389 protein-coding genes, 15 tRNA genes, 8 pseudogenes and 1 riboswitch (1 of these 413 running past the window's edge) are annotated in these 461373 nt (G+C 67.9%); of the genes and pseudogenes, 193 read left to right on the top strand and 219 right to left on the bottom strand.

Annotation, left to right across the window (positions count from 1 at the left end):
• From AAW51_RS02465 to AAW51_RS02485, 5 genes are all read right to left on the bottom strand, one after another.
• Window positions 1–77, bottom strand: partial view of a heme/hemin ABC transporter substrate-binding protein gene (locus AAW51_RS02465; RefSeq protein ID WP_047193353.1) — the beginning only. 766 nt of this gene lie to the left of the window's left edge; only the first 77 of its 843 coding nucleotides appear in the window; its start codon is at window positions 75–77; its stop codon lies off the left edge, out of view.
• Window positions 78–94: 17 nt separating this feature from the next.
• Complete coding sequence (locus AAW51_RS02470; RefSeq protein WP_047193354.1) at window positions 95–1141, bottom strand: hemin-degrading factor; 1047 nt, start codon at window positions 1139–1141, stop codon at window positions 95–97.
• 28 nt (window positions 1142–1169) lie between these two features.
• Window positions 1170–2474, bottom strand: coding sequence for an HmuY family protein (locus tag AAW51_RS02475; RefSeq protein WP_047193355.1), 1305 nt, complete (start codon window positions 2472–2474; stop codon window positions 1170–1172).
• Window positions 2475–2488: 14 nt separating this feature from the next.
• Window positions 2489–4441, bottom strand: coding sequence for a TonB-dependent receptor plug domain-containing protein (locus AAW51_RS02480; protein ID WP_053013269.1), 1953 nt, complete (start codon window positions 4439–4441; stop codon window positions 2489–2491).
• A gap of 485 nt (window positions 4442–4926) precedes the next feature.
• Complete coding sequence (locus tag AAW51_RS02485; RefSeq protein WP_047193357.1) at window positions 4927–5538, bottom strand: hypothetical protein; 612 nt, start codon at window positions 5536–5538, stop codon at window positions 4927–4929.
• A gap of 868 nt (window positions 5539–6406) precedes the next feature.
• Here AAW51_RS02485 and AAW51_RS02495 point away from each other — a divergent pair.
• Window positions 6407–6712: an antibiotic biosynthesis monooxygenase family protein gene (locus tag AAW51_RS02495; protein ID WP_047193359.1), complete on the top strand. Its 306-nt coding sequence runs from the start codon at window positions 6407–6409 to the stop codon at window positions 6710–6712.
• 40 nt (window positions 6713–6752) lie between these two features.
• Here AAW51_RS02495 and AAW51_RS02500 read toward each other — a convergent pair whose 3' ends face one another.
• Window positions 6753–7694, bottom strand: coding sequence for an alpha/beta fold hydrolase (locus AAW51_RS02500; protein ID WP_047193360.1), 942 nt, complete (start codon window positions 7692–7694; stop codon window positions 6753–6755).
• A gap of 163 nt (window positions 7695–7857) precedes the next feature.
• Between AAW51_RS02500 and AAW51_RS02505 the strand changes: the two genes are divergently transcribed.
• Window positions 7858–8691 (top strand): AraC family transcriptional regulator, encoded by an 834-nt coding sequence (locus tag AAW51_RS02505; protein WP_047193361.1) that lies wholly within the window; start codon window positions 7858–7860, stop codon window positions 8689–8691.
• A gap of 96 nt (window positions 8692–8787) precedes the next feature.
• On the opposite strand, the gene AAW51_RS02510 is transcribed toward AAW51_RS02505, so the two are convergent.
• Window positions 8788–9816 (bottom strand): polysaccharide lyase family protein, encoded by a 1029-nt coding sequence (locus AAW51_RS02510; RefSeq protein ID WP_053013270.1) that lies wholly within the window; start codon window positions 9814–9816, stop codon window positions 8788–8790.
• 116 nt (window positions 9817–9932) lie between these two features.
• Window positions 9933–11522: a glycosyl hydrolase gene (locus AAW51_RS30595; RefSeq protein WP_083438019.1), complete on the bottom strand. Its 1590-nt coding sequence runs from the start codon at window positions 11520–11522 to the stop codon at window positions 9933–9935.
• Window positions 11523–11831: 309 nt separating this feature from the next.
• On the opposite strand from AAW51_RS30595, the gene AAW51_RS02525 reads away from it, so the two are divergent.
• Window positions 11832–13100: an MFS transporter gene (locus AAW51_RS02525; protein ID WP_053013271.1), complete on the top strand. Its 1269-nt coding sequence runs from the start codon at window positions 11832–11834 to the stop codon at window positions 13098–13100.
• Window positions 13101–13194: 94 nt separating this feature from the next.
• Entirely contained in the window at window positions 13195–14673 is a 1479-nt protein-coding gene (locus tag AAW51_RS27770; protein WP_053013272.1) for an eCIS core domain-containing protein, read from the top strand.
• 41 nt (window positions 14674–14714) lie between these two features.
• Here the strand turns inward: AAW51_RS27770 and AAW51_RS02535 are convergent, their stop codons facing one another.
• Window positions 14715–16064, bottom strand: coding sequence for an HD-GYP domain-containing protein (locus tag AAW51_RS02535; protein ID WP_047193363.1), 1350 nt, complete (start codon window positions 16062–16064; stop codon window positions 14715–14717).
• Window positions 16065–16410: 346 nt separating this feature from the next.
• Here AAW51_RS02535 and AAW51_RS02540 point away from each other — a divergent pair, with 346 nt between their 5' ends.
• The gene (locus tag AAW51_RS02540) at window positions 16411–18045 is read left to right on the top strand and encodes an MFS transporter (protein WP_047193364.1); all 1635 of its coding nucleotides are present in this window, start codon (window positions 16411–16413) and stop codon (window positions 18043–18045) included.
• 130 nt (window positions 18046–18175) lie between these two features.
• On the top strand, window positions 18176–18685 hold the full coding sequence (locus tag AAW51_RS02545; RefSeq protein WP_053013273.1) for a hypothetical protein: 510 nt from the start codon (window positions 18176–18178) through the stop codon (window positions 18683–18685).
• A gap of 65 nt (window positions 18686–18750) precedes the next feature.
• Here AAW51_RS02545 and AAW51_RS02550 read toward each other — a convergent pair whose 3' ends face one another.
• Window positions 18751–19176, bottom strand: a complete 426-nt coding sequence (locus tag AAW51_RS02550) for a hypothetical protein (RefSeq protein ID WP_047193365.1) — start codon at window positions 19174–19176, stop codon at window positions 18751–18753.
• 131 nt (window positions 19177–19307) lie between these two features.
• Here AAW51_RS02550 and AAW51_RS02555 point away from each other — a divergent pair, with 131 nt between their 5' ends.
• The 3 genes from AAW51_RS02555 (at window position 19308) to AAW51_RS02565 (ending at window position 23802) form a co-directional block, all read left to right on the top strand.
• Window positions 19308–20117 (top strand): helix-turn-helix domain-containing protein, encoded by an 810-nt coding sequence (locus AAW51_RS02555; protein WP_083438020.1) that lies wholly within the window; start codon window positions 19308–19310, stop codon window positions 20115–20117.
• 49 nt (window positions 20118–20166) lie between these two features.
• Window positions 20167–20823 (top strand): FMN-binding negative transcriptional regulator, encoded by a 657-nt coding sequence (locus AAW51_RS02560; protein WP_047193367.1) that lies wholly within the window; start codon window positions 20167–20169, stop codon window positions 20821–20823.
• A 942-nt stretch (window positions 20824–21765) separates the two neighbouring features.
• Window positions 21766–23802 carry a glycosyl hydrolase family 18 protein gene (locus AAW51_RS02565; protein ID WP_047193368.1) on the top strand — a complete coding sequence of 679 codons (2037 nt, stop codon included), beginning with the start codon at window positions 21766–21768 and terminating at the stop codon, window positions 23800–23802.
• Window positions 23803–23914: 112 nt separating this feature from the next.
• Here the strand turns inward: AAW51_RS02565 and AAW51_RS02570 are convergent, their stop codons facing one another.
• The 14 genes and pseudogenes from AAW51_RS02570 to AAW51_RS02630 all read right to left on the bottom strand — a co-directional run bounded on the left by AAW51_RS02570 (window position 23915) and on the right by AAW51_RS02630 (window position 35460).
• A complete protein-coding gene (locus tag AAW51_RS02570) occupies window positions 23915–24157 on the bottom strand; it encodes a DUF1653 domain-containing protein (RefSeq protein ID WP_047193369.1) in 243 nt (80 codons plus the stop codon).
• 68 nt (window positions 24158–24225) lie between these two features.
• Window positions 24226–25248: a zinc-dependent alcohol dehydrogenase family protein gene (locus AAW51_RS02575; protein WP_047193370.1), complete on the bottom strand. Its 1023-nt coding sequence runs from the start codon at window positions 25246–25248 to the stop codon at window positions 24226–24228.
• On the bottom strand, window positions 25245–25619 hold the full coding sequence (locus AAW51_RS02580; protein WP_047193371.1) for a (2Fe-2S) ferredoxin domain-containing protein: 375 nt from the start codon (window positions 25617–25619) through the stop codon (window positions 25245–25247). The genes AAW51_RS02575 and AAW51_RS02580 overlap by 4 nt, the downstream gene beginning before the upstream one ends.
• Entirely contained in the window at window positions 25616–26551 is a 936-nt protein-coding gene (cobJ, locus tag AAW51_RS30600) for a precorrin-3B C(17)-methyltransferase (protein WP_238947873.1), read from the bottom strand. Before cobJ ends, AAW51_RS02580 begins: the two co-directional genes overlap by 4 nt.
• A gap of 189 nt (window positions 26552–26740) precedes the next feature.
• A pseudogene (locus tag AAW51_RS30605) lies at window positions 26741–27076 on the bottom strand (cobalamin biosynthesis protein); the annotation flags it as partial.
• Window positions 27077–27134: 58 nt separating this feature from the next.
• The gene (locus AAW51_RS02590) at window positions 27135–27905 is read right to left on the bottom strand and encodes a cobalamin biosynthesis central domain-containing protein (RefSeq protein WP_047193372.1); all 771 of its coding nucleotides are present in this window, start codon (window positions 27903–27905) and stop codon (window positions 27135–27137) included.
• Window positions 27905–28708: a precorrin-2 C(20)-methyltransferase gene (gene cobI, locus AAW51_RS02595; protein WP_417903594.1), complete on the bottom strand. Its 804-nt coding sequence runs from the start codon at window positions 28706–28708 to the stop codon at window positions 27905–27907. Before cobI ends, AAW51_RS02590 begins: the two co-directional genes overlap by 1 nt.
• Window positions 28698–30029, bottom strand: coding sequence for a bifunctional cobalt-precorrin-7 (C(5))-methyltransferase/cobalt-precorrin-6B (C(15))-methyltransferase (locus AAW51_RS02600; protein WP_047193374.1), 1332 nt, complete (start codon window positions 30027–30029; stop codon window positions 28698–28700). Before AAW51_RS02600 ends, cobI begins: the two co-directional genes overlap by 11 nt.
• A complete protein-coding gene (locus tag AAW51_RS02605) occupies window positions 30026–31207 on the bottom strand; it encodes a cobalt-precorrin-5B (C(1))-methyltransferase (protein WP_047193375.1) in 1182 nt (393 codons plus the stop codon). Before AAW51_RS02605 ends, AAW51_RS02600 begins: the two co-directional genes overlap by 4 nt.
• Before the next feature lie 30 nt (window positions 31208–31237).
• Entirely contained in the window at window positions 31238–31927 is a 690-nt protein-coding gene (locus AAW51_RS02610; protein WP_047193376.1) for a precorrin-8X methylmutase, read from the bottom strand.
• Complete coding sequence (locus tag AAW51_RS02615; protein ID WP_047193377.1) at window positions 31924–32811, bottom strand: sirohydrochlorin chelatase; 888 nt, start codon at window positions 32809–32811, stop codon at window positions 31924–31926. The genes AAW51_RS02610 and AAW51_RS02615 overlap by 4 nt, the downstream gene beginning before the upstream one ends.
• Before the next feature lie 2 nt (window positions 32812–32813).
• Window positions 32814–33605, bottom strand: a complete 792-nt coding sequence (gene cobM, locus AAW51_RS02620; RefSeq protein WP_047193378.1) for a precorrin-4 C(11)-methyltransferase — start codon at window positions 33603–33605, stop codon at window positions 32814–32816.
• Window positions 33606–33610: 5 nt separating this feature from the next.
• Entirely contained in the window at window positions 33611–34240 is a 630-nt protein-coding gene (locus AAW51_RS02625) for an energy-coupling factor ABC transporter permease (RefSeq protein WP_047193379.1), read from the bottom strand.
• Window positions 34241–34684: 444 nt separating this feature from the next.
• Window positions 34685–34915: riboswitch (cobalamin riboswitch) on the bottom strand.
• 56 nt (window positions 34916–34971) lie between these two features.
• Window positions 34972–35460, bottom strand: coding sequence for a GNAT family N-acetyltransferase (locus AAW51_RS02630; protein WP_047193380.1), 489 nt, complete (start codon window positions 35458–35460; stop codon window positions 34972–34974).
• Between the two features lie 338 nt (window positions 35461–35798).
• Here AAW51_RS02630 and AAW51_RS02635 point away from each other — a divergent pair, with 338 nt between their 5' ends.
• The 4 genes from AAW51_RS02635 to AAW51_RS02650 all read left to right on the top strand — a co-directional run bounded on the left by AAW51_RS02635 (window position 35799) and on the right by AAW51_RS02650 (window position 38922).
• Entirely contained in the window at window positions 35799–37367 is a 1569-nt protein-coding gene (locus AAW51_RS02635; protein WP_047193381.1) for a M20/M25/M40 family metallo-hydrolase, read from the top strand.
• A gap of 115 nt (window positions 37368–37482) precedes the next feature.
• A complete protein-coding gene (locus AAW51_RS02640; protein WP_047193382.1) occupies window positions 37483–37689 on the top strand; it encodes a DUF3606 domain-containing protein in 207 nt (68 codons plus the stop codon).
• 157 nt (window positions 37690–37846) lie between these two features.
• On the top strand, window positions 37847–38071 hold the full coding sequence (locus AAW51_RS02645) for a hypothetical protein (protein WP_157359584.1): 225 nt from the start codon (window positions 37847–37849) through the stop codon (window positions 38069–38071).
• A gap of 104 nt (window positions 38072–38175) precedes the next feature.
• Window positions 38176–38922, top strand: coding sequence for a trypsin-like serine peptidase (locus AAW51_RS02650; RefSeq protein ID WP_047193384.1), 747 nt, complete (start codon window positions 38176–38178; stop codon window positions 38920–38922).
• A gap of 88 nt (window positions 38923–39010) precedes the next feature.
• Here the strand turns inward: AAW51_RS02650 and AAW51_RS02655 are convergent, their stop codons facing one another.
• Together AAW51_RS02655 and AAW51_RS27775 are read right to left on the bottom strand one after the other, a co-directional pair.
• Entirely contained in the window at window positions 39011–40330 is a 1320-nt protein-coding gene (locus AAW51_RS02655) for a response regulator (RefSeq protein WP_169787970.1), read from the bottom strand.
• A 353-nt stretch (window positions 40331–40683) separates the two neighbouring features.
• Window positions 40684–44664, bottom strand: a complete 3981-nt coding sequence (locus AAW51_RS27775) for a PAS domain-containing protein (protein WP_157359585.1) — start codon at window positions 44662–44664, stop codon at window positions 40684–40686.
• A 154-nt stretch (window positions 44665–44818) separates the two neighbouring features.
• Here AAW51_RS27775 and AAW51_RS02665 point away from each other — a divergent pair, with 154 nt between their 5' ends.
• Window positions 44819–46141, top strand: a complete 1323-nt coding sequence (locus AAW51_RS02665) for a patatin-like phospholipase family protein (protein WP_047193386.1) — start codon at window positions 44819–44821, stop codon at window positions 46139–46141.
• Window positions 46142–46247: 106 nt separating this feature from the next.
• On the opposite strand, the gene AAW51_RS02670 is transcribed toward AAW51_RS02665, so the two are convergent.
• Together AAW51_RS02670 and AAW51_RS02675 are read right to left on the bottom strand one after the other, a co-directional pair.
• Complete coding sequence (locus AAW51_RS02670; protein WP_238947740.1) at window positions 46248–47069, bottom strand: metallophosphoesterase; 822 nt, start codon at window positions 47067–47069, stop codon at window positions 46248–46250.
• A 97-nt stretch (window positions 47070–47166) separates the two neighbouring features.
• Window positions 47167–48093, bottom strand: coding sequence for an SMP-30/gluconolactonase/LRE family protein (locus AAW51_RS02675; RefSeq protein ID WP_047197313.1), 927 nt, complete (start codon window positions 48091–48093; stop codon window positions 47167–47169).
• A gap of 273 nt (window positions 48094–48366) precedes the next feature.
• Here AAW51_RS02675 and yajC point away from each other — a divergent pair, with 273 nt between their 5' ends.
• From yajC to AAW51_RS02695, 4 genes are all read left to right on the top strand, one after another.
• Window positions 48367–48696 carry a preprotein translocase subunit YajC gene (yajC, locus tag AAW51_RS02680; RefSeq protein WP_047193388.1) on the top strand — a complete coding sequence of 110 codons (330 nt, stop codon included), beginning with the start codon at window positions 48367–48369 and terminating at the stop codon, window positions 48694–48696.
• 70 nt (window positions 48697–48766) lie between these two features.
• On the top strand, window positions 48767–50644 hold the full coding sequence (gene secD, locus AAW51_RS02685) for a protein translocase subunit SecD (RefSeq protein ID WP_047193389.1): 1878 nt from the start codon (window positions 48767–48769) through the stop codon (window positions 50642–50644).
• 127 nt (window positions 50645–50771) lie between these two features.
• Window positions 50772–51803 carry a protein translocase subunit SecF gene (secF, locus tag AAW51_RS02690; RefSeq protein WP_047193390.1) on the top strand — a complete coding sequence of 344 codons (1032 nt, stop codon included), beginning with the start codon at window positions 50772–50774 and terminating at the stop codon, window positions 51801–51803.
• 44 nt (window positions 51804–51847) lie between these two features.
• The gene (locus tag AAW51_RS02695; protein WP_047193391.1) at window positions 51848–54154 is read left to right on the top strand and encodes a DUF1631 family protein; all 2307 of its coding nucleotides are present in this window, start codon (window positions 51848–51850) and stop codon (window positions 54152–54154) included.
• Between the two features lie 37 nt (window positions 54155–54191).
• Here the strand turns inward: AAW51_RS02695 and AAW51_RS02700 are convergent, their stop codons facing one another.
• From AAW51_RS02700 to AAW51_RS02710, 3 genes are all read right to left on the bottom strand, one after another.
• The gene (locus tag AAW51_RS02700) at window positions 54192–54644 is read right to left on the bottom strand and encodes a Smg family protein (protein WP_047193392.1); all 453 of its coding nucleotides are present in this window, start codon (window positions 54642–54644) and stop codon (window positions 54192–54194) included.
• Window positions 54645–54780: 136 nt separating this feature from the next.
• Window positions 54781–55929: a DNA-processing protein DprA gene (gene dprA, locus AAW51_RS02705; RefSeq protein ID WP_047197314.1), complete on the bottom strand. Its 1149-nt coding sequence runs from the start codon at window positions 55927–55929 to the stop codon at window positions 54781–54783.
• Between the two features lie 28 nt (window positions 55930–55957).
• Window positions 55958–57133, bottom strand: a complete 1176-nt coding sequence (locus AAW51_RS02710; RefSeq protein ID WP_047193393.1) for a LysM peptidoglycan-binding domain-containing protein — start codon at window positions 57131–57133, stop codon at window positions 55958–55960.
• A 243-nt stretch (window positions 57134–57376) separates the two neighbouring features.
• On the opposite strand from AAW51_RS02710, the gene def reads away from it, so the two are divergent.
• The 5 genes from def to AAW51_RS02735 all read left to right on the top strand — a co-directional run bounded on the left by def (window position 57377) and on the right by AAW51_RS02735 (window position 61041).
• A complete protein-coding gene (def, locus tag AAW51_RS02715; protein ID WP_047193394.1) occupies window positions 57377–57889 on the top strand; it encodes a peptide deformylase in 513 nt (170 codons plus the stop codon).
• 91 nt (window positions 57890–57980) lie between these two features.
• The gene (fmt, locus tag AAW51_RS02720) at window positions 57981–58946 is read left to right on the top strand and encodes a methionyl-tRNA formyltransferase (protein ID WP_047193395.1); all 966 of its coding nucleotides are present in this window, start codon (window positions 57981–57983) and stop codon (window positions 58944–58946) included.
• Between the two features lie 61 nt (window positions 58947–59007).
• Complete coding sequence (gene htpX, locus AAW51_RS02725) at window positions 59008–59865, top strand: zinc metalloprotease HtpX (RefSeq protein ID WP_047193396.1); 858 nt, start codon at window positions 59008–59010, stop codon at window positions 59863–59865.
• A gap of 126 nt (window positions 59866–59991) precedes the next feature.
• On the top strand, window positions 59992–60375 hold the full coding sequence (locus tag AAW51_RS02730; protein ID WP_047193397.1) for a hypothetical protein: 384 nt from the start codon (window positions 59992–59994) through the stop codon (window positions 60373–60375).
• Window positions 60376–60606: 231 nt separating this feature from the next.
• Window positions 60607–61041, top strand: coding sequence for a TfoX/Sxy family protein (locus tag AAW51_RS02735; RefSeq protein ID WP_047193398.1), 435 nt, complete (start codon window positions 60607–60609; stop codon window positions 61039–61041).
• On the opposite strand, the gene AAW51_RS02740 is transcribed toward AAW51_RS02735, so the two are convergent.
• Entirely contained in the window at window positions 60992–61423 is a 432-nt protein-coding gene (locus AAW51_RS02740; protein ID WP_053013276.1) for a DUF2917 domain-containing protein, read from the bottom strand. The genes AAW51_RS02735 and AAW51_RS02740 overlap by 50 nt on opposite strands.
• A 100-nt stretch (window positions 61424–61523) precedes the next feature.
• On the opposite strand from AAW51_RS02740, the gene AAW51_RS02745 reads away from it, so the two are divergent.
• Window positions 61524–62486 carry a LysR family transcriptional regulator gene (locus AAW51_RS02745; protein ID WP_047193399.1) on the top strand — a complete coding sequence of 321 codons (963 nt, stop codon included), beginning with the start codon at window positions 61524–61526 and terminating at the stop codon, window positions 62484–62486.
• 29 nt (window positions 62487–62515) lie between these two features.
• On the opposite strand, the gene AAW51_RS02750 is transcribed toward AAW51_RS02745, so the two are convergent.
• Complete coding sequence (locus AAW51_RS02750) at window positions 62516–63112, bottom strand: 5-formyltetrahydrofolate cyclo-ligase (protein ID WP_053013277.1); 597 nt, start codon at window positions 63110–63112, stop codon at window positions 62516–62518.
• 10 nt (window positions 63113–63122) lie between these two features.
• On the opposite strand from AAW51_RS02750, the gene AAW51_RS02755 reads away from it, so the two are divergent.
• From AAW51_RS02755 to AAW51_RS02775, 5 genes are all read left to right on the top strand, one after another.
• Window positions 63123–65144, top strand: coding sequence for a lytic transglycosylase domain-containing protein (locus AAW51_RS02755; RefSeq protein ID WP_047193400.1), 2022 nt, complete (start codon window positions 63123–63125; stop codon window positions 65142–65144).
• A 43-nt stretch (window positions 65145–65187) separates the two neighbouring features.
• On the top strand, window positions 65188–66144 hold the full coding sequence (locus AAW51_RS02760; protein ID WP_047193401.1) for a complex I NDUFA9 subunit family protein: 957 nt from the start codon (window positions 65188–65190) through the stop codon (window positions 66142–66144).
• Window positions 66145–66223: 79 nt separating this feature from the next.
• Window positions 66224–66907, top strand: coding sequence for a glutathione S-transferase family protein (locus AAW51_RS02765; protein WP_047193402.1), 684 nt, complete (start codon window positions 66224–66226; stop codon window positions 66905–66907).
• Window positions 66908–66979: 72 nt separating this feature from the next.
• The gene (locus tag AAW51_RS02770) at window positions 66980–68230 is read left to right on the top strand and encodes a multifunctional CCA addition/repair protein (RefSeq protein WP_047193403.1); all 1251 of its coding nucleotides are present in this window, start codon (window positions 66980–66982) and stop codon (window positions 68228–68230) included.
• A 95-nt stretch (window positions 68231–68325) separates the two neighbouring features.
• Window positions 68326–69765, top strand: coding sequence for a YdgA family protein (locus AAW51_RS02775; RefSeq protein ID WP_083438026.1), 1440 nt, complete (start codon window positions 68326–68328; stop codon window positions 69763–69765).
• Window positions 69766–69855: 90 nt separating this feature from the next.
• Here AAW51_RS02775 and AAW51_RS02780 read toward each other — a convergent pair whose 3' ends face one another.
• Both AAW51_RS02780 and AAW51_RS02785 read right to left on the bottom strand, forming a co-directional pair.
• Window positions 69856–70050 (bottom strand): DUF2905 domain-containing protein, encoded by a 195-nt coding sequence (locus tag AAW51_RS02780; RefSeq protein ID WP_047193405.1) that lies wholly within the window; start codon window positions 70048–70050, stop codon window positions 69856–69858.
• A gap of 9 nt (window positions 70051–70059) precedes the next feature.
• The gene (locus tag AAW51_RS02785) at window positions 70060–71217 is read right to left on the bottom strand and encodes a class I SAM-dependent methyltransferase (protein ID WP_047193406.1); all 1158 of its coding nucleotides are present in this window, start codon (window positions 71215–71217) and stop codon (window positions 70060–70062) included.
• Between the two features lie 108 nt (window positions 71218–71325).
• On the opposite strand from AAW51_RS02785, the gene AAW51_RS31080 reads away from it, so the two are divergent.
• The 3 genes from AAW51_RS31080 to AAW51_RS02795 are packed head-to-tail and all read left to right on the top strand — an operon-like array spanning window position 71326 to window position 73158.
• Window positions 71326–71454, top strand: a complete 129-nt coding sequence (locus AAW51_RS31080) for a hypothetical protein (protein WP_256365054.1) — start codon at window positions 71326–71328, stop codon at window positions 71452–71454.
• On the top strand, window positions 71451–72425 hold the full coding sequence (gene ttcA / locus AAW51_RS02790; protein ID WP_047193407.1) for a tRNA 2-thiocytidine(32) synthetase TtcA: 975 nt from the start codon (window positions 71451–71453) through the stop codon (window positions 72423–72425). The genes AAW51_RS31080 and ttcA overlap by 4 nt, the downstream gene beginning before the upstream one ends.
• A 31-nt stretch (window positions 72426–72456) precedes the next feature.
• A complete protein-coding gene (locus tag AAW51_RS02795; protein ID WP_053013278.1) occupies window positions 72457–73158 on the top strand; it encodes a DUF4136 domain-containing protein in 702 nt (233 codons plus the stop codon).
• 81 nt (window positions 73159–73239) lie between these two features.
• On the opposite strand, the gene AAW51_RS02800 is transcribed toward AAW51_RS02795, so the two are convergent.
• A complete protein-coding gene (locus tag AAW51_RS02800) occupies window positions 73240–74154 on the bottom strand; it encodes a DUF6279 family lipoprotein (protein WP_157359586.1) in 915 nt (304 codons plus the stop codon).
• 28 nt (window positions 74155–74182) lie between these two features.
• Between AAW51_RS02800 and glmU the strand changes: the two genes are divergently transcribed.
• Window positions 74183–75571, top strand: a complete 1389-nt coding sequence (gene glmU, locus AAW51_RS02805) for a bifunctional UDP-N-acetylglucosamine diphosphorylase/glucosamine-1-phosphate N-acetyltransferase GlmU (protein ID WP_047193408.1) — start codon at window positions 74183–74185, stop codon at window positions 75569–75571.
• Between the two features lie 110 nt (window positions 75572–75681).
• Complete coding sequence (locus AAW51_RS31305; protein ID WP_417903595.1) at window positions 75682–75831, top strand: cysteine-rich CWC family protein; 150 nt, start codon at window positions 75682–75684, stop codon at window positions 75829–75831.
• Window positions 75832–75837: 6 nt separating this feature from the next.
• Here AAW51_RS31305 and AAW51_RS02810 read toward each other — a convergent pair whose 3' ends face one another.
• On the bottom strand, window positions 75838–76332 hold the full coding sequence (locus AAW51_RS02810; RefSeq protein WP_047193409.1) for an Lrp/AsnC family transcriptional regulator: 495 nt from the start codon (window positions 76330–76332) through the stop codon (window positions 75838–75840).
• 146 nt (window positions 76333–76478) lie between these two features.
• Between AAW51_RS02810 and glmS the strand changes: the two genes are divergently transcribed.
• Window positions 76479–78383 carry a glutamine--fructose-6-phosphate transaminase (isomerizing) gene (glmS, locus tag AAW51_RS02815; protein WP_047193410.1) on the top strand — a complete coding sequence of 635 codons (1905 nt, stop codon included), beginning with the start codon at window positions 76479–76481 and terminating at the stop codon, window positions 78381–78383.
• Window positions 78384–78613: 230 nt separating this feature from the next.
• On the opposite strand, the gene AAW51_RS02820 is transcribed toward glmS, so the two are convergent.
• The 8 genes from AAW51_RS02820 to AAW51_RS02855 all read right to left on the bottom strand — a co-directional run bounded on the left by AAW51_RS02820 (window position 78614) and on the right by AAW51_RS02855 (window position 93805).
• Window positions 78614–79873 (bottom strand): IS256 family transposase, encoded by a 1260-nt coding sequence (locus AAW51_RS02820; protein ID WP_047193411.1) that lies wholly within the window; start codon window positions 79871–79873, stop codon window positions 78614–78616.
• 328 nt (window positions 79874–80201) lie between these two features.
• A complete protein-coding gene (locus tag AAW51_RS02825) occupies window positions 80202–81236 on the bottom strand; it encodes an IS110 family RNA-guided transposase (protein WP_047197319.1) in 1035 nt (344 codons plus the stop codon).
• 388 nt (window positions 81237–81624) lie between these two features.
• Entirely contained in the window at window positions 81625–83064 is a 1440-nt protein-coding gene (locus AAW51_RS02830; protein ID WP_157359587.1) for an IS1182 family transposase, read from the bottom strand.
• 228 nt (window positions 83065–83292) lie between these two features.
• Window positions 83293–87609: a WVD2 family protein gene (locus tag AAW51_RS02835; RefSeq protein WP_047193412.1), complete on the bottom strand. Its 4317-nt coding sequence runs from the start codon at window positions 87607–87609 to the stop codon at window positions 83293–83295.
• 12 nt (window positions 87610–87621) lie between these two features.
• The gene (locus tag AAW51_RS02840; RefSeq protein WP_053013280.1) at window positions 87622–89385 is read right to left on the bottom strand and encodes a restriction endonuclease subunit S; all 1764 of its coding nucleotides are present in this window, start codon (window positions 89383–89385) and stop codon (window positions 87622–87624) included.
• Window positions 89382–90854: a type I restriction-modification system subunit M gene (locus tag AAW51_RS02845; protein WP_047193413.1), complete on the bottom strand. Its 1473-nt coding sequence runs from the start codon at window positions 90852–90854 to the stop codon at window positions 89382–89384. Before AAW51_RS02845 ends, AAW51_RS02840 begins: the two co-directional genes overlap by 4 nt.
• Window positions 90855–90874: 20 nt before the next feature.
• Window positions 90875–93337 (bottom strand): EcoAI/FtnUII family type I restriction enzme subunit R, encoded by a 2463-nt coding sequence (gene hsdR, locus AAW51_RS02850; RefSeq protein ID WP_047193414.1) that lies wholly within the window; start codon window positions 93335–93337, stop codon window positions 90875–90877.
• A gap of 93 nt (window positions 93338–93430) precedes the next feature.
• Window positions 93431–93805, bottom strand: a complete 375-nt coding sequence (locus AAW51_RS02855) for a helix-turn-helix domain-containing protein (protein ID WP_053013281.1) — start codon at window positions 93803–93805, stop codon at window positions 93431–93433.
• A 359-nt stretch (window positions 93806–94164) separates the two neighbouring features.
• Here AAW51_RS02855 and AAW51_RS02860 point away from each other — a divergent pair, with 359 nt between their 5' ends.
• On the top strand, window positions 94165–95067 hold the full coding sequence (locus tag AAW51_RS02860; RefSeq protein ID WP_047193415.1) for a TnsA endonuclease N-terminal domain-containing protein: 903 nt from the start codon (window positions 94165–94167) through the stop codon (window positions 95065–95067).
• 1822 nt (window positions 95068–96889) lie between these two features.
• On the opposite strand, the gene tnpB is transcribed toward AAW51_RS02860, so the two are convergent.
• From tnpB to AAW51_RS02890, 6 genes and pseudogenes are all read right to left on the bottom strand, one after another.
• Window positions 96890–97249 carry an IS66 family insertion sequence element accessory protein TnpB gene (gene tnpB / locus AAW51_RS30370; RefSeq protein WP_047193417.1) on the bottom strand — a complete coding sequence of 120 codons (360 nt, stop codon included), beginning with the start codon at window positions 97247–97249 and terminating at the stop codon, window positions 96890–96892.
• Complete coding sequence (locus AAW51_RS27780) at window positions 97249–97632, bottom strand: hypothetical protein (protein ID WP_157359589.1); 384 nt, start codon at window positions 97630–97632, stop codon at window positions 97249–97251. The genes tnpB and AAW51_RS27780 overlap by 1 nt, the downstream gene beginning before the upstream one ends.
• A 949-nt stretch (window positions 97633–98581) precedes the next feature.
• Window positions 98582–98995 (bottom strand): annotated as a pseudogene (locus tag AAW51_RS30375) (transposase); the annotation flags it as partial.
• A 61-nt stretch (window positions 98996–99056) separates the two neighbouring features.
• Window positions 99057–99308, bottom strand: coding sequence for a hypothetical protein (locus tag AAW51_RS02880; RefSeq protein WP_047193418.1), 252 nt, complete (start codon window positions 99306–99308; stop codon window positions 99057–99059).
• Window positions 99305–99784 (bottom strand): DUF2778 domain-containing protein, encoded by a 480-nt coding sequence (locus AAW51_RS02885; RefSeq protein ID WP_047193419.1) that lies wholly within the window; start codon window positions 99782–99784, stop codon window positions 99305–99307. Before AAW51_RS02885 ends, AAW51_RS02880 begins: the two co-directional genes overlap by 4 nt.
• Before the next feature lie 142 nt (window positions 99785–99926).
• A complete protein-coding gene (locus AAW51_RS02890; RefSeq protein ID WP_047193420.1) occupies window positions 99927–100178 on the bottom strand; it encodes a hypothetical protein in 252 nt (83 codons plus the stop codon).
• Between the two features lie 153 nt (window positions 100179–100331).
• On the opposite strand from AAW51_RS02890, the gene AAW51_RS28900 reads away from it, so the two are divergent.
• From AAW51_RS28900 to AAW51_RS02905, 3 genes are all read left to right on the top strand, one after another.
• Window positions 100332–100577, top strand: a complete 246-nt coding sequence (locus AAW51_RS28900; RefSeq protein ID WP_047193421.1) for a helix-turn-helix domain-containing protein — start codon at window positions 100332–100334, stop codon at window positions 100575–100577.
• 450 nt (window positions 100578–101027) lie between these two features.
• Window positions 101028–101270 carry a hypothetical protein gene (locus AAW51_RS02900; protein ID WP_047193422.1) on the top strand — a complete coding sequence of 81 codons (243 nt, stop codon included), beginning with the start codon at window positions 101028–101030 and terminating at the stop codon, window positions 101268–101270.
• Window positions 101263–103158: an AAA family ATPase gene (locus tag AAW51_RS02905; RefSeq protein ID WP_047193423.1), complete on the top strand. Its 1896-nt coding sequence runs from the start codon at window positions 101263–101265 to the stop codon at window positions 103156–103158. The genes AAW51_RS02900 and AAW51_RS02905 overlap by 8 nt, the downstream gene beginning before the upstream one ends.
• Window positions 103159–103438: 280 nt before the next feature.
• Here AAW51_RS02905 and AAW51_RS02910 read toward each other — a convergent pair whose 3' ends face one another.
• The 3 genes from AAW51_RS02910 to AAW51_RS02920 all read right to left on the bottom strand — a co-directional run bounded on the left by AAW51_RS02910 (window position 103439) and on the right by AAW51_RS02920 (window position 110879).
• Entirely contained in the window at window positions 103439–104260 is an 822-nt protein-coding gene (locus tag AAW51_RS02910) for a nucleotidyltransferase domain-containing protein (protein WP_047193424.1), read from the bottom strand.
• A 41-nt stretch (window positions 104261–104301) separates the two neighbouring features.
• Window positions 104302–106341, bottom strand: a complete 2040-nt coding sequence (fusA, locus tag AAW51_RS02915; protein WP_047193425.1) for an elongation factor G — start codon at window positions 106339–106341, stop codon at window positions 104302–104304.
• Between the two features lie 659 nt (window positions 106342–107000).
• Window positions 107001–110879: a DEAD/DEAH box helicase gene (locus AAW51_RS02920; protein ID WP_157359590.1), complete on the bottom strand. Its 3879-nt coding sequence runs from the start codon at window positions 110877–110879 to the stop codon at window positions 107001–107003.
• Window positions 110880–110998: 119 nt separating this feature from the next.
• On the opposite strand from AAW51_RS02920, the pseudogene AAW51_RS31310 reads away from it, so the two are divergent.
• Both AAW51_RS31310 and AAW51_RS02930 read left to right on the top strand, forming a co-directional pair.
• Window positions 110999–111136, top strand: a pseudogene (locus AAW51_RS31310) (helix-turn-helix domain-containing protein); the annotation flags it as partial.
• Between the two features lie 124 nt (window positions 111137–111260).
• Complete coding sequence (locus AAW51_RS02930; RefSeq protein ID WP_047193428.1) at window positions 111261–112523, top strand: type II toxin-antitoxin system HipA family toxin; 1263 nt, start codon at window positions 111261–111263, stop codon at window positions 112521–112523.
• 460 nt (window positions 112524–112983) lie between these two features.
• On the opposite strand, the gene AAW51_RS02935 is transcribed toward AAW51_RS02930, so the two are convergent.
• The 16 genes from AAW51_RS02935 to AAW51_RS03005 form a co-directional block, all read right to left on the bottom strand.
• Window positions 112984–113057 (bottom strand) — tRNA-Glu (locus AAW51_RS02935).
• On the bottom strand, window positions 113045–113995 hold the full coding sequence (locus AAW51_RS28905) for an IS481 family transposase (protein WP_083438028.1): 951 nt from the start codon (window positions 113993–113995) through the stop codon (window positions 113045–113047). Before AAW51_RS28905 ends, AAW51_RS02935 begins: the two co-directional genes overlap by 13 nt.
• A gap of 123 nt (window positions 113996–114118) precedes the next feature.
• Window positions 114119–114208 (bottom strand) — tRNA-Ser (locus AAW51_RS02945).
• 30 nt (window positions 114209–114238) lie between these two features.
• A tRNA-His gene (locus tag AAW51_RS02950) sits at window positions 114239–114309 on the bottom strand.
• A gap of 126 nt (window positions 114310–114435) precedes the next feature.
• A tRNA-Pro gene (locus AAW51_RS02955) sits at window positions 114436–114511 on the bottom strand.
• A 9-nt stretch (window positions 114512–114520) separates the two neighbouring features.
• A tRNA-Pro gene (locus AAW51_RS29695) sits at window positions 114521–114595 on the bottom strand.
• Between the two features lie 5 nt (window positions 114596–114600).
• Window positions 114601–114675, bottom strand: a tRNA-Ile gene (locus AAW51_RS02960).
• Window positions 114676–114684: 9 nt separating this feature from the next.
• Window positions 114685–114758 (bottom strand) — tRNA-Asn (locus tag AAW51_RS02965).
• Window positions 114759–114769: 11 nt separating this feature from the next.
• Window positions 114770–114845, bottom strand: a tRNA-Trp gene (locus AAW51_RS02970).
• 10 nt (window positions 114846–114855) lie between these two features.
• Window positions 114856–114934, bottom strand: a tRNA-Arg gene (locus tag AAW51_RS02975).
• Between the two features lie 9 nt (window positions 114935–114943).
• Window positions 114944–115019, bottom strand: a tRNA-Phe gene (locus AAW51_RS02980).
• A gap of 6 nt (window positions 115020–115025) precedes the next feature.
• Window positions 115026–115101 (bottom strand) — tRNA-Asp (locus AAW51_RS02985).
• Window positions 115102–115156: 55 nt separating this feature from the next.
• A tRNA-OTHER gene (locus tag AAW51_RS02990) sits at window positions 115157–115229 on the bottom strand.
• Between the two features lie 228 nt (window positions 115230–115457).
• Complete coding sequence (locus AAW51_RS02995) at window positions 115458–115661, bottom strand: hypothetical protein (RefSeq protein ID WP_047193430.1); 204 nt, start codon at window positions 115659–115661, stop codon at window positions 115458–115460.
• A gap of 174 nt (window positions 115662–115835) precedes the next feature.
• The gene (locus AAW51_RS03000) at window positions 115836–117011 is read right to left on the bottom strand and encodes a hypothetical protein (protein WP_157359591.1); all 1176 of its coding nucleotides are present in this window, start codon (window positions 117009–117011) and stop codon (window positions 115836–115838) included.
• Window positions 117012–117496: 485 nt separating this feature from the next.
• Entirely contained in the window at window positions 117497–118654 is a 1158-nt protein-coding gene (locus tag AAW51_RS03005) for a CHRD domain-containing protein (protein WP_047193432.1), read from the bottom strand.
• Between the two features lie 290 nt (window positions 118655–118944).
• Here AAW51_RS03005 and AAW51_RS03010 point away from each other — a divergent pair, with 290 nt between their 5' ends.
• Window positions 118945–119484, top strand: coding sequence for an isoprenylcysteine carboxyl methyltransferase family protein (locus AAW51_RS03010; RefSeq protein WP_047193433.1), 540 nt, complete (start codon window positions 118945–118947; stop codon window positions 119482–119484).
• Window positions 119485–119526: 42 nt separating this feature from the next.
• On the opposite strand, the gene AAW51_RS03015 is transcribed toward AAW51_RS03010, so the two are convergent.
• On the bottom strand, window positions 119527–120504 hold the full coding sequence (locus tag AAW51_RS03015; RefSeq protein WP_047193434.1) for a LysR family transcriptional regulator: 978 nt from the start codon (window positions 120502–120504) through the stop codon (window positions 119527–119529).
• 206 nt (window positions 120505–120710) lie between these two features.
• Between AAW51_RS03015 and AAW51_RS03020 the strand changes: the two genes are divergently transcribed.
• Both AAW51_RS03020 and AAW51_RS03025 read left to right on the top strand, forming a co-directional pair.
• Window positions 120711–121466: an SDR family NAD(P)-dependent oxidoreductase gene (locus AAW51_RS03020; RefSeq protein WP_047197324.1), complete on the top strand. Its 756-nt coding sequence runs from the start codon at window positions 120711–120713 to the stop codon at window positions 121464–121466.
• 43 nt (window positions 121467–121509) lie between these two features.
• A complete protein-coding gene (locus AAW51_RS03025) occupies window positions 121510–122316 on the top strand; it encodes an alpha/beta hydrolase (protein ID WP_238947742.1) in 807 nt (268 codons plus the stop codon).
• 595 nt (window positions 122317–122911) lie between these two features.
• Here the strand turns inward: AAW51_RS03025 and AAW51_RS03030 are convergent.
• The 6 genes from AAW51_RS03030 to AAW51_RS03055 form a co-directional block, all read right to left on the bottom strand.
• The gene (locus AAW51_RS03030; RefSeq protein WP_047193436.1) at window positions 122912–124504 is read right to left on the bottom strand and encodes an RNA-binding protein; all 1593 of its coding nucleotides are present in this window, start codon (window positions 124502–124504) and stop codon (window positions 122912–122914) included.
• Window positions 124505–124546: 42 nt separating this feature from the next.
• Complete coding sequence (locus AAW51_RS03035) at window positions 124547–125110, bottom strand: HNH endonuclease (protein ID WP_047193437.1); 564 nt, start codon at window positions 125108–125110, stop codon at window positions 124547–124549.
• Between the two features lie 108 nt (window positions 125111–125218).
• Window positions 125219–126421: an RtcB family protein gene (locus AAW51_RS03040; RefSeq protein ID WP_047193438.1), complete on the bottom strand. Its 1203-nt coding sequence runs from the start codon at window positions 126419–126421 to the stop codon at window positions 125219–125221.
• A 27-nt stretch (window positions 126422–126448) separates the two neighbouring features.
• Window positions 126449–126525, bottom strand: a tRNA-Arg gene (locus tag AAW51_RS03045).
• A 45-nt stretch (window positions 126526–126570) separates the two neighbouring features.
• Window positions 126571–126645, bottom strand: a tRNA-Phe gene (locus tag AAW51_RS03050).
• 346 nt (window positions 126646–126991) lie between these two features.
• A tRNA-Gly gene (locus tag AAW51_RS03055) sits at window positions 126992–127070 on the bottom strand.
• Between the two features lie 1017 nt (window positions 127071–128087).
• Here AAW51_RS03055 and AAW51_RS28910 point away from each other — a divergent pair.
• The 10 genes and pseudogenes from AAW51_RS28910 to AAW51_RS03110 all read left to right on the top strand — a co-directional run.
• A pseudogene (locus AAW51_RS28910) lies at window positions 128088–128369 on the top strand (helix-turn-helix domain-containing protein); the annotation flags it as partial.
• Between the two features lie 2 nt (window positions 128370–128371).
• A pseudogene (locus tag AAW51_RS03065) lies at window positions 128372–128680 on the top strand (integrase core domain-containing protein); the annotation flags it as partial.
• A 91-nt stretch (window positions 128681–128771) separates the two neighbouring features.
• Window positions 128772–129911 (top strand): annotated as a pseudogene (locus AAW51_RS03075) (transposase); the annotation flags it as partial.
• A gap of 682 nt (window positions 129912–130593) precedes the next feature.
• The gene (locus tag AAW51_RS03080) at window positions 130594–139071 is read left to right on the top strand and encodes a type I polyketide synthase (protein WP_047193440.1); all 8478 of its coding nucleotides are present in this window, start codon (window positions 130594–130596) and stop codon (window positions 139069–139071) included.
• Window positions 139072–139087: 16 nt separating this feature from the next.
• Window positions 139088–140689 carry an NAD(P)/FAD-dependent oxidoreductase gene (locus AAW51_RS03085; protein ID WP_053013284.1) on the top strand — a complete coding sequence of 534 codons (1602 nt, stop codon included), beginning with the start codon at window positions 139088–139090 and terminating at the stop codon, window positions 140687–140689.
• Window positions 140686–141165: a PaaI family thioesterase gene (locus AAW51_RS27785; protein ID WP_083438031.1), complete on the top strand. Its 480-nt coding sequence runs from the start codon at window positions 140686–140688 to the stop codon at window positions 141163–141165. The genes AAW51_RS03085 and AAW51_RS27785 overlap by 4 nt, the downstream gene beginning before the upstream one ends.
• 16 nt (window positions 141166–141181) lie before the next feature.
• Complete coding sequence (locus tag AAW51_RS03095) at window positions 141182–142066, top strand: SDR family oxidoreductase (RefSeq protein ID WP_053013286.1); 885 nt, start codon at window positions 141182–141184, stop codon at window positions 142064–142066.
• 2 nt (window positions 142067–142068) lie between these two features.
• Complete coding sequence (locus AAW51_RS03100; protein WP_053013287.1) at window positions 142069–143007, top strand: alpha/beta fold hydrolase; 939 nt, start codon at window positions 142069–142071, stop codon at window positions 143005–143007.
• 119 nt (window positions 143008–143126) lie between these two features.
• A complete protein-coding gene (locus tag AAW51_RS27790; RefSeq protein WP_169787972.1) occupies window positions 143127–143846 on the top strand; it encodes an alpha/beta fold hydrolase in 720 nt (239 codons plus the stop codon).
• 376 nt (window positions 143847–144222) lie between these two features.
• Entirely contained in the window at window positions 144223–145818 is a 1596-nt protein-coding gene (locus tag AAW51_RS03110; protein WP_047193441.1) for an MFS transporter, read from the top strand.
• 343 nt (window positions 145819–146161) lie between these two features.
• Here the strand turns inward: AAW51_RS03110 and AAW51_RS03115 are convergent, their stop codons facing one another.
• Window positions 146162–146668, bottom strand: coding sequence for a hypothetical protein (locus AAW51_RS03115; protein WP_053013289.1), 507 nt, complete (start codon window positions 146666–146668; stop codon window positions 146162–146164).
• Between the two features lie 134 nt (window positions 146669–146802).
• On the opposite strand from AAW51_RS03115, the gene AAW51_RS03120 reads away from it, so the two are divergent.
• From AAW51_RS03120 to AAW51_RS03135, 4 genes are all read left to right on the top strand, one after another.
• Complete coding sequence (locus AAW51_RS03120) at window positions 146803–147387, top strand: TetR/AcrR family transcriptional regulator (RefSeq protein WP_047193442.1); 585 nt, start codon at window positions 146803–146805, stop codon at window positions 147385–147387.
• Window positions 147388–147600: 213 nt separating this feature from the next.
• Window positions 147601–148716 (top strand): 3-deoxy-7-phosphoheptulonate synthase, encoded by a 1116-nt coding sequence (locus AAW51_RS03125; protein WP_047193443.1) that lies wholly within the window; start codon window positions 147601–147603, stop codon window positions 148714–148716.
• A 5-nt stretch (window positions 148717–148721) separates the two neighbouring features.
• Entirely contained in the window at window positions 148722–149339 is a 618-nt protein-coding gene (locus tag AAW51_RS03130) for a DUF2238 domain-containing protein (protein ID WP_047193444.1), read from the top strand.
• Between the two features lie 308 nt (window positions 149340–149647).
• Window positions 149648–153379, top strand: coding sequence for an annexin (locus tag AAW51_RS03135; RefSeq protein ID WP_047193445.1), 3732 nt, complete (start codon window positions 149648–149650; stop codon window positions 153377–153379).
• 46 nt (window positions 153380–153425) lie between these two features.
• Here AAW51_RS03135 and AAW51_RS03140 read toward each other — a convergent pair whose 3' ends face one another.
• Together AAW51_RS03140 and AAW51_RS03145 are read right to left on the bottom strand one after the other, a co-directional pair.
• A complete protein-coding gene (locus tag AAW51_RS03140) occupies window positions 153426–153914 on the bottom strand; it encodes an SRPBCC family protein (protein ID WP_047193446.1) in 489 nt (162 codons plus the stop codon).
• Window positions 153886–154254: an ArsR/SmtB family transcription factor gene (locus AAW51_RS03145; RefSeq protein WP_047193447.1), complete on the bottom strand. Its 369-nt coding sequence runs from the start codon at window positions 154252–154254 to the stop codon at window positions 153886–153888. The genes AAW51_RS03140 and AAW51_RS03145 overlap by 29 nt, the downstream gene beginning before the upstream one ends.
• A 221-nt stretch (window positions 154255–154475) precedes the next feature.
• Here AAW51_RS03145 and AAW51_RS03150 point away from each other — a divergent pair, with 221 nt between their 5' ends.
• Window positions 154476–155000, top strand: a complete 525-nt coding sequence (locus AAW51_RS03150) for a hypothetical protein (RefSeq protein ID WP_047193448.1) — start codon at window positions 154476–154478, stop codon at window positions 154998–155000.
• A gap of 108 nt (window positions 155001–155108) precedes the next feature.
• Here AAW51_RS03150 and AAW51_RS03155 read toward each other — a convergent pair whose 3' ends face one another.
• Window positions 155109–156482 carry an MFS transporter gene (locus tag AAW51_RS03155; RefSeq protein ID WP_047193449.1) on the bottom strand — a complete coding sequence of 458 codons (1374 nt, stop codon included), beginning with the start codon at window positions 156480–156482 and terminating at the stop codon, window positions 155109–155111.
• Between the two features lie 116 nt (window positions 156483–156598).
• On the opposite strand from AAW51_RS03155, the gene cyoA reads away from it, so the two are divergent.
• The 7 genes from cyoA to AAW51_RS03190 all read left to right on the top strand — a co-directional run bounded on the left by cyoA (window position 156599) and on the right by AAW51_RS03190 (window position 163556).
• Window positions 156599–157672 carry a ubiquinol oxidase subunit II gene (gene cyoA / locus AAW51_RS03160; protein ID WP_047193450.1) on the top strand — a complete coding sequence of 358 codons (1074 nt, stop codon included), beginning with the start codon at window positions 156599–156601 and terminating at the stop codon, window positions 157670–157672.
• Between the two features lie 54 nt (window positions 157673–157726).
• On the top strand, window positions 157727–159730 hold the full coding sequence (gene cyoB, locus AAW51_RS03165) for a cytochrome o ubiquinol oxidase subunit I (RefSeq protein WP_047193451.1): 2004 nt from the start codon (window positions 157727–157729) through the stop codon (window positions 159728–159730).
• Between the two features lie 18 nt (window positions 159731–159748).
• Window positions 159749–160378, top strand: a complete 630-nt coding sequence (gene cyoC / locus AAW51_RS03170) for a cytochrome o ubiquinol oxidase subunit III (protein WP_047193452.1) — start codon at window positions 159749–159751, stop codon at window positions 160376–160378.
• Window positions 160375–160755 (top strand): cytochrome o ubiquinol oxidase subunit IV, encoded by a 381-nt coding sequence (gene cyoD, locus AAW51_RS03175; RefSeq protein WP_047193453.1) that lies wholly within the window; start codon window positions 160375–160377, stop codon window positions 160753–160755. Before cyoC ends, cyoD begins: the two co-directional genes overlap by 4 nt.
• A 14-nt stretch (window positions 160756–160769) precedes the next feature.
• On the top strand, window positions 160770–161537 hold the full coding sequence (locus tag AAW51_RS03180) for an SURF1 family protein (protein ID WP_047193454.1): 768 nt from the start codon (window positions 160770–160772) through the stop codon (window positions 161535–161537).
• Between the two features lie 107 nt (window positions 161538–161644).
• Window positions 161645–163030, top strand: coding sequence for an ATP-binding protein (locus AAW51_RS03185; protein ID WP_083438033.1), 1386 nt, complete (start codon window positions 161645–161647; stop codon window positions 163028–163030).
• On the top strand, window positions 163020–163556 hold the full coding sequence (locus tag AAW51_RS03190) for a response regulator transcription factor (RefSeq protein ID WP_238947743.1): 537 nt from the start codon (window positions 163020–163022) through the stop codon (window positions 163554–163556). Before AAW51_RS03185 ends, AAW51_RS03190 begins: the two co-directional genes overlap by 11 nt.
• 39 nt (window positions 163557–163595) lie before the next feature.
• Here AAW51_RS03190 and AAW51_RS03195 read toward each other — a convergent pair whose 3' ends face one another.
• The 5 genes from AAW51_RS03195 to AAW51_RS03215 form a co-directional block, all read right to left on the bottom strand.
• On the bottom strand, window positions 163596–165704 hold the full coding sequence (locus tag AAW51_RS03195) for a phosphocholine-specific phospholipase C (protein ID WP_047193456.1): 2109 nt from the start codon (window positions 165702–165704) through the stop codon (window positions 163596–163598).
• Between the two features lie 159 nt (window positions 165705–165863).
• Window positions 165864–166463 carry an NAD(P)H:quinone oxidoreductase gene (gene wrbA, locus AAW51_RS03200; protein ID WP_047193457.1) on the bottom strand — a complete coding sequence of 200 codons (600 nt, stop codon included), beginning with the start codon at window positions 166461–166463 and terminating at the stop codon, window positions 165864–165866.
• A 203-nt stretch (window positions 166464–166666) separates the two neighbouring features.
• Window positions 166667–166897 (bottom strand): DUF1289 domain-containing protein, encoded by a 231-nt coding sequence (locus AAW51_RS03205; RefSeq protein ID WP_047193458.1) that lies wholly within the window; start codon window positions 166895–166897, stop codon window positions 166667–166669.
• A 213-nt stretch (window positions 166898–167110) separates the two neighbouring features.
• Complete coding sequence (locus AAW51_RS03210; protein ID WP_047193459.1) at window positions 167111–167575, bottom strand: hypothetical protein; 465 nt, start codon at window positions 167573–167575, stop codon at window positions 167111–167113.
• A gap of 476 nt (window positions 167576–168051) precedes the next feature.
• Complete coding sequence (locus AAW51_RS03215) at window positions 168052–168948, bottom strand: alpha/beta fold hydrolase (protein WP_047193460.1); 897 nt, start codon at window positions 168946–168948, stop codon at window positions 168052–168054.
• A gap of 380 nt (window positions 168949–169328) precedes the next feature.
• On the opposite strand from AAW51_RS03215, the gene AAW51_RS03220 reads away from it, so the two are divergent.
• From AAW51_RS03220 to AAW51_RS03230, 3 genes are all read left to right on the top strand, one after another.
• Complete coding sequence (locus tag AAW51_RS03220; RefSeq protein ID WP_053013290.1) at window positions 169329–170654, top strand: porin; 1326 nt, start codon at window positions 169329–169331, stop codon at window positions 170652–170654.
• 247 nt (window positions 170655–170901) lie between these two features.
• Window positions 170902–173103 (top strand): RICIN domain-containing protein, encoded by a 2202-nt coding sequence (locus AAW51_RS03225; protein ID WP_053013291.1) that lies wholly within the window; start codon window positions 170902–170904, stop codon window positions 173101–173103.
• Window positions 173104–173263: 160 nt separating this feature from the next.
• Window positions 173264–174424: an SDR family oxidoreductase gene (locus AAW51_RS03230; RefSeq protein WP_047193461.1), complete on the top strand. Its 1161-nt coding sequence runs from the start codon at window positions 173264–173266 to the stop codon at window positions 174422–174424.
• A gap of 39 nt (window positions 174425–174463) precedes the next feature.
• Here the strand turns inward: AAW51_RS03230 and AAW51_RS03235 are convergent, their stop codons facing one another.
• On the bottom strand, window positions 174464–175582 hold the full coding sequence (locus tag AAW51_RS03235; protein ID WP_238947744.1) for a DUF2855 family protein: 1119 nt from the start codon (window positions 175580–175582) through the stop codon (window positions 174464–174466).
• A gap of 32 nt (window positions 175583–175614) precedes the next feature.
• Here AAW51_RS03235 and AAW51_RS03240 point away from each other — a divergent pair, with 32 nt between their 5' ends.
• Window positions 175615–176298: a TetR/AcrR family transcriptional regulator gene (locus AAW51_RS03240; protein ID WP_238947745.1), complete on the top strand. Its 684-nt coding sequence runs from the start codon at window positions 175615–175617 to the stop codon at window positions 176296–176298.
• A gap of 150 nt (window positions 176299–176448) precedes the next feature.
• Complete coding sequence (locus tag AAW51_RS27795; RefSeq protein WP_053013292.1) at window positions 176449–178836, top strand: diguanylate cyclase domain-containing protein; 2388 nt, start codon at window positions 176449–176451, stop codon at window positions 178834–178836.
• Between the two features lie 4 nt (window positions 178837–178840).
• Here AAW51_RS27795 and AAW51_RS03250 read toward each other — a convergent pair whose 3' ends face one another.
• A complete protein-coding gene (locus tag AAW51_RS03250; RefSeq protein WP_047193463.1) occupies window positions 178841–179674 on the bottom strand; it encodes a metallophosphoesterase in 834 nt (277 codons plus the stop codon).
• Between the two features lie 386 nt (window positions 179675–180060).
• On the opposite strand from AAW51_RS03250, the gene AAW51_RS03255 reads away from it, so the two are divergent.
• A complete protein-coding gene (locus tag AAW51_RS03255; RefSeq protein WP_047193464.1) occupies window positions 180061–181368 on the top strand; it encodes an OmpP1/FadL family transporter in 1308 nt (435 codons plus the stop codon).
• Between the two features lie 48 nt (window positions 181369–181416).
• Here AAW51_RS03255 and AAW51_RS03260 read toward each other — a convergent pair whose 3' ends face one another.
• The 3 genes from AAW51_RS03260 to AAW51_RS03270 all read right to left on the bottom strand — a co-directional run bounded on the left by AAW51_RS03260 (window position 181417) and on the right by AAW51_RS03270 (window position 186661).
• Window positions 181417–182808, bottom strand: a complete 1392-nt coding sequence (locus AAW51_RS03260) for a N,N-dimethylformamidase beta subunit family domain-containing protein (RefSeq protein WP_047193465.1) — start codon at window positions 182806–182808, stop codon at window positions 181417–181419.
• A gap of 13 nt (window positions 182809–182821) precedes the next feature.
• Window positions 182822–184624, bottom strand: coding sequence for a carbamoyltransferase family protein (locus AAW51_RS03265; RefSeq protein WP_238947746.1), 1803 nt, complete (start codon window positions 184622–184624; stop codon window positions 182822–182824).
• Between the two features lie 150 nt (window positions 184625–184774).
• Window positions 184775–186661 carry a PhoX family protein gene (locus AAW51_RS03270; protein ID WP_047193466.1) on the bottom strand — a complete coding sequence of 629 codons (1887 nt, stop codon included), beginning with the start codon at window positions 186659–186661 and terminating at the stop codon, window positions 184775–184777.
• Between the two features lie 308 nt (window positions 186662–186969).
• Here AAW51_RS03270 and AAW51_RS03275 point away from each other — a divergent pair, with 308 nt between their 5' ends.
• Window positions 186970–187764, top strand: coding sequence for a CsgG/HfaB family protein (locus AAW51_RS03275; protein ID WP_047193467.1), 795 nt, complete (start codon window positions 186970–186972; stop codon window positions 187762–187764).
• 241 nt (window positions 187765–188005) lie between these two features.
• Window positions 188006–189007, top strand: coding sequence for a GlxA family transcriptional regulator (locus AAW51_RS03280; protein ID WP_047193468.1), 1002 nt, complete (start codon window positions 188006–188008; stop codon window positions 189005–189007).
• Between the two features lie 60 nt (window positions 189008–189067).
• On the opposite strand, the gene AAW51_RS03285 is transcribed toward AAW51_RS03280, so the two are convergent.
• The 3 genes from AAW51_RS03285 to ypfJ all read right to left on the bottom strand — a co-directional run bounded on the left by AAW51_RS03285 (window position 189068) and on the right by ypfJ (window position 192206).
• Entirely contained in the window at window positions 189068–189616 is a 549-nt protein-coding gene (locus tag AAW51_RS03285) for a DUF1269 domain-containing protein (RefSeq protein WP_047193469.1), read from the bottom strand.
• A 48-nt stretch (window positions 189617–189664) separates the two neighbouring features.
• Window positions 189665–191155 carry an MFS transporter gene (locus AAW51_RS03290; RefSeq protein ID WP_047193470.1) on the bottom strand — a complete coding sequence of 497 codons (1491 nt, stop codon included), beginning with the start codon at window positions 191153–191155 and terminating at the stop codon, window positions 189665–189667.
• 181 nt (window positions 191156–191336) lie between these two features.
• Window positions 191337–192206 carry a KPN_02809 family neutral zinc metallopeptidase gene (gene ypfJ, locus AAW51_RS03295; RefSeq protein WP_047193471.1) on the bottom strand — a complete coding sequence of 290 codons (870 nt, stop codon included), beginning with the start codon at window positions 192204–192206 and terminating at the stop codon, window positions 191337–191339.
• 332 nt (window positions 192207–192538) lie between these two features.
• Here ypfJ and AAW51_RS03300 point away from each other — a divergent pair, with 332 nt between their 5' ends.
• A complete protein-coding gene (locus AAW51_RS03300) occupies window positions 192539–192907 on the top strand; it encodes a COG4315 family predicted lipoprotein (RefSeq protein ID WP_047193472.1) in 369 nt (122 codons plus the stop codon).
• 65 nt (window positions 192908–192972) lie between these two features.
• Here AAW51_RS03300 and leuE read toward each other — a convergent pair whose 3' ends face one another.
• Together leuE and AAW51_RS03310 are read right to left on the bottom strand one after the other, a co-directional pair.
• Window positions 192973–193626 (bottom strand): leucine efflux protein LeuE, encoded by a 654-nt coding sequence (leuE, locus tag AAW51_RS03305; RefSeq protein ID WP_047193473.1) that lies wholly within the window; start codon window positions 193624–193626, stop codon window positions 192973–192975.
• 154 nt (window positions 193627–193780) lie between these two features.
• Window positions 193781–194539 (bottom strand): metallophosphoesterase family protein, encoded by a 759-nt coding sequence (locus AAW51_RS03310; protein WP_047193474.1) that lies wholly within the window; start codon window positions 194537–194539, stop codon window positions 193781–193783.
• 156 nt (window positions 194540–194695) lie between these two features.
• Here AAW51_RS03310 and AAW51_RS03315 point away from each other — a divergent pair, with 156 nt between their 5' ends.
• From AAW51_RS03315 to AAW51_RS03340, 6 genes are all read left to right on the top strand, one after another.
• Window positions 194696–195520 carry a nucleotidyltransferase gene (locus AAW51_RS03315; RefSeq protein ID WP_047193475.1) on the top strand — a complete coding sequence of 275 codons (825 nt, stop codon included), beginning with the start codon at window positions 194696–194698 and terminating at the stop codon, window positions 195518–195520.
• A 42-nt stretch (window positions 195521–195562) separates the two neighbouring features.
• Window positions 195563–195955: a ChaB family protein gene (locus AAW51_RS03320; protein ID WP_238947747.1), complete on the top strand. Its 393-nt coding sequence runs from the start codon at window positions 195563–195565 to the stop codon at window positions 195953–195955.
• A gap of 111 nt (window positions 195956–196066) precedes the next feature.
• Entirely contained in the window at window positions 196067–197416 is a 1350-nt protein-coding gene (locus tag AAW51_RS03325) for a response regulator (protein WP_083438038.1), read from the top strand.
• Window positions 197413–198564 (top strand): PAS domain-containing sensor histidine kinase, encoded by a 1152-nt coding sequence (locus AAW51_RS03330; RefSeq protein ID WP_053013293.1) that lies wholly within the window; start codon window positions 197413–197415, stop codon window positions 198562–198564. Before AAW51_RS03325 ends, AAW51_RS03330 begins: the two co-directional genes overlap by 4 nt.
• 98 nt (window positions 198565–198662) lie before the next feature.
• Complete coding sequence (locus tag AAW51_RS03335; RefSeq protein ID WP_053013294.1) at window positions 198663–200147, top strand: ATPase domain-containing protein; 1485 nt, start codon at window positions 198663–198665, stop codon at window positions 200145–200147.
• Window positions 200144–200542 (top strand): response regulator, encoded by a 399-nt coding sequence (locus AAW51_RS03340; protein ID WP_047193478.1) that lies wholly within the window; start codon window positions 200144–200146, stop codon window positions 200540–200542. The genes AAW51_RS03335 and AAW51_RS03340 overlap by 4 nt, the downstream gene beginning before the upstream one ends.
• A gap of 67 nt (window positions 200543–200609) precedes the next feature.
• Here the strand turns inward: AAW51_RS03340 and AAW51_RS03345 are convergent, their stop codons facing one another.
• Window positions 200610–201059 carry an HU family DNA-binding protein gene (locus tag AAW51_RS03345; protein ID WP_047193479.1) on the bottom strand — a complete coding sequence of 150 codons (450 nt, stop codon included), beginning with the start codon at window positions 201057–201059 and terminating at the stop codon, window positions 200610–200612.
• Between the two features lie 261 nt (window positions 201060–201320).
• Between AAW51_RS03345 and AAW51_RS27800 the strand changes: the two genes are divergently transcribed.
• Window positions 201321–204224 (top strand): PAS-domain containing protein, encoded by a 2904-nt coding sequence (locus tag AAW51_RS27800; RefSeq protein WP_083438040.1) that lies wholly within the window; start codon window positions 201321–201323, stop codon window positions 204222–204224.
• A gap of 93 nt (window positions 204225–204317) precedes the next feature.
• On the opposite strand, the gene AAW51_RS03355 is transcribed toward AAW51_RS27800, so the two are convergent.
• Window positions 204318–204920, bottom strand: coding sequence for a hypothetical protein (locus AAW51_RS03355; RefSeq protein ID WP_047193480.1), 603 nt, complete (start codon window positions 204918–204920; stop codon window positions 204318–204320).
• Window positions 204921–205297: 377 nt separating this feature from the next.
• Here AAW51_RS03355 and AAW51_RS27805 point away from each other — a divergent pair, with 377 nt between their 5' ends.
• The 3 genes from AAW51_RS27805 to AAW51_RS03370 all read left to right on the top strand — a co-directional run bounded on the left by AAW51_RS27805 (window position 205298) and on the right by AAW51_RS03370 (window position 212415).
• A complete protein-coding gene (locus AAW51_RS27805) occupies window positions 205298–206263 on the top strand; it encodes an FkbM family methyltransferase (protein ID WP_169787973.1) in 966 nt (321 codons plus the stop codon).
• Window positions 206264–206638: 375 nt separating this feature from the next.
• Window positions 206639–210193 carry a CHASE domain-containing hybrid sensor histidine kinase/response regulator gene (locus tag AAW51_RS03365; protein ID WP_053013297.1) on the top strand — a complete coding sequence of 1185 codons (3555 nt, stop codon included), beginning with the start codon at window positions 206639–206641 and terminating at the stop codon, window positions 210191–210193.
• Window positions 210194–210507: 314 nt separating this feature from the next.
• On the top strand, window positions 210508–212415 hold the full coding sequence (locus AAW51_RS03370) for a M48 family metalloprotease (RefSeq protein WP_047193481.1): 1908 nt from the start codon (window positions 210508–210510) through the stop codon (window positions 212413–212415).
• Between the two features lie 69 nt (window positions 212416–212484).
• Here AAW51_RS03370 and AAW51_RS03375 read toward each other — a convergent pair whose 3' ends face one another.
• Complete coding sequence (locus AAW51_RS03375; protein WP_335337658.1) at window positions 212485–213384, bottom strand: LysR family transcriptional regulator; 900 nt, start codon at window positions 213382–213384, stop codon at window positions 212485–212487.
• Between the two features lie 68 nt (window positions 213385–213452).
• Here AAW51_RS03375 and AAW51_RS03380 point away from each other — a divergent pair, with 68 nt between their 5' ends.
• On the top strand, window positions 213453–214655 hold the full coding sequence (locus AAW51_RS03380) for an MFS transporter (RefSeq protein WP_169787974.1): 1203 nt from the start codon (window positions 213453–213455) through the stop codon (window positions 214653–214655).
• Window positions 214656–214657: 2 nt separating this feature from the next.
• Here the strand turns inward: AAW51_RS03380 and AAW51_RS03385 are convergent, their stop codons facing one another.
• Window positions 214658–215590 carry an alpha/beta hydrolase gene (locus AAW51_RS03385; protein ID WP_169787975.1) on the bottom strand — a complete coding sequence of 311 codons (933 nt, stop codon included), beginning with the start codon at window positions 215588–215590 and terminating at the stop codon, window positions 214658–214660.
• 89 nt (window positions 215591–215679) lie between these two features.
• Here AAW51_RS03385 and AAW51_RS31315 point away from each other — a divergent pair.
• The 6 genes and pseudogenes from AAW51_RS31315 to AAW51_RS03410 form a co-directional block, all read left to right on the top strand.
• Window positions 215680–215832 (top strand): annotated as a pseudogene (locus AAW51_RS31315) (TetR family transcriptional regulator); the annotation flags it as partial.
• A complete protein-coding gene (locus AAW51_RS03390) occupies window positions 215833–216309 on the top strand; it encodes a TetR family transcriptional regulator (RefSeq protein WP_238947748.1) in 477 nt (158 codons plus the stop codon).
• 120 nt (window positions 216310–216429) lie between these two features.
• Window positions 216430–217362 (top strand): sodium-dependent bicarbonate transport family permease, encoded by a 933-nt coding sequence (locus AAW51_RS03395; RefSeq protein WP_047193485.1) that lies wholly within the window; start codon window positions 216430–216432, stop codon window positions 217360–217362.
• A 45-nt stretch (window positions 217363–217407) separates the two neighbouring features.
• On the top strand, window positions 217408–217719 hold the full coding sequence (locus tag AAW51_RS03400; protein WP_238947749.1) for a P-II family nitrogen regulator: 312 nt from the start codon (window positions 217408–217410) through the stop codon (window positions 217717–217719).
• Window positions 217720–217912: 193 nt separating this feature from the next.
• Window positions 217913–219835, top strand: a complete 1923-nt coding sequence (locus tag AAW51_RS03405; protein ID WP_047193486.1) for a methyl-accepting chemotaxis protein — start codon at window positions 217913–217915, stop codon at window positions 219833–219835.
• Window positions 219836–220148: 313 nt separating this feature from the next.
• Entirely contained in the window at window positions 220149–222143 is a 1995-nt protein-coding gene (locus AAW51_RS03410; RefSeq protein WP_157359593.1) for a hypothetical protein, read from the top strand.
• A 67-nt stretch (window positions 222144–222210) separates the two neighbouring features.
• Here the strand turns inward: AAW51_RS03410 and AAW51_RS28915 are convergent, their stop codons facing one another.
• Window positions 222211–222510 carry a helix-turn-helix domain-containing protein gene (locus AAW51_RS28915; RefSeq protein WP_169787976.1) on the bottom strand — a complete coding sequence of 100 codons (300 nt, stop codon included), beginning with the start codon at window positions 222508–222510 and terminating at the stop codon, window positions 222211–222213.
• Window positions 222511–222693: 183 nt separating this feature from the next.
• Window positions 222694–222924, bottom strand: coding sequence for a helix-turn-helix domain-containing protein (locus AAW51_RS03415; RefSeq protein ID WP_047193488.1), 231 nt, complete (start codon window positions 222922–222924; stop codon window positions 222694–222696).
• A 108-nt stretch (window positions 222925–223032) separates the two neighbouring features.
• On the opposite strand from AAW51_RS03415, the gene AAW51_RS03420 reads away from it, so the two are divergent.
• A complete protein-coding gene (locus tag AAW51_RS03420; RefSeq protein WP_047193489.1) occupies window positions 223033–223596 on the top strand; it encodes an HAD domain-containing protein in 564 nt (187 codons plus the stop codon).
• A 24-nt stretch (window positions 223597–223620) separates the two neighbouring features.
• Here the strand turns inward: AAW51_RS03420 and AAW51_RS03425 are convergent, their stop codons facing one another.
• Window positions 223621–225006 carry a hypothetical protein gene (locus AAW51_RS03425; RefSeq protein WP_157359594.1) on the bottom strand — a complete coding sequence of 462 codons (1386 nt, stop codon included), beginning with the start codon at window positions 225004–225006 and terminating at the stop codon, window positions 223621–223623.
• An 89-nt stretch (window positions 225007–225095) separates the two neighbouring features.
• Here AAW51_RS03425 and AAW51_RS03430 point away from each other — a divergent pair, with 89 nt between their 5' ends.
• The 4 genes from AAW51_RS03430 (at window position 225096) to AAW51_RS03445 (ending at window position 228098) form a co-directional block, all read left to right on the top strand.
• The gene (locus AAW51_RS03430; protein ID WP_047193491.1) at window positions 225096–225539 is read left to right on the top strand and encodes an ATP-binding protein; all 444 of its coding nucleotides are present in this window, start codon (window positions 225096–225098) and stop codon (window positions 225537–225539) included.
• A gap of 135 nt (window positions 225540–225674) precedes the next feature.
• Window positions 225675–226817: a GGDEF domain-containing protein gene (locus AAW51_RS03435; protein ID WP_053013299.1), complete on the top strand. Its 1143-nt coding sequence runs from the start codon at window positions 225675–225677 to the stop codon at window positions 226815–226817.
• A gap of 158 nt (window positions 226818–226975) precedes the next feature.
• A complete protein-coding gene (gene yfcF, locus AAW51_RS03440) occupies window positions 226976–227554 on the top strand; it encodes a glutathione transferase (protein ID WP_047197348.1) in 579 nt (192 codons plus the stop codon).
• Window positions 227555–227633: 79 nt separating this feature from the next.
• Window positions 227634–228098, top strand: a complete 465-nt coding sequence (locus AAW51_RS03445) for a hypothetical protein (RefSeq protein ID WP_047193492.1) — start codon at window positions 227634–227636, stop codon at window positions 228096–228098.
• An 89-nt stretch (window positions 228099–228187) separates the two neighbouring features.
• On the opposite strand, the gene AAW51_RS03450 is transcribed toward AAW51_RS03445, so the two are convergent.
• Window positions 228188–228454, bottom strand: coding sequence for a hypothetical protein (locus AAW51_RS03450; RefSeq protein WP_047193493.1), 267 nt, complete (start codon window positions 228452–228454; stop codon window positions 228188–228190).
• Window positions 228451–228660: a transcriptional regulator gene (locus AAW51_RS03455; protein ID WP_047193494.1), complete on the bottom strand. Its 210-nt coding sequence runs from the start codon at window positions 228658–228660 to the stop codon at window positions 228451–228453. Before AAW51_RS03455 ends, AAW51_RS03450 begins: the two co-directional genes overlap by 4 nt.
• A gap of 266 nt (window positions 228661–228926) precedes the next feature.
• Between AAW51_RS03455 and AAW51_RS03460 the strand changes: the two genes are divergently transcribed.
• Window positions 228927–229682 carry a L,D-transpeptidase family protein gene (locus tag AAW51_RS03460; RefSeq protein ID WP_047193495.1) on the top strand — a complete coding sequence of 252 codons (756 nt, stop codon included), beginning with the start codon at window positions 228927–228929 and terminating at the stop codon, window positions 229680–229682.
• A gap of 133 nt (window positions 229683–229815) precedes the next feature.
• Here the strand turns inward: AAW51_RS03460 and AAW51_RS03465 are convergent, their stop codons facing one another.
• The gene (locus AAW51_RS03465) at window positions 229816–231864 is read right to left on the bottom strand and encodes a serine/threonine-protein kinase (protein WP_047193496.1); all 2049 of its coding nucleotides are present in this window, start codon (window positions 231862–231864) and stop codon (window positions 229816–229818) included.
• Window positions 231865–232320: 456 nt separating this feature from the next.
• Between AAW51_RS03465 and AAW51_RS03470 the strand changes: the two genes are divergently transcribed.
• The 3 genes from AAW51_RS03470 to glgP all read left to right on the top strand — a co-directional run bounded on the left by AAW51_RS03470 (window position 232321) and on the right by glgP (window position 237096).
• Window positions 232321–234528, top strand: a complete 2208-nt coding sequence (locus AAW51_RS03470) for a TonB-dependent receptor (protein WP_047193497.1) — start codon at window positions 232321–232323, stop codon at window positions 234526–234528.
• Between the two features lie 287 nt (window positions 234529–234815).
• The gene (locus AAW51_RS03475) at window positions 234816–235217 is read left to right on the top strand and encodes a response regulator (RefSeq protein ID WP_047193498.1); all 402 of its coding nucleotides are present in this window, start codon (window positions 234816–234818) and stop codon (window positions 235215–235217) included.
• A 163-nt stretch (window positions 235218–235380) separates the two neighbouring features.
• Window positions 235381–237096, top strand: a complete 1716-nt coding sequence (gene glgP, locus AAW51_RS03480) for an alpha-glucan family phosphorylase (RefSeq protein ID WP_047193499.1) — start codon at window positions 235381–235383, stop codon at window positions 237094–237096.
• A 20-nt stretch (window positions 237097–237116) separates the two neighbouring features.
• On the opposite strand, the gene AAW51_RS03485 is transcribed toward glgP, so the two are convergent.
• The 4 genes from AAW51_RS03485 to AAW51_RS03500 form a co-directional block, all read right to left on the bottom strand.
• Window positions 237117–238412, bottom strand: a complete 1296-nt coding sequence (locus AAW51_RS03485) for an esterase-like activity of phytase family protein (protein WP_238947750.1) — start codon at window positions 238410–238412, stop codon at window positions 237117–237119.
• Window positions 238413–238539: 127 nt separating this feature from the next.
• Window positions 238540–239253, bottom strand: coding sequence for a glutathione S-transferase N-terminal domain-containing protein (locus tag AAW51_RS03490; protein WP_047193500.1), 714 nt, complete (start codon window positions 239251–239253; stop codon window positions 238540–238542).
• 216 nt (window positions 239254–239469) lie between these two features.
• Window positions 239470–239832: a DUF1428 domain-containing protein gene (locus tag AAW51_RS03495; protein WP_047193501.1), complete on the bottom strand. Its 363-nt coding sequence runs from the start codon at window positions 239830–239832 to the stop codon at window positions 239470–239472.
• A gap of 321 nt (window positions 239833–240153) precedes the next feature.
• A complete protein-coding gene (locus AAW51_RS03500; protein ID WP_047193502.1) occupies window positions 240154–240495 on the bottom strand; it encodes a hypothetical protein in 342 nt (113 codons plus the stop codon).
• Between the two features lie 240 nt (window positions 240496–240735).
• On the opposite strand from AAW51_RS03500, the gene AAW51_RS03505 reads away from it, so the two are divergent.
• Window positions 240736–241131: a cupin domain-containing protein gene (locus tag AAW51_RS03505; RefSeq protein WP_157359595.1), complete on the top strand. Its 396-nt coding sequence runs from the start codon at window positions 240736–240738 to the stop codon at window positions 241129–241131.
• A gap of 13 nt (window positions 241132–241144) precedes the next feature.
• Here AAW51_RS03505 and dbpA read toward each other — a convergent pair whose 3' ends face one another.
• Window positions 241145–242539 carry an ATP-dependent RNA helicase DbpA gene (dbpA, locus tag AAW51_RS03510; protein WP_047193503.1) on the bottom strand — a complete coding sequence of 465 codons (1395 nt, stop codon included), beginning with the start codon at window positions 242537–242539 and terminating at the stop codon, window positions 241145–241147.
• 52 nt (window positions 242540–242591) lie between these two features.
• Complete coding sequence (locus AAW51_RS03515; RefSeq protein ID WP_169787977.1) at window positions 242592–244784, bottom strand: phospholipase D-like domain-containing protein; 2193 nt, start codon at window positions 244782–244784, stop codon at window positions 242592–242594.
• A gap of 407 nt (window positions 244785–245191) precedes the next feature.
• Between AAW51_RS03515 and AAW51_RS03520 the strand changes: the two genes are divergently transcribed.
• On the top strand, window positions 245192–246676 hold the full coding sequence (locus AAW51_RS03520; RefSeq protein ID WP_083438049.1) for a glycosyl hydrolase family 18 protein: 1485 nt from the start codon (window positions 245192–245194) through the stop codon (window positions 246674–246676).
• A gap of 181 nt (window positions 246677–246857) precedes the next feature.
• Window positions 246858–248564: a PAS domain-containing protein gene (locus tag AAW51_RS03525; RefSeq protein ID WP_047193505.1), complete on the top strand. Its 1707-nt coding sequence runs from the start codon at window positions 246858–246860 to the stop codon at window positions 248562–248564.
• 31 nt (window positions 248565–248595) lie between these two features.
• Here the strand turns inward: AAW51_RS03525 and AAW51_RS03530 are convergent, their stop codons facing one another.
• The 4 genes from AAW51_RS03530 to AAW51_RS03545 form a co-directional block, all read right to left on the bottom strand.
• Window positions 248596–250044 (bottom strand): peroxidase family protein, encoded by a 1449-nt coding sequence (locus AAW51_RS03530; protein WP_053013300.1) that lies wholly within the window; start codon window positions 250042–250044, stop codon window positions 248596–248598.
• Between the two features lie 305 nt (window positions 250045–250349).
• The gene (locus AAW51_RS03535) at window positions 250350–251183 is read right to left on the bottom strand and encodes an isocitrate lyase/PEP mutase family protein (protein WP_047193506.1); all 834 of its coding nucleotides are present in this window, start codon (window positions 251181–251183) and stop codon (window positions 250350–250352) included.
• Between the two features lie 126 nt (window positions 251184–251309).
• The gene (locus AAW51_RS03540; RefSeq protein ID WP_047193507.1) at window positions 251310–251951 is read right to left on the bottom strand and encodes a DUF2239 family protein; all 642 of its coding nucleotides are present in this window, start codon (window positions 251949–251951) and stop codon (window positions 251310–251312) included.
• Window positions 251952–252066: 115 nt separating this feature from the next.
• Window positions 252067–253020 carry an AraC family transcriptional regulator gene (locus AAW51_RS03545; protein ID WP_047193508.1) on the bottom strand — a complete coding sequence of 318 codons (954 nt, stop codon included), beginning with the start codon at window positions 253018–253020 and terminating at the stop codon, window positions 252067–252069.
• A gap of 205 nt (window positions 253021–253225) precedes the next feature.
• Between AAW51_RS03545 and AAW51_RS03550 the strand changes: the two genes are divergently transcribed.
• A complete protein-coding gene (locus AAW51_RS03550; RefSeq protein ID WP_238947751.1) occupies window positions 253226–253978 on the top strand; it encodes an NAD(P)-dependent oxidoreductase in 753 nt (250 codons plus the stop codon).
• Window positions 253979–253994: 16 nt separating this feature from the next.
• Here the strand turns inward: AAW51_RS03550 and AAW51_RS03555 are convergent, their stop codons facing one another.
• The 11 genes from AAW51_RS03555 to norR form a co-directional block, all read right to left on the bottom strand.
• Window positions 253995–255977, bottom strand: a complete 1983-nt coding sequence (locus tag AAW51_RS03555; protein WP_047193510.1) for an ATP-binding response regulator — start codon at window positions 255975–255977, stop codon at window positions 253995–253997.
• Complete coding sequence (locus tag AAW51_RS03560; RefSeq protein ID WP_047197353.1) at window positions 255974–256885, bottom strand: sensor histidine kinase; 912 nt, start codon at window positions 256883–256885, stop codon at window positions 255974–255976. Before AAW51_RS03560 ends, AAW51_RS03555 begins: the two co-directional genes overlap by 4 nt.
• 5 nt (window positions 256886–256890) lie before the next feature.
• Entirely contained in the window at window positions 256891–257940 is a 1050-nt protein-coding gene (locus AAW51_RS03565) for an ATP-binding protein (protein ID WP_047193511.1), read from the bottom strand.
• Window positions 257940–258290 (bottom strand): anti-sigma regulatory factor, encoded by a 351-nt coding sequence (locus tag AAW51_RS03570; protein ID WP_047197354.1) that lies wholly within the window; start codon window positions 258288–258290, stop codon window positions 257940–257942. The genes AAW51_RS03565 and AAW51_RS03570 overlap by 1 nt, the downstream gene beginning before the upstream one ends.
• Window positions 258291–258327: 37 nt before the next feature.
• On the bottom strand, window positions 258328–258708 hold the full coding sequence (locus AAW51_RS03575; protein WP_047193512.1) for an STAS domain-containing protein: 381 nt from the start codon (window positions 258706–258708) through the stop codon (window positions 258328–258330).
• Window positions 258709–258726: 18 nt separating this feature from the next.
• Window positions 258727–259584: an STAS domain-containing protein gene (locus tag AAW51_RS03580; protein WP_047193513.1), complete on the bottom strand. Its 858-nt coding sequence runs from the start codon at window positions 259582–259584 to the stop codon at window positions 258727–258729.
• A 233-nt stretch (window positions 259585–259817) separates the two neighbouring features.
• Window positions 259818–261440, bottom strand: a complete 1623-nt coding sequence (locus AAW51_RS03585) for an alpha-amylase family glycosyl hydrolase (RefSeq protein WP_047193514.1) — start codon at window positions 261438–261440, stop codon at window positions 259818–259820.
• A 95-nt stretch (window positions 261441–261535) separates the two neighbouring features.
• A complete protein-coding gene (gene surE, locus AAW51_RS03590) occupies window positions 261536–262333 on the bottom strand; it encodes a 5'/3'-nucleotidase SurE (RefSeq protein WP_047193515.1) in 798 nt (265 codons plus the stop codon).
• A 184-nt stretch (window positions 262334–262517) separates the two neighbouring features.
• Window positions 262518–263189 carry a TetR/AcrR family transcriptional regulator gene (locus tag AAW51_RS03595; RefSeq protein WP_047193516.1) on the bottom strand — a complete coding sequence of 224 codons (672 nt, stop codon included), beginning with the start codon at window positions 263187–263189 and terminating at the stop codon, window positions 262518–262520.
• Between the two features lie 95 nt (window positions 263190–263284).
• Window positions 263285–265168, bottom strand: coding sequence for a glycosyltransferase family 2 protein (locus AAW51_RS03600; protein WP_047193517.1), 1884 nt, complete (start codon window positions 265166–265168; stop codon window positions 263285–263287).
• A 152-nt stretch (window positions 265169–265320) separates the two neighbouring features.
• Window positions 265321–266871 carry a nitric oxide reductase transcriptional regulator NorR gene (gene norR / locus AAW51_RS03605; RefSeq protein WP_047197355.1) on the bottom strand — a complete coding sequence of 517 codons (1551 nt, stop codon included), beginning with the start codon at window positions 266869–266871 and terminating at the stop codon, window positions 265321–265323.
• A gap of 159 nt (window positions 266872–267030) precedes the next feature.
• On the opposite strand from norR, the gene hmpA reads away from it, so the two are divergent.
• The 3 genes from hmpA to AAW51_RS03620 all read left to right on the top strand — a co-directional run bounded on the left by hmpA (window position 267031) and on the right by AAW51_RS03620 (window position 270425).
• Window positions 267031–268221, top strand: a complete 1191-nt coding sequence (hmpA, locus tag AAW51_RS03610) for an NO-inducible flavohemoprotein (RefSeq protein WP_047193518.1) — start codon at window positions 267031–267033, stop codon at window positions 268219–268221.
• 148 nt (window positions 268222–268369) lie between these two features.
• On the top strand, window positions 268370–269572 hold the full coding sequence (locus tag AAW51_RS03615; protein WP_047193519.1) for an ammonium transporter: 1203 nt from the start codon (window positions 268370–268372) through the stop codon (window positions 269570–269572).
• Between the two features lie 196 nt (window positions 269573–269768).
• Window positions 269769–270425 (top strand): HAD family hydrolase, encoded by a 657-nt coding sequence (locus AAW51_RS03620; protein ID WP_047193520.1) that lies wholly within the window; start codon window positions 269769–269771, stop codon window positions 270423–270425.
• A gap of 28 nt (window positions 270426–270453) precedes the next feature.
• On the opposite strand, the gene AAW51_RS03625 is transcribed toward AAW51_RS03620, so the two are convergent.
• A complete protein-coding gene (locus tag AAW51_RS03625; protein WP_053013302.1) occupies window positions 270454–271065 on the bottom strand; it encodes a histidine phosphatase family protein in 612 nt (203 codons plus the stop codon).
• Window positions 271066–271144: 79 nt separating this feature from the next.
• A complete protein-coding gene (locus AAW51_RS27810; RefSeq protein ID WP_053013303.1) occupies window positions 271145–271975 on the bottom strand; it encodes an AraC family transcriptional regulator in 831 nt (276 codons plus the stop codon).
• 277 nt (window positions 271976–272252) lie between these two features.
• On the opposite strand from AAW51_RS27810, the gene AAW51_RS03635 reads away from it, so the two are divergent.
• Together AAW51_RS03635 and AAW51_RS03640 are read left to right on the top strand one after the other, a co-directional pair.
• A complete protein-coding gene (locus AAW51_RS03635; protein WP_157359596.1) occupies window positions 272253–274679 on the top strand; it encodes a DUF6351 family protein in 2427 nt (808 codons plus the stop codon).
• 525 nt (window positions 274680–275204) lie between these two features.
• Window positions 275205–275981: a PEP-CTERM sorting domain-containing protein gene (locus tag AAW51_RS03640; protein WP_169787978.1), complete on the top strand. Its 777-nt coding sequence runs from the start codon at window positions 275205–275207 to the stop codon at window positions 275979–275981.
• Here AAW51_RS03640 and AAW51_RS29705 read toward each other — a convergent pair.
• The 3 genes from AAW51_RS29705 to AAW51_RS03650 all read right to left on the bottom strand — a co-directional run bounded on the left by AAW51_RS29705 (window position 275872) and on the right by AAW51_RS03650 (window position 278991).
• Window positions 275872–276675, bottom strand: coding sequence for a hypothetical protein (locus AAW51_RS29705; RefSeq protein WP_157359598.1), 804 nt, complete (start codon window positions 276673–276675; stop codon window positions 275872–275874). The genes AAW51_RS03640 and AAW51_RS29705 overlap by 110 nt on opposite strands.
• Before the next feature lie 327 nt (window positions 276676–277002).
• Window positions 277003–277959, bottom strand: a complete 957-nt coding sequence (locus AAW51_RS03645) for a Tim44 domain-containing protein (RefSeq protein WP_047193522.1) — start codon at window positions 277957–277959, stop codon at window positions 277003–277005.
• Window positions 277960–278085: 126 nt separating this feature from the next.
• Window positions 278086–278991 (bottom strand): LysR family transcriptional regulator, encoded by a 906-nt coding sequence (locus tag AAW51_RS03650; protein WP_047193523.1) that lies wholly within the window; start codon window positions 278989–278991, stop codon window positions 278086–278088.
• Between the two features lie 78 nt (window positions 278992–279069).
• Between AAW51_RS03650 and AAW51_RS03655 the strand changes: the two genes are divergently transcribed.
• Both AAW51_RS03655 and AAW51_RS03660 read left to right on the top strand, forming a co-directional pair.
• A complete protein-coding gene (locus AAW51_RS03655; RefSeq protein ID WP_047193524.1) occupies window positions 279070–279252 on the top strand; it encodes an NAD(P)H-dependent oxidoreductase in 183 nt (60 codons plus the stop codon).
• Window positions 279253–279267: 15 nt separating this feature from the next.
• Window positions 279268–279990 (top strand): glutathione S-transferase family protein, encoded by a 723-nt coding sequence (locus tag AAW51_RS03660; RefSeq protein WP_047193525.1) that lies wholly within the window; start codon window positions 279268–279270, stop codon window positions 279988–279990.
• Window positions 279991–280041: 51 nt separating this feature from the next.
• Here the strand turns inward: AAW51_RS03660 and AAW51_RS03665 are convergent, their stop codons facing one another.
• Window positions 280042–280290: a hypothetical protein gene (locus AAW51_RS03665; protein ID WP_047193526.1), complete on the bottom strand. Its 249-nt coding sequence runs from the start codon at window positions 280288–280290 to the stop codon at window positions 280042–280044.
• 446 nt (window positions 280291–280736) lie between these two features.
• Between AAW51_RS03665 and AAW51_RS03670 the strand changes: the two genes are divergently transcribed.
• Window positions 280737–281369, top strand: a complete 633-nt coding sequence (locus tag AAW51_RS03670; RefSeq protein WP_047193527.1) for a CDP-alcohol phosphatidyltransferase family protein — start codon at window positions 280737–280739, stop codon at window positions 281367–281369.
• A gap of 155 nt (window positions 281370–281524) precedes the next feature.
• The gene (locus AAW51_RS03675) at window positions 281525–281761 is read left to right on the top strand and encodes a hypothetical protein (protein ID WP_047193528.1); all 237 of its coding nucleotides are present in this window, start codon (window positions 281525–281527) and stop codon (window positions 281759–281761) included.
• 316 nt (window positions 281762–282077) lie between these two features.
• Here AAW51_RS03675 and AAW51_RS03680 read toward each other — a convergent pair whose 3' ends face one another.
• The gene (locus tag AAW51_RS03680) at window positions 282078–282956 is read right to left on the bottom strand and encodes an SDR family NAD(P)-dependent oxidoreductase (protein ID WP_047193529.1); all 879 of its coding nucleotides are present in this window, start codon (window positions 282954–282956) and stop codon (window positions 282078–282080) included.
• Between the two features lie 433 nt (window positions 282957–283389).
• Here AAW51_RS03680 and AAW51_RS03685 point away from each other — a divergent pair, with 433 nt between their 5' ends.
• Window positions 283390–284097 (top strand): TetR/AcrR family transcriptional regulator, encoded by a 708-nt coding sequence (locus AAW51_RS03685; protein ID WP_169787979.1) that lies wholly within the window; start codon window positions 283390–283392, stop codon window positions 284095–284097.
• Window positions 284098–284170: 73 nt separating this feature from the next.
• Here the strand turns inward: AAW51_RS03685 and AAW51_RS03690 are convergent, their stop codons facing one another.
• Both AAW51_RS03690 and AAW51_RS03695 read right to left on the bottom strand, forming a co-directional pair.
• Window positions 284171–284401, bottom strand: a complete 231-nt coding sequence (locus AAW51_RS03690) for a hypothetical protein (RefSeq protein ID WP_047193531.1) — start codon at window positions 284399–284401, stop codon at window positions 284171–284173.
• A gap of 68 nt (window positions 284402–284469) precedes the next feature.
• Window positions 284470–285513 (bottom strand): alpha/beta fold hydrolase, encoded by a 1044-nt coding sequence (locus AAW51_RS03695; RefSeq protein WP_083438051.1) that lies wholly within the window; start codon window positions 285511–285513, stop codon window positions 284470–284472.
• A 226-nt stretch (window positions 285514–285739) separates the two neighbouring features.
• On the opposite strand from AAW51_RS03695, the gene AAW51_RS03700 reads away from it, so the two are divergent.
• Window positions 285740–286426 carry a type 1 glutamine amidotransferase domain-containing protein gene (locus AAW51_RS03700; RefSeq protein WP_047193532.1) on the top strand — a complete coding sequence of 229 codons (687 nt, stop codon included), beginning with the start codon at window positions 285740–285742 and terminating at the stop codon, window positions 286424–286426.
• Between the two features lie 24 nt (window positions 286427–286450).
• On the opposite strand, the gene asd is transcribed toward AAW51_RS03700, so the two are convergent.
• Window positions 286451–287299 (bottom strand): archaetidylserine decarboxylase, encoded by an 849-nt coding sequence (gene asd / locus AAW51_RS03705; protein ID WP_047193533.1) that lies wholly within the window; start codon window positions 287297–287299, stop codon window positions 286451–286453.
• A 59-nt stretch (window positions 287300–287358) separates the two neighbouring features.
• Complete coding sequence (locus AAW51_RS03710) at window positions 287359–288756, bottom strand: methyl-accepting chemotaxis protein (RefSeq protein ID WP_083438052.1); 1398 nt, start codon at window positions 288754–288756, stop codon at window positions 287359–287361.
• A gap of 277 nt (window positions 288757–289033) precedes the next feature.
• On the opposite strand from AAW51_RS03710, the gene AAW51_RS03715 reads away from it, so the two are divergent.
• Both AAW51_RS03715 and AAW51_RS03725 read left to right on the top strand, forming a co-directional pair.
• Window positions 289034–289546, top strand: a complete 513-nt coding sequence (locus tag AAW51_RS03715) for a cupin domain-containing protein (protein ID WP_047193534.1) — start codon at window positions 289034–289036, stop codon at window positions 289544–289546.
• A 209-nt stretch (window positions 289547–289755) separates the two neighbouring features.
• Window positions 289756–292428 (top strand): PEP-CTERM sorting domain-containing protein, encoded by a 2673-nt coding sequence (locus AAW51_RS03725; protein ID WP_083438053.1) that lies wholly within the window; start codon window positions 289756–289758, stop codon window positions 292426–292428.
• 64 nt (window positions 292429–292492) lie between these two features.
• Here the strand turns inward: AAW51_RS03725 and AAW51_RS03730 are convergent, their stop codons facing one another.
• The gene (locus AAW51_RS03730; protein ID WP_047193537.1) at window positions 292493–292675 is read right to left on the bottom strand and encodes a hypothetical protein; all 183 of its coding nucleotides are present in this window, start codon (window positions 292673–292675) and stop codon (window positions 292493–292495) included.
• Window positions 292676–292842: 167 nt separating this feature from the next.
• On the bottom strand, window positions 292843–294048 hold the full coding sequence (locus AAW51_RS03735; protein ID WP_083438054.1) for an HPP family protein: 1206 nt from the start codon (window positions 294046–294048) through the stop codon (window positions 292843–292845).
• A 295-nt stretch (window positions 294049–294343) separates the two neighbouring features.
• Here AAW51_RS03735 and AAW51_RS03740 point away from each other — a divergent pair, with 295 nt between their 5' ends.
• The 3 genes from AAW51_RS03740 to AAW51_RS03750 all read left to right on the top strand — a co-directional run bounded on the left by AAW51_RS03740 (window position 294344) and on the right by AAW51_RS03750 (window position 297154).
• Window positions 294344–295546 carry a DUF3089 domain-containing protein gene (locus AAW51_RS03740; RefSeq protein WP_053013307.1) on the top strand — a complete coding sequence of 401 codons (1203 nt, stop codon included), beginning with the start codon at window positions 294344–294346 and terminating at the stop codon, window positions 295544–295546.
• A 476-nt stretch (window positions 295547–296022) separates the two neighbouring features.
• On the top strand, window positions 296023–296619 hold the full coding sequence (locus AAW51_RS03745) for a hypothetical protein (RefSeq protein ID WP_238947753.1): 597 nt from the start codon (window positions 296023–296025) through the stop codon (window positions 296617–296619).
• Window positions 296609–297154, top strand: coding sequence for a hypothetical protein (locus AAW51_RS03750; RefSeq protein ID WP_047193539.1), 546 nt, complete (start codon window positions 296609–296611; stop codon window positions 297152–297154). The genes AAW51_RS03745 and AAW51_RS03750 overlap by 11 nt, the downstream gene beginning before the upstream one ends.
• Before the next feature lie 65 nt (window positions 297155–297219).
• On the opposite strand, the gene AAW51_RS03755 is transcribed toward AAW51_RS03750, so the two are convergent.
• The gene (locus tag AAW51_RS03755; protein WP_169787980.1) at window positions 297220–299148 is read right to left on the bottom strand and encodes a sensor domain-containing diguanylate cyclase; all 1929 of its coding nucleotides are present in this window, start codon (window positions 299146–299148) and stop codon (window positions 297220–297222) included.
• Window positions 299149–299342: 194 nt separating this feature from the next.
• Between AAW51_RS03755 and AAW51_RS03760 the strand changes: the two genes are divergently transcribed.
• Window positions 299343–299714 carry a translation initiation factor Sui1 gene (locus AAW51_RS03760; protein ID WP_047193541.1) on the top strand — a complete coding sequence of 124 codons (372 nt, stop codon included), beginning with the start codon at window positions 299343–299345 and terminating at the stop codon, window positions 299712–299714.
• Window positions 299715–299756: 42 nt separating this feature from the next.
• Here the strand turns inward: AAW51_RS03760 and AAW51_RS03765 are convergent, their stop codons facing one another.
• Window positions 299757–300053: a hypothetical protein gene (locus AAW51_RS03765; RefSeq protein ID WP_047193542.1), complete on the bottom strand. Its 297-nt coding sequence runs from the start codon at window positions 300051–300053 to the stop codon at window positions 299757–299759.
• A gap of 264 nt (window positions 300054–300317) precedes the next feature.
• Here AAW51_RS03765 and AAW51_RS03770 point away from each other — a divergent pair, with 264 nt between their 5' ends.
• A complete protein-coding gene (locus tag AAW51_RS03770; protein ID WP_047193543.1) occupies window positions 300318–300647 on the top strand; it encodes a thioredoxin family protein in 330 nt (109 codons plus the stop codon).
• A gap of 16 nt (window positions 300648–300663) precedes the next feature.
• On the opposite strand, the gene AAW51_RS03775 is transcribed toward AAW51_RS03770, so the two are convergent.
• From AAW51_RS03775 to AAW51_RS03785, 3 genes are all read right to left on the bottom strand, one after another.
• Complete coding sequence (locus AAW51_RS03775) at window positions 300664–301857, bottom strand: acyl-CoA dehydrogenase family protein (protein WP_047193544.1); 1194 nt, start codon at window positions 301855–301857, stop codon at window positions 300664–300666.
• A gap of 212 nt (window positions 301858–302069) precedes the next feature.
• Entirely contained in the window at window positions 302070–302909 is an 840-nt protein-coding gene (locus AAW51_RS03780) for a flagellar brake protein (protein ID WP_053013308.1), read from the bottom strand.
• A 602-nt stretch (window positions 302910–303511) separates the two neighbouring features.
• Window positions 303512–304665, bottom strand: a protein-coding gene (locus AAW51_RS03785) for an IS3 family transposase (RefSeq protein ID WP_157359601.1) whose coding sequence is annotated in 2 segments (ribosomal slippage) — window positions 303512–304407 and window positions 304407–304665 — 1155 coding nt in all. Because the reading frame shifts where the segments join, the coding sequence is not laid out codon by codon here.
• A 1044-nt stretch (window positions 304666–305709) separates the two neighbouring features.
• Between AAW51_RS03785 and AAW51_RS03795 the strand changes: the two genes are divergently transcribed.
• The 3 genes from AAW51_RS03795 (at window position 305710) to AAW51_RS03805 (ending at window position 309790) form a co-directional block, all read left to right on the top strand.
• Window positions 305710–307647, top strand: coding sequence for a glycoside hydrolase family protein (locus AAW51_RS03795; RefSeq protein WP_157359602.1), 1938 nt, complete (start codon window positions 305710–305712; stop codon window positions 307645–307647).
• Window positions 307648–307880: 233 nt separating this feature from the next.
• Window positions 307881–308489 (top strand): DedA family protein, encoded by a 609-nt coding sequence (locus AAW51_RS03800; protein WP_047193548.1) that lies wholly within the window; start codon window positions 307881–307883, stop codon window positions 308487–308489.
• 149 nt (window positions 308490–308638) lie between these two features.
• Entirely contained in the window at window positions 308639–309790 is a 1152-nt protein-coding gene (locus AAW51_RS03805) for an NADH:flavin oxidoreductase/NADH oxidase (protein ID WP_335337659.1), read from the top strand.
• Between the two features lie 70 nt (window positions 309791–309860).
• Here AAW51_RS03805 and AAW51_RS27815 read toward each other — a convergent pair whose 3' ends face one another.
• On the bottom strand, window positions 309861–311225 hold the full coding sequence (locus tag AAW51_RS27815) for a calcium-binding protein (protein WP_053013309.1): 1365 nt from the start codon (window positions 311223–311225) through the stop codon (window positions 309861–309863).
• A 362-nt stretch (window positions 311226–311587) separates the two neighbouring features.
• Between AAW51_RS27815 and AAW51_RS03815 the strand changes: the two genes are divergently transcribed.
• On the top strand, window positions 311588–312193 hold the full coding sequence (locus AAW51_RS03815) for an acyloxyacyl hydrolase (RefSeq protein ID WP_047193549.1): 606 nt from the start codon (window positions 311588–311590) through the stop codon (window positions 312191–312193).
• Here AAW51_RS03815 and imuA read toward each other — a convergent pair.
• Window positions 312190–312849, bottom strand: a complete 660-nt coding sequence (gene imuA / locus AAW51_RS03820) for a translesion DNA synthesis-associated protein ImuA (protein WP_169787981.1) — start codon at window positions 312847–312849, stop codon at window positions 312190–312192. The two genes, AAW51_RS03815 and imuA, sit on opposite strands and share 4 nt — an antisense overlap.
• A 441-nt stretch (window positions 312850–313290) precedes the next feature.
• Between imuA and AAW51_RS03825 the strand changes: the two genes are divergently transcribed.
• From AAW51_RS03825 to AAW51_RS03835, 3 genes are all read left to right on the top strand, one after another.
• Window positions 313291–313653: a hypothetical protein gene (locus tag AAW51_RS03825; RefSeq protein ID WP_047193550.1), complete on the top strand. Its 363-nt coding sequence runs from the start codon at window positions 313291–313293 to the stop codon at window positions 313651–313653.
• Window positions 313654–313862: 209 nt separating this feature from the next.
• Window positions 313863–314279: a hypothetical protein gene (locus tag AAW51_RS03830; protein WP_047193551.1), complete on the top strand. Its 417-nt coding sequence runs from the start codon at window positions 313863–313865 to the stop codon at window positions 314277–314279.
• 102 nt (window positions 314280–314381) lie between these two features.
• Window positions 314382–316013: a glycine betaine ABC transporter substrate-binding protein gene (locus AAW51_RS03835; RefSeq protein ID WP_083438059.1), complete on the top strand. Its 1632-nt coding sequence runs from the start codon at window positions 314382–314384 to the stop codon at window positions 316011–316013.
• Window positions 316014–316085: 72 nt separating this feature from the next.
• On the opposite strand, the gene AAW51_RS03840 is transcribed toward AAW51_RS03835, so the two are convergent.
• Window positions 316086–317528: a C13 family peptidase gene (locus AAW51_RS03840; protein ID WP_047193552.1), complete on the bottom strand. Its 1443-nt coding sequence runs from the start codon at window positions 317526–317528 to the stop codon at window positions 316086–316088.
• A 101-nt stretch (window positions 317529–317629) separates the two neighbouring features.
• Between AAW51_RS03840 and AAW51_RS03845 the strand changes: the two genes are divergently transcribed.
• Both AAW51_RS03845 and AAW51_RS03850 read left to right on the top strand, forming a co-directional pair.
• Window positions 317630–318484 carry an alpha/beta fold hydrolase gene (locus tag AAW51_RS03845; protein WP_047193553.1) on the top strand — a complete coding sequence of 285 codons (855 nt, stop codon included), beginning with the start codon at window positions 317630–317632 and terminating at the stop codon, window positions 318482–318484.
• 137 nt (window positions 318485–318621) lie between these two features.
• Window positions 318622–318990, top strand: coding sequence for a YbaN family protein (locus AAW51_RS03850; protein WP_238947754.1), 369 nt, complete (start codon window positions 318622–318624; stop codon window positions 318988–318990).
• Window positions 318991–319066: 76 nt separating this feature from the next.
• On the opposite strand, the gene AAW51_RS27820 is transcribed toward AAW51_RS03850, so the two are convergent.
• The gene (locus AAW51_RS27820) at window positions 319067–319795 is read right to left on the bottom strand and encodes a PEP-CTERM sorting domain-containing protein (protein ID WP_053013313.1); all 729 of its coding nucleotides are present in this window, start codon (window positions 319793–319795) and stop codon (window positions 319067–319069) included.
• Window positions 319796–320251: 456 nt separating this feature from the next.
• On the opposite strand from AAW51_RS27820, the gene AAW51_RS03860 reads away from it, so the two are divergent.
• Window positions 320252–321343: an AraC family transcriptional regulator gene (locus tag AAW51_RS03860; protein WP_047193554.1), complete on the top strand. Its 1092-nt coding sequence runs from the start codon at window positions 320252–320254 to the stop codon at window positions 321341–321343.
• 52 nt (window positions 321344–321395) lie between these two features.
• Here AAW51_RS03860 and AAW51_RS03865 read toward each other — a convergent pair whose 3' ends face one another.
• From AAW51_RS03865 to AAW51_RS03880, 4 genes are all read right to left on the bottom strand, one after another.
• The gene (locus AAW51_RS03865) at window positions 321396–321923 is read right to left on the bottom strand and encodes a hypothetical protein (protein WP_053013314.1); all 528 of its coding nucleotides are present in this window, start codon (window positions 321921–321923) and stop codon (window positions 321396–321398) included.
• Window positions 321924–322005: 82 nt separating this feature from the next.
• A complete protein-coding gene (locus AAW51_RS03870) occupies window positions 322006–323718 on the bottom strand; it encodes an AMP-binding protein (RefSeq protein WP_417903596.1) in 1713 nt (570 codons plus the stop codon).
• Between the two features lie 35 nt (window positions 323719–323753).
• A complete protein-coding gene (locus AAW51_RS03875) occupies window positions 323754–324554 on the bottom strand; it encodes a TetR/AcrR family transcriptional regulator (protein ID WP_053013315.1) in 801 nt (266 codons plus the stop codon).
• 23 nt (window positions 324555–324577) lie between these two features.
• Window positions 324578–324790 (bottom strand): hypothetical protein, encoded by a 213-nt coding sequence (locus AAW51_RS03880; protein ID WP_053013316.1) that lies wholly within the window; start codon window positions 324788–324790, stop codon window positions 324578–324580.
• 615 nt (window positions 324791–325405) lie between these two features.
• Between AAW51_RS03880 and AAW51_RS03885 the strand changes: the two genes are divergently transcribed.
• Window positions 325406–327955, top strand: a complete 2550-nt coding sequence (locus AAW51_RS03885; protein WP_238947755.1) for a penicillin-binding protein 1A — start codon at window positions 325406–325408, stop codon at window positions 327953–327955.
• On the opposite strand, the gene AAW51_RS03890 is transcribed toward AAW51_RS03885, so the two are convergent.
• Entirely contained in the window at window positions 327952–328713 is a 762-nt protein-coding gene (locus AAW51_RS03890) for a PEP-CTERM sorting domain-containing protein (protein ID WP_047193555.1), read from the bottom strand. The genes AAW51_RS03885 and AAW51_RS03890 overlap by 4 nt on opposite strands.
• 530 nt (window positions 328714–329243) lie before the next feature.
• On the opposite strand from AAW51_RS03890, the gene AAW51_RS03895 reads away from it, so the two are divergent.
• The 3 genes from AAW51_RS03895 (at window position 329244) to AAW51_RS03905 (ending at window position 332111) form a co-directional block, all read left to right on the top strand.
• Window positions 329244–329726: a YsnF/AvaK domain-containing protein gene (locus AAW51_RS03895; RefSeq protein ID WP_083438062.1), complete on the top strand. Its 483-nt coding sequence runs from the start codon at window positions 329244–329246 to the stop codon at window positions 329724–329726.
• Window positions 329727–329779: 53 nt separating this feature from the next.
• Complete coding sequence (locus AAW51_RS03900; RefSeq protein WP_053013318.1) at window positions 329780–330865, top strand: YsnF/AvaK domain-containing protein; 1086 nt, start codon at window positions 329780–329782, stop codon at window positions 330863–330865.
• 190 nt (window positions 330866–331055) lie between these two features.
• On the top strand, window positions 331056–332111 hold the full coding sequence (locus AAW51_RS03905; protein WP_047193557.1) for an STAS-like domain-containing protein: 1056 nt from the start codon (window positions 331056–331058) through the stop codon (window positions 332109–332111).
• Between the two features lie 56 nt (window positions 332112–332167).
• Here the strand turns inward: AAW51_RS03905 and AAW51_RS03910 are convergent, their stop codons facing one another.
• Both AAW51_RS03910 and AAW51_RS03915 read right to left on the bottom strand, forming a co-directional pair.
• Window positions 332168–333367 (bottom strand): AGE family epimerase/isomerase, encoded by a 1200-nt coding sequence (locus tag AAW51_RS03910; RefSeq protein WP_047193558.1) that lies wholly within the window; start codon window positions 333365–333367, stop codon window positions 332168–332170.
• Window positions 333368–333443: 76 nt separating this feature from the next.
• The gene (locus AAW51_RS03915) at window positions 333444–333686 is read right to left on the bottom strand and encodes a hypothetical protein (protein WP_157359604.1); all 243 of its coding nucleotides are present in this window, start codon (window positions 333684–333686) and stop codon (window positions 333444–333446) included.
• Window positions 333687–333965: 279 nt separating this feature from the next.
• Between AAW51_RS03915 and glf the strand changes: the two genes are divergently transcribed.
• The 3 genes from glf to AAW51_RS03930 all read left to right on the top strand — a co-directional run bounded on the left by glf (window position 333966) and on the right by AAW51_RS03930 (window position 338756).
• Window positions 333966–335081, top strand: coding sequence for a UDP-galactopyranose mutase (gene glf, locus AAW51_RS03920; protein WP_047197376.1), 1116 nt, complete (start codon window positions 333966–333968; stop codon window positions 335079–335081).
• Window positions 335078–337336: a sugar nucleotide-binding protein gene (locus AAW51_RS03925; RefSeq protein ID WP_083438063.1), complete on the top strand. Its 2259-nt coding sequence runs from the start codon at window positions 335078–335080 to the stop codon at window positions 337334–337336. The genes glf and AAW51_RS03925 overlap by 4 nt, the downstream gene beginning before the upstream one ends.
• 199 nt (window positions 337337–337535) lie before the next feature.
• Window positions 337536–338756, top strand: a complete 1221-nt coding sequence (locus AAW51_RS03930; RefSeq protein ID WP_053013319.1) for a glycosyltransferase family 1 protein — start codon at window positions 337536–337538, stop codon at window positions 338754–338756.
• A gap of 54 nt (window positions 338757–338810) precedes the next feature.
• On the opposite strand, the gene AAW51_RS03935 is transcribed toward AAW51_RS03930, so the two are convergent.
• From AAW51_RS03935 to AAW51_RS03955, 5 genes are all read right to left on the bottom strand, one after another.
• Window positions 338811–340091 carry a cytochrome c gene (locus AAW51_RS03935; protein ID WP_047193560.1) on the bottom strand — a complete coding sequence of 427 codons (1281 nt, stop codon included), beginning with the start codon at window positions 340089–340091 and terminating at the stop codon, window positions 338811–338813.
• A gap of 10 nt (window positions 340092–340101) precedes the next feature.
• Complete coding sequence (locus AAW51_RS03940; protein WP_047193561.1) at window positions 340102–340803, bottom strand: c-type cytochrome; 702 nt, start codon at window positions 340801–340803, stop codon at window positions 340102–340104.
• Window positions 340804–340905: 102 nt separating this feature from the next.
• Entirely contained in the window at window positions 340906–341979 is a 1074-nt protein-coding gene (locus AAW51_RS03945) for an alpha/beta hydrolase (protein ID WP_047193562.1), read from the bottom strand.
• A 13-nt stretch (window positions 341980–341992) separates the two neighbouring features.
• The gene (locus tag AAW51_RS03950) at window positions 341993–342964 is read right to left on the bottom strand and encodes an SDR family oxidoreductase (protein WP_047193563.1); all 972 of its coding nucleotides are present in this window, start codon (window positions 342962–342964) and stop codon (window positions 341993–341995) included.
• A gap of 63 nt (window positions 342965–343027) precedes the next feature.
• On the bottom strand, window positions 343028–343900 hold the full coding sequence (locus tag AAW51_RS03955; RefSeq protein ID WP_053013320.1) for a cyanophycinase: 873 nt from the start codon (window positions 343898–343900) through the stop codon (window positions 343028–343030).
• 127 nt (window positions 343901–344027) lie between these two features.
• Here AAW51_RS03955 and AAW51_RS03960 point away from each other — a divergent pair, with 127 nt between their 5' ends.
• On the top strand, window positions 344028–344945 hold the full coding sequence (locus AAW51_RS03960; RefSeq protein ID WP_047193564.1) for an NAD(P)/FAD-dependent oxidoreductase: 918 nt from the start codon (window positions 344028–344030) through the stop codon (window positions 344943–344945).
• Between the two features lie 27 nt (window positions 344946–344972).
• On the opposite strand, the gene AAW51_RS03965 is transcribed toward AAW51_RS03960, so the two are convergent.
• The 4 genes from AAW51_RS03965 to AAW51_RS03980 form a co-directional block, all read right to left on the bottom strand.
• Window positions 344973–345203, bottom strand: a complete 231-nt coding sequence (locus AAW51_RS03965) for a hypothetical protein (RefSeq protein WP_047193565.1) — start codon at window positions 345201–345203, stop codon at window positions 344973–344975.
• A 108-nt stretch (window positions 345204–345311) separates the two neighbouring features.
• On the bottom strand, window positions 345312–345500 hold the full coding sequence (locus AAW51_RS03970; protein ID WP_047193566.1) for a hypothetical protein: 189 nt from the start codon (window positions 345498–345500) through the stop codon (window positions 345312–345314).
• A 103-nt stretch (window positions 345501–345603) separates the two neighbouring features.
• Window positions 345604–345975: a hypothetical protein gene (locus AAW51_RS03975; protein ID WP_047193567.1), complete on the bottom strand. Its 372-nt coding sequence runs from the start codon at window positions 345973–345975 to the stop codon at window positions 345604–345606.
• Between the two features lie 83 nt (window positions 345976–346058).
• Entirely contained in the window at window positions 346059–346283 is a 225-nt protein-coding gene (locus AAW51_RS03980; protein ID WP_047193568.1) for a hypothetical protein, read from the bottom strand.
• A gap of 667 nt (window positions 346284–346950) precedes the next feature.
• Here AAW51_RS03980 and AAW51_RS03985 point away from each other — a divergent pair.
• Window positions 346951–348111 (top strand): ABC transporter substrate-binding protein, encoded by a 1161-nt coding sequence (locus AAW51_RS03985; RefSeq protein ID WP_047193569.1) that lies wholly within the window; start codon window positions 346951–346953, stop codon window positions 348109–348111.
• 233 nt (window positions 348112–348344) lie between these two features.
• On the opposite strand, the gene AAW51_RS03990 is transcribed toward AAW51_RS03985, so the two are convergent.
• The 7 genes from AAW51_RS03990 to AAW51_RS04020 all read right to left on the bottom strand — a co-directional run bounded on the left by AAW51_RS03990 (window position 348345) and on the right by AAW51_RS04020 (window position 363087).
• Window positions 348345–349520 (bottom strand): amylo-alpha-1,6-glucosidase, encoded by a 1176-nt coding sequence (locus AAW51_RS03990; RefSeq protein ID WP_047197380.1) that lies wholly within the window; start codon window positions 349518–349520, stop codon window positions 348345–348347.
• A 580-nt stretch (window positions 349521–350100) separates the two neighbouring features.
• Window positions 350101–352281, bottom strand: a complete 2181-nt coding sequence (gene glgX / locus AAW51_RS03995) for a glycogen debranching protein GlgX (RefSeq protein WP_047193570.1) — start codon at window positions 352279–352281, stop codon at window positions 350101–350103.
• Between the two features lie 17 nt (window positions 352282–352298).
• Window positions 352299–353012 carry a mechanosensitive ion channel family protein gene (locus AAW51_RS04000; protein WP_047193571.1) on the bottom strand — a complete coding sequence of 238 codons (714 nt, stop codon included), beginning with the start codon at window positions 353010–353012 and terminating at the stop codon, window positions 352299–352301.
• A gap of 38 nt (window positions 353013–353050) precedes the next feature.
• Complete coding sequence (gene treS, locus AAW51_RS04005) at window positions 353051–356389, bottom strand: maltose alpha-D-glucosyltransferase (protein ID WP_047197381.1); 3339 nt, start codon at window positions 356387–356389, stop codon at window positions 353051–353053.
• Window positions 356390–356402: 13 nt separating this feature from the next.
• The gene (locus AAW51_RS04010) at window positions 356403–358433 is read right to left on the bottom strand and encodes an alpha-1,4-glucan--maltose-1-phosphate maltosyltransferase (protein WP_047193572.1); all 2031 of its coding nucleotides are present in this window, start codon (window positions 358431–358433) and stop codon (window positions 356403–356405) included.
• Window positions 358426–360306, bottom strand: coding sequence for a 1,4-alpha-glucan branching protein GlgB (gene glgB, locus AAW51_RS04015; protein ID WP_083438064.1), 1881 nt, complete (start codon window positions 360304–360306; stop codon window positions 358426–358428). The genes AAW51_RS04010 and glgB overlap by 8 nt, the downstream gene beginning before the upstream one ends.
• 165 nt (window positions 360307–360471) lie before the next feature.
• The gene (locus AAW51_RS04020) at window positions 360472–363087 is read right to left on the bottom strand and encodes a galactose-binding domain-containing protein (RefSeq protein ID WP_047193573.1); all 2616 of its coding nucleotides are present in this window, start codon (window positions 363085–363087) and stop codon (window positions 360472–360474) included.
• Between the two features lie 511 nt (window positions 363088–363598).
• On the opposite strand from AAW51_RS04020, the gene AAW51_RS28920 reads away from it, so the two are divergent.
• The 3 genes from AAW51_RS28920 to AAW51_RS04035 all read left to right on the top strand — a co-directional run bounded on the left by AAW51_RS28920 (window position 363599) and on the right by AAW51_RS04035 (window position 364886).
• Entirely contained in the window at window positions 363599–363775 is a 177-nt protein-coding gene (locus tag AAW51_RS28920) for a DUF1328 family protein (RefSeq protein WP_047193574.1), read from the top strand.
• A gap of 19 nt (window positions 363776–363794) precedes the next feature.
• Window positions 363795–364133 (top strand): hypothetical protein, encoded by a 339-nt coding sequence (locus AAW51_RS04030; protein WP_053013322.1) that lies wholly within the window; start codon window positions 363795–363797, stop codon window positions 364131–364133.
• 159 nt (window positions 364134–364292) lie between these two features.
• A complete protein-coding gene (locus AAW51_RS04035) occupies window positions 364293–364886 on the top strand; it encodes a hypothetical protein (RefSeq protein ID WP_047193575.1) in 594 nt (197 codons plus the stop codon).
• 59 nt (window positions 364887–364945) lie between these two features.
• On the opposite strand, the gene AAW51_RS04040 is transcribed toward AAW51_RS04035, so the two are convergent.
• The gene (locus AAW51_RS04040; RefSeq protein WP_053013323.1) at window positions 364946–365674 is read right to left on the bottom strand and encodes an alpha/beta hydrolase; all 729 of its coding nucleotides are present in this window, start codon (window positions 365672–365674) and stop codon (window positions 364946–364948) included.
• Between the two features lie 204 nt (window positions 365675–365878).
• Between AAW51_RS04040 and AAW51_RS04045 the strand changes: the two genes are divergently transcribed.
• From AAW51_RS04045 to AAW51_RS28930, 4 genes are all read left to right on the top strand, one after another.
• Entirely contained in the window at window positions 365879–368185 is a 2307-nt protein-coding gene (locus AAW51_RS04045; protein WP_047193576.1) for an NADP-dependent malic enzyme, read from the top strand.
• Between the two features lie 213 nt (window positions 368186–368398).
• Window positions 368399–368677, top strand: coding sequence for an HU family DNA-binding protein (locus AAW51_RS04050; protein ID WP_047197385.1), 279 nt, complete (start codon window positions 368399–368401; stop codon window positions 368675–368677).
• A gap of 706 nt (window positions 368678–369383) precedes the next feature.
• On the top strand, window positions 369384–369998 hold the full coding sequence (locus AAW51_RS04055) for a hypothetical protein (RefSeq protein WP_157359608.1): 615 nt from the start codon (window positions 369384–369386) through the stop codon (window positions 369996–369998).
• A gap of 603 nt (window positions 369999–370601) precedes the next feature.
• Window positions 370602–372047, top strand: a complete 1446-nt coding sequence (locus tag AAW51_RS28930) for an Hsp20 family protein (protein WP_083438067.1) — start codon at window positions 370602–370604, stop codon at window positions 372045–372047.
• A 79-nt stretch (window positions 372048–372126) separates the two neighbouring features.
• Here AAW51_RS28930 and AAW51_RS04065 read toward each other — a convergent pair whose 3' ends face one another.
• From AAW51_RS04065 to AAW51_RS27825, 3 genes are all read right to left on the bottom strand, one after another.
• On the bottom strand, window positions 372127–372477 hold the full coding sequence (locus AAW51_RS04065; protein WP_047193578.1) for an HPF/RaiA family ribosome-associated protein: 351 nt from the start codon (window positions 372475–372477) through the stop codon (window positions 372127–372129).
• Window positions 372478–372541: 64 nt separating this feature from the next.
• On the bottom strand, window positions 372542–372868 hold the full coding sequence (locus AAW51_RS04070; RefSeq protein WP_047193579.1) for a hypothetical protein: 327 nt from the start codon (window positions 372866–372868) through the stop codon (window positions 372542–372544).
• Window positions 372869–373090: 222 nt separating this feature from the next.
• Window positions 373091–374125, bottom strand: coding sequence for a PRC-barrel domain-containing protein (locus AAW51_RS27825; protein ID WP_157359609.1), 1035 nt, complete (start codon window positions 374123–374125; stop codon window positions 373091–373093).
• Window positions 374126–374707: 582 nt separating this feature from the next.
• On the opposite strand from AAW51_RS27825, the gene AAW51_RS27830 reads away from it, so the two are divergent.
• The 6 genes from AAW51_RS27830 to AAW51_RS04110 all read left to right on the top strand — a co-directional run bounded on the left by AAW51_RS27830 (window position 374708) and on the right by AAW51_RS04110 (window position 381189).
• Window positions 374708–375673 carry an OmpW/AlkL family protein gene (locus AAW51_RS27830; RefSeq protein ID WP_238947756.1) on the top strand — a complete coding sequence of 322 codons (966 nt, stop codon included), beginning with the start codon at window positions 374708–374710 and terminating at the stop codon, window positions 375671–375673.
• A 51-nt stretch (window positions 375674–375724) separates the two neighbouring features.
• Window positions 375725–376852, top strand: coding sequence for an alkane 1-monooxygenase (locus AAW51_RS04085; RefSeq protein ID WP_047197389.1), 1128 nt, complete (start codon window positions 375725–375727; stop codon window positions 376850–376852).
• Window positions 376853–376858: 6 nt separating this feature from the next.
• Window positions 376859–378034: an AraC family transcriptional regulator gene (locus tag AAW51_RS04090; RefSeq protein ID WP_083438069.1), complete on the top strand. Its 1176-nt coding sequence runs from the start codon at window positions 376859–376861 to the stop codon at window positions 378032–378034.
• Window positions 378035–378232: 198 nt separating this feature from the next.
• Complete coding sequence (locus AAW51_RS04095; RefSeq protein WP_047193581.1) at window positions 378233–378943, top strand: DUF4254 domain-containing protein; 711 nt, start codon at window positions 378233–378235, stop codon at window positions 378941–378943.
• On the top strand, window positions 378940–379776 hold the full coding sequence (locus tag AAW51_RS04100; protein WP_047193582.1) for a glycosyltransferase family 2 protein: 837 nt from the start codon (window positions 378940–378942) through the stop codon (window positions 379774–379776). The genes AAW51_RS04095 and AAW51_RS04100 overlap by 4 nt, the downstream gene beginning before the upstream one ends.
• A gap of 249 nt (window positions 379777–380025) precedes the next feature.
• Window positions 380026–381189 carry a glycosyltransferase family 9 protein gene (locus AAW51_RS04110; RefSeq protein WP_083438070.1) on the top strand — a complete coding sequence of 388 codons (1164 nt, stop codon included), beginning with the start codon at window positions 380026–380028 and terminating at the stop codon, window positions 381187–381189.
• On the opposite strand, the gene AAW51_RS04115 is transcribed toward AAW51_RS04110, so the two are convergent.
• Window positions 381092–382207 (bottom strand): glycosyltransferase family 9 protein, encoded by a 1116-nt coding sequence (locus AAW51_RS04115; protein ID WP_053013326.1) that lies wholly within the window; start codon window positions 382205–382207, stop codon window positions 381092–381094. The genes AAW51_RS04110 and AAW51_RS04115 overlap by 98 nt on opposite strands.
• 615 nt (window positions 382208–382822) lie before the next feature.
• Between AAW51_RS04115 and AAW51_RS04120 the strand changes: the two genes are divergently transcribed.
• The 3 genes from AAW51_RS04120 (at window position 382823) to AAW51_RS04130 (ending at window position 384553) form a co-directional block, all read left to right on the top strand.
• Window positions 382823–383419, top strand: a complete 597-nt coding sequence (locus AAW51_RS04120; protein ID WP_047193584.1) for a thioredoxin fold domain-containing protein — start codon at window positions 382823–382825, stop codon at window positions 383417–383419.
• 79 nt (window positions 383420–383498) lie between these two features.
• On the top strand, window positions 383499–384062 hold the full coding sequence (locus AAW51_RS04125; RefSeq protein ID WP_157359610.1) for an NADPH-dependent FMN reductase: 564 nt from the start codon (window positions 383499–383501) through the stop codon (window positions 384060–384062).
• Between the two features lie 116 nt (window positions 384063–384178).
• Window positions 384179–384553 carry a hypothetical protein gene (locus AAW51_RS04130; RefSeq protein WP_047193585.1) on the top strand — a complete coding sequence of 125 codons (375 nt, stop codon included), beginning with the start codon at window positions 384179–384181 and terminating at the stop codon, window positions 384551–384553.
• 46 nt (window positions 384554–384599) lie between these two features.
• On the opposite strand, the gene AAW51_RS04135 is transcribed toward AAW51_RS04130, so the two are convergent.
• The 6 genes from AAW51_RS04135 to AAW51_RS27840 all read right to left on the bottom strand — a co-directional run bounded on the left by AAW51_RS04135 (window position 384600) and on the right by AAW51_RS27840 (window position 390665).
• The gene (locus AAW51_RS04135) at window positions 384600–385238 is read right to left on the bottom strand and encodes a glutathione S-transferase (RefSeq protein ID WP_047193586.1); all 639 of its coding nucleotides are present in this window, start codon (window positions 385236–385238) and stop codon (window positions 384600–384602) included.
• Window positions 385239–385356: 118 nt separating this feature from the next.
• A complete protein-coding gene (locus tag AAW51_RS04140; RefSeq protein ID WP_047193587.1) occupies window positions 385357–386823 on the bottom strand; it encodes an MFS transporter in 1467 nt (488 codons plus the stop codon).
• 18 nt (window positions 386824–386841) lie between these two features.
• Window positions 386842–387279, bottom strand: coding sequence for a VOC family protein (locus AAW51_RS04145; protein WP_047193588.1), 438 nt, complete (start codon window positions 387277–387279; stop codon window positions 386842–386844).
• Between the two features lie 264 nt (window positions 387280–387543).
• The gene (locus tag AAW51_RS04150; RefSeq protein WP_047193589.1) at window positions 387544–387942 is read right to left on the bottom strand and encodes a hypothetical protein; all 399 of its coding nucleotides are present in this window, start codon (window positions 387940–387942) and stop codon (window positions 387544–387546) included.
• Between the two features lie 31 nt (window positions 387943–387973).
• Window positions 387974–389464 carry a S8 family serine peptidase gene (locus AAW51_RS27835; RefSeq protein ID WP_053013328.1) on the bottom strand — a complete coding sequence of 497 codons (1491 nt, stop codon included), beginning with the start codon at window positions 389462–389464 and terminating at the stop codon, window positions 387974–387976.
• Between the two features lie 82 nt (window positions 389465–389546).
• Window positions 389547–390665, bottom strand: a complete 1119-nt coding sequence (locus tag AAW51_RS27840) for a hypothetical protein (protein ID WP_053013329.1) — start codon at window positions 390663–390665, stop codon at window positions 389547–389549.
• A gap of 295 nt (window positions 390666–390960) precedes the next feature.
• On the opposite strand from AAW51_RS27840, the gene AAW51_RS04165 reads away from it, so the two are divergent.
• Window positions 390961–392208 (top strand): substrate-binding domain-containing protein, encoded by a 1248-nt coding sequence (locus AAW51_RS04165; RefSeq protein ID WP_083438072.1) that lies wholly within the window; start codon window positions 390961–390963, stop codon window positions 392206–392208.
• Between the two features lie 126 nt (window positions 392209–392334).
• Here the strand turns inward: AAW51_RS04165 and AAW51_RS04170 are convergent, their stop codons facing one another.
• From AAW51_RS04170 to AAW51_RS04185, 4 genes are all read right to left on the bottom strand, one after another.
• A complete protein-coding gene (locus tag AAW51_RS04170; RefSeq protein WP_047193590.1) occupies window positions 392335–392670 on the bottom strand; it encodes a hypothetical protein in 336 nt (111 codons plus the stop codon).
• A gap of 100 nt (window positions 392671–392770) precedes the next feature.
• Complete coding sequence (locus AAW51_RS27845) at window positions 392771–393628, bottom strand: MipA/OmpV family protein (RefSeq protein ID WP_053013330.1); 858 nt, start codon at window positions 393626–393628, stop codon at window positions 392771–392773.
• Window positions 393629–393878: 250 nt separating this feature from the next.
• Complete coding sequence (locus AAW51_RS04180) at window positions 393879–394685, bottom strand: alpha/beta hydrolase family protein (protein WP_047193591.1); 807 nt, start codon at window positions 394683–394685, stop codon at window positions 393879–393881.
• Window positions 394672–395838 (bottom strand): DUF3182 family protein, encoded by a 1167-nt coding sequence (locus AAW51_RS04185; protein WP_083438073.1) that lies wholly within the window; start codon window positions 395836–395838, stop codon window positions 394672–394674. Before AAW51_RS04185 ends, AAW51_RS04180 begins: the two co-directional genes overlap by 14 nt.
• A gap of 215 nt (window positions 395839–396053) precedes the next feature.
• On the opposite strand from AAW51_RS04185, the gene AAW51_RS04190 reads away from it, so the two are divergent.
• The 4 genes from AAW51_RS04190 to AAW51_RS04205 all read left to right on the top strand — a co-directional run bounded on the left by AAW51_RS04190 (window position 396054) and on the right by AAW51_RS04205 (window position 399471).
• Window positions 396054–396671 carry a YitT family protein gene (locus AAW51_RS04190; RefSeq protein ID WP_047193592.1) on the top strand — a complete coding sequence of 206 codons (618 nt, stop codon included), beginning with the start codon at window positions 396054–396056 and terminating at the stop codon, window positions 396669–396671.
• A gap of 207 nt (window positions 396672–396878) precedes the next feature.
• The gene (locus AAW51_RS04195) at window positions 396879–397355 is read left to right on the top strand and encodes a CesT family type III secretion system chaperone (protein ID WP_047193593.1); all 477 of its coding nucleotides are present in this window, start codon (window positions 396879–396881) and stop codon (window positions 397353–397355) included.
• Between the two features lie 13 nt (window positions 397356–397368).
• A complete protein-coding gene (locus AAW51_RS04200; RefSeq protein WP_047193594.1) occupies window positions 397369–398499 on the top strand; it encodes a hypothetical protein in 1131 nt (376 codons plus the stop codon).
• A 60-nt stretch (window positions 398500–398559) separates the two neighbouring features.
• Entirely contained in the window at window positions 398560–399471 is a 912-nt protein-coding gene (locus AAW51_RS04205) for a fructosamine kinase family protein (RefSeq protein ID WP_047193595.1), read from the top strand.
• 32 nt (window positions 399472–399503) lie between these two features.
• On the opposite strand, the gene AAW51_RS04210 is transcribed toward AAW51_RS04205, so the two are convergent.
• Both AAW51_RS04210 and AAW51_RS04215 read right to left on the bottom strand, forming a co-directional pair.
• The gene (locus AAW51_RS04210) at window positions 399504–400484 is read right to left on the bottom strand and encodes a 2-dehydropantoate 2-reductase (RefSeq protein ID WP_047193596.1); all 981 of its coding nucleotides are present in this window, start codon (window positions 400482–400484) and stop codon (window positions 399504–399506) included.
• Between the two features lie 168 nt (window positions 400485–400652).
• On the bottom strand, window positions 400653–401483 hold the full coding sequence (locus AAW51_RS04215; protein WP_053013331.1) for an HDOD domain-containing protein: 831 nt from the start codon (window positions 401481–401483) through the stop codon (window positions 400653–400655).
• Between the two features lie 198 nt (window positions 401484–401681).
• Between AAW51_RS04215 and AAW51_RS04220 the strand changes: the two genes are divergently transcribed.
• The 4 genes from AAW51_RS04220 to AAW51_RS30615 all read left to right on the top strand — a co-directional run bounded on the left by AAW51_RS04220 (window position 401682) and on the right by AAW51_RS30615 (window position 405996).
• Window positions 401682–402932 (top strand): patatin-like phospholipase family protein, encoded by a 1251-nt coding sequence (locus AAW51_RS04220; protein ID WP_083438076.1) that lies wholly within the window; start codon window positions 401682–401684, stop codon window positions 402930–402932.
• Window positions 402933–403110: 178 nt separating this feature from the next.
• Window positions 403111–404505, top strand: a complete 1395-nt coding sequence (locus AAW51_RS04225; RefSeq protein ID WP_047193598.1) for a DUF2252 domain-containing protein — start codon at window positions 403111–403113, stop codon at window positions 404503–404505.
• Window positions 404506–404507: 2 nt separating this feature from the next.
• Window positions 404508–405557 carry a ribonuclease Z gene (locus AAW51_RS04230; protein ID WP_047193599.1) on the top strand — a complete coding sequence of 350 codons (1050 nt, stop codon included), beginning with the start codon at window positions 404508–404510 and terminating at the stop codon, window positions 405555–405557.
• Window positions 405558–405630: 73 nt separating this feature from the next.
• Window positions 405631–405996, top strand: a complete 366-nt coding sequence (locus AAW51_RS30615; RefSeq protein ID WP_047193600.1) for a hypothetical protein — start codon at window positions 405631–405633, stop codon at window positions 405994–405996.
• A 20-nt stretch (window positions 405997–406016) separates the two neighbouring features.
• On the opposite strand, the gene AAW51_RS29715 is transcribed toward AAW51_RS30615, so the two are convergent.
• Window positions 406017–406160 carry a hypothetical protein gene (locus tag AAW51_RS29715; RefSeq protein ID WP_157359611.1) on the bottom strand — a complete coding sequence of 48 codons (144 nt, stop codon included), beginning with the start codon at window positions 406158–406160 and terminating at the stop codon, window positions 406017–406019.
• 107 nt (window positions 406161–406267) lie between these two features.
• On the bottom strand, window positions 406268–406921 hold the full coding sequence (locus AAW51_RS04245) for a chalcone isomerase family protein (protein ID WP_047193601.1): 654 nt from the start codon (window positions 406919–406921) through the stop codon (window positions 406268–406270).
• A 290-nt stretch (window positions 406922–407211) separates the two neighbouring features.
• Between AAW51_RS04245 and AAW51_RS04250 the strand changes: the two genes are divergently transcribed.
• Window positions 407212–408180 carry a SphA family protein gene (locus AAW51_RS04250; RefSeq protein ID WP_047193602.1) on the top strand — a complete coding sequence of 323 codons (969 nt, stop codon included), beginning with the start codon at window positions 407212–407214 and terminating at the stop codon, window positions 408178–408180.
• Between the two features lie 381 nt (window positions 408181–408561).
• Here the strand turns inward: AAW51_RS04250 and AAW51_RS04255 are convergent, their stop codons facing one another.
• A complete protein-coding gene (locus AAW51_RS04255; RefSeq protein WP_047193603.1) occupies window positions 408562–409107 on the bottom strand; it encodes a carboxymuconolactone decarboxylase family protein in 546 nt (181 codons plus the stop codon).
• 187 nt (window positions 409108–409294) lie between these two features.
• Here AAW51_RS04255 and AAW51_RS04260 point away from each other — a divergent pair, with 187 nt between their 5' ends.
• Complete coding sequence (locus AAW51_RS04260) at window positions 409295–410197, top strand: AraC family transcriptional regulator (protein ID WP_047193604.1); 903 nt, start codon at window positions 409295–409297, stop codon at window positions 410195–410197.
• A gap of 43 nt (window positions 410198–410240) precedes the next feature.
• Here AAW51_RS04260 and AAW51_RS29720 read toward each other — a convergent pair whose 3' ends face one another.
• The 4 genes from AAW51_RS29720 to AAW51_RS04275 form a co-directional block, all read right to left on the bottom strand.
• A complete protein-coding gene (locus AAW51_RS29720; protein ID WP_157359612.1) occupies window positions 410241–410399 on the bottom strand; it encodes a hypothetical protein in 159 nt (52 codons plus the stop codon).
• 104 nt (window positions 410400–410503) lie between these two features.
• On the bottom strand, window positions 410504–410887 hold the full coding sequence (locus tag AAW51_RS04265; RefSeq protein ID WP_053013332.1) for a hypothetical protein: 384 nt from the start codon (window positions 410885–410887) through the stop codon (window positions 410504–410506).
• A 16-nt stretch (window positions 410888–410903) separates the two neighbouring features.
• The gene (locus tag AAW51_RS04270) at window positions 410904–413066 is read right to left on the bottom strand and encodes a carboxypeptidase-like regulatory domain-containing protein (RefSeq protein ID WP_047193605.1); all 2163 of its coding nucleotides are present in this window, start codon (window positions 413064–413066) and stop codon (window positions 410904–410906) included.
• Window positions 413067–413317: 251 nt separating this feature from the next.
• Window positions 413318–413893, bottom strand: coding sequence for a hypothetical protein (locus tag AAW51_RS04275; RefSeq protein WP_047193606.1), 576 nt, complete (start codon window positions 413891–413893; stop codon window positions 413318–413320).
• A gap of 409 nt (window positions 413894–414302) precedes the next feature.
• Between AAW51_RS04275 and AAW51_RS04280 the strand changes: the two genes are divergently transcribed.
• Window positions 414303–414833, top strand: coding sequence for a BON domain-containing protein (locus AAW51_RS04280; RefSeq protein WP_238947757.1), 531 nt, complete (start codon window positions 414303–414305; stop codon window positions 414831–414833).
• Between the two features lie 49 nt (window positions 414834–414882).
• Here the strand turns inward: AAW51_RS04280 and AAW51_RS04285 are convergent, their stop codons facing one another.
• Both AAW51_RS04285 and AAW51_RS04290 read right to left on the bottom strand, forming a co-directional pair.
• The gene (locus AAW51_RS04285; protein ID WP_047193607.1) at window positions 414883–417375 is read right to left on the bottom strand and encodes a PAS domain-containing hybrid sensor histidine kinase/response regulator; all 2493 of its coding nucleotides are present in this window, start codon (window positions 417373–417375) and stop codon (window positions 414883–414885) included.
• 64 nt (window positions 417376–417439) lie between these two features.
• Complete coding sequence (locus tag AAW51_RS04290) at window positions 417440–419026, bottom strand: ABC transporter substrate-binding protein (protein ID WP_047193608.1); 1587 nt, start codon at window positions 419024–419026, stop codon at window positions 417440–417442.
• Window positions 419027–419334: 308 nt separating this feature from the next.
• On the opposite strand from AAW51_RS04290, the gene AAW51_RS04295 reads away from it, so the two are divergent.
• The 4 genes from AAW51_RS04295 to AAW51_RS04310 all read left to right on the top strand — a co-directional run bounded on the left by AAW51_RS04295 (window position 419335) and on the right by AAW51_RS04310 (window position 425338).
• Entirely contained in the window at window positions 419335–422181 is a 2847-nt protein-coding gene (locus AAW51_RS04295) for a type VI secretion system Vgr family protein (RefSeq protein ID WP_047193609.1), read from the top strand.
• A 7-nt stretch (window positions 422182–422188) separates the two neighbouring features.
• Window positions 422189–423076, top strand: coding sequence for a DUF4123 domain-containing protein (locus AAW51_RS04300; protein WP_053013334.1), 888 nt, complete (start codon window positions 422189–422191; stop codon window positions 423074–423076).
• A 184-nt stretch (window positions 423077–423260) separates the two neighbouring features.
• Complete coding sequence (locus AAW51_RS04305) at window positions 423261–423719, top strand: DUF3304 domain-containing protein (RefSeq protein ID WP_047193610.1); 459 nt, start codon at window positions 423261–423263, stop codon at window positions 423717–423719.
• Complete coding sequence (locus tag AAW51_RS04310) at window positions 423716–425338, top strand: T6SS phospholipase effector Tle1-like catalytic domain-containing protein (protein ID WP_083438078.1); 1623 nt, start codon at window positions 423716–423718, stop codon at window positions 425336–425338. Before AAW51_RS04305 ends, AAW51_RS04310 begins: the two co-directional genes overlap by 4 nt.
• 95 nt (window positions 425339–425433) lie before the next feature.
• Here AAW51_RS04310 and AAW51_RS04315 read toward each other — a convergent pair whose 3' ends face one another.
• The 3 genes from AAW51_RS04315 to AAW51_RS04325 all read right to left on the bottom strand — a co-directional run bounded on the left by AAW51_RS04315 (window position 425434) and on the right by AAW51_RS04325 (window position 427368).
• On the bottom strand, window positions 425434–426135 hold the full coding sequence (locus AAW51_RS04315; protein ID WP_047193611.1) for a nucleotidyl transferase AbiEii/AbiGii toxin family protein: 702 nt from the start codon (window positions 426133–426135) through the stop codon (window positions 425434–425436).
• Entirely contained in the window at window positions 426132–426641 is a 510-nt protein-coding gene (locus AAW51_RS04320) for a helix-turn-helix transcriptional regulator (protein ID WP_083438079.1), read from the bottom strand. Before AAW51_RS04320 ends, AAW51_RS04315 begins: the two co-directional genes overlap by 4 nt.
• Before the next feature lie 91 nt (window positions 426642–426732).
• Window positions 426733–427368, bottom strand: a complete 636-nt coding sequence (locus AAW51_RS04325) for a pyridoxamine 5'-phosphate oxidase family protein (protein ID WP_047193612.1) — start codon at window positions 427366–427368, stop codon at window positions 426733–426735.
• A 233-nt stretch (window positions 427369–427601) separates the two neighbouring features.
• Between AAW51_RS04325 and AAW51_RS04330 the strand changes: the two genes are divergently transcribed.
• On the top strand, window positions 427602–428048 hold the full coding sequence (locus tag AAW51_RS04330; RefSeq protein WP_047193613.1) for a DUF1801 domain-containing protein: 447 nt from the start codon (window positions 427602–427604) through the stop codon (window positions 428046–428048).
• 58 nt (window positions 428049–428106) lie between these two features.
• On the opposite strand, the gene AAW51_RS04335 is transcribed toward AAW51_RS04330, so the two are convergent.
• Window positions 428107–428337: a helix-turn-helix domain-containing protein gene (locus AAW51_RS04335; RefSeq protein ID WP_047193614.1), complete on the bottom strand. Its 231-nt coding sequence runs from the start codon at window positions 428335–428337 to the stop codon at window positions 428107–428109.
• A gap of 200 nt (window positions 428338–428537) precedes the next feature.
• Between AAW51_RS04335 and AAW51_RS04340 the strand changes: the two genes are divergently transcribed.
• Window positions 428538–429011 (top strand): hypothetical protein, encoded by a 474-nt coding sequence (locus AAW51_RS04340; protein WP_157359613.1) that lies wholly within the window; start codon window positions 428538–428540, stop codon window positions 429009–429011.
• 71 nt (window positions 429012–429082) lie between these two features.
• On the top strand, window positions 429083–429868 hold the full coding sequence (locus AAW51_RS04345) for a class I SAM-dependent methyltransferase (RefSeq protein WP_047193616.1): 786 nt from the start codon (window positions 429083–429085) through the stop codon (window positions 429866–429868).
• 158 nt (window positions 429869–430026) lie between these two features.
• Here AAW51_RS04345 and AAW51_RS04350 read toward each other — a convergent pair whose 3' ends face one another.
• Complete coding sequence (locus AAW51_RS04350; RefSeq protein WP_047193617.1) at window positions 430027–430554, bottom strand: hypothetical protein; 528 nt, start codon at window positions 430552–430554, stop codon at window positions 430027–430029.
• A 67-nt stretch (window positions 430555–430621) separates the two neighbouring features.
• Complete coding sequence (locus AAW51_RS04355) at window positions 430622–431227, bottom strand: hypothetical protein (protein ID WP_157359614.1); 606 nt, start codon at window positions 431225–431227, stop codon at window positions 430622–430624.
• Between the two features lie 752 nt (window positions 431228–431979).
• Between AAW51_RS04355 and AAW51_RS27850 the strand changes: the two genes are divergently transcribed.
• The 6 genes from AAW51_RS27850 to AAW51_RS04390 all read left to right on the top strand — a co-directional run bounded on the left by AAW51_RS27850 (window position 431980) and on the right by AAW51_RS04390 (window position 437217).
• A complete protein-coding gene (locus tag AAW51_RS27850) occupies window positions 431980–432630 on the top strand; it encodes a hypothetical protein (protein WP_053013337.1) in 651 nt (216 codons plus the stop codon).
• 230 nt (window positions 432631–432860) lie between these two features.
• Window positions 432861–433643 carry a 3-hydroxybutyrate dehydrogenase gene (locus AAW51_RS04370; RefSeq protein WP_047193618.1) on the top strand — a complete coding sequence of 261 codons (783 nt, stop codon included), beginning with the start codon at window positions 432861–432863 and terminating at the stop codon, window positions 433641–433643.
• A gap of 57 nt (window positions 433644–433700) precedes the next feature.
• Window positions 433701–434363, top strand: coding sequence for a CoA transferase subunit A (locus AAW51_RS04375; protein WP_047193619.1), 663 nt, complete (start codon window positions 433701–433703; stop codon window positions 434361–434363).
• Window positions 434356–435006 carry a 3-oxoacid CoA-transferase subunit B gene (locus AAW51_RS04380; RefSeq protein ID WP_047193620.1) on the top strand — a complete coding sequence of 217 codons (651 nt, stop codon included), beginning with the start codon at window positions 434356–434358 and terminating at the stop codon, window positions 435004–435006. The genes AAW51_RS04375 and AAW51_RS04380 overlap by 8 nt, the downstream gene beginning before the upstream one ends.
• Before the next feature lie 205 nt (window positions 435007–435211).
• A complete protein-coding gene (locus AAW51_RS04385; protein ID WP_157359615.1) occupies window positions 435212–435787 on the top strand; it encodes a hypothetical protein in 576 nt (191 codons plus the stop codon).
• Between the two features lie 185 nt (window positions 435788–435972).
• Window positions 435973–437217: an aminotransferase class V-fold PLP-dependent enzyme gene (locus AAW51_RS04390; protein WP_047193622.1), complete on the top strand. Its 1245-nt coding sequence runs from the start codon at window positions 435973–435975 to the stop codon at window positions 437215–437217.
• A 159-nt stretch (window positions 437218–437376) separates the two neighbouring features.
• On the opposite strand, the gene AAW51_RS04395 is transcribed toward AAW51_RS04390, so the two are convergent.
• Window positions 437377–437871: a peptidase associated/transthyretin-like domain-containing protein gene (locus tag AAW51_RS04395; protein ID WP_047193623.1), complete on the bottom strand. Its 495-nt coding sequence runs from the start codon at window positions 437869–437871 to the stop codon at window positions 437377–437379.
• A 154-nt stretch (window positions 437872–438025) separates the two neighbouring features.
• Window positions 438026–438160 (bottom strand): hypothetical protein, encoded by a 135-nt coding sequence (locus tag AAW51_RS31095; RefSeq protein ID WP_256365058.1) that lies wholly within the window; start codon window positions 438158–438160, stop codon window positions 438026–438028.
• 196 nt (window positions 438161–438356) lie between these two features.
• Here AAW51_RS31095 and AAW51_RS04400 point away from each other — a divergent pair, with 196 nt between their 5' ends.
• Complete coding sequence (locus AAW51_RS04400) at window positions 438357–440285, top strand: PAS domain-containing hybrid sensor histidine kinase/response regulator (RefSeq protein WP_238947758.1); 1929 nt, start codon at window positions 438357–438359, stop codon at window positions 440283–440285.
• Window positions 440286–440292: 7 nt separating this feature from the next.
• Here AAW51_RS04400 and AAW51_RS04405 read toward each other — a convergent pair whose 3' ends face one another.
• Complete coding sequence (locus tag AAW51_RS04405) at window positions 440293–441516, bottom strand: MFS transporter (protein ID WP_047193625.1); 1224 nt, start codon at window positions 441514–441516, stop codon at window positions 440293–440295.
• A 267-nt stretch (window positions 441517–441783) separates the two neighbouring features.
• Between AAW51_RS04405 and AAW51_RS04410 the strand changes: the two are divergent.
• From AAW51_RS04410 to AAW51_RS04415, 3 genes and pseudogenes are all read left to right on the top strand, one after another.
• Window positions 441784–442194 (top strand): annotated as a pseudogene (locus AAW51_RS04410) (YciI family protein); the annotation flags it as partial.
• Between the two features lie 78 nt (window positions 442195–442272).
• Window positions 442273–442689: a VOC family protein gene (locus AAW51_RS30380; protein WP_238947879.1), complete on the top strand. Its 417-nt coding sequence runs from the start codon at window positions 442273–442275 to the stop codon at window positions 442687–442689.
• Between the two features lie 95 nt (window positions 442690–442784).
• Window positions 442785–443087, top strand: coding sequence for a hypothetical protein (locus AAW51_RS04415; RefSeq protein ID WP_047193626.1), 303 nt, complete (start codon window positions 442785–442787; stop codon window positions 443085–443087).
• A 100-nt stretch (window positions 443088–443187) separates the two neighbouring features.
• Here the strand turns inward: AAW51_RS04415 and AAW51_RS04420 are convergent, their stop codons facing one another.
• Window positions 443188–444753, bottom strand: coding sequence for a M28 family metallopeptidase (locus AAW51_RS04420; RefSeq protein ID WP_053013338.1), 1566 nt, complete (start codon window positions 444751–444753; stop codon window positions 443188–443190).
• A 275-nt stretch (window positions 444754–445028) separates the two neighbouring features.
• Here AAW51_RS04420 and AAW51_RS04425 point away from each other — a divergent pair, with 275 nt between their 5' ends.
• Entirely contained in the window at window positions 445029–445577 is a 549-nt protein-coding gene (locus AAW51_RS04425) for a peroxiredoxin (RefSeq protein WP_047197410.1), read from the top strand.
• A 25-nt stretch (window positions 445578–445602) separates the two neighbouring features.
• Here AAW51_RS04425 and AAW51_RS04430 read toward each other — a convergent pair whose 3' ends face one another.
• On the bottom strand, window positions 445603–446325 hold the full coding sequence (locus AAW51_RS04430; RefSeq protein ID WP_047193627.1) for a PEP-CTERM sorting domain-containing protein: 723 nt from the start codon (window positions 446323–446325) through the stop codon (window positions 445603–445605).
• Between the two features lie 267 nt (window positions 446326–446592).
• Here AAW51_RS04430 and AAW51_RS04435 point away from each other — a divergent pair, with 267 nt between their 5' ends.
• Complete coding sequence (locus AAW51_RS04435; protein WP_047193628.1) at window positions 446593–447270, top strand: PEP-CTERM sorting domain-containing protein; 678 nt, start codon at window positions 446593–446595, stop codon at window positions 447268–447270.
• Window positions 447271–447358: 88 nt separating this feature from the next.
• Window positions 447359–448210, top strand: a complete 852-nt coding sequence (locus tag AAW51_RS04440) for a class I SAM-dependent methyltransferase (protein WP_047193629.1) — start codon at window positions 447359–447361, stop codon at window positions 448208–448210.
• Window positions 448211–448214: 4 nt separating this feature from the next.
• On the opposite strand, the gene AAW51_RS04445 is transcribed toward AAW51_RS04440, so the two are convergent.
• Complete coding sequence (locus AAW51_RS04445) at window positions 448215–451106, bottom strand: hybrid sensor histidine kinase/response regulator (RefSeq protein ID WP_083438080.1); 2892 nt, start codon at window positions 451104–451106, stop codon at window positions 448215–448217.
• 249 nt (window positions 451107–451355) lie between these two features.
• Between AAW51_RS04445 and AAW51_RS04450 the strand changes: the two genes are divergently transcribed.
• On the top strand, window positions 451356–452201 hold the full coding sequence (locus AAW51_RS04450) for a GNAT family N-acetyltransferase (protein ID WP_047193630.1): 846 nt from the start codon (window positions 451356–451358) through the stop codon (window positions 452199–452201).
• Window positions 452202–452237: 36 nt separating this feature from the next.
• Here AAW51_RS04450 and AAW51_RS04455 read toward each other — a convergent pair whose 3' ends face one another.
• The 3 genes from AAW51_RS04455 to AAW51_RS04465 all read right to left on the bottom strand — a co-directional run bounded on the left by AAW51_RS04455 (window position 452238) and on the right by AAW51_RS04465 (window position 453687).
• Window positions 452238–452507: an HPr family phosphocarrier protein gene (locus AAW51_RS04455; RefSeq protein ID WP_047193631.1), complete on the bottom strand. Its 270-nt coding sequence runs from the start codon at window positions 452505–452507 to the stop codon at window positions 452238–452240.
• Window positions 452476–452934 (bottom strand): PTS sugar transporter subunit IIA, encoded by a 459-nt coding sequence (locus AAW51_RS04460; RefSeq protein WP_047193632.1) that lies wholly within the window; start codon window positions 452932–452934, stop codon window positions 452476–452478. Before AAW51_RS04460 ends, AAW51_RS04455 begins: the two co-directional genes overlap by 32 nt.
• Before the next feature lie 219 nt (window positions 452935–453153).
• Complete coding sequence (locus AAW51_RS04465) at window positions 453154–453687, bottom strand: hypothetical protein (protein WP_047193633.1); 534 nt, start codon at window positions 453685–453687, stop codon at window positions 453154–453156.
• 103 nt (window positions 453688–453790) lie between these two features.
• Between AAW51_RS04465 and AAW51_RS04470 the strand changes: the two genes are divergently transcribed.
• A complete protein-coding gene (locus AAW51_RS04470; protein ID WP_047193634.1) occupies window positions 453791–454489 on the top strand; it encodes an alpha/beta fold hydrolase in 699 nt (232 codons plus the stop codon).
• Window positions 454490–454510: 21 nt separating this feature from the next.
• Here AAW51_RS04470 and AAW51_RS04475 read toward each other — a convergent pair whose 3' ends face one another.
• The gene (locus AAW51_RS04475; RefSeq protein ID WP_238947759.1) at window positions 454511–455209 is read right to left on the bottom strand and encodes a DUF4197 domain-containing protein; all 699 of its coding nucleotides are present in this window, start codon (window positions 455207–455209) and stop codon (window positions 454511–454513) included.
• 10 nt (window positions 455210–455219) lie between these two features.
• On the opposite strand from AAW51_RS04475, the gene AAW51_RS04480 reads away from it, so the two are divergent.
• Entirely contained in the window at window positions 455220–455720 is a 501-nt protein-coding gene (locus tag AAW51_RS04480) for a TlpA family protein disulfide reductase (RefSeq protein ID WP_047193635.1), read from the top strand.
• Between the two features lie 9 nt (window positions 455721–455729).
• Here AAW51_RS04480 and AAW51_RS04485 read toward each other — a convergent pair whose 3' ends face one another.
• From AAW51_RS04485 to AAW51_RS04505, 5 genes are all read right to left on the bottom strand, one after another.
• The gene (locus AAW51_RS04485; protein WP_047197413.1) at window positions 455730–456581 is read right to left on the bottom strand and encodes a DMT family transporter; all 852 of its coding nucleotides are present in this window, start codon (window positions 456579–456581) and stop codon (window positions 455730–455732) included.
• Window positions 456582–456679: 98 nt separating this feature from the next.
• Window positions 456680–457375, bottom strand: coding sequence for a helix-turn-helix domain-containing protein (locus AAW51_RS04490; RefSeq protein WP_047193636.1), 696 nt, complete (start codon window positions 457373–457375; stop codon window positions 456680–456682).
• A 95-nt stretch (window positions 457376–457470) separates the two neighbouring features.
• Window positions 457471–458070: an SCO family protein gene (locus AAW51_RS30385; RefSeq protein ID WP_053013342.1), complete on the bottom strand. Its 600-nt coding sequence runs from the start codon at window positions 458068–458070 to the stop codon at window positions 457471–457473.
• Window positions 458067–458546, bottom strand: coding sequence for a hypothetical protein (locus tag AAW51_RS30390; RefSeq protein WP_053013343.1), 480 nt, complete (start codon window positions 458544–458546; stop codon window positions 458067–458069). The genes AAW51_RS30385 and AAW51_RS30390 overlap by 4 nt, the downstream gene beginning before the upstream one ends.
• A complete protein-coding gene (locus tag AAW51_RS04505) occupies window positions 458543–460939 on the bottom strand; it encodes an RICIN domain-containing protein (RefSeq protein WP_047193637.1) in 2397 nt (798 codons plus the stop codon). The genes AAW51_RS30390 and AAW51_RS04505 overlap by 4 nt, the downstream gene beginning before the upstream one ends.
• Window positions 460940–461373: the final 434 nt, after the last annotated feature.

Consider the following 461373-nt stretch of genomic DNA (forward strand, 5'->3'; position numbering starts at 1 on the left):
CCGGGCGCGGCCGTGGCCGCACCCACCCCACCGGCGAGCAAGACGGCCAGCACGGCTCTTCTTCGAACAGGCTGCATGACGGCGTCTCCTCGTGTCACGACGCCAGCCGATGCGGGCACAGGCCGGCCATCAGGTCGCGCCAGGCGGGCAGCTCCCGGTGTCCGGGCTTGCGTTCGCCGAAGCACTGCAGCATCAAGCTGCCGGCACGGTCGTAGACCTCCAGCGACGTCACCCAGCCGTCGCGGGTCGGCTTGTTGACCACCCAGCGGGCGGCGATCGCTTCGGTGTTGAGGTGCAGGTTGAAGTCCGGGTCCAGCACATTGAACCAGGGCCCGGTGCGCAGCAGGCGCTGCACGGGGCCCGAGTGGATCTGCACCACACCGCGGTTGGCCACGAAACACATGATGCGCAGAGCCGAGGTCGCCGCCGCCTGCAGCACACGCTCGGCGGTGTCGGTCGGTACCGGTTGGGCCAGGTCGGGGCCCACGGCGCGCAGGGCCGCGAGCCGGGTCAGCTTGAACCTTTTGAGCATCGGAAAGAACTCGTGCGTGTCTTGCAGCGCCAGCCAGTCGGCGCGCAAGGCCGCGGGGTCGTCCGCTTCGGTGGCCGCGTCGGGTGCGACGGGCGGCTGCAACTGCAACGGTGGGGGATGCGCCGAGGCATGACGCGCGACGAGGGTCGCCCAGGCCTGCGCGTCGGTCGCCTCGGTCCGATACACCTTGTGCACCGCGGTGCCGCTGTGGTCGAAGAACTGCAGGCTGTACCGGCCCTGCTCGACCACGGCGTAGGCCGAGGCCCAGTGGTCGAAGAACAGCCGCAGGTCGATGTCGGGCCCGAGCACCAGCCCCATGTGTCCCTCGGCTCGGATGTCTTCGTAGCGACCGTGTCGCTCGTGCACGCAACCGTCGTTGCGTGTCAACGCCATCACGCGGCCCAGCGTGCCCAGCGCCTGCACCAGCGGTTGCGGCGGCAGGGCCAGCGCGACCGCCTCGACCCCGCATCCGGCCGCCACCAGTTCGGCCTCGCTCACCCCCAGGCGTCGGGCGCGGTCGCGGATGCGCAAGCCGGGCTCGGCCGCCTGCAGCGCCTGATGGCGTTGTCGCAGGGTTGCATCGGGCTCGTTCTGAACGGTCATTTTCATGTCGTTCCTTCGTGTGGGCAGCAGGTGTTCACGGTGCGGGTTGGACGTCGAAGTGCACGGTCCAGGTCTGCGCGCTCGCCGCATCGGCCGGGTCGGCGTAGCGGATCTCCTGCAACTGCAGTCGGGCGTAGGTGTCGCCCTCGCCGCCGCGCACCAGTGCGCCCCGCTCGGGTGTCGCCTTGACCAGATGGGCCACCGGCGGCAGACCGGCAGCGGCGGCGGCGGCCGTGGTCGGGTAGTACGTCCACCAGCCGTAGTCCAGTGCTTCCGGATAGCGGCCCCGATAGGGCTGGTTGAGTCGTGATGCCAAGGTGTCGCGCACCCAGGCCGAGGCCGAGGCGGGCTGCGCGGCCAGGTCGGCCGTGGTCAGATCGGCGAGAGTCGCTTCCACATTGCCTGCCGACCGGAACTTCGCGGCCACCGGTGCGCCCTGGCTGTCATAGAAGCCGGCCGGGGTCTGCGCGAGGAAACCGCCGACCTGGCCGGGGCCGGAGCTGCCGCCGTTGAGCTTGACGTTGTAGCGGTTGAAGGCGATGTGCCAGGTGCCCGTCTCGCTGCTGACGGTGCCGCTGCCGAGGTCGAAGTACACCCATCCCGAGCGGGCGTCCACGGTGGCCGCACGCACCGTCCCCGGCGCACGCCGGTCGACCCAGCGGAACGAGGGGTAGCCGGAGGTGGTGCCGCCGCTGCCGCCGTAGTAGCCGATCAGCTGCAGCGCAAACACCGGGTGGGCCTCGGTGCCGGTGGTGTCGGGGCTGCGGCTGTCGGTGGTCAGCAGGAAGACTCGGAAGTTGGGATACAGCCGGTGATCCGTGCTGCCCCCCACGCCGTACTCGAATGCGGCCGACTGGATGCCGTTGCTGCCGGTGAACACGCTGTGCGCCGCGTCGGCTGCATAGACGCTGTCCGGCATCGCGCCGTTCACCGGGTCGGTGGTGGCGTTCTGCCACGCTTGCAGCGCCGACCAGCTGTGATCGAAAGGCCCGCCGAAGGCGCCGCCCGCGCCGTTGCCGCTGCTGCCGCTGTTGGTCCACAGCGTCGCGCCGCGCCCGCTGCTGGTGACCTTCAGGTCCCAGGCCTTGCCGCTGCAGTCCGCCACGTCGGTTTTCGTGTTGAAGTCATAACACAGCGAGCTGCCGGCCGGCGGCAGCGTGAAGGTCCAGCTCGCCTGCTGGGTGAACGCCGCCGGGCCGCTCTGCCCGGGTGGGTTGGACGGCGCGCCGCCGTTGTCGTCGGCCTCGTTGTCACCGCTTCCGCCGCCGCCGCCACCGCAGGCGGTAAGGGCCAGGGTCACGGTCAGGGCGAGCAGCGCCGCTGCGGTAGGAGGTCGCATGTCGGGTCTCCGGGTCAAGGTTGGGTGCCCACGGTGAAGCGGGCACCGAGGTAGAAGAAGCGTCCGGCGGCCGGGCCGAAGTCACTCGGGTTGGCGAAATTGCGCTGCTGGTCGAACAGGTTGTCGATGCCGGCGAACAGCACCCGGCCCGGCGCCCAGGTGTGGTTGAACTTGAGATCGACCGTGGTCCAGGCGGGCGAGCGGGCGTCGCTCTCTTGGTCGACAAGCTCGTGGCCCTGGTAGCGGCCGCGCAGCGAGACGGTGCCCGACGGGTAGGCCGTCCAGTCCAGCCCCAGACGCAACACGTCGCGTGGGCGGCGGGTCAGCTCGCGCCCGTTGCTCAGGTCCTCGGTGTGCGTGCGGGTGTAGGCCGCGTTGAGGCTGAGGCCGGCTGCAGCGCGCCAGGTCAGTGCCGTTTCCAGGCCACGGGTACGGGCACGGGCCACGTTGCGGTAGGTATACGTGGCGATGCCGTCGACCACGGTCGCATGCCCGAGGTCGGTCTGGATCAGGTCGCGCACGCGGTTGAGGAAGGCGTTGGCGTCGAAGGTGAGCGTCTCGCCCCGGTGCAGCGTGGTGCCCAGCTGCAGACTGGTCGACGATTCGGGCTGCAGGTCCGGGTTGCCCTCCACGCGATAGCCGAGCGCGCTGTGGTCGAACAGATAGTGCCGCTCCTTCAGGTTGGGCACGCGGTAGCCCCGCCCGAGACTGGCGCGTAGCACGCCGCGCCACCTCTCGCCCTGCGGCAGCTGCCATCGCAGGCTGGCCTTCGGCGCGACATGGCTGCCGAAATCGGAGTCGTCCTGCCAGCGCACGCCCAGCAGCAGCTCCCAGCGGTCGTCGACGATGATGTCGTTCTGGGCGAACAGCTCGCGCGCGACGCGCTCCACCTCGCCTGCGGCCAATTCGCCGATGCCGTCCACTTGCTGGGCCAGCCGTTCGCGGTGCAGGTCGGCCCCCAGCTGCCAGAGCTGCCGGTGCCAGGCCGGCAGGTCGATCTGCAGGCTGGCATGGTCGGTGCGCAGGGCCGACTGCCGCTCGCCGGTCAGCGCCGCCGCCGAGTACGACAGCGTGTGGCTGTCGTAGCGCTCATGCAGGCCTTTGAGCTCGGCACGCAGCCCGCTGTCGAAACGCCAGCGTGTGCCGCCCACCACGCGTTCGCGCGTGATGTCTTCGGTCTTGCGTTGAGGCACCTGCACGGGCGGCACGAAGTAGTCGTAGCGCTTCTCGTTGTCTTCTCGATAGGTGCTGGCATCCAGCCACAGCTCGCTGTGTCGCTGGGGCAGCCAGCTGAGTCGGACGGCCGCCTGCTCACGTCGCACCGCGTCGCCCTGGCGCGTCCAGCCCGCAGGGTCGGCCGCGAAGCCGCGTGAGTCGTTCACATCGCCAACCAGCCGCAGCCGCCAGCGCTCGCTGCCGCCTTCGACACCGAGCAGCGCGTGTGTCATGCCGGGCTCGCCGGCCCGACCGGACGCGTTCTGATGCCCCCAGCTCCCGGCGTCGACCTGCAGTTGTGCGCGGGTGCCGGCTTCGATGCGCCGGGGGATCACGTTGACGACGCCGCCCATGGCCGAGCTGCCGTACTGTGCCGATGCCGCGCCCTTGACCACCTCGATGCGCTCCACGTCCACCAGCAGGTACTGGCTCAGGTCCACGGTCGAGCTGGTGCTGGCGCTGATGGGCAGCCCGTCGATCAGCACCAGCACATGGTCGCTCCCCAACCCCTGCAGCGACAGCTCGAAGCCCGACTTGCCATGGATCTCGCGCAGTTGCAGGCCCGGCACGTTCTCGAGCGCCTCTTTGAGGCTGCGGGCGTGGGTGCGGGCCAGTTCCTCCGTGCCGACCACCTCGGTGCGAACCGGGCTGTCGTCAGCCGGCTTTTCGCTGCGGGTGCCGGTCACCACGAAGGGCTGAAGCCGGCGCACTTCGGGTTCGGCGGCGAGGGCCGCGTTGCCGCAGCTGGCCAAGGAAGCGGCGTAAAGACTGGCGGCCAGGCCGGCCCGAGTGACAAGGCGGGTGCTGGTGGGGGACGATAGAAGTGGAAGGGGCGGCATTGCGAACACGACGAGAATGATAATCGTTCGCATTTGCAGCGCAAGCGGTTTTTGGGGCACCACGTGGTGACTCGGCGCGGGTGTCGGTCGGCGGCTGGCCGCCAACCGATGTGGTCGCGCGCGTGCGAGAAAGGAGGAACGACACCTCAGCAGGTCGTTGCAAGACCGACCAAGACCGCGAGCGATACAGCGACCTTGGCGAGAGGCACTCCGAGGCCGTCCCGGTTCGATCGGCCACGCCGTGGCGGCGCTGCAGCCGAACTCAAGCGGAGCCTGGCCGTACGCCTCATCCGACAATGCGTTTCGACAGGAGGGGCCCGCTTGGGCCTATTCGGTCCGCTTGCGGAGCCTGCCGCTCGTCGGCCACCACGCCGCAGCGGCCCCGCAGTCGCATCGGGTCAGTCCGATCGGCGTGTGACTTCGCTGCCGGGAGGCGCTTCGGCCGAGGGCAGGGCGTGGGGGACGACTGGTTCCCCTGCATCCGCCCGCAAGGGTCGGGCTGTTTCGACGGGCATGGACGACAGCACCAGGCGCGCCTCGTTGAGCCACTCGCGAGAACTGCGGCTGCTTCCATGGTCCGCCGGCAAGGCGTGGCGCTCCAGCAGCAACTGCACCTCGGCCTCGAGGCACTGCAGGCTGCCGTTGAGTTGGCGCCTTTCGAGGACCGGGTACACGTCCCGGGACTCCGCGGTGACCAGGGCAGCGACGGTGCTGCGGAAGCGCTTCAGCCGGTGGTCGGACCGTTCGCCCTCATGCGCTGGCAATGCCAGGTCGGCCAGGGCGCGCTTGAGGGCGCCGTAACGTTTGCCAAGCTGATCCCAGTGCGCTGGAGTTCCCTGCATCAGCGACACGTCGGCGAGCACGCGTTCGCGCACGGCAATGAGCCCTGCGGCTGACAAAAGCAGCGCTTGGCGGGCAGGTTCTCGCTGGTGGAGCGGCGCTTTGGCGGCGTGAACCGCTTTACCTTCGACGTCTTCCAGTTGCCAGCGAAGCAACTTCGCGAGCTCCATTGATGCAGGCACTCCCCTTCTACGAGACGGTTCAGTATCTCCTGGCACGTTCGGCAGGTCGGTAAGCAAACAATAAGGCGTCGTACAACTTCCTCTTCAGCCGTTGCGCAACGCGCGTGCCTGCTACGGCACGCAGATCAGGCCCCACGGCCCTTTCGTCTTCGACGAATCCGACAAATGCCACAAAAGTGCGGGCGGAGATTGTGTCTGAATGAAACATTGATGGTCGCCCGGTAGTAATCTCCGTTACGCAGACCCCGCGACCGCGGGAGACGCCCAGCCTCCCGCCGACACGCCCCTTGGGCGCACGGCAGCGGGGCGACCGGAGGGGGCTTGTGGCGCCAGCCGGGCTCACTCGACGAGGCCTTATGGATCGACATGCATTTCCTGTGGCCTGCTGGCTGACGGTGTTGCGCTTCCCGCAGCCCACCGTGTCTCGGCTCAACGCAGGCCGTGCACTCCACGGCACCAACGCTCGCCCTCTCGGCGCTGCGCGGCGGCCCTGTTCGCCTGCTGGTGTGTGAGCGATGTTGCCCCGCACGCGTCAGCCGATCGGCACCCTCTGGCGTGTGGTCTTCACCGAACTCAGTCCGCGGGGCAACGTCGCCTGTCTCGGCCCTTGGCACCCTGAGCGGGAGCGGGTCGAGGCGTGGGTGGTCTGGTTCCGGGCGCGGGGAATGCACGCGGTGCTGCAGAGCAGTGAAGCGGCCGGCATCCGCCCGCGCGGCCCGGGATAGCGAGCGCGGTCGAGCGCATCGCCTGCCTCGCCCGTGGTCGGCCGACTTGTGGTCTTGCTCCCTTTGTCCTCGCCGCGTCGGTCCTGTGCAACGCGCGCACGACAATCAGGCACTCATCGAAAGCAGGTGCCATGGTCCTCGAAGTCGCTCTTCTTCAAGTTCGCCCCGGCCAGGAGGCCGAGTTCGAGACGGCCTTCCGACAGGCGCAACTCATCATCTCGTCGATGTCGGGCTACCTCACGCACGAGTTGCAGCGCTGCATCGAACGGCCGAACGAGTACATCCTGCTGGTGCGCTGGCAGTCGCTGGAAGCGCATGAGGTCGGGTTTCGGCAGTCGGCCGAATATCAAGAATGGAAGCGCCTGCTGCACCACTTCTATGAGCCGTTCCCGGTTGTTCTGCACTACCGGGCGGTTCAAGGGGTGGTCGGCGCCTGACCGCTGCGCCTGAGCCGCCCACCCCCTGCACGCAGGCCCCTCAGCGCTTGATGAACTCCAGCAGGTCCTGGTTCAGGCGATCCTTGTGCGTGTCCGTGATGCCGTGCGGGGCGCCGGCGTACTCGACCAGGCGGGCGTTTCTGACGAGTCGGGCGGTCGCGCGACCGGTGGTGGCAATCGGCACGATCTGGTCGTCGTCACCGTGGACGACCAGCGTGGGCTTGTCGATCTTCTTCAGGTCTTCGACGAAGTTGGTCTCGGAGAACGCCTTGATCGAATCGAAGGTCGGCTTGTGCCCCGCCACCATCCCTTGGCGCCAGAACGAATCGATCAAGCCTTCGGACGGCTTCGCGCCGGGTCGGTTGAAGCCGAAGAAGGGGCCGCTCGCCAGGTCCTTGTACAACTGCGCGCGGTTTTCCAGCGAGCCCTTGCGCAGCCCATCGAAGACGTCCATCGACACACCCTCCGGGTTGGTTGGCGTCTTGACCATGATGGGCGTGACCGCACTGACGAAGACCACCTTCGCGACCCGGCGCGTGCCATGCCGACCGATGTAGCGCGCCACCTCGCCACCGCCGGTCGAAAAGCCCACCAGCGTGGCGTCCTTCAGATTCAGGGCCTCGATGACGGCGGCCAGGTCGTCGGCGTACTGGTTCATGTGGTGGTCGTTCCACGGTTGGCCGGAGCGGCCATGGCCGCGGCGGTCATGGGCCACCACGCGGAAACCGTGGTCCGCCAGGAACATCATCTGCGACTCCCAGCTGTCGGAGTTGAGCGGCCAGCCGTGGCTGAAGATCACCACCGGCCCCTCCTTCGGACCCCAGTCCTTGTAGTACAGCGGCGTGCCGTCGCGGGCGGCGATGTAGCTCGCTCCCAGCGCCGCGACGCCTTTCGGGACGGGCTGTGCAGCAGACTGCGCCTGTGACGTCAGGGCGGCCATGGCAAGGGCCGAGACGGTGAAAAGCTTGGCAAGACGGTTCATGGTGGCTCTCCGGTTCAGTGGTTGTGACAGGTGGTGGGCCGCCGCATCGAACCCCCGGTCGGGAAGGTGGGTCAGTGCGTCGCGACGGACAGGACACACTGTGCCCGGGTTCGACGTACGATATGACGCATTCAATACGCATTTCTTGATCAGGAGTTCAGACATGGTGGATCGACTCGCGGCGCTGCTGGATCACTTCTCGGTCCGCGCGCGCACCTTCCACGCCGGTCTGCTGTGCGGCATCAACGCGCTGGAGGCCGACGAGCCTTACGGCCAACTGCACCTGATCCGGGACGGGGAGGTCGAGGTGCGCCATGGCCTGCAAACGGCCGTGCGCATCACGCAGCCCAGCCTGTTGCTGTATCCCCGTCCGATGGCCCACGGGTTCATCACGGACCGCCAGCAGGGCGCGAACTTCGTCTGCGCGCATGTGCAGTTCGAAGGCGGGGCGGCCAACCCCATCATGGCGGCCCTGCCGGCGTTCGTCTGCATGCCCCTTGATCAGTTGCCCGGTTGCGAGCCGGTGCTGCAGGTGCTGTTCACGGAAGCCGAGTCGACCTACTGCGGCCGTCAGTCCATGCTCGACCGCTTGTTCGAAGTGGTGCTCATCCAGATCCTGCGCCAGCTGATGGAGCAGCGCCAGGTCCAGCCGGGCATGCTGGCCGGCCTGGCGCACGATCGGGTGCGCAAGGCGATGGTGGCGTTGCACGAGGCGCCCGAGCGCGATTGGTCGCTCGAAGCGTTGGCGGTGCAGGCGGGGATGTCACGTACGACGTTTGCCAACACGTTTCGGGACATCGTCGGCCTGACGCCGGGTAGCTATCTCCAGCGCTGGCGCATCGGCCTGGCGCAAAAGATGTTGCGCCAAGGCCGTTCGCTCAGGCTGATCGCCGAAGCGGTGGGGTATGGCAGCGAGGCGGCCTTGTCGCGGGCCTTCCGTGCGCAGACCGGCTCGTCCCCGAGGGAGTGGCGGAAGGCGGCGGCGGGGGCGAGCTGAGGCCGGGGCCGGGACCGGCCCTCACCGCCGTTGCCGGTCTGCATACGCTGGCGAGGGTCCGTGCTGCGAACGCTGGGGCGCCGCGGCCCTCAGCGACTACTTGCTGCAGTCGTCCTGGCCCTTGGCAATACAGAAGCGATCGAAACGCACCGATTCGTCCCGCAGCGCGTCGCGCTGGCTCAGGCTGCGGTACAGGCCCCACTTGGGCCGCACGAAGCTCGCACCGTCACGCCACAGGTCGAGCTTGGCGCTGTAGCGCCACAGCACCTTGCCGTCCGCCAGGTTGCGAAGGATGAGGGTATAGCTGCCGTTGCTGCCGTAGGTCATGCGTTCGTAGGCGTCGATCCAGCGGCCCTTGAACCCGGACAGCGCTTTCTGATCGAGCACGTTCCGGTCACCATCCGAATCGACGTGGATCAGCTGCAGTTGGTCGGTGCGCCCCGCGCGGGGTGTCAGCGTGAGGATGGGAGAGCCGTCGTCGCCGTCGACGGCCTTGATCTGGTGGATGTGGCTGAAGCTGCTCGACGGCTGGAAGCCCTTGTCGAGTTTGAAGCGCCAGCGGTAGGTCACCGTGTCGCCCTTGAAGCCCTTGAGGTAGTCGTCAGAGGGGCCGTACACCTTGATCTCGTTGCGCTGCCGGTCGGCCTTGGTGCAACGGTCGTCGTCCGGGTCGACGTGCAAGGTGAAGACGAACGCGGCCTTGCCGAGTTCGGCGTCGTGTGCCTGGGTGATGTGAGGCCCGAAGCGGGGGTGGGCGCAGTCGGGCGTCTCGGCCGCATTGCCACCCAGCACGCGGTTGATCAAGGTATAGGTATCGGTCCTGCCGTCCGCGATCAGCCGGCGCGCGCCGGCGCGCTCGGCGGCAGGCTGTGCGCGGCTGCCGTCGTCATCGGCTGCCGGGGAGGCAGCTTCGGCGCTGCCGGCCTGCGTTGTTTGGTTCGGCGCTGCGGAGTCCTGCGTTGCTTCGGCACTGCTGCCGGCGTCCGCGTCGTCACTGTCGGGGGACTCGGCGCCATGCGTCGCCTGCGCGGTGGCGGGCGTGTCGTCCGTGCCGCCGCCACAGGCGGCCAAGGTCACGGCACAGGCGAGGGCGAGCATGTGCCACGAGAGGCGGGTGTTCTTCATCGTGCGTCTTCCTGAAGGTCGGTCGGTGGCGTGCGGGGCACGCTAGGCGATGAAATCGAACGCCGCGGCGTCAAGGGCGCTGCTGGCTGCCCATGACGCCGCTTCGCGTCCTGCGATCAGCGCGGCAGTTCGTCGAGGGTGATGACGCGCGGGTTGTAGTAGGTGTCCTTGATGGCCTGGTCGCTGTTGTTCTGCTGCAGCCCGTAGGACCAGATCATGAAGAACGTCATGTCCCGCAGGTTCTCGATCACCGATGCCGAGGGTACGTGGAAGCTCTCGCCGATGCCCATCGGCTTGCCGCCCGCCTGGGCCCGCAAGGCCTCGTAGTAGCTCATGTTGTAGTAGCCGTCGCCGTAGCAGTCGAGCGACGCCACGTCGAAGTAGTCGCTGCCCGGGTTGTAGTCGGCATAGTTGGTGCTGAGATCCTGCACGTTCCATTCCCAGATCAAATTGGTCAGGCCCTTGACCTTCACCATGTAGTCGCGGGTGATCTGGTACAGACGGCGGGTGCCGTTCGGCCCGGTCCGCCCGCCCCACCAGAAGTTGCCCTGGTTCATCTCGTGCAGCGGCCGCCACATCACCTCGACGCCCTTGTCCTCGAGGTATTGCAGGTAGACCGCGACCTCGTCCATGCGGGCCTTCCACTTGCGGTTCAGCTCGCCGCCGTCGGTGATCAGGTCGTTCCACTGCTGGTCGGACAGATGGCTCTTGATGCCGCCTTCCCAGCCGCAGCCGTCGTCCTGAGTCGGCGGGCAGACGTGCCACATCAGGTTGACCAGCGCGCCGGCCTTGAATTGCCGCTCGGCTTCGTGGACGACCTCCCAGCGCATGCCGTCGTTGCCGTGGAAGTTGAAGTCACCGCTCCACAGCCCGGGCAACTTGCCCGTGATGTCCTTGACCTTGTTGGTGTAGGTCGTGACGCCGGTGCCGTCCTTCTGGTCGTTGTGCTGGCCCGCGACGATGGACTTGCCGGAGATGCTCTTCAGGTAGTTCAGCGTCTTGAAGCCGACCTGCTGGGTGACCTTGGTCACCTTGTAGGAAGAGACCAGGTTGTCGAAGCCACGGCTGGCGAGTTCGGGCGCGTCACTCGTGAGGGACAGGCTGCGGCCGGCCGACTCTGAATGTTCATAGAGGTCGACCCGGTAGCCCTTGGCCACCTTCACCGAGGAGATCCTGTCGTTCCACGCTGCGCCCACGTAGGTGGACCCCTCGTTGCTGCAGTAGGACTCGCCTTGATGGTTGGCGTCGGCGTAGAAGCAGACGGCGCCACTTGTGGCCGGCGGCGGGGGTGGCGGCGCAGGAGGCTTGGGCGGCGGGGGCGGCGGCGCCGTAGGCGGCGGCGGCGGAGCAGGCGGCTTCGGTGGCGGAGGCGCAGGCGGCTTCGGCGCTGGAGGAGGGGGGGGCGGAGGCGGAGGCGGCGGAGGCGTGGACCCCGCCGAACAGGAGTCGACCCAGTTCCACAGCGACTGTGCGTCGGCCGGGTTCCAGTTCGCGCCGACATAGGCGGTGTGTCCCACCAGCGCCTTGTAGTTGCCGCCCTTGTATGACACGGCCTGGCCAGCCGTGTAACTCACGCCTTCGGCCCAGGCGGGGTTACAGGCGGACGCGGCATGAGCCGATGACCCCCAACAAGCGGCCGCGGCGAACAGCGTGGCGACGGCGAGAGGCAAACGGTGTCGCAATGCGACGGCGGGCGGCGTGTCCATACGTCTTAGATCTCCATCCTTCTAGGTTGTGTAGGCGCGCCGCGATGCAGTAACGAGTGCGCTGCGCGCTCGAGCCTCCGCATCGTCTTCGCGCGGCCGTCGCGACGTCCAACGGTTTTTCAGCTCGAAACCAAAGATGCAGCTACATGCGTACCGAGGTGTGTGTGAGGGCGTGTGTGGCAGGTTCACGTAAGCGTCGGCTGCTGCCGTTCAAGGCCGCGGCATGTGCCGCTCATCGGCCGGCATGCCGCCGCAGGGACCGACAATGGCCGGCCCGTCTTCGCATCCCGACCACCGGACGTTTACCCCATGAACCACACGCTGCAAGCCCAGGCACGTCGTCACGTCGCATTGCTGGCCGTCGCGCAGGCCCTGCTGCTGACCGTCGTCGTCGGTTGCATGGCGGTCAGCGGTCTGGCAGGACAGCTGCTGGCGCCGGACGTGTCGCTCGCGACCTTGCCGATTGCCGCCTTGGTCGTCGGGCCGTTCCTGGTCTCATGGCCGGCTGCCCTGTTGATGGAGCGGCACGGCAGGCGCTGGGGGTTCTGGGCCGGGGCCGGCCTTTGTGCCGCCGGGGCCCTGGTCTCGGCCCTGGGCGCGGGGCGGCGCGACTTCTGGGTCTTTTGCCTCGGCCATTTGTTGCTGGGCGGGTTTCAGGGTTTCGGCAGCTACCACCGGTTTGCCGCGATGGAGGCGGCCACCGAGGAGGGACGCGAGCGGGCCATGTCGTGGGTGATCGGAGGCGGCGTGGTGGCGGCGCTGGCCGGCCCTGCGCTGGCCCACGCGACCCGCGCCCTCGGCCCGGTGGACTTCACCGGTGCCTATCTCGCGATGGCCGCCTTGTCTTTGGCCTACGCACTGGTCGTCGGCCAGGTCCGGCTGGCGAAGCCGACCGGCACCGTGGCCGGGATGCACCGGGGACGTCCGCTGGTCGAGATCCTGCGGACGGGCGGTGCCGGCAAGGCGATGGTCACGGCGGCCAGCGCCTACGCGGTGATGGTGCTCGCGATGACGGCCACGCCGCTCGTGATGGTCAACTGCGGTCTGGGTGCGGCCGACGCCCGCTCGGTGATCCAGTGGCACGTGCTCGGCATGTTCGTCCCGTCGTTCTTCACCGGCCGTTTGCTCCAGCGCTTCCAGGCCGAGCGGGTCGCCTTGGCGGGTGTCGTGTTGTTGAGCCTGCACGTCGCCATCGCTGTGTCGGGTCTGGCGCTGTGGCAGTTCGGCTCGTCCCTGGTGCTGTTGGGCGTGGGGTGGAACTTCGCCTTTCTCGGCGGCACGGCCTTGCTCGCGCAAACACATCGACCGCAGGAGCGAGCCAAGGTCCAGGCCTGCAACGAGTTGATCGTCGCCGGTGTGTCGGCCTTCGCGTCGCTCTCGTCCGGCTGGCTGTTGCACCGCCTCGGCTGGCAACAGCTGAACCTGGTCCTGCTGGTGCCGCTCGTGGTGGCCTCGATCACGCTGCTGCCGGCCGTGCGCAGGGCGAAGCCGTCCGCCGCGGCGGCTGTAGCGCCGGCTGCCTCCGGCCGACACCCCCAATACTTGGGATGGTGCGCCGGTGTGAGGCCCGCAGAATGACGGGTCAACTGTCGAGGCGCGTCGCTTCGACCCTGTATCGCGAGGCTCTCGCCAGCCTCGGGCCCGCGCCTTCTCGAGCCCCTCGGAGTTGCCCATGCAAACCTTGTCCGATTTGTGTTTCGGCGCGCCCGACCGCGGCTTTCCGCTGCCCGATCGAGTGCGCCGGCCGATGGAACAGCTGTTCGGCACGAACTTCGAGGCGGTGCGCATCCACATCGGCTCGCAGCCGGCGGCGCTCGGTGTGCCGGCGTTCAACCACGGCAGCGACCTGTACTTCGCGCCCGGGATGTTCAACCCCGACACATCCGACGGGCGGCGCCTGCTTGGGCATGAACTTGCACATGTGCGGCAGCAGCAGCAAGGCCGGGTGCCGGCCGGCAGCGACGGCGCGCAGGTGCGGTGGCTGGTCGACTTCGAGTTGGAGGCGGAGGCCGATCGGATGGGCGCACTCGCGGCCGGAGAGCCGCTGCTTGCGCCCGGGCCGGCCCCACTCGTGCACGGCCCGGGCACCTTTCAATGGCAGGCGGTACAGGCCACGCTGAAGTTCCGCGGCGCCGATGGCCAGGTGCGCGAGTATCACGACGCCGAAGTGGCCTACCGCGACATCCTCAACAACGTCTCGGGCGGCTTCCACAGCTTCTTCCTGCATGTCAAACGCGAGATCCTCCCCATCCTCAGGGAGTGGATCAGCGCGCAGGGCGGCGACGATCCGCAGGCCTGGGAGGCGCGCAGAAAGATGGGCCAGCAGCGCCACATCCTGGAGTTCGGCGATTACACCAACATGGCCCGCGCGGTGATGGGGGAGTTTCTGTCGCGTGAAGCGCTGGACGGAACGGAAACCCGCTTGGCGGGCGAGACCCGCGAGTCGCCCTATATCGCCAGCCACCTGGCCGCGCTCCTCGACAAGGTGCGCATGAAGGTCTCGAGTCCGAGTGCGCCCAAGGTGTTGGCGTCGCTGCTGGACGAAAAGGCCAACCTGAAGCTGCCCTACCAGCCTCTGTACAAAAAGTCGGGCGCCAACATCGCCCGGGTCTTGAAGCAACCGGACGCGTATTACTTCGAAGACCGCATCATCACGCTGCACGACGTCAGCGACTTCCTCAAGAGCAACTTCAAGTCGGCCGTCGAGGTGCCACCCGAGCAGAGCAAGGGCACCCATTTCCGCATCAACGAATTCGGCAAGCCGGAGTACAGCCGCTCCATCATCAGCGACACGACCGATTTCCGCTACAAGCCGGGGCGCGGCGAGCCGGCGCGCTATACCTTGAAAGAGCACAGCGGTTTCGTGATGGCCGCGCGCGTGCAGGGCATGCCGATCTGGGCCGGCCCGTCGTTCACGACCGGTCGCCTGATGCGCATGGCCGAATGGGCCGGTGCGAGGCCGCAGGAGTATGAAGCGCTGGCCTGGGCCATCTTTGCCTTCTGGAACCAGTGCTACCCGCCCTCGTCGACCTGGGTGCACCGGTTCCACGAGGTGATGGACATGGCGCACAACTGGGGTGTTCCGTTCGTGCCGTTCACCTATCCTCGCGCCATTCCGCCCAACGCCGGGTCGCTCAGGTCAAGGCTTTGAGCGCGGGGTGCGGAAAAAAGTAGAGCCGGCCCGTTTGGTCGTCAGGCAGATGCCCGCTGCACCGCGGGGCTCGCCACTTCCTGCACCGCCGAGCGTGCCGCGTCCTTGCTCTCCTCGACGAACTGGAGGGCCAGCGCCGCGTCCGCCGGCGGCAGGCGCTCCAGGCGCAAACGCGTTTCGCGCTTCACTTCGTGCATGCGCCACTCGATCTCGCGCAATACGATGTCCACCTCGAACTGAACCTGCGCGTCCATCGCCGCCAGGCGTTCGCGCAGCTCCTGCGGCCCCAGCGTGTTGAGGCCGGTGCTCGAGAACGCGAGCCGGATGCGGCGCCCGCGGTCCACGGTGTGCTGCATCAGTTCCCTGAGCCCGGGGCTGCTGCTGCGGATGCGCTCCTCGATGCTGTCTTCCAGCGGCCGCAAGCGGCCGAGTGTGGTGTCGAGGAGCGCAACGCGCTGCGCCAAGGTTTCGATCGCACTCTGCGGGGCCGCTTCCTGCTCCGCCGGCGCCGTGGCACTCCGACGGATGGCCTGCGCGACCCGGGCGAGCAGGTGGCGGTTGAACTCGCCGGGAATGAGCTTGACCGCGACGCTCGCGCGCTCCGCCGGGCTGCGGCCTGATTCGATCAGGCCCATCAGCATCTCCGCCAGCGCCAGCACCTGCCCCGACAAAGGCAGCTGTGTACCGCGCAGGCCCTGCGGGTAGCCGAAGCCGTCGAGACGCTCGTGGTGGCACAGCACCGCCTCGGCCACTTGTGGACCCGCGCCCGGCATGTCGCGCAGCAGGTGCGCGGCCACGATCGGGTGCGCGGCAATGTGTTTCCACTGCTCGGCGGTGAGCCGCGAGCGGGCGTTGAGGATCGCCGGATCGATGTACAGCTCACCGACATCGTGCAGCAGGCCGGCCACCATCAGCACCTGCTGCCCGTCGCCGCTCCCGGCCCCGGGCAGGTTGTGCTGCATCGACGCGCCCATCAGGCTGACGCCGACGGCATGCTCCAGCTTGTGCGGCCCCTGCGCCGCATAGACGCTCAGCATCGATTCGGTCGACGACGTCAGTCGTAACGCCTGCAGCGCCGCCGTGACGCGCCGCGCGTCGACGCTGCCGCAGACACTGGCGAGCAGCGCGTGGCGATCGAGCAAGGCCTCGGCCACCTGGTCGAGCTGCCGCAAGGCCACGCCGTCGATCACGCGCACCGAGGATTCCAGCGGCTTGCGCAGCTTGTGCTGCAGCAAACGCTCCTTGGCGTTCGCGTCGATGCGGGTGCCCTTGGCCAGCAGCTTGATGCCGTTGCCGGACATGATGTCTTCGGCCGCCTCGACGCCCGCGGTCTCGGCCACCGCGACCACGCGGTTCAAGTAATGCTCGTTGACAACCAGCGTGTCGGTCATGGATGCGCTCCCTCAGGCCTTTTCTCACGCCAATCAAGGCGTACGAGACTATCGGCATCGCAGGACGGAACTTGAGAGGGGGGCTGCGGGGCCGCCGCGGGCGAGCCGGCCCGTCGAGAAACTCGTCACGAATGCCGGCGCCAGGCCGCCGAACTGGTGGCGGTCTGATCGTCAGCAGCGGCTGCCCACGGCATGGCGGCACGGGCGCGCGGCGGCGCGGCGGCGGCGATGTGCGAGCAGGAATCGAGCGTTTGCGTCGCGAGAGCATGCGACCGCCGTCCAAGCGCGACGCCGCTTCGGGGGACAATCCGCCTTTCCCCTGTCCTGGCTCCGCTCGCTCCGTCTCATGTTCCACCGCCCCGTCCCCTTCTGGTTGGGAACCCTGCTGATCACCGCCGGCGTGCTCGCTCATGCGCCGATGTTCCTGATGGGGCAATACACGCAGTGGCAGATGGTCGGCATGGAGATGAGCCTCGAGATGTGGGCCGGCATGGCGCTGATCCCCGTTGGCGTGCTGCTCGCCTGGCGAGGTCTGTTGCCGGCCGACCAGGGGGTGGGGGCCGGCAGTGCGGCCGCGCCGCACTTCCATCTGGCCGATGGTGTGCCCCTCAACCGCGAGCACTGGAAGCTGGTCGTGGTGCTGGTCGTCACGCTGGCCATCGACGTGATGAAGCCGGCCACGCTCGGCTTCGTGATCCCGGGGCTGAGCCGCGAATACGAGCTGCCGCGTTCGCAGGCCGGGTTGCTGGCCTTGTTCGCGTTGACCGGCACCACGGTGGGGTCGGTGGTCTGGGGGCGCATCGCCGACCGCATGGGCCGTCGTGCCGCCATCCTGCTGTCGGCACTGATGTTCATCGGCACGGCGATCTGCGGTGCGATGCCGTCGTTCGAATGGAATTTGGCGATGTGCTTCCTGATGGGCGCATCCGCCGGCGGGCTGCTGCCGATCACCTTCACCCTGATGGCCGAGACCGTGCCGGCGCGCCACCGCGGCTGGCTGCTGGTGGCCTTGGGCGGCATCGGCACGTCGGCCGGCTACCTGCTGGCGTCGGGCGCCGCCGCCCTGCTCGAGCCGCTGTTCAGCTGGCGGGTGCTGTGGCTGCTGGGTCTGCCGACCGGCGCCGCCATCATCTTCCTCAACCGCTACATCCCCGAGTCGCCTCGCTTCCTCTCGGCGATGGGGCGTCATCTGGAAGCGGTGGCCGTGCTGGCCCGTTTCGCCGGCAACCGGCGGGGCCTCGAGCCGGACGACGACGCCCATCCGCCGCCCGAGCCGATCGACGAGAGCCACCCGGTCGCCACCGTGCGCCAACTGCTGCAAGGGCGGCATGCCGGCATCACCTGGGCACTGCTCGTCTGTGGCACGGGGTGGGGTTTGGTCAACTTCGGCTTCCTGCTCTGGCTGCCCTCGAATCTGCGCGAACTGGGGGTCGACCCGACGGCGGCCAGCGCCTTGCTGGCCAAGTCGGCCTTCTACGGGCTGCCGGCGATCGCCCTGGTGATCTGGCTCTATGACCGCTGGAGCAGTTTCAAGACGCTGATCGTCTTCTCGGCCTTGTCGACGCTGACGCTGCTCGGCTTCGCGGCGCTCGGCCTGTGGCAGGTGCAAGCGCCGTGGATCACGCTGGTCGCGACCGTCATGTTGCTGGTCAGCGTCAGCGGCGTGATCGCGATGCTCATTCCTTACGCCGCCGAGATCTATCCGGTGCATCTGCGCGGCACGGGTTCCGGTGTCATCGCGGCCAGCTCCAAGTTCGGCGGCATCCTGGGCGCCGGGCTGGCGGTGGTCGGCTTCTTCGACCACTTTGCGCTGTCTGCCGCACTGTTGGCGCTGCCGATGGCCGCGGCCGCGGTGCTGCTGTGGCGCAGCGGCATCGAGACGCGGGGCTTCAAGCTGGAGGAGATCCAGCGCGCGCTGGCTTCTCCGGCGGCCGTCGCCGCACCTATCGTGCGGCGCGCATCGGCCGGCGACCGCGAATAAGCGGGCGCCAGGCGGCCTTGCGTCGGCCTGCTGCAGAAAGAACCGGGCGCCCGGCGCGGGCGCTCTATTTGCAGGGGTTGGAACATGCCGGCCTGTCCGAGGCCGGCACCCGACGTGAGGAGTTCAGCACATGAGCGAACGCAGCGACGAGACGTCCCGACCCGACGCAGAGGGCTCGCAGAATCCGGTGAAAAAGTTACTTGGGGACCGGCCGGTGGCCGCGGCCGGCGCCGGCCTGGCGGGCGCGGCGCTCGGCGCCGCCGGCGGCATGATGGCGGGCCCGCTGGGCATCGTGCCCGGCGCGGCGGCGGGAGCCGCCGCAGGGGTCACGCTGGTGCAGGGCGTCGACACGCCGGCCGAGGACGATTACGACGTCCAGCATTGGCGGGAGCTGCATGCTCGGCAGCCTGCCACCGGGCCGCAGCGCAGCTACGAGGACTGCGAGAGCGCTTACCGTTATGGCCACTCGGCGGCCGCCCGCTACCCCGACGCCACCTCGTGGGACGAGCTCTCCGACCAGCTCGCCTCGGGCTGGATCGACTCGAATGCCCGCTCCCCGCTGGCGTGGGGCGAGGCCGAGCCCTTGGCACGCACGGCTTGGGAACAGGCGCGGGCGCAGCGCACCGCGGCCGGACACTAACGCCGCGCGGACTGGCAAGACGCGGCACCGGCGGCCAGCGCCGTCCTTGCCGCGCCGCCGGCCGGCTACGTTCGAGGTGCGGAACGCGCCGCGGCCGCGTTCCCGCCCGGCGCCACCACCGCGGCGAGCACGGCGGGCAGCAGCACCGAGACGATGTCCACCTTCGCACTCTCCCAGCCGCACCGGCCGGCCAGCAGGTCGACCACATGGACGGCGGCGTGCAAACCCAGAAACAGCGCGGCCACCAGCGCCGCCGGTGCACCGGCCGGCGACCAGGCGCGCCATGCCAGCCCGACGCTCGCGGCCAGATAGGCCACGCCGATGTCGTGGATGAAATGCAGGTTGAACGGGCCTCGCAGGGCCACGCCGGGCACGCTGTCGTACCACCATCGAGGCAGGGCCAGCATCAGTACGGCATTGGCCGCGAAGCTGGCCGACAGTGTCACGGTCAGCACGCGGTGCAGGGTGGGGGGCAGGTGGAGGTGTCGCATGCTCGCTAGACGGACGGGCCGGTCGGGTTGTGACAGTGGCCAGGACCGACCGCGTACCGCCGGGCCGGCCCCGGCACCCGAGGCCGGCCGATTACAGTCGAGTTCCTTGCGCTGCTGTTCGGAATTCGACGATGTCACTGCTTTTGTCGTCTGCCCCAGGTCACTATCAGGAGCACCCCGCCGCGCCAGGGGCGGACGCCTGGGTGGAGGCTTGCTGGACCTATACCGCGACGCGTGCCGGCGAGCAGTTGGTGACGGCCGACGGCCGCATCGACGTGCTGCTGAGGGCCCGCCTGGACCCAGACGGTTTGCTGAGCCGGGCCAGCCTGTGCCTGGTGGGGCCGGCGGACCGTTCTGCCCGCATTCCCGTGGCCCCCGGCGACTTCCTGGCAGGCCTGCGGTTTCGCCTGGGATGGGGTGCGATCTGCCTCGGGCTGCCCGCGGCATCGCTGCGCAACACATGGGTGGCTGATGCGTCCGCGCGCGAGCGGCTCGGCGCGAAGGCGGCGCCGTTGCTGACCGCGCTGCACGCAGAAGCGGCGGTGGCCGCCTTGCAACGGCTCGGCGAGCAACTCGGCGAAGGTGTCGCCTTGCAGCCGTGGCAACGGGACGCCCTGACGCGCATGGCCGCGTTGCAGGCGGACCTTGGAACCCTGCACAGCGCCGACCGGTCGCGCTCCGGGCGCCGCCACGCGCTCGCGCTTGCCGGCATGCCGTTCGCGACGCTCGCACGGGTGCTGCGGTTCCAGCATGCGATGCGGCTCCTGGACGAGGGGCCTGATCAATCGCTGGCCGAACTCGCCTGCGTCGCGGGCTATGCGGACCAGTCGCACCTCTGCCGGGACTTCCGCAGGTTCGGCGGCTACACGCCGCGACGCCGGGAGGCGGCGCCACCGACATGGCGGCATCGAGGCCGGGTGGCCGTCTCGTTCAAGACGTGATGCACGCCAGCGCCGAGACTGCGGGCATCGCCTTGCACGAGCGCACCGCATGTACATCCGAGACTTGTTTGCTCAACACGACCGCGACACCCTGCGTGGTTTCATACGGTCCTGGCCGCTGGCCACGCTGGTCTGCGCGCAGGGGTCGCAGCCGGACGTTCATCTCTTTCCGCTGCATCTGGTGCCCGGCGCGCAGGGTGAACCGGATCGCCTGAGAGGGCACTGTCCGCTGGGGCATCCATTTCTCGACAGCGCCCGACAGGCCCCCGAAGTGCTGGCGCTGTTCCAGGGCCCCAACGCGTACATCTCGCCCAGGTGGTACGTCAACGGCCAGCGCAGCCGGTCGGTGGCGCCCGGGTGGAACTATGTGGCAGCCCAGGCGCGAGGGCCGATCGCCGTCATCCACGACGTCTCGTTTTTGAGGGGCCATCTCGAAGCACTGGTCCTCCAGCAAGAGTCCGGCAGGGCCCAGCCGTGGTCATTGGAGGACGCGGCGCCCGACTTCCTCGACGCGGCGCTGCAAAGGCTGGTGGGGTTCGAGATCGAGGTCCGCTCGTTGCAGGGCCATTGGTTCTTGTCGCAACAACGCACCGCGGCGGACCGCACCTCGGTGGCGACACATCTTTTGCTCGAAAACAACGGTGTCGCAAGAGAACTGGCGCCGTGGGTGGTGGCGCCGGCTCTTGAGGACGCGGTGGACGGCTGAACCGGCGCCGCCATCCGGTCGACGTGAGCCGCAAGCTGCGGCCGCTCTGCGGGCCGGGCGCGGGCAGGAGCGATAGCGGCGCGGAATTCCCCGCGCTTGCGCAACACATCACAACATCTGCCGCAAGGTATGCCTTACCTTGCGACCCCCTGGCAGGCGTTGCGGTTGCAGTGCCTGCTAGGGCGCACTGCATTTCCGCATGAAAGAGCCCGCCGCTCCCGGCCGGTTGCAGCGCTCATGTGACGCGGTGACACCGCATACCACCGACACGCTGAAGCACCAGCGCCAAGAGGGCGACGAGCCCCTGCCGCGGTGCTCTATGAGAGCCCGGTAGGTGTCGTCCCAGCGGCGCACCGGCATAGGACAGCGACCGCCTGAAAGGCGCCGGGACTTCGCCCACTCGCCAAGTACAGGGCCTCTTCCGCCTCTCTGGAAAGACCCTTCCAAACCCCTCGCACCTGTCGTCTTGGCGACACCTTCCGTTTCAATTGCCTGTGGCCGCCCCGTAACTGGTACGTACCATTTCAATACCAAAAGAAGATCACTTGGAGAACTGGTCCTGTTGCCGGTTCCCTGGCAAATCGCCCAAGGGGCAACGGGAGGAGGCGGGCACCGGTGTGCCGGCCTTCGAGCAAGGAGACACGTTCATGTATCACCGCGCGGTCCTCGCGGCTCAACTTCGCCCCCCGGTCCCCCCCGCCGGTTACACGCGCGGAAAGGACGACGACGCTGTTCGCCCTCGCGGCAGCCGTTGTCCGACCCCACCCGGCGTGCCGTGATGCAGGCCGGGCTGCGGTTGAACTGACCCCAGCCACCGGTGCGGCACCGAGGTGCCTCGCCGCCAGCCCTGGCCTCTCGGCCTCCCCCCGTTTTCCCATGCTGCCCGGCCGGTGCCGGGCGGGCAGCCGTTTCACTACCACTCTTATCCGTGGAGACCTTTCAATGAGAACCCCTGTCCGACTCTTTGCCCTGGCCGCCTTCGCGGTGACCGGCGGCGCCCACGCCTACGACTGCAGCGGTCTGCCGCAGTGGGCCGCCGCCGACGTCTATACCGGTGGCAAACAGGTGCAATTGAACCAGCAGGCCTACCAGGCCAAATGGTGGACGCAGAACCAGAGCCCGGCGTCGAATTCCGGCGAATGGGACGTCTGGAAGAAGCTCGGTGCGTGCGACGACGGCGGCGGTGGTGGTGACGACAAGACGCCGCCCTCGGTGCCGTCGGGCCTGAAGGCCGGCAACATCGGCGCCACCAGCATCACGCTGGGCTGGTCGGCTTCGACCGACGCCGGCAGCGGGCTGGCGGGCTACGACCTTTACCGCGGGGGTCAGCTGGTGGCCTCGCCCACCGGCACCTCGCACACCGACACCGGCCTGAAGGCCGGCACCAGCTACAGCTACACCGTGCGCGCCCGCGACAAGGCCGGCAACGCCTCGGCGCAAAGCGCGGCGCTGCTCACCAGCACCGCCAGCGGCCCGTGCACGACGGCGCCGACGACGCCGACCGGGTTGACCTCGCCCTCGCACACCAGCAACAGCGTGAACCTGGCCTGGAAGGCCGTGGCGGCCGGCCCGAACTGCACCGTGCAATACCGCGTGCTGCAAGGCGGCAACACCGCGACCCAGGTGCCGGGCACCACCGCGACCGTCGGGTCGCTGCGGCCCGACACGTCCTACAGCTTCACGGTGCAGGCTTACAACCAGGCCGGATCGTCCCAGCCCTCGGCACCGGTGACCGTGCGCACGGACAAGGGTGACCAGGCCGGCGGCGGCCAGAACGTGCTGGGTTACTTCGCACAGTGGGGCATCTACGGTCGCGGCTACACGGTCAAGAACATCGAGACCAGTGGCTCGGCACCGCTGCTGACGCACATCAACTACGCCTTCGGCAACGTGCGCGACAACAAGTGCGAGGTCGGCGTCACGATGCCGTCGAACGCCGACACCGGCGCGGGTGGCGACGCCTTCGCCGACTACACCAAGTCCTTCGCGGCCGACCAGAGTGTCGACGGTGTCGGCGACACCTGGGACCAGAAGCTGCGCGGCAACTGGAACCAGCTGAAGAAGCTGAAGGCGAAGTATCCGAAGCTGAAGGTGCTGATCTCGCTGGGCGGCTGGACCTACTCGCGCGGCTTCTCGAGCGCCGCGCGTCCGGAGAACCGCGCCGCCTTCGTCAAGAGCTGCATCGATGCCTACATCAAGGGCGATCTGCCGGTGGTGGAAGGTGCTGGCGGCCCGGGCGCGCTGGCGGGGGTGTTCGACGGCATCGACATCGACTGGGAATACCCGGTGGCATGTGGGCTGTCTTGCGGCAAGCCGGAGGACAAGGAAAACTTCACCGCCTTGCTGGCCGAGTTCCGCAAGCAACTCGACGCGGTGCGGCCCGGCCTGCTGTTGACGATCGCGGCACCGGGTGGGGTCGACAAGATCCGCGTGATGGAGACGAACAAGATCCACACGTATCTCGACTTCATCAACGTGATGACGTACGACTTCCACGGCGCCTGGGACCCGACCACCAACTTCCACTCGGCGCTGTACGGTGCCTCGGGTGACCCGTCGACTGGCGACTCGAAGTTCTACAACACCAACGACTCGTTGAAGGCCTTCCTCGACGCCGGCGTGCCGGCCCGCAAGCTGCACATCGGCATCGGTTTCTACGGCCGCGGTTGGACCAACGTGCCGAACGCCAACAACGGGCTCTACCAGACGGGCACCGCAGCGCCGGGTACTTACGAGGCTGGCATCGAGGACTACAAGGTGCTGAAGAACCTGAACTGGCCGAGCTTCGTCGACCCGCAGAGCCGCGCTCAGTGGATCTACAACGGCACCACGTTCTGGAGCTTCGACACGCCGGCGCAGATCACCGAGAAGATGGGCTACGCCAAGTCGAAGGGCCTGGGCGGCGCGTTCTTCTGGGAGTTCACCGGGGACGACAGCCAGGCGACGCTGCTGAAGGCGATGCGCAACGGGCTGCGTTGACGCGCGGAGTGTTGTGATGAAAAGGCCGCGGGGCGGAGGCGCCGCGGCCTTTTTTTATGCGCAGTGTCGAGGCTGAGGGCGAGGGCGGCACCGCCAGCCCAAGCCCGCGGCATCAGTCCTCAATCTTCTCGAAGCGCGGCCGCCACTGGCCCTCATGCTCGACCTGCTCGAAAAACATCGCGTGCGGCCGCACCCAGTAGCCGGTGTCCGGATCGAGCTGGCGGTACACCACCAGCGGCTCCTCCGTCTCGCTGTGACGGGCCATGCAGATCACCTCATACTCGCCGCCGCGGTAGTGGCGGAAGCGGCCGAGCGGTGTTTGGGGAAGCGGCTGCACCGGAGGATGCTGGGCCATGCGGCGGGTCCTTTCGAAGCGGGATGTGGGCAGGGGCTGCGGTCCGAAGGCCGGCCTTGCCGCCGGCCTCAGGCGACATCGATCACGATCTTACCGACGTGGCGACCCGCTTCCAGCAGGCGGAAGGCGGCCGGTGCGTCGTCCCATGCAAAACGCGCCGCAACATGGGGCTGGAGTTGGTGCTGCTGCACAAAGGTCAGCAGCTCGGCCAATGACCTGGCACTGCCGACGTAGAGGCCGTGCAGGGTGGCCATCTTGGTGATCAGCTGCAGGTACTCCATGGAGTCGTAGGTCCAGCCGCCGAGGCCGCCGATGACGGCGACCTGTCCCCTGAAGGCCAGCGCGCGCAGCGATTCGCGGATGGTCGCGTTGCCACCGAGTTCGAGCACCAGGTCGACACCGCGCCCACCGGTCGAGCGCAACACTTCTTCCGACCAGTCCGGGCGTTCCAGGTAGTTGAGGGTCACGCCTCCCGGCGTTTGGAGCGTGGCGGCCTTGGCGGCGTCCGAGCTGATCAGCACCGCCTTGATGCCGCTCGCCGCAGCGAGCCGGGCGGCCCACATCGCCACGCCTCCGGTGCCCTGGATCAGCACCGTGGCACCGGCCTGCAGGCGGGCTGTTTCGAACAGGGCCACCCAGGCCGTCACGCCGGCGCAAGGCGCACAGGCCGCGGTGGTGTGCGAGACGCCAGCAGGGATGCGGACCAGCGCGCGATGGTCGACCACCACTTCCTCGGCCAGCCAGCCATCGACGTTGCAGCCCGCCGTCACCGCGATCGCCTCCGGTGTCGGCTCACCGTCGTGCCAGTGAGGAAAGAACGAGCCGACGACCGGGTCGCCGACCGCCCAGGCCGATGCCGCCGCGGGACCGACTTCGACCACGGTGCCGGCACCGTCCGAGCAGGGCACGACCGGGCGGTCCGGCGGTGCCGGATAGTCGCCGCGGCAGATCAGGATCTCGCGGTAGTTGAGCGAGACGCTGCGCACCGCCACCCGCACCTGATGCGGCTCGAGGGCAGAGCGCGGGCGGGTGGTCGCCTCCAGCGAGGCCAGGCCCTGCCCGGGTGTGAGCTGGTAGGCGCGCGGCGTCACGCCACCTCCTGCCCGGGCCCGCGGTGGAACACCAGTTCCTCGACCACCTGACCGCCGACCAGGTGTTCGGCGATGATCCGGTCCATGTTGGCCGGTGTCACGTCGTAGTACCACACGCCATCCGGCTGCACGCACATCACCGGCCCGCCTTTGCAGGCGGCAAAACAACTGACCCGGCTGCGCTTGACGCGCAGCGCGCCCTGGTCAAGCCCGGCGGCCTTGAACTTCTCGCCCAGGCTGTCGAACAAGGCCTGCGATTCACCGTGCTCGGTGCAGCGTGTGCCGACGCACACGAGCAGATGCCGGCGGTAGTCGCCGATCTTGGGTTTCTCGACGCGGCGCGCCGTCAGGGGCAAGGGGCTCTCGTTCATGCTGCTTCCTCCGCCTCGGCGTCGGGGGCCGGGGCTGTCGTGTCGGGGGCCGCCGCGAGCGTGGCGGCGATGTAGTCGGCGGGCAGGCGATGGCGCGCGGCCAGCGTCGCCACGCTGTCGCCGCGCGCCTGTGCCTCGCGCAGTTGCTGCAGCCAACCGTCCAGCCCGGTGGAGAGCGACCGCCCGGCTCGCTCGCCGTCGCGTGGCGCTGCTCCCGCGCCGGCCAGATCGTACTTGTGTGTGTAGCCGCGCGGCGTGACCATCAGCCCGTCGCGCACGAAGGTGTGGCTGTTGCCGATCAACACCGTGCTCAACATGCCGATCTCGCAGTCGGCCATTTGCTGCAGCGTCGTGAACTCGATACGTTCGCGCCGGCGGTAGGCCGACTTGACCACCACCACCGGTGTGTCGGGCCGCCGATGCCGCAGCAGCAGGTGTTGCGCCTCGACGATCTGGCGGGTGCGCCGGCCGCTCTTGGGGTTGTACAACGCCACCACGAAGTCGGCCGACCCGGCGGCGTCGAGGCGGCGTGCGATCACGGGCCACGGCGTCAGCAGGTCCGACAGCGAGATGGCGCAGAAGTCGTGCGTCAGCGGCGCGCCGACGAGGGCCGCGCAGCTGTTGAGGGCCGAGGCGCCCGGCACCACCTCGACCTGCACATCATCGCCCTGCGGCTGCCAGCCGGCCTGGAACAGCACCTCGTAGGTCGGCCCCGCCATGCCGTACACGCCGGCGTCGCCCGACGAGATCAACGCCACCCGCTTGCCCGCCCGCGCGGCTTCGAGCGCACTGACGGCCCGGTCCAGCTCCTCGGTCATCGACTTGCGGATGACCTCCTTGCCGTCGAGCAGATCGGCCACCAGCTTGATGTAGGTCACGTAGCCGATCACGGTGTCGGCTTCCGCGATGGCCTCGCGGGCGCGGCGGGTCATGTGATCGGCATGGCCCGGGCCGATGCCCACCAGCGTGATCTTGCCGCGCGCGGGTGGGGGGAGGGTGTGCCGGGCAGGTGTTTCGTCTTCGACATTGCTGGGGGCGGTTTCGACACCGGCGACCATGCGGGCCAGCGAGACGGTGGCATGTCGGCCGTCGGGCCCGCGCAGCTTGTGTTTTTCCACCAGCAGTGCGGGCGCGTCCGCGCCGGCCGCCAGCAAAGCGGCGGCTTCGGACACCGACGGCGTGCCCATGTGGCGCAACACCGCGTCCGACGGATGGGGCACGGCCACCTCCGCGAGCGCGGCGGGCGCGTACCAGCGCACCGGGCAGCCCAAGGTCTGCGCCAGCTGCAGCAGGCCGGCTTCGTCGGCCTTGGCATCGATGCTCGCGAGGGTGGTGACCTGCGAGCGCTGCAGGCCCGCCAGGGCCAGGGCTTGGTCGAGCGCGGCCAGCAGGGTCTCGAACGGTGTGCCACGGTCGCAGCCGAGACCGGCCGCGACAGGGCATGAGGGTAGGGTCATAGCAAAACCTCCGTGCTGTGCACTGGGTGCGAGCCCGTTCGGGTGGCCGGGTGGGCGCTCATGTCGACGGCCTCGGGTCGAGCGGCGGCCGGTACACGACCAATCGCTCCGACAGGCGCTGCCAGAGATCGTCGGCCACCGGCCGGCGGGTGACCCACAGCACCGCGGCGTAGCGGTCCAGGTCGACCTCTTCGAGCATGTCGTAGCAATGGATGTTGGCTGGCAAGGGCGTCGGGCGGGTCCACCAGTCGAGGCGCCCGGCCTCCTGCACGAAGGCGATCGGCTCGCCGTTGACGACGTGGGCCGACACGCGGGTGATGTTGAGCTTGGGTGCCTCGACGCGCCAGCCCAGCTCGCGGCCGAGAATGTCGACCGGGATCGTCTTGACGGCGTCGGACGCGGTGGTCAACACGGGCACTGCCTGCAGCACCTCGGCGATGCGCAACGCGCACTCATTGGCGCCGCCGACGTGGCCAGACAGCACCGGGATCACGAACTCGCCGGCGTCGTCGATGACCAGCACGCCGGGGTCTTCGTCCTTGCTCTTGAGATGCGGGGCGATCAGCCGGACCACCGCACCGAGCGAGACGAAAAACACGATCTGGTCATAGCCGGCGAACAAGGCGCCGACCTCGTCCTTGAACGCACCGTGGTAAGCCCGCACGCGGTCGCCGCAGGCCGACAACGCGTCGGCGAACTTGGCGGCCACGCACACATGCGCGTCGGGCCACGCGCGCGCCAGCGTCGCGGCCTGGGCGGCACCGTGGCGGGTGAGGGCCACCAGCACGATCCTGGCTGGGGCAGTAGGGGGTAGCGTGGAGGGCGACATCAGCGGGCTCCCGGTGGGTGGTTCGGACCAGCAGCGGTCTTCTTCTTGCAGCCGGCGATGCGCTCGCCGCGCTGCCGCTGCGGGTTCTTGACGATCAGCAGCGACAGATAGTTCACCGTCGTGCCTTTCAGCGTGCGCAGGTCGTGCACCACGCGTTCTTCGGGCGCACCGGCCTTTTCGATGAAGCAGCTGCACGTCAGCAGATCGCGGCGTTCGAGCAAGGCGATCAGGTCGTCGAGCAGGGGCTTGACCTTCATCAGCACCAGCGTGTCGAAGTCGTCGAGCAGTCGCTCGACCATGCCGACGCCGTAGGCCGCCGGCACCACCGCCACGGTGTCGTCCTGCTCGGCGAGCGGCCAGCGCAGTTGCGCGCAGCCGGCAAGGAAGGACGTGACACCGGGCACCACCTCGACCGACACGTCGGGCTGCAGCGCCTGCAGCGTGCGGGCCAGGTGGCCGAAGGTGGCATAGGTGGAGGCGTCGCCTTCGACCAGGAACATCACGTCGATGCCGCTTTGCAACGCCTCATGCACCGTCTGTGCGGCGCGCAGCCAGTGGCGGGCCAGCCGCTGCGCATCGTGTGTCATCGGAAACAGCAGGGGCTGGTGACCGAGCGGGGGCGTGAGGCCGGCGCGTTCGGCAATCGCCATGGCATAGCTCGGGCTCTTGGTGCTGCGCACCGGGTAGGTCCACAGCGTGCCCGGGCGCTGCAGCAGCGCGTGAGCGCGCCGTGTCATCAGCTGCGGGTCGCCCGGGCCCAGCGACACGCCGTAGAGCGTCGCACGGGTGGCTTCAACCATCATGTGCCTCCTTCGTGGCGCTGACGATCCAGACCGGGTTCTCGGCCGCCAGCCGGTGCATCTCGAGGATGGGTTTGCTGCGCGAGGCCTGCAGTTGCAGCACGTCCCACGACACTGGCCGCCTCGCCTGCGCGGCCTTCAGCGCGGTGACGGCCGCGGCCAGGTTTTCGATCGTCACGAAGTTCATGACCAGATGGCCCTCGGGGCGCAGTCGGTCGAGCACCTGGTCGATCAGCGTGGGCAGTTCACCGCCGGAGCCGCCGATGAACACCGCGTCCGGGTCGGGCCAGGCGTCCAGCCCCTCGGGCGCCTTCCCCTGCACCAGGCTGTGGTTGCTGATGCCCATCGCGCGACGGTTGCGCCCGGCGATGGCGTGGTCCGCCGCGTTCTTTTCGATCGCGTAGACATGGCCGTCGACACACAGCCGGGCCGCTTCCAACCCCACCGATCCCGACCCGGCGCCGATGTCCCACACGATGCTGTCGCGCCGCAGCTGCAAACGCGCCAGCGACACGGCGCGCACCTCGTGCTTGGTGATCAAGCCCTTCTCGGGATGGCGCTGTTCATAACGGTCGTCGGGCAGCCCGAACAACACCGGGGCGCGCCGCGGGCCCCAGCGCCACAGCAGCACCACGTTGGGGTCGGCGAATTCGGTATCGGCCATCTGCTGCACCGTCAGCGACGCGCGCACACGCTCGGCCGGCTGGCACAGCCGCTCGGCGACGGCGCACTGGAAGTCCTCGCCCAGGCCTTCGCTCAGCAACAGGCGCGCGATGCGCGCGGGGGTGTTCTCGGGGCTGGTCAGGATGGCCAGCCGGTCGTGCGACTGCACCGCCCGCAACAGCGCATACAGGCCGTGGCGGGCATCGGCCCCCTCCACCCACTCCCCGGCGTCGCGGGTGTGGACCGAGACGATCTTGAGGTCGTGCCAGGGCAGCCCGATGCGCGCGCAGGCGATCTGCAGGGTCGACAGGTTGGGCAGGATCTCGAGCGCTTCGATGCACAGCCGCGAGGCCAGATAGGCCGCAATGCCGTGGCACAGCGGGTCGCCGCTGGCCAGCACCACACAGCGCTGGCCCGCTTGCTGGGCCTGCGCGACCCATTGCGGCACCTCGCTCAGCGCGCCGGTCAGGTCGCGCTGCTGTGCGTCAGGGCGGATCTGGGCGGCCAGCAACGCCAGCGTGCGGCGGCCGCCGATCACCCACTGCGCCTGCTGCAAATGGGTCAGCGCGGTGGCGTGCAGGCTGGCGGCGCCATCGTCGAGGACGCCGATGACCCGGCAAGGTGGCGCCGCGAGGATGGCGTGCTGAGGGCTGTCGTTCATGGGTCGTGGGTGAATGACGAGGCTGGCGCCAGGGACGAGGCCGGTGCCGGGGCAGACGCTGGCGCCAGGGAAGCGGCTTGCGCCAGCTTGCGACCGTCGAAGTCGCACACCAGCACGGTGAGGTGGAACTGCGACGCATAGCGGCCTTGCAGCGTGCGCACGACTCGCTCGGCGAGCGCCTGGTGGAAGGCTTCGGTCAAGCCCAGCGCCGCCATCCGTTCGCTGGCATAGCGGGCGGTCTCGGCCTGGCGGATGTCGTCGCAGACGTCGGCCGGCACGCCGAGGCCGGCACACAGCTCGGCCAGCAAACCGGTGTCGACCTCGGCGCGGTGGGCATGCGTGATGGTCTCGCCTTGTGCGATCTTGGTGAGTTTGCCGACCATGCCGCCGATGACCACCTGGCGCAGGCCGCAGGCCACCGCGGTGTCGAGCGCATAGCGCAGGAAGTCGCCCATTTGCACGAAGCACGCCTGCGGCAGGCCGGGCAGCTCGTCCATCGCGAACTTTTCGGTGCGGCCTCCGGTGGTCAGCACCACCCGACCGGCGCCGGTGGTGGCCGCCACCTGCACACCTTGCACGACGCTCGCGCGGTAGGCCGCGGTCGAGTAGGGCTTGACGATGCCGGTGGTGCCGAGGATCGAGATGCCGCCGAGGATGCCCAGGCGCGCGTTGAGCGTCTTCTTGGCCATTTCGAGGCCCTGCGGCACCGAGATCGTCACTTCGATGCCGCCCTCGTCCAACAAGCCGGCCGCGGCACGGCGCACGTTGTCGTCGATGTTGCGGCGTGGCACCGGGTTGATCGCGGGCCCGCCCACCTCCAGGCCCAGCCCCGGCATCGTCACCGTGCCGACACCGTGGCCGCCGCGCAGTCGCACCTGCCCGGGGTGTTGCGGCAGCAGCCGCACATCGGCGGTCAGGTGGGCGCGGTCGGTGCAATCCGGGTCGTCGCCTGCGTCCTTGATCACCATCGCATGGGCGGTGCGTTCCCAGCCGCTGCCGGCACAGCGGCCCTCGTGCACCTGGAACACCACCGGCTGGCCGTTCGGCAACCAGCACTCCACCTGCGCGGGCACGCGCCCCTCGACCAAGCCCACCACGGCCGCCCGCGCCGCGGCGGCCGAGCAGGCGCCGGTGGTGAAGCCGGTGCGCGTGCCGCGCTGGACCGTTTTCTCCATCATGTTGAGTGCCCCTGCGATGCCGCCGGTCGTTCACCTGAGCAGGACGCGCTGCTGACGCGCTTCCGCCAGGGCCAGCAGCGCATGCAGCGCGGCCACCACCAGGGTCGAGCCGCCCTTGCGCCCCCGCACGATGATCCAGGGGATGTCCTGCACCTCGGCCAGCAAGTCCTTCGACTCGGCGGCCGAAACAAAGCCCACCGGCATGCCGATCACCAGGGCGGGCCGGGCCGCGCCAGCGCGCATCAGCCGCACCAGCTCGATCAGCGCGGTCGGCGCATTGCCGATGCCCACGAGGGCGCCGTCGAGCAGGCCGAGTCGCTGCGCCTTGCGCATGGCCTGCACGGCGCGGGTGGTGTCTTCGGCGCGCGCGGTGGCCATCACGTCGGCATCGCCGATGAAGTGATGCGTGCGCACGCCAAAGTGCGCCAGGCGCGGCGCCGACAAGCCGCTGCAGATCATCTCGACGTCGGCCACCATCGGTGTGCCGCCGCGCAGCAGCGCCTGCACGCCGGCCTCGACCGCCTGCGGATGAAACTCGGTCAGGCCGTTGAATTCGAAATCGGCGTTGGCGTGGATCATGCGACGCACGACTGGCCACTGCTCGGGGGCGTAGGGGTGGGGGCCGACCTCGGCATCGATGATGGCGAACGACTCGTGCTCGATCACCTGGCCGGCACGGGTCAGTTGCTCGGTGACGGTGTTGGTGCGGCTGTTGTTCATGCGGCCACCGGGGCAAGCGGCGGTGGCACCGGCGCGGTGTCGTGCGCGGTGTCGTGCGTATGCCCACCATGCCCCAGGTCGTGGGCGATCTCGCGGAACTTGCAGCCGTCACATGGCAAACGCGCCTGCGGTACGCCGCCGACCCACTCGGCCACCCGATGGTCGAGCAGTTCGAAGATCTCCGGCTCGAAGCCGAAACAATCGGCTTGGGCGAGACGCAAGGCGGGGTACTGCTCTCGCAAGTGGCCGACCTGCCGCTCGATGCGCTGCATCAGGGTGCCGGTGAACAGGTAGTAAGGCAGCACGACGATTTGCCGCATGCCGATCAGGGCCTGGCGTTGCACCACCCGCTCGAGCCGCGGCCAGGTGATGCCGGTGAACGCCAGGTCGACCAGTTCGTGGTCGCTCGTTTCCTGCAGCCAGCGCGCCATCTTGGCCACCTCGCCGTTGGCTTGCCGGTCAGACGAGCCGCGCCCGAGCAGCACCACGCCCGTGGTGCGCGGGTCGGGCATGTCGAGCGACTGCATCGCGCTGCGCAGGCGCCGGCGCAAGATCGCCAGGATGGGGTCGCAGGCGCCCAGGTGCGGTCCATAGGCGAACTGCACGGCGGGGCAGTCGCTGCGGGCGTGTTCGATCGCCTCCGGAATCTCCATCTTCACGTGGCCGGCGGCGTTCAGGACCAAGGGCAGCACCAGCACTTCACGGCTGCCCTCGGCGGCGGCCCGCAGGCCCGCGTGCAGCCCGGGCTCGCCGAACTCGATGAAACACAGCTCGATGCGCCAGCCCGGCCGAGCGGCCTGCCAGGTGGCGACGAACCGCCGCACGTCGTCGTTGCCCGCGGCTTCGCGCGAGCCATGGCCCACCAGCAAGAGGGTCGGGTGCATCTTCAGGCTCCTGAGGGTGTCGAGGCACGACGGAAGCGGTGGGTGTAGCCGGCGTCGTAGAGCTTGGACTTGGCCAGCGTGGCCCAGTGGCGGGCGCCCAGCGTGGGGCTCGCGATGATCATCGCCTGGCTGACGATGCCGGCGGCGCGACAGCGTTGCTTGATGTCGGCCAGGGTGCCGCGCACGATGCGTTCTTCGCCAGGCCAGCTGGCCTTGTGCACCACCAGCACCGGGGCTTCGGCGGGCCAGCCCGCCTCCTGCAGCGCTTGCTCCACCTGGTGCAGCAGCGTGATCGACAAGAACAGGCACAAGGTGCAGCGGTGGCGGGCCAGCTCGACCAGCGACTCACCGGCCGGCATCGGCGTGCGGCCGGCCACGCGCGTGAAGATCACGCTCTGCGTGACTTCGGGCAGCGTGAAGCTCTCGACGGCCGCGGCGGCGGCGGCCATCGCCGACGAGACACCGGGCACGACGGCCACCGGTATGCCGGCGCGATCGAGCGGCTGCACCATTTCGATGAGCGTGCCGTACAGGGCTGGATCGCCGGTCTGCAGCCGCACCACCGTGTCGTGCCGGGAGGCCTGGGCGATCAGCCAGGCGACGATTTGGGCCAGCGTCATGTCTTTGGAGTCGGCGATGGTGCAGCCGGGCGGCGCCCAGCAGGCGACCGCCGCGTTGACCAGCGAGCCGGCGTAGAGGACCGCGCCAGCGCGTTCGAGCAACACCCGCCCCTTGAGGGTGAGCAACTCCGGATCGCCCGGACCGGCGCCCACGAACCAGACAGTGCCGGGCATGGTGATCAGCGCACTGCGAGAGGCGCAAAACACGCAGCGGCCCAGCGCCGATGGCCAACCCGGCGGATCGAGGCGAGCACCGCCAGCGTCACGACCGGCTCCAGCGCGACCACCGCGGCATACGAGGCGGCAAACCGCAGCCACTCGTGCACCGGCGTCGCCACCTCGCCGATGGCGAGCCAGAAGCCCACCATCGAGGTGACGCCGGCGTAGTAGCGGGCGTCCAGTTTCAGCACGTCGGTCCAGGTCGGCTGTGCCGCGCTGGGCGACCGGGTCAGGTGCACCATCAGCAGCGGCACGGCGAGCGACAGGAAGTTGACCGACAGGTGCACCAGGTCGGCGGGTTCGAACAGCAGGCCTTGCATCAGCAGCCCCAGCCCGAAGCCGAACAGCGTGGGCAACAGGCCGAACGCGAGGTAGATCGGCATCGCGCCGACGAAGTGCAGCTCCGACGGGCCCACCGGCAGATGGAAGGCCTGCATGAACAGCGAGAAGAACGCTGCGGCCAGTGCGGTGCGCAGCCACATCCTCGGCTGCGTCAGCAGGGCGGGCGCATGGGTGGCGAGCAAGCCGGTGGCGACCACCGAAGCGATCATCAGCTTGGACGAAGCGAGTGTGCCGGGTTCGATGTGCATCGAGTGCTTCCTGTAGGTCCGCGTCGGCGCCCGCCCGGGAGCTCAACAGGGCCAGGCGTTGCGGGCAGCAGACGGGGTGTTACGGGCGACCGGACGGCGCACGCACGCGCCGGTGACGGGCCTGTTCACGGGGCTCTTGAGGGGGCGGGCGGCCGGCGTCGGGTGGGGCGGGAGCGAGGGCCGCGAGGCACTGGGTGGTGCCTCGCTTGCGCACGGGACGCGGCTCACGCCTGCCGTCAGGTGTCGCCGAACCTCGCTCGAGCGCGCCAGCCGCTGCCGGCAGCGCCCGGCTCAACCAGGTGCAGGGGCGGACCACAGCACACCGACCCGGCAGGAAGCAGAGCACGCGGCCGCGCAGGGCCGAAAACAGTTGTTGTTCATGATGACGTCGAAGGCCAGCAAGTCACCTGCCTCCCCGCAGGTTCCTCGTGCATGGCCGCGCCAAGGCGCGACCCCCTGTTGGCCGGTATCCGGGCTGACAGACCTCCCGTGTCATCCTTCCCAGACCGATCAGGCCCAGTGGATTCTGTACACGAGTGAAGCGCGAGGCTTCGTCCGCTTACCGTTGCGGGGGCAGCTCAGGTGGGGGCGGGTTCCGTGGGAACGGCCCTTCCTGATTCCCGTTTAACTGCGCCGACATGATGCGGCGCGAGCACCAACGCGGCGAATGATATGCGGTGCCTTGCGTGCCGACAAGAAGGGGGGCTTGCAGCGTCGTGGCTGGCGCGACCTCAAGCCGCAAAGCGCTGCAAGCCGTCGCCGGCGATGCGGCAGATGCGCCACTCGGGCATCACCGTCGCACCCATCGTTTCGTAGAAACGGATCGCGCGCGTGTTCCAGTCGAGCACGCTCCATTCGAAGCGGCCGCAACCGCGCTCCAGCGCCAGCCGCCCCACCTGCTCCAGCAAGCGGCGGCCGATGCCGAGGCTGCGGTGTTGCGGCAGCACGAACAGGTCTTCGAGGTAGATCCCCGGCTGCGCCAGAAAGGTCGAGAAGTTGGTGAAGAACAAGGCGTAGCCGATGCTCCGGCGCTGCCCCTCGATCTCGAGGTCGGCCATCAACACTTCGGCCGCCGGCCGTGGGCCGAACAACTGCGCCAGCAGCTTCTCGGGGGTCACTTGCAACAGGTGGGTGAGCTGCTCGAAGTCGGCCAGTGCGGCGATCAACTCGACCAGGGCGGGAACATCGTCGGGGACGGCGGGGCGGATCGTGACAGTCATGTGGGGATTATCTGGGGCCGGTAAGCCCGTGCAGCCACGGAACACCCGGCGTCGTTGGCGGGCTCGGCAGTGCAACCTCTCGCATGTCTTGTGATCGTTGGTGTGTCTCCTCCGCCGCTTGGGGCGATGAGCGCACAAGCGTCGCCTCAAACCCTGTCAACCCTGCCAGATCTCGACCACTTTTGTCGAAAACCCTCGCGGAACGCTGTCACGTCAACCCTAGGATGACCGCGCGCCGGCTTCACCCCGGCGCTCGCACGCGTCCGGGAGCCGAGGGCGTGGCGTGCCACGAGCGCGTCGCGCACCGGAGCCGGGTTTCTTCCTCTCATCGGAGTTTCATGATGCGTTTTCACCCCCTGGCCATCGTCTGTGCCGGCCTGCTGGCCTTCAGCTCCGCCGCACACGCGGGTGACAAGGTCTGGATCAGCCTGGGCGACGCCGCCTTGGCCCAATTGCAAAAACACGCCCCCACCGCTGTCGCAGCCAGCGTGCGGGCCTCCTCCACGGCGGGTGACCGCAGCACGGCGCACAGCGCAACGGACGCCGAGGGGGTCCACCTGGTGCAGGTGGACGAGGACGATCTCGCCCGGCTCTCGGAAGCGGTGCACACCGAGCTGCGCCGTTGCGGCGGCTACATGTACCACCCGACGCAGGCCGAGGGGCTGGCGACGCTGCAGCGTGCTTCGGGGGCGGCCCGCCGGCTCACGGTGGCCGCCGCGACGCGGCCCAGCTACGTGATCGACCAGCAGGCGGTGGTGACGCCGCTGCTGTCGCAGGTGCAGGCCAGCCACATCGGCCAGACCATCGTCGAGCTGTCGTCCTACGTGAACCGCCATTACCAGACCACGGCCGGTGTCAACGCCTCCGACTGGCTGAAGCAACGCTGGACCTCGCTGGCAGGTGGCCGGAGCGACATCACGGTGGAACAGTTCAGCCATCCGAACTGGCGCCAGAAGTCGGTGATCGCGACGATCCGTGGCACCGACAATCCGAACGAAGTGGTGGTGCTGGGCGGTCACCTCGATTCGATCAACCAGGCCGGCACTGGCGAGACCACCCGGGCGCCCGGAGCCGACGACGACGCGTCGGGCGTGGCCAGCCTGACCGAGGTGTTCCGCACCCTTGCCGCCAGCGGCTACAAGCCGCGGCGCACCTTGAAGTTCATGGCTTATGCCGCCGAGGAGGTGGGGCTGCGCGGCTCGCAGGAGATCGCCCGCAGCCATGCCACGGCGGGCGTCAACGTGGTGGGCGTGATGCAGCTCGACATGACCAACTACAAGGGGTCGGTCGACGACATCTACATCTATACCGACTACACCGACAGCCAGCAGAACAGCTTCGTCACCAATTTGATCCGCACCTATCTACCGGCCCTGAGGATCGGCACCGACCGCTGTGGTTATGGCTGCTCGGACCATGCCTCCTGGACCGCTCAAGGGTATGCGGCTTCGATGCCGTTCGAGGCGGCCATGGACGAGAGCAACCCCCACATCCACACGGCGAACGACACCTACGCCAACACCGGCAGCACCGCCGAGCATTCGCTCAAGTTCGCCCGCATGGCGCTGGCCTACATGGTCGAGTTGGGCAGCGACGGCGCGGGCGCGGCGGATCGGGTCGAGACCTTCAACGGCAGCCTGGCCCGCAACCAGACCCGCAGTTTCGGCCCCTTCAAGGTGGCGGCCGGCGGCAGCTTCAAGGCGAGCACCACCGGCACTGGTGACATCGACCTTTATGTGCAGCGCAACGCGGCGCCCACGACCAGCCGCCACGACTGCAAGTCGGACAGCAGCACAGCCGTCGAGAACTGCAGCCTCGACATCCGCGCGAATGGCGACGTGTATGTGATGCTGCGGGGGTACACCGCGGGGACCTACTCGCTGTCCGTGAGCTATCGGCCGCAGTGAGTGAGGGGCGCCGGGCGGCCAGCCCGGTGCCATGGACGCGCGATCGCCCCTTCGTCGCCGTTGGATCACGGCACGCCATCTGCTTGTTGTCAGTGTTCGTTTCCGGAGGTCCGCCATGGCAGATGAAACACCCGTTCCCATCCCTCACGATCGCACGCGCATCGACGTCACCCGCAGCGCGGAGATGCGCTACTGGACCCACAAGTTCGCGGTGAGCGACGACGAACTGCTGGCCGCCGTGGCCGCGGTGGGGGACGAAGCCGGCAAAGTGTGTGCCTTCCTGCAAGAGGAGGACCGCGGCGACCACGCCACCCGGCACTGACACCGGCAGCCCGCCAGGCGGCGCTGGCCCTGCCGGAGCGCCTCGCTGGCAGGGCGCGCCTCCAGCTTCGCTGGCGCTCCGGCGAGGAGCAGACCCTGCGATTCATCAGCACTGTCACAGCGCGAGTGGTATGGTGGTCTTTTTTAAGGGGTACACCATGTCGAGACCTTTGACCTCCTCTGCCCAGCTTCGCAAGGAAGCACTACGCAACGGCCTGCTCGCCACCGTGGACATGCTCAAGCGGCGCCGCGCGGCGGAGGTGCCGGAGGGCTACCTCGACGATTACGTCGCCCTGAACTGGCTCGAATGGCACGGCGGTGGGCTGCGCCTCACCGTGGTGGGCGAAAACACTTACAAGCAATTGACGGCACGCTTGGGTTAGCTGCAACGCCCCGGCTGGCCCACTCGCCTTTCACCCAGCGTGCGAGCGGCCGAGGCAGATGGATGGGTTGAACCGTTCGGCTCCTACCGGAAAGCGGGTGAAGCATGAGCAAGCGAGGAACGGTGGAGCCGGTGCTGCTCACTTCGGCGCGGGTGACCACCTTCCAGGGCCAGGAGATGATCAGTGGCGCGAGCGGCTTCTTCTTCCGCCGCGACGAACGGCTCTACCTGGTGACGAGCCGGCACGTGCTGTGGGACCCGCCGACGGGCCACCACCCCGACCGCCTCGAACTCGAGTTGCATACCAACACCTTCAACCTGACGCTGACGACGACGTTTTCCATCCTGCTGTATCGACAGGGTGAGGCCATCTGGCGGCAGGCCAGCGACAGCGAAGGTGAAGTCGACGTGGCCGTCATCGAGTTGGATCAGCACGCGCTGCCGGAGCGCTGCGCGCTGCGGGCCTTCACGCCGGCGCATCTGCAAGCGGCGCTGTCCGAGATCGAAATCGGCACGCCGCTGTTGGTGGTGGGGTTCCCGCTCGGCTTCCATGACACCTTGCACCATCTGCCCGTCGCGCGGCTGGCGTGCGTCGCCTCGTCGTTCGGCGTGCGGTTTCAGGGCCAGGGCTACTTTCTCACCGATGCCCGCACCCACCGGGGGACCAGCGGTGCGCCGGTGCTGATGCGGGATACGTCGGGAGATCTCGGGCAAGAACCCGTACCGTGGAAGCTTTTGGGCATCCACTCTTCCAGAATGGACATGGGCAACCGAGACCTGGTGCAGGACGAGGCGCTGGGGCTGAACTGCGCCTGGTATGCCGACGTTCTGATGGCACTCACCGACGTTTGAGCGACCCCTGCTCCGGTGGTCGTCCGCGAGGGGCGCGTGGCAGCTCTTGTTCTGCTGCGATGGCGGGTCTTGCGAACGACCCGCCGCCTCACCGTCCCGGATCGAGGTGTAGCGGGGTCGACACCGCCGGCACGACCACGCGGTGCAACTCGGCGGCCAGCTCCGGAAAGCTCAAGGGCTTGCTGAGGTAGCCGTCCATCCCGGCGTCGCGGCATTGGTCGCCGACCTGGGCCTGGAGGCCAGCGGTGAGCGCGACGACGGCGAACGGCGGCATGCGGCCGTCGCGTTGCAGCGCTCGCAATTGCTGCGTGGCATCGATGCCGTTCAGGCGCGGCATGTCGAGGTCCATCAACACGGCCTGAGGGTGGCTGTCATTGCATTGCTGGATCGCGGCGAGGCCGTCGTCGGCCGTCACCACCGAGTAGCCCAACATTCGGGCCATTTCACTCGCCACCATCCGGTTCACCTCGTTGTCGTCCACGACCAGCAGCGGAGAACGGCTGTCGCGCGGCGGCTCGGGCAGCAGCCAAGTCGACGGGGCGCCGTCGCGACCGCGAGCCGCCGTCGTGACGTGGTGAATCTGGGCCGGGCTGAACGGGTAGAGCTCGACCTCGAAGCCCCCGACCGGCTCGGTGCTGAGCAACGCCGGCGCGCCCGCGGGCACCGCGAACGAACGTGTGCACGAACGCGGCAGCGCCCGGCTCAAGGTGTCGAGCGAGGCCTCCGTGATGTCGGGGCTGTCCAGCACCACCACCCAGGCGGGTCGCACTTCACCACCTTGCAAGCGGGCCGCGTACTGTGCCGCGTCCTCGCACGTATCGAAGCGCACCACCGACCAGCCGGCGCGGTGCAAGCGCCGCGACAGGCAGTCGGTGGCATGGCGGGCGGTGCTGACCACCCACACGGTGGCGCCGGCTGCGTCGGGCAGCGGGGCGGGGTCGAACTGGCCATGGCACTGAAGGGTGAAGGCGAATAACACGCCTCGACCTCGGGTGCAGCCGAACGCGACACTGGCGCCGCTGATGGGGCAGCGACCCCGGGCGGTCCGGGCCGGCGTGCTGTCGTTCCACGGGCGGCCCGCATCGGGCAGCTGTAGTCGTTCCAAGACGCGTGCTACGGTCTCGGCCGGGACCTGGGCGGCAAGGCCACCGATCAGCACATGCACCTCAGCGCGCCCCCCGCCGAGGTCGGCGGTGCGACCTTTGAGTACGAGAAACGCATTCGGCAGGATCTCGGTCACCGCACACATCAACCGGTAGATGGCGCATTCCACTGACAAGGGATCGTCGTCGAGGAGGAGGGGCGGTCCTTCGCAGTCGAAGGAAAACGATTGGCCCCGCATCAGCGTCTGGCGTAAGACGTGACGCGCGCAGTTGGTGAAGATCTCGCCGAAATCGTAGGTCTGCATGACGGAGGCATCATTGCGCACGAGGGGGGCGACCCGCTGTTCGCGCATCGAGGCGCGCACAGACCGGCCGTCAGAGTCACCGCCTGTTTTGGGTCGACCGGCTGCCTCCTGCGCCCGTCGAATGCCCTGGAGGGACCCGTGGTGAAACATCATAAATCGGCGCTGACCCTGACGGAAAGCATGGGATAGCCGCCACATCAACTGACACCCCGGGGGCTCGAATGGCAGCGAACGACAGCAGCGTGCAGGCCTGATCGACGAAGTGCTGATCCAATCCGGCCGCGAGCCGGGATGCCGTGCCCGGCCTCGCCGATCAGAACCGGTGCCGGTGCGAAAACCGCACCCGTCTTGCGTCAGCGTGTCGCGGCACCGACCAGCGTGGCCTCCAGTGTCTGGGCATCGACGGGTTTCGTGAGGTGCGCGTCGAAGCCGGCGGCCAGGGCCCGCTGCTTGTCGTCCTCCTGGCCCCACCCGGTCAGCGCGACCAGGCAGACCTGTTGCCCGCGCGGCCTGCTGCGGATCCGACGCGCCACTTCGTAGCCGCTCATGCCCGGCATGCCGATGTCGAGCAGGACCACGTCGGGCGCGTAGCGTCGCACCTCCTGCAACGCCGCTTCACCGTCGTGCGCCAGCGCCACGTCACGGCCGCCCAGGCGCAACAGCACGGCCAGGCTCTCGGCGGCGTCGCGGTTGTCGTCCACCACCAGGATGCGCTGTGGCGCCGACCGCGGCGCGACGGCCGGCGCCTCGTCGGCGGCCGCCTGGGAGGTCGTGCCCCGGCTACGGGGCAGCCGCACCACGAACTCGCTGCCGCGCCCGGGGCCGGCGCTGTGGGCGCGGATCGAGCCACCGTGCAGTGCCACCAGCCCGCGGGCCAGCGCCAGCCCGATGCCCAGGCCGCCCTGGGCCCGTTCCAGCACCGGGTCGACCTGCGAGAACATCTCGAACACTGTTTCCAGGTGCTCGGCCGCGATGCCGACGCCGGTGTCGCGGATGGCCACGGTCGCCATCGCGTCGTCGGCCTCGGCGGTGAGCCAGATCTGGCCGCCGTGCGGCGTGTACTTGGCGGCGTTGTTGAGCAGGTTCAAGAACACCTGGGTCAGGCGTGTCACGTCGGCCTCGAGCCACACCGGCTGCGGCGGCAGCGACACCGTCAGCTGGTGCCCGCAGGCCTGCACCAGCGGTTGGGCCGCCTCGAGCGCGCCCTGCACGATGGTGGTCAATTCGACGCGTTCCTGTTGCAGCTCGATCTTGCCGCGCGTGATGCGGGCGATATCGAGCAAATCGTCGACCAGCCGCGTCAGGTGGCGGGCCTGGCGGTCGATGACGTCGCGGCTCCAGCGCGTTTCCGGATCGGGTGGTGCCTTCAGCCGCAGGATTTCCAGCGCATTGCGGATCGGCGCCAGCGGATTGCGCAGTTCGTGGGCGAGCGTGGCAAGGAATTCGTCCTTGCGACGGTCGGCATCGGACAGCTCCCGGTAGAGCCGGCGCAGCTCTTCTTCGGACCGCATGCGCTCGGTGATGTCGATGCCCAGTCCGTACAGCATGGTCGGGCGACCGTCGGTGGCATACACCGCACGACCGCGGCCTTCCATCCAGCGCCACTGGCCGCTCGCATGCCGAAAGCGGAACTGCACGCAGTAGTCGTCGCGCCGTTCCAGGGCCTGTGCCACCGCGGCTTCCAACGCGGGCCGTTCGTCGGGGTGCACCAGGCTCCTGAAACCCTCGGTGGTCCCCGAGAAGCCGCCGGGCGGCAGGCCGAACAACTCTTCGAGCTCGGCGCTCCACCAGACCCGATCGGTCACCAGGTCGCGCGACCAGGCGCCCATGCGGCCACCACGCATCGCCAGCGCCAGCACGTCACGGCTCTCGCGCAATGCCGCTTCGGCGCGGGCGCTCTCGACTGCGAACCAGGTGCGCTCAGCCACCTGCTCGATCAGCGCCACCTCGTCGCTGCGCCACGTCCGCGGCTCGCGGTGCTGCAGCACCATCAGCGCGACGAGCCGGCGGTCCTTGACGAGCGGCACACCGACGCCGGCGCGAGCATGCAGCCCCGCAAAAGCTGCTTGCGCACCCGATCCCAGCAGACGCTCGTCGCTGGCGACGTCTTCGATCACGACGGTGGAGCCGGCACGCAGCTGCGCCACCATGCGGGGACCGAAGTCGTTGAGTCGGTGGCGGCCGACGACACTCGGCACGCCGTCGGTGTGGTCCTGCAGCACCAGCGCGAACTGCTGTGAGGGGTCGATCTCGGCATAGGCACAGCGGCTGACGCCGAAGTAGCGACCGACACGGGCGACCACCTCGCGCTGAACCAACGCCGGGTCGCGCAGCTCGCGGGTGGCGTCGTGCAGCGCGACGATCAGGCGGTGCGATTCGTCGCTGCGCTGCAAGGCTTCTTCGATGCGCTTGCGGTCGGTGACGTCCAGTTCCGCGCCCACCGTTCTGATGGCGCGGCGCGCGGCGCCTTCGCCTTTGAAGAAGGTCTGCGCCCGGGCACTGATCCAACGCGTTTTGCCATCGGCGCGCAACACCCGGTAGTCGGACGCGAACACGCCGTTGCCATTCGGGTCGTGCGCCGATCTCAGCGCTGCCAAATGAGCCTCGCGATCGTCGGGGTGCACGCGGGCCAGCACCGAGTCGAGTTGGGGCGGACGGTCGGGCGGCCAATCGTGAATGGCCCGGATCACCGGCGACCAGTGCAGTTCGCCGCTCACATGGTCGTGGTCGAACACGCCGACGCCCGCGGCCCGCACCGCCTGGGTCAGCCGCTCTTCGGCGCGGCGCAGTTCATCCAGCGCTTCCCGGTGCGCGGTGATGTCGTGCACGAGGATGGCCACGCCCAGCACACTGCCGGCGGCCGTGAGGTGAGGCACATAGGTGATCGCTACCCAGCGCTTGCCGGCGCGCGGGTAGGCGATCTGGTGCTCGCACGACACGGCCTGGCCGGCCAGCGCGGCTTCCATATAGGGCCGCAGCGTCTGCCACGCCGCTTCGCCGGCCACGTCGCGCACATGCCGCCCGGTGATGTTCGACCGCGGCTCGCCGAACCACCGTTCGTAGGCCCGGTTGTTGAGCCGGTAGACACCCTCGGCGTCGACATACGAAATCAGCACCGGCAGGTTGTCGATGATCAGCGGCAGCAGCTCCTCGGCGAGCAAACGCTGTTGCAACCGTGCCGCCTGCTCCTGGGCCTCCTGCGCCTCGGCGACGGCGGTTGCCGCGCGGTGCTCCAGTTCGTCGTTGATCGCGGCGGCCTGCAGCCCGGCGCGGTGCAGCGCGGCGCTGACCGCGTCGACTTCGACCAGGCCGGTGCGCTCGGCCGCCGGCACCTCGTCGTTCGCCAGTTCCCGCGCCGCCCGCCCCAGGGCCTGGATCGGGCGCCGGATGCCGCGCGCAGCCCGCAGCGCCAACACCACCGAGAGCACGGCGAGGAAGGCGGCCGAGGCCGCCGCCTGCCATGCCGCGTGACGTGCGCCCGTGGTCAGGATGTCCTGGGGCACGCCGATCACGAAGGTCCAGCCATACACCGGCGAGCGGCTGTAGAAGGCCAGCACCCGGATGCCGTCGAGCGAGACCGATTCGATGAAGCCCTCGGAGCGAGTCTGCAATGCGGCGATCAGGTCCGGCTGGGCCCGCTTGCCGATCCAGCGTTGCGGGTCGGGCTCGCGCGCCACGACCGTGTTGCCTTTGTCCATCACCGCCGCGATCCAGCCGGCCGGCAGGCGTTGCTGCGTGATGATGGCCTGGAGCGCGTCGGGGGTGAAGATGAGACCGACGTTGTAACGCGGCGGTGTGCCGCTGCGATCGGGCGCGAACACCCCCAGTACGGGGCGTTGGCTGACCGGCCCGATGCGCAGGTTGGAGACCTCGGGCCGGCCGGTGACGAGCGGGCGTCCGGGCGGTGCGTTGTGCCTCGGCAACGGCGTGCCGAGTGCCACCGAGGTGTTGAGCCGCTGCCGTTCGGCATCGATCAGCACCACCCAGTTGCCGCTGCCTTCGCTGGCGGCCTTGGCTTCGCCGTAAAAGCGGGCCAAATCGTCTTCGAGGATGGCTGCAGAGGCGGCCAGGGTGCGGGCGACGGCAGCTCGCTTGTCGAGTTCGCGGTCGACCACCAGCGACAGCGCGCGTGCCGTTTCCCGCAGGCGTTGGTGGGCCGATTCGGCTTCGCGTTGATAGGTGGCGACGACAATCCAGACGAACAGACAGGCCGTGGGCAGCAACACCGCGAGGATCAGCAGCAGCAGCCGGCGCCCGAGCGTCATCGGGCGTGCCGCGCCATCGGCGCCGTCGTCAGGCGTCGAAGCGAGGCGATTCGAAGCGGCGAGGGGCAATTGGCGCGTCCGTCGTTGGGCGTCTGATTGTTCCACGGCTGCTGGCCTCCACGGCTGCGCATCAACCCCTGACCCGAGCAGGCCGGGCGGCGCCCGCGGCCTTGCCGACCACAGGCCGCGCGTACCGGGCGGTCGCAACCCAGGAAGCGCTGATATGCATCTTGACACCACCGCCACCCCCGGCGCGTATCTGGACATCCTCGATGAAGTCGTCGAGGCCGCCCGGGATGGCGGCCGGCGCCCGGTGCCCGTGCTCAGCGACCTGGTCTCGGCCGACGGGCAGCAGCAGTTCGTCGACCTGGTGATGGAGGGCGGCGGCGCGCTGGGCATCGCCCTGGTCGGCTATGCCTGCGCACTGGAACGCCTGGGGGTGCGCTTCTTGTGCATCGGCGGTGCCTCCGCCGGTGCGGTGGTCGCTCTGCTGCTGGGGGCGGCGGGGCGCCCGCCCGAGGCCCGGGCCCAACGGCTGATCACCCTGGTGGAGCAAATGCCGCTGCGCGAGTTCATCGATGGTGGATGGGGCGCGCAATGGGCTTTTCATGTCTACCAGTCCTATTGGCGGCGTTCGCCCGGCGCCGCGCCTGAGCGCCTGCCTCGCAAGTTGCTCAAATGGGCGGCAACCGGTGCTGCCGCGGTGGTCAATACGCCCCGGCTGCTGCGCCGCCATGGCCTGTGCCCTGGCCTCCGCTTTCACCACTGGCTCGACGATGCGTTGGCCGAAGTGGGCTTGCCGGGCGCCACGACGGCCGACCTCGACCGCCGCCTGGCCGTGGCGCCCGGCGAAGTACGCTTTCGGGCCGAGCGCTTGCGCTCGAGCGACGCCGTCACGGCGCTGGGTGAGCACCCGGCGGTGGTGGCGATGGCGGCGTCGGAGCTGCGCACCGAACGCCGCGTGTTCTTTCCCGAGATGGCGCGACAGGAGTTGACGGGCGCCTTGGCCCAACCGGTGTCGCTGTTCGCCCGCGCGTCGATGTCCATCCCCTTGGTGTTCGAGCCACTGCGCCTGACGCCCGGCGGCCAGCGCACGGCCGACAAGCACTCGGCCCATGTGTTCGTCGATGGCGGTGTCCTGTCGAACTTTCCGATCGATGCCTTCCACGACCGCGACCACGTGCCGGCCTGCCCGACCGTCGGCATCAAGCTGGCCGAGGAGGCGACACCGCCACCCATCACCTCGTTGACCGGCTTGCTCGTGAGCATGTTCACCAGCGCACGCCATTCACGCGACCTGGCCTTTCTCGAAGACAACCCCGAGTTCCGCCAGCTGATCGCCCATGCCGATACGCAAGGCCTGGGCTGGCTGGACTTCGAGATGAGCCGCGAGGACCAGCTGCGCTTGTTCCGAGCCGGCGCCGTGGCGGCTTGCGAGTGGGTGTTTGGCAGCGCCGAGCGGCCGGGCTTCGATTGGGACGCCTACAAGGGCCTGCGCCGTTCGCAACTGAGCATGCCGGCGCCACGCCGCCGCGACACACCGTGAAGCCGGCGGTGCAGTGCCAGGCCGGCCTGGCACTGCCGGTGGGCGGTGGATCACCGCGGTGCTGCGCGCTGCGATGTGAGCACCCTTCGGAGCGCCGGGCGGGGGCTCACGCCGTCACCGACACCACCAGGCGCGGATCGAAGCCGGGGTTGTCGGTGGTCTTGCGTGTCGGGTCGTAGTAGCCGCGCGGGTTGCAGATCACGCGGGTGGTGCCGATGCGGTAGTCGCTGCAGTGGTGCAGGTGGCCGTGCACCCAGAGCCGGGCGCGCTCGAAGAACTCCTGCGGCAGGTCCGACGCGAACGCGGCGGTGAGCGGCTGGTCGCGGTACGCCTGTGGCACGCTGCGCGGGCTGGGGGCGTGGTGGGTGACCACGACGGTGGGCAAGGCTGCAAAACGCCGATCGCTGTCGTGCAGCCGCGCCTGCAGCCAGGCCCGGCCGATGCGGTGTTCGCGCAGGGCCACCTCCGGCTGGAAACAGCGGCCCTCGCGTTCGACGTCGCCGTCCTCGCGCTCGCGGATCAGGCGGAAGTCGTTCATGCCGGTGCGGGCGACCTCGGCAGCCTGGCTGCCGCTCACGCCCAGGTGTTCGTAGAGGCGGAAGTCGGTCCACAACGTCACGCCGAGGAAACGCACGCCGGCGATCACCAGGTCGTCGCGATCCATCACGTGCACATTGGTGCCGTGCGCGACCGCGCGCATGTGCTCGAGCTGGCGGCGACGCTCCCGGCCGTAGAACTCGTGGTTGCCAGGCACGTAGACCACCGGGCGGCCACCGAACACCGAATCGCGCCCCGCCCACAACACCCCACTCAGACCGGGCGTGTGGATGTCGCCGGCCAGCACCACGACGTCATAGTCCAGCTCGCTGGGCGGTGTGAAGGCGCCGAATTCGAGATGCAGGTCCGAGTAGATCAGGATCCGGGTCACGGCGACCTCCATGCGCGGTGGGCGAGCCGGTTCACTATATCCAGATAGCAGCGGGCGCGGCGCACAGGCCGCCTGGCGGCCTTGCCACCGCAGTGCCTCAGCCGGCGTAGCAGGAGGCGGGCCGGCCGACGGCGTCGGTCTCGACGCTGAACAGGGCGCCGGCCAACGGCTGCTGCGTGAGCTGGGCCTCGGTCAGCTTGGATCGCGCACTGGTGATGTACAGCGTGCCGAGCGTCGGGCCGCCGAAAGCCACGTTGGTGATGTGACCCGTCGGCAGCGGCACGCGCGCCAGCTCCGCCGCCGTGATCGGGTCGTGGCAGGTGACGCAGCCCCCGCCCCAGTGGGCGATCCACAGGCGGCCCTGGCCGTCGGTGGTCATGCCGTCCGGGTGCCCGTCCGCCTCGCTGAAGCGCAGCCACGGACGCTGGTTCGACAGGCTGCCAGTCGGCGCGTCGAAGTCGAAGGCGTAGATCTGGCGCCGGGCGGTGTCGTTGAAGTACAGGGTGCGGCCGTCGAGCGACCAGGTCGGCCCGTTGGTGACGGGGAAGCCGGCGTCGAAGACGCGCGTGCAGCGCCGGTCGGCGTCAAAACGATAGAGCGCGCCGGTGGGCGCCTCGCCCTCGTGATCCATCGTGCCGGCCCAGAACCGGCCCTGCGCGTCGCACTTGCCGTCGTTGAAGCGGTTGCCCGGGCGTTCGGGCTCGGGTTCGAGCAAGGGCTGCAAGTGGCCGCGGCCGCCATCGGCGTCAGGGTCGAAGTAGGCAAATCCTTTTTGCAGCGTCACCAGCAGCCCGGGCGCCTCGCGCCGTTCCGCCACCGCCGAGACGGTGACTTCGAACTGCCATTGCTCGCGCCGCTGCGTGGCCGGCGTGTAGCGGAGCAGCCGCTGGCCAAGGATGTCGACCCAGTAGAGGGCCTGGCGCGCCGGCGACCAGCAAATGCCTTCGCCGAGGATCGCGGCAGCTGGCCAGACGGGTGTGACGGGGCCGAGCAGTTGCGGGCGGGGGCAGGAGACGGAGGCCATGGTGCGGGGTCCTGGGCTGTACGAAGTGGCGAGCGTAGCGGCCGCCACGACGTGTTGCCTGACGCGGCTTGCGCAGCGCTGCGCGCCTTCGCGGCCCTGGGTGGGCCGGCGGGCACGCATCGAGCGACCCAGGAGGCGGCGCTGTGCCGGCGGCCGCCGGTGCGCGAACTGGCGGACGGCAGGCTGCCCCAGCCGGGTGGCGCGGCCGCTGCGCAGCGCGGGCAGTCCAGCGGCATACAATCAAATGTTCATCTTACGTCCCTGGAGACCCCTGTGTTTATCTCTGAAGCCTTTGCTCAGGCCGCCCCTGCCGCCCAACCCGGCGCCGGGTCGTCCCTGATGAGCATGCTGCCGCTCGTGCTGATGTTCGTGGTGTTGTACTTCATCATGATCCGGCCCCAGATGAAGAAGCAGAAGGAGCACAAGGCCATGATCGAAGCGCTGGCCAAGGGCGATGAGGTCGTGACCGCCGGCGGCGTGCTCGGCAAAGTCTCGAAACTCGGTGAAACCTATGTACACGTCGACGTGTCGAACGGGGTCGAGATCCAGGTGCAGCGCAGTGCCGTGGTGCAAGTCCTGCCGAAGGGCACGATCGGCAAGTAACGCCGCCGCCCAGCGTCCTTCCGGGCCTGCCGCGCGGGCCCGTGCACAGCCTTAAGGCAAAAGAGTCGTCATGAACCGCTATCCTTGGTGGAAATACGCGATCCTGGTGGTCGCGGTGCTGGTGGGGCTGATCTATGCCCTGCCCAACCTCTTCGGCGAAGCCCCCGCCGTGCAAGTCTCGAGCGGCAAGGCCACCGTCAAGGTCGACGTGGACCTTGAAGCGCGCGTCTCGCAGGCCTTGCAGCAGGCCGGGCTGCAACCCGATTTCGTGCAGTTCGAAGGCAATTCGGTCAAGGCCCGGTTCGCCGACACCGACGCGCAGCTGAAGGCCAAGGACGTGCTCAGCAGCGCGCTCAACCCCGACCCCGCCGACCCCGCCTACATCGTCGCGCTCAATCTGGTGCCGCGCTCGCCCCAGTGGCTGGCGGCGCTGAACGCGAGGCCGATGTACCTCGGCCTCGACCTGCGCGGCGGCGTGCACTTTCTGATGCAGGTCGACATGAAGGCGGCGCTGACCAAGCGCGCCGAGGGCCTGACCGCCGACGTGCGCTCGATGTTGCGCGACAAGAACATCCGGCACGGCGGCGTGACCCGCAACGGCAACGACATCGAACTGCGTTTGCGCGACGCCGAGACGCTGGCCGCCGCACGGCGCGTCATCGAAGACCAACTGCCCGACCTTGCGATCACCGAGACGCCCGAAGGCAGCGAGTTCAAGCTGAGCGCCCGCCTGAAGCCAGATGCCGCGCGCCGGGTGCAGGAACAGGCGCTGAAGCAGAACATCACCACGCTGCACAACCGCATCAACGAGCTGGGCACCACCGAGCCGGTGATCCAGCAGCAGGGCCTGGACCGTGTCGTGGTGCAGCTGCCTGGCGTGCAGGACACGGCACGCGCCAAGGACATCATCGGCCGCACCGCCACGCTCGAAGTGCGGCTGGTCGACGACAGTCCCGAAGCGGCGTCCGCGGCGGCCGGTGGCGGCCCGGTGCCGTTCGGCACCGAGCGGTATGTCGAGCGCGGCGGCGGCCCGCTGATCGTCAAGCGCCAGGTCATCCTGACCGGCGAGAACCTCACCGACGCGCAAGCCGGCTTCGACGAGCAGCAGCAAGCCGCGGTGCACCTGACGCTCGACGCCAAGGGGGCCCGCATCTTCCGCGAGGTGACCGGTCAGAACATCAACAAGCGCATGGCCATCCTGCTGTTCGAGAAAGGCAAGGGCGAGGTCGTGACCGCCCCGGTCATCCGCTCGGAAATCGGCGGTGGCCGGGTGCAGATCTCCGGCAGCATGAGCACCCAGGAAGCGAACGACACCGCACTGCTGCTGCGGGCCGGCTCGCTGGCGGCGCCGATGGAGATCATCGAAGAACGCACCATCGGCCCCGCACTCGGCGCCGAGAACATCGACAAGGGTTTGAAGAGCGTGGTCTACGGGTTCATCGCGATCGCGGTGTTCATGTGCCTGTACTACGGCCTGTTCGGCGTCTTCTCGACCGTCGCGCTGGCCGTCAACGTGCTGCTGCTGGTGGCCTTGCTGTCGATGCTGCAGGCCACCCTGAGCCTGCCCGGTATCGCCGCCATCGCGCTGACGCTGGGCATGGCCATCGATGCCAACGTGCTGATCAACGAACGCGTGCGCGAGGAATTGCGCAACGGCAGTGCGCCGCAAACGGCGATCCACACGGGTTACGACCGCGCCTTCGCCACCATCCTGGACTCCAATATCACGACGCTGATCGCCGGCGTGGCGCTGCTCGCCTTCGGCTCCGGCCCGGTGCGCGGCTTCGCGGTGGTGCACTGCCTGGGCATCCTGACGTCGATGTTCTCGGCGGTGTTCTTCTCGCGCGGGCTGGTCAACCTGTGGTACGGCCGCCAGAAGAAGCTGAAGAAGGTCTCGATCGGCCAGGTGTGGCGGCCGGGCGGTGAACAGCAGGTCGAGAAGGCCTGACAACACCCACTGCAGCCCCACCGCAACGCAAGCAAGCCCATGGACAAGGACCGGGCCGACACCGACGCACGCAGCGCATGCCGGTGGCGCCCGTCCTTCACACAATAGTTAGCCAGGACTCCGGCAGATGGAATTCTTCCGTATCAAGCGCGACATCCCGTTCATGCGGCACGCGCTGATCTTCAACATCATTTCGGTGCTGACCTTCGTCGCCGCAGTGTTCTTTCTGATCACCCGCGGCTTGCACCTGTCGATCGAGTTCACCGGCGGCACCGTGATGGAGCTGCAGTACGCTCAGGCGGCCGATCTGGCCAAGGTGCGGCACAGTGTCGAGTCGATGAACTTCGGCGAGGTGCAGGTGCAGAACTTCGGCACCTCGCGCGATGTGCTGATCCGCCTGCCGCTGCGCGGCGACGTGAAGCAGGCCGAGGTGGTCGGCAAGGTGTTCGGGGCGCTGTGCCAGGCCGAAAACGGCAAGGTCGAACGCCGCCAGGCGACCACCGAAAAGGGCGAGACGGTCAGCGGCGAGGTGTGCACGACCGGCAGCGCCGAGCCGCTGCGGCTGCAGCGCAGCGAGTTCGTCGGCCCGCAGGTGGGCTCGGAGCTGGCGCGCGACGGCGCGCTCGCGCTGCTGGTGACCGTCGTCGGCATCATGATCTACCTGGCGATGCGCTTCGAATGGAAGTTCTCGGTCGCGGCCATCATCGCCAATCTGCACGACGTCATCATCATCCTGGGCTTCTTCGCCTTTTTCCAGTGGGAGTTCTCACTGTCGGTGCTGGCGGCCGTGCTGGCGGTGCTCGGTTATTCCGTCAACGAGTCGGTGGTGATCTTCGACCGGATCCGCGAGGCCTTCCGCAAGTACCGCAAGATGACGCCCAGCGAGGTGATCGACCACGCGATCACCAGCACGATGAGCCGTACCATCATCACGCACGGCTCGACCCAGATGATGGTGCTGGCGATGCTGCTGGTCGGCGGCCCGACGCTGCACTACTTCGCGATCGCACTGACCATCGGCATCCTGTTCGGTATCTACTCGTCGGTGTTTGTCGCCGCCGCGATCGCGATGTGGCTGGGTGTCAAGCGGGAAGACCTGATCAAGCAGACACGCCAGGAAGGCGACCCGGACGATCCCAACGCGGGTGCCGTGGTGTAGAGTTGACACAGTTTTCCGCATAGGACGCAGGCGTTCTCTCCACCATGGCGATACCCGCCGACCCGAAGGCGCTCGCAGCCCAAGCCCGCAGGACCTTTCTGAACGTGCTGCTCTACGGAGCACCGAACGCCTTGCTGGCGATAGAAGAAGGGGTGAAGACGCTCGCCTCGCAGGCGGCGCCGCCGGAGGTGTTGCTGCGCCGCCGCGACGCCGCGGCCGACATGCAGCGCTGCCGCATCGGCTGGCAGCGGCATTTGGCCGAACGCCTGCAGCGGCGCGCGGCCAGCGTCGAAGAGGTCACCCCGACCCAGCCCGGTGCCCTCAGCGGCCTGCGTGGCGCCGAGCTGTCGCTGGTCGATGACGACACCATCGAGCACGAGATCCTGACCTCCCGCCTCGCACTGGCGGCCATGGATCAGGCGGCCTCCGAATTCACCGACCTGCGTTCGCGCTTCAGCACGCTCGAGCGTCGCCCCGAGTTGGCGTCGGCCGATGTGCTGCGCCCGCACGTGATTGCGCGCGAGGCGCTCGAGGCTTGGCGGGCGGCCGGGCTGACCGTCGTCGCTTGGCGAACGGTGCAACCCATCCTGCACGACGAGCTGGCGCACCTGATGGTGCTGGCCTACCACGAGACCAACAAGTGGTTGATGGCCCATGGCGTGCTGCCCGAGATCGACCTGCGGCCGCTGATCCGTCGCAGCCGCAACGCCGGGGGCGCGGCGGGCGGGCCCGCCCCTCATGGCGGCACGCCGACGTCTCCCGCCTCGGGGCTGGCCGGCGGCGCGGCCTTGCCGCCGCCGTCCGCGCCCGCGGCCTTGCGCTCGGCGGTGGGCGAGGAAACGCGGATGATGACGCGCTCGTCCAGCCTGATGCGCTCCACCGAGCAAGCGCAGGCGGTGCTGGGGCGCTTGAACCGGCTGGTCGGCAAGCAGGTGCCCGACTTCGAGGTCACCACCACGTTCAAGGCGTCGCCCAAGCTGGCGGCCGCGATCGCAGAGGCCGAGCGCGACGTCGCGCAGCGCCTGCGCAGCACCCAGCCCGACCTGATGCCGGCCAGTGCGCCGGCCCTGCTGGACCAGCTCAACGAACGCAAACAGGCCCTCAAACAGGCGGCCGAATCTCCCATCGAACGGGCCACGATCGAGATCGTGGCCTTGCTGTTCCAGAGCATCCTCACCGAGGAGCGATTGCCGCCGTCGGTGCGGGTCTGGTTCGCACGGCTGCAGATGCCGGTGCTGCGGGTGGCGATCGGCGAGCCCGATTTTTTCGCCACCACCGACCATCCGGCGCGCAAGCTGATCGACCGGATGGGCGCCTGCGTGATGGGGTTCGACGCTGCCACCGCGGGGGTGATGGGCGACGCGCTCGAGAAAGAAATCAAGCGGGTGGTGCAGGTGGTCGAGGCCTACCCCGACACGGGGCGGCGGGTGTTCCAGACCGTGCTCGTGGAGTTCGAGAAGTTTCTCGAGAACTACTTCCGCCACGAAAACGAGGTGTCGCGCAAAGGCGTCTCGCTGGCGCAGCAGGTCGAGCAGCGCGAAATCCTGACCATCCAGTACACGATCGAGTTGCGCAAGATGCTCAACGAGGTGCCGGTGCAGGACGGGGTGCGCGATTTTCTGTTCCACATCTGGGCCGACGTGCTGGCGATGAGCGCAGTCAAGAGCGGCGCACAGAGCGAGACCACCAAGGCCATGAAGCGGGCGGCGGCCGATTTGATCTGGTCGGCCAGCGCCAAGGTCTCCCGCGAGGAACGGGCCGAGGTGATCCGCCGCCTGCCGCCGTTGCTCAAGACCTTGCGCGATGGCATGGCCAGTGCCGGCGTGCCGGGCGAAAAGCAGGACGAGCACATCCAGGCACTCAACAACTCCTTGGCGGCTGCCTTCACCGCCAAGACCGCGGCTATTCCGCACGAACGGCTCGAAGAGTTGATGCTGCAGCTGGAGACGCTGGAAGAGCTGCTGCCCGACATCGAAGTGGAGATCGACGAGTCGATGGTGCTGGACCTGTCCAGCCACGAGTCGTCCGGGCTCGAGGTGGTCGCCGAGGGGGGCTCGATGCCCAGTCCGGCCATGGTCAGCTGGGCCCGCTCGCTGCAGGTCGGCACCTGGTTCAAGCTCGACTACCGGGGGCGCAACGAGCCGGTGCAACTGGCGTGGCAGGGGCTGCGCCGGCAGCTGAGCCTGTTCGCCTCGCCGCATGGGCGCTGCGTGTTGTTCCAGCAGCACCGGCTGGCGGCCTTCCTGCAGGCGGGGCTGCTGGTGCCCGCCGAAGAAGAAGCGCTGACCGTGCGGGCCACCCGCAACGCCTTGGCCAAGCTCGACGCCGACCCGAGCCGGCTGCTGAGCTGACTGACGGCAGCCGGCGCGCTCGGCGCGGCGGAGGGGGTCAGTGGATGAGCCGGTCGGCGGCGTCGACGAACAACTCGTCGAGGATCAGCGCGTCGGGCTCTTCGCCCAGGCTCCAGAACACCATCAGCACGATGATCTTCAGGTCTTCGAGCGACATCGGGCTGCCGTTGCTGACCATCGCACGGTCGATGACGATCTCGCGCATCGGCGCCGGCAGCACACCGGCGCTTTCGAGGAAGCTGATGAAGCCCATGCACTCTTCGCCCAGCTGCTCCTGCTCGGCCTGCGTGAACACGCGCATGCTGAGGGGCCCCTGGCTGCCGGCGTGGGTCTGGGCGGCGTGCGCCAGACCGTCGAGCCAGCTGAGGGCTTCCTGGATTTCGTCGTTCTCGAAACCGACCGCCGACAGCTTGCGGGTCAGCTGCGCATGGTCAGGACAGGCGTCGGGGCGCCAGTAGTTTTCGTAGAGGTAGACGAGCACATCGAACATGCTGCCGACTATACCTGAGCGGCTTGCTCGGGCGGGGCGCCAAAAAGAGGGGTGCGCCAGGGTGCGGGGATTGCCTCGACCGACGGTGCTTGCCGGGTGTCGGAGTCCGCTCCGGCCATCGGCCGGCGCCGGCATTTCAGGAGCGCGCGATGCGCTGGAACAGCTGGCCGGGCAGCCGCGCCACATCGCCGGCGAGTTCCAGTTCGAGCAGGCGCGCACTGAGCGTCGCGCAGTCCCACCCGGTGCGGGCGGACAGTCCGTCGAGCGTGATGGCGTCAAAGCCGAGCGCGTCCAGCAGCGGGTCGGACCCCGCCTTCGTGGACGGTTCAGGGGACGCTCCGGCATGCCCGGCGGCCGCCGCGGCCTCTGATTCCCTCGCCCCCGGGCTCGCCACAGCGAGCGAGGGCAGCTGCAGCTCTTCAAGGATGTCCTGTGCGCTGTCGACCAACTTGGCGCCCTGCTTGATCAATGCGTGGCAGCCGCGCGACTGCGGCGTGTGGATGGAGCCGGGGATGGCGAACACCTCACGCCCCTGCTCGCTGGCCATCCGCGCGGTGATCAACGAACCCGACGCCAACGCGGCCTCGACCACCAGCGTGCCGCGGGCCAGCCCCGAGATGATGCGGTTGCGCCGCGGGAAGTTGGCCGGCAAGGGCGGCGTGCCGAGCGCGTATTCGCTGATCAGCAGGCCCGCCGCGGCGATGCGGTGGGCCAGGTCGAGGTGCCGGCGCGGGTAGATGCGGTCGAGCCCGGTCCCCAACACCGCCACCGTGCCGCCCGGCCCGTCGAGCGCGCCTTCGTGTGCCGCGCCGTCGATGCCGAGCGCCAGGCCCGACACGACGGTGATGCCCTGGCGGCTCAGATGGGCGGCGAAGCTGCGCGCGTTGTCCAGACCCTGGCGGGTCGGGTTGCGGCTGCCGACCACCGCCACCGACAGGGCTTGCAACAGCTCGGGGCGGCCTTGCGTATACAGCAGTAGCGGTGGGTCCGCCGTCTGCAGCAAGGTGTCGGGGTAAGCGGGATCGCCGAGCGGGACGACCTGGCGGTCAGGCCCGGCGGCCAGCCACGCCAAGGTGGTCTGCGCCGCGACCGCCGCGCTGTCGTGACTGGCGGCGAGCGCTGCCACCTGTGCGGGGGTGAGCAGCGCACGCCAGGCACTCGCAGCAGGTGCGTCGAACACGGCCTGCGGCGAACCGAAGGCCGCGAGCAGCCGACGCGCGCCTTCATTGCCGATGCCCGGGGTCTCGATCAGCCGCAGCCAGGCGGCCAGCTCGTCGCGCTCGATCACGTCGGCGCCCCCGCGGCAACGCCCGTCAGGGCTGGGTGAAGCGGTCGCCGACGCGCACCGGCTCCTGCACGTTGAGGATCAGGGCATACGACATGCGGTCGAACACCCGGAACACGAACAGCAGGCCGTGCCGCTCGTCCGGCAGCTTGATCGGCACTTTCTTGCCTTCGTTGGTGGTGTCGACGGCGTTTTCGCCATAGCGCCACAGGGCGAGCACATGGCCGCGTTCCATGCCATCGCGGCTGCCCTTGTTGAGCGTGACGATCTGGTTCTGGCCGGCGGTCAGGCCTTCGCCGTAAATCGACGCGATGCGGCCGTCGACCTCACCACTGGGCGCGTGCGGCACGTAGCTGATGAACTCGCGCGGCGGGGTGGGCGACAAGCGGTCGCCGACGCCGGCTTCCTGCCGCACCGATTCCACCCTGAAGCTGGCCGGGATGACTTCGCCGTTCTTGCCCGTTTCGCCAGCGCGCACATAGGCCGCGGTGCCGACGTAGGCGGCTTCGTAACCCAGCACTTCCTTCGTGGTGGGGTCGAGCAGGGGCTTGGGGTTGCGGAACATGCGCCAGTCGCGCTTCTGTTCCAGCTCGCCGCGCACGTAAGCGGTGTCGCCGCGGGTCAGCAGCACCCGGCCTTCCTGCGTGGCCACGATGCGGGGCGCGCTCTCCAACTCGTTGGTGTTGAAGATCACCGCTTCGTTGAGGAAGGGCTCGATCAGATGCAGCGGCACCGACGCGATCGCGCCATCGAGCGCGTCGCTGCGCACCCGGGGCGACAGCTTGATCGTGCCGCTCGGCTCACCGACCGGGCGGCCGACACGCAAACGCGCGCGCCCGTCCTTGGTCTCGAGGAACAGGATCTGGCCCGGGTAGATCAAATGAGGGTTGCGGATCTCGTCGAGGTTCATGCCCCACAGCTCGGGCCAGCGCCACGGGCGCAGCAGAAACTTCGACGAAATGTCCCAGAGGGTGTCGCCACGCTTGACGGTATAGGAGTCGGGCGCGTTGGGCGACAGCTCCGACAGCGGCACGCCGGCCTGCGCGACTTGTTGCGCGGTGGAGCGTTGCTGCGGCGTGATCGGATAATTGGTGGCCCAGGCCGCGGAGGCGGTGGCGACCAGTGCGACGCCGACGACGGTGCGCCAGCTGCGAGATACCAAAGCTGCCGACGGACGGGCTCGCAGCAGGGGGGTACGGGTCATGCAGGGTCTCCGCGTCGGCATGGCCTCGAAACAGGCGGCCATGACGCTATATGGTTAATGAAATACTTATCCGCCGGGCAGCTGCAGTTCGGCGAAAATCCTCACATAGTTTCACAGATTCTGCCCGTAAACCCTTGATGCCGCAACGATTCTTGCTGAAGGTTGGCGCTCGCGCGGCACTGTTTCACGCTTGACGGGTACCGCCCCGTTGTAAAAAGTCGCCCGCGCCGCTGCGCACCGATCATGGCCAAACTCAACATCCTCCGTTACCCCGATCCCCGACTGCACACGGTTGCCAAGCCGGTGGAGAAAGTGGACGCCCGCATTCAGAAACTGGTCGACGACATGCTCGAGACCATGTACGAGGCCAACGGCATCGGCCTGGCCGCCACGCAGGTCGACGTGCACGAGCGCGTGATCGTCATCGACACCTCCGATGAACGCAACCAGCCACGCGTGCTGATCAACCCCGAACTCGTCGCGCGCAGCAAGGAGATGCTGCTGTGGGAAGAGGGCTGTTTGTCGGTGCCGTCGGTCTACGACAAGGTCGACCGGCATGCGCGCGTCACCGTCAAGGCGCTCGACCGCGACGGCAAGGAATACCAGTTCGACGCCGAGGAACTGCTGGCGGTGTGCGTGCAGCACGAGATGGATCACCTGTTGGGCAAGGTCTTCGTCGAATACCTGTCGCCGCTGAAGCGCAACCGCATCAAGACCAAGATGGTCAAGCGCGGGCGCGACGACGACCGGCGCTGAGCGCTCACTCACATCCGTCAAGGCCGGCCCCGCCGGCCCTACCTGTCCTGAAAAGCCGGCACTGCCGGCTTCGTCATTTCAGCGAGGCGCCATGAAACTCGTTTTTGCCGGCACGCCGGAATTCGCCCAGGTCGCATTGGCCCGGCTGCATACGGCCGGCTTCCAGATCCCGCTGGTGTTGACCCAACCCGACCGCCCGGCGGGTCGCGGCCTCAAACCCCAGGCCAGCCCGGTGAAGCAGTTTGCGGTGGCCCATGGCATCGACGTGCTGCAGCCGCGCAGCTTGCGGCTGGACGGCAAATTCCCAGACGACGCGGCCCAGGCGCGCGAGCGGCTGCTCGCGGTGCAACCCGACGTGATGGTGGTGGCGGCCTACGGGCTGATCCTGCCGCGCTGGGTGCTCGAGCTGCCCCGGCTCGGGTGTTTGAACATCCACGCCTCGCTGTTGCCCCGCTGGCGCGGTGCGGCGCCGATACACCGGGCCATCGAGGCCGGCGACGCCAGCACCGGCATCACCATCATGCAGATGGACGAAGGGCTGGACACCGGCGCCATGCTGCTGGTCGAGTCACTGCCGATCGCCGCCGACGACAGCACGGCCTCGCTGCACGACAAGCTGGCAACGCTGGGGGGGCGACTGATCGTCGAAGCGCTCGAACTCGCCGCTTGCGGGGGCTTGAACCCGGTTGCGCAGCCGGAGGCGGGCGTCACCTACGCACACAAGATCGACAAGGCCGAGGCCGAGATCGACTGGGCGCTGCCGGCGACGCAGATCGAGCGGCGTTTGCGCGCCTTCGATCCGTTTCCCGGTGCCACCGGCCGGCTCGGTGGTGCCGTGCTGAAGTGCTGGCGGGGCCGCGTGGTGCCCGCGGCGGCAGGGTCAGCGCCCGGCACCGTGCTGGAGGTCGGCGCCGACGGCGTGGTGGTAGCCTGCGGCGAGGGCGCCTTGCGTCTGACCGAGTTGCAAAAGCCGGGGGGCCGGCGCCTGCCGGCGGCGGAATTCCTGCAGGGCCACGCGGTGACGCCGGGCACCGTGTTCGAGACCACCTCAGCTTGAATTACAACGGCAACGCCCGCAGATGGGGCGGTGAGCGCGCAGAGCGCAAGGAGTTGGGCCTATGTTCAATCTGTTGAAAACAGCGGTCTTGATGGCCGCGATCACGGCGCTGTTCCTCGCCATCGGCGCTGTGCTGGGGGGACGGCAGGGCATGACGATCGCGTTGGTGCTCGCGCTCGGCATGAACTTCTTCAGCTATTGGTACAGCGACAAGCTGGTGCTGAAGATGTACAACGCACGCGAGGTCGACGAGACCACGGCGCCGCAGTTCTACGCGATGGTGCGCCAGCTGGCGCAGCGCGCCCAGCTGCCGATGCCGCGCGTCTACATCATCGACGAGAACGCCCCCAACGCCTTCGCGACCGGCCGCAACCCTGACAACGCGGCCGTGGCTGCCACCACCGGCATCATGCGGGTGCTGACCGACCGCGAACTGCGCGGCGTGATGGCGCACGAGTTGGCGCACGTGAAGCACCGCGACATCCTGATCAGCACCATCAGCGCGACGATGGCCGGTGCGATCTCGATGGTGGCCAATTTCGCCGTCTTTTTCGGCGGGCGCGACGAAGAGGGCCGTCCGGTCAACCCGATCGCGGGGCTGCTGGTGTCGCTGCTGGCTCCGTTGGCGGCCAGCCTGATCCAGATGGCCATCAGCCGCGCACGCGAGTTCGAGGCTGACCGCGGCGGCGCCGAAATTTGCGGCGACCCGGCCGCACTGGCCTCCGCGCTCGACAAGATCGACCGGTATGCGCGCGGCCAGCCGCTGGGCACCGCGGAGCGCCACCCCGAGACGGCGCAAATGATGATCGTCAACCCGCTGTCGGGCGGCGGCCTGCGCGGTCTGTTCAGCACCCACCCGGCCACCGAGGAGCGGGTGGCCCGCCTGATGGCGATGGCCCGCGGCGGCGCGGTCCGTTGAACCGGGCGTCGGCGACGACCCGAGCAGTACGCCGGCCCGGCCCGTGACGGGCCCCGCCGGCGCGGCGTCGACCTCAAGTTTCCGCGCCCGCGGCCGAAGATCCGGCACCACCTGCCGAATCTCTCCATGCGACCCGTCCTCGTCCTTGCCCTCACCTCGATGTTGAGCCTGCTCGCCGCCTGCGACCAGCTGGGCATCGAGACGCCGGCGGTGACCGCGGCCCGCAAGGACACCGAAGGCCGCGCCATCGGCGGGGCCTGCCGGCACGCCGGCCGGGCCATCGAGGACTGCTACACGCTCAATCCCAAGGCCGACAAGGCCGCCGTCTTCGCCGGTTGGCGCGAGATGAACGACTACATGCGGGAAAACAAGATCGAGGAAGTGGCGCCGCTGCTGCCACCCCCGAAACCCGCCGGCAAGGCCGCCAAGCCGGCAGCCGCCGAAGACGGGGAAGCGGAAGCGGAAGAGGAAGAAGAGACGCCGGCCAAGACCGCGTCCGCGGATCACTGAGGCGCGTCGTTCTGCGTCCCCGGCACGTCCGCCGGACCCCGGAAGCTTCCGCCGCTGCGCGTGCCCCCTCACGTTGCGTGCTGCCGCACGCGCTCTGGATCGCGCCAGCCGGCTCACGTCCTCCAAGCTTCTGTCACAGCACGTCGAGTACGCGGAGGACGGGGGCTGAGCGGCGCCTCCGCGCCGCCCAGACGGGTGGGGTTCTCGGCAGCGGCCGTCTACACTGAATGAATGAACGCGCTCCCCGTTCCCGACCGGGCCTACACCGACCATTGCCTTGAACTCTTGCAGACGCTCGGGGCCTGCACCGCGCGGCGCATGTTCGGCGGCTGGGGCCTCTACCTCGACGGCCTGATGTTCGGCCTGATCGCCAACGAGCGCCTCTATCTCAAGGTCGACCCGATCACCGAGCCCGGCTGGCAGGCTTCCGGCGGCCAGCCGTTCGTCTACAACGGCCGCGGCCGCTCGGTGAAGATGAACTACTACTCGCCGCCCGACGAAACCCTGGAATCACCCGCCGCGATGGCCCCCTGGGCCCGACTGGCGCTCGAAGCGGCACTGCGAGCGCGGGCGGCACGACCGGCCAGTTCCGGCAGCCGGGCCCGGCGCCCGGCGCTCAAGGGCAAGCGCGCTGGGGGGCCGGGGCGGCGGCCCACCAAGCGCTGAGCCGCGACCACACCGAGGTGCGCGACGGCGACGGCGCCGGCCGTGCGGTGGCGGCGAGCCGGGGCGCCGCCAGCATCATCTCGAAGCGAGCCGTCGGCCAGCCCTCGATCACGATCGCTTCATCGGCGTGCAGCCGCAGTTCCTCGCCGGCTGCCAGCACCACGTCGGTGGCGGGATGGCCGGGGCGGCCGCTGCCGGTGGCCCAGACGCGGCCACTGCCGACCTTCAACACGGTGGTCGCGCGCACCTTCAGCGTCATCGCCTGGCCAGCGGCCAGCGACCACACCGCGTCGCCCGGGGCGGGCGCGGCATGGGGTAGCGCGGAGGGTGCAGATTGTTGCCGAAAGGACATCAGTGAGGTGGCGTCGGCGGTGCGGGTCATGGCGGGCTCCTTCTTGTGCGTCTTGGAATGAGGCAAACTTTAGGGCCGCGTGGCAGGCCAGTCCAATGAGAACGGCGACCCGCATTGATGACGTAATCGCATGAATCCATCCTCCCGCCAGCGTCCGCTCGCGATCGGCCCGCTGCGTACCTTCGAGGCGGTCGCCCGCCATCTCAACTTCCGCCAGGCCGCCGAAGAGCTGTACCTGACGCAATCGGCCGTCAGCCGACAGATCCAGGGCCTGGAACAGGAACTGGGCGCGCCGCTGTTCCGCCGCGGCACCCGTCATGTCGAGCTGACCCAGGCCGGGGCCACCTTGTTGCGCACCACGGCGCCGCTGCTCGACCGGCTCGACGCCAGCGTGCGCCAGATCCGCCAGGCCCGCTCGCGGCGCACGGTCAGCGTGTCGACCTTCGCGTCGTTCGCGTCGCTGTGGCTGATCCCGCGGCTGGAGGCCTTCCAGCGTGATCATCCCGACATGGACATCCGGGTCAGCGCCAGCGACCGGTATGTCGACGTGGACGGCATCGAGGTGGACCTCGCCTTGCGCTACGGGCTCGCGCCGCAGGCCGACCCCGCTCACGTGCGGCTGTTCGGCGAGATCCTGACGCCGGTGGTCAGCCCCTGGTTGCTCGAGCGCGCCCGCAGCGGCCAGGGGCCGGCGCTGCAGACGCCACCGGACCTGGCGCAGCACACCCTGCTCGAGGAAGACGGCGGACATCGCAGCAGCGGCGCGCTCGGATGGGGACAATGGCTGGCCGCGCGCGGCTTGGACGACCTGACGCCGCAGCGCTGGCTGTACTTCAGCTACACCTACCAGCAGGTGCAGGCCTGTCTGGTGGGGCAGGGCGTCGCGATGGCGCGGGTGCCGCTGGTGGCGCCCTCGTTGCAGGCCGGCGAACTGGTCGAACCGTTCGGTACCGAAGGGCGTACCGCGGCCCGCACGGTGTACTGGATGGTGGCGCCGGCCGTGGCGCGCGAGCGGCCCGAGGTGGCGCAGTTCTGTGACTGGATCGAAGCGCAGGCGGCGCTGACACGCGCCGCCGTCGGCGAGGCGGCTTGACCGCGCCGCGCAAGGGGGCCGCAGGCGGCTCACTCGCCGGGTGTCACCACTCCCTCTTCCGTCACCACCAACATCAGCGGCACGTCGTGCGGTTCGGGCTCGAATGTCACCCGGCTGCCGGCCCAGGCGATGCCCACCGCCGTCACGTGCGGGTGGCGCGCGAGCCAGCGGTCGAAGTAGCCGCCGCCGTAGCCCAACCGCACGCCCTCGTCGGTGTAGCCGACACAGGGGGCCAACACCACATCCGGCACCACGGCCGCGCCGGCGGCGCTCGGAATGCCGCACTCGTCGGTCTGCACCGGCGGCTTGCCGTCCCAGCGCCGGTATTCCATTTCGCGCGGTTGGCGCCGGGCCCACGGCAAGGCCAGCGGCAGCGAGGTGAAACGCGTGTCGGCGGGCAGGGAAACTGCTGCGTTAAATTCCGATCGTATAGGCCAGTACACCCCGAGCAGTTCCGGCTCCAGCATCAGCAGGACTTGCCGCAAATGCTCCGACAGCGCCTCATGTACGGCCTGCCACCCCGACGCCGCGGCCAGCTCGGCCGCCCAGCGTTCCCGCTCTGCCAGCAGGTGGCGGCGCAAGGCCGCCCGGTCGGAGATGTTTGCAGGGGGTGCCGTCCAGGCCATTTGTGACGTGATGAACAGAGATAACAACTTGAATTCAGTATATCGACGCACCATAGGCGCCGCCCTTTCCGCCGCCGCCTTGCTCCTCGCCCTCGTCCCCTGCAGCGTCTCCGCTCAGCCCGACCCCATCCTCGAAGCCCGCGACGCCTTGCGCCGGCGTGACGCCGGGCGCCTGGCGATGGCGCGTGCCAGCGCGATGGCGCAGAAGCACCCGCTGGCGATGTGGGCCGACTACTGGGAGTTGCAAAACCGTTTGGCGCAGGCGTCGCCCGAGGAGCTGACGGCGTTTTTTGCCCGCTGGCCCGACACCTATGTGGAAGACCGGCTGCGCAACGACTGGCTGCTGGAGCTGGGCCGGCGCAACGACTGGGCCACTTTCGCCGCCGAGCACCCCAAGTTCCGCATGCAGGACGACAAGGAGGTCGCCTGTTACGCCGTGCTGGCCCAGCGCGAGACGCTCGACAACCTGCGCTCTGTCGCGCGTCGCGCCTGGCTGGCCCAGCGTGAAGCCGATCAGGGCTGCGGGCTGATGGCCTCGACGCTGCTGCAGTCCGGCGTCTTGAGCGAGGCCGACATCTGGCGCAAGGCGCGCCGCGCGACCGACGCCGGGCGCCGCGCCACTGCGCGCCAGGCGGTCGCGGTGCTGGGCCCGGAGGCGGCGCAGCGTTTCGACGATTTGTATGACAACGCGGCGCGCTACCTGGCCCGCCGGGCCGGCACCCGCGACCGCACCGATGCCGAGTTGACCACGCTGGCGCTGGTGCGCTTGGCCGCCGGCGATCCGGAGGTGGCGGCTGAACAACTCGACGCCGCCTGGGCCTCACGCCTGCCGGAGGATCTGGCGGCCTGGGCCTGGGCCAGCACCGGCCGCCAGGCGGCCTTGCGGCTGTCGCCGCGCGCGCCCGACTTCTACCAGCGTGCCACGCTGGGCGCGCGCGAGAGCGACTGGTCCGAGGACATGCTGGCCTGGAAGGCCCGCGCGGCCTTGCGCGCCGGCCGCTGGCAGCAGGTGGTGCAAGCCATCAACGCGATGAGCGAGGCCGACCAGGCCGACGCCACCTGGGTGTACTGGAAGGGCCGCGCCCTGCTGGCGCTCTCGCGCGACTCGCAAGACAGCGAGAAGCTGCAGACCGAAGCGGTCGACCTGCTCAGCGGCATCGCCGACCAGCACGACTACTACGGCCGGCTCGCCGCCGAAGACATGGGCCGCCCGCTGGTGCTGCCGCAGCCGCCCGCGCCGCTGACCGAAGCCGAGCAGGCGGCGGCACGGCGCAACCCGGGCCTCGGCCGCGCCTTGCAGCTGATCGGCATGGGGCTGCGCAGCGAGGGGGTGCGTGAATGGAACTGGACGCTCAGCTTCGGCTCGCAAGGCCGCATGACCGACCGCGAGTTGCTCGCGGCGGCCCAGCTCGCCTGTGACCGCGAGGTCTGGGACCGCTGCATCAACACCAGCGACCGCACGCGCGACGAGTTCCAGATCGAGCAGCGGTTTCCGATGCCCTTTCGTGCCGAGGTGCTGGCCAAGTCGCGCGACATCGGGCTGGACCCGGCCTACGTCTACGGCCTGATCCGCCAGGAATCGCGCTTCGTGATGGACGCCCGCTCGCACGTCGGCGCCTCCGGGCTGATGCAGCTGATGCCGGCCACCGCCCGCTGGACCGCGCGCCGCCTCGGACTGAACTTCACGCCCGACATGATCACCGACCGCAACGTCAACCTGGCGCTCGGCACCAACTACCTGAAACTCGTGCTCGACGACCTCGGCGGCTCGCAGGCCATGGGCGCGGCCGCCTACAACGCCGGCCCAGGGCGGCCACGCCGTTGGCGGGAAGGCCCGGTCGTCGAAGCGCCGATCTGGGTCGAGAACATCCCGTTCAGCGAAACTCGCGACTATGTGAAGAAGGTGCTGGCCAATGCCACCTATTACGCGGCCCAGATCACGGGCGAGTTGCCGTCGTTGAAGCTGCGGCTGGGCGGGCCGATCGGCCCGCGCGACGCCCTCGCGCCGCCGGCACAGACCGACCTGCCTTGAGCGCTGCCCGCGCGCGAGGCGATAGCAGGAAGCGAGCAAGCAGATGAGCAAGATCGTGGTTTTCGGCGGGGCCGGCTTTCTCGGCACCCATGTGTGCGAAAAGCTGGTCGAGCGGCACCGTGGCGACGCCTGCAACATCTTGGTGCCCACGCGCCGTCTGGGCCACGCCCGCCACCTCCAACCGCTGCCCGGCCTCGACACGGCCCAGGCGGACGTGTTCGACCCGGCGCGGCTCGACCGGCTGCTCTACGACGCCGAGGTCGTCATCAATCTGGTCGGCATCCTGCACGGCCACCCGGCCGACTTCGAGCGTGTCCATGCCACCTTGCCGCAGCGTTTGGCCGCGGCCAGCGTCAAGGCCGGCGTGCGCCGGTTCATCCACGTCAGCGCCCTGGGGGCCTCGGCCGACGCACCGTCGCACTATTTGCGCAGCAAGGCCGCCGGCGAAGCCGCGCTGGCGTCGCAGCCGGGGCTTGCCACCACGGTGTTGCGGCCCTCGGTGATGTTCGGCGACGGCGACCGGTTTCTGAACCTGTTCGCATCCTTGCAGCGGCTGTTCCCGGTGATGCCCCTGGCCTCGGCCGGCGCCCGCTTCCAGCCGGTGTGGGTCGAAGACGTGGCGCGCGGCGTGGTCGCCTGCCTCGACCGCCACGACAGCGCGGGCCAGGTGTACGAGGCGGTCGGCCCGCGGGTCTACACGCTGGCCGAGCTGGTGCGCTGTGCCGGCGTCTGGTCGGGCCACGCGCGCCCGGTGTGGCGCCTGCCCGAGGCGCTGGGCCGTTTGCAGGCCGCCGCGATGCGGGTGCTGCCGGGCGATCCGTTGATCTCGGCCGACAACCTCGACTCGATGAAGGTCGACAGCGTCGCGTCCGGCCGCCTGCCCGATCTGCAGGCCCTGGGCGTGTCGCCGGCGGCGCTCGAAGCGATCGCGCCGCTCTACCTCGGCGGCACGGCGCCGACCCGCCTCGATCTGTTCCGGGCCAGCGCGCGGCGCAGCTGAGCGCGCCGGCGGCCGCGCGCCGCCTCTGTCAAGATAGCGGGCGCGCCATCCGGCGCCCCTATCCATCAGAGGAGGAAACGTGCAGCTCTACATCGGCAACAAAAACTACTCGTCCTGGTCCCTGCGGCCCTGGCTGCTGCTTACCCATGCCGGCATTCCGTTCGAAGAGGTCAAGCTGCGGCTCTCGGTGCAGCCCGAGTCGGCGTTCAAGCAGACACTGGCCCGCGTCAGCCCGGTCGGCAAGGTGCCGGTGCTGGTGGAGGACGACGGCTACGCCATCTGGGACAGCCTGGCGATCTGCGAATACGTGGCCGAGCGTTTCCCCGAGCGTCAGTTGTGGCCCGCCGATGTGCGACTGCGGGCGCGTGCGCGCAGCATCTGCGCCGAGATGCACAACGGCTTTGGCGCGCTGCGCGAGCACCTGCCGATGAACGTCGAACTGCGCATGCCCGAGATCGGCGCCAAGGTGCTGGCCACCCAGCCCGACGTGGCGCGCGACCTGGCCCGCCTGGTGCAGATGTGGAGCGAGTTGCTCGACACCCATGGCGGGCCTTTCCTGTTCGGCCGCTTCTCGGTGGCGGACGCGTACTTCGCGCCGATCTGCTCGCGCTTGCACAGCTATGCCGTGGAGGTGCCGCCGCGGATCGCCACCTATGTCGAGCACATCCTCGGCCTGCCCGCCATGCAGGCGTGGACCGAGGCGGCGCTCGCCGAGGCCGACTTCATCGATTTCGATGAGCCGTACCGGCAAAGCCGCGGCTAGGGCCCGCCCGCCCCGGCGGGCGCGCTCGTGCCGGCCGCTGCACCTCGCGGTGCGGCCCGATACACTGGCCCCATGAAGGTATACATGGTCGGCGGCGCCGTGCGCGACCGCCTGCTGGGCCTGCCGGTGCAAGATCGCGACTGGGTTGTCGTCGGCGCCACGCCCGAGGCGATGCTGGCGGCGGGCTACACCGCGGTCGGCAAGGACTTCCCGGTCTTTCTGCATCCGAAGACGCACGAGGAATACGCGCTGGCGCGCACCGAGCGCAAGACCGCGCGCGGGTACCACGGCTTCGAGTTCCGCACCGCGCCCGACGTCACGCTCGAGCAAGACCTGCAGCGGCGCGACCTGACCATCAACGCGATCGCCGAAGACGAAACGGGCCGCCTGGTCGACCCCTACGGGGGTGTGCAGGACCTGCAGGCCAAGGTGCTGCGCCACGTGTCCGACGCCTTCGTCGAAGACCCGGTGCGCATCCTGCGGCTGGCGCGTTTCGCTGCCCGTTTTGTCGACTTCAGCGTCGCCGCCGAGACGCTGATGCTGATGCGCCACATGGTGGAACAGGGCGAGGTCGACGCGCTGGTGCCCGAGCGGGTCTGGCAGGAGTTGTCGCGCGGCCTGATGGAAGCGCGGCCGTCGCGCATGTTCGAGGTGCTGCGCAGCTGCGGGGCGCTGGTGCGCATCCTGCCCGAGGTCGACCGGCTGTGGGGCGTGCCGCAGCGCGCCGAATACCACCCGGAGGTGGACACCGGCATGCACTTGATGATGGTGCTCGACATGAGCGCGCGGCTGCAGGCCAACCTGCCCACCCGCTTTGCCTGTTTGTGCCACGACCTCGGCAAAGGCACCACACCCGAGGAACTGCTGCCGCGCCACCTGGGCCATGAGGCGCGCAGTGTCGACCTGCTGCGCGAGCTGTGCCAGCGCTTGCGGGTGCCCAACGACTGCCGCGAACTGGCCGAGGTGGTGGCCCGCGAGCACGGCAACATCCACCGCAGCGGCGACATGCGCGCGGCCGCACTGGTGCGTTTGTTGGAGCGCTGCGACGGCTTGCGCAAGCCGTCGCGTTTTGCCGACGCCTTGCTGGCCTGCGAGTGCGATGCGCGCGGCCGACTCGGCCTCGAACACGACGCTTATGCGCCGCGCCCGCGGCTGCTGCGCGTGCTCCAGGCCGTGCAGTCGGTGCCCACTGCGGAGCTGGCCGAAGCCGCTGTTGCACGCGGCCTCAAAGGTCCGCAGATCGCCCAAGTCATTCACCAGGCGCGGGTCGAGGCGGTGGCCACCCTGATGGGGGAAGCCCAAGAATTAGGGGGCGGCAGCTAGGCTGCCCTTGGTTACACTGCGCCACCAAACAAGGCAGGCCATGGGGGTCTGCTGAAAACGTGTCGGCGGCGCCGTGAGTGCCGGGGGGTTGAGGGATGAACAAGCCAATGGCCGTGGGCCTGGGCGCGGTGGCCGTGGCGGCCGCCGCTTATGTCGGCGCTTCCGCCTATGTCGGCCAGCAGGTGCAGCAAGCCCTGCAGGCCCAGCCGGAAAAGCTCGCGCAACAGCTGCCTTTCATCAAGGTGGCCGAGCACCGTTACGAGAAGGGCCTGTTCTCGTCCACCCGCACGCTGACGCTGCAGTTCGGCTGTGAAGCGCCGGCCGGCGCTGCCGCAGCCGCTGGGGCCGACGGCGAAGCGCCCACCGGCCCGGTCACGCTGACGCTGCGCGACCACATCCGCCACGGACCGCTGCTGGGCCTGTCGCCCGGCGCCGCCCAGATCGACACCGAACTGGAACTGCCCGCCGACGTGAAGGCCAAGCTGGCCAAGGTGTTCGGCGAGCAGCAGCCCCTGTCGCTGCGCACGCTGGTCGCCTTCGACGGCCGCTACACCAGCCAACTGTCGAGCCCGGCGGTGCAGATCCCCGGCCCCAACGGCGAACAGCTGGCGTGGAAGGGCTTGCAGGTCAGCGTCAGCAGCGATGCCGAAGGCAGCTTCTTGAACTACCAGGCCAGTGCGCCCGGCTTCGAGGTGAACGACCCGGCCAAGGGCGTCAAGATGGTGCTCAGCAACGTGAGCATGCAGGGCCAGGGCCGTCCGGTGGGCGGCAATGTGTGGCTGATGGTGGGCGAGGACGAAGGCAGCATCGGCAGCTTCGAAGTCACCGCCCAGGCGCCGGTGCAGCAAGCCTCCGAAGGCGGCGCCAAGCCCTTCAGCTTCAAGCTCGAAAACCTCAAGTTCACCGCCAAGGCGACCGTCGAGAACGATCTGCTGAGCAGCCAGATGAGCATGATCGGCGGCGGCATGATCGGTGCCACCAAGCTCGACAAGGTCGAGATGGCCGGCTCGCTCAAGCGTTTGCACGCGCCCACCTACCAGCGGCTGATGAGCAGCATGATGAAGTCGTCGTTCCCCTGCGACACGCCGGCGGGTGAGGCGGCCGACCCCAGCGCGATGCTGGCGGCGATGCAGCAGGACATGGTGCAGCTGCTGCCGCACAACCCCGAGTACTCGCTCGACAAGCTCGCGGTCGAGTACGGCGGCCAGCGCGGCGAGATGTCGTATTCGCTGGGCGTGCAAGGTGTCACCGAGGCCGATCTGAAGCTGCCCGCGATGGCGCTGCTGATGACCAAGGGCCGCGGCAAGGCCGACATCAAGCTGCCGGTGAAGTGGATCGAGCAGATCGCCGGCAACGCGCCGATGCAGCAAGCCGCCGTGCAGCCCGAGATGGTGGGCGCGATGCTCGACCAGTTCGCTGCGCAAGGTTTCGTGGTGCGCGACGGGGACAACGTCGGTGCCAGCGTGCGCTTCGAAAACGGTGAGCTGGTGCTCAACGGCAAGCCGCTGCCGCTGGGGCGCCCGCCGGCGAACTGATCGGCACTGCGGTCGTCGACCGAACAAGAACCGGGCCGCGCGCCCGGTTTTTTCATGGCCGCCGCCGGCGCCCGCGACGCGCTTTCGGCTTTAGAAGAGCTTGCCGATCAACATCGCGACAAAGCTCAGCAGCACGGTGGTGGCGATCGGCAGGTGCCACTCGCGGCCGCCCAAGCGGAAGTGCAGGTCACCCGGCAGCCGGCCCAGGCCGATTTTTTCGAGCCAGGGCCGCAGGCCGTTGAACAGCACCAGCACCAGCACCACGACGAGCAGCCAACGCAGCATGGCTCCGTCTCACAAGGTGTGGCTGCGGTCGCCGACCGCAAAGCCGAGGGCGTCGGACAGGTCGGCGCCGCGCGCAAAGCCGACCACCTTGAACAGCTCACCCATCTCGTGTTCGTTGACCAGCTTCTGGACCGCCGAGACCGACCGCAGGCGCTCGGTTTCGGCCGGCCCGCCCGCCTGTGCGGGCGGCAACAGATCGAGCAAGCCGCAGTTCATCAAAAACCGCCCCTGGGTGGTGTAGCCCACCACGTCCAGCCCGCTGTCCTGCCCGGCGAGCGCGATGCCGGTGAAGTTCACATGCGCGGTGATGTCCTTCTGCCCCAGCCCGCTGAGCGGGTCGGTATCGGCCTGGTGGCCGCGGTGGCACATCAGCGTGCCGCCGACGCGCTGCGGGTGGTAGTACTCACCCTCCGGAAAGCCGTAATCGAGGAAAAAGGCGGCGCCCCGCGTCAGCGTCGCGGCCAGCGTGCGGATGAAGGCCTCGGCCTGCAGGTGCACCTCGGTGACGGTGCCCGGCACGAACTCGGCTTCCACCGGCGGGCGCAGCGCGGTCGGCCGGTCGGCCCAGGCGAGGCCCGCGTCGCCGACCGCCACGCCGCGCTCCCACCAGCGGCTGCCGTCGAAGTGCAGCAGCTGCACCGGCATCGCGTCCAGCACCTCGTTGCCGACCACCACCCCGCGGATGTCGCCCGGCAAGGTGTCGTGCCATTGCACCCGCGCCACCGCGCCGCCGGCGACGGCCTCGATCTGCCGGCGCTGGCGCTCGCGCAGCACCGCCGACAGCTCGACGATGTGGTAGGCGCTGCAGGCACTGCCCAGCGACAGCAGCAGCTCGGCCGCCAGCGCGCCCGAGCCGGCGCCGAACTCCCAGACCTCGGTGGTCGCGCTCAGCACCAGGGCCTGGCGCAGCTGGCGCGACAGCGCACGGGCGAACAACGGGGTCAGCTCGGGGGCGGTGACGAAATCGCTGCCGCTGGACGGCAAGGCACCGAACTTGCGGCTCTGGTTGGCGTAATAGCCGAGCCCCGGTTCGTAGAGCACCGTGGCCATGTAGCGGTCGAACGGCAGCCAGCCGTCCTGCGCCCGCGCCGCCTCGCGCAGCCGGGCGAGCAACCGGGTCTGCAGGTCGGCCGCTACACTGGCGGGCTCGTCGTCGTGTCGTTGCATCGCCTGATTGTAGGAAGTCCCGTGCCGCTGTCGTCCCGTCCTGTCGTGCGGCTCACCGGCATCCGTTCCTCTGCGACCGCAGCGAGGATGCGAACCAGGAAACCCCACATGCACACCCCGTTGACCCACCCCAGGCTGCTTGGCGGCAGCCCATTGTTCCAGCACAACTTCGAAGGGTGGATCGACCTCGTCGAGGTGTACTGCCTCGAGACCGACCTGACGGAGGCCCCGCAATGAGCGCCGTGCTGCACCCTGACCACACGCCTGCCCCGCCCGACCAGCCCCAAGCTGACCGCGCCGCGCCGGCCGGCGACACCAACAAGAAGGCCGACAAGGCCGCCTTCGAGGCGCACAAGCTGTCCAAGCGGCTGCACCGGCTGGTGGGCCAGGCGATCGGCGACTTCAACATGATCGAGCCCGGCGACAAGGTGATGGTGTGTCTGTCGGGCGGCAAGGACTCGTATGCCCTGCTCGACGTGCTGCTCAACCTCAAGATGCGCGCGCCGGTGCACTTCGACATCGTGGCCGTCAACCTCGACCAGAAGCAGCCGGGTTTTCCCGAGCATGTGCTGCCGGAGTACCTGAAGAGCCGCGAGGTGCCCTTCCACATCGAGGAGCAGGACACCTATTCCATCGTCAAGCGCCTGGTGCCCGAAGGCAAGACGATGTGCTCGCTGTGTTCGCGGCTGCGCCGCGGGGTGCTGTACCGGGTGGCCGGCGAGCTGGGCGCCACCAAGATCGCGCTGGGCCACCACCGCGACGACATGCTGCAGACCTTTTTCCTCAACATGTTCTTCGGCGGCAAGCTCAAGGGCATGCCGCCCAAGCTCGTCAGCGACGACGGCAAGCATGTGGTGATCCGCCCGCTCGCCTATGTGAACGAGACCGACCTGGAGCGCTGGGCCGCGCACCGCAAGTTCCCGATCATCCCGTGCACCTTGTGCGGCAGCCAGGAGAACCTGCAGCGCAAACAGATCAAGGCGATGTTGCGCGAGTGGGAGAAGAAATTCCCCGGCCGCATCGAAAACATGTTCTCTGCGTTGCAGAACGTGGTGCCTTCGCATTTGATGGACCGGAACCTCTACCCCTTTGCCGCGCTCCAACCCACGGGTATCGCGGACCCGGCCGGCGACAAGGCCTTCGACGAAGACGACTCCTGCGCCACGCCGCCGTCCACGTCGGTCGTGCGCTTGCAGCTCGACGACTGAGCGAGCCGCAGACGCAACAAGGAGGTGTGAGATGTGGAAGTCTGTATCGGGAGGCGCGCTGGCGCTGACGGTGCTGGTCGGCTGCTCGACGACACGACTGGTCGAGAGCGACGTCAACAGCTACACCCAATGGCCTGAGAATCGACAGCCCGGCAGCTTCAGCTTCGAGCGCCTGCCGTCGCAGCAAGCGCGTCCGGCCGAGCAGTCCAAGCTGGAGGCGCTGGCCACGCCGGCGCTGCAAAAGGCCGGCTTTCGCTTGGCCCCCGGTGGCCCCGGCGACGTGACCATCCAGGTGGGACTGAGCGAGACCTACTACCAGGGTGCTCCCTGGGACGACCCCTACTGGGGCTCGCCGTGGGGGCCTTGGGGCTATTACGGTTACGGCGGCATGTACCACGGGCGGCGGCGCTCCGCCGTCGGTGTCGGCGTGGCCTGGTCGGCCCCGTCGCCCTACTACGTGTTCGATGCGGCTGTGCTGATCCGCGACGCCAAGACCAAGCAGGTGCTCTACGAGAGCCATGCCAAGCACGATGGGCGTTGGGCCGACGATGCGCTGCGGGCCACCTTGTTCGAGGCTGCGCTGCAGGACTTCCCGCGGCCGGCCATCAGCCCGCGGCGGGTGCGCATTGAACTGCCGCCCGACGGCAAGGCCGCCGCCGAGCCCAAGGCGGAGGCCGCACCCGCGTCTGCAGCCCCTGCTGCGGCCGGGAAGACGGCGCCGGCGGGCAAGTAAGTGAGGCGGATCGGGCGGCGCGGGCTTCGGTCCGACCGTTCGAGGCGCTGCCCCGGGCCGATGCGCCCGGCCGCCAGCAGTTCAGCGCTCGGCCGACGCCACCAGCGCCCTGAAGTCGTTCTCCCACCCGTGCAGCTTGCCTTGGGCCGTTTTGCGCTGCTCGGGGGTCGTCCGGTTGTGCAACTGGGCCGCCAGCTCGCAGTTGTAGGCCGTCAGCTGGGCGCTGTAGGCCCGGTAGTTCGGGTCGGGTGAATGCGAAACCCGGTGGAACACTTGGCGCAGCGCCGCCTGCGCCGTCTCCGGCGTGGCCTGGGCGGCTGGCAGGCTGCGCAGCGTGTGCAGCACGTCCTGCTGCCGGCGCAGCCGCTCCTGGTTCCACAGCTCGGCGTTGAAGGGCGAGGCCTGCACCCGCTGGGTGTACCACTTGCGCTGCTCGGCATCGAGCCGGCCATACAGCATCTCGGCGCGTTCGATCGCGCGCTTCAGCATCGCGCGTTCGCGGTCTTCGCGCGAGTCCTGCAGGTGGTCTTTGCGGAACTCCTTGTTCGACTTCACATAGCGCTTTTCGATGTGTTGCAGCTGCTCCGGCGACAAGCGCAAGGCCAGCTCGGCCACCGCGGGCAGCGCTTGCTCGACCGCTTCGTCGCGCCAGTGCAGGGCCCGGGCCCACAGTTCACATGCCTTGGTCCCGGTGGTGTTGTGCTGGGCCTCGTCGCGCATGCGCGCCAGCGTCTGGGCGTAGAGCGGCAGGTGGGCGTTGCGGTGCCAGCGGAACCACCTGGCGATGTGTTCGCGCGCTGGCGGCGCCTGCTCGTCGGTGAAGTCCACATAGCCGTCGAGCCACCAGAATGCCATGTGCGGCCCCTGGCCGTAGGCGAAGCGCATGGTGCTGCAGCCGGCCAGCCAGGTGACCACCAGGACCGCAACTAGGGGGAGCAGCCAACGCCCGGGGGCGCCGATAATCCCCGGATCGGCCTTCGTATTCGAAGCGTTCAACAACCTTCACCTCCACACTAGACTCGGCATGGCACTCGACGTCGTCATCATGGCCGCGGGCAAGGGCACCCGCATGAAATCCAGCCGGCCCAAGGTGCTGCACACCCTGGCCGGGCGCCCGCTGCTGCAACATGTGCTGCAGACCGTTGCCACCCTCGATGCGCAACGCACCGTCATCATCACCGGCCACGGCGCCGAGCAGGTGGAAGCTGCCGTGCAAGCGCCGGGCCTGCAGTTCGTGCGGCAGTCGCCGCAACTGGGCACCGGCCACGCGGTGCAGCAGGCGGTGCCGGCGCTGGGCGACGATGGCATCACCTTGATCCTGAACGGCGACGTGCCGCTGATCGAGGCCAGCACCGCCCTCGCATTGATCGAAGCCTGCGCCGGCCGCCAGCTTGCGCTGCTGGCCATCGAGCTGCCCGACCCCACGGGCTACGGCCGTATCGTTCGCAGCGGTGACGCGCGCGGTGGGCATGTGGTGGGCATCGTCGAGCACAAGGATGCGAGCCCCGAACAGCGCAAGATCCGCGAGGTGTACACCGGCATGATGGCGGTGCCGACGCGCGCGCTCAAAGGCTGGGTGGCCCGGCTGCGCAACAACAATGCGCAAGGTGAGTACTACCTCACCGACGTGGTGGCGATGGCGGTGCACGACGGTGTGCCGGTGGTGGCGACGCACGCACGCGATGAAATCGAGGTGTTGGGCGTCAACAGCCCCTCGCAGCTGGCCGACCTGGAGCGCCGCTACCAGCGCAAACTGGCCGAGCAGCAGATGGAAGCCGGCGTGCGGCTGGCCGACCCGGCGCGCTTCGATCTGCGCGGCACGCTGCAGTGCGGGCAGGACGTCGAGATCGACGTCAATTGCGTCTTCGAGGGCGACGTGGTGCTGGGCGACGGCGTGCGCATCGGCGCGAACTGCGTGGTCAAGAATGCCGTCATTTCTGCAGCCGCGGTGATCCACCCATACACCCACATCGATGGCGAACGCCAGGGTGTGAAAGTGGGCGAGGGTGCCTTGGTGGGCCCGTTCGCCCGGTTGCGCCCCGGGGCCGACCTGGGCCCGGAAGTTCACATCGGCAACTTCGTCGAGGTGAAGAACTCGACGCTGGGCAAGGGCGCCAAGGCCAACCACCTGGCCTATCTGGGCGATGCCACCGTGGGCGAACGCGTCAACTATGGTGCGGGCAGCATCACCGCCAACTACGACGGCGCCAACAAGCACCGCACGGTGATCGGCAACGACGTGCACGTCGGCTCCAACTGCGTGCTGGTGGCGCCCATCACGGTGGGCGACGGCGCGACGATCGGCGGCGGCAGCACCCTCTCGAAAAACGCGCCGGCGGGTGAACTGAGTGTGGCGCGCGCACGGCAGACGGTGATCCCCGGCTGGCAGCGGCCCAAGAAGGCGGCGCGCTGAACGGCGCGTCAGCCATCGACCTGATGAACGACCCGTCGGCTGCTGCCCCTCCCTCCGCGCCTGTGGACCCGACGCGCTGCCCCTTGTGCGGCGCGTCGAACCAATGCGTGATGGCGGGCTCGCCGGGGGCTGGCGACCCATCACAACCCTGCTGGTGCACCCGCGTCTCCATCGACGCCGAGCAGCTGGCCCGGGTGCCGGCAGCGGCGCAACGCCGCGCATGCCTGTGCCCTGCCTGCGCGACGGTGCGCCGTGACTGACGGCGATTAAGCCGTCGGCGCCGGCAGCGTGACGCCGGGCTCGAACTTCGACCGCTTCACAGAGAAGTAAGTCTTGACGTTGCGGACGTTCGCATCGCTCGTGAACAAGCGCTGCACCAGCGCGTGATAGGCCGCCATGTCGGCCACCTGCACGATCAGCACGAAGTCCGGCCCGCTGGCGGTGCGGTAGCACTGCTGCACGGCGGCTTCGGCGACGGCGCGCGCTTCGAAGGCAGCCAGCTTTTCGGCCGCTTGCTGGTCGAGCGTGATCTCGACGACCGCCGTGAGGCCGGCACCCAGCCGGTCGGGCGACAGCAGTGCCACGGTGCGTTCGATGATGCCCAACGAGACCAGGCGTCGGACCCGGCGCAAGCAGGTGGCGGGGGAGACATGGGCGCGCTCGGCCAGCGCCTGATTGCTCAGGGCTGCGTCACGCTGCAACAGGTCGAGCAGGCGCAGGTCGACGGCATCGAGTTGAGGGGGTCGCGAGTTGTTTTCCATCGTTTTTTGCCTTGCAATGAAAGCATTTTGCACGACGGAGGCTACTTGACCTGTTCTTTCAGTTCTGCTTACTCTAAGCAATGAAATTTCACGTGGCCTCTCCTACCATCCGCTCATTCGTTTTCTTTTGAATCAAGGAGCCAGCCATGTGCGGCATCGTCGGCGCGGTCAGCCAACGCAACATCGTTCCCATCCTGATCGAGGGTTTGAAGCGCCTCGAATACCGCGGCTATGACTCATGCGGTGTGGCCGTGCACCGGGACGGCGGGTTGCAGCGTGCGCGCAGCACGTCGCGGGTGGCCGAGCTGGACGCGCAGGTGGCGGCCGACCAGGTGACGGGCCATACGGGTGTGGCCCACACCCGCTGGGCCACGCACGGTGCGCCGGTGGTGCACAACGCCCACCCCCACTTCTCGCACGGCGTGGGGGCCGATGCCTACACCGCGCGCCCGGGCCGCATTGCGCTTGTGCACAACGGCATCATCGAGAACCATGAAGAGCTGCGCGAGGAGCTGCGCGGCAAGGGCTATGTGTTCGCGAGCCAGACGGACACCGAGGTGATCGCACACCTGGTCGATCACTTGTACGACGGTGATCTGTTCGATGCGGTGAAGCGGGCGACGTTGCAGCTGAAGGGTGCGTATGCGATCGCGGTGTTCTGCCGAGATGAGCCCCACCGCGTGGTGGGTGCGCGCGAGGGCTCGCCGCTGGTGCTGGGGGTGGGGACGCGTGAAGGTGCCGGCGAGAACTTCCTTGCATCGGACGCGATGGCCTTGGCGGGCGTGACCGACCAGATCGTGTACCTGGAAGAGGGCGACGTGGTCGACCTGCAGCTGGGCAAGTTCTGGATCGAGTCGCGTGGTGGCAGCGGGAGCGGTGGGACGGGGCAGCCGCAAGGCGAGCGTTATGCCCGCGTCGAGCGCCCGGTGCGCACGGTGCTGGCGCACACCGGGGCGGCCGAGCTGGGTCCGTACCGGCACTACATGCAGAAAGAGATCTTCGAGCAGCCGCGGGCAATCTCGGACACGCTCGAAGGTGTGGAGGGCATCTCGCCCGAGCTGTTCGGCGATGGTGCTTACTCGGTGTTCAAAGAGGTCGAACAGGTGCTGATCCTGGCGTGCGGCACCAGCTACTACGCCGGTTCCACCGCCAAGTACTGGCTCGAGTCGATTGCCAAGATCCCCACCAGCGTGGAGATCGCCAGCGAGTACCGTTATCGCGACACTGTGCCGCACCCCAAGACCTTGGTGGTCACGATCTCGCAATCGGGCGAGACGGCTGACACCTTGGCTGCGCTGAAGCACGCGCGCAGTTTGGGCATGCCGCATACGCTGACGATCTGCAACGTGGCGACGAGTGCGATGGTGCGCGAGTGCAAGCTGGCGTACATCACGCGTGCGGGTGTCGAGATCGGTGTGGCATCGACCAAGGCGTTCACGACGCAGTTGGCTGGGTTGTTCTTGCTGACGCTGGCCTTGGGCCAGGTGCGCGGGCATGTGAGTGAGGCGCAGGAGGCCGAACACCTGAAGGCCATGCGGCACCTGCCGGTGGCCTTGCAGTCGGTGCTGGCGCTGGAGCCGCAGGTGATTGCGTGGGCCGAAGAGTTTGCGCGCAAGGAAAACGCGTTGTTCCTGGGGCGCGGGTTGCACTACCCGATTGCGCTGGAAGGGGCGTTGAAGCTGAAGGAGATCAGTTATATCCACGCCGAGGCTTACCCGGCGGGTGAGTTGAAGCACGGGCCGCTGGCGCTGGTGACGGCCGAGATGCCGGTGGTGACGGTGGCGCCGAACGATACGCTGCTGGAGAAGCTGAAGAGCAATCTGCAGGAAGTGAAGGCGCGGGGCGGGCAGTTGTTTGTGTTTGCCGATGGGGACACGCGGATCGAGAGTGAGCCGGGGATCCATGTGATTCGGATGCCGGAGCACTATGGCGCGCTGTCGCCGATCTTGCATGTGGTGCCGCTGCAGTTGCTGGCGTATCACACGGCGTGTGCACGGGGGACGGATGTGGATAAGCCGCGGAACTTGGCGAAGAGTGTGACGGTGGAGTGAGGGGGGGGCGGGTTGTTGGCTGGAATAAATAAAGTTGGTCGGAATTGAGCCCGGTAAGTCCTTGATTGTGAATGGCCGCCGAGACAAAGCAAGATTTGTCGAGGCGGCAGCGCAAGGGCTACAGCAGGCGTTTTGGCGGAAAAGTGCGGGGGGAAGTCTGTAGGGGTCTACGTTACCGAGGCCGTTGGGCCTGTCCGGATTTTTGTGTGTGAGGCTCTGAAGGCCGCCCCTTAAACGGCGGTCGTGATGAAGCGGTCACCGTAGGCGATCGCAAACTGATTCATCGCCTCCCGCCATTCCTTGGCAGCCCGTCCCCAGTCCGCCGTGATGTTGCGCAGCGCCAGCCAGATTAGCTTGGTGGCTGCCTCGTCGCTAGGGAAGTGCCCGCGCGTCTTGATGATCTTACGCAGTTGGGCGTGGATGCTCTCAATGGAATTTGTTGTGTAAATCACCCGACGCACCGCCGGCGGGAACGCATAAAACGGAATCACCCGATCCCAGTTGCGCCGCCAGGCGGCCACCACGGTCGGGAACTTGTTGCCCCAGGGCCCGGCCTCAAACGCCTCCAGTTCGGCCGCTGCGGCCTCGGCGCTGACGGCCGTGTAGATCGGCTTGAGCGCCGTGGCGAGTTGCTTGCGGTCCTTCCAGCTGGCGAAATCCAGGCTGTTGCGCAGCAGGTGCACGATGCAGGTCTGCAGCGTGGTGGCCGGGAATACCGCGCCCAGGGCTTCGGGGATGCCCTTCAGCCCGTCGGTGACGGCGATCAGAATGTCGCCTACCCCGCGCGTCTTCAAATCGTTGAAGACCTTGAGCCAGAACTTGGCGCCTTCGGTGCCTTCGATCCACAGCCCCAGGATGTCGCGCGTGCCGTCCGGCAACACGCCCAGCGCCAGGTAGACGGCCTTGTTGCGCACCACGGCGTCTTCGCGGATCTTCACCCGCAGGGCGTCGAAGAACACCACCGGGTACATCGGCTCCAGCGGCCGGCTCTGCCAGGCCGTCACCTCCGACATCACCGCGTCGGTTACCGAGCTGATGAACTCCGGCGAGACCTCGGTGCCGTACTGCTCGGCCAGGAAACCCTGGATCTCACGCACCGTCATGCCGCGTGCGTACATGGCGACGATCTTGTCGTCAAAGCCGGTGAAGCGGCGCTCGTGCTTGGGAATGAGCACCGGCTCGAAGCTGCCTTCGCGGTCGCGCGGCACCTCCAGGCGCAGCGGCCCGTCCTCGGTCAACACCGTCTTGCCGCTGGTGCCGTTGCGGTGGTTGCCCGCCTCTTCTGGCTTGGCAGCGCCGGCTGGGTAGCCCAGGTGGTGCGACAGCTCGGCGCCGAGCGCCCGCTCGATCAAGGCCTTCTTGAACGCCATCGAGGCGGTCTGGACCGCCTCGGCGCTCATCGGACCCTTGACGAACTGGTCAATCAGTTCCTTGGGAATGGACGGCAGCGGCGCCTGCGCGGCCGCGGCCGGCTTCTTTTTGCTTGGCATACATGCTCCTCATTGACATGCTATGCCTTGTATGGATGCCTCCCGGCGATAGGAAGTAACCCGCATCGTGTTGTGAGAAGTTGGCTGCTGCCTTGTATCCGGCCTTGTGTACGGTGGATGGGTTGCCCCATCGGCCCGTGGGCCCCGATGTAGTCCGCTGACAAGCGCCTCATCTCAAACGCGGACTGTTGAAGTCCGGCATAGCATTCAGGTTTGGCTCGTCACGGTCTGACCTGCTTCACATCACTTCGCTTCGTTGCTGCCTCATCGCCTTCAACGGCTCACCATACCCTTTCTGTCAGTTGGTTAATCTTCAGTTGCCGTCCGGTCAAGCCGCTTGGGGCTTGGCGCTGAGGTAACCCCGCTGGTATTCCTGCTGCTTTGCTACGACTGCCCAGATCGTGCGAGCCATCTTGGCCGCCTGCGCCACGATCACCACGTTTGCTGGCCGTCTAGCTCTGATCTGCTCGAGCCACCGCCCCGGCTCCTTCGCATGCGTGAGCACCGAACGAGCGCCGTGGATCAACAGCGTGCGCAAATAGGTGTCGCCTCGCTTGGAGATACCCAGCAACTTGACCTTGCCGCCGGTGCCGCTTTGTCTTGGCACCAGGCCCAACCAGGCGCAGAACTCGCGTCCCGACTTGAAGGCCTTAGCGTCGCCCATCGTGGCGATCGCCGCCGTGGCCGTGAGCAAGCCCACGCCCGGGATCTCGGCCACACGCTTCATGTCCGCGTCCGTGCGCAATTGCTGGGTGAGCCGCTGCTCGATGGCCTTGATGTCCTCGGCCAGTTTCTTGATCCGCTGGGCCTGCTCGCGCAGGCTGTCGGCGACGTACTGCGGGATGTCCTTGCCCAGCGATTCCAAGGTCGCCTCGATCTCGCTGAATAAGGCGTTCTTTCCCCTTGCGAAGATCGCGCCGAACTCGTGGAGCAAGCCCCGCAGCGCGTTGGTCTGCATGACCTTCATCTTCTGCAGCAGTTCACGCTGACGATGCAGCACGAGCGTGGCCTGCTGCTCCAGTGTCTTCATGCCCACAAACTTCGTCCCGGGCTGCTGGATCGCCAGCCAGATTGCCCGCGCGTCGGCGGCGTCGGTCTTGTTGCCGCTCACGAAGGGGCGCACCGCCTTGGCGTGGATCAGGCGCACGTGGTGGCCCACAGCCATGAGCCTTCGTGCCCAATGGTGCGCGCCGCCGCAAGCCTCGATGCCGATGAGGCACGGCGTCATATTGGCGAAGTGCTCGAGCACCTTGGCGCGCTTGAGCTGCACGTTGACGATCTCGCCGGTGTTCATGTCCACGGTGTGCAACTGGAACACGCTCTTGGCGATGTCCAGACCCACGACCTGCCGCCCGTCGATCATGCCGATGACCTGGCCAGCGCCCCTGCGTGCAGTACGATTCATCTCGGACTCTCGATGGTGATTGTGAAGACTTCGGTCTATCACGCCCTGAGCACATCGATGCCGTATCCACTCGAGGGTCCGCCTTGCCGCAACGACAAGCGCCTTCCCAGGAACAGTTCGCTGTTCATCTCCGCGCTCCAGCTTCAGTCCCCGTAGGGAGGGAGGCATCCATTACATCTCAAACACAAAATTCCTGACAGGCTCGTGTTTGTTCCGTGCCATTAATGTCTGAGACGTGCCATTAAAGTCCGAGACATGGCAGACAGAGGGGCGCTTCAAGCGCCCCTCTGTCTGCTGACAAACCCCGCTATTTGGCGGGGTTTGCCGTTTCAGGGCCGAGAGAACTTCAGGCGGCGAGTTCGCAAAGCGATAGACGGCAAGGCGAACTCAGGGCAGCAGCCAGGGCTTGCCGGATGTGGTGACGGCTGAACGAGCGTAAAAGCTGCGCCAGCAGCCGGGCAATCTTCTTGATGTTCTGAGCGGCTGCGGCCATCAGACACTGTGCCCGCACGCGCTCCAGGCCGCGGAAGCGCGCATAGCGCTGGCCGTGCAGTTCCTTCGCGTCAGCGAAGCTGCGCTCCACCGTTTCCTTGCGCCGTGCATAAATGCGCTTGCCCCGCTCGCTGAGCCGATGCTGGTCGACCCGCTCCTTGGCGTCATCCCAGACGTGGCGCACCACCACCTTGGTGTGGGTCGCGCTCTTGGTGCACTGACCTCGTTGCGGACAACCACCGCATCGTGCTGGGTCGGAGTGATATTCCCGGTAGCCCATCCGGTTGGTGGTGCGATAGGGCAGGAATTGCCCGGCTGGGCACACGTAGCCTTCACGTGCCGCGTCGTAGCTGTACTGGCGCTTGTAGAAGTAGCCCTCTTGGTGACTGGGCCGACGGTAGCCGATGACACCGTACAGCGCGCGCTGCTGTAACCCGTGGCAGATCAGCGCGCTCATGTAGCCCGCATCCAGACCCACCGCCTCCGGCGTGAGCGCAAACCGCTCGCACTGCCTGTCCAGCCGCCTGAGGTAGGGCTGGCTGTCATGCACGTTGCCTGGCGTGACGTGCGTGTCGGTGATGATGGCGTGCTTGCCGTCCACCGTACGATGGTCGAGATAGAAGAAGCCCTGGGGCTTGCCCTCACGGGTCATGTAGCCTGCATCAGCGTCTGTCGTGCTGACCTTGACTTCGCGAGTCTCGCTTTTGGGCGGCTTCGGCGGCAACGGGCCTTTGCCGTGCGCCTGGCGGTCCTGCTCGACCGCCGCGTCCAACTCCGCCAGGTACGCCGCCGGCTTCTGATCGACCTGATGGACCTCGAATCGGTTCTTGTTAGCGTTTGCCTTCAAATGCGTGCTGTCGGTGTACAGCACCTGCCCGCCTATGAGCCCGTGCTGCAGCGCCTGCTCAACGATGCCGTCGAAGATCTCCTGCTCGATGCCGGTGCCGGCAAACCGGCGTCGCCGGTTCTGCGAGAACGTCGACGCATCCGGTACCCGCTCCGTCAGGTTCAGCCCGGCGAACCAACGGTACGCGACATTGACCTCGATCTCCTTGACCAGACGGCGTTCCGAGCGGATGCCGAACAGGTACCCGATGAACAACATCTTGAACAGCGCCACCGGATCGAGCGCCGGGCGCCCGTTGTCTGCGCTGTACAGATGCGCCGTCTTCACGCGTATGAAGCCGAAGTCAATGTGCCGCTCGATGTGCCGCAGCAGATGATCCGCCGGCACCAACTCTTCCAGCGTCACCATCTCCAGTTCGCATTGCTTTGGATGGGCAGGCTTGAGCATGCCGCCCATTCAAGCACAAAGCCCCCGTCGTGGGGGCTTTGTCAGCAGCCTGAGGGGCGCTTCAAGCGCCCCTTTTTTCTTCGATGCGCCGTGATTGATTGCGTGGTGGCTGCGGCCCGTATCAGTTCAGCGAAGAGCTGCGGTCAATTGAATGACAGTGGATCAATTGAAAGGCGCTGAACGTCTGTGGACAGCACCACAGCGACGCGCTCACCAACGGTTGGCAGGTCATCGCGCAGTGCCAGAAGTCCGCTTTTCCGTAGACAGGCGCGGCACAAGATCAAGGACGCGAGCGAGAACCCGCGCCTCCCCACCGAGTTGGTGCTGAGCAGCAGCAGCCCTGGCCTGAAGGAGCGTCTGCAGGCCAAAGCGATCAATGCGTTCTCCGGTGTCGGGGTGTAGCCAGTACCTTTCCGGGTCAGCTACCGAGACAAGCAGGCAGCCCGTACGCGCATCCCGATGGGCCATGTACTTCTTGACCAACTGCTCGTCAATCGTGTCACACAGCTCTCGCGCGGATCTTCCCTTCTCACCGACTTTCAGTTCGATGGTCGCCTGGTACCCCGAGACAGTCCTCAGACGAATGTCGGTCTCCTTGCCATCAGCGGTCACCGCTTCCTGGTCAACGGTGTAGGCCTCCCGGGCCGCGACTTCCAGTTCGCGCGCGATCATGGGCCGCAGCGTGTTCTCGTCGTCAATCAACGCCCAGCCGGCCCGCGGCCCTGTGTCCTTGAGCAGCAGTTCCTGGAGATCGTCCAGCCGATCGACCAACAACTGCGCCACGTCGGATGTGGTCTTCGGTGAAAGCTCCTTGCGGGCCAGAAGTGTGGCCACCTCCGTCGGTTTCCAGGCGCTGGAATCAATCTCTGCGGCAAGGCGCTCCTGAGCCAACGCCGCGATGCGATCTCGCAAGCGCTCGAAGAGCGGATCGGCTGCGAGAGCGAGCTTTGCACTGAGAGCCTCCGGGCCGCTCGCCTTCATCAACGCATCGAAGATGTACCGGCGTCCATCCTCGGCAGCGTCCCGCGCGCCGGGTGAGTAGACGGTGTCATGCACGAGGTCGTCTTCCGACCTCACATGCCGATGAAATTCAAGCGTCAGCCGGAGTAGTTGCGCAGCCGCCAGCTTGGAGGCCCATTCGGTCGATCCAAAGCCAGTCCGCTCGTTGAACAGTGAACCGATGATGTGAACTGCTGTCCCGTTGGGCTCCGCGGGAAGTGCAGCCAGAACGGGAAGCATGCCGTCCACACCACGCGATGGCGCGAGCGAGAACAGGACCGGCAGCCAGAACAGCAAGTATGGGCCGGTGCCGACCGCCCCAACCTGAGCCGCGACCAGTTCCTCCAAAGGTCCTTTCACCTCTGGGCCGGCGTGCGCCAGCAGCACGCGTACAACCTGGGAGAGCTTCTGTTCGTTCGACGGCGAATGCGGAAGCTGCATCAATGTCAAGCCCGACCAAGCGAGCCAACCGACGAGACGGGGCACAAGCAACTGTGATACGTCCTGCGTGCCGTTCCGTAGGGACTGCAGCACCATGGAGTGCCAGCCCGAATCGCCGCCCGCGTCGAGCAGCTCATCGAGCAGTTCGCTTCCAACGACAGCCTCCACCTCCGTAGGGTGCGCCTTCGCGAGGCTGCCAAGCCAACTGGGCAGGCCGTTCAGCTCCAGCAAGGCATAGCGGGCAGCGAGTTCCGCTTCACTGGGCTTTAACTTGGTTGCCCAGAGGGGGTCTTCCGCTTCTGCATAGATGCCCATCAGACCGATCGACCACACAACGAGATAGGTGTTCTCCTCTCCGCGCCGGCGCTCGCACCGAATTGTCGGACGCATGCCGCGCCAGTACGCCATCATGGCGAGCCTCAGCCTGTCTGTGATGTCGCCGCCGAACTGGGAGGTCAAGAACGCACGATCCCATCGCCCTTCGTCGCCATTTCTGCCCAGCTTGCGCAAGACCAGCCAAAGGTTCCAGATCGTGTTGTCCCTGCGACCGGGCCCTAGTGCTAGCGCAGGCTGCTCAGCCAGTTCTCGCCTCATCCGAGCCCACGCTTCCTTCTCATCGGCGCGCTTCTTGGCCTGGCGCTCTTGCCGCTTCCGCTGCTCCTCCTGCATTTTCAGGAACTCAGCGCTTGGCTGGTTCGACTTGATGATCGAGTTCAACTCGTCGGTCAGCGCGGTCGAGTCAACCACGGCCCCGCGAAGAGCGCCCTCGGCGTCCTTGAGGCGTCCCTCGATTGCGTAGAGGTGAGCGGCTAGGTGCAACAGAACCGATCGACGCTCCGGCGACATCTGTACGTCAGCCAGCGCTGCCTGTACCCATGGGCCGTCCCGTTCCAACGCGTAGTTCAGTGCCCCTTCATAGACGATGCGAACCAGTCGGTACCTGGCACTGCGGTCTCCGCCAAGCGATTCCACACAGGCCAGATCCGCCTCAAAGACCCGAGGTCGCCAATCATTTGGCAGCGAGTCGAGCAGCGCACTCAGCTCCGTCTTGCCCTTCCCCATGCCCGAGGAGGCGTCGGCCGACCGCCTCGCAAGAACCGAGGCCTCGATCAGTGTCTCGCTGACGCTTCCAAGTTCGAGCAACCGGACACACAGCGCGCGCAAGATGCTCGACACTTCCAGCCGCCCATCGGCCTCTTGGAACTCTTCGTCGACCGCCGATAGCCCCCCGCGTGCAAGCCGAAGCACATCAGGCAACAAGGCTTCAAGACGAGCTCGGCTCATGTCGGCCTTCTGGATCACCCGGGCGACACTGTCTGCGTAGCCACCGCGATCCCTCTTTTCGCTGCGCACCCTCGCCAAGAGCTGAACCAGTTGGGCTTCGGTGACATGCTCCGGGTACAGCATCGTCCCGACCCAACGCGCAAGTCGTTCGGACCACCCCGGCACCAGCGTGACGATCGCATCGACCATCGGTGCAACGCGGGAATCGCCTAGGCCCGCAAGCGCTATCAATGCCTCGAATCGCTCTCGATCGCTGCAAGATGCGTCCGCTGCAACCTGTGCAACCAGGTCCGCGCAGCCTTGCATGTGCCCGGCGCTCACGAGACGAAGTAGCAATTCCCGGACCTCAGGGGCCTCGACGCCAGCGGCCCAGGCAGATCGCACCGTGCCGGCGAGGCCAAGTTGCGCCAGCCGTGCCACCTGCAGATTCGGCACTTCAAGGCCACGCCATTGACCCTTGCCGTAGCGCGCCACGTAGCCGAGCAACGCGCGCTCGCGCTGGAGATCCGTGAGCGACTCCGGGTCACCGTGTGTCAATAGGACGGCTGGCTCGATCTCGACCACCCGCTCGAACATGTCGGGCCGCAGCAAGGCAAGCCACGCAGCCACGGGCCTCATCGACGGCCTGAGGATTGTCTCGTTCGAACCCGTGAGTCCGAACAACAGGCGGCAAGCAGCCGACTGGACCAGCAGCCCTGCCTCGATCAGGTCATGGATCTGGCGGGCGGCGAGAAACTCCATCACTGACCGATGGTGGAACCGGACCCTGCCGTATCCGCCTTCGACAAAAATGGGACGTTCCAAGAGCGTCAACACCTCGTTGGGGCTCCAGTCCGCCAGCAACTCGCGCGGATCGATCGGCGCAGCGCCTGACGAGTCCGCATCTGATCCAGCGCTGTACCGGATGGTCAGGCGCCGACTCAGGATGACCGCGAGCGCAAGACGCTGCGCGCCAACCTGCGCCTTCGCTGGCGGAAGCCCCGCCTTCTCTCGCCGCTCGGGACGAGCGGCAAGCCGCGCGCGCACGTGAGACTGGATCTGCTCGAAGTGCGCGCGAAGCCCACCGTGTTCTCGCCAGTCGTCGCACAGCTCGATCAGGTCCTGCGGCTTGCGAGCGAACTCCCTGGCATGCTTGGCGTCAATGGCTGCCAGCAGGGCCTCAGGATCCCCAACCCCTCGGGATCGCGCGAACTCAATGATTTGGGGTCCGGTCAGCGGAAGCAGCTCGACCTCTCGGATGGCGGGAGGCCCGTCATCCTTGGTCTTGCTCGGTCCGTCCATGGCGATGCGGACGAACTCATCCTCCGACTCCTCTTGCCGCACTGGCGCCGGAACCGGCAGGATGTCCCTGAACGCTTGGCGATCGATAGGCACTGGGCGAGCGGTGATGACCACCGTGGCCCGCCCCAGTGCCCCTCGAGTGTCATGCGCGAATCGGCGCAGCGCGTCCTTGAACGACCGGTGAACGAGTTGGAGCTCGTCGATGGAGTCGAGGAAGAAGTAGGCAACCTGCGATGAAGACGCTAACCAGTCGGTGAACCGCTTGTGCTCATCCCCGAAGAGCGTGGCGGCGACGCCAGCGGACGCGACGCTTTCGAGCGACAGGAAGAACGCTGGCTCGCCGCGCGCAAAGAGTTCCCGTGCCTTCGTCTCGCACTCATAGGTCTTGCCGGCACCGGCCTCTGACACGATCAGAATGCGCTGAGACTTCAGCAGCTCGTGCCAGCTGACGCCGGACTCGTCGAAGCGCTCACCCCAGGACGACTCCAACGCGTCGTCCTTGCCGGAAGGCGCTTTCAGGTCCTTGAACGTGCGATCCATCTTGATCTAAAGCTACGCTGACAGCGCTTGTTCAACTAAGGCATCTGCGAGTGATGTCTGCGTCGTGCTGCTGCGATCCAGGCGCTGGCGAAGGTCCGCGCAAAGGCGACGTAGTTCGGTGACGCGGGCGACGATGCGGGTTTGTTCTTCGCGCGGAGGAAGCGGTACCCGAATATTCCTCAGCTTTGTGCCGTTGTAGTTGGCCTGTCCTGTTTGTTGGGTGAGGTCAGGCTCGATTTCAGTCTTGCGACAGTCCTGAGTGTTCATGAAAATGTTCATATACCTGGGATCGCAAAGCGACTTATTCGGACGAATCCTGATCAGGTATGAGGCGAAGGTGACGGGTCGACCAAACCCTTCGAACAAGGCAGTCTTGCCGACGAGCTCGAAGCTGTTGGTTCGGTTGAAAAGCAAATCACCCTCTTCAAGAAGGAGGCTCGGCAATTCTTCTTTCTGGTCCTTCAAGAACTTGAGGTTGCTAAATACCACCCGGCTTGCTTGAACGTTGCCCATCCTGAGAATTGGGACGGCAGCGGTGTCGTCGCAGGATTTTTGGGACGACCCATAGTCGAACGAAATGCCAAGCTCGCCCAAGCGTGCCCACGCCCAACCGCGAGGGATGTTGAAAGGCACGTCGTCGATCTCCGCAAGCGGCTTTTCACCCTTCAGTTCGCCCGCACGTATCAAACGCTCCTTCTCGGCTCGCACCCTCGCCAGTAGGTCGCTTGCAGTTTCATCGTTGGCATCCTGCTGAACCAGCAACCCGCGCACTGCCAGTTGCAGGATGGTCTGCTCCAGCGCATCCACGGCCTCGGGGCGGTCGAGCAGCAGGTCGAAGTGGTCGGCGATGCGTTGCCAGTTCGCGGCCAGTTCCTCGGGCGTGCTGCTGTCGATCAGCGTGCCCAGCAGGGTGCCGAGTAGGCGGGCGTGCTGCTCCGCTCCGAGCCGGCCCTTCGCTTCGAGCGCATCGCACAGGCGCATCAGTTCGTCGACGCGGGCAACAATACGGGATTGCTCGGCCAGCGGTGGCAGCGGCAAACGCAGACTGCGAAGAACAGACAATGGGACTGTCTTCTGTGCGATGCCGGTTGCACCACTCGCGGCCTGGTCAAAGGCTAAGCGGCTCTGCAACGCCAAGGTGAGATATGCCTGTAGCTCGGGCAAGCCGGGCCGCAGCAACGCAATGTGGCGTTGAAAGCAGAACACCTGCTGGTGAACGACGGGGACTGGAATGCCGAGGCTTCCAACTGTCGTGTACAGGATGTCTCCCTGAAGGGGCTTCTTCCCCCAGTCCAGAGCATCGAAGTACTCGCGCGGCACAAAGCGGGTCGCTGAGCCAAGACCGACGGCACCATCGCGTACGTCTCCGATCACGAGGAACGGAACTCCCGAGTGGGCCTTCGGTGGCGCCTGGTGATCTCCATCCGTAATGACGACACATACGTCGGCTGCGCAGATCCACTCCCAACCGGAAGGGACGACAAACGGCGAGTCTTGGTCCACGGACGGCGCCTCTGACTTGCCAGCTTTGATTTTTCCCTCTGCGACCAACTGCTTTCGCCTCGCCTGAACGCGCGCGAGTAAGGCGCCGGCAGAAGCGTCGCGCGGGTCCTGCGGCACCAGCTTGCCTTCTATCGCCAGCGCCAGTACCAGTTCCCGCAATCGCACCATCCCACCCGACGCCGACGCCAGCAGCCCAAACTGCTGCACCAGCGCAGGTTGCACCGAGTTCAAGTACCGGGCAGTTGGCTCCTGCGCCTCAAGCACCGCACTCACGCCCGCGCCCTCATCAGCGACTCGGCCAATATCGCCTTCAGCTGATTGCGCAGCCCCTGTGTCTCAGTCTGCAGGCGCGCGTACTCGCGCAGCAGTTCGTCCGGATCGTGGCTCACCGCATCCGGTGTGTGCGGGTTCTTCTGGTCCAGGTTGTAGCCCGCGGCCTGGATGGCCGCAATGTCCACCTTCCACGCCCGCCCGTTCTCCACCCGCGCCGCAAAGCCATCGGCCTCGCTGCCCCACCAGGCCTTCTCGGCGTCGAACTCCTCGATGCGGATCGGCTTGGTCTTGTTGTAGCTCTTCGCGCCCGGCGGGTAGGGGTGCTCGTAGTACCAGATGGCTTCCGTCGGCCGGCCCTTGGTGAAGAACAGCAGGTTGGTCTTGATGCCAGTGTAGGGCGCGAAGACGCCGTTGGGCAGGCGCACGATGGTGTGCAGGTTGCACTCGGCCAGCAGCTGCTCCTTGATGCGCGTCTTCACGCCCTCGCCGAACAGCGTGCCGTCGGGCAGAACCAGCGCGGCGCGGCCGTTGGCCTTCAGGATGTGCTTGATCAGCACCAGGAACAGGTCAGCCGTTTCCTTGGTCCGCACGTCCGCCGGAAAGCCGGCCTCGATGCCCGGCTCCTCGATGCCGCCGAAGGGCGGGTTGGTCAGCACCACGTCCACGCGCTCGGCCGGCGCGTAGTCCCGCAGCGGGCGGGCCAGTGTGTTGTCGTGGCGCACGTTGCTGGGGACTTCGATGCCATGCAGCATGAGGTTGGTCACGCACAGCATGTGCGGCAGCTGCTTCTTCTCCACGCCGTAGATGCTGTTCTGCAGCAGCGCCTCGTGCTCGGTGTTCTTCACCTGCTTGCGCAGGTGCTCGATGGCGCAGACCAGGAACCCGCCCGTGCCAGTAGCGGGGTCCAGCACCTTCTCGCCCAGTTGCGGGTTGACCATGTCCACCATGAACTGCGTGACGGCCCGCGGCGTGTAGAACTCACCCGCGTTGCCGGCGCTCTGCAGGTCACGCAGAATCTTCTCGTACAGGTCGTTGAACTGGTGGCGCTCGGACTGGCGGTTGAAGTCGATGGCACCGAGCTTGTTGATCACCTGCCGCAGCAGCTGGCCGCTCTTCATGAAGTTGTTGGCGTCTTCGAACACGCCGCGCACAACCGAGCCGCGCGGGTTGCGGACAGGGTCGGCCGGCAGGGCCTTGAGCTTGGGGAAGAGCGTGTTGTTGACGAAGTCCAGCAGCGCCTCGCCTGTGATGCCCTCGGGGTCGGCCGCCCAGTTTCGCCAGCGCAGGTGGTCGGGGATGGGGCTCTTGTAGTCGTCCCGGGTCAGCTCCAGCTCTTCCTCCAGTGCGTCGAAGACTTTCAGGAACAGCAGCCAGACCATCTGCTCGATGCGCTGCGCGTCGCCGTTGATGCCGGCGTCCTGGCGCATAACGTCCTGGATGGACTTGATAACGGGGGTGAGGTTGGACATGAAGGGGCAGTGAGGGTCGGTCAGGCCTGGGGCGGCGCCGAAGTCGCGGCATACAGCTCGCGCTCCAGCGTGGCCAAGGCTTGGAGGTATTGGGGGCGGCCGCCGAAGCTGCGGATCAGCTCCACGGGCGAGCCCAGGTTGGTGAAGGGCTGCACGCGCAGCACGGCGTCGCTCTCGATGGTGGTGATGCCTTCGTCGGCGTACTTGTCCAGCAGCGTGTCCAGCACCTGGCGGGCCACCGGACCGTACTGGGTGAAGACGTTGCGCTTCTTCACGCGCTGGGCGCGTTCTCGGCGGGTCAGCGGCGGCTGGTCGTAGGCCACGTGCAGCAGCAGGTCGAAGGGGTCGAAGTCCTTGCCCACCTCGTCGGCCAGTGCATCCAGGAAGACGCCGCGGCCTTCCAGCTCTTCGATCAGCGCAGCCTTGCGCTCGGCGCTGTTCCAGGCCTGCAGAAAGCTGTCCAGCGAGTCGTAGGCCTTGCCCAGGTTGATGCGGGTGTAGTCGCGCAGGCTCTCGGTGACCAGCTTGCCGTCGGCGTTCAGGTACTGCACGCGCTCTCGCGCCACGGCCACGTTGACGCTGCCACCGACGATGTACTTGCGAGGTTCGGCGGGACCATCGTCGCCGCCGATGAACGGACCGGGGCCGGGCGGCGGATCATCTGGTAGCCCGGTCGACCCGCCTTGGGGCGGCTCCGGTGGCTGCGGCGGCTCGACAGGCTGGCCCGGGCCCGGCTCATAGATTTGCACCGGATCGCCATCGAAGGCCGGGTCTGCAAACAGTTCGGTGGCACGTTTGAAGTCGAGGATGGTGAACCAGCTCTTGCCCAGATCCTCTCGCAGCCGGGTGCCCCGCCCGATGATCTGCTTGAACAGCGTCATCGACTTGATGTTCTGGTCCAGCACGATGAGCTTGCAAGTCTGGGCATCGACACCCGTGCTCATCAGCTTGGAGGTAGTGGCGATGACCGGGTAGGTCTTCTCGGGGTCGATGAAGTTGTCGAGCTCGCGCTTGCCTTCGGGGTTGTCGCCGGTGATCTGCACGACGTAGTTCGGCTGGCTGACGCACAGGTCGGCGTTGGCGTTGCTCAGGGCTTGGCGCATGCGAGCGGCGTGCTCGATGTCCTCGCAGAAGACGATCGACTTGTCGTAGCGGTTCGTGGCCTTCAGGTACTCGGTAATCTTGGCGGCCACCACCTCGTCGCGGCGCTCCAGCACCAGCTTGCGGTTCATGTCGGCGCCGGTGTAGACCCGGTCCTCGATGAGGTTGCCCAGCTTGTCGGTCATACCCTCGGGCGGGCGCCAGCCGAAGGCGTCCTTGTCCAGGTCGACACGGATCACCTTGTACGGAGCCAGGTAGCCGTCCTCGATACCCTGGCGAAGGCTGTACGTGTAGACGGGCTCGCCGAAGTAGTCGGTGTTGGAGATGTCGGCTGTCTCCTTGGGCGTGGCCGTCAGACCAACCTGGGTGGCAGTGCTGAAGTAGCTGAGGATGTCCCGCCACGCCGAGTCTTCGGCCGCGCTGCCGCGGTGGCATTCGTCAACGATGATGAGGTCGAAGAAGTCGGGCGAGAACTGCTTGTAGATGTTGCGATCTTCTTCCGTGCCGCTGACCGCCTGGTACAGCGACAGGTAGATCTCGTAGCTCTTGTTGACCTGCTTGGTGGCGCGATTGATGGCGAGGTCGACCTCTTCGACCGCGGTCTTCCCCTGGCTGTCGACCACCTCGACGCCCTTGGCGTGCGGGCTCAGCTTGGCCATCGCGCCCTTGAACGGCCGGAAGTCGTTGACCATGGTCTGGTCGATCAGGATGTTTCGGTCGGCCAAGAACAGGATGCGCTTCTTGGCGCCGCTCTTCCACAGGCGCCAGATGATCTGAAAGGCTGTGTAGGTCTTCCCAGTGCCGGTGGCCATGACTAGCAGCACGCGGTTCCGACCGCAGGCGATGGCTTCGACCGTGCGGTTGATGGCGTTGAGCTGGTAATAGCGCGGAGTCTTTGTCGGCGCGTAGTCGTGCTCAGTGACCCGGCGAACTTCGGGCGTCCAGCCCTTCCAAGCGCAGTACCGCGTCCACAACTCGGCAGGCGAGGGGAATTCTTCAAGCGTCAAGTTGCGCTCAAGCACCCCATCGGCGAGCGTTGCGTCGCGGAACACGAAGCCATCACCGTTGCTGGCGAAGCTGAACGGCACGTCAAGAAGTTGAGCGTAGTTGATGGCCTGAGCCATCCCGGCGCCCACGGCGTGGTTGTTGTCCTTGGCCTCGACGACGGCCAGTGGGATGTTGGTCTTGAAGAAGAGTGCGTAGTCGGCGCGAAGTACCGTGGAAACATCTCGGCGCGCCTTGCGCCCGCGAACGACGACGCGGCCCGCCCGCAGGGGGTATTCGCGATAGATCTGTGACATGCCGTCCCAACCGGCGGACTCCATGGCCGGGCGGATGAACTTGTCGCAGATGTCGCTTTCAGACACGGTCTTCTTACTCATACTCCCTCAGCTGCGCCACATCGTCTTTTCTGAATGGCATCGGCTCTAACTACTGCCGCCGGCGCCTCCGTTCTCATCGAGACTGATCCCTACCTACGCTACTTGATCGACAGTGCTGAAAGCGTCGTATAGCCGCCAGGCCAGCGACAACCTCTCGTCGGTCGACAGCTTCTCCCGGTTCGCCTTCACCTGGCGTTCAACTTCATGGAACGCTCTGCGGAATCGATCCCGGTCCACGCCGCTCGGCGCCTGCCGCAGGCCGGTGAGCACATAGCGCACGTCGACGCCGGCGCCTTCAAGCGCAACCAGCGTTTCCGCGGCGGGCGATGACTGCCCTGCCTCGTATTTGACGAAGCTCACGCGGGGAGCGCCGATGGTGTCCGCCAACGCCTGCTGGGTGAGACCGAGCCGCACCCGCTCTTCGAGCAGGCGCTGGCCGATCTGTTGACGGACCTCGGGGTTTCGCATAGCGTGCGACGTTAACTATTCTTATCAAAGAATGGTGTGTAGTTTAAAACACTACCCAGCATCACGGGCGGAGCTGACGGGAGAGGTTTCCCGGGCGGCGTGAGCGCAGCGCACTGGCTGTCGCCCGTACTTGCGCGATCGGAAGGCCGAACACACACAAAGCACTTCACCAAGAAAAACGCCACCGAGGCCGGCAAGCCTGGTGGCGTTCGCTTTCACCGCGGGAGTTGTCCCGGATTCAGCAGCTGATGCCAGGAATCTATCTGCGCCCCTGAGGCGCGTCAACTCCCCTTTCCCGTTTTTTGTGAACGCGTCGAGCGAGCACTGGATGCGCTCGCCCGTACGCAGGAAAGGTCAACATGAGAAAAGGACAGCGCTTCACGCCGAAGCGGTTGCAGAAGTGGGTCGAACAAGGCCGTGGCGCGGGCTTCGGCGAGGGCTACCAGCCGTGGCACCAGGTCACCCGAGCCGACCCTGGCAGCCGGGGCCGCTCTCACCTCATCAACTCAAAGCTGGGCAGGCTGCACCATTTCCTTTCAGATCTCGAGTTCATCGCGTTCTCGTTCGCCACGATGCTGCCCGGGGTCGTCGACATCCAAGAGCAGTTTCCGTTGTCCCTAAACGCTGAGCGCCTGCATCTCGGGAGCTACACGACGTTCAGCAGGACGTCCATGCCGGGGACGCAGCAGCTCGCAGCAGCTCTGGGCTTGCCCCACCCGAAGGTGCGAAGGGACGGACAGGCCGCGTCGTGGGTCATGTCGACGGACTTGGTGCTTACGTTGGCCGGCGACAACGGTCGGCAGCGAGTTGCAGTCAGCGTCAAACCGGCCAGGGCCTGCAGCGGCAAACGACAGCTGGAGCTGCTTGCCATCGAGAGAGAGTACTGGGCGACGCGCGAGGTGCCTTGGCTGTTGATCACCCAGGACGAGTACGACCCGATGGTGGCTTGGGCGATCCGTGCGGGGACGATTTGGGCGCTTGGCATGCCGGAGGTAGAGCGCCAGCTGATCGACGCTTGCTCTGAGTACGTTGCTGGTCAGAGGTGGCCGTCGCTCGGCGATGTCTTCGATCGGCTTCCGCAGCTGTTGGGCGTGGAGCAAGGTCAAGCACAGTGCGCTTTCTGGCAAGCCGTCTGGTGCGGCGCTCTGCCGTTGGACCTCGCCACGGCCATCCGACCGGCATCCAAGCTCCAACTGCTCAAGCCCTCTGCCTTTTGGGACCAGAACCCCATCGCCGCTCGGAGGTCAGCATGGACTGCTTGACCTTTAATGCGGTGCTGAGGATCGAGGCGCCGACCCTGGACGGTTTCTATCGGGTCGTGGCTGTGGCGCCGGGGGCGGACATCGTTTGGCTCGCCTACATCGGTGTGCGCGAAGAGGGCGCCGCCGCGAACGCGCCTGGCCCTGTTGGCGCCACGACGCCCGTGGACCGGCATACGTTGACAAGCTTGGCAGAAGCTGCACTTCTGGCCATCGTCGATCTGGATGATCCGCGCGCGCTTAGCCGTGAGCAGGCGTTGACGGACAAGGCGCGTAGCCTTTGGGAGCATCACCAGGCGGTCATGGCGCCCTTTCTCGATCCGGTGCAACTGCAGGATGCACTTGCCACGACCGGCGGCATCGGCCCCTTGGTACGGATGGCCCTGCGGGACAGCAATACGAGTCGAGCGACGGTGTACCGCTTGTGGCGATTGCTGTGCGCCCGGGGCTTCACCGGGCTGTCACTGATGCCCTCCTTTGATCAATGTGGCGCGCCTGGCGTGCTGCGCCCGGTGGAGGGAGGCCGACGAAAGCCGGGCGTCAAATCATCACATGAGCGGGTCGGCGCCGAAGATCCGTTTCCGCAGCGCGGCGCCACGCAAGAGGACCGCATCAAGATCGTCGCCCATGTCAGTCGACACTGGAAAGACGGAATGACGACCGAAGGTCTGTACGACGAGGTCATCAGAGCCACTTACGTCAGGCGCTACGTGCAGACGCCGACTGGACGAGAAGCCGTGATGCCGCCGCCGGGGACGTACCCGAACAAGCGGCAGTTTCGCCACATCGTAGAAACCGAATTCAAGGCGCTTGAGCGGTCCCTCCGTCGCACGACGACGGGTCACTGGAACCGGAACCGTCGCGGCTTGCGAGGCCACAGCTACGACGGCGTTGCAGGCCCTGGTCACGCCTACGCAATCGACTCCACGATCGGCGACGTGCACTTGCGCAGTGGCGTCAACCGGGCTTGGGTTGTCGGGCGCCCCATCGTCTACGTCATCGTCGACGTGTGGTCCACTGCCGTGGTCGGCTTCTATGCCTGCTTGAGGCCGCCGTCATGGCGCGCAGCCAAGCTCGCGCTGTATTCGACTTTTGCGGACCCGACAGTCATCGCGGCGCTGTGGGGATACCAGTACTGCCCGGTCCTGGAGCCCACGCCGGCGGCGCCGTTCACGCTTTGGTGCGATCGAGGCGAGTACCTCTCCGCAGCCGCACGTGAGACCCTGCTGCGCCTCGGCCTCAACTCCGCTTTCAATCCCGCATACCGGCCAGACCTCAAAGGCTTGGTCGAAGTGCTGCACAGGATTGCGAAGGACTCGCAGTTCTCGGACTTCATTCCCGGCGCCATAGACGCGCGCCGCCGCGAGCTGGAACTGAAGACGGATGCGAGGGAGTCGGCGCTGACATTGCGGGAGTACGTGCAGTACCTGTACATGGTGTTTACGAGATACAACGCCCATGCGAATCGCGAAGATCGCATGACGGCCGAGATGATCGCCGCTGGGGTGCGCGCTACGCCCTCCGGTCTGTGGCGGTTTGGTCACGAGATGGGCTTCGGTTTTCGGCGGCACACGCCGCATGACCAACTGGTGGCAGGTCTACTGGAACAAGCAACACTAACCGCTCGTCGCACGGGGAACTTCGTTGAGTCCTTGCAGTACGACGGAGACCTCGCGATCGAGGAGCAATGGTCGGCACAGGCGCGCAACTTCGGTGTGTTGGAACGCACGGCCTATCGCTTCCCGGGCTACGCCGGCAAGCTCTGGGTACCTGGCGCGACTGGACTTCACGAGTTCCACCTGCGTCCCAACAGCCGGGCATTGCCTCAGACCACCTTGGACGAGTGGCGAGACACGCTCGGGGTGCGAGCTGGCATCCGCCAGTCGATGCCCTCCAGCAGCATCGACAGTTGCGCTGGGGTGAGCGACACGGCACCGGAGGTGGCCTGTGGCCAGACGAAGCGGCCGCGTTCCAATCGCTTGCTCAACAGCAGCAGGCCCTGGCCGTCGAACCACAGCACCTTGATCATGTCGCCGCGCTTGCCGCGGAAGACGAACACGTGGCCGGAGTACGGGTTGTCGGCCAATGCGGTCTGTACCAAGGCCGTCAGGCCGTCGAAGCCCTTGCGCATGTCGGTGTGGCCGGCTGCGATCCACACCCGCGTGTTCGGCGGCAGGCCCAGCATCAGCGATGGACCTCGCTCACGGCCTTCAGCACCTCCCGCAGCGTGCCGGCGTCGACGTGAGTCGGAACGATGATGCGGACGCTCTGGATCACGATCTCGATGGGGGACGCCGCCGCAGCCACCTTCGGGCTCGGTGCGCGATCACAGACGCTCACCGACAGCAGTGCCGGTGGCAGGGCCTGCCCACCCGTGGGTCGCTCCTTGCACCAGCGCCGCGCCAGGTTCGCGTTGACCCCGTACTTGAGCGCGACGCCCGAAAGCGAGGCACCGGGCACCCGACAAGCATCGACCACCGTCTGCTTGAATTCCTCAGCATGCGGGCGTCGCTTACGAGGCGTGCCGGCTGCATTCTTGCCGCTCTTGTTAGCGTCCACTATGTCCATAGTGGGAACTATCTAAGGTCCGCGAACCGGGATCAATGTGCCCAGACCGGACGCATACATAGAAGCGCACGATGCGTTCGAGTATGTTGTGGGTCACGCGGTTTCGGATACTGAGCGTGAGCTTCAAGTTCTCCTTTGGGAACTCCACGATAAGACTCGGCGCTTGCGCATGTTGGAGGCCATAGGTTCAACCGACCCCAGAACAGACGACATTCGAGCGGACGCCGATCGTCTTAGGGCGGAACTGAAGGCGCATGCGCTCTACGGAACAATCCGCGCAGACATTCGGCGCAAGGTTGACGAAGGCGATCCGCCGGCGTTTCATCTAAGTCAGCGCGAGCGCTGTGCTGCAAGCAACGTGAACTACGAGTACTACAACGCGGTCACGATGCAGCTTTCTCAGCACGTCCACTCTTTGCCCTACGCAGTCCATCAGTTGTTTCAGTTCCGGGCAGGAACGCTAGACGCGCTTCATCTAATGAGCATGCCTGCTCAGTTCGCGTTGCCGTTCTTGATCCGTGTGACGGAAGGGATGGCAGTCCTGATGCCGAACAAGACTCCAGCGCCCCCTAGTAGGACTGCGAGATCGATGAAGCTTTGGCGGGTCCTTTCGACTCAAGGGGTGAAAGGAGCAGCCTAGCCCCTCCATCGACCAGCGTTAGGCCTTGCCATCCAAACCTTAATGTTGGCGCTCAATGACAATCACACGAAAGTCCATGCCGCTCAGAGCGGAAGCCCACCGGCGCGCTTCGCCATCCGACGGTCGTCGTTTATGTCGAACGTTAGGGAGCGACCGCTTTCAGGTCGTTGGTTGCAGTGTCCCGAGCGACGCAATGGGTCGATAGCGGCCGGTCGTCGTTCCCGCCTCGAGGAACCGCTCCCAGCCTAACGCGGTCATTCCATATGTCTCAGACACTCCCTCCCGGACTGCGTTGCAGTTACCGCTCCGAGGGAAGAGGCATGGCGTCTTGATGATCTTAGGCAGCTGGGTACGGATGCTCTCGATAGCGTTGGTTGTGTAAATCACGCGGCAGCGCCGACGGGAACGCAAAGAACGGAATTACCGACTCCAGCTGCATCGCCAGGCGGCCACCACGGTGGAGATCTTGGTACCCCACGCGCCCGACTCAAAAGCAACCAGTTCTGGCGCTGCGGCTTCAGTGCTAGCGGCGGTGTAAACCGCCTGAGTGCCGCGGTCAGCGCTTTGCGGTCCTTCCAACTGGGGAAGTGCAAGCCGTTGCGGATTAAGTGCGCGATGCAAGTCTGCAGCATGGTGGTGGGAAACACTGCCGCCAGGGCCTCGGGCAGGCCCTTCCGGGCGTCGTGACGGCAATCAGGGGATGTCGCCCACCCCACGCGTCTTCGGCGAACGTCAACGTCGGCCCATGCGGACGCGTGGGCTTCCACTGGTGTTCGGTCATGCCTCAGTGCTTGCGAGTGAGCCGTAGCACCGCCCACGTACCCAACGAAACGACGACGAAGCAGATGCCGTACAGGAGCAATGCTTCCGCGTCAGCTGCGCTCTCCTGGTTGGTTACCCCGGTCACTTTCAAGAACCACCCGGCGAACCAGTCTGGGAAGCTGGGGCCGATGTCCGGGCGAGCGATCCATAGGCGGCCCAGTACGAAAGTCGCCACGGCAACCCACAGGCCGATGAGAATGGGATGCCGCTTCATGACACGGTGACGATGCCGTAGGCCTTCAAATTCGAGCCTTGAACCGCGGTCGACGGCAGGCTGCGAAGCATCGCGCTGAGACGTTGGAAATCGCCTTCGTGCTCGATCGTGATGCAGCCCTGGCTGATGCCCATCGGTCCTTTCGGATGCAGACGGAATTGCCCACGGCCGATAGAGTCGCAGACGACCTGGTCGTCGATCCGACCGTCATCCTTGTAAAGCGCGAACCACCCGTGCTTATCGGTCCCGAAGACGCTCCGCAAAGCCGCGAGGCGTCCGCCTGATTGCCGATCGAAGATGTAGTAACGGCCGGGTGGGATCGGGCCGACGCTGGGATGACATGCGGCCGCTCGCTTGTTCCTATCGGCGTCCATGCCCGAGAAAACCGGAAAGCGGGTGCCACCGACGAATCGCGTGCCGCCGACCACAAGATCGCTCAACGGCTTGTCGTTGAGGATGAAGGTGCATTGAAACATTATTGTTCCCTCCCTGTTGACCGAGCCAGTGTAGAAGCTCGGCGCCGGGGAGGACACGTAGCAGGCGCAACGGATTGCTGCTGTGTACAGCGAAATTGGCGGACTTCACTTCCTTCTCGCTGCTACGGCGGAAGGGAGCAGGTCAGTCGCCCTCGCACAACCCGGCTTGCGCCACCGCCATCGTCCCGCAAGCAAGCCGTGCCAAGCAAACGATCCCTTCGACGACATCGCGGTGCAGCTCGTCCAGATCCCCATCGAACGCCAACATCTCGAGGTGGGCCACGGTCATGCGCACCAGGCGTAGTGAGGTGCGACAGGCGTCTTCGATCGAGACGTCGCCGCGCACCTCGAAGGCATCGACGCCGCTGCGGAGTTCGCTGTTGGGCGAGTGCATGCCGCATGCGCGCAGGACTGCGTGGCGGTCATATGCGCCGAGCGCATCGAGTGGTGTACGTGCTCCGAGGCAGCGGTTTCCTGGCATTCCTTCTCCCCGACACGAGACTATAGTCTGTGGACTATAGTACGCATCGGCGCGAGAGTGCGCGCCATGCCACGCGCAAGAGACGAAACTGTCATTGCTGCCTTTGCCGACGTCCTGGCCGGGTTGCGCCGCGCGCGAGGGCTGACACAGGAAGCGCTGGCGCATGAGGCAGGTATAGACCGTACCTTCGTCGGGCTGCTGGAGACGGGCAAGCGACAACCAACGCTGAGCGTGCTCTTTGCGCTAGCCGGAGCATTGGGCGTCAAGCCCGAGAAGCTGGTCGCAGATACACGCAGTCGTGCGGCTGGTTGAGCGTCTCCAGAGAACCTGAAAGTCAAGCGCGAGGCGATGAACTGCAGGCGGCTGCCTTCCAGCCCGCCATTGCCACGGCCGTGATCACAGGCACTATGCTCGTTGACCATATTGGCGTGCCGAGGCTGCGACTTCGTCCTCGCCATCCCTTGTAAAAGCAGCTGCACCAGGCGAGGCCCCCTCGTTGGCCCGCCGCAACGCAGTCAGCCCGCCCACTTGCGAACTCGCTTCGATATCTGCATCATTCGCGCCCTATTGCTGAAGGCGCCCACGACAGCGCCCGCATGACGGAGATTCCTCTTATGTCCTCCTTGTTCATTTCGACCATCGACTGAACACGGTTCCCGAGCCCCGGCTGAACCGTGTCTGTTCTCAGATACGGCCTCAGACCGCGCGGCACGCAAAGCCCCGCAGCCATTGAGCCGGGGCTTTTGCTTTTCGGAAACCGAAGTGAGTGCACAACTCCGTTCCCGCGCCCTCCAAGAGGGGCGGATCAAGGCCTTGCGCCGCATGAAACAGCCGATGACGCTGGTGCTCGAAACGAGCCCCGCTGCGCGCGACCCCGTCGCGCGCGCGCTCGGCCAACGTGGCCCGCGTGGCGCAGGCCAACACATCCAAAGCCGCGGCGCCCAGCGCCGTGCCGACCGCGTGGCGCTGCAGGCGCTGCTGCGACGAAAGGATTGGGATGAATGATTCCCAGGAACTGCGCGAACAACTGGCGCAGAGAAACCAACATCTGCAGGAGATCGCCGCCCAGCTCAAGACCGAGCTGTTCGGCATCGACACCATCATCGATCGCGTCATCGATTCCGTGCGCGCCTGGTACGTGCTGCCGGAGCTCGTCTCGCGACCCGTCATCGTCTGCCTCTGGGGCCTGACCGGCACCGGCAAGACGCAGCTGGTGCGTCGGCTGGCGCAGCTGCTGGGCTTCTACGATCGCTTCGTGGAAGTGCAGATGGACGGCTTCTCGAACGGCGCGAGCTGGCGCGGCGCGCAGAGCGTCTCGGGCATGCTGGCGCAGTCGGGCGTGCGCGAGGGCGAGCCGGGCATCCTCGCGCTCGACGAGTTCCAGCGCTTCCGCACCATCAATGACAAGCGCGGTGAGGTGCGCGTCGAGCGCTACCAGGACGTCTGGGCCCTGCTGTCCGACGGCCGTCTGCCGCCCGCGCTCTCGCTCTTGGGCAACATCGAATCGTCCATTGCCGAGGCCGCGTACGACGCCGAGCGCGCCGAGGCCAGTGATGCCAAGCTGCACTTCAAGCTGCGCAGCTGGGAGGCGCAGGAGTTGCAACGCAACCTCAAGCTCGACGAGCCGCTGATGGAGATCATGGCCTGGACGCCCGAGGAGATCCAGCAGAGGCTGCGCGCCTTCCGCGAAAGCGGGCAGCTCCAATGGGAGACCGACTACAGCCGCCTGCTCGTCTTCGTTTGCGGCAATCTCGATGAGATGTACGAGGACCTCGCCACCAGCGTAGACGACTGTGACAGCGACGCCGACACCTTCAATGCGCTGACCAGCAAACTGAGCGTGATCGACGTCAAGCAGGCGCTCAACAGGCGCTTCAAGCCCGAACAGGTGGCGCGACTGGGCAACGAGCACGTGATCTATCCCTCGCTCTCCAGGCGAGCATACGAGCAGTTGATCGAGCAGGGATGTGCCCGCTATGCCCGCGAGACTGAAGCCCGCTGCGGGCTGCACTTCGAGCTGGACCCAAGCGTGCGCGAGCAGATCTACGCCAACGCCGTCTTCCCCGCCCAGGGTACGCGGCCGCTGTTCTCATCGCTGCACGCCATCCTCGGCGCCGGCCTGGCCAAGGCAGCGCTGTGGGCGCTCGAACGCGGCGCCGCGGCCGGCGAAAGCGTGGGCCTCACCGCCGATGGCCGCAGCCTGATCGCGCATTGGCGCGGGCAGTCGCACGCCATCGCCGCGCCCTTCGAGATCAGCCGCCTGCGCCAGCGCAGCAACGCCGACTTTCGTGCGCTGCTGGCCGTGCACGAGGCCGGGCACGGGCTCGTGCACGCGCTGCTCTTCGGCCGCGCGCCACAGGAAATCAAGATCCACGTGGCGAGCTTCGAGGGCGGCTACAACGCCTACACCTCGCGCAAGGTCTGGTCACGCCGCAATCTGCTCGACTCCATCTGCACCAGCCTCGCCGGCCGCGCCGCCGAGCGGCTCGTCTTCGGGCCTGAGATGAGTTCCAGCGGCGCTGAGAGCGATCTGCGCAAGGCCACCGAAACGGCGGCCCGCATGCTGCGCCACTTGGGCCACGGCCAGCGCATCGGCCGCAGCGACGTGTCGAACAACAGCGACGACAACCTCTGCACCGACGTAGAAGCCAGCAACGGGCCGATCGAAGCCCTGCTGCAGGCCGAGCACGCGCGGGCCACGAGGCTCATCGAAACCCATCGCGACGCGCTGCTGGCGCTGGTGGATGAGCTGATGGAGCAGGGGCAGGTCACGCCGGCGCGGTTTGCCGCGGTGGTGGGGCTGCCGCTGGAGAGGCCGGAGGATGCGTTGGATCCGTATGCGCAGAGGTTGGCGGAGTTTCGGAAGGAGGGGCGGGAGCGGCTGAGGGCGTAGTGCGGGTGGTGCAATCTCCGAAGGGCGCATGCAGCGGGCGTTCTCGGCGGCCTGGGTCTCAGCCTTCCTGGCTGAACGTGGCCTGCCAACGCTGCCGCCCGTTGCCGATTCGCAAACGGTCGCTGCGAATCGTCAGCCGCGCCTTCCGGATAGAGCGCCGCAAACTTGAATTGCCAAGAACACGTGCGGGTGGTCCTGTGCCAAACCCGCCGCAGGACGGCACGAATTCACGCGCTCAAAGAGACAGGAGAGAACGGCAAGTGCCGGCCGCTCTAGCCCCTCACCCCAGCACCGTCTCCGCCAGCAGTTCATCCAGCCGAGACATATCCGGCGCACCAATCGTCGGCGGCGCCTCGGCCAGTCGTCCCATTAGCCCCTCCAGGTAAGCATTCAACCCCGGCCGCGCCGGCAGCCATTCCTGCTCCCCGCTGCGCCGCTTCACCGCCAGCAATTCCTCGATGTCTTGCAACACCGCGCGCTCCGTCACCAGCTCGCGCACCAGCAACTCGAACGCCATCGGCGGAGCCGCTTCGGGTCGCTCGAGCACCCACTGTGCCGCGAGCAGCGGCCGCAGCACATACAAGTACTTCTTCGCCCGAACCTGGTCGCCCTGCAGGTACTCCCTGTAGTTGCCCCGCCCCATCGCAAAGTAGTGATGGAAGGAGCGCACCGGCTGGTACACCGCAGCCGCCACGTCGCGCAGACGCTGCACGAACCGGTCGTCCTGCCGGTACACCACCGGCGAGCTGAGCCATTCGACCAGCGTTGCATTGCCTTTCGCGAGCAGTTGCAGCGCCTTGCGCACATCCCAACCGTTGACGTCGAAGACCGGTCCCGGCGCTTCCTCGATGACGTCGCGCACAGGTGCCACCCGCAGGTACTCCTGCACCGGCCGCACGAAAACGAAGCGCACGTCGTAGTCCGAATCAGGCGACGCGAAGCCCCAGCCCCGGCTGCCCGACTCGCAAGCATAGAGAACACGCACGTCGTGCTCGGCCTCCACCGCCTGCAGCTTCCGCAGGATCTCTTGCCGCACGGCCGGGTCGATCGGGTGCGCCTCCGTGTCGCCGAAGGCGCACCCCCCTTGGTATGGTTCGTTCATCTCTCACTCCTTCACATCGTCATCATCATGGTGGTGCCGCGTCAGCCGTGCATCACCACCTCAGCCGTCACCTTCTGCGGCGCCACCTCGTAGTGGTCAAACTGCATCGTGTACTGCGCACGCCCGGAAGAGAGCGCCCGCAGGTTCCCGATGTAGCCAAACATCTCCTTCAGCGGCACCTGCGCGTCGATCGCGACCGCCTGGCCCCGCGCCTGCTGGCCCCGCACGATGCCGCGCCGGCGGTGCAGGTCGCCGATGCAGTCGCCCAGATGCTCGGCCGGGGTCACGACCTCGACCGCCATCACCGGCTCCAGCACCTGCGGCTCGGCTTTCGCAAACGCCTCTCGCGCCGCGGCCGCCGCGGCCAGCTCGAAGGCCATCGCCGACGAGTCGCGCTCGTGGAAGCCGCCGTCCACCAGCGTCACCGCGAAGTCGACGCAGGGGAAACCGGCCACCACACCCGTCTGTGCCGCTCGGCGTACACCCGCTTCCACCGCCGGCACGAACTCACGGGGAATCGCGCCGCCGACAATCCGGCTTTCGAACCGGATGCCTTCGCCTCGCGCCAAAGGCTCGAAGCGCAGCCAGACCTCGGCGAACTGCCCCGGGCCGCCGGTCTGCTTCTTGTGCACGTGGTGCACTTCGACAGCCCGGCCGAGCGTCTCGCGGTAAGCCACCTGCGGGCGACCCACCTGCACCTCCACGCCGTGGCGCGAGCGCAGCTTCTCGATCGACACCTCCAGCTGCAGCTCACCCATGCCCGAGAGGATGGTCTGCCCCGACTCGGCGTCGTGCCGCATCCGCAGGCTCGGGTCCTCGCGCAGCAAGGTCTGCAGGGCCTTGGCCAGGCCTTGCGCGTCCTCGCGCGTGCGCGGCTCGACGGCGACGTCGATCACCGGCTCCGGCACGCTGATCTCCTCCAGGTGCAGAGGGTGCGCCGGGTCGCACAGCGTGTGCCCGGTCAGCGTCTCCTTCAAGCCGACGATCGCCGCGATGTCGCCTGCCTGCAGCTCGTCGACCTCGACATGGTCGTCGGCATGCACCTCGTACAGCCGCGACACACGCTCCACGCGCCCGGTGCTCGCATCGAGCACCGCATCGCCGCGCCGCAGCCGGCCACGGTAGACCCGCACAAACACCATCGAGCCATGGCCTTCGGCCACCACCTTGAAGGCCAGCGCAGCGAACGGCCCTTCAGGGTCGGACGCAGGCTCGCCTTCGGCACGCTGGACGTCCTTCGGCGCCGGCAGGAAGTCGACCACCGCGTCCAGCAGCGGCTCCACCCCGCGGTTGCGGAAGGCTGAGCCGGCCAGCGCCGGCACGAACGCACCCGACAGCACACCACGGCGGATGCAGCGTCGCAACAGGGCTGCCTCCAGCGGTTCACCGTTCAAGTAGGCGTTCAGCGCCTGCTCGTCCTGCTCGACCACGGCTTCGATCAAACGGGCGCGGTGATGGTCAGCAAGCTCCACCAACTCGGGCGGCACCGGCAGCGAACGATGGGGTTGGCTCGCGTCGTCGCGGTCCCACACCAGCGCTTGCAGGGTGATGAGATCCACTACGCCACGGAAGTCGCCCTCGGTGCCGACCGGCAGCTGCAGCGGCACCACCGTCGTGCCCAACCGTTCCTCCATCATGCCCACCACCCGCAGGAAGTCGGCTCCCACCCGGTCGAGCTTGTTGATGAAGGCGATGCGGGGCACGCGGTACTTGTCCGCCAGGCGCCAGTTGGTCTCGGTCTGCGGCTCCACGCCCGCCACACCATCGAACACCACCACGGCGCCGTCGAGCACACGCAGCGAACGGTTCACCTCGATGTTGAAGTCGATGTGGCCGGGCGTGTCGATCAGATTGATCTGCACGCCTTTCCAATGGACGGTGATGGCAGCGCTGTTGATGGTGATGCCACGGCGGCGCTCCTGCGGGTCGTAGTCCATGCGGGTGTTGCCGTTGTGCACGTCACCGATGCGATGGTTCTCGCCGGTGTAGAACAGGATACGTTCGGAGGTCGTGGTCTTGCCGGCGTCCACGTGGGCAATGACGCCGATGTTGCGCAGTTGTCTGGATGATCTCGGGTTCATGGCGAATCTTTCTTCTCAAGCCTGTTGGGCAAGACGCTGCCCTCAGGCCGGTTCGCCTGATGCAGGGCTAGCGTCGCGGATGCGGAAGATGGCCGGAGCGTGCGCGCACGCAGTCCACGCTCCGGCGGGCGGAAATCGTGGCGATCAGCTTGTCGTAGGTGCGCATGGTGGAACCCTAGAAAACACAAAACCCCGGAGGGCGGAGCCTGCCGGGGTTTGAGGGCCGGAAGGCATACAGGCCTTCCGAACGCGATCGAAAGGCGCTTCAGGTGGCGATGGTCGCCTTGATCACGTTGATGAGTTTCATGGTTTCGATATTGTCCTAGAGCTCGAACCACTTCGCAACATCCTGTTGATGTGCATGTTGTCGCGAGTCGACGGCGAACGGGCTCAAGCAAAGCGCGTCGGGGGCCTTGTGGCGGAGGCGACAGGAAGCACGCGTGACGGCAAGAGCGGGACGGCCCCCCAAATTTGGGGGAAGATGCCGCGGGGAGACTGGTCTAATGCCGCCCACCATCACAAGCAGGGAACAAGCCGGGATTCATCGCCTTTGCGCGGTAGCGTCGGGCGTGCTGCGGTTGACTCAGCCCGCCTTCGCCATCACGAGGACGGTGCCTCAACTACAAAAATGCTGACAGACTCGGCGGGCGGCGACACCTTCAAGACCAAGGCCGCGGTTGCCCAACCATCTGCTTCACGCCGGGCATCTGAACGGGCACACGCCCTTCTGCCCGTCCCAGCAGCTCGCCCCCTCCCAACAACTGCTCCGGGGTCATAACCGGCAGCCGGTCAGCCAAGAGACTGAAGAACCGATGGCGGCGCCACTGCTCGTGTTCGCCCACCACGTACACCCGCCGTTTCGCGCGCGTCAGGGCAACGTTCAAAAGGTTGGGTTTTGCTGCAGCGAAGCCGGATATCGCGCCGGGTCGTGCAAGATCTCCCCCGAGCAGCAGGACCACGACATCGGCTTCTTTGCCCTGGAACGTATGAATGGTGCCGCAAGCATCCTTGACGTTTGGGATGCCCGCACGGTTCCACATCTCCTTGGCGCCCGCCGCGACGTCCTTGAAGGGTGCGATCAAGTACACATGGGCTCGCCCGTCTTCGTCGAACACCTGGCGGTTGACATACGCCAGCGAGAGAACTTGCTTGACCACCTCGATGGCGACGCTCCCTTGAACGGACACCCAGTGGCCGCCGCCCGAGCGTGAGGGGACATCGATCCAGCAGCTCTCGCCCAGCCACTGTCGATCCTGCTCATCCTTGCCGATCAACGTGCCATATTCCATCAGGCCGTCATAAGAGATCGCATTCGAAATGCTGAACATGGGATCGACGCAACGGCGATGAACCCGCAAGGGACTACCGACCCACTCTCCATCGATCACCGTCCCATAACGGTTGGCGCGGTCGGCCAAGACCTGGGCGGAGGCGAGGCGCGGATTCCACGTCGCAGGTAGACCCAAACGGTCCTCGAGCGCGTCGACCACTTGGGCGGGGACCGTGACGACCGGCTCCAGTTGGAGCGGGTCGCCGACGACCAGCGCCCTCTTCGCGCGCCATAGCGCGCCGGCGGCCGCTTGCGGCGGCGCCTGCCCGGCCTCGTCTATGAACACCCACCCCAGGCTCTCTCGGTCCATGCCGCGGAAGACGGTGCCCATCGATGCAAACGTGGTCGAGACCACCGGCACGCAAAGGAACAGGCATTCCCAGAGATGCCCCACACCGGCGCAGACGTTTGCCGGCACCAGCTTGCCCTGGAGGAGATCCATCAGATGACTCAGGTTCTTCTTCACAACCTCGGCGTTGCGCGCAATGAACGACTTGTGCAACTCGATCGCTTCCACGAACACCTCGTGCCGAAGTTTCTGAAGCGCCGCGTCCGACCAAGGGGCACACGTTTGCCTCTCGCGCTCCGTGTGGCTTGCAAGTTGCCAACCAGCCAATGTCGATGCATCGAATCCGCTGTTGTGGATCACGGCTTCCGCCCTGTCGCGTCCAGAGATGGCCTCAGCCCTTTTCCGAGCGCTCGCACCTGCCGCCTGTTCGAGCGCTTGCACTTCTTCCCGCAACCTGGCCACTTGGGATTCACACGCAGCCACCTCCCGGTGAGCCGCCTCATGAGCATCGAGATACCGCTGCAGGTCGAACGCATCGGCCGCCACGTCGAGGGCGTCTTCTGCCACGCGAAGCTGTTGATCCAGGCTGCCGAACTCCTCGACCCAGCGCGCAAACTGGATGATCGACATTTCGATGTGGAGGCACTTTTCCACTGCCTGCGCCCTGTCCTTGCTCCATATCCTGAAGCCGCGGGTGTTGAAAAAGCGTGCGAGTGCACCGGGCCTTCGCCTGTCGATCTCGTCTATCGCGCGTGAATGAAGGGCTGCCATGGCACGCAGATCCGCCAGAGCATCGCCTGCGCGATGTGAATCCCAGTCGGACGCCTGGGTGTTGGCCACGGCCGGCATTTTTTTCATGTGGTCTCGGCGTCGCGCGATCGCCTGTCCGAGGTCTTTCGCTTTGGCGCGCGCCGCATCCGCCAGACCCAGCCTTTCCCGGCTAGCCACCTCCAGGCCTCTTGCCGTCTCAAGCTCGCCCTGCTGGGTCTGCAGCGCCTGCTGAATCTTCCGGTGCAGGGCCTCCGCGGCGTTCGCCTCCTGCCTCAGTTCCTCTACCTCTGCCAACACATCGGCCAGTTGTTGTCGTTGACGCAGGGCCGCCTCGGATCGTTCCAGAGCCGCCTTGAACGTCCGGCATTGCTCTCTCCAAGGCCGGGCACCAGGGACACCGGCTTCTAGAACGCTGCGGAAGCTCACAAACTCGGAGTCCGGCTCTCCCCGCTGGTCCTGCATGGATCGCTGGCCACCGCCTGCGAACCAGAATCGGGTGACAAAGTGATTGCGCAGTTCCGAGTTGCCGAGCACTGCCGCGATCAGTCCCCAGGCGCTGCCGCGCCTGCGCTCCTTGTCCTTGGCGCCGGCAAGCAAGGTTTCGGCCACCGCTGCGAAGTAGTCGATCTTCACGTCGGGCGCGTCGACCGACTTCGCGGCAGGCAACTCTCTCGTCACGTTCTGCGCGGCGCCGTTGTTGAGACAGGCGACGACCATGCCGAACCCATGCAGCCGCGCGTCGAGCGGATACATCTTCCCCGGCTTTTCTCCCCGCACCGGCGCCCCGGCGCCGTCGAACCCGTTGGCCGGTGATGAAAAGGCAGCGAGAACCTTGGCGCGCTCGACGACCAACAGCGCCACCACGTCCCGCAACATGGTGGTCTTGCCAGTACCCGGCGGCCCGTTGACGGAAAAAATCCCGCAAGTGCCGAACAGTTCGCGGCTCAGCGTGTTCACAGCGAACTGTTGCGCCAGGACCATAGGATGGCTAGAGGGCCAGCATCCGGCCGGCAGGTACCGAGGCAGAGTCCCCTCGACGGCGACCTCTCCGTCGTCATCGTGAACCACGTCAACGCGGTCGCCAGAATGGCCTCCGGCCATGTATTGCCTCAGCCCGGCACCCACGGCATCGGACGCCCAAGCTTGCCTGACCAGTAGAAGATCCTGCAGGTAGAAGCTGTTGAGGATGGCCTGCGGCTCGGGCTCGTCGGCATCGCGCCGCAGGCTGACCCGGGTCGCCTCCACCCGCGCCACCTCTTTTACCGGGAACTCTTGTGCGCAGCGCGTCTCTCGCAATGCGAGATCCAGCAGTGCCTCTATGTCGGCGAAAGTGGTGGGACAACGCTCGGTACTGTCGCCGTTGGTCTCGATTTCAGCATTCGATCCGCTCGCGGACGCGCCGCGGTCGCTGCTCGCCAGCGGCTCTTGCGGTGTGACTGGGCGCACCTGCCGCTCTGTCAAGAGGTCCTTCAGCCGTTGAATGGTCGACCGCTCGAATCCATCTTCCCCAGAGAATCCGTCGAAATTCAGCGGGGCGCCGGCACTGGCTGCCTTGATACGGCTGACGGCCCATGGGAGACCCGAGAGACTGGGCTTGCTCGAAACGATGCCGTCCCAGTCGACCTGGAGGGCCAGCACGGCGGCAGGTTCAGTCGATCGGTCGCGTTCAGCATCCGGCGGGTCGACGTCCAACAGTTCGCAAAGGCGCTGGCTCAGGCGCTTCATGTCGAGAAGGCCTGCATAGATCACAAACTCCCAGCGAAACTTCGCCCCGGGGGGAACCCGCAAGTGTCGGCGTTTCGAGCCATCCACCCACGGTAGATCCTGTTCATTCCGAACCGACCAGCAAAACTTCTCGGGGTTGTGTGCCGGCGCAACCGCGGGTTGTAGGTGCTCGATCGCCTGCCAATAGTTGAGGATCTCGTCGGCTCTTGCTCGGTCCATGCGGGTTCCCGGTTCAATAGCGGCAGCAACAACGAGCTTGCTGTCTGGCGGGTTGGGGGAAACGGCTTGGACTAAACCATAGCGGTAGAGGGACGGGTCGAGAGATATGTGCCGGTTGGTATCCGCGCCGTGGAAGTGCCCTTGCTTCAACGGTTCCTGGGTTGAAGAGATCAGGGCGTGCGTTGCAACGGCGATCGCCGCCATGGTTCGCTCGGCAGAGGCGCCAAGAGATGGCGACACGCACCCCGCAAGGCCGACGTGAACAAGCCGAGTGCGTCCAGAATGTCTGACAGAAATCGGGGATTTTGGCTAATATGTCCGATATGTCAGACACTCTCCGCCTTCTGCATGACGCCGGTCCGGCGCTCCGCCGCCTCCGCAAGGCCAAAGGCGTCCCTGCTGCACGCCTTGCCGAGATCTCGGGGAAGAGCCGAGACACGGTGCATCGGCTGGAACGAGGCGAGGATGTCTCGTTGAGCACCTTCCTCGCGGTGCTCGGCGCCCTGGGCTACGGCATCGAAATCAAGGCGCTGGGCAGGCCCACGCTCGAGGAAATGAGTCGCAGGTTCGCCGAGGAAGACGACGGTGAATGAACTACCCGAGAAGGTCAAGTTGCTCGACGTGCGTGTCGGCGGTGCACTTGCCGGAACGCTGGTCCGCGAGTCCCAGTACGTCTTCACGTATCGAAGCGCCGAAGCGGAACAGCCGGCGGTCAGCATGCTCATGCCTCCCAGCCGCACGACCTGGTCGGACGGGGATCTGTTCCCGTCGATGGACATGAACCTGCCCGAAGGCTTTTTGTTCCAGCGCATCATCGAGCTCTACCCGAAGCGGGCCATCACCAAGATGCACCTGCTGGCACTGGCCGGCGACAACGGCATCGGCCGGCTCGGATACACAGCAGGGGAGACGGCGCCGAAGCCCGGGGCCGCGATGTCTCGGCAGGAGCTGCTTTCCAGCCAGGCAGAGGGCGAATTCTTTCAGCGGCTGGTGAATGCCTACCTGTCGACCGGCGCCGGGATCTCGGGCGTTCAGCCCAAGATCATGATTCCCTCGCGGGCCTCCATCCCGATTCCGGACCTGATCGTGAAAAGCGCCGGGCCGCAGTATCCGGGCCTCGCCGCAAACGAGTTCATCTGTTTGACGGCCGCCGCGCATGCGGGCATCGAGGTGCCCAGCTTCGACCTTTCCGCAAAGGGCGACATTCTCGTCATCGACCGTTTTGATATCGACAGCGCAGGGCAACGCCTTGGATTTGAGGACATTGCCGCGTTGATGGCCTTGCGGGTCCATGACCGGTTCTCCGAGAGGAAGTACCAGGGCAGCTACGAGGCGATCACCGAGGTCATCAGGTTGTTCTCCGCTGCGCCAGGTGCAGACCTCCAACGGTTCTTCGTCCAGCTTGCCTTCTCGGTGATGGTGCGCAACGGCGATGCCCATCTGAAAAACTTCGGCCTGCTCTACACCGGGAACGACGACGCGCGTCTGGCGCCGATGTTCGATGTGGTGACGACCACGGTCTACAAATACGAGCGGCCGGGTGGCTTCGAAGACGTCGACCGGACGCTGGCGCTCAAGTGGCGCCGAGGCAAGAAATACACTTCCAAAGCGTATCCGACCACGGTCGAGCTGCTCGACTTCGGACGCGAGTTGTGCGGCGTGCAACAGCCAGCGGAAGTGTTGGAACGGATTGCAGACGCGATGATCCGGACGTTGGCCGAAGCGGAAAAAGACCCGCGCGTTTCCGGCGAGCTGCTTGCCCGCATGAAGGAGCAATGGGACATCGGCCTGGCTTATGCCCAGGAGTGCAAAGCGTCGAAAAGCGGCGGGGCCGCGACGAGGGCCTGATCGCCCAGCGGGAGTGGAAAGGCCGTGTGAGGCAGGTGCCGACCGCTTCGACGGAAAGGGCCGCGCGGCACCTCGAAGGCGAGACGCGTCGTCCCTCCGTGCTCTCACAGCATCTTGCGCACCGGGGCCTGCAACGCCTCGCACGCCATCCTCAGCAGCAGGCACAGGTCTTCCCGCGCGGCTGAAGGCCGGCGCCGCCATGCCTGCCAACAACAGCCCTTGCATGCAGACATCAGGACCCAAACAAAAACGGGCGCCCAAAGGCGCCCGACAAAAGAATGCGATGACGAGGAACGGTGAGACGTCTTACCCTGAGCTACCGGCATTCGCCGGGCGAGAGTTGAACCCGCGACCTCCCAAGCCCGCCAGCAGCGGAGCGTGGGCGCTCTGACCTGTAGTCCCACCTGCATTCATCGCGAAACCAGATCACAAGTGAAGTTCTGACCTACACCTGCATGGTTGGCGTCTCGTACGGGAATCGAACCCGTGTTCCGACATTGAAAGCGTCGTGTCCTAGGCCACTAGATGTGAACTGTCAAGAGGTTGTATCTCGGAGGAGGAAGTCGTGACATTGGAGCTACGCGGCCGATGCCGTGGTGCGGACGGTGCCAGTTGTAGTGATGCTGCCAACTGTGAAGCGCGTGGCGTCGCTGCTCTGAGTTCTGGTAGGTCCATCCGTAGGCCCATTCGCGCAGGGCAGACTGGATGAAGCGTTCGGCCTTGCCGTTGGTCTGTGGCCGGTAGGCGCGGGTGAACTTCTGCGTGATGCCCAGTTGCTCGCATGCCAGGCGGAAGGCCTTGGAACGGAAGGCCGGACCGTTGTCGGTTAGCAGCCGCTTGATCGTCACGCCCAGGCGGTTGTAGTAGGCGACGGCGTCGCGCAAGAACTGCACGGCGCTTTCCTTTCGCTCGTCCGGGTGCATGGCCGTGAAGGCTATCCGGGCGTGGTCGTCCACGGCCACGAACAGGAACTCCCAGCCCGCGCCGTTGACGGTGTCGCGCCGGCTGCCGGTCACTCGGTGGCTGGGTCGCTCGATACGCCCGAGCTTCTTGGTGTCGATGTGCAGCAGGTCACCCGCCTCGGCGTGTTCGTACCGCTGCACCGGCTCGCGCGGATCGAGGTCTGACAACTTCGATAGCCCAGCGCGCGCCAGCACCCGGCTGACCGTCGCCTCAGACACCCCCACGCTCTGGGCAATGCGCGACTGCAGCATCCGGCGACCTCGCAACTCGACGATGAGCAATGCCTTGCTCGGCTCAATTGCTCTGGGCGAGCGCTTGGGCCTGGAGGATGCGTCTACCAGTGCAGCATCTCCCCCGGCTAGGTAGCGCCCCAGCCACTTGCGTGCCGTAGGTGGCGTCACACCATGCCGCCATGCCGCCTCGCAGGGGCTCAGTCCGGCTCGGGTCATGTCTCCGACCATTTCAACGCGACGGGCAAACGTAAGTCGGGCATTCTTATGGGTGTTCATCCGGCTGTTTCCTGGAAGTGCTGGGTGTTTGGCGACTTCCAGTCTCCCAGACTCAGTCCGGGTGAACCACAGATACAACCTATTGGAGCTTCACAACTAGACGAACGAGACCGGTGTATCGGTTGGCGGAGAGCACAGGACTCGAACCTGTGCGGCGCTTGCGCACCGGCTTCGACTTAGCAAGCCGACCCCTTTCCCCTCGGGCAGCTCTCCGTTGAACCTGGTTGCATCGATGCGCTCAGGGGTGACCGGTCGGAGTCGAACCGACATCAGCGGGACCACAACCCGCGGCTCTGCCATTGAGCTACGGCCACACCTGAACGCACGTCACTGGTCAGCGGGATGGCGGGACGCGAACCATGATCGCCTCCTAGGCTCGGCGATCATCCTTCGGTGCCCAACCCCGGCGTGCCACTTGGCTGCGTCGCATCCCGTTGATCTGGTCTCGGCGGTCCGGCTCGAACGGACGACCTCATGCTCCCAAAGCACGCGCGCTACCCACTGCGCTACGCCGAGTGTTGAGGGGCAGCGTGGGTGGATTTGAACCACCGCTCTTCGCGTCCCGAACGCGACGGATAGCCCTAGCTCTCCTACGCGCTGTCAACTGGTCCTCGCGGGTGGGAACGATCCACCGACCCCCGCCTTATCAAGACGGTGCTCTGCCACTGAGCTACGCGAGAAATGATGGGCTCCCCGACACGGGTTCGAACCGCGGACCTCCTGGTTAACAGCCAGGCGCTACTACCTACTGAGCTATCGGGAAATTGAATCGGATGGCGGGCATGCGTGGAATCGAACCACGAACCTTCGGTTTTGGAGACCGGTGCTCTGCCAGTTGAGCTACATACCCTTCGATGTTCTGGCGCCTCCTGCACGACTCGAACGTGCGACCTCCGGCTTCGTAGACCGGCGCTCTGTATCCTGCTGAGCTAAGGAGGCTGTGGATGTTGGTGCCGCGGGGAGGATTCGAACCACCTACGCCCGGCTCTTCAGGCCGGCGCTCTACCCATTGAGCTACCGCGGCAATATTTGGCGCCCCGTGCGGGAGTCGAACCCGCGGCTTCCGGCTAGACAGGCCGGCACTCTGGCCACTGAGTTAACGGAGCTCTTTCATGGGCAGGTGCTCGGCCGTAAGGCTGAAGCACCTCCGCCATGAGATGTTGGCGCGGATACCGGGGTTCGAACCCGAGGCCTCGACCACGTGATCGCGCTCTACCTGCTGAGCTATATCCGCTTTGTGTGCGAGCCGCCTTGCATCCAGTGCTGCAGACGTCTCGCGGCAACTTGTTAAAGAGCTGTCCGACGAGTAGTTCCCGTTGGTAGGTTCCTGTGGAACACGTTGACCGATGCCGTCGGTCGTGGCGGCCGTTGCCTCTGAGGGCCAGCGCAGCCGAAATGCAAAAGGCCCGGATCCTTTCGGAATCCGGGCCTCGACATGTGATCGAGTGGCGGGCGCGCTGGTCTACGCGCCTCCCTTGCCCGGATGCATCCAATCCTCGTAGCCAAGCGACACGACAAGTCGATGGCTCACGATGGGATGCCGTTCATTCACCGTGCTGGAGATCATCGGGTTGCCAAAATGCGACCCTTCGGCAGCCGTGCACACAAACGCACACTGACCTTGCAGCGGCAGCGTGCGGTGGGTGATGTGGCCTTGGATCTTCACGATGAACTCTTCGGTGTTGATTGCTTCAGTTCTTTGAAACGCGGCCTTGGCCGCATCGAATGTCTGTACTGTAAAGACTCTTTACGCTGCTGTCAAGCGGGTGAGGCTAGATTTCTTCGATCATGCGACTCTTAGGCGCAACCGCCTTCCCGCACCGCCTTGTCCCTCGATACCTCACCGCTCGAGCCGATTCATCGACTGATCGAGGCTGCTGGGCGACACGATGATTTCACGGTGCACGCGGCTGTGCTGTGTCGCACCATCGTCGATCAGGCTCTGCGCGACCTTGCGCAGATCCCCGATCGCGGCGTCCGTCACCATGTTGCCAGGCCCCCGCAAGTTCGAGCCGTCGGCACCTCCGCCCTGCACGGCATCGCAATACTGCTTCAGCGCGGCACCGAGCTGCTCATTGGTCGCATTCTTTGCGAAACCGCCAGCCCCCGCTGCGCCTGCCGGCTGATAACCCGTCGCCGTGAACAGCGCTTCGGTCACCGTGCGGGCGGTGACCGACTTGCCCTTGAGGTCGAGCGACTTGAGCAGCTTCCCATAGTCCTTGCCATAGTTCTCGGCGGCCCGTGGTTCGACGAGACCTGGCGCCGCTGTTGCCATGGCATTGAGGTACGGCGACGCGGTCTTGCCTTCACCCGTCTTGACCTTGTGCAGGTAGCTCTTCGTGTGGCCCACGATGCCGGAGAGGCCCGTCGTGTGCCCTTCGGTCTTCAGGAACAAATAGGGCTTGCCGTCGATGTGTTCCATCTGCACCAACAGCTCCTTGTATCCCTTCAGGAACTCGAAGTCTTTCGATGCTGACCGACCCTTGCCGCTCAGATGACTGCTCGGTCGCGAAGTGCAGTGCTCTTCGTGAGCCTTCTTGATCTGGTCGAGTTGCCCGGGGGGCAGACCGGACAGATCGATCATGTACGAGCCCTTCTCGGTCGGGTGGTGGGCCCAGGCGGCCATGAAGAGTGCTTGGAAGCTCTTGGTGCTCCAGCTCGACGCCGGGGCGTTGAGCTGGCCCGACACCGAACCGGCAAGATGCGTGTCCAGAAACGCCCGCACACTCTTGCTGTCCTGAAACTTGTCGGAGAACACGGCTCCTTTCATCCCGACGTCCACCGCGTTGGTGGAGTTGAGAACGCCGCCGATGTGTGAGTTGCCGGCAACGATCTGCGACTGCGCCAGGTGCTGGGGCAGCTCCCCGCTTCGGTTGTGCTGAGGGGTTTGGCTGCCCGGCTCGGCGCCGCCTTGCGGTGCCTGGTTCGATGGCCCGGGCACGGAGGCATGTTGTTGAGTCGCGCCCGACCCCGGCTTTCCGGCCTTGGCAAAGCCCTCCGCCACCATGTCCGACAAGGAGGGCATGGTGGGCAAAGAGGGCAGCGACGGCGAGCGCGGCAGACTGGCGGACCTCGGGGCCAAGCTGCCGGAAGAACTGCGTGTACTCAAGGAAGGACTGCGCGAGGTCAGAAATGCGGACCCCCGTGGGGAAGAAGGGTTCTCTCCACCGGGCGCGGTCCTGGGTGACGTCTGTGTCGTCGAGGTCGAAAGGCTCTGCCTCAGGTTGTTCAAAATGCGCACGGGGTCTCCTGTGTTCCGATGGACGCCGCACCCTTGCGACCGTCGCACTCGAGCAACCCGCCGACCTGCATAAGGGCATGCACGGGTGCTTACGGGCCCTTCACTGTCGCAGGGCGAAGGCCCCCGGCCTGTGAAAGAACCGAAGCGCCGTGGCAGATACCGAAGTGGGACGGGCAGAGGTGATGCGTGCCACCGGCACGCTCCGCCATCTCACGCCGGTCAGAGCACGGTCCGCTGAGGCCGTTCCCCGATACGCCCGCTCAAGGCTGGGCGAGTTGACCGCGGATCTCACCCGCGGGGAAGGCCGCGGAGTGAGCGTTGTAATAGAACTCGCCATTCAGCAGCGCGCGGGCACGCTCCACCGTCAGCGCGGGTGCCGACGCCGGGATCAGCCAGTCATTGCTGCCTGCCGCCGGGGCGGCGAGCTCCTGGACGACCGGGCCGTTGCTGCCGGCGGCGGCCGCGTGGATGTGTGCGACCGTCGCGTTGAGGCCCTGCAGCGCCAGCTTGCCGCTCATCTTCCGGGTCACGGCGTCGTAGACCACGAAGCCCGTGCCCGTCGCGGTGGATGCGTTGGCCGGCACTTCCTGGGCACCGTTGGCGGCAGCCAAAAGAATGCGGCGCCCGATCTGACCGCGGATCTCGCCACCGGGATGCGCAGCGCTGTGCACGTTGAAATACATCTCGCCTGCGCGCAGTGCCTTGATCTGCTCCGTGCTCAGCTTGGTGTTGTCCGGCACCGTGAAATGACCGTGGCCACCATGGTCGTGCATCGGGATCACGATGGGGCCATCACTTCCGAACGGCGCGCCATGCACATGCGCGGCGGTGGCCACCACGTCTTGCACCTCGACCTCGCCACTGAGGCTGCCGTCGGACGGATTCAGCACCAGCAGGCCCGCAGCGCGCGCCTTGGTCTGGACGGGCCGGGTCTCCTGTGCGCCGGACAGCTCGGCCGTGAAGACCTCACGTCCGATCTGGCCGCGCAGCTCGCCGGCCGGATGGGCGGCGCTGTGCACGTTCACGTAGAGCTTGCCCGCGTCCAGCGACGCCAGCTGTTCGGCTGTGAGCGGTGTCTCGACCAGCGTCGCCACCGAGCCCTCGAGGGTCATCGGGAACACGATCGCACCAGCCTGTCCGGCCTCGCCGGCATGGATGTGGGCGACGGTCGGGGTCAGGCCGTCGATGGTCACCGTGGCACTGAGGGTGCGCGCAGTCCGGTTGATCTTGACCGTGCCCGACGCGTTCGCCGCCGTCAGGACCGGGGTGGGGGCCTCCTGGTCCCCGGTCAGTGACACCGATATCGTTTCGATGGCCGGAGTGGCAGGTGACCCGCCGTCGTCGTCACCACCACCGCCACCACCGCACGCCACCAGGACGGTGGTGGCCAGAACTGCAAACACGTAGAGAGGTTTCATCCAAAGGCTCCTTGAAGGTTCGAGCAGGAAGGTCTGCCCGAAACATCTACGGAGCCGGCGTGCAAATGGATCCCCCTAGAACGAGGAAGACGGCGTAACGTTTCGTTCGCCTCCTGGCTGGCCAGGGCTTGCGTCTCGATGGCAAGCGGCATTGCACCACCCCGAAGCGATCGTTTCGCTTTGCTGTATTGAACCTAGGAAAAATCTCCTTAACAATCTAACAGCGAGCACCGCATCCATCGCGGATCGGTGCAGGCGCCATCAGCCCTAGCCAAAGTCATCACATTTACATGCTTTCATCGCCGCTGTACGTCGCCGTTTTCACTGCCATGGCGGTGATGGCCCGGCTCGCGAGCCTCGCCATTTCCAAACGCAACGAGTCGAGGCTGAGACAGCGCGGCGGTGTCGAATTCGATCCGCGGAACACACGCTGGCTCGCGTTCGCGCACACGCTGTACTACCTGAGCGCCGCGCTGGAAGGATGGGCCCGGGGCACGGAGCCGACGGCCCTGTCCCTGGCGGGGGTCGGGCTGTGGTTACTCTCGATGCTGGCCCTGGTGCTGGTCATTGCCGAGTTGCGCGAGTTCTGGACCGTCAAGATCATCATCGCGCCGACACATCAACTGCGCGCCGGCTCCCTGTACCGATTCTTCAAGCATCCGAACTACCTGCTCAACATCGGTCCTGAGCTGATCGGCTTTGCGCTGGCGATGGAGGCCTGGGCCACCCTGGTCATCGGGCTGCCCCTCTACCTGTCGATCTTGCTGCGTCGTATCCGCGTGGAAGAGGCGGCGATGGCGAAGGTTTTCCCTGGTTACGGCCGGTCCTAGTGACCGGCGGTAGAACGTCGCCCTTTGCGGGCTCGTCGCAGGTCAGCCGACGGCGCCGAGGGCGGCGCTCTTCAGGCTCGGGGTCACCCCCGGTGCCCGATCCAGCCAGATGTCGCGCTGGCCGCCGCCATAGCTCTGCACCAGGAAGTCCACGAATGCACGCGCCTTGGCCGGCACGTACTTGCGGCTGGGCACCGCTGCATACAGCTGATAGGTCAGCACATGCCATTGCGGCAGCAAGCGCACCAGGGTGCGCGCTTGCAAGGCGGCGCCGACCACATAGCTGGGCAGCCCGACATAGCCCAGCCCGGCCGTGGCCGCCGAGAGCAGCGTGTCGACATCGACGCTGCTGATCACCGGGCGAGGCTCCACCGTGATCGGCTGCGCGCCCTCGTCGTCTCGCTGGTCGAAGCGCCAGATGCCGTGTCCTTGCGCGCCGAAGACCAGGCAATCGCGTTCGGCCAGTTCCTCGGGGCGGCGCAGTTCTCCATCTCGCGACAGCTGTGACGGCGCGACACATGCAACGGCCTCCGTCAGGGCCAGCGGCCGGGCGACGAAGTCGTTGCCCAAGGTCCAGCCCCCACCGACCAGCTGCACGCAGACGTCATAGCTGTCGTCTGCCGCCACGTGGCAGCCGCCCGTGGTCATCTCCAGCGTCACTGACGGGTAGCGGCGGCGGAACGCGGGTAGCCGGTCCATCAACGTATGAACCGCGAACGAGTTCGGCACCAGGAGACGCAGCGGTCCCTTCGGTGTGGCCACAGAGTCCGCGACCAGCGCATTGGCTTCCTCGACCTGCTGCAGGATGCTGCGCGCCCGTTCCAGATAGTCCTCGCCCACGGACGTCAGCACCAGCCTGCGGGAGGTGCGGTGGATCAGCCGCGCGCCGAGTTCACTTTCCAGCTTGGCAACCGCACGCGTGACGGCAGCGGGAGAGAGGTCAAGGTGCCGCGCCGCCCCGGCAAGACTTCCACAGTCCACCACGCGCACGAAAACGCGCATCGAGTACAAGCTGTCCACAGCGTCACCTCCGTATCGTGTGCGAGCCGGCGCACTTTACCGGATCGAGGTCGCGCAGCGGTTGAATGCGCCGATGGACGCCATAGCCGGTCGCCGATCACACGACGACATTGCGCTGGACGCAAGGTTGGGTTTCGGCCAACGTCCTCCTTGGCGCGCGGACCGGTGTCCACAATCTCCGCACTTTCAACGATCGGAGAATGCGCGTGTCCTATGCAGACAAGGTTGTGGTCATCACCGGCGCCAGCAGCGGCATCGGCAAGGAACTGGCCGCGCAACTGGCCGTACAAGGCGCTCGGCTGGTGCTGGCGGATCTGCAGGAAGGTGCCAGCGTGCAACAGGCCGATGGCGCGCCGGCGCTGTTCATCCGTACCGACGTGTCGCAGCAGGCCGGGGTGCGTTATCTGTTCGACGAGGTGCGGCGCAAGGGTTTGCGCATCGACTACTTCTTCTCCAATGCCGGCATCAGCCTCCCGATGAACGGAGCTTCCTCGGAAGACGATTGGACGCGGATGCTGTCGACCAACCTGATGAGCCATGTGCGCGTGGGCCGCTGTATCACCGAGTTGATGGCCACGGGCAGCCGGCCGCATCTGGTGATCACCGCGTCCGCCTCCAGCTTCCTGAGCGAGTTGACCAGCATCGGCTATGCGACCACGAAGTACGCCACCTTTGGCTACGCCGAGTGGATGGCCTTCTCCTACCGCAAACAAGGTCTCAAAGTGTCGGTCGCCTGCCCCGAAGCAGTCTGGACACCGCTGATCGACGACATTCCCTACCTGCAGGCCGGGGCGATTTCAGTCCAGGAGGCGGCCCGCCAGATGCTCAGGGGCACGCTGGAAGACAAGTTCCTGATCACGACGCACGAAGGCACGGTCGAAAAGATGCAGCAGAAGTATGCCGACGTGGACGGCTATGTACGCACGATCGCGGACTTCCGCGAGGATGCGCTGCGGGCCTAAGCCCGTGCGACCCCAACCCCTTCAATCCACCGGAAGATTCATCATGAATACCAGTCAACTGATGGCCGCGAGCGCGGCCGCCGTCTCGATCAGCCTTTGTGCCGGCGCGGCCCAGGCTGCCCCCGGCGATGCCACGAGCCCGGGCAAGCCCACCGTCGTGCTGGTGCACGGCGCCTTCGCCGGTTCCGACAGCTGGAACGCGGTGGCGGCGGCACTGGGCGCTAAGGGCTATACGGTCGTGGCGGCCGCCAACCCGCTGCGCAGCGTCAGTGGCGATGCCGCCTATGTGCGCGCACTGGCGTCCAGCATTGCGGCGCCGGTGGTCCTGGTCGGCCACTCCTATGGCGGTACCGTGATCGCCAATGCCGCCACCGGCCTGAAGAACGTCAAGGCACTGGTCTTCGTGGGCGCATTCGCGCCCGACAAGGGTGAGACGGTGATCGAGCTGTCGGGGCGCTATCCGGGCAGCACGCTAGGCGACGCCCTGGCGCCGCCGGTCCCGCTGGGCGGCGGCGGCAAGGATCTGTATATCGATCAGGCCAAGTTCCATGCCCAGTTCGCGGCGGACGTGCCGGCGCCGACCGCGCGCCTGATGGCGGCCACTCAGCGACCGGTGGCCGAAGCCGCGCTGACCGAACCTTCGGGCGACCCGGCATGGAAGACTATTCCCTCATGGTTCATCTTCGGCACCGCCGACAAGAACATCCCGCCCGCGGCGATGAAGTTCATGGCGGTGCGCGCGGGTGCCCGCAAGATCGTCGAGATCCCGAAGGCGTCGCACGTGCCGAACGTGAGCCATCCTGCCGAGATCGCCCAGCTGATCGAAGAGGCGGCTGCGGCCAAGCTGTGAGCCAGGCGACCGCCCAGCGCCGCCGGCGAACGCCGAAGGTCGGCGGTGATGGGCGATGGCAGTGCAACCCCGGCGAAAAAAAAGGCGCCCGAAGGCGCCCGACAACAACGGTGCGATGAACAGGAAGGGCCAGCCCCGCCTGTAGGTATCGCAAGAACAGGTTGAAAACAGAAAAAGAATCCGCCTGAAGCAGATGACGAGTATCGGTGAAACGTCGTGCTCTACCCACTGAGCTACGGTCCCCCTCATATGAGACCGGCGGGACTCGAACCCGCGACACGAGATGAAGAGTCTGTAGTTCCACCTGCATTCACCGCCCCGGGCGGAAAAAAGGTGGCGCGACGAGAGGAGGCAAGACCTCGCCAGTCGCCCGGCGGCAAGAGTCGAACTTGCTGGTCCCGATGTAGTCCTGCCGGCATTCGCGCCGAAAAATCAAAGGGAGATCGCTCGGTCAGCGCCACCGGCGACGAGAGTCACAAGAGTTTGCCGGCCGGTGTCCCGGCTGGGAGTTCGCACGCTCCCGTGGCAAGGTGGCGCTGTACGCCTGTGGGCATTCATTCGCCTGTGGCGCTTTCCTGCTGCTGCGCAGACGTCCTCACCGGGCCTCGAGCGGGATCTTCTCGATCTCGCCCACCCAGTGCTCCGCCTCCAGCGTGCCCTTCGCAAACTGCGAGATCGTGCCGAAGACGGCGTCGGAGAACCCGCCGACGTTCATCACGTCGGGCCGCTCTGCCGCCTGTGTCGTGTGGTAGGGCTGGAGGTCGATGCACACCAGCTTGGCCAGCGGACAACGCGACTTCAGCTGTGACCATTGCCGCATCGTTTCGGTGCCACCATACCCTCGGGCATCCACCCAGGACTGGTTGTCCGAGACGATGACGACCAGGTCGACCGACGCACCTTGCTGGTTCAGCCGCGCCAGCGGCGCACTCACGTTGGTGCCACCGCCGCCCACGGCCGCCAGGTTGGCGGCGTTGGTCATCACTGAGTCGCGCGGGTTCAGGTCGACCGTCACGACCGTTTGCTCGAACGGCAGCACCTGCGTGCGCGGGTTCTTCGCGCCGAAGGCCGCCGCCACGAGTGCCGCAACGTCGATACAACGGACGGCCGACGTTGCCGAGCCGCGATGGCCGGTCACCGGCGTGCTCATCGAGCCCGACACGTCCGGGCACACCACGACGTGCCCGTCCAGCACGGGTACGTTGACCAGCGCCGCTTCCATCGCGTCTTGCAGTGCATCGCGCACCACCGCCGGCACGTCGTCAGGGCCCGCCGCCTTGTACGCCGCCAGCAGCTGGTAAGGCAGCACGCGCGCCCGCATGACAGCCGACGCATCGCGCAGCTTCGCGGCCACTGCGTCGGCCACGCCCGGCACCGCGAACACGCCGTGGCGTGCGAAGGTGTTCAGGTTCTGCCGCAGCATCTGCCACGAGCCCTTGCGAGCGATCTCCGCCCAGTGCTCGGTGGTCAGCGGCAGTGCGGTGAGCAGCTGGAATGGCACGTCCGGCAGCACCGGCAGCGGTTGGCCGTCGCGAGGCTCGTGGAGCAAGGCGTGCTTGAAGCGCTCGAACGCCCAGGTCAGCGGCGGCAGCGCCGCGTCGTCATACGGCTTGCCGATCAGCCAGGCGAACCACGCGGCTTGCCAGGCTTCGGCCGGCTTCGGGTGCACCATCTTCACCACGTCGGCCAGCGACGGGCTGTTGCCCACCGAAGCCTGCAGCAGCTGCAGTTCGCTGGCCGTTTGCAGCCAGTGCTGCACCAGCTTCTTGGGTCGCGAGCCGAGCGACTTGCGACCCGTCACGCCGGAGCGGACGATCTGCACGAAGTTGCGCAGCATCTTGCCGTTGTCGACCACTTGGCCGAACACCGCCTCGAGCAGGTGGACGTCGCGGGTTGCGAGCACGGCCAGCAGCAGCGCCGGCATGTCCTTCATGTGGCCGGCGCGGCGCGCGTGCAGGGCCGTCTTCGCCACGAAGGACGGATCCACCTCGCGGGCCAGCGCCAGCACCCGCCCCAGCTGCTCTTCGGCCGAGGCGTAGAAGGTGTGGTTCAGGCAGCCGGTAGCCGCCAGTTGCGCCAGTTGGTGGCGCGGGCTGAAGGCGTAGGCCGGGGCCTGCTCGTGGTTCACGGCGTCGGCCTTCGGCAGCAGCACACCCTTCAGCGTCTGGAACAGTTGGGTGTTGACCATTGAAGCCTCCTCACGGTCTTGGTCATTGGGTAACGGGTCACATCAGCTCAGCCGCGACCCCTTGGGCAGCCGCGCCGCCAGCCACTCGTGCACGTCGGCGCGGATGTGGCGGCCTTCGAGCAAAAAGTCTTCAAAGCGGCTGGGCACGTAGGGCAGGTAGACGAGCGGCATGCGTGCTTCTTCCGGCGTTCGGTCGGCCTTGCGACCGTTGCAGGGGCCGCAGGCGGTGACGAGGTTCATCCAGGTCCATCCGCCGCCGCGCGACTCCGGCACGATGTGTTCGCATTGCAGCTCGCGCTCCGGCCAGCGTTGGCCGCAGTACGCACAGGTGAACCGGTCGCGCCGGAACAGCTTGTGCTTGGCGAACGAGGGCGTCACGTCGAACAGGTTGATGCGCGGTGCGCCCCGCAGCGCGATGATCGGGTGCACGTCGATCAACGACTGCCGGCCCGTCTTGGTGTTGAAGCCGCCGCGCAGCGTGCGCAGCGGCGTGCTGCCGTCGACCCAGGCGATGGTGTCGGTGGCGTAGTGCAGGGCCGCGTGTTCCAGCGTGATCCAACGCTGCGGGGTGCCCTGGATGTCCAGTTGCAGAACGTGCTGGTGCATCGGAGGTGCCTCCTTTCTTCCTTTTCTCCAGCTTGTTTTCGATAAGAAGAGCTGAAGGAAGACACCGCTTGTCCTGCCTCGCCGCTTGCAAGCGGCGAGGTGCCTTCTTCAGCCTTTCACACACAAAACCTGTTTGAGCGTGTGTTCCACGCTCACCAGGTCGGCCTGGGCGGCCATCACCGCATCGATGTTCTTGTAGGCGCCCGGGATCTCGTCCAGCACACCTTCGTCTTTGCGGCATTCCACCCCGGCGGTTTGCGCCGCCAGCGCGTCGAGGTCGAACAAGCGCTTGGCCATACCACGCGAGTGGCGACGGCCGGCACCGTGCGAGCACGAGCAGTACGACAAAGGGTTGCCCTTGCCGCGCACGATGTACGACTTGGCGCCCATCGAGCCGGGGATGATGCCGAGCTGCCCTTCACGCGCACTCACCGCGCCCTTGCGGGTGATCCACACCTTGGCGCCGAAGTGCTGTTCGACGGTTGCGTAGTTGTGGTGGCAGTTGATCGCCTCCTTGGTGGAGCCGATCTCGCGCCCCAACGAGGCGCGCAGCGCCCGCATCACGCGGAACAGCATCAGGTCGCGGTTCAGCGCCGCATAGTCCTGCGCCCACTGCAAAGCCTCCACATACTGGTGGAACTCCGGCGTGCCTTCGTTCAACCAGGCAAGGTCACGGTCGGGCAGGTGCACACCGGCCTTCACGCAAGCGTCGCGTGCCATGCCGATCGCTGCCTCGCCGATGGTCTTGCCGATGTTGCGAGAGCCCGAGTGCAGCATCACCCACACTGCGCCGACCTCGTCGAGGCACAGTTCGATGAAGTGGTTGCCGCCGCCCAGCGTGCCGATCTGCTTCCAGATCTTGCGGGCGTCGAGCGCGCCGAGCACCGTCAGGATCGAGAGCTGCTCGAAGCGCGTGTACAACACATCCATGCGCTGCTTGAGCACACGGCCGTGTGCCGCCTCGTGCGTCGGGTTCACTTCCTTCTCGTGTGCGGAGAACCCCACCGGCACCAGCGACTCGATGGCCGAGCGCACCCCGGCCAAGTGGTCGGGCAAGTCCGCTGCCTTCAGGTCGGTGCGCACGGCACACATGCCACAGCCGATGTCGACACCGACCGCGGCGGGGATGATGGCGCCGCGCGTGGGAATCACCGATCCCACCGTTGCACCTTTGCCGAGGTGCACGTCCGGCATGATCGCGACGTGTCCGGCCACGATGGGCAGGCCGGCGATGTTGCGGATCTGGTTGAGCGCCTGGTGGTCGACCTCGACGCCTTCGGTCCATCCCTGGACGTTTTTCATCAGCTTCATGGCTGTGCTCCTTCTTGTTGTATGGGTTGGTGCGTCCGGATGGACTTGAACCACCGGCCTTGGCCTTCGGACGGCCATGCTCTTGCCGACTGAGCTACGGACGCGGCGTGGAGGGGGGCTTGCGTGGCCCCATGGAACGCTTTGAACGATGGTGCCGCAGGAGGGAATCGATGCCCCGCGCCCGGCTTTTCAAACCGGCGCTCTACCGACTGAGCTACCGCGGCAATGAAATGTGGTTTCCGGTGACGGGTTCCGGCGCCGCCCGATCTTGCGGCCGTTTTCCACCCTCGAAGCATGCGCTCACGAGGACTTCTGTTGCTGGCTTCCGTGGCGGGGCAAGCCCGCGCTGTCTCTGAAGAGGCGCCTGCGCAGTTGCCGCCGCGCACCACGGGCTCCTGAATCTCATTGCGGTTGTGCTCCGGCGCGAGCGCGGGGGCATGCCCCGCTCAGCGCGGTCTCGCTGCACGATGCGGGCGTCCCCACAGCGCACATCCCGGCCGCCCCTGCGCTTTCAGGGGCACATGCACGGCCGTTGTGCCGAAGCACACCCGCAATGAGATAGACGGATGTTGGAGCGGATACCGGGGTTCGAACCCGGGGCCTCGACCATGGCGTGGTCGCGCTCTACTACCCACTGAGCTATATCCGCATGTTTGCGAACACGCCTTGCACTCAGTCGTGCACGAGGCGAGTCGCGGCAAGTTGTTAAGGAGCGATCCGACGCGCAGTGCGCATCGGTGTGTCCCGGTGGAACACGCGGACCGGTTGCCGGCCGGCCGAGAATGGGCTCGACCGATCACGGTCAAGCCGGCAGGAAAACAAAAAGGCCCGGATCCTTTCGGAATCCGGGCCTCGACATGTGATCGAGTGGCGGGTGCGCTGCTTTACGCGCCTCCCGTGCCCGGATGCATCCCATCGTGATCACCACAACCAAGCGACACGACCGGTCGCTGGCCCTGGACGGGATGCCGTTCATTCATCGTGCTGCTGCCTGCTTGAGGCAGCTTGCCAAAACTCGACCCTGCGAGCGCCGCATGCACGAACGCAAACTGACCCAGCGGGGGCAGCGAGCGGATGGTGAGGTGGCCTCGGGTTTTCACGATGAACTCTTGAGTGGTGGGTTGCTTGGAATCGTTGGAGCCGCAGCGGTGGCTGCAGCGAGGTCCGGACTGTAAAGACTCTTCACTTCTGCGTCAAGCGGGCGAGACGATATTTCGTCGAGACCTCGTGTTATCCGCGCCACAACTTGCGCCAAGTGCTGCTGTTGCTACGGGCGCGCACCTCCGTGGCGTTTCTCACGCGGCGGGCGAAGTTGACGCAAGGGGCAGGGCTCCTTGGCAGAAGCTGCACAGGCAGCCGACAGAACACCGAGATGTCGAACGCCAGCAAGCGGTTCCACTCGACACACGGCTGACGAACACAAGACAACCATGAGCCCGCAATTCACGCTTTCGATCAAGCAGATCCACGAATTTCTACTGAACATTGCGACTGCCAGCCCGGTGTCGGCAAGAGCTCGCTGGTGGAGCCGTTCGCCCGACAACTCGGGCTGGAGTGCGTCTCGCTGCTGGGGTCGCAGCTGGCGCCTGAAGATCTGATCGACATTCCGAAGATCGACGGCAACGTGAGCCGCTTCTATCCGCTGGCGATGATCGTGCGACCCCAGGAAAGATTGGCCGGGCTATTCGCCCGCCACGCAGGGCGCGAACCCTACAAGGTGACTGCACGACTGGAGGCGCGCGTTCTGGAGTGGACGACCAAGCGCAAGCCTTCGGATGGCTCGACGCACTGGTCGTCTCGCAAGCTCGCTGCGGAACTGGGCGGCGCCATTTCGCACACGAGCGTGGCGCGCATCTGGGCCACGCACGGCATCAAGCCGCACCGCTTGGAAGGCTACGTCGGCTCCAATGACCCGGACTTCGAATCCAAGTCGGCCGATGTGATCGGCCCAGCCGCGCATTCATTGCCTGGACCATCGAGCATCTTGTACGACACCTGTTGATCCAGCCCGGCGATCCGATGCAGAACGGCTACATCGAGAGCTTCAACGGCAAGTTCCGGGACGAGTGCCTGAATGAGCATTGGTTCCAGGCCCAGCAGCAGGCGCGGCAGGCCATCGCGCACTGGAGGCGCGACTACAGCGAGGTGCGACCGCACAGCAGCATCGGTCGCATCCCACCCGCTCGCTTCGCGGAGCTGCACCGCCAGCATGCGGGCAGTGCTGCTCAACAGCCAACAGCGTCGACAGAGATCAAGTAACCTTTAATGACCCTGTCCCAGGTTTCCGTACCGTTCGGTAACAGAATGGACCGGCATGATGAGGCCTTAAATGGGCCTGGAAGGTCATGCGATGAGGAAGAGCAAGTTCACCGAGGAGCAGATGGCCTACGCGCTGAAGCAGGCGGAGCTGGGCATCAGCGTCGAGGACGTGTGTCGGAAGATGGGTATCAGCAGCGCGACCTTCTACAAGTGGCGCCAGAAGTACGCGGGTGTGGGCCCGTCGGAGCTGCGGCGCATGCACCAGCTTGAAGAAGAGAACCGCAAGCTCAAGCAGATCGTGGCCGACCTGAGCCTGGACAAGGCGATGCTGCAGCACATCGTCGCAAAAAAAGTTTAGGGCCTTCGCGGCGACGAAAATTGGTGCCCGAGCTGATGGGACTGTTTGGCTGCAGCCAGCGCAACGCCATGCGCGTGGTCAACGTGTCGCAGGGCAGCTTCTTCTACAAGCCGGTCAAGAAGGACGAGACTGTGCTGCGAATGCGCATCAAGGAGATCACCAGCACGCGGTTTGCACTATGGCTACCGTCGTGTTCACGTACTGCTGCGTCGCGAAGGCCATCTCGACAACGTCAAGCGGGTGTATCGCCTCTACAGAGACGAAGGGCTGTCGCTGCGGCTCAAGCGCCCCAAGAGGAACAAGGCCGCGAAGCTGCGCCAGCCCAAGAAGTTGGCCCACGCGATCAACGAGATATGGAGTATGGACTTCGTGGCCGACAACCTGTTCGACGGACGCAAGCTTCGAATGCTCACGGTCGTCGATCTGTACACACGGGAGTGCCTGGCCATCGAGGTGGGACAGAGCCTGAAGGGTGAGGACGTGGTGCGCGTGCTCAGCACCATCGTGACCGACCGCGGACTGCCGCAGACGATCAAGACCGACAACGGCAGCGAGTTCATCTCCAAGGCAATGGACAAGTGGGCCTACGAGCGCAGCATCGAACTGGACTTCAGCCGACCGGGCAAGCCCACCGACAACGCTAACGTCGAGAGCTTCAACGGGCGGCTGCGCCAGGAGTGCCTGAACGAGCACTGGTTCTTGTCACTAGACGATGCCCGGGCCAAGATTGAGGCTTGGCGCCGGGACTACAACGAGAGCCGTCCACACTCCGCGCTGGAGTGGGCCACGCCGACCGAATTCGCCCGCCGCAGCCGCCTGCAGGCGGCTGCGGCGATGTCAGAGGAGCCGGAAAGTTCTACTTCCGAGCGGTACTGAATCGGGTGCAGGGTCATTAAATCGGACGCCTTCCCAATGACTGGCACGGCGGAAGGGGGCTGGTCACTACATCCGTCAATACAACAAGCAACCCAAGCCGGTGAAGTGGAAGTACGTCGATTCATCGCGCCGCAGTACTTCCACTTCAAACGATACAGTCGACCGGTTTTGGGGTGTGTCAAAAAAACGGACCAACGTCAATCGGTGTTCGACTCCTGAATTTCGCCAATCTTATTCGCAGGCAATCCACCCCGCCGACACTGCGCGCAAGCCGTATACCTCGCGTATGACACTTTGATGACGCCTCGCCATTGCCCTGTGCATGCATCATGAAGGTGTGTGCTCTTGCGCCGCTCCCTCGATTGCAAGCAGGAAGAATCACTACTTCTCTTGATAGCTGGGAAGCGTGCTAGTGCAACCGATGCTTCGCCTCGTCCGCATTTAAATATTTGCATACGTACCTATCAGTTTTGATAGGGTGCGAGGATTTTGGCATCTTTAGCAGGATGCGTTCCCCGATTTCACAAATAGTATTTCTCATGAAGTTGGTGAGAAGCTGTTCTGACTCTGCATGAAGTCCCACGGCGCGTTCCAGCAACGCGTTTTGTTCGTCAACTGATCAGGTGAGGCGGGGCAAATGAAATCGAGAGAAACGGACGGAACAGCGACAGCAGCGGCGATGCGCCCTCCGGGCGAGCCGGTCGCGATCATCGGGATCGGCTGCCGTTTTCCCGGCGGCGCCAACAGCCCAGACGAGTTCTGGCGCATGCTGCTCGGAAAGGTCGACGGTGTCTCGGAAGTGCCGCGCACCCGTTGGTCGATTGACGACTACTACCACCGCGACTCCGCCGAACCCGGCCACATGATCACGCGGCGTGGCGGCTTCATCACCCAGGACGTCGAAACATTCGATGCCGCCTTCTTCGGCATGACGCCGCGCGAAGCCGCGCGCATGGACCCGCAACAGCGCCTGTTCCTCGAAACGACCTGGGAGGCGCTGGAGGACGCCGGCATCAAGCCGGAGCATTTGGCGCAGACGCCCACCGCGGTCTTCGTCGGCACCTCCGGGCACGACCACGGGATCATCCAGCTCAATCCGCTCAATCGCTATTCGCTGGACACGCACACGATGAGCGGCGTCACCAACTGCATCATTGCCAACCGGGTCTCCTACCTCCTGGACCTGCGGGGGCCGAGCGTGGCGGTGGACACGGCCTGCTCCTCCTCGCTGGTGGCGGTGCACCTGGCCTGCCAGAGCATCCGCTCCGGCGAGTCGCCGCTGGCCATCGTCGGCGGCGTGAACCTGCTGATCAACCCGAACACGACCATCGGATTCAGCCACGGCTCCTTTCTGTCGCCCGACGGCCGCTGCAAGGCGTTCGACAGCCGGGCCAACGGCTACGTGCGCAGTGAGGGCGCGGGTGTCGTGATCCTGAAACGGCTGTCCGAGGCGCAGGCCGACGGCGACAGGATCTGGGCCGTCATCCGCGGCACGGCCAGCAACCAGGATGGCCGCACCGCCGGGATTTCACTGCCCAGCCGCGAAGCCCAAGAACGCTTGTTGCGCGACGCCTGCGCCGACGCCGGCATCGAGCCGTCGCAGATTCAGTACGTCGAGGCGCATGGCACTGGCACGGCCGCTGGCGATCCGATCGAAGCGTCGGCATTGGGCCGGGCGCTGTCGCGGGGGCGCGATCCGGCCAAGCCCTGCGTCGTCGGTGCGGTGAAGACCAATATCGGCCACCTCGAGTCGGCCGCCGGCATCGCCGGCCTGATCAAGGCCTGCCTGGTCCTGAAGCACAAGACCATTCCGGGCAACTTGCACCTGGAACAGCCCAATCCGGGCATTCCCTTTGACGAACTCAAGTTGCGGTTGCCGACCGAGGCGGAAGAATACGTCGCCGACGGTCCTCGCCTGGCCGGCGTCAATTCCTTCGGATTCGGCGGCGCCAATGCGCATGCGGTCTTGCAGGAGGCGGCAAATCCGCCCGAGCCCATGCCGCCCGGGCGAAGCGACCCTGCGCTTGCCGGGCCGTGGGTGCTTCCCATCAGCGCGAAATCCAAGGCGGCCCTCAACGCCTATGTGCAGCGCTACATCGAACAGATGGGAGGCGAGGGGGAGGCCCTTCGCCTAAACGATCTCAGTTATTGCGCAGCGCGCTACAAGTCGTCGTACGACCACCGCCTGGCCGTCGTCGGCAGTTCCGCGCAGGCGTTGATCAGCGGCTTGCGATCGATTCTGGCCGGCGAGTCGGTCGACGCCGTGCAGGCCGGGCAAAAGCTCCCCGAGATGGCATCGGCACGCAAGGTCTTCGTGTTCTCCGGCCAAGGTCCGCAATGGTGGGGCATGGGACGGGAACTGCTGCAGTCCGAGCCGGTCTTCCGCGACGTGATCGAGCGCTGCGACCAGGAACTCGCCAAGCATGCCGACTGGCGGCTTCTGGATGAATTCCGAGCGACCGAAACACAGAGCAGAATCGGCGAAACGCGCGTCGCCCAACCCGCGCTGTTTGCCCTGCAGATCGGGCTGGCGGCACTGTGGCGTTCGTGGGGCGTCGAGCCCGACGCGGTGATCGGACACAGCATTGGCGAAGTCGCCGCTTCCTATGTCAGCGGCGCGTTGAGCTTCGAGGATGCGATCAAGGTGATCTTCCATCGCAGCCGCATCCAGCAGCAGGCGGCGGGCAAAGGCGCGATGCTCGCCATCGGCATGGCGCAGGCCGAGGCCGAGGCCCTGGCGGCCCGCTACCCAGGTGAAGTCTCCATCGGTGCCGTGAACGGCTTGCAGTCCGTTGCGCTCTCCGGAGATCCGGAGCCGCTCAACCGCATCGCGGCCATGCTGTCCGAGCAGCAGGTTTTTGCGCAGCTGCTGCGTGTCAATGTCGCCTTCCACAGCCACCACATGGACCCGCTGGAGGCGGAAGTGCGCAGCTGCCTGGCGGACATCCATTCCATGCAGCCTCGGATACCGATGTATTCGACGGTGACCGGAAGGCGCATCGCGGCGCTGGAACTGACGCAGGACTACTGGTGGCGCAACATCCGCGAGCCGGTGCTCTTCGCCCCCACCGTGACCACACAGCTGGAAGACGGGCACCAGGTCTTCATCGAAGTGGGGGCCCATCCCATCCATACGGCGTCGATCTCGGAACTCATGTCGCGCGTCAAGACCAAGGGCCTGGTGACCTCGTCGCTGGTCCGGCGCAAACCCGAACGGGAGGCCATGCTGCGCTCGGCGGCCCAGCTGCATGTGGCCGGCGTCCCCCTAGACCTGGCGGCCACGGTCGAAGCTCCGGCCTACAGAGTGCAGCTGCCCATGTATCCGTGGCAGCGCGAACGACACTGGACCGAGTCCGAGGCCTCGCGCGCCACCCGCCACCCGCCCGCGGCGCACCCGCTGCGTGGACGCTACATCCCCCCGTCCGACGAACCGAACCGGCACGTCTGGGAAGTGGAGCTGGACGGTCGCCGCATCACCTGGATGAAGGACCATTGCGTCCAGGGGCCTATCGTCTTCCCGGCTGCGGGTTACGTGGACATGGCCCTGGGCTGCTTTTCGGAGATCTACGGCGACGCCGCGTTCTGCCTCGAGGACATCCAGTTCCGCAAGGCGCTGTTCATCTATGAGGACAGGCCGCCGCTCACGCTGCAACTCGTCTTGCGGCCCGACAAGACGTTCACGGTCCATGCCCGCCAGCCCGACCAGAACGAATGGAGCCTGCATGTCACCGGCTGCGTCCTGCCGCAGCTGCCCGACCACAACGAGCGCATCGATCTCGCCGAGTTGCAGCGGATCTGCGATGAGGAAATCACGCCCGATGACATGTATCGGCGCAACGAGAAAAACGGCCTGGAATTGGGGCCGACTTTCAAGCCGATCACCGGCCTCTGGCGCACTGACGGCAAGTCCCTGACGCGCATGAACACGCCCGAGATGGTGCTGGAGAGCGCGGGGCGCCACTGCATATTTCCGGGGATACTGGACTCCGGCATCCAGGCCTTGTCGGTCGCGGTGGGCACCAGCAGCGACTTGAAGACGATCTATCTGCCGGTGAACATCGCTCGCGTCACCTACTACGGCAAGCCGGAAAACGAAGTGTGGAGTTACGGCCAGATGGCGCCGCAGGCGGACCGCGACTTCGGCGAGGGCTCCTTCGTCGTCTTCAATGGCGACGGCAAGCCGGTGATCCGGTGGGAGGGATTCAAGAGCAAGGCCTTGAACCTCCAGAAGGACGAGCGGCGCGCGATCATGCAATGGGTGTACGACTTCACCTGGACCCGTCGCCTCAACCCCACCGCGCGCCGGCTGCCGGCGGACTTCCTGCCCGGGGTCGAGCAGATCGAAGCCGCCATGCAGCCGATCATCGACGAGTTGCGGGAATCTGCGATCAACCGCGAGTTCCACGACGTCGCGGCGCCCAAGATCAACCAGCTCTGCGTGGACTACCTGACCGAGGCGCTCCACGACATGGGCTATCGGTTCGAACCCGGGGCGTGCTTCACCACCGCCGACGCCGCCGAGCGCTTGGCGATCGCCGCGCCGCGCCTGCGCTACTTCGACCGCGTGCTGTCGATACTCGCGAACTACGGCATCCTCGAACAAAGAGGCGACGACTGGGCCGTCAAGCGCGTCCCGGAACGCAGGAACACCGCGCAGGCGTTGCAAGCCCTGCGCGTCCAGCATCCGGCCTTCGCCACCGAATACCGGTTGCTGGAGCGTTGCGGGCAGCACCAGGCCGGAATACTCACAGGCAAGGTGGACCCGGTCGAACTGATCTTCAGGGAATCCGAATACTCCGGCGTGGCGGAGCTGTACGACAACTCTTTCTCGGCGGCGAAGTGCAACCGGCTGGCGCGCGAGGCCTTGAAGCGCATGCTCGTCGATCTGCCGGCCGATCGCCCGTTCCGCGTGCTGGAAATCGGCGCGGGGACCGGTGGCGTCACCGCGCACCTGCTGCCGCAGTTGCCGGCGGATCGCGCCGAATATGCTTTCACCGATATCGGACAGCTGTTCCTCGGCAAGGCGAAAGAGCGCTTTCGCCAATACGACTTCATCGAATACCGCGAACTGGATATCGAAAAGGACGTCGAGGCGCAGGGCTTCAGGCTGCACTACTACGACCTGGTGGTGGCTTCCAACGTCCTGCACGCCACGCCCGACCTCACCCAGACGATGAACCAGGCCAAGCGGCTGCTGACCGCCGGCGGTCATCTGCTGGTGATTGAAGCCGTCTACCCGCCGCCCCATTGGGTCGACCTCAGCTTCGGCACGACGGAGGGCTGGTGGAAATTCACCGACTCGGCGCTGCGGCCTGACTACCCGCTGCTCACCGAGACTCGCTGGCGCACGTTCCTGCAATCGCTCGGATTCGCGGGCAGCGCGCTGCTCTCCGATACCCGGGACGAGACGGAATCGGGCAACCCCGTGATCGTCGCGCAGATGCCCGACATCGCGTTGCCACGGGAGGACGACGCCGTTCCCGAAGGCGCATGGGTCGTGCTGGACGACGGGCAGGGCGTGGGGCAGCGCTTCATCGAGAGCCTGGGCGAGTGCGGTGCCGGCAGCGTCATCGTGCGACGCGGCAATGCCTATCGCTGGGAGAGCGAGAACGAGGTGGTGGTCGATCCCACCGACGTGGACGAACTCGCGCGCGTGCTCGGCGAAGTCGCGCAGTCGAAACATGGTTGCGCGGGGCTGCTGCACCTGTGGAATCTGGATTTCGTGACGGCCGAACCGTCGGCGGCGCAACTGGCGCAAGCCGAGCAGGCAGGCTGCTACAGCGCCATCGCGCTACTGCAGGCCTACGGCAAGACAGAATGGAATGCACGTCCCCGGTTCTGGATCGCAACGCGGGGGGCACAGTCGGTCGCACCGGAAGCAGGCCAGTGGGAGACGCTCTCGTTGCTGCAGACACCCAGCTGGGGCATGTTGCGCGTGCTGCTCTGCGAGCAAGCCGACGTGCCGGCGAAGATCATCGATCTCGATCCGCACAGCGCCCCCGGCGCGGATGCCGCGCTGCTCGTCCAAGAATTCGCGACCGGATCGAAACACGAGGAGGAGGTGGCCTTCCGCACAGGGCAGCGCTATGTGCACCGGCTGGGCCGCGTGTCCCATGACGACCTCAGGGCGTCGGCCGGCGAGCACGTGCGGGTCGGACAAAGCGTGTTCCGCCTGCCGCTGCGAGAAGGCGGCGACCTGCGCAATCTCCAGTACGAGCGCGCCGAACGGGTGGCGCCGCAAGAAGGCGAAGTCGAGATTCGCGTACATGCGACGGCGCTCAATTTCCGCGACGTCATGCTGGCCCTCGGGTTGCTGTCCGACAGCGCGACGCTGGGCGGCTTCTATGGACCCAACCTCGGCGTCGAGTGCAGCGGCGAAGTGACGCGGGTCGGCGCCGGCGTCTCGCAGCTGCGCGTGGGAGACCGCGTCTGCGCCTTCGCGGTGGGCTGCTTTGGCTCCTACGTCACGACCCGCGCCCAGTACGCGATGCGAATCCCCACCACGATGAGCGCGGCCGAAGGCACAACCCTGCCCATGGCTTTCCTCACCGCGTACCACGCACTGGTCAATGTCGGCCGGCTGCGTTCGGGCGATCGGGTGCTGATCCACGCGGGTGCCGGCGGTGTCGGTCTGGCAGCCATCCAGATCGCGCTGGATGCGGGCGCGCAGGTCTATGCCACCGCGGGCCGGCCGGAGAAGCGGCAATATCTCAAGTCGCTGGGCGTGAGCGAGGTTTTCGATTCGCGTTCCCTGGAATTCGGCAACGAGCTTCGGGCGGCGACGCAATACGACAGCAAGGGACCCGGCGTGGACCTGGTCCTGAACTCGCTGCGCGGCGAATTCATTCCGCTGAGCCTGAGCCTGCTGCGTGCCGGTGGCCGCTTCGTCGAAATCGGCAAGCAGGATGTTCACGACAACTACAAGCTGGGCCTCAAGCCGTTCGAGCGGAACCTCAGTTATGCCGCGGTCGACATCGACAAACTGCTGCTCGAGGACCCGGCGTTGTGCGCGGACGTGTTCACGCAGTTCATGGAACGGGTCCGCGACCACGTGTTGCGGCCCCTGCCTCAGACGGCCTTCCCCGCCGCTGACATCGAAACGGCCTTTCGCTACATGTCGGGCGCCAAGCACACCGGCAAGGTCGTGGTGACTTTTGGCGACGATGAAGCGGTCGCCGTCGTACCGCCGGAGTCCAGGCAGGCCTTGTTCCGCGAGGACGGCACCTACCTCATCACCGGAGGCGTGAGCGGATTCGGCCTTCGAACCGCGCAATGGATGGTGGAGCGCGGCGCGCGCACGGTCGTGCTGGCGAGCCGGCGCGGCACCGTGTCGGCCGAAGAGCAGCCGGCACTGGCGCAGATGAGCGCGCGCGGCGCGAATGTGATCCTGGAGCAGGCCGATTGCGCCGACGAGGGCGCGGTCAAGGCGCTGCTGTCCCGGCTGCGCTCGCTGCCGCCGCTGCGCGGCGTCTATCACGCGGCCATGGTGCTGGACGACACGCCGCTGGCGATGATGGGCGAGCAGCAGTTCCGCAACGTCGTCGCACCGAAGGTGGATGGCGCGTGGAACCTGCACAAGCTGACGCTGGACCACCCCATCGAGCAGTTCGTGCTGTATTCGTCGATGAGTTACGTCGTCGGCACGCCCGGCCAGGGCAACTACGCGGCGGCCAATGCCTTTCTCGACGCACTGGCCAAACACCGCCACGCGCTGGGCCTGCCGGCGCTCACCGTGAACTGGGGCGTGATCAGCGACGTGGGCTACGTGGCGCGCACGAAGATCGACACGCTCGCGCGCCTGGGATGGCGGCCGGTCACGCCCGAGCGTGCCTTCCATGTGATCGAGGAGTGCCTGACCTACAAGGCGGCCACAGCGTCGGTGTTCTCCATCGATTGGGTCAAGATGGCCAGCATCATCCCGGTCGTGAACAGCACCGAGCGCTTCCGGCAGCTGATCGCACAGGAGTCAGGCAGCGGCGCCGGCCAGCGCGGCTCGTCCGGCATCCTCGAAGAGTTGCGTGGACTTGCCGAGGCCGACGCCGTCAAGGTGCTTCAGGCGGCGCTCGCGCGGCAGATCGCCAAGGTGTTCGACATGCCTCCGGAGCAGTTGGACAACACGGTGTCGCTGACCAATCTGGGCATGGATTCGCTGATGGCCGGCCAGATCCGCAACTGGATCGCCACCGAGCTGGGCACCGATTTCCCGACGATGGGCTTGATGCGCGGGCCGACCATCGCGCAACTGGCCGCCGAACTTCGCTCGTTGGTGAGCGGCGACAAGGCGCCGGCGCGGGAGGACGAGGGCCCGTCGACGGACGGCACTCCGACCAATCCGTGGGTGCATTGGCCGCGGTTGAATTCGGAGAACGCGACGATGCGCGTGCTGACCTTCCCGTTCGTGGGCGGCGGGGCCACGGTGTTCAACAGCTGGCCGGACGAGATGGGATCGGCGTTCGAAATCATGGCCGTCCAGTATCCCGGCCGCGGCAACCGCGTGGACGAGAAGCCGATCGACGACATGCCCACTCTTGTCAAGGCGATCGCGGAAAACATACTCCCGTATCTGGACCGGGGTTTCGCGATCTACGGCCATTGCATGGGCAGCCTGATCGCCTACGAGGTTGCCCACTACCTGCAGGCGAATTTCGACGAGACGCCGCTCAAGCTCGTCATCGCGGGCTGGCCGGCACCGGCCCTCGTTGAGCAATACGTCCAAGGCCTGGAAGGCATCGACGGAAACTACACGCTCGACAACGTGACGGACGCCGACGTACTCAACGTGCTGACGCGCAACCGGCTGGTCGCGCCCGAGCTGGTCGCCGACAGCCAGCGGCTGGCACCGCTGATGCCCGCGATGCGTGCCGAACTGAAGATGCTGGGCTTGTATCGCCACACGCACAGCGAGCGTCTGCGCTGCCCGATCACCTGCATGCTGGGCACCGAGGACGCCTTGTTCAATCCGGGGCAACTGTATTCCTGGCGCGACGTCACGAGCGGCGCGTTCTCGTTCGTGCAAGTGCCCGGCGAGCATCTGTTCATCAAGGGCCGGGACCGCCGGCCGATCGAAACCATCCGACGTGAGCTGGAAGAGCGAACCCTGCCCAGCTTCTCCTCTGCCCTTGCGGCCGAGCCGTCCGGCCACGTGGCCGCGCACTGACCGAAGAAAGCACACCATGAAGATGCAAGAGTCTTACGACGTCATCATCTGCGGCGGCGGGCTGGCCGGCCTGACCTGTGCTCGGCAGCTGCAGCGCGCGCAGCCGCAGCTGTCGATCGCCGTGCTGGAAAAGGTTGCGGGGCCGCTGCCGCCGGCGGCGCACAAGGTGGGCGAAGCCACCGTCGAGGGCGGAGCGCACTATTTCACCGACTACCTCGGGCTGCAGGGTTATTTCAACAAGGCGCAACTCCACAAGCTGGGCTTGCGCCTGTTCTTCGGCGATCCGAAAGCGCCGTTCCAGGAACGACCCGAGCTGGGCGCGCGCAAGTTCCCGCGCGTGCCTTCGTACCAGATCGACCGCGGCGTGTTCGAGAACGACCTGCGCAGGATGGTCTCCGCGACACCGGGCGTCACCCTGATCGAGAACGCCGTGGTGACCGATGTCGACCTGGCCGCCGGCGAGGAGCCGCACATCGTTCACTTGCTGGACGCCGCCAAGGCGGCGCGCACCCTGCAGTGCCGTTTCATGGTCGACGCGACTGGAAGGCGCCGCCTGTTGCATCAAAAACTCAACCTGGGCCGCGAGAACGGCCACCACATCAGCGCCGCCTGGTGGCGCATGAAGGGCGAGTACGACATCGAGAAGATGGCAGGGCCTGCGACACCGCTGTGGAAACCGCCGCACCAGGAACGCCGCTGGTTCTCCACCAATCACCTGATGGGGTACGGCTACTGGGTCTGGATGATCCCGCTGGTGTCGGGCCACACCAGCATCGGCATCGTGACCGACGAGGCCATCCACCCGATCAGGGGGTACAACACCTACGAAAGCTCGCTCGAATGGTTGCGCCGGTACGAGCCGACACTGGCGACCTTCCTGCAGGACGGGGAGCCTCTGGATTTCCGCGTGATCAAGAACGCCAGCTATCACGCCGACCAGATCTTCTCGCACCGCCGCTGGGCGTGCGTGGGCGAGGCCGCGCTGTTCCTGGACGCCTTCTACAGCCCGGGCAGCGATTTCATCGGCTACACCAACACCATCGCCGTGAAGATGATCGAGATGGATCACGCGGGGCAGCTGACCGAGGAGGCCGTCTCGCGCTTCAACCGCTTCGTTCTCGACGACGTCGCGGGCAACTATCTCGTGCTGTATCGTGGCTTGTACAAAGCCTTCGGTTCGGCACCGGTGATGTTCACAAAAGTCTTGTGGGACACCTGCTTCTACTGGGCGTTGCCGTGCCAGATGATGTTCCGCGAACTCCTCACCGACGCCGGCGCGCTCAACGAATTCCACGAGATCGCGCAGCAGTACCTGGCGCTGAACCAGCGCGTACAGGCGGCCTTCCTGGAATGGGCGCCGGCTGCTGTCGAGCCGGAACGCTACACCTTCGTGGAATACAGCAAGACGCCGATCTGCGCGGGGCTGCACCTGGAACTGATCAAGGACAAGACGCCCGAAGAATGCTTCTCCGACATGCGCGCGCACGTTCGGCGCTTCGGCGAATGGGCCGACCAGATTCTGCGGGAGGCCGCCGTGGCGCGCGGCGCGATGCCGGCCGCGGATGCCGACGTTGAGCCGGTCGTGACGGCGATGCACGACCAACCCATTCCCCAATGAATCAGGAGACCGACATGGAGACTCAAACTCTGACCGATCACGACCAGATCGTCGAGGCGTTCTTCGACAAGCTGCGCAGCTTTCCGCTGCCCAAGGGGATCGAGCTGGAACTGCCGCCCAAGTGTGCGCGCGAGGCGCCGGCGCGCTACGTCGAGTATGTTCCGGGCGAAAAGCTGGTGGGCGAAATCGTTGTCCCGCTGCAGTATGCGAACCCGCTCGGGCAATTGCAAGGCGGGTTCCTCAGCGCGCTGTTCGACAACCTGATGGCACCGCTGTGCTATGCCGCGGCGGGCCCGACGACCAGCATCGACATCGCGACAAGCTTCGTGAGGCCCATCGCGGTGGGGGAAAGCATTCTGATCGACGTGCGTATCCGCAGGCTCGGCCGACGGGCGGTGCACATGACGGCGGAAGCCTTTGATAAGGAGGGCCAGCTCGTCGCCACTTCCACCAGCAACCTGATCCCCATGGGCTGAGACCGGGAGCGCACGCATGCAATCCATGAAAACTGCCGAACTTGAAGGCAAGGTGGCGATCGTGACCGGCGCAAGCCGCGGAATTGGCAAGGCCATCGCACTGCGCCTGGCCGGAGCAGGAACTCGCGTTGTGGTGGCCTCCAAGACAGCGCAGCCGCATCCCCGCCTGCCGGGCACGATCCACGACACCGTGCGGGAAATACGCGAGGCGGGCGGCACGGCCAGCGCCGTTCAGTGCGACGTGCGCCTTCACGCGGATCTCCAACGTGTGGTCGATACGGCCCTCGCGGACTACGGCCGTATCGACATCCTGATCAACAACGCGGGAGCGATCTGGCTACGGTCGCTGGCCGATACCGACGAGAGTCGCCTGGACTTGGTCCTGGACGTCAACTTCAGGGCGCCGTTCCTGCTTGCCCGCCTGTGTCTACCGCACATGGCCGCCAACAGCTGGGGGCACATCGTCAACATGGGGCCGCCCTTACTGCAGCAGGCTACGAACTCATCCGGAATGATCGCCTACCTCACTTCCAAGCTGGGTGCGACGCTGATGGCGCACGGCCTTGGCGACGAGCTGAAAGGAACGGGCATCGCATGCAATTCGCTGTGGCCCCGTACGTTGATCGAGTCCGCGGTCACCACCACCTTCGGGCTTGGGCGTCCCGACGACTGGCGGCGAAGCGACATCCTTGTCGATGCGGTGATGCTGATCCTGGCGCAGGACTGCCGTACGTTCACGGGACAGGCACTGATCGACGAGGACGTCCTGGGCGAATACGGCGGCGTCGTCGACTTCAGCCGCTACAGCGTCGTCGAGGGCAGCCGGCCAGCGGCGATGAATCTGGCCCTGTTCAAGGACATGGCGGCGCAAGCGCAGCGGCGCGCACAGGCTGCGACCTGACCGTGGATTGCCTCGACGACCGTGTCGTGCCGCATGCGGTACACGACTACCTGGAGAACCTGCGGCTGGCGACGGAATTGGCCGGCTTCGGCAACATCGATCTCGTGGCGCCGGCCGTGCGCCGGATCATGCTGGGGTCGATGCGGTTCCGCTATCTCGATTGGGGACCCAACGGGCGGCCGCTGATTTTTCTTCATGGCGGCGGCCTCAACGCGCATACCTGGGACCTGGTTTGCCTGTCGCTGCGCGAGCGCTACCACTGCCTGGCGCTGGACCTGCGCGGCCACGGCGAGAGCGACTGGTCCGCGGACTGCGACTACAGCGTCGAGGCCGAGGTGGCCGACCTGGAGGCGTTCGTGGACGCCCTGGGGCTCGAGGACTTCGCGCTCGTCGGAATGTCGCTGGGCGGCTTGAGCGCGATCGTCTATGCCGGGCGCCGCAGCCTCCAGATGAACGGGCTCGTGCTGGTCGATGTCGGGCCGAAGATCGACGTCGCAGCTGCCGAGCGCATTCGGCGATTCATGATCAGCGCCGACGAACTCGAAGCCATCAATCATTTCGTCTCGGGCGCGGAGCAGATGAATTCGCCCAGGCAGCAGCGCGTGCTTCGATTCCGGCTGCTGCACAACTTGCGGCGCCTGCCGAACGGCACCTGGACATGGCAATACGACCAGCGCCGCTGGCGCCGCGCGAAAGCGCGCGACATGGCCGCCGGCGCCGCCAAGCTGTGGACGGACGTTCGGCGCATCCAATGCCCGACGCTGGTCGTGCGCGGAGCGTCGAGCGACGTCTTCCGTGACGAGGATGCGGAGCAACTCGTGCGCGAACTCGTATCGGGACGGTGGGTTCGCGTGGAAAACGCCGGCCACAACGTACAAACCGACGCACCGCGGGCGCTGGCTCGCATCCTCTCGGACTTCCTGGAGGCCAACCGAGCATGACATCGGGAGCAGCCGCAGCGGCAAGATCACCACCACTGGGTCCAGCTTCACCTTCCTCTTTCGCTGGCTGACGCGCCGATTCGATGCGGAAAGATATCTCTGCCAATGAGGCAATGACGATGTCACGAGTCACGGTGTTTAACGCGGACATGGCACTCGCCGCCGATGTGCAAGGACCTTCCGGGGTCGGGACCGTCCTGTTCCTGCACGCGGGGGGCGAAAACCGGTTGGTCTGGCAGCCCATTGCCGATGCCGTCTGCTCACAGGGCTGGCGCACGGTGGCGGTCGACCTGCGGGGACACGGCGACAGCGGCCGTGCACCTACCTATCGTCTGGACGACTTCGTCGCCGACGTGGTGAAGGTGCGCGACGAGCTTTGTGCGCAGCCGCTGGTCATCGTCGGCGGCTCGATGGGCGCAGTGCTCGGGCTGATCGTGGCGGGAGAGGGGCATGCACCCGCTGCCGGACTGGTGTTGCTGGATACGCCCACGCGCCCGCAACCGGCGATCGCTCGGGGCGAAAGAAACAAGCTTGTGGCGGCGCAGTCACGCGGTGCTGCCGCTCTCGCCCAGGTCGATCCCGTGATGCTTCAAGGGGCGTTCGTTGAAGACGTCCTTGCAGACCTGGACAGGTGGCGCGGCGCCGCCCGGCGATTGCGCGTGCCCGTCATGCTCATTGCCGGCCAGCGCAGCGCAGTGGTCGGTGCCAGGGAACTCGCGGCGATGAAGGAGGATCTTCCGCAGCTGGAAGCGATCTCGGTTCCGGCCGGCCATCTCGTGGCCCGCGACTGCCCGCGCGACGTCGCCGCGCATCTGACGCGCTTTCTGGCCAAACTGTGACGCAGTCAGACCGCCCTTCGTCGTGGACGAGCGGCTTCGGCAGCTCCGCGATTTCTCCGCTCCACGGCCACGAAAAAGCATCGTGCTGCCCGTTTCCCCAACGGCGCCGCAGCGGAGCAGTGAGTTGTGCATGGGACTGGTTTGCGTCGCGGCCCAAGCACAGGCCGAGGGCGTGGTCATGGGTCAACTGCGTTTGGCAGAACTGCCAGTCGGAGGGACTCGGGTTCCATGCGGCATCGGCCGCAAGAGCGAAGCCGCTGGCCGCGTTCCCTGAATCGTGGGTTCCATGTTCTGCTGATGGGATCAAAGTCCTGTCCGTAGAAGCAGGGGAGAGCCATTTTTGTCTTGCTGAACAGGCATGGATTGGAATCGCGGCATGACTGCCTCCAACTTCAAAATGTCCTTTCATCATCCGGTTGCCTTCTGGATCGGCTGCGTCCTTATCACCGGCGGCGTGCTGTCGCATGCGCCCATGTTTGTCATGAGCGCCAGCATGGGTTACCGCATGGCCGGGATGCCGATGGACAACTTCATGCTCGGCGGCATGGCCTTGATCCCGTTCGGTCTAGCGCTGGCCTGCTACGGAATGGTCCCGCGCCTCCCAGGCATGGCGCGCGGCACGGGGGGGCCGGTGCAGTTCCATGTGGCCGACGGCGTCGCGCTCAATTCGGCGCACTGGAAGCTCGTCGCCGTTCTGGTGATCGCACTCGCGGTGGACGTGTTGAAGCCGGCGACATTGGGGTTCGTCATGCCCGGCATGACGCGCGAATACGAGATCTCGCGCGAGACGGCGGGCATCCTGCCGCTGGTGGCGCTCACCGGTACCACCGTGGGCTCGGTGCTGTGGGGCCGCATGGCGGACCGGTATGGCCGGCGCTCAGCCATCATTCTGTCGGCGCTGATGTTCGTCGGCACGGCAATCTGCGGCGCGATGCCCAGCTTCTCGTGGAACCTGGCCATGTGCTTCCTGATGGGTGCATCGGCCGGCGGCCTGCTGCCCATCACGTTCACGCTGATGGCCGAAACCGTGCCGGCGCGTCACCGCGGTTGGCTGCTGGTCGCGCTGGGCGGCATCGGTACTTCGGGCGGTTACCTGCTGGCCGCCGGCAGTGCGGCCTGGTTGGAGCCGCTCTTCAGCTGGCGAGTGCTGTGGCTGCTGGGCCTGCCCACTGGGCTCGTCATTATTTTCCTCGGGCGCTTCATCCCCGAGTCGGCGCGCTTTCTCGCCGGCGCGGGCTTGCCGGACCAGGCGCGTGCCGTGCTGGCGCGGTTCGCGGGTCACCAGGGCGTCGAGGTCGATGGGCCGGACCCCGCGCAGGCGGCCCGGGCTCAGGCCGAGGCGATCCACCCCAGCCAGCTACTGGGCGGCAAGCACACGGCGATCACCTGGGGCCTCGTCATGTGCGGCGTGACCTGGGGTTTGGCCAATTTCGGTTTTCTCTTGTGGTTGCCCACCAACCTGGGCCGCATGGGCATGGACTCGGCCATGGCCAACGCGCTGCTGACACGTTCGGCCGTCATAGCACTGCCGGGCACGGTGCTGGTGATCTGGATTTATCACCGCTGGAGCAGCGTCAAGTCACTGGTGACTTTCATCACCCTCACTTCGCTGTCTCTGCTGCTGTTCTTCCTGCTGGACGTGGCCAACGCACGGTCCGACGCCGCCGTGGTGGTCGCGACGACGCTCCTGCTGGTCGGCGCCAACGGCGTCATCGCCATGCTGATCCCCTATTCGGCGGAAATTTATCCGGTGAAGCTGCGCGGCACGGGCTCCGGCCTGATCGCCGCGGGGTCGAAGTTCGGCGGCATCCTGGGCGCGCTGTGCGGTGTGTTCGGCCTGTTCAGCCACTTCGCCGCCGCGGCACTGCTGATCGCGCTGCCGATGGCGGTCGCGGCCTTCGTGCTGGCACGCAGGGGCGTCGAAACACGGGGCCGCCGCCTCGAAGAAATCCAGCACGCCCTGAAGGCTTGAGGCATAGACCCCCTGGCGGCGGGACTCGGACAGTCTCTTTCAGCTTGCCGACGCGAGTCGCGAGCGTGACCCGCATATTGCATCCCGGTGCAATGAAACCTCGACCGTGCACCGCTAGACTGGCCTGATGGGGGTCTCGCAGCGGTCGAAGCTCCCCGGGCTGCACCTCCTCGTGCACATTGAACGAGTACCGTCCACTCCAGACGGGGTGCGGTGCAAGGCGCGCAAAGCGCGGCGATGCCGGTCGGCATCGCGAACATTCGCAACGGCGCGGCGTGCCTCGTCTGGGGTGGACAGCGACTTCCGCTTTTAGCGTGACAGGACACTGGGCTTGCGGCCACCGTCACACCTGGACCTCCTGATGTGTCGGTTGGGCCGCACCTCTCCAGTACTTCCGTAGAACAACAAAAGTGATGTAGTGCGTCACCAGCAGCGCGGGAACCCAGAATGCGGGGATCCAGTAAGACGGCCCCATCAACGCGGGCGCGCCATAGAGCGTCGCCAGCGTGATCGCCGCGGCCAAGTCGAGCGTGCCCTCGAGGTTGAAAATCCAGACGAGCCGTCGGCTACCGGTTGCATCTCGCACGACACCTGCAATCGCCATCAATGCGAGCACGGCGGCAAGGAGGTCACCGAATGCTGCCGGATAGGCAAACTGCGCAGGGATCCCCGCATGGGTCGCGCCAGGCGCGATGAACATGAGGCCCAGGTGTCGAAACGCATGCAGCAGCAGTATCGGCAGCAGAACCGCCTTCGGCTGGAGTTGCGGGAGTTTCGGCAGGACGTAGATCCGCGCCATGACCCAGAACACGAAAGTACTGAACAGAAGATTGACCGTTAAAAGGTTCATGTTTGCACCTCGGCTGACTTGTGGGGAGCGACTCGCCGCTCGGTACCGCACCATGCCCTGACGCAAATGCAGAATATCCGTGTGCAATTTATGATCAAGAACATATTTTCGAGTGATGCCACCGAGGAGCGAACATGCCCTACGCCCCCGAACACAAGGCGCGCACGCGCAGCCGCATCGTGGAGTCGGCGCGCCGCCTGTTCAACCGCCATGGCTTCGAACAGGTGTCGATCGACCAGGTCATGGCCGAGGCCGGCCTGACGCGCGGCGGCTTCTACCACCACTTCAAGAGCAAGGACGAGCTCTATGCGGAGGCCGTGGCGAGCTATGCCGCGCGCAATCCGTTCGCGGTGAAAAGCGCGAAGGCGGGCGAGCGGGTCGCCGATCCACGCCGGCTCGCGCGGACCTTGGTGGAGATGTATCTCAGCGACACGGTGTTCGACGACGTGGATCAGCATTGCCCTCTGTATGCCCTGTCCACCGACGTGTCGCGTGCGGGGCCTGAGCCGCAGCAGGCCTATACCGAGCTGATCCGCGGGATGACGCATGTGTACCGCTGCGCGCTGCAAGGCTCCCGCAATGCCGACCGCCGGGCCAAGGCCTTGGTGTCGCTCTGCGTGGGTGGCATGGTGCTGGCGCGTACCACCGACGATCCGCATCTGCGCAAGTCGCTGCGCGCGTCCGCCAGGCTGGAAGCACTGGCGTTGCTAGAGGGCTGAGGCAGCCGGTGCCTGCACCCAGGGTCTCCCGCCGGGCCGTTCCCCGAAGACTGATGCGGGGTTCCGGGACGCGCGGGCGAGCCGGGGGTTGAAGCCGTTTTTCGGCGGCGAGGCTGATAGCATCTGTCCCAATCGCTGGTCACCCCAGGGTTGGCCGAGCAGCGGCCCCGGGACCAGGCCTTGAAGCGTAGACGAGACCCGACAGGACACCCCATGACCCGCATCGACGACCCCCTGCACGACCGCGAGGTCGGCAATGCCGACAGCACGCAAGACCTCACCCGCATCGACGATGTGCGCATCCGCGCGGTGCGGCCCCTCATCTCGCCCGCGCTGCTGCTGGACGAAGTGCCGATCCCCGAGCCTGTGCAGACGCTGGTGGAAGAGGCCCGTTCGCGCATCGCCGACGTGCTGGCGGGGCGCGACGACCGGCTGCTGGTGGTGGTGGGCCCTTGCTCGATCCACGACCACGACCAGGCCATCGAGTACGCACAGCGGCTCAAGGCGCTCGACGCCGAGTTGCGCGGCGAGCTGCTGCTGGTGATGCGCGTTTATTTCGAGAAGCCGCGCACGACGGTGGGCTGGAAGGGCTACATCAACGACCCCCACCTGGACGGCAGCTTCCACATCAACGAGGGCCTGCGGCGTGCGCGTGAGCTGCTGCTGGAGATCAGCACGCTGGGCCTGCCCTGCGGCACGGAGTTTCTGGACCTGCTGAGCCCGCAGTACATCGCCGACCTGGTGAGCTGGGGCGCGATCGGCGCGCGCACCACCGAGAGCCAGAGCCACCGCCAGCTGGCCTCGGGCCTGAGCTGCCCGGTAGGTTTCAAGAACGGCACCGACGGGGGGGTGCAGGTGGCGGTGGATGCCTTGCAGGCGGCCCGCGCCAGCCATGCGTTCATGGGCATGACCAAGATGGGCCAGGCCGCGATCTTCGAGACCCGCGGCAACGACGACTGCCACGTCATCCTGAGGGGCGGCTCGAAGGGGCCGAACTACGACGAGGCGAGCGTCGACGCAGCCTGTGCCGCCCTGGCCAAGGCGGGGCTGCGCGAGACGCTGATGGTCGATTGCTCCCACGCCAACTCGTCGAAGCAGCACCGCCGCCAGATCGACGTGGCGGCGGACATCGCGCGCCGCGTCGCGGCCGGCGAACGCCGCGTCTCCGGGCTGATGATCGAGAGCCACCTCGAGGAAGGGCGGCAGGACCTGTCGCCGGGGCGGCCGCTGCAGCGCGGCGTGTCGATCACCGACGCCTGCATCGGTTGGGCTCAGACGGAGGATGTGCTGCGGGGGCTGGCGCAGGCGGTGGAGCGCCGCCGGAGTTGACCGGTATGGCTGCCTCTCGCACCCCTTGGCTCGTGCTCGCCTCCGTCGCCCTGCTGGCGCTGCTGGCCCTCTCCGGCCTCGACCCCTACGACCGGACGACCTGGCTGATGGAGGTCGCGCCCGTGATGCTCGCCCTCCCGGTGCTCTGGGGCACCTACCGGCGCTTCCCGCTCACCACGCTGCTGTACATCTGCATCTTCGTCCATGCGGCTGTGCTCATGCTCGGCGGCGCCTACACCTATGCGCGGGTCCCGCTCGGCTTCCAGCTGGCGGAGCTCTTCGAGTTGAGCCGCAATCCGTACGACAAGATCGGCCACTTCTTCCAAGGGTTCGTGCCAGCGCTGGTCGCAAGAGAAATCATGATCCGCGGCGACCACGTGCGTGGCCCGCGCATGCTGGCCTTCTTGGTCGTCTGCGTGGTCCTGGCCATCAGCGCCACGTATGAATTCATCGAATGGGGCGCGGCAGTGGCGCTGGGGCAGGGGGCCGAAGAATTCCTCGGCACGCAAGGTGATCCCTGGGACACGCAGTCCGACATGTTGCTCGCGGCGATCGGGGCGGTCACGGCGCTGGTGCTGTTGTCGCCAATTCACGACCGCCAGATTCGACGGCTGGACCCGTGAGACGTCTGAGGGGCGCGCTGGCCGACAGTGGCCGTGTGATCCTGGCTCGCTGTGCCACCGCTGCACAGCGCCGATGCTGTCGATACGTTTCGATGTAGATACCGCCTTTGGTTGCAGTGCCCCCTCGGCCGTTGCAAACCAAGGAAGTGCATCGCCTGGCGCCGCCCACGGGGCGGTCCGCTACGGATCCTCGGAGTTGTCCCGCGCATTGCCAGCGCCATAAGCTGTCGGCTCGAACGCACCTGCGGGGCATCGCGTCCTTGCGCTGCACCGTCACGGCGCGGGGACGTCAGGGAGACAGCAAAACAATGATCATCAGCGGCCACGGCTCACCCCAACTTCCGTCCGACTTGCCGACGTGGCGTCCGCCGCAGCAGCCCCAGCGGCAGCCAGGCACAACGCAGCCGAACACCGGCGGACCGCCTCGCTACACCGAGCAGCAAGCCACCGCGGATGCCAAGGCGCTCTGGGAAGCAACCAAGGGTGGCCTGACCGGCTGGGGCACCGACGAGGGCGTGGTCTGGAACACCTTGAAGGGCAAGAGCGCGACCGACCTCGAGACGCTCAAGCGCACCTTCAAGCAGAACTACCGCCATGACCTCGAGCAGGTGCTCGACGACGAGTTCGACGGGGTCGACGAGGACCACGCACGCGCGCTGATGCGCGGCAGCGAACACCGGTCCGGCTCCGACGCGGTGGAGGTCGAGGCGGAGCTGGAGGGCATCTTCGGCGATGACCAGGAGATCCTCAAGCTGCTCGAGAGCCGCACGGCACCCGAACGCGGCCAGGTCGCCGTGGCCTATGCCGCCCGCCATGGTGGCCCGAAGGACGAGCCGGGCGCGCGCGCCTTTCTGCTCGAACGCCTGAAGACCGAAGGCGGCTTCTCCACCGACGAGATGGCGCGTGCGCGCGGCCTGCTGCTGCCGGAAGGCGGCGACGTCGCGGCCGGCGAAGCGCGTGCCGGTGCGGCCAAGGTCAAGGTGGCGGTCGACGGTTGGGGCGTCGACGAGCAAACGCTGAAAGACCTGTTCGCGGGCAAGACGCCGGAGCAGATCAAGGCCATCGAGAGCGCCTACGAGCAGGCCTATGGGCACGAGCTGCGCGACCGGCTGCACGACGAGCTGGAAGGCAGCGACCAGCAGCTGGTGTTCCACCTGCTCGACCCCGCGCAGGGGGGCGACCCGGCCGCCAAGAGCCTATGGCAGACCCGGCAGGACGCGCTGCGGTTGCACGCGGCGGTCGATGGCGCGGGCACCGACGAAGGCGCGCTGCGCCGGGTGCTGGAAGGCAAGACACCGACCGAGCTGAGGGCCATCGAGACGGCCTACCGGCAGGAATACGGCATCGACCTGCGGCAGCGCCTGAAGGAGGATCTGAGCGGCACCGAGGGCGACGAGATCTTGCACCTGCTCGAGGCGCGCGACCCGCAAGATCCGGGCGCCGCAGAGTGGCAGGCGCGCCACGATGCACTGCGCCTGCGCGATGCAGTGGACGGCGCCGGCACCGACGAAGACACGCTGCGCGCCATCCTCGGCGGGCGCAGCAAGTCGCAGATCGACGCCATTGCCCAGGCCTACCGCGAGGAGTACGGCGACGACTTGCGAGGCGACCTGACCGACGACCTCGACGGCCGCGACGAGTTCGAGCTGGTGGGCCAGCTGTATGACCGCGGTGCCATCGACTTCGAGAGCGACCCCCGCGCCGCCATTGCCGAGCAGATCCGCCGCGGCCGCGAGATGCAGGCTTACGAGAAGGACGACAAGCCGGGCTTCTGGGGCACGGCCGGTCGTGTGCTGGCGCCCCCCCTCCTGCTCGCCGACGTCACCGGGACCGACCCCATCGACGTGGGCCAGCAGGTGCTCCACGGCGACCTGGACTTCGAGACCGACAGCGCCCGCCTCGACCGCACCCTCGACGAGGCCGAGCGCGCCTTGCAGGCCGGCGACCTGCCCACCGCCGCGCGTTATGCCGGCTTTTCCGAGCAGAACGTGCGCTCGTTGATCGAAACCAAGAACTCCGCCAGCGAGGCCGCCGCCACTGGTGCGGCCGTGGTGGCCGCCACCGCCGTCACCATCGGCACGGCCGGTACGGCCTCGCCACTGATGGTGGCGGTGATGGCCGGCGCCGCGGGGGGCATGAGCAGTGGCGTGACCTACGGCACGCTCAACTCGCAGGCCGGCGGCACCGAGATCGCGCGCCAGGTGACGATCAACACGGTCTCGGGGGCCACCGGCGCGGTGCCGCTGGGCCGCGGTGGCGTGGTGCTGTCGATGGCCGACGACTCCGCCGCGCAGGCCAGCCGGCAGGGCGCCTTGCGTGGGCTGCGCGAGACCGCCACCGACGGCGCCTGGGTCGGCGGGCAGAACGGTGCGGCCGATGGTGTGGTGCGCACGTCGACGGACAGCAGCACCTGGCAGCACGGGATCGACAAGGGGCTGCAGCAGGTGGCGCTCAACGGCTTGATCGGCGGCGGCGGCGGCGCCCTGACGGGCGGTGTGACAGGAGCGCTGCTGTCACCGGTCGTCCGCCTGCGGGCGCCCGCGGCCCGGCCGGGGGGCGAGCAGCCGACGGTGCACACCGACGGGGCTGTGCCGCCCGGCACGGGCCGTCCGGTGAGCGCTCGTACGGGCGGGCCGGCCGACCGTGACGGGCAGCCGGTGCCGCTGTCCGACGAGGTGCCGGCGAGTCCCAGTGGCCCAGCCGCGCGGGACGCGGGTGGGGATGTGCAAGTGTCGCCTGTGCGCCAGGGCCCGGTGGTGTCCGTCTCGACCGAACCGTCGCCCGCCTATCTGACCCAGGTCGGCCTGCCGCCCACCCAAGGCGACAGCGGTGGCGTGGTGGCGATGGTCAAGAAGTTCGCCAACCGCGACGGGCTGCGCGAATTCGCGTCGGCCGTCTCGTCGACGCCGCGCGTCAAGCGGCACAACACCTCCGCGTGGATCACGGGCCGGCTGAATCCGGGCGACTATGCCCGGCTGCAGGTGCCGATCAGGAGCATCCGCTCGCAGCACAGCGTCGACGGCGCGGCCGCCGAGAAGACCGCCCAGCGGGCCGCCAGCATCCAGCGCTGGCTGGAGGAGCATCCGCAGGCCACCACGCTGGACATGCGCACGCTGGACGAGCTGGCGGGCTCCACCGGCTCCATCCAGGTGGGCTGGCACAGCGGCGATCGTTTCATCACGCTGGACGGTGTGGGCCGCGTCGAAGCGGTGCGCACCGCGCTGCGCGGATATGAGGCCCAGCACGGCGCCGCGCACCCGCTGAACAGCGTGGAGACCTATGCCACCCGGTTGACCGACGACGAATACGCGCAGCTGTACAAGACCAGCACCTACTTCCGCAACGAAGCCGGCGATCAGCTGGACCGCCCTCAGCACGACCTGGTGCCGTTCACCGCCGTGCCGCGTTTTGTCGCGGGCACCGGCATGAACCTGGTCAAGCAGCTGACCACCCCGGTGATGCATCGGCTGCCGATCGGCCCGGTCGCCCCCGACCGCCGGCTGCCGGCCGATCTGCTGCGCCTGACAGACGAAGGCGGCCCGGCCGCGCCGGGTACGCCGCTGCGGCAGGCCGGCGGCCCGCGCCCTCAACGCGAATGGCCGCGCGACGACGAACTGGGCCCGCGCATCAGCATGCAAGAGCTGTTGGCGCGGCCGCTGCGCCCGGGCAGGGAGGGTGTCATCCTGACCGACGACGAGATCCGCCTGGGCGACGTGTACACCCTGAGTTCGGAGACCGGCGTGGAATACGCGCTCGCGATCGAGCGGGTCGAGGGGCGTGAGGTCTTCAAGCTCTACAGCGGCGATGCCTGGTCCTCCGGCGTGCCCCAGACCGGCACCCACATCGGCCACACCCATCCGAACGAGGTCGACGGCCAGCAGTTCCCGTCGAGGGCGGACATGCGCAGTGCCACCAACATGGTGGACCGGCTGCGGACCTATGACGATGGTGTGGAGCCGCCTGAACAGTTCATCATCTGGGGCTCCGGAGACCACGACTACACCGTCTACTACGGCGGGGCGTACAAGGTCGACGACTGAGGGGCGAACGGGCCGTGGCCGGCCCGTCCTCGCGCGTGGGCCGGCGTCAGCGCCCGGCGTCGGCCGCCAACGCCTCCAACTGGTCGATGCAGGTGTTCCAGCCGTCGAAGAACCCCATCTCTTCGTGCCGGTCGCGCGTGGCCTGGTCCGGGTGCATCACGGTGGCGACGTATCGTGTGCCCGACCCTTCGTCGTCCATCGTGACGAGGGCCGTGAACGGCATCCAGGCGGTGGCGGGGCGCCAGCCCCCTGTCAGCACGGAAGTGAACGCGATGCGGCGTTGCGAAACGATCTCCAGAAAGCAGCCCGGGTTGTCGCTGGTGCCACCGTCGGGGCCACGCATGAAGGTGTAGAACCCGCCGCCGGGACGCAGGTCGAATTCGCGCACTTCGGTCGTCCAGGGGCGGGGGCACCACCATTGTTTCAGCAGCTCGGGCTCGGTCCAGGCGCGCCACAGGGCGGCCCGCGGGGCACGCACGAGGCGCGAGATGACGAGGTCGTGAGCGTCAGCGGGGACGGCGCTTGGGTTGGACATCAGACAACTCCTCCTGGTGAAGGTTTTCGACAAAGGCGGCCATCCGGTCGGATCGCGCCTCCCATGTGGCACGCTGCTCGGCGATCCATCGCTGCGCCTCGGACAGCGGCGCAGGGACCAGCTCGCAGGTGCGCACCCGCCCGACCTTGTTGGAACGGATCAGGCCACTACGTTCCAGCACCGACAGGTGCTTCATGAAAGACGGAAGCGCCATCGCGAACGGCGCCGCCAGCGTGGACACGGTCTCCGGGCCCCGACCCAGCCGGCTCACGATCGCGCAGCGCGTGGGGTCGGCCAGCGCGTAGAACACCGCCGACAGCTGGGCGTATTGGTTAGCCATTCGGATTAGTATCGGGTGTAAGGGCGGCCGTGGCAAGGACTGCTGCAGATCGGATGCCGGCGCGCTTCGGCGCCTCGCATGCGGGTCTGCCGAGAGGGCTCGACTCGAAGCCCAGGTGCGGGCCCTGGTGGAGCCCTAAGAGGTCGCCCACCGCCTTGTGCCGAGCCTGCAAGTCAAGGTACTGTTCTCGAACCTACTGGCTCTTGCGCACCACACACCCCATGCACCTCGATTGGTTTCAACCCGCCCGTCTGGCAGCCCGCCTCTCGCATGGCGGTGTCCCGAATCGCGAAGTCGCCTATTTGATGCTGGCCAGCCTGCTGTTCAGCTCGGTCATCTTCTATGGCGCCTTCACCTGGGCCAATCCGCCGTGGACCTGGTTGTCCCTCTACGAATTTGTCGTCGTGGTCGCCATCACGGTGGTGGGCATGGGCAAGTGCTACGAGGCGGCCGGCGCAGACGCCAACCCGCGCTTCGCGGCGGACTTCAGCTGCCTCACGTTCCCGGTTTGGCTGTGGACCACGGTCTTGATCTGGTCGGTTTACTGGGGTGGCGTCTTCGCGTTCCGCTCGGGCGTGTTCGCGGCCTACCGCTTCGACCAGATGGGGCTGGCCAAGAACCTTGCCCTGATCGGTGGCAGCTTTGGCTGGCTGTGGACCTTTTTGGCCCTGGTCTTCTCGCAGGTCGTGTTCTTTGCCTGGATGGCCCGTGTGCTGAGAGTGGCGGCGAAGAAGGTTGAGGCGTGAACGTGGGCGCCGCAAGCGTCATTGCGACCTAGAACAAGAGGGAGCGGTCACTCTGCGACGCGCTTGGCGGCGCCGAGCCTGCCGCTATGCCGGCGGCAGGCTGTGCCTTCAGTCCCGCACCGCCGACATCGCGCGGTTCACGCGCAGCGCGAGCAGCGTGCAGACCGCGCCGGACAACAGATAAAACGTCACCGACACCAGCCCGAAGCGCACCGACAGCGCCAGCGCCACCAGCGGCGCGAAGGCGGCACCGATCAACCAGGCCAGGTCGGCGGTCAGCGCGGCGCCGCTGTAACGGAAACGCGGCAAGAAGTTGGCGGTGACCGTGCCGGCCGATTGGCCGTACGACAGGCCCAGCAGCACGAAGCCCACCAGGATGAAAATGTCCTGGCCCAGCGTGCCGCCGTCGAGCAGCAGCGGCGCGAACAGGCTGAACACCGCGATCAGCACCGCCAGCGTCCCCAAGGTGCGGCGCCGGCCGATGCGGTCGGCCACCAGGCCCGAGATCGGCATGGCCGCGGCCGCCAGCAGCGCGCCGACGATCTGCACCGTCAGGAACTCGCCGATCACCTGGTCTGAATACAGCCGCACCCACGACAGCGGGAACACCGTGATGATGTGAAACAGTGCAAAGCTGGCCAGCGCGGCGAAGGCGCCGATGAAGACGTTGTGGCCCTGCATCGTGAACAATTCACGCACGTTGCACGGCTCGAGCTCGTGCGCTTCGAGCTCCCGCTCGTACTCGTGCGTCACCACCAGGCGCAGCCGCGCGAACAGCGCCACGACGTTGATCGCAAACGCGGCGAAGAACGGGTAACGCCAGCCCCAGCCGAGGAAGTCCGCGCTCGACAGGTTGCCCCACAGATAGGCGAACAGACTGCAGGCGACCAGGAAGCCGAGCGGCGCGCCCAGCTGCCCCAGCATCGCGTACCAGCCGCGGCGGTTTTCGGGGGCGTTCAGCGCCAGCAGCGACGGCAGGCCGTCCCAGGAGCCGCCCAGCGCCAGGCCTTGGCCGATGCGGCACAAGGCGAGCAGCGCGATGGCCGTGGCGCCCATGCTCTCGTAGCTGGGCAGCAAGGCCATCCCCGCGGTCGAGCTGCCGAGCAGGAACAGCGCGACGGTCAGCTTGGTGCTGCGGCCGAAGCGGCGCTGGATCTGCATGCCGGCGAGCGTGCCGAGCGGGCGCACGACAAACGCGAACGCGAACAGCACGAAGGCGTACAGCGTGCCTTCCAGCCGGTCGACGTAGGGAAAAAATACGGCCGGAAATACCAGCACCGACGCGATGCCGTAGACGAAAAAGTCGAAATATTCCGACGCCCGGCCGATCACGACGCCGACGGCGATGTCGCCCGGGGCGACGCTGGCGTCGTCCTGCGCCGGTGGCGCCGATGCGCCGTGCGGCGAGCGCTGGCGCGCCGCCGCGGGGTGAGCAGAGGTGGAGAGAGGAGGGTGGAGGGGGTGGGTTCCAGGGCTCGACATGGTGCTCCGCAACGGGGTGGGCTGGGACAAAATGTCCAATCGTTGACTTGGGTCAATCAAGATACATTCCCGCCCAACGCGCAACTATCGTTTTCCCGCGCGCGATGGGCACCTGAATGTCTTCCTCACCCTCGCACCTCCAAACCGCTGTTCGCCTCGGCCTGCCGGGCCTGCTGACCCTGTTGCTGGCCGGCTGCGACACCGTCGTGATGAAGCCGTCCGGCGACATCGCCGCGCAGCAGGCCCAGCTCATCGTCACGTCGACGCTGCTGATGCTGCTGATCATCGTGCCGGTGATCGCGCTGACGCTGTTCTTCGCCTTCCGCTACCGCCAGTCCAACACCGAGGCCACCTACAGCCCCGACTGGGACCATTCGACCCGCTTGGAGCTGGTGATCTGGGGCGCGCCGCTGTTGATCATCATCGCGCTCGGCGCGCTGACCTGGATCAGCACCCACAAGCTCGATCCGTATCGCCCGCTGGAGCGCCTCGACGCCAACCGCCCGATCCCGGAAGGTGTGCAGCCGCTGGAAGTCCAGGTGGTCGCGCTCGACTGGAAGTGGTTGTTCCTCTACCCCGAGCAAGGCATCGCGACCGTCAACGAGATGGCCGCACCGGTGGACCGGCCGATCCGCTTCCGGATCACCGCGTCGACCGTGATGAACTCCTTCTACATCCCGGCGCTGGCTGGCCAGGTCTACGCCATGCCGGGCATGGAAACCAAGCTGCATGCGGTGATCAACAAGGCCGGTGTCTACGACGGCTTCTCCGCCAACTTCAGCGGCGACGGCTTCTCGCACATGCGCTTCAAGTTCCACGGCCTGTCCGACGCCGACTTCGAGCGCTGGGTGGCCGGCCACAAGACCGAGGGCCAGCAGGTCCTGGGCCGGGCCGACTACCTGAAGCTGGAGCAACCCAGCGAACGCGAGCCGGTGCGCCGCTACGCCAGCGTGGAGCAGGGCCTGTGGGACGCCATCGTCAACCGTTGTGTCGACAGCAGCAAGATGTGCATGCACCAGATGATGGCCATCGACGCCGCCGGCGGCCTGGGCAAAGGCAGCATCGACGGCGTGGCCCGCAAGGCCTGGCGCACGTCGGAGCGCCCCTACGTGACGGCGCTCTGCACGCCCGACAACCCGCGCGGCCTGACCGCCGCCCTCGGCAGCGACACCAGCGCCCTGCAACCCTGAGTCCGCCGCCGGCTGACGTCGTTCTCGCCCTCTCGCGCCTACTCGAGACCCAAGATGCTCGACCACCAACGACCCGACCATCCTCTCCTCGGCCGCCTCGGCTGGGACGCGATTCCGCTCCACGACCCCATCCTGCTGGCCACCTTCGTGGCCGTTGCGCTCGGTGGTGCCGCCCTGCTGGGCGGGCTGACCTACTACCGCCTGTGGGGCACCTTGTGGCGCGACTGGATCACCAGCATCGACCACAAGAAGATCGGCATCATGTACATGGTGCTGGGCCTGGTGATGCTGCTGCGCGGCTTTGCCGACGCCATCATGATGCGTGCCCAGCAGGCCATCGCCTTCGGGGATTCCGCCGGATTCTTGCCGCCGCACCACTACGACCAGATCTTCACGGCCCACGGCGTGATCATGATCTTCTTCGTCGCGATGCCGCTGGTCACCGGCTTCATGAACTACATCGTGCCGCTGCAGATCGGCGCGCGCGACGTGGCGTTTCCGTTCCTGAACAACTTCAGTTTCTGGATGACGGCCAGCGGCGCGGTACTGGTGATGATGTCGCTGTTCGTCGGCGAGTTCGCGCGCACCGGCTGGCTGGCCTATCCGCCGCTGTCGGGCATCTTGCAGAGCCCGGGGGTGGGGGTGGACTACTACCTGTGGTCCTTGCAGATTGCGGGGGTGGGCACGACGCTGTCGGGCATCAACCTGATCGCCACCATCATCAAGATGCGCGCGCCCGGCATGACGATGATGAAGATGCCGGTGTTCACCTGGACCTCGCTGTGCACCAACGTGCTGATCGTGGCGGCCTTCCCGGTGCTGACCGCCGTGCTGGCGCTGCTGTCGCTCGACCGTTACGTCGACACCAACTTCTTCACCAACGATCTTGGCGGCAACGCCATGATGTACGTGAACCTGATCTGGATCTGGGGCCACCCCGAGGTCTACATCCTGGTGCTGCCAGTGTTCGGCATCTTCTCGGAGGTGGTGTCCACCTTCAGCCGCAAGAAGCTGTTCGGTTATGCCTCGATGGTGTACGCGACGGTGGTCATCACCATCCTGTCCTACCTGGTCTGGCTGCACCACTTCTTTACGATGGGCTCCGGTGCCAGCGTGAACTCCTTCTTCGGCATCACGACGATGATCATTTCGATCCCGACCGGGGCCAAGATCTTCAACTGGTTGTTCACGATGTACCGCGGCCGCATCCGCTTCGAGGTGCCGATGCTGTGGACCGTCGGTTTCATGGTCACCTTCGTGATCGGCGGCATGACGGGTGTGCTGCTGGCGGTGCCGCCGGCCGACTTCGTGCTGCACAACAGCCTGTTCCTGATCGCGCACTTCCACAACGTGATCATCGGCGGCGTGCTGTTCGGCCTGTTCGCCGGCATCACCTACTGGTACCCGAAGGCCTTCGGCTACAAGCTCGACCCGTTCTGGGGCAAAGTTTCGTTCTGGTGCTGGCTGATCGGCTTCTATCTCGCCTTCATGCCGCTGTACGTGCTGGGCCTGATGGGCGTGACGCGTCGCATGAGCCAGTTCGAAGACCCGTCGCTGCAGATCTGGTTCCAGATCGCCGCACTGGGTGCGGGCGTGATCGCGGTGGGCATCGCCGCCTTCATCATCCAGCTGGTGGTGAGCTACCGCCGCCGCGAGCAGCTGCGTGACCACACCGGCGACCCGTGGGACGGCCGCACGCTGGAATGGTCGACCGCCTCGCCGCCGCCCGACTACAACTTCGCCTTCACGCCCATCGTGCACGACAACGACGCCTGGTTCGACATGAAGAACCGCGGCCACGAGCGTCCGGTGACCGGCTTCAAGGCCATCCACATGCCCAAGAACACGGCGGCCGGCTTCGTGATCGCGGTGCTGTCCACGGTCTGCGGTTTCGCGCTGATCTGGCACATCTGGTGGCTGGCGGGCCTGTCGTTCGCGGCGACGCTGCTGGCGACCATCGTCCACACCTTCAACTACAAGCGCGACTACTACATCCCGGCGGAACAGGTGGCGCGTACCGAGGGCGAGCGCACCCAAGCGCTTGCCGCCCTGGCCTGAAGAGAGCGAGACATCCTCATGCTCAGCCCCCAAACCCTCTCCGCAGTCGAACGCCTGCCGCGCTTCTACGACCACGACGGCGAGCACCATCCCCAGCAAGGCACGCTGCTGGGCTTCTGGCTCTACCTGATGAGCGACTGCCTCATCTTCGCCGTGCTGTTCGCCACCTACGCGGTGCTCGGGCGCAGCTATGCGGCCGGCCCGTCAGGCGCCGACCTGTTCGATCTGCCGCTGGTGGCAGCCAACACCGCCTTGCTGCTGTTCTCGTCGATCACCTATGGCATGGCGATGATCGCGATGCAGCATGGCCGCCGCAACGGCGTGCTGGCCTGGCTGGCTGTCACCGGCCTGCTCGGTTTCGGCTTCCTGGGACTGGAGCTGTACGAGTTCAACCACCTGATCCACGAGGGTGCCGGCCCGCAGCGCAGCGCCTTCCTGTCGTCCTTCTTCGCATTGGTCGGCACGCACGGGCTGCACGTGGCCTTCGGCATCGTCTGGCTGGTGGTGCTGATGCTGCAGGTGGGCAAGCTGGGGCTGATCCCCGAGAACAAGCGCCGTCTGATGTGCTTGTCGATGTTCTGGCACTTCCTGGACGTGATCTGGATCGGCGTGTTCACCTTTGTCTATCTGATGGGAGTGCTGCCATGACGAACCCCAAGCCGCACCACGATCACGGCCACGATGACCATGACGACGCCGGCTACCACGCCACCGTCAAAGGCTATGTGACCGGCTTTCTGCTGTCGGTGGTGCTGACCGCCATCCCGTTCTGGCTGGTGATGGGCAAGGTGTTGTCGACGCCGGGCGCCACCGCGCTGGTGATCCTCGGCTTCGCGGCGGTGCAGATCATCGTCCACATGGTGTATTTCCTGCACCTCAACAGCAAGGTGGAAGGCGGATGGTCGATGCTGGCGCTGATCTTCACCGTCGCGGTGGTGGTGATCATGCTGGCCGGCTCGATCTGGGTGATGTACCACCTCAACACCAACATGATGCCGGTGCACGACATGCGCAACATGCCCTGACCCAGGGCCTTGCCGTGAGCGACTCGCCTTCCCGCCCACCCCGCCGGCGTGGCTCCTTCGTCGCGCTGCTGGTCGCCGGCGCGCTGGTGTTCGCGGGTTTGCTCGCGCTGGGCGTGTGGCAGTTGCAGCGGCTGTCATGGAAGCAGGACCTGATCGCGCGCGTCGAGCAGCGCCTGCAGGCCGAGCCGGTGGCAGCACCCGCGCCCGCCGCATGGCCAGGCCTGACCCGCGGGGCCGACGAATACCGCCGCGTTCGCGTGCGCGGCCACTACGCCCACCAGCTCGAAACTTTGGTGCAGGCCACCACCGAGCTGGGCAGCGGCTATTGGGTGCTGACCCCGCTGTACAGCGAGCAAGGCTATTGGGTGCTGGTCAACCGCGGTTTCGTGCCGCCTGAACGACGCCTGCCGACGCAGCGCCCGGCGCCGGCCGGACCGCAGGAGGTCGTCGGTCTGCTGCGCCTCACCGAGCCCGAGGGGCGCTTACTGCAGCGCAACGACCCGGCGGCCGGGCGCTGGTACTCGCGCGACGTGCAGGCGATCGCGCTCGCACGGGCGCTGGGCCAGCCGCCCCACGCCGGGCCCGTGGCGCCCTATTTCATCGACGCTGCGGCCGACGCCGGCGCCTCGACTGCCTGGCCACGGCCGGGCCTGACCGTGGTGCGGTTCAGCAACAGCCACCTCGTCTACGCCCTGACCTGGTTCACGCTGGCCGCTATGCTGGCGGGCGCCATGGCCTATCTGGTGCGCGAGGAGCGCCGTCAGCGCCGGGTCGCCGGGTGACCCGGGGGCACGCGCAGCCAGGGCAGACGGTCGCCGCCCTGGCGCGGCGGCGCAAGATGTGTGCTGGCCGTTCGCCGCCTGCGACGGCCCCCGCTGGAGACCCGCCCGTGTACCCCGACCCACCCTTAGCGCCCGAGCCCGCCCCCCCGCTGACGGAAGTCGGCCAGGCGCCGGAGCGCCTGGCAGGGCACAAAAATCTGCTGCAGCTGATCCAGTTGCGCTGGCTGGCGGTGGCCGGCCAGCTGGCCACCATCCTGACGGTGGAGTGGGCCCTGGACGTCGGCCTGCCGCTGGTCGAGATGCTGACCCTGCTCGGCGCCCTGGTGCTGTTCAACCTGGTCTGCTGGCTGCGCGGCCGGGCCGCCTGGGCCGTGAGCAACGGCGAGCTGTTCGCCGGTTTGCTGGTCGACGTCGCGGTGCTGACCGGTCAGCTCTTCTACGCCGGCGGCGTGACCAACCCGTTCATCTATCTGTACCTGCTGCAGGTCGCGGTGGGCTCGGTGCTGCTCAAGTCGCGCTACACCTGGGCCATGGTGGGGCTGACGAGTGTGTGTTTCGTCGCGTTGACGCAGTGGTACCGGCCCCTGGTGCTGCCTGGCATGGGCTCGCCCGCCTTGTCTTCGCACTATGTCGGCGGGCTGTGGATCTGCTTCATGCTGAATGCCACGCTGCTGGTCATCTTCATCGGCCGCATCGGCCGCAACCTGCGCCAGCGCGACGCCCGCCTGGCCGATCTGCGCCAGCGCGCGGCCGAAGAGGAGCACATCGTGCGCATGGGGCTGCTGGCCTCGGGGGCCGCGCATGAACTGGGCACGCCGCTCGCGACGCTGTCGGTGATCCTCGGCGACTGGTCGCGCATGGCGCCCTTCGCTGCCGAGCCGGAGCTGCGCGAAGAGATCGAGGAGATGCAGGTGCAGCTGCAGCGCTGCAAGACCATCGTCAGCGGTATCCTGCTGTCGGCCGGCGAAGCGCGCGGCGATGCACCGGCCCAGACCACGCTGCATGCCTTCCTCGACGAACTGGTGGCGCAGTGGCGCAGCACCCGCCCGGTCGAAGAGCTCCGCTACGAACGCGAAGGTGTGCCCGACCTGCCGATCATCTCGGACTCGGCGCTCAAGCAGATGATCGGCAATGTGCTCGACAATGCGCTGGAAGCGAGCCCCGACGCGCCGCTGAGCTTGCAGGTGCAGGCCGAAGACGGCACGCTGGTGCTGCGGGTGCAGGACCAGGGCCCCGGGTTCGCCGAGGCGATGCTGGCACGCTTCGGCAAGCCCTACCAGTCGAGCAAGGGCCGGCCCGGCGGCGGTCTGGGACTGTTCCTGTCGGTCAACGTGGCCCGCTCCCTGGGCGGGCAGATCGCGGCACGCAACCTGCCCGAGGGCGGCGCCGAGGTGGTGATCCGCCTGCCACTGGCCGCGCTGGTGTCGACCCACAGCCATGGGCAGGTCGCGGCGGGGTGGCCAGGTGACGGAAGGAAGCCGGATGGAGCTTGAACGCCAGTTGCTCATCGTCGAAGACGACGACGCCTTTGCCCGCACGTTGGTGCGGTCCTTCGAACGCCGCGGCTACCAGGTGCTGCGAGCGGCCAGCGTCGAGGATGTCAAGGCGCTGTTGCCCACCCACCAGCCAGGCTATGCAGTGGTGGACCTCAAGCTGGCGGGCGGGGGCTCGGGCCTCGCGTGTGTGCAGCTGCTGCATGCGCACGACCCGGACATGCTCATCGTGGTGCTGACCGGCTATGCCAGCATCGCCACCGCCGTCGAGGCCATCAAGCTGGGGGCGCGGCATTACCTGGCCAAGCCCGCCAACACCGACGATATCGAGGCGGCCTTTGCGCGTGCCGAAGGTGATGCCGAGGTGGAACTGACGGAACGCACCACGTCGATCAAGACGCTCGAATGGGAGCGCATCCACGAGACGCTCGCGGCCACCGGCTTCAACATCTCGGAGACCGCGCGGCGTTTGGGCATGCACCGCCGCACCCTGGCGCGCAAGCTCGAGAAGCAGCGCATCAAATAAGGCCGGGGCGCAACCCGCCTGGCACCAAAGGCGCGTCTCTCAGTCGTGCAGCCGAACCCGCCCCATCGCCGGATCGGTGATGCTGTGGGTGCCGGTTTCGAGATGGCCGGCCAGCTGCTGGCGGAATTGCGCATCCCCTTCGACCGTCAGCACCAGGTCGTACCAGCCGTGCTGACGCTGCAGCCCCCAGCGCTTGACGGTCGGCTCGCCGGGCCGCAGCCGCTCCTCGACACGCTGGCCCGTGTACTGATCCGCCATCTGCACCGTCAGTGCACGTGACGAGAGGTTGGTGACCATCAGCGCCAACGCGCAGCGCCCTGCGTCATAGAGGCAACGCACGCCGAGGCGGGCGTTGTGCTGCCCGCCCACCCCGCCACGGAAGGCACGCAGAAAGCCGTTGGGGCCGTACACCGCCAGGTCGTATTCGCTGGCCCCGGCGGACGCGACGTCCCAGCTGCCCGACAGCAAACGCTGCGGCTCGACCGTGTACGTGCGGGGTGGGTGCGCCCCTTTGCCCGAGCGCACCTGGTACACGATGGCCGCCCGCCCGGTGTTGCCGAACTCCAGATGGAAGGTGCCCTGGAGCGGGTGGAGCCAACCATGCACATGCGGCACATAGGGCAGCGCCCGCGCAGGTCGCACGCCGCGCTCCTGCTCGGGCAGTCGCTGTTGGCGCGGCGCCGTCAAGGCGTAGTCGTCGTGCCGTTCCAGGTCGGAGGGTCGCAGGTTTTGCGTGTCGGGCAGCCGCACCGGGTGGGTTTCGCGCGCGCTGAAGTCGAAGGCCGACGTCAGGTCGCCCACCACCGCGCGCCGCCAGGGCGTGATGTTGGTTTCGACCAGGCCGGGGTGCTGGTCGGCGAAGCGCGCCTCCAGGAAGCGGATCAGCGAGGTGTGGTCGAACACCTCCGAGTTGACCCATCCACCTTTGCTCCAGGGGGAGACGACCAGCATCGGCACGCGCATGCCGAGGCCATAGGGGGCCTTTGCGTGCACCGGGTCGCCGGGGTAGATCTCGTGGGTGGTGTCGACGGTGGACGCGCCGTGTGCGGACGACAACGGCGGCGTCGGCGGCACGACGTGGTCGAAGAAGCCGCCCTCCTCGTCGTAGTGGATGAACAGCACCGTCTTGCTGAAGACTTCCGGGTGGGATGCCAGGATGTCGATGACTTGCGAGAGGTACCACGCGCCGTAGTCGGCCGGAAAGTTCGGATGTTCGGTATACGCCTCAGGTGCGGCGATCCACGAGACTTGCGGCAGCCGGCCATGGCGCACGTCCTCTCGGAAGTCGTCGAGCAGCCGAGCCGGGTCGCGGCCCAGCGTCTCCACCCGGGTGCCGGTCTTGGCGCGGTCCGCCAGCGGCGTGCCGGGCTGGGCGTTCTGGTATTGATGGAAGTAGAGCAGCGAGTTGTCGCCGTAGTTGCCGATGTAGGGGTCGCGCGTCCAGCCCCAGGAACCGGCAGCGTTCAAGCCGACGCCGATGTCCTGGTACACCTTCCACGTGATGCCGGCGCGCTGCAGGCGCTCAGGGTAGGTCGACCAGTGGTAGCCCAGCTCGGCGTTGTCGATCACCGGCCCGCCCCCGGAGCCGTCGTTGCCGACCCAGCCCGACCACAGGTGGTAGCGGTTGGGGTCGGTGGGGCCCATCAGCGAGCAATGGTAGGCATCGCAGACCGTGAAGGCATCGGCCAGCGCGAAGTGGTAGGGGAGGTCCTGGCGGGTGTGGTAGGTCATCGCGACCGTGCCCTTGTGCGGCACCCAGCCGTCGTGCTGGCCGCCGTTCCATGCGGCGTGCGTGTCGTTCCAGCCGTGCGGCGGGTCCTGCAGAAAGGTCCGGCCGACGTCCTCGACCGGTGGGCGAAAGGGCAGCAGCTCGCCGCTGCCGTGCGGCTGGTACCAGACCGGCTTGCCCGATCGCAACTTGACGGCGCGTGGGTCGGCATAGCCGCGCACGCCGCGCAAGGTACCGAAATAGTGGTCGAACGACCGGTTCTCCTGCGTCAGGATGATGATGTGCTCGACATCCTTGAGGGTGCCGGTGCGGCGGTGGGCCGGCACGGCGAGGGCGCGCGCAATGCTGGGCGGCACCGCACCGGTCAGGGAGGCGGTTCCGATCAGCTTCAACAGGGCGCGGCGTTCGAGAGCGGTCATGCTGTTCCTCCACGATGTGGAGGGTGACGCTAACGGCAGGAGATGACGTACTCATGTCATCCGCAGATGCCGCTGCGTCGATGCTGTGCGCTCGGTGTCATCGCGTGCGCGTTGCGCGCACGGCGGTTGGCGGCCAGGCCGCCGGCCTTCAAGGCGGTGTCACCCGAACAGCTTGGCCGCGGTCTTGGCCACCAGCTCACCTTGATGTCGAGCACCTGCCAGCTCGATCTCGCTGGGTTGCCGCGAGCCGTCGCCCGCGGCAATCGTGGTGGCACCGTAAGGCGCGCCGCCGACGATCTCGGTCATGCTCATCTGACCTTGGTGGCTGTACGGCAAGCCGACGACGATCATGCCGAAGTGCAGCAGATTGGTGATGATCGAAAACAGCGTGGTTTCCTGGCCGCCGTGCTGACTGGCGGTGGACGTGAAGGCGGCCCCGACCTTGCCGTTCAGCGCGCCGCGCACCCACAGCCCACCGGTCTGGTCGAGGAAGGCCGCCATCTGCGAAGCGATGCGGCCATACCGGGTGGGCGAGCCGACGACGATCGCGTCGTAGGCCTCCAGCTCGGCGACCGTGGCGATCGGCGCCTTCTGGTCGAGCCTGAAGTGGGCGTTGCGGGCGATCTCCTCGGGCACGGTTTCGGGCACGCGTTTGACGTCCGCGGTGGCGCCGGTGCTGCGCGCGCCTTCGGCGAGGGCGTGCGCCAGCTGCTCCACGTGACCGTAGGACGAGTAATAGAGAACCAGGACTTTGGCCATTCTTCGACTCCGTTGCGCAGTGGGATGGAGGCTCGGTGCGAGCACTAGGGTCCTGCAGTGTTGAACGACCGACGTCGGCGCCGTGTATCGCCGCGTGACCGCGGCGGGCGCCGCAAGCGGTGGCTGAAGAAGTGCGCGCACGGGGTCGAGGCCGCTGCCGAACCTGGATGCCCGGCTCGACGTGGCGGGCGACACGCGCCGGCTCAGGCCAGGCCGTCTTGCTCCGCCGTCCTGGCGATGGGCTTCAGCAGCTTTTGGCGCACCTGCTTGCCCTGCGTGGCCAACAACCGCATGTTGATGTCGTGGCGGTTCTCGGCCGACAGCGATTTCCATCGCTCGATCTCGCGGTCGGTGCGGCCACACCCTTTGCAGATCCCCCGCTTGTTGCTCTTGCACGTTCCGATGCAGGGACTGGCAGTGATCAAGATCGGCATGACAGAGGCAGGCGGCGTCGGTGCTGGGGGATAGCAGAGACGTCACTATGCCGCGCGGCGGCACGTCAGGGAAATTGATTCGCAGGATCGTGGCGATGCACCACAGCTATACACCGCGCACGACGCTGGCCACCCGGTCACGGCCGGCGCCGCGGCCGCTCCAGGGCGCGGCGTGGTCCAGGGTGCCGAGCGGCAGGGCCTGGGCCGCCGCCGTCAATGCTGCTGCGAGCAGTCGTTGGCGGCACGCAGGCCCAAGCGCACTTCGGCGACCAACTCTTCAAAGCTTGCGGGCATCGCGTCGAAGCTCACGTCGCAGGTCTTGCGCCGTGCCGCCGCCTGCCGCAGCTGCCGCAGGTGCTCCAATGCGCTCGTCACGGCGGAGGACCAGGTGGTGTCGCGTGCTCGCATCTCCTGCGGCAAACAGGCGAGCAGCATCTCGAGCTTGGCCACGGCCTTGTCGAAGGTGGAGGCGGTGGTCAACGGCATCCAGTCCGCCGATGCGAGGAAGTCGGCGGCAGGTCGCAGTTGCGGCCGTTCGGCGCAGGCCGCCACGCGCACGTCGTCGAGCGCCTCTTCCGAGGGGAGCAGCGCGGCCCACACCGCTTTGCCGCTGGGATCCTCCCAAGACTCGAATGCAAAACCATGCTTTTTGATGAGGGCGTCAATTCTGTCAAACATGACCTAGCTCCTTTCCGGGCTGTTGCGACGTCGTGTAGACACTATGCGCGCCCCAAGCCAGATGGGCCTCCTGTACCTCTGCTCGGGGCCGGTCGCGGGAACGAGTTTTCGCTCTGAGGCGCGTCGACGAACGACAAGCAAGAACGGGGCACACGGCGGCGGCGTCGACGGCCGGTTCGAAGGCACCGGCTGCGAGCCGCGCGTGCGGGCGGCCGGAAGCAACGGTTCCCGACGCCGACCGGGGCAGGCCGAGCCTGTCCTTCGCTCGTGGCACCTCAGTACGCAAACATATTTAGCGCTGTCTTAAACAGTTGTGTGAAAGCCCCACCGCGGGTCACCCCATCGTCAGCAGGCCTGCTGTAGCAACCCTCCCGCAGGCAGGGGGCAGGAACTGCCAGGTGTAGGGGCGCCCCAAGCTGGGGGTGAGGGGCGTCGCTGCGGCCGACCCTGGTGCACGTCGCGCACGCGGCTGGCGCTTAGAGAAACCGCAGCAGTGCGTCCGCGGTCGCGCCGGGGGCTTCCTCCGGCACGAAGTGCCCGGCTGGCAAACGCACCGCCTGCACCTCGCCATTGCATTGCGCCTGCCACAGGGCCACCGGATCGAACAGGCGCTCGACCACGCCCCGCTCGCCTGTGATCAGTTGCAGTGGACAAGTGACACGTTGGCCTGCCGCACGTGACGCCCGATCGTGTTCCAGGTCGACGCCGGCACTGGCCCGGTAGTCTTCACAGATGGCGTGGAGCGACTCGGCCCGGCAGAAGCACCTTTCGTACTCTCCCAGCGCTTGCGACTCGAGGTGCGCCAGCCCCGTCGCTCCCCAGCCGCCCAGCGTCCAGTGCAGGTAGAAGCGCGGGTCGCCGCCCAGCATGCGCTCGGGCAGTGGCGTCGGCTGAATCAGGTGGAACCAGTGGTAGTAGGCGCTGGCAAAGCGCATGTCGGTGGACTCGTACATGTCGAGCGTGGGCGCGATGTCGATCACGCACAGCTTGGCAACCGCCTCAGGATGGTCGAGTGCCAGCCGATGCGCCACCCGTCCGCCGCGGTCGTGTCCGACCACCGAGAACCGGTCGTGTCCCAGCGAGCGCATCAGCCCGAGCATGTCGGCCGCCATGGTCCGCTTGCTGTAGGCGAGGTGGTCCCGGTCGCTGACGGGCGTATCGGTGTCGCCGTAGCCGCGCAGGTCGGGCATCACCAGCCAGAAGCGCTCGGCGAGGTGTCGTGCCACCCGGTGCCACATCACATGCGTTTGCGGAAAACCGTGTAGCAGCAGCACCGGAGGCCCCTGCCGGTGCCCCCCGGTGCGAGCGTAGATGTGCAGCCCGCCGACCTCGTGGTGGCGCGCCTCGAAACCGTCGAACCATCCGTCGTTCATTGCTCGCTCCTCATCGATCCTGTGGGTCTTTTCATGGGGCGCGGCGCCTGGCCGCTGATGCTGTTCGCGCATGATGCCGCAGCGTCGGAGGCGGACGACCGTTGCCATGCACACCCCTGGCAAGTTGAGCAGCATGTGCTGTGTTGAGGGAACCACCATCGTGTGCACCACGAGGCCCCGGAACGATCGCCGTGACATGCCAACGCCGTTGTCGCGCCGCTGCGATCACTGTGCTTGCGCCTGCTCACGATTGAGACACCCGCGACGCGGCAGCTCGCCCTTTGATGCTGGCCTCAGTCGCGAGGCGCACGTGGCCCAGCTGGATGGCGGGCCGTGCCGCCCGCGTTGTTGTCTCCCAGTCTTTGCGTGGAGGACGCTGCATGAAGCACAACTGCCTTGGACCGTGGCCCGCCCGCCTGCTGCTGGCGTTGACAGTCGGGTGTCCGGCCTATGCCCAGCCGTCGCTCACCGTCTACGGCGAACTGGATCTGGCCGTGGACCGCACCCACAAGGAGGAAGGTGACGTCCAGGGGACCGTGTTCGGCCAGGCGGGGTCGATCCCGCTGCCCAACGCCGTGGCCTCGCCCGAGCAGTACCGCACCCGTGTCGTGTCGTCGCTGGCGACGTCCTCGGTACTCGGGCTCACCGGCCGCGAGCCGCTCGGCGGCGGCTACGCCGCGCGCTTCCAGATCGAGTCGAGTGTGCAGGGCGACCTGGGCGGCGCCGGCAACGACGGCCGATTTTTCAATCGCAGCGCCTGGGTCGGGCTCGACACACCCTATGGAGAGGTGCGGCTGGGCCGCCAGTCGTCCCCGATGCTGGCGGCGCTGTATCTGGTGAACATCGGCCCGCTCGGCGCCAGCAGCGTGATGGCCGCCGGGCTGTTGACCAACAACCTGCAGATGTACCAGGACAACCAGGTGCGCTATGTGTTGCGGCGCGGGCCATGGCTGGCGGTGCTCACAGCCTCTCCCAATGCGGGCGTGGGCAGCCGCATCAGCGCCGCGCGCTCACTACCGGGTCCGACCACCCCCGGGGCGACCGATGACACCGGCCAGGTGCTCGGCGGCGGCAGTGCCGGTGCGGAGTCGCCCGACGGGCGCGGTCGCACCCGTGGCGCGACCGCCGGCTACGTCACCGACCCGCTGACCGTGCTGCTCGCCTATCACCGCAACCGCTTCGGTGTGCCTTTGGGGCTGGCGTCGGCCACGGGCGAGTTCGTACCGCTGTTCCACCTGCACAGCTTCGGCGGGGTGATGCTGGCAGCGCGCTACGTGCTGCCGGCGGGTGGCCCGACGCTCGCGCTGACGCTGCACCGCGGCCACTTCCACGAGGCCGGCAGCGTGGACCCCAAGATCCGGACCTGGGCGCTGGGCCTCAAGCAGGCGGTCGGCCCCACGGAGTTGACGCTACAGCTGATGGACTCGCGCTTCACCAACTTCACCGGCGGGCGCGACCGCGGTGTGGTGCTCGGCGTCGACTACCTGCTGTCCAAACGCACCGCCTTGTATGCGCGCGCCGGCAGTCTGCAAGACCGGCGCGGCCGCCCCACTCAGGCCAGCGCGTCGCCGGTGACACTGGCCGGCGGCCCCACCACCTTGCTGGTGCCGCTCGGCACATACGAGTTTCCCAGCTTCGCCGGCGCCGGGCCGCATGTGGGTGCGCGCACTTCGATCATCGCGATCGGCCTGCGGCATTTGTTCTGAGCGGCACGTTGCGCCCTCCCGTGCGGCACCTGTGCACCTGCCCGGGAAACATCTGCTTCGCGCAAGTTGCAAACAGGTACTCCGCCCGCCGGTGCGGGCCCGGGACAATGGAAACGCTTCCGTTTGGAAGCGCGTGCCGGCCACAGGAAAGGCCGGGCCAGCCGCGGCGGCCGCATGCATCGGCGCCGGGGCGACACACGCCAGTACAACAACGAGCGCACCCTCTGGGTGGTGCCAGGAGATGACCATGAGTTCTTGCAAGAAGGCCGCGCCGACGCCGCGCGCACTGCTGCTGATGTTGTCGATGTCGGCCGGCCTCGCCGCCCTCGGCGGCTGCGGCGGAGGCAGCGGCGACGCTGCGACGGCGCCGGCTGCCACCGTAGGCGAGCCGGCAGCCGGTGAACCCGGTGAGCGCGCAGAGGCGCTCGCCCTTGCAGGGCCGGGTCGCTACGAGCTGAAGTCCGCCCACTCCGGGCTGTGCCTTCAGGTCGCCGGCGCCAGCACGGCCGACGGCGCCAAGATCCAGCAGGCCACCTGCTCCGGCTCGGCGGCCCAGCGTTTCGATCTGGTGGCCGACGCAGGAGGCACCTGGCGACTCGTCAACGTCCACAGCGGCAAGTCGCTGGACGTCACGGACGTGTCGACCGCCAACGGCGCCTTGCTGCAGCAATGGACCACCGCCGCCACCGACAACCAGCGCTTCACGCTCACGCCTCAGGGCGACGGTTATCAACTGGTGGCACGCCACAGCGGCAAGTGTGTCGACGTGCGCGACTGGAGCACCGCGGTGGGCGGCGCGATCCAGCAATGGGCCTGCGCCCCCACCGCCAACCAGCGCTGGTCGCTGACCCCGGTGCAGAGCATCCCCGGCACCGGGCTGCCGGCCCTCCGGCAGGACGGGCGCTTCTGGGCCGACGCCCAGGGGCGGCGCGTGCAGCTGCGCGGCGTCAACATCGGCAACTGGCTGCAGCTGGAGTTCTGGATGATGCACTTCGATGGGGACGTCCCCGATCAGTGCACGCTCGAAAACAAGCTCACCGCCCGCTTCGGCTTCGAGGAAAAAGAACGCCTGATGCAGGTGTTTCGCGACCACTGGATGACCGGGCGCGACTGGGACCTGATCAAGGAGCATGGCTTCAACGTGGTGCGGGTGCCGTTCTGGTTCAACCTGATCGAGGATGAAAGGCGCCCCTACACCCTGCGGCCCGACGCGTGGAAATACCTGGACCGCGCGGTCGACGAAGCCGAAAAGCGCGGCATGTACACCATCCTCGACCTGCACGGCGCGGTGGGCAGCCAGGGCTGGGAGCATCACTCGGGCTGCGCCGGCCGTAACCAGTACTGGGGCAATGCGGAGTACCGCAACCGAACCCGCTGGCTGTGGCAGCAGATTGCGCAGCGCTACCGCGACCGCGGGGCGGTGGCCGGATACGGCCTGTTGAACGAGCCCTGGGGCACCACGCCCGAGAACCTCGCCAACGTCGTCACCGACCTCTACCGGGCCGTGCGCGAGATCGACGCGAACCACGTGGTGATCCTGCCGGGCCACTCCGCCGGCATCGATGCCTATGGCACACCGGCCAGCCGCGGCATGCGCAACGTCGCCTTCGAGATGCATTTCTACCCCGGCTTCTTCGGCTGGGGCCAGCCCACCTATGCCACCCACAACGACTGGCTGTTCTGCGGTGCCAGCGGCACCGGCGGCGTCTGCGAGTGGGACCGGCGCCTCACCGCGCTCGACACGCCCTTCCTGATCGGCGAGTTCCAGCCCTGGACGGCGGTCGGCGCCGTGGCCGGGCCGTTGACCGGCCTTACCTATGACGTCTACAACCAGCGCGGCTGGGCGGCCACCGCCTGGTCTTACAAGACGGTCAGCCGCTCGGGTCAGGGCGGTGACGGCAGCACCGGCTGGCCGTGGGGCCTGGTGACCAATTCGTCGAACGGCGGGGCGGTGCCCGACCTCGACATCGACACTGCGTCGGCGGCCCAGATCGAGGCCTTGTTCCGCAGCTTCGGCACCCAGCCGCTGATCCGCAACGAGGCCGTGAAAGCCGCGCTGACCAGCCGCTTGACGGTCCCTGGCAAGCTCGAAGCCGAACGCTTCACGTCGATGAGCGGCGTGCAGACCGAAGTGACCAGCGATGCTGGCGGCGGTCTCAACGTCGGCTGGTTGGACGCCGGCGACAGCTTGCGCTACAGCGTGAACGTGCCGTCGGCCGGGGCTTATACGGTCGCGTTCCGGGTGGCCTCGGCTTATGGCGGGGGCCGTTTGGTGCTGCGGTCAGGCACGCGAGATGTCGCCACGGTGCAAGTGCCGGGCACCGGTGGATGGCAGACCTGGACCACCGTGGCCACGACGGTGCAACTGCCGGCGGGAGCCCAAGACCTGACGATCCATGCCGCGATGCCGGGGTGGAATCTCAACTGGTGGTCGCTGGCCCGCCCCTGATCGACACCACAGCTGCTCACGGATGTTGCACTTGTGCAGCATCCGCGGTGGAGAGTACGCGGCGCACTTCACGGCGCCGCGCGCCGCTTTGTATGCTTCCGTTCATTTGAGCGGTGTTGCCCCTATGGTGTGTGTCCACACTTACAAACTAGGGGTTCACATGCAAACGTACTTCCAGGGCAAGACGGTGCTGATCACCGGTGCGACCGGTTTCATCGGCTCGGTCCTGCTGCAGACTCTCTTGACCAAGCTGCCCGGCATCGGCCGGGTCTACTGCCTCTACCGCAACACGCCGGGGCTGAGGCATCCGGCCGTCGAGTGGGTCCGCGGTGACATCGGGCAGCCGCAATTCGGGCTCGACGACGCCACGCTGGACCGGATACAAGACGAAGTCCAGGTGATCTTCCACCTGGCCGCCTACACCCGCTGGGACGCCGGCATCGGCGAGCAGGTGCTGCACAACACCTTGCCGGTGCTGCGCTGCGCCGAGCTGGCGGCAGGGTGCCAGCGGCTCGAATCGTGCGTCATCACGTCGAGCTACTGGGCCACGCTGCATTTGCGCGACACGCACGAGTTTGCCGAAACCGTCTTCCAGGATGGCCGCGCCGAAGCCGAGCTCGACGAGATCCTGTCGGGCCGTTCCGAGGCCCGGGTGGCCGAGTGGCCCAACGCCTACTCCTATTCGAAGAACCTGGCCGAGCGGCTGTTGCACCAGCGCCATCCGGACCTGCCCATCGTGCTCGCACGGGTCACCTCGGCGTGTGGCGCATGGGAGTTTCCGCACCGCGGTCATAGCCGCTTCGACAACGCCTTGCCGGCGTTTCTGCGCTCGATCGTGCTGGGGGGCGTGCGCGTGTTCCCCGAGAGCATGAAGTCGGCGGTCAACGACGCGGTGCCGGTCGACATTTGCGTCAACATGCTGATCGCCAACGCCGTCGAACAGGCCCAGGGCGGTTTTGCCGTGATCCACTGTGCGGCGGCCCATCGCAACCTGCCCAAGCTGGGCGCACTGGCCGAGCTGTGCGGTGAGCCCCTGGACTACCGGGCCAGCCCGGACGACCTGCAGGCGGCGCTGGCGCAGATGGCGGCCCAGGGCCATCCCAAAGCGGCGAAGCTGAATCGTCTGATCGTCGACACCTACCGGCTGGCCATGGAAAGCCGCTACGTCTATCTCGACACACAGGCGCGCCGGCCGTTGCGCTGGATGACCGAACGCGACCGCGAGCTGTTCCCGATCGACGTCGACGTTGTGGACTGGCCGGCGCTGATCGGCGCGATGGTGCAGGCGATGAAGGCCCCACCGGAGCGCGCCGCGGCCTGACGCTGGTCGCACCGCGGGCGGATTCCCCGCCCGCGTGAGTCAATCCAGCACCACCACATGCCCCTCGCGCGGGTCCACCCGGCCCGCGTGCAGCGCCTCGATCAAGCGACTGGCCGCCTCGAAGCCCTGGTGTTCGACCACCTGCATCCACGGCTGCTCGGTGTGACCGACGCGCTCGATGAAGCGCAGTTGTGCCTCGTTGAACCGCTGGTTGACGACCGCAGGGCCCCAGTCGGCATTGCGCTTGCGGATCTGCACCGGCGCAAAGTAGAACTGCGGTTTGGGCCCGGGCAGGGTGGTCTCGCCTAGGAACTGCGTGTTGTGGGCCGAGCCCGCATAACAGTCGTAGACCAGCGAGCTGCCGAAATGGTGGTGCACCGCCGAGCGCAGCGTGTCGTCGCCGGAGAAATCGACATACAAGGTCGGGCGGTCGGGGTCCAACTCGTTCAGGGCTTCATACCGGTGCACCGACTGGTAGCAGCCCAGTTGCTGCACGAAATCAAGGTTGCGCGTCGACGTCAGCGCGGCCAGCTGGACCTTGCGCTGGTCGGCCAGGCAGAAGGCGGTGCCGTAGGCTGTCTTGCTCGACGCGCTCGAGACCACCACCTGCTGTGCGCCGAAGAAGTTCTGATCTTCCAGAAAATCTGCCAGCATGAACGACGTGATGAACAACGGACGCAACAGCATCTGGTAGTTCTCGTCGGTAGGGCGCCAGGCGGGGTCGTTCTGGCAGCGGGTGTACTGGTTGTAGGCCGAGGTCAGCGACAAACGGTGCTCGGCGCCGTCGTAGAAGCCGCGCGGCGTGACACGCACCGGACGCATGCGCAACAGCCGGGCGATCGGAAAATATCCATAGAAGCGCTCGCCCGGCTCCACGCCCGGCACGCGCGACGCGATCACCTCCGCAAAGCCCCAGACCGGCATGTGGCCCCAGCCCTCGGCGCCGGTGGGAAAGAAGCCCCAGTACTGCATCGCTTCGCCAAATGCGGCATAGGTGATGTTGTTGGTGGTCAGTGCGACCCGGTCGATGCGCAGCATCGCTTCGCCGTCGGCCAACGGCAGCGTTTGCGGCTGCGTGTCGATGCGGCTGTGATGCAATGTGTCCTTGCGGGTGAGCAGCCGGGTGTTGCTCAGGGGAGCGGTCGGGGTCTGGTCCAAGGGGCCTCCGTGCGCCGGGTTCGGCAGTGTTGATGGGAACGAAAGCAATGTATCGGCGGCGTCCTTCGCATGGGTTCGGATACGGCGGTGCGGCGGGGCGGCCCGGCGGGGTCGGCCACAAGCCGCTCAAACGGCCGGTGCAGGCGCGTTCCCGGTTCACGGTGCAGGCCCTCTACGACGCCTTTGTTCGGATTTGGCGCAGCCGCGGCTGGGACGCGGTGACGACCCGTGAGGTGGCGCTCGAGAGCGGCGTTTCGGTCGGCACGCTGTACGACTATTTCCCCAACAAGCAGGCCTTGCTGTCGGGTTATGTGAGGCATTGCATCGAGGCGCTGGTGGAGGCGCTGCACCAGCAGGTGGTGCAGGCCGACACGTTGACCTGGGCCGAGCGGCTGCACCGTCTGGTGCGCCTGAGTTGCGGCGTCGACCCCGGGCAGCCGTATTTCGACGCGGAGATGCTGGCGCTGGAGCACCAGATCGCCGAACCGAAGCACCACCGCCGCGCCTACGAGGAGTTGTCGGCGAAATGGGTCGAGGCGCTGACGGGCTGCGCCGACCTGCCCAGGCCGATGTCCCCCGAGCGCGCCCGCACCTTGTTCCTGTGCGCCTGGGGGGGCCGTCGCTACCGTTTGCTGGTGGCACCCACCGATCTCGACGCCGAGCGCTGGGCGGCCGAGGTCGAGGCGGTGTGCCGGGCGGCGATCGAAGCGGGCTGACCGCGCCCCGCTGCGCGTCGCACTGTGGCTGCCGCGCCTTCGCGGCCCGCCACGGCGGCCGGATTGGCCTCGCAACTGCGGGCTTTTCCACGGATTGCGCCGCCGCAAAGGCGTTGCAAAATGGTCTGATCCGCCCACACCCAAGGGCTCTTGCTCCAAGACCCTATCGACCGCATGACGTTTCCGCGGCTCACCCTCAAGGCGAAACTCGCGCTGTGCGGCGGGTTGGCCATCCTCGTCTGCATGGCGCTGCTGACCGGGCTGCTGCTGCGGGCGATGGAAAACGACGTGCGGCGCAGTGTCGCCCTCGCGCACACCGCGCTGGTCGACGCCAGGGCCAACGACCTCGACGAACGGCTGCACGACGTCCGCAACGCCGTGGTTCAGAACGCCCTCGTGTTGTCGGGCGCCACCCAACTGCCCTCGCTCGAGCGTCTGACCGAGATCTTCTATGCCAAGCCGGTGCTGCGCGGCATGTTCGACTCGCTGTTCGTCATCGACGCCACCGGGCGTGTCGTCTACGACCACCCGCGGCTGCCGGGGCGCATCGGCCTCAATGTCGCCGACCGCGACTACTTCCGCGACATGCTGCGCACCGGGCAGGCGGTGGTGTCGAGCCCCGTGCGCAGCAAGGCCAGCGGCGACCCGGTGATCGTGATCACCGCGCCGATCCGCTCCGCCGAGGGGCGGATCATCGGCGCGCTGACCGGCTCGATCAACTTGATGGGCAAGAACTTTTTGGGCGAGCTGCGGACGCAGAAGATCGGCGAGGGCGGCTATTTCGCGATTGCCGCCAAGGGCCAGAAGCCGGTGGTGGTGGTGCACCCCCGCGCCGAACGCATGCTGTCGCCGGTGTCGCCGCGCTCCGCCAACCCGACCATGTGGAAAGCGCTCGAAGGTTTCGAGGGCACCGTCGAGGGCCCCAACAGTGCCGGCTTGGCGAGCATCTTCAGCTACAAGTCGCTGCAATCGGTGCCGTGGGTGCTGGTCGCCGTGTATCCCGCGGCGGAAGCCTATGCCTCGCTCGAGCGCACCGAACAAGAGATGAAGCTGTTGGCAGCGGCCTTGACCCTGGTCGGCGTCGCGGTGTTCTTCGGCGTCACCGGGCGGCTGCTGCAGCCGCTGACCGCGCTGCGTCGCGGCATGGAGCGCAATGCGTCGCAGCCGGAGGAGATGGCGCCGGTGGCGGTCAGGGGCAGCCCGGAGATCGCCTCGGTGATGCAGGCCTACAACGCCTTCCTGGCGATGCGCGACGAGTACCAGCAGGCCTTGCGCCAGAGCGAGGAGCGCACCCGCGCCATCCTCACGCACGCGCCGGACGCGTTCATCTCGATCGACCCGTCCGGCCATGTCGTCGAGTGGAATCGGCAGGCCGAACTGACCTTCGGCTGGTCGCGCGCCGAAGCCCTCGGCCAGTCGGTGGCCTCGCTCATCATCCCGCCGACGCACCGCGCGGCGCACGAGGCTGGCCTGCAGGTGTTCCGCGGCAGCGGCGAAGGGTCGGTGATCAACCAGCGTATCGAAGTGCCGGCCTTGTGCCGCGACGGCCGCATCATCCCGGTCGAGATGTCGATCGCCAGCGTCGCCACCGAGCAGGGCTGGGCGGCCAATGCCTTCCTGCACGACATCAGCGCACGACGCCGTGCCCAAGAACAACTGCAGGCCAGCGAGCAGCGCCTGCGGCTGATTGCCGACAACCTGCCGGTGCTGGTGTCCTACATCGACCACGAGCACCGCTTCCAGTTCGCCAACGAAACTTTTCGTGAGTGGGTCGGGGTCGACCCCAAGGCGATCATCGGCAAGCACGCGGTGGAGGCCATCGGTGGGCGGCTGTACGAGGAACGTCGCCCCTATTACGAGCAGGCTTTGCGTGGCGAGCGGGTCGAGTTCGAGACCAGCCGCGAGACGCGCGAGCGCATCTGGCATTTGCGCAGCATCTACATTCCCGACGTGCTGCCTGACGGCCGCGTGGCCGGCTTCTACGGCCTGAGCGTCGACGTCAGCGGCAGCAAGGAGATCGAGCAGCACCTGCGCCATCTGGCCCGCTTCGACACGCTGACCGGGCTGCCCAACCGCCGCTACCTCGAAGAGAAGCTGGAGGAATCGATGGCCCGCGCGCGCCGGCTGCGGGCGCCGATGGCACTGTTGTTCCTCGACGTCGACCACTTCAAGCAGATCAACGACCGCCTCGGCCACGCGGTCGGCGACGACGTGCTCAAGCAGTTCGGTGCCAGGTTGAAGACCTGCGTGCGCGAAACCGACACGGTGGCGCGCCTGGCCGGCGACGAGTTCGTGATCGTGCTCGAGAACCTGCGCAAGACGGCCGAGGCCGAGCTGGTGGCCGAAAAGGTCGCCAACGCGATGCAGGTACCGATCGATGCCGGCGACGGCGAGCTGGTCGTCTCCACCAGCATCGGCATCGCGCTGTACCAGGGCGAGACGATGACCTCTTCGGCCTTGCTGGCCAAGGCGGACGCCGCCTTGTACGAGGTCAAGCGCGCCGGCCGGGCCCACTACGGCCTGGCCAAGGACGTTTGAGGGACTAGGCCGGCACCTCGATGCAAAAACGCTCCCGAAACGCCGCCTGCTCGCCTTTGCTCGCATAGCCACGGGGGTTGGCCACCACCCGGCAGCGGCGGTTGCGCGCCGCATCGGTGAGCACTTCATAGTCGATCGCGCAGTGCAGATGCCCGTGGATCCACAGGTCGGCATGGGCCAGCAGCGGGTCGAGCGCATTGCAAAAACCCGCGGTGCCGGGCACCAGCCCATAGCGCGGATCGGCACTGCGCAGGCTGGGGGCAAAGTGCGTGACCGCCACGGTGGTGCCGTCGAAGGGCTCGGCCAGCGCCTGCTGCAACCAGGTCTGGCAGGCCAGCCCCAGGTCCCGCATCGACTCCGCCAACATCGGTTGGCCTTGCCGCAGCGTGGTGTTGCGGCGCAGGTAGAAATTGGCCGCCCGGAAGGCTTTCTCGCGTTGCCGTCGCGCGCGCGCCGGGTCCAGGCTGCCCTCGGCCAGCGCATCGAAGTCGCTCCACAACGTGGTGCCGACGAAACGCACCCGGCCCAGCGTGTGCACCTGCCGTTCCAGCCAGACGATGCCCAATCGCTCACAGGCCTCTCGCAGCCGCTGGTGGGCCACGTCGAATTCCAGCCCGTCGTATTCATGGTTGCCGGGGACGTACAGCACCAGGGGCCACGCCGCCCCCAGGCGTGGCGAAAAACGCCGCAGGCCGAAGTCGTCCTCGGCGAGCCGCGAGCCTTCCTGGTAGGAGCCGACGTCGCCGGCGAGCACCAGCACGTCGGCGTCCGGCGCCACCTGGGGCCAGAAGTCCGGGTGGGTTTCCAGGTGCAGATCTGAAAGAACTTGTAGACGCATGACGACCGTCAGTCTAGAGCCTGGCGGCGACCTGGGCGGCGGGAGGGCCGCCTCGCAATGGTGCATCGGGCAGCGGCGAAGTCAGCCACGCCCCATTTCATGTGTGCATCACCTCTTCACCCCTTCATTTTGAACATCGGAATCATTGACGCCGTTTGGAGTCGCGGGAGGCGCAAGACATGCTCAGCAAGCCTCCCCTGTCAAGGCTCGGAATCATCCGTCCCCCTCACGGGGGGCGTGACATTCTTGCGACAGGCAAGTAGCGCAGCACAGGGCAGAATCCGTGCCGGCGGATCGCGTCGCTGCATGTACACCTTCCTGCGCGGCGAGCGATGGCTCATAGCAGCCTCAACTCATTCACCACATAACGATTCAGGAGATCTCTCATGACCAAGACGTCCTCCCCCTGGGTGCGCACTGCGGTGGCACTGGCACTGGCCAGCGCGGTCGGCGGCGCCGGCGCCTCCGGCCTGGTGTTCGGCACGCAGAGCGCGAGCAACATGGGGGTCGCCAACGCCGGCGCCGCAGCCGTGTTCGACGCTTCGACCATTTTCACCAACCCCGCCGGCCTGACGCGGTTGAAGGGCACGCAGGTGTCGGGCGCGCTGAACCTGGTGTTCCCCGACGGCAGCTTCACCGACAGCGGCTCGACCACCGGCACCGGCCGGCCCATCCAGGGTGAGACCAAGGCCGAGTTCAGCAGCTCGGTGATCGTGCCGCACGCCTATGCCAGTCACGAGCTGCAGCCGGGCCTGGTCGCCGGCATCGGCCTGTTCGTGCCCTACGGCTCGGCGACCGAATACGACGACAACTGGACCGGCCGCTACCACTCGACTGAAAGCGAGCTGAAAAGCGTCAACCTCAACCCCTCGATCGCCTGGAAGGCGAACGAGCAATGGTCGGTCGGTGGCGGCATCAGCCTGCAGTACGTCAAGGGCCGCATCAGCAAGGCGATCGACTTCGGCAGCCAGATCGGCGGGCCTGCAGCCGCCAACCCTGCCTTCGATGGCAACGTCACCGTCACCGGCGACGACTGGGGCTTCGGCTTCAACCTGGGCGTGATGTTCGAGCCGACGCCCGACACCCGCATCGGCGCGGCCTACCGATCGAAGATCAAGCACAAGGTGACCGGCGACGCCGACTTCACGCTGCCGCAGGCGCTGGCCAGCAACCCGGCGGTGGCGGCGCGCTTCGCCGACACCGACGCGCGACTGGACCTGACCATGCCCGAGTCGCTGACCGTGCATGCCTTCCACCAGATCGACGCGCGCTGGGCCATCATGGGCGACATCACCCACACCCGCCACTCGCGCCTCCAGGAACTGCGCATCAAGCTGCGCGGCAACAACGACTCGGTCGTGCCGACCGACTGGAAGGACGCCACCCGCTACAGCATCGGCGCCACCTACAAGTACAACGAAGCCCTCACGCTGCGTGCCGGTCTGGCCTACGACGAGTCGCCCGAAGACGACCAGAACCGCATTGCCAACATCCCCGACAACGATCGCACCTGGATCGCCGGTGGCGCGTCTTATGCCTTCGACGCCAACCGCACGCTGGACGTCGCGCTGGCCTACGTGAAGCTGAAGGACAGCTCGATCGCGCAGCAGGACGTGGCGAGCAAGGCGGTCGTGCGCGGCAACTACGACGTTCATTCCTACGTGTTGGGCCTGCAGTACAACCAGCGCTTCTGAGCTGAGTTGAAAGCCGGGGGCAGTGAAGGCTGCCCCCGGCTGCTCACGTCACGGCCGTGCGGCCAACCGGCGGGCCGGCGCCTCGGTGTCGGCCAGCAACTGGTCGAGTACGTTGCGCGTGATGCGCTCCACCCGCGCATCCTGCCCGCTTGCCAGCACCTGTGCCCAGTCGGTGGTGCCCACGGTGAACACCGTGCCGCCGGGCGAGAACACGCCCATCGTGGCCGCATGTACGCCCTCGCGTGCCGCAAGGCCTTCCCGGGGCGGCAATTCCTGCCACTCGGGCCCGAGCGGCGCAGCGGCCAGCAACTGGAAGCCGGGCGGCGTGCCGGTCCGGTGGGCGTCCTCGGCCAACACCGCGACGCCGGTCTCCGGGTCGATGTGCGACAGCGGCGCGCCGTCGCATTCATAGCCGACCAGCGGTGGCGCGGTGTCGTGCCCGAAGCGCTCGCCGCGGCGCAATTGTGTCCCCTCGAACACCCAATGATCGGGTTGCTGCACGCGGTAGCCGTCGCCGTGACGCGGGCCATCCCACCAGCCGCCGCCATGGCGGTAGCTGACGCCGGTGAGGCTGTCTTCGGGGCGGCCCGCGCCGGTGTTCGACCACCAATGATCGAGCGCGCCGCGCGGGCCGCCCTGATGGCACACCAGCGCGCCGCCGTCGTCGACCAGGTGCACCCGCCACCAGCAGAGGTTGGCGCCGAAGAACGCGACGTTCCCGCCGCGTGCCACATAGGCTTCGACATGGTCGCGCGTCGGCTCGCTCCAGTATTCGTCGTGCCCGACGCTCACCATCAGCCGGTAGCGGTCGCACAGGCGCGCGTCGTGGTGCAGGTCGAGGTCGCAGCAGAACTCGGGCTGGTAGCCGCGGCGCAGCAACCATTGGATGAAGAGCGCGTCCCAGTGCGCGAAGGTCTGGCGTGGCGAGCCGAGGTCGTAGTGGTCGAGGGCACCCCAGGTGTCGCCGCCAATGCCGCCGCCGGGCCGTCGCAGCGACACCTTGCTGCCCGGTGGCTCGACCGACCTGACTGGGTCGACATAAAAGCAGCCGCCGCCGGTGCAGTTGTAGGCGTGGTAAGTGGCCAGCGGGATCTTGTACAGCAGCCCGGCGCGGCCGCGGCCGCGCACGACAAACAGGGCCGATGCCGGCTCGCACAAGCCCTGGAATGCGACGGCCTCGGGCTCCTGCAGGTGCGCGACGTAAACGGCCGACGGCCAGTCGTGCGGAAGGTCGAACCGGTAGGCCGGCCAGTGCCAGTCGCTGGCGGGCCCCTCGGGCGAGGCCGAGGCCCCGGGCTGCCAGTCGGACTGCCATACCGGGACGAAACCGTCGCCCCAGCGGTAGACACACACGCGAAAGCGCGGCGCGTCGGTCGCGACGTGCAGCACCAGCGGCTCCCCCGGCGCCAGGCTGGGCTGTCCCGGATACCCGCGGATCATGCGCTGCTCACCGTCACGGCTGGCGGGGCAGCTCGGGCTCGCTGCGCTTGCGCACCAGGAAGGGCGGCATGGCCAACGCATGCATCGGTGTGCGGCGGAAGGTTTCCAGCGCTTCGGCCGGGGTCTCGACGATGGGCTCTTCCTTGCGGTTGAACGAGGTGTTCAGCAGCACGGGCACACCGGTGCGCGCCTCGAAGGCGAGCAGCAGCGCACGCAGCAACGGGTCGTCGTGTTCCGCCACCGTTTGCAGCCGGGCGGTGCAGTCGACGTGCGTCACGGCCGGGATGATGTTGGCCGCTTCGGGCCGCACGGGGGCGGCGAACTGCATGAAGGGCGAGGGCCGGCGGATGTCGAAATAGCGGTCGGCGTGTTCGAGCAGCACGATGGGCGCGAGCGGGCGGAACCACTCGCGTTCCTTGACCTTCGAGTTGATCCAATCGCGCACATAACCCTGGCGCGGGTCGCCCAGGATGCTGCGGTGGCCCAGGGCGCGCGGGCCGAATTCGCTGCGCCCCTGGTAGAGCGCCACGACCCGGGTCTGGGCCAGCAGGTCCACGACACGGCCGACCAAATCGTCGGGCTGCTCGACGATGAGGTCGTCGCTCGCCTGCAGCGCCGCCTCGATGTCGGCGGCCCGGGGCGGCGGGCCGAGGTAGTCGTCGCGCCAGCGCCATTCGCAGGGCAGGCCGAGCAACTCGGTCATGCCGTAGACCGCGCAGCCGATCGCGGTGCCGGCATCGCTCGGCGCCGGCGGGATGAAGATGCGCCGGAAGGGCGTCTCGCGCAGCAGCCGGTCGTTGGCCGAGCAGTTCAGGCCGGTGCCACCGGCGAAACACAGGTTGTCGGCGCCGGTGCGGGCGTGCAGCCAGCGCGCGACCTGCAGCAAGGCCTCTTCGAACGCCCGCTGGCCGGCGGCGGCGAGGTTGGCGATGTCCTTGAAGCGCGCGGTGTCGCCGCTGCTGTAGCGGAAGCGGTCGCGCTGCCGCAGGATCTCGACCCAGGCCGACGGGATGGTCACCTGTGCACCGTCCACCTCCAGCGGCGGCAGGCCCAGTGCGTCCGGGTCGCCGTGCGGAGCCAGGCCCATCACCTTGCCTTCACTGCCTTCGCCGCGGAACATCGATTGCGTCAGCAGGAAATAGAACATGCCCAGCCCGACCAGGCGCTGCTCGTCCCGCATCCACAACTGCTTGTCGAGACATTCGATGCACTGGCGGTCGACGCTGTAGAACGACGAGACCTCGCGCCAGTGGGGCGGCACGGCGGCGGCGCCCGCCCAGGCTTCGGTGAAGTCGCTGACCGGGCTGCCCTGGCCATCGACGATCATCACCGCCGCCGCGTCGAAGGGCGAGGGATGGAACACGCTGTACAGATGCGAGACGTGGTGGGAGATGCGGGCCCGCTTGCAATCGGGCGACAGCCTCAGCACCTCGGCCAGCTCCTGCTCGTAGGCGCCCAGGTGGTCGATCTCGGCGTCCGACGAATAGCACTCGACCACCGCGTCGATCGGCCGGTCCAGCCCTGCCAGGGCTTGCCGGTAGACCTTGCGCAAATCGTCCAGCTTGCCCCAGTGGTGCTTGTGGCGCGTCAGCCGCTCCTTCTGGATCGCGCTGATGACGCGTGAACCTTGCATCAGGCAGATGCTGGCGTCCTGGGTCCGGTTGATGCCCAGGATGATCGGCTCGTCCATCGCTTCCTCGCTTTCCTCATGCTGATTCATCTGCATGGAAAGGCCGAGGCCCCGCCACGGCGCGTCGGCCAAGGTGACGGCGAGCGGTCTCGTGTCGCCCACCGTCGGCGTGTCGAAGCGCTTCACGGCAGTAGCAATCTGCGTGCGGAGGATGCGAGAAGAAACGGAAGCGCCCTGCTGCGCAAAAAGCGCAACAGGGCGTTTAGGCCGGTGATGGGGCGGCCCGAGGCGGCCGCGAGTGCCCGGCGAGGCCCGGGCACTCTCGTTGGCGGACGATCAGGCGCCGACCGGCTTGGCTTCCTTGTGACGCACGACGATGGTCGCGGAGCGGCCCGGCAGGATCGGGTTCTGCCCCGGCTGGTTCGACGGCCACGCGCCGAGCGCGGAGGACGGGTGCTGAATGTTGATGAAGAAGGTCTTCAGGTCCGGCGTGTAGGCGAGGCCGGTGATCTCGCAGCCGTCAGGGCCGACCAGGAAGCGGCGCGACGCGCGACTCTTCTGGTCGACGTAGTACATCGCGTTGTTGCCGAAGACGCTGGTGGTCGACGCGCTGGTGCTGGCGTCGGTCTGCACCCACAGACGGCCTTGCGGGTCGACGCGCAGGCCGTCCGGGCTCGAGAACGTGTCGCCGACGATGTTGCCCTTGAGGTTGTCCTCGGCCAGGCTGGGGTCGCCGGCCAGCAGGAACAGTTCCCACTTGAAGGTGGTGGCGGTCGGCGCATCGCCGGCCTCGGTCCACTGCACGATGTGGCCGTGCTTGTTGCTGACGCGCGGGTTGGCCGGGTCGGTGACCGTGCGACCGCCGTTGTTCGTCAACGTCATGTAGATCTTCTTGTCCAGGCCCACCGTGACCCATTCCGGGCGGTCCATCAGCGTCGCGCCCGCAACCCGGGCAGCGGCCTTGGTGTTGAGCAACACGTCGGCCTGGGTCAGGAAGTCGATCGTCTCATCGTCTGCCGCACCCTGCGTCTCGTTGCCGGGATCGACGGCGCCCGCGGTCAGGCCGCTCTGGCCCTGCACCAGCGGCAGCCACTGGCCGGTGCCATCGGCATTGAACTTGGCCGCGTAGAGGACACCGTCGTCGAGCAGGTTGGCGTTGGCGGCGCGGTTGTTCAGGTCGACCTTGCCGTTGGGCACGAACTTGTAGACGCAGCCGGGCGTGGAGTCGTCGCCGAGGTAGAACGCGACGCGGTTGTCGGCGCCCATCAGGTAGGCAGTGTTCTCGTGGTCGAAGCGGCCCAGCGCGGTCCGCTTGACCGGCAGGCCGGACAACTGGCCCAGCGGGTCGATCTCGACCACCCAGCCATAGCCTTCTTCGGCTTGCGATGGGTCGAGGTAGTTGTTGGTGGTTTCTTCACAGGTGAGATAGGTGCCCCACGGCGTGTGGCCGCTGGAGCAGTTGTTCAGCGTGCCGATCACCGTGTTGCCGACCGCCGACTTGGCCGGGCCGCTGACGTTGTAGGTCGAGTTGCCGGTGTAGCGCTTGTTGTACTTCGAGTCTTTCTTGACGGCCCACTTGCCGTCGGCACCGACGGCGACCTCGATCACCGAGACGCCGACCGACGACAGGGCCAGCTTCTTCTGTTCGGCGGTCGCCGTCTCCGGCTTGAACTCGAACAGCGCCGGAAAGAGCACGGCGACTTCCGGTGCCTCGTGGTTGATCGCGAGCAGGCCGCCCTTGTTGGGGTCGACACCCGGAATCTCGAAGAAGTGCATGCCGTCGTGTTGACCGCCGGCCATCTTTTCAGTGTCGCCGGAGCCGAAGAAGCTCCCGGCGAAGGCGGCCGAGCCGGCGACGCAGGCGTCGCCAGCGGCATACATCACCTCGACGGTGTAATTGGCCGGCACGACCACCTGCGCGCCGGTGGCCTTGTCGATCTTCGAGAAGGTGACGTCGTAGCTGTCGGCGGGGGCCGGGCCGGGCGCGGGCGCCGGAGCCGGGGCGGCATCATCGTCATCACCGCCGCCGCAGGCGGTCAACAGTCCGGAACCGAAGGCGGCCGCGATGGTGGCGCCGAGGGAGCCTTTCAGCAGGCTGCGCCGCTGCACCTGGGCGTCGCGCAGCACGTCTTCGAACATCTGGCCCGGCACGGTGCCGGCGGATTCCTTGCGGCCCATCGCGGCGGCGAACTCGGCGCGCAGGCGGTCGGTGATATAGGACATCGCGGTTCCTTGTTGTGGGGATCGAGCGGCCGGATGCTAGTCAGCGGATATGAAGCCCGTGTGTCAGATGCGCCGCTGGCGCTGTGCGCACCCCGACCTCCAGTCGGCCCGCGCGGGCCGACGAACGGTTCATATCCCTAGTCCGGGGTATTGCCAGCGCCGCCTCGGCCGGGCATCCTGCGCCCCGAACCGGTCACCGCCACGGCGGCCGGTCATGCACACATGAAACAAGTATTTCGGGCGCCGTGCCGCCACGGCGGCCGGTCGGTCATCGGGGAGCCGCAGTGCGCGCAGCAAACAAAGATCAGATGAAAACCGCAGCCCTCGTCGTGCTGCTGGCCGCGGCCATGGTGGCCGGATGTGGCGAGAAGAAGACCGAACTGGGGCAGGGCGGCTCGGTGGTGGCCGGCTCGGCCGGCCCGGCCGGCGCGCAAGGCGCGGATAGCCAATTGGTGCGCTGCAGCGCACCGGTCGCGACGCTGGCCCTGGCAGAGAACCCGGACGGCTACACGATGCACAGCAACTACCGGCTGCCGTCGTCGCCGGTGCCGTTGATCAAGCTGATCGCGCAGCAAAGCGGCTGTTTCAGGGTGGTCGACCGGGCGGCCGGCCTGCGCGGCACGGTGCAGGAGCAGGAACTGAAAGAAGCCGGCATCTTGCGCTCGGCGTCGACGGTGGCCAAGGGCAAGGGCTACGAAGCGCAGTACACGCTGGTGCCCAGCCTGACCTTCAGCGAGCAGGACGCCGGCCGTGGCCTGGGCGGCATCATCGCGTCCATCCCGGTGCTGCGCAACATGGCCGGGTTTGCCGAGCAGGTCAAGTTCAAGGAGGCCCAGGTGGCCCTCATGCTGACCGACAACGAAACCACCGAACAGCTTGCCGCCGCCACCGGGGCTGCCCGCACCACCGACCTCGGTCTCGGCGGGCTGGCCTTCGGCAAACTGGGCGGCGCGGGCGGCATGGGTTGGAGCAACACGAACGAAGGCAAGGTGATCGCGGCGGCCTTCTTCGACGCACACAACAAGCTCGTCACGCAGGTGCGCGAGCTGGCCGCCAAAGATCTGCCGCCGCCGGTGGCGACCCGGGCCAAGACGGCGGACTGAACCGCAAGGGCCCGTTCGCCCCCGGTTCAGCGCTCGTACGCCGCATTCACCAGACGTTCCGCGTGAGCTTGCTCAGGCGGTGCTTCAGCCCGAGCACGTCGATCCGTTCGATGACGGGCGGGGCGGGCCAGCAAGTCCGGCGCGCGCGTCATCGGGGCTTGCGCGTTCGGCCCTTCCAGATGCGCCTCGCGGTCGGCTCACTGCCCATGGTCGCTTATGACATCTTGATATCGTCCGCGCCATGAAGATCGACGTGCTCGCGCTCGACGGTGTGTTCGACACCGGCCTGTCCACCGTGCTCGATGCCTTGGCCATGGCCAATGAACTGGCGCCGATGGCGGGCATCGACTCGCTGCGGTTCGAGGTCCGGCTGGTCGGCATGCGGCGGCGGGTGCGCACCTCACAAGGGCTGACCGTGCCGGCAGCGTTGGACGGCGCCGGACCGGCTCCAGACTGGCTGGTGGTGCCGGCCATCGGATGCAAGATGCCCGCCTCGCTCGAGCCCGCGTTGCAGCGGGCCGACGTGCGCGATGCCGCGAGCTGGCTGCGCGAGCGGGCACACCAGGGCGCGCAGACCGCCGCGGCCTGTGTCGGCACGTTCGTATTGGCCGAATCCGGACTGCTCGACGGCCGCTCGGCCACCACCAGCTGGTGGCTCGCGCCGCTGTTTCGCCAGCGCTACCCGCGGGTCACACTGGAGGCCTCACGCATGGTGGTGCGCTCGGGGCCCACGCTGACGGCGGGTGCGGCGCTCAGCCATGTCGATCTGGCCCTGTCGCTGGTGCGCAGTGCCAGCCCGGAACTGGCCTCGATGACGGCCAAGTACCTGGTGGTGGACAGCGGACGTCCGTCGCAATCGGCCTATGTGATCCCCGATCATCTTGCGCACCACGATGCCCTGGTCGAGCGGTTCGAGCGCTGGGCGCGCGAACGCCTGGCCGACGGCTTCTCGCTCGACGACGCCGCGCACGCATTGGCGACCAGCAAGCGCACCTTGCAGCGCCGCATGGCCGAGGTGCTGGGCAAGACGCCGCTGTCCTACTTTCAGGACTTGCGCGTCGAGCGCGCGGTGCATCTGTTGCAGACCCGCCAGCACGACATCGAGCGGATCGCGGCCGAGGTCGGCTATGCCGACGGCGTCACGCTGCGGGCCTTGCTGCGTCGACGGCTGGGGCGCGGTGTGCGGGAGATACGCCTGCATGCGCGCGGCGAAACGGGCACGGTCCCGCCGGCAGACGAGTAGGGCGACGGCGGCGCTCAAAGAAGGGGCGACGCGTTGGAATGCGCGCCGGCCCCCGGCGGGTCAAACCGTTGCGGCGCCCGAGCTGCCATGCGCCGTGCCCCTCGTGCTGCCGAGGGCCGCTTGCAAGCGCGCCTCCTGCTCGGGGTTCAACGAAGACCGCAGCACGCGGCCCTCGAAGGGCGACAGGGCCGCCAGCAAACGGTCCGGCTCCAGTTGGCGCAGCAAGACGAACACGGCGGACCCCCCGGGCGGCAGGGTGTGCGCCAACGAGCCGATGAAGTCATCGTCGATGCCGTAGTCGGTCAGTTGCCCCGACAGCGCGCCGGTGCCGGCCCCGACGGCCGTGCCCAGTGCGAAGCCGACCAGCGGGTTGAGCAACAACAAGCCGACCAGCGCGCCGCACACGCCGCCCCACAACCCGCCCGACATGGCGCCTCGCCCGGCCGGGCTGACGCTCTGCTGCAGCTGCACCTGGCCGTCGGCGCCCCGGTGCGCGACCACCGCATCTTCCAGGTCGATCCAATAGTCCTGTTCGAGGCGTTTCAGCTCGCTCAGTGCAAGGTCTGCCTGGGTCTTGTCGTCGAAGGCGACGACGACGAGTTCTGCCATGGGAGTCTCCTGAGGGCGGGTGAGGGGGCAGGTCGGCACCGGCCGTGGTCAGGCGCCCCAGGGTGGGGGACGCGGGCGCCAGAACTTGCGGCGTTCGGTCAGCCGCTCGAACGGGAACAGGCTGCCCAGCACACCGCCCACCGAGGACAGGTTGTTGACGGTGCGCAGGGCTTCCAGTGCGAACTGCTGGATCACCACACGTTCGCTGACTTCGGCGCCTTCCTCGATGCGCGACAACGCGTGCATCACATACAGGCCGACCATGGCCGACAGCGCAAACAGAAACTCCCAGTGGGCGAATGAGACCACGGCCACCTCACCGGCCTGGGTCGGCGAGACGAAGCGCACCACGGCCGACAGTTCGCTGGCCTGAAACGCCTGCGCCAGGGCGCCGGCGGCAATCGGCGCGATGCCGCCGGCAAAGGCGGACACCAGTCCGATGGCGGCCAGATAGGACGTGCCCTGCCCCTGCGGCGCCAGCTTCAGGCCGAGGTTGCCGGTGGCGAGGCCGATGCCACCGGTGGCCACCCCCATGGCCAGGTGGATCGCAAACATCAGTGCCAGCTGCACCTGTTTGTCGGCGGCCGCGTCGGTGAAGACCAGCGCGAGGGTGCACCCGAAATAGACCGGCAATGCGACCGCGAGGATGGCCTTGTTCGAAAGACGGTCCGACAACCTACCCCACAAGTACAGGGTGACCGCGTTCGCCAACTGGCTGGTGACCCACAGCGTGGTGACCGTGGTCAGCGGGTACTCGAGCTGCTGCATCAGGTACACGGCGAGGAACGGGGCCGCCAGGTTGGACGCCACGTTCCACCCGCCCATGAACACCAGCAGGCGGCGGAAGTTGCGGTCCTGGAACGGCGCCAGCATGCGCGAGCGCATCGTGGCGGCGGGGCCGGCATCGTGCATCAACGGCTCGGGCGTGCGTCCCAGGAAATAGGAACTGACGAAGCCGGCGGCGCCGGCGACGACGAAGGAGAGCGCGTAGGCATGCAGCCGGTTGTCCACCGGCAGCTGTTCGACGAAATAGCCGGCCGCCAAGGTCGCCACGCAGGCCAGCGTGGTCCCCCAGAACAACCGCCGTGAGAAGAAACTGCCGAGTTCCTCCGGCGCGATCAACTGGTGCAGCCACGAGTTCACCGAGCAGGCCCCGACCGCGTGCAGCAGGGCGATGACCACCTGCAGTGCGATCAGCGCGATCAACCCGGCGTGCAGGCTGGGCAGGAACGGCAGCAGCGCCATCATCGTGATCAGCACGCGTGCGCTGGTGATCGACACGACGCCGATCTTGCGCCGTTGCCTGAACCGTTCCACCAGCAAGGTGGCCGGCAGCTGTGCGGCCTGGGCCAAAAAGGGGATGGCCGCGAGCAGGCCGACCTGCAAGGGGTCGGCCCCGAGGGCCAGCGCAAACGCCACCAGGATCACCCCGCTCGAGAAGGCGCCGGTGACGCTGGCCCAGCTCGCGTCGAGCACGAGCGACTTTTCCCCCGCGAGCCGCTGCTCGGTAGAGACTTCTTCGACGGGTCGCAGCGACATCACGCGAGCCGCCACCCGAGGGCGGCGGTCAGGATCGAGTCAACCGGGGCCGACCTCGAGGCCGGGACGGCGGCCGGCCGGAGTGGGCAGTGGGGGTGTGGCACGGACACGGCGTTCTCCACCTGTTGAAGCGTCCTAGGCAGCCGGCAAATCGCGCGCCCGACAGGCGGGGCGTGAGCCCTCACCCTTCACGGGAATTGAAGGTGTCGCACTGCTGCAACGAGCCGCTGTCCATGCCACGGCGGAACCAGCGCGCGCGTTGCTCGCTGGTGCCGTGCGTGAAGCTTTCGGGCACCACGGTGCCGCGCGAGCGCCGCTGCAAGGTGTCGTCCCCGATTTGCGCCGCGGCGTTGAGCGCTTCCTCGAGGTCGCCGGTCTCGAGCCAGCCGCGGGCCTGCTGGGAATGGTGGGCCCAGATGCCGGCCAGGCAGTCGGCCTGTAGTTCCAGGCGCACCGACAGGGCGTTGGCCTGCGCCTCGCTGCTGTTGCGCTGCGCCTGCGTGACCCGGTCGCTGACGCCGAGCAACTGCTGCACGTGGTGGCCGACCTCGTGTGCGATCACATAGGCCTGCGCGAAATCCCCGGGTGCCCCGAGTCGCCGCTCCAGCGTTTCGAAAAAGCCGAGGTCGATGTAGACATGTTGGTCGGCTGGGCAATAGAACGGGCCCATCGCGGCCTGGCCGGTGCCGCAGGCGGTCGACGTGGCATCCCTAAACAAGGTCAGCCGGGCCGGGCGGTAGCTCATCCCATGCTGCTGCAGCACTTGCGCCCAAACGTCCTCGGTGCTGGCCAGCACGGTCGACACGAAGGCGGAGGCCCGGTCGTGGGCAGGCGGCGCCTGGGCCGGGACACTTTGCACCGCCTCGGGCGTGCCGCCGCCGCTCAGCAGGTTCAGGATCGTCAACGGATTGACGCCGAAGATCCAACCACCGATCAGCGCCACCACGACACTGCCGATGCCGATCGACCGGCCGCCCAAGCCAAAGCCCGCGCCGCCAGCCCCCCGGCGGTCTTCGATGTTCTCGCTCTGCCGGTGTCCTTCCCACTTCATGTTGCCTCCTGGGTCGTGTCGTGTGTCAGCACTTGGCCGCCGGACCCCACCGGTCACAGCCACCTGGTGCTGGTGGGCTGCTACGCAAAAGACGTTCCGTCGTGGTTACCAAGGGTAGTGAGGCGGCCCGAAGACCGGTTCAGGCGTCGGCATCTGAACGCGGTTGCGAATGTTCCGTTGCATGCGCCCGCTTTCGACTACCTTGTGCATCGGACCTGCCCCGCAGTGGCCCTGCCAGCCAGGGGGCCGTTGCGGTTGTGCGCGCGCCGCCAGGCGCGCGTGCGACCTTGTTCCATCCCTTGCAACTCGGAGCTTGAAACATGGTGCACACAATGACTCGACTACTGGGAACGCTGGTGCTCGGCTGTGCCGCGGGCGTGGCGGGTGCGGCAGAGCCGCCGGCCAAACTCGCCGACGGCGTGCTGGTGGGGCCGAACGGCAAGACGCTTTACACCTTCGACAAGGACGCGCCCAACAGCGGCAAAAGCACTTGCAACGGGCCTTGCGCCTCGGTGTGGCCGCCGCTGGCTGCCGGCCGGGCCGACCAGCCGGCAGCGCCCTACAGCATCGTGACGCGGGACGACGGCACCAAACAATGGGCTTACAAGGGCAAGCCGCTCTATTTCTACCAAGCCGACCAGAAGCCGGGCGACCGCAGCGGCGACAAGGTGAGCGACGTCTGGCACGTGGTCAAGGAATGAGCCAAGGCCCGGCGGTGCCACGCTGACGAGGCCGCTCGGCGGGCGCGACACCGCCGAGCTTTGCCTCAACCCAGACTGGCGCTCGCCAGCTTGGCGGCGAAGCCGATGAACAAGCCGCCGACACCGCCGGTGGCGGCTGCCGAGAGGCGGCGCCGGCGGCGGAACTGCCGGGCCAGGTGGGCCCCCGCGACGATGAGCAGCGACAGGTAGGCGGCGCTGCACAGTTGCACGACGGTGCCCAGGATCGCGAAAGACAGCGCTGGGTAGGCATAGCCCGGTTCGACGAACTGGATGAAAAACGAGACGAAAAACAGGATCGCCTTGGGATTCATCAGGCTGATCAGCAACGCGGTGCGGAACGGCCGGCCCGTGTCGGCCGGTGGCGGGGGAGCACCGACCGTATCGTCGCCGCGGCTGCGCCAGCGCGCGGCCGCGGCGCGCAGCAAGCCCACGCCCATCCACAGCAGGTAGCCGGCGCCGGCGTACTTCACCAGGGCGAACAAGGCGGGCGTGGCCTGCAACAACGAGGCAGCGCCGGTGGCCGCCAGCACCATCAGCACCAAGTCGCCCAAGAAGACGCCACAGGCGGCGCGATAACCGGCCCCCACGCCGAGGCGTGATGCGACCGACATGACGTAAAGCGAATTGGGGCCGGGTAGCAGCACGATGACGATGGTGCCCAGCACGAAGGTGGTGAGGTCGGTGACGCCGTAGAACATGACGAGGATCGAGCCGTGGCTGCGGGCCCGGCGACCGCCGGGCGCTGTGGCCGCATACCCCGGCAGGACCTGACGAGGCCCGGCCGGGGCGCCAAAGGTACTACAAGCGCGCCGGTCCTGCACGGGCGGCCCGAGCGGGGGGCGGCCCGTCCGCTCAGGCGGCGCTGGTCTGCGCCTCTTCCTGCGGCACGTCGATCAGGCAGAAGGGCGGGCGGTCAGGGAAGGTACGACGCAGCAGCGGCATCGCGACGTTGTAGACCGGGATGCCGTTGACGGTCTTGCCTTCCGGATAGCCCCGGTGCGCATGGCCATGGAACACCGCGGCCACGGGGTAGCGGATCAGCGGTTCCTCCAGGCGGCTGGTGCCGAGGAAGGGGAAGATCTCGACCGGCTCACCCTTCACGGTCGCCTCGATCGGCGAGTAGTGGAGCATCGCGATGCGCTGCGGCGTGCGCAGCTTGGCCAGTGCCGACTCCAGCTTGAGCGCCTCCTGGATCGCTTCATTGACGAATTGCTTGATCACGGCTTCGCCCCACGGACCCAATGCGCCGCGCCCGTAGCCCCCGGCAAAGCCTTTCACCCCGGCGATGCCCACGCCGTGCACCTCGCACGCTTCACCGTCGAGCACCTTGACCCCGGCGTCGTGCAGGACCTTCCGCACGTCGTCGGGCCGGCCTGCTTCGAAATCGTGGTTGCCGAGCACGGCGATGATCGGCACCGACACGGTGGCCAGTTCGGCGGCCAACACCTTGGCTTCGTCGACCAGGCCGTAGTCGGTCAGGTCGCCACACAGCAGCAGCGCGTCGGCTGCTTCCGACGCGTGGGCGAAAAACTCGCGCAGCGTGCCGGCCGATTCTTTGGTGCAGTGGAGGTCCCCGACCGCGGCGAACCTGACTTTTCCTTGTGAAACCATCTGATGTCCTTGTGAGATGCAGGGTCCTGATGCGCTCGCCATCTCCCCCTGCACGCCGCGTGCCGGGGGTCGCAAGCGCCGCTTGTTCCAGGCGCCGAGAGGGAGGCGGCACACCGATTGCTCGAATGCCGTCAAACAGCTTTTTGGTAGTGCACGATGTCGGAAACCCCTTTGATTTCATCGTCCTGCGAGTTCGACGCGGACACCGCGGCGTTTTACAGGGACGTCCTTGAGACCCTGACGTCGTCCCGCGTGCCCTTTCTTCTTGGAGGGGCATTCGCCTTCACCTGCTACACCGGCATCGAGCGGACGACCAAGGACTTGGACTTGTTCATCCGCCGCAGCGACTACGACCGGGTCGGCGAAGTCTTGCGGCCGGCCGGCTACGAGACCGACCTGACCTATCCCCATTGGCTCGGCAAGGTTCACAAGGGGCCGGTCTTCATCGACCTGATCTTCAACTCCGGCAACGGCATCGCCGAGGTCGACGACGCCTGGTTCGAGCATGCCGGTGACAGCGAAGTGCTGGGTGTGCCGGTGAAGGTGTCGCCGATCGAGGAGATGATCTGGTCACGTGCCTTCATCATGGAGCGTGAACGCTACGACGGTGCCGACATCGCCCATTTGCTGCGCACCGGCGACCGGCGTCTCGATTGGCGCCGGCTGCTGACGCGCTTCGGCCCGCACTGGCGCGTGCTGCTGAGCCACTTGATCCTGTTCGGTTTCATCTACCCGGCCGAGCGCGACATCGTGCCGGTGTGGTTGATGGATCATCTGACCGAGTGCCTGCGCGAAGAAACCCATGCGGCACCGCCGCGCGACAAGCTCTGCGGGGGCACCTTGCTGTCGCGCGAGCAGTATCTCGACGACGTGGAGCAACAGGGCTATCGCGACCCGCGTCTGCCGCCGCTGGGCAACATGAGTCCCACCGAGGTGACCGTCTGGACCGAGGCGATTCCCGACCGGACGCCCACGCCTTGATCACCCCGGGGCGGCATGCCGTCGCCCCGCAAGGAGAGCCGGATGTCCAAGAAATATGGCGTCGACCTGCCGAGCACGCTGGAGCGCTCGCCGGCCAAGGCGCAGCGCACCTATGCCAAGACCCTGCGCAGCGCCGAGCAGGCCTACGGCAGCGGTGAGCGCGCAGGCCGGGTCGCGTATGCGGCACTCAAGCACGGTTTCGAGAAAGTCGGCGATCACTGGGAAGCCAAGGCGCACAAGGGGCCGTCCGATCCGCGCGCGGCCCGCTCGGGTGCGGCAGCCCGGCGAGGTGAGGGCGCAACCTACGGCGGCGTCGACCTGATGGGCCATTCCAGGCAGGACTTGTACGAACGGGCCCGCCAGCTCGACATTCCGGGCCGCGCCTCGATGAACAAGTCGCAACTCGCCCAGGCGATCGCCCAGCGGCAGCGTTGACCGGCACGCCTTGCTGGCCGTCACGGCAACGCGTCAGCAGAACAGCGGCATTCGGATTGCTGCATCAGGTGAACAGGCGGTCCCGATGGTCGGGGCCGCAGTACACCTCCCATGGATGCCTCCCTTCGCGCCGATGCACAGGATTTGAGTGAAACCCTGACGTCCTGCGCGCGTGTTGCGGCCTTGACTGCCGGCGACAAAGGGGTCGGCTTCTTCTTCGATTACCGCGGCCCGAGCTTCGATGCGACGGTCTTTCACGACCGCATCCGCCAGATCGTCGAGCCTTTGCTCGACGACGCCGTGGGGGCCCTGCGGCAAGGCTGCGTGTTCTTCTCGGTCGATGTCGTGCCGCACATGCCGGGACGCGCCACGGTGCTGATGCAGGTGGCGCGCACCGGCACGCCGGCCAGTGAGCCGGTGCTGCAGCGCCTCATCCATGCGATCCAGGCCGCTCCCAGCGGCTTCAGCGAAGATCTGGCGCCGGCCGAGGCCGATGCGGCACAGGTGTGCGAGCGCCTGGCGGGCTCGCTCATCGTCGGTGACGTTCCGAAAGCAGGGCGTGTGGTGCGGGCCGACGTGCTGCTGCCCTGCAAGGGGTTGACGGAAGACATCACGTCTGCCGCCGAGCACGGGCTGTCGGCCTGGCTGCTGGGCGAGCCACCGATCATCTACGAATCCATCGTGCGGCGACTGCACCGGCTGGGCTGGCAGGTGCAGCTGCTGCCCACCGTCGATGCGGCGCGCGAGAGGTACCGCAGGAGCGGGGTGGCGCCCGAGATGGTGGTGGGCGCCGAGCGGTACCGCGTGGTGACTGCGGATCTGGCCGCATTTGCCGAAGGCCTGCCCCCCGCCTCGGCCGTGTTCGCCACGCTGCTGTCCCACGCGACGGTGCAGACAGATGAACGAGGCCGCGTCGGCCGCGTCCAGGTCTTCGCGAGCCCCTTCAGCCCGCATCAACTCCACCAGATCACCGTGCGTGCCCTGGCCAACGCGCGCAAGATGCTGCGCGCGTGCACGGCGCCGCAGATGGCGCTCGAGCGACGACCGCGGGTGTTGTTAGTCGAAGACAACCTGGTCAACCAAATCCTGTCGACCGAGATCCTCCACTTGTTCGGCTTCGAGGTCGACGTCGCCAATAATGGTCGTGAGGCGGTCGAACATTGCCAGCAGAATACGCCGTCTCTCATCGTGATGGACCTGGACATGCCGGTGATGGATGGATTGGAAGCGGCCCGACAGATCCGTGAGCTCGAGCGCCAGGGCGGGCTTCCCCACATCGCGATCGTCGCCGCCACGGCCCGCGCGACCGACGCGGACCGGCTGGCCGCACAACAAGCCGGAATGGAAGGTTTCGTTCCCAAGCCGTTCGACCTCGCGTTCATGCAAAAGGAAATCGACCGCGTGTTGCAGCGCCGCAGTGCTGCGCAAGAGGCCGCCGAACTGCCACACCCACCTTCATGATGGCCCGTCCTCCCGCCCCCCCCACTGCATCGTTCGAGGCGCTCGCCGAACGGCTGCTGCAGCTGTTCCTGGCGCAAACGCATGAGCATGCGGTGGCACTGCTCGATGTCGACGGCACCATCGTGGGTTGGCGCGGGGCGGCCGAACATGTGTTCGGCTACCGTGAAGCCGAGGTGCTGGGGCAGCCGATCTCGCTGATCTTCACGGAGGAGGACGTCGAGCGCCGTACCGATCGTTTCGAGCGCCTCGCAGCCTCGGTCAGCGGCGTCGAGGAAGACGACCGCTGGCATGTGCGCCACGACGGCACGCGCATCTGGCTGAGCGGCACCATCATGGCCTTGCGCGACGAACGCAACGAGTTGGTGGGCTACGGCAAGATCATGCGGGACCGCACCGATCTGCGGGCTCGCATCGAAACCCTGGAGCACCGCATCGAGGAACTCGAGCAATCGCACCGGCACAAGGATGTGTTCTTCGCGCGGCTGTCCCACGAAGTCCGCAACAGCCTGGCGCCGTTGCGCAATGCGGCCGAGCTGATCCGCCGAACGCAAAACCCGGCCGAGCTGCGCTTCCCGCTCTCGCTGGTGCAGCGGCAGCTCGAACTGTTGGGCCGCATGGCACAAGACCTCACCGAGGTGGCCCGTGCGGCGGCCGGCAAGCTGACCCTGGCGGTCGAGCGTCTCGACCTGAACGCCCAACTGCAGCTGTGCGCCGAGGCGTCCCGGGCACACGCCGAGGGCAAGCAGCAGGAATTGCAGGTGCTGCTGCCCGAGACGAGCGTCGAACTGCAGGCCGACCCCGAACGGCTGCAACAGGTGGTGTTCAACCTGCTCGACAACGCGATCAAGTACACCCCGGAGCACGGCCGCATCTGGCTCAAGCTGGCGATCGAGGGGCCCGACGCGGTGATCCGGGTGCGCGACACCGGCCGCGGCATGGGGCCCGAGCTGCTGCCACGGGTGTTCGACCTGTTCACGCAGGGTGCGCCGGACGAGGCCGAGGGGGGCTTCGGCGTCGGGCTGTCGCTCGTCAAAGACCTGGTGCACGCCCACGGCGGCACGGTGGAGGTGCGCAGCGAGGGCGGAGGCAAAGGCAGCGAGTTCACCGTGCGGCTGCCGATGCGGGAGCCCAGGCCTGGGGCCGTCTGACACCCGCACACCCGTCTCGCCGCGGCAGCACAAGGAGCGGCGCTTGCTCCTCGCAGGAGCGACGGCCCGTGCGGGCAGACCCGGCTAGGAGGATGTGGATGGACGCGAAGCGTGAGCGGCCGCCCGACGACAGGGCGGCAGACCTGTTGCCGACGGGTGTCCAGGGACTGGACACGCTGCTCGGCGGCGGGCTGCCGGTCGGCGGCTTGTACATGGTGGAAGGCGTGGGCGGTGCCGGCAAGACCGTGCTGGCGGCGCAAACCGGCTTCCGGCTGGCGGCGCAAGGGCACCAGGTGCTGTTCCTCACGCTGATCGCCGAATCGCATGGCAAGCTGCTGCGCCACCTGGCGAGCCTGAGTTTTTTCGACGCCCGCGTCGTCGGCCGTGAATTCGTGCTGCTCAACGCCTTCAACGACCTCGAGTCGGGCGGACCCGACGCCTTGCTGGCGCTCGTTGGTGCGAGTCTGAACGAGCACCGGCCGGCGCTGTTGATCCTCGACGGTTTTCGCACCGTGCGCGGCATGGTGGAGCGCGATGTGGATCTGGCCAAGTTCCTGCACCGGCTCAGCTCGTTGAGCACGGCGACCGGTTGCACCACGCTGCTGCTCACACCGGCCGCGGGCGTCGGTTCCGAAGCCGAACACACGGTGGTCGACGGCGTGCTCGAGCTGTCCCAGTTCCACCACAGCTTTCGCACGACACGCCTGCTGCAGGTGTACAAGCTGCGGGGCCGGCCGCACCTGCTGGGTCAACACGTGTTCGCCATCACGCGGCAGGGGGTCGAGGTCTATCCGCGGCTGGAAGGCCAGCGGCGCAGCGAAGTCGCGGCGGCCCCCGCCAACCCGGAACCCCTCGAGCTCGGCGCCACCCTGCTCGGGCAGATCACGCGCCAGGGCATCAGGCGCGCTTCGATCACCCACATCGTCGGCCCGCCCGGCGCGGGCAAAACCTTGATGGGCCTGGAGTTCCTGGCCGAGGGACTGCGGCGCGGAGAAAAGTGCGCGGTGCTCGGCTTCTACGAGTCGCCCGAGCGGCTGCTCGCTCGCGGTGACCGGGCCGGCATGCAGTTGAGCCAGGCCGTGGCCAGCGGCGGTTTGTCGGTACTCTGGCATGCCCCGATCGAGCTGTCGCTCGATCGCCTCGCACTCGAGTTGTTCGACGACATCACCGCACGTGGCGTGCAGCGAGTGTTCATCGACGGGCTGGACGGCCTGCTCGCCGGCGCGCCTCACCCCGAGCGAGCCCAGCCCTTCATGGCCGCGCTCACCAACGAACTGCGCATCCGTGGCGTCACGACCTGCATGACCCAGGAGCTCGCCTTCCTCGACCAGCTCGGCGGACCGGTGCGGCGCCTCTACATGTCGCCGCTCTACGAGAACATCGTCTGGATGCGCTACGACGCTGCGCGTGCGCAGATGCGGCGCCTGGTCTCGCTGCTGAAACTGCGCGAAAGCCCCTATGACCCGGTGATCTGGCAGTTTCACATCGCCGAGACCGGCTTCGTGCTCGACGGGCCGGCCGACGACCCACCCGCTGGTCCCGACGCGGCCGGCACGCCGGACGACACGGGGACGCCGGAATGAGCGGCGCCCGGACCATCTTGCTGGTCGACGACGAGCCGGACATCGTCGATACCGTGGCCTTGCTGCTGTCCCTGGAGGGCTATGAGGTCAAGAAGGCGGGCGACGGGCGTGCCGCCCTGCAGTTCGCCCGGGCCGGCGGCGTCGACCTGGTCGTGACCGATTTGATGATGCCCCGCATGGGTGGCGAGGAACTGTGCCGGTGCCTGAAGCACGATCCGCAGACGGCCGGCATTCCCATCGTCATGAGCAGTGCCGCGCTGGGGGCCGCCGACGCGGCGTCGCAGCTGGGGTGTGCCGCGTTCCTGCCCAAACCTGCGCGCTTCGAACGTCTGCTGGGCGTGATCCGCAGCCTGCTGGGCTCAGACCACGATGGCGGCGCCGGGGGGGCGGCTTGAGGAGCCGCCAGGAGCCGACCCGCGCGACGGCGGATGCCGTCGCGCAGGGCCAGCATCTCGAACGAGATCAGGCCTTGCGTGCGGCCTTCTTCGCGGCAGCCTTCTTGGCGACCGGCTTGGCGGTGGGCTTCGCTGCCGTCTTGGCAGCCGTCTTGACAGCCGACTTGCCAGCGGGCTTCGCGGCGGCCTTCTTGCCAGCAGCCGGCGCGGCGCCGGCCTTGGCGGCCTTGCGAGCAGCGGCCTTCGGGTCGATGGCGGCCTTGAAGGCGCTGCCCGGCACGAACTTCGGCACCTTGGTGGCCGCGATCTTGATCGACTTGCCTTCCTTCGGGTTGAAGCCGGTGCGCGCGGCGCGGGCCACCTGCTTGAAGGTGCCGAAGCCGACGAGCTGCACGCTGTCGCCCTTCTTGACGGCATTGACGATGGTTTGGACGAAGGTGTCGAGCACGCGGCCAGCAGCGGCCTTGGACAGTTCGTGTTCGGCGGCCAGCTTGTCGATCAGTTCAACTCGGTTCATGTTTGCTAGGTTTTCTCTTGATTCCACCGCAGGGGTTGCCCACGGCGCCTGCGGAATGCGAGGCGGGCGAAGTGTAGCGGCAGCGGCCGCCGTCGCTGCGACAGCGCGTATCGAGGGCCGCTGAGCAGGACCTTTCGCACGCTTTTGAGAGGACGCGAACGGGTTTACCCTAGCGCTGCGGCAGCGCCGTCGCGCAGATATTCATTCGATGACAGTCGCGGCCTCCGCGATGTCGAGAGCGAGTTCAGGCGGTGAGACAACATGGTTCGTGATCAGCGCGCAAGTGCCTCCACTCCGGCCGATGACGAGGCGGTGGTGCCGGGCGCCGGGGTACAGGAGCACGACAGCTCCCGGCTCGCGAGCCTGGTGTCCTTGGCCTACGACTTCTACTGGGAGCAGGATGCCGAGCTGCGGTTCACCCATGTCGCCGGGCTCGGCCTCGAACGCAGTGGTCTCGACGCTACGGCGATGCTCGGTGAGGTGCGCTGGAGCGCCGGCACCGAGCCCGTCAGCGACAACGGCAGCTGGGAGCCGCATCGGGCGCTGCTGCAGGCGCGCCGCAAGTTCACCGACTTCGTCTACAAGCGCCGCAACGCCCGGGGCGAAGACCGTTACCTGCAGACCAGCGGCCTGCCCATGTTCGCCCCCGATGGCCGCTTCCTCGGTTATCACGGCATTTCGCGCGACATCACCGAGACCGTGCGCACCCAGCAGGCGCTGCGGCAGAGCAGCACCTTGCTCGAAAGCATGTTCGACACGATGGACGAAGGTGTCAGCGTGTTCGATGCCGAGCTGCGCCTGGTCGCCGTGAACCGCCGCTTTCGCGAGCTGCTGAACTTCCCGCAGGCCCTGTACGCGCCTGGCACCCCCTTCGAGGCGTTCGTGCGGCACAACGCAGCGCGCGGCGACTATGGGGCTGGCGACCTCGAAGCCCAGGTGCGCGAACGCGTCGAGCAGGCACGCCAGTTCGAGGCCCACCACTTCGTGCGCGAACGGCCCGACGGCACGGTGCTCGACATCCACGGTCGGCCGCTGCCGGGCGGCGGTTTCGTCACTGTGTATGCCGACATCACCGATCGCGCCACTGCCGAGCGGGCGCTGCGCGAGAGCAAGCAGGTGCTGGAGAACACCTTCGAGCACATGGACCAGGGCATCAGCATCACCGACCGGCAGATGCGCCTGGTGGGCATGAACCGCCGTTGTCGTGAACTGTTCGATTTCCCCGAGTGGCTGTGCCAGCCCGGCACGCCGTTCTCGGCGTTCATGCGCTACAACGCCGAGCGCGGCGACTACGGGCCCGGCGACATCGAGGAACAGGTGCGCGAGCGCGTCGCGCTGGCCAGCCGCTTCGAGCCGCACCTGTTCCAACGGGAGCGTCCGGACGGCACCGTGATCGAGGTGCGCGGCTCGCCGCTGCCCGGCGGTGGCTTCGTCACCCTCTACACCGACGTCACCAAACGCGCGCGTGCCGAGCGGGCCGTGCGCGAGAGCGAATCGCGCTTTCGCAGCCTGACGGTGCTGTCGTCCGATTGGTTCTGGGAGCAGGACGCCGAGTTTCGCTTCACCCGCGTGGAGGGGCGCGGTGGCGACGACGGGGACGACGGCGGCCTGTCGGCGGGGCTGGGCAAGCACTGGTGGGAGCTGGGCTTCGAGGTCGAAGGCGATTGGGAAGAGCACCTGGCCTTGTTGGCGGCGCGCCGGCCCTTCCATGAAGTGGTGGTGCGCCGCACCCGGGCCGATGGCACCGTGCAGTACGTGCGGGTCAGCGGCGAGCCGATCTACGATGCCCAGAACCGCTACACCGGGTACCGCGGGGTCGGGCGCGACATCACGCAGCAAAAGCGGGCCGAAGAGCGCATCCAGTATCTGGCCCGGCACGACAGCCTCACCGGCCTGCCCAACCGCGCCTGGTTCCACGACCTGCTGACCCTGGCGCTGCATGGCGCGCGGCGCTACCAGCGCAAGCTGGCGGTGTTGTTCATCGACCTCGACCGCTTCAAGATCATCAATGACACGCTGGGCCACGAGGCGGGCGACCAGCTGCTCAAGGAGATCTCGTCCCGCCTGAAGCGCTGTTTGCGCGCCTGCGATGTGGTCGCTCGCCTGGGGGGCGACGAGTTCGTCGTGATGGTGCAAGAGATCGAGGAGCCCGAGCAACTGGTCACGGTGGCGCGCAAGATCCTGGCCGCGGTGCTCGAGCCGGTGCCCATCCTCGGTCAACCCTGCCGGGTCACGGCCAGCATCGGCATCGCGATGTACCCCGCGGCCGGCGAGGACGACCAGACGCTGATGAAGAACGCCGACATCGCGATGTATGTGGCCAAGGAAGAGGGCAAGAACAACTACCAGTTCTATTCGCCCGACATCAAGACCCAGTCGCTCGAACGCCTGGCGCTCGAGACCGGCCTGCGCAATGCGCTGGCGCGCGGCGAGTTCTCGCTGCACTACCAGGCCAAGGTGGCGCTGCAGAGCGAGGCCATCACCGGTGTCGAGGCGCTGCTGCGGTGGCACAACGCCGAGCTGGGCCCGGTGTCGCCGGCCCAGTTCATCCCGGTGGCCGAGCAAACCGGCTTGATCGTGCCGATCGGCCGCTGGGTGCTGCGCACCGCGTGCGCGCAGAACGTGGCCTGGCAACAGCAGGGCATGCCCCCGATGTGCATTGCCGTCAACCTGTCGGCGCGGCAGTTCCTGCACGACGGCTTGCTCGACGACATCGCCGACGCCTTGCGCGACTCCGGCATGGACCCGGCGTTGCTCGAGTTGGAGCTCACCGAAGGCATGGTGATGCACAACACCGAACGGGCGGTGGCCTTGCTGACCCAGATCAAGCAGATGGGCGTGCGCATCTCGATCGACGACTTCGGCACCGGCTATTCGTCGCTGGCGCAGATCAAGCGCTTCCCGATCGACGCGCTCAAGGTCGACCGCTCCTTCATCCGCGAAGTCGCGAGCGATTCGGCCGACCGGGCGATCACCGGCGCCATCATCGCGATGGGCAAGACCCTCAGCCTGACGGTGGTGGCCGAAGGTGTCGAGACCCTGGAGCAGCGCGACTTCCTGCGTGAGAACGGTTGCGACGAGATGCAGGGCTTCTACTTCAGCAAGCCGCTACCGCCCGAAGAACTGGCTGCCTTTCTGGCCAAGGAGCGCGGCGGCGGCACCTGAGGCGCCGCCACCGCAGTGGGCGACGGCGGCCGGCGGCCGTGGCGCGTGCGACGCTGCCGAAGCCGTCCCCCGCGTGGGCCGCCGGCCCCTGCGTCATTGCAGCGGCAGCAGCAGCTTGTCCATCGGGCCGATGGCATCACGGCCGTCCCGGCGGAAGCGGCGTGGCGCCTTGCGGCTTTCCACCAGCGTCAGCTTGTGGAGGGTGCCGATGTCGACCTTGGGCGGCTGGAAATGGCAGTTGCCGACGCGGGCGAACTTGGCATTGCCGTAGCCGATGACGTTGCCGAAGCTGCCGTCCTCGCGCCATTCCTTCCAGTGGCCGAAGCCTTCGCTCTTGCGCTCCGCCGTCACCAGTTGCCAGTGCATGCCGTCGTGCCCCACGGCGTTGCCGTCGATGTCGCCGGCATAGTCGCCTGTCATGAAGACCTGGTCACCCTCCTGTCGCCAGGTGCCGTTCCAGTCGAAGAAGGTGGGCGAGTACCAGACGCCCGCCAACTGCGTGCCGACCGTGCCGGTGGGGATGAAGCAGATCTGCTGGGTGGCCCACTCGTCGTGCACGTCGGACGAGTCGTCGTAGAAGGTGATGGTCCAGAGGTTGCCGTTGTTGACGACATCGGGTTTGGGGTCGGCGGACGCGGCCGAGCCGAAGGCAAGGCCGAGAGCCGCGCAACAGGCAGCGAGTGAGTGAGATTTCACGTGGGTCTCCAGTAGCTCGTGATGGGCCGATCTGCGACGGCCGATCAGCCGGGGCCGAGGAGGCGGCGGGGCATCCTGCGCAGCCGCGAACGGCCGGGCGGGACACACCGACACGGTGGCGCACAGGGCGTGCGCCGGGCAGCGCCTGTCGCGCCGCCATGTCTGCCCTCCTGTCATTCACTCTAGGCAGTGACCGCCTGCAGTTCATTCCCTCTTGAGAGGGCCAGGGGAACCCCTTGGCACGGTGTTCCGAGGCCCGATTCGGGCATCGAAAGCGCCGCCCCGGCGCACTGCACAAATTCCATCCCTAACGTCTTGCAACACTCGCCGCAACCGTCGTCCGCCGTGGCACCATGTGGACCACCGGAGGCCAAGGCATGCAAGACAGAGGCACTGCACACCACCCTCTCGACGCCACGCGCGTTCGCGACATCGGGCGAGCCCAGGTCCTGCGCGAGTTCGTGCTGTCGCGGCTCGCCTACCGGCTTGGCCGTGCCGTGCGCGCCAAGGGGTACCCGGTGCTGGCGGCCGTGCCCTCCGATGCGGTGGGCCAGCACATCTTCACCGACGGGCTCTACGAGAAAGACCTGCTGCTGTCCTTGTTCGACACGGTGCTCGCCGGCTACCGGGACGAGTTCGCGCAGGGCGTGGCGCTCGATGTGGGAGCCAACGTCGGCAACCACACCTTGTTTCTCGCGCCGCGCTTCGCGCAGGTGGTCGCGGTCGAGCCCAACCCGCCCATCGTCAAGATTCTGCAGGCCAATATCGAGCTGAACGATGTCGCCAATGTCACCGTGGTGCCGGTGGGCTTGGGCGACGAAGACGCCGATTGCCGTTTCGTGCAGAACCAGAGCGGCAACCTGGGCGGCTCGAGCTTCGCCGGCGAGTCCGCCCGCGCGACCGCAGGACGCTTGCGCGTGCTGCCGGTGCGCCGGGGCGATGACGTGGTGCAGCGGCTCGACCTCGTGCGGCCCGTGCGCCTCGTCAAGATCGACGTGGAAGGGTATGAGCTGCGGGTGCTGCGCGGCCTGCAAGCGGTGCTCGACGTCGACCGGCCGCTGGTGCTGTTCGAATCCAATCACAGCGCCGGGCCGGGCGGCGGCGACGAGGTCGCCAGCTGGCTGCGCCAGCGCGGCTACCGCCATCTCTACAGCGTGGGTCGCCGTTGGGATGTGCCCGGGCCGATCCGGCGCGTGCCCAAACTGCGCGGACTGGTCGAACTGTTGCTTGGCTGCGCCTGCGGCGGCCATTTCTGGCTGCGGGAACTCGAGCAACTGGAAGAGCGGGCCTACCGCCTGCTGTTGGCAAGCCCCGAAGCGCTGTCGTTGCCGCAGCCGTCCTGAGCGTCGGGGCGTCGGTCGCGGGCCACCATCAGGCGCGGCCGTCCTGCTCGCGGTGGTCCGGCCCGGGCGCGCCGCCGCCGCGGCGCCGGAGACGGGGAATGCGCCCCGGTGCAGGGCCGTCAGGGAGATGACAGACGGTGGCGGGCAAGGCCTCTCGTTTGCTACGCACCGGGAGGCGCTGGTAGTCCTGTCAGCGCCTGGCATGTTTTCAAGTCGCCTCGCGGGAGCCATTGGCGTGACCTGTTGTGACGCATTCGACCGCGCGTCGGGACGACGGCAGGCGCGGCGGTCTCGGCCTCGTTCCCCCGGGCGGTGGGCCCTTGCCCTCCGGCGCCGTGGGCGCCTGGCCGGCGAGCCGCAAGGAAGGGCGGGAGCGTGAGCGAAAGGCGCTACCCCACGCTGCTCTGCCTGGCCGTGTTCATGGCCGGTCTGCTGGTCGCCGCTGCGGTCGGCTGGGCCCGACACACCGCCAACCAGGCGCAGGCCCAAGCCCGCTTCGATGCGGTCACACGGCGTGCGACCGCCGATCTTCAGACCCGCATGGCGCCCTATGCCTACGGCTTGCGCGGCGCGGGCGGCGCGGTGATCGCGGCGGGCGGTGAGGCGGTGACACGGGAGCGCTTTCGGCAGTACAGCGCGACGCGGCAATTCCAGCGCGAGTTCCGCGGCTCGCGCGGCTTCGGCTTTGTGCGGCGGGTGCCCCGGGCGGAGGAAACGGTTTTTCTCGCCGCTGCCCGGCGCGACGGCCAGCCCGATTTCCGCATCCATGAATTGAGCCCGCACGAAGGCGAACGCTACGTCATCCAGTACATCGAGCCGGTCGAACTGAACCTGCAGGCGATCGGGCTCGACATCGCATCCGAAGGCCATCGGCGGGCCGCTGCGATCGCGGCGATGCGCAGTGGCAAGCCTGCGTTGACGGCGCCCATCACCTTGGTGCAAGCCAGCGGTCTGCACCGCCGCTCCTTCCTGCTGTTGCTGCCCATCTTTCAGCGCGGGCACCAACCGGCGACAGTGGCCGAGCGCGAGACGGCCTGCTTCGGCTGGGCCTACATGCCATTGGCCATGGACGAGGTGCTCGGTGACTTCAACTACTCCGAAGGCGAGTTCGCGCTGGCCCTCTACGACGTGCCGGCCGACGGGACGCCCGAACGGTTCTTCACCTCGCCCGGGTGGGACACGTCCGACACCCAGGCCTTGAGCCGACGCCTGACGCTGCCGATGTACGGCCGGCAGTGGCAGATGGAAGTGCGCGCGCTGCCCGCGTTCTTCGCCAACCTGCAGGCGCCCGATCCGCGCGCTTACGCGGGGGCCGTGGCAGCCACGTTCGCACTGGCGGCGGTGCTGCTGTACGTCTGGCTGCTGGGGGCCGAGCGAGAACGCCTGGTGCGCACGCAGCAGGCCCGCATGGCCGCGATGGTCGACAGTTCGCAGGACGCCATCGTCGGCATCTCGCTGCAGGACACCGTCACCGACTGGAACCGGGCTGCGGAGCGCATCTTCGGCTACACCGCGGCGCAAGCGCTGCAGCGGCGCCTGGTGGACCTGATCGTGCCACCCGAGCGGATGCAGGAAGAGATGCGGCTGATCGAGCAGGCGGCTCAGGGAGAGGACGTGCCGGTGTTCGACACCGTGCGTTTGCGGCAAGACGGCGGCCGGGTCGATGTCTCGGTGTCGCTGTCGCCCATTCGCAGTGCCGACGGGCGCATCACCGGCGCCGCCAAGACGCTCCGCGACATCAGCCGGCGCAAGGCGGCTGAAGCGAAGATCCTCGACCTCAATGCCACGCTGGAGCAGCAGGTGTCGCAGCGCACCGCGCAATTGCGGGCCTTGGCCGCCCGTGAGCGTGCGATCCTGGGCAGTGCGGCAAGCGCCATCATCGCGACCGACACCGAAGGGGTGGTGGTGCTGTTCAATCCCGCCGCAGAAGCCATGCTGGGCTGGCGGGCCGCTGATGTGATCGGCCGGTTGGGCATGGCGCACTTCCACGACCCGGGCGAGCTGCAGGCGCGCGAACAGGCGCTGGCCGCCGAGCTGGGACGACCCCTACGCCCGGGGGAAGTGTTCGGGGTCGGTGCGCACGGCGGGCCCGCGGAACACCGGGAATGGACGTACGTGCGCCAGGACGGCACGCGCTTGCCGGTCTTGCTGAGCGTGAGCGCGGTGCGCGACGACGCCGGCCACAACACCGGCTTCATGGCGGTGGCGGTGGACTTGTCGGAGCGCAAGCGGCTCGAGCGCGAGTTGCTCGACCTCAACCAGGCGCTCACCGAGCGCAGCGTGCAGGCCGAGGCGGCGACCCAGGCCAAGAGCGCCTTCCTGGCCAACATGAGCCACGAAATCCGCACGCCGATGAACGCCATCATCGGCCTGACCCAGCTGATGCGGCGCGACAGCGCCGACCGCGCCACGCGCGAGCGGCTCGACATGGTCATCGATGCGTCTCGCCACCTGCTGGCGATCATCAACAACGTCCTCGACCTGTCCAAGATCGAGGTCGGCAAGCTGGCGCTCGAGCAGACCGACTTCGACCTCGACCGGCTGCTTGCGCGTACCTGTGCGCTGGTGCGAACCGCCGCGCGAGACAAGGGCGTGGAACTGGTGCTCGACCTAGACGACACGCCCAGCTGCTTGATCGGTGACCCCACCCGGCTCGAACAGGCCCTGCTCAACCTGGTCGGCAATGCCGTGAAATTCACGCCGACCGGCTCGATCGTCGTGCGGTGTCGCTGCATCGAGCGCCGCGAGCAGGACTTGCTGGTGCGCTTCGAAGTCGTCGACACCGGCATCGGTGTGCCGTCCGACGCCATCGACAAGGTGTTCGGCGCTTTCGAACAAGGCGACAACTCGACCACCCGGCGCTACGGCGGCACCGGTCTCGGCTTGACCATCACCCGCCAACTGGCGCAGCTGATGGGAGGCGACACCGGGGCCAGCAGCCAGGCGGGCGCGGGCAGCACCTTTTGGTTCAGCGCCCGCTTGCGCGTGGCGCCGCCCAACCTTGCGAGCGCGACGGCCGCCGCCCCGGTACTGGACGGGCGTCGCGCGCTGATCGTCGAGGATCTCGACGCCGCCAGCCAGGCGCTGGGCGAAATGCTGAAGCGGCTGGGGGTGCGGCGGGCCGACCGCGCCGCGTCGTCCGCGCGCGCCGTCGAGATGGCGCGGGCGGCACAGGTTGCGGGCGAGGCCTACGACGTGCTGCTGATCGACTGCGAGCTGCCGGCGCGCGGCGGTCTCCATCTCGCGCGCGAGCTGTTGCGCGGCGACGCGGGTGTTGCGGGCGGCGCCGTGTGCTTGTTGCTGACGCTGGGCGATGCCGATGCGGTCCGCGCCAAGGCCGGCGATCTGCAGGGCGTGTGTGTGCTGGAGAAGCCGGTGTCGATGACCTTGATGCGCGAGGGCTGCATCGCCGCGATGTCGCCCGCCGCGGGCCTGCCCGCCGCGCTCCCGGCGGAGGGCCGCGGCGCGCTGCAGGAGCCGCGTTTCGAAGGCGCCCGGGTACTGCTCGCCGAAGACAACCCGGTGAACCAGCTGGTCGCCGTCGAGCAACTGCAGTCGCTGGGTTTGGAGGTCGACCTGGCGCCCACCGGCGTTGCCGCGGTCGAGCAGGCGCGCGCAGCACGCTACGACCTGATCCTGATGGACTTGCACATGCCGGAGATGGACGGTCTCACCGCCACACGTGAGATCCGACGCCTGGCGCAGCACCGCTCCACGCCGATCCTCGCGATGACCGCCAGCGCTTTCGGCGAAGACCGCGACGCCTGCCTCGCCGCCGGCATGGACGATCACATCTCGAAGCCCGTCGAAACCTCGGTGCTGATCCGCACCCTGGGTCGGTGGCTCGGGAGCGTCGCCGACGCCGCGGCCCGCGGCCCGCAGCACCCGCCTGAAACGGGCGGGCGACGGGGGCCGCACGTGGCCCGCTGACAACACCTTGCATCGGCTCGGCGGCCGGCGCGCATGCTGCTGCCGCTCCGGCCGGGATGGCGCACCGCGGCACCCGCTGTCGACCCGTGCCAGGACGGCGAGCCCCCACTACGGCGGCCGGGCGCAACCGCTTTGTGCGCCTTCGCCGCCACCCTTGTGGCGTCCGCTTTTGTCCTGCTGCCGCTGCCGCCGTCTGGCTACGCTGCCCCTGGCGGCTGCCGCAGCGCCACCCCCTTCGGCGTGCTTGCTCAAACCTCGGGCCCTTGCACAAAATCGCCCGACACAACACCCACACGATGGATGAGGGAACGGGTATGGAACTCGCGCAATTCGAGCGCATGGTCGAGCGCCTGGAAGCCGAAAGCCAACGCTCGCCGGGCCTCTACCAACTCAAGGTGGCGCTGCTCGCGCTGCTCGGGTTTGGCCTGCTGGCGCTGATCCTCGGCTTCGCCGGGCTGGCCTTGCTGCTGATCGGCGGCCTGCTGGTCGCGGCCGTGCTGACCGGCGGCAAGGCGCTGATCGTGCTGTTCAAGCTGGGCAAGCTGCTGGTGCTGCTGGCCGTGCCGCTGTGGTTGTTGCTGAAGTCGTCGCTGTCGGCCTTGTTCACGCGCTTTCCGCCGCCGCAGGGCCGCGAGCTGACGGCAGAGCAGGCCCCCGCCCTGTTCGCGGCGCTGGACGAGATGCGCCGGCGCATGCGCGGGCCGCGCTTCCACCATGTCTTGATCACCGACGATCTCAACGCCGCCGTCGTGCAGCGGCCCTTGTTCGGTTTGTTCGGATGGCCGCGCAACTACCTCTTGCTGGGCCTGCCTTTGCTCGAGAGCCTGTCGCCCGAAGAAGCGCTGGCGGTGGTGGCGCATGAGTACGGACACCTGGCCGGTGCACACAGCCACTTCGGCGCCTTCATCTACCGTTTGCGCGCGACCTGGGGCAGCATCCAGGCGCTGTCGGCGCAGTGGCAGGGTTTTGGCGGCCGCTGGCTACAGCGTGCCGTGAGTTGGTATGCGCCGTACTTCAATGCCTACACCTTCGTGTTGGCGCGTGCGCATGAATACCAGGCCGATGCGGCCTCGGCCGAACTGGTCGGAGCCGCCACTGCGGTGAGCGCCCTCAAGCGCGTCAACGTCAGTGCCGCGGCCTACGACACCTTTCTCGACGACACCTTTGCCGCCGCACGTCAGCAGCCCACACCGCCCGCCGACCTGGCCGAGCAATGGGCTCACCGTGCGGTGCTGCCGCCGCCATCGGAGCACGCACAGCAGTGGCTGCAGCGTGCGCTCGATCGCGAGGCCGACGTCACCGACACCCATCCCATCCTGCGGCGCCGCATCGAGGCGCTGGGCGGCAACGTGACCGCCGACAGTGTCGCGGCCCATCTGCCGTCGGCCCTGACCGGTCCATCGGCGGCGCAGACCTGGCTGGGCCGCGAGGCGAGCCGTCTGCGCCAGGCGATGCAGACGCAATGGCACGCCGAGGTGGCCGAGCGCTGGCGCCAGCACCATGACCAGTGGCAAGCCAAGCGGGCTCGCCTGACCGAACTGCAAGGCCTGCCGACGCCCGAGCCCGATGAGCAGATCGAAATCCTGCAGCTGAGGCTGCAGTTGCACCCCGACGACGACCATTTGCCGGCTCTGAGCGAGTTCAACGCGCAACATGCCGACCATGCCCTGGGCCTCTACCTCGAAGGCTGTGTGCGCCTCGATCGCAATGACGACAGCGGCCTCGCCTTGCTCGAGCGCACCGCCGTGCTCGACCCCGACGCCGTCAAGCCGGTGTGCGACAAGGCCTATGGCTTTTTGAAGCAGCGCGACGACCCGCGGGCCGACGACTACGAGCGGCGCTGGCACGAGCGCCACCTGTGGGAGCTCGAGCGACAAACGCAGTTCGACCAGTTGTCGCACGACCACGAGCTGCGCCCGGCAGAACTGCCGGCCGAGACGCAGGCCGCCGTGCTGGCCCTGGTGCGCCGGCATCGCAAAGGCGTGGCCCGCGTGTGGCTGGTGCGCCGCGTGCTGCCGGCCGATGCCAGCGTGATGACCTATGTGTTGTGCCTGGAGCTGACCGTCTGGGCCCGTTGGCGCGGCCACCACGGCGCGATCGTCGATCGACTCGCGAACGAAAGCTGGCCGCTGCACGTGATCATCTGCGCGCAGGATCGCCAGCCGAAGGCGTTCAAGCAGCGGGTGCGGGCGGTGCCGGGGGCGGCGCTGGGCTTGGGCTGAAAGTCCCGGTGCGGCGTTTCAGATGAGCAGATGATCGGTGGCGACGAACGGCGGCGGTGAAGGCAAGCCTCACCTGCCGCGCAGCTCTCGAAACTGCCAGACGATGTCCACCACCCGCTGTGCCGCATGGCTCAACACGGTGCCGGCACGCTGGGCCACCGCGAGCCGCCGCGTCACCGCGGGCCGCAGCGGCACCACCTGTATCTTGCCGTCCAGCGTCTCGCTGGGGTGCTCGAACGGCAGGATGGCCGCGCCGTACCCTGCCGCCACCAGGCGTCGCGTCACCTCGTTGAACAGCATCTCGATGCGCGCGGTAGGGTGCAACCCGGCCGTCGCAAACCAGGCCATCGTCTGCTGGTGCACAAGTGTCGTCGGCTCGTTGAAGATCAGCGGCCGGCTCGCCAGCCACTGCGGCGTCACCGCCTTCGGCGCCTTCCAGCGAGCCGGCAGCAGCGCCATCATCGGCGTGTCGCGCCACGGGCTCACGCTGAGCCCCGGGAAGGCGGCCTGAGGTGTCGCCACCAGGGCCAGATCGACATCGCCGACGAACAGCCGGTTCATCAGCTCGGCCGAGCGCGCCACCGACACCTGCACGTCGATGCCAGGCAGCTCGGCATCGAGCCGCTCGAGGATGCGCGGCAGCAGGTGCACCATCGCGCCCGAAGAGCTGCCCAGGCGCACACGCGCCACCTGGCCGTCTCGATGGCGCCGGACCAGCTCGACCGCCTCGCCGGCATCCCGCAGCAGCTGGCGCGCGCGGGTCACCAGCACCTCGCCGGCGCCGGTCGGCGTCACACGGCGGCCGCCCCGCACCAACAGCTGCGTGTCCAGCCTGGTCTCGAGTTCGCTCACGTGCAAGCTGACCGTCGGCTGCGCCAGGTGCAAGGCCCGGGCGGCCGCGGAAAAGCTGCCGAGTTCGGTGACGGCGACCAGCGTGCGCAGCTGGTCGAGGTTGAGTTCTCGCATCATGGTTCCTGATGGCAGCGCTCAGCAAATTCAACTTTGCCTATGGCCGCAAGATCGGCAGCATAACGTCGATGTCCGTTGCCCCACCTCCCACCCCTTCCGCTGTGCTGTCGGTCCGCGCGCTGGTCATGCTGTGCGTGCTGAACCACCTCGCGCTGACTGGCAGCCGCGTCGCGGTCTCGCTGAGCGCGCTCTCGCTGGGCGTGCCGGCCTTCCAGGTCGGCCTGATGATGGCGCTCTTTTCGCTGCTGCCGACGCTGGGCGCAGTGTGGCTGGGGCGTTGGGTCGACCGCGGCGGGCCACGGGTGCCGGCCTTGGCGGGGATGGTGGCGCTTTGGGCCGGCCTGCTGCTGCCCGCATGTCACTGGGCCCCGGCGATGCTGTGGCTGACCGCCGCCACGGCCGGGGCGGGGTACAACGCCTTGTTGCTGGCCGTGCAGGCTCAACTCGGCCGCTGTCGCGACGACGCAGGGCGGGCCCGTGGCCATTCGGGCATCGGGCTGGGCACCGCCCTGTCGGGCTGCCTGGGCCCACTCGTCGCCGGCCAGGCGATCACGCATGCCGGAGGCGAACTGGCGTTCTCGTTGCTGGCGGCCTGCTCGCTGATGGCGTGGGTGGGCGCGATCGTCACGCGACGCGGGCTGTCCGACGGGGCTGACGATATGCACCTGACGGCGCATCCCGCCCGTCTGTCCGTGCGGCAAGTGCTCGAGGCGCGGGGTCTGCGGCGCATCCTGCTCGTCGACTTGCTGGTGGGCGTGGCGTGGAATGCCAATACCTTCCTCGTGCCGGTGTTCGGCGCTCACAACGGCTGGTCAGCCGCAGCAGTGGGCAACCTGCTGGCGGCCTACAACGCTGCAGTGCTGCTGGCCCGGGCCCTGCCCGCGCCGTGGCGGCAGCGGCTCGGCGACGCCCGCATCATCCGCTTCGCGCTGGCGTGCAGTGGGCTGTGCTTTTTGCTGTTCCCATTGGCGCACGCGCTGCCGATGGCGTTTGCGCTCGAGTGCGTGCTCGGGATCGGCCTTGGCAGCGCATTGCCGAGCGTGCTCGCGCTGCTGCATGCGGAATCGCCCGCCGGGCGCGGCGGGGAGGTGCTCGGGGTGCGTTTGGTCGTGCTCAACGTCAGTGCCGTGGTGCTGCCGATCGGCCTAGGCGCCGCCGTCGGTGCATCGCTCGGCCTGGCCACGGCGATGGCTGCCTTGGGCGCCGTGCTGTCGTGCTTCGCCGCGATGCAGCGCCCGGCACAGCGGCCGGCCAAGTCAACGTCACAGTAAGACTACGCAGCGCGCAATTGCCCGTTCGAGGCGAGTTGATCGGCCGCACTCGCGTGGCCTGTCGATGTCCCCATGAAGTCGATCATCGTGGCGGTAGCCCTGTTGAAGAGTTCCCCGAAGTAGATCTCGAAGTGGGATGAGTCAAAGTGAACCGCTTGGCCCCTCGGGGCCAGCCGGGCTGCTTTTGCGGCGATCGTCGCCGGGCAGATTTCGTCTCGATCGCAGACCACCATGAGAAGCGGTGGTGCGATACGAGATGCGTGCCGGATCGGGCGGTACAGAGGCCACAGCGTCAACCTTGCGGCGACCAAGTTCATCCAAGGGGACGGCTCATCGATCATGGCGTGGTAGCTTTTCTCGGCCCCAAGCTTGGTCATCAAGGCGAGTTCACCGGGCTCTCCAGCAAGCTTGATGTATCTGGGAGACATGCCAAACCAGCCGCGGAATTGGTCAACCAGGGCGACCGGCAACCATTGCAAGAGCTGGCGCAGCGGCGTTCCCATGGCGACGGCCAAGCCATCGGTCACGGAGCACTGAGAGATGACACCCGCGAGGTCCGGCCGGCGAGAGCCGACAACGAGCGCGTGCCCCCCACCAAACGATGTTCCGAACAAGAAGACCCGGCCCGCATCGATCTCCGGCCGAGACTTGGCGCACTCGATGGCAGCTTCGATATCTTCGTGCTGTTTCCCGATCGCGCACAAATATCGGGGTGTCCCGCTGCTTGCGCCCCAATGACGGTAGTCGAATGTCAGAACCGCGTAGCCCGCTTGCGTGAAGCGTTCAGCGTAGTGTTGCAGTCGGACTTGGCGAATCGCGCCGATGCCATGCGCGATCACGACACACGGACGTGGGCCGGCAGGCGCATCGGGCAGATACAGCCACGCCTCGCAATGATCTTTGCCTGAAGGGAAGCTGAGGTCTTGTCGCTGCACTTGCGATCCTTGGTAGAGAGATGGACTGCGGCAATAATATGAGGGGTTCCTCAGGTTTCAAACTCGCATTTTCTTTCGATGAGCTGCCTATGAAGTCCAAGACGTCCCTTCCCTCGAGGAAGCACCCGGTTCAAGAGCGTTCCCGACAGACTGTGAAGGCAGTTCTTGAGGCAACCGCTCAGGTTTTGGTTCAACGGGGGTATGAAAGGACGACCACCGGGGCGGTGGCCGAACGAGCCGGCGTGAGCATCGGGACCTTGTACCAGTACTTCAGCAACAAAGAGGCCCTCGTCGCGGCGCTGATCGAGGAGCACGTTCAGGACGTGTTGACCTTGGTGGAAACGGCGCTGGCCAAGCATGCGTCCGAACCTTTGCCGGCAGTCCTGCGCGCCTTGATCAAGGCAAGTCTGGACGCACACCGGCTGAATCCCGAGCTTCACAAAGTGCTGATCGAGCAGGTGCCGCGAGAGGGCGCGCTGGCCGCCGCCATGGGCATCAGCGAGCGCCTGACCGAGATGCTGAGGACCCACCTTCGAGAGCGTTGCCCGGGCTTGCCGCCGTCGCGTATCAGGCTGGTCGCATTCGTGGCGGAGTCCACCGTGGAGGCATTGACACATCGAGCCATCATCGAGGGCCCGCGCTGGCTGACAACGGGTGCGTTGGAGGCGGAGGCCATGGATCTGCTATTACCATATTTGACTCACTCGCTGAGTGCATGAGTCCGGGTGAACGCCCGAATAGCGGGTTTGCCAAAAAAATCCCTGACGAGGCTGAGTCTCAAACCGGCGAGTGCCCACCCCGGGCCAGCCACCCGGCCGACCTTGTGGCAGCATCTCGCCATGCTCGACGTGGTGGTCTTTTTCTTCTTGCTCGGCGTGCTGGCCCGCGTGGCCGGTTCTGATCTGCGTCTGCCCGAGGCGCTGTACGAAACGCTGTCGATCTATCTGTTGCTGGCCATCGGGCTGAAGGGCGGCATCGAGCTGTCGAAGCAACCGCTGGGGGCCTTGCTGCCGCAGGTCGGCGCGGCCGTGGCGCTGAGCTTCGCGATCCCGTTTGCGCTGTACCCGCTGCTGCGCGCGCTGCGGCTGCGCCCGCCGGACAGTGCGGCCTTGGCGGCCCACTATGGTTCGGTCAGCGTGGTGACGTTTGCCGTGGTGACGGCTGCACTGGTGCGCTCCGGCATCGGCCATGAGAGCCATGCTGCCTTGTGGGTGGCGGTGATGGAGGCGCCCGGCATCGTGTCCGGCATCCTGCTCGCACGTTTGTCCAAGCTGCGCGACATCCGCTGGGGTGCGCTGCTGCACGAGGTGCTGTTCGGCAAGAGTGTGCTGCTGCTGGTGGGCGGCATCCTGATCGGCTATGTGGCCGGTGTCGAGGGTACGGAGCCGATCCGCGCCGTGTTCATCGACCCCTTCAAGGGCGTGCTGGCGCTGTTCCTGCTGGAACTGGGCCTGGTGGCCGGCGGCCGGCTCGCCGAGGTGCGTCGCTTCGGCGCCGTAGTGGTCGCGGTGGGGGTGATGGTGCCGCCGCTGCTCGCGGTGGCCGGTGCGCTCACTGGCTGGGCCTTGGGGTTGTCGACCGGCGGTGTCGCCGTGTTCGCGACCTTGGCGGCGAGTGCCAGCTACATCGCGGCCCCGACCGCGATGCGCTTGGCGGTGCCCGAGGCGAACGCCGCCTTGTCGATCACCGCGGCGCTGGGCATCACGTTTCCGTTCAATATCGTGGTCGGCATTCCGCTCTACATCCAGCTGGCCGGCTGGCTGACACGTTGAGCGGGCCGGCGCACGCGGGGGGGGCAACATGCAGGAAGGAGGCCGATGATGGCGATCACGAAACACCGACGCCAGTTGCTGGTGATCATTGCCGAAGCCACGCTGGAGAAAGCGCTGGTGCGCGACGTGAAGCGGCTGGGAGCCCACGGCTACACGGTCTACGACGTGCGCGGCGAAGGCTCGACCGGTGTGCGCGAAGGCGCCTGGGAAGCCGACCGCACGATCGAGATGAAAGTGATCTGCGAAGAGGCCATCGCCGACGCGATCGCCGAGCATGTGTTGGCCCAGTACGCGCCGAACTACGGCGTGACGATGTTCTTCACCGACGTGCAGGTGCTGCGGCCGCAGAAGTTCTGAGGCGTTTGGCTGGGTGGGTGGCAGTGCGTCGGCGCGGCGGCTGCCATCAGAGCGTGTGTCGTGTGACCGAGCATTAGTCCACACCGCGCGGTGCGAAATTTCCTTAAGCCTCCGGCACTGGGGGTCGAAAACCCGAAAGCTCTACAACAAAAGCCACCGGCGTGTCTGCGCTGGGTCAAAAAGGGGACTCCCGATGTTCTGGAACGCGCTTTCCCTGCGCTTGAAGTTTTTCGCCGCGTCTGCGCTGACGCTGTGCCTGACCGTCCTGCTGGTCGTGCTGTTCCAGACGGAGCTGGCCCGACGCGACCAGTTGGAGCGGGTACGCGACCACGAGCTGCCCGCGCAGTTGTCGAGCGTCGCGGGGCGCGTCGAGGCCCAGCTGAACAAGGTCATCGCGGGTTCGGAAGCGCTCGCCAACAACACCTACCTGAAGGCCTGGATCGAAGCCGGTGCCCCGTTGGAGCAACAAGCCGCAGTCGAGGCCGCGATGGCGCAGGTGCAGCGCTCGCTGAAGGCCAACGCGGCCTTCATGGCCACCACGCTGCCGGACGGCAGTGTGCGCTACCACCACTGGGAAGGCGGCAAGCTGCAATGGCGCTTGCTGTCGGCCGAGACACCGAGCGACAGCTGGTATTTCAACTATCTGAAAAGCGGCCGTCCCTACGAACTCAATCTCGACAGCAACCCGCTGAGCAAGAGCGTGATGCTGTTCGTCAACTACCGCAGCGACGCACAGGGCGCCGACGGCCGCCCCCTGAACGTGGCCGGCGGTGGGCTCGACATGACGCAACTCGCGACGCTGATCCGCGAGGTGCGCGTCGGCAAGAGCGGCGCCGTGATGCTGGTGAAGGCCGACGGCGTGGTGGACGTCCACCCCGACCCCGCCCAGGCCGGCAAGGTCGACCTGTCCAAGCTGCCCGGCTTCGCGCCCCTGCTGGCCGATCAGTGGAAGGCGGTGCGTGAGCGCGGCGTGAGCGTGCAGCAGACCCGTCTCGAGGACGGCCAGGTGGCCTTCGTCGGCGCCGTCTACCTGCCCGACCTGCAGCGTTACCTGGTGGCCAGCATGCCGCTGCAGGAAGTGACGGCCGGCATTCGAGAAAACCAATGGTGGACCTTCGCCGCCGGCGCCGCGTTGCTGGTGATGGGGCTGGCCCTGCTGTATCCGCTGGTGGGCCGGCTCATCGGCCCGCTGGCCACGCTGCGCCGGCAGGTGGCCGCCGTCACCGACAGCCTGGACCTGTCGGCGCGCTTCGACGTGACCGACCAGTCCGAGATCGGCGAGATCGGCCGCCAGCTGAACCGCTTCATGGACCGGCTGCAGCAATCGTTCGAATCGGTGCGGCATGCGTCCGACGACATCCTGGCGCGCTCACTTGCGATCGCCGAGGGCAACCAGTCGTTGTCCGGCCGCACCGAGCAGCAAGCCGGCTCGCTGCGCGAGACCGCGACCAGCATGGAGCAGATCTCGGCGTCGGTGCGCCAGAACGCCGACAGCGCCGGCCAAGCCCGCGGGCTGTCGGCCGGTGCGTCAGACGTGGCGCGCCAGGGCGGCGAGGTGATGGCCCAGGCCGTCGAGACGATGGACGCCATCTCGCACAGCGCCTCGCGCATTTCCGACATCGTCGGCGTGATCGACGGCATCGCGTTCCAGACCAACATCCTCGCGCTCAATGCCGCGGTCGAGGCGGCACGCGCCGGCGAACAAGGCAAAGGTTTTGCGGTGGTGGCGAGCGAGGTGCGCTCGCTGGCCCAGCGGTCGGCGCAGGCGGCACGCGAGATCAAGCAGCTCATCGCGGAGTCGAACGAGCGCGTCAGTGCCGGCTCGTCGCACATCGAGCGTGCCGGCAAGACGATGCGCGAACTGGTCGACGCGGTGCAGCGCGTCAGCGACATCATGAGCGAGATCTCGGCCGCGTCGGGCGAGCAGGCGCAAGGTGTGGCCGGCATCAACAAGGCCGTCGCGTCGATGGACGACGCGACCCGGCAGAACGCCGCGCTGGTGCAGCAATCGGCGCAAGCGGCGGCCGGGCTGCGCGAGCAGGCAGGGCGGTTGGTGGAGGCGATCGGGGTGTTCCGGCTGGGGCGGGGGGAGCGCGGGGGCGTTGTCGCGGGCTGATCGCGCCCGGGCGGCTGTGCCGGTCTGCACCGCGGCCAGCGTGAAGCTCTAATGGCGAGCTTCAGCACCACCACCTATCGTCTCTTCCGCTGAAAAGCGCACGCTTGAACCGGGTTCGGGGGACAGCAGCGACCCTGTGACACTGATTTGTGAGTAGAGTGCCGGCCACCGGGAAGGAAGGGAATTGGCGGTGGACAGGTCCTCGACACGTTGGATCGGCTGGGCCGCGCTGATATGCGCATTGATGGTGCTCGGAGCCTGGTTTTGGTGGAGGTGGTCGATCCGGCCGCTCGATGACCAGGAGTTCCGGGCCGTGATTCGTGAAATCGACGCGATGGTGCAGACCGACGAGCAGGACGTCTACGCTTTTGTCGTGCGCGAAGCCACCCCGAGCAGGATCGAACGGCTTTATCGCAGCGATGCCGTGCATCGGTTGTCCACTGACCGACTTCAAAACGGTCTGATCTTCGCCGGGCGAGGTTCACTTCTCAGATTCGACGCGCCTTCGGACATCGTGAAGCGCGTCGAGCGTTGGTTTTCATATGGAATCCAAGCGGCACGTCGGGATAAGAGGTTGTGGACGAGCCACGTGCACTTGTACGGGCCATTCCCTGGTTGGGACGACGAGCCGGCGGCCTTCTTGACGCTTTGGAACTGCATGCCGCAACAGGCATGGCTGTATCCCGACCGATCTCCCTTCGATCCCACAATTTCCGCTCGCTACACCGGCCTGGTAGCAGGCAGTTCCGCCGAGCGCGATTTCGGACAGTGCGTGCGCGAGCGAAGCGGCCGGATCGCCGCGTTCAATGCCGCACAAATGGTGCGCGACGCCACCGAGCGCCAGCAAATGGCTGCGCGAATGGAGCCTTTCCTCACTCGACACTTCGCACGGCATCTTGCGAGTCGCGGCTGCAAGGGAACAGGGCCTGACGACTGTGTGCTGATTGCCCTGCTATGGTCTAGCCTCGCACCCTCGGACCCCCGGCTGGCCTCGGCACTACAACAGTTGGAACCTGAAATCCAACCGGGCAGCAGGCTCTCGACAGGCCTCGGCATCGAAGCCAGCGACAGCAGAGAGGACCGCAGACTTCGCTTAGTGAAGGGTTTGCGACAGGCCGCTTTTCTGCGAGCCAAACTCATCTCGCTTACCTCCGCACCGGCAGCATGGCCCGCCGGCACACTGCCCGATGCGCTTCGCCAGTTGGCCCGGTTGCAAACAGAGCTTGTCCTCGCGAGGGACGATGCTCAACGTAGCTGGTCGGACTTCGATCTGGCGCACGCCAACGAGCCGATCAACCCGTGGCCCGTGCTCGGTACAGTGGTGGAGAGCCATGCAGGCTTGGTCGCCTTGGGGGAACAGATCACCGCACTGGAAGTCCCATCGGATTGCAGGCACCACGGTCCATGGTTGCAACATCTGCCGACATCTCTGCTCACCTCCATCGCCGTTAAAGGCTGGACCGCGGGCCGGCCTTCCCAGTGCCTGCAGCCGGACTGGGACTGGCTACGCCGGGACTCAGGTGCTGAAGCGGGTCAACTGCGCGCGGCGCTGGTTGCGTTGCTCGGGGGCCCTTCGGGGTGGGCACACGAGGAAATCTTGAGCGGGCTCACCGCGCAAGCGACCCTCTGCTTCAATGACAGTGTGGGTGATGCGCCGGCTCACGTGCTGGTACTGTGCCGAGCCTGGGTCTCGCAGCCGCAGAAGATGCATGAGCGTCCGTCGGCCGACGGCCGACGCGCGACACACCCCGAAACCTTCGTAAGGCTGCAGCTGCCCGGCTTCCCCAGCACGCGCTCCGCGCAGCCCCCCGATGCCCCTCAGGAGCACGACGCGTGGTTGAAGGACTTGCTGGGGCGCCTCGGCGCACCCGATCCCGACATGGCTATGGTGGTGAACGCACTGCGCAACTCGAGCGGCCAAGTGATCACGATACAGGGTTGGCGCAGCCGCGATGGCCAGCAGCAGGTGATCGAATTGCAGTTGATGCCTGTCAATAACGGGGCTGGGCTCCATGCTGCCGCGCCTTCATGGCCGTACGGCGGTGATCGCTTGCTGCTGTTGCTCTCGTCCGGTCGATTGAAACCCGTCGGCGTGCCGGCTCGCTTTGCGTACCAGTATGATTCAGGCGCCATAACGAAGGTCACTGATATGGACCATGATCAGCGACCCGAAGTGTGGCTTACCGGCCCCTTCGGGGAATGCGACGATCCGGATTCGGTGCCAGGGATCTCCTGTGCTGTCGAGGCGCGCCACATGGGGGAGATCTGGGCTGACACACTCACCTACTTCAAGGCCAGCGTGCCATAAACACTCACTGTTCGGCCAACAGGCGTGTCGCTGCAAGCGACCCTGCCGCTCACGCAGTTCATCGTCATCAGCGCCGATCTTGCTTTGTGTCGCTTGCTTGGCCGGGCGGTTCGACCGTCCGGCTTTTCAGCGCAGCCGCTGCTTGATCCTGCACATGTTCAGCAAGCGAGATCAGCTCATGCGTGGGCATCGCAAGACCCGCGGCCAGGCGGTCGACCATCAGGATCGTAGGTGACAAGGCTCCACACTCGATGGCTTCGACCGTGCCGACCGGTACCGCAGCCCGGTCGGCAAGCGCTGCAGGTGTAAGTCCCAGCGCAACGCGACGCTCTCGGAGCACTTGTGCGAACGCTTCGGAGAGGGTCAAGGCTTCCTCCAGCCACAGGGGAGGCCAATCTCGCACGGACACGACGCCTTGTCTTCACACCGCAGTGGGAATCGCATCGCTTCGCCACCATTGACGTGAAGCACGTGTGCGGCAAGCGATGGCATGGCGTTCAAGGGCAGCGTCGCATTCCCTCTGAGGCCCGCACGCCGGTGTGGTGGCGGGTCAGCTTTGGTCCGTCAGATCCTCTGCCTGTCGCAACAGCTCCGACAAGCGCACACCCAACGCGTTGGCGATGGCGGCTGCGCTGTCCAAGGCGGGCGCCGTCTTCCCCAACTCCACCAAGCCGATGTAGTTGCGGTGCAGTTCCGCGGCCTCCGCCAGCTTCTCTTGCGACAGCTGCTGCCGCTTGCGTTCGTCGCGCACCACCCGGCCAAAGGCCACCAGCAAGTCCATAGTCGTCCGAAGAATTTTCGGAAGTGTCCCGGTCGGCCTCCCTACAATCTACACAATATATTGTTCATTGGCTATCGTTGGCCTGTTGTCACCGACGCGGGGAAATCGATGCGTGTGCTCTTCATCGACTTCGACGGCTGCCTGCATCCCTGGCGCTTGCCCCGCCTGCCGGCCCTGCAGGGCGGTTTGCCCGCGCCTGTGTGCGATGCCGAGCCATACAGGCCATCGCTCGAGTGGCTACCCGTGCTCGAGCGCTTGCTGTCACCCTTCCCGGACGTGTCCATCGTCGTGCATTCCGATTGGCGCCACCGCCATGGCGAGCAAGAGATCGCCACCTGGCTGGGCGGGCTCAGCGGGCGGTACCTCGGCCGCACGCCGGCGGGTGAGGCCTACGAGTCCATCCTGTGCTGGCTGTTGCATGAGCAAGCCGTCACCAGCTTCCGCATCCTCGATGCCGCGGGTGCCGACGTGCCGACACCCGCGCCGCGACAGGTCATCGTCTGCCACCCCGAGACAGGGGTGTCGGCGCCGCAGGTGCAGACGCAGCTGCGGCTGTGGTTGGGGCGACCGGTCGACGTGGGCGGTGTGCTGCGACGGCAGTCCCGTGCACGAGACAAGTTCCGACACGGCGGCTGCTGGGTGTCGGCCGGCAGGCGCCGTCGTTGTGCGTGAGCGAGGAGCTCGCGTGGCGGTGGCTCACGTCCGCGTCGTACCCGCGAAGTACTGCTCGACCGCCGCCAGCAGATCGGCCGGATGCAGCATGGCCTCCCGCGCCGCCTGCGCCGTCTCGTACTGCAGCTGCATGCCGCGCAGTCGGGGAGATGCTTGTACGGCCTCCCATACCGCGGCGAGTTCTTCCAACGCCGGGCTCTCGCCGCGGGCGACTCGGCCGGCGTAGCCCAGGCTTTCCGGTTCGGCCAGCAACAGGGCCTTGCTCTGTGCGCTCAAGATCGAGGGATGCGTTTCCTGCTCGGCCATGCAGCAATAGATGACCTGCGGCGCCACGGCGTGCTGGCCCGGTGCCTGGAGTCGGCGCAAGGAATCGCCCGTCACGCGCACCAGGCCGCTGGGCGATGGGAAGTCGTAGAGGTCACCGGGGCGGGCCTGAGCGAGGCTTTCGAGGCCGCGTCGCAGCCGCGGCCAGTCGGCGCTGGCGGCGGCGGGGGAGGTCTTGACCTCGACCAGCAGGACGATCTCGGCCGCAGCGGTCTCGGTCAGCTCGCGAACGATCGCGGCATCCCACTCGGCTTTGGCCCGGTGTGTTTCGCCCAGCGTGCCGGGCGTGCGCAAGCTGCGCACCAGGCGGAACACCGGCGGCCCCTCGACCGCCTGGTTCAGCCGGTCGACGATCTGCACCAGCGCCTGTGCCGCCTCGGCCTCGCTGAGGTTGCCCTGCCGAGCGGCCCTTTGGCCCCGGGCGGTGGCGACGGCGCTGCCCGCATCGGCCCCGGCCCGTTCCCGCAGCGCGCGATACCGCTGAACGCTGGGCTCGCGTCGCAAGGCGGCACCACGTTCGAGCCGTTCGAGGGCCGGATTGGCCAACAGCCGGTGCAGTGTCGCGGCGAGCGGTTGTGTTTCGTCCAGCGGCTCGGCGAGGGCCGCTTCGATGGCTTGCCGCAGCCCGGTCCAGTCACCCGCAGCGGCCTTGGCATGCAGGGTTGCGAGGCGCTCGCGGCTAGCGTCCCCGGCGCTGCGCTTCAGCTTGCCCGGGTGCGCCACCGCGTCGACGGTGCTGCGCACCGAACGCTCGTCATCGGCGGATCGTTCGACGAGTGCCACATGCGTGTCGACCTCCTGATGCTGCCGGCGCCAGACCAGCGCCTGGTAGGTGAAGTCGCCCTGCTGCGGCGACATCGTCGCCTGTACCAGCGCCGCGAGCGCGCCGGTGAACAAGGCCTGCAGATCGGGGCACGGCGGTCGACCCTGCTGTCGTGCCCGGTGCAGCGCGTCGAGTGCGTAGGCGATGGCCGAGGCGGGTCCCTGCGCCTGCGCCGCCTGGGCGTCGGCCGGCATCGGCGGCAGACGGTAACGTCGCGGTGCGGCGCGCAGCGCTTTGTGCAGCATCGCTTCAGGGGTAGGCAAGGCGGGCAGCACAGGGGTAGGGCCAAAGTGGAGGGCAGGTGCGCGAGTCCGCAGAATAGCGCCTGCGGACTCGGCGTCAGCAGGCAGGCATGCAAGCAGTACTGCTCATCGGCATCCAGGGCTCGGGCAAGAGCACGTTCTACCGCGAGCGTTTTTTCGACACGCACGTGCGGATCAGCCTCGACCTGCTGCGCACCCGTCACCGCGAACAGCGGATGCTGGAGCTGTGCCTGGCGATCGCGCAGCCTTTTGTCGTCGACAAGACCAACGTGACGGTCACCGAGCGCGCTCGCTACATCAGCGCCGCGCGGGCGGCGGGCTTTCGGGTCGCCGGCTACTTTTTCGAGCCCGAGCCGCAGGCCTGCTACGAACGCAACCAACGGCGTGCGCAACCCGTCCCGGCTGCGGGCGTGTTCGGCACCTTGAAGCGCCTGGAGCGGCCGTCGATGAGCGAGGGATACGACGAGTTGTACCGCGTGTCGCTGCGACCCGAGGGGGGCTTCGAGGTGTTGGCGTGGGCGGGCAGCGCATGAGGCCAGGTTGCCTGCACCTTGTCCGAACGCCGGCCCGACCCGTGGCAGGCGCGGCAGCGGCGCGCCAGGATGCGGCGTCGCCTTGACGCTACAGTGGGGGGGCGGGAGCCCCCGGCATCACGAGGCGAGGCTGTTATGACCCCCACCGACCCGGACCATGACAAGGCGCGCGCGGAGCGTGGGTGGGAACGTGCCGCCGCCGTGATCTTTACGCGCGACCGGAAGCGGCGCATCCGGCTCGTGCAGACCTGCATCGGCACGCTGGTCACCGTTCTGGTCGTGCTCTGCATGCTGCTGGCGGCGGTTGCCGGCTACGTGAGCTGGGGGGCGGTGGTCGGCTGGACGGTGGCCGCCGGCGGCGGGACGACGACGTTCTTCGTGGCCGTCCGCACCGGCTGGTCCGAGCGCTACGCAGACCCCGCCTTGACGCTGGTGCAGATGGTCTATGCCGTCGCCTGTTGTGCGGCTGCGTACGCCATCGTGGGGCCACTGCGCGGCGCGGTGTTTCCCTTGGTCATGGTGGTCATGATGTTCGGGATGTTCGCACTGCCACCGCGCCAGGTCACCGCGGTGAGCCTGTACTCGGTGCTGCTGTTCGGCGTCACGATGGCGGTCATGGCCGAGCGCTTCCCCGCAACCTTCGACCCCCAGGTGGAGTTGGCGCACTTCCTGCTGATCGCGACGATGATGCCGGCCGTCGCGGCGCTGGCCGCGCAACTCAGTCGCCTGCGTACCCGCTTGCGCAACCAAAGGCACGACCTTGCGCAGGCCTTGCAGCGCATCCAGTTTCTTGCCACCCGCGACGAGCTGACGGGGCTGGTGAACCGCCGGCACATGAGCGAACTGCTGGAGCGGGAGCAACGTCGCAATGCCCGTCACGGTGCAGCGTTCTGCATCGGGCTGATCGACCTCGATCATTTCAAGCAGATCAACGACACGCACGGTCACGCTGCCGGCGACGAGGCGCTGAAGCGTTTTGCTGCCGTCGCCAGCACGCAGATACGCACGACCGACACGTTGGCACGTTGGGGCGGCGAAGAGTTTGTGCTGCTGATGCCCGATTCGGCTTTGCCGCGCGCTTGCCTCGGACCCGAGCGGCTGCGACGCGCATTCGCCGATGCCCTCATCCGGGTCGGTGCGGCGCAGTTCCGCGTCACGCTGTCGTGTGGCGTGGTACAGCATCGCCCCGAGGAGTCGGTCGCCGATCTGGTGGGGCGGGCCGACGCGGCGCTCTACGCCGCCAAGCAGCAGGGGCGCAACCGCGTGGTGGCGAGGTGAGGCGGGCGCAGCCGGCCCGGTGGTGCCGCAAGGGGCCGGGTGGCCGGCGCGCCACTGCACGCTAAGATGCCCGCCCCACCTTCTTCTGATCGGAGCCTGCCGTGTCAGCCCAGGATCTGCTGCTCTACGTCGATGCCCAGTACGCGAGTCCCTATGCAATGTCGGTCTTCGTCGCATTACACGAGCAAGGCCTGTCCTTCGAGATCCAGACCGTCGATCTGGCGCTGAAGGCCCAGCATGAACCCGGCTACGCCACCCGCTCCCTGACGCGCCGGGTGCCCACCCTGGTGCACGGCGGTTTCGCCTTGTCGGAGTCGTCGGCGATCACCGAATACCTGCACGAGGTCTTCGGCGGCGCCGTGCCGCTCTACCCGGCCGAGCCGCAGCAAAGGGCGAGGGCGCGGCAGGTGCAGGCTTGGTTGCGCAGCGACTTGATGCCGATCCGGCAGGAGCGCTCGACCGAGGTGGTGTTCTATGGCGCGCGCAAGCCCGCACTGTCGATCGAGGCGCAAGCCGCGGCACACAAGCTGTTCGCTGCAGCCGAAGGGCTGTTGCCAGTGGGTGCCGAACACCTGTTCGGCACCTGGTCGATCGCCGACGTCGACCTGGCACTGATGCTCAATCGCCTGGTCTTGAACGGCGATGCGGTGCCGGAGCGTTTGGCGCACTATGCGCGCCACCAGTGGCAGCGGCCTTCGGTTCAACAATGGGTGCAGCAGCGGCGGCCCCCGCTGTGATCCGCATCGTGTCGTCCTGAGTCATCCCATCATGAGAAGCGAGTACGGCCGTGCCTTACGGCAGATTGTCGAACGAGGCTTGAAAGCGTCGCCCTTCGGGTGGCAGCCGGTGGCCTTGAAGTCGGACTATGTGTTTCCGGGCGAACGGGTGTTCCAGCGTCCCGGGGAGGCGGAGGGGCTGCTGTTCTGGTGTGTGTTGGTGCCTCACCAGAACCTGGAGCAGTTCACGTTCGACATCGGCTGGTCTCGGCTCGGCCGGTTCCCCGAGCTCACGATGCGTCCGTCGCTCCAACGGCCGCTCGAAGCATTCGGGCTGCCGGAGTATTTCGGGAGGCTCGGCGAGGTGAGCAGCGGCCAGGACCTGTGGTGGGAGGTCGAGCCCTTCCGGGCACCACGCGGGCTGGCGGACCTGGAGAAGATGGTGCAGCCCATCCCCGCGGAGACTGCGCGCGCGCGGGTCACGCCGGTGGCCGAGCGTGCGCTCGACGTGCTGGAACGCGTCGGCGTGCCGTATTTGCTGGAGGCCGAAGCGCGGGGGGCGTGACGCGGCCAACGTGTGGTTCGAGCTTGGGCACCTACCGCGCTTCAGGTGAGCCGTAGCAGGCAGGCAGGCATGCAAGCAAGTGAGCCGAGCTACTTGCGCACCAAGTAGCCGATGATCCCCCCGGTGGCGGCCGATATCACCGACATGGCCCACTTCTTCTCCTCTGCGGTCGAGGCAGTCGAGGTGAGGGTGCTGTAGCGCAGGACGGCGATCAACACGACGAAAGCGATCGCCACACAGAACAAAGCGACCTCCTTGAACAGCCTGACTTTCACCTCTGCGGTCGTCTCCTCCCGGTCGATCGAGACGGAGAACTTGTGGTTCGGCGGCGGGCTGTTGAGGTCGATGTTGCTCACAGGCCGATGATCTCTGTCTCGAGTTGTCTGGTTTCGGGGTCGGCGAGACCGACCTTCAGCCCCCGCCGTTTGCCGTCCCGTGCCGCTAGGTACAGCTGCAACGCCTTGCGGAGCACGTCGGCCTTGCTGCTCTCGTCCTCTTGAACCACCTTGTCCAACGCCTTGTTCAAGTCGTCGGAGAACACCACGTTGAATCGGGCAGCCATTGCATACTCCATTGCGCCTTCTCTACTCATTTTCTACGCTGAAATTGCGCAAACATCAAGCAAATGCCGCTCATCCTTGCTCCCGTACAGCCCATGGTTCCAGCCGACCGGCCCTCCGGCCCGCGCCTGGTCTGTTGCCACGACCGGCGCCGCAATGTCAGTGAACGCGTCATGACATTGGCCCGCGTTTATCCCGCTGCCTCGTCGTGGCCTGCCCCGGCCCTGGCCGGCCCCGTCTTGACGCCGGCGCGCGTTCGAGGTGCTGCATGACGCTGGTGGCGCTGCGACGATGGGTCGTCGGTGTGAGTGTGCTCGCCGTGCTGCTGCTGGCGCTGGCCCTCGCACTCGAGCCGGTGCGCGGGCTGCTCGCCTACAGCTGGGGCAAGGTCCGGGGTGGCTACACGCTGCAGGAACGGCTGGCACAGTACGGGCCGGACGTGGCCGGCCGGCTGCGCCCTGCGTTCGAACGCGCCGGCGTGCCCTATCCCCCTCATGAAGTGGCCTACCTGTCGTTCAAGGACACGCGGCGCCTGGAGGTCTACGCGCGCGCATCGAAGGCGCAACCGTGGCGCTACATCAAGCACTATCCGGTGCGCGCGGCCAGCGGTGAGCTGGGGCCGAAGCTGATCGAAGGCGACCGCCAGGTGCCCGAGGGTCAGTACCGTGCGGTTTATCTGAACCCCAACAGCCGTTTTCACCTGTCCATCCGGCTCGACTATCCCAATACGTTCGACCGCCGCATGGCCGCCACGGACGGGCGCGCCCGGCTCGGGGGCGACATCATGATCCACGGCGGCGCTGCGTCGATCGGCTGTCTCGCGATGGGCGACCCGGCGGCCGAAGACCTGTTCGTGCTCGCCGCGCTGGTCTCGAAGGAGCGCGTGCAGGTGCTCATCAGCCCGACCGACTTCAGAATGGTGTCGAACCGCGTCGCGCCGGTGGACAGGCCGGCCTGGGTCGGCTCACTGTATGAAGGACTGCGGGCCGCGCTGGCGGCGTTCCCGAGGGAGGCGGCCCGCTGAACGTGTGGCTGCGGGTCGCGGCTTCATGAACTTCACGGAGTCGGGAAAGTTGTCGAGGGCGTGCTTCCATTGCACGAGCCTGCGAAGCATCGACCACTGCCAGGCAAAGGCTGGCGCCCGCCGTCTAACAGACTCAGCGACCGATCAGTGTTCGTCCTTCCGGCGGCCGCACCACCCGCGGGCGAGGTGCAAACGGGGGCCACGCGTCGGGGCCTTTAAGGGATTCGACGGCGCTCAAATGCTCGTTGCGCACGCGATGTAAGGTCAGCAGATTTACTGCGGCCACGGCGTCTCCAGGCCGTTCAGCCAGGACGCCCTCGAACAAGCGGATGGCCGCATCAGACGTCGCGCGGTAGGCCGCCAGCTCACGTGCGTAAAGCTTCGAAACGCTTTGCTGCGCATATAACTTGCCCAGCCGCAACTGGTTCTCAATCGAAGGGTCTGCGCGCTGCAGACCATGTGCCAGCGACAAGCCTCTGCGAAATGCCTCGTCGGCATCCCTGAACTTGCCAAGCGCACGCATCAAGTCTCCCTGGCGCAGGCGCACCTCGGACAGTTCCTGCTGGGCTGTAACGACGTTAGCGTCATCGGTGCTGGCGGCAGCAACCAGTGGTTCGAGCAGTGCCGCGGCGACCTTAAGGCTTGATATAGCCCCCGTAAGGTCGTCGAGATTCGATGCAGCGATTTCACTTTGAACATCAGCCACTCTTCGGTAACCAGCCGCAATTTCGATCAGTAGTCTCTCATCGCTGCCTGCCTCGCTATGCAACTTCTTGAGGTAGGCCAATGCCTTCACAACCACCAGTCGGCGCGCAGGGGTCGAGCCGGGCAGATTGCGGATAGCGTCATGAAAGTCAAAGATGAACACGTTGGCCAGTTGACGCACATCGGTCAGGTGGCGCTCGGCACGCTCTCGTTCGCGGTGGGCCTCATAGGCCTGGTGTGCGGCGAAGGTGAGACCGACCGCCATCGCGAGATTGGCCACCGACGCCACGCCAACGGCGATGCGGTGGCGCAGCACAAAACGTCCGACCCGGTAGCTCCAGGCGCCGCGACGCGCCTGCACCGGCAGCCGCTCCAAGTGCCGCAACACGTCGTCGGCCAGATGCTCGGCGCTCGTATATCGCATCGCCGGGTCTTTGCGCAGCGCTTTCAGCACGACCGCATCCAGGTCGCCTCGCAACTGCTGTCGAAGGCCCCGGTCGGTCACGGCCTTGCTGGGCGGTATCGCTTCACCGTCGCAGATGGCCTTGGCCAGCTCATAGTCGCTGTTCGTCGGCACACCCAGGTAGGGTGAACTGGCCGTCAGCAGCCGGTGCAGTATCACCCCCAGCGAATAGATGTCGCTGGCCGGAGTGATCTCGTCGCCTTGCACCTGCTCGGGGCTGGAGTAGGCCAGCGTCAGAATGCGTTGTGCGGTCCGAGTGCTGGTTTGTTTCGGGCTGTCAGCCGGAGCGAGCCGCTTGGCGATGCCGAAGTCCAGAAGCTTGACGGCGCCGTTGCCACTGACCAGGATGTTGCTCGGCTTCAGGTCACGGTGAACCACGCCTTTGCCGTGGGCGTACTGAGCCACTTGGCAGACCGTGCGGAACAGTTGCAATCGCTGCTCGACCGACAGCTGGCAGCGCTCGGCGTAGACGTCGATGGGCTCGCCATCGACCAGCTCCATCACAAAGTAGGGTTGCCCGTCCTCGGTCACACCCCCATCCAAGACTTTCGCCAGATTGGGATGGTCGAGGCTGGCGAGGATCTGGCGCTCGGCCTGAAAGCGCGAGATCGCATGTTCGCGGTCGATGCTGTCACTCATCAGTTTTATCGCGACCTGCTGCTCGTAATGGCCGTCGGCGCGTTCAGCGCGGTAGACCTCACCCATGCCACCCGACCCGATGAGCGCGACGATGCGGTAAGACCCCAGCTGCTGACCGATGCGCGGGACCTCCGCGACCCGCTCTATCGCCGCGGGCGGTTGGTCGAGCAGTGTGTCACTGGCCGCTGCCGCCTCGATCAACGCCCCGAGCTCCTCGGCCAACACCGCGTCGCCGGCCGCCAGCCGAGCCACGAAAAGCGGCCGTTGCGAAGGTGGAAGCGTCAGCGCCTCGGCCAGCAAGCCCTTCATGCGCTGCCAGCCGGCCGCGTCAAAGGCGCCGGCGGAGTGCCCGGTGGACGTCATGCTGGAGTGCATGGGGGCGGTTCTCCGGGAGGGCTTGCCTCGGCAATATCAGCATCAGGGGACCGGTTCAACCCCGAAAGGCGTTGCTGCTGCACCATTCAGGGTCCAGGTTTAGCTTAGGCCGCATGGGCCGGCTTACAACTACGCCGTCTCGTAGGTGCAGGCGCCGCAGAACGATGCGCACAGGACGTTCAAGTCGGTGCGCCCGCACCTTGCGCTGCCCCACCGCTGCGCGTGCTGTCGCCCGCGCGCCCATCACGGCGGCGCCGCGAGCCGCTGTGCTCGTTGGCATAAGTATTGCGATCCGCTGCCACTGCACGGCCCCTCCGAGGGCCGGCGTGTCGCCCGCGTCGCAGCACGCTCGCGCCGGGCGGCACAAAACCAACACAGCGCAGGAACCCGTCCATGCAGTGCAGAGATCGTCGCGCGCGGCGCCGCGCCAGTTCAGCGTGGGCGGCCGCTGGCCTCATGCTGTCCACCATCACCACCACTTTCGTCGCGCCGCCCGCGCAGGCACAGGGGCAGCCGGGCGCAGCGGCTCCCCCGGCCCAACTTGGCAACGTGACGGTGACCGCGGAGCGGCGCACCGAAAACATCCGCGACGTGCCGATCTCGATCACCACCCTCAGCGGCGAGAAGCTCGACGTGCTCAACGCCGGCGGCGACGACATCCGGTTGATGTCGGGCCGCGTGCCCAGCCTGAACATCGAATCGTCGTTCGGCCGCGCCTTCCCGCGCTTTTATCTGCGCGGGCTCGGCAACACCGACTTCGACCTCAACGCCTCTCAGCCCGTGTCCCTGGTCTATGACGACGTCGTGCTGGAGAACCCGCTGCTCAAGGGCTTTCCGCTGTTCGACCTGGAACAGGTGGAGGTGTTGCGCGGGCCGCAGGGCACGCTCTTCGGTCGCAACTCACCGGCCGGCGTGGTGAAGTTCGACTCGGTGCAACCCGTGCGGCGGCGCGAGGGCTATCTGAACCTGGGGGTGGGCAGCCATGCGTCACTCAACCTGGAAGGCGCCGTCAACACGCCGCTGGGCGCGGACTGGGCGGCGCGGGCCTCGCTGCTGGCGCAGCGGCGCAGCGACTGGGTCGACAACACCTACCCGGGGCCGACGGGCGCGCTCGAAGGCTACAACGACCGCGCCGCCCGCGTGCAGCTGCTCTACCGGCCGCATGCCGACTTCAGTGCACTGTTCAACCTGCATGGGCGCGAGCTCGACGGCACGGCGCGGGTGTTCCGCGCCAACATCATCCGGCCGGGCAGCAACGAGCTGGTCGACGGATTCGATGAAGACCAGGTGTCGATCGACGGGCGCAACGAACAGGAGCTGAGCCACCGGGGCGGCAGCCTGCGGCTGCGCTGGAAGCTTCAGGACCTGACGCTGCATTCCGTCACCGGCTACGAGACCGTGGAGGCGTACAGCCGGGGTGACGTGGACGGCGGCTACGGAGCCGTGTTCGCACCGCCTTCGGGGCCCGGTGCGATTCCGTTCCCGGCCGAGTCGGCCGACGGCTTGCCGGACCACAAGCAGATCTCGCAAGAGTTTCGCCTGCAGTCGAACCACACCGACTCGCCGTTGAACTGGCTGGCCGGGGCGTACTACTTCCACGAAGACATCAGCGTCGACAGCTTCAACTACGACACGCTTGGCGGCGGGGTTCAGAACGGCTACGCGATACAGCAGCAGAAGAACAGGGCGTGGGCACTGTTCGGCTCGCTGAACTATGCCGCCACCGAGCGCCTCAAGCTGCGCGGCGGCCTGCGCTACACCGACGACAAGAAAGACTTCCAGGCGCAGCGCCTGGCGTCTCCCATCGGCGCAGGCCCGACCGGCGTGCTGCGCGAGCGCCCACGTGACCACGACGTGAGCTGGGATCTGAGCGGCACCTACGCCGTGGCACCGGCCACCAACCTGTATGCGCGCCTTGCGCGAGGCTTTCGTGCGCCCAGCATCCAGGGGCGGCTCTTGTTCGGCGACACGCCGTCGGTGGCGCAATCGGAGCGCGTCTTGTCTTACGAGATGGGCGTGAAGGCCGACCTGTTCGACCAGCGGGCCCGCGTCGGTTTCAACGTCTACCAGTACACCGTGCGCGACCAGCAGCTGACGGCGGTGGGCGGCGAGACCAACTTCAACCGCCTCGTCAATGCCGACAAGATGGTGGGCCGGGGCGCCGAGGTCGATCTGCAGGCGCTGCTGACCGACCGCTTGCAGATGACCTTGGGCGCCAGCTACAACCACACCGAGTTGCGCGACCCGTCGCTCGCCATTGCAGCCTGCGGAAGCGGCTGCACCGTGACCGATCCGCTGAACGCCGCCGGCCTGGCGCTGATCGACGGCAATCCGTTGCCACAGGCGCCGCAGTGGATCGCCAACGTCACGCTGCGCTACGGCATCCCGACCGAGGCCGGCGAGTGGTTCGTCTACACCGATTGGGCCTGGCGCAGCAAGATCAACTTTTTTCTCTATGAGTCGAAGGAGTACACCGGCAAGCCGCTGCTGGTGGGGGGCTTGCGCGCGGGGTACGTGTGGGGCGACGGTCGCTACGAACTGGCACTGTTCGGACGCAACATCTTGAACGCCACCCGGGTGGTGGGGGGCATCGACTTCAACAACCTGACCGGGTTCATCAATGAACCGCGCACCTGGGGGGCGCAACTCAAAGCGGCATTCTGAAGCGCGGGCAGGCGGCTGCAGCGGTGCGGCCAGGGGCGCTACGGCCACCCGCGCAGCTCGCTTGTTCCGCAGCCCTTGGCCCGACGCTGCGCCAGCCGGCGTATGCCTCTGCACCGCCCGGTGCGCCGTGCTCTTTTTTGCGGTGGCCGATCGGCATCCCTGACATGTCGGCGCACACCGGCGTGCCACACCGCGCTCGAAACCCATGCGCCGCCTCGCCACCGCGAGCCGGCCGGATGGGTACACCCCTTGCTGCTTGGAGAGAATCACCCTTCCCAAGAAGCCCGATGTCGCCCGCTCACTCCCGTCATGGCCGCGTGCTCGTCGTCGACGACAACCGAGATGCAGCCGATTCGCTGGCCATGGTCCTGCAGGTGCTCGGCTATGAGACCGGCATTGCCTACGACGGCGCGCAGGCACTCGAGGTGGCGCGGCGCTTTCTGCCGGAGGTGGTGGTACTCGACATCAACATGCCAGTGATGGACGGCTACCAGGTTGCGCGTGTGCTGCGCCAGTCGAGCGCCGAACCCCGCACTGTGTTGGTCGCACTCACCGCCCGTACCACGCCGGAAGACGAGTGCGCGGCGCGGGACGCCGGCTTCGACATCCATCTCGCGAAGCCCGCCGGCCCCGAGCAGGTCGACCGGGTGTTGGCGCAGGCGCTCGAGGAGGCGCGCCAGCAAGCTTGAGAGGCGCGGGCGTCGTCCGTTCCGGTGGAGCCGCCGGATCGGACGCGCAAGGGATGGGCGAGGGTCGAGGCACCGCCGCGGTGGAGGGTCCACCCGCCGCGTCGGGCACGGTCGCTGCCGGAAAGTTGGGCCGCCCGCACCCCAACTTCCGACGGAGACTCCCATGACCACCGCCACCCCCGCCCCCACCAGCGCCTTCCCCGACCTGACCGGCGAACCGCGCATCGCGTACTTCTCGATGGAGATTGCGCTGCGCAGCGAGATCCCGACCTACAGCGGCGGCCTCGGCGTGCTGGCCGGCGACACGATGCGCAGCAGCGCCGACCTGGGCTTGCCGCTGATCGGCGTCACGCTGGTCAGCCGTGCCGGCTATTTCCGCCAGCAGATCGTCGACGGCCGCCAGGTCGAGCAGCCGCAGTGGTGGGAGCCGTTGCAGTGGGCGCAGCAGATGCCCGCCAAGGTGGCCGTGCAGATCGGCGAGCGTCCGGTCTGGGTCGCCGCCTGGCTCTACACGGTCGAGAGCGGCTTCGGCCCGTGCGGACGGCCGGTGCCGGTGCTGTTGCTCGACACCGATGTGCCCGAGAACCACCCCGACGACCGCACCATCACACACCAGCTGTACGGCGGCGACCAGGCTTACCGCCTGAAGCAGGAAATGGTGCTGGGCATCGGTGGCGTGCGCATGCTGCGGGCGCTCGGCGTCACGGTGCGCAAATTCCACCTGAACGAAGGCCACGCGGCGCTGCTGACGCTGGAGCTGCTGGCCACCCAGGGACGGCGCGGCGGCCCGCAGGTGGACACCGCCGCGGTGCGACGGCGCTGCGTGTTCACCACGCACACGCCGGTGGAGGCCGGCCATGACCGCTTCTCGCACGAGCTGGCGGGGCCGATGCTCGGCGGGCTGTTCGCGTCGCCGGCGGTGCGGCAGCTCGGCGGCGAGGGTGAACTCAACATGACGCTGCTGGCGCTGAATTTGAGCGAATGGGTCAACGGTGTGGCGCGGCGACATGCCGAGGTGTCGCGCCGGATGTTCCCCGGGTATGACGTACAAGCCATCACCAACGGCGTGCACGCCCGCACCTGGACGGCCGAGAGCTTCGCGCGCTTGTTCGACACGCACGTGCCGGGGTGGGGCCATGAACCCGAGACGCTGGTCCAGGTCGCCGACCGCCTCAGCGACGCTGAAGTCACGGCGGCGCACCGCGAGGCCAAGGCCGCGCTGCTCGAACATCTGCGCGGACTCCCCGGCGGCGCTGCCTTCGACCCGGCCTGGCCCATCCTCGGCTACGCGCGCCGCATGACGCCCTACAAGCGGCCCGAGCTGCTGTTCACCGATCTGCAGCGCCTGAAGGACATCGCCACGCGCCTGCCGTTCCAGATCGTCGTCGCGGGCAAGGCGCATCCGCGCGACGACGGCGGGCGGCGTGCGATCGAGATGCTGCATGGTTGGGCGAGCGAGTTGCAAGGCGCCGTGCCGCTGGTGTTCGTGCCCGACTACAACATGGACGTGGCGCGGCGGCTGGTGTCGGGTGCCGATGTCTGGCTCAACACGCCGCGCCGGCCGCTGGAGGCCTCGGGCACCAGCGGCATGAAAGCCGCGCTCAACGGCGTGCCCAACCTCAGCGTGCCCGACGGCTGGTGGCTGGAGGGCTGCATCGAAGGGGTCACGGGGTGGTCGATCGGTGGCGACACCGACGCCGACAACGACGGCGACGCGCGTGCCCTCTACGACAAGCTGGAGCAGCAGGTGCTGCCGCTGTTCCATCGCGACCCGGCCGGCTGGTGCGCCGTGATGAAGGGCGCCATCAGTCGCAACGGCTACCACTTCAACAGCCACCGCATGATGCGTCGCTACGCCGTCGAGGCGTATCTGCGCTGAGGCAAAACCGGGGACCTCGGTCAGCGCCGCAGGCTGCGCGGCAGCGAGATGCGCACGAACTCGGTGTTGTCCGCCGCCGCCTCGCGTCCGCCGCCGTACGGGAAGTTGTTGTCGTTCACGACCAGCAGCGTGTGGTCGTTCAGCACCAGCACGTCCTCGATCGTCACGTAAGGCATGGTGTAGACGCGCCGACCGTCGCGGTCCAGGTCATCGGGGTCGGGCACGTTCATCAGGTCGACCAGCTCGGTCTTGCGGACCACACCGCCGTGCGGCACGCCGGCCAGGTCGACCAGGTAGAGCTTCTTGAACGGCGGCGTGGGCGTGGTGGCGGTGCCGTTGTTGCGCTCGATGACGATAAAACGGGTGTCGTCGATCGCGGTCATGTCGCCGATGGCGACGCCGGCCGCGTCGAGGGGATAGTGGTAGACGGTGCCGGTATAGGCCTCGCTCGACAGATCGAATTCGCTGATGCGCAGCGTCGACGCCGGGTCACCGGCCACGCTCTTCTCGAGCAAGGTGTAGAGCCGGGTGCCGCTCGCATTGATCGCCAGGCCCTCGAAGCCGCCGGAGGCGCCGATGTTGGCCGTGGCGTTGCCCTGCACGACCTCGGCGTGTTCAGGTGCGCGCACGCCGGGCAGTGGGATCGCCGGGCGCAGCACCTTGCCCTGCGCGTCGGTCTTCACCAGGTAGGGGCCGAACTCATCGCCGAACCAGTAGTGGCCGTGGCGGTCGCGGCGTACCGATTCGACGTCCAGGTCGGCGCCGGTCAGCAGCCGGTCGCGGCGGATCTGCGGGTCGACCGGGGGCCGGGCGGAGTCGTTGTAGTAGTGCGCGTGATCCGCCTGGATGGGCAGCCCGAGCTGATGATCGGCGTCGTTGAGCGTGATGCGGGTGCTGGCATCGAAGCGCCAGGTCGGGCGGCCCGAGTGCCAGGTGGCGGGCATCACGCGGCCGCTGCCGCCGCGGCGGCTGCGAAAGTCCACCTTCACCGTGTACAGGCGCAGCAGTGCGTCGGCCGAGTTGGCCTTGCCACCGAAGCCGTTGTCGGTCAGGAACCGGAAGGTGTTGTGGCCTGGGCCGCGCAGCACACCCGAGAAGCCCTGGACCGGCTGCCGGTGCAGGTAGGGCGGGATGTGCGTGCCGTAGGTGTTGGGGGTGGCGAATTGCCCCGACGTCGGGCCGTCGGCAAAGGTGGCGGCCGGCATGCCGGCCCAGCCGGTCAACAGCGGTTGCGCGGGGTGCGCCGCGAGGCCGGCTTGCGCACAGAGCAGCGTGACGACGGCGGCGAGCGGACGCAGCAGCGAGTAAGGGTGCACGGGAGACGCTCCGGAGGAAAGATGCAGATGTGCATGTAGCGCTTGAAGCGCGGACCTGGCACATTCTCCGGAGCGGGGATGTCAGTGCTGTGAAGGGCGCCCGAGGGCAGGGCGCCTTCGGGTCCCCTCAAGCGGCTGGCGGGCGGGCGGGAATGCGCAGGCCTCGCTCGACGGCGGGGCGCTTCAGGAACGCCTGCAGCACGCGGGTGACCTCCGGGAAGTCGGCCATGCCGACCAGCTCACCCGCGCCATAGAAGCCGACCAGGTTGTTGACCCACGGGAAGGTGGCGATGTCGGCGATCGTGTAGTCGTCGCCCATGATCCAGGCGCGGCCGGCCAGTCGCCGGTCGAGCACGCCGAGCAAACGCTTCGACTCCGCCACATAGCGGTCGCGCGGACGTTTGTCTTCGTAGTCCTTGCCGGCGAACTTGTGGAAGAAGCCGAGCTGCCCGAACATCGGGCCGATGCCGCCCATCTGGAACATCACCCACTGCAGCGTTTCGTAGCGCGCCGCCGGAGACTTCGGCATCAACTGGCCGGTCTTGTCCGCGAGGTAGACGAGGATGGCGCCGGACTCGAACAGGGGCAGCGGCCGACCTTCGGGGCCGGCAGGGTCGAGGATGGCGGGGATCTTGTTGTTCGGGTTGAGCGACAGGAACTCGGGCGACATCTGGTCGTTCGTCTCGAAGCTCACCAGATGGGGCTCGTAGGGCAGGCCCGTTTCCTCCAGCATGATCGACACCTTGACGCCGTTGGGCGTGGGCAGCGAGTACAGCTGCAGGCGCTCGGGGTGCCGGGCGGGCCATTTGCGGGTGATGTCGAATCGGGAAAGATCGGTCATGGTGGTGGTGCCGTGCGTTGTGGCCGATGGGTGAGGATCGGGATTGTGGTGTGCGGCGCCGGAGGGCGGCGCACGGTGCACGGCGTGGCCTTGCGCTGCGTGTGGCGATCGACGCGCGAGCGGAAACGCCGCTCGTGGTGCGACCCCACCGTGGTGGGGCGGGCGGTGGCTCAGGCGGCGCCCAAAGGCGCCGCCTGCACGGCCGGCCTTGACGACTTACAGATCGACCAGGCTTTTGAAGCCGCCCCAGAACATGCGCATGCCGTCGAAGGGCATGCTCTTCGGGTCCATCATGTCCTTCAGGCGGGGGTCGGCCATGACTTTCTCGTTGACGCTGTCGCGGTGCTCGCGCGAGTCATAGACGATCCAGGCGAACACGACCGTCTCGCCTTCCTTGAGTTGCACGCTTTGCGGAAACGACGTGACCTCTCCCGGCTTGACGTCGTCGGCGACACATTCCACATACTGTCGCGCGCCGTGTTCGATCCAGACCTTGCCGGCGCGCTCGGCCATGTTGCGATAGGCATCGAGGTTGGCGGTGGGCACCGGCACGACAAATCCGTCCACGTATTGAGGCATGGAGATCTCCTAGCGAGGGGTTGAACAGGTGGTGCGCCACACACAGCACGCATCGCCGGCCATTGTGCACAGCATCCACATTGGGATGCAAGTCTGCATCGTCGCGAGGGGTTCCGTCTCGGTCGCTGGCGGCGCGGCAGCACCTGAGCTAGCGGAGATCGATCGGGTCCAGCCGGACGGCAGGGCCGGCGAGTACGAACACGCAATGGGCAGACCGCGCCGTTGCGAGGCCGGCGTTCGGGCCCTGGCGGCCCGGCCGGCATCGTGCGCCCAGCCCGGGCGCCGGCGGCACGTGCAGCAGTGCCGCCGTCGTGTGGCCGCTCAAGCGCCGCGGGTCAGGTCGGGGAGACCGGGTGTGGTCGGGTTGGGCCCACGCTGCGACGACGACGAAAACAGGTCGTCGCTCGCGGTCTTGTCGGCCAGCGGCGAGCCGGCGCCCAACGGAGAGCCGGTGAGGTTCTCCTCATGCAGCCGCTCTGCGGTGTTGGGCGAGTCCGCGCCCAGCCCCTGCATGGCCTGGGCGTTGCCCAGGGCGCGCTGCGACGCGTCCAGCTGGTCGACGTCGGCACCGCCCATCAGCATCTGGGCGCGGCGCTTCTTCATGTAGTAGCTGGCAGCCACGCCGGTGACGGCCAGCGCGAGGGTCAAGGTCTTCAGCGTCATCACAACTCCTGTCGGTATCGATGGGTGAGGGGGCGTGCAGCAGCAGGCACAAGAAGGGTGCGAAGCGCGGATGCCGGCGTGCCGGCCCGCTCGCAGCCATTTGCACTTTGCTGCTGCCGTTGTCACCTCTCAGCAAGCGGCAGACCCGTCGGGCGGCGGGCATCCTGCATGCTTGTGCTGTTGCGAGACGCCGGCCTTGCACGCCGGAGCCCGATTCCCGTTTCACAAGGAGAACTGTCCATGGCTCTGCCACACGCCCAACCGCTCGACATCATCAGCGTGCGCCCGCTGGGTGACGACCTGCGCAAGGCGGTGAGCACCAGCCTGCTGAAGACCGAGCGTCTGCAACTGCTGCACCTGGTGCTGCCGGCGCACCAGGACCAGCCCGAGCACCATGTGGACGACGAATGCACCATCCATTGCCTGGAAGGCGACGTCGAAGTGGTCACGCCCGGGGGTACCCGGCGGCTGGGGCAAGGTGAGCTGGTCGTGCTGCCGTCCCGACAACGCCATTCGCTGCGTGCCCGCGCCGACTCGGCCGTGCTCGTGACGCTGCTGCTGGAAGATGGCGACGCCGCCCGGGGCGGTGGCAGCGGGGCGCGCACGCTGCAGGGCGGGGCGCCAGGGCGCAGCTGAGCAGCGCGGCGCCTCAGAGGCGCCGCACCTTGACCGACTTGCCTTTCACTTTGCCGGCGTTGAGCCGCTGCACCGCCTCCTTGGCGATGCCTCGCTCCACCGCGACATAGGTCGAGTACTCGTTGACGTTGATCTTGCCGATCTGGCCGGCGTCGAAGCCCATGTCCTTGGTCAGCGCCCCCAGCACGTCGCCGGGCCGGATCTTCTCCTTGCGGCCGCCCATGATCTGCAGCGTCACCATCGGGGGGCGCAGCGGGGGCGCATCGTCGGGCGCGGTCAACTCGCTCAAGGGGTGCCAGTCGCTCGGCCGGCCCTGCATCTCGTCGATGCGGCCCACGCGTCCCATCTCGTCGAGGCTGGCGAGGCTGAAGGCCCAGCCCTCCTCGTCGGCACGGCCGGTGCGGCCGACGCGGTGCACATGCACCTCCGGGTCGGGGCTGATGTCGACGTTGATGACCGCTTCGAGCTGGGCGATGTCGAGGCCGCGGGCGGCCACGTCGGTGGCCACCAGCACGCTGCAACTGCGGTTGGCGAACTGCACCAGCACCTGGTCGCGCTCGCGTTGTTCGAGGTCGCCGTGCAGTTCGAGCGCCTCGATGCCCTGGGCGCTCAGCACCGCCACCAGGTCGCGGCACTGCTGCTTGGTGTTGCAGAAGGCCAGCGTGCTCTGGGGCCGGTAATGGTTGAGCAGCAGGCCGACCGCGTGCAGTCGCTGGCTGTCGGTCACCTCGTAGAAGCGCTGGCGGATCTTGGTGGCGGCATGCCGCTCGGTCAGCTTCACCTCCTGCGGGTCGCGCAGGTAGCGGCCGGCCAGCTTCGACACGCCCTCGGGGTAGGTGGCCGAGAACAGCAGCGTCTGGCGTTGTCGCGGGCAGTGCTGGATCACTTGTGCAATGTCGTCGGCAAAGCCCATGTCCAGCATGCGATCGGCTTCGTCGAGCACCAGGGTGTTGAGGGCGCCGAGCGCCAGTGTTTCGCGGCCCAGGTGGTCGAGGATGCGCCCGGGCGTGCCCACCACGACGTGGGCGCCATGGGCGAGGCTGGCGATCTGCGGGCGCATCGTGGCGCCGCCGCACAGCGTCAGGGTCTTGATGTTGTCCTCGGCGCGGGCCAGGCGGCGGATCTCCTGTGTCACCTGGTCGGCCAGCTCGCGCGTGGGGCACAGCACCACGGCCTGCACCTCGAAGCGCCGCGGGTCGAGCCGGGCCAGCAGCGGCAAGGCAAAGGCCAGTGTCTTGCCGCTGCCGGTCTTGGCCTGCGCGATCAGGTCACGCCCGGCCAGCGCCAGCGGCAGGCAGGCGGCCTGGATGGGGGTCATGCGGTCATAGCCCAGCCGCTGCAGGTTGTCGAGCACGGCGGGCGCGAGGGGCAGCTCGCTGAAAGCGAGGCCGGAGGTGGTATCGGTCATGCCGGATTGTCGCGGATCGCCGGCGGGCGAGCGCGCCGGTGGCCGCGGCGAGTCAAACCTTCGGGCCGCGGCCTCCCTCGTCGTCGGCCACCGCCACCGACCGGCCCCACGCGGCGTCGAACACCGCGGCCTTGACCTTGGCGGCCGCTGCGCGGTCGAACACCGCGACATTGGTCTCGCCCGAGAAGTGCCAGCTGGTCTTGTCCATGTTGGACGAGCCGAAGATCGCCAACTCGCCATCGACCGCCATGAACTTGGCGTGGCTGGACCCGATCACGTTGCCGTCGGGCACCGGCGCGCCGTCGGGCGCCGCGGGGTTGCGGAAGTAGCGGATCTGCAGGCTGCGGGTGTCGATGCCGTCACGCTGCAATTGCTCGATCGCCGCGGCATTGGTGCCGCCAGCCACACGGTTGTCTTCGCGTTTGTCGTTGAAGCCTTTCGAGACGAGCAACTCCACCTGCACCCCACGCGCGGCGGCGGCGCGTAGCGCCGTGATGACGGCTGGGGCGTTCAGGTTGGGCGTCATGATCTGGATCGACGAGCGGGCGTTGTCGATCGCGGACAAGAAGGCCTGGTCCTGCGGGTTGCGGGTGTCGGTGTTGAGCGGATTGAAGTTCGGCTTTTTGGTCAACACCGCCATCGTGACGCCGCCCGCCGCGGGGGCGAGGACGAGTGGCGCGTCGTCGGGGTCGATCGGTCGTGTCGGTTGGTCGCGGTTGACGCTGCGGTTCCAGTTCGTGGCGAAGTCTTCGCGCAGGCTGCGGGCGACAGGACCCGACAGCGAGACGCCGAAGTCATACGCGGGTTGCGGCGCGTCGTTGCGGCTCTGGACGTTGGCCCCGGTGACGGCGGCATGCCGGCCGTCGACGATCACACTCTTGCTGTGCAGCGAATTGACCGAGCCGTGCCGATGTCCGCGCACCTCGAGGTCGAGCCGGTCGGCCAGGTGCGCGTAACGCTCACCGAGCAAGGCGTCGGGCAGCGGCCCCGGCGGTCGGCTGTTCGGCTGCGCCGCCTTCTTGTTGCCGGTGGCCTGCATGAAGCGCTGGGCGATGCCGGCTTCCTCGTTGACGAGCAGGCGCACCTTGATGCGCCGGCCGGGGGCATCGCCGGCCGCCTCCCGCTGCGCCAGGTTGTCGAGCGCCTCGAGCAGCGTCTCGGCGGCTTTGGAATTGGGGTCCCAGACGAAGGTCTGGATCAGCACTTCCTGCTGCGCCGACCGGATCAGTTCGGCCTGGCGCGCGAAGATGGCCGGCCCTTCGACATCGACGCTGTGCACCCGGTTGCCAGTCGACAGGATGGCCTCGGCCCGCACCGTGCCACCGCGGGCATGTTGCAAGGCCCCGGCGAGCAAGGCGTGAGGGTCGGACGGATTCGCTGGCGGGCTGACCAGGCGCCGCTGGTGCTGCACCGGTGCAGCGCGGCGCTCCAGGTCGACCTCGAGGCTGCCGGCGTGGGCGGTCGCCACGTGCCGGTGTACGTCGTGCAGCGTGTGGGCAGCGTTGATCTGGTCGGGCGCGGCCGTGGCGTCGAGTCCCGGCGGTGGCGCGCTATCCAGGCTCAGCGCGCGGGCGAATTCGATCTGGTGGCGGTAGGCGAGGACCTCCGGGTCGTCCCCGGAGCTGCCGTGCTCGTCGCCCTGCAGCCCGAGATCGCGGGCTGCCAGGTGATCCAGCGCGTGCGTGCCCTCATGTACGGCATCGAGCAAGCGCGCCCAGCTGTCACCACGCTCGGCGTTCAGGAACACACGGTGCCCCTCGGTGTAAGCCAAGGGCAGGGGGCCGTCGTTGCGGGCGCCACAGGCCTGGCGGAATTCGAGGTCCGACAGCAGGTTCAATTCGATCTCGCCGCGGTCCAGCGCGGCGGCGATGCGGGTGGCTTGCGGGGTCACGCCGCGCAAGGCGCGGGCGTAGTCCTGGAGCGTCTCGAGGCGCGGCGGGCGGGCGGGCCGGATCTGGTAGAGATCCGCGCGGGGCACGGCGAGCGCCGCAGGGCGGGGCCGCTCGCCGCCGCGCGTGCGCGCTTGCGGGCCGCTGCTGTCGGCTTCGCTGTCCAGACTGCGCTGTGCTCGCACAGTGGCCGCGAAAGGCGGGGGCAGGCCGTGCATCGCAAAGCCTCCTGCAGCACGCGACGCCGGGTTGCCGTGGCCGGATGGGGCAGTGGGGTTCGACGCGGGTGCCGCTGGGGCCGGGGCCGCCGGGGTGATGCCGGTGCCGGGGCGGCCGATGCGGTCGGGGATCGACATGGTGTAGGCCTTCCTCGGTGGGTGCTTGGGACCGCGCCTCGACCGCTGCGCGGCGAGCGCTGTCCTTGTCTCGACGTACGGGCGCAAACGATGGGCGAGCACGTACGCGCCTCCGGTGCACTCTAGGGTGATGCGGTGCGCCATACCACTACGAGTCCACGTAGGGCCGCTCCACTGCCGCCGCGCGCCGGCCGGTCCACCCCGTGCTGCGGCGTTGCCACTGCCGGTGGGCCGGGGTGGGTACATGGTAGTTACAACATGTGGTATCTAATTGGTATCGATGTGGATATATTCTGGACTGGCTGGATCAGGCGAGATCCGCATCGGTCTCATCGCCACCCTGACCCGCCGGCCTGCGGCGTCCGCGCGCCACCCAACGACCAAGACCGACCTGGAGACACACCACCATGCCGTCGACCCCTTGCCTGCCCAGCGCTAGAACACGCTTGTTGTTCGCCTTTGCGGCCGCGCTGACCGCAACCTCCGCAGTCCCCTCGCTCAGCCACGCCGCGCCGGTTGCGGCGGCCGCCTGTTCGCCGGCGTGGAACGCCGGCACGGCCTACACGGGCGGCGCCACGGTGAGCCACAACGGGGTGAACTACAAGGCCAACTGGTGGACCCAGGGCCAGGTGCCGTCCTCGAACAACGGGCCGGCCGGTAGCGGCCAGCCCTGGACCGTGGTGGGCAACTGCGGTGCGGCGCCCGGGCCGGCCCCCACGCCTGCGCCAACGCCGGCCCCGACCCCTGCGCCGACACCTGCGCCGACCCCGGCCCCCACACCTGCGCCGACGCCGGCTCCGGCGCCCAACCCCGGCGGACGCATGTACGTCGGCTATGCGGGCACCTGGAACACCAGCGTCCGCGACCTCGCGCCGGCCAACATCCCCAACTACTTCACCCACGTCAACCTCTCGTTCGCCAAGCCCAATACCTCCTACGTGAAGGGCAGCTATGCGTTCGACCAGGCTGTCGCGGGCTTCGAGTTCGTCGAAGGCGCCGCCACGCCGAACGGGCAGCGCAAGTTCACGCCCGAGCAGGCACAGGAGCTGCGCAACAACATCGCGGCGCTGAAGGCCCGCGGCACGCAGGTGTGGGTTTCGCTCGGCGGCTGGGCCTACAGCCAGGGCAGCGAATGGGCCAGTTTCAATGCGCGCGCCGTGATCGACCTGGTGCAAGACCTCGGCGCCTCGGGCGTCGACGTCGATTGGGAAAGCCACGGCTCCAGCTGCAACAAACAGGACGCTGCGTCCTTCAGTTGCAACACCGACAGCCAGGTCATCAACATCATCAACAGCCTGCACAACGAGATCCAGTCGCGCGGTGCCAAGCTCGGCATCTCGGTGGCCGGCTGGTCGACCGGCGCCTACTACGTGAAGGGCACGCCGTTCGAAGAAGGCAAGGTGCAGTGGGGCTCGCCGTTCGGCGGGGTGATGTACACGGTGGTCAAGACGCAGGGCAGCAAGATCAGCCACGTCAACCTGATGTCCTACGACGGCGGCGACTATTACGACCCCCGCGAAGGTTATGAGTCCTACCGCGCGATCTACAACGGCCCGATCAACATGGGCCTGCAGATCGCGCCGGAAGGGGCCGGCGGTGCCATCCTGACCCTTCCTGCCAACGGCGCCGTGTACGACGCCGAGATGCTGACGGGCCAGAACAACATGGCCACGCGCTACTACAACGTCGAGACCCTGGTGAACTACGTGAAGCGCAAGGGCCGCTCCGACGACGGCTTCATGCTGTGGCAGATCTGGAAGCAACGGGTCCACCAGCCGGCACCGAACGGCGCGGCGACCGAGAACAGCGCGGGCCAGTACGTCTGCCGCAACCTGCCGCTCAAGGGTGATTGCTCGCAGGCCATCCCGAATCTGCCCAAGCTGGTGCCTTAATCAAGTTGGAGAGGAGCGCGGTGCGGACCGCGCGCGAGGGGCGCCCGTGCAGTCGGGCGCCCCTTGCATTTTGGCCACCGCATCGGATGCCGGGCAGGTGGAAGGGCCCGCGGCGGTGTGCTGGTGAGGAACAGGGTTTGCTTTTCATTCCTCATCGAGTCTTCACCGGGAGCCCAGCAGTATGGCCAGCCCCCCATCGGACGATGACGCAGACCAGCCGCGCCCCCTCGACGTGCAAGGCGATGGGCAGAGCGCCGGGGTGCCGGCCGAAGGCCGACAGGACAAGCACACCTACAACCCGGTCGGCAATCGGGGCTTGCATCATTGGGAAGAGGGGCACATCACCCGCCTCGGTCTGGGATCGCGCGACAACATCTTCTTTGCACTTGTCGAGATGACTCGCATCGCGATGGTTGTCACCGATGCCACCGCGCCCGACAACCCGATCGCCTTCGTCAACCGGGCGTTTCTCGACCTGGTGCAGGCGCCCGAATCGGAACTGATCGGCCGCAACTGCCGCTTCCTGCAGGGCGAAAAAACCGATCCCAAGTCCGTGCAGGAGCTCCGCGAGGCGGTGGCCGCCCAGCGGCCGGCCGCCGTCGAGATCCTCAACTACCGGCCCAACGGCAAGCCCTTCTGGAATGCCCTGTTCATCGGCCCCATCTTCGATGCCGACGGGCGTCTGCGTTACTGGTTCGGCTCGCTGCTGGACGTGACGCAGCGCCGGCTCTCGGAGCAGTCGATGCAGCAGGCGCAGAAGATGGAGGCCATCGGGCAGCTCACCGCCGGCGTGGCGCACGACTTCAACAATCTGCTGCACGTGATCGCCGGCAACCTCGAAATCGCCAAGGGGCTGGCGCGTCACGACGAGGCGCTCACGGCAGCGCTTGAACGCGCCGAGCGGGCGACGTTTCAGGGCGGCAAGCTGACCCAGCAACTGCTCACCTTCGCCCGCAAGCAGCGGCTCGACCCGCGGCAGGTCAACCTGAACTCGCTGGTGATCGAGTTCAGCGAAATGCTGATGCGCACTGTCGGCGAACGTGTCGAACTGCGGCTCGACCTCAAGCCCGGCTTGCCCTGCTGCACGCTCGACCCGGTGCACCTCGAAATGGCCTTGCTCAACGTGCTGGTCAACGCCCGCGACGCCATGCCCTCGGGCGGCACGGTCACGATCGGCACCGCGTTGGAGCCGGCCATGTTCGACGCGTCCCACCGGGCCGCAAAGGGCGGACGCCGGGTGGTGCTGTGCGTGCGAGACCAAGGGGTGGGCATGCCGGGCGACGTGCTCGCACGGGCCACCGAGCCGTTCTTCACCACCAAGGCCCGCGGCACCGGCCTGGGCCTGGCGATGGTGCAGGGTTTCGTGCAACAGTCGCGGGGTGAGTTGCAGATCGACAGCGTGCCGGGCGAGGGCACCACCATCCGAATGATGTTCGAGGCGGCCGAGGCCGTCGCGGTGCCTGCAGGGGCCCCCACGCTTCAGGATGGAGCGACAGCAGCGGGCGCCGTGCAGGATCGGCCGGTGGTGATGCTGGTCGAGGACAGCCGCGACATCCTGGCGCTGGCCAGCGAGACCCTAGACCGCATGGGCTGCCGGGTGCTGTGCGCCTCGAGCGGTGAGCAGGCCGTCGAACTGGCGGCTCAAAGCGGGCGCCTGGACCTGCTGGTCACCGACGTCATGATGCCGGGCGGCATGAACGGGCTGGCCTTGGCAGCGCACTTGCGGGCTCGCACGCCGGACCTGCCCGTGCTGCTGATCACGGGCTACATGGACGAGCTCGGGCAGACCGATGCCCGCAATGCCTACCCGGTGCTCACCAAGCCGTTTCGCGCTGCCGAACTGGCACGGCAGGTGAGCGCCGCGTTGGCCGCCGACACGGCGCATTGAGGCCGGTCGGCGGTCCTGTGCACACCGAAGGTCAGGACGCGACGCCGGCGATCTTCAGGAAGTCGCCCATGCGAAAGCCGGTGCCGGTGATGGGCTTGAAGTTCTTGTTCGACGGGTGCAGCACACCGGTCTTGTCCTTCTTCAGCAAGCCCACCAGCACGTCGGCGACGATGGCCCCGCCGACCGGCCCCAGGCGCGCGCCGTTCTGCGTCACCTGGGCCTCGGCGAGCAGGTAGAACCACAGCGGTGCCTCGCCGTTGAAGCGGGCATCGGTCAGCCCGATCTGCGCATTGGTCAACGGCGTCAGGCCCAGCTCGCGCGCCACCGCCTGCCCGCTCGGCAGCCCATAACTCTTGCCGCGGATCAGGTTGCGCTGGGCCAGCACCACCGGGCCGCCGGCCGGGATCGCGATGGGCGGCAGCGTGAACAGGCCGGACGACAACAGCGGGTCGATCTTGCGCGACACGTTGACCGGCGGCTGCGGCTTGGTGGTGCCGGGGATGGTGAAGAAGTTCGACCACTGGATGATGTTGGCGGCCGGGATCGGGCGCCCGCCGCGCAGGTCGTTGCCGTCGGGGTTGAACACCTGCACCGCGACGCCCTGGTTGGCGCCCAGCACATAGGCGCGCCGCACCATCGAATGACCGAAGCGGTAGGCGGCCACGCTGAACTCGACCGGCATCACCTTCTTGTTCGGGTTGTTGACGTCGTAGATGCCGAGTTCGCCGTTGCGGGCCGCGGTCACGTTGCTTTGACCGGCCACGCGGGGCAGGAAGTCATGCAGGACCACCCACTGGTAATGCAGGATGGTCGCGGACCGCGCCTGCGCGTAGGTCATGCCGCGGTCGATCATCGCGTTGTGAAAACGGGCGATCGCGACATGCACCTGCGCCACGACCATGTTTTCATCGTTGCGCCCCTCGAACAGCACTGCACTGCCGTCGGCGCGGCGCAGCAGGTCGCGCCCTCCGGCGCTCAGCCGCACACGGCCGGTGGAATCGAACAGCTCGGGGTTCTGGGTCGGGCCGCCGCCGTAGACGGAATCGAGATTCAAGTTGGGCTCGCGGCTGTTCTCCAACTCGTTCAGCGGCACCGGGCTGTCTTGCAGCGGCCGCCGGTCGAGCGTCATGTCATGGTCGATGAACTGGCCGAGGTAGGTGAACCCGGCGGGCTCCCGGTTGGGGTTGTTGTCGTCCAGTGCATTGGGGTCGAACATCGGGCCGGCGGGCGAGCCGAGGTCGTTCAGTGCGGCGCTGGGCGGTGTGAAGGCCGGCAGGTTGAACAAATGCCCGAAGGTGCCGGGCCTGGGCTTGACCAGTTGGGGCTCGACATCGGCGACAGCGCCGGCCGCCGTGGCACGGCTGGCGGGGGTGTGGGCAGGGCTGTCGCCCCCACCGCCGCAAGACGTCAGCAAGGCGGTCGCGAGGGCGACCCCTGCAAGGTGCTGCGAGCGCAGACCGTGCGCATTGCCATTGACCATCGAAGTTCTCCTCGTGGGGGGCGTCCGTCGAGGTCGAGGCACGGCAGGCACGACAAAACGGCCTGCCGCCGCGAAGACTGCAGACCGCCGGTGGTGGTGCTTGTTTAAAGGCTTATCGAAGTAGGGCCGCCACGCTGCGATAAGCGTGCAGATACACAGAGATGAAGATTAGAAGATGTTTCAGAAAATTCAAGCTGACGATTCGAATAAACCGGAACCACAGGCTATGGCACGAGGTGCAGGCTGCCTGAGCGCTGCCTGCACGGCCGGAGACCGTGCCTTGTCCTGCACAGTGCGCAGTGGACTCAGCGTTGGCCCGGGTACTGCCTGAACATCTCGTTGATCTCGCGCATCGGCACCGCGTCGGCCGCATAGCCGAAGCTGCCGTGCTGCTGCAGTTCGCGCGTCGCGCGCAGCAGGGCACCGTAGGCTGCACGGGCCAGTGAGCCGCCGAGGCTGACCCGCTTGACCCCCGCGGCCGCCAGATCGGCCAACGTGAGGTCCACGCCGGCGATGCCCATGATGACGTTCACCGGTCGATCGACCGAGCGGACCAGCGTCGCGATGTCGTCGAGGCTGCGCAGCCCGGGCGCGAACAGCACGTCGGCACCGGCCTCCTGATAGGCCTGCAGGCGTCGAATGGTGTCGGCGAGATCGGCCTGGCCGACCAGGTAGTTCTCGGCGCGGGCCGTCAACGTGAAGGGAAACGGCAAGGAGCGGGCGGCTTCGGCCGCGGCGCGGATCCGTTCGGCGGCCACCTCGACCGGGTAGAGCGGCGCGTCGGGCCGACCGGTGGCGTCTTCGATCGAGCCGCCCACGACCCCGGCCTCGGCCGCGGCACGCACCGTGCGGACGACCGCCTCCGGCGTGTCGCCGTAGCCGTTCTCGAGGTCGGCGCTGACCGGCAGGGCCGTGGCGGAGGCGACGTCAGCCAGGTGGCGCATCATCGCCTCGAACCCGACGCCGTTGTCGGGCTTGCCGATCGAGAAGGCATGCCCTGCGCTGCTGGTCGCCAGGGCCTTGAAGCCCGCCATCTCCAGCAGCCGCGCGCTGCCGACGTCCCAGGGGTTGGGGATCAGGAAGGCACCTTCACGCCGGTGCAGTTCACGAAACGTCTCGGCCTTGTGCGCGGTGTCCATCTGGGCTCTCCTGTTGTGGTGGTGGTGCCTCGGCATTGTTCGGGCCCTGTCGGCGCCGTGTCGTCACCAAAGGTCAGCGCGCCCCTGGCGGAACAAACAGTCCGCCAGGGGGCCGCTGACGCCCGCTCACACGGACGGTCCTGCCCCGTCCTGCGGTGCCGGCGTCAAGGCGTCTTGCGCCAGCCGGCGCGCATGGTCCCGCACGTCGGCGGGCCAGCCGTCGGTGTGCTCGGCGAAGCGCGTCGCGTCGCCGGCGTACAGCGCCCGCAACGCCTCCTCGTAACCCGGTTGGTTGCCGGCCAGCACGCCCATGAAGCGGTAGGCGGCCTCTTGGGCGCGGCGAATGCGGTCGCGTGAGCCCGCCGAGTTGCGCGCTGCCTCGACCAGTTTGCGCAGCGCCACCGATGCACCGCCAGGCTGCTGGTTGAGCCATTCCCAGTGCCGCGGCAGCAAGGTGACCTCGCGTGCCACGACCCCGAGCCGAGGGCGGCCCCTGGGTCGGGTCGACGGCTCGCTCGTGGCGGCCTCGGCGGCGGAGGAACTGGGGACGGCGGCCTCGTCACGGGGGTCGTGGGCGGCGCCGCGCGGGTCGACGTCGACGGGTTGTCCGGTGGCATCGTCGAACACGAGGACGGCGACCCGGCCTTGGTGGCGCTCGATCGCCTGCCGCGCGGCGGCGAAGACCTGCGAGGGCGCGCCGCGCGCCAAACAGGTGTCACCTTCGAAGGCGGTGTAGGCCCGGACAGGGTGGGGGGTGGGGTCGTTCATGGCATCTCCTGAGAGACGCAAATATATACCCGGGTGAAATATTTGCGCAATTAATACCCGGGTTAAATTTGGGGTAAAGGCTACGCAATCGTCCTGCGCACTGCGGCGCCTGCGCTCAGCGGGCGGCGGCGGGACGCTCGACCGCGCCGGGCGACAGGCCGAGCACACGCTTGAATGCACGGCTGAACGCCGCTTCCGACTGGTAGCCGACCCCCGCCGCCACCTCCGCCAGCCCCTCCTGCCGCGCCTGCAGGCGTGCCAGGGCCAGATGGACCCGCCAGCGCAGCAGATACTGCATCGCCGGCATGCCGACCTGTTGGGTGAACCGCGCCGCGAAGGCCGAGCGCGACATCGCGGCCTCGCTGGCCAGGGTCGCCAGCGTCCAGGCGCGTGCCGGGTCGCGGTGCATCAGCGCCAGGGCCCGGCCGATCTGCTTGTCCTGCAGTGCGCCCAGCCAGCCGGCGCGCGCCTCGGGCGCCTGCTCGATCCACTCGCGCAGGGCCTGGATCACGATGATGTCGGCGAGCCGGGTGATGACGGTCTCGCCGCCCGGACGCAAGGTTTGCGCCTCGGCCGCCATCCAGCGCAGGCTGCTGTGCAACCAATCCAGGTGGGGCAGTGCGCTGGCGTCGATGTGGATGCAGGCGGGCAGGGCGGCGACCAGGTGGTGTGCCGCCGGATGTTCGAAGCGCACCGCGCCGCAGATCAGCGCGGTGGCCGGCCCGTCGCCGCCGTGGCGCAGCACCTCGTAGCGTTCGCTGACCACCTCGCGCGGCAGGTCGAACAGGCCGGGAGCGTCGGCCCCGGGCTCGCTGACCAGTCGGTGGCCCTCGCCGCGCGGCAGCAGGACGAAATCGCCCGTGTTCAGCGCCAGCGGGTCGGCGCCGTCGACTTCCAGCCAGCACCGGCCGGCGGTCACGACATGGAACATCATGCAGTCGTGCAGGGGCGGCAGCGCCAGGCCGAACGGGGCGCCGAACTCGGAGCGGCAATAGAACACGCCGTTCATGCGGAGGAAATGCAGCGCTTCGCCGAGCGCGTCGAGCGTGGTGGGGTGGGGACCGGTCATGGGATAAACCTCCGTGCGACGCACTGCGGTGCCAGCCCCCCTTCGGGCGGCCCGGCGCGAGCTGATGCGCTGCAGTATCGGAACAGTCCCCGTGATCGTCCAGCGGGTTTGGACGATCGAGCAAGAAAGCAAGACGAGCCGGCATTGTTCATCCAGGGTCTAGGCGCGACATTGGACGCACTGTTCACCACTTCAGGAGATCACGATGCCGACCTCTTCCACGCTGCCCCCTCTCGGCCGCCCGCTTCCCTCGCATGTTCATGTCACGCCCTCGTTGGAAACGCCGGCGCCCCGCGTCGCGCCGTTGAAGGTGCTGGTGGTCGGCGCAAGCGGCGGTTCGGGCCGCGCCACCATCGAGGCCTTGCTCGATGCCGGTCATCAGGTCACCGCCTATGCGCGCCACGGCGCGGCGCTGCAGGGTTGGGGGCCGCGCGTGCAGGTCGTGGAAGGCGACGTGCTGGTGCCGGAGCAGGTCGACCGTGCGGTGCAAGGCCATGACGCCGTGATCATCACCCTCGGCATCCGGGAAAGCGCGCTGCGGGTGCGTCTGTTCGGTGCCGCCCGCACCGCAATGAACGTACGCTCGCTGGGGACGCGCCATGTGGTCGCGGCGATGCTGCGGCACGGCGTGCGCCGGCTGGTGGTGCAGACCAGCTTCGGCGTCGGCGAGACGCGCGACCGTCTGCCACGGCTTTATCGGCTGATGTTCCAGCTGCTGCTGAAACCGCAGGTGGCCGACACCGAACGCCAGGAGCGCGAGGTGCGCGACAGTGGCCTGGACTGGGTGATCGCCCAGCCGGTCAACCTGGTCGACGTGCGCGACGAGGGCCTGCCCTGCGCCTCGGCACGGGGGGAGGTGCAGGGCATGCAGGTGTCGCGGCGCCAGGTGGGCCGCTTCCTCGCGCACGCGGTGGGCAGCAGCGACTATCTGGGCCGGTCGGTGGCCCTGTCGGCCTGAGGCTGTGCCAGAGCGCTCATCCGGCGTGCGGACGCACGGCCTGCAAGATCGCGGCAATCAACTCGTGCGGACGCAAGGGCTTGGAACAATGGGCATCGAAGCCGGCCGCGAGCGCCAGCTCGCGGTCCTGGGCGCGGGCAAACGCGGTCAGTGCAATCGCGGGCAGGCGCGCCGCACCGGGCCCTTCGCGCCGCCGTACTTCACGGATCAGCGCATAACCGTCATGACCGGGCAGGCCGATGTCGCTCAGCAGCACGTCGGGCCTGGCCTGCTCGATACACCGCAGTGCGTCGGCATAGCTGCTGGCCGGCACCACCCGTGCCCCGCGATCGCCGAGGATGATGCCGAGCATCTCGCGTGCTTCGGCATCGTCTTCGACGGCCAGGACGGTCAAGCCCGTCAGGCTCGTCGACGACAGGCTGCTGTCGAGGAAGTCGTCGCGCGACGGCCGGGCTGGCGATCGCGGCGTGCCTGTCGCCGCCCGCTGCGTCGGCAGGGTGACGACGAAGCTGGCGCCCGTGCCCGGCCCGTCGCTGCTGGCGCGGACGCTGCCGCCGTGCAGCTCGACCAGGTGCTTGACGATCGACAGCCCCAGGCCCAGGCCGCCGTGATAGCGGTTGCTGGCGGAGTCGCTCTGGGTGAAGCGGTCGAACAGATAGGGCAGGAACTCGGGCTTGATGCCCTGGCCTTCGTCACGCACGGTCAATTCCACGCAGCCGTCGATCTCACGCAGCCGCACCTGGATGGCGCCGCCCTCGCGCGAGAACTTGATCGCGTTGGTCAGCAGATTCCAGACGATTTGCTGCAGACGCGACGGGTCGGCGACCAGGGGCCCCGGCGTTCCGGCGATGTCGAGCATGAGGGACAGCGATTTGTCGCGTATCGAACCGTTGAGTGCCGACACGGCCGAGCGCACCAGCTCGGCCGGGTCCACTGTCTCGAGTTCGAGATGCAGCTTGCCCAGGTCCATGCGCGACATGTCGAGGATGTCGGAGATCAATCGCGTCTGCGTCTTCGCATTGCGCTCGATCGCCTCCAGACCGCGTGTCAGCTCAGGGGCGACACCGGTGCGCCGCAGCACGTGCACCCAGCCGAGGATGGCGTTCAAGGGCGTGCGCAGCTCGTGCGACAGCACGGCGATGAATTCGTCCTTGGTGCGGCTGATGCGCTCGGCCGCTGCGCGGGCGGCTTGTTCCCGTTCGAGCAGTTGTTCGCGTTGCTGCGACAGCGCCACGCGTTCGGAAATGTTGCTCGCAATGGCCATGCTGACGCCCGGCTCGATGTGGCCCGACAAGCTCCACTCCAGGTGCACCAGCTGCCCGTGGGCGTCGATCAACGGAAACTCGCCGCGCCACACGCCCTGGTGGCGCTGGCCGAGGTATTGCGCGATGCGCTCGGACCAGTCGGGCGGTGCCAGGTCGATCACACGCCGGCCCACCACCGCCTCGGGGTCGAGCTGCAGCATCACCAGCATCGCGCGGTTCACTTCGGTGAAACGACCGGCGCTGTCGATCAGACAGATGCCGCTCGGCGCCTGGTCGAACAGGGCCCGGAAGCGCGCTTCGCTGCGGCGCATGCCGTCTTCTGCCGAGCGAGCGCGCACCAGCGCCTGCACTGTTGCGATCAGCAAGGCCGGCTCGGCCGGGTGGGTCATGTAGGCGTCGGCGCCCGAATGCAGCCCGCGCACCTTGTCGAGATCGCGCACATAGGCGGCCGACAGATAGATCACCGGCACGCGTGCCGTGTCGGGCCGGTTGCGCAGCGCACGGCACACTTCGAAACCGTCCAAGTCGGGCAGGTGCACGTCGAGCACCACCGCGGCGATGCCGGCGTCGGCCAGCTGCAAGGCGTCGCCGCCGGTGCCGGCCTCGCGCGTGTGGAAACCGGCGGCCTGCAGCACCCGCGAGGTCGCGTAGCGGGTGGCGGGGTTGTCGTCGACCACCAGCACCTCCTGAGCCCCGGCGGTGCCGGCGGGCTGGCGGGCCTGGGGCGGGGTCATGGTGTGGTCTCCGTGGCGGGTGCAGCGGCAGCGCCGGGCAGACGCACCGGCAAGGTCACCGAAAAGGTCGATCCGACGTTCAGTTCGCTTTGCAGCGCCACACTGCCGCCCAGCAGTTCGGCCAGGCGTTTGCTGAGCGACAGGCCGAGGCCGGTGCCGCGCAGACGTTTCTGGATCGGCGAGTCGACCTGGGCAAAGTCCTGAAAGATCGCGTGGTGGAACTCGGGCGCGATGCCGATGCCGGTGTCGCTCACCGCGAAGGTGACCTGGTCTTGATCGTCGCGCCGCGCCGACACGCGCACCTCACCCTTGAGCGTGAACTTTAGTGCGTTGGAGATGAAGTTGCGCAGGATCTGCGCGAGCTTGCGGTCGTCGTTGTACAGCGGCGGCACGTCCTGCGGCTCTTCGAACACCAACACCACGTCCGGGTTGGTCAGCACCGGCTTGAACATGCCGCGCAGTGCCGAGAACAAATCGACCATCTCGAACCACGCCGGCGAGATCTCGACCCGGCCGGCCTCGACCTTGGCGAGGTCGAGCAGGTCATCGACCATTTCGGAAAACTCGGCCGAGGTTTCCTGGATGAAGCGCACCTGGGTTTCCTGCTCCGGCGTGAGCGGCCCGTCGACGCGGTCCATCAGCAAGCGTGCAATGCTGCGGATCGAGCCGATGGGGGTGCGGAACTCGTGGCTCATATAGGCCAGGAAGCGGCTCTTCAACTCGGTGGCCTGGCGCAAGGCCTCGGCCTGCGTGTCGAGCTCGGCATACAGCGCCAGCACACCGCGGTTGGTTTCCTCGAGCTCGGCTCGCAGTGCTTCGACCTCGGCGGTCTTGGCGGCGAGGGCTGCCGGCAGGTCGACGCCCGGGCCGGCGGGCGGGGCGTCGCGGTCGGGAGGTTCGGGGAGCATCTTGTTCATGCGGCGCCTCGGCGTTTCAAGACCACCACTGTCGCGTCGTCGCGCCCGCGCAGGTGGTCGCGCAGCAGCCAGGCGGCGACCACGCAGGGATGATGTTGCAGCAAGCCGGGTGCAAGCGACAGATCCCAGCGCGTTGCAATGCCATCGGAGTGCAGCACGAGCAGCGCGTGGGCCGGCCATTCGTAGCGCGTGTCCTGCAGACGCCGGATCTGCAGGCCCACGGTGCCGTGTTGCGAGACCAGCGAGCGGTCTCCCACACCCGAAATCAAACGCCCGGCGATGTTGCCCGCACCGGCGAACAGCAGATGGCCTTGATCGGCGTCGAGCAGCGCCTGCGCCACCGCGGCGCCGCGGGTGCTGCGCAGCGCCTGATGGGCACGCTCCAGCACCGCGCTGGGCGAGCCGAACGGCGTGGTCTCGAACAGCGCGACGGCCGCCTGTGCCGCTTCGGCCGCCTGTGGCCCGTGGCCCAGCCCGTCGGCCACCAGCACCGCGGCACGCGGGCCGTCCTGCACGGCGGCCCAGGCATCACCGCAGACGGTTTCGCCGGGGGCCGCCAGGGTCACGGCGCCGATGGTGAACGCGCACGGTGGTGGAAGTGCGGTGGGCGCCCCGCCGCCCGCGGGACGGCCGCCGGCCGCGACACGCGCCATGATCACGGTGCCTGCCGGCACCGCCGAATACAGATCGAATTCGTTGGACAGCCGGCGCACGGCCCCGAGCCCCGTGCCCGGAGTGCCGCCGGTGGAGTAGCCGTCGGTCAAGCAGTTCGAGACATTGCCGAGGCCCGGCCCGTGGTCGAGCGACAGCAACTCGACCGAGGGCTCCCCCTCGTCGCCCGCGACGGTGCCCAGCAGCAAGCGGCCGCGCTGCGCGTGGCGGACCAGGTTGGTGCCCAGCTCGGTCGCCACCAGCGCAACCCGGCCGGCTGCCACCTCGTCGAACCCCAGGCTTTCGGCCAGCTGCACCGCCGCGCGGCGCACGGCGCCGACCTGGGTGGATTCATGGACTTCGAAGGCGACGTGGGGACGACCCGACTGCTGCATCACTTCCACCGGGTGATGCTCACGCGGGTGCCTTCGCCCACCGCGCTTCGAATCTCGAACTCGTGCACCAGCCGTTTGCTGCCCGACAGGCCCATGCCCAGGCCGCTGCCGGAGGTCCAGCCGTCGGTGAGGGCGAGGTCGAGATCGGGGATGCCGGGCCCCTGGTCTTCGAAATGCACCCGCAGCCCGCGGCGCAGGCCGTCGGTCAAGATCTCCCAGCGCATCTCGCCGCCGCCGCCGTACACCACGGTATTGCGGGCCAGCTCGCTGGTGGCCGTCACCATCTTGGTCTGGTCGACCAGCGAGAACTTGAGCTCCTGGGTCAGCTTGCGCACCGTCTGACGGCTCATCACGATGTCTTGCTCGTTGCGCAGGGGCAGGCTGCCGTCAGAGCCCGCCGTCAAGGTCGCGCTCCTTGGCTGCGGCGGTCAGCAACTGCATGCCGCGTTCGACGTTGAGCGCGGTGCGAACACCTTCCAGGGACAGGCCCAGTTCGACCAGCGTGATCGCGACGGCGGGCTGCATGCCCACCACCACGGTGGTCGCGTCGAGCACCCGGGCGATGCCCGAGATGCTGGCCAGCATGCGGCCGATGAAGGAGTCGACCAGCTCGAGCGCCGAGATGTCGATCAGCACGCCGTGCGCGCCGGTCGCCTCGATCTTGGTGGCCAGGTCGTCCTGCAGCGCGAGGGCGGTTTGATCCTGCAGGTCGACCTGGATGGTCACCAACAGGCACTTGCCCATTTGCAGGATGGGGATGCGATCCATGATGGCTGCCTCCGCGCGTCAGCTCTTGGCCCGCGTGATCGAGTAGCCCGTGCTCTTCAACGCCAGCGCCAGCGCGTCGGCCAGCGAGGCCTTGGTGGTGATGCCTTGCAGGTCGATGCCCAGGTGCACGATGGTCTGGGCGATCTGCGGGCGGATGCCGCTGATGATGCACTCGGCGCCCATCAAGCGGATCGCGGTGACGGTCTTCAACAGGTGCTGCGCGACCAGGGTGTCGACCGTCGGCACGCCGGTGATGTCGATGATGGCGAGTTCGGCGCTCGACTCGACGATACGCTGCAGCAGTGCTTCCATCACCAGCTGGGTGCGGCTGCTGTCCAGGGTGCCGATCATCGGCACGGCCAGCACACCGTCCCAGAGCTTGACGACCGGTGTGGACAGCTCCAGCAGCTCCTGCTGTTGCCGCACGATGACTTCTTCGCGACTGCGCTGGTAGGCGGTGACGGTGAACTGCGCCATTTTGTCGACCAGCGTCGAAGCCCACCACAGGGTGTCGATCAGGCCCTGGCTGTCCTGCGCCAGGCGGCGCTGCAGCCCGCTGAAGACAGGCCGTTTCATCGCCAGCACGAACTGGCTGGTGTCGCCGGCCGTCGCGCCTTGTGCCGCGCGCGACGCCGACAAGGCGGCGAGCGCTTCACGCAGCGGCGCCCATGCCGCGGTTTCGAACTGGGCCGGGTCGCCGCCGGCCGCCAGGCCCGACTCGACCGCTTCGGCCAGCGTACGGGCCTCACGGGTCAGGTCTTGCACCGCGGTCTTGGAAAGGCGGGCGTTGGCAGAAGCTTCTGCAAGCCATTCCGTCAGGAAACTCTCCCGATCGGTTTCGAGCACTGCATGGACGGCCTTGTTGTGTACGGTCATTTTGGTCTCCATCACGATAAAAGCCCGCAACTTGCGAGCAGAACCAGCCGGTTGCCGGGGAATGCAGACATTCCCTCCCTCTCGGCGAACCCGGCGCTGTGGCAACCAACCCCCCGGGGATTGCCACAAGGGCCCACTACGAAGCAAGAATCGTACGGGCGGCATTCTCCCCCAACACGGCGCCACCCCCGTCGCGCAGGCGTCAACGGGAGGCGGAGGAGCCCTGCGCGCCGTCAGCGCTGGTCGTCAGCAGGGCGTGCTGGGCACAGCACCAGGCCTTCGTGCTCGCGCAGCACGGCGGTCCGCTGCAGCCGTTCAGTGTCCCGGTCGAGGTGGGTGGAGAGCAGCACCTGCCAGCGGTGCTGCGGTGGAAGCTGCGCGTGGCGCGGCGACGCGCCGAGGTTGAGCACGACGGCCAGCGGATGCTCGGCGCTGCCGCGCTGGAACGCCAGCAAGGTGTCGTCCTCCATCGGCAGCGCCGTGTAGGCGGTCGAGTGCAAGGCGGGGTGTTGCGCCCGCAGGGTCAGCAGACGGCGGTACAGGTGCAGCATCGACGTCGTGTCGTCGCGCTGTGCCGCTGCGCTTGTATGGTCGGTGCCCGGGGGCAGCGGCAGCCAGGGTGTCCCGCTGGTGAAGCCGCCCCCGTGGCCGGCCTGCCACGGCATCGGCGCCCGTTCGGGGTCGCGGTTGAGCCCGTAGCCCGGCACCCGGCGTTCAAACGGGTCGCGGCTGTGCTCGTGCGCGATCGGCGCCCCGGGCAAGCCCAGTTCATCGCCCGCGTAGACGATCACGCTGCCGGGCAGCGTGCACGACAGCAAGGCGGCTATCCGCGCCTGCTCCGGGCCGACACGGTCGACGATGCGCGTCTTGTCGTGGCTGCCGATGACCCAGTTGGGCCACGCATGGTCCGGCAACAAGCCCAGATAGTGCTCAATGGCCGCTGCCAGTGGCGCGGCGCGCCAGGGGGTGTCGAGCAGACGGTAGTTGAGCGGCAGGTGCAGCAGCGGTCGCTCCGGGTCGCCGCAGAAATGGGCGATGCGGTCCCCGCTGGCGTCGACCTCGCCCAGCAAGACCCGGTCGGCGAACTCGTCGCACGCACAGCGCAGTTCGGCCAGCCAGTCGAGCACCTCGGGACGGTAGTTGGTGTAGACCCGTTGGAGACGCTCGGGCGGCGGGATCTGCGTGTCGGCCTCGTCCTGCGGTGGGTCGTCACGCAAGCAACGGTCTTCGGCGAGCACCGCGGCGGCGTCGACGCGAAAGCCGTCGACCCCGCGCCGCAGCCAGAAGCGCATCACGTCGGCCATCGCGGCGCGCACGGCCGGATGGCGCCAGTTCAGGTCGGGTTGCGCCTCGAGAAAGGCGTGGTAGTAGTACTGGCCGCTGCCCGCGTCCCAGGCCCAGGCGCTGCCGCCGAAGCGGCTCAGCCAGTTGTTGGGCGGGCCACCGCCGGGCGCGGCGTCGGCCCACAGGTACCAGTCGCGCTTGAGGCTGTGCCGAGACGACCGGCTCTCGACGAACCAGGGGTGGCGGTCGGAGGTGTGGTTGGGCACGAAGTCGAGGATCAGCCGCAGGCCGCGGGCGTGCAAGGCCTGCAGCAACCGGTCGAAGTCGCGCAGCGATCCGAACACCGGGTCGATGGCGGTGTGGTCTTCGATGTCGTAGCCGAAATCGGCCATCGGCGAGCGGAACACCGGGCCCAGCCAGACGGCGCCGACGCCGAGCCACTGCAGGTGATCGAGGCGGGCTTCGATGCCACGCAAATCACCGCGGCCGTCGCCGTCGTCGTCCTGAAAGGACAGGGGGTAGATCTGGTAGATGGCGTGGTGCTGCCACCATGCCGCGTCGTGTGGTGCCACGTGGCCTCCTTGCCGGCATCCCGGCGCGCAGGACGGCGTGGGGCCTCTATCCCCTTCTGACAGCAGGCACCGTTCCAGCCGCTGGCGAGGCCGGCTCAGCGCTGCAGCGAAGTCTCGACCGCCGAGCGCAGCAGGTCGAAGGCGCTGTCGTCGGTGCGCTCGAAGCGCATCGGGGTCGCCGAGATGCCGCCGGCCGCCACGATGGCGGTCTCGCTGTCGGCGGCGTTGTCGCGCGCGCCGCGCTGGAACGTCAGCCAGTGGTAGGCCACCGAGCGGGGGTCGGTGGCCGACTGGACGCCGATGTCGAGCAGCAGCCCGGCGCCCTGGTGTGACACCTGCAGGGGCCCGGCGGCCTCGGGGTCGACGTCAGGGAAGTTGACGTTGAGGCAGAACTGTCCGTTCCACGGGGCGCGCAGCAGCCGGCGCACGACGTCCGGGCCGAGCGCGCGCGCCGTGTCCCAGCGCACCTGGTCGCGCCGGGTGAACGACTGGCTCAGCGCAATCGAGCGCAGGCCGAGCAGCAGCCCCGTCATCGCGGCGCCCACGGTGCCGGAGAACACCGTTTCGACGCCCAGGTTGGCGCCCTTGTTCACGCCTGACAACACCAGGTCGGGCGGCGCGTCGCGCATCAGGTAGCGGGCCGCCATCACGACACAATCGCCCGGGGTGCCCATCACCGCGAATCGCCGCTCGGCATGACGGCGCACCCGCAGCGGCGCATGCAGGCTGATGGAGTGCGAGGTGCCGCTCTGGTCGTGCTCAGGCGCCACCACCCAGACCTCACGCGCCAGATCGGCGGCGATGTGTTCCAGCACCGCCAGCCCGGGCGCATCGATGCCGTCGTCGTTCGTCAGCAATACCCGCTGCACCAGGTGGTCGTTGTTGTGTTGCATTCCGCGTCTCCCGTCCTGCAGCCCGAGTCCGGGCGCGTTTGAGCCTGCCGGTGCTGCCGAGCAAGTCGCAGTCCCACGTCTGGCGCCTGGCGTGCGTCACGTGCAAGGTTGTGCATGACGAGCCGGAACTGCCGGTAGAGACGACGGGATGGCGTGTCTCGCAGCCCGGCGCCGGGTTGTTGCGTCAGAGTCCCTGGTCGACCATTTCGAGCAGGCGCTGCCCGAGGGCCTGAGCCTGTGCCGGTGCAACGCCGCGCAGCGGCCCTTCGATGACGAGCAGCGCGAGGCCATGGACGGCCGACCAGGCCAGGAACTCGGCGCCGGGCCGTCGCTCGGCCGGCAATCGACCGACGGCGACCAGCCGGTCGAGCGCGGCGCCCAGCAGCTGAAAGGGGTTGAGGCCGCTGTGTCCGGCCTTGGCGGGGTCGGGTGGTTCGCTCGGCTGGGCCGTGGCGAAGGCGGTGCGGAACCAGCCAGGTTCGGCCTGGGCGAAGCGCAGATAACCCGCGCCCACGGCGCGCAACCCGGCCCTCGCGTGCTGCTCGGGTGGCAACCCGCTCGGCACCTGGCCCAGCTCTGTTTCCATCGACAGTGCGAGTGCCGCCAAGCCTGCGGCGCCGACCGCGTGCAGCAACTCCTCGCGGCTGCCGAAGTGGCGGTAGGCGGCATTGGGCACCACCCCGGCCCGGCGTGTCGCTTCGCGCAGCACCACCGCGTCGGGCCCGCCTGAGCGCGCCAGCTCGATGCCCGCCTCGAGCAGCGCGCGTCGCAGATCACCATGGCGGTAGGTGCTGCGCGCCGTGGACCGTGTGGTCGTGTGTGCAGTGGGGCGGGGGGCGGTGGCAGTGGACTTCATTGCAGGGGGATGTGGACGACGTCCATTATCCCCGGGCGAGCTCCCGAGCAGGGCTCACTGGGCAACCTGCGTGCTGCGCACTGCGGTGCGAGCGCTCAAGCCGTCTGGCGCTGCGGCAGCGACGTTCCGCTGCGTCGCTGCCGCGCCGCCTCCACCACGGTGCGGAAAAACGTCACCAGGTCCGGCACGTGGTGGTCGAAGGTGAAGCGAAACCGCTGCTGCCACACGCGTTCGCGCACCGCTTGCAGCCGCTCGCGGTCGTGCAGTTGCGCGCCGAGGTCTTCCAGCGTGTCGAAGAACACGCCCACGCCCAGCTCGTCAGCCAGCGTCTGGGTGGCCACCAGGGCGCCTGGGTTGCGGTGCTGGATCATCGGCAGCCCGGCGACGGCGAGCGTGGCCATACGCGCGGGGTAGTTGAGGTCGTCCCAGTTGGCGCGGCGGATCTCGCCGCCGTTCTCGCTGCGGAAGAAGTGCAACCAACCGGCGTCGTATTGCGAGAACTCGTCGACCCAGCGAGGCTGGTCGACGTTGGCATGCAGGTGCAGATGGCGTGGCGCCAGCGTGCGGGTCTTGTCGATCCACTGGCGCCACTGGCCGTGCGTGAAGTCGCCGTAGAAATGCAGGTGCACACCGAGGCCGGCGAGTTCGGCGACGGTGTGCGGGTGCAGGCCGATCGGCCGGCCGGGCACGACCGTGTGCACCTCGCCGTCGGCGGCCGACAACAACGGGCGCCGCTCGCGTCCTTCGAACCAGTCGCGCTTGGGCAAGTCACCGTCGAGCACATGGGTCGGCTTGCTGGCCGACAGTCCCGGCACGATGGTGTCGAACCAGTCGCGCATCTCGGGGCTGGTGAAGATCTGCCCGTCGGCGCCCTGGTACAGGTCGATCAGCTGCGGCCAGGTGCCCTTCTCGAGGCAGATGAACGGGCCCTCCTTGAAGTGCCACACGAAGGGAATGCCGGGCGTCGCGCGCATCACCTCGTGGGCGAACGGCACCGCCTGCCAGTTGAGCAGCGCATAGATGACGTCGGGCTGGATGCGGTCGATCGCTTCGCGCCAGTGGTGACGCGGCAGGTCTTCGACGTGGCCGAAGGCCAGCGGGCCGACGGCGTTGTACCAATACGGATCGCGCATCCACAAGCCATAGAGCTTGTGCCCCTGCTCCTCGAGCGCCAGCACCCGGTCGGCGTTGTAGGCCAGCTCGCCGACCAGCAGGATCTTCAGCCCGTTGTGGGCCCGCGGCGTGTCGGGCCGCTCGCGGGCGCTGCGGTACTGGCTCACCTCGTCCATCAGGTTGCCCACGGTGGTGTGGAAGCGCAGCGGCTGGTCGACGCGGTAATGCTGCCGGAACGGGTTGATGCCGCCGACCGGCTCCTGCATGAGCTTGTGGCGCTGCAATGGGTGGTCGACCCACTCGCAGGTGACCTGCTCGGTGCCGACGACACGGCCGCTGGCGCGCAGCCGGCCCCAGAACAGCCGCTCCAGATCGTCCGATTCGAGTGCGTCGCGGGCGACCCAGCGTGCCTCGGTCTTCCGATGCAGGCATTGCACCAGTTGCAGCGGATAGCCGGGGATCTGACCTTCCGCCTGGCGGTTGTAGTGGTGGCGCACGCCGGAGCAGGCCAGTACCGCGTCGGGGGCCGCCGCGAGGGCGGCGTGCAGGCTGGCCAGGTGGTCGCGGTAATAGACGTCGTCGCTCGGCAGGTAGGCGATCAGCGGTGCCCGCGCCCGGTCGAGGGCGTTGTTGAGCGCGGCGCCCAGCCCGGTGTTGCGTTCGAGCTTGTGATAGTGGATGCGAGGGTCGCTCAGAAAGGGCAGCACCGCCTGGGCGGTACCGTCCTGTGACCCGTCGTCGACGATGATCGCCTCCCAGTCGGTCAGGCTCTGGGCCTGCAGGCTGTCGAGCGCGCGTGCGATGAACTGGGCTTGCTGATAGGTCGGCATCAGCACGCTGATCGACGGGGACAGGGTGGACGACATCGGGCCTCTTCACGGTGCAGCGCTGCGGAACTACACGAATGGCAGTGCCTGCGGCGCCACAGCGCGCCGAGGCGCAGTCGATTCTGCGAGGCGAGGGGGCGAGATTCGTAACGGCAAGTGAGTCGACCCGCCCGCAGCGCATCGACGCGGTGCTATCCCTGCGTCGGCTTGGGCGCGGCGATGCCGAGGCGCCGGGCCAGCCGGTGGAAGTTGCTGCGGTCCATGCCGGCTTCACGCGCGACGGCCGACAGCGAGCCGTCGTGGCGGGCCAGCGCGCTCTCGATCCACCCGCGCTGGAAGGCTTCGGTGGCCGCGCGCAAGGTCATCGGCGTCGGCGGCGCCGCCGGCGTGACGGGTGCGCCGGCCTTGTCGGGCTGCCGGCCGGGGTCTGCCATCTCGAGATGGCGCGGCTCGATGCGAATCCAGCGCGCTGCCCGGCCCTGCTCGGCGACGGCACGCAAGGCGGCGCGGGCGATCGCGTGTTCCAGCTCGCGCACGTTGCCGGGCCACGTCAGGTTGAGCAGCGCGGCCTTGGCGGCGGGCGACAGCCGCAGGTTGCGGGCGCCCAGGCGGTGCTGGTTTTCCTCGAGGAAGCCGCCGGCCAGCGCGAGCACGTCGCGCCCACGCTCGCGCAGCGGCGGCACGCGCAGGGGGTAGACCGACAGGCGGTGGTAGAGGTCGGCGCGGAAGCGGCCAGCCGCCACTTCGGCGGCCAGGTCGCGGTTGGTGGCCGCGATCACCCGCACGTCGACATGCAGCACCGCATCGCTGCCTGGGCGCTGCAGTTCGCCGTTTTGCAGCGCACGCAGCAGCTTGGCCTGCACGCTGGCCGGCAGCTCGCCCACCTCGTCGAGGAACAAGGTGCCGCCGTCGGCCAGCTGGAACTTGCCGGCGCGGTCGTGCACCGCCCCGGTGTAGGCGCCTTTGCGATGCCCGAACAGCTCGCTGTCGGCCAGCGCCTCGGGCAGGGCGGCGCAGTTCACCTGCACCAGCGGCTGCTCGTGCCGCAAAGACTGGCGGTGCAGCCGCTGCGCGACGAGGTCTTTGCCGACGCCGGTTTCGCCGACGATCAGCACCGTGAGGTCGGACGCCGCCACGGTGTCGATCTCGCGGCGCAGCTGCTGCATCGCGGCGCTCTTGCCAACCAGCTCGCGCGGCAACCGGGTGCCGCCCTGGGCGGCCCGCGCCAGCACCTTGTCCCGCTGCGCGGCGTCGGCCAGCTTGCGGATCGTCAAGGCCGACTCGATGCCGGCCTCGATCAGCCGCACCAGCGCCTGCAGCTGCTCCGGCTGCACCCGGTCGAAGCTGCCGGGGGTCAGGGCGTCCAGCGTCAGCAGGCCCCACAGGCGACCGTCGACGCGCAGCGGCGCGCCCATGCAGTCGTGGACCGGGAGGATGTCGGGCTGGCCCTCGACGAGCCCGTCGTACGGGTCGGGCAGCGGGCAATCGGCGGCGAATCGCAGGCCGTCGCCGCTGGCCAGCAGCTGGGCCAGGCGAGGGTGGGCCTTCACGCTGAAGGCGCGCCCGAGGGCTTCGTCACTGAGGCCGTCGACCGCGACGGGGGTCAGCACGCCGTCCGCCAGCCGCAGCAGCGCGGCGGCATCGCAGTGCACCATGGCGCGCGCCGAGGCGAGCAAACGGCGCCAGGCGGCGTCGTCCAACGGCGAGGAATGCGGGGAGGGCAGGAGAGTGGTGGCAGTCATCACGACCACATTGTGGTCGATTTGACTGCGCCGATCTGTGGTGAGGGTGACCACACGAGCAGCGGCCCGGGCAGCGAATCAAGGACTTGGCGCGGCTGCCGGGCTGGCCCGAGTCTTGAGATGGGACAAGGCATTCCAACACCCACATCAGGAGCCCCCATGTTGACCCCTCAGACCATCAGCCTCGTCAAGGCCACCGTGCCGTTGCTGCAGCAGCAAGGTGTCGCCATCACCGAGCACTTCTATGCGCTGATGTTCCGCCAGCACCCCGAGGTGCGCGGGTTCTTCAACCCCGCTCACCAGGCCGCCGGGACCCAGGCGCGCGCGCTGGCCGGCGCAGTGCTGGCCTACGCCGCGCACATCGACCGACTCGACGCGATCGCCCCGGCGCTGCCGCGCATCGTGCACAAGCACGCGGCGCTGGGCGTGCGGCCCGAGCACTACCCGGTGGTGGGCGCGTGTCTGCTGCAAGCCATCCGCGCGGTGCTGGGCGAGGCCGCGAGCGAGCCCGTCATGGCGGCCTGGGCCGAGGCGTACGGCGCGCTGGCCGAGATCTTGATCGAGGCCGAAGCGCAGGTCTTGCGCGAGCGCGCGGCGCGGCCAGGCGGCTGGCAGGGCCAGCGTGCGTTTCGGATCGCGCGCAAACATCCCGAGAGCGAGTTGATCACCTCGTTCTACCTCGAGCCCTGCGACGGCGGGCCCTTGCTCGAGTTCGAGCCGGGCCAGTACCTCACGCTGGAGCTGTCGTTGAACGGTGAGACGGTGCGGCGCCACTATTCCTTGTCGGACGCACCGGGCAAGCCCTGGTACCGCATCAGCGTCAAGCGGGAAGCCGAAGGCCGGGTGTCCGGGTGGCTGCACGCGCATGCCCGGCCGGGCGACACCGTGCAGGTGCAACCGCCGTCGGGCGACTTCGTGTTGGACCGCAGCGCGCCGCTGACCCGCCCGCTGCTGTTGGTCACCGCCGGGGTCGGCTTGACGCCGGCGATGTCCATGCTCGAAGTCGTCGCGCCGACCGGCCGCCCGGTGCATTTCCTCCATGCGGCGCGCCACGGCGGCGTGCACGCCTTCCGCGAGCGGGTGGCGCAGTTGGCGGCGAAACATGCCAACGTGAGGGTGCATTACCTCTACGACCAGCCGCGCCCCCAAGACCGCCCCGACAGCGTCGGGCGGTTGTCGGCCGACGTGATGGCGGCGCATTTGCCGGCCGACCGCGACGTCGACTTGTACTTCCTCGGACCCAAGCCCTTCATGCAGTCGGTGCTGGCCACCGCACTGTCGCTCGGCGTGGCACGCGAGCGCCTACGCTACGAGTTTTTCGGGCCGCTCGAAGCGCTGCAGCCAGCCTGAGCGACACGCCGTCGTCGGGGGAGGGGCGGACCTCGCCGCCCTCGGGGGAACGGCACGCGCGTTGCTCGGAGGCTGCACTGTCCGCGCCTTCGGGTCCGCGGGCTCTCTCGGCGCGCCGGTGCCGGGTGGGATCACGGAAGGGTGGACCATGGAGCCATACAAGCAGGGCGGCGACGTCCTGGTGCTGTTGGTGGGGGCGCTGATGGTGCTGGCGATGCATGCCGGCTTCGCCTTTCTCGAACTGGGCACGGTGCGCAGGAAGAACCAGGTGAACGCGCTTGTGAAGATCCTGGTCGACTTCTCGGTCTCGACGCTGGCCTACTTCTTCGTCGGCTACACGGTGGCCTACGGCGTGGATTTCCTGCGTCCCGCCGCGGAGCTGACCCAGCGCAATGGCGTCGAGCTGGTGCGCTTCTTTTTCCTGCTCACGATTGCCGCGGCGGTCCCGGCCATCGTCTCCGGCGGCATCGCCGAGCGGGCGCGCTTCTTCCCCCAGGTGCTCGCGACGGCGGTGCTGGTGGGCCTGGTGTACCCGCTGTACGAAGGTGTGGTGTGGAACCAGCGCTTCGGCGTGCAGGCGGCGCTGCAAACGTTGACCGGCGTGCCGATGCACGACTTCGCCGGCTCGGTGGTCGTGCATGCTGTCGGCGGCTGGATCGCATTGCCGGCCGTGTGGCTGCTCGGGCCACGCAACCACCGCTTGCGGCACGACGGCAGCCTCTCGGCGCATCCGCCGTCCAGCATTCCGTTCCTGGCACTCGGTGCCTGGGTGCTGACGCTGGGGTGGTTCGGCTTCAACGTGATGAGCGCCAAATCGATCGAGAACATCAGTGGCCTGGTGGCGGTCAATTCACTGATGGCGATGGTGGGCGGCACCCTCGCCGCCCTGCTGCTGGGCCGCAACGACCCGGGCTTCGTGCACAACGGACCCCTGGCGGGTCTGGTGTCGGTGTGCGCCGGGTCCGACGTCATGCATCCCGCCGGCGCGCTGGTGGTCGGGGCCGTGGCCGGCGCGATGTTCGTCGCGATGTTCACGCTGATGCAGAACAGATGGAAGCTCGACGACGTGCTCGGCGTGTGGCCCTTGCACGGCGTGTGCGGCGCGTGGGGCGGCATCTCGGTCGGTTTGTTCGGCCAGCCGTTCCTGGGCGGCCTGGGCGGCGTGAGCCTGGTGGCGCAGGTGCTCGGCACCCTGTTGGGTATCGCCTGGGCGCTGGTCGCCGGGCTGCTCGTCTATGCCAGCCTGCAGCGGATGCTGGGGCTCCGGCTGAGCCCGGAGGAGGAGTTCGACGGAGCCGACCTCAGCACGCACCGCATCAGCTCGACACCGGAGCGTGAAGGGAGCCGCTGAGGCGGGCGGGCTGCGCTGTACGTCACGCCGACCGGGCGGCCGCCAGGCGCGCTGTCGCCAGGCCGACAACGCCGGCCCGCCACTTCGGCTACAAAGGTAGACGCCGCATGCGGCACCGCTTCGTGCCCGCCGCCAGCGGCACGGCCCTGAACCCCACGGCGGCTCGCGCGCGGGCCGTCGGACGCCCAGCTTGTCCATGCAAGACCATCGACCCATCATCGCCCTCGACGCCGACGGCGTTTTGCTCGACTTCAACCGCGCCTACGCGCTGGCCTGGCAGCGTGCCTTCGGCGTGCTGCCGGCCGAGCGCGACCCGCAGGCCTATTGGGCGCTGGACCGCTGGCAGGTGGAGCGCCTGGAAGGCGAACGACTGGCGCGTTTCAGGGACAGTTTCGACGAGCAGTTCTGGGGCAGCGTGCCGCCGATGGCGGGCGCCATCGAAGCCTGTCACGCCTTGAAGCGCGCCGGCTACGAACTGGTGTGCGTGTCAGCCTTGCCGGCGGTGTATGCCGAGGCGCGCCGGCGCAACCTGCTCGACCACGGTTTCCCGATCGACCGGGTGGTCGCGACCGGTCACACGGCGGCCGAACGCAGCCCCAAGGCGGAGGTGCTCGAGCAGCTGCGGCCGGTGGCCTTCGTCGACGACTACCTGCCCTACATGGTGGGCGTGCCCGAGGACGTCCACACCGCGCTCGTGCTGCGCGAGCCCAACGGATCGCCCAACGTCGGCGAGCATCTGGCGCTGGTCAAGTCGCAGCATGCCGACCTGGCGGCCTTTGCGGCGTGGTGGCTGGATCGCGGCGCGCGCGACGAACGGGACCGTGATCTCGAGGCGCGGGGCGCCGTGGCCTGAGCGGCCGACGCGCGCACCGCGCGGCGGCTCAGCCGCCCGACAGCCCACCGCCCGGTGTGGGCAGGCCTTCGAGGTGCCGGGTGCAATCGAGCAGCTCGACATCGTGCGGCGCGTGGCACGAGACGGTCGTCAGCGAGGTGTTGTCGAAGCGCAGCACGGTCGGGCGGTCGGTCGGCAAGCGCAGGTGTTGACCGGCCATGGCGCGGATCACCAGGCCGTGCGTGACCACCGCGAGGTGGCCGTCGAGCGGCGCGCCCAGTTGCACGGCCCGTGCGAAGGCCAGCGCGACCCGCTGGCGGAACGCCGGGCCCGACTCGCCGCCGGGCGGGGCTTCTTCCATCACCAGCGGGTCGAGGCCGAGTTCGTCATAGCGGCGCCCGCGCCAGTCGCCGTAATTGCGTTCCTGCAGCAAGGGTGTGGTCTCGATCGGTGCCCCGGTGGCCGCCGCGATGGCCTCGGCCGTCTGCAAGGCGCGCGGAAGATCGCTGCTGAGGATCTGGGCCACACCCAGTTCACGCAAACGCTCGCCCACCGCGCGCGCCTGGGCACGGCCGCGCGGGCTCAACGGCGTGTCGGCTGGCTGCAGCGTGCGGGCCACGTTGAGTTGGGTTTCGCCGTGGCGGACGATCAGTAGCGACATGGTGGGGTTCCTGTGCGAGCCGGGGCAGCGGCCAGTGTAGAGAAAACGCTCGTCACCCCACGCCCGGTGCCGCCTTGGCTCACCGCGATACCCACACCTTGGTGCGGTCGCGCAGGTAGGACGGCGGCATGCCCATCGCCCGCGCCCAGCTGCGCGACAAGTGCGCCGAGTCGGCAAAGCCGCCGGCCTGGGCCGATTGCGTCAGGTTGAGGCCCGATTGCATCGCGTCCCAGGCGTGCATCATCTTGCGCCAGTGCGCATAACTCTTCAGTGGCAGCCCGAGCGCCGAGCGCACCAGATGCGAGGTGCGGTCGTAGGACAGGCCGAGCCGGGTCGCGAGCGTCGGCAAGCTGCAATCGGGCTGGTCGCCGAGCAGGCCGAGGATGCGGCGGCTGCGCGCGTCGACCTCGGCATGCCCTGTCAGCTGCTGAGCGGCGCTGGCCACCAGGGCCTCGAACAAGGTGTGGGCGGCCGCGGTGCCGCATTCGCCTCGGTAGGCCGTCCACAGGTCCGCATCCCAGCTTGCGAAGGCCGAGCGGTCCAGCGCCACCGGTCGGGTCAGGCCGGCCCGTTGCAAACGGGCGTAGTGCGGGTGGTGGGGCGCGACGTTGACGCTGACCAGCGCCACATCGAGGGCACGCAGGTCGCGCGGCACCATCGCCGGCACCCAGGCCGCTGCGGCGCGCAGCACGACACCCTCGCAGCCCACCTCGAAGTTTTCACCGCTGGCCGACAGCAACAGCGTTGCGCTGTAGCGCCGCGTGTTGCGCGTCAACACCCAGGGGGCGGTGTAGATGAAACCGTTCAGGCCCAGCGCATAGGCGTGGTCCCGCATCCGGTGGGCCAAGGCGCCGAAGGCCGGCAGGCCGGCCACGGCGAGCGGATCGAACGGGGGATGCTGGCGGGACATGTCCGGTGCGGTGGGTGAGGACCGGCATGGCCGGGCGTGCCATCGTAGGCGTGCTGGGTTGCGGACGCCGCAGGGATAACACCGCCTCGTGGTCTTGGGCACCACATCGGGTCTGCACTGCAGGTGGCACAGGGGCGGCGAGGCAGGGCGCGGTGTTCTGCACTGTGGACGGCTGCGCTGGGACTTTCCCGCAACGGTCACCACGGTGACGACTGCGTACAAGCCGGCGGGCCGGGTTCGGACGAAAGATGCCGCCTCCTACAGAGGAGAGGATGCGATGCGACACCCCCATCACCCGGTTTTCCCATTGGCGCGGCGGCTGCTGACCTGCACCGCCGTCGCGGCCCTGGCCGCTTGCGGCGGCAGCGGCAGCACGCGCCGCGACGCCGAACCACAGGCCCTGGAGATCCACACCTTGTCGAACCGGGCCGACCTGATCAGCGGCGGCGACGTGCATGCCGAAGTGGTGTTGCCGCAGGGCGCAGCCGCCACCGGACTGAAAGTCGACGTGGGGGGCCGCGACGTCAGCGACCGCTTTGCCGTACGAGCGGATGGCCGGGTCACCGGCGTGCTGACCGGGCTGGCCGAGGGTGCGAACGTCGTGACCGCCACACTCGAGGGACAGCGCAGCGCCACCCTGACGATCACCAACCACCGCCGCAGCGGCCCGGTCTACTCCGGCGAGCCCATCCGTCCCTTCGTCTGCGCCACGCCGACACCGCAAGGCGCCACGGCAGACCGCCCCGCCACCCAGCCGAGCGGATTGAGCGGGACAGCTGACGCCAATTGCGAGATCGCCACCGAGACCAAGCTCTACTACCGCACCACCACACCGGGCTGTTCGCCCACCTTGCCCGACCCGCACGCGACGGTGCCCTATGGCGCGGCCACCCCGCCGGCCCAACCGTCGCCGCAGCCCAACCTGTGCTTCAAGCCCTATGACCCGGCGGCACCGGCCCCCGCCGACCTGGCGAGCACCACCACCGACCATGGCGTGACGGTGCCCTATGTGGTGCGGGTGGAGCGGGGCACGCTGAACCGCGGCATCTATGACATCGCGGTGCTGTTCGACCCGGCCCGGCCGTGGAGCGCCGACACGCCGCAGCCGCAGTGGAACGGCAAGCTGTACTACCAGTTCGGCTCCAGCACCGGCCAGCCGCGGCGACAGGTGCGGCCGCAAGCGCAATGGACCAGTGCCGCGAACGACAACGCGCTGCAACGTGGCCACATGGTGGTGATGAACAGCATGACCGACTCCGCCACCAACTCCAACCGCGTGTTGATGGCCGAGACCGTGATGATGATGAAGGAGCACATCGCCGACCGCTACGGCCCGATCGCCTACACGATGGGCACCGGCTGCTCGGGCGGCTCGATCAACGCCAACATGAACGCCTCGATCGCGCCCGGCCAGCTCGACGGCTTCACGATCGCGTGCGCCTATCCGGACTCCGAGACCACCACGCTCGAGGTGAACGATTGTGTGGTGCTGGTGGAGGCCTACCAGAAGCCGCAATGGCTCGACCTGATGGCCGCGGGCGGGCTCAGTGCCGCCCAGGTCAACGCCAAGAAGGCCGCCATCAACGGCCACCCGGACCAGAGCGGCTGCCATGGCTGGTACAACGCCTTCGGCAGCAACGGCAAGGTGGGCAACTACGTGCAGCGTGTGGTGGTGAGCCCCGACGGCACCCTGGCCGCACCCGGGGCGCCGGTCAACAACTGCCAGCTGCCGGCGAACCAGGTCTACGACCCGGTCGCCAACCCGGGTGGCGCGCGCTGCAGTGCCTGGGACTGGGCCGCCTCGGTCTGGGGCAAGCCGGCGGCGACCGGCCGCGCCTACGACACGCGCGACAACACCGGCGTGCAGTACGGCTTGAAGGCGCTGCTGTCGGGCGTGCTGACGGCCGAGGAGTTCGTGACGCTCAACGAGATCGTCGGCGGCGTCGACAAGGATGCCAACCTGCAGGCGACGCGCTCGGTGGCCGACCCGCAGGCCCTCGACATCGCCTATCGCAGCGGCATCGTGCTGAGCGGCAAGCAACTGGCCCGCCACCCGGTGATCGACATGCGCGGCTGGGATGATTCGGGCCTCATCGTGCCGCCCGGTGCGACGACGGCCACCGTCATCCCGATCCACTATGTGTGGCGCAGCTTCTCGATCCGGGAGCGCCTCGACCGCGAGGCCGGCGGCCACGCCAACCAGGTGATGTGGCGCTTCGGCACCGGCAGCTACGGGCTGCCGCCGATGGCCGGCGATGCCTTCCTGACGATGGACAAGTGGCTCACGGCACTCAAGGCCGACCGAAGCGACCGCGCACTCGAGCAGAAGGTCGTCGCCGCCAAGCCGGCGGAAGCGGTCGACTACTGTTTGCTGACCGCCTCGCCCACCACCAAGGTGTACGACTTCGCGGTGTGCGACACCGATCCCTTCCTCAAGCCGTCGTCCTCACCGCGGCAGGTGGCGGGCGGGCCCTTGAGCGAGAACATCCTGAAATGCCAGCTGAAGCCGCTGGTGCAGGCCGACTACCCGGCGGGCACCTTCTCTGCGGCGCAGTGGACCCGGCTGCAATCGGTGTTCGGGTCGGGCGTGTGCGACTGGAGCAAGCCGGGCGTGGGGCAGCAGGACGCGGTGGGGCCGCTCAGCTTCGCGGCCGGGCTGGGGGGGCAGCCGCTGCCGGCGGCACCGCGGTCACAGCTGAAGTAGCCGGGGGTTGGGAAAGGGGAGCCAACGTGTGCGTGTGCCGTGCAGCCGACCCGCGTCGCGCCTTCAGCTGCGCTCTCACTCGGCCCCCTCGACGGTGCCCCGTGGTTGTGGGGGGATGGCACGACGATGCCGGCCTAGAGTTGTGGCGTCCCGTGACAGCAAGTCGAGATGCGGCCAGTGTGATGGGATCGTCGGATCGCGGGGAGTTGTCGCAACCTCGCGTTTCTCACACACCACACGATGGGGGCCACCATGCAATGCGTCTTCGTGAAAGCTCTTCTGGGAGCCCAACTCCTCATGGCACTCGGCGCCGTCCAGGCCGGCGGCTTGGACGGAACCTACACCTCATCTGCGCGGTCGGGGCTTGAACCGCCTATCTGTTTCGAGGAGCCGCCTCCCGGCGGATCCGATAACGATGACGAGGGCACCGGTGCGAGCGATAGCAACGCCTCGTGAAGCGCCGACCCTGAACCCGATCCTCCTGTCGCAGCGATGAAAACCGGGCAGCCATTGTTGGCGTCCTTCGTGCAGCCCCCCGTCGGTGTGCCGAGGGCGAGCTGGGCGCGGTGGGGTGTCTTCGTTGCCGCCGCCATCGCGGCGCTACCCGCCATCGCCGCCCCCGTGCAGGTCGACTACAAAGTGGAGTGGACCCACCGCTACTGGCTCCACAATGGCTTTTACGTGTCGACGGAGCTGGGCGAGCCGCCCGCCTTTCTTTCCGTCACCTTCGAGAACACCGTCTTGCCGCCCGAGCCTGATACCTTGGCCTATCGCCTGGGCCTTCCGGACAGCTCTCGTTGGGACTTGCTCGCCGCTAGCGAGAACGGCAGCACCTGGGTCACTCAAGGCCAGATGAATGCCGACTTCCTCACCAGGCTCCACCACGGCACTGCCGTCTCCAGACGCGGCGACGGCTACAGCCATGGCTATGGACGCGCGATGTCGCTGGAGTTTCTAACCGCTGACCTGCTCCCGGTGACGTCAAACCATGTCTGGCAACTGGTGAGCGGGCAACTCGGTGAGTACATCGGAGGTCAGTACCAGATCCAGAACTGGGCGATGGACGACGAAGGCAAGATGCTGTGGGACGAGAACTTCTACGGTCTCGTGAGCATCGTCGGCGCCCATGCCATTCCCGAGCCGGGGTCAGCCGCCCTGCTCGGCGGCGGCCTCGCCCTTCTGGTCGGGCTGCTCAGACGCCGCACAGAGGGCGGGCGGCTGACAGACACGATGCCGGTGGCGATATCGCCGCGCTCTGCAACCACGAGGCGCGCCGGCGCTTGTGACGCAAGCCCACCATGAGCATGGCCAGGCCGGCGAGACATAGAGCCGCTGTGTTGGGCTCCGGTATGACGGGCGCGAAGGTCCAGACGACGTTGTCGCCGCGCTGACGATCGGAGATCTCCGAGTCGAAGGTGACCCCTGCGACTCTGCCATAGGCCTTTGCATCGGTGTCCAACATGAACACCGCCGACCAGCCCTTGCCCACGTGCGGATGGGCAAAGATCAGAATGTCGCCCCAGTAGTGATGACCCCATTCGCCAACGTTGCCGATGACGGTAATGCCGTTGATCGGCGTCCCGGGGACATCCGTCAACGTGTTGGCGTCGTATGTAAAGCCTCGACGGTAGACACCGCGGATGGACACGTCGTATGCAGCTTCCCCGCCGCCCGCCGGTGCCCCAGGGGGCGGGAGAACGTCGACCTGGAAGCGCCAGTAGAAGTCGATGCTCCGGTCCGCGAAGGAGCGCACCACGAGCGACTGCGCCGAGCCCGTCACCGAGTAGCACGGCTCACTGCCATGCGTTCCCGGCGGGCAATACACGTACGAGATCGTTCCGGTTTCGTCTTCCAGCACCTCACCCTTGAGACCGGGCTGGGCTTCCCATGTCGTGCCAGGGAGCGCGTGGTACTGCATATAGCCGATCGGAGGGTCGTCGGGCAGATGAATGGGAACCGCCAGAGCCTCCGCGGCCCCAGCGAGCAGACCGGCCACACCTCCCCACCATCTGAACGGACACATAGGACCTCCTGGTGCCAGCCATCCGCGACGCACGTCTCCCGGTGAGGCTGCATCTGCGGACGACTCTTCCCTTGCAGCGTATGCTCCCGCCGCTGTGCCCGACCCCCGCGACCGCGGGGCGCGTGGCGCAGGTTTGGACAGCCTCCGCGGGCCCAAGCGAGCGAGGCCGTCTCTTGGGTGCCGTCTTCCTCTCCAGCGTGATCAAAGAAAAACGCCCTGCGATTGCAGGGCGTTCTCTTCGGTGCGGCGGGCGGCGTTGGCCGCCGGCCTTGCGCCCGTTCTGATGGAACCGTCAGCCCATCACAGGTTCTGCGTGATGCCGGCGATGGCCCAGTCGCGGCTCTCGTCGGCCGGGCGCACGAAGTGCCACAGCTCGTCGAACGGTTCCGCGGTGGCCTCCGCCTGCTCGCGGATCAAGCCCTTGAAGCGCACCGACACCACCCAATCGCCGTTCTGCTGCGCGCTGTCCAGTACCTCGGCGTCGAGTTGCACCACGTCGGTCTGCTGGGCCGCTTGACCACGCTCCTGCAGGTCCAGCCGCACGGCTGCGAACATCTCGGGCGTCGTGAACTTGCGCAGGTCGTCCAGCTGGCCGGCATCGTTGGCGGCCTGCAGACGGATGAACAGCATCTTGGCCACCCGCTCGAAGCCTTGCACGTCGAAGCCGGCCGGGAAGGCACCGCCGGTGGGCGGCAGGCCGCCGGCGCCCAGATCGGCAGACGGTTTCGCCAGGCTGGCCTTCAACTGTTGGTGCTGCGGCTGCTGCTGCGCGAACGGCTGAGGTGATGCCGTGCCGTGCCCGGCCGTGGCCGCTGCCCCTGCATACTGCAGACCCCCGGCGGGGCGCTGCTGGCCACCTGCAAAGCGACGCAGCAACCAGCGGATCACGAAGAAGGCGGCGGCCGCCATCAACAGCATCGTCAGCATGTTGCCGAATCCTTCGCCGAGGCCGAGATGGCTCATCAATGCGGCAATGCCCAGACCGGCGGCGAGGCCGGCGATCGGGCCCAGCCACGAGCGCTTGCCCGCAGCGGCGGCGACCCCGGCTGCCGCGGGTGCTGCAGCGCCCGCCGTCGGGGCTGCGTTGGCAGGCTGCGCAGGGGTCTGGGACGACGTGTCGGCCGGCTTGGAGGGCGCTTGGCGCTGCATGCCGACGCTCTTGCCGCCGCCAATTCGCTTCGCCTCCGCATCGAGCGGCACGGCAACAAAGCCGACGCCGGCAACCGCCATCGAAAGGGCGACGATGAATGACTTCACGGAGTTCTCCTTGTGGTGTTTTCGCACCCTGCGAATCTACGGGATTCCAGCCTAATTAAAAACTTGAATTTTCAGCAACTTGGTTGCGGAAAAACAGAACTGTTGAAGGATCGGGATGGCTGCGCTTCACGCCGGCCAGAGCGCCGCGCACAGGTGAGAGAACACGGTCGAGACGCGCCGTAAGTGCCGCGATTCCGGGTGAGTGAGCACCCACAGCGAAGTCTGTGCGTCCTCGAGCGGTTCCGAAATCTGCCGCACCTCGCGCCGGCCTGCGGCAAGAAACAAGGGCACGATGCCCACCCCCAGCCCCGCGCCGACCGCTTCCAGCACGGCCAGGATGCTGTTGACCTTGAAGCGCGGCTGCAGTTTGGGGCAGTGCTGTCGGCGCCAGCGCACGGAGGGGTGTTCGGGCAGGGCATCGTCGGGTGCGATCCACGGCGTGCCGGCGGCGAGCACGGCCTCGAGGCTGCGCGCGCGCAAGTGGCGCGGCGCAAACAACGCCACCTGCAAAAGGCCCACTTGTTTGCCCACCAGGTGCTCGGGCGGGCGCTTGGTGGCACGCACCGCAATGTCGGCGTCGCGCTTGGTCAGGCTCACCAGTTCGTTGCTCGCGCTGAGTTCGAAGCTCAGGCCGGGATGGGCGGCCGCCAGATCTGCGAGCGCCGGCAGCACCAGGCCATGCAGCACCGTGTCGGTGGTGGCGATGCGAACCTGGCCGGTCACCGCGCCGGGCTCGAGCTGGGCGACGTGGCGTGCGGCCTCGAGTTCGGCCTCGATGCGTTCGCCATGGCGAGCCAGTGCCAAGGCGGGTTCAGTGGGGCGGTAGCCCGAGCGCGATCGCTCGAACAGGCGTTGGCCCAGGTCTTTCTCGAGTCGCTGCACCGCACGGAACACGGTCGAGGTGTCGACGCCGAGCCGGGTGCCGGCTTCGGCCAACGTGCCGCCGCGTACCACCGCGAGCACCACCTCGACGTCGGCGGCGCTGAGCCGGTGCGCCGGCAGGCCTCGCCGGTCTTGCGTTCTTGCATTCATCGGTTGCGATGGCGCCTATTTTGGATGCGTCCTCGCAATCATAGAGTGCGGCCATCGTCACCCCCACAGGAGTCCTCGATGGCCCGCTTGCTTCATGTTCAGTCTTCGCCCCGCGGCGCACGTTCGCACTCGGCCCGCGTGGCACACACGTTTCTCGAGTTGTACCGTCGGCATCACCCTGCCGACCATGTCGACGCGGCGCTGGGTGCGGCGCTTGCCGCGGCCGAGCGGGAAGCGGCCCAGCTGGCCGCGACCTTTTGAAGGAGCGTGAACGTGATGTCCCACCCCAAGCCCGACGCGGCGAACACCGATCAGCGCCTCATCCTCGTCAGCCATGCGTTGTGCCCCTATGTGCAACGGGCGGCCATTGCGCTGGCGGAAAAAGGCATCCCCTTCGAGCGCGTCACCATCGATCTCGAACGTCGTCCCGAGTGGTTCCAGGCCCTGTCGCCGTTGGGCAAGGTGCCCTTGCTGCGCGTGCTGCGCCCGGGCCGGGAAGAGGCGGTGCTGTTCGAGAGTGCCGCGATCTGCGAGTACATCGAGGAGACCGGCGGCGGTGCGGCGCTGCACCCCGCCGACCCGCTCGAGCGGGCCCGGCATCGGGCCTGGATGGAGTTCGGTTCGGCGGTGCTGCGCGATGTCTGGCACCTCGAAACGGCCACCTCGGCTGGCGCCCATGATGCGGCCTGCCATACGATGGCCGCGAAATTCTCGACGCTGGAGGCGGCGCTGGGCGAGGGGCCTTACTTCGACGGTGAGGCGTTTCGCCTGGTCGACGCCGTGTTCGCGCCCATCTTCCGCTACTTCGACGTGTTCGATGCTTTGACGGACACCGGTGTCTTCGCCGAACGGCCCAAGGTACAGCGGTGGCGCCGCGCCTTGGCGCAACGGCCGAGCGTGCAAGGCGCCGTAGCGCCCGACTATGCGCAACGCCTGCACGCATTTCTGGTGCAGCACGACGCCTACCTGCTCCGGCTCTCCGGCGAGGGGCGTGCATGAGCGCCGTGCGGATGTTCGGAGGGCCGGCACCTCCGGTCTGACGACTTGCGGTCAGCGATCGCGCAGGCCGGGGGGCGGAGCCCAGTTCCGGGACGGCTGCGGCAAAGGATGTCGCTCCCGGACCATCTGCTTGCCGACATCGAGGATGGCCTCGGGCGCGGCAGCGGCGAGACCGTCGGTCTCGAAGTAGGCGGTCTGCACCAGGCTGCCGTTGAGGAACACGGCCAGCGTCTGATCGTCGTGGCGGATCTCGTAGGTCAGATCACGCGCGTTGGGTGGGGAGTACCAGGTGGTCTTCATACGCGTAGGACATCGATGAGCCGCTGCAGTTTCGGGCCTGCGTGTCGGACGGGGCCGGACCTCCTTGTCAGCGCGGCGGCGACGCCGGCGGCCCCCGCCACACCGGGCGCGCCCGGGTGCAGGATGTCAACACAAGGGCGGGTCCGGCGGTGTCGGTTCTGCACCGGCCCGGGCCGTGAAGCGCCCTCGTGGGGCCCGGAACGCAAGAAGTGTTCCGATTCCGTGATGACCTGACATCCTTCACTGCCCACCACGCGGCGGCGCGGTGGCCGGAGCGTGAGGACCAGGGCGTGCAGCCCGGGCGGGCGGGGGCGCGAGTGGGGTACAACCACGGCTGCGGCACGCTGCCGGCCTCCGGCTGGCATGCCAAGTGCCTGGGCCGGACCAGGCCCAGGTGCAGTGTTTCATCGTGTGCACCCCCGTGAATGCAACCCAGCAGAAGAAAGATGCAGCCCAACCACTCTCCCCGCAAACACTTTTCGATGATCCGCGGCTTTCACCTGGCGGACTTCCTCACGCTCGGCAATGCGGCTTGCGGCACGTTGTCGGTTTTTTTCGCGATGAATTTCATGGGCAGCCACCGGCTGTCCGATTTCCTGCTCGCGGCCACCATGGCACCCGCGGCGCTGTTGTTCGATGTGCTCGACGGGCGGGTGGCGCGCTGGCGGCAGGCGCAGTCGGTGCTGGGGCGTGAACTGGACTCGCTGGCCGACATCGTGTCCTTCGGCGTCGCGCCGGCCGCACTGGGTTATGCGGCCGGCCTGCGCGGCGGTTGGGACATCGCCGTGCTGGTCTACTTCGTCTGCTGCGGTGTCAGCCGCCTGGCGCGCTACAACGTCACCGCCGAGAGCTTGTCGGCCGGTGCGGCCAAGGTGGCGTACTTCGAGGGCACGCCGATTCCGACCAGCGTCGTGCTGAGCGGCGTGCTGGCCTATTGCGCGTGGCAAGGCCGTGTCGAGGCCACCCTGTGGGGCGGCGCCTGGCCCATCGGCCCGTCCGAACTGCACCCCTTGTCCTTGCTGTTCGCGCTGTCGGGCACCTTGATGATCAGCAAGACGCTGCGCATTCCCAAGCTGTGACCGCTGCCCGCGCCCGGCCGTGCGCGGCAAGGTCGGGCAGCGTGCGGGCAGGGCCACAAACGCCGTGAATGCAGGGGCCGGTGGCGGCGGTTGCGGCCGTTGCGAGGGCACGACGTTTGCCGCTCGTTGAACCTACGCCACTGCAGTAGCCGGCCATGACGACCCGCGCATCCAAATCCTTCCCCCTCCGCAAGGTGGTCGCGACCCTGAGGCCGCTCGACGAACTGCCCGGCAGCAAGGTTGTCGTGCTCGAATGCGGCCATACCCTGGCTTCCACGGCGGAGGACAGCACCCGATGCCCGAAATGCTGGCGTGGCGCACCGCCCGATTGCGACCCCTATGCGGCGGCCGAAGAGGGGCAGGACCCGGACCCGGATCCCTTCTTGCAGTAGGCCTGCGCACGCTCGTCCAACCTGCACACACCACATTCGCCACACGCATGCGCGTCTCTGCGGCAGGACTTGCACTGTTGTAGTTTGTGCTTGCCTTGTTCACGAGCTCTGCCGCAGCTGTCGCGCGGCTTTGTCGTTGCGCTCGCTCAGGCCACGCGAGCCGCGGACACCACGCAAAGGCACGCCGTCCTGAGTTCGCCACCGGTTGTGAGCGGTGCATGACGATGCAGGACGTGAAGCAGCCGTGCACGCAACGACGCGCCGGGGTGAACCTTCGACGACCGTGCGGGGCGGCCCGCACCGCATCCCGCCGACCTCAGCCCTGTTGCTTGCCCGCCTGCAGACCGCGCTCGCCCGTGCGCACGAGGCGACGCGACAGCGAGGTCATGATCGGCTGGTAGCCGCTGGCGACCAGACGCACCAGCAGGTCGAGCCACTTCGCGTCGGGGCCGACCAGCACGCGGCGCCGGTTTTTCTCGACCGCCCGCAGGATCTGCCGCGCGGCGGCCGGCGCCGAGGTGGTGTCGAGCAGGCGGTCGAAGCGGCGGCGCGCCACCTCCGGGTCGAGCCCGGTGAGCAAGTGGATGCGCGGGTCGATCCGGCTGGCCTTTGCAATGTTGGTGCGAATGCCACCGGGATGCACACAAGTGGCACTGACCGGCGCGCCGCTGATCTCGAGCTCCATGCGCAAGGCTTCGGTGTAGCCGCGCACGGCGAACTTGCTGGCGTTGTAGGGGCCCTGCCCCGGGACACTGAGCAGGCCGAACAGGCTCGAGGTGTTGACGACGTGGCCTTCGCCCGACGCCCTCAAGTGGGGCAAAAAGGCCTGCGTGCCCCACACCACCCCCCAGAAGTTGATGTCCATGATCCACGCGAAATCCTCGGGGGAGACCGCTTCGAGCGGGCTCGCCAGAGCGACGCCGGCATTGTTGAAGACCAGGTTGACTCGCCCATGCTCGAGGACCACCTGGTCGGCCCACGCGAACACGGCGTCCCGCTGCGCGGTGTCCAGCCGCGCCTGCGTGACGCGCAGGCCCTGTTGGGCGGCCAGCGCGGCCGTCTCTTGCAGGCCCTGGGTGTCGATGTCGCTCAACGCGAGATGGCAGCCGCGCCGGGCGAGTTCGAGCGCGAGGGCTCGTCCCATGCCCGACGCTGCGCCGGTGATGGCGGCGACCTTGTCGTGGAAGGATTTCATCGAGGCTCGGGCGTGCGGCGCGCGGGGCGACGTGTCACGCTGGCGGCCGCGCGCTGCCGGGCGACACGGCCCGTGGCGGCGGGCCACCGCGTGACGAGGGCAAAGATGAAGGGGGCTGGGCGCGGTGGACGCCCAGCTCCCGCTCGGTCGCCGCGCAGCTTGTGCCACCGTGGGCGGCCGCCGTGTCTATAACAACATGACGGCGCTGCCGGAGGTGCTGCGTCTGGGGCATATGTCTCCTCGGACCGAAACCTGACGCCGACCGATTTGGTACGGCGGCGTACACGAGTGCAGTCTCTTGTTGACAACAAACAATGTCAACAAGAGGGGTAGCCATAATCGGAGTTCGCGCACTTTCGTTGCGCGGTTGCACGCGGCCCGGGTGCCCGGCGGGTCGGCTGGCGGGTCACTCCGGGCTGTTGCGAGCCGGATCTTGACCGCACCCACCGCTGCCGATGCTTCGTCGCCCGGGCGCCACTATCTGGGCGTTTCCGCTGAACGGCGCCGCCAGTTGCGCCGTCAGCGGCTGGTCGAGGCGGGTGTGAGTGTGTTCGGAGCCCGCGGCTACCACGCCGCCACGGTGCGCGAGGTGTGCGCTGTCGCGCATTTGACCGAGCGCTATTTCTACGAATCCTTCGAAGGTATGGACCGGCTGTTCGCCGCGGTCTATGCCGAGGTGCTGGGCGATCTGAAACGGCGTACCGTGGCGGCGATCGCCCGGCATGCCGCCGATGCGCCCTTGCAGGCCACCGATGCCGCCTTGCGGCTCTTCTTCGAGTACATCCGCGAAGACCCCCGGCGCGCGCGTATCGTGTTGCTCGACGCGTTGAGCATCAACGAGGCCGTGCTGCAGCAGTGCGCCGCGGCCCTGCAAGACTACGCAGGGCTGGTGGGACATCTCGTGCAGCACAGCGAGGTGGCGACGAGCGACAGTCACCTGGATGCCGGTCTGCTGGCGGCCGGCCTGGTCGGTTTTCATGTCCACGTGGCCACCACCTGGCTGCTCGGCGGGTGCGAAACGCCGCTGGACACGGTGGTCGAGACGGCGCGTTTCGCCTACCGGGGCCTGGTGCGCCGGCCCGGTGGGGATTTGTCGGCCACGCTGCACGGTTGGCTGTCCGAACACGACCGCCGCGAGTGACGTCGCGGCCGAGCGGAACTGGCTGGGGACGCAGGCCCAGCGTGGGCAGGCTGCGTGGGACCCGGTGCGCGGGTCAGGTGGGGCGCCGGCCGCCCTCGTGGCTGCGGGCGGCGGCGGGTTCGAGGCGCTCTGAGGTCTCGCCCAAACCGCGCCCCGTCGACTTCGGCCTTGAGCCGGTGTCCAGGTGCTGATCACTCAGGATGGAGCGCGCCAGCAGCCGGGCCGATTCGGTGGCGTCCGGGTCGCGGGCCACCCTGGCCGCGATCGCCAGCAGCGTCGAAAAGCGTTGTTGCGTCGTGTCCACGGCACCCTCCTTCTTTGTCCTGTCCTCAGCATAGCGACGAGAACGGGAGGGTAGGCCTGTGACGTCTGTCAGGCGCCGATCGGGGAAACCCGGGTGGTATTCGGTGGTTGAGGCGACAGCCTCGGTGTTTGCACTTCCGACAAGGCGAACGCGCGCTCGACGGCCTCGGCCACCGCCACCGGCGCGGTGTGGTGCACCATGTGGCCGACCCCTGGCAGCAAACGCAGTTCGCTGTGCGGCAGATCGCGGTGCAGGCGTTCCGACTGCCACGCAGTGTCGACCAGTCGGTCGTCGCTGCCGGCGATGATGACGGTGGGTGTCGTGATGTTCGCGTAGCGGCGGCGCAGTCTGAAAGCCGACGGGATCAACAAGGCACTTTCGGTCGAACTGGCGAGCAGCTGCGCCGGCCGCAGGGTCATCCAGACCGGGAAGCGCTTGCGGAACGCGGTGGTCACCGGGGCCGGGCCGAACACGCGCTTGAGCACGCCCGGCCAGGCGAGGCGGCTGATCAATGGCGACACCGTGTGGCGCATCAGCTGGCCGAGCACCGGCAGGGCCGGGGCCGCCAGCAGCGGCACATCGGCGCGCAGCGTCGGGTAGTAGTAGCCGGACGCGAGCACCAGGGCGCCGACGTGCTCGGGGTGTTGGAGCGCCAGGTGCAACGCCACCAGCGTGCCCCAGGAGTGTCCGAGCACCACCGGGCGGGCGACGCCCAGGCGTTGCAAGGCGGCGTGCAACAGCGCTGCCTGTGTTTCGGGCCGCCAGCGTCCTTCGACGGCGGGCTCGCTCGACCCGTAGCCGGGGCGGTCGAAGACCAGCACCCGCCAGCGGCGCGCCAACAGCGATACCAGCCCGCTGATGTCGAATTCTTCGGCCATGCTGCCGTTGCCGTGCAGCAGCACCAGCGGTGCCCCGGAGCCGTACTCGAGATAGTGCAGGTGTGAACCTTGTACCTCGATGAAGCGCCCGCGCGGGGTGTAGGTGCGCTCGGCCCGCCAGACCTTGTAGCGCACCAACAGGGCGCATGCGGCCAAACCTGCCGCGACCGCGGCAGCTTTCGGCAAATGAGACGCCAGGCCGGACCCGGCGCCACGCGAGAACCGAAACGACATGTGAGGCTCCTCGAAGCAAAGGGGGTTGTCGCAGAGCCTGCAGATGGGATGCCCGCCGTGCAAACAAATGTTGTGAGGGCCGGAAGTCGCCCTGAATGCGCCCTCTTGGGGCCTGGGGCTACAGGCGCGGGCGCGGCACCTCCCGCGGGCCGGCGCTATGGTGTGCACTGCTCGGCCGGCGTTCGCCTGGCCGCCAACCGACCCAACACAAACTCAGCGAGGTGCCATGAAGATCTTGATGGTGTTGACATCCCACGACCGATTGGGCGAGACCGGCAAGCCCACCGGGTTCTGGCTCGAGGAGTACGCGGCGCCGTACTACGTGTTCCGGGACGCGGGCGCGGATATCACGCTCGCGTCACCGGCCGGCGGCCAACCGCCGCTCGATCCCAAGAGCGATGCGCCGGATGCGCAGACCGAAGCGACCAGGCGCTTCAAGGACGACCCTGAGGCGCAGCGCGCGCTGGCCAGTACCCAACGGCTGGCTTCGATCTCGGCGGATGCCTACGACGCCGTTTTCTATCCCGGTGGGCACGGCCCGCTGTGGGACCTGTCCGAGGACCGCACCTCGATCGCCTTGCTCGAAGCCGTCCACGCCGCCGGCAAACCGCTCGCGCTGGTGTGCCATGCGCCGGGCGCCTTGCGCCATGTCAGGGCGCCCGATGGCACCCCGCTGGTGCAGGGCAAGGCCGTCACCGGCTTTGCCAACAGCGAGGAAGAGGCGGTCGGCCTGAGTGCCGTCGTGCCGTTTCTGGTCGAGGACATGCTCAAGCAACAAGGCGGCCGCTATTCGAAGGCGGCGGCCGACTGGCAGCCGCATGTGGTGACGGCCGGGCAGTTGATCACCGGGCAGAACCCGGCCTCGTCTGAGCCGGCCGCACAGGCGCTGCTCGACGCGCTGCGCCGGCGCTGAGCGCTACTGGGGCGGCAGTGCTGTTCAGCCGCCCCAGGCCGCCATCGCTTCCCCGAGGTGGACCGGCGCTTCCGGTGCCCAGGTCGGATTGAAGCGCAGTGGTGCGCCCGGAAACAGCATCACGACCGTGGAGCCGAGCAGGAAGCGGCCCATCTCCTCGCCTTGCTTCAGGTGCACCGGCCGGTCGCGATAGGTCCACTCGCGCACCTGCCCGACGCGCGGCGGGTTGACCACGCCGTGCCAGACCGTGGCCATGCTGCCCACGATGGTGGCACCGACCAGGACCAGCACGAAGGGGCCGCGCGGGCCGTCGAACACGCACACCACCCGCTCGTTGCGGGCGAACAGGCCCGGCACGCCGCGCGCCGTGGCCGGATTGACCGAGAACAAGTCGCCCGGCACATAGATCATGCGTTGCAGCGTGCCGTCGCACGGCATGTGGATGCGGTGGTAGTCGCGCGGGCTGAGGTAGAGGGTGGCGAAACTGCCGTTCTCGAACAAGCCGGCCAGCGTCGCATCGCCGCCGACCAGCGCCTGCGTCGTGTAGTGGTGGCCCTTGGCCTGGAAGATGCGATCGCGCTCGATGGCGCCGAACTGGCTCAGCGCACCGTCGACCGGGCACACCAGATCGGCGGCGGCGATCGGCCGCGCCCCCGGCTTCAAGGGCCGCGTGAAGAACTCGTTGAAGCTGCGGTAGCTGCCGGGGTCGGGGTTGGCAGCCTCGCTCATGTTGACGCCGTAGCGCCGCACGAACCGTTCGATCAGCACGCGTGTCAGCGCGCCGGCCTCGGCCGACGCGACACGCCCGGCAAAAGCGGTCAGCGCCTGCTTGGGCAACAGGTATTGAGACAGGATGGTGAGGCGGTCGAACACGGCGCGCAGCGGTAGTGGTGCTGGCGCGACAGTGTATAGGCCCGGCCGCCCCTGCGGCGTCAGCCGCGCGCCGACTCGGCCGGCGCGTGCGCCGGTGCGAGCCCGAGTTCGCGCAGCAGCGTCGCCACCTGTTCGGCCAGTTGCTGCTGGCCGCTCGCGGCCTGGTCGAGCGCCGCCAGCGAGCGGCTGGTGGTCTCGATGTCGTCGGCAATGCGGCGGAATGCGCCGGTGGCCTGCTTCGACGCCTCGGTGCACGGTGCGACGCGCTTGACCGACTCGATGATCAAGCGGCTGCTCTGGCTGGCCGCCAACGACGACCGCTCGGCCAGCTTGCGCAGTTCCTCGGCAACGCCCGTGAATCCGGGTGCGTGTTGGCCGGCGCGCACCGACTCGAGTGCGGCGGTGAAGGCGAGCAGATGGGTCTGGCTGGCGATGTCGCCGATCAACCGCACGATCTCGCCCATCTCGTCCGACGACTTCTCGATCTGCGCGATGGCGTCGATCGATTGCGCCAGCGTGCGCGAGCCCACTTCGGCTTCCGTCAGGCTGCCCTGCACCGCGGCACCGGCGTCGCGGCTGACCGTGGCGATGTCGCCGATGGAGGCGAGCAGCCGGGCCAGCGGCGCCGTCAGCGCGGCAAAACGTTCGCGCTGCCGCAGCTCCTGCTCGACGGCGGCGGTCACATCGGTGGCGAACAACACCACCTTGGTCGGCTTGCCGTCGGTGCCGAGCACCGGGCTGTAGGTGGTCTGCAGCCAGACCTCATGGCCGTGCTTGGCCTTGGCGGCATGGCGGCCCGTGTCGGACTCGCCGCGCCCCAGCTTGCTCCACAGGTCGGCATAGGCGCGCGACGTGACGTAGGCGCTCGGGCACAGCATGCCGTGATGCTGCCCGACCACCTCGCGCAGGCCGTAGCCCAGCAGCGACAGGAAACGGTCGTTGGCGGCGATCACGTTGCCGGCGAGGTTGAACTCGGCGATGGCGACCGAGCGCTCCAGCGCGTCGAGCTTGCCGCGCAGTTCGGCGGTCAGCAGCTTGTTGACGGTCACGTCGGTGGCCAGCATCACCACCTTGCAGGGCCGGCCGGCGTTATCCAGCACCGGGCTGTAGGTGGCCTGCAGCCATACCTCGCGACCGTTCTTGGCGAGGTGCGGGTACTCGCCGGTGTCCGCTTCGCCGCGCCCCAGCTTTTGCCAGAAGCGCTGATAGGCCTCGCTGCGAGCGAAGGCGTCGTCGCACAGCAGTCGGTGCGAGCGGCCCAGCAGTTCATCGAGCGGGTAGCCGACGCTCTGCAGGAAGTTTTCGTTGGCGGCCAGGATGGTGCCTTGCAGGTCGAACTCGACCAGGGCCTGGGCCCGGGCGACGGCCGACCAGGCGGCAGCTGCGTCGAACGGGGTGGCGTGTTGCTCGGCAGCCTGTTGCACGGCAGCGGCTTCGGCAGCGTGAGGTGCGTTCATCGGGTGTATGCGGGAGTGGGAGGTGAGGGCGGGTCGGTCGGCACCCGACGGTGGGCGGCGACGTGGGGGGTGGCGCCGATCGAAGTTCGGTCGCCGCGGAATACATCGGCCGCCAGTGTGCGACCGGGGCCGGCGTACCCCGGTCGGAATTTGCTCGGCCGGGGTTACGAGAATCGCTTACGGCCTGAGACCGGTGGCCCGTTGGCCGAGACGTGACAGGGCCGGGGGTGTTGCACACAATCGGCTCAGCTTCACGCCTTCGTCATCGCATCCATTCATGTCCACCTCCGCCACCCCCACAGGCCGCCACGAGCGCGCCGCCGAGCTGATCCAAGCGTTGCAACTGCAGCCGCATCCCGAAGGCGGGCACTACCGGGAGGTGTTCCGCTCCGAGCGTGAGGTCATGCCCGGCGATGGCCGTGCGGCCCGGTCGGCCCTGACGACGATCGACTTCCTGCTGACGCAGGGCCAGTTCAGCGCCTGGCATCGCGTGCTGTCGGACGAGGTGTGGCATCTGCTCGAAGGCGGGCCGTTGCGGTTGTGGCTGATGTCGCCGACAGGGGACCGGATCGAAGCGGTCGAACTGACCGCGGCGACAGCGAGGCGCGCCCCGCGCCACGTCGTGCCCGCCGGCTGGTGGCAGGCGGCCGAGCCGTTGGGGCCTTATGCCTATGCCGGCGCCACGGTCGGGCCGGGTTTCGATTTCGCGGACTTTTCCTTCTTGCGAGCCGATGCGGCGGGCACGAAGGCACTGCGACAGCTGCGCGCGGAACTGGTGCGGCTGCTGTGAGCTGAACAGCGCCGACAGCGGCTACGGGATCCCGTAGCCGCTGTCGCGCCGCCGAGACGCCGACCATCGCGCCCGGCCGCAGCCGGCCTGGGAGGGGCGAAACGATTTACATGTATTTGCACAGACCTTTCATAACTTCACTTCTCTTTTGAGATGCTCGCGCCGCGGCGAAGGTGCCGCAGTCCACACAAACATCCAGGAGAGAAATCATGAACTCGAGCAGCTTTGTGAGCGCCGGTCGGCGCCGCATGGCGAGAAGGCAGGGCGCGATGGCGAAGGGCGCCCGTTGGTCGTGCAGCCGCACGGCCGTTGCATTGGCGGTGCAGGCCGCTTGTTTCGTCAGCCCGGTGATCGCGGCCGACACGGTCTGGACCGGCGGCGCCGGCCCTGCCCAGCCCTACTGGGACCTGGGCGCCAACTGGTCGGCGGGCGCGCCGACCTTGCCGGCCGGCAAGACCGGCCTGGGGGCCTACAACACCGAACTGCGCAGCGGCAGCTACGACGTCGGCGTGCTGAGCGGCACCGGCACCCTCGCGCTCACCGGCGGCTTGTTGCGGCTGCACGGTGAGGGCTCGACCTTGGGGCACCTCGATTTCCGCGGCGGTGAATTGCGCGGCGCCGGTTCTCTGACCGTGCAGACCTTGAACTGGAGCGGTGGCGCGTTCGAGGACCAGGACCAGGCGTCCGGCAATCGCAGCCCCAGCCTGACGGTGCAGCGCGCCGCCAAGTTGAGCGGCTCGCTCTGGTTCGGCAACGGCAACCAGATCCAGCTCAATGGCCGCACCGACTGGCTGGACGGCAAGTCGTCGTTCAACGGCTATGGGGACGTGCGGGTTGGCGCCTCGGGCGAGTTCGTCGACCATGCCGACACCGCCCAGCACGACTTCGGTATCACCGGCGGCTTCGTCAACGATGGCAAATACGTCAAGACCGGGCGGGGGCATACGAGCTTCGACGGCGTGGGCGGCGCCTCCTTCCTCAACAACGGCCAGTTCCTGCTGCAGCAGGGCAGCGTGGGCTTCAGCCTGAGCCCGGCCGACGGTTCGTGGCGCAACGCCGGGGTGGTCGACATCGGCTCCGGCACGCGCATGTCGGTGTACCTCGAGCGTTTCAACTCGGCGTCCAACAGCGGCACGGTGCGGGTGCGAGACGGTGGCGAGTTCGCGCTGGACACGTGGATCAGCAGCAACCTCCAGAGTACTGGCGAGTGGATCGTCGACCAGGGCGGGCGGCTCAACTTCAAGGGCGAATGGGGCGAGGACCCGTGGGGCGGTGCCTACCACTTCGACAGCTTCGCCGGCCGTGGCATCCAGAACGACGGTGTGGTGGTGTTCAGCGGCAATGGCGCCAGGTTCGCCGCGGGCACGACCATCACCGGCAGCGGCCGGGTCGAAGTGCTGGACGGTGGTTATCTGCGGCTCGAGGGCGACCAGAGCTTCGGCGCGCTGCGGGTCGACTTGTGGCGCGAATGGGAAGGCGGGCCCAACGAGCACAGCTCGGTCTCGGTCGGTGGCAAGTTGGTGCTGGCGTCACTGGACTGGGCCCAGGGTCTCCTGCACGCCGGTGGCGGCGTCACGGTCAACGGCGACGCGCGCCTGAGCGGCGGTGCGGTCCGGGAAGTCGAGGGGCCGGACGGCGCGATCAACTACGAGTATGACAAGCGGTTGACGAGCAACTTCACCTTCGGCGGCCGCACCACGTGGGAAGGCGGCGCCGATATCACCGGGCCGGGGTCCATCCGCGTCGCCTCGACCGGGGTGTTCCGCGACCAGGCGGCCGTGCGCGCGAACAGTGTCCAGCGTATCGCGCTCGACGGCGGTTTCCACAATGACGGCACCTACCTGAAAACGAGCGCCGGTCGCACCATGATGGACAGCGCGTTCGTGAACAAGGGCACGGTGCGGGTCGAGAACGGCACGCTGACCTTCGTCAAGGCGCTCGACAACCAGGGCACACTCGCCGCCGTGAACGGCCGCATCGTCGTCCACGGCCCGCTGGCGCAGATCAAGCACTCGCCCGGCCACCCCGCGCCGAACCAGACCGAGCTGACCGGTGGCACCCTCGAGGCCGATCGTGGCACGATCGTGCTGCACTTCGACCCATCGGTCTCGGGCAATGCGCAATGGCGGCCCGGCATCCACGTCAACTCCGGCAGCCTGGTGCTCAAGGGCGCGAACGCCCGCATCGCCACCGTCTGGTTGGGCGAGGAGGTCGATGCGTTGCAGACCCTGGAGCACAACAAGGGCCAACTGAGTGTGCTCGAGGGCGCGCAGCTGAAGGTCGACGCCAGCCTCGACAACGACGGGCGGATCGAGGTGGGGCTGGGCAGCGTGCTGGAGGTGACCTATGGCTACACGCAGGGGAACTCCGGGCAGACCTGGGTCGCCGGCGAAATGCACGCCAGGGACTTCTGGTTCAGCGGCGGGCTGCTCGGCGCAGGGCTGGAAGGCGCGATCGGGACCGCAGAGCTGTTCGGCAGCCGGCTGTCCTTGAGCGACGGCGCGCGGCTCGACGTGGACATCGGCGGCCTCGACCGATTCGACCGCTTCCTGCTGGACGGTGAGCTGGCGCTGAACGGCGGTGTGCTGGTGGCGGAATTCGGCGCAGGCGATGCGGCGGCGGGCACTTACCGCCTTGTCGACGCAGCGGGCGGCGTGACCGGCACCTTCGGCGAGCTGGTGACCAACCTCGACCAGAGCCGCTACGGCTGGAGCCTCGTCTACGGCGACACCTACGTCGACCTCAGCATCGTCGAAATCGCCGCCGCACCGGTGCCGGAACCCGAGACCTACGCACTGATGGGCCTCGGCCTGGCCGGTGTGGTGGCGTGGTCACGGCGGCGTGCCGCGCGTCAGGCGCTGCCGCAAGGCGGGAAGGCCTGAGTCGGGCCGGGCGCCCCGCACGTCGGGGCGCTCGAAGGGGCGGCGGCGCGGGCCGCCGCCCGTGTCAGCGCTGGTTGCTCTCGAGCGAGACCTTGAACCCGAGTTGCGCAAACCAGTGCATCCAGCGTTCGGCGTGGCCCTTGTCAGGATGCCAGGGGCCGGCAGCCGATGGACGGATACGGTAGACGCGATCTTCGATGAACACGACGCGCCACAGTTGAACGGTGCGGTGGACGTTGGTTGCCATGGCGGGCACGGGCACAAAACACGAATGGATGCGGCAGCCCGTCGCGCCGTCGCGATCCGACGTCTGCTGCAGGTTGCCGGGCAGCAGGATAGCCGAGGCCGCCCTCCTGCACCTGCGAACAATTCCTCAGCTTCGGGCCCGACGCCCTGCCGGCCACACCCGGCGTGTCACGCCGCATCCCCCGCGCGGCACAGCGCGCGCACCAGGTCGGACTGGGTGATGATGCCCACCAGTTTTTCCTTGTCGCCGAGGATGGGAATGTGGTGGTGGCCGGTGTCCGAGAACAGCGGCACCAGGTCGACGATGTGGCGCTCGGCGCTGGCGACACGCACCGTGCGGCTCATGATCTGGCCGACCACTTCCGGCTTGTTGCTGTGCACCGTGCGGCTCCAGCGGATCAGCGCGCGCAGCTTGCGGTCGAAGCCTTCGTGCAGGTCGAGGTCGGCTTCGCGCATGAAGTCGGCCAGCGTCACGATGCCGATCACGCGGAAGGCGCGGTCGACCACCGGCAAGGCCTTGATGCGGTGCTGCCTCAGCAGCGCCCACGCGTCCTGTAGAGGCGTGCCGTATTCCGCCGTCACCAGGTCCCGCGACATGATGTCGGCGCAGCGGATGTCGGCCAGCTTGCGCCGATAGGCGTGCAACTCCGCCTGCTCGATCAGCGCCTGCAGATCGTCGCGGCTGACGTCGAGCACCTGGTTGTAGCGGGCCAGCACCGCGTTCAGGTCGCCTTCCGACACCCAGCTTTTCTCGGCGCCGCCCGCCGCCTTCGGCACCAGCTGCGGGTGCGGATAACGGCGCCCGGTGGCGCGGTTGTAGAAAACGCCCGCGAGGGCCAGCACGAGCGCATTGAGCAGCACCGGAAACAGCACGAAGCGGAAGTCCGTCTGGCCGGCCAGCACCGCCGTCAGGGCCGCCGCGCCGCCGGGCGGGTGCAGCGAGCGGGTCGCCAGCATCAGCGCGATGGCCAGCGCCACCGCCAGCGACAGTGCCAGCAGTGGCGCGGCGACCCAGCGCGCGCAAACCACCCCGACCAAGGCCGACAGGGCGGTGCCGCCGACCACCGGCCACGGCTGCGCCATCGGGCTGTTGGGCACCCCGAACACGAGCACCGCGGTGGCCCCGAGGGGCGCGACCAGCCAGGGGCCCGGCGTGGCGCCGGACTGCAGCAGCAGCCCGAGCCACGCGGTGATCGCGATGCCGAGGCCGGCGCCACACACCACCCGCAGCCGCTCGGCGGTGTCGATCGCCAATGGCGCCGGCCACAGCGCGCGCAACCAGGCCCACAAGGGGCTGCTCGGGCCGGCGGGAGAAGGGGAGACGTCGCCGGCCTTGCGGTCGGCGTGGGCGTTGAGAGGAGAGGATCGGGACATGCGCAACGGAGACGACGGCGGGCCGGGCCCGCGACAGCAGCGCGCCCGGCGGCCGCCGGGGCGCAAACAAGCGAGCATAGCCGCTGTGCGCCACCCGTGCTGCCACGTAAGCGACCGGCCCCGCCACCGCGGAAAGCACCGGGATGCACGCCGGCCGCATTCGCCACTACGATGGCGCCGCACGCCACGGACACCCGGCCTGCTGCGACCCGACTCGCGGCCCGGTGTCCGCCCGCTCGGACTTCGCCGGTCATGGCGACGCCCGCGCGTCGGCACGCCCATCAGGAGAACGAAGATGACGATGCTGAAACCCGCCCTTGCCGCCGCGCTTGCGGTCCTGACTTTGGCCGCCTGCGGTGTGTCGCCGCCGCGGGGCGGCGCGTCCGACGACGCGCAGGCCCCCTCGACCTCGGTCTACAGCCGGTCCGAGAGCTGGTTGTGCCGGCCTGGCCGTCAGGACGCCTGCAGCGGCTTGCTCGACAGCACCACCCTGCTGCCCGGCGGCACGCAGCGCCGCGACGCCTGGCGGCCGGCGACCCTGCCGCCGATCGACTGCTTTTTCATCTACCCGACCATCTCGTCCGACACCACGCCCAACAGCGACATGACGCCCGGGCCGGAGGAAGTTCGTGTGGTGCAGCAGCAGTTCGCGCGTTTCGGCTCGCAATGCCGCTTGTTCGCGCCCGTCTACCGCCAGGTCACGCTGGCAGCGCTGGCGGCGCGTGTCGCCGGGCGCGATGTGGGTGCCGACCCGCAACGGGCCTATCAGGATGTGGCCGGCGCCTGGCGGCACTACCTGGAGCACGACAACGGCGGCCGCGGCGTGGTGCTGATCGGCCATTCGCAAGGCGCGCGTCTGCTGGCCGAGCTGATCCAGCGCGAGATCGAGGGGCGACCGGTGCAAGCGCGCCTGGTGTCGGCCTTGCTGATCGGCAGCAATCTCGAAGTGGCGCGCGGCAGCGACACGGGGGGCACCTTCCGCACCTTGCCGTTGTGCCGCTCGGCGCGACAGACCGGCTGCGTGATCGCCTACGTCTCTTTCCGCGAAGACGCACCGCCGCCGCCGGACAGCCGCTTCGGTCGTCCCTCGGCGCCGGGCCGCCAGGTGGCGTGCACCAACCCGGCCGGGTTGGGCGGCGGGCGCGGCGGCCTCGACGCTCATTTGCCGGCGCGCCCCGGGCTGCCGGGCCAGCCCGCGCCGCAGGGAGAGTGGGCCGCCGCGGCGCAGCAGGCCGGGACGCCCTTTCTGGCCGTGCCGGGCCTGTTGTCCGCACGTTGTGTGGACACCCCCGAGGCCTCGTATTTGGCGGTGCGCACCGAGCCTGCGGCAGGACGGCCGCGCGATCTACCGCTCGACTTTGTCGTCGGCGGGAAGCTGCTCAAGGACTGGGGCCTGCACCTGGTCGACGTGAACCTGGCCCTGGGCAACCTGGTCGACATCGTCGGACGCCAGGCGCAGGCCTATCGGGCGCAGCAGCCGCCGGTGCGCGGCCGATGAACCGGCGCGCCGGCATCCCGGCGCGGGCGCCCGAAGGCATGGCGTCAACCTGAAGCTGCATCGGTAAAGAGGATCGCCAGCGGTGACGGCCGGCGCTCGAACGCCCCGCGCCGGCAGGCACGCCGGTGCGGGGCGCCGTGCCGGCCTCGCCCTGCGGGCACCGCTCGGCTGCAGCCCTTCGCCTCGTCACAACAGATACGGCAGGGGACATGCCGCACGGCAGCCGGCGCATCATCGGGCTGCAAGGACAACAAGACGCCGCCCGGCGCCCCGTGCCACGCCCTGCGGCGCCTGGCGCAGCCTGTCCTACGACCGTCCCGCCGGTGACCCTCCAACGCCCGCGCAGGACGACCTCCGAGTCGCTACCCGGGCGCTCGCCGTCTGTCTTGCCGCTGGCCGGTGACGACAGGCGACGGCGGCCGCGCGTCCCGCATCGGGACGCGGCCTTGCCACGGGTGACACAGCCTGGACTGAACATGATGATGATGTCGCGCAGCCTCTTCTCCGACCACTCCGACGCTCCGCCTTCGCCGCCCGCCGAGGCGGCGGCCAGCGAGTTGAGCGGCCCGCACTGGGTGGCCCGGTTTCCGACCAGCCAGCGGCTGGAGGATTTGATCGAGCCGTTCCGCACCAACGTGGGCCGCTTCATCGCGGCGCTGCAGGCCGCAGGCGCCTCGGTCAGAATCTCGGCCACCTACCGTCCTCCCGAGCGGGCTTACCTGATGCACTATGCGAAGAAGCTGGCCGATGGCCGATTGCGCGCGGCCGAGGTGCCGCCGATGGCCGGCGTGCCGATCGAATGGGTGCACGCCACCGAAGCGGCGTCACGGCAAGCGGCGGCCGCGATGGTGCGGGCCTACGGCATCGTCTACGCGCCGGCGCTGCGCTCGCGCCACACCGAAGGGCGGGCCATCGACATGACGATCGACCATGCCATCGGCAAGACCGTCGAGACCGGCGACGGCTCGGCGGTGCGTGTGGCCAGCCTGCGCGTGCTGCACCGAGTGGGCGCAAGCTACGGTGTCATCAAGCTGCTGAGCGATCCGCCGCATTGGTCGGACGATGGGCATTGAACGTGCGCTGTGGGCCGTCGGCCTGCTGCTGGCGGCGACGGCCGCCGCGGCGGGGCCGGGCAGTGGTGCCGTGCGCATCGACGCGGACGGCCGCTTGCGGCTTTACACCTCGCACGCCGTCGCGCCGGGCGAGAGTGTGCTGTTCCAGTATCCGTCGGGCAGCGCCGCGAACAGTGCCGTTCGTTGCTGCAAACGCTTGCCGGCGCACAGCTTGCAGCCCGTCGAGGAGGAATCCGTCGCCAGCGACGAGCTGGGCGGACGACCAGTGCAGGTCTACAGCGTTGAGCTGCCCGCCTCGCAGCGCCCGGCGCAGGCTTTCATCGGCGCCGCCGTCATCGGGGCCGGCCTGAAGGCGGCCGACCAGCGCGGCGGTCGCCTGCTGGTCAAGAGCGGGCGGGCCAGCTACATCGTCACGCGCTGCACCAGTGCCGAGGGCGTGCACGTGGTGGCCAAGGACAGGCGGCGCGGCCGCACCGTGGGGCACACCTACCTGGGTTTGGGCTACGACGTGGAGGACTCCACGTGTCGGCATTGAAGGCGCTTGCGGGCCGCAACGCACAGTCAGCCGTCCGTGCTGTGAACAACAGGTCTTGGCGGGCGTCAGGCCGGGTTCGCGCGCAGTTTGTCGTAGCGTGAGGCGCCACAGCAGTCGCCGGACGTGTCGGGCTCTGCGGCCGCCTCGAACGCACGCAGGATGACGCGGTCGCGACCGGCCTGCTTGGCTTCGTAGAGGGCCCGGTCGGCCGCTGCATACAAATCGTCGACCCGCGGCATCGCGGCCCCGTGGCCGCTCCACCAGATGGCGCCGAAACTCGCCGTCACCCGACCCAGCGGGCTGGTCGGGTGCGGCAGCGTGCTGTGCACGACCGCCTCGCGCAGCTGCGCGGCGAACTGGCGCGCTGCCTCGGGCGAGGCCGCGGTGTACAGCACACCGAATTCTTCGCCGCCGAGCCGGAACAGCCGGTCGCCTGATCGCTTCAACTGCTGCTGCACGGCATGGACGATGGTACGCAGCGCCTCGTCGCCGGCCTGGTGGCCGTAATGGTCGTTGTAGGCCTTGAAATGGTCGATGTCGAACATGCACAGCACCCACGGGTCGCTGCGCGCGACGCCATGGACCGCGTCGCGGAAGATGTCGTTGAAGTGGCGCCGGTTGTACGCGCCGGTCAGCTCGTCGGTGATCGCCAGTTCACCCAGCCGCCGGTTGACTTGCTCCAACTCGTCGGTGCGTTCGCGCACCTGCTGGTCGAGCCGTGTCGTCAATGCGGCCTGCGCCTCGCGCGCGGCACGTTCGGCTTCCAGCTTCTGGGCTTTCAGCGTGTTCATCGAATCGGCCAGGCCGAAGGCCAGCAGCAACACTTCGAGGCAGGAGCCGATCTGCAGCGCCCAGGTGCTGAAGCCGTTGGACGGCAGCACGTGCAGCAGCTTCAGATAGTAGATGGCGCAGGAGATGCCGAGCACGGCGAAGGCGATGCACAGCACCAGGGCCTCGCGCGAGCCGCGTACCATGGCCCAGACGGCACTCGACGAACACACCACCAGCAGCAGCAAGCTGGCCGGGATGCTGAGCGCAAAGGCGAGCGTGTAATGGTCGAACAGCGCCGGCAGCACGGCCAGCAGATTGATGTAGCTCAAGACGCGCATCAGCCGGGTGCACCAGGGCGGCTGGATCTCCGGGGCCCGGATGTAGGCCTGCGCGAAGAAGCCGAAGATCGAGATGCTCGCCCCGACGGCGATCGCCAGGATGGCGTTGTTGAAGTTCGGCGAGCCCGGCCAGAAGTACTGGAACCCCAGCCCGCTGAAGGTGAAGCTCCAGAGCAGGAACGCGCCCAGGTAGGCCACATAGGGGGCGAAGGCGCGCTCGCGCGTGGAGACGTAGAGGAACAGGTTGTACAGGGTCAGCGCCAACAGCGCGCCGTGGTACAGGCCCAGCAGCAGGGTTTCGAGGTTCGCCTGGGCGTAGAAGCGGGCCTCGCCCGACACCGACAGCGGCAGCATCTCGTGCAGACCATCGTGACTGTCCAGCCTCAGGTACAGCTCGAGCGGCTCGCCGACCGGCAGCAGGGCGGGCAGCGTGGGTGTGCGGTGGTCGATGCCACGTGCATGGAAGGGCTGGCGGTCGCCGCTGCGGTTGGTCGCCATCAACTCACCCGAGCGGCGCACCAAAAACCACTCGACCTCGTCTTGCAGCGGTGAGCCGAGATCGAACACGACCGGCAGCGGTTGGCCGGTGCTGTTGCGGACCGCCACGCGGACCCACCACACCGACCGGGAAAACCCGACGTTGAGCGCATCCGACGGGCCTTGCTGCCAGCCCGTGTCGCGCTGGCGCACCTGCGCGAGCGTCATCGCACGGCTGGCGTCTTCCAGCAGTTGGGCATGGCCCGACAGGGGCACGCGAGCCGAGGCCGACAAGGGCACCGGCGTCGGTGCCGCCATGGCCAGCGTCGCGCAAAAGAGCCACAGCAAGCCGGCGACTGCGCAGTGCAGCAAAAGCCGGCCGCAGCTGAAGATCGGAAGGCGGCTCATGCTCGACATATCGGCCTGGGTGCGGCGGCGCTTGAGGGCGCGGGCGAAAATAACTGAAGCGGTCGCGCCGGACGTGAAGTCTTGCGCGCCTGCGAGCCCGGACGGGATCACCCAGCCGGGCGCTGCGGTAACCTTTCGACCACGCCCGTTCCGCCAGGCCCATCCGGCGGCCCCGCTTGTCTCCTCCATCGAGCATGAACCCACCCGACCGCGCCGCCAGCCGGCTTGTCTATTCCACCGACGGCGGGCGCATCTGTCCGGACTGCGGCAAGCCCCGCACCGCTTGTGTCTGTGCGGCCGCCAAGCAGCAGGCGGTGCCGGCGGGCGACGGGGTGGTGCGGGTGTCGCGCGAGACCAAGGGCCGCGGCGGCAAGGCGGTCACGGTGGTGCGCGGTGTGGCGCTGCCAGCAGCGGCCTTGAGCGAGCTGGGGAAACGGCTGAAGGCCGGGTGCGGGTCGGGCGGCACCGTCAAAGAGGGTGTGATCGAGGTCCAGGGCGACCACGCCGACCGGGTCATCGAGCAGCTGCGGCGCGAAGGCTGGACGGTGAAGCGGGCGGGCGGGTAGGTCGGACGCCGCGCCGGGGGCCGCCGGCCTCACGTGGCGCCCCTACTCGGCCCTGTCCTCGCCCAGCACCTCGTCAATCGCGGCCGTGGTGTTCACGGCATGCTGTGCCACCTGCTCCACATTCAGTCCCACCACCTCCAGCGGATAGGTGCCCGAGACGATGCCGCGATACCAGATCTGAGCCGCGGCCACCTCGGGCGGCATGCCTTCGATGGCGGCGACGAGACACTCGACGACCGAGCCCAGGCCGGCGTCGGCGTAAAGTTCTTCGGCTTCGTAGCTCACGCTGTATTCAAACAAGCCGGGGCGGCGGCCTTCGATGTCGATGCGGGCGATCATGGGGGACTCCGGTGGGAACGCGTGGTCATTGTCGAGCAGGGCTGTCGGGGCGTCACCGGTTCGCACCGGACGCGGCGCCCTTCGAACGGCAGGCGTGACAGGCGGCCCCGCGACCCGGGCGTGCCCGCACCGGCTGCCTGGCCTTGCGCGCAAGGCCTGCCGGCGGCCGCGTCGCGTCCTACACTCGCCCGGAGGCCGCGGCCGCTCGGTGCCCGCCGGGTGGCCGCATCGTCGCGACAGTGGGACAGTGGAGTAGGGGGCCCCATGGGCATGAGCACTGAATATGCAGCGGTCGAGCCGGCCCGCGCCGACATCGACGCCCTGCCGGAGCCGATCGTCATCGAATTCGGCACACCCTGGTGCGGCTTTTGCCGCGCCGCGCAGCCGCTGATCGAGGCGGCCTTCCAGGATCACCCGGGGGTGCGGCACCTCAAGGTCGAGGACGGCCGGGGCCGCCCGCTCGGGCGCTCGTTCGGCGTCAAGCTGTGGCCGACACTCGTGTTCATGCATCGCGGCCAAGAGCTGGCGCGGGTGGTGAGGCCAAGCGACGTGCAGGCCATTTCGCGCGCCTTCGCTCAGCTGCCCACCGCCTGACGGTGCGCACTTCGGCTTAGAACGCGAAGAACGTCCAGTCGGGCGGCAGGCCGAACAGCAAGCGGCCGACCGATTCATAACGAGCCGTCGACCCGAAGGCGTGCTGCGTCACGCTGTGGACGTCACGGAAATACCGTTGGAACCGTTGCGTCTCGCGGATCGCCGAGGTGCCGGCGACTTCGTGCACCAGGTCGACCGCGTCCGCCGCGGCGCGGATCGCGAAGGTGGTGGCCAGTTGTAGCTGCATCTTCTGCTGCAGCGTTGGCCGGCCCCCGTCGAGCGCGGTCTGCCAGGCGTCGCCGACGGCGCTGTGCAGATAGGCGCGGCCGGCGCCCAGCAGGGCTTCGGCCCGCGCCGCCTGCGCCTGCACGCCCGGCCGCTCTCGCAGCGGCGACAGCGTGTATTGCGGCGTCTTGTGCTGCGCCAGTTCGATCAGCGCATCGATGGCGGCCCGCGCGCTGCCCAGCGCAGTCGGTGCCAGCGCCACCACGGAGAGCCAGATGCCGATGCGGTACAGCGGCCCCTGGAAGGCGGCGCCGAGTTCGGTGGGCGGCAGCAACAAAGCCGTGCGCTGTTCGGGGATGAACACATCGTCGAGCACGATGTCGTCGCTGCCGGTGGCTCGCAGGCCCAGTGTGTCCCAGGTGTCGAGCAGGGTCGCGTCGTCGGTGCGGTAGACGACCAGCAGCCGCAGCGGGTCGCCGTCGGGCTCGACGCGGCGCGGTGTCTCGTCGTCCAGGATCAAGGCCGACCCGACCGACCAGCGGCTGCCATGGCAGCCGCTGCCGAAGGGCCAGCGGCCCGACACCCGGTAGCCCCCTTCGACCGGCACCGCGCGGCCCGGCGGGAACAAGGTGCCGCTGAAGACGACGTCGTGTGGTGGTGCGAACAGCTCCTGCACACCCGCCTCGGGCAGCCACGAGAAGAACGGCACGCTGGAGGCCGAGGCGGCGACATTCCATGCCACCGAACTGTCCAGCCGGGCCAGCGCCTCCAGCACGGTCAACCCGGTGAGGGGGTCGGCTTCGAGGCCCCCCAGCGAACGCGGTCCCCACAGGTTGAACAGACCGGCTTCGGCCAGTGCGTGCTGCACCGGCGCCGCGATGCGGCGTTCCTGCTCGGCCTGCACGCTGTGCGCGTCGACGAGCGGGGCCAGCGCTTGCACCCGGGCCAGCAGCGTGTCGAGTAGGGAAGACGAATGGCTCATCATCTCGAAGACCTCCGCGCCCCCTGACCGAGGCGTGCTGACGGTGACGGAGCGGGTGTACCGCCGCTGGTGCCGCTTCGGTCGCGCGGCCCATCTGGCCTGCGGTGGGAGCACCCACCCCTGCAGACGGTCGCGACTTTGCCATGCCGGGCCCCCTGCGTCCACTTGGTACGCCTGCTGGATCTTTCAGGCGCGCCGCTTCCGATGAGGGACGCTCAGCTTCGACGCGGGCGGGGGCCTGCCGGCGGTGGTGGAGGGGTCGGGGACGCGGCCGTCTTCGCGCTGTTCAACGCCTGGCGCTCGGTCTCCAGTTGGCCGGTGATGCGCTTCAGGTCGGCCTGCGTCGTCGTCGCCAGGTCGACGAAGCGACAGCCGATGTGGAACTGCTCGCCCAGCAGGTAGGACCGGAAGGCTCGCCGCAGCCGGATGTCGAGGTCGACCACCAGCAGTTCACCGTGCCCCAGTTCCAGGCGCACTTTCGAGAGCCGGCGCCCGACGCTGAGGCCGACGGCTTCGTGCGGCGCTGCGCGCAGGCCGACTCCGCCGAGCGACAGGTCGTAGACGTTGAGCGCGTAGTGCTGCCCGTGCAGCGTGAACTCGGCCACATAGGGACGGCCGAGCGGCGCGTCGAGGCGATGGAACTCGCGCCGTTGCAGCTTGATGAGCTCAGCCGGAAACGGGCAGGTCGCGCGCGTGGGCTGCCCCGGGACGAGCTGCCATTGCACGACGTCGAGCCCGAACTGCAGCTTGATGCCATGCGAGATGGCGACGAACAAGGCCGCGCCGTCGGGCACCGGCGTCTCGACCAGCGTTTCAAATGTCCAGCGGCGTGCCGCCATGTCGACCGACGTGACGCGCCCCAGCACCGAGGCGGCGATGTCGGGCGGGTAGGCCGTGACCGCCTCGGCGGCCGTCGCCAGCGCTTGCAGCGCGACGCCGATCTGCACCGGGTCGGTCAGGCGGTAGGGGCCCACGTCGATGTCGTTGCCGATGGGCTCGGCCGGCGCGATGGGGGGCGCGGTCGGATGGCGCGGGATCGAAGGGGGTTGGCCCACGAGAGCTACTGCAACAAATGGTCGGATGGCGGGATGGGCGACGAGCTTACCGCGAACGCGGCGCGGGCCTTGTGCGGAAGTTCTCGGTAGGGGCGAGTGTGTGGTGGGCGGTGCCTTCGCGGTGAAGTCCGCGTGGACCTGCAAGTCGGCGGCCGGCGGGGGCTCGAGGGGGTTTTGCTTGAGGGCGAGGTGCGTCGCTGGGTGAAGTGGGTCCTCGCACCTTGGTTCGCCCCGGGGGCAATCCACAGCTCTTGTGGATGGGCTTGTGGAAAAGCTGTCAGTCCTGCACGGAGGGCGTGGTGGGGCGTGGCTTGTCATCAAACTGCCTCGTTTCTGGGCAGCCGGCGACATCAAGGGGATGGGTGTGGGTGGGGTGGAGGTGGGTATCGGCCTTCGGACGGGGGGTTGATTTGGGTGCTGGTGTAGTCGCCCCTGCGGGCGAGTGCCGGGATGTGCGCCCGGCAGCGCACCTACCTTTCTTGTCTCGCCAAGAAAGGTAGGCCAAAGAAGGCGACCCGAGTGCGGCGCCCCTTCGCTGCGCGAAGGGGTGCTCTGTGTCGTGGTCCAGTTTTTTCGGACACGCCGATAGGTAAAAACGTGGTTTATAGGGTGGCCGCCATCAATTGCTCGTGAACGACCGGGGAGCGGTAGCCGAGCGTGGAGTGCAAGCGCACGCAGTTGTAAAAGCCGACGATGTAGTCGGCGATGTCAGCCATTGCCTCGGCGTGGTTCGCGTAGTCGCGTAGCCAGACGCGCTCCATCTTCAGGTTGAGGAAGAAGCGCTCGATGACGGCGTTGTCCCAACAGTTGCCTTTGCGGCTCATGCTGCACAGCAGCCCGTGGCGGGCCAGCAACTCTGTATGGGTCTGGCTGGCGTATTGGCTGCCTCTGTCGGTGTGCACGACCAAGCCTGGCACAGGCTTGCGGCTGGTAATGGCCATACGCAGGGCCGCACAGACCAGCTGGGCAGACATGTCCGCGGCCATCGCCCAGCCCACGATCTTGCGGGAGAACAGGTCCATCACCGCGGCTAAATACAGCCAGCCGCTGCGCGTTCGAATGTAGGTAATGTCGCCCGCCCAAGCCCGGTCCGGCGCCTCAGGCCTGAACCGCCGGGCAAGCACATTGGCTGCAACCGGCAGCTCGTGCCGGCTGTCGGTGGTGTGGACGAACTTGCGCCGCCAGCGGGGGCGCAGTCGGTGGTGCCGCATTAGCGTGCGGGCGCGCTGGCGCCCCACGGCCCACCCCTGAGCCTTCAGCGCGGCGCTCAGCCGGCGGCTGCCGTAGCTGCGTCCGCTAGCCTCAAATGCGGCCTTGGCGCACACGCCCACCGGGCACACTGCGGCGTCTTGGGCTGCCCGGCAGCGCGCCGCGTAGAAGCCCGAGCGGCTGATTCCCAGCAGCCGGCACAGCTGGCTGATGCAGGCCTTCCCCTCCTGCTGCACGATCTGATGAATCACTTCAGTTCGCGGGCGAAGAAGGCCGAGACTTTTTTTAGCAGTTCGTTGTCCGACTTCGCCTGCCGCAGCTCAGCCTCCAACTGCCGTATGCGCTGTTGCTCCGGCGTCAGTGGCCGGCCGATGCCGCTGCCTCCTGCCTGTTCCTCGTCATACTGCGCCACCCAACGCCGCACGGCGCTGTCCACCAGGTTCATGTCGCGGCACACCTGCCCGACGCTGAGCCCTTGTTCTCGAATCATCTTCACGACTTGCAGCTTGAATGCCGCGTCGAAGGTTCGCCGGGTCGTCTTGCTCATCTCTGTTTGGTCCTCTTCGGGGTGAATCCCCTATCAAGGTGTCCATCAAGATTGGACCACGACACTGCGGTGCTCGCGCCGGGAAGGCGGCTGCGGAACTCGCCCTTTTTGAAGAGCGCCTGCGCGCTCTTCAAACGGAGCTCAGACAGTCCTCGCCGACCCCGCGCTGCGCGCGGGGCAACCTTCTCGTCGCTGCGCTCCTCGACGCCGCACACGGGAGGGGGAGAGCCACGGCTCGCTGCGCCTCGCCTCGAATGGCTGCCTCTTCCTGCGGAAGAGGTTCGCCTAGTGCGCGTGCGCGCGCTCTAACGTCTACGCGTCCCCGGTTCACAACGGATTGAGCCGACACCCGTGTCGCAAACCACCCATTCGAGACCGAGACGGAGCACGAGCACGAGCACAGCGAAGTGCGCCGCGCTCCGATACCCAGGCCAACGCCGAAACATCCCTGGTTGACCCCCTCTCCCACGGGGAGAGGGTGGGGGAGTGGGTTGTTTGGCTGGCAGCGGGTCCCCTTATGACGAGCTGAGCAGCGCAGGGGTGGGCGGAAAAAGAAGGGCCGATTGTCTGAGCCCGCAGGGCGAGTTTGAGGCCCTTCCCGCCCGCCCCGAGCAGCGCAAGGCACCCCCGGCGCAGCCGGGGGCGAGGATTAGGGTGCCCTTTCTTTTGGTGCCTTTTCTTTGGGCAAGCAAAGAAAAGGTACTGCGCCGCCGGGCGCACATCCCGGCACTCGCCCGCAGGGCGATCGCCCCAACGGGGCGACACCCCCTCCCCAAGCCGAGCAAGAGCAAGCCTCGCCCCCGCCGCCCCGGTTCTTCGAGACGAAAAACCGGTGAGCCTACATCCATTTTCAACCCACGCCCCGCCACCACCGCAGGCCGGATTCGCACGCCGGAAGCAGCTTTTCCCTTATTCGAAAACACCCCCGAAAACCGGTGAGGCACTGCTGCACGAGGGAGGCGAAATCGTGAGCCGGGGGGCCGCAAGCCGGCGCTGCGGCCGTCGATATACGAGACATCCGCTTACATCATTTGAGAGCCCCCCGTGAAGCAGCATGTTGTCCTCCCCATCGCGCTCGCCCTGTCGCAGGCGCTGATCCTCAGTGCGTGTGGTGGTGGTGGTGGCGGCGGATCATCCGATCCTGCCGCTGCTGACGCCGGCACGCAGAGCTCGACCCCCGTGTCCGCCCCCGAAACCCGTTCCGTCGCCGCGTCGTCGGTCACCGCCGGCACGATGACGACAACAACAACAACAACGACCACCACGACGACCACCACCACTGCAGTGGTGCCGTCCCGCCTTGTCGCGCAAGAAGGCAATCCCGAAGTGATGGTGGCCTCAACCGCCCCCGCCACGCTGGCGCCGCTCGAAGTGGCCCGCTCCAGCTTCGAGGAAGCGTTCAGCTACAAGGCCCCGGGCTGGAACGTCAACGAGTACGGCGGCGCGATATCCCGGCTGGGCAAGAGCAACGACGCCGCGACCGGCACCGGCTCGCAGTCGTTCACGCTGATCAGCAAGGGCACCGGCGACTCGAATCTGCTGCGTGGCTTCCCGATGAAGCAGGGCTACGTCTATCAAGTGAGCGTCAAGTACAAGCTGCCGGTGGGCAAGTCGGCCGTGATGATGTTGCGCCACGACGCGCAGCCGTGGAACTCGATTGCCCAGCAGACCGTGCAGGGCAATGGACAGTGGCAACAGCTGACGCTGAAGGCCGCGTTTCCCCATGCAGACGCGCTGGGCAGCTTCCGAGTCGCCCACAAGCACCTCGACACGCCCATCCTGATCGACGACTTCCAGATGGTGGAGTCCAAGCCGAACCTGATGACGTTCAGCCATGGCCAGCCGGTCTCGCCGCTGTTCACCGGCATCCACGTCAACCGCTTGGGCACTCACAACGCCTGGCCTGCGCTGGGCGTGAAGATGATGCGCCTGCACGACACCGGCACCACCTGGGGTGCGATGCAACCCACCGACGCCCCGGTGGACTTCTCGACCAATGCCGCGGCGCGCCGGCTCGACTACTACGTCTTCAGCTACCGTCGTCCCGACGTCGCGTTGATGTACACCTTCACCAACGTGCCGAAGTGGGCCGCGCTCGACCCCACGCGCACCGACTACCGCACCACCGGCGTGGCCGACCTCGAGAGCTTCCGCCGTTTCGTGCGCCAGATCGGCACGCGCTACAAGGGCCACATCCGCTACTGGGAAATGTGGAACGAGTCGAACTACTCCTTGTTCTGGACCGGCGGCCCGGTGCACCTGGCCGAACTGACCCGCGTCGCGGCTGAAGAGCTGAAGGCCATCGACCCCGAGAACAAGATCGTCGCCGCCAACGTGATCTGGAACGGTCAGCACTTCCTCGAGGACTATCTCGATGCCGGTGCCCGCGACCATGTCGATGTGCTCTCGTATCACCACTACACCGAGAACGGCCCGGTGGCGAACGCAGTGTTCCACTACAACATGCGCGAACTGGCCGCTCGCCACGGGCTGTCGCATCTGCCCATCTGGAACACCGAAGGGGATGCCACCTGCACCGAGGTGACGCCGTTGTGTGCCGGGGTCGACCTGATGCAGGAGCAGGCGCAACTGAGCGCCGGTGCCGTGCTGACGATGGCCGCGTCGGGTGTTGGTAACTACAACTACTACACGCTCGAGGGCCGCAGCCCCGACCGCGCGCTGTTGTCGAGTGCCGACTGGAGCACGCTGACCGCCGGTGGCAAGGCCTACCAGAGCGTCGCCGCCTGGCTGGCGGGCGCCACGGTGCAGGACAGCTGGTGCGAAGCGACCCACTGCGTGCTGCGTTTGCAAGGTCGCGGCTGGGCTCTGTGGCCGGCGCGTGAAGCGGTGAACATCACGCTGCCCTTCACGCCGGTGGCGGCGCGCACCACGGACGGCCAACGCCTGTCGGTCTCCGGCGCCACGCGCTTCCTGCTCAACCAGCCGGTGTTCTTCGAGATCGCCAACGCCGTGACGTTCTAACTAAGCGTCCCGCCGATCTGAGGCGCACCACCCGGTGCGCTTTCCAGCCCCCCGACGTGCCTGCAAGGGCGCCCGGGGGGTTTGTCGTTGCTGCGCGGGGCCGGGCTCGACAGGGATGCTGCTGCGCCATCCGACCGGAGGCGCGAGGCTTGCTTGTGTTGGGAAGGGCGTCGTCGTCGCTGCGCGTTCAGCGCACACGCCTTGTGCACATCGTCTTGAACCCGGGAGTCTGCATGGCCGATTGGATCGTCCAGTTCATCGAATCTCATGGCTATCTCGGCGTCGCCTTGTTGATGGTGGCCGAGAACGTGTTTCCGCCGATACCGTCCGAACTCATCATGCCGTTCGCAGGCTACACCGCGGCGCGTGGCGAACTGACGCCGCTGGGGGTGGTGCTGGCCGGCATCGCGGGGTCGGTGCTGGGCACCTTGGCCTGGTACTGGGCGGGCCGTCGTATCGGTAGTGAACGTCTGAAGCAATGGGCCGACCGACACGGCCGCTGGTTGACCGTGTCGGCGGACGACATCGAGCGCGCGGACCGCTGGTTTGACCGTCACGGCCACTGGTCGGTCGCGACGGGCCGTCTGGTGCCCGCCGTGCGCAGCGTGATTTCGGCGCCGGCCGGCATCTCCGGCATGAGCTTCAACCGCTTCTTGTTCTGGTCGGTGCTCGGCACGGCGGTGTGGACGGGCGCGCTGACCGGCGTGGGGTATTGGCTCGAAGACAACTACGAGCAGGTCGGCCGCTGGCTCGACCCGTTGTCGACCGGCATCGTCGTCGTCGCGCTGCTCGGTTACGCGTACCGGGTGATCACGTTTCGTCGACGCGGCCGTAAGGCATGAGCCGTGCGCGGCCGCTCGAAGGGGCTCGCACGCAGTGCGCAGCACGGAGGTATTCCCATGACCGAGCGCCGGCGTTCGCGACCCTGCTGCCCGTCGGCCGCGAAGTGGTTGCTATAAGGGCAGTTTCCACTTTCCGAAGGAGTGCCGCCGTGTCCACCGCTGTTCCCCTGTCCGCCCCCCACGGCGGCCCTGCCGGCACCGACCACGACCGGGAGGTGCCGGAGGTCGACCTGCTGAGCCCGCTGCGCCTGCGCGGCATCACCTTGCGCAACCGCATCGGCGTCGCGCCGATGTGCCAGTACTCGGCCACCGACGGCTATGCCAACGATTGGCATCTGGTGCATCTCGGCAGCCGCGCGGCGGGGGGGGCCGCGCTGATCATCGTGGAGGCCACCGCGGTGGCCCCCGAAGGCCGCATCTCACCGGGTGACCTCGGTTTGTGGCGTGACGAGCATCTCGAGCCGTTGGCGCGCATCGCGCGTTTCGTCGAAGGGCAGGGTGCGGTGCCTGGCATCCAGCTCGCGCATGCGGGTCGCAAGGGCAGCAGCAAGGTGCCATGGCAAGGCGGTGGTTTGATCACGCAGCCCGAGCAAGGTGGGTGGCCGGTGGTGGCGCCGAGTGCCGTGCCGTTCGCCGCCTCCGATCCGCCGCCGGCGGCACTCGACGCGGCGGGCATCGAGCGTGTGGTCGAGGCCTTCAAGAGCGCCGCGGCGCGCGCCTTGCGCGCCGGCTTCAAGGTGATCGAGATCCATGCGGCCCACGGCTATCTGCTGCACGAGTTCTTGTCGCCGTTGAGCAACCAGCGGCAGGACGAGTACGGCGGCAGCCTCGACAACCGCATGCGGCTGGTGCTGCGCATCGCCCGCGAGCTGCGCGGGTTGATGCCCGATGAACTGCCGCTGTTCGTGCGACTGTCGGCCACCGACTGGGTCGAGGGCGGCTGGGACGTGGAGCAGTCGGTGGTGCTGGCGCGGCAGCTGAAGTCGGTCGGCGTCGATTTGATCGACGTCTCGTCGGGCGGCGCCGTGCCGTCGGCGCGCATTCCCGTGGCGCCCAACTTCCAGGTGCCGTTCGCGCGCCGCATCCACGACGAGGCCGACATTCCCACCGCGGCGGTCGGCTTGATCACCGAGCCTCACCAGGCGGACGAGATCGTCACCGGCGGTGATGCGGACCTGGTGTTGCTGGCGCGTGAGATGCTGCGCGAGCCCTACTGGGCGCTGAAGGCCCAGCAGGCGCTGGGCCAGGAGCCGAACTGGCCCCAGCCCTATGGCTACGCAGTGAAGCGCCGCGCGAAATAGAGTGCCGCCCGGGTGGCGGCTGCAACGCCACCCGGTGACGGCGGTCGGCTGGCCGCCGTCGCGGTCCGGCTCAGGTGCCGTAGACGAAGTCGGTCGCATCCACCCCCGGCGCCACCGCAAACGCCACCCGGCCGATCAGGTGCGCATCGCCGCCCGCCGCGGCGGTGGCGTTGTACCAGATCTGCCCGTCGACGGTGTTGAGGTAGATGCCGGTCGCGTCGCCGGCTGTATTGCCGGTTTCGCCCAGGCCCTTGAAGAAGCTGCCGGCCGCCAGCGGGTTGCCCGCCAGGTTGCCGCCGACGAAGCCGAGCCCGACGATGCCCGGGCTCAAGGCGCCGCCCAGTCCGATGTCGAGCGCGTTGGCGAGCACGATGGTGTCGTCGAGGTGGCTGAAGTCGGTGATGCTGTCGGCATTGCCGGCGCCCCGGTGGCTGAACACGAAACGATCGTTGTTGGCGCCGCCGGTGAGGAAGTCCAGCCCGGTGCTGCCGGCCAGCGTGTCGTTGCCGCTGCTGCCGCTGAGCGTGTCGTCACCCGAGCCGCCGTTGAGCGCGTCGTTACCCGTGCTGCCGTTGAGCGTGTCGTTGCCGCTGCTGCCGTTCAGGCTGTCGTTGCCGGCGCCACCCTGCAGGCTGTCATTGCCGCCACCGCCGTTCAGCGTGTCGTTGCCGTCGAACCCCCATAGCGTGTTGTTCGAGCCGTTGCCGTTCAGCACATTCGCGAGCGCATTCCCCTGCCCGGTGGCTACGCCGGCCGAGGCGAGCAGCGTCAAGTTCTCGACGTTGGCATCGAGTGTGTCGCTGATCGAGGCCAGCACCGTGTCGGTGCCGCCCAGCGCCGCTTCGGCCACGGTGTCGCCCGCGGTGTCGATGTGATAGACGTCGTTGCCGCTGCCGCCGTTCAGGCTGTCGGCGCCCGCTGCGCCGTTCAGCGTGTCGTTGCCCGCGCCGCCGTTGAGCGTGTCGGTCCCGGCGCCGCCGTTGAGGGAATCGTTGCCGTTGCCACCATTCAGCGTGTCGTTGCCGTTGCCGCCGTTGATCGTGTCGTTGCCGTCGAGGCCCGACAGCGTGTTGTTCCGGTCGTTACCTTGCAGCACGTTGTTCAGGGCGTTGCCGGTGCCGTTGACTGCCGCCGGCACCAACGCGAAGTTGCCGCCGGGTTGCAGCACCAGCAGCGTCGGCGTGTTGTCGAGCGTCAGGTGCTCGACGTTGTTGCCCAGCGTGTAGCTGTTGACGCGCGAGAGCACGGTGTCGGTGCCCTGGTTGGCGTTCTCGAACACCTGATCGCCGGCTGAGTTGACGTTGTAGACGTCGTTGTTGACGCCGCCGAACATCGCGTCGTCGCCTGCCGACCAGTTGGCATTGAGCGTCGAGTTCAGGTCGACGCTGTTGTCCACCAGCGCTTCGCTGGCGGCACTGCCGTTGATGATGGCCATGGATGTCTCCTCGTGGGAACAGTGGAATGACATCGCAAGCCAGGCACAGGGCATGGCTTGCGAGACGGCGTCCCTCTTGCGACGCGACGCCGGCGGCTGCGCTGCGCCGGGTGGGCGCAGCGCGGCCCGGCGAGGCTCGGGCGGTGGCTCGTGGGGACACGACGCGCAGGACGAACCGGGGCGGCGTGTGGGCCGCTGTGGCTGCAAGCTTCGGCGACCGCTTGCCGTACCGCCTCCCTCCTGCAGGTGCCCTCTTCAGCGGGTCTGCGCGTGCCCTCCCTCGGCACGCTTGTTGCCCAACCACGGCAGCAACCGATCGCCCAAGCTGGTTGGCGATGCGGTCGTCTACGCACAGGACATTCATGTACGCCTCTTTCACGACAGGTCGACGGCGCATTCGTGCGCGCCTCGCACGTCCGTTGGCCGCATCCGCGCTGATGCTGGTCAGCTTGGGTTTTGCCAGCGCCGAAAGTCGCGCGGCGGGTTGGGAGCCGGAGATCGGCTTCTTGCAGCAGGGGTGGGCGGATGGCGTGCGCGCCACCACCGCCGGTGTCATCTGGCCCTGGTCACGTCACTGGGCCTGGGGCGGCGGACATCTGTCGGGCTACTGGGAGGCCGCGTTGAGCCGTTGGTCAGCCGACGGTGGCGACCAGGGGCGCGACCGATCGTGGATCACGCAAGTGGGCGTGACGCCGGTGTTTCGGTGGCGCCCGGGCGGCCAGGACGGCGCCTGGTTTGTCGAAGGTGGCATCGGCCTGACGTTGATGACGCCGATCTACCGCAACGGCAACAAGCGCTTCAGCACCGCCTTCAATTTCGGCGATCACCTCGCCATCGGCCGCAATCTCGGTCAGCAAGGCCGGCACGAGCTGTCTCTGCGTGTGCAGCATTTTTCGAATGCCGGCATCCGCCACCCCAACCCGGGCGAAGACTTCGTTCAGCTGCGATACGCGCTGTCGTTTCGCTAGCGTTGCGCCGTGCTGCCGGCGCCGTCCGGGTTTCCGACACGGAGGGCCGGTGTGCCGCAGCGCGGTGCGGGGGCGGTGATCCCGCTGGCACTGCCCGGTAGTGGGCCGATCTGCGGTGCCCAGACGGCGGCCGTGGGTTCACGGCGCTCGATGACGCGCAGTTGCAAGCCGCGGCCGGCGTCCAACGTGACCAGGAGGCGCAGCCGCGCCGATGTGCGCTCAGCCGCCGCGCTCGACGGCCGCATCAGAAAGACCGGCCCGTCACACCACCGCGCCCGGGCCTGCAGGCGCCGCAGATGCAGCGGTGACAGCTGCGGCAGCCACGCCAGCACGGCACCGCGAGTCGCGCCGCTCAGCACCTGTTCGACGGCCCACAAGCGTTCGGCGGCCGTTTCGCTGTCGATCCACTCGAGGCGGGCTGGGTCGATCCCGGGCAGCCGGGCCCGCCGGGGCGTGGCGCGCCACGGGGCACCGATCAGCACCACTTCGTCGCCTTGCGCGGTGACCAAGCGCAATAGCGGCGCCAGCAGGCGCCACTCGAACACGCCGGCTTGCGGTTGCAGCAGTTCCGTCACGGCGCCGCAGGGCCAGCCGCCGCCCGGCAACTGCCGGTCCAGCGCGGCGTGGCCGGACGGCAGCACGGCCGTCGGGGCCACGCCGGCGCACGAAGCGGCCGCGGCCGACCCGACGCCGACCGACACGGATGGCCCGCAAGCGGCGGCACCCGGCCGCGCCGAGGACACCGGCGGCGCCAACAACGCAGAAGATGAAAAGGGCAACGGCGGAACCTCCGCCGGCGCGGAAGGTTCTGGCCGCCGGAGTGCAGCGGAGGTCATGATGAGAGAAAATACTGTATGCCCATACAGTATCGCAAGGCGGGAGGCTTGTCGAGAACCCCTTGCGGGGGAGGTGGCCGAGGCCCGGTCGGGGGTCGCCGGGCCGAGGGGAAGCGTTGCCACAACACGGGCCCATTGCGACGGTGATTCCACCGGGTGACGGGCCTGGCATCGGGGGCCTCTACCGTAAAGAGTCTTAACCGGATGTGGTCCCCGGGTGCGACAATACCGCCCCCGAAGCTGAACCACCCTTGCCGCCCCGTGTCGACCCCCGCCGTGATCCGCCGTCAGAACGTTCAAGCGTTGTTCCAGCAGTTTGCCGAGGCCCAGATGCGCAACGGCGTGCCCCCCAAGGGGCTCGAGCAGGCATTTGCACAGAAGCTGCAGATCAGCCCGAGCATGTGGAGCCAGATCAAGAGCAGCCGCCCGATCGGCGACAAGCTGGCGCGGCAGCTGGAGGTGGCCTGCAACGTGCCCGCCGGCTGGCTGGATGAAGAGCGCGCGCCCCAGGGGCTGAGCCCGGCCGAGCAACAGTTTTTGGCGTTGGCCTTGAAGGCCTGGCGCGCCACCAACGCCGAAGGCCGCAAGCGGCTCAAGACAGTGCTCAAGGAGATCTTGGGCTGACGCCTGCGGGACCGGCATGAGGGCCCGGACGGTGCGATGATGTCGGCAGCCTCGGTGCTCTTTCGGGGGCGCACGGTCCGAACCCGAGACCAGTGGCCCTGCGAAGGAAATCTGCAGCGCGCTCGCCTAAGCTCCCGACTGCGCCGGCACCTGTCCGCCGCTGCCACGGCCTTGCACCCTCACCCTGGGCCCCACCCCACCGTCCTGCCATGACCGCACACCCTCTTCAGCTCCCGAGCGACGGCGACGCCGGCCAGGCACCGCCCGTGATTCCGTCCGAGGACGAGATCGACGAGAGCCTGCGCGAGACCTTCCCGGCCAGCGATCCGTCGCCGTGGACCCTCGGCGTGCAACGCAGCCCGGCGACGCGCCACGAACCCTCCGCCCGGGGGGCCCAGATCGCCATCTACGGCCGGCGCGGATCGGCCACCGCACGGGCGGTTTGCGACTTCCTCGATCGGCACGACGCGCCGTTCGACTGGATCGAACTGGTCGACGACGAGCAGGCCCGGCTGCAGGCCGGTGTCACCGGTCTGGACGACCCGCGCTTGCCGGTGTGCGTGTTCCCGGACGGCAGCCTGCTGGCCTGCCCGACGCTGCGGCAGTTGGCCGACAAGCTGGACTGAGCCCCCGAGCCACAGCGCCCGCGTTCGGAAACATCCGGTCGCCACGTCCCGCCGTGCCTTGCGCACACTCGGCCGATCACTGTTGGCGGGAGGAGGGCGGTCATGCAATCTCATGTGCAGCGCTGGCTGAGGCCCAGCGGACGTGACGGCGCGGCGCGCGCCCGTGCGGCGTGGCGCCGACTGGCCGCCCTGGCGGTCGGTCTGTGGGCCTGTTGCGGCAGCGCCGGTGCGGACGACGACCGGCTGGTGGTGGGCTCCAAGCGCTTCACCGAGTCCTACATCCTGGCCGAGATCGTCGCGCAAGCGGCTGGGCGTGACGCGCGGGTCGAGCACCGACAGGGGCTGGGCAATACCGCGGTCGTCTTCGAGGCCTTGAAGGCCGGCGCCATCGACGTCTATCCCGAATACCTCGGCACGCTGGACGCCGAGATCCTGAAGAACCGCAGCCCGACCTCGCTCGACGCGATGCGGGCCCAACTGGCGCGCTGGGGTCTGGGCGTGGCGGTGCCACTCGGCTTCGCCAATGGCTACGCGCTGGCGATGCGGGGGCAGGACGCACAGCGCCTCGGACTGCGCACGCTCAGCGGTCTGAAGGCGCATCCGGCGCTGGCGGTGGGCCTGTCGCACGAGTTCCTCGGTCGCCAGGATGGGTGGCCCGGGCTGGCGGCACGCTACCGGTTGCCGCAGCGGCCGCTGGGCATCGACCACGGTGTCGCCTATGCGGCGCTGGCGAGCGGCCGCATCGCCGTCACCGACATCTACACCACCGACGCCAAGATCGCCCAACTGCAGCTCGCGGTGCTAGAGGACGATCTCGGTTTTTTCCCCCGCTACGACGCGGTGCTGCTGTACCGCCTCGACGTGACGCGCCGCTTTCCTGCGGCCTGGCGCGCCATCACCGCGCTGGAGGGGCGTGTCGACACGGCCGCGATGATCGCGATGAACGGGGAGGCGGAACTGCAAGGCCGTCCGTTCGCCGACATCGCCCGGGACTTCCTGGCCGACCGGCCGCCACCCGCCGCGGCGGCCCCCCGCAACCGCTGGCTGGACCGGCTGCTGGGCGATGACCTCGGGCGTCTGACCGCTCAGCACCTGATGCTGGTCGCGGTCGCGGTGGCCGCCGCCACGCTGATCGGCGTGCCGCTGGGCGCCGCAGCGGCCGCCGTGCCGCGGCTGGAAGCGCCGTTGATGGCCCTGGTCGGCGTGTTGCAGACGGTGCCGTCACTGGCGCTGTTCGCCGTGCTGATCCCGCTGATGGGCCGCATCGGCACCGTGCCGGCGCTGGTCGCCTTAGGGTTGTACGCGCTGCTGCCGATCGTGCGCAACACCGCGGCCGGGCTGGGCCAGGTGCGTTTGGGCCTGCGCGAGGCCGGCCTGGCGCTCGGCTTGACGCGACTGCAGCGTTGGCGGCATGTCGACCTGCCCTTGGCGGCCCCGGTGATCCTCGCCGGCATCAAGACCGCGGCGGTGATCACGGTCGGCACGGCCACCATTGCCGCCTTCATCGGCGCTGGCGGGTTCGGCGAGCGTATCGTCACCGGGTTGGCCCTCAACGACCATGCGGCCCTGCTGTCCGGCGCGGTGCCGGCGGCACTGCTCGCGCTGCTCGTGCAGGGCGTGTTCGAAGGGATCGAGCGCTGGGTTTGCCGCCACCAACAGCCCGCGTCGCCCCCCAGGCGGGGCGCCGGCGGCTCGGCGCGTGCAAAGCCGACCGGCCCGGCCCCCTCTGCCTGATGGTGCAACCGGCGCGGGCCTGATGGGGCGGGGCCGGGCTGGGCGGCGAGCGGCGGTGCTCGCCCGCGGGCTTCAGGGCGTCGCCGTGCGCGCGTTGGCCACCGTGCCCGCCGCCACCCGGGCCTGCAATGCCGCCAGCGGCTGCCGCACGGCGGGGCCGACATGGATTTGCGGATTCGAATAACCGTCGGACTTGCCGGCGGCGATCTCGCGCTCGCGTATCAATTCGCGTGCGGCGGCGTGGGCCGCCTCGAACGACAGCGTGCTGCGGCGCAGCTGCTCGTCGTACATCGCGCGCCCGAAGAAGGTCAGCTCCGAGCCGCGGCCACAGCCGTAGGACGTGTGCTCCGCGTCGGCCGCCGTCATCACCAGCGTGCCCTCACCGGCCAGCGGCGCGATCCAGCTGCCGGAATAGCAGGCCGAGATCGACACCACACGCCAGCGGATGCCGGCGGCGTCGAGCCAGGCTTTCAGGTCGGCCGGTGTCACGGCGTCGACCTCGAGCGGCCAGAACGCAGCGGCGAGGCGGCCGTCGCGCGCGCCGTGCGAGGTGAGGTGGAGAAACAGCACGTCTTCGTCGCGGTCCATCAGCGATGCGACGCGTTCGATGGCCCGACGTAAATTGGTGGGCGTCGCCCACGGCCATTCGTGGACCGTGTCGACATGGTTGACCAACTGCAGGTTGCGGCCCCCCGCATCGAAGCGCTGCGCCATCACCTCGGCCACCATCGCACTTTCGCGCCGGAACACGTCTTCGTCCGCGTAGGGCGCGAAGCTGATGGCGTACAGGTCGACCACGCCGGGGCGCTGACGCTGCAGCTGATCCAGCCGTTCGGTCAGCAGGCGGGGCTGGGCCTCCAGCAACTCCTGTGTCAAGGCCAGCCGGCGCGCCGGTGCGCCTTCGTCATCGCGCGGTGTCCACAAGGGTGCGGGGGGCTCGACGTGCAGCAGCACGGCCCCGGCGACCAGCGTCAGCGATGCCAGCGTCCAGGCCCAGCCGTTGCCGCAGGCCGCGCGCCATAACATCCGCAGCTGCGCCAGCGTGGCCCACACGGTGGGGGCCAGCCAGACGGCCCATGCCGCCCATTCGGTGTCGACCTGAAGGCCGAGCCGCTGTTGCAACAGATAGAACAGGCCGAAGCCGAGGCTGATGCACTGGCTCTGTGCCAACAGCAAGGCGAGCAACGCGGCAGCCGGTGGCCCGGCGGGCGGGGACGGGGGGACGGTGCGCACGAGATAGCAGGCCCAGACCAGCAACAGCATCGGCAGCCAGCCCGAGGCCAGCGCGCGCCAGTCGAAATCGGCGCCCCCGACCTGATACGCTCGTTCCAGCACGGCTTGCAGCAGCACACCGGCCAACGTGAGGACCGCCAAGGTGGCGGGTGTGACGCGCAACCGGTCCCAGCGCGGCTCGGCCAGCACGGCACTGCGGGCGCCTTGCACGTACCATGACAGCATGGTGTGGCGGGTGGGCGCGGCGACCCTGGCGTCTTGCGTCTGTTCCGACAACATCATCCCTCCTGATGAGCCGCGACTGTAGCGCTGCCGAACCGTTGTGTGGCACGGAGGGTGGTGCGTGCCGGGCCACCGCATGTCCGGCTCCTGAAAGAGTTTCAATGTCCACAGACTCGTTGCGATTGGCCCACGACGGCCTGCAGTTCGATGCCCTGTCGTCTGGCCCGGACGATGGCCCGCTGGTGGTGTGCCTGCACGGATTTCCCCAGTTTGCCGATGCATGGGACGGCGTCATGCCGTTGCTGGCTGGCGCCGGCTACCGGGTGGTGGCGGTGGATCAGCGCGGTTATTCGCCCGGCGCACGGCCGCGCGACGTGGCCGCCTACCACGTCGACCGCCTGGTAGCCGATGTGCTCGCGTGGGCCGACACGCTCGGCCGGCCCCGGTTTCACCTCGCGGGGCACGACTGGGGCGGGGCAGTGGCCTGGCGGCTCGCGGAACGCCATCCGCAACGCCTGCTGTCGCTGACCGTGTTGTCCACCCCCCACCCGGCCGCCTTCAAGCAGGCGCTTGCCGAGGACGCAGACCAGCGTCGACGTTCGATCTACGTCGCGTTGTTTCGACTGCGCTGGCATCTGGCCGAGCGGCTGATGCTGGCGCGTGGTGCGCGCGTGCTGCGGCAGGCCTACCGGGGCAAGGTGCCGGCGCCACGTGTCGAGCAGAACGTGCAGCGATTGCGCCAGCCGGGCGCGCTGACCGGCGGCCTCAACTGGTACCGCGCGGCCGACCGGCGCGCCGAGGTCGGGCCGGTGCAGGTGCCGACGCTTTACATCTGGGGCTCGGCCGACCAAGCGCTCGGCGCGACGGCCGCCGAGGCCACCCGGCAGCATGTGACCGGGCCATATCGTTACGAGGCCCTGGCGGGCGCTTCGCACTGGCTGCTCGAGGAGCAGACGCAGCGGGTGGCCGACCTGATGCTCGAGCATCTTGCGCAGCATGGCGGCGCGAGCGGGTGAGACCGCCGGCCCGCACCGCGGCGCAGGCCAGGCGGGGCCTGGCCCGGTAGCGGCCGTGATAAGGTAGCCCGCGCCATGTTGTTGTCTTCGCCCTCTGTTCCCGCTTGTTCCGACCGGCGCCGGGCGCCCCAGCGCTCGTGCTGAAACGCACCGCCACGCTGCTGTGGCGCGCTCTCGCAGTGGTCTGCATCGTGGCGGGCCTGGTCGGCGTGTTGCTGCCGGTGGTGCCCACGGTCCCCTTCCTGCTCGCCGCCGCCTGGGCTGCGGGCCGGGGCTGGCCCGAACTCGAGGCCCGCATGCTGGCCCACCCTCGTTACGGGCCGCCGATCGTTCGCTGGCGCGAGCGTGGCGCCGTGCCCCGCCGGGCCAAGTGGTTTGCCTGTGTCGGCATGGCGTGCAGCGGCGCGCTGGTGTGGCTGACGCCGTTGCCGCTGTGGTTCAAGGTGGCCCTGCCCTCCGTGCTGCTGTGCGTCGGCATCTGGCTGTGCAGCCGGCCGGACGAGTGAGCGGCATCCCCCAACGAAAAACTGCCCTGCCGCATGTCGGTGCGGCAGGGCAGTCGGAGGACGAGCTAGCGCTGGATCAAGCGGCTTGCGCGGCCGCTTCTTCCGAAGCTGCCTTGGCGCGGCGACGCTTGCTCAGGAAGCCGACACCGGCCAGGCCCAGGCCCAGCAGGGCGTAGGTCGAGGGCTCGGGCACCGCCGCCGTCACGTTCACCACGCCGTTCAGCGTGCCGAAGTCGACTTCGCCGACCACCGGGCGCAGGAAGGCCGGCACGCCCAGTGCGTCGCTCAGCGTGTTCAGCGCGGTCTCGGTGATGAACATGCCGCTCGACGAGAGGCGGCGCTCTTCCTGTTGGCCGCCCAGCGAGACACGCTCTTCCGTCACCGTGGTGAAGGTGTAGAGGGCGGTGTCTTGCGTCACGGTGTCGCCGATGGTGATGTCGCCGAACAGGGTCTTCGACGCAGCGTCGACGCGGAAGTCGTTCAGGGAGATGACGGTCTCGCCGCGCGTCAGGTTCACGCCGGCAGTGGGCTGGGTGATGATGGTGGCCAGCGAGTCACCGGAGAAGGTCCCGTCGATGATCGGGAACACGAATTGGCCGGCACCCGGCGAGGTGGTTTCGCCCGAACCGCTGACCGACACGGTGATCAGGTTGAGCGTGTCCAGTGCTTCCTGCGAGAAGGTGAGAGTGGCGTTGCCGCCATCGACGGTCCAGGCCTGAGCCGAGGCGACCGACGGGATGGCAGCGGCAGCGGCGACAGCCAGAAGCAGGCGCTTGAAGGTGCGCACGTGTTGGGAAGATTGCATTTTCACTCCACTAGGTATGTTCACGCGGATCGTTGTCTCCGCAGGCGCCGGGGCAGATGTCCGCGAGGTCTGCACCAGGATGCCGGGTCGACACGACACCCCCTTCCAATGAGGAGGTGGCCTGTCCACCGTGGCCTGCGACGCCGAAGGATGTCAAAAGGGGGGGTGCTGTCGCAATGATCGACAGCGGCTGTTGTGTCGTAGTGCTGGACGCTTCAATCACGTTCCAAGCCGCTTGCTACGTCGCGTCGATGCTCATTACCAACGTTTACCCCCGAGGTCTTTGCTCGGCGCAATCATCGCGACGCTGAGTGTTGCAAGACGGTGGTTCGCTTTCCCCAAAACAGGCCGTCCAGGCCCCGCGAGACACCGGCCCAGGAGACAACGGAGACTGCAATGAAAGTGCGCCCGGACATGCCACGTGTGGCTGATCCGCACCCCTGTTGAGGCTGCCCCATGTCAGCCTCTGACCTTGATGACCACCGCGGAGCGACCCTCACCGCGGCCTTGCCCGAACCGACTGCCACCGCCTTCGAATCGGCCCTGACGCTGGTACGGCTACTGATGCGCCGCGGCGTCGCCTCTTCACGCATCGAGCGGGCCACCGGCGTGCGCCCGTCCGACTTGCGCAGCCCCGACGGGCGCCGCGCCGACGTGCGGCTGCCGCTGTCGTCCATCGAACGCCTGTGGGAGTTCGCGAGCAAAGAACTGGAGAACCCCTCGATCGCGCTCGAACTGCACAAGTACTACCCCGAGAACAAGCTGCATTTCGTCGCGCATCTGGGCATGCGCTGCCCGACGATAGGCTCCGCGATCGAGCATTGGCGGCAATACGCCTTGCTGGTCTCGCAGGCCGAGGACGTGGACTACATGGTCGAGGGCGACGCGGCGCGTTTTGTCTACACCTGTCGCGATCCGCGCTACGAATCGCGTTTTCTGGCCGAACATATCCTCTCGCTCACCGTGTGGTTCGGCCAGAGCTTCACCGGGCTGCCGCTGCGCTGTCGCAGCGTGCGTTTCATGCACCGAGACCCGGGCTACCGCGACGCGTATGAACGGGCGTTTCCCGGTGCGCAGATCAGCTTCAGTGCCAGCGACAACAGCCTATTGTTCGATGCCGGTTATCTGACCCTGCCCTGCCGCACCGCCGACAGCTACCTGCGGCATTTCCTCACCGAGAAGGCCGAGCAGCTCAAGGAGACATTGGCGCAGAAGACTCCGCTGCGCAACAAGGTGGTGGTGGCCATCTCGACGCTGTTGTCGCGGCAGGAGGAGGTGTCGTTGGAGCGGGTCGGGGTGTTGCTCGAGCGCTCGCCGCGGCAGCTGCGTTCGCTGCTCGATGCCGAGGGGCACAACTTTCGGGACCTGTTGGACGAAGTGCGCCGCCGGGCGGCGGTGCGTCACCTCCGCCAGGGCATGGCGATCTCACAGGTGGCCGAACTGCTCGGCTTCTCGGAGCCGAGTGCTTTCCAGCATGCGTTTCGGCGCTGGTATGGCAAGAGCCCGGGCTTGTTCCAGGAGCAGGTGGTGTCGGGCCGCTCGAGCTGATGCCCGCGGCCGGCGCGGGCCGGCCGCACAGCAGACGCCGCCGGGCGCCCCCTCAGGGCTGGACGTCGAGCGCCGGCGACACCGTGATCTGCCCGTTGGTCTTGCAGCTCGAGCCGGTCGGGGCTTGCAGCAGCACGTCTTTGAAGGTCAGCGTCGAATGGGTGTTGTCCCATTGCAGTTCGATGCGGCTCGGGCCGCACAGCCCGCCGACGAAAGGCGCCTTGACCTCGACCGCCGCGTTGTCGATCACCAGCACGCCGCGCGGGTCGGCCTGGCCGGTCCAGGGCAGGGACATAGCCGAAATCTGCGCGCACAGGCCGCGCGTCGTGAAAGAGGCCGCGTTGATGGTGACGGCGCCGCTGGCGCTGATGGTGCCGGTGAAGGTGGTCGGACAGCTGAGACCGGCGAAGCCTTTGCGATAGCTCAGCGTGCCGGCCGCGACCAGGTCACCGGCCGGTGTGACCGTGACCGCAACGGCCACAGGGGCAACCGCGAGCCCCAGCAGACCGAAGATGGCCCGACACCGGGCGGCGGCGCCTGGCGCTGTGGCCGGCAGTGCAAAGCGTGGGCGGATCGTCATGAGGTGAGCTCCTCTCGGACTCGGGAGTGAGACAGGGACACCACAGGCCGTCGCTGTGACGGTGCCCACACGCCGCCCGCCGTCAGCGCAGCTCGCGCCGCAAGATCTTGCCGACGTTGCTTTTCGGCAGTTCGGTCTCGCGGAACTCGACCACGCGCGGCATCTTGTAGCCCACCAGGCGCTCGCGGCAGTGCGCCAGCAGCTCGGCCTCGGTCAGCTTCGGGTTCTTGCGCACGACGACGATCTTGACGCGCTCGCCGGCCACCGGGTCGGGCACGCCGAGCGCCGCCACCTCCCGAACGCCGGGGTGCCCCATCACCGCGTCTTCGACCTCGTTGGGATAGACGTTGAAGCCCGAGACCAAAATCATGTCTTTCTTGCGGTCGATCAGCCGCACGTAGCCGTGCTCGTCCATCACGCCGATGTCGCCGGTGGACAACCAGCCTTCGGCGTCGATCACCTTGGCGGTTTCTTCCGGCCGCCCCCAGTAGCCGGCCATCACCTGCGGGCCCCGCACGCACAACTCGCCCGGCTCGCCGAGCGGCGCCCAGCTGCCGTCGTCGCTTCGGAAGCGCACCTCGGTCGAGGGCACCGGCAGGCCGATGGTGCCGGTGAAGCGCATGTGCTCGGGATGGTCGAAGTCGATCGGGTTGATCGTGACGATGGGCGAGCATTCGGTCAGCCCATAGCCTTCGATGATGCACTTGCCAGTCAGCTGCTGCCAGCGGTCGGCGATCGCCTGCGGTGTCGCCATGCCGCCCGAGATCGTCAGCCTGAGCTGCGAGAAGTCGCGCTGGCAGAAGGTCTCGTCTTCCAGGAAAGAGTTGAACAGCGTGCTGACACCGGCGATGCCGGTGAAGTTTTCGCGGCGGATGACCTGCATCACCCGTTTCACGTCGCGCGGATTGGCGATCAGCACATTGCGGCCGCCCAAGCCCATGAAGATCAGGCAGTTCACCGTCAGCGAGAAGATGTGATACAGCGGCAGCAGGCTGAGATTGGTCTCGACGCGGTTCGGATCGTCGAGCTTGCCTCGCCATGCGAGCGATTGCAGCAGGTTGGCGACGATGTTGCGGTGGGTCAGCATCGCGCCCTTGGCCACGCCGGTGGTGCCGCCGGTGTATTGCAGAAAGGCCAGGTCGGTGGGCTCGACGGTGACGCTGGGGCGCGGCAGCCGGCCGCCTTCGGCGAGCGCTCGCCGCAGCGGCAGCGCGCCGGCGATCGGCCGCGCGGGCCCCGCGGCGCCATCGGTTTTACGCCGCATCACCAGGTTGACGACGCGGCCCTTGAGGTTCAGGCCCGGCGCGAGCAGGTCGCCGATGCCGGTCACCAGCACCCGCTTCACGGCGGTGCCGGGAAGCGCCTCGGCCAGCGTGTTCGAGAACATGTCGAGGACGACGATGGTTTCGGCGCCGCTGTCCTGCAGTTGATGCGCCAGCTCGTGCGCCGTGTAGAGCGGGTTGACGTTGACCACCACCGCGCCTGCCAACAACGTGCCGAACAAGCAGACCGGGTATTGCAGGCAGTTCGGCATCATCAGGGCCACCCGGTCCCCCTTGCGCACGCCCTGCCGATGCAGCCAGGCCGCGAAGGCCTCGGCCAATTGGCCGCAGCGCCGATAGCTCATCTCGCTGCCAAGGCTGACGAAGGCCGCACGCTCGCTGTAGCGGCGCACGTTCTCGTCGAAGAAGTCGCCGATGCTCTGGTAGCGGTCGGGGTCGACTTCGAACGGGACGTCCGGGCGGTAGGACTTGAGCCACACACGCTCGGTTTCGGGAATCGGTACACCCATCATGTGGTCCTCAGGTAGGTCTCGTGACGCGCCGCCGCTCAATCGCGGCGGTGCCCGTGCAACGGGCGGTCGGGCTCGCCGCCGTGCACCATGCGGAGATTGCCGGCACGTTTGCTGCCGGTGGGCAGGTCGGCGAGTCGCAAAACTTCCTCGAGCGCGGCGCTGCGCTGCATCTGCAGCAGCGGCTCCTTCAGCACCGCCACCATCAACGAAATCAGCCGACTCAGCAGCTGCGCCTCGGTCAGCGCCTTGCCCTGGCTGAACGCGGCGATCAACTGCTCGATGTCGTCGCCGGCCAGGACCCCGGCCAGCGCCTTGAGCGAGAAGTGCAGCCGCAAGCCCAGGTCGGCGCGCGGCATATGGGGCAGCGCTCGCGCGAAGGCTTCGAAGAAGCGGTCGAAGACGGGCGCGTAGTGGCGCTCGAGATAGTCGATCACCGCGGGCGAGGTGTCGGTGTAGACACGGCCCAGCAGGCGCAGGAAAGACGGATCTCCGTCGGGCGCGGGACGCGCCAGGCGCAAGGCCGGCACGAACATCGCCGCCAGCACATGCTCGCAGCTCAGTGGTGCGTCGGGCCAGGCGGCTTGGCAGGCGTCGAGCAGGCGCAAGCGCTCGACGTTGAGCGGGCCGATGCGGCGCTCGAGCATCGCGTGCAGCAAGGCCTCCTTGCCGCCGAAGTGGTAGTGCACCGCGGCCAGGTTGACCTGCGCCTGCTCGGTGATCTGGCGCAGCGACAGGGCGTCGAAACCCTGCTGGATGAACGCCCGTTCGGCGACGTCGAGGATGCGCTGTCGCGTCTCCTCGCCGGCCTTTCTGTCTTTACGGGGCGCACTCTCCATCGTGTGATCGGGCTGCACGCGGGTCAACCGAGGGGCGCGAGTTCGGCGTCGACCGCGTCCAGCATTTCCTGCGTGATCAGTCCACCCGAGAACTGGGCCACGGTGGCGAGCGGGAAGCCACGGGCCATGGCGATCTGCGGGTGAGCGGCGATGCCGGGCATGTGCTTCTCGAGCACGGCCTTGGTCTGTTCGTTGTCCAGCAACTCGCCCAACTGCGTGCGGGTGGAATAGGGCATGGGAAGCTCCTCAGGGTTGCAAAAGAGTGGGAATGGCAGCAGCCGAGCCGGGACCGTCGGGTACCGGGCCAGTGCATCGAGAGGGGATGTGTGACGAGGCGGTCGGTCGCGCGCCGGTCGCAGCCGGGCAGGCCGGCAGATCACGCCGGCCGTGAGCCAGCTGGAGGGACCACCTCATCGCTTGTCTCCTGTGCCCGTTGACACGGGGCTGTGGCGGCATGACGCGCGCTCGATGTTTTGGTTCGTACTCTGCAGCTCGCAACACTCATTTCAAATGAGCAATTCAAACGAGTGCATGAATGATGGACCACGATCGTGCCGTTTTGCGCAGGGGTGCGGTGTACCAGGTTGAAACTGTAGGAGGCCTTCCGGAGGCCGTCCTTCGTGGGCGGGGCGGCATGGGGTGCCCGCACCGAGAACAGGGGGCACAGAGTGAAGCAGCAGGGCACCGGGCGTCGCGTCACGGCCGGCGCCCGCGGTGGTGCCGTCAGGCGACAGCGTTGGACGCGGAAGTGCTTGGTTGCAACCGTCGGCGCCACATCTGGTGCAATCGGCGGGCCGCGCCGGGTGTTTCTTTTGCTATGCACGCCAGCGCCGGCGCGGATGGAGTCCAACGTGAATCGCTTTTCTTCCCGGGCAACGCCGACGCACGCCCCTGAGCCGACATCGCCACGACGCGGGCGCCGCCGGCCCTTGCGGTGGTTGCTGCTGGTGGCGGTCCTGACACTGCCGGTGCTGGCGGTCTACCTGGTGTTGATGGCGCGATCGACGCCGGGCACCCATGCCTTGCGCTCGGCCCATGCCGAACGCCCGACGGTCCTGAAGTCGGCTGACGGCAAAGTCTTGACACAGTTTCGTCGTGTCACCCGCGATCCGGTGCCGTTGGCCCGCATCTCGCCCTTTGTCGTGAAGGCCCTGATCGCCACCGAAGACCACCGCTTCTACGACCATCGCGGCATCGACGCTTTGCGCACCGTTTCGGCGGTGCTGCACAGTGCCGTCGGCGACCTGCAAGGCGGCTCGACGCTGACCCAGCAGCTGGCCCGCAACCTGTTTCCCGAAGAGATCGGCCGTGCGCGCTCGCTGAACCGCAAGGTCAAGGAGATGATTGCGGCGCGGCGCATCGAAGGTGTGCTGAGCAAGGACCAGATCCTCGAGACCTATCTCAACACCATGCCCTTCCTCTACGGTGTGGTGGGCATCGAAATGGCGGCCCGCACCTATTACGACAAGAGTGCACAGGAACTCGACGAACTCGAGAGCGCCACCTTGGTCGGCATGCTCAAGGGCACCTATCTCTACAACCCGGTCATCCATCCGGAGCGGGCGCGTGAGCGTCGCAACGTCGTGCTGTCGCAGATGGGCAAGCGCGGCGTGCTCAGTGAAGAGCAGGTCCGGCAGCTGTCGCAGCAGCCGCTCAAGTTGCAGTTCACCCGGCCGAGCGAAGACCTGGGGAGCGCGCCCCACTTTGCACAGCACGTGCGCAAATGGGTCACGGAGTGGGCCGAGGCGCGCGGCTACGATATCTACCGCGACGGCCTCGTGATCGAGACCACGCTCGACAGCCGCTTGCAGGAGGCGGCCGAGAACGCGGTGCGCGAGCACGGCGAGGCACTGCAGGCGGTGGCCGACGTGGAATGGAGCCGGCCGCGCCTGTCGACCGTGTCGCATACCGCCGGCGCCTATCGGAAGCTGGCGGCCCAAGCGACATCCTTCGCCTATTTCTGGCAGCAGCGGCGCGACCTCGAAGCCGAGCTGATCCGGGACTCCGCTGCGTTCAAGAAGTTGGTCTCGGGCGGCCTCGGGGAGGCCGCCGCCCTGACCCAGTTGAAGGCCGATGCAGAGTTTCTCGCCGCCTTGCGCGCCGACAAGACACGTCTGGAAGCAGGCTTCGTCGCGATCGATCCGCGTTCTGGCGAAGTGAAGGCCTGGGTGGGCAGCCGCGACTTCGCACGCGACCAGTTCGACCATGTGGCGCAGGCGCAGCGGCAGCCCGGCTCCACGTTCAAGCCCTTCGTCTATGCCGCCGCGGTCGAGCGTGGCATCGCACCGTACCGGCTCTACCTCGACGCACCGGTCGAGATACGCCAGGCCAATGGCACCGTGTGGCGGCCCACCGACATGTCGGGCTCCTCCGGACGCGAGATGACGCTGCGTGAAGGCCTGGTGTATTCCAAGAACACCATCACCGCCCAGGTGATGCAGGAGGTCGGCGTGGCCGACGTGGTCGCGCTGGCGCGCGCGGCCGGTGTCTCGCAAAGCAAGCTCGACCCCGTGCCGTCGCTCGCGCTCGGCACCAGCCCGGTGACGCTGCTCGAGATGGTCAACGGCTACGCCACGATTGCCGCACAGGGCGAACATCGCAACCCCGTGTTCGTGCGGCGCATCACCGACCGGCGCGGTGAGGTGCTGGCCCAGTTCGCGCCCACCACCCGGCGCGCGCTGTCGACCGATGCCGCGGTGGAAGTGATCGACATGATGCGCGGTGTGGTCACCGAAGGCACCGGTGCCGGGGCTCGGGCCCGTTTCGGTCTGTCGGGCGATCTGGCAGGCAAGACCGGGACCACGCAGAACAACACCGACGGCTGGTTCATCCTGATGCATTCCGACCTGGTGGCGGGCGCCTGGGTCGGCTTCAACGACCAGCGGGTCACGATGCGCAGCAACTACTGGGGCCAGGGCGGCCACAACGCGGCCTTGGTGGTGGGGGATTTCTTTCGGACGGCGATCAAAGGCAAGGCGCTCGACCTCAAGGCCAGCTTCCCGCCGTCGCGCTATCCGCCGCTGCCGCCCCCCGTCGAGGAATTCCCGGGCGACGGCACGGCCGAAGGGGGCGACCCGTGGAGCGGCGAGAGCGGCCCCGATGCGGACCCGCTGCCCGGCGAGCCCTCACCGCCGCCGCCACCGCTGCCCGGTGAGACCGTGCCGCCGGACGATGCGGGTGCGCCCAAGGGCGCGTCCGAGATCGAGCGTGTGATGAAGAGCCTCAAGCAGGATGTGCCGCTCGGCTCGTCGCCAGCCGACAGCAGTGGCGCGCCACCGCCCCCGCCGCCACCGCCCCCGCCGCCGCCGGCCCCGACCCGTGGCGCCGGCGCCGGTGCGGTGCTCGATGCGATGCGTCAGGACCCGGCTCTGCGCGGCGTCCCATCAGGCCCATCGCCTTAGATCGGGCGCGTCCACGCATGAGGTGGCTGAACGCGTACGGCGTTCGCGTATCGACGCCGCCGGGTCCAGATCGAGAGGCTCGAGAGCAGGCCCAGGCCACCCGCCATCAGCGACCAGGTCGACGCCTCGGGGACCGCTTGGACATTGATCCCGAGTTGCAGCTGAATGGCGTGATCGAGAACACGGTTTGAGCGATTGAGCATCGTCGTGGAGAGCGTGGTGGACCACTCCGAGGTCTCGGCCAGCTCGTCGTTGCTGGTGGTGCCCCATGTGTAGCCGACGTCTCGGGAGTCGCTGCCCATCGCGTGGCTCTCGATGATGGCCGAGTAGCTGGCGGTGGTGTAGAGACCGTTCAGCAGCCCCGCATCGGTGAGCCTGTAGTTCAGGTCGATGGTTGCCGTCAGCTGGGTGTTCGGGTTGAGCAGGAGCGCGAGTTCACCGATGGGGGGCGAATAGTATGGGACGCTCAGATGGGTAGACACGTCCGATACGACCTCGCCTCTGCCCCACAGATAGCCGCTGACATGAGCACCCGAGAGGGGATCGAGCGAGGCCTCCCCGCCCAGGCGCGGCAACGACACCTCGGCGCTCACGGCCGCGAGATACCGCGGCTCAGATGATCGTCTCGCAATCTCGTTGTTGGACCAATGACCATCCGGGCGTGCCGACACGTAGGCATCGGTATATGCGTCGAGCGACAGCGTTCGGCCGACGCTGTAGCCCGCCTCGACACCGTCGTGGAGGTCGAGGTCAATCACCTCGAATCGTAGGTTCGACCACGAGGCGGACGCTTCGACCGGCGCTGCCGCTACGCTCCCGCAGCAGCAAGCCAGGAGGGCGAGCGCATGAAGCCATCGCACGTGACGGGCGCTGCGGCACGCGACGGGAGCAAGGAAAACTGCTGAGGGCTGACGTCGGATCAGGGGATTGATGGGCTTCAAGGTGTTCTCCTCGTCGAACCACGCGCGGACAGAGCGGACCGGAATCGTTCGATTCACAGCTTAGGCGTTGCCGGTGTGCCCCGCCACTTCAGGCGCGGGAAGGCAAAGCCCTCACTGGGTGAACAGGCCGACCGGTGGCGCGGTGAGCCGAGCAGGTCGTGCGTCTGGCAGCGGCGGTGCACGATCCGTCGCACATCCCAACACCCCACGCTGAGCAGCGGCAATCTTTGCCGCCGTGGCCCACCTCGCTACAGATCATGCAGATGTGAACTGTTGATGGACCCGGAAGTGCCGCGGGCACCCCCATTGCCCCATGGACTGTATCCGCCTTCTACAGCCCTGCCGCCATGAACCCCCCTGTCCCTCCCAGCACGCCGGTGTCCTCGCGGCGCGAGACGACCTTGCCGATCGTCGAAGAACGGCCGGTCGTGACGCGCAGTCTCGAGCAGACCGGCGCCGTGCGCGTGAGGGTCGTGACCGAGGAGGTCCCCGAGCGGCTGGACCTGTCCGAGGTGCACGACGACGTCGTGGTCGAGCGTGTTGCCGTGGGTCGGATCTGCGAAGACTGCGAAGAGCGGATGGGTCCCTGGCAGGACGGCGACGTCCTGGTGGTACCGGTCTATGAAGAGCAAGTCGTGGTGCAGCGCCGCTGGGTCTTGAAGGAAGAGATCCGCCTGCGGCGGCAGCGCCGCCATACGGGCAGCACCCAAGAGGTGATGCTCAAGCGCGAACACGCGGTGGTCGAACGCCAGCAGCCCGACGGCTCCTGGCAGCCCGTCGACTTGCCGCCGACCTCTCTCGACCAGCAGGCCGTACCGCGGTCTGCATAACCCCAACCGGCGGGCCTACCGGCCCGCTTTCGTTCACACGGAAAGGAGCTTCCATGAGACAAACCGTTGTTGGTGTTTTCGATCGCTATGCGGCTGCCCAGCAGGCCGCAAACACCCTGGCCGCCCGAGGCATCGACCCGGACGACATCCATGTCACCGCGGCCGATGACGACATCGAGGCACAAGACCCATCGCTGCGTCGCGACGACGGCGGTGTGATGGGCAGTGTCCGCAACTTCTTCTCGGAACTGTTCGGGCCCGACGACGAACATGAGGTCGGCCAGTACGCCGAGGCGATGCGCCATGGTGCCGCGGTGGTGAAGGTGGACGTCGAAGACGAACCGCTGGTGGACGTGGCGCGTGAAGCGCTGGTGAGTGCCGGCGCCGTCGACGTCGAGGAGCACATGTCGCAGTGGCGCGGTACGACCGCGCAGGGCAGCACGGCGACGGGCCTGGACAGCGCTGGCACCAACACCAACACCCTGAAGAGCGGTATCTCCGGCCAGGAGCAGGTGATCCCGGTGGTGAAGGAGGAACTGGAGGTCGGCAAGCGCAGCGTGCAGGCCGGCGGCGTGCGGGTGTATGCCCGCACTGTCGAGACGCCGGTGCAGGAATCGCTGGACCTGGCGTCGGAACATGCCCGGGTGGAGCGACGCCCGGTCAACCGGCCGGCCACCGATGCCGACCTGCGCGCGGCACAGCAGGACCGCACGCTCGAAGTGCGCGAGACGGCCGAGAAGGCGGTCGTGAGCAAGTCGGCCCGGGTGGTCGAGGAAGTGGTGGTCGGCAAGGACGTGACGCACCAGCAGGAGGTCGTGCGCGACAACCTGAAGCGCACGGAGGTCGAGGTGGAGCGGCTGGGCGCCGGCTCGTCGCGGCCGTTCGAGACCTACGACACCGACTTCCGCTCGCACTTCGACACCAGCTATGCCGCGAGCGGCGCGCGCTACGAAGACTACCTGCCGGCCTATCGCTACGGCCACGGCATGGCCGGCGACAGCCGTTATGCCGGCCGGCGCTGGGAGGACTTCGAGCCCGAACTGCAGCGCGAGTGGACCGCGTCCAACCCCAACAGCCCGTGGGACCGCTTCAAGCTGGCGGTGCGCCACGGCTGGGAGCGTGTGACGGGCTCGGTCTGAGTCGACCTCCGCACCCTCCAGTCAGCCGCGGCCTTGGCCGCGGCTTTTTCGTCGCCGGCGCGAGGCGGGCGTCGCTGCTGAACCGGCCCTCGCAAACCTCGAGAAAAGGCGATTTCCCCTGCCTTCTCCACCGCTCGCGCACCGGCCTCTTTGCGCACACTCTCCCCATTCCCCATGACAAGAGGCCGTGATGCAGCGTCTGAACCGAGTCGACCTGCAGCGCTGGATTACCACCGGCGCCACTTTCCATCGCCATGACCTGTCGGCCCGCGTCGCCGCTCGCTACGGCGTGGGCCGCAGCACCGCGACCCGCGCCTTGCGCGAACTGATGGCGACGGGCTGGCTGGAACGCGAGGGCCGCAGCCGGCCGCAGTACCGGCCCGGCGCGCTGCGCGAGGTCACCCACACCTATACCCTGGCCGGTCTGGACGAGCAGACCCCCTGGGAGCGTGATTTCGCCCCCTGCTTCTCGTTCGCGGAGGGCGTCGCGGGCCTGGCCCACCACGCCTTCACCGAACTGCTCAACAACGCCATCGACCACAGCGGCGGCCGCCAGGTCACCGTGTCGATGCGGCAGAACCGCACACATTTGCACCTGCTGATGAGCGACGACGGCTGCGGCGTGTTCGAGCGGATTCGCGAGGCATTCCAGATCGACGACCCGCGGCTTGCGTTGCTCGAGCTGACCAAGGGCAAACTGACGACGCAGCCGGCGCGTCATACCGGCCGTGGCCTGTTCTTCACGTCACGGCTGTTCGACGTGTTCGACCTGTACGCCAATGGCCTGGTCTATCAGCACCAGCACTGGCAGCGGCGCGACTGGCTGTCGGCCAACCCCTTGCACCGGCCGGGCACCACCATCTTCATGTCGCTGCCCTTGAACACCACGCGCAGCCTGGCGCAGGTCTACGAAGAGCATGCGGCGGTTCACAGCGGGGCCGATTTCGGCCGTACCGTGGTGCCGATGCGGCTGGCCCGCCTGGGCGGCGAAGGGTTGGAATCGCGCGCGCAGGCCAAGCGCATCCTCTCGCGGTTCGAATCGTTCGAGACTGTCGACCTCGATTTCGCCGATGTGCCGGCCATCGGGCAGGCGTTTGCCGACGAGCTCTTCCGTGTGTTCGTGCAGCAGCATCCGCAAGTGGCACTGCGACCGGTGAACATGAGCCCTGCCGTGGCGCAGGCGGTGCGCGATGCCGGCATGATGCCGCCGCCGCCGGCCGCTGTCGCGTACGCCGAGGCTGCCTGACGGCACGGCCTTCAGGGCCTGCCTGCCCCGCAGGCCGGGCCCGCCTCGGCCGGGCGTCAGCCCGGCAAGGTTCCCAGGATCTCGTAGCATGCCCCGGTGGTGTGGTAGTCGACCTTGCCGGCGGGACTCTTCTCGTCGGTGAGCTTGCGGTTGTCACGCGTCAGGATGCGGAACCACGCACCGTGCTCGTGATCGACCCAGTGCTGCCAACAATAAGCCCACAGCCTGTCGTACCAGCGCCAGTATTCGGCTCGGCCCGTGCGGTGGCCCAGCACCGCTGCCGCGGCGAGGCTCTCGCACTGCACCCAGTGGTATTTGTCGTCGTCGCAGACCGAGAAGTCGGGCGCGAAGCCGTAGTACAAGCCGCCGTGCTGCTCGTCCCACGCATGCCGGAAGGCGGCCTCGAACAAGGCCTCGGCCCGTGGCAGCAGCCACGGTAGCGGGCGGTGGCGCTCCAGGATCAGCAGCAGCTTGGCCCACTCGGTCAAATGCCCCGGCTGGAAGCCCCAGGGGCGGAAGATGTTGCTGCGGTCGTGCCGGTTGTAGTCCCAGTCGGGCGTCCAGTCCTCACGGTAGTGCTCCCAGACCATGCCGCCGGTGAGGGCGGTTTGCCGTTGCACGATGGACTCGGCGACCAGCGCCGCGCGGTCCAGGTAGCGGCGCTCGCCGGTCGCCTCGAACGCCGCCAGCAATGCCTCGGTCGCATGCATGTTGGCGTTCTGGCCACGGTAGGGGCGCAGCTGCCAGTCGGCACCGGCCTCGTCCGCATACAGGCCGTGCGCCGGCTCCCAGAAGCGCTGCTCCATCAGTTGATAGGTCTCGTCGAGCCATTCGCGCGCTTCGCTCACGCCGCCCCGCAGCGCATGCGCATAGGCCAGCAGCACGAAGGCCAGGCCGTAGCAATGGTGGGTCGTATCGGTCACCTCGGCACGCCCGTCGTGCCAGCGCAGCTGCCAGGCGTAGCCGCCGGTGTGCGGGTCGCGATGCACGTCGCGCAGGAAGCGCAGCGCGTGCCGCAGGTTGTCGCCAAAGGCCGGCTCGTCGAAATGGCGCGCCGCCATGGCCCACAGGAACACATAGCGTGTACTGCTGACAAGGTGCCGGGTGGTGGCGTCGTAGACGGTGCCGTCGTCCTTGAAGAACTGGAAGCAGCCGCCGCGAGGGTCGATGGCACGCGGGTGATAGAAGGCCAGGATGTCGCGAACGTGGTCGAGCACCGGCTGGCGGCGGTGGAAGTCGGGCAGGGGAGGGGGCATGGGCTGGCGCAAACGTGGGGGTCCAGCCCGATATGTTCACATAAAAAACAAAGGCCTGGAGCCGGCGTGCGGCCGGTCAGCGCGGCAGCGGGGCATCGAGCGCGTCGATCTTCGCGTGCAGTTGGGCCATCACCGCCTTGACCGGGTCCATGTCGGCCGAGTCGAAAGGCGCGATGCCGCGCGGTTCTTCGACCAGCGTCTCGCCCAGCCACACCTGGGCCGACCATTGCGCTTCGCGTCCGGTGACCTCGTATTCACCGCGGTAGGTAAATCGATCGCGCCGCAGCGCGTGGATGTGCATGCCTTGGAAAGTTGTCATCGTGTGTCCTTGAGAGGGCGCCGTTGCGTTAACTCGAGGCCGGCCGTCAGCACCGGCAAAGCCCGTGCCGGGGCGCGGCGACGGGAACAGGGCTTGCCAGGCGAGAGCAACCTCTCGGAACACGGCCCTTGAGGATCCGCACGCGGCCCCGGCGGCCCAGCGGTGGCAACCGCCGTCCCCTGCAGGAGTGCTGTCTTGATCGCGAGCCGAGATGTTCCAGGTCCTCTCCCGTCGTCTGGTCCTTCCGACGCACGTGCGCCCGGCCCAGGTTTCGACTACCTGATCGTCGGTGCCGGCTTTGCGGGCAGCGTGTTGGCCGAGCGGCTCGCAAGCCAGCTTGGCCAGCGTGTGCTGGTGGTGGAGAAACGGCCGCACATCGGAGGCAACGCGTACGACTGCTACGACGACGCCGGCATCCTGATCCATCCCTACGGGCCCCACATCTTCCATACCAATTCGGCCGATGTGTTCGAGTACCTGTCGCAGTTCACTGCATGGCGGCCTTATCAACATCGCGTGCTGGCCAGTGTCGACGGGCAATTGGTGCCGATGCCGATCAACCTCGACACCGTCAACCGACTGTATGGGCTGAACCTCACGGCCCATGAACTGAGCGCCTATTTCGAGTCGGTGGCCGAACAGAAGGAGCAGATCAAGACCTCTGAAGACGTGGTGGTCTGCAAGGTGGGCCGCGACCTCTACAACAAGTTCTTCCGTGGCTACACGCGCAAGCAATGGGGCCTGGACCCCTCTGAGCTGGACGCGAGCGTCACCGCCCGGGTGCCGACCCGCACCAACCGTGACGACCGCTACTTCACCGATACGTTCCAGGCGATGCCGCTGCACGGCTACACGCGCATGTTCGAGAAGATGCTGCGGCATCCGAACATCAAGGTGATGCTGAACACCGATTACCGCGAAGTGATGCAGTGGGTGCCTTGGCGCCACATGGTCTACACCGGCCCGATCGACGCCTTCTTCGACCATCGCCACGGCAAGCTGCCCTACCGCAGCCTGCGTTTCGAGCGTGTCACGCTGCCGCAAGAACGTTTCCAGCCGGTCGGCACCGTCAACTTCCCCAACGACTACGCCTACACCCGGGTCAGCGAGTTCAAGCACCTGACCGGCCAGGCACATGCGCACACGTCGGTCGTGTACGAATACCCGTGCGGCGAGGGCGACCCCTACTATCCGGTGCCACGGCCGGAGAATGCCGAGCTGTACCGACGTTACGAAGCCGAGACAGAAGGCCTCCAGCACGTCAGCTTTGTCGGACGCCTGGCGACCTACAAGTACTACAACATGGATCAGGTCGTGGCTCAGGCGCTCACCACCTTCAAGAAGCTGCGCGCGCGTCATGAGGCCGGTGTACGGGAGGACGGTGCGCGCGGATGAGGCCGCTGGAGCTGTGGGCCGGGCCCGAAGCGACGGTCAACCGGGTCGGCGACACCCACCTCGACCAGCTCGAGGCGAGCGGCTTTGCGGCGCGCCTCGACGACCTGGACCGCCTGGCCTCGCTCGGCGTGCGCCGCATCCGGTTCCCGTTGCTGTGGGAACGCACCGAAGTGGCGCCGGGGGACTATGACTGGTCTTGGGCGGACGAGCGGCTGGAGCGCCTTCGACGGCTTGGGGTAGCCCCCATCATGGGCCTGGTGCACCATGGCAGCGGCCCGCGCCACACCGATCTGCACGACCCTGCCTTCCCCGACAAGCTGGCCGGCTATGCTGCTGCCGTGGCCCGCCGCTATCCCTGGGTCGAAGCCTACACGCCGGTCAACGAGCCGTTGACCACCGCCCGCTTCAGCGGGCTCTACGGCGTGTGGTACCCGCATGTGCGCAGCGATGCCGGCTTCGTGCGCGCCCTGCTGCAGCAGATCCACGGCACGCGTCTCGCAATGGCGGCGGTGCGCGCCGTGAACCCGGCCGCGCGTCTGGTGCAGACCGAGGACATCGGGCACACCAGCGGCACCGAGCCGCTGCAGTATCAATGCGCCTTCGACAACCAGCGCCGCTGGCTGTCGCTCGACCTGCTCACCGGACGTGTCGACCGCGAGCATCCGCTCTGGTCGTACCTGAGCGCGTCGGGCGCGACCGAGGCAGAGCTCGAGATCCTGCGGTCCTCCCCCACGGCACCAGACGTGATCGCGCTGAACGTTTACGTCCCCAGCGAGCGTTACCTCGATCACCGCCTCGAGCGCTACCCGCCCCACCTGCACGGTGGCAATGGCCGTGACGCCTATGCCGACACCGAGGCGGTGCGCGTGCGGGGTGCGGCGCTAGGCGGCTTCGAAGCCCGCCTGGGTGAGACGGCGGCGCGCTATGGCGGTCAGCTGGTGATCGGTGAGGCCCACCTCGGCTGCACCCGCGAAGAGCAGATGCGCTGGCTGCTCGAAGCCTGGCAGGCCGCCACAGCGCTACGCCAGGAAGGGGTGGACGTCGCGGCCGTCACCTTGTGGGCCGCCTTCGGCACCTATGACTGGGACAGCCTGCTGACGCAACGTCGTGGGCACTATGAACCGGGCGCCTGGGATGTCCGCAGCGACCCGCCCCGGCCCACGGCCCTTGCCGCCATGGCACGTGAATTGAGCGCGGGCTGCCCGCCCGGCCACCCAGTGTTGCAAGGCCCCGGCTGGTGGCGCCGTGACATCCGCTGGCTGTACCCGCCCGAGGGTGCGTGCGAGTGCCGCGCCGTCCAGGGCCGCCCGCTGCTGATCTGCGGCGGCCGGGGCACGCTGGCACAAGCTTTTGCCCGTCTTTGTGTCTTGCGTGGCTTGCCCTACCGGTTGTTGTCTCGCGCAGACCTCGACATTGCCGATGCCCAGGCCGTCGAGCAGGCCTTGCAACAGGAGTCGCCCTGGGCCGTGATCAATGCCGCCGGCTACGTGCGGGTGGACGAGGCCGAGCACGATGAGCGGCAGTGGCGCGAGAACGCGCTGGCGCCGGTCGTGCTGGCCCAGGCCTGCAAGCGATGGGGCGCGCGGCTGGTGACCTTCTCCTCCGACCTGGTCTTCGACGGGCAGGCCCGCCGTCCCTACCTGGAACACGACACGCCCCAGCCCTTGAACGCATATGGCCGTGCCAAGCACGCGGCCGAGCAGCAGGTGCTGGCCTGTTCCCCGGAGGCCTTGGTGGTGCGCACCTCGGCCTTCTTCGGGCCCTGGGACCGCTACAACTTCCTGACGCTCGGGCTGCAAGCCCTCGAGCGGGGTGAGCCGTGGCGCGCCGTCCACGACCAGGTGGTCTCGCCGACCTATGTGCCCGACCTGGTTCACGCTGTCCTCGACCTGCTGGTCGACGGCGCCGGCGGCTTGTGGCACCTGGCGAACGCGGGCAGCGTGAGCTGGGCCGAGTTGGCGCGCCTCACGTGCCGGTTGGCCGGCCACCCGGTCGACCGTGTGCACGGCGTGGCGGCCCAAACGCTTGGGCCCTGCGCGCCCAAGCCCCTCTACAGCGTGTTGGCGAGCGAGCGGGCCGCTCTGATGCCCTCGCTGGATGACGCGCTGGCACGCTACTGGAAAGAAATGCCGGCAGGCCTGGGGATGGCCCCACCGCCGCCGACCTTCGGCCTGCCGCCCCACCAGCAGGGCTGCAACGGACCTGATGAGCAGCGGGGCCACGGGTCGTCTGCCACCCGGGCCACCGCCGCATGACCGCAGCACTGACGCGGCATCGCGCGGTATCGCGCGGCATGGCGCTTGCCAACTTGTGCACTGGATCTTTCACAACTTGTCCACGACCGGCATCCGGCGCGGCGCACCTGCTTGCCCGCGCCGCGGTGTAGCGACGCCCGCGCGCAGGGCGAGGGCTGCGCCTGTGATGTCGCCGTCGACGCCATCACAGGAGTAACTGATGACCCGACAAGTGCTTGCCGACGGCACCTTCCCCTGGCTCCGTAGACACGCCGCGCTGGCGACTGCGCCGCAAAGACCCGACCGTACGCTGATCTGCCTGTCCCATCTGCGCTGGAACTTCGTCTACCAGCGTCCCCAGCACCTGATGACCCGTTTCGCCCGTGAGGCGCGGGTGTGGTACTTCGAGGAGCCGGTCTGTGACGACACCCGCACCAGCCCCTGGCTGGAGCGGCGGGCCGAGGCCGGGCCGGTCGAGGTACTGGTGCCCCATCTGCCTGCCGACTTGTTCATGGACGCGGATGAGTGCGCAGGGGCGCAGCGTGCGTTGCTAGACGGCCTGCTGGCCGAAGAGGCGGTACTGGACTTCGCACTCTGGTACTACACCCCGATGAGCGTGCCCTTCAGCGAGCACCTGCATGACGGTGCCGGGTTGGTGGTGTACGACGCGATGGACGAGTTGTCGCTGTTCCGAGGCGCCCCGCCGGAACTGGTGGAGCAGGAGCAACGCCTGTTGCAACGCGCGGACGTGGTGTTCACGGGGGGCTACAGTCTCTATGAAGCGAAACGCCGGCTGCACCCCAACGTGCATGCCTTCCCGAGTAGCGTCGATGTGGCCCATTTCGCGCGGGCGCGCGAGGTGCTGCCCGAGCCGCACGATCAACGCCTCATCGCCGGCCCCCGCCTGGGCTTTTATGGTGTGCTCGACGAGCGCTTCGACATTGCGCTGGTCGATGCCCTTGCCCGGGCACGGCCGGAGTGGCAACTGGTGCTGATCGGCCCGGTGGCCAAGATCGACCCGGAGTGCTTGCCGCGCCACCCCAACATCCATTACCTCGGCCCCAAGCCCTATGCCGAGCTTCCGCACTATCTGTCGGGCTGGGACGTCGCGTTGTTGCCGATGGCGCTGAACGAGGCGACGCGTTTCATCAGCCCCACCAAGACGCCCGAGTACCTGGCCGCTGGGCGGCCGGTGGTGTCGACGCCGATCGCCGATGTCGTGCGGGGCTACGCGAAGGTGCGGGCGGTGCGGTTCGCGCAGGAGCCGGACGACTTCATCGAGGCGGTCGAAGCCACGCTCGCCGACGGCGATCGTGCTGCTCTGCGGCTCAGCGCAGATCGTGCGCTGCAAGGCATGTCATGGGACCGCACCTGGTCCGAGATGTTGCGCTTGATGGCGTGGCAGGGCAGCGACCTCGAGGTTCGCCGGGTCGCCTCGTGAGCGGGTGATGCCGGCGCCGTCCGCGACGCGCGCCGACGCTTGCACCCACCCTGCTCAGGGCCCCCGGCCCTGCCGGTGCTGCAGCACGTCGAGCTGCGACACCGGCTCGGCCTGGTTGCCCCAGGACTGACGGATGTAGCTCAGCACCGCGGCAATGTCGGCATCGTCCAGCACATGGGTGAAGGGCGGCATGCCGTAGGGCCGCGGGTTGCCAGCGGTGGCCGGCAGGAAGCCGCCGCTCAGCACGACCCGCACCAGGTTGGCCGTCATCGGCATCGTCACGGCCCGGTTGCCGGCAAGCGCGGGATAGGCACCGGCAGCACCTTCGCCGGCGGCGCCATGGCACGCGGCACAGTGCTGCTCGTAGACCCGCGCACCGCGCGTCATCGCGTCGGAGGGGGCCGGCTCGGGCTTGCCTCGCGGCGGCGGGTTGGACGCCGGCAGCTGCTGCAGGAACAACGCGATGGCGTTCAAGTCGGGTTCCGACAGGTGCTGCGTGCTGCGATAGACCACCTCGGCCATCGGCCCCAGCACGGAGCCATGTCGGGAGACGCCAGTCTTGAGCAGCTTCACCACTTCCTCGCGCTCCCAGTTCGAGACGCCGGCCTCCGCGACCGAGGTCAGCGAAGGCGCGTACCAGTTCTGCATCGGGATCAAGCCGCCGCTCAACTCGAGCGACTCCTCGGTGGCACCGAACACATTGCGGCTGGCGTGGCAGGCGTTGCAATGGCCCAGACCGCGCACCAGGTAGGCGCCCCGGTTCCACTCGGCCGACCGGGTTGCATCGGCCTGGTAGGGCGACGGCTCGAAGAACAGCACGCGCCATGAGGCCAAGGCCAACTGGCTGTCATACGGAAACCGCAACTGGTGCTGCGTCGCCGGGCGCTGCACCGGCGCCAGGCTGTGCAGATAGGCATAGAGGGCGTCGGCGTCCTCTCGCGTGAGGGCGCTGTAGTTCGGATAGGGAAAGGCGGGGTAGAGCAAGCGTCCGTTCTTGGACCGGCCATGGTGCAGCGCACGCCAGAACTCGCCGGAGGTCCAGCGGCCGATGCCGGTCTCGGCATCGGGCGTCAGGTTGGTAGCGTAGACGGTGCCGAACGGGGTTTCGATGCCCAGGCCGCCCGCGTAAGGAGCGCCGCCCCGCGCGGTGTGGCAGGCGATGCAGTTGCCGGCACGCGCGAGGTAGGCGCCCCGCTCGATCTGTGCCGCGGTCGCGGTGGCCGGGGTGAGGGTGTCGACCACCGGCTCTTCCCGCCACAGGTGCAGCAGCGTCACCGCCAACACGCCGATGCCGAGCAGGAGCAAGGCCGCGAGCAGGAGTCTGAGCACTCTCATCGTGCCCCCTTCACGGCGTCAGGCCGCCGCAGCGCAGGGGCAGCGGGGCGGCAGTCGGCTCGGCCGGCTTGGTGTCGGCCGGCAGCGGCTGCGACGACAGCCAGGTCGACACGGCACCGATGTCCTCGGGTGCCAGGGCTTGCGACACCTGCTTCATGCAATCGGGCGCATGGGCGCGGCGTTGCCCCGTCTTCCACGCGCCGAGTTGGCCGTTCAGATAGTCGCGCGGCAAGCCCAGCAGGCCGGGGATGGCCGGCTTCACCCCGGTCAGCCGTTCACCGTGGCAGGCAGCGCAGGCCGGTACTCCGAGCGCTTTGTCTCCCTCCAGCACGAGCCGGCGGCCGCGCTCCAACTGCGGCGCGGGAGCCCCGATGGTCTGGGGCGGCGGGTAGGGCAGATCGAGCGAGGCGAAGTGCTGGGCCATCTCCATCAGGTAGGCGTCGGACAAGTGCTCCACCAAGTAGGTCATCAACCCGTACTGGCGACGCCCCTCGCGGAAGTTGATCAGCTGGTTGTAGAGGTAGCCGGCCGGCTTGCCGGCAATCCGCGGGAAGTAGCCCTGGTTGGTGGCGCGGCCTTCCTTGCCATGGCAGGTGGTGCAGGCTGCGGTGCGCTGCGCGATGGTGTCGGGCACGCGCGGCGGTGCGGCATGTGCGGCGGTGCAGGCGAGCAAGGCCAGCAGCGCGCTTGGGAAACCGGGGCGGGGTGACATGTCGTGTCGGACGGCGTGGTACGGCTAGGAGAGCAATGGCCATCTGCGACCCCGAGCAGAGGCCGCAGTGGCGAGGGCGACGATGTTACTGCGAGGGGCCGCTTATCGCGCGCTCGGCCGGACGTCCGCCGCGGCACCGGGATGGTGGGCGGTCATCCAGGCCAGCAGCCGGGGCCACAACAGACGGTGCGCGTTCTGCCCGATCAGCGCACCGATGTGCTGCAACAGCACGCCGCTGTCGCCGTGGTACTCGAGTCGCAACAGGTCGTCGCTGGCCGCAGACGCCAGAAACGGGTCGATCGAGCGGGCCGGGATCGTCTCGCTGCGCGGGTCGACCACCACGGCGAGCGGCACCTGCAGGTCGGCCGGCCCGACACGGCGTCCCTGCACCTGCAGCTCACCTCGCATGAAGCGGTCTTGCCGGTACAGCAGATCGACCACCTCGTTGAACAAGCGGGCCGGCAGCGCGAACTCGTCGAGACTCCAGCGTGTCGCGAGCAGATAGGTCTGCATCGCATCGCGTCCTTGCGCCGCGGCGGCCCAGCCGTCCAGGTGACGGTCCCAGATGAACTCCCGCGGCGAGGCCATCGCAGCGGCCAGGTTCAGCACGCTGCCGGCCACCGGCGTCTGCTGCGTCGCGAGGGGCGCGCCAGCGGGGGTGCTGCCGACCAGCGGAGCAAAGGCGCCGGCGTCGGCGCCGAAGTGCAGCGGCGCCTCGATCAGCGTGAGCGACGACAACTGCGCACCATGCCGCGCCGCAAGGATGGCGCACAGTGTGCCGCCGAGGGAGTGCCCGGCCAGTTGCGGCGCCACCCCGGTTGCCTCCCGGATCAACGCAGTGCCCCCGGCAAGCAGTTCGATGCACCGCTCGATGCCGTGGTCGTCGTCGGTGTCGGTCCAGCGGGCGAGGTACACCGTGAAGCCCTGCTCGAGGGCGCGGCGGACCACACTGCACGAGGGCTGCAAGTCCCAGATGTAGTGCCGCTTGATGGGGGCCGGCACGATCAACAGCACCGGACCGCCGGGTGCGGCGCCGAGGTAGCGCAACAGCTCCAGGCCCGGCGCGCGATGCACACATTCGCTCGGACTTTCCACCGGCGCGAGGCCTGCGGCCTCCATGCGGCGACCGGCCATGCGGCGCCAGCTGTCCAGCGCATGCCAGGGTGCGACGTTCATCTGCAGCGGCCGTTCAGCGGCGTCGGCCCAGGTAGAGCGCGAGGGCGGTGCCCGCCACCAGCAGCATGCCGGCGGGCACCGCGCGTCGCAAGGTGGTCGACCGGTAGCCGCCGTAGATGCCGCCGCCCTGGGCGGGCGGACGGAACAGGTTGCCGTGCGTGCGCGGCGCCGGCTGGGCGCGCCGGAAATAGGCCTCGCTGATGCGGCCCATCAACCACGCGGTGGCGCTGGGGGCGATGAAGTGGCCAAGGCGGATGGCCGTGGCGGCCGCGCCCACCGTGACCGATTTGCGCGGACGCCGGGCCAGCATGACCATGGCGCGGGCCACGCGCACCGGGTCGTACAGCGGCGGCATGGGTTTGAGTTGTTTGCCGACGTAGTTCGCGCCATGCGCCAGGCCGGGTGTGTCGATGAAGGCCGGGAACACGTCGCAGATGTGGATGTCGCGCCAGTGGCTCAGTTCACCGCGCAAGGCTTCCGACAGGCCGCGCAGGCCGAACTTGCTGGCGGTGTAGGCGGCGGCATAGGGGGCCGGCGCCCAGGAGCCGACCGACAGTGTGTTGATCAGCACGCCCGAGCGCTGCGAGGTGAAATAGGGCAGCACCGCATGGGCGCCGTTCAAGTGGCCGATCAGGTTGGTGCGGATGACCTGCTCGTGTGCTTCGGCTGGCGTGTCGCTGAAGGGGCCGACCGCACCGACGCCGGCGTTGTTGACCCACACGTCGATGGCCCCGAAACGGGCAAATGCGCTTTCCGCCAGCTCATGCATCGCGTGGGAGTCGGTGACGTCGGTGGGCACCACCAGCGTCTCGGCGCCGAGGGCCGCACATTCGCCGGCCACTTCTTTGAGCGCCGCTTCACGGCGCGAGGCCAGTACGAGGTTGGCGCCCTCGTGGGCGAATGCCAGGGCCGCCGCCCGCCCGATGCCGCTGGAGGCGCCGGTCAGCACAACAGTGGCACCGCGCAGGTCACGCTGTTTCACCATAGTCGATCTCCTGGGATGAGAAACCCGAAAGCCAAGGCAACGGACGTGCCCGGCATGTTCGCATCAATGCCCGCAGAGTACTTCGACCAGCGGACGGATGCGTGGCGGAACGTTTCTTTCCGTGTCGGCAGCCGACGTGGTGTAGCCGTTGACCAGGTGTTGCGTGCCGGCCGGCACCATGTGCACCCGCACGTCGGCGAGCTGGATCACGGTCGCGTCGTCGCGTTCCAGGAAGTCGAAGGTCATCTCGCGGCCGTCCATCAAGGTGACGGCACCGTCGCCGACGATCTCGATGCCGCGCAGGCGGTGCACGATCAGCGCCGTGTTCTCGTCGATGCCCACGCCGATCAACTTGGGATTGTGGGCGATCGCCGAGAGCAAGCGGCTCAGCCGCTGCCGCTCAGCGAAATGCTGGTCGACCACCACGTCGGAGATGAAACCAAGGCCCACGCCCAGCGCCACGTGTTCACGTTCCGCGTGGACCTGGTTTTCACCGCCGCTGAGCATGTGCTCGGGCAGCGCCGAGGCGCCTGCACTGGTGCCTCCGATGCAGCCGCCCTTCTCGTTGTAGAGCGAGCGCATGGCCGAACAGACCCCGGTGCCCCCCACCAGGGCCAGCAAGCGCTTCTGATCGCCGCCGGTCATGAAGACGCCGCGCGCGTGGCACACCTTCTCGACCGACGCCGGGTCGTTGGCCTGGTCGCGCGACGTGATGTGCAGCGGTTCGCAGTGCTTCACGCCGAGGTCGGCGAAGGCCTTGCGGTAGACCTCCCACATCGCCTCGGGCTCGGTGCTGGCGGCGGTGATGACGACCAGGGGCTGGTCGCCCGGGTCGGCGAGTTCGACGAAGCGGGTCAGGATCGGCATGTCCTCCTCGCGGTCCTCGGCGCCGCCGACGATCACGAGGTGACCCTCACGGTGTTGTTCCTTGCTCATCCATGGCTCCTGTGGACTGGCCTGTGGGCGCCGGTGTGGGGCGCGCCGTCGACCTCGACGAAGCAATCGGCGCACCGCCCGGCCACCGGCATAGGGGTTGCTGCCTCAGCCCGAAGGAGTTGCTGTGATGTCATCGAAACCCGTTCTCGACTGCATGGTCATCGGCGCCGGGCCGGCCGGCCTCGCGGCCGGCATTTATTTACGACGCTTTCACCGCGAGGTGCGTGTCTTCGACGGTGGCGCCAGTCGTGCAAGGCGCATCCCGCTCACCCGCAACTACCCGGGTTTTCCCGAGGGCATCAGCGGCGCCGATTTGTTGTCGCGCTTGCAACAGCAACTCGCCCGCCAGGGCGGCGGCGTGACGATGCAGCAGGTGGCCGCGCTGCGCCGGGGCGACGACGGCACCTTCGTCGCGCAGACGTCGGGCCCGGACGTGGCGGCGCGTACGGTGCTGTTGGCCACCGGCGTGGTGGACGTCGAGCCGGCGATTCCCGGCGTCGAGCCATTGCGCTTGCGCGGGCTGCTGCGTTACTGCCCCATCTGCGACGGCTACGACCACAGCGGGCAGCGTGTGGCCGTCGTCGGGCGGGGCCGGCATGGCGTGCGCGAGGCCTTGTTCATCCGGCATTTCAGCCAGCATGTGGCGCTGATCAACGCCGACGCGGACGATCTGCCCGACGAGACCGAACGACAGGCGCTGCAAGCGCACCAGGTCGAGGTGCTGACCGGCCCGGCCCAGTCGGTCGAGCAACAGGAGGACGGCAGCATCCTGCTCACGCCCGCCGCGGGAGAACCGCGGCGCTTCGACGTGTTGTACGCGGCGCTCGGCACGCGGGTGCGCTCGGAATTGGCGGCGACGCTGGGCGCTGCGCAGGATGAAGGCGGCTGCCTGGTGGTGGACGCACACCTGCGCACCAGCGTGGACGGGCTGTACGCGGCGGGCGACGTGGTCAGCAGCCTGAGTCAGCTGACGGTGGCAACCGGGCAGGCGGCGATTGCGGCGACCGCGATCCACAACGCACTGGCGCCGCTGCGCCCCGCCTAGGGGGCAAAAAAAACGTCCCCTAGGCCCTTAGTGGACCGGATTGCGGCGCACCCGCCGGGCCAGATCGAGGCGCCGTCGGCTCGCCTCTTCCGCCGCGTGCTCGGCGGCTTTCTCCGGGCTCGGCCATTCGTCGTCGTCGTCCCAGAGCTCGGCGGCCAGTTCGACCGCCTGGTCGATGTCGATCTCGGGCCGCCGAGTGATCAGGCACTCGGCGCAGCGTTCGATCCAGGAGAGCTTCGATGAGGGGGAGGGCTGCATGCTGAGGGCTTCCTTGGGCGGCGACACGGCGCAGCAGCCTGCGCATGCACCGTGCAGACAGACGGACATTCAGGCGGACGGCCGGCCCGAGCAGGGCCGGCCGCCGTCTCACTTCTCGACGTCCTCCGGAGCGTCGGGGCTGACCTTGGGGCGAGACGTCGCCGGAGGCCCACCGCTGGGCGCCGTGCGAACGCCTTGATCCAGCAAGCCTTCCTCCAGGCCTTCACGTTCCTGAATGCGGTCCAGGGCTTCCTTGATGGGTTTGCCGGGGCCGGAGGGGAGGGTCGAATTGGGCATGTCGAGGGCTCCTTAGTGCTGCAGACAGGGGGGCAGCGCCGATGCGCCACCCGTCTTGAAACAGGCAACCGCCGTACCTCTGCGCGCGGCGGCCCGGCGCTGTTCAGTCGTTCAGCGCGTCGCGCTTGCCGACGTTGTCGGCGCCGCCCGCGGTGCGGCCGTCGCCGAGGCTGTTGCCGCTGCCGGCCACGTCGCTGCGCGCCGTGCGGTCCGAGTCGGTACCGGCCGCGCCGGCCGCCGGGCGGGAGGACATGTCGTCATCACTGGCCTGGCCTTCGGCCGGCATGCGCGGCGAACGCTCGCCGGCCGCCGGGCCGCTGTCGGCACGCGCCTGGTTGTAGTCGCGGTCGTCGTCGGCAGCCCCCTCGGCGGGCGCGCGGGTGCTGCGCTGTGTCGCAGTGGCGGCGCTGTCCGAGGCGGGCGCGGGCTGAGATCGGCTCGGGTCGCGGGGTGAGGCAGAAGACGGTTTTTGCATGACGAACTCCAGACAGTGGGCGCGATGGCCGCGCCGGCTCTCCTGGTGTTGCAAGCGTCATTCCCTGGTCGTCGCGTTGGTCCTCAGTGACGCGTGGCCTGCTGGTAGAGGGGCTGCATGGTCCCGCTGGCTTCGTCCTCCCACACCGCCATCTCGATCTCGGCGGCCTCTTCGGGGCTGCCCCACATCTCGGCGTCGGTCCACAAGGCCGCCGCCAAGTGGATGGCCTGGTCGGTTTCCAGCGCGGGGTGCTGGTCGAGGAAACGTTCGGCGCAGCGGCGGATCCAGTCGATTTTCGAAGCTTGCATGGTGCACTCCTGACGGCAGAGACTGAGAACGCTGCAAGGCACGTGCCGGCACGCCCCCGTACCCCGGGGACGTGCACCTGATGTTTTTTTGAGACGAGTTCGGCTCGCAGAAATTACAGGAGAGAGCCGTCGATGCCCGCCGCGACGGAAGTTCTGAGAGGCCGCGGCGCCGGCAGGTGTCGGCAAGCGTGACATATGTCCGCCTTTTTGCGTACCCCGGCATTTCATCCCGGGGCTTGAGGGCACATCCGGGGAAGTCCTCCCGCCGAACTGAGGGGGACCGCTCGTCGGACTGGCCTCCTAACCGTGACCATTCGTAAAGCACAATACGCGCGGGTGCCGTGGAACAGATGCCCGTGCGGTGACAGATGTACCGGTGCGGGAGGCTGGCGACGGAGTGCGGTGGTTGCGGCCTCAGGGCCGCCGACCGAGACGTTGCTGCCCTGCGGCAGCCCGGCAAGCAGGAGGCCCGGCGTTGAGGTCGGGCCGCGTGATGGCAGAGGGGCCGTGAGGGCGTCTTCCTTCATCACGGTGTTTGGGCTTAGTCGTGTCCTCGTGGCCGTGCACCTCGTGCGGCGGCCACAGACAAAAAGCGACCTCCCCGGCGTGGCGCCGAGGGCGGGGGCGCGTACCGATGAGACAGGGCGTCACGAAGGAGAGGTTACTTATGGATCGACGTCAATTCGTCAGGCGGCTCACCGGTGCCGCGGCGACGCTGGGCACCGCATCGTGGGCCACCAACAGTTGGGCGGCAGATGAGGCCGGCCTGTCTGCCAACCACATCACCATCGGCAGCTCGCTGGCGCTGAGCGGCATTCTGGCCGGCGCCGGTGTCGACCACACGGCGGGCATCAAGGGCGCTTTCGCGGCGGTGAACCGCAGCGGCGGCATCCACGGCCGTGAGCTGAAGCTGCAGACCTTGGACGACGGCTATGTGCCGGCGCGCACGGCCGCCAACGTCAAGCAGATGCTCGACGGCGGCCAGGTGTTCTCGATGATGTCCATCATGGGCACCGCCAACAACGCCGCAGTGCTGTCGTTGATCGAGCAGCAGGGCGTGCCCTACGTCGGGCCGATCACCGGGGCCAGCTCGCTGCGCAACCCGAGCCAGCGCTATGTGTTCCACGTGCGGCCGAGCTACCAGGACGAGGTGCTGCGTGTGGTGCCCCAGCTGGTCAGCATGGGCTTGCAAGGCATCGCCGTCGTCTACCTCGACAACCCGTTCGGCAAGGAAGTGCTGGAAGCGACCCAGCGCACCCTGGTCAACAACAAGCTGCAGGCCGTCGGGGCCTTCGCGCTGGCGGTGGACGGCAGCAACGCCGAGCAGATCGCGCAGCAGGTGATCGCGGCCAAGGCGGGCGCCGTGGTGATGGGCACCACCGGCACGTCGACCACCCGACTGGTGTTGGCGCTGCGCGCCAAGGCCGGTGCGTTGCCCCTGCTGGGGGTGTCGGTGGCGGTGGTGTCGTCCGAGCTGCCCAAGCTGGCCGCAGCGGCCCAGGGGTTGGCACAGGTGGTGGTGTTTCCCGACCCGATCAGCGGCAAGTCGGCGGCCGCACGCAGCTACCACGCAGCGATGCGGGCCGCCAAGATCGACAACGTCGGTGCGAGCGGCTTCGAAGGCTGGATCAACGCCCAGCTGGTGATCGAAGGTCTGAAGCGCGCCGGCCGTGATCTGACGCGCGAGAAGCTGCGCGCATCGCTCGCCGGCATCCGGCAACTCGACCTCGGTGACTTCGTGTTGGGCTTCGCCGGCAGCGCGCCGTTCGTGGCGTCCAACAGCATCAAGATCGGCGTGTTCGACGAAGGCGGCCGCATCCGGGCCTGACGCGTCGGCGAGACGCCAGGGCGGCCGGTCTTGCCCGGCTGTCCCGGGTGGCCCTCGGGCTTGGCACGGTGGCAGAGGGGGCCCGGTGACGGTGCTCCCCTCAAAACAAAAGGCAGCGCGACGCGCTGCCTTTTGTTTTGATCGAAAGCCCGGAGGAGACGGATCGAGCCTGGATCGAACCGGGCTCATGCAGGGGCACCTCCAGCGAGGGCTCCCTGCCGCGGGTCAGGTCCTCACATCGAGAACTTGCCCGTGTCCAGTGCCTGCTTCGCCATCAGGAAGGCGGCCGCGTTCCAGCTCTGACCGGCCATGCCCATCGGCTCGAAGGTGCGGCCGTGGAACCACTCGGTGAAGCGCCAGTCGTCGAGGCTGTTGGTCAGCGCCAGCTTGGCCAGCTCCTTGCGGGCGTGGTCCTTCTGGCCGAGGCGGGCCAGCGCCATGGTCCAGAAGCCGCCGATGAAGGGCCAAATGCCGCCGTTGTGGTACTGGTGCGGATGGTTCTGCTTGTGGCGCGCCATGTAGAGGCGCCACAGCTCGTGCTCGGTCGAGATCGGGTGAGTGACGGTGCGGATCGGGTAGGGGTCCGACACGCCGGCACTGCTCAAGGTCTTGACGATCTCATGCGCCATCGAGTCGCCGGCCAGCCCGTACAGCACCGCCAGCACGTTGCCGAACACGTCGCCTTCGTCGCCCGCGAACGACAGGTTCACGAAGCTCAGGTAGAGGCCCGGGTTGCGCTGACCGCGGCGGGCGTAGTGCGCCAGCAGACGGGTGCGGCGGTACTCCGGCAGCTCTTGCTTGAACGGGTGGAAGACGTGGTTGAAGTGGTAGTGCGTCTCTTCGGCATGCGGCAGGTCGTAGAGCTGCTTGACGCGATACCAGAGCGCGTTGGTGTAGAGCACGAAGCCCGAGCGCGGCATGATGTCGGCCCAGTCGCTGGCCTCGTTCTGCTGCAACAGGAAGAAGCGCTGGTGTTCCTGGGCCTGCAGCCATTGGATCGCACGTTGCACCTCGGCTTGCCAACGATCGGCCAGGCCCGGCAACTGGCCGTTGCGGCGGGTGTGGTCGACGGCGATCAACCACCACAACGTGGCGTCGATGCAGCCGAGGTACCAGAAGTCGGCATCCTGGCCGGCGGGGTCGACGTACTTGGGGATCTGCCCGTTGGCCGCTTGCAGCTTGGCCAGCGAGTCGAGGCTGGCGACGGCGCCTTGTTCGAGCGCTTCCACCCCGCTGCCGGCCATCGCCAGCACGCAGATCGCGGCGTCGCGACCGAAGATGCGGGTGTAGCTGCGTGCTTCGGCGGCCTCGGTGCGGCTGGCCGCGAGGATGCCTTGCGGCGTCAAATTGTCTTCGAGCAGCCCCAGCGATTCCTTCGCACAACGGCTCACCAGGCCGGGGCCCGGCATCAGCAGCTGGTGACGCGCGGGACTGGCTTGCACGGCCTCCTGGCCGTCGTCGAGCATCCGTTCGTCTTGTTCCAGCGCCTCTGCTGCTTGCAGGTCAGGGCAGGTCGGGTCCGCGTATTTCATTTGGCTCTCTCTCTCCGGGGCAGCACCGCTGCCACTGCTGGAAGGTATAGCTTGTGTCGGTCAGGCGATGCGGCCTTGTTTTAGGGGGGCCAGGGCACCGCAATAGGGGGGAGTGTAGGGAGGCCCGCGGCGTGATACATCAGGAAGAGGCGTAGTTGCAAGAGCGCCGTGACGGAATCGGCGTGAGGTTCTCACGCAAGCGCCGGGATGTTGTGCGGAGGTGTTGTTTTTCGTTGAGGTGTCATCGAAATGGGGCGGGCGGCGCGGCTTTGAGGCGGCCGGCCAGGACGATGGAGGTGAGGGATGGCGCCGTTGCTTCTGTTGCGGTTGCTTGCCGTACTGTGACGTTTTGCGCAAGCTTTGATGCCTGCGCGCGACAGCAAGGTGGCGGTGCAGCGAGGCGAAACAGACTCGTGAGCGGCGCTCAAAACCGTGGTGGTTCAGATGCGGCCGACGCTCACCCCCATCCCAACCCCACCGCGTCACGCGCCAACACCACCACCGACCGCCCCCTCACCGCATACCGCTCCCCGGGGCGATACAGCGGCCCGGCCGCCGGCTGGCCGTCTTCGCAGGTGGTATCGAGCAGGGCGCTCCACGGCTCGCCATCGATCTCGGGCATCGCGAAGCCGATGTCGTCGTGATGGGCGTTCACCAGCACCAGGAAGTCGTCGTCCTGGATGGGCTCGCCGCGCGCGCCCACATCGGGAATGCCAGCGCCCGAGAGGTACATGCCGAAGCAGCGCGCCTGCTCGTCCTGCCAATGTTCGGCACGCATTTCCTGGCCGTCGGGCGTCAGCCAGAGCACGTCCTTGATGGGCGTGCCCTGGCGCACCTGGCCAGCGAAAAAACCGCGGCGCCGGAAGGTCGGGTGCGAGCGCCGCAAGCGCACCAGACGGCGCACAAAGGTCAGCAAGGCCTCGCGCTCGGGCGTCGGGGCCCAGTCGATCCAGCCGATCTCGTTGTCCTGGCAATAGGCGTTGTTGTTGCCGTGCTGGCTGTGGCCGTACTCATCGCCGGCCAGCAGCATCGGCACACCCTGCGACAGCAGCACGGTGGTCAGGAAGTTGCGTTTCTGGCGGGCTCGCAAAGCCCGGACCTCGCGGTCGTCGCACGGGCCTTCGACGCCGCAGTTCCATGACAGGTTGTTGTCGTTGCCGTCGCGGTTGTCCTCGCCGTTGGCCTCGTTGTGCTTGCCGTTGTAGGAGACCAGGTCGTCCAACGTGAAACCGTCGTGGGCGGTGACGAAGTTGATGCTGGCATGGGGGCGCTTGCCGGCCACCTCGTACAGGTCGCTCGACCCGCTGACACGGCTGGCGATTTCGCCGATCAGCCCGGCATCGCCTTTCCAGTAGGCTCGCACGCCATCGCGGTAGCGGTCGTTCCATTCGGCCCAGCCGGCGGGGAACCGGCCGACCTGGTAACCGTCCTGCCCCAAGTCCCAGGGCTCGGCGATCAGCTTGACTTGGTTGAGCACCGGGTCCTGGCAGATCGCGGTGAAGAAGCTGCTGAGGTGTTCCACCTTGCCGCGAGCGCGTGCCAGGGCCGGGGCGAGGTCAAAACGGAAGCCGTCGACGTGCATGTCCTCGACCCAGTAGCGCAGCGAGTCCATCACCAACTGCAGGCCGCGGGGGTGCACCAGGTTCAAGGTGTTGCCGCAGCCGGTGAAGTCGGCGTAGTAGCGCCGGTCCTCGGGACTGGGTTTGTAGTACGACGCATTGTCCAGACCGCGGAACGACAGCGTGGGCCCCAGATGGTTGCCCTCGCAGCTGTGGTTGTAGACCACGTCGAGCAACACCTCGATCCCGGCGGAGTGCAAGGTCTTGACCATGGTCTTGAACTCCTTGACCTTGCGTGAGGCGCTATAGCGCATCTGCGGCGCGAAGAAGGCCAGCGTGTTGTAGCCCCAGTAGTTGCGCAGTCCCTTCTCGTACAGATGGCGCTCGTCCACGAAGCTGTGCGTGGGCATCAGCTCCACGGTGGTCACGCCCAGGCGTTGCAGATGGTCGATCACCGGCGCGCAGGCGAGGCCGGCATAGGTGCCGCGCAAGGGCCCCGGCACACCGGGGTGGGTCTTGGTGTAGCCGCGCACATGCAACTCGTAGATCACCATGTCGGCCCAGGGTACCTGCGGGCGCCGGTCTTCGCCCCAGGTGAACGCGGTCTCCAGCACGCGCGCCTTGGGCATGAAGGCCGCGCTGTCGCGCTTGTCGAACGACAGGTCCTCTTTCTTGTGGCCGATGGTGTAGCCGTACAGCGCGTCGCTCCAGCGCAACTCACCCACCAGATCGCGCGCGTACGGGTCGATCAACAGCTTGTTGGGATTGAAGCGGTGGCCCTCCTCCGGGCGATACGGCCCGTGAACACGGTAGCCGTACGCGAGCCCGGGACGCGCCTCCGGGAGATAGCAGTGCCAGATGTCGTCGGTGCGCTCGCGCAGCAGGATACGCTGGCGCTCGTGGCGCCCCTCTGCATCGAACAGGCACAGTTCGACGGCGACGGCGTTTTCGGAGAAGACGGCGAAGTTCACGCCTTCGCCGTCCCAGGTGGCACCCCGGGGATAAGGGCGGCCAGGCCAGACGACGGTGAAGAGTTCGTCCCGTTTGCTGCTGCTGGTACTACTGCTGCTCGTGCTCATCGTCGGGCAGCGTTGGATCAGGGCCCGGGGTCGTCGCCCAGGCGACGTTCACCCGCACCCGGCTCGCGGTGGCTGGGCCACCAGCGTTCGAGTTTCTCGGCCGCCCAGTTCTTGCCACCCAGGCCGAAGGCGAGGGCCAGCGCGAGCACGACACCGCCCAGGATGATCAGGAAACTCTGTCGCACGATCACACCGCCGACCGCGATCTGGTCGAGTGCGATCAGCACCACAAAGGTGATGATGGCGTAGCGGGCCAGCGCGCCGAGGAAGTCGGCATCCTTGAGGTCGATGTTGCGGCAGTAGGTGACGACGGCATCGCCGACGAAGCGCGCGAAATAGGTGCCGAAGGCGAGGATCACCAGCGCGACGATGACGTTGGGCACGAACAGCACCACACGTCCCAGCAGGTCGGTGATGTAGGTCAGCCCCAGGCCGTTGAACGCGATGATCAAAGCGGCCAGGATCACCAGCCAATACATCAGCGTGCCGATGACCCGGCTGGTGTCGGTCTCCATGCCACCCTGGCGCAAGAAGCCGTCCATGCCGGCGCGTTCGGTCAGCACGTTGAAGTTCAGCGCCCGCAGCGCCTTCTCGACGGCGAAGCGCACCACCTTGGCGAGCAGCCAGCCGCCGATCAGGACCACGAAGGCCATCAGCAACCGGGGCAAAAACACCCCGATCTGGGCCAGGAAGACCCGCACGGGGTCGAGCAGCACGTCTACGCTTTGCATGGTCGTTGGGCCCTCCAGGGAGCTAGCGGCGTTCGTCGTCAGGGGCGCTCGGCGAGGCCGAGGATGCCTTGCAAGGGAATCGACACCCAGTCCGGCCGGTTGCGCAACTCGTAGCGCAGCTCGTACAACGCCTTCTCGAGTTCAAACAGTTCGAGCAGGCCGCGCACCGACGCAAGCGAGGTGTACAGACCGCTCTCGCGCGCCGTCTCTTCGTAGGACCGCAAGAATGCGGCCCGGCTCTCGGCTTCCCAGGCGCGGGCCAAAGGCGCGAGCCGCTCGAACTGCTCGGGCGTTTCCGCGACGCGCCGCAGGCCTTCCCAGTGGGCGTAGTTGAACGACCGCAACAGGCCGGCGACGTCGCGCAGCGACGAGTGCTTGGCGCGCCGCTCCTCGAAGCTGCGGGCCGGCTCGCCCTCGAAGTCGATGATCACGAAATCGTTCTTCGTCAGCAGCACCTGCCCGAGGTGGTAGTCGCCGTGATAGCGGGTCTTCAGCACCTGCTCTGGCAGCTCACGCAAACAGGACTCGATGCGCGCTGTCACCTGCTCGCGCCGGGCCATCAGGGTCTTGGCCTCGCCGAGGGCGGTCTGCGGCAGGTGCGAGACGTTGGCCTCGAGCAGTTCGAAGGTCTCGCGGGTCTCCTCCAACGCCTGGTGGCGCCAGGTGTCGACGTCTTCGCGTCGCAGCGGCTCGGGGTTGAACGCGGGGTCGTTCGACGGCCGTGCGAACGCCACGTGCAGTTCGGCCGTGCGGCGCCCCAGCGTGTGCATGAGCTCCATATAGGCGCCGTGCACATCGGGCGGCAGCGGCTCGTCGAGTGTGCGGCGCTCGTCCAGGAAGCGCTGCAGGTAGGCGGTGGTGTAGTCCCAGCCGTCGCCCTGGTTGGACACATAGGCCTGTACCAGGGCCAGGGTGCTGATAGTGCCGTTGTGGTCGACGTACTCGAGCGCACCGGCCACCGGCACGCAGTTGGGATACCGCACCACCTCGGTCAGGTAGCGGCCCACCTCGAACTCGAGGTTGACCCCGGGGCGGATGCGGCGATAGCCCTTGAGGAACAGCCGCTCGTCGAGCGTGACGACCGTATTGGTGCTCTGCGCGCTGGGCCGCCCGACGGGCAGCTTGGACAGGTCGGCGCCGGCGATCTCGCCGAAGGCCGAGGTCGGCTTGAAATAGAGCTTGCCGCGCGCGGTCGCCAGCTCCCGCCCGGCGCCGATGGCCGTCACCATGGCGCGGCAGAAGGCCTCGTCGCAGAAGGCATCGGCGAGCACGCCGACATTGGCCTGCTGGCGCACCTTGGCCACCATCGCGGGCACCAGGTTGGGCAGGCGCTCCTCGTCATGGTCTTCCCAGGCGAGCGCCAGCGGCATGAAGTAGCGCGAGCGTTCTTGCGGGCCTTCCAGCTCGAACAGGGGCAGCAACCAGCTGGTGTCGCCCTCGCGCCAGAAGGCGTGGTCGCACAAGGCGGCGCGCTTCACTTCGTCGCCTTTGGTCGCGTACCAGCGCTGCGTCTCGAGGTAGCGCGGCACCGCCTCGTGCTCGAACTGCGCGCGGGTCTTCTCGGCGAGGCCGATGCGCCACGGCACCACCTGGTCGCGGAACAGGCTGTTCCAGCCGTCGAACAGCACCAACACCGGGCGGTCGTCGCGCGGCAGGCGCTCGTCGTGCCACTGCGGCATCTCGGCGTCGACGGTCAGCTTGAACCAGTAGAAGCCGTAGGCGGGCAGCGTGAGCAGGTACGGCAGATCGCCGATCGGCGGGAAGGTGACACGGCCGAGCATCTCGACCGGCACCCGGCCCTTGAAGCGCGCCAGGTCCAACTCGACCGGCTGCGCGGTGCGGCTCATGTTGGCCACGCACAGGATCACGTCGTCGGCGTACTCGCTCAGGTAGGCGAGGATCTTGCGGTTGCCCGGCTTCAAATAGGTGCGCCGGCCGCGGCCGAACGCCTTGCTGGTGTTGCGCACCGCCAGCATACGCCGGGTCCAGTTGAGCAGCGAGCTGGGCGCGCGCGACTGGGCTTCGACGTTCACGGCCTGGAAGCCGTACACCGGGTCCATGATGGGCGGCAGGTAGAGGCGCTGCGGGTCGGCGCGCGAGAAGCCGGCATTGCGGTCGGGGCTCCATTGCATCGGGGTGCGCACGCCGTTGCGGTCGCCGACGAAGACGTTGTCGCCCATGCCGATCTCGTCGCCGTAATAGATGATGGGCGAGCCGGGCATCGACAGCAGCAGGCTGTTCATCAGCTTGACGCGGTCGGGGTCGTTCTCCATCAACGGCGCGAGGCGGCGGCGGATGCCGAGGTTGATGCGGGCGCGAGGGTCGGCGGCGTACGTGTTGTACATGTAGTCGCGTTCCTTGCTCGTCACCATCTCGAGCGTCAGCTCGTCGTGGTTGCGCAGGAAGATCGCCCACTGGCAGGTCTCGGGGATCTCCGGCGTCTGCTGCATGATCTCGATGATCGGGTAGCGATCTTCCTGGGCGATCGACATGTAGATGCGCGGCATCAGCGGGAAGTGGTAGCACATGTGGCACTCGTCGCCGTTGCCGAAGTACTCGCGCACATCCTCGGGCCACTGGTTGGCCTCGGCCAGCAGGAAGCGGTTCTTGTAGCGGGCGTCGATCGCGGCGCGCAGCTGCTTGATGATCTGGTGCGTCTCGGGCAGGTTCTCGTTGTTGGTGCCGTCGCGTTCGATCAGGTACGGAATGGCGTCCAGCCGGAAGCCGTCGACCCCCATGTCGAGCCAGAAGCGCATGGTCCGGAACACCGCCTTCAGCACGTGCGGGTTGTCGAAATTGAGGTCGGGCTGGTGGCTGAAGAAGCGGTGCCAGTAATAGGCCTTGGCCACCGGGTCCCAGGTCCAGTTGGAGGTCTCGGTGTCGGTGAAGATGATGCGCGTGCCCTTGTACTTCTGGTCGTCGTCGCTCCAGACGTAGTAATCGCGCTTGATCGACCCCGGCGGCGCCCGCCGCGCGGCCTGGAACCACGGGTGGGTGTCGGAGGTGTGGTTGATGACCAGCTCGGTGATCACCTTCAGGCCGCGCCGGTGCGCCTCGCGCAGGAAGATGCGGAAGTCGTGGCGCGTGCCGTACATCGGGTGGACGTTGTGATAGTCCGAGATGTCGTAGCCGTCGTCGCGCAGCGGCGAGGGGTAGAAGGGCATCAACCAGATGGTGTTGACGCCCAGCTCCTTGATGTAGTCGAGCTTGGAGGTCAGCCCCTTGAAGTCGCCGATGCCGTCGTCGTTCGAATCGTAGAAGGCCTTGACGTTCACCTGGTAGATGACGGCGTCCTTGTACCAGAGCGCCTCATCGAGATCGGGCGACGCCGAGACGATGTGACCCGGGACTGCACTGTGGGTCGGCGCTGTGTTCATCATGGCCTGCACCTCATTCGAAGTAGTCGAAATCCTTCTCGCTGCGCAGGTGTCGACGAACGCGGAACACGTGGGCCGGAGAGCGTTGGGGATCGAGCATCACGAAGTTGCGCCGCCCGTTCCAGACGAAGCGCTGGCCGCTGAGCAGGTCGTGCATCTGGTAAGGCTTGTCCTCATCGAGCCCCAGCTCGCTCAGGTCGACTTCGACCCAGCCCGATTGGGTGTGGTGCGGGTCCAGGTTCACGACCGTCAGCACCACGTTGTCGACATCTTGCGCACGCTTCGCATACGCGATCAGTTGTTCGTTGTCAGTCGGCAGGAAGCGCAAGCTCCAATCGGATTGGAGCGCACGGTTCTCGCGCCGGATACTGTTGAGTCTGGCAATGAACGTGCCGAGGCTGTCGGGCCGGTCGAGGTCCCAGTGTCGCAACTGATACTTCTCGGAGTGCAGGTACTCCTCGCTGCCATGCTCGCGGGGCAGATGCTCCATCAGCTCGTAGGCCGGGCCATAGATGCCGTAGTTGGCAGACAGCGTGGCGGCCAACACGATGCGCGCCATGAAGGTCGAGCGTTGGCCCGATTGCAGCACCTCGTGCAGGATGTCGGGGGTGTTGGGCCAGACGTTGGGGCGGAAGTACTCGCGGCCCGGTCCCTGCGCCAGCTCGGTGAAGTACTCGATCAGTTCCTGCTTGGTGTTGCGCCAGGTGAAGTAGGTGTACGACTGCGTGTAGCCGAGCTTGGCCAGCCGGTGCATCACCTTGGGCCGCGTGAAGGCCTCGGCCAGAAAGATCACGTCGGGGTGCTCGCGCTTGATCTCCGCGATCGCCCACTCCCAGAACGCGAACGACTTGGTGTGCGGGTTGTCGACACGGAAGACGCGCACGCCTTCGCCGATCCAGTGATCCAGCACGCTCTTGAGTTCGTCCCACAGTCCCGACCAGTCGTCGCTTTCGAAGTTGAACGGATAGATGTCCTGGTACTTCTTCGGCGGGTTCTCGGCGTACTGCACGGTGCCGTCGGGCCGCCAGCGGAACCAGGGCGGGTGTTCCTTCACATACGGATGGTCGGGTGCACATTGGTAGGCGATGTCCATCGCCACCTCCATGCCCAGCTCGCGGGCGGCGGCCACCAGTGCGCGAAAGTCTTCGGGCGTGCCGAGCTCGGGCAGGATGGACTTGTGCCCGCCTTCGGCCGCGCCGATGGCCCAGGGGCTGCCGACGTCGCCCGCCTGGGCCACCAGTGCGTTGTTCTTGCCCTTGCGCTTGTCGCGTCCGATCGGGTGGATGGGCGGGAAGTAGAGCACGTCGAAGCCCAGCCGTGCGACGTACGGCAGGCGCGCCTGCACGTCCTTGAAAGTGCCATGGCGGCCGGCCTCTGGCGAGGTGGACCGGGGGAACAACTCGTACCAGGTGCTGAAGCGGGCCCGCTCGCGGTCGGCGATCACGCTCAGCTCCGGCTCGTAGCGGGTGCACCAGCGGCGATCGGGGTAGCGGCGTGCCAAGGTGGCGAGCCGGTCGTCGAGCGCCAGTGCCTTCAAGGCTTCGGCGTCGTCGGTCTCGGCCTGCTGGCGCAAGCGTGCGGCCCAGTCCTTGACGGCCTTGCGGTCGTCGCCCTTGGCGCGCGGGCAGGTGGCGTCGAGCAGGTCGGCGCCGACCAGTGCCGCGATGCGAATGTCGGCCGGGTCGACCCGACGCTGCAACTCGCGCCGCCACGACTCGAAATGGTCGACCCAGGCGACCACGGTGTAGCAGTAGCGGCCGACGTCGGGCAAGGTGAAGCCGGCGTGCCACTCGTCGTTGACGTCGTGCAGCATCTCGACTTCGTGCACGGTGGTGGTGTCGCCCTCGGCGCGCCATTGCAGCATCACGCGCAGCACGTCGTGGCCGTCGGTGAAGCAGTTCGCTTGCACCTCGAGTGTGTCGCCGCAGACGCGCTTGACCGGAAAACGTCCGCCGTCCACGGAGGGCAGCACTGCGTCGATGACCGCACGCACGCGTCCTTCGCGCGGCTTGCGGCCCGTGGCGGGGGGAGGGGTCTTAGGCATGGACTTCGAGCTTGAAGTAGAGGGTCGACAACGGCGGCAGCGTGAGGCTCAACGAATGGAGCTGACCGTGGGATGGCAGCGGCGCCGATTCGACGCCGCCGAGGTTGCCCCATCCCGAGCCGCCGAATTCCTGCGCATCGCTGTTGAGGATTTCGCGCCACAGGCCGGTCGCCGGCACGCCGACGACATAGTTGGTGCGTGGCAGCGGCGTGAGGTTGGCGACGACCAGCACCGGCGGGCCGCCCTCGGCCGGCTTGCGCAGGAAGGCGAACACGCTGTTTTCGGCGTCGCCGCCGACGATCCATTCGAAGCCTTCCTGCGTGAAGTCGACCTGGTAGAGCGCCGGCTCGGTCCGGTAGACGCGGTTGAGCTGCTTCACGAAGGCCTGCACGCCGGCATGTTCGCCCGCTTGCGCGAGCGCCCAGTCCAGCTCGCCTTCGTGCGCCCATTCGCGCCGCTGGCCGAACTCGCCGCCCATGAACAGCAGCTTTTTGCCGGGGTGCGCCCACATGTAGCCGAACATCGCGCGCAGGTTGGCGAACTGTTGCCAGGCGTCGCCGGGCATCTTGTTGATCAGCGAGCCCTTGCCGTACACCACCTCGTCGTGCGAGAGCGGCAACACGAAGTTCTCGTTGAAGGCATAGACGAGCGAGAAGGTCATCTTGCCGTGGTGGTACTTGCGGTGGACCGGGTCTTCGCGCATGTACGACAGCGTGTCGTGCATCCAGCCCATGTTCCACTTCATCCCGAAGCCGAGGCCGCCGAGATAGTTGGGGCGCGACACCATCGGCCAGGCCGTCGACTCTTCCGCGATCGTCATCGTGTCGGGGTGGTCGCGGTAGGTCGCTTCATTGAGGAACCGCAGGAAGTCGATCGCCTCGATGTTCTCCTTGCCGCCATGGCGGTTCGGGATCCACTCGCCATGTTTGCGGGCGTAGTCGAGATACAGCATCGACGCGACGGCGTCCACACGCAGGCCGTCGATGTGGTAGCGGTCGAGCCAGAACAACGCCGACGAGGTCAGGAAGCTGCGCACCTCGTTGCGGCCGTAGTTGAAGATCGACGAGTTCCACTCCGGATGGAAACCTTGCCGTGGATCGGCGTGTTCGTACAGGTGGGTGCCGTCGAACTGGCTCAAGCCGTGCAGGTCGGCCGGAAAGTGCGAGGGCACCCAGTCGAGGATCACACCGATGCCACGCTGGTGCAGGTGATCCACGAAGTACATGAAGTCCTGCGGTGTGCCATAGCGGGCGGTGGGGGCGAAGTAGCCGGTGGTCTGGTAGCCCCACGAGCCATAGAAGGGGTGCTCGGTGATCGGCATCAGCTCCACGTGCGTGAAACCCAGTTCACACACATAGTCCGCCAACGCGTGCGCCAGCTCCCGGTAGCCGAGGTAGCCGCCGTCCTGGCGGCGCCACGAACCGGCGTGCACTTCATAGATGGCGACCGGCGCGTCCAGGGCGTTCTTTGCGGCACGGCCTGTCATCCATGCCGCATCGCCCCATTCATAGTCGAGGTCCCAGACGCGCGAGCCGGTGGCAGGGGGCAGTTCCGCATACAAGGCGAGCGGGTCGGCCTTGTCGACGGCCGGGCCGCCGAGCCGCGACTGGATGCGGAACTTATAGACCTGCCCACGCTGTGCCTCGGACACCTCGGCTTCCCAGATGCCGCTGCCATCGTGGCGCGGATGCAGGGGATGGGCGTCGGGGTTCCAGCCGTTCCACTCGCCGATCACCGAGACGGCACTCGCGTTCGGCGCCCAGACCCCGAAGTGCGCACCCTGGCCTTTGGACGAGAGCTGACAGCCGAGCCCTTCGTAGAGCCTGCCGTGGGTGCCCTCCCGAAAGAGATAGACATCATGATCGCTCAACACTGTCGGACGGGCTCCGTGGTGGTTCTTGTTGGACGACCGCGGTCCGCCCAGGCTCGATGGGCCTGCAGCAGACTGGGGTGGAAATGGGCTTCCGGCACACGGATTCCCGCTACGGCACGAGGCAATCCGCGTGCCGACAGCGAGGCGCTGCCGGCGAGGACTCACTCAGGGCCCGAACACCTCGACTTCGGCCAGCGACAGCACTTCGGTGCCGCCCAGCCACACGCGCAGGTAGCGACCGGTCAGTCCTGCCGGCAAGTCGACATCGAGTACACGTCCGCCCGGCACCGACGCGAACGGCAGGGCCGTCACGCCGGCGCGCAGGCGTTCCTGCTCGAGGTTGTTGCTGGTGAAGGGGGTCTGCGATACCAGCAGGTAGAAGTTGGACAAGCGTTCGGCACAGCAGTCGACGCGGTTCCACACGCGCACCTGTCGCAGTGCCTGCACGCTGCCCAGGTCCAGCTGCCACCAGGGTTGCGCGGTGCTGTTGGTGTGGGTCACCGTCGCGTCGTGCCAGAAGCCGCTCGGGTTGCCGTCGACCGCGCGCGACGCGAAGGAACTGGCCGCCGTGCTGGACTGGGTGGCCGCCTTGCGCAGCGCAAGGTTGACCGGTCCCTCTTCCACCTGCACCTCGACCAGTGACAACACATTGCCCTCGGGCGTTCCGCCGCCACCACCGCTGCCCGACAGGTCCGGGTCGGAGGTGCGCCGCACCAGCACGCTGCGCCCCTCCACGGCGCTGCCGTGCAACTGCATGATGTCGACGTTGAGGCGGTCGGGGGAGGCCAGCTGGTTCTCGGGGTTGAGCAGCTGGGACGTCCAGACCGGCTGGCCGGCGGCGTCCAGTACCGACACGGTGATGTCGCGCAAACGCGTGCGGCAGTCGTTGGTGCTGGTGCAGGGGCCGGGGCGGTTGAACAAGTTGATCGAGGCGATACGGCGGGTGGAGGGAAACGTCAGTTTCCACCAGGGGTTGGCCTGCTCGAACGCGGTGTGCGTGAATGTGCTGGCCTTGCCGTCGATCGCGGCCGCGGCGGCCGACGCAATGCCGCGATCGCTCGATTGTGTCGCGGTGCCGAGGGCCGCGATGTTGCGCACGTCCTTGCGCACTTCGATCACCGCAGCGGACGACGGCACACCGGCGCTGTCCACGACATGCAGCTGGTAGTGGCCCGGCGGCAGTTGCTGCGGGTTGAACTGGCTCAGCTTCAAGGTCAGCTTGTCGGCGGATTGCGTGAAAGCCACCGGCACGTAACGGAGGTCGGCGCTGTGGCTGTGGGTGACGGCTGCGACGGTGACGAGGGCCACCGACTTGATGCTGCGCGTATCGCCCAGCGTCACGACACTGTCGGCCCCGCTGCCGTGGCCGAAGTACGGAGCCGTCTGCACGATGACCGGCCGGCTGGCCCAGGCCGACGTGCCGTTGGCCAGCTGCTTGAACAGGTAGGGCGGGAAGAACACCTGGGCGTCCTGCGCATAGACGGGGCCCGGCGCGCCGCCGCCTGCGCTCAGCACCGTGCCGTTGGGCAGCAGCGCGGCCAGCGAGTGGTAGAGCCGTTTTTGCCCCGCCGGCGCCCAGGTCGACCAGGTGCCCGTGGTGGGGCTCCAGACCTCGGTGGCGAGTACCGCGCCCGTGTCCAGGTTGCCTTGGGCGGCGCCGCCCGTGACCAGTACGTCGCCGGTGGGCAGCACGACGGCCGTGCCCCAGTTGCGACCATGCGCCATCGGCTTCAAAGCGGTGACGGTGGGCGGGGAGGCATTGAAGTCGACGCTGGTGGCCTGCTTCACCGCCCAGATGCCGTCGCCGTTGTTCAGTTGCCCGCCGCCGGCGAGCAGCAGTTTGCCGGGCCGGTACATGACGGACATGCCGCTGACGCCGAGGCGGTGCCCGGTGACACCGATGGGCACGATGCTGCCGTCGCCTTTCGGGTCGAGCTTCCAGAGCCGGTCGTTGGACACGCCGACCACGCCGAAGTCCGGCGCGACATAGGCGCGCGGATACCACCAGCGGGCGTCTGCTTCGCCGAACAACTCGGCGCTTTTCGCGCCGGGCAGCGGCCGCCAGCCCTCGGCCGGGGTGAACACTTCCGGCATGTCGCCGTACAGGGTCGCCGGTGCCGGCTTTTTGTTGCTGCCGCCGACCGCAAGCACGCGGCTGTCGGGCAGGCGCAGCACGGTGGCGTAGTAGCGGGGTTGGCGTGGCTGTGCGGCACGCGCCAGGTAGAGGTTGCGGTCGGGGTCCCACTGGGTCGTCTTGTAGACGGCGGAGTCGGCGTTGCCGCCCAGCACCAGCAGCAGGCCGTCGGCCCCCAGGGTGCTGGCGCTGCAGAAGCTATCGACTTTGGTCGGGTTGGCCACGGTGCGGTGGGCCGCCTCGGTCAACCCCTGAGCGGGCGTCCAGACGTCGAAGTGCAGCACCTTGGGATGCCAGGTGTCGGGCGGCGCGGTGCCGAAGGTCAACAATCGGCCGTTGGGCAACAAGTTGGCGTGGGCGGCGAGCAGGGGCCAGGGTGTCAGCTTCGACCACATCCCCACCTTCGCGGCATCGGCGGTGGGTGTCAGCGCCCCGACCAGTGCGTCGGTGGGCGGGGTGATGACCGCGGCCAGGGGGCGTGCGCGGTCTGCGCCTTCAAGTGCGCCTGTCATCTCCTGCGTGGCGAGGGCCGGCGGCGGATCGCCTCCGCCTCCGCCGCAGGCCGCCAGGCCGATGGCCGTTGCGATGGTGGTGCCGCGCAGCCATGCAGCGGCGCGCACCCTGTTCAGGTACGTCTTCGAGTCCATGATTCCCTCCGTGAGCCTGCCGCGCCAAGGCACTGCTCACCTCCGTCATCGCGGCACGGACGGAGGTCTGTCGTTCTTGGTTGCACAACAATACGTTTGGATAACGTTTTTGTGGGACCGGCCTGGGAGAAGCGAGGCCCCTCATCGACGGGGACCGCCCGTGATCGGACTGGGCGTGGCGGTTGCTCGTGCGCGCGAGCGCGTTCTGCAGGGTTCTGCACAGGGAGCAGGAGGGCCTCGCGGCTAACGCATACGCGGCTTCGGCGCCTGTGCGTTGGGCGATGCGGCGAGGTGGGGCGACGTGGCCTGGGTCCGGTCTCGCGCGTCGACCGTGGTGCAGCTCGCTTGGATTGCCGCTCTCGCGGAGGAGCAAGGGATCGCAGTGTCGCGTTACGACATGTAGGACGGCACCGACGGCGCGCGGCGGTCCGGCTGACAGTCACAGCCCCCGCTCTCGTCGACATTGAGGTCACCGTGCAAGTGGCACGGCAACCAATGGGGAGAGAACGTCATGTTGAAATGGGCCGTCATTTTTGCTGTGATTGCCCTGGTCGCCGGTGCGCTCGGGTTCAGCGGTATCGCCGCAGGAGCTGCTGGCATTGCCAAGGTGCTGTTCTTTGTTTTCGTGGTGCTGTTCGTGATTGCCTTGCTGGCCGGCTCCACGCTGTTCAACCGCATCCGGCGCTAGGGTGCCGGCGGAGACCCCGATGAGTGAACTTGCCTTGCCGGTCCGCGGCACCACGTCGCCGCGTGCCGACGCCGACCTGGGCGGCACCACCGTGGTCGACGCCGGTTTTGTCGTCCGCTCGCCCGCTGCCATGGTCGCTCTCGTGGGAGCGCGGGTCTCGGAAAGCAGCCTGATCCAGCGGCACGAGCGCGGCGACTTCGGCGACATTCCCGACGCCGACGCGCGGCGCAACTGGCTCGCGCTGGCATCGGGGCGGCCGGTCCGGTCCGTGTACCGGCTCGCCTCCGGCGCACGGATCGAGGTCGTCACGGATCCGCGCGACCAGATGACGCAGTTGAGCCTGCAGGGCGTCGACTAGGCCACCGCGCACGGCGGGCCGCTCGGGTCACGGTGCCAGGGGCGTGCGAGCGGCAAACGCCAAATTTCACCGGAATGGGAGAGCAGCCCACCCCTCGGGGGGATGTGCCGGGGCCTATACATTTCGTAGCATCTGGCGATCGCCCCCTCCCGACTGCCGATGACCACGCCTTCCTCGCTCGCTGCCCCTGCCGGTTCAGTCCTCCACACCTACAAACATCTCAGCCTGGAATGGAACGAGACGCTCGGCGCCTGGACCTGCCCCTTGCCCGAACTCGACACGCAAGCGAGCCTGCGTCTGTTCACCGGCTCGGCTGCCGTGCCGCCCCCGGTGCTGGCGTGTGAGGTCGCGCTGGCCACGCTGGCCCTGATCGACCGCATCGACCTCGATGCCCGCCGGCACCTGGAAAGCGAAGCGGCGGCTCACTTGGGCGAGCTGTACGAACGTGCCGTGACCCTGCACGACTTCGCACCCTGTAGCCTCGACCTCGGAGGCGAGGGCGCGCAGGCCGACCGCTTCGCGCTGACCTACCGCGCACGTTTCGATGTCACCCGCGTCTGGAAGGTGCGCTTCCGCGGACTGGTGCCGTTGCACTGGCGTGTCGAGCAGTCACCACCGGCGGCCGCCGACAGCGCGTCGCCCCTGCCGCGTGTCCGCGGCCAACCCGAGGGCACGGCGCTGGGCGTCGCGTCGGCCCGGCTGCTGCGCCGCTGCCTCAACCGCGTCAACGCCCGGACGTTTCGCCAGCGCTGATCGCCCGGGTTCCGTGCGCCCGGGCGGGCTGGGGCGCACCGAGTTGGGCCACCAGCCGCTCATGCCGCGGCATCAACGCGAGCCGGTGGCGGACAGTGACCGCGCAGCCATGCGGCCGTGTCGTCGAACATCACCCCGGCGGGGGCATGCCCCACGCCGTCGTAGGAGCGCCACACCACGGCTGCCCGACACGCCCGCAGGGCCTGCGCCGCACGCTCCGCGTGCTCGATCGGCAGCACGTCGTCGTCCCGACCATGGGCGATGAACAGCCTCAGCGTCGCCAGGTCGTCGCGCGGCGCAACGGGTTCGAGATGCGACAGCAGCCGCGACGCCAGCAGCGCCAGCCCACGCACCCGCCCGGGGTGCGACAGCGCAAAGGTCGACGCCACCGCGCCGCCCTGGCTGAACCCCAGCAGGTACAACTGACGCAGATCGAAAGGGCAGTGGCGCGGCAGCTGCTCGACGAACTGCAGCAAACGGGTTTGCGCCCACTCCACTTGCTGCAGGTTGATCTCGGCGTCGTCGCGTCGAAAATGAACCGGATACCAGAAGTACCCGCCGCGCGGCATGCGCCGCGGCGCGCGCACCACCACCACGTGCACATGCGACGGAAGCCGTTGCGCCAGAGGCAGCAGGCTGGATTCGTCGGCGCCGGCACCGTGCAGCAAGAGGGCGAGCGGCCGGGCGGCGGCCGGGCCGGGGCAGGCGGGGCGCACACGGTAGTGCAAGGGGTGCTCCCCGGCGCTGCGCAACAGCGGGCTGAAGCCGGGCAGATCGGAACCGCTCATGCCTCTTTTCAGCAGCCCGGGTGCCCAATATCGGCGTCCCGATTGCTGGAGGCGATGCGAAAGCTCTTTTGACTGCAAAAAAGCCACAAGCCGGCCCGCTAGACTGCTCGCCTTCCTCGGCTGCCCCAGTGCCCGCGACGGTGTCGCCTGCGAGACAGCGGGGACGATCGTCCCAGAACAGATCATGAGATGAAGGAGGCACCCATGGCCCGACAGGAACTCTCCGCCGCCGAACAGGCGCTGCGCGAGGCTGCACTCGAATATCACCGCGTGCCCACGCGCGGCAAGATCGCGGTGCTGCCGACCAAACCGCTGTCGAATCAGCGCGATCTTTCGCTCGCCTACTCGCCCGGGGTGGCTTATGCCTGCCTGGCCATCGAGGACGATCCGAGCCTGGCCGCCGAGTACACCTCGCGCGGCAACCTGGTGGGCGTGGTCACCAACGGCACCGCGGTGCTCGGCCTGGGCGACATCGGGCCCTTGGCCGGCAAGCCGGTGATGGAAGGCAAGGGTTGTTTGTTCCGCAAATTCGCCGGCATCGATGTGTTCGACATCGAACTCGCCGAGAAGGACCCGGACAAGCTGGTCGACATCATCGCCGCGCTGGAGCCGACGCTGGGCGGCATCAACTTGGAAGACATCAAGGCGCCCGAGTGCTTCTACATCGAGCGCAAGCTGAAGGAACGCCTCAACATCCCCGTGTTCCATGACGACCAGCACGGCACCGCCATCATCTCGGCCGCCGCGTTGATCAATGGCATGGAGTTGGTGGGCAAGCGCCTGTCGGAGGTCAAGCTCGCGGTGTCCGGCGCCGGCGCTGCGGCCATCGCCTGCGTCGACCTGATGGTGCGCCTGGGCGTCAGCCAAGAGAACGTCTTCATGTGCGACTCGAAGGGCGTGTTGCACCACCAGCGCGAAGACCGCCTCGACGAGTCGAAGCGCCGCTATGTGCAGCGCACCGACGCACGCACCTTGGCCGATGTCGTCAAGGGTGCCGACGTGTTCCTCGGCTGTTCTGCCGCCGGCGTGCTGTCGGCCGAGATGGTGAAGACCATGGCCGAGCGCCCGCTGATCCTCGCGCTCGCCAATCCCGAGCCCGAGATCCGGCCGGAAATCGCCAAGGCCGCCCGGCCCGACTGCATCGTCGCGACCGGCCGTTCCGACTACCCCAACCAGGTCAACAACGTCCTCTGCTTCCCCTACATCTTCCGCGGCGCGCTCGACAGCGGTGCCACCCGCATCACCGAGGAGATGAAGGTCGCATGTGTGCAGGAGATCGCCAACCTGGCCAAGGCCGAGATCAGCAACGAGGTGGCGGCGGCATATCCGGGTGAAGACATGCGCTTCGGCCCGGACTACCTGATCCCCAAGCCCTTCGATTCGCGGCTGATCCTGCGCATCGCCCCGGCAGTCGCCAAGGCCGCCGCGGAGTCGGGCGTCGCGACCCGGCCGATTGCGGATCTCGAGGCCTACCGCGAGTCGCTGATCCGGTTCGTCACCCACACCGGCTTGTTCATGCGGCCGGTGTTCATGGCCGCGCGTCGCGCCTCCAAGCGTATCGTCTATGCCGAAGGCGAGGACGAGCGCACGCTGCGGGCGGTGCAGATCGCGCTCGAGGAGGGGTTGGTCAAGCCGATCCTGATCGGCCGCCCTGGGGTGATCCAGCAGCGCATCGAACGCGCCGGCCTGCGCCTGCGTCCCGGCGTCGACTTCGAGCTGTGCGACCCGGAAGACGATCCGCGCTTCCGGCAGTACTGGGAAACCTATCAGCGTCTGAAGGGCCGCGACGGTGTGACGCCCGAGATGGCCAAGGCTGCGGTGCGCCGCTCCAACACCTTGATCGCTTCGCTGATGGTGCACCTGGGCGACGCCGACGGTCTGTTGTGCGGCCTGGTCGGGCGCTTCGAGCAGCACCTCGATCACCTCCGCGACGTGATCGGCATGCGGCCCGACGTGCGCACCCTGGCCACGCTCAACGCCCTGGTGCTCGACCAGTACACGCTGTTCATCGCCGACACCTTCGTCAACGACGATCCGAGTGCCGAGGAGCTCAGCGAGATCGCGAGCATGGCGGCCGAATCGGTGCGCCATTTCGGGCTGGACCCGCGCGTGGCCTTTTTGTCGCACTCGATGTTCGGTTCGAGCAATCGGCCGTCGGCGCTCAAGATGCGGGCCGCGCGAGACCTGTTCCGCGCCCGCATGCCCGATGTCGAAGCCGATGGCGAGATGCAGGGCGACGCCGCGCTGAACGAGACACTGCGCCGCAGCTTCCTGCCCGAGACGACGTTGACCGGCACCGCCAACGTGCTGATCCTGCCCAACATCGATGCGGCCAACATTCTGTTCAACGTGCTCAAGATGACCGGCAGCCAGGGCATCACGGTCGGTCCCATCCTGCTGGGCACCGCCGCGCCGGCCCACATCCTGACGCCGTCGGCGACCGTGCGCCGGATGGTCAACATGACGGCCCTCACCGCGATGAGCGGCACGCTCAGCGAGATGGGGCGCTGAGGGTTCAGGTTGCCTGTCGACCTGCGTATGCGGCCGCCTCGGGCGGCTCCGGGCCAGCCCCGGGGCGGCCCCAGGCGCCATCCGCGCTTAACAGCTCTCACAGCTTCTTAACCAGTGGTCGTGGGCCGCGGGGCCAGGAAGCAGCTAGACTGCAGGGTTCTACCGTGCGCTTTGGTGCACGTTTTTCCCATCGTTCATACCCGTCACAACCTCATGAACAAAGCAGAACTCGTTGATGCCATCGCCGCGGATGCGGATATTTCCAAGGCTGCGGCCGCCCGCGCACTGGATTCCTTCATCGGCAACGTGAGCAAGGCTCTCGCGAGCGGCGACACGGTGGCGCTGATCGGCTTCGGAAGCTTCTCGGTGACCGAACGCCAAGCCCGCACCGGCCGCAATCCGCGCACCGGCGAGGAAATCACGATCGAGGCGAGCCAAGGCGTGAAATTCAGCGCCGGCGCTTCCCTCAAAGCCGCAGTTCAAAAGAAGTAAGCCCTTCCCCATCGCGCGGCGGCGCACAGGCCTGGCCCTGGCGTCGCCCGCGGAGCACCGAGTTGGCGCTGCGGCCAACTCGTGGTCGCCTCCACCCCTGCCTCTCTGGCTGCCGGCGCGCCCTTACGGGGCCGCGCCCGTCTTGCTGTCGCGGTCCTTCCGCCGACCCGTTTCTCCCCCCGCTTTCGCCTCAAACCGGCCCCGCCCAACCAGTGATGATTTTTCGTTCCCGCTCCGTATGGGGTTGTAGTAAACGCCGCAGACGGCTGTCGCAGCCGCTCGCCCCGCAGTCGTTCCGGCCGCTGCCGCGGAGGCCGTTTTCTTTCGGTGACAAACGTCGCAGGTCGGTCCCCCACGTCTCCCGGTCCAGTGCTGGCGCCAGCGCTGCCCTGCGGCGCCGCAGGGCGCGTCGGTGCTCGACTGTTACCTTTGACAGGGTTGCCCCCCTCGGGCATCACAACCGAGAAGAGTAGGCACGCAGCTTGCTGCCTTACCTCTGCCCCGAGCGTCGTTACTGGGCTGCTTCTGCCTCCTTTCCGACTCTCACCCCTCTTTGGGCAACCCAGGCTCGGGGCACCTTTTTCCGGCAACCGCGAGAGGGCGGTCGAGGAATTGCTGCAAATTTTGCAACCGCTGGTAGTTCTGCGCTGCGCCAGCGGTTGATGTGGTTTCAGGCGTGGGCAGCCGGACGGCTGTGGGAGGACTCGTGGAATTTGTATCTGATCGACATGAGATGCTGGTGGCGGAACTGACCGTGCGCTACGGACAAGGTCAGCAACAAGAGACGGACCAGTACCGAATCCAGATCGGGCCGTTGGGCGATCCGAGTGGCAAGCTGGAAATCGTGTTGAGGAGCCCGACCCTCGGCACGTCGACGCAGAGCGTATTGCCTGCTCGCTACGCCAACGGCTGCGACAGCCTCGCGGTATTGGCGATCAAGGCGTCGATCCAGGGCCTGTTCGGCCAGGAGCGACCGGCGCCTCGCATCGTCGGCCTGCCCGAGTGGTCCGGTGCATCGCTGCAGATCACCCGCGTGCGTCCGCACCTCAGCCAGGTGCTGCGGCGCTACGAGTTGTCCGTCGAGTCGTCGATCACCGCCTGCTTGATGCGCTATCAAGGCAGCATGTTGGCCGCGATGGAAACCTTCGAGCTGTGCCGTGAAGATGCAGATCCGTTGTATGCGCTGACCCGGTTGACGCTGCGCAGCGAAACCGCGCAGGCCCTGGCCGTCAAGCAGGAACTGCCGTCGCGTAGCGAGACGCTGACCGACCCGTCCGTGTTGCGTCCGACGGCGAGCTCGCGGATCGCCGTCGCGCGCTGAAGGTTCCGACTCTACAAGTCCAAAGCGGCCGGCGTTGTGAACGCCGAGCAGTGCTTCTCCAGGTGTGCCCCTTGCTGCCCGGCAGCAAGGGGCATTTTTCATCCATGAACTCCACCGACACTTCCACTCCTCCCGGGGGCGTGCCCCCGACACCCCGTCCCGGCGATGAAGCACCCGCAGGTGCTCCTGGCACCGGCGAGAACGTCTGCCCACAATGCGGCGGCAGCGGACTCGATGCGGGCCGCACCTGCGCGGCCTGCGCAGGCACCGGCAAGGTGACGACGGGCATCGGCGGCGGCTGAGGCCGCGACCGACGCCGCGCCGGCACAGGCGCAAATTCGTCGGTAAATGCTGCTCACCGTCGGGTCGGACGACCGGCTGCTCCAGTCCAGCGCGCGCCTGCAGGGCGCCTTTCGCTGCACCGCAACAACGGAACGCAAGTTGCCGCTTGGCCTGTAGTTCGAAGGTGGCGTTGGAGCAGGGGTCCGGAACCCGTCGGCACAGCGACGGCCAACCAGGGCAGCCCTGCTTCTGCGTTGAAGTTGAAGTCGCTTCGGACTTCTCTCATCCCCTACCCTGTGCGAACCAGGAAAGGAGTGAACAATGCCCAGGATTGAGAAATCCATCGAGGTCGCCGTCCCCGTCCGTACCGCCTACAACCAGTGGACTCAGTTCGAAGACTTCCCCCGCTTCATGCACAACGTGCGCGAAGTCAAGCAACTCGACGACACGCATCTGCGCTGGTCGGTCGAGGTGGGGGGCAAGCCGCTGGAGTGGGAGGCCGAGATCTTCGAGCAGGTGCCTGACCAGCAGATCTCGTGGCGGGCCAACAATGGCACCAAGGCGAGCGCCACGGTGAAGTTCCAGCCCGTGGATCAGAACCGCACCAATATCACCTTGTCCATGGACTACGGCACGCTGGCGGGCAAGAACGTCAAGGAACAGGACCTGAACGCGCGCACCGAAGAGGACCTGCAACGCTTCGCGCAGTTCGTCGAGGAGCGCGGGCAGGAAACCGGTGCCTGGCGAGGCGAGGTGCACCAGGGCCAGGCGCGGGACACCGAGCAACAGCAGCAGGGCGGCAACGGACAAGCCGCGTCCCGGCAGGACCAGGAGCGTGGCCAGGTGCGCGAAGCGGGTGAGCGCGACCAGCAGTACGGCCGCGAACGTGACTACCAGCCGCAGTACGGCCGCGACCAGCAGGGCGGGCAGCAGCAAGGCCGCGAACTGCAGGGGTCGCAAGAGGGGCAGCGCGGCTTCGGGTCGTACTCGCAAGGGGACGGCACACGGCAACAACGCCAGGCCGCCAGCGAAGTCAACGACGCAGCGCAACGCTGGATGGGCAACACCACCCGCGCGATGGCACGCGAAACCGAACGCTTCACCACCGATGTGGTGGGACGCTCGCTAAGTGCCTTCTCCCCGCAGATGACGTTCGGCACTGGGCCCTTCTTCTCCAACTTCTTCAGCACCTTGGAAGGTCCGCTGACGATGATGCGGCGATTCTCCGAAGAGATAGACCGTGAGATGGAGACCTTCATGTGGGGCGCCCCGGGCACCACGCGCCGGGCGTTGGCAGCGCAGAGCGCGCCGCTGTGGTCACCCAGCGTCGATGTACGTGAGCGCGGTGACCAGCTGCTGATCTCGGCCGATCTGCCGGGCGTCAGCAAGGACGATGTGCGCATCGAGATCGCCGACGGTCAACTCACCATCACCGGTGAGCGTCGCGCCGATCGGGAGGAGCGCGACGAGCAAGGTGTACGTCGCATCGAGCGTGTGCGGGGTCGCTTCGTCCGGTCGGTGCCGCTGCCCGAGGGCACGATGGCCGATCGAGCCGAGGCGACGATGAACGACGGCGTGCTCGAGATCACCGTCCCGCGTGCACGCGATGGGGGGCAGCGTCGCATCGAGATCCGTGCCAAGGGCGATAACGGCGGTGAGCGCCGCGGGCAGCGTCAAGAGCGTGACGAAGGCGAAGCCCGCGTGCAGTACCAGCAGCCGCCCTCGCGGTCCTCGCAGCAGCAGCAACCGCCGTCCGCGCGAGGCTGAGCGGCGGCTCGAGCGTCAACGTGAAAGGCAGGGCGCAAGCCCTGCCTTTTTTCATGGAGACGCGCCGGGTCGGCGTGCCTCAGGACAGCGGGTCGACCGCCGGTTTCTCGCGGCGGTGCTCGTTGCGGCGGCCCACCACGGAATCCAGCGCGCGCTGCAGTTTGGCCACCGAACTCCGCAGCGCCTGGTCGACCGTCGGCGCATGGTCGCTCACGGCCACCGGCTCATGACCCGTCACGCGGGCCTCGATCATGCAGCGGATGTCGTTCGGCCCTGTCTTCTCGCTGCCGTTCACGTCGTTCAGGTGAACTTCGACGCGGGTGATCTGTTCGTCGAAGCGCTGCAGCGCCGACGCCACCGTCTGCTCGACGTCCTGGCTCAGCGAGAGGCTTCCATGGATGACATGGTCGGTGTTCAGCTGCACATGCATATTCAATTTCTCTTTTCTGAAAGATGAAGGACACGCCGGGCGCGTGCCCGGCGTGCGGCGGGTTTCAATGGAGCTGGTGTTTCAGGCTCGACAACTCGTCGTGGGCGTGTTGTATGGCACTCCTCAAAGGCTCTGACGTGTCTTGCGCCCGACGGCAGGCGGCCATCGCACGGTCGCCGAGGCGCTCGAGGTCGTCGACCCATTGCGAGATGGTCTGCTCGTCGTTCTGGCTTTGCATCATCTGCATCGCCTCGTGAGAGCGGCGGTCCAACTCGCTGACGCAAGTGCGCAGTTCCGGCGGGATCGGCCCGCCGGCCTGGCACGCCTGCAGTGCTTCGGTCGCGCATTCCTCAACGCGCTGCAAACGCAGCTTCACATCACTCATCTGCATGCTGTACTCCTATGCTGTTGTTGCCGCCAGAGTCCCTGGCGCTGCCTTGGCAGCCCGCCGGCGGCTGTCCGACGACACCACGCGGCGACGCTGCCGTGAGGCGGCGCCGGAGCGAGCAACCAGCGCCGCAGGCGGCGCGTGGCGGGCGCTGCACCGTCAGGGACTCGGAGGGCGGCCCGCCTTGCCATCCATGCATGCGATGTGCCCGCCGCCCAGCCGCGTTCAGCGCATGTTCGGGCCGGGCTCCGCGCCCCGCTGTTGTGCCGGCGTGTTGCCGGACGGGCGCACGGTGTCGAGCGCGCGGTCGACATTGCGGACATAGGCAGGATCGTTGAGGTCGGGCCAGCGGTTCTCATCGAAACCGGTCGACATGTCGAGTTGGTCGCGCGGGACGTTGAGCACCAGGTCCCGGTCGGAAGTCGGAAACGCGAAGGCACGCAACGGCACGGCCAGCAACCGGTCTTGCGGGCTCCATGCCTTGTCGAAGTCGAGCACGGCATACCGAACACGGCCGGTGCCCAGGTTGACGACCACGTCCTCGATTTCGCCGGCATCGCGCCCGGTGGCGTCGTCCACATCCTTGCCGACCAACTGGCTCGCCCGCACCAGCCGTTGGTTCGGCAAGTTCTGCGGGGTAGCTGCCGCGCCGAAATGGCGCTCGATCTCACTGCGATACGTGCGGTCGCCCCAGTTGGGCCATTTTTCCTGATCGAACCCGGGCGCTGCCTTCAGCTTGTCGCGCGGCATGTCGAGCAGCAGTTCGTCCTCACGGCCGACCGGCGAGAACAGCGTGACCGGATAGGCGAACAGCTTGTTGCCCACACCGAGGATGCCGCCGAAGGACAGCACCGCGTAGTGCACCCGTTGGTGGGTCACATCGATGATCAGATCCTTGATTTCACCGAGGTTCTCGCCTCGCGGGTTGTGAACACGCTTGCCGATCAACTGCGAGACCCGTGCATCGCGCGACACCGCACCGGCGCCGAGCGGGGCGGCGCCGGCCCCCCCACCGGGAACAGTGCCTGTTGGACCCGGCGCTGGCGGTGTGGCGGCGGTGCCCTGGGTGGCAGGTGCGGGGGCCGCTCCGGTGGCGCCGGCAGCTCCTGCGGCGCCCGCAGCACCACCGGCGCCGGTTTGGCCTGTCTGCGCCATCTGCCATGCGGTAATTGTTTCGGCACTCGCCCCGCCGGGCAGCCAGAGTGCCTGCGCCAGTGCGGCCGTGGCCAGTAAACGGGGATGCGCAAGGGCAAGCTTCATCTCGACGATTCCTTCCACGCTGGGCTTGTGAGCCGCAGACACACTGCGGGTCTTCTTTGCAGCGGGATGCAAGCGCTGGTCCTGCCGGCTGCGCCCGATGGCCGCTCGGTGAAATCCCCAGTCCGTACGCTGCGTGATGCAGTGCCGGTACCGCATCCATGGCCAGCCCAGGCGCCGGCTTTGTTCCCGTTTGGCCCAGGCCCGGCGCTTGCCCCTGGCGCGCCCGCCATGGTGATCGGGAAGTCTTCGACCCAGAAGCGGCAGGCAGTTGAATCATTGCCCGAGCCTGCCCCCGTCGGCGATTCTCGACCAAACAGGCACCGTCGCTGGTTTCCGCACTGAAGGGATCGACAGTCGGTGGTGCGCACACGATCGCTTCCGTCGACCGTGTGCCGGCCCCTGCACGGGCCGCCAGGCAGAAGCCCGCGCGCGGCGCTCATGAGGCGCACGCGAGACCCGAGCGGCGGCCTGATTACAACGTAAGACACTGGCAGGAGACAAAGTATGAATCGCAAGCCGGGGCTCGGATCGAGCCGCTGGAGGCCCGCCGCTTTGTGGTGTGCCTTGATGGTCTGTGCGCAGGTGCTGCCGGCGCAGGCCACAACGAACGAATCGGTGATGCACCGACGCTGGCAGGCGGGGGAAGACACCTCCGCCACCGCCCCCACCCCCGCCACCACCTTGGCGCAAGCAGGCGAGGGCTCGCCCCCCGCCAGCGGCCTGCAGATCGACAAGAAGCGGCGCTGGTTCGCCCGCGTCGGGGTGTCGGCGCTGAAACTCAACGACAAGTCGGAGAACGTGGAGGACGTGACAGGGCCGGTGCTGCGTTCTTCCGACCACCCGGTCCTGCGCTTCCTCGCACCGGGGGTCGAATCGTTCGGCACCCCGGAGGGGGCGACGGTAGACGTGAAGAACTCGGCCTCGTTGTTCGGCAGCGTGGGCAAGTTCCTCGACGACCACTGGGCGATCGAAGGCCTGGTGCTCGCGGTGCCCTTCAAGCACGACATCTACGGCAAAGGCACCATTGAGCGTCTGGGCAAGGTAGCGACCGTCAAACAGCTGCCACCGACGTTGATCCTGCACCGCTACTTCGGCGAGTACAACGCCCGCTTCCGCCCCTCGCTGGGCATTGGCCTCAACTACACCTATTTCTTCGACGCCGAAGCCACACCGGCGCTGGAAAGCTATACAGGTGGCCCGACGAAGATCAAGATGAAGCCGTCATGGGGCTTGGGCCTGTTCGCCGGTGCGCAATATGCGCTTACCGAAAGGCTGCATATCAAACTTACGCTGGGCTATGTTCGTGTCCGCACGACCGCGACGATGACCACCACCAACACCATGTTGTCCGGAAGTTCACCGGTGTTGCACGACTATCCCTATCCTGTGAACCAGATCCCGACGGACCCGACGTCGCGCCAGGCGATGGACAATCTGGTCGGCCAGGTCGCTGCGAAGCGGGGCGGTGATCTGGGCACTTACGAGCGTGAGCTGAAGAGCGAGCTCAACCCTTATGTTTTGCTGATGAGTGTCGGCTATTCGTTCTGATCGAAGCTGCGGCCCACGCAGCCGCGGCTCGACGGAGACTGAGGAGTGAAGATGTCCGAGACACGCCAGGCGGCCCTGCCGGCGCCCCTGTTGAAGGCAGCACGCAGTCGCTGGGGCCATCTGCTGTTCGTCTTGCCCGGCATGCTGCCCGTGGTGGCGTGGGCGCTGGCGCGGCAGGTCGGGGCTTGGGACCTCTGGGCCTGGTTCACCCCCTTCGTCTATTTCGTGATCATCCCCGTGCTCGACTTCGTCCTCGGCGAAGACCGACACAACCATGATCCGGCCGACGAGAGCGAGTTGGCCCGCGACCCCTACTACCGCTGCCTGCCGCTGTCGTGTCTGCCATTGCAGCTGGGCCTGCTGTTCTGGGGCGCCGCGGTGTGGGCCGAGGCGCCGTTCGGTCTCGCGGGGCAGCTCGGGTGGATCGTCTCGATGGGCTGCGTCGGCGGGGTGCAGGGCATCAATGCCGGGCACGAGCTGATCCACAAGAGCAACGGCGTCGAACGGGCCGCGGGCGGCGTGTTGCTCGCGAGCGTCTTGTACGGGTCGTTCAAGGTCGAACACATCTATGGCCACCACGTCGACGTCGCGACCCCGGACGACAACTCGACGGCACGCCGCGGCGAGTCTGTCTATGCCTTCATCGCGCGCGCCTTGGCGCGCAATGTGGGGCGCGCCTTCGCGCTCGAGCGCCGGCACACCGAGCGGCGTGGCGAGGTGTACCGCTGGGCGCGCAGCGAAGTGTTCGGGTGGATGCTGGTCAGTGCGGCGATGTGCGCGGTATGCGTCGCGATCGTCGGCGGCACTGCGGGTTTCGTCTACTACCTCGGGCAGGCCTTCTTTGCCATTGTGCTGCTCGAAACCATCAACTATGTCGAGCACTACGGCCTGCAGCGGCAGCGCCTGCCCGACGGCCGCTACGAGCGTGTCAACCCGATGCATTCCTGGAATTCCGACTACCTGCTGACCAATCTGCTGCTGTTCCACCTGCAGCGCCATTCCGACCATCACGCGCACGCTACGCGCCGCTACCACCTGCTCAGGCACTTCGACCAAAGTCCCCAGCTGCCCTTCGGCTATGCGACGATGGTGGTGTTGAGCTGGGTGCCGTCGCTGTGGCGTAGCGTGATGCATCCGCGCCTTGATCGCTTTCAAGCCGCGCTGTCTGCTTCGAGGTGAACCTCCATGCGTCCCACCAATTACCTTGTCGGCCCTCCTTTGCGGGCCCGGAAACCCGTCAACGGCTGGCGGCCTGCGCCGGCCAGCCGTGAACCGACTGCGGCGGTCTACGAGTCCGCCGTGACCCTGGTGCGGCTGTTGCTGCGCCACGGCGTCAGCGAAGCCGAGGTGGAAGCAGTCACCGGCATGTCGCTGGAGCGAACGCGGCATCCCGACGCCCGGGTGCCGGTGTCCCAGATCGAGCGCCTGTGGCAGATGGCCGCCGACCGGCTCAACAAGCCGGCCATCGCGCTCGAGCTGCACCACCACTATCCCGAGAACCGGCTGCATTTCGTCGCCCATCTCGGCATGCGCTGCGCCAACATGCGCTCGGCCATCGAGCACTGGCGCAAGTACGCCTTCCTGGTGTCTGAGATCGATGACGTCGACTATGTCGTCGAGGGCGGCACCGCCCGCTTCATCTACAGCTGCCGCGATCCGCGCTATACCGCCCGCTGGTTTGCCGAGCACTTCCTGTCGCTGGCCTTGTGGTTCGCCAAGAGCTTCACCGGCCACACACTCAAGCTCAACGGTGTGCGCTTCATGCATGCGGCGCCGCTCAACCGCATCGCCCACGAGCGGACCTTCCAGGCGCCGATCGAATTCAGTGCGAGCGAGAACAGCATCTCGTTCGATGCGTCCTACCTCGACCTGCCGTTTCGCACCGCCGACAGCTACCTGCATCATTTCCTGGTGGCGAAGGCCGACGAACTCAAGGCGGGGCTCGAGCAGGAGGCCCGGGTCGAGAACCAGGTCGTCGCTGCCATCTCCTTGCTGCTGACACGCGGCGAGGAGGTGACCCTGGACCGCGTGGCCGAACTGCTCAAGCAATCGCCCCGCCGCTTGCGACAGGTACTGGAAGCGGAGGGCCAGCGGTTTCGGGACCTGTTCGACGAGGTTCGCCGGGAAGCCGCGGCGCGGTATCTGGTGCAGGGCATGTCGATTTCCCAGGTCGCGGTGCTGCTCGGGTTCTCGGAGCCGAGCGCGCTGCAACATGCCTTCCGCCGCTGGTACCACACCAGCCCCGGCGACTTCCGGCAGCAGTACGCCCGCTCCGGCGCGTCCCTCGCGGACGTGACACCGTTGCCCGGCCCGGCCGGGATCCCCCGCCGCCTGACCGGCGGGGCGCACACCCAGTCCTGACGCAGGAGGTCGACGGCGCGAGCCGTCGCGTGGCTGCACGGTGGTGCCCACCGCCGTGCACGCCGCGTGTCGAAGCGCACCGTCGTTCCCGCTCCTCCCCCCCGACGCCCCCGGCATCCTGATTGCCAAACAGGTGACACAAAGGCCGGCGCTGCCGGTCGACTCGTCTGTACCTTGTTGTCGAGAAGGGGGTTTTGCATGCCTGCATCCGTACGATGGTCCGAGCACAAGGATCACCATCCGGCAGTTTCTGCCGACGTCGCATCGTCCGGCGATCTGGGCCTGAGCGCCGAAGACGTGGACGTGCTGCAGCGGACGGCCTTCCAGCTGGCCGGCTGGCCCGAGTCTCCCCATCCGGACGGCGCGCTGCGCTGGGTGGCGGCCAACCATCGCTACAACGCGCTGCTGTGGGAAGAGGAAGACCAGGCGCGCCGCACCGACGTGCCCGACGCCGAAATCGTCAAGAACAAGCGCGCCATCGACCGCTACAACCAGCTGCGCAACGATGCGATCGAAGCGATCGACGAGACCATCCTGTCGGCCGTGCAGGATGTCGCGCTGCAGGAAGATGCCTGGATCAACAGCGAGACGGCCGGCTCCATCATCGACCGGCTGTCGATCAACGCCTTGAAGCAGCACCACATGCGTTTGCAGCTGGAGCGCACCGGCGTGTCGCAGTCGCACCGGCTGTCCTGCGCTGCCAAGCTCGAGCGCCTGCAGCAGCAGCGAGAGGACTTGCTGGAGTGTCTGGACCGCTTGCTACGCGGCATGCGCGAAGGTGTTTGCGGCTATCGCATCTACCGTCAGTTCAAGATGTACAACGACCCGTCGCTCAACCCCTATCTGTGCGGCATGAAGGGCAGCAGCCCTGCCACGACCACGACGGGCCAGCCTGCCTTGAACTCATGACGGCGTCCGCACGCGTCGACGTCCTGATCCCCACGCGCAACCGGCGCACGGCGCTGGCCGCCACGCTCGCCGCGCTGATCGGCCAAAGCCACCGCGCATTCGACGTCGTGGTGTCCGACCAGTCGGACGGTGAGGCCGGCTACGAGGGTGGGGAGATCGCGTCCATCGTGCGCCTGCTCGAGGCACGCGGTCATCGTGTCTCGCTGTTGCGCAACCTGCCGCGCCGCGGCCTTGCGCAGCAGCGGCAGTTTTTGCTCGACCAGGCCCATGCGCCCTATGTGCTGTTCATCGATGACGACGTGCTGCTCGAGCCCGAGGTCATCGAGCGCCTGGTCGGCGTGCTGCAGTCCGAGCGCTGCGGTTTCGTTGGCAGCGCGGTGATCGGCCTGTCCTATCGGGACGACGTCCGACCGCACCAGCAGTCGATCGAATTCTGGGACGGCCCGGTGCGGCCCGAGCAGGTGCGCCCCGGCACACCGCAGTGGCAGCGGCACGTGCTGCACAACGCCGCCAACCTGTGGCATGTGCAGCGCGAGCTGGCCCTGGCCCCCGGCGAGACACGGCTCTACAAGCTGGCCTGGGCCGGTGGCTGCGTGATGTACGACACCGCCAAGCTGCGCGAGGTCGGCGGTTTCGGCTTCTGGACCGAGCTGCCCGACGAGCATTGCGGCGAGGACGTGCTGGCGCAGTTGCGCGTGATGGACCGCTACGGCGGCTGCGGCGTATTGCCCTCGGGCGCCTACCACCAGGAACTGCCGACGACCGTACCGCAACGCGAGGTCGACGCGCCGAAGGTGCTCGAGATCGAGACGCCGGCGGTGAGGGTGGCATGAGCGCCGCACGGCCGCCCGAAGGCGCTCGCACCGCAGTGCGCAGCACGGAGGTTGGCACCATCAGCGCCGCACGGCCGCCCGAAGGCGCTCGCACCGCAGTGCGCAGCACGGAGGGTGGCACCATCAGCGCCGCACGGCCGCCCGAAGGCGCTCGCACCGCAGTGCGCAGCACGGAGGTTGGCACCATCAGCGCCGCACGGCCGCCCGAAGGCGCTCGCACCGCAGTGCACCGCAGCACGGAGGTCACCCATGAACGCGCGTAGGCCCAGCGGGCTGTTTTGCGGGCTCGGTGCGCCGGTCGACGACGTGCGCTCGATCGCCGTGTTGCGTGCCAACGCCGTCGGCGATTTCGTGCTCACGTTGCCCGCCCTCGAAGCGCTGCGCAGCGCCTATCCCGATGCCCGCATCACGCTGCTGGGGCGGGCCTGGCATGCGGCCTTTCTCGCCGGGCGCCCGTCGCCGGTCGACGAGGTGGTGGTGGTGCCGCCGACTGCCGGCGTCACCGTCGCGCCGGGCGCGGCCGAAGACCTGCCCGCGCAATCCGCCTTCTTTGCCGAGATGCAGGCTCGCCGCTTCGACATCGCGCTGCAGCTGCACGGCGGCGGGCGCTACAGCAACCCCTTCGTGCGCCGCTTGCAGGCGCGGGTGGACGCCGGCTTTCAGGCAACCGACGCGACACCGCTGATGCGCACCTTGCCCTACCGCGAATCGCATCCCGAGGCCTTGCGCCTGCTCGAGGGCGTGGCCTTGGTGGGGGCCTACGGCTGCGACATCGAACCCCGCCTCATTGCCACGCCGCGCGACCGCGCGGAAGCGCATGCGGCGCTGCCGCCGACCGCCGGCCGTCCGCTGGTGGTGCTGCAACCCGGCGCCAGCGATCCGCGGCGATGTTGGTCACCGGCGCATTTCGCGGCGGTCGGCGACCACTTCGCTCAACTCGGCGCGGACGTCGCCATCAACGGCACCGACGCGGAAGGGGATGCCGTGCAAGCAGTGCTGCAAGGTATGCGGCAGCGCGCGCGGGCCCACGACCTGACCGGGCGTTTGTCGCTGGGTGGCCTGATGGGCTTGCTCGCCCGCGCCCGCCTGCTGGTGTCGAACGACACCGGCCCGGCGCATCTTGCGCGCGCCGTCGGCACGCCCACCACCGTCATCTATTGGATCGGCAACGTCCAGGGCTACGGGCCGCTGAGCAGTGCCCGCCATGCGACCGCCGTGTCGTGGCGGCTGGAGTGCCCGGCTTGCGGGCGCAACTGCCTCGGGGTGGACTGCGGCCACCCCGATTCGTTTGTCGACGACGTTCGGCCCGAGGCCGTCATCGCGCTGGCGCAGCCGCTCTTCGAAGCGCCGCCGCCGCTTGATGCCATGCCGCAGGAGACTCGTCCTGATCCTGCGCATCGTCGTCTGGCCTGACACGCAAGGCCCACGGCAGGGCCAGCAACGGCCAGGCGGCCTCGACGACTTCCGACGGCGTCACCGACGCGGCGTCGCCGCCTTCGCGGATCACACAACGGTGGCGCAGCCGGTCCAGCGGGGCCCAGCGCTTCGGATCGGTGGCAAAGAAGATCACCACGCTGGGCAGTTGCAGCGCGGCGGCGATGTGGGCCACGCCGGTGTCGTTCGAGACCAGCAGCCGCGAGCGCGACAGCAGCGCCGCCAGTGCCCCGACCGACAGGTCGCGCGCCGCGTTGAGGGCGGGCGTGCGCATCTTCGCCTGCACCGCTGCGGCCAGCTCGTGCTCCGAGGCGTCGCCTGTCAGCACGACGCGCCAGCCGTTGTTGGCCAGGGTATCGCCGACGGCCGCGAAGTGCTCCGGCGCCCAGCGCTTGTTCGCCATCCGCGCACCGGGGTGCAGGCAGATGAAGGTGCCTGGCGTCAGCGCTGCCAGGTCGGGGTGGCGCTGCAATTCGGCGAAGTCGGCGGGCAGCAGCGGGAAGGCCGGCTGGTCGTCGCGCACGTCCCCGCCGAGGTGCTGAATCAAGGCCAGGTTGCGGTGGATCTCGTGGAGGCCGTCCGGATAGGGCCAGAAGCTTTCGTTGCCGTCGGCGGCGGTCACGATGCCGGCCCCGGCATGGAAGCCGACGGTGCGCTTCGCGCCGAGCGCCCGCACGATGCCGTTGCTCAGCTCACCACTGCCATGCAACTGCAGCGCGAGGTCGAAGTGGCGCTCGCGCATCTGCTGGACCCAGTCGCAAAACTCGTCCATGGTGCCCCGACGCTCGGGCAGATCGGGGTGGCCGGGGAAGACTTCAAAATCATCCACCCACCCTGCAAGACGTGCGGCAAAGTCTTGCGCCCAGGGCAGGCCGATCAGGGTGATCTGCGCATGCGGGTAGCGTCCCCGCAGTGCGCGCAGTGCGGGTGTCGCACAAACAAGGTCTCCCAGCTTGAGGGCGCGCAGGACACAAATTCTCTCCACCGTTTCGTACATGCACGGTTCTCCGTCTAAATGATGTGAGGCGTTCTTCTTTCACAGCAAGGAGTGTTCCGTGAGCCCATTCAGCTGATACTCAGCCGCCAGCATCGAGCGGTCGATGGCGTCCTGCAGGTGCTGGGGTGGAGGGGGTGCCGAGGCCGCGGCGGGCGGTGGGCGCTGGCCCCGCGAGGGGCGCGACGCGCCTGCCGGCGGCCGCGGAGGGCGGGCGGGCAGCAGGTCGGAGGAATTGGCGGGCAAGACCGTCATGCCGGTCAAAGGCGATGCGGATGGGCGGGCGTTGGATGCGCCGGCCTCCCACACTCGGGTGGGCTTGCCCAAACACAGTATCGGCAGGTCTGCCCGACACTGAAGGGCGGGCTTGCAACACGCCGAAAAATCCGGCGGACCGCCGCTCCCATGGTGGTTTCGTCGTGCCGCGCCGGCCGATCCCCGAAGGACTGCCACCGCCCTCGCGTCGGCCGTGCCACCGGTGTTGCAGCTTGCACGGGGCACGCGTGTGCCGGGCGTGTCGCGGCGCTGGTTCCCGTCTGCTGGCAGCACGGCACCCGGGCATTGCGTAAGCTTCGCATTTCGATGTTTTGCCGGCCTGCGGGCCGCACCGGGCCTTCCATGACTGAATTCAGACGCAGAAGCTTGCTGCTGGCCGCCGTGCTGGCCGTTGCCGCCCTCGGCGGTTGTTCTCGCTCCGGCAGTGGCGACGCCGCCGATGGGCAGCGTTCGGCGGCCGCCGCGCCGGCCGTCAGCCCCGAGGCCGCCTATGGGCTGGCGGCGGGCGGCAGCGGGGTGCAGGTCGGGCAGCTGATGGCGGCCAATACCGTGTATGTGTTCTTCGACCCCCAGTGCCCCCACTGCGCCAGCTTGTGGCAGGCATCGAAGCCCTTGCTGGGCAAGCTCAAGATGGTGTGGGTGCCGGTCGAACTGATGGGGGCCGAATCGGGGAAGTTGGGTGCTGCCATCCTCGCGTCACCCCAGCCGGTCGAGGCCCTGGAGCGTCACGAGTCGTTGGTGAGCCAGCGCGCGCCGCTGACGGCGCCGCCCGCCGACGAAGGTGCGCGCGCCAAGATCGCGGCCAACACCGAGCTGTTCGGGAAGCTCGGCGCCGAGAGTGTGCCGACCTTGTACTTCCGCCATGCCAAGAGCGGGCAGTACGGTTCGCACTCCGGCACCGTGTCGACCGAGCAACTGAAGGCCATGGTCGGTCTTTGAACGCGGGCGGCCGGCCCGCCGCGTGCTTGGCAGCGGTGCGGCCCGTCGGCGTGCGTCGGGCCATGCAAGGAGGACTTCCATGACCCAAAAAATGACCGAGGTCGCAGTGCTCGTCGGCAGCTTGCGCCGTGCGTCGCTGAACCGCAAGCTGGCCCTCGCGTTGCGCGACCTCGCGCCCGAGGGCTTGAAGCTCGACATCGTCGAGATCGGCGACCTGCCGATGTACAACCAGGACCTGGATGAAGCGCCCCCGGAGGCCTGGGTCGCGTTCCGCGAACGCATCGCCCACAGCGACGCGGTGCTGTTCGTCACGCCGGAGTACAACCGGTCGGTGCCAGCCGTCCTCAAGAACGCGATCGACGTCGGCTCGCGCCCCTACGGCCACAGCGTCTGGAACGGCAAGCCGGGCGCGATCGTCTCCGCCTCGCCCGGCGCCATCGGCGGCTTCGGCGCCAACCACCACCTGCGCCAGTCGCTGGTGTTCCTCAACGTGCCCACGCTGCAGCAGCCCGAAGCCTATCTCGGCGGCGCCGACCGACTGTTCGACGAGCAGGGCCGGATTGCCAACCCGGACACCGCGGCTTTCCTCACGGGCTTTCTGCAGGCCTTCGAGCGCTGGGCGAGAACCAACCCGCGGCTGTGATCCTGCCTTCGGCCTGCCGCCTTGTGGCCGTGGGATGCACAGGTATGGGGTTTGCCGCCCATGGTGAAGGGGGTCGGCGGCGACGCCCGCCCTGGGCACAACCGATGGAGACCGCGATGGCGCACGACTTGGTACGCAGCTACGACGATTTTTCAGCCGCCGAGGCGGCGCGCGAGGCCCTGCTGCAGTCGGGCTTCCCGGCTGAAGCGGTGCACCTCACCGTCCGCGACGACGAGGCGGGCCCGGTGGAGGGCAATTTTGTCGCTGGCAACGGCAAGCGCGGGCCGACCGGGTGGATCGACGCCCTCAAGGGCTTCGGGACCGACAAGGACTACACCTACGAGCACAACTTCGCCGACAGTGTGCAACGTGGCGTCTACCTGCTGACGGTCGACGCCGACGACGATCAGCTGCGTTCGCTCGCTGGTGACATCCTCGCGCGTTCGGGAGCGGTCGACGTCAACGAGCGCCTCGGTCGCGCCGCGCGTTGAGACGACGCGACGGCGATCGATGGCCTGAGTTGCCGCGCGCCCGGCCTCAGGCCGACGCGCGGTAGGTGCTGTCGCCGTGCGGGGCGGCCTGGAACTCGGGCAGTTGCTCGGCCCGCTCGGCATGTGCGTGCAGTGCCGGGTGCGCCTCGGCCGGCACGATCCCCGGCAACATACGCTGGGTGAAGGTCCAGGCGACGGCGGTGGTGATGCCGGCCTGGTCGATCCCACCGTCAGCCGCGGCCGACGAGCCCGCGGCGTATTCGGCTTCGAGCGCCGCATAGGCGGCGTGCAACTGGCCGGTGACGCGCGACACCCATGGTGCGTGCGCCTTCTCGGCCGGGCGCAGTTCACGCTCGTAGACGATCTGCACGCTTTTCTCGCAGGCCGCCAGCGCCAGGCCGATGCGGCGCAAGGCAGCGGGGCGTCGGCTCAGGTCGGCCGGCATCAGCGACCGACCCGGCGCAGCCAGGCATTCGGCGTAGTCGAGGATCAGCGTCGAGTCCATCAACACGGTGCCGTCGTCGCAGACCAGTGTCGGCGCCTTGACCACCGGGTTGATCTGCTGGAACTGCTCGAAGGTGCGAAACACCGACAGGCTGCGGTGCTCGAAGGGCACGCCGAGCCGTTGCAGCGAAATGGCGACCCGACGCACATAAGGCGAGTCGAGCATACCGATGAGCAGCATGAGATCTCCTGACGCAACAAGGCCGCCATTGTCGCGCATGGCCGTGACCCACGACGTCGCCGCGCGGCGGCATCAGTGAACACGTGGCGCTAGGCTGCAGCGCTGAAGCCTGAAGGGCTCACGGCGTCGCCTGCAGCGAGCTTTCGCCGCTGCGGGCCCCACCAGCCGGCACACGCAACAGCAGCGCGGCGAGCCCGGCCGCTGCGAGCGCACAGGCGGCGCCGACCGCGAACGCCAGTTGGTACCCCGCATTCAGCGCCACGACCGCGGCAGCACCGGCGCGCGTCAACGCCTCGGTGCGTGCCGAGGCCAGGCTGGCCAGCAAGGCCAGGCCGAGCGCACCGCCCATCATGAAGGACGTGTTGACGACACCCGACGCGATGCCCGACTCGCTCGGGTCCACATCGTTCATGGCCGCGAGCAACACCGGGTTGAAGGCGATGCCGGCCCCGAGCCCGAGCAACAACATGCCGGGCAGCACGTGGACGACAAACTCGCCCGACACCGGCGCGCGGGCGAACAGCAACAACCCGGCGGCCGCCAGCAACAGCCCGCCGACCAACGGTCGACGGATGCCGAAGCGCATCACCAGCCGCGCTGAGCCACCCAGCGAACAGGCGGCCATGATCAGATTGGCCGGCAAGAAGGCGAGGCCCACCTGCAGGGGGCGCAAGCCGAGCACCCGCTGCAGGTACAGCGCCGCGATGAAGAACCACGCGAACATCGCGGCGGCCCACAGCACCCCGACCGCGTTCGCGGTCGCGACATTGCGCAGGCGGAACAGGCCCAAGGGCATCAGCGGCGTGACGACGCGTGCCTCGATGCCGAGGAACAGCACCGCCAGCAGCGCCGCCGCGCCCAGCATGCCGAGGGTCGTGAGCGAGGCCCAGCCCGCCTGGTTGCCGTTCACGACGGCATAGACGGCCAGCATCAGCGAGCCGGTGACGGTGAGGGCGCCCGCGAGGTCGAGCCGGCCCGCCGGGCGCGACATGTCGTTGCCCGGCAGCAAGGCCCAGCACAGCGCAAACACCAGCGCACCGATCGGCAGGTTGACCAGAAACACCCAGTGCCAGCCCAGCACCCCGGTCAGCAGGCCGCCGAGCAGCACACCGATGCTGCCGCCGCCGGCACAGACGAAACCGTAGACGCCCATGGCCTTGGCACGCTCCGCCGGCTCGGTGAACAGCTCCATGATCAGCGAGAGCGAGATCGCCGAGACGACCGCGCCGCCCACACCTTGCGCGGCGCGCGCCGCCACCAGCATCTGCTGCGTATCGGCCAGCCCGCAGGCCAGCGACGCCAGCGTGAACACCGACAGGCCGAGCAGGAACACGCGCCGGTGGCCGTACAGGTCGCCCAGCCGTCCGCCAAGCAGCAAACAACCGCTGAAGGTCAGCAGATAGGCGTTCACGACCCAGACCAGCCCGGTCTCGGTGAAGTGCAAGTCGGCGCCGATGGACGGCAGTGCGACATTCACGATGGTCGTGTCGAGGACGATCATCAAGACGCCGAGACACAACACGGCGAGCGCCCACCAGCGCTTGCGGCCGTCGATTCGGCGGGGGTCTGCGGAAGAGGCGTGCATGGCGACGGGCAAGGTGCTTCAGGGTTGCGTGAGGACCATCCACGATACCCCGAAGCGGTCGGCCACCATGCCGAAACGCGACGCGAAGAATGTCGGCCCGAGCGGCATCTGCACCTGCCCGCCGTCGGCCAGGGCCCCGAACAGCCGCTCGGCCTCCTCCGCGTCCGAGGCCTGGATCGACAGCGAAAAGCCCTGGAAGTTGGGTTGCCCGACACACTGACCGTCCGACGCCATCAGCTCGGTGCTGCCGATGCGCATCGACATGTGCATGACCTTGTCGGGAGGCGCGGTCATTGCGCCGCAGCCCTCTGCCGACGGTGGTGTGTCGCCTTTGGGCGGCGGCGCGTCCTTGAAGCGCAGCAGCGAGGTGATCTCGGCACCGAGCGCGCTGCGATAGAACTCGGCCGCCTCTTCGCAGCGGCCGTCGAAAAACAGATAGGGCTGGACTTGTTGCATGGCGTCTCCTGGGGATTGCAAAGGGGCGGGGCGCGGCCTGCGTCGACGACGAGCGCCGCGGCGGACGGTGGCACGCAAGGCCCATGTACTGTGCGAACGGTCAACTTGTGTACACCGTCCACAAACCATAGCAGACGATCTGGGACCTGTCCACGCCGTTCGGCGAGATGTCGGTTCAGCGAGATTCGTGAGGAGTGTGACGGAGGGGCTGGTGGGCCGAGGGGCCGGGGGTCAGGGCGGCCAGGAACGCCGAGCCGGGGGCTGTCAGGCGAGCCGGCGCCGGTGCTGCCGGTTGCACCGAATCGCCTGGACCGCCGGTGTCGCCGCCAGCTCACGCAGCTGCTGCGGCGTCACCTCGACCACGAACGACCCGCTCAGGTTGTTGCGTCGGGCCTGGTCGGCCAGCCCGAGGCGCTTCAACACCGCTTGCAGCTCGCGCATCGGCCCGGCCAGCGTGGTGCGCACTGCCGGCGTGCGGCGCCGTGACGGCGGCGGCAGCCAGTCGGTGGCGGCGGTGCTGTTCGCACGCGGCGGTGGCGACGGCGGCACCGGCGGGCGTTTGGCTTCGACGATCACCGATGCGCGCGCCACGGTCGTGCCGGGGGCGGCAGCGAACTCGACCAAGGCGGGGTCGCGCAACGGGGTGTCGGGGGAAGGGCGCATGTGGCAAGGGTACCGGGAGCGGGGGCGCCGTTCAAGGCGGCGGCAGGTAGCCGCGGTCGACCGCGTGACCGTAGGCGGACAGCACCGCCAGCTGCCCATGGCCGTAGCGGTGGTCCTGGCCGTTCTCGCCGCGGTCGACCACGCTGCCGATCAGCAACTGCATCAGCGTGTCGCTGCGGTCGCTGCCGGCCAGCGCGTGGAGGTCCGCGCCGGCCTTTTTGGTCGCCGTGGTGCGGCTGAGCAGCAGCGCCATCGCGCCGGCGACGTGAGGCGTCGCCATCGACGTGCCGTTGAGGTGCTCCCACTTCGCCTTGCCGATGCAGGAATAGACCTGCACGCCCGGCGCCGCAAGATCGGGCTTGGCGTACACCAGCGGCAGGTACTTCGGGTCGATCGCGTCCGAGCTTTCCACCACCTGGGTGCGCCCCGCGCTGAAGGCCGCGACGCGGTGCCGCACATCCATCGCGCCGACCGCCAGCGCGAAGTAGTCGTTGCCCGGCGAGCCGCTGGTCTGTGCGCCGTCGTTGCCGATCGCCGCGACCACCGGCACACCGGCCGCGCGCGCGGCGACGATGGCCGCCGTGTAGGTGTCGAACACGCCCGGGTCGAAGGACAGGCCGCCGAGCGACATGTTGATCACGTCGGCGCCGTTGGCGACCGCCCATTCCATGCCCTTCAGAATCTGCTCGTCGGTGCCGCCCGAGCGGCCGAGCACCTTGGCCACCAGCAAACGCGTCTCGGGTGCGACGCCGATCCAGCGGCCGCTGGCGCGCCCACCGGCGATGGTGCCGCAGACGTGCGTGCCGTGGCCGTCGGCGTCCCAGGCGTGCTCCACGCCTTCGCGCACCAGGCCGCTCTTGCTGTCGAACTCGGCGAACTTCGCCACCTTGCCGCGCAGGTCGGGGTGGCTGGCTTCGACGCCGGTGTCGAGCACCGCCACCTTGGTGCCTTGGCCGCGGGCGTTGAAGGCACCCCAGCAGGCCAGCGCGCCGCAGGCCTCCAAACCCCAGGCGTGGGTGACGACCCGCTCCACCTCGGGTGGCAAGGTCTTGGCCCTGAGCCGGGGCGGCAACGGGATATGGCGGTTGGCAAACACCGCGAGCGCCTCGGGCAGCTGCTGGGGCAGTTGCGCCAGATCGTCGCGGTCGATCTCGAGCGCGGCGGCACCCGCCAGTGGCAACGGCCGGGGGCGGCCGGCACTGTCGGAACGCCTGGCCAGCCGGGAGCCGGTCAGGAAGGCCGCGGCCTGCAACGGCTCGATCGCCGCGCTGCCGGCGCGCCGCAGTTCGTCGACGCTGGCGGCGTACTGCGCGGCGGTACGCGCACGGCGCCGCTGCTCGCGTTCCTTGACATGCGGCGGCAGCAGATCGGTGGCGCTGGTGAGGGCGCGCCGCTGCAGCGCCTCTTCGGCTGCTCTGGCCAGCGTTTCCCGCAGCCCCTGCGGTCGTCCCTGCACGATCACGCTGAGCGTGCGCTGGCGATGTTCGTCGAGCAAGCGCTCGACCTGTTGCTTGAGCTTCAAATAAGCCTCCCGGTCTTGCTTCTTGTTGTTGGTCTGCCGAGGTCACCCGGCGTGCCCGCTCGTCAGGCGCTGCGGCCCGACCTCAGGGATTCGGGGTGTCGACCTCACCGAGCGTGAAGTGCCGCAGCCCCAGGTGGTCGAGGGTCACGACGATCGAGGGCGCTGCGGCAGGGCGCCCCGGCGGCGGGCGCAAGCCTTCGAGCTGGGCCCTCAGCTCGCCGACCACCGGGCCGCAGCAACCGGTCTTGCCGAACAGCTCGAAGGTCGCATGGCTGGCCGACAGCTCGGGCAGCCGCACCACCAGCTCCTCCCCCAGCACCTCGGCGGTCAGCTTGAGCGAGTTCTTGCCGCGCGCATGGCCCGCCAGGACCAGGTGGCAGCGCTCGGTGCCGAGCGCGCCGTCGCCCAACTGCAGCTCGCCGCCCAGACGGGTCCGGTCCAGCGTCGCCTCCACGTGCGGACCGGCGGCCTTGCCGAGCGGGGCGCCGCCACCGCGCGCCAGCAAACCCGACACGAAAGCCTGCAGATCCAGGCGCCCGCGGTGCGCCACGCGCGAGATCGGCCAGCCGCCGCGCTCTTCGAACGTGGCCCCGGGGATCTGCGCCGAGGTGAACACCGCCAGAAAGCGGCGCCCGAGGTTGGGGGCGTCGACATAGAGCCCGCCGCGGCTCAGGCCCATCACCGAGTTCGGCCCGAAATGCTCGACAACCACAGCATCGAAGTCGAGCTGGCCGCGCGCGATCGGCATCTTCACGTCGGCGTCGACGATCCAGGCGGCATCGGTGACGAAGGCCCGCAGCACACCTTCGAGTCCGGCCAGTGCGTCCAGCCGCCAAGGGCCGGTGGCGCTGCCGGGCGACACGCTGACGCCTGCCGGCAGACCTTCGGGCAGGCTCACGCGTATGCCCTGCAACTGCACCTCCTCGACGCTCAGCCTCCGCAACTCGAGGCCGCCGGCCGACACCGGGCCGGTCAGCGTCGCCGCCACGTCCTTGAGGGTGGCCTGCGCGATGTCGATCTGTGCGGCACCTTGCGCCAGCCGCAAATGCCGCATCGACAACTGGCCCAGTTGCACGCGCAGCCCGCCGTCGGCACCTGTCTGCACGGCCACGCCGGACAGCTCGACGCGGTTCGCTTCTTGGGGATGGGCGGTGCCGATGCGGATACCCCCCAGCGGTCCTTGGGTCACGGTGATGCTCACGCCCGCTACTTTGCCAGGTTCGCTGCTGGCCATCGGCAACGGTGCGTAGCCGGCCGGCCTGCGCCCCGCGTGCCGCTTGGGTTCGGCCGGCTCGCTGGCCGCGGCCCAGCCGCCGTTTCCTGTGAGAGTCGCCTGCGAAAAATCCGAGGATTGCTGTAACTACCCACAACGCCTTGTAACTCTGTTTGGGCGTGCTGGGCTTTCGAACCTTGCCGTCGTGAGAATGCGGCAGCGCGAGACCCGGTCGGGGCCGGGCAGCGGGGGCTGTACAAGTCCATACACACAGGGAGGGACGATGCTCACATCGCCGGATGGGGAGTGGCTGCTGGGCTGGCGCCGACAGGCCCGCAGGTGGACGGGGCGGGTCGCGCTGGCGGCGGCGGGGGTGGCGTGGACCGCGTCGGCCCAGGGCGCGGGTGAGGTGCGGGGTGAGGTGCGTGTGGCGCACATCTACAGCCAGACCGGGCCGCTCGAGGCCTACGGCCGACAGACCGCGATCGGCTTCAGGCTGGGGCTGGAATACGCCACCGGCGGCACGATGACGGTCGCGAGCAAGCGTCTGGCGGTGGTGGAGCACGACGACAAGGGCCAACCGGAGCTGGGCCGGGCCTTGCTCGCGGCGGCCTACAGCACCGGCAAGGCCGACCTCGCGGTCGGCCCCACCTCGTCGGCGGTGGCGCTGGCGATGCTGCCGGTGGCCGCCGAACACCGCAAGATCCTCATCGTCGAGCCGGCGGCAGCCGATGCCATCACCGGCGAGCGGTGGAACCGCTACGTCTTCCGCACCGGCCGCAACAGCTCGCAAGACGCCATCGCCAATGCGATCGCGCTCGACCGGCCTGGCCTCAAACTGGCCACGCTGGCGCAGGACTCGCCGTTCGGCCGCGACGGCGTGCGTGCCTTCCGCGCCGCCATCCGGCGCGGCCAAGTGGTGCACGAGGAATACCTGCCGGCAAACACCGAGGACTTCACGTCGGCCGCGCAGCGTTTGGCCGAGCGCCTTCAGGATCAGCCGGGCCGCAAGGTGGTATGGGTGCTCTGGGCCGGCACCGGCAACCCCTACTCGATGGCCGACGCCGACCTGCGGCAGCGCGGCATCGAACTCTCGACCGGCGGCAACACCTTCGAGGGCATGCGGCAGTTCAACCGGCTGCCGGGCATGCAGGGCGCCACCCATTACTACTACGCCTTCTCACGCTCGCGGCCCAATCTGTGGCTCGTCAACCAGCACTTCCTGCGCTACCAACAGCCGCCCGACCTGTTCACGGCCGGCGGGTTTGCTGCGGCGATGGCGGTGGTGAGCGCCTTGCAGCGCACCGGCGGCGGCACCGAGGCGCAACAACTGATCCGCGTCATGGAGGGCATGAGCTTCGACACACCCAAAGGCACGATGACCTTGCGCCGCGAAGACCACCAGGCCCTGCAGTCGATGTACCACTTCCGGGTCGCGGCAGGCGCGAGCGCAGGGCAGGTGCCCGATTTGCGCCTGGTGCGCGAGATCCCGGCCGAGGACATCGCGGTGCCGGTGCGCAACCGGCGCTGAGCGCACCGCCTGAGGTGGTTGCCCCCAGCGCCTTCACATGTTGTCCACAGTGTTGTGCACTTGTGGCGGGCCGCTGCGGCGTGGCGGCCCCGCCTGGGCGGCGGGGGATGGAGCGGTCGGCCGGGGTCAGGTGCCCGCCGCGCCATGCGAACGTCGTGCGCTACCCGTCGCATTGGCGCCGCCCGTGTCGTGTCCGGCCGGCGTGCCCGACGGCAGGTCCGGATGGTCGCCACTGCCCCGCAGCGGCCCGTCGGCGTCGGAGCGGACCTCGGGCGACACCCACCCGCCCTCGGGGGCCGGGGTGCTCGAGCCTTGCCGGGCCAGGCGCGGCTCCGGCACGGGGTGGGGCGAGGTGTTGGTGTTGCGCTCGGGCGCGGCCCGCCATGCCTCACGCTTCAGCTCGGCATCGTCGGCGGCGGGCCGGTCGGTTGTCTGCCGGGGGGACTCAGGGGCTTGGGTCATGTGCGTCTCCTGGGCGTCCCGAACAGCGGGCCACCGCTCAGTTGAGGCAGCAAGGCCGATGCCCGGCGGACGTCGGGCGCCCCTCGTGCCGTCGGCGCCGTCACCACTGGTAGGCGACGCCCAGCAGAGCCGACGGTTGGACCTTGTCTTGCACGATGGGGCTGTTCGCCGCGTCGCCGGCGAGACGGCTGACGCCCAAGCGCCCGAGCAGCACCACCTCGGGCGTCACGCGGTAGCGCGCGCCCAGCGTCGCCGAATAATCCCTGACGCCAGACCCGGCGGAATAGACCGCGTAGCCACTGCGGGCCGATTGTTCGGCGGAGACGCCGAACAGGCTTTGCATGTAGCGGTCATCGGCCCAGGTGAACCCGCCGCTGACCTCCGGCACCAGACGGCCGATCGCCGGCAAGGTGTAGCTCAGCTGGACGTCGGCGAGGCGGCCCCCATGGCCGTCGCTGCGCGACACGCCGCGCCAGACGCCGGTCAATCGCCAGCCCTCCAGCCGATAGATGGCGAACAGGCCGTAGGCGGTCGCCGAGTCGATCTCTCCCATACCGCGCAGCGTTTCGCTGCCGGGCGTCGAGCCGCTCGCGTCGCGTTCGCGGCGTCCGGGCTCGCGCCCCATCCCCACGCCCAACGACCACTGCGCGCTTTCGTGGAAGGTGTAGGTCACGAAGGGGCCACGCGGGCCGGGGATGTCGCCCAGGCCGAAGCGCCCGATCGACGTCTTCACGGTGGCGTGCAGCAAGGGTATGGCCGAGGTGGAATGGTCCTCGCTGCCCTGGTAGTCCGGCGTCCAGGTCGCGCCCACGCCCAGCATCACGCTCCAGTTCTTCTGGGTGGCAGGGCTGGTAGCAGGGCTCGGGCGGACCATGGTCTGGGCCGCGCTGGCGAGCGGCAGCAGCACGGCCCCGAGCCAAACGGCGATGGCGGGCGCGCTGAGGCGGGCGAGCGACATGTTCGGTTTCCTTGGGTGACGATGGCATGGAGCGCGGCGCAAAGCGGCACCGCGGCGATGAGGGCGCAGTGTGCGGGTGGCCGTTTAAAGCCCGATTAGGGCCAGCGGGCGGGGCAGGCGCGGTGATGAAGAGGCGAAGGAGGCGCCGGCATCCAGCGTCGCGGTCGTGACGCCGGCGTGGGCGTCACGATCGGCAGGCAGGTTGATCAGCGCCGGGCCGGCGGGCATCGGCACCGCGCCAGCCGCACGCTCACCCCGGTGTCGGCGGTGCCTCCGGCACGCTGTTGCCGGACACGCCGGCTGGCGACGCGCCGGTGCCCTGGCGAGCCCCGAACACCATCTCCGAGAACCAGTTGACCAGCAAGGACGTGTAGGCGCGCTGTGCCACCGTCTCGGACAAACCGTGGTCGGCGCCCTCGATCACCCGGTAGGTGAGCGAGCGGGCATGGATGCTGGCTTCGCGGTAGCTGGCGATGACTGGGTGGGGCACCACGGTGTCGAGTTCGGACTCGACCAGCAGCACGTCACCACGAAAGGCCGCACACGCGCGCAAGGCGCGGTTGTCGGCCGCCTCCACGAAGCTGCGGCGATAGGCGTCGAGGTCCTGGTCCTTGTGCAACTGCAGCTTGGGCACTTCCCAGCCGGTGTCGATGTAGAGCGCCGGCACCCGCAGCGCCAGCCACTTGACCGGGCGCTGGGTGGTCAGGATGGCCGACAGGTAGCCGCCATAGCTGCTGCCGATCACCGCGATCGCCGACGGGTCGACGCCGGGGCGACGGGCCAGCACGTCATAGGCGGCCAGCACGTCGCGCAGGTTGTTCTCGCGCGAGACGGTCTCGCGTTGCGGCTGCGTGCCGGCGTGGCCGCGCAGGTCGAAGGTCAGGCAGATGCAGCCGAGTGCCGCGATCTCGCGCGCCCGGGCCAGGTACTGCTCCTGGCTGCCGCCCCAGCCATGCACGAACAGCACGCCGGGCACCCGGGTGGCGGGGGAGACGAGGGTGCCGGCAATGTGTTCGCCGTCGACCTCGATGTCGAGAGTGTCGTCATGGGTGGGCATAGGGCTCCAACTGCGAGTACTTGGTCAGCGGTCCGACATGCGCGTCGGCGCCGCTGAAATAGACGCAGGCGTCCGGGGGCACGACCGGGTCGACGCCGTAACGCTCGGTGGTCGAGGCGCGCACCACGTCGAGCCCGGGGTCGGCCTGAAACGCACGCAAGGCGGCGATCTCGGCGCCACTCGCGCCGCCGATGCGCCAGGATTGTTCGAGCACCCCCGAGCACCACTGTCCGCGGTCGTCGCGCCCTTGCGCGATGTCGTAGTTGCTGCGCGATGCATACAGGCCCGGAAACGCCGCCAGTGCTGCAGCATGATACCGACGCGCCTGTGCCACTGCGGTCTGCACGGGGTCGGGCAGGCTCAGCTGCAGCAGCGTGTCGAAGTCGCCGCGCACGACGGTCAGGTCGGAGCCGCCATAGACGTCCTCGCCGCTCTGGTTGGGGGTCGAGCGCTGGGTGCCGTAGTAGGTCGCGAGGAGCGGGCCCACGCGCACCTGACCGACGCTGTAGGTGACCACCTGGCTGAGGTTGCGTTCCAGCACCACGCCATGCTGCTGCAGGTCCGCCGGGTCGAGTGCGGCGATCTGCGACGCCAGCTGCGCGCCATCGGCCACCACCGCCTGCCCGATGCCACCGATCCCGCTCGCCTTCTTGACCCGCACCGTGCCGTCCTGCAGCAGGCGCTCGCCGGCGCGGCGCGCATCTTCCGCCGAGAAGGCCGAGTAGCCCGCCAGCACGGCATCGTGCGCCTGGCGGGCGAAGGCCGGCGACCAGCCCGCCGGGGCCGTGGCTTGGGCGTCGGCGAGTGCATGGGTGATGGTCTTCGCGGCGACGAAGGGGAAGGGCACCGCACCGCCGAACAGGTCGTGCTCGTCGTGGATGCCGAGCCGCTCGGCGAACTCGAGACTGGGCAGCGTGTCGCTGGGCACGAAGTACAGCCGGCGCCCGGCGTGGCGCGATGCCTCGAATTCGCCCCCGAAGTCGCACCCCAACAGCGCCGCGAGCGCTTCGGCGAGGGCGAGGTGGGTCGCGCATTCGTGCGCGCGTGGCTCACGATAGGCATTGCAGCGATAGAAGACGACGGTGGCGCGCGCCTCCGCATGGCCGTCCGCGGACGCCTGCCGCGACGGTTTCAGACCCTGCCCCGAATTCATGCCATACCACTCCGACGACGGCCCATCTGCACCGCGGCCCCCGAGGGCCGCGCTCTGCCCGACCGCGGACCCTCGTCGCGGGCCGGGCAGTCTGGTTGCAACAGGCTCCGCAAATTGCGTGCCCTGCGCGCCGCCACCGGCCGTGGCGGCCGCCGCACCCCTACACTGCGCAGACCCATAGACCGCCGACCGACCGTCCGTCCCACCCGAGTGCCATGTCCGTCTCCACGCCGTCCGGCGCTGATCGCCACAGCTTCTTCGACGACGCCCAGGCGTTGCTCATCGGCACCCTGTTCATCTCGCTCGGGGTGGTGATGTTCAACCAGGTCGGTCTGCTGACTGGCGGCACGGCCGGGCTGGCGTTTTTGCTGCACTACGCGACCGGCTGGAGCTTCGGCCAGATGTTCTTCGTGCTCAACCTGCCGTTCTACTGGCTGTCGTGGCGGCACATGGGCCGGCGCTTCACGCTCAAGACCTTCGCAGCGGTCGCGTTGCTGTCGCTGTTTGCCGAGTTCCACCCCGTCGTGCTGCGCTTCGAGCGGCTGCATCCCGGCTATGCCGGCGTGGTCGGCGGGCTGCTGATCGGCACCGGCCTGCTGATGCTGTTCCGGCACCGCGCCAGCCTCGGCGGTGTCGGCATCGTCGCGCTCTACCTGCAGGAAACGCGCGGCTGGCGGGCCGGGAAGGTGCAGATGGTGGTCGACTGCGTCATCGTCGTGCTCGCCCTCGCGGTGGTCGAGCCCGTCTCGGTGGCCTATTCGCTCCTCGGTGCGGTCGCCCTCAACCTGATCCTCGCGGTCAACCACCGGCCCGGCCGCTACGTCGCGATGTGAGGCGTCGGCGGTGGTCAGCTGGCAGGCGTCGCGGCGCCGCACCGCCAGTCCTGGCTTCGCTTGTCGCGCCCCGGCTTCGCTTCGTCGACGCCTGGCGCCGCGGCATGCTCACACCATCGACCTGTCGCCACCCGCCGGGACGCCACGGCCTGCGGGCGGATGTCCGCAACCCACGCAGTCGTTTGCCTGCCGCCCAAGGGATTCCCCGTGAACACGTCGAACCAATACCTCCAGATCCTGCGCGATTGCCTGGCCTTGGCGCAGCTTCCCGACCGCGCCGAGGACATCGTTGCCGGCGCGCCCTTCCACCTGGGGGAGACCGCCTTCACGCTGCAAGCCGACGACGCCGGCGAGTTGGTCACCGTGCAGGCCGAACTCGGCAGCCCGCCGGAGGGGCGTGAACGGGAGGTCTACGAACTGCTGTTGCACAGCAACCTGCTGCTGGCCGGCAGTTTCGGTCCGGTGTTTGCGCTGCGCGTCGACCAGCCGGTGCTGCTGATGGTGCTGACGCTGCCGGTAAGCGCCCTGACGCCCGAGGGGCTGCACCAGTCGCTGGAGCGGGCGGCGGAGGCCGCGACGGTGTGGCGCGTCACGCAGGGGTTCACGCCGTCGGCTGATCCGGCGCCGCGACGTGTCGCAGCGCATCCCCGGCAGTCCTTCGCAGGTTCGCTGGTCTCGCGTTGAGGAGGCGTTCGCGATGAGCTCGCCCATCTCCTCCCGTGCGGCCACACCGCCGCCCACGACCACCACTTCCTCGCGGACCCCCACCACGGCGCCGCACCACCACCACGACACGCATGCTTCTTCCTCGGCGTCCGCCACGCCTTTCAGCGGCACGTCCGTGCGCTCCTTCGCGTCGGCCCCGCCGGGCCTGCGCTCGCGCAAGGCGGCCGGCGGCGTGAACGGCCAGGGCAGCCTGCCGCCGCGCGCCAGCGTGCCGCGGTCGTCCAGCGGCGCTGCGTCCACTGCCAACACGGCCGGCGGGTCCGGCCCCGAGGCCCACCACGCCGATGCCGGCGAAGGCGCTTACGCTCGGCCCGCATCGGCCAGCACGACGCCGCCCGTGACGGCGGCCGGCAAGCTGGCGCCGGAACAGGCGGCCGAGCGCTTGATCGGCACGCTGGCCCAGCAGGGCGGCACGCACCTGGCCTCCCAGGCGGGCGCCTGGCTACGCCAACGCACCGGCTCGGGCACGGCCGCAGAGGCCGGCGGGAGCAGCGAGGCCCTCAACCTGACGTCGACGCTGGTCAGTGGCACGGTGAGCAACGCGCTCAAAAAGCTCGTCGGCGAGCGCATGAAGCAGCACGCGGCCATGAAGCAGAACGCGTCCGACAGCGCCACCGCCGAGCCCACCGGCAACAGTGTCGCCGCGTCGCTCAGGCCCAAGCTGATGGCCGCCGCCAAGGGCATGCTCGCCGGCGTCACGGGCGGGTTGAGCAAGGCGGCCCTGGGCGCCGCACTGACACCCGTGGTGCAGCAGGGGCTCGAAGGCCAAGGCGTGAGCGAAGCCGTGGCGCGCCCACTGGCGACGATGGCGGGCGCGGTGCTGCAAGGGGTGGTGTCCGCCGCGGCAGACACTGCGGCCGATGCCGCCGGCGGCAGCTTGCAACCCCGCCCCTCGGGGGGCGCGGGAGGTCCCCACCAGGGCCACGCGCAAGACGACCTCGCCGCCGCGCTCGGTGGCAAGGCGGCGGAGGCTGTCCTCAACCTCGGCCTGAATTTGCCCAAGGGCCTGCAGGCGACGCTCGGGCAGGTGATGGAGCACGGCAGCCCGCACCAGAAGACCGCGGTGTCGAACGCGACGGCCTGGGCCGGGCTGAACATGTGAGGTGCGGCGAGGCGGCCCTTTCCGGCCCAGGCGCTATCCTGAGGCTCAAGGCCGCCGCTCATGACCGTCACCCTGACCCCGCTCCCCGTGCTCGACGCCGCGCTCGGCGCCGGCTGGTCGGTGCAGCCGCTCAACGCGAGCGGCTTCTGCCGCACCTGGCGTGCGCAGCGCAAAGGCAGCGCGCTGTTCGTCAAGGCGGTGCCGCCCCCGCGAGCCGACGTGCTGGAGGCGGAAGCCGACGGCCTCGCCGCATTGGCAGCGACGGGCGCGGTGCGGGTGCCGGACGTGGCCTACTGCGGGGCCGCGGACGCGTCGGGTGCCGTGGTGCTGGCGCTCGAGTGGCTCGAGCTGCGCCCGGCCGACGCGGGTTTCGGCCCCCGCCTGGGCCGCGCCGTCGCAGCGCTGCATGACGCGCCCTGTCCCGGCGAGGGTCGCTACGGATGGCGGCGCGACAACCGCATCGGCGCCACCCTGCAGTCCAACCGTTGGAGCGAACAAGGCGGCGTGTCGGGCTGGATCGACTTCTGGGGGCGTGAGCGGCTGAACGCTTTGGCCCGCCGCCTCGCCGAGCAGGACGGGTCGGCCGACCTGGTGCGTGCGGTCGCCGCGGTGGTGGCACGGCTGCCGGCCTTTTTCGCCGACGGCTACCAGCCCCGGCCCGCCCTGATCCACGGCGACCTGTGGTCAGGCAACTGGGGCCTGTTGCCCGATGGCACGCCGGTGCTCTACGACCCGGCGGTGTCGTGTTCGGACCCGGAAGCCGAGCTTGCGATGATGGAGCTGTTCGGGCACCCCCCGCCCGGGTTCTGGGAGGCCTATCGGGAGGTCCGCGCGGTGCATGCGGGCTATGCCCAGCGGCGCGGGCTGTACCAGCTCTACCATGTGCTCAACCATGCGCTGATGTTCGGCGGCGGCTATCGGCGGCAAGCCTTGGCACTGGCGCAGCAACTGGTGCAGCAGGTGGGCCGCTGACGCTCGCGTCACACCGTCGAGGCCGCATGCGCTCAACGGTGTCCGCTGGCCGCCTCGACACGCGCCTGCATCTCGGCGTTGCACGGTGCCTTGCGGCCCAGCCGCGCGGCAAGGCGCACCACTTCGCCACACAGCATGTCGACCTCGGTAGGCCGCCCCTGGGCCAGGTCGTCGGCCATGCTCGAACGTGCGTGCGCGTCGATGCGCAACATGGACGCGGCGAGCCGCCGAAACAGCGGCGTCGGCAAGCGCAGCAGCGTCGGCAGCCAGGCCCAGGGCAGCGGCGTGAGCCGCTGCGGTGTGATGCCGGCGGCGCGCATCGCCGAGAGGGCCTCGTCGACCAGGTCGGCGAACAGGCGGCGGTGGTGGCGGTCGAGCAGCTGGGCCCGCAGCGGCAGGCCCGACAGCGCGTTGACCGGATTGTTCAGGTTCAACAGCAGCTTGCCCCACTGCAAGGGGCGCAGGTCGTCGTGCAGCGTCAGCGGCAGGCCGGCCCGCGCGAACCATGCTGGCCATGGCGTCAGGGCCGGTGCGGCCTGTGCGGCGAGCCGTCCCTCGGTGCCCCGGTGGTAGTGGCCGGGGCCGACCTCGGCGATGTTGAACGGCACCATGCCGGGCAGCACCTGCAAGGCCGGCGCCGCTGCGCTGGCGATCTCGGCATTGGCGACACCGTTTTGCATCGACAGCACCGGCGTGCCGGGGGGCAGCCGCTGGCCGAGTTCGAGCGCCGCGTCACGTGTGGCAGGGCTCTTGACGCACAGCAGCACCAGCGACGGCGCAAGGCCGGACGGCACGTGGGGATGCAGGTCGAGCGCGGCGGGTGGCAGGCGATGGTCACCCCCGTCGAGATCGGTCAGGTGCAAACCATGGTCGGCCAGCGCCTGCAACACGCGCGGCCGCCCGACGAAGCTCACCGGCGCGCCGGCGGCTTGCAGGCAGCCGCCCAGGTAGCAGCCGACACTGCCGGCGCCCATGACCAGCAGCGTGCCTGGTGCCTGCCCGATGCGACTCATCGCCGCCGCCACCCGCGGTTGAGAGCTAGGGAGGCGATGGGGCGAGGGCGGCGAAGCATGGGCGTCTGCGGGCAGTTCGTGCCCGCATGCTACGCCGCAGCGAAGGGCACGGCCTGACGAGCGGAAGACGAGCGGCGCGTTGGCCCTGCCGGCGGACCGGCGTCAGGCTCAGTGCGCGAGCAGCGCGCCCAGCCCGCCGGTCACATCGCCGACCCCTTGCAGCTTCTGGTCCAGCCAGGCGCGGTCGATGTGCAGGTGGTCCAGCAGCGCCGGCTCGGCCGCTTCCAGCGCGGCCAGGGCCGGCGTGCCGAGTTCGAGTGCGTCGGCCAGCACCTCGGCCAGGCGCAGCACCGCCGCGAGCAGCGAGAACGGCCGCGCGGCGAGCGGGTCGGAGGCATCGGCGAACGCCTCGACCAGCATCGGCGGGAAGCGCCAGCGGCGCGCCAGCTCGGCGGTGACATCGCTGTGCGTGCAACCAAAACGGTTGATCTCGAGCGACAAGCGGCAGCCCGCCTCGGTCACGTGCGCTTCCTCGTCGGCCACCAGCGTCGGTTCCGACAGCGCGATCAGGATCTGCCCGGTGCGCAGCATCAGGCCGGCGAGGTAGGCCACCTCGCTGTCCAGTTGCAGCCAGCGGCCCAGCAGCTTGGCGTAGCCCGCGGTCGCCAGGCTGTGGCGCCAGAAGCGGGCACGGTCCAGGCCTTGCGCCTGCGGGAAGGCGCCGGCGACACAGGCGCTCATCGCGAGATCGCGCAAGGTGTCGAGGCCGAGCACCGTCGAGGCGTCGGCCAGCGTGGCGACGTCGTTGGCGGGGCGAAAGCGCGCCGAGTTGGCCAGGCGCAGCACCTTGGCGGACAGCGTTGCGTCCTTGGCGATCAATGCGGACAGGTGGCCCACGCTGACGTTCTCGTCGTCGAAGGTGCGCAGCAGCTGGCGCGCCACCTCGGGCATGGTGGGCAGGGCGCGCAGGTTCTCGAAATACCTCTGGGCGGCGGACATCGGCGGTTCTCGGTCGAAAGTGATAGGAGTTTTATCGACGCGACGACACCCACCTCGATGGGGGCATACCCGAGGGGCGTGGGCGGGCCACCCCCGGGTCGACCCTGATCTTGCGCGGCAAAGAGGTGTGGCAGAGGGCACGCTTATGATCGCGCCTCCTGTCATCCTGAAGAACAACAGCGGAGGAAGCGGTCGGTCATGCGGCACTTTCGTATTCTTGTGGCCGGCCTGGCCGTTTGTCTGTCGCTGGCGGCCTGTGTCTCGGCACAGCGCCCACCCACGCCGGCGGAAGAGCTTCAGCAGGCCGCACGGCAGTCGCGCGTTGTCCATCGCGAGACGCAAGCGGCACTGACCGCCAACCTCGCCCAGCGTGTCCAGATGCGAGGCGATCGGCGCCTCGACATCCTGCTGCTGTCGGGCGGCGGACAGCACGGCGCCTACGGCGCCGGCTTCCTGCGCGGCTGGCAGTCCCACCCGACGGCGCCGATGCCGCGCTTCGACCTCGTCACCGGTGTCAGCACCGGCGCCTTGCAGACCGCCTTCGCGTTGCTCGGCAACGAGGCAGACTTGCAGCAGGCCTGCGAGCTCTACCTCAGCGCGGCCGATCGCATCAGCCCCAGCTTCGATTGGTGGTTCTGGCTCAAGTCGACTGGCGGCGTGCTCGACACGTCGCGCTATGTGCGCAGCGTCCACGAGACGCTGTCGCCGGCGCTGGCGCAACGGCTGGGCGCGGAGTTCGCGCAGGGGCGCGAGATCGCGATCGGCACCTCGGATTTCGAGCTGGGAACCGGGCGCGTCTGGCGTGTGTCGCAGGAGATGGCGGCGGCCGAAGGGCTCGCGCGCGTGCACTCGATCTTCATCGCCTCGTCGGCGATCCCGGGGGCCTTCGCCCCGGTGCTGCTCGACGGTCGTGTGCATGCCGACGGCGGCATCGTCTCCAACCTGCTGGTCGCCCCCGACCGTGAGGGCTACGCCTTGCTGGCCGACAGCCTGCGCACGGCGGGCGTGCGCGAGCCGGTCACGGTGCACCTGTGGGTCGTGATGAACCTGTGGACCCACCCCAAGCCGCAGTCGCTCGACCCTGGCAGCGTGCTGGCCATGTCGCGCCGCACGGCCACCATGTTGTTCTGGGCGCAGCAGCCGCAGTTGCTGCAAGGCCTGCGCGACATGGCGCGCAGCGTCAGTGCCGACCACCCGGGGCTGAAGGTGGAGGTGCACGTCACCACCATCCCCTCCGAACTGGCCACCGAGCCGGGGGCCGACAAGCTGTTCGACCGCGCGTGGATGGAGCGGCTGGAGGCGCTGGGCCACGCAAGGGCCTTGAGCGCGACGCCTTGGGACGAACCGTCCAATGTGTACATGCGGCCGTTGCCGGCGGCCTTGCCGGCGGCGCCTGCGTCGGCGCCGGGCACAAACTCCGCGGTATCGCCCTCGGCCTCGCCGCTCTGAAACGCCGGGTTCACGCTCCGTTTCGCCACTCACCCAACCTTTCACATCGACAAGGTCACGCCGTGCGCCGGGCCGCTTCCGGGCGCCGTGTCGGACGGCGCCGATTGCGGTGGTTCGCGACGGCGGTGACACTTCAGGCGTCGCCACTTCCGTCCGGCGCCTGCCGGGTGCTCCCCTGATGCAACATTCGACCGACCACCTGATCGGCCGCGGCGCCCTGTCGCAGCGCTACGCGCGCGGCCGTGAGGCGCGCAAGCAGTGCCCGCGCTCGGCGCTGGCCCACCACGACGGCGGCGGACGCGACCCGATCACCTTGTTGACCGCCTCCGACCCGGGGCGCGTGCCCGAGCTGGTGCCGCTCCGCTATGGCCGCATGGCCGCCAGCCCGCTCGCCTTTTTGCGCGGCGCGGCCGGCCTGATGGCGCACGACTTGGCGCGCGGCCCGCGCTGCCCGGTGTCGCAGCAGTTGTGTGGCGACGCCCATCTCGGCAACTTCGGTTTGTTCGCCAGCCCCGAACGCCGTTTGCTGTTCGGCCTCAACGACTTCGACGAAACCCTGCAGGGCCCGTTCGACTGGGACTTGCGGCGCCTGGCGGCCAGTGTTGTCGTCGCCTGCCGGCAGGGCGGGTTCAAGAAGGGCGCCACCGAAGACATCGTGCGGGCCTTGCTCGACACCTACCACGAGCGCATCGTGGCACTGGCCGAGATGGACACGCTGGACGTTTGGTACACGCAAGACACCGCCGAGACCCTGTTGCGCCTGGGCGGCAGCGACAAGCACGAGCGCGATGCGATCGAAAAGGCGCGCCGCAAAGGCTCGCGCGAACTGGCTGACGAGGCGGTCGAATGGGTCGATGGCCCCAGCGGGCGCGAGATGCGCATCAAGGACGAACCGCCCTGGGTCTACCACCATGCCGCGGCGACCGAACGCGAGATCAGCGCCTTCGAGCACGGCATCGAAGAGTTCTTCACCCAGTACCGCGAATCGCTGATCGAGGACCGCCAGGTGCTGTTCGACCGCTACGAGCTGATGGACGTGGCGGTGCGCGTGCCGGGCGTCGGCAGTGTCGGGCGGCGCTGTTTTGTCGCGCTGTTCGTGGCCGACGGCCACCATCCCTTGTTCCTGCAGATCAAGGAAGCGGCCGACTCGGTGCTGGCGCCCTGGATCGACGGTGAGCCCGAGCTGCACAACGGCCAGCGCATCGTGTTCGGCCAGCGTTTGTGCCAGGCCGCCAGCGACATCTTCCTCGGCTGGGCCACCAGCTCCACCCTCGGCGCGGAGTTCTATGTGCGGCAGCTGCGCGACATGAAGGGCCGCCTCGACTTCGAGACCTTCGACGCCGAAGACCTGCGCGACTATGCCGTGGCGTGCGGCTATTCGCTCGCGCATGCACAGGCCAAGGCCGGCGACCCGGCGGTGATCGCCGGCTATGTCGGCAAGGGCGAGGCATTCGACGACGCGCTGGTGCGCCACGCGTTCGCCTATGCCGAGCAGACCGAGGCCGACCACGCGGCACTGCTCGCCGCCATCAAGGCCGGCCGGATCGAAGCGCGATCGGAACTGGACGGCTGACGATGCGCACGCTGCTCGAGCCCCGCCTGGTCGACCCGAGCGCCGCCGAGCCGGGCCTGGTGGTCGACGTGCGCGACGAGCGCCGCGCGCTGTTGTTCGACCTCGGCGAGATCGGCCGCTTGCCGCCGCGCGTGCTGTTGCGGGTGTCGCATGTGTTCGTCACGCACACCCACATGGATCACTTCGCCGGGTTCGACCATCTGCTGGCGGTCGGGCTGGGCCGCATGCCGCGGCTGGTGCTGTGGGGCGGGCCGAACTTCGTCGACCAGGTGGAGCACAAGCTGCGCGCCTACACCTGGAACGTGGTGCAGCGCTACGAGGTGGCGCTGACCATCGAAGCCCGCGAGGTGTCACCCGACGGCCGGGGCCGGTGTGCCCGCTTCGACAGCCGCACCGCCTTCACGCGCGGCGACGAAGCCGCGTTCACGCTCGACGACGATGTGCTGCACGACGAAGCGACGTTCCGGGTCCGGGCCCGCTTCGTCGACCATGAAATGCCCGTGCTGGCCTACGCTCTCGAGGAGAAGGCACGCGTGCGCGTCGCGCCGGACCGGCTCGCGGCGCTGGGCGTGACCACCGGCCCGTGGCTGCGCGAACTGAAACACGCGGTGTTGACCGGTGCACCCGACGACTTGCCGATCGAGCTGCGCTGGCGCGACCGCGACGGCGAGCACAGCATGGTGCGACCGCTGGCCGAACTGCGCCCGCTGGTGCTCGATGTGGTGGCCGGCCGGCGCATCGGTTATGTCACCGACCTGCGCTGCACCGAGGCCAATGTCGAACAACTGGTGCGCTTGCTGACCGATGTGGACTTGCTGCACATCGAGACGGTGTTTCTCGACGAAGACCGCGCCCATGCGCTGCGCAAAAACCACCTGACGGCGGCGCAAGCCGGCGCCATCGCCCGCCGTTTGCGCGCGCGGGCGTTGGTGCCCTTCCATTTTTCGCCGCGCTACGAGGGGCGTACCGGCGAACTGGTGGCCGAGGCACGCGATGCCTGGGGCGGCAGCGCCGAATGTGAAGCAGAGGTAAAGCAGTTGAAGCCGAGGTAAAGCACGACCACCGATCGACGCGGGCCGACGTTGAAGCAGCACGGCCCACGGTAGGGCCGGCAAGGAGAACCTGATGTCGAAAGCTCGTGCCCTGATCGCCACCGCCGCCCTGGCTGTTGCTGCCCTGGCCGGTGCACCGGCCTACGCCGGGAATGTCTATTGGTCGGTGGGTGTCCACGGGCCGGTCGTGTCCACCTCGGTGTCCAACGCGCGTCCCGTGGTGGTGCACCCGGCGCCGGCTGTCGTGTATGCCCCGCCGCCCGCCGTGGTGCACGTGCGGCACGGGCACGGCCATCACGGTCATGGCCACCGCCATGGCCACGGGCACAGCCACTGGCGTGGGCATGGGGGGCATCACTACCACCATCACCACCACCACCACGGCCACTCGGGGCATGACCGCGGCGACTGGCGTCGGGACCGGCACGATCATCGCTGACGCCGCCGGCGCGCGGCGCGTCAACCTTGTTCGCAGGCGCGCTGCCCCGTCTCGATGTCGAACCGGGTCATCTGCACCATCGCCTGCATGACCCGCTTCGACGGGCCCGCCTCCGCGCTCTGCAGCCTGCCGCCGAGCACGCGCGGCACGATCTGCCACGACACGCCGACCCTGTCCTTGAGGCTGCCGCAGCGTTGCGGCTCACCGCCCGCCGTCAGTTGCGGGCGAGGGCCGGGGGGCCCGTTCCGACGTAGGCCGGAACGCCGTGCGCTCAGCGCAGGCCGAGGATGCCTTCGCGCGTCGACGCGCGCACCCTGGGGCCGATCCACACCTTCATCATCATCGAGAAAAAGCTTTCGCCCTTGATCGGCTCGCTGATCAGTTCGCCGTTCAGGCGGAACTCGGTGGTCTGGTTGGCGGGTGTCCAGTCGATGTTGACGCAATCACCCTTGTTCAGCTCCTTGCGGGTGCCGAAGACGGCGCCGAGTTGAGCCGTCTGCACGATGTTGGCCGCGAACTCCTCCGACGTGGTGTTCTGGCGAATGCGGTCGAGCAGGGCGTTGGCCAGATCGCGCGTCGACAGCACGCGCACGGTGCAGTAGTGGATGCGCTTGGGCCCCTTGACACCGGTTGCGCCGTCGATGGTGGTCTGCTTGGTGGGCAGGTAGAAGCCCACCGCCATCGACTTGGCCGACAGGATGCTCGACATCGCGGCACCGTTCAGCGGCAGCGTCTGTCCCCCGACCACCACGCTCGGGTCGAAGTGCACACCCTCCAGGACCACACCGCCGGCCACCGGCGTCGAGGCAGCGGCAGCGGGCGCCGAGGCGGGTTCGGCGGCGCTGGCGCCGCCGGCGAGAACGAGCAGGGCCGCCGTGCAGGCACGCAGCAAGGGGGCGGAAAAGCGGGAGGTGGACAACATCATCACAAACAGGTTGGAGCAGGCGCGGCACGCCCGGCAGAGAGGCTTTCGAACGTCATGACGATCGAAAGGAACAACTTCTCATTTTAAGTTTTTGGCGTGATACATCTGTTTGCATGTATCGTTCACGCCACAGCCGGGCGTTTGTCGCACGACCGCCGATATGATCCCGGCCCGGCGCTCCGACCTCTTTGGTGAGTGCCCGCATCTGCAAGCCGCCGCTTCGGCGCGCAGTCGCCTCGACGGCGGCCCTGCCTGGTGCGTCTCGTCTGCCGTTCCCACCGCTACACCACATGAAACTCACACGCTCCGTCTTCCTGGCCGCTGTCTCGGCCGGCTTCGTCTCCTTGCCTGCCCACGCCACCGAGAACGGCCAGGTGCGCGCCCTGTTGGGCGGCCCTGCGCAGGAGTTGTCCAGCCCGCAGTTTCCCGGGTGGTATGGCCAGGTGTGGTTGCAGCATTACCGCGCCAACAAGGTGCGCGACGACCAAGGGCGGACCAACGTCGCCACGCTGGGAGGCCAGGCGGTGCGCCTGCAACCCAAGATCGAGGCGACCGTCCTGGTGCCGCGCGTGACGTACATCTCCGAACTGCGGTATCTGGAAGGCCGGGTGGGCGCGTCGGTGTCGCTGCCGATCGTGCACCAGCGCAACAGCATCGACTTCTCGGGCCCGTTGCCACCCGCGGCGCTCGCCGCCGCCGGTGACGCCCGTTCCGGCAGCAAGAGCGGCCTCGGCGACGCCGAAATCTCGACCTTCCTCGACTGGCAGACCGACGACTACCGGCTGGTGGGCAGCCTCGGTGTGGTCGCCCCCACCGGCGCCTACGACAAGGACCGTGCCGTCAACCCGGGCGCTGGCGACTTCTGGACACTGCGGCCCGGCCTGGTCGCCGCCTATGTCTGGGAGAACGGCTTCGAGGTCGGCTCCCGCACCACCTACTCCTTCAACACCCGCAACCGCGACACCGACGTGCGCTCGGGCCAATACCTGCACAGCGACTTCAGCGGCTTGTACCGGCTCAACGACACCACCCGCGTCGGCCTGCAGGGCTTCGTGCTGAAGCAGACCACGCGCGACTCGGGGCCTGGTGTGGCGTCGCACGGCAATGAAGTGCAGAGCCTGGGCCTGGGGCCGCTGGTGGGCTACACGTCGGAAGACGGACGTTGGGCTGCCGAGGTGAAGGTGCTGCGCGAGTTCTCGGTGCGCAACCGGCCTCAAGGCACGATCAGCTACCTGCGTTTGCAGCTCCGCCTCGACTGAACCAGGCCGACCGGTCGTGCGCGACCGGTCGGCCTTCGTCGAACGCTCAAGGCTTGCCGGGCAACAGGCCGAGAGCGAGCGTTTGCCAATGTCCGGTGTCCTCGTGAGTGTGATAATTGCCCATTTGCTTGGAGCGCATGATGCGATTGCTCGTTCTTGCCCTGCTGTGTTCTGCCTTCGCCGGCTGCGCCGTTTACACACCACGCGGCTCCGTCGTGGTCGATCAACCGGCACCCGCCCGCTCGGGCCCGAGCGGCTTCTGCCCGCCCGGGCAGGCGAAGAAGGGCAACTGCTGAAGTGCCCGTTCCGCGGCGGCGCTTCCCTTCCGGGGAGGCCGCCCTGCGCCAGTGAGCGCACGGCCCCCGCCGGCGGCGCAGCGCGTCAGGCGCGCGGGCTCAGCGCGACCGCCGGAAAGTCCACCGGTACTGCCAATGCGACGTTCACGTAGTTCGTGAACAGGTTCAACGCCACGTGCGCCACGATCTCGACGATCTGCTCGTCGTCGTAGCCGGCTTCCCGCAGCGCCTGAACGTCGCGCTCGCTCGCCTGTCCGCGAGCCTCGACGAGCCGCAGCGCAAACCGCAACGCTGCCGCTGTTTTGGGGTCGGCTGACTCGCCGCGTTGGGCGGCCCCCATCTCCTCCCGGGTGGCGCCGGCCTTGCGCCCCAGCGCCGTGTGAGCCGCCAGGCAGTACTCGCAGTCGTTGCGGTTGGCGATGGCGACCGCGAGCTGTTCGCCCAGCACCGGCGGCAGCGTCCCGGTGGCCAGTGCGCCGAAGGCGCTCCACATGCTCTTCAAGGCGGCTGGCGAGTTCGCAACGGCTCGGAACATGTTGGGCGTGGCGCCGAACGCGGCATGGATGGCACGGAGCAGGGCTTGGCGGTCTTCCGACGTGTGGGCGGGGTCGACGAGCGCGATGCGGGACATGAGGTTTCCTTTCGAGGTGCACGGTTGAGACGCGGCGGCCACGTGTGTGCGGGTGCGCCGGTGCCGTCGGGCGCCTCTCAGTCCTTCTGACTGAGCAAGGCGCCCCAGGCACACCGCCAGTGTCGCGACGAACCCTGTACCATCGGGCACTGTTCGTCCCGAAAACGTACCGTATCGTCCAGCCGCCGTGACCGCCCCGTCGCCCCTGCAGATCGACCGCCTGTCCTCCCTGCTCGAACGCTTCCGCGTCCGCGCCCACCTCTTCTACAGCGGGGCGCTGTGTGGCGTGAGCCGGTATGAGGCGCAGCCCGGACGCGGTTTTCTGCACGTGTTGCGGCGTGGCGAGATGGAACTGGCGCACCCGCCCGGCAGTGGCCTGCCGCCCCGTGTCGTGGTGCGCGAGCCGAGCTTGATCTTCTATCCACGTCCAGCCACGCACGACTTCCACAACCCACCGGCCGAAGGCGCCGACTTCACCTGTGCCTCGCTCGATTTCGACGGCGGCGAGCGCAACCCCTTGGTGCAAGGGCTGCCGCCGTTGGTGCTGCTGCCCTTGGCCGACGTCGACGGCCTGGACCAGTCACTGGCGCTGCTGTTTGCGGAAACCGACCGGGTGCGCTGCGGTTCCCGCCTGCTGGCCGATCGCCTGTTCGAGGTCGTGTTGATCCAGTTGCTGCGCTGGCTGCTGGACCACCCGGAGCGGGGCGGGCTGCCGGTGGGGCTGATCACCGGCTTGTCCGAGCCGCGCCTGGCCCGGGCGCTGACGGCCTTGCACGAAACGCCGGGCGAGCCTTGGAGCCTGGCCCGCATGGCGCAGCAGGCCGGCATGTCGCGCAGCGCCTTCGCGGCCACCTTCAAGTCGGTGGTCGGCCAGACGCCGGCCGACTACCTGGCCGGCTGGCGGCTGACGCTCGCGCAGGCCGAGTTGCGCAAGGGGCGGCCGGTCAAGCTGATCGCCCATGAGTTGGGCTATGCCAACGCATCGGCGCTGTCGCGGCTGTTCACGCAGCGGGTGGGCGTGTCGCCGCGGCACTGGCTGGAGCAGCCCGGCGCAGCCCTCGCGTTGCTTCACGCGGCCCCGTCGCGCTGAATCGCGATGGTGCCGCCGGGCAGGCAGGGCGGCCGCCGCGCCTTCAAACGCGCCGCAGTACGCGCATCTGCGCCAGATAGGGCACGTCGCGCGGGTCGACCTCGGCCCGGCTGCCTGGCCCGGTGAACTGGTAGCGGCGTCCGCTCACCGGGCCTTGTGCGCTGAAGCGCAGGCCCACGATGCATTCGAAGACACAGCGCATCGACCGGGGCGCGGGCTGCGAGAGAGACCGAGGCAGGGGCTGCGCTGGCGCCGCGGTGGGTGGGGGGATGCCGGCGGCCAGCGCCCGTCTTCGTCCACAGCAGTTCATTCAAGGTCTCCTCGAGGGTTGGGGTCGGGTTCGGCGGGCGGTGCCAACGCGCTGAGCGAGGCTGGGTCGAACGGCGGTCCGAAGGCGGCCGGCCCGCCGCCCCAGGCCGGCGCCGCGCGCTCGAGCAGAATGGCCGCCGCCGACAACCCCAGCCAGCCGAGCAGGCCTTGGCGCCACCCGACGGCCAGACATGCCGCCGCGGGGGCTGCCACCCACAGGCTGAGGCAGTGGAAACAGTCCAGTGCCTCGCCCAGCCAGCCGTGGCCGGCCCGGCGCCGCAGCCGCACGACGATGCCGCCCGGACCATCCTCGGCGGCCAGCAGGTGGGTCACCCGCCAGACCGCCAAGGCGGCCAAGGCCCAGTCGACCGCCGCGTTCATTGAGGTACCTCCGTGCTCACACTTGCACCGTCAGGCTGTAGAAGCTGAAGGCCCGGTGCGCCCGTCCCTGGTAGCAGTTGGCGATGGTCCGCTTGTAGACCCACAGTTCCAGCTGGTAGCAGCAGGTCAGCGGGAAGGCGTCACGCAAGTCCGGCACGTGCAGCCGCAGGCCACCGCCTCGCCAGACTGGCGCCGTCGCCCCTTGGCCCAGTGCCTCGGGGTAGGTGGGCCCGACTTCATCGGCTGCGGGTGCACCGGACACCGCGATCGGTGTGAGGGTCGCACCGGGCAGCCCGAGCAGCGACACCGGCGGCTCGTCGCTGCCGTACGTGGCCACCAGCGTGTACTGCGACAAATGCCCGTCGAGGTCGTGCGCGACAAAGTCCACGTCCAGCGTGCCGCCCTGCGAGGCGTCGATGTTGGAGCATGGGCCGGCCAGCGCCCCGTCGATGCGCACCGCCACCACCTTGGCCCGCGGCTCGTCCGATGAGGCGCGGTTGTCCAGCCGCAGCACCAGCGAGTTCGCGAGCGGACTGGCATCGTCCTCGCTGCCGCACACCGGCATCACGCGCGGGTTCTGCAGTTCGCCGCCGACCAAGGTGTAGCCGATCAACCGCAGGTGGTAGGGCCCGCCGTCGTAATGGCCGTCGGTGGCCCACCGCATCAGCGTGTGGAAGTTGGTGCCGTACCAGATCCGGGTCGTGCCCCAGCTGCCGGTCGCCGGCGGGTGGGTGTCTTCGTAGTGCGCGCGGCTTTCGATGACGTAGCGTCCGCTGATCGTCTGGAAGGGGAAGTCCACCTCCGGCGACGAGGTGATGTCTTCCCAATAGCGGCGCTTGAAGCCGACGGCCGAGGGCAGGGCCACCGGTGCCCATGGGCCCGCAGCGGACGGCGCCACCTCGAACTCGTAGTAATCGACGTTGGCGGTGTCGCCGAACATGCCCTGCAGCACCACGGTCCCGGCGAAAGGTGCGTCGGCCATCGCCGAGCTCGTTCCCGGAAACGCATAGCCGGCCGGCGATGTCTCAGCGCCGAGGTTGCCGCCGATGTGGTCGGCATCGATGTCGCACACCGACGACAGCACCACACACTCGCCGTCCGGCGGGCAGGGGTTGCAGGGGTCTGCCAGGCAGCAGGCGTCCGCATTGGCGGTCAGCGTCAGGTCCAGTTCGGTGTCGATGTTCCAGCGGGTGCGCCACCAGGGTTCGCTGACGATCAGCCGTTCTTCGTCGCCGCACATCTGCGTGACGCGGAAGGCCAGGTCGGGCCGGCAGTCCCACCAGGGCTCGCGTCGCATCCACGGCCACAGGCTCGACTCGGCGAGGCCGGCCGAGGTCGGCAGGTGCCGCAACAGGCGGTCGCGTAGCGAGGCGACGTGGACGCTGTCGAACGCGGGCGAGGTTTGCGCGCGCAGGGCGAGGGTGTGCGAGGCCGAGGCGGCAGTGCTCGCCAGCGCAAACGCGTTTGACCCGGCCTCGGCGGTGCTCAGCCATTGGTCGAGGCGGGCGAAGTCGGGTTGCGGGCCGGGCGGCGGCAGCGGCGGCAGGCGCGGCTCGAATTCCACCGCACGGCGCACGCGATCGAACAACTCGTGGTCGAGCCGCCAGTCGCGCAGCCGCCACCACCACCACGGCCACCAGCCGCAGCACCAGCGGAACTGCAGCGTGAAGCTGCCACTGGCGTCGGTGGTCGCACAGCCCAGCGACTGGTAGCCGACCCACCACAGCCATCCGTCCACATCGAAGCCACACACCTTGGCGCCGGGCACCGGTCGGCCGTCGGGGCACAACACGCGGCCCCGCACCGTGTAGACGCGGCACCAGCGCAACCAGTGATGCCAATAGACCGCCGGGATGACCCACGGTGCGAGCCGCAAGGTTTCGGTGCCGCGCCAGCGGCGCGCCGGGACTGTCACCGACAAGGTCTGTTGCCCCAGCAACTCTTCCACGCCGGCGTCGTCCGGACCGACCAGCGCGCGCAGGCTCGGCGGCGCCTTGTCGAATCCGAAGCGGGCCTCGCCGTGGCCCTTGGCGTCCAGCTCGACGCGGCGGGTCGCCACCGGGTGCCCCGCGTTGTCGAACAGGGCAACCTGGAGGCCCCGTTCGGGCTTGAAGTCGGCGACGCTCGAGGCGTCGAGCGGCACGCTCAGCTGGTACTTCCGATCTGCAATGTCGACCATGGCTCCCCCTGGATGGTGTGGCACGCCGACAAGCTGCGGCGTGTACCTGGAGGGTAGGAAGCGGGTCGCCCTTCGGCCTCCCTCCGGCGAGGGATGCGGCTGACTTTTGCGGGGGAAGGGTCAGCACGGGGTCTGGGGACCCCGGCGGTGCTGCGGGCGCGGATGCGGCCGTGGCGGGTGGTGTGCGGAGTGTTCCGCTTGTTTGTAGGTGTGCGAGCTTCCGTGCGCCGGCTGCTGCCGGCGCACGCACCTCACTCGGCGACGACCAGGTTGCGGGTGGCCGGGTCGGCGACCACTTCCTTGACCCGCCCGTCGTCACCGAACACCACCTGGAATTCGGCGAACGAGCTGCGCCAGAAGCGCCACACCTTGGCGTCGAGCTGCGGGTTCTCGCTGCTCACCGGGTAGCCGACCGACATCAGCACCTGTTCGCGCGTCATGCCGGGCTGCAGCCGGCCCGCCTCGATGGCCTCGCGCACCTTCTTCGGGTAGCCGTTCAGCTTGGCTTTCGGGTCTTGCGCCGTGACGTAGCGGCTGGCGAAGGTGTTGAGGTCCATCGTGCGGCTGTAGTCGTTGCCGATGGCCTGCTTGCTGCCTTCGATTTCCACCAGCACACGATGGCGGCCGAAGCCGGTGACTTTGACCGGCGTGCCGGCCGGGATCAGCCGTGTGCCGCTCTCGGCGTAGTTGATGTCACTGATCCACTTTCCGTCCGTGCGCATGTTGCAGCACAGGAAGCCTTGGCTCGGCGCGCTGTTCTCCGCTTGCGCCAGGGCGGACGTGAGGGGGGCGGCCAGGGCGGCCAACAAAGCAAGCTGTCTCAGCATCGGAATCTTCTTTCCTTGTGGTCTTGGTTCACGACACGCTCACACCGGCCGCGGCGGCAGTGCTGCTGTGCCACCGGGGAATCCGGTGTGGCGGGCCACTCGAAGCGCTTGCAACGAGGCCTGGGGCCCGAAGGCACCTCTCCGACTCCCGGCGGGACAGCCCGCCGCAACCCTCGTGCAAATGCTCGGCGTGGTTCTACCACGGCTTGGCTCGGCGCCGGCCTGGTTGCGGCTTGCTTGCGAAGCTGCGGTGTGACATTCCCCCGACGCCGGCCGCACAGCGCCGAGGCTCAGGGAACGGCACTTGCACGCCCACGCTGCAGGGGAACCCAGCGCCGGTGCGGCCGCGGGCCGCTGGCCAAGGTTGCGCCGGTGTCGGCCCCACCACGCCGCCAAGAAGGAGCTACACGTGAGATACCTCTTCTCCACCCTGGTCCGCGTCGCTGTCGGCGCCGCCGCGATGTACTACCTCGACCCCGTGCTGGGGCGCCGCCGCAGGGCCCTGTTGCGCGACAAGGCCATTGCGATATCGCATGACGTGCGGGAGGTTGCACATGCGCGAGCCAAGCGCGCCGTCGATCGCGCCCAAGGCCTGGTGGCGGTCACGCGCGCCCGGCTCGACGGTTCGGTGCTGCCCACCAGCGACCGGCAGTTGTGCGAACGCGTTCGCGCGCAGCTGGGTCGCATGGTCAGCCACGCCCGGGCCGTGGATGTGGAGGCTCGCGCAGGGCGCGTCTGCCTGCGCGGCAACATCCTGGCCGCGGAGGTGGACCGCCTGCTGGCGACCGTGTCGTCGATGCCCGGCGTCGAGGCGGTCGACAACCAGCTTTCGGTGCACGAGACCGCCGGCAACATCCCAGACCTCCAAGGGACTGGGCGCCCAGGCCGAGGGGCGGGCACCGGCGCCTTGCGTGGCAACGGGCACGGCGCGCCGTCCTGATCTGCTGCGTTCGCTGGGCCGCATACCGGGTGCGGCCCAGCGCGGCCGGTCACAGCAAGTGGGGCGTCGGCACCCTGGTGGGGCCGGCTTCACGCTGGCGTGCCGTGCCGGCTTGTGCCAGCAGCGCCGCGGCGGCGTCGGGGTCGATCGGTTTCGTCAGGTGGGCATCGAAGCCGGCGGCCAGGGCGCGGCGTCGGTCGTCTTCCTGGCCCCAGCCCGTGGTGGCGACCAGCAGCAGGTCGCGCCCCCAGGCCTCGCGGCGCAGCGCGGCGGCCGCACCGTAACCGTCGAGCTTGGGCATGCCGATGTCGAGGAAGGCCGCCTGTGGCCGCACGCGGGCCGCCAGTTCGACCGCCTGCATCCCATCGTGCGCCACGTGGACCTCATAACCTTCCAGGTCGAGCAGCAGGGCCAGCGTCTTGGCCGCGTCGATGTTGTCATCGGCCACCACCACCCGGGTGCGGGTCGGCGCCGCCACTGCATCGCCACGTGGCGCGCCGGGGGCGCCGGCCGTCGTCACCGGCACGGCGGCGGCGGTCACCGGCAAGCTCAAACGGAAGGTGGCGCCAAGGCCGGGCCCGGGGCTCGACGCATCGAGCGTGCCGCCGTGCAACTCCGCCAAGCCGCGCGACAGCGCCAGCCCGATGCCCAGGCCTCCCTGGGCGCGGTCGAGCGTGCCGGGGGCCTGGTGGAACATCTCGAACAACGACGGCAGCATGTCGGCGCCGATGCCGACACCGTTGTCGATCACGCGGAACTCGACCCGGCCGTCCTGTAGCGCCACCTCGAGCCGGATGGAGCCGCCCGGGTCGGTGTACTTGGCGGCATTGGTCAGCAGGTTGGTCAGCACCTGAGCCACCCGCAGCGGGTCGACATCGAGCTGGGGCGCGTGCTCCGGCATCGACACCGTGAGCGTGTGGCGCTTCGACTCCAGCAGCGGGCGGGCGGTCTCGAGCGCGGCGTCGACCACCGCCTCGATGCCCACATAGGCCTTGCGCAGCGTCAGCTTGCCGCTGGTGATGCGCGAGACGTCGAGCAAGTCGTCGAGCAGCAAGGCCATGGTCTTGGACTGGCGCTGGATCAGGTCGCAGCAAAAGGCGATCTGGTCGGCGCCGAGCGACGGCTTGGACAGCAGGTGTGCGGCGGTGCGGATCGGCGCGATCGGGTTGCGCAGCTCATGCGCCAGCGTCGCGAGGAACTCGTCTTTGCGGCGGTCGGCCTGGCGCAGCGTCTCGACCAGGTATTGCTGTTCGGTGATGTCCCACAGCACACCGGCCATGCGCTCGGCCTGCGCGTCGGTGGGGCCAGCACCGTCGCGCCATTGGGCGCGGCCGGCCACATCGATCCAACGCACCTCGCCGTTGTTGCGCACCACCCGGTGACGCACGTTGTAGCGCCCTTCGCGGTGGCCGGCGCGGGCGTGCGCGAGCGCATCCTGCACCATCGCCACGTCGCCTGGGTGGATGCGTGCCATGCAGGTCGCCAGCGGCGTCACTTCGCCGGAGACATCGAACAACTCGCGTGAACGTTGCGACAGCAGCACCGACTCGCGCTCGAAATCGCAATCGAAGGTGCCCAGCGAAGACGACTCGACGGCGAGCCGGAACCGTTCTTCGCTCTCACGCAACGCGGCCACCGCGCGCACCTGTTCGGTGACCTCGTGTCCCTGGACGAAGATGCCGGTGACGGCGCCATCGGCATCGAACACGGGTTGGTAGACGAAGTCGACAAATGCCTCGGCCAGCGGCCCGTGCGGCTCGCGCTGCACCTGCAGCCGCATCGCGCGGCCCACATACGGCTCGCCGCTGCGGTAGACGCTGTCCAACAGCTGCTCGAAACCTTGCGCGGGCATTTCCGGCAACGCCTCGCGCATCGGCTTGCCGATCAGGCTGCGGTGCCCGATCAGCTGCCGGTAGGCGTGGTTGACCATCTCGAACACGTGGGTCGGCCCGCGCAGCAGCGCCACGAACCCCGGCGCTTGCTCGAACCACAGCTGCAGCGTTTTCGCGGTGGACTCGGCGCGCTCCAGCAACGCGGCCTTCTGTTGCTCGGCCAGCACCCGCTGCGTGGTTTCGACCACGATCGCCAGCACGCCGGCAGGCCGCCCGTCGTCGCCGAACAGCGGGCTGTAGTCCAGATCGAGCCACACGTTCTCGGGCAGCCCCGTGCGGTAGAGCACCAGGGGCTGGTCGCGGAACGACAGCGTTCCGCCTTGCAAGCCGACCTCCATCACGCGTCGGTTGAAATCGGCCACCTCGGGCCAGCCTTCGAGCACTTTGGAGCCGAACAGCTGAGGGTGGCGGCCACCCGCGAACTCGCTGTAGGCGTCGTTGTAGATCATCACCCCGTCCTGGCCCCACAACATCACGATGGGGACGGGCGAGTGCAGCACGACCTCGACGGCGGTGCGCAGGCTGCGCGGCCAGCGCTCGACCGGCCCCAGCGGCGTGTGGCTCCAGTCCCGCTCGAGTAGCAGCCGGCGCATCTCGCCTCCGGCATACGGCCAGGCACGGCTCTCGGTCTCAACACTGCTTGAGGTCATGCCGCATTCTAGGGACAGGCGGCGAGCCGGGCGCAGCCGAGGCGCGCTGGCTGACGAGCCGGCGCTACCGCCGTTTGGTCACCCACTTCACTTCGAGATAGTTGTCGGGGCGGTGCGCCACCTCGACGCCGCGCGCCATGGCCCACGGCATGATCTGGCGGTGCAGCGGCAGGTAGTGCAGGTGCTCGTTGTGCAGCAGGAAGACCTGGCGCACCAGCGCGCGCCGCTTGTCGGTGTCGCCTTCGCGGCTGCTGGCCGCCGCCAACGCATCGAGTGCATCGTTGCGGAAGTTGCCGCGGTTGTATTCGCCCACGCCCTTCTCGCCGCGGTTGCGGTAGAGCGGCGTGAAGGTGGTTTCGGCGTCGGTGATCGAGCCGCCCCAGCCGAACAGGTAGAGCGAGGTGTCGAGCTTCTCGAGCTTGGGAAAGTAGGTCGACTTGGGCATCGCGTTGACGCGCACCTTGACGCCGATGCGCGCCCACATCGACGCCAGCGTCTGGCAGATGCGTTCGTCGTTGATGTAGCGGTTGTTGGGGCAGTCCATCGTGACCTCGAAGCCTTGCGCATAGCCGGCCTCGCCGAGCAGCCGGCGCGCGGCCGCCGGGTCGTAGGGCAGGCGCTTTTCGATCTCGGGGTCGTGGTGGTGCGCCAGCGGCGACGGCACCACCGCGCCGGTGGGCGCCGCGAGGCCGTTCATCAGCTTGGTGCGCAGCGTCTCGATGTCGATCGCCTGATAGAGCGCGCGGCGCACTCGCAGGTCCTTGAAGGGGTTCTTGCCCTTCACGCTCGAATACAGCAGCTCGTCGCGCCCTTGATCCAGGCCGATGAAGATGACACGTTGCTCAGGTCCCTCGACCACCCGCACGCCGGCCGCCCGGCGCAAACGCTCCACGTCGCCCGGCGGCGGGTCCTGCACGATATCGATCTGGCCCGACATCAGCGCCGCCACCCGTGTCGCGTCGCTGCTGATCGGGGTGTACACCACCTCCTGGATGTTGCCCTCCATCGGACCCCAGTAGTTGGGGTTGCGCTTGAGCACCGTGCGCACATCGGGCTGCCGGCTGACCAGCATGTAGGGCCCGGTGCCGTTGGCGTGGAAGGTGGTGTACAGCTCCTGCTTGCTGGAAAAGTCCTGCGGCTGGGTCGCCTTGTGTTCTTCGCACCAGCCGCGGCTCATGATGAAGACGGACCCCAGGTGGTCGAGGAAGATCGGGTTGATCTGCTGCAGCCGGAACTCCACGGTCAAGTCGTCGACCTTGTGCGGCTCGCCCACCGCCGTCGCATAAGACGCGATCTGCGACGTCTTCTGCTGTGCGCGCCGCACGGAAAACACCACGTCGTCGGCCGTGAACGGCCGGCCGTCATGGAATTTCACGCCGGGGCGCAGCTTGAGCCGCCACAGCAGGGGCTCGACCTGCGTCCATTGGGTGGCCAGCCCCGGCACGAAGCGCAGTTGCTTGTCGCGCTCCACCAGAAACTCGTAGATCTGGTGGTTGAAGTTGTTGGTGACGTTCTCGTTTTGAGCGTGCGGGTCCGTCGTCAGGGGGTCGCCGGCGGTGGCCCAACGTAAGGTTTGCGCTGACGCGCTGCAGGCCGCCACGGCGAGCAACGACGCCGCCAGGCGCGACCAGAACGGGGAATGAAGCTTCATGGGCTGAGTCTCCCGGGGGGTGGTGAGCGGTGGCGGGGACAGGCAAGGTTTGTGCCGCGTTGTGCCTCTGCCGGCCGCAACCGTCCGGGGTTCGTGAGCCTGAGCGCCGCTCCCAGCGGAGGTGGCCGCTCCCTTCACCGTCGTTTCCGGCGCCATGGCGCGGTAACAACGTCCCCCCAATCTGGGTGTTCGGGCGCGCGCTCCCGCGTGCGAGACTTGCGGTTTACGAATGAATGGCCGAGCGTCCCATCGCCGGCCACAGAACAATGGGAGGGGTGATGCCCCGTGGGTCGCCAACGGCGTCGGCCGTGCTCGACACGATCGCGCACGCGCTCGGCGTGACGTTTACTTCAGACACCCGGCTCTTCGAACTGCACGGCAACGGCGCGGTGGATGGCTTGCTGGTGGAGTCCTGGGTCGCTGACGAGGCCCTGTCGGACACCTTCGAATACCGCGTGACGGCGCTCAGTCCGGACGCGCATCTGCCCCTCGACCAGTTGCTCGGGCAGCGCGCCGTGCTGCATGTCTCGCTGCCCGACGGTAGCCGTGCCACCCGCTCGGGCATCGTGATGCAGGCGGGCACCTTGCAGTCCGATGGCGGCTTGGCCCGTTATCAATTGGTCATCCGCCCGTGGCTCGCGGTGCTGAAACTTCAGCAGCGCAGCCAGAGTTTCATCGACAAGACGGTGGTCGAGATCGTCGAGTCGATCTTCGCTGCGCACAGCGGTGTCGCCGCTTGGCGATGGTCCGACGAGGTCAGCAGCGAGCTGGCGCAGGTGCCGCCGCGCCACTATTGCAACCAGTTCCGCGAAACCGATTACGACTTCATCCGCCGCATCCTGGCCGAAGAGGGCATCGGCTGGTGCTACGAAGAGGACGAAGCGGCGCCGCATGGCCACCGCGTCTTGTTCTTCTCCGACAGCGCCCGCCTTCCGGAGGACCCGAGCAGCCAGCGCGACGGCGGCATCCGTTTCCACCGTGCCAGCAGCCAGGAAGACAGCGACGCGGTGCAGCGCTTCACGCAGGGGCACCGCTTGGCGCCCGCCGCATTGACCCTGCACGCCTGGCACTACGACGCCAAGGCCGGGCGCAGCGTCAGCGTGCCCACGCTGGGCGCCGTGGGCGGCGAGTACGCGCCGCACCTGGAGAGCTATGACCCGAGCGGCGGCGTCGACCATCACAACGGCGTCACCGCGCTGGCCAGCGAGCACTACAGCCGCCGGCTGCTCGAAGCGCACGAGGCGCGACGCCAGCGGTTTGTGGGTGACAGCACGGTTCGCAGCCTGCGTCCGGGCACCCAGTTCGTGCTGCGCGACGCGCCACTCACAGAGGGGGAAGCGACCCGCTACACCGTCACGGCGGTGCGGCAAGCCGGCATCAACAACCTGCCGAAGGACCTGAACGAGCGTGTTGCGGCACGGCTGGGCCGCTGCGAGCTAGCGCTCGACGGCGTGGAGCTGTCGGACACCTTGCGTGCGCAAGCACAGGCCAGCGGGTATGCCAACGAGTTCGAGTGTCTGCCGGCACAGCGCCCCTGGCGCCCGATGCGGGTGGACGACACCGGCGCGAGGCTGAACCCCAAGCCCACGGTGCACGGGCCGCAAAGCGCCATCGTGGTGGGGGCCGAGGGCAGCCCCCTGCCGCAAGGCGCCGACGAGATCTACACCGACCGGCTCGGGCGCGTGCGCGTCCAGTTCCACTGGCAGGCGGGTGGCAGCGCCGGTGCGGGCAGTAGCGCCCACAGCATCTGGGTGCGGGTGGCGCAGCGGTATGCCGGCGCTGGCATGGGTGCCCAGTTCGTACCGCGCATCGGCCAGGAAGTGCTGGTGCATTTCGAAGAGCTGGACATCGATCGCCCGGTGGTGCTGGCGGCCTTCTACAACGGCCGTGGCGAAGGCGGCGTGCCGGCGACGCCGGGCGGTGCCGCGGCCGAGACCGACACCAGCGTGTTCGGCCAGTCCAACGACCACGGCCCGAGCGGCCAGGGCAATCTGGCCGGTGCTCAAGGCCCGGCCTGGCACGGCGCGGCCGCGGCCGAAGACCACCAGCGCAATGCCGCGGCACTGAGCGGCGTGAAGAGCAAGGAATTCGGCGGCGAGGGTCACAACCAACTGGTCTTCGACGACAGCGACGGGCAGTTGCGGGTGCAGGCGGGCAACACGCAGTACGCGACCTGGCTCAACCTCGGGCACCTGCTGCACCAGGCGGACAACCATCGCGGCAGTTTCCGGGGCACGGGTTTCGAATTGCGCAGCGATGCCTATGGGGCATTGCGAGGTGGACGCGGCGTGTTGCTGAGCAGCTTCGGCACGCCGGCAACGGTGCCGGCCGGCGACGACGCGCCGGGCATGGCACTGGCGAAGCAGGCCCTGCAGTTGTCGCACACCTTGAGCGACGCGGCCAAGACACACCAGACGGTGCAGCAGGCGGGGCATGTGGGCACGCAGAAAGCCAACAGCAGCGCGCTGGACGCCGAGGCCGCGCCGCTGAAGGCGCTGCACACCGCATTAAGCGGCATGGTGGCGCAACACGGTTATGACGTCGCGCTCGATGACGCCGCGCAGAAGCAAACCCGCGCGGCACAGGACAAGCTGCCGCACACGACCGACCCGGTGGTGGCCGTCGCGGCCAAGGCCGGGCTGGGCTTGAGCGCCGGGCAGGACGTGCAAGTGGCCGCCGGTGAAGCGGTGCACTCGGCCAGCGGGCAAGACACGCATGTGGCGGCGGGCGGCCAAGCGCGTTTACACACGGGTCAGGCCATCGGCATGCTGGCGGGCAGCGTCAAGGTGGGCCAAGGCGCAGCGGGCACGGGCCTGACCGTGGTCGCGGCGCAAGGCGACCTCGACGTCCAGGCGCAAGCCGGCACGCTGCAGGTGGCGGCTCAACAGCAGATCGACATCAAGAGCCAGAACGCCCACATCGACTGGGCGTCGGCGAAGAAGATCACGCTGGCCACGGCCGGTGGGGCGAGCATCACGATCGATGGGAACGGCATCGTCACGCAGTGCCCGGGGAAGATCACGGTGCATGCGGGGAAGAAGAGTTTCGCGGGGCCGGGACAAGAGCCGTACCCCATGCCTCAGTTGCCCAACTTCCTGTGTATCGAGTGTCTACTCGGTGCACTGAAAAGCGGCTCACCTCTCGCAAAAGTCTGACGAGCCGATGTACTTCGCTTTTGAAAAGACAACGCGGGCGAGCATTCTCGATGTAATGCTGCCCCGTCTTTCCGCCGAGACAGGCAACGGCAGCTCGTGGTGGGCGCTAGTCGACCTTGCCTTCGACCATGGCGGGGTCCGACTGCAGTGGCACCGGGAGAGCGTCTCGCTGTACCAAACTGGCGCACTTGCGCAGCTTCACCCGGTTTCGCCAACACTGATGAAGCTCGGCTTGGTGGCCGAAGAGGCCAAGAGTGACCTGACCACACTGGCCTTGCACTGCGGCGCGCGTCCGATGCTCAGCTTTGTGCAAGTTCCTGGGCCCATCGAAGACCTTGTCGCCGCTTGGCAGGCTTGCATCTATCCGGCCACCGACGACGGCCAGAAGTTTCTTTTGCGCCTCGCCGATACACGCGTGATTCCGACGTTGCCGCTTGCGCTGTCTCCAGCCCACTGGGCCCGTGTGGTACAGCCGCTGGTCGAGTGGCAGGCACCCGGTCGGGACGGTTTGATCTACCCTGTGCCCCTCGCCGCCAAGTCGTTTAGTGGCATGGCGAGCGACACGGAGATCACACTCGCCGACGTCGAGGTGGATCGCCTGATTCACCATGCGATGCCAGACACACTCATCGAAGCGATGCGAGAACACTGCCCCGACCTGCTGCCAGCCACTGGGCATGGGGCCTTCTATCGTGAGGTGAGTCGTGCACACGATGTCGCCGCCCGTTGCGGCGTGCAAGCCTTCCCTGATCTGGTCGCACTTGCCGTCGCCTGCGTTCTGCAACCCGGCTTGGTGGATGATGAGCGCCTTGTTGCTAGGCTCACCGACGGTACTTGGCGGCCAGGAGAGCTGAACGACAAGTTGATGGAACTGATGCCGGAGGAGACGGCGTGAGGCGAGCTACTTTCTTAGGGCAAAGCGAGGAACGCGCAGTGTGCGTCATTGCTGGAACCGTGCTTCTGTGCACCCACCTCCAATCGCCGCAGATCAGCAGTCAGTCGGTAGTGGGGGATTCGCGGTGAAGCGCCCATCAATTGCTGCCAGAGTGGCGCCTTTGGTCTGCATAGGAAGCCTTGCCATGGCAACAACGGCCTGCGGAGGGAAGGACAGGGTAAGCCTCAGCTACCTTGGAGTGAACCATACCGAGAAGTCGATTGTCTCGGTCGTGGTCAATGGAGAAGGCGGTGTTCTCAACATCCCTGCAAAGGGTGGCGGCGGAGGCCAGGTTTGCTGCGTCACTTTGCCCCGTAAGTGGCGACCCGGCTTGAAGGTCACGATCAAATGGCGAGAGGACGGTGAGTTCAAGCGCGATGCGCAGGGCCAAATCGTGAAGGAAGACGGGGTGCCGGTCATCGACGACACCCCTTGGAAGACGCGGACCGTCGAGGTTCCCGAATACAGCGAAAAAGACCTCGAACATTTCGATATCCACTTCTTGCCGGGCGACAAGGTGTTCGTGAAGGCCAGTTTCTCGTACCCCGAACATCCCGACTATCAACCTGCCTATCCTCAGCGCAAACCAACGGCCGCACCATGACGACTGCCAGTCCTGCACCTTTTCCCAACGGTGGCCTTCGGCAACTTTCCGCGAAAGAACAGCTCCAGCGGCTGAAGGCGCTGAGCTGCTCCGTCCCTCAGGACAACAAGCCGAAATGCTCCGGCCAGGTATTCGCCGGCATTTTCTTTGACGGGACCGGCAATAACATGCAGGTCGACTACTACGATCAACCCGCCGAAAAGCGCAAGCACAGCAACGTCGTAAAGTTGTTCCAGACCCACCGGGACAACCCAAGCGATGGGTACATCCGCATCTATGTGCCGGGGGTGGGCACCCCCTTCCCGGAGATCGGAGACGGCGGCGGCGCATTAGGCTCAGCAAATTCGTTCCGGGGCGAGGACCGGATCATTTGGGGCCTGCTACAGCTGATCAATGCGCCCCACCGGTTCGTTACGAAGAACCCTCTCATCCCCAACGCGCAGGCTGACACGATCGTCGGCAACGTCGCGTCCAGTTTCACTCCTCCGAGTCTGCGCCGTTTGGTTCTGCGAACCTGGCAAGAGAAGCTGGCGGCGGCCTTGGAGGGCAAAAAGCCGAGGGTGGAGCAGATCAACGTCTCCGTGTTTGGATTTTCGCGGGGTGCCGCCGAAGCCCGTGTATTCGTGAACTGGTTGTTCGAAGTCTGCGAACAGAAAAACGGCGGTTGGACCTTGGCCGGGATCCCCCTGCGGGTGATGTTCCTCGGCATCTGGGACACGGTGGCGTCCGTGGGGCTTCCCAGCCTGCTGGACGGCCTACCCTGGGAGGGCCATCAGTCGTGGGCGGATCAGGCCTTGCAGATTCATCCCGCCGTGGAGCAGTGCCTCCACTTTGTTGCAGGGCACGAAGTGCGTGCGTGCTTTCCGCTCGATTCCGCTTGCGTGAAGAGCAAGTACCCCGCCAACGTTCGAGAGGTCCTCTACCCGGGGGCTCACTCGGATGTAGGAGGAGGATATGCTCCCGGTGCCCTCGGAGTCTCACATCAGCAGAACGACTTCCTTGCGATCATTCCGGGTGTGCGCATGTACCACGAAGCTCGGAAAGCCGGAGTTCCTCTCGAACCGTTCGCCAGGCTCGATCGCTATCTCCAACAGAGCCTCACTCCCTCAGACTCGGTCGTGCGCAGCTTCAATGCGTATCTTGCTGACGCGAAGGTGGGTAACAGTTCCGTTGACGACATGCACCGCCGGCACATGTCGCTCTACTTTAGCCATCGCTTCAAGCAGCGACACAAGTTCTTCTCTCGGAATCCCTACAACGCCGCTGCACCGAATGACCAACGATTCCTAAAGACGACGCAGAACAGCTTTATCGAGCGATTGGCGCATTTGTCCCAAGGCGACCCCATGGATCCCGACTTTGATGCCAAGCGCGCCGCTGCACTTCACAAGGCGATGCTCAAGGCCGCCGGCTTATCAAGAACCACCGCGGACAAGTACCTGCACGAGGTGGCCGAGCGCGTCGACCCTGCCTCTGTAACGCCTGCGATGGAGGAATTCTTCGACCGCTACATCCACGACTCCATGGCTGGCTTCATTTCACAGAAGATGAACGAGTACGCCCTGAACGGGATAGGGATCACCAAGTTCCGCGAGGTGTACAAGGGCAACGACGAGTGACGGTAGTGAGCTTGCCAGCGATGTTGATGGGGAAGTTGGCAACCGCGGCCGGATCAGCCTCTTGATCGTAAGTCTCGACAAAGGTGCGTGACGCTTCAAGGCGCAGGATCGCCGTCGGCGTCTGCAGACGATGACGTTTCAGACCCGAGGGTCGGCTCTATGACTTCTGTCGCAATGCGCACGCATTCATTGAAGGAAGGGTGCCGGCCGATTGAATCGATTCGGTCGAAGTCCGCTCTCAATACGTCGCTTGCTTCTCGCAGCCCCTGCAGGAACGCGGCGCCGTGTCGCCGCATGAACGGAGCAGCGTGTTCGATGGCCTTCGGCTCCGCCACCGCCACAGCGCACAAATCGAAAAGGTCGCGCGCCTTTACGTGGTCACCGCGGTGCCACATCTTCTTCGCGATGATCTCTCCGCAGGTTTCCAGGCGGAGCGGCCTGCCGGCGTGCTGGACGACATCGAAGGGATCGGCGGTGAGCGACTGGCCCACCACCACATCGATCTCACCTGCAGGCAGGAAAAGCTTGATGTACTCGGCGTGCTCTTCGTAGTCGGCGGTGATCGCTTCGGCGGCGTCGCTCAACCGGGGGCTCACGTAGCCGAGATACTGAGGATCAGGGACGAACAGATCGATGTCTTTGCTTTGCCGGTGGCCAAGGCGAAGCATCAACACGGTACCCCCGCCAAACGTCCACAAGGGGTTACGTGTCTCACGTTCCAAGTGGTTCATGAGCGCGAGCGCATGTGGAAAGAGCTCGGTCCACGGGCCGGGCCGAGACAAGTCCGGCTTGCTCATCCCCAGATGTCCCGACGGCTGCCAAGTTTGCGAGCCATCGAGCGCATGTTGGCCCAGATCTGCGCTCTCTCGACGCCACACTCGGCATTCAGCTCGTCCACCACTCGGGACAACAGGATGACCGATGCATCCTCAAGCAGTGCGTTCAGATGAGGCACGAACTCTGAAGGCACCTGCCCAGTTAGCAACGACGCCTTCAGCACGTCCGGCGGTAGATCGTCTCGATAGCTGACGCTGGCCGTGCGAGACGCAAGGATCGAGGCAGGGGTTTTCTCTCGTGCGCTTTCAGGCGGCTGGGGCCGAGCAGGACTGATGTTGATCGACAGGCCGAGCACCTCGAGCAGGCGTGCGGTGCGAGTCAGGCTCAGGTCCTTGATGGAGCCGTTTTCGATCTGGTTGATCGTGGCGCGCGACAAACCACTGAGCTGGGCGAGACGGGTCTGCGTCAGCCCCATGTCGGAGCGACGAGACCGAACAGCGCGACTGACTTCGACAAGCGGCAGCATCGGCCAAGAGTACCGAAGCGCGGGTGAGTAGTCAAATATATTCGACAACGGCGCGAGGCGCGGACAAACGCGACGCGTCACGGCTCAGCCGTCAATACAGCGTCTCACGCTGCCGCTTCGGCAGCGCCGCGTCATAGGCCGCCCCGTCGATGCTCGCGTCGCTCAGCACTTCGAGCACCTGTCCCGGCGTCGGCACGCTCTCGCGAACCACCTGCCGATCCGGCTCCCACAGCTGCGAGCGCATCACCGCGCGGCCGCACTGGAAGAACACCTTCGTCACATGCACCACCAGCACCGAGCGGGGCAGCTTGTCCTGCACCGCGTGACGGGCCAGCAACCCTGGGTGCGTCGAGATGCGCCCGCGGCCCAGCACGCGCAGCGTCTCGCGGTGGCCCGGCAGCAAAAACAGCAGCGACACGCGCGGGTCGTGCACCACGTTGCGCAGGCTGTCGATGCGGTTGTTGCCGCGCCGGTCGGGCAGCAGCAGCGTGTGGGCGTCGGCCACCTCGACAAAGCCGGGCGCGTCACCGCGCGGCGATGCGTCCGGTCCGTCGGGCCCTACGGTGCAGAGCACCGCGAACGGGGAGGCTTCGATGAAGGGCCGGTAGAGCGGGTGGACATGATCGGCCTCTTTCTTGACCGAGGCCTCGTTGGGGAGACCGTAGAGCGCGCGTAACGCCTCCACGTCGCAGAGGTCGTGTGCCGTGTCATGCCAAAGAGCCGTCATCGTAGCCTCCAATGGGTCGGGGTCGGACGGTGTGGTGTGCGGCCCCGCCACGGTGGCGGCCGTTCCGTCCCGGTGGTCGACACGTGCCGGTGCTCGAGATCGCGCAGCGCCTTGGCCTGTTGTCGGTGCGCCGACTGTACCTCGGCACTGCAGGGCGTCGTCATCGCGGCGAGCCGTTGTCTCCGCCGTGACGATCCATGATGGAATGGTGCGCAGCCCACCGGAGCCTCCAGATGACACCGTTCACAAGCAAGGACGTCGCGGCCAAGTTCGACACGTATCCACTGCAGGTGCGACGCAAGATGCTGGCGCTGCGCGAACTGGTGTTCCGCACGGCTCGGCAGACGCCGGGTGTCGGGGAGATCCAGGAGACCCTGAAATGGGGCGAGCCGGCCTATGTCACGCCGAACAAGGCCGGCAGCACGGTGCGCATGGATTGGAAAGCCAAGGCGCCGGGGCGGTACGCGATGTACTTCCATTGCCAAACCGATCTGGTCGAGACGTTCCGCCGGCTGTTCCCGGCAGACTTCCGGTTCGAGGGCAACCGGGCCCTGGTGTTCGACCTCGAGCAAGAGCTGAAGAGCGATGCGCTCGCGTTCTGCATCGCCGCCTCGCTCACGTATCACCTGCAGAAGCGGCAGGCCGCGCCTGGAGGGCAGGGTAGCGTCAGGCCCGCGTGACGGTGGCAGGGCGGGGGCAGGAGGCGGCGTCCAAAGCCGCCGAGCGAGCGGTCGGGCGTTAGGTGCGACCCGACCTGGGAGTGGCGGGGGCCGACGTCCGCTCGAACAGCTCCCCGACTTCCACGTCGAAGAACTCGCACAGCTTGTCTATCGTCTCCAACTCCACGCGGGCCGCCGTCTCGTGATACAGCAGCGTAATCGTGTTTCGATGCAGCCCGGTCTGGCGAGCGACGTCCAAGATCTTGAGCTTGCGCTCACCCATCAGCCGGGAAAGATGACACTTGATCACGCCCTACTCCTGGGCTTAAAGTCATCCTGAACGACAAAAAGACTTGACATAGGGTTTGACGGCGGGAAAATGTCATCCTGCATGAAAAAACGCGCGGCAGTGCGACGTGAGGCCGCTGCATTGTGACGGACTTTGGGGAGGACCGCGAAGTGGTCGAGACTGCGTCTGCCTTTACGGCGCCGTGCGCGCCGTGCTCTCTCTTGCGCCCCAGTACGTCGACTGCCTCCCCTATCGGTCTCGCACCCGCCCCTCATCCCGACAACACGTTCTGGTTCCACACCACGCTCGACGCCCGGCTGACCGCCGCGCGTCAACGCGAGTGGTACCAGCTGATGCAGCGGCGCCTCGGCGTGCTGGGCCTTGCCGTGGCCAGCCACCGATCGGTGTCGGTGGTGCTGGGCGTGCGCGAGCGGGTGGTGCGCGCGCACCGACACCATGTCTTGTCGTGGCTGATCGAACAGCCCACGGTGTGGGCCGTGCAACTGGGCGAGCTGTCGCCCCTGGCCGACGCATTGGTGCGAGGGCTGCCGGCGCACCCGGTGGTGGACGTGACGTGTGTGGCCGGTGTGCCGCGCTGCCGGCTGGAGGGCTATGCGCAGCAGACGCTGCGTGCGGTGGTGCGCAAGGCGCTGGCCGAACGGGAGGCAAAGCGCTTGCAAGGATGGGCCGGCTGAGTTGACAGGTCCCCGGGGAAGCACTGCTCGCCGTCGGTAGCATCGATGAGGTGCCCGACACAGGAGACCCCGTGACCCACGACACCACCTTCTACGACAGCCTGACCCCGTACTACCACCTGATCCACCAGGACTGGAACGCCAGCATCGAACGCCAGGGCGAGCAACTGGGGTCGTTGATCGACAGCCGCTGGCCCGGCGGTCGCAAGGTGCTCGACGTCTCGTGCGGTATCGGCACGCAGGCGCTCGCACTGGCGCGGCGAGGCTACCAGGTGGTGGCCTCCGATCTGTCGCCACGCGAAGTCGAACGTGCGCGCGCCGAGGCCCAAGCCCGGGGGCTCTCGATACCGTTCTCGGTCGCCGACATGCGCCAAGCCCATGCACATCACGGCAGTGGGTTCGACGTCGTGGTCTGCGCCGACAACTCCTTGCCTCACTTGCTGACCGACGCCGAGATCCTGCTCGCATTGCAGCAGATGCACGCCTGCTTGCGCCCGGGTGGCGGCTGTTTGATCACGGTGCGCGATTACGACGCCGAGCCACGCGGGGTCAACATCGTCAAGCCTTATGGCGTGCGGGTCGAAGGTGAGCGCCGCTACCTGCTGTTCCAGGTGTGGGACTTCGACGGCGCGTATTGCGACATCACCTTCTTCTTCGTCGAGGAAGACACGCGGACCCAAGCGGTGCAGACCCACGCGATGCGCTCGCGCTACTACGCGATCTCGACCGGGCGGCTGGAACAGTTGATGGTGGAAGCCGGCTTTGAGCAGGTCGTTCGACTGGATGGCGTGTTCTATCAGCCGGTGCTGATCGGCCGGTGCAATGGCTTGAGTCCTATGGACCGGCAGGCGGCCTGATGCCAATACGTCGGGTGCCGACGCTCATCTGCGCCGTTAGCGCCGAAATATTGGAAGTGCAACATCCTGGCGGCAATGCCCGGGACTGCCCCGACCCGTTGCGACAAACCGAGGCTGTCGTGGCCTTGCCATCGGGCGCCTTCCGTCTCGGCGGGGAGTTAGGGGCCGGTTGATGGACCATCGCCTCGAACGGCCGCGAACATGGTCTGGGGTTCCTCCACGGTGACACGGTCAGGTAACGCACGAATTAGGAACTGAATGACGGCGTCATCGAGCGTTGGTCTCCACATTGGGACGGCCTCAAGGTACGTACCGTCGAGCTTGACCATTCTGTAGGTCCGCCGGCCACACCGCCCGTACACCAGAAGGCGCTGAAGTTCCGAGAGCGCGATAGATATGCCACCACGCGAGTCGGCTGGACGAGCTATGAAGAGGCGGCCGCCTGCGATGGAGAGGGTGGGTGGTCCCAGCGGACCGAACTTGCGAAGTTGGACCAGGCGAAATGTCGCCGGGATCGACGCGAGCGCCACGTACACGGCGGCAGACGCCAGCGAGAGCCTTCCGAGAAGCAGCAACACAGCGAGGACAACGAGCAGTGAGGCGGCGAGCGCTAGCTCAAGCCGAAGCGGTGGCGGCTGATAGATGCCGTCGGACGATTCAACAATGCGTTGTACGTGGAAGCTCATCGGATGAGGCCCTTGACGTTGCACATGAGCGGCAGCTTCGGACTTGCCGGAAGACGTCCGTTTGGTACTAACGCTCCAGCGGCCGATATTCACTACGGACCTGTTTGCCGTTCTTGAAGATGAGTACATCGTAGCCAGACGGACACGTCGGCGAGAAACCGCACGGCCCGGGCACCTCGGGTCCACGCTCGAACAGGAGTTCTCCAGAGAACCATTGCGCCTTGACGGGCGCGACCTGGCCTGGAAACAAGATCGACAGCGGAATCTCTTTGCCTGACCGGCAATTCGCAGCGCGCAGCGACACCAGGCGCAGTTCCTTGTCTGCAATTTGCCAGACCGCCGAGTAGCCGCGCCAGATTGCGCTGCACCGTTCCGACGGCAATTGAGACTCGATGCGTCGCCACAACGCGGGGTCGCCTTCCTGTGCCGCATCCAGCGGAGTGGAGTACGTATATTTGTTGACCCCGTCCATCACTACGAGGTCGGGACCCTGCTGGGTGGCGAAGGCTCCCTTCATTGCGATGGCAAGAAGAAGGCTAATAAGTACGCGCATTTTTGGGGGGCTGGGTGATCGGGAGTCATTGACGGCACCTGCCCAGCTGACAGCTGCCGGCATCAGCACCGCTGGGTGGCCAAAGATCGATAGTGCTCGCGCAACTGCGATGCGAATCATGTGCAAGAAAGGTGTGCGGAAAGGCGGCCCGATGGTAAGCGCTCCTCCCGAGGCTTGCGATGCGGCGAACGCCTGTTCACTGACGCGACCATCCCCTTTTGTCCTCGGAACGGCGGCGGCGACCCGGACCGGCATGTCCTTGCGCCCGCGGTGACGACGGGCAGGGCGGGTTGTTGGCGCACCTTGCATCGGCGCTGGCCGACCCATCCGGGCCGGGCGACGGCGACACCGGGGTGGGTGGTGTGGCGGCTGGATATTGCACTGCCTGAAAGCGAGCGCTCGCGGCGTGTGCGAGGCGCCCCGAGCGTGGCGATTGTTTGGGCGTGAACAAAACCACGAAGCCGGGCCGAGGCTGCCGCTCCACCCCCTGAATGCAGGCCGTCCGTGTACGAGCAAGGCACGCCACGAGAACCTACGACGTCGGTCGGCGGCACCGCGGTCAAACATGCGCGGGCATGTGGTGCAGGTCGACGAAGTGCGCCTCCTGCCCATCCCTCGATTCGAGGAGTGGCGCGGGGTGTTCTATCAGACAGTGCTGGTGGCCCGGCGCGACGGCTGAGGGCGACGCCCGGGCCGTCCCTCGCAGACAACGGACGCGCGCAGTCCTCTTGCCTCACAAGGCGCACTGAGGGTGGTGGCGGAACGAGATACGGCATTGGACCTAGGTCTCATATTCCGCTGCTGACCTGCGTGCCAAGATGACACATCGGCCTTGCCGCGGCGACCGTCGCGTCAACCCTGCTTCTTTTCAATTGTGGGAGGTCACCGACATGAGTCGACGGTCCTGGTACATCTTGGCCTTATCCACGATGCTAGTCTTCAATGCCAAGGCGCAGCAGCAGCAGTTTGTCCATCCGGCCCGAGGACAGACGCCGGCGCAGCAGAAGAGCGACGAGGCGGCCTGCCAAGGCTGGGCCATCGAGCAGAGTGGCTTCGATCCTGCGCGGCCGCCTCCAGCCGCTGCGGTCGCCCAGCAGCCGACGACTCCCACCGGAACGACCCCCGGTGCCGGCGCGCGCGGCGCGATGAGAGGCGCCGTGGTCGGCGAGATGGTCGGCGACGACGCCGGCGCCGGCGCGGCAGCGGGCGCTGTAGCGGCACGCGGGCAAAGCAGGCGACAGAACGCCGCATCGAACACCACTGGCGTGAGCCCCACCCAAACGACGCCCGGCGCCGGCGCGCGTGGCGCGGCGAGGGGCGCGGTGGTCGGCGAGATGGTTGGGGACGATGCCGGCGCCGGCGCGGCGGCGGGCGCTGTCGCAGCACGCGGACAAAGCAGGCGACAGAACACGGCCACCGCTCAAACGGATGCCCAGCAGCAAGCCGCCCTGCAACAGCAGCAGCAGTCGTTTGCAAAAGCCCGTGCCGCGTGCCTCGAAGGCAAGGGATACGCCGTCAAGTGACGCAAGGCCCGGCAGTCCCTCATGGCTGACGGCTGCCGATGCAGCTTGGACGAGCGGGCCTCAACGGCCCTGGGTCTCAGGTCATCGACGCTGCCCCTTGCGCTGATACACCGCCCCTCGTCGGCGCCTATCGTAAGAGGGGTTCCCGTTCTTAAAGCTCTACTGCCGGACCACCTTCGTTCAGCTGCCCGCGGTCCTGTCCCTCCCTGAACTGCCTTGGAGTAGCGATCATGCTGAAAGGACTTTCCGCCATCGTGACCGGGTCGACCAGCGGTATCGGGCTGGGCATCGCCGAGGCGCTGGCCCGCGACGGGGCGAAGGTCATGCTGAACGGCTTCGGCGAGGCCAGCCAGATCGAACGGCAACGCGCGCAACTGCAGGCCGAGACCGGCGTTCAGATCGCCTACTCGGCCGCCGACATGGCGCAGCCCGAGCAGATCCGACGTATGGTGGTCGAGGCCGAGCAGCTGTTCGGTGCGGTGGACATCCTGGTCAACAACGCCGGCATCCAGTTCATTGCGCCGGTCGAGGAGTTCCCGGACGAGAAGTGGGCTCAGATCCTGGCCATCAACCTGACCTCGAACTTCCATGCGATCAAGGCGGCACTGCCCGGCATGAAGCGCCGCAATCGCGGCCGCATCATCAACATCGCGTCGGCGCACGGCCTGATCGCCTCACCCTTCAAATCGGCCTATGTCGCCGCCAAGCACGGCACGCTGGGCCTGACGAAGACCGTCGCGCTCGAAGTGGCCGAGACCGGCATCACCTGCAACGCGATCTGCCCGGGCTATGTGCGCACGCCGCTGGTGGAGGGCCAGATCAAGGAGCAGGCGCGGGCGCACCGCATGTCGGAGCAGCAGGTGATTGAAGCCGTCATCCTCGCTTCGCAACCGAACAAGCGCTTTGTCTCGTTGCAGGAACTCGCCGACCTGGTGTTGTTCCTGTGCTCGGACAGCGCCATCTCGATCACCGGCGCAGCCCTTCCGATGGATGGAGGCTGGACCGCACGCTGACATTCCGTCGCGCGGGCATGTTTGCGCCCCTGCACCCATCACCAGCCGAGGGCACCTATGGGGAAAACCGTCAAGGCAGCCGATTTCATCGATCACGTCGCCGATGGCGCGACGCTGATGATCGGAGGTTTCATGGGCGTGGGCTCGCCGCGCCGCCTGATTGATGAGCTGGTCCGGCAAGGCAAGAAGGAGTTGACCGTGATCGCCAACGACAGCGCGCGCCCTGGCGTCGCGATCGGCAAGCTCATCTCGGCACGCCTGGTTCGTCGTCTCGTCGTCAGCCATATCGGCACCAACCCAGAGACACAGCGGCAGATGATGGACGGCGTGCTCGAGGTCGAACTGGTGCCGCAGGGCACGCTCGCCGAGCGGATCAGGGCCGGTGGCTACGGGCTGGGCGGTGTGCTGACGCCGACCGGCGTCGGCACCATCGTGGAGCAGGGCAAACGCACGCTCGAGATCGAGGGTCGGGTCTTCCTGCTCGAGATGCCGCTGCGGGCCCAGTACGCACTGGTGTGCGCACGAAGGGCCGATCACATCGGCAACCTCGTCTACGCCTTGACCGCCCGCAACCTCAACCCTCTGATGGCGATGGCCGCAGACACGGTGGTGGCAGAACCGCAAGAGATCGTCCCGGTCGGCGTGATCGCACCCGATGACGTCATGACCCCTGCCGTGCTCGTGGATCGTCTCGTCGCCCGGGAGCCCGTCCATGGATGAGAAAAGGCTGATCGCCGCACGTGTCGCGCTCGAACTGCGCCCCGGCTATCTCGTGAACCTGGGCATCGGTCTGCCGACGCTGGTGGCCTCGATGGTGCCGCCCGGGGCCCAGATCTTCTTCCAGTCCGAGAACGGCATCGTCGGCATGCAAGCCGTCACCGAAGAGGGCCTCGAGGCCGAAGATCTCACCGACGCGGGCGGCAATTCGATCAGCGCGTTGCCGGGCTCGGCAACCTTCGACAGCGCCATGTCGTTCGGCCTGATCCGTGGCGGGCATCTGGACGTCACCGTGCTCGGCGGCTTGCAGGTCGACAAGACCGGAAGACTGGCCAACTGGATGGTGCCCGGCAGCATGGTGCCGGGCATGGGAGGTGCGATGGATCTCGTCACGGGCGCCCGCCGTGTCATCGTGGCCATGACGCATACCGTCAAGGGCAAGCCGAAGATCGTCGAGCAGTGCACCTTGCCGCTGACCTCCGCCCGTTGCGTGGACCTCATCGTGACCGAGCTGGCGGTGATGGAGCCGACGGCGAGCGGCCTGGTCCTGAAGGAACTGGCGCCGGGTGTCGAGCTGGCCGCGGTTCAGAACGTGACCGGCACACGGTTGATCGTCTCGGAGCCGATAGCGCGGATGCCCGTCTAGGCCGTCAATGGGCTGGCCCGCCGCACCGAAGACCATTGCCACACCCTCGGACTCGGTGCAGGCGACAGGCGGGCGGACGGACGACGCTCAGGAGGAGCGCAGGCAGGGCCGCCTGCCCCCGACCACAGTGGCAGCGCCGAGTGGGCACGCCTACCGTGAGATGTCAGGCCGCAACGGCCGTTCTACAGGAGAACCTATGCTGTCCATGTCATCCTTCCTTACCTCGCTTGCAATGGGTGTGGTGTGCGTGTCGGCCGCGCCGCTGACCGTGAGCGCCGCGCCGTCCGACACCGGTCTCAAGGTCGTCGGCCTGCAGGCCAGCGTCACCGGGACGGTCTCTGCTGTGGAGGCAGAGCAGCGCACCGTCACCTTGAAGGGGCCGCAAGGCCAGGAACGAACCTTTGGTGTCGATGATTCGGTGGCGCTGGACCGTGTGAAGGTAGGCGACCTGATTCGCCTGGACTACCAGCGCGCCGTGGCCGTGGCCTTGCGCAAAGGTGGAGACGGCATCCGCGAACAGGTGGAAGCGGAAGCCGAGGCACGGACTCAGCAGGACGGCAAGCCCGGCCTGCAGGCCAACAAGCGCACGACGGTGGTGACCAACGTGCTGGCAGTCGATCAACACGAGCAAACGGTGCGGCTGCAAGGGCCGCAAGGCCGCGTGGCCGACTTCAGGGTGAAGGACAAGGCAACCCTGGCAGACGTGAAGGTGGGCGACCAGGTGGTGGCCGTGGTTCACGAAGCCGTGGCGGTGAGGATGAAAGCCGCGACGCAGCGGTGACCCGGCGGCTTGCCGGAGAGGCACTGCGGCCCCGGCATCCGCCGAGCGTCGGTCCAAAAGCGTAAGGGGCGACGCCGGCGCGATGGAGGACTGTGGGCGAACGGGCGGCGATCGGCGGTCGGGCTTGCGCCGTCCGCCTGATGTTGCATAGACTGCCGCAGCCCATCCTCCTCTCCCATCGCCGCATGCACGACCTGGATCACCGACTGCCGTCCTTCGAGGCCGCCTTGGCACAACTGCCTCCGGCGCCCGTCCACGGCGCCGAGTCCGACGAGCCGTTCTGGGACGCGGTCTCCGATCTCTACAAGACCTCGACCGCGCTCACCAACCTCGAAAACGGCTACTGGGGTGTGATGGCCGAGCCGGTCAAAGAGATGCTGGGCTACTGGATCGACCGCGTGAACTTCGAGAACACGCTGTGGCTGCGAGAGCGCTGGCCCGAGGTGCTCGAACGTCTGCGCCACACCGTGGCCAAGGCGCTCGGTTGCGAGCCGGGCGAGATCGTGCTGACCCGGGGCGCCACCGAAGCGATGCTGGCGCTGATCGGCGGCTACAACCGGCTGCAGCCCGGCGACACCGTGCTCTACAGCGACCTCGACTATCCGGCGATGCGCAGCGCGATGGAGTGGTTGCGCCAGCGCCGCGGCGTGGTGCCGGTGAGCCTCGCGATGCCGGAGCCGGCCACACGGCAGAGCGTGCTGGACGCTTATGCCGAGGCGCTGCGGCAGCATCCCAACACACGTCTGGTGCTGCTGACCCACCTCACCCACGGTACCGGGTTGGTGCTGCCGGTGCGCGAGCTGGCGGCCCTGGCGCAATCGGCCGGTGCCGAGGTGATCGTCGACGCGGCCCATTCCTGGGGGCAACTGGACTTCGACGCGTCCAGCCTCGGCGTGCCGTACGCCGCGTTCAACCTGCACAAATGGATAGGCGCGCCGCTGGGCTGCGGTTGCTTGTACATCCGCCGCGACAGCCTCGCGGCCATCGATCCTTACTTCGGCGACCGCGACTTTCCCGACACCGACATCCGCTCGCGCATCCACACCGGCTCGCCGAGCTTCGCCGCGTGGCTGACGATTCCCGCCGCGCTGCAATTGCACCGGCGCATCAGCGCACGGGCCAAAGAGGCACGGCTGCGCGCGCTGCGCAACCACTGGGTAGAGCAGGTGCGCGACTGGCCGGGGCTAGAGATCCTGACGCCCAACGATCCACGCATGGTGGGCGGCATCACGTCGTTTCGACTGCGCGGTCGCGGCAGTCCGGCCGAGGCCGACGCAGTGGTGGCCGCCTTGCGGGACCGGCACGGCGTGCTCACGGTGCGGCGTGCCGGGCCGGTGCGCGGCGACGTGGTGCGGGTGACGCCGGCCATCTACACGAGGCGGGAAGACCTGGACCGTCTCGTCGAAGGCCTGCGGGAACTGTGTCGCTGAACAGCGCGCCAGGCGGTCCCGGGCAGGCCGGCGTCGGCAGCCGGTGCGGCACTGACGGGGGGATGCGTCGCCAGGTGGCGCGCAAGCCGTGTGAGAAATGGATCGGCCCGCATGACGCGCAAGGCGTCGAGACGGGCCGACAGGTGCTGCCGCGGCAGCTCAGAACGTGGCGATCAGGCGCGCCTTCTTCATCACTTCAGGGGCGACGTCTTCGACCGCGACGATGGTCATCGACGCCGGCGCGGCGCTGGTCTTGGCCGACGACGGCTCCAGCGTGGCATTGACGGAGGACGGCAGCGAGTACATCGCACCGGTCACCGGGTCGATCGCCAGCATGCCGATCAGGCCGCCGACCAGGATGTTGCCGAAGTACCAGCCGTTGACAGTGCCCGTCAGCGTCACTTCCTTCGGGGCATAGCCTTCCTTCTGCACCCGCACCACATAGCTTTCCGACTTGAAGTAGCCAGCGCCGCGGTTGAGCGTGACCGTCGCCGGCGTCGTGCCGCTGTGCACTTGGATACCCGCGCGGTTGAGGACGACGATGTTGGCACCAGCGGGTTCGCTGGAGATCGTGACGGACTGGGTGCTGCCCGAGAAAATGCTGGCGCAACCGCTGAGCACCAGGGCGGCGGCGATGATGACGGCGTGCTTCATGACGCTCCTCCTCGTTAAAAAAACGCGAGGCTAGCAAACGAAACAAAATGAAACAGGGCGGATTTCACATCAGCCCTGCTTGCACGCACGCCGTGGCGCCGGCCCTTTGCATCATGTGACTTCTTGCCAGTCGCCCGCACGGTGCGCCTGCACTTCATGCGGATGCGGGAGGCTCACGCTTGCTGCTGTCGGCCGTCGCCACGGAGGTCCGGGTGTTCACGAAGATGCGTCCAAAGTGCGACGCGAGATCGAAGAAGTCGATCGAGCCGAGCCGGCCGTGGATGCTCACGAGAGGGTGCTCGGGGGACATGGCGATGGGCGGTGAGGGCAGGGGGACGGACCAACAATGGTGACCGTGGACGCGACGGGACCAAACCCGACGTGCCCTGCTTCACGTTGCCGGTCGGCGACGGCGCTCCAGCCCGTGCGACGAGGGACGTACCATAGGAAGGTCGTCCGCCGCGGCCTGTTACGAAAGGAAATCCGTGTCCGCTCCCCCCGTGCCGTCTGACCGGCCAAATCCTCCGCATCCGCCGGTGGCCGTCGGGCGTCCGGCAGAGGAACGGCTGCGCTTGCTCGTCGAGGGGGCGGTGGACTACGCGATCTTCCTGCTCGACAACGACGGCATCGTTTCGTCGTGGAATGTCGGCGCCGAGAAGATCAAGGGCTACAGGGCCGACGAAATCATCGGCCGCCCGTTCACCGTGTTCTATCCCGACGAAGCCAACGCCAGGCAGTGGCCCCAGGAAGAACTGAGGCGCGCGCGGCGCGACGGCCGCTTCGAAGACGAGGGTTGGCGGGTGCGCAAGGACGGCACGCGCTTCTGGGCCAATGTCGTCATCACGGCGCTGCGCAACGAGCAGGGCGAGGTGGACGGCTTCGCCAAGATCACGCGCGACCTGACCGAGCGGCGGCGCAACGAAGAGGCGCTGCGGCTGAGCGAGGAGCGTTTTCGGCTGCTGGTCGACGGGGTCCGCGACCACGCGATCTACATGCTCGACCCCTCAGGCCACATTCAGAGCTGGAACGCCGGCGCACAAGCGATCAAGGGCTACAGCGCCGCCGATGTGATCGGGCGCCATGTCTCGCTTTTCTACACCGCCGAAGATCGTTTGCTGGGCCAGCCGGAGCAAGAGCTGGCGCAGGCGCTGAAGTACGGCCGCACCACCGACGAAGGTTGGCGTGTGCGCAAGGACGGCAGTGTCTTCTGGGCGCTCGTGACGGTCAGCTCGGTGTACGACGAAGAAGGCCACTTGCGCGGCTTTGCCAAGGTGACGCGCGACATGACCGAGCGCCGCCGCCTGGCCGAACTCGAACATTCGGCGCGCCGCATCAGCCAGTTCCTTGCCATCCTGGGCCACGAGTTGCGCAACCCGCTGGCGCCGATCCGCAATGCCGTCAGCATCATGCAGATCGCGCCGGAGTTTCCCGCCAAGCTGCGCGGCAGCCGCGACATCGTCGACCGCCAGTTGAGCCATTTGACGCGCCTGGTCGACGACCTGCTGGACGTCGGGCGCATCACCACCGGCAAGATCAGCCTGAAGCGCCAGCGGATCGGCTTTCGGGAGGTGGTGCAACGCAGCGTCGAGGCGACGCGCCCGCTGCTGGCCGAGCGCGGCCACGAGCTGTCGGTGAAGCTGCCGCCGCAGGCCGTGATGGTGTGGGGCGACGACACCCGCTTGGTGCAGGTGCTGCAGAACTTGTTGTCGAACGCTGCCAAGTACACCGACCCGGGCGGCCGCGTGTCGGTGCGGGTGGACGTCGAGGACGGCTTCGTGGTGGCCAGCGTCAGCGACAACGGCCGTGGCATCGCACCCGACGCGCTGCAGCGCATCTTCGACCTGTTTGTCCAGGAAGACAGCGACGGCGAAGGCGCCAGCGGTGACGGCGGCCTGGGCATCGGCTTGACCCTGGCGCGTACGCTGATCGAAATGCACGGCGGCACCTTGCGCGCCGAAAGCGAAGGACGCGGGCGCGGCAGCCGCTTCACGGTGCGCTTGCCGACCGCGCTCGACGACCAGGCCGACAGCCCCGGCGCGGCGGGCGAACAGCCCGGCACGCCGGGCCGGCGGGTGCTGGTGGTCGACGACAACCGCGACTCGGCCGACACCATGGCGGCCTTGCTGGTCGCGATGGGCCATGACGCACGCGCGGTGCACGATGGCAAGGCGGCGGTGATCGTCGCGGCCGAGTTCCAGCCGCAGGTGGTGCTGCTCGACCTCAACCTGCCGGGCGACAGTGGCTTCAACGTGCTGCACCGGTTGCGCGCCGAGCCCAAGGTCGCGCCGGCCCGTATCGTCGCGATGACCGGCTACGGGCAGGAGAGCGACCGCATCCGCACCGCCGAGGCCGGCTTCGACGCCCACTTGACCAAGCCGGTCGGGTGGGAGCAGTTGCAGGCGGTGTTGGAGTAGCCCGTCTTCAGACGGCCTCGGCCCGGGCCCTTGCCCGTCGTGCCGCCAAGGGCGCGGCGAGCGAGAACAGTCCTGCCGACAGTGCCGCGACACCCGCCAGCACCCACACCAGGTGCACCGGCTGCGTCAGCGCTGCGAGGATCAGCGAGGCGACCCACGGACCGGCGGCCTTGGCGATCAGGGCCGGCCCGGCCATCGCGCCATTGACGGCGCCATAGTGTTCGCGGCCATACAGCTGCACCGGGATGGCCCCCCGCACGATGGTCATGATGCCGTTGCCTGCACCGTAGAGCAGGGCGAACAGCAGGAAGCCGCCCTGCTGCGTCGTGAGCGCGGCCAGCAGCAGCAGCGAGGCCGGCAGCAAGCTCATCGCGACCAAGCCGACCCGTGACGGGCTGGCCTTGGCCAGAAAGGCATATTCGAGCAGCCGTCCTGCCACCTGCATCGGGCCGATCATCGCGCCGATCCACGCCGCTTGTTGCAGGCTCATGCCCTTCAGGTGCAGCAGGGGGATCAGGTGCACCGACAGCGCCGAGAACACCAGCGAGCTGCCGGTGAAGGCCAGGCACAGCAGGTAGAACGATGGGTCGCGGTAGACGGTTCGTAACGCTGGCGGCCGGGAGCGTTGCGCCGGCACCGCCTCGCTGCGCGCGGGCGGCCCCGGCAGCACACGCGCGTGCAGCGGCAAACACACCAACAACTGCAGGGCCGCCAGCACCCACAGCGTGCCTTGCCATCCGAAGCGCTCGATCAGGGCTTGGGTCAAAGGCCAGAACACGGTGCTGGCAAAGCCGCCGAACAGGGTCACGCCGGTGATGGCCTTGCGGTGACCGTCGCGAAAGGCCTGTACCAGCACCGCAAACGCCGGGTCGTACAAGGTGGCGGCCATCGACACACCGAGGACCGCCCAGACCAGGTAGAGCTGGGGCAGCGTCTGGACCTGGGTCAGGGCCGCGAGCCCGCCCGCCGCCAACAGCGAGCCGCCCGACATCAGGCGGCGCCCGCCGTGGCGGTCGATCAGCCCGCCGACCGCGGACGACGCAAGGCCGGCGATCAGCAGCGCGACCGAGAAGGCCCCGACGACCGTCGTCTTTTCGGCGCCCACCGCGGCCGCCAGATCGTCGGCCAGCAGCGCAAAGGCATAGAAGATGGAGCCCCAGGAAATGATCTGCGTGACGCCGAGGGCCATCACGAGGCGGGGGCCGGGCGTGCCGGCGCGGGTATCGGTCATCGGGCGATCCCGCCCGCCAGGTGGCGGGCAGGAGGAGGGAGGTGGGAGTGAGACGGAATGGCTGCGGCATCCGGCGCCGCGCGGTAGTGTGCCGGGCTCGGCGACGCGGTGCAACGCGCGGCGTGGCGCCGCCGCGTCGCGCACCACGGCGCCTCGTCGGCCGCGACTGTTACAACTTTTCGCGTTCCGCCGTGTCGATTTTCCGGTGCGAGGATCGTCGTGTGGATGAAGCAACTGCTTCCGACCCACCCCTCAAGGAGAAACACGATGCGATTCATGGTCCTGATCAAGGCGGATGCCAACACCGAAGCCGGCGTGATGCCCAGCGAGCAACTGCTGGCCGAGATGGGCAAGTTCAACGAAGAGCTGGTGAAGGCCGGCGTGATGCTGGCCGGCGAGGGTTTGCACCCGAGTGCCAAGGGCGCCAGGGTGCGGTTTTCGGGCGATCGCCGCACCGTCGTCGACGGGCCGTTTGCCGACACCAAGGAGTTGCTGGCCGGCTACTGGCTGTGGCAGGTGAAGTCCAAGGAAGAAGCGATCGAATGGGTCAAGCGCTGCCCCAACCCGACCGGCACCGAAAGCGAGATCGAGATCCGCCAGGTGTTCGAAGCCGCCGATTTCGGCGAGGCCTTCACGCCGGAGCTGCGCGAGCAGGAGGACCGGTTGCGAGCCGAAGTGGCGGCCCAGGCCGCCGCAGGCGGCAAGGGTGCGGTGCCCGCCGTGCCGCCGGCGCGCGGCGCAATCCCCTATCTGGTGGTGCAGGGGGCCGATCAGGCGATCGGCTACTACCAGCAGGTATTCGGCGCCGAACTGGTGATGCGGCTCGACGCGCCGGACGGCAAGGTGCTGCACTCCGAGATGAAGGTGGGGCCGGCCAGCTTCATGGTGACGGAAGAGCGGGCCGACTATCAGTCGCCCGGCCCGAAGGCCCTGGGCGGCTCGGCCGTCTCGGTCTCGGTGTTCGTGCCGGATGTCGATGCGACGGTCGCGAAAGCGGTGGCCGCCGGCGCGCAGGTGACGATGCCGGTGCAGGACCAGTTCTGGGGCGACCGCTGTGGCCACCTGGTCGACCCGTTTGGGCACAAGTGGTTCGTCTCGACGCATTTGGAAGAGCCGTCGCCCGACGAAGTCCGGCGTCGGGTGCAGGCCTTGTTCGCCCAGGGCGCGTGCTGACAGGGGCAGGAGGGCGGCCGACGGGCATCGGGATTGCCGCGGTGTGACAGGGCCCGCGCGGTTTGCGAGGCCCACTCGCCGCGACAGGAGACGTCATGACACAAGTTCGCAACACCCCGTCCTCGCAACCGGGCGGCAGCAGCCAGGGCTCGCGCCTCGGCAGCCAGGTCGGCTCGCAGGCCCAACGTACCGGCCTGGCCGACGGCCAGGAGCCGGGCGGGCTGGAGCATCAGCCCGACACCCGCGACCGCGGCAGCCTGCCCTCGAGCCAGGGCCTGGCCGGCGCGCACGGCGACGACGCGCCGACCGACCGCGACATGCACCAGGACCTCGCGGGCCAGCCGCGCCGGACGCCTGACCTGCAGCGCCGTGGCAGCGGCGACGACGGCTTCAAGTGACGCCGCCGTCGGCATGAAAAAAGGGAGCGGCCAGGCCGCTCCCTTTCTTATCTGGGGCTCGTTTCGGCCCCATCATCGGCTCATCGCCGCATCACAACCCTCACTGGGCGACTAGCGGGTAGCGTGGCGGCACCACACGCTTGGGCTTCAGGGCCTGCTGCCGCGCAACGGCTGCGGGCGGTTCGCGCTTGCTGACCACCGCTTCGACGTCCTGCGCATACCGGATGGTGGAGGCCGCGACCGCGTCGCTGTTCAGGTCGAGTGCGTCGAGGTTCAGGTTGGTGAGGTCGTCACACGCCTGGTGGTAGCACTTGTCGTACGCCACGTTGGCCTCGCCGCCCCACAGCGCCGCCTCTTCGGGCGTCTTGATGCCCTCGGCGCCCGAGAACAGCCCGCCTGCCGGGATGCCGTTGTCGATGAACGCGCCGTAGTCCGAGCGACCGTCGAAGTCGGTGCCTTTGAACGGCTTGTTGCGCTGGTTGTAGAAGGCTTCGAAGTCCTTCTCAATCACTTCGGAACCGCCGGGACCCTCGGGTTCCCCTTCCTCGTCGGAGTTGTCGCCGTCGTAGATGAAGAACGCCGGATTGGGCGACGCGATCATGTCGAAGTTGAGGTACAGCGCGATCTTCGCCTTCTCTTCGGCGCTCAACTGGCTGACGTAGTAGGTCGACCCCACCAGGCCCGATTCTTCGCCGCCCCACAGCGCAAATCGCAGCTTGTTCTTCGGCTGCGTCTTGGCCAGGTACAGCGCGGTTTCGATGATGGCCGCCGAGCCCGAACCGTTGTCGTTGATGCCAGGGCCGTCCTCGACCGAGTCGAGGTGGGCACCGACCATCACGACCTTGTTCGCATCGCCGGTGGTCGTTTCAGCGAGCAGGTTGTGCGAGACGATGGTCTGACGCAGCACGTCGGTCCTCAGGCGCAGTTGCAGGCCGGAGACGGCCGCGAGTTGCGTGCCGAGCGTCTGCGAGATGCCCACCACCGGGATGTTGCCGGTGAAGTCGTCGCCGAGCGTGGCGCTGTCCAACGGGGCGTCGACATTGTTGTAGATCACCGCACCGACAGCCCCTGCCTTGATGGCGTTGTTCGCCTTCTGGGCAAACGGGCAAATACCGCGCTGGATCAGCGCGATGCGGCCTGCGGTGAAGCCGGCGAAATCGCTCTCCTCGCAGCCGTTGACATTGCCGGCAGGCGCTTGCACAGCGGCGGTGACGTCGCCGCTGCCCGAGTACTCCAGGGTGTGGTGGACCACCGGGCCGGTCGGGGTGGGCGCAGTGCGCTCCACTACGCTGGCCGAGCGCTCGGTGGAGGTGGTCAACGGAAAGGCTTGGCGCCACACCTTGTAGCCCGCTCCACGGAACAGGCCTTCGGCATAGTCGAGCGACAACTCGTAGCCCATCGTGCCCGATGCGCGCGTGTTGTTGTTCGCCTTGGCGATCTCGTCGAGCTTCTGCAGATGCTTGAGCACCCCTTCGCGGGTGACACATTCCATCAATTTGTCGGGCGTATCGTTCGCGCGATCTGCACAGGACTTCGGCTCTTCCGGCGGATCGTCGTCGTCGTCATCACCGCCGCCGCAACCGGCCAGCGTCAGCGCCAGCACGGACACGGACGTGGCCAGCAGCGTTCTCATGTTGAGTGAGGGGTACTCGTTCAGCTTCAACATTCAAGCTCCATTCGATAGGGAGATGGGTGGACCGTCGGCCGCCTTGTGGGCGGGCCGCATCGGAAGGCCAGTATCCGTACCGTGCGTAGGTGTTCCCTTGTCAAAGGGTAACCGGCTGGAATCCTGACCCTTCCTCCTTTAGTACGCGGCTTCATTGACACTTTTGCCTGGGCCGGCACTTGGGCAGCGTGTGCTACGGATACCCGCTGCAACAGTCTGAACACCGGCTACAGTCCAGTGGAAACTGAACCAGGAAGGAGTGCGTGATGAGCCTCATGACCCGCAGGCAGCTGTGTGCCGCGTCCCTCTCAGCCGTCTTGTGTTCGGCCCTGCCGGCCGGGGCTGCGTTGCCGGTCGGCGCCGCCGCGCCCGACTTCACCACCGAGGCCGCTTTGGCGGGCCAGCCGTTCAAGTTCAGCCTGGCGGATGCGCTGAAGAAGGGCCCGGTGGTCTTGTACTTCTACCCCAAGGCCTTCACGAGCGGCTGCACCGTCGAAGCGCATGCTTTTGCCGAGGCGACGCCGCGCTTCCAGGCGGCCGGCGCGACCGTGATCGGCATGTCCAACGACGACATCGAGACCTTGAAGAAGTTTTCCGTCGAAGCGTGCCGCGACAAGTTCGCGGTGGCCGCCGACCGCAGCGGGCAGATCATGAAGCGTTATGACGCAGCGCTGGGCCTCAAGCCCGACCTGGCCGACCGTGTTTCTTACGTGATCAGCCCGCAGGGCAAGATCCTCTATGTCTACGCCAGCCTCAACCCCGACGGCCATGTGCAGAACACGCTGAAGGCCGTCGAAGCCTGGAAGCGCGAAGCCGCGCGCTAGCGTCGCGCGCAGGCCGCCGGGACGCTCAGCGGCCCCGGCGTCCGCGCGACAGCGCCGTCAACACGCAGCAACCGAGCAGCAGCAGCAAGCCGCTGGCGGGCTCCGGCACCGGCGCGAGCGTGCCGACGGTATCGGTCCACAGAAAGCCGCCGGTCGAGACGGTGAACTGGCCGTTCAGCGCGTACTCGGTTGCGTTGGTCCTCAGGAAGAAGGAGTGCGACGACTCACCGCTCCCCACACCGATGGCGCCCATCTGGGGCGGAATGAACTGGAAGACCACCCCGTCCTGGTCAGAGCGAAAGGCGCTCGACAGGGGGACATCGCCGGGAAGGTCGGAGCGCCAGTCGACGCCGGTCAAGAGCGAACGCGCGAAGCCATCGGCGATGGCCTGGTTGACCTTCAGGATGGGGTCTGACTCGACGCTGGCGTCGACCGAGATCGTCCAGTAGAAATCGAGCGTGCCGAGCAGATCGCTGCGGACCACGCGCGATTCGACGGTGCCCGTCATCGGGCGGTATTCGGACGGGGTCCAGCCGAAGGGATCGACGGTGGGCACCGAATAGTCGAAGCGCGCCACATGGCTGTCGAGCAGCGTGCCCTCCAGCGTGGGGTCGTCGAGGATCGAGACGCCCTGCGTGACGGCGTCGGTGCCGTCGTCAGGGAACGGAACCGCCTGCACGGGGCCCATCAATGCGGCACCGAGTGCCAGGCCCGCGAGGGTGTGGAACAAAAATCGGACTGCGTTCATCGACGTTCCTTCCCGTGTACAAGATCGACGCTGGGCGCGTGCGTGACAGGGCGGGCGACGTGCATCGAAAACGCCTGTAGCACGCGGTCGAAACTGGCTGGGGACACAGCGTAGCGGCCTGCCGACGTGCCCGACCCCCTGAAATGGGGGGGCCGACGCAAGACCCCTTGCATCGCGGCCACGGCAGCCCATCGACGCACATGACGTTACCGTTGGCCGCTATCCCTGTCCCTAGAGTAGGTGTTGCACTTTCCAAAAGGGGTCTCCATGCGTCCACTGGCCATTGCCTGCCTGTTGTCTGCCTTCGGTGCCACCACTGCCCACGCTGGCGTTGCGTTGCAGCCCGTCGAGGTCTCGACGAGCGCCGGTTGGGTGTTCGATGTCGAGCACCTGATCGACCAGACCGGTTTGAACACCACCTACGTGTCCGGCGTGGACGACTTCGATGCTTTCGTCTCGACCAAGCCATCGGCCGTGCATTGTTTCGGCGACTGCGTCTGGGCCACGCAGAACACGCACTCCGCCACGCTCGATTTCGACCTCGGCACGCTGGCCAGCGTCGAGTCGCTCGCGCTGTGGAATCTCGGCGCCGACGACCCGTCCTCGCTCAAGACGTTCGAGCTGGTGCTGTCGCGCGATGCCGGGTTCAGCGACGCCACGTCGGTCGGCACCTTCACCGCCGCCAACGACCTCGGCGACTCCTTCACGACCTTCGTGCAGGTGTTCGACTTCGAACCGACCTTCGCGGCTTATGCCCGCATCAACGTGATCGAGAGCTGGTCGCCCGATTCGTTCGGCGTCGGGTTCAACGAAGTGGTGTTCAACGCTACGCCCGTTCCCGAGCCGAGCACGTTCGCGCTGACCGGCACGGCCTTGCTGCTGGGCGCGGTCGTGCGGCGCAAGTACGGGAAGGGCCAACGCCGCACGCTGCCCGCCGCGGCCTGAACCTGCGCGCATCCGGGGCCGCGCCGCGTTCCCGCGCTCCACGGCACCGGTCACCCGCCGCCTGGGCGCGTCCTTTGCCGAGGCCCGCATGCACCACGCCCGTCCGAGTCGCACCGCCCTGCAGGCCGCCACGCAGCGCGCCAAGCACCAGGTGTTCGACGATGATCCCAAGGTGTTCGTCGATCCCGTCTCGGTGCAGATCCTGGGCCCCGGCGTTGCATCCCGGCTGCGCACCTCGCAGCTGAACAGCAAGGTGTGGCGGCGCATACGCGGCGACGTGGTGGCGCGCAGCCGCATCACCGAAGAGGCACTCGACGAGGCGGTGCAACGGGGCGTGCGCCAGTATGTGGTGCTGGGCGCCGGGCTCGACACTTTCGCCTATCGCAACCCCTATCCGGCCTCGGCGTTGCGCGTGTTCGAAGTCGACCATCCGGCCACCCAGGCGTGGAAACGCCAGTTGCTGGCCGACGCGCGCATCCCGATTCCCGAGTCGTTGACCTTCACGCCGGTCGATTTCGAAGCGCAGGCCTGGGCCGACGCCCTGCAGGCCGCCGGCTTCCGGGCCGACCAGCCGGTGTTCTTCTCCTGGCTCGGCGTGACGATGTATCTGACGCCGGCCGCCGTGAGGGCGACGTTGCGCTGGATCGTCAGCCACGCCGCGCCGGGCAGCGGCGTGGTGTTCGACCACCTCGTGCCGTTCTCGTCCTTGCGGCCGGTGGAGCGCTGGACGCGCCGTCTGGTCGGGTTGCGCTGCGCACTGTTGGGTGAGCCCTGGCGTTCGTGTTTCGACCCCCGGCAACTGGCGCAGGAACTGCTCGCGATCGGCTATGCCGAGGCCGAGGCCTTGACGGCGCTCGAGATCAACCCGCGGCTGTTCCGCGACCGCGGCGACGACCTCAAGTACAGCCGCATGGTGGCCCTCATCAAGGCGCAGGTCTGAGCGGTCAGCGGGGCGAAGAAAGGCCTCCGGGTGCGGCGCCGCGCGCCATCAGGTAGCCGCGTGCGGCCTCGCGTGCCTGCTGCAGCGCGGCGTTGAGCCGCTCGCACTCGGCGGGCTGCAAGGCAGCGCCACCGCGGCACGAGAGGTCGGCATGCAGGGCCAGCTCGTACAAGGCGCGCATGCCCAGCGAGCCGGCCACGCCCTTGAGGCTGTGGGCGGCGATGTGCTGGGCCGAGGGCTCCTGCGACGGCGCCACCGCGTCGTCTTCGTACAGTTCGACGAAACGCTGTAGGGCACGCTGGAAGACAGCGGGGCTGTCGCCGCAGCCGCGCACGCCGGCGTCGACGTCGAGCACCTGCGGGCCGGCTTCGATGGTCTCGCTCCACCGCATGGCACCCGTGGTCAGGTCGGCCTCGCGCCGCGGGCCGCCCCAGCGGTGCAAGGTGCGCAGCAGCATGGCCGTGTCGATGGGTTTGGCCAGGTGGTCGTCCATGCCCGCGGCCAGCGACCGCTCGCGGTCGCCGGCCATCGCATGCGCCGTCATCGCGATGATCGGCAGGAAGGCGAAAGGCCCGCCCAGCGCGCGAATGCGACGTGTCGCCTCGTAGCCGTCCATGCCGGGCATCTGCAGGTCCATCAGCACCGCGTCGAAGGCCTCGCGCTGGACCGCCTCGATCGCTTCGGCACCGCTTTCCACCGTCTGCAGTTGCACGCCGGCGCGCCGCAGCAGCTCGATGGCCAGCTCGCGGTTGAGCGGGTTGTCTTCGGCCAGCAGCACCTTCATGCCGTGCAGGGCCGGCCCCGGCAACCGGCCCGGGGCGGTGCCGCTGCGCGGCGCGGGCGCGTCGAGGGCTTCGTGCAGCCGCAGCGGCAACACCGGCTTGGGCAGCGAGGCCTGGACCGCCAGCGCCGCCACCTCGCGCCGCAGCGTCGCGTACTCATGCGGTCGGTAGGTCAGCAGCACGCGCACCGGCGGCGCGGAGCGCGCACCTTCCGACGCCAGCTCGAGCCCGGCACGCTGTTGCAGACCGGCGTCGATCAAGAGCACCAGCGGGCCCGTGCCGACACCGGCGCCCTGGCGCCACAGCGCCCGGGCCTCGTCGGCACTGGCAGCCGCCAGTGCCCGGTGGCCCAGTCCCTGCACCAGGCGGGTCAGCGCGTCGCGCGCGACCGGGTCGTCGTCGACCACCAGCACCGTCCAACCTGCCGACGCGCGCGGCGCGACCAGCGGCGGCGGCGGGGGCTCCAGGCGTGCGGCCGGCAGATCGAACCAGAAGGTCGAACCGCCGCCCGGCGTCGACCGCACCCCGATCGTGCCGCCCATCAGCTCGAGCAGGCGTCGGCAGATCACGAGGCCCAGGCCGGTGCCGCCGAAGCGCCGCGTGATCGAGGTGTCGGCCTGGCTGAAGGGTTGGAACAATCGCTGTTGCTGCGCCGGGTCCAGCCCGATGCCGGTGTCTTCGACCTCGAAGCGCAAGCGCGGGTGGGTGCCGTCGTCGTCCTGACAGATCGACGCCCGCACCACCACACGGCCGCTGGGCGTGAACTTGATCGCATTGGCGATCAGGTTGACCAGCACCTGGGCCAGCCGGTGCGGGTCGCCGAGCAGCTCGCAGGGCAGCGACACCGGCAGGTCGAACACCAGCTCCAGGCCTTTCTCGCCGGCCTGCAGCGCCACCACGTCGGCCACCCGTTCGAGCACTTCGTGCAGCGAGAAGCGGGCTTGTTCGACCGCCAGCTTGCCGGCCTCGATCTTCGAGAAGTCGAGGATGTCGTTGAGCACGCCGAGCAGGTTGCGCGCGGCCGCGTTGGCCTTCGCGACGTGCTGCTGTTCGCGCGCCGGCAGCTCGCCCTGCAGGGCCAGCTCCGTCATGCCGATGATGGCGTTCATCGGCGTGCGGATCTCGTGGCTCATGTTGGCCAGGAACTCGCTCTTGAGCCGGTTGGCCTCTTCGGCCGCCGCACGGGCCCGGTCGATGGCTTCGGTGGCGCGGTGCTGTTCGGTCACGTCGAAGGTGGCGCCGACCACTCGCAAGGTGCGCCCGCGCGGTGTGCGCAGGTGGCGCAGCATCATGCGCACCGTGCGCACCTCGCCGTCGGCGCGGAGGATGCGGTGTTCGTCCACGTCCACCGGTTCGCCGCTCAGCGTGCGCGCCGCCATCGCCCGCACCCGGTCACGGTCGTCGGGGTGCAGCCGGTCTTCCCAGGTGGTGGGGGTGGGCCGGAAACGGGCCGGGTCTTCTCCGTAGAGCCGATACAACGCCTCGTTCCACTCGGTGGTGCCCGTCAGCACGTCGACGGTCCAGATGCCCAGGCCCGACGCGGTGACCGCCAGCTGCAGCCGGTTGGCCATCTCTTCGGCACGTTGTGCGGTGCTGCGTTCTTCGGTGACGTCGAGGTCGAGGCCGATTGCCTGCACCAGCTGGCCGTTGGCGTCGCGTTCGTTGCGGCCGACACAACGGATCTGCCGCACGCCCAAGCGCGGGTGCTGGATCGCGTACTCCATGTCGAAGGTGTCGCAGGCGGGATCGGCGAGGTAGCTGCGCCAGCGCTGCACCACGTCGGCGGCATGGTCGGATGCGAGGCTGTTCTCCCAGGCCTGCGGGTCGCCGTTGAGGTCGTGGCCGTACAGCTCGGCTCCTCGCGGGTCCCATTCCAGTGTGCCGCGCCGCGCGTCGTAGGCCCAGACGGACGCGCGCACGGCCGACAGTGCCACCGTCAGGCGTGCGTTGGCTTGCTTGAGCGCCTCTTGCGCCTGCAGGTCCACCGCCGGCGGCTCGCGCGTGGCGAGCTGGCGCAAACGGTCGAGCCAGAGAGGCCGGTGGGTCAGGCAGCGGGCCAGCTGCCGCACGCGCTGCCACGGGCGCGACGCAGGGGGAGGCGGGGAGTACGACATGGAGCAACAGGTGGCGTCGTCGCCAAATTACCACGCCCGAGCGCGCACGCCGAGCTGGTCTCTACCGAGGGCAAGGCGCCGAGTGTGGCGTGCGTCACGGATCCGGCCGCGGGCGTCCGGCGGTGTGCGCCGCGCCGGTACGGTCCCTGGGTCTTGATGGCGCCCCGGGTTCATGCAAACGTCATGCGAGGGTCATGGCCACGTCACCCGTGCTGCCTACGCTGGCGGCACCTTGGACTGGAGATCGTGATGAGGGACCTGCCGTCGCCGACCTTGCCGTTTTCGGAGATACGCTTGCCTCGGGGGTCACTTCACCCGCGCCCTGCTGCAGCTGTTGTCGATACCGCGCCGCCGCTGGCCCCTGTGGCCGCGCTCCAGGTGGCCTGGGCGCGCCACGCGGACGACATCCTCGCGGCCCAACGCCTGAGGTACCAGATCTTCGCCGAGGAGATGGGGGCCCGGCTGGCCCCGCCGCGCGGAGCGCCGGCCGGGCACGACGTCGACATGTTCGACGCGCACTGCGAGCACCTGCTGGTGCGCGCCGGCGGTGAACACGGCCCGGTGGTCGGCACCTATCGCGTGCTGACACCCGATGCAGCACGCCGCGTCGGCGGGCTGTACAGCGAGACCGAGTTCGACCTCACGCGGTTGCGGCCGCTGCGCCCGCGCATGGTCGAACTGGGCCGTTCCTGTGTGCACCCCGACTACCGCTCGGGCGGTGCCATCCTGGCCTTGTGGGGCGCGTTGGCCGAGTTCATGTTCCGCAACCGGCTCGACACGATGATCGGCTGCGCCAGCATCAGCATGCGTGACGGCGGCCATGTGGCGGCCAGCCTGTGGGAGCGGCTGCGCCAGAGCCACCTGGCGCCGATCGAATGGCGCGTGCGCCCGCGCCTGCCGTTGCCGGTGCACGAGCTGCGCCGTGACCTCGACGTCGAACCGCCGGCGCTGATCAAGGGTTATTTGCGTTGCGGCGCCAAGATCCTGGGCGCACCGGCCTGGGACCCTGACTTCAACACCGCCGACCTGCCGATGCTGATGCGCATCGACGATCTGCCGCCGCGCTACCGGCGCCACTTTCTGGGCGGCGGCTGATCCGGCAGCAGGGCGCCCCTTGGGGCGCCGGCCCGGTTACTCGCCTTCGCCGAACTTGTCGTCGATCAGCGCGACGAGGGCGGACATCGCCGCCTCTTCGTCCGGGCCGTCGATCTCGATCTCGACCTCAGTGCCGATACCGGCGGCCAGCATCATGACGCCCATGATGCTCTTGGCGTTGACGCGCCGGCCGTTGCGGCTCATGAAGACCTCGCTCTTGAACGATGCGGCGAGCTTGGTGAGCTTGGCCGAAGCGCGGGCGTGCAGCCCGAGCTTATTGCTGATGGTGATGGTCTGCTTGATCATGTCCCGGACGATAACCGACGCTTTGTGACTGATTCTGGGGCTTGCTGGTGGTCACCTGCATCACGCCCTGCGACGCCCCGGCGACGGCGCGGGCGACGAGGGTGTCCAGCGGCTCGTTCTGGTAGCACAGACTGCGCCACAGCATCGGCACATTGACACCTGCCACCACCTTGACGGTCACGCCGTCGCCGAGCCGCTGCGCGACGTTGCAAGGCGTGGCGCCGAACACGTCGGTCAGGATCAGGGCCTCGGGATTCTTGACGCGGGCGAGCAGCACGCGCGCCTGGGCTTCGATGTCTTCGAGCGGCAGGTTGGGGGCGACGTCGAGCGCTTCGACCGCTGCCGCACAGTCCGGAAAGGTGTGCGCCGCGCAAGCCTTCAAGGCGCTGGCGAGGGGGGCGTGGGCAATGATCAGGATGCCGGACATAACAAGAATCGTGGATTATCTGCCCAGATGCTCGCCGTGTACCGCGCCAACTGAAACAGTGTGGCGCCGATCACGATGCAGATAGGCGGCAGTGCAGCACAGCGCGTACCCGCCCGAAGGACCGCGCAAGGCCGTGCGTGCGACAAAGCCGCGCCGGCGCAGAGGCGCAGAGCCGAGCACAGGCTGCAACGCGGTGTCGACGCGAGGCGGCTGCATGCGTCACGGCAGGCGCAGGCCGCTGAAAAAGCTGTCCAGCGCCTCGTCTGACAACCGCGTGCCCACCACGCTCGCCTGGTAGACATGCGTGCCTTTGGCGAAGAAGGCCGCGTGCTGCGCGAGTGCGCTGCCGTCGGCGCGCCGGCCGGCCACGGCGATGCGCAAGGCTTGCGGATTGGGGGTCATGCCCGCCACCCCGGCCGGCCCCAGCACCGTTTCCTGGCCGCCGAGGTTGCCCACCGCGGCCGCGCGCAACTCGTTCAAGGCCGGTGTGACACGGGCCGGGTCGCCCAGGTCGACATGCGTCACACCGAAGGTCATGCCGCTGGTGCTGCAGCTGAACATCGACATGCGCCCCGTCGCCCCGCCGAGCGGCACCTCGCGCGCATGGCTGAGCGGCTTGCACGGAAACAGCGCCTCGAGGCCGGTGTTCTCGGGGCGCACCTGGCGCCAATCCAGGCCGGGGCTGCAGGCCACCAGGGCCGCGGCGGCGGCGGCGATCAGGGCAGGGCCGGGGGCGGGCAAAGGTCGGTTCATCGGCAGGATTATCGACAGCGCCCTCACAATCGGGTCGAGTGCCGCAGGGGAACCCCACGTGGCGAGGGGCCCGGGCGGCACACGAACACGACAAGGAGAGCACATGGCCGATTTCGTATTGGTGCAGGGCGCCTGGCATGGTGCCTGGTGTTGGAAGCGGGTGTTGCCGGCCTTGTGGCAGGCCGGTCACCGCGCCTTCCCCGTCAGCCTGACAGGCGTGGGCGAGCGGGCCCATCTGGTGGGCACACCGATCACGCTGCAGACGCACATCGACGATGTCGTCAACGTCATCGAGGCCGAAGAACTGCAGCGGGCGGTGCTGGTAGGCCACAGCTACGCCGGCATGGTGATCACCGGGGTCGCCGACCGCCTGGCCGAGCGCATCGCACATTTGGTCTACCTCGACGCGGTGGTGCCGGCGCCCGGCGAGAGCTGGGCCAGCGGCCACAGCGCCGAAACCCAGGCGGCGCGCCGCAAGGCGATCGCCGAGCAGGGCACGCTGCCGGCCGGCGACCCGGCCGCCTTCGGTCTGACGGGTGAGGATGCCGCCTGGGTGGCGCGGCGTTTGACGCCACAGCCCGGCGGCGTTTACGACAGCGCCTTGTCCTTCGACGCGCAACGTGTCTGGGCGCTGCCCAAGACCTTCATCGACTGCACCGACCCGGCCTTGCCCACCATCGCGGCGTCGCGGCAGAAAGTGCGCCGCGAGCCGGGTTGGCGGGTGGTCGAGATCGCGACCGGGCACGACGCGATGATCAGCGCACCCGAGCCCTTGCTGCAGGCGCTGTTGGCGCTCGTCTGAGGCCGGCGCCCGGCGCGCGGGTCAGAGCGCGCCGAATACCTTGCGCAAGATCGCGCTGCCGGTGCCGATCGGGTCGCGCCGGATCTGCCGCTCTTCCTCGGCGATCATGAAAAACAGGCCGTCGAGCGCCTTGCCCGTGACATACGGCTCGATGCGGACGTCGGACGACACCAGGCCGAAGGCGGCGGCACGGTCGACCAGCTTGTTGTAGCGGCGCGCCAGCCCGACCTTGTCGGTGGTGGCCGCGACGATGGGCAAGAAGCGCTGGCCCAGCGGCTCACGCGTCTTGCCCGAGAAGAATTCGGTGACGGAGGTGTCCGAGCCGCGCAGGATCTGCTTGGCATCGCTGACGCTCATTTGCTTCACCGCGCCGACCAACAGTGACCTGGCTTCGGGCACCGCGGCCTCGGCGGCCCGGTTCATCGCCGTCTCGAGTTCGTCGAGGCGCTGCGCCTGGCCGATGCTGCGCAGCAGGTCTGCGGCATCTTGCAGATGCTCGGGCAGCGGGATGCGAACTTTCGGGTTGCCGAGGAATCCATCGGTGCGTCCCAGCAGGTTCACGGCGGTGACGGCGCCGCGCTCGAGCGCGGTTTTCAGGCCCAGGGTGGCGTCGCGCTCGCTGAGGTCGGAGAGCGACAAGGCCCAGGTCGAGGCGGGCGCGCCGAGCAGCGTGCTGGCGGCCAGGACGCCCAGGCGCCCCGTAAACTTGCGACGATCCACGGAGAACTCCATGAAAAAAGCACATTATCTAGCCGCGCTGGTGGCGGCCCTGGCCATCGGCGTCGGCGGTTATCTGGCGGTGGGCCGCACCGAAACCGCGCCTGCGGTCGACTATGTGTTGCTGGACGGCAAGCGGGAGAACTTCGCGGACCTCAAGGGCAAGGTCGTGCTCGTCAACTTCTGGGCCACCAGCTGTACCACCTGCGTCAAGGAAATGCCGGAGATGGTGCACACCTACGAGAAGTACCACGGGCGTGGCCTCGACTTCGTTGCGGTGGCGATGAGCTACGACCCGCCGGCTTATGTCGCCAACTTCGCTGAAACGCGCAAGCTGCCGTTCAAGGTGGCGATCGACAACACCGGTGAAGTCGCCAAGCGTTTCGGCGACATCCGACTGACGCCGACCACGTTCCTGCTAAACAAGCGCGGCGAGGTGGTCAAGCGGTATCTCGGCGAGCCCGATTTCGCCGCGCTGCACCAATTGGTGGAGCAGTTGCTCGCCGAAGGCTGAGGGCGCCACTCAGCCGCGGGCCCGCACCCCCACCACCGCGGCGCCGACAATCAGCGCGGCGGCCAGCCCGGTCGACCAGGTGAGCGGACGCCCGGTCACCAGCAGCAGCAAACTGGTCGACGCCAGCGGCGTCAGGTAGCTGAGGATGCCGATGGTGCGCGGGTCGCCGGTCTTCAGCGCCTTGTCCCAGAGGAAAAACGCGGCGCCCAGCGGCCCCAGCCCCATCACGGCCACCAGGCCCCATTCGCGGGCGGACAGCGTGACCGCCGGCTCCAGCAGCGCGTGGCACAGCAGCGACAGCAAACCCGACACCAGGCCGAACAGCCCGATCGCCGAGGTCGGGAAGGCCGGCACCCGTTTGGTCATCAGCGAGTAGCTGGCCCACATGAAGGCGGCCGCGAGCGCCGGCAGATAGCCCCAGGACCACTGGCCCGACAGCGACCGGCCGCCGACGATGGCGACCGCCGCACCGGCAAAGCCGGCCGCCGCCGCGAGCAGGTGCAGCGGTCGCAGGCGCAGGCCGGGCAGGAACAACGGTGCCAGCACGACGATCAGCAGCGGCCACAAATAGTTGACCAGGTTGGCCTCGACCGGCGGCGCATGGCGCAACGCGATGAACAGCAGGAAGTGGTAGCCGAACAGGCCGTACAGGCCCATCGCCAGCGTCCTGGCCGGCACCCGCCACTCTCGCCAGCGCGGCCAGGCGGGCAGGCTGCCGATCAGCAGCGACAGCCCCGTCAGCAAGAACGGCGGCACGCCCGACAGCGCGACGCCGAGCGTGGCGAGCGAGGCCCACAGCGCGATGGCGCCCAGCGCGTAGAGGTGGGAGGCGAGGGGAGGGGGGACCAGGGTCGAGGACATGGCTGGCAGCATAGGGCCGGCTGCCCGGGCGACTCGTCGCGCAACGCCGGCGTGTCGTCGCGTAATACCGAACTTGCGATGCCGAACTTGCGGCTGGCTCAGCGAGCGGCGTCGGCGCGTCGCAGCGCCGCGGTCAGCGCCGACGGTGACCGGTAGCCGCAGCGCTCGGCGATCTGCTGCACCTGCCAGCCTTGTGCCCGCAAGCGGCGCGCCTGTTGCAGCCGCCGCTGGCGCAGGTAGGCCATCGGCGCCCAGCCGGTTTCCTCGACACAGCGGGCGGCGAACTGCGAAGGGCTGAGGCAGACCTGGAGCGCCATCTGCGCCACCGACAAGGGCTCGCCCAGCCGGGCGTCCAGCCACAGATCGAGCGCGGCCCAGTCGATCGCACGCCGCGTCGCCGTCGGCGCAGCGCTGCCGTGGGCCGTCACGGTGGCCAGCAGCAAGGCCGCGGCCGCCGGCTGAGGCAGTCCACCTTCGGCGCCCTGCGCGGCCAGGAAGCGCAGCAGGTGCAGGGTCGACGGGGCGGTGTCGACCACGCGGCCGGCCAAGGGTGCCAGCCCTGCGTGGTCTTCCGGGCCATCGACGACAAAACAGCGGCTGCCGGCGCTCGACCAGAAGTCGTGGCGGTCACCGGGGGCGATGACGGCCAGGCGACCGCTGCTGACACAGGCACCACGGCCTTCGATCTCGAGCTCGAGCCGCCCCTGCCAGCCCCACAGCAGCTGGTAATGGTCGTGGCTGTGGCTGCCGGGCGACGGGCCGTAGTGGCGCAGGCTCAGATGGGGTGAATGCATACAAGGAAGGATGGCGGCAAGGCATGCAGGGCGAGCGCGGAGCCCACGTCCCGACGCAAGTGTAGGCCGGCGCGTGCGCGCCCGGCGGGACAGCATCAAGGGGCGAGGCGGTCGGCGATCTCGGCCGGGTCCGGCAGTTCGGCGGTGCGCCAGACCAGGCGTGCCTGGCGGTCGAACAGGTAGACCTGCGTCATGTGTGCATCGCGCTCCGGCTCGCCGGGGTTGAAGGCGGCCATCAGCTGCGAGGCGTCGAGCTGGCGGGGCACGGCGGCCCGCCACAGCACGTCGTCGGCGCCATGGCGCTGCCGCCAGGCGGCCAGGGCGGCCGGCGTGTCGCCCAGGGGGTCGAGGCTGAGCGACAGCAGCCGGGCCTCTCGTGCGGCCGGCCGTGCCTGCAGTCGTGCTTGCGCCTGCGCGAACAATGCGCCCTGCACCGGGCAGATGGCGGAGCAGCCGGTGAACATGAATTGCACCGCGGTCGCGCGGCCTTGCAGCAGCGTGCGCAGGCCCACCGGCCGGCCATCGTCGAGCCACAAGCCGACATCGGGAGCCGGCTGTGGTGGCACGACCGGGCCGATGCGGCCATGCGCACGGACCGCCGCGGGCAGGCCGCACAACAGGGTGGCCAGCCACGCGAGGCAGCGTCGGCGGCTCTCCCGCGCGATGGGATCGAACACGTTGGGCGGCGAGCTCATGGCAAGGTGTTGACACTGACACCCGGCCGGGTGAGGAAGGCCCACAGCGCGCGGCACTCCACGGCGCTGAGTTGGTAGCGCGGCATCGCCCTTTGCAGCGTGACATGGGCCGGGTCGATGCCCGCGCGCAGCGCCTCGCACAAGCTCTGCTCCGTGTATGACGAGGGCGGGCCGGTGCGTCGCACGCGTGGCTGCAACAGCTCGGTACGGCCGAGGGGCCGTGCCGCCCGCCCGGGCTCGAAGCTGCGCCCGGCGGGGGCAGCGTGGCAGTTGGCGCAGACCAGCGTGGCGGGCGGTAGCCATCCGCTGTGGCCGGCGATGCGACCCTGCAGGGGTGACAGGCCGTGGAACAAGGCGGCGCCCTGGTTCACCAGGCCCCCCGGTTCGCTCGCTTGCACGGGCGCGTACAGCCCGAGCGCCAGCAGCCCACCCAGCACCGGGCGGCGCCGCTCGCGCAGCCGCGATGGCCTGGTCACCGCGCCGCTCGCTTGCCCGACGCCGCAGGCGCGAGGCGCAGCAAATGCCCGATGCTCGGAACGCCCCGCACATCGAGTGCGAACAACCAGTAGTCGCCGGGCGGTGCCACGCCCGGGTCGGCGGGCAGCGTCAAGGTGTAGCCCTGGGCGCCATCGTCACGGCGCACGTCGCGGCCGACGGGACGCAACACCATGCGCCGCTGGTCGTTGTTGATCGAGTGGGTGACGATCGACAGGCGGACGAGCGCGAAGCCGGCGGTCGGGCCGCTGGTGGTGACGGGGATAGCCTGGCCGTATTGGACTTGCGCCGGCGCTTCGACGATGGCGGGGCGGGCCGCAACGGCGGTGCCGTCGGCATTGAGCAGATAAGGCGGGGTGAGGATTTCCGCGTTGCGGTGGTTGACGGCGCACGGACCGCACAGCCCGCCGCCGCCCACGAACACACGCCCGTCTTGCAGCAGGATCGCGACGCTGTGGTAGTTGCGCGGCGTGCCCATCGGCGCCAGCCGGGTGAAGACTTCGCTCACCGGGTTCCACAGTTCGGGCACCAGCACCGACGCATCGTCGGTGAACACCCGGGGCGCCGCCAGGCCACCGATCAGCAGCACTTCGCCGTTGGGCAGCACGACGCTGTTGTGCATGCCGCGCGCGTAGGCCATCGGCGCCACACGCCGCACCGACAGGCTGTTGCCGTCGTAGGCGACCACCTGCGCGGAGGCGGTGGCGGCGGCGTTCTCGTACGCCGGGGCGCCGCCGGCCTTCAAGATATGTCCGGTGTCGAACGCCGCGGCCGTGCCGTTGATGCTGTAGGCGTCGTCGCCGCGTGGGCCGGCCGGGGTCACCTGGCCGTCCCCGGACACGTCGATCCAGTGCATCTCGGCGCTCGGCCCCACCTGTAGCACCCGGCCGCCGGCCATCGTGAACAACCAGAAATGGTTGTCGCTGCGGTAGATGCCGCCGGGGTCGGGGCCCAGCATCGGCTCGGCCTTGACGCCGGGCAGGGGGCGCCAGCCGCCCTCGGCGGTCCACAACTCCCCGTCCTTGCCGCCGCGCACACCGCTCCACGACCCGCCCACCGTCAACACGCTGCCGTTGCCCAGCAAGGTGCTCGCGTGATACCCGCGCCCGAGGTTCATCGTCGCGCCCGCCGTCCAGGTGGCGTTGGTGGGGTCGTAGAGGCTGGTGCGTGCGCTGCTGCTGCCGCCGTTCACCAGCAGTCGCCCGTCGGCAAGACGTGCGGTGCCGGGGCAGAACATGTCGTGTGCGGTCTCGGTGACCTTGCGTTCGGTGGCCGTCATCGTCGCCGGGTCGAACACGGCGGTCAGCGTGTAGCCCTGGTCACCGCCGAAGTTGAGGCGGTCGTAGGACGCCCAGGTGAGCAGCTTGCCGTCGGGCAGATGGGCGGCGGCCACCGGCACGATCGAGAAGTCGACCAGTGGGCTCCACTGCGAAGGCCGGCTGGGCGCGGCCAGGGTCCATTGCTGGTGGGTCGCGTCGGTGCATTCGACCTGCGCCACAGCCGCCCCTTCGGGCGCGGCCGCCGGGTCCACCGCCAGGCATTTGTCACTGTGCGCCGCGCGCAGTCGATAGGCCCCTCGCTGGGCCTGTAGGCGCCAACGCTGGGCCGTGCCGCTGTCGCAGGGCTCCTGCACGAGCTTGGCGCCGGCCTCGGTCGAGGCGTCGGGCACCCGCAGGCACAAGCCGCTGTGCTCGACCACCAGATGATGGCCGTCGTCCACGGGCCGCAACTGCCAGCGCTGGTGTGCGCCAGCGGCGCCGTTGCAGGACGACTGCACGATCCCGGCGCCTGCCTGGCTGGCGCTGTTCTGCACCGTCAGGCACAGGCCGCTGTGGCGTCCCACCAGGGCGGCCCGGGCGTCGGGCGCCAGGACGCCGCCATCGAACATGAACACCTGGTTGGGCTGGCTGCCACAGGGCCATTGGATCAGCGGTGTCTCGTCCCAACGTGTCCCGCGCAGCACGTCAGCGCACTGCCCGCTGTGTCGGGCCCGCAGCCGGACGCCGCCGTTCTGCGGCAACAGCTTCCACAACTGGTGCCCGCGGTTCCGGCAGCGCGATTGCACCAGCGCCGCGCCGCGCGCACCGCTTTCCCGGTAGACGCTGAGACATTGCCCGGTGGCCCGCAGCACCACCCGGTAGAACCCGTCCTCGAAGTGCTCGAGGGTCCACTGATCCTGTGGGCTGCCCTCGCACGGCGACTGCACCACGCGGCTGTCTTCCGAGGTGGCGTCGTCGAGGATGCGCAGGCATTTCGCACTGTGGGTGGCCGCGACCGGGGCGTACCCCTGGAGGACCTGCCCGGCACTGGCGCCGCTGGACAGCAGCCCCGTCGCCACGCTGCCAACCGCCCACCAGATTCGGAAGATGTTCATGGAGGCCTCGCACCTGTGGAGTGAACGCTGAACGTGGCTATCAGGGAGGGAGGGCCGGGCCCGCCGAGACATCCTGTAGCACAGGAAACCTAGAACGGCGTTGCGAGCTTTACAACGGGCAGCCGGAACACATCCCTCAGCCAAGGGGGACCGCGGTTAGCACACGCAAAACAGGCATGAATGTCAGGAGGCGGCAGGATGAACGGAAGGGCGATTTGCCCTCTTCCGCCGTTCATCGGGTTAGAAGCGTGCGCATACAAACGCTACGAGCCGCATCTTGCTTTGAACACGCAGGCACTCGACGTCAGTCGGAGCTATCTCCCCGGCGCCGTCGTGTCGGAGCGTGACAACCCCTGCCGCCACCTGACACACGCGTGCCGGTTTCTGTCTCAAACAGACACACGAGGTAACTTCGTGGGGCTTTCGAGGACGCC

Origin of the sequence: Caldimonas brevitalea (assembly GCF_001017435.1) — a bacterium.
Taxonomy (GTDB): domain Bacteria; phylum Pseudomonadota; class Gammaproteobacteria; order Burkholderiales; family Burkholderiaceae_C; genus Caldimonas; species Caldimonas brevitalea.

Coding starts and splice junctions, on each gene's coding strand:
- AAW51_RS02470 (WP_047193354.1), bottom strand. CDS start 1,141: ATGAAAATGACCGTTCAGAACGAGCCCGATGCAACCCTGCGACAACGC.
- AAW51_RS02475 (WP_047193355.1), bottom strand. CDS start 2,474: ATGCGACCTCCTACCGCAGCGGCGCTGCTCGCCCTGACCGTGACCCTG.
- AAW51_RS02485 (WP_047193357.1), bottom strand. CDS start 5,538: ATGGAGCTCGCGAAGTTGCTTCGCTGGCAACTGGAAGACGTCGAAGGT.
- AAW51_RS02495 (WP_047193359.1), top strand. CDS start 6,407: ATGGTCCTCGAAGTCGCTCTTCTTCAAGTTCGCCCCGGCCAGGAGGCC.
- AAW51_RS02500 (WP_047193360.1), bottom strand. CDS start 7,694: ATGAACCGTCTTGCCAAGCTTTTCACCGTCTCGGCCCTTGCCATGGCC.
- AAW51_RS02505 (WP_047193361.1), top strand. CDS start 7,858: ATGGTGGATCGACTCGCGGCGCTGCTGGATCACTTCTCGGTCCGCGCG.
- AAW51_RS02510 (WP_053013270.1), bottom strand. CDS start 9,816: ATGAAGAACACCCGCCTCTCGTGGCACATGCTCGCCCTCGCCTGTGCC.
- AAW51_RS30595 (WP_083438019.1), bottom strand. CDS start 11,522: ATGGACACGCCGCCCGCCGTCGCATTGCGACACCGTTTGCCTCTCGCC.
- AAW51_RS02525 (WP_053013271.1), top strand. CDS start 11,832: ATGAACCACACGCTGCAAGCCCAGGCACGTCGTCACGTCGCATTGCTG.
- AAW51_RS27770 (WP_053013272.1), top strand. CDS start 13,195: ATGCAAACCTTGTCCGATTTGTGTTTCGGCGCGCCCGACCGCGGCTTT.
- AAW51_RS02535 (WP_047193363.1), bottom strand. CDS start 16,064: ATGACCGACACGCTGGTTGTCAACGAGCATTACTTGAACCGCGTGGTC.
- AAW51_RS02540 (WP_047193364.1), top strand. CDS start 16,411: ATGTTCCACCGCCCCGTCCCCTTCTGGTTGGGAACCCTGCTGATCACC.
- AAW51_RS02545 (WP_053013273.1), top strand. CDS start 18,176: ATGAGCGAACGCAGCGACGAGACGTCCCGACCCGACGCAGAGGGCTCG.
- AAW51_RS02550 (WP_047193365.1), bottom strand. CDS start 19,176: ATGCGACACCTCCACCTGCCCCCCACCCTGCACCGCGTGCTGACCGTG.
- AAW51_RS02555 (WP_083438020.1), top strand. CDS start 19,308: ATGTCACTGCTTTTGTCGTCTGCCCCAGGTCACTATCAGGAGCACCCC.
- AAW51_RS02560 (WP_047193367.1), top strand. CDS start 20,167: ATGTACATCCGAGACTTGTTTGCTCAACACGACCGCGACACCCTGCGT.
- AAW51_RS02565 (WP_047193368.1), top strand. CDS start 21,766: ATGAGAACCCCTGTCCGACTCTTTGCCCTGGCCGCCTTCGCGGTGACC.
- AAW51_RS02570 (WP_047193369.1), bottom strand. CDS start 24,157: ATGGCCCAGCATCCTCCGGTGCAGCCGCTTCCCCAAACACCGCTCGGC.
- AAW51_RS02580 (WP_047193371.1), bottom strand. CDS start 25,619: ATGAACGAGAGCCCCTTGCCCCTGACGGCGCGCCGCGTCGAGAAACCC.
- cobJ (WP_238947873.1), bottom strand. CDS start 26,551: ATGACCCGCCGCGCCCGCGAGGCCATCGCGGAAGCCGACACCGTGATC.
- AAW51_RS02590 (WP_047193372.1), bottom strand. CDS start 27,905: ATGTCGCCCTCCACGCTACCCCCTACTGCCCCAGCCAGGATCGTGCTG.
- cobI (WP_417903594.1), bottom strand. CDS start 28,708: ATGATGGTTGAAGCCACCCGTGCGACGCTCTACGGCGTGTCGCTGGGC.
- AAW51_RS02600 (WP_047193374.1), bottom strand. CDS start 30,029: ATGAACGACAGCCCTCAGCACGCCATCCTCGCGGCGCCACCTTGCCGG.
- AAW51_RS02605 (WP_047193375.1), bottom strand. CDS start 31,207: ATGATGGAGAAAACGGTCCAGCGCGGCACGCGCACCGGCTTCACCACC.
- AAW51_RS02610 (WP_047193376.1), bottom strand. CDS start 31,927: ATGAACAACAGCCGCACCAACACCGTCACCGAGCAACTGACCCGTGCC.
- AAW51_RS02615 (WP_047193377.1), bottom strand. CDS start 32,811: ATGCACCCGACCCTCTTGCTGGTGGGCCATGGCTCGCGCGAAGCCGCG.
- cobM (WP_047193378.1), bottom strand. CDS start 33,605: ATGCCCGGCACTGTCTGGTTCGTGGGCGCCGGTCCGGGCGATCCGGAG.
- AAW51_RS02625 (WP_047193379.1), bottom strand. CDS start 34,240: ATGCACATCGAACCCGGCACACTCGCTTCGTCCAAGCTGATGATCGCT.
- AAW51_RS02630 (WP_047193380.1), bottom strand. CDS start 35,460: ATGACTGTCACGATCCGCCCCGCCGTCCCCGACGATGTTCCCGCCCTG.
- AAW51_RS02635 (WP_047193381.1), top strand. CDS start 35,799: ATGATGCGTTTTCACCCCCTGGCCATCGTCTGTGCCGGCCTGCTGGCC.
- AAW51_RS02640 (WP_047193382.1), top strand. CDS start 37,483: ATGGCAGATGAAACACCCGTTCCCATCCCTCACGATCGCACGCGCATC.
- AAW51_RS02645 (WP_157359584.1), top strand. CDS start 37,847: ATGTCGAGACCTTTGACCTCCTCTGCCCAGCTTCGCAAGGAAGCACTA.
- AAW51_RS02650 (WP_047193384.1), top strand. CDS start 38,176: ATGAGCAAGCGAGGAACGGTGGAGCCGGTGCTGCTCACTTCGGCGCGG.
- AAW51_RS02655 (WP_169787970.1), bottom strand. CDS start 40,330: ATGCAGACCTACGATTTCGGCGAGATCTTCACCAACTGCGCGCGTCAC.
- AAW51_RS02665 (WP_047193386.1), top strand. CDS start 44,819: ATGCATCTTGACACCACCGCCACCCCCGGCGCGTATCTGGACATCCTC.
- AAW51_RS02675 (WP_047197313.1), bottom strand. CDS start 48,093: ATGGCCTCCGTCTCCTGCCCCCGCCCGCAACTGCTCGGCCCCGTCACA.
- secD (WP_047193389.1), top strand. CDS start 48,767: ATGAACCGCTATCCTTGGTGGAAATACGCGATCCTGGTGGTCGCGGTG.
- secF (WP_047193390.1), top strand. CDS start 50,772: ATGGAATTCTTCCGTATCAAGCGCGACATCCCGTTCATGCGGCACGCG.
- AAW51_RS02695 (WP_047193391.1), top strand. CDS start 51,848: ATGGCGATACCCGCCGACCCGAAGGCGCTCGCAGCCCAAGCCCGCAGG.
- AAW51_RS02700 (WP_047193392.1), bottom strand. CDS start 54,644: ATGTTCGATGTGCTCGTCTACCTCTACGAAAACTACTGGCGCCCCGAC.
- AAW51_RS02710 (WP_047193393.1), bottom strand. CDS start 57,133: ATGACCCGTACCCCCCTGCTGCGAGCCCGTCCGTCGGCAGCTTTGGTA.
- def (WP_047193394.1), top strand. CDS start 57,377: ATGGCCAAACTCAACATCCTCCGTTACCCCGATCCCCGACTGCACACG.
- fmt (WP_047193395.1), top strand. CDS start 57,981: ATGAAACTCGTTTTTGCCGGCACGCCGGAATTCGCCCAGGTCGCATTG.
- htpX (WP_047193396.1), top strand. CDS start 59,008: ATGTTCAATCTGTTGAAAACAGCGGTCTTGATGGCCGCGATCACGGCG.
- AAW51_RS02730 (WP_047193397.1), top strand. CDS start 59,992: ATGCGACCCGTCCTCGTCCTTGCCCTCACCTCGATGTTGAGCCTGCTC.
- AAW51_RS02735 (WP_047193398.1), top strand. CDS start 60,607: ATGAACGCGCTCCCCGTTCCCGACCGGGCCTACACCGACCATTGCCTT.
- AAW51_RS02740 (WP_053013276.1), bottom strand. CDS start 61,423: ATGACCCGCACCGCCGACGCCACCTCACTGATGTCCTTTCGGCAACAA.
- AAW51_RS02745 (WP_047193399.1), top strand. CDS start 61,524: ATGAATCCATCCTCCCGCCAGCGTCCGCTCGCGATCGGCCCGCTGCGT.
- AAW51_RS02750 (WP_053013277.1), bottom strand. CDS start 63,112: ATGGCCTGGACGGCACCCCCTGCAAACATCTCCGACCGGGCGGCCTTG.
- AAW51_RS02755 (WP_047193400.1), top strand. CDS start 63,123: ATGAACAGAGATAACAACTTGAATTCAGTATATCGACGCACCATAGGC.
- AAW51_RS02760 (WP_047193401.1), top strand. CDS start 65,188: ATGAGCAAGATCGTGGTTTTCGGCGGGGCCGGCTTTCTCGGCACCCAT.
- AAW51_RS02770 (WP_047193403.1), top strand. CDS start 66,980: ATGAAGGTATACATGGTCGGCGGCGCCGTGCGCGACCGCCTGCTGGGC.
- AAW51_RS02775 (WP_083438026.1), top strand. CDS start 68,326: ATGAACAAGCCAATGGCCGTGGGCCTGGGCGCGGTGGCCGTGGCGGCC.
- AAW51_RS02780 (WP_047193405.1), bottom strand. CDS start 70,050: ATGCTGCGTTGGCTGCTCGTCGTGGTGCTGGTGCTGGTGCTGTTCAAC.
- AAW51_RS02785 (WP_047193406.1), bottom strand. CDS start 71,217: ATGCAACGACACGACGACGAGCCCGCCAGTGTAGCGGCCGACCTGCAG.
- AAW51_RS31080 (WP_256365054.1), top strand. CDS start 71,326: ATGCACACCCCGTTGACCCACCCCAGGCTGCTTGGCGGCAGCCCATTG.
- ttcA (WP_047193407.1), top strand. CDS start 71,451: ATGAGCGCCGTGCTGCACCCTGACCACACGCCTGCCCCGCCCGACCAG.
- AAW51_RS02795 (WP_053013278.1), top strand. CDS start 72,457: ATGTGGAAGTCTGTATCGGGAGGCGCGCTGGCGCTGACGGTGCTGGTC.
- glmU (WP_047193408.1), top strand. CDS start 74,183: ATGGCACTCGACGTCGTCATCATGGCCGCGGGCAAGGGCACCCGCATG.
- AAW51_RS31305 (WP_417903595.1), top strand. CDS start 75,682: ATGGCGGGCTCGCCGGGGGCTGGCGACCCATCACAACCCTGCTGGTGC.
- AAW51_RS02810 (WP_047193409.1), bottom strand. CDS start 76,332: ATGGAAAACAACTCGCGACCCCCTCAACTCGATGCCGTCGACCTGCGC.
- glmS (WP_047193410.1), top strand. CDS start 76,479: ATGTGCGGCATCGTCGGCGCGGTCAGCCAACGCAACATCGTTCCCATC.
- AAW51_RS02820 (WP_047193411.1), bottom strand. CDS start 79,873: ATGCCAAGCAAAAAGAAGCCGGCCGCGGCCGCGCAGGCGCCGCTGCCG.
- AAW51_RS02825 (WP_047197319.1), bottom strand. CDS start 81,236: ATGATCGACGGGCGGCAGGTCGTGGGTCTGGACATCGCCAAGAGCGTG.
- AAW51_RS02830 (WP_157359587.1), bottom strand. CDS start 83,064: ATGCTCAAGCCTGCCCATCCAAAGCAATGCGAACTGGAGATGGTGACG.
- AAW51_RS02835 (WP_047193412.1), bottom strand. CDS start 87,609: ATGGATCGCACGTTCAAGGACCTGAAAGCGCCTTCCGGCAAGGACGAC.
- AAW51_RS02845 (WP_047193413.1), bottom strand. CDS start 90,854: ATGTCCAACCTCACCCCCGTTATCAAGTCCATCCAGGACGTTATGCGC.
- hsdR (WP_047193414.1), bottom strand. CDS start 93,337: ATGAGTAAGAAGACCGTGTCTGAAAGCGACATCTGCGACAAGTTCATC.
- AAW51_RS02855 (WP_053013281.1), bottom strand. CDS start 93,805: ATGCGAAACCCCGAGGTCCGTCAACAGATCGGCCAGCGCCTGCTCGAA.
- AAW51_RS02860 (WP_047193415.1), top strand. CDS start 94,165: ATGAGAAAAGGACAGCGCTTCACGCCGAAGCGGTTGCAGAAGTGGGTC.
- tnpB (WP_047193417.1), bottom strand. CDS start 97,249: ATGCTGGGCCTGCCGCCGAACACGCGGGTGTGGATCGCAGCCGGCCAC.
- AAW51_RS27780 (WP_157359589.1), bottom strand. CDS start 97,632: ATGGACATAGTGGACGCTAACAAGAGCGGCAAGAATGCAGCCGGCACG.
- AAW51_RS02880 (WP_047193418.1), bottom strand. CDS start 99,308: ATGAAGCGGCATCCCATTCTCATCGGCCTGTGGGTTGCCGTGGCGACT.
- AAW51_RS02885 (WP_047193419.1), bottom strand. CDS start 99,784: ATGTTTCAATGCACCTTCATCCTCAACGACAAGCCGTTGAGCGATCTT.
- AAW51_RS02890 (WP_047193420.1), bottom strand. CDS start 100,178: ATGCACTCGCCCAACAGCGAACTCCGCAGCGGCGTCGATGCCTTCGAG.
- AAW51_RS28900 (WP_047193421.1), top strand. CDS start 100,332: ATGCCACGCGCAAGAGACGAAACTGTCATTGCTGCCTTTGCCGACGTC.
- AAW51_RS02905 (WP_047193423.1), top strand. CDS start 101,263: ATGAATGATTCCCAGGAACTGCGCGAACAACTGGCGCAGAGAAACCAA.
- AAW51_RS02910 (WP_047193424.1), bottom strand. CDS start 104,260: ATGAACGAACCATACCAAGGGGGGTGCGCCTTCGGCGACACGGAGGCG.
- fusA (WP_047193425.1), bottom strand. CDS start 106,341: ATGAACCCGAGATCATCCAGACAACTGCGCAACATCGGCGTCATTGCC.
- AAW51_RS02920 (WP_157359590.1), bottom strand. CDS start 110,879: ATGGCGGCGATCGCCGTTGCAACGCACGCCCTGATCTCTTCAACCCAG.
- AAW51_RS28905 (WP_083438028.1), bottom strand. CDS start 113,995: ATGAACACCCATAAGAATGCCCGACTTACGTTTGCCCGTCGCGTTGAA.
- AAW51_RS03005 (WP_047193432.1), bottom strand. CDS start 118,654: ATGAAACCTCTCTACGTGTTTGCAGTTCTGGCCACCACCGTCCTGGTG.
- AAW51_RS03010 (WP_047193433.1), top strand. CDS start 118,945: ATGCTTTCATCGCCGCTGTACGTCGCCGTTTTCACTGCCATGGCGGTG.
- AAW51_RS03025 (WP_238947742.1), top strand. CDS start 121,510: ATGAATACCAGTCAACTGATGGCCGCGAGCGCGGCCGCCGTCTCGATC.
- AAW51_RS03030 (WP_047193436.1), bottom strand. CDS start 124,504: ATGGTCAACACCCAACTGTTCCAGACGCTGAAGGGTGTGCTGCTGCCG.
- AAW51_RS03035 (WP_047193437.1), bottom strand. CDS start 125,110: ATGCACCAGCACGTTCTGCAACTGGACATCCAGGGCACCCCGCAGCGT.
- AAW51_RS03040 (WP_047193438.1), bottom strand. CDS start 126,421: ATGAAGCTGATGAAAAACGTCCAGGGATGGACCGAAGGCGTCGAGGTC.
- AAW51_RS03080 (WP_047193440.1), top strand. CDS start 130,594: ATGCGCCCTCCGGGCGAGCCGGTCGCGATCATCGGGATCGGCTGCCGT.
- AAW51_RS03085 (WP_053013284.1), top strand. CDS start 139,088: ATGAAGATGCAAGAGTCTTACGACGTCATCATCTGCGGCGGCGGGCTG.
- AAW51_RS27785 (WP_083438031.1), top strand. CDS start 140,686: ATGAATCAGGAGACCGACATGGAGACTCAAACTCTGACCGATCACGAC.
- AAW51_RS03095 (WP_053013286.1), top strand. CDS start 141,182: ATGCAATCCATGAAAACTGCCGAACTTGAAGGCAAGGTGGCGATCGTG.
- AAW51_RS27790 (WP_169787972.1), top strand. CDS start 143,127: ATGTCACGAGTCACGGTGTTTAACGCGGACATGGCACTCGCCGCCGAT.
- AAW51_RS03110 (WP_047193441.1), top strand. CDS start 144,223: ATGACTGCCTCCAACTTCAAAATGTCCTTTCATCATCCGGTTGCCTTC.
- AAW51_RS03115 (WP_053013289.1), bottom strand. CDS start 146,668: ATGAACCTTTTAACGGTCAATCTTCTGTTCAGTACTTTCGTGTTCTGG.
- AAW51_RS03120 (WP_047193442.1), top strand. CDS start 146,803: ATGCCCTACGCCCCCGAACACAAGGCGCGCACGCGCAGCCGCATCGTG.
- AAW51_RS03125 (WP_047193443.1), top strand. CDS start 147,601: ATGACCCGCATCGACGACCCCCTGCACGACCGCGAGGTCGGCAATGCC.
- AAW51_RS03130 (WP_047193444.1), top strand. CDS start 148,722: ATGGCTGCCTCTCGCACCCCTTGGCTCGTGCTCGCCTCCGTCGCCCTG.
- AAW51_RS03135 (WP_047193445.1), top strand. CDS start 149,648: ATGATCATCAGCGGCCACGGCTCACCCCAACTTCCGTCCGACTTGCCG.
- AAW51_RS03140 (WP_047193446.1), bottom strand. CDS start 153,914: ATGTCCAACCCAAGCGCCGTCCCCGCTGACGCTCACGACCTCGTCATC.
- AAW51_RS03145 (WP_047193447.1), bottom strand. CDS start 154,254: ATGGCTAACCAATACGCCCAGCTGTCGGCGGTGTTCTACGCGCTGGCC.
- AAW51_RS03150 (WP_047193448.1), top strand. CDS start 154,476: ATGCACCTCGATTGGTTTCAACCCGCCCGTCTGGCAGCCCGCCTCTCG.
- AAW51_RS03155 (WP_047193449.1), bottom strand. CDS start 156,482: ATGTCGAGCCCTGGAACCCACCCCCTCCACCCTCCTCTCTCCACCTCT.
- cyoA (WP_047193450.1), top strand. CDS start 156,599: ATGTCTTCCTCACCCTCGCACCTCCAAACCGCTGTTCGCCTCGGCCTG.
- cyoB (WP_047193451.1), top strand. CDS start 157,727: ATGCTCGACCACCAACGACCCGACCATCCTCTCCTCGGCCGCCTCGGC.
- cyoC (WP_047193452.1), top strand. CDS start 159,749: ATGCTCAGCCCCCAAACCCTCTCCGCAGTCGAACGCCTGCCGCGCTTC.
- cyoD (WP_047193453.1), top strand. CDS start 160,375: ATGACGAACCCCAAGCCGCACCACGATCACGGCCACGATGACCATGAC.
- AAW51_RS03190 (WP_238947743.1), top strand. CDS start 163,020: ATGGAGCTTGAACGCCAGTTGCTCATCGTCGAAGACGACGACGCCTTT.
- AAW51_RS03195 (WP_047193456.1), bottom strand. CDS start 165,704: ATGACCGCTCTCGAACGCCGCGCCCTGTTGAAGCTGATCGGAACCGCC.
- wrbA (WP_047193457.1), bottom strand. CDS start 166,463: ATGGCCAAAGTCCTGGTTCTCTATTACTCGTCCTACGGTCACGTGGAG.
- AAW51_RS03205 (WP_047193458.1), bottom strand. CDS start 166,897: ATGCCGATCTTGATCACTGCCAGTCCCTGCATCGGAACGTGCAAGAGC.
- AAW51_RS03210 (WP_047193459.1), bottom strand. CDS start 167,575: ATGTTTGACAGAATTGACGCCCTCATCAAAAAGCATGGTTTTGCATTC.
- AAW51_RS03215 (WP_047193460.1), bottom strand. CDS start 168,948: ATGAACGACGGATGGTTCGACGGTTTCGAGGCGCGCCACCACGAGGTC.
- AAW51_RS03220 (WP_053013290.1), top strand. CDS start 169,329: ATGAAGCACAACTGCCTTGGACCGTGGCCCGCCCGCCTGCTGCTGGCG.
- AAW51_RS03225 (WP_053013291.1), top strand. CDS start 170,902: ATGAGTTCTTGCAAGAAGGCCGCGCCGACGCCGCGCGCACTGCTGCTG.
- AAW51_RS03230 (WP_047193461.1), top strand. CDS start 173,264: ATGCAAACGTACTTCCAGGGCAAGACGGTGCTGATCACCGGTGCGACC.
- AAW51_RS03240 (WP_238947745.1), top strand. CDS start 175,615: ATGGGAACGAAAGCAATGTATCGGCGGCGTCCTTCGCATGGGTTCGGA.
- AAW51_RS03250 (WP_047193463.1), bottom strand. CDS start 179,674: ATGCGTCTACAAGTTCTTTCAGATCTGCACCTGGAAACCCACCCGGAC.
- AAW51_RS03255 (WP_047193464.1), top strand. CDS start 180,061: ATGACCAAGACGTCCTCCCCCTGGGTGCGCACTGCGGTGGCACTGGCA.
- AAW51_RS03260 (WP_047193465.1), bottom strand. CDS start 182,808: ATGATCCGCGGGTATCCGGGACAGCCCAGCCTGGCGCCGGGGGAGCCG.
- AAW51_RS03270 (WP_047193466.1), bottom strand. CDS start 186,661: ATGTCCTATATCACCGACCGCCTGCGCGCCGAGTTCGCCGCCGCGATG.
- AAW51_RS03275 (WP_047193467.1), top strand. CDS start 186,970: ATGAAAACCGCAGCCCTCGTCGTGCTGCTGGCCGCGGCCATGGTGGCC.
- AAW51_RS03280 (WP_047193468.1), top strand. CDS start 188,006: ATGAAGATCGACGTGCTCGCGCTCGACGGTGTGTTCGACACCGGCCTG.
- AAW51_RS03285 (WP_047193469.1), bottom strand. CDS start 189,616: ATGGCAGAACTCGTCGTCGTCGCCTTCGACGACAAGACCCAGGCAGAC.
- AAW51_RS03290 (WP_047193470.1), bottom strand. CDS start 191,155: ATGTCGCTGCGACCCGTCGAAGAAGTCTCTACCGAGCAGCGGCTCGCG.
- ypfJ (WP_047193471.1), bottom strand. CDS start 192,206: ATGAAGTGGGAAGGACACCGGCAGAGCGAGAACATCGAAGACCGCCGG.
- AAW51_RS03300 (WP_047193472.1), top strand. CDS start 192,539: ATGACTCGACTACTGGGAACGCTGGTGCTCGGCTGTGCCGCGGGCGTG.
- leuE (WP_047193473.1), bottom strand. CDS start 193,626: ATGTTCTACGGCGTCACCGACCTCACCACCTTCGTGCTGGGCACCATC.
- AAW51_RS03310 (WP_047193474.1), bottom strand. CDS start 194,539: ATGGTTTCACAAGGAAAAGTCAGGTTCGCCGCGGTCGGGGACCTCCAC.
- AAW51_RS03315 (WP_047193475.1), top strand. CDS start 194,696: ATGTCGGAAACCCCTTTGATTTCATCGTCCTGCGAGTTCGACGCGGAC.
- AAW51_RS03320 (WP_238947747.1), top strand. CDS start 195,563: ATGTCCAAGAAATATGGCGTCGACCTGCCGAGCACGCTGGAGCGCTCG.
- AAW51_RS03325 (WP_083438038.1), top strand. CDS start 196,067: ATGGATGCCTCCCTTCGCGCCGATGCACAGGATTTGAGTGAAACCCTG.
- AAW51_RS03330 (WP_053013293.1), top strand. CDS start 197,413: ATGATGGCCCGTCCTCCCGCCCCCCCCACTGCATCGTTCGAGGCGCTC.
- AAW51_RS03335 (WP_053013294.1), top strand. CDS start 198,663: ATGGACGCGAAGCGTGAGCGGCCGCCCGACGACAGGGCGGCAGACCTG.
- AAW51_RS03340 (WP_047193478.1), top strand. CDS start 200,144: ATGAGCGGCGCCCGGACCATCTTGCTGGTCGACGACGAGCCGGACATC.
- AAW51_RS03345 (WP_047193479.1), bottom strand. CDS start 201,059: ATGAACCGAGTTGAACTGATCGACAAGCTGGCCGCCGAACACGAACTG.
- AAW51_RS27800 (WP_083438040.1), top strand. CDS start 201,321: ATGGTTCGTGATCAGCGCGCAAGTGCCTCCACTCCGGCCGATGACGAG.
- AAW51_RS27805 (WP_169787973.1), top strand. CDS start 205,298: ATGCAAGACAGAGGCACTGCACACCACCCTCTCGACGCCACGCGCGTT.
- AAW51_RS03370 (WP_047193481.1), top strand. CDS start 210,508: ATGGAACTCGCGCAATTCGAGCGCATGGTCGAGCGCCTGGAAGCCGAA.
- AAW51_RS03375 (WP_335337658.1), bottom strand. CDS start 213,384: ATGATGCGAGAACTCAACCTCGACCAGCTGCGCACGCTGGTCGCCGTC.
- AAW51_RS03380 (WP_169787974.1), top strand. CDS start 213,453: ATGTCCGTTGCCCCACCTCCCACCCCTTCCGCTGTGCTGTCGGTCCGC.
- AAW51_RS03395 (WP_047193485.1), top strand. CDS start 216,430: ATGCTCGACGTGGTGGTCTTTTTCTTCTTGCTCGGCGTGCTGGCCCGC.
- AAW51_RS03400 (WP_238947749.1), top strand. CDS start 217,408: ATGATGGCGATCACGAAACACCGACGCCAGTTGCTGGTGATCATTGCC.
- AAW51_RS03405 (WP_047193486.1), top strand. CDS start 217,913: ATGTTCTGGAACGCGCTTTCCCTGCGCTTGAAGTTTTTCGCCGCGTCT.
- AAW51_RS03415 (WP_047193488.1), bottom strand. CDS start 222,924: ATGGACTTGCTGGTGGCCTTTGGCCGGGTGGTGCGCGACGAACGCAAG.
- AAW51_RS03420 (WP_047193489.1), top strand. CDS start 223,033: ATGCGTGTGCTCTTCATCGACTTCGACGGCTGCCTGCATCCCTGGCGC.
- AAW51_RS03430 (WP_047193491.1), top strand. CDS start 225,096: ATGCAAGCAGTACTGCTCATCGGCATCCAGGGCTCGGGCAAGAGCACG.
- AAW51_RS03435 (WP_053013299.1), top strand. CDS start 225,675: ATGACCCCCACCGACCCGGACCATGACAAGGCGCGCGCGGAGCGTGGG.
- yfcF (WP_047197348.1), top strand. CDS start 226,976: ATGTCGGTCTTCGTCGCATTACACGAGCAAGGCCTGTCCTTCGAGATC.
- AAW51_RS03455 (WP_047193494.1), bottom strand. CDS start 228,660: ATGGCTGCCCGATTCAACGTGGTGTTCTCCGACGACTTGAACAAGGCG.
- AAW51_RS03460 (WP_047193495.1), top strand. CDS start 228,927: ATGACGCTGGTGGCGCTGCGACGATGGGTCGTCGGTGTGAGTGTGCTC.
- AAW51_RS03465 (WP_047193496.1), bottom strand. CDS start 231,864: ATGCACTCCAGCATGACGTCCACCGGGCACTCCGCCGGCGCCTTTGAC.
- AAW51_RS03470 (WP_047193497.1), top strand. CDS start 232,321: ATGCTGTCCACCATCACCACCACTTTCGTCGCGCCGCCCGCGCAGGCA.
- AAW51_RS03475 (WP_047193498.1), top strand. CDS start 234,816: ATGTCGCCCGCTCACTCCCGTCATGGCCGCGTGCTCGTCGTCGACGAC.
- glgP (WP_047193499.1), top strand. CDS start 235,381: ATGACCACCGCCACCCCCGCCCCCACCAGCGCCTTCCCCGACCTGACC.
- AAW51_RS03490 (WP_047193500.1), bottom strand. CDS start 239,253: ATGACCGATCTTTCCCGATTCGACATCACCCGCAAATGGCCCGCCCGG.
- AAW51_RS03495 (WP_047193501.1), bottom strand. CDS start 239,832: ATGCCTCAATACGTGGACGGATTTGTCGTGCCGGTGCCCACCGCCAAC.
- AAW51_RS03500 (WP_047193502.1), bottom strand. CDS start 240,495: ATGACGCTGAAGACCTTGACCCTCGCGCTGGCCGTCACCGGCGTGGCT.
- AAW51_RS03505 (WP_157359595.1), top strand. CDS start 240,736: ATGGCTCTGCCACACGCCCAACCGCTCGACATCATCAGCGTGCGCCCG.
- dbpA (WP_047193503.1), bottom strand. CDS start 242,539: ATGACCGATACCACCTCCGGCCTCGCTTTCAGCGAGCTGCCCCTCGCG.
- AAW51_RS03515 (WP_169787977.1), bottom strand. CDS start 244,784: ATGTCGATCCCCGACCGCATCGGCCGCCCCGGCACCGGCATCACCCCG.
- AAW51_RS03520 (WP_083438049.1), top strand. CDS start 245,192: ATGCCGTCGACCCCTTGCCTGCCCAGCGCTAGAACACGCTTGTTGTTC.
- AAW51_RS03525 (WP_047193505.1), top strand. CDS start 246,858: ATGGCCAGCCCCCCATCGGACGATGACGCAGACCAGCCGCGCCCCCTC.
- AAW51_RS03530 (WP_053013300.1), bottom strand. CDS start 250,044: ATGGTCAATGGCAATGCGCACGGTCTGCGCTCGCAGCACCTTGCAGGG.
- AAW51_RS03535 (WP_047193506.1), bottom strand. CDS start 251,183: ATGGACACCGCGCACAAGGCCGAGACGTTTCGTGAACTGCACCGGCGT.
- AAW51_RS03540 (WP_047193507.1), bottom strand. CDS start 251,951: ATGAACGACCCCACCCCCCACCCTGTCCGGGCCTACACCGCCTTCGAA.
- AAW51_RS03545 (WP_047193508.1), bottom strand. CDS start 253,020: ATGACCGGTCCCCACCCCACCACGCTCGACGCGCTCGGCGAAGCGCTG.
- AAW51_RS03550 (WP_238947751.1), top strand. CDS start 253,226: ATGCCGACCTCTTCCACGCTGCCCCCTCTCGGCCGCCCGCTTCCCTCG.
- AAW51_RS03555 (WP_047193510.1), bottom strand. CDS start 255,977: ATGACCCCGCCCCAGGCCCGCCAGCCCGCCGGCACCGCCGGGGCTCAG.
- AAW51_RS03560 (WP_047197353.1), bottom strand. CDS start 256,885: ATGCTCCCCGAACCTCCCGACCGCGACGCCCCGCCCGCCGGCCCGGGC.
- AAW51_RS03565 (WP_047193511.1), bottom strand. CDS start 257,940: ATGCAGCAGTCGGGTCGTCCCCACGTCGCCTTCGAAGTCCATGAATCC.
- AAW51_RS03570 (WP_047197354.1), bottom strand. CDS start 258,290: ATGAGCCGTCAGACGGTGCGCAAGCTGACCCAGGAGCTCAAGTTCTCG.
- AAW51_RS03575 (WP_047193512.1), bottom strand. CDS start 258,708: ATGGATCGCATCCCCATCCTGCAAATGGGCAAGTGCCTGTTGGTGACC.
- AAW51_RS03580 (WP_047193513.1), bottom strand. CDS start 259,584: ATGACCGTACACAACAAGGCCGTCCATGCAGTGCTCGAAACCGATCGG.
- surE (WP_047193515.1), bottom strand. CDS start 262,333: ATGCAACACAACAACGACCACCTGGTGCAGCGGGTATTGCTGACGAAC.
- AAW51_RS03595 (WP_047193516.1), bottom strand. CDS start 263,189: ATGAAGTCCACTGCCACCGCCCCCCGCCCCACTGCACACACGACCACA.
- AAW51_RS03600 (WP_047193517.1), bottom strand. CDS start 265,168: ATGTCGTCCACCCTGTCCCCGTCGATCAGCGTGCTGATGCCGACCTAT.
- norR (WP_047197355.1), bottom strand. CDS start 266,871: ATGACTGCCACCACTCTCCTGCCCTCCCCGCATTCCTCGCCGTTGGAC.
- hmpA (WP_047193518.1), top strand. CDS start 267,031: ATGTTGACCCCTCAGACCATCAGCCTCGTCAAGGCCACCGTGCCGTTG.
- AAW51_RS03615 (WP_047193519.1), top strand. CDS start 268,370: ATGGAGCCATACAAGCAGGGCGGCGACGTCCTGGTGCTGTTGGTGGGG.
- AAW51_RS03620 (WP_047193520.1), top strand. CDS start 269,769: ATGCAAGACCATCGACCCATCATCGCCCTCGACGCCGACGGCGTTTTG.
- AAW51_RS03625 (WP_053013302.1), bottom strand. CDS start 271,065: ATGTCGCTACTGATCGTCCGCCACGGCGAAACCCAACTCAACGTGGCC.
- AAW51_RS27810 (WP_053013303.1), bottom strand. CDS start 271,975: ATGTCCCGCCAGCATCCCCCGTTCGATCCGCTCGCCGTGGCCGGCCTG.
- AAW51_RS03635 (WP_157359596.1), top strand. CDS start 272,253: ATGCGACACCCCCATCACCCGGTTTTCCCATTGGCGCGGCGGCTGCTG.
- AAW51_RS03650 (WP_047193523.1), bottom strand. CDS start 278,991: ATGAATGCAAGAACGCAAGACCGGCGAGGCCTGCCGGCGCACCGGCTC.
- AAW51_RS03655 (WP_047193524.1), top strand. CDS start 279,070: ATGGCCCGCTTGCTTCATGTTCAGTCTTCGCCCCGCGGCGCACGTTCG.
- AAW51_RS03660 (WP_047193525.1), top strand. CDS start 279,268: ATGTCCCACCCCAAGCCCGACGCGGCGAACACCGATCAGCGCCTCATC.
- AAW51_RS03665 (WP_047193526.1), bottom strand. CDS start 280,290: ATGAAGACCACCTGGTACTCCCCACCCAACGCGCGTGATCTGACCTAC.
- AAW51_RS03670 (WP_047193527.1), top strand. CDS start 280,737: ATGCAGCCCAACCACTCTCCCCGCAAACACTTTTCGATGATCCGCGGC.
- AAW51_RS03675 (WP_047193528.1), top strand. CDS start 281,525: ATGACGACCCGCGCATCCAAATCCTTCCCCCTCCGCAAGGTGGTCGCG.
- AAW51_RS03680 (WP_047193529.1), bottom strand. CDS start 282,956: ATGAAATCCTTCCACGACAAGGTCGCCGCCATCACCGGCGCAGCGTCG.
- AAW51_RS03695 (WP_083438051.1), bottom strand. CDS start 285,513: ATGTCGTTTCGGTTCTCGCGTGGCGCCGGGTCCGGCCTGGCGTCTCAT.
- AAW51_RS03700 (WP_047193532.1), top strand. CDS start 285,740: ATGAAGATCTTGATGGTGTTGACATCCCACGACCGATTGGGCGAGACC.
- AAW51_RS03710 (WP_083438052.1), bottom strand. CDS start 288,756: ATGAACGCACCTCACGCTGCCGAAGCCGCTGCCGTGCAACAGGCTGCC.
- AAW51_RS03715 (WP_047193534.1), top strand. CDS start 289,034: ATGTCCACCTCCGCCACCCCCACAGGCCGCCACGAGCGCGCCGCCGAG.
- AAW51_RS03725 (WP_083438053.1), top strand. CDS start 289,756: ATGAACTCGAGCAGCTTTGTGAGCGCCGGTCGGCGCCGCATGGCGAGA.
- AAW51_RS03730 (WP_047193537.1), bottom strand. CDS start 292,675: ATGGCAACCAACGTCCACCGCACCGTTCAACTGTGGCGCGTCGTGTTC.
- AAW51_RS03735 (WP_083438054.1), bottom strand. CDS start 294,048: ATGTCCCGATCCTCTCCTCTCAACGCCCACGCCGACCGCAAGGCCGGC.
- AAW51_RS03740 (WP_053013307.1), top strand. CDS start 294,344: ATGACGATGCTGAAACCCGCCCTTGCCGCCGCGCTTGCGGTCCTGACT.
- AAW51_RS03745 (WP_238947753.1), top strand. CDS start 296,023: ATGATGATGATGTCGCGCAGCCTCTTCTCCGACCACTCCGACGCTCCG.
- AAW51_RS03750 (WP_047193539.1), top strand. CDS start 296,609: ATGGGCATTGAACGTGCGCTGTGGGCCGTCGGCCTGCTGCTGGCGGCG.
- AAW51_RS03755 (WP_169787980.1), bottom strand. CDS start 299,148: ATGAGCCGCCTTCCGATCTTCAGCTGCGGCCGGCTTTTGCTGCACTGC.
- AAW51_RS03760 (WP_047193541.1), top strand. CDS start 299,343: ATGAACCCACCCGACCGCGCCGCCAGCCGGCTTGTCTATTCCACCGAC.
- AAW51_RS03765 (WP_047193542.1), bottom strand. CDS start 300,053: ATGATCGCCCGCATCGACATCGAAGGCCGCCGCCCCGGCTTGTTTGAA.
- AAW51_RS03770 (WP_047193543.1), top strand. CDS start 300,318: ATGGGCATGAGCACTGAATATGCAGCGGTCGAGCCGGCCCGCGCCGAC.
- AAW51_RS03775 (WP_047193544.1), bottom strand. CDS start 301,857: ATGATGAGCCATTCGTCTTCCCTACTCGACACGCTGCTGGCCCGGGTG.
- AAW51_RS03800 (WP_047193548.1), top strand. CDS start 307,881: ATGGCCGATTGGATCGTCCAGTTCATCGAATCTCATGGCTATCTCGGC.
- AAW51_RS27815 (WP_053013309.1), bottom strand. CDS start 311,225: ATGGCCATCATCAACGGCAGTGCCGCCAGCGAAGCGCTGGTGGACAAC.
- AAW51_RS03815 (WP_047193549.1), top strand. CDS start 311,588: ATGTACGCCTCTTTCACGACAGGTCGACGGCGCATTCGTGCGCGCCTC.
- AAW51_RS03830 (WP_047193551.1), top strand. CDS start 313,863: ATGACCGCACACCCTCTTCAGCTCCCGAGCGACGGCGACGCCGGCCAG.
- AAW51_RS03835 (WP_083438059.1), top strand. CDS start 314,382: ATGCAATCTCATGTGCAGCGCTGGCTGAGGCCCAGCGGACGTGACGGC.
- AAW51_RS03840 (WP_047193552.1), bottom strand. CDS start 317,528: ATGATGTTGTCGGAACAGACGCAAGACGCCAGGGTCGCCGCGCCCACC.
- AAW51_RS03845 (WP_047193553.1), top strand. CDS start 317,630: ATGTCCACAGACTCGTTGCGATTGGCCCACGACGGCCTGCAGTTCGAT.
- AAW51_RS27820 (WP_053013313.1), bottom strand. CDS start 319,795: ATGCAATCTTCCCAACACGTGCGCACCTTCAAGCGCCTGCTTCTGGCT.
- AAW51_RS03860 (WP_047193554.1), top strand. CDS start 320,252: ATGTCAGCCTCTGACCTTGATGACCACCGCGGAGCGACCCTCACCGCG.
- AAW51_RS03865 (WP_053013314.1), bottom strand. CDS start 321,923: ATGACGATCCGCCCACGCTTTGCACTGCCGGCCACAGCGCCAGGCGCC.
- AAW51_RS03870 (WP_417903596.1), bottom strand. CDS start 323,718: ATGATGGGTGTACCGATTCCCGAAACCGAGCGTGTGTGGCTCAAGTCC.
- AAW51_RS03875 (WP_053013315.1), bottom strand. CDS start 324,554: ATGGAGAGTGCGCCCCGTAAAGACAGAAAGGCCGGCGAGGAGACGCGA.
- AAW51_RS03880 (WP_053013316.1), bottom strand. CDS start 324,790: ATGCCCTATTCCACCCGCACGCAGTTGGGCGAGTTGCTGGACAACGAA.
- AAW51_RS03895 (WP_083438062.1), top strand. CDS start 329,244: ATGAACCCCCCTGTCCCTCCCAGCACGCCGGTGTCCTCGCGGCGCGAG.
- AAW51_RS03900 (WP_053013318.1), top strand. CDS start 329,780: ATGAGACAAACCGTTGTTGGTGTTTTCGATCGCTATGCGGCTGCCCAG.
- AAW51_RS03905 (WP_047193557.1), top strand. CDS start 331,056: ATGCAGCGTCTGAACCGAGTCGACCTGCAGCGCTGGATTACCACCGGC.
- AAW51_RS03910 (WP_047193558.1), bottom strand. CDS start 333,367: ATGCCCCCTCCCCTGCCCGACTTCCACCGCCGCCAGCCGGTGCTCGAC.
- AAW51_RS03915 (WP_157359604.1), bottom strand. CDS start 333,686: ATGACAACTTTCCAAGGCATGCACATCCACGCGCTGCGGCGCGATCGA.
- AAW51_RS03925 (WP_083438063.1), top strand. CDS start 335,078: ATGAGGCCGCTGGAGCTGTGGGCCGGGCCCGAAGCGACGGTCAACCGG.
- AAW51_RS03930 (WP_053013319.1), top strand. CDS start 337,536: ATGACCCGACAAGTGCTTGCCGACGGCACCTTCCCCTGGCTCCGTAGA.
- AAW51_RS03935 (WP_047193560.1), bottom strand. CDS start 340,091: ATGAGAGTGCTCAGACTCCTGCTCGCGGCCTTGCTCCTGCTCGGCATC.
- AAW51_RS03940 (WP_047193561.1), bottom strand. CDS start 340,803: ATGTCACCCCGCCCCGGTTTCCCAAGCGCGCTGCTGGCCTTGCTCGCC.
- AAW51_RS03945 (WP_047193562.1), bottom strand. CDS start 341,979: ATGAACGTCGCACCCTGGCATGCGCTGGACAGCTGGCGCCGCATGGCC.
- AAW51_RS03950 (WP_047193563.1), bottom strand. CDS start 342,964: ATGGTGAAACAGCGTGACCTGCGCGGTGCCACTGTTGTGCTGACCGGC.
- AAW51_RS03955 (WP_053013320.1), bottom strand. CDS start 343,900: ATGAGCAAGGAACAACACCGTGAGGGTCACCTCGTGATCGTCGGCGGC.
- AAW51_RS03960 (WP_047193564.1), top strand. CDS start 344,028: ATGTCATCGAAACCCGTTCTCGACTGCATGGTCATCGGCGCCGGGCCG.
- AAW51_RS03965 (WP_047193565.1), bottom strand. CDS start 345,203: ATGCAGCCCTCCCCCTCATCGAAGCTCTCCTGGATCGAACGCTGCGCC.
- AAW51_RS03970 (WP_047193566.1), bottom strand. CDS start 345,500: ATGCCCAATTCGACCCTCCCCTCCGGCCCCGGCAAACCCATCAAGGAA.
- AAW51_RS03975 (WP_047193567.1), bottom strand. CDS start 345,975: ATGCAAAAACCGTCTTCTGCCTCACCCCGCGACCCGAGCCGATCTCAG.
- AAW51_RS03980 (WP_047193568.1), bottom strand. CDS start 346,283: ATGCAAGCTTCGAAAATCGACTGGATCCGCCGCTGCGCCGAACGTTTC.
- AAW51_RS03985 (WP_047193569.1), top strand. CDS start 346,951: ATGGATCGACGTCAATTCGTCAGGCGGCTCACCGGTGCCGCGGCGACG.
- AAW51_RS03990 (WP_047197380.1), bottom strand. CDS start 349,520: ATGCCGGGCCCCGGCCTGGTGAGCCGTTGTGCGAAGGAATCGCTGGGG.
- glgX (WP_047193570.1), bottom strand. CDS start 352,281: ATGAGCACGAGCAGCAGTAGTACCAGCAGCAGCAAACGGGACGAACTC.
- AAW51_RS04000 (WP_047193571.1), bottom strand. CDS start 353,012: ATGCAAAGCGTAGACGTGCTGCTCGACCCCGTGCGGGTCTTCCTGGCC.
- treS (WP_047197381.1), bottom strand. CDS start 356,389: ATGAACACAGCGCCGACCCACAGTGCAGTCCCGGGTCACATCGTCTCG.
- AAW51_RS04010 (WP_047193572.1), bottom strand. CDS start 358,433: ATGCCTAAGACCCCTCCCCCCGCCACGGGCCGCAAGCCGCGCGAAGGA.
- AAW51_RS04020 (WP_047193573.1), bottom strand. CDS start 363,087: ATGGACTCGAAGACGTACCTGAACAGGGTGCGCGCCGCTGCATGGCTG.
- AAW51_RS28920 (WP_047193574.1), top strand. CDS start 363,599: ATGTTGAAATGGGCCGTCATTTTTGCTGTGATTGCCCTGGTCGCCGGT.
- AAW51_RS04030 (WP_053013322.1), top strand. CDS start 363,795: ATGAGTGAACTTGCCTTGCCGGTCCGCGGCACCACGTCGCCGCGTGCC.
- AAW51_RS04035 (WP_047193575.1), top strand. CDS start 364,293: ATGACCACGCCTTCCTCGCTCGCTGCCCCTGCCGGTTCAGTCCTCCAC.
- AAW51_RS04040 (WP_053013323.1), bottom strand. CDS start 365,674: ATGAGCGGTTCCGATCTGCCCGGCTTCAGCCCGCTGTTGCGCAGCGCC.
- AAW51_RS04045 (WP_047193576.1), top strand. CDS start 365,879: ATGGCCCGACAGGAACTCTCCGCCGCCGAACAGGCGCTGCGCGAGGCT.
- AAW51_RS04050 (WP_047197385.1), top strand. CDS start 368,399: ATGAACAAAGCAGAACTCGTTGATGCCATCGCCGCGGATGCGGATATT.
- AAW51_RS28930 (WP_083438067.1), top strand. CDS start 370,602: ATGCCCAGGATTGAGAAATCCATCGAGGTCGCCGTCCCCGTCCGTACC.
- AAW51_RS04065 (WP_047193578.1), bottom strand. CDS start 372,477: ATGCATGTGCAGCTGAACACCGACCATGTCATCCATGGAAGCCTCTCG.
- AAW51_RS04070 (WP_047193579.1), bottom strand. CDS start 372,868: ATGCAGATGAGTGATGTGAAGCTGCGTTTGCAGCGCGTTGAGGAATGC.
- AAW51_RS27825 (WP_157359609.1), bottom strand. CDS start 374,125: ATGAAGCTTGCCCTTGCGCATCCCCGTTTACTGGCCACGGCCGCACTG.
- AAW51_RS04085 (WP_047197389.1), top strand. CDS start 375,725: ATGTCCGAGACACGCCAGGCGGCCCTGCCGGCGCCCCTGTTGAAGGCA.
- AAW51_RS04090 (WP_083438069.1), top strand. CDS start 376,859: ATGCGTCCCACCAATTACCTTGTCGGCCCTCCTTTGCGGGCCCGGAAA.
- AAW51_RS04095 (WP_047193581.1), top strand. CDS start 378,233: ATGCCTGCATCCGTACGATGGTCCGAGCACAAGGATCACCATCCGGCA.
- AAW51_RS04100 (WP_047193582.1), top strand. CDS start 378,940: ATGACGGCGTCCGCACGCGTCGACGTCCTGATCCCCACGCGCAACCGG.
- AAW51_RS04110 (WP_083438070.1), top strand. CDS start 380,026: ATGAACGCGCGTAGGCCCAGCGGGCTGTTTTGCGGGCTCGGTGCGCCG.
- AAW51_RS04115 (WP_053013326.1), bottom strand. CDS start 382,207: ATGTACGAAACGGTGGAGAGAATTTGTGTCCTGCGCGCCCTCAAGCTG.
- AAW51_RS04120 (WP_047193584.1), top strand. CDS start 382,823: ATGACTGAATTCAGACGCAGAAGCTTGCTGCTGGCCGCCGTGCTGGCC.
- AAW51_RS04125 (WP_157359610.1), top strand. CDS start 383,499: ATGACCCAAAAAATGACCGAGGTCGCAGTGCTCGTCGGCAGCTTGCGC.
- AAW51_RS04130 (WP_047193585.1), top strand. CDS start 384,179: ATGGCGCACGACTTGGTACGCAGCTACGACGATTTTTCAGCCGCCGAG.
- AAW51_RS04135 (WP_047193586.1), bottom strand. CDS start 385,238: ATGCTGCTCATCGGTATGCTCGACTCGCCTTATGTGCGTCGGGTCGCC.
- AAW51_RS04140 (WP_047193587.1), bottom strand. CDS start 386,823: ATGCACGCCTCTTCCGCAGACCCCCGCCGAATCGACGGCCGCAAGCGC.
- AAW51_RS04145 (WP_047193588.1), bottom strand. CDS start 387,279: ATGCAACAAGTCCAGCCCTATCTGTTTTTCGACGGCCGCTGCGAAGAG.
- AAW51_RS04150 (WP_047193589.1), bottom strand. CDS start 387,942: ATGCGCCCTTCCCCCGACACCCCGTTGCGCGACCCCGCCTTGGTCGAG.
- AAW51_RS04165 (WP_083438072.1), top strand. CDS start 390,961: ATGCTCACATCGCCGGATGGGGAGTGGCTGCTGGGCTGGCGCCGACAG.
- AAW51_RS04170 (WP_047193590.1), bottom strand. CDS start 392,670: ATGACCCAAGCCCCTGAGTCCCCCCGGCAGACAACCGACCGGCCCGCC.
- AAW51_RS27845 (WP_053013330.1), bottom strand. CDS start 393,628: ATGTCGCTCGCCCGCCTCAGCGCGCCCGCCATCGCCGTTTGGCTCGGG.
- AAW51_RS04180 (WP_047193591.1), bottom strand. CDS start 394,685: ATGCCCACCCATGACGACACTCTCGACATCGAGGTCGACGGCGAACAC.
- AAW51_RS04185 (WP_083438073.1), bottom strand. CDS start 395,838: ATGAATTCGGGGCAGGGTCTGAAACCGTCGCGGCAGGCGTCCGCGGAC.
- AAW51_RS04190 (WP_047193592.1), top strand. CDS start 396,054: ATGTCCGTCTCCACGCCGTCCGGCGCTGATCGCCACAGCTTCTTCGAC.
- AAW51_RS04200 (WP_047193594.1), top strand. CDS start 397,369: ATGAGCTCGCCCATCTCCTCCCGTGCGGCCACACCGCCGCCCACGACC.
- AAW51_RS04205 (WP_047193595.1), top strand. CDS start 398,560: ATGACCGTCACCCTGACCCCGCTCCCCGTGCTCGACGCCGCGCTCGGC.
- AAW51_RS04210 (WP_047193596.1), bottom strand. CDS start 400,484: ATGAGTCGCATCGGGCAGGCACCAGGCACGCTGCTGGTCATGGGCGCC.
- AAW51_RS04215 (WP_053013331.1), bottom strand. CDS start 401,483: ATGTCCGCCGCCCAGAGGTATTTCGAGAACCTGCGCGCCCTGCCCACC.
- AAW51_RS04220 (WP_083438076.1), top strand. CDS start 401,682: ATGCGGCACTTTCGTATTCTTGTGGCCGGCCTGGCCGTTTGTCTGTCG.
- AAW51_RS04225 (WP_047193598.1), top strand. CDS start 403,111: ATGCAACATTCGACCGACCACCTGATCGGCCGCGGCGCCCTGTCGCAG.
- AAW51_RS04230 (WP_047193599.1), top strand. CDS start 404,508: ATGCGCACGCTGCTCGAGCCCCGCCTGGTCGACCCGAGCGCCGCCGAG.
- AAW51_RS30615 (WP_047193600.1), top strand. CDS start 405,631: ATGTCGAAAGCTCGTGCCCTGATCGCCACCGCCGCCCTGGCTGTTGCT.
- AAW51_RS04245 (WP_047193601.1), bottom strand. CDS start 406,921: ATGATGTTGTCCACCTCCCGCTTTTCCGCCCCCTTGCTGCGTGCCTGC.
- AAW51_RS04250 (WP_047193602.1), top strand. CDS start 407,212: ATGAAACTCACACGCTCCGTCTTCCTGGCCGCTGTCTCGGCCGGCTTC.
- AAW51_RS04255 (WP_047193603.1), bottom strand. CDS start 409,107: ATGTCCCGCATCGCGCTCGTCGACCCCGCCCACACGTCGGAAGACCGC.
- AAW51_RS29720 (WP_157359612.1), bottom strand. CDS start 410,399: ATGCGCTGTGTCTTCGAATGCATCGTGGGCCTGCGCTTCAGCGCACAA.
- AAW51_RS04265 (WP_053013332.1), bottom strand. CDS start 410,887: ATGAACGCGGCGGTCGACTGGGCCTTGGCCGCCTTGGCGGTCTGGCGG.
- AAW51_RS04270 (WP_047193605.1), bottom strand. CDS start 413,066: ATGGTCGACATTGCAGATCGGAAGTACCAGCTGAGCGTGCCGCTCGAC.
- AAW51_RS04275 (WP_047193606.1), bottom strand. CDS start 413,893: ATGCTGAGACAGCTTGCTTTGTTGGCCGCCCTGGCCGCCCCCCTCACG.
- AAW51_RS04285 (WP_047193607.1), bottom strand. CDS start 417,375: ATGACCTCAAGCAGTGTTGAGACCGAGAGCCGTGCCTGGCCGTATGCC.
- AAW51_RS04290 (WP_047193608.1), bottom strand. CDS start 419,026: ATGAAGCTTCATTCCCCGTTCTGGTCGCGCCTGGCGGCGTCGTTGCTC.
- AAW51_RS04300 (WP_053013334.1), top strand. CDS start 422,189: ATGTACTTCGCTTTTGAAAAGACAACGCGGGCGAGCATTCTCGATGTA.
- AAW51_RS04305 (WP_047193610.1), top strand. CDS start 423,261: ATGGCAACAACGGCCTGCGGAGGGAAGGACAGGGTAAGCCTCAGCTAC.
- AAW51_RS04310 (WP_083438078.1), top strand. CDS start 423,716: ATGACGACTGCCAGTCCTGCACCTTTTCCCAACGGTGGCCTTCGGCAA.
- AAW51_RS04315 (WP_047193611.1), bottom strand. CDS start 426,135: ATGAGCAAGCCGGACTTGTCTCGGCCCGGCCCGTGGACCGAGCTCTTT.
- AAW51_RS04320 (WP_083438079.1), bottom strand. CDS start 426,641: ATGCTGCCGCTTGTCGAAGTCAGTCGCGCTGTTCGGTCTCGTCGCTCC.
- AAW51_RS04325 (WP_047193612.1), bottom strand. CDS start 427,368: ATGACGGCTCTTTGGCATGACACGGCACACGACCTCTGCGACGTGGAG.
- AAW51_RS04330 (WP_047193613.1), top strand. CDS start 427,602: ATGACACCGTTCACAAGCAAGGACGTCGCGGCCAAGTTCGACACGTAT.
- AAW51_RS04350 (WP_047193617.1), bottom strand. CDS start 430,554: ATGAGCTTCCACGTACAACGCATTGTTGAATCGTCCGACGGCATCTAT.
- AAW51_RS04355 (WP_157359614.1), bottom strand. CDS start 431,227: ATGATTCGCATCGCAGTTGCGCGAGCACTATCGATCTTTGGCCACCCA.
- AAW51_RS04370 (WP_047193618.1), top strand. CDS start 432,861: ATGCTGAAAGGACTTTCCGCCATCGTGACCGGGTCGACCAGCGGTATC.
- AAW51_RS04375 (WP_047193619.1), top strand. CDS start 433,701: ATGGGGAAAACCGTCAAGGCAGCCGATTTCATCGATCACGTCGCCGAT.
- AAW51_RS04380 (WP_047193620.1), top strand. CDS start 434,356: ATGGATGAGAAAAGGCTGATCGCCGCACGTGTCGCGCTCGAACTGCGC.
- AAW51_RS04385 (WP_157359615.1), top strand. CDS start 435,212: ATGTCATCCTTCCTTACCTCGCTTGCAATGGGTGTGGTGTGCGTGTCG.
- AAW51_RS04390 (WP_047193622.1), top strand. CDS start 435,973: ATGCACGACCTGGATCACCGACTGCCGTCCTTCGAGGCCGCCTTGGCA.
- AAW51_RS04395 (WP_047193623.1), bottom strand. CDS start 437,871: ATGAAGCACGCCGTCATCATCGCCGCCGCCCTGGTGCTCAGCGGTTGC.
- AAW51_RS04405 (WP_047193625.1), bottom strand. CDS start 441,516: ATGACCGATACCCGCGCCGGCACGCCCGGCCCCCGCCTCGTGATGGCC.
- AAW51_RS04415 (WP_047193626.1), top strand. CDS start 442,785: ATGACACAAGTTCGCAACACCCCGTCCTCGCAACCGGGCGGCAGCAGC.
- AAW51_RS04420 (WP_053013338.1), bottom strand. CDS start 444,753: ATGTTGAAGCTGAACGAGTACCCCTCACTCAACATGAGAACGCTGCTG.
- AAW51_RS04425 (WP_047197410.1), top strand. CDS start 445,029: ATGACCCGCAGGCAGCTGTGTGCCGCGTCCCTCTCAGCCGTCTTGTGT.
- AAW51_RS04430 (WP_047193627.1), bottom strand. CDS start 446,325: ATGAACGCAGTCCGATTTTTGTTCCACACCCTCGCGGGCCTGGCACTC.
- AAW51_RS04435 (WP_047193628.1), top strand. CDS start 446,593: ATGCGTCCACTGGCCATTGCCTGCCTGTTGTCTGCCTTCGGTGCCACC.
- AAW51_RS04440 (WP_047193629.1), top strand. CDS start 447,359: ATGCACCACGCCCGTCCGAGTCGCACCGCCCTGCAGGCCGCCACGCAG.
- AAW51_RS04445 (WP_083438080.1), bottom strand. CDS start 451,106: ATGTCGTACTCCCCGCCTCCCCCTGCGTCGCGCCCGTGGCAGCGCGTG.
- AAW51_RS04450 (WP_047193630.1), top strand. CDS start 451,356: ATGAGGGACCTGCCGTCGCCGACCTTGCCGTTTTCGGAGATACGCTTG.
- AAW51_RS04455 (WP_047193631.1), bottom strand. CDS start 452,507: ATGATCAAGCAGACCATCACCATCAGCAATAAGCTCGGGCTGCACGCC.
- AAW51_RS04460 (WP_047193632.1), bottom strand. CDS start 452,934: ATGTCCGGCATCCTGATCATTGCCCACGCCCCCCTCGCCAGCGCCTTG.
- AAW51_RS04465 (WP_047193633.1), bottom strand. CDS start 453,687: ATGAACCGACCTTTGCCCGCCCCCGGCCCTGCCCTGATCGCCGCCGCC.
- AAW51_RS04470 (WP_047193634.1), top strand. CDS start 453,791: ATGGCCGATTTCGTATTGGTGCAGGGCGCCTGGCATGGTGCCTGGTGT.
- AAW51_RS04480 (WP_047193635.1), top strand. CDS start 455,220: ATGAAAAAAGCACATTATCTAGCCGCGCTGGTGGCGGCCCTGGCCATC.
- AAW51_RS04485 (WP_047197413.1), bottom strand. CDS start 456,581: ATGTCCTCGACCCTGGTCCCCCCTCCCCTCGCCTCCCACCTCTACGCG.
- AAW51_RS04490 (WP_047193636.1), bottom strand. CDS start 457,375: ATGCATTCACCCCATCTGAGCCTGCGCCACTACGGCCCGTCGCCCGGC.
- AAW51_RS30385 (WP_053013342.1), bottom strand. CDS start 458,070: ATGAGCTCGCCGCCCAACGTGTTCGATCCCATCGCGCGGGAGAGCCGC.
- AAW51_RS04505 (WP_047193637.1), bottom strand. CDS start 460,939: ATGAACATCTTCCGAATCTGGTGGGCGGTTGGCAGCGTGGCGACGGGG.